This is a genomic window from Microbispora sp. H10830 (genome assembly GCF_014161375.1).
Classification (GTDB): Bacteria; Actinomycetota; Actinomycetes; order Streptosporangiales; family Streptosporangiaceae; genus Microbispora; species Microbispora catharanthi.
The window spans coordinates 1-455318 of the sequence record NZ_JABBWX010000004.1; the positions used below are offsets into that span (position 1 = coordinate 1).

General features: G+C 71.7%; 416 protein-coding genes, 8 tRNA genes, 5 pseudogenes and 2 riboswitches (1 of these 431 running past the window's edge). Of the genes and pseudogenes, 165 read left to right on the forward strand and 264 right to left on the reverse strand.

Annotation, left to right across the window (positions count from 1 at the left end; translation table 11 throughout):
* Positions 1-682: 682 nt before the first annotated feature.
* From tyrS to argC, 9 genes are all read right to left on the reverse strand, one after another.
* The gene (tyrS, locus tag HHX35_RS12355) at positions 683-1948 is read right to left on the reverse strand and encodes a tyrosine--tRNA ligase (protein WP_182899351.1); all 1266 of its coding nucleotides are present in this window, start codon (positions 1946-1948) and stop codon (positions 683-685) included.
* A gap of 131 nt (positions 1949-2079) precedes the next feature.
* Positions 2080-2763, reverse strand: coding sequence for a DNA-3-methyladenine glycosylase (locus HHX35_RS12360; protein ID WP_182898995.1), 684 nt, complete (start codon positions 2761-2763; stop codon positions 2080-2082).
* Complete coding sequence (gene argH / locus HHX35_RS12365) at positions 2745-4157, reverse strand: argininosuccinate lyase (RefSeq protein WP_139575318.1); 1413 nt, start codon at positions 4155-4157, stop codon at positions 2745-2747. Before argH ends, HHX35_RS12360 begins: the two co-directional genes overlap by 19 nt.
* A gap of 412 nt (positions 4158-4569) precedes the next feature.
* The gene (locus HHX35_RS12370; RefSeq protein WP_182898996.1) at positions 4570-5154 is read right to left on the reverse strand and encodes an arginine repressor; all 585 of its coding nucleotides are present in this window, start codon (positions 5152-5154) and stop codon (positions 4570-4572) included.
* Entirely contained in the window at positions 5151-6158 is a 1008-nt protein-coding gene (argF, locus tag HHX35_RS12375) for an ornithine carbamoyltransferase (protein ID WP_182898997.1), read from the reverse strand. The genes HHX35_RS12370 and argF overlap by 4 nt, the downstream gene beginning before the upstream one ends.
* Positions 6151-7296: an acetylornithine transaminase gene (locus tag HHX35_RS12380; RefSeq protein WP_220505383.1), complete on the reverse strand. Its 1146-nt coding sequence runs from the start codon at positions 7294-7296 to the stop codon at positions 6151-6153. Before HHX35_RS12380 ends, argF begins: the two co-directional genes overlap by 8 nt.
* 41 nt (positions 7297-7337) lie before the next feature.
* Positions 7338-8291 carry an acetylglutamate kinase gene (argB, locus tag HHX35_RS12385; protein WP_182898999.1) on the reverse strand — a complete coding sequence of 318 codons (954 nt, stop codon included), beginning with the start codon at positions 8289-8291 and terminating at the stop codon, positions 7338-7340.
* A complete protein-coding gene (gene argJ, locus HHX35_RS12390) occupies positions 8288-9442 on the reverse strand; it encodes a bifunctional glutamate N-acetyltransferase/amino-acid acetyltransferase ArgJ (protein WP_182899000.1) in 1155 nt (384 codons plus the stop codon). Before argJ ends, argB begins: the two co-directional genes overlap by 4 nt.
* 28 nt (positions 9443-9470) lie before the next feature.
* Positions 9471-10493, reverse strand: a complete 1023-nt coding sequence (gene argC / locus HHX35_RS12395) for an N-acetyl-gamma-glutamyl-phosphate reductase (protein WP_182899001.1) — start codon at positions 10491-10493, stop codon at positions 9471-9473.
* Positions 10494-10685: 192 nt separating this feature from the next.
* Here argC and HHX35_RS12400 point away from each other — a divergent pair, with 192 nt between their 5' ends.
* Together HHX35_RS12400 and HHX35_RS12405 are read left to right on the forward strand one after the other, a co-directional pair.
* Positions 10686-12341: a class I adenylate-forming enzyme family protein gene (locus tag HHX35_RS12400; RefSeq protein ID WP_182899002.1), complete on the forward strand. Its 1656-nt coding sequence runs from the start codon at positions 10686-10688 to the stop codon at positions 12339-12341.
* A 105-nt stretch (positions 12342-12446) separates the two neighbouring features.
* Positions 12447-12812, forward strand: coding sequence for a nuclear transport factor 2 family protein (locus tag HHX35_RS12405; protein ID WP_182899003.1), 366 nt, complete (start codon positions 12447-12449; stop codon positions 12810-12812).
* 4 nt (positions 12813-12816) lie between these two features.
* Here the strand turns inward: HHX35_RS12405 and HHX35_RS12410 are convergent, their stop codons facing one another.
* Entirely contained in the window at positions 12817-14046 is a 1230-nt protein-coding gene (locus HHX35_RS12410) for a serine hydrolase (protein ID WP_182899004.1), read from the reverse strand.
* Between the two features lie 145 nt (positions 14047-14191).
* Here HHX35_RS12410 and HHX35_RS12415 point away from each other — a divergent pair, with 145 nt between their 5' ends.
* From HHX35_RS12415 to HHX35_RS12435, 5 genes are all read left to right on the forward strand, one after another.
* Positions 14192-15505 carry an MFS transporter gene (locus tag HHX35_RS12415; RefSeq protein ID WP_182899005.1) on the forward strand — a complete coding sequence of 438 codons (1314 nt, stop codon included), beginning with the start codon at positions 14192-14194 and terminating at the stop codon, positions 15503-15505.
* A gap of 197 nt (positions 15506-15702) precedes the next feature.
* On the forward strand, positions 15703-16800 hold the full coding sequence (locus tag HHX35_RS12420) for a polysaccharide deacetylase family protein (RefSeq protein WP_182899006.1): 1098 nt from the start codon (positions 15703-15705) through the stop codon (positions 16798-16800).
* 335 nt (positions 16801-17135) lie between these two features.
* Positions 17136-18170, forward strand: a complete 1035-nt coding sequence (locus HHX35_RS12425; protein ID WP_182899007.1) for a polysaccharide deacetylase family protein — start codon at positions 17136-17138, stop codon at positions 18168-18170.
* A gap of 249 nt (positions 18171-18419) precedes the next feature.
* Positions 18420-18926, forward strand: a complete 507-nt coding sequence (locus tag HHX35_RS12430) for a Uma2 family endonuclease (protein WP_310739095.1) — start codon at positions 18420-18422, stop codon at positions 18924-18926.
* 185 nt (positions 18927-19111) lie between these two features.
* Positions 19112-22291, forward strand: a complete 3180-nt coding sequence (locus HHX35_RS12435) for a penicillin acylase family protein (RefSeq protein ID WP_182899009.1) — start codon at positions 19112-19114, stop codon at positions 22289-22291.
* A gap of 8 nt (positions 22292-22299) precedes the next feature.
* Here the strand turns inward: HHX35_RS12435 and HHX35_RS12440 are convergent, their stop codons facing one another.
* A complete protein-coding gene (locus HHX35_RS12440) occupies positions 22300-22545 on the reverse strand; it encodes a hypothetical protein (protein ID WP_182899010.1) in 246 nt (81 codons plus the stop codon).
* Positions 22546-22831: 286 nt separating this feature from the next.
* Between HHX35_RS12440 and HHX35_RS12445 the strand changes: the two genes are divergently transcribed.
* Genes HHX35_RS12445 through HHX35_RS12455 form a run of 3 tightly spaced genes read left to right on the forward strand, consistent with a single transcriptional unit; the run spans position 22832 to position 26179 of the window.
* Positions 22832-23584 carry an ABC transporter ATP-binding protein gene (locus HHX35_RS12445; RefSeq protein ID WP_182899011.1) on the forward strand — a complete coding sequence of 251 codons (753 nt, stop codon included), beginning with the start codon at positions 22832-22834 and terminating at the stop codon, positions 23582-23584.
* Positions 23585-23589: 5 nt separating this feature from the next.
* Positions 23590-24960 carry an FtsX-like permease family protein gene (locus tag HHX35_RS12450; RefSeq protein WP_182899012.1) on the forward strand — a complete coding sequence of 457 codons (1371 nt, stop codon included), beginning with the start codon at positions 23590-23592 and terminating at the stop codon, positions 24958-24960.
* Complete coding sequence (locus HHX35_RS12455) at positions 24953-26179, forward strand: sensor histidine kinase (protein WP_182899013.1); 1227 nt, start codon at positions 24953-24955, stop codon at positions 26177-26179. Before HHX35_RS12450 ends, HHX35_RS12455 begins: the two co-directional genes overlap by 8 nt.
* A 4-nt stretch (positions 26180-26183) precedes the next feature.
* On the opposite strand, the gene HHX35_RS12460 is transcribed toward HHX35_RS12455, so the two are convergent.
* From HHX35_RS12460 to HHX35_RS12540, 17 genes are all read right to left on the reverse strand, one after another.
* Positions 26184-26834 (reverse strand): response regulator transcription factor, encoded by a 651-nt coding sequence (locus HHX35_RS12460; RefSeq protein WP_220505386.1) that lies wholly within the window; start codon positions 26832-26834, stop codon positions 26184-26186.
* Positions 26835-26968: 134 nt separating this feature from the next.
* Positions 26969-29539, reverse strand: coding sequence for a phenylalanine--tRNA ligase subunit beta (locus tag HHX35_RS12465; RefSeq protein ID WP_182899014.1), 2571 nt, complete (start codon positions 29537-29539; stop codon positions 26969-26971).
* Positions 29539-30639: a phenylalanine--tRNA ligase subunit alpha gene (gene pheS / locus HHX35_RS12470; protein ID WP_182899015.1), complete on the reverse strand. Its 1101-nt coding sequence runs from the start codon at positions 30637-30639 to the stop codon at positions 29539-29541. The genes HHX35_RS12465 and pheS overlap by 1 nt, the downstream gene beginning before the upstream one ends.
* A gap of 108 nt (positions 30640-30747) precedes the next feature.
* On the reverse strand, positions 30748-31842 hold the full coding sequence (locus tag HHX35_RS12475) for an ATP-binding protein (protein ID WP_182899016.1): 1095 nt from the start codon (positions 31840-31842) through the stop codon (positions 30748-30750).
* Positions 31843-31938: 96 nt separating this feature from the next.
* On the reverse strand, positions 31939-32772 hold the full coding sequence (locus tag HHX35_RS12480; RefSeq protein WP_182899017.1) for an RNA methyltransferase: 834 nt from the start codon (positions 32770-32772) through the stop codon (positions 31939-31941).
* 71 nt (positions 32773-32843) lie between these two features.
* Complete coding sequence (gene rplT / locus HHX35_RS12485; RefSeq protein ID WP_139575007.1) at positions 32844-33224, reverse strand: 50S ribosomal protein L20; 381 nt, start codon at positions 33222-33224, stop codon at positions 32844-32846.
* Positions 33225-33246: 22 nt separating this feature from the next.
* Positions 33247-33441 carry a 50S ribosomal protein L35 gene (gene rpmI / locus HHX35_RS12490; protein ID WP_030504936.1) on the reverse strand — a complete coding sequence of 65 codons (195 nt, stop codon included), beginning with the start codon at positions 33439-33441 and terminating at the stop codon, positions 33247-33249.
* 141 nt (positions 33442-33582) lie between these two features.
* Positions 33583-34191, reverse strand: coding sequence for a translation initiation factor IF-3 (gene infC / locus HHX35_RS12495; RefSeq protein WP_205825815.1), 609 nt, complete (start codon positions 34189-34191; stop codon positions 33583-33585).
* Between the two features lie 276 nt (positions 34192-34467).
* Positions 34468-35307, reverse strand: coding sequence for a shikimate dehydrogenase (locus HHX35_RS12500; protein ID WP_182899019.1), 840 nt, complete (start codon positions 35305-35307; stop codon positions 34468-34470).
* Positions 35304-36458: an endolytic transglycosylase MltG gene (gene mltG, locus HHX35_RS12505; protein WP_182899020.1), complete on the reverse strand. Its 1155-nt coding sequence runs from the start codon at positions 36456-36458 to the stop codon at positions 35304-35306. The genes HHX35_RS12500 and mltG (HHX35_RS12505) overlap by 4 nt, the downstream gene beginning before the upstream one ends.
* Before the next feature lie 198 nt (positions 36459-36656).
* On the reverse strand, positions 36657-37691 hold the full coding sequence (gene mltG, locus HHX35_RS12510) for an endolytic transglycosylase MltG (RefSeq protein WP_182899021.1): 1035 nt from the start codon (positions 37689-37691) through the stop codon (positions 36657-36659).
* On the reverse strand, positions 37688-38191 hold the full coding sequence (ruvX, locus tag HHX35_RS12515; protein WP_182899022.1) for a Holliday junction resolvase RuvX: 504 nt from the start codon (positions 38189-38191) through the stop codon (positions 37688-37690). The genes mltG (HHX35_RS12510) and ruvX overlap by 4 nt, the downstream gene beginning before the upstream one ends.
* A 7-nt stretch (positions 38192-38198) precedes the next feature.
* Positions 38199-40871, reverse strand: a complete 2673-nt coding sequence (alaS, locus tag HHX35_RS12520) for an alanine--tRNA ligase (protein WP_182899023.1) — start codon at positions 40869-40871, stop codon at positions 38199-38201.
* 1 nt (position 40872) lies between these two features.
* Positions 40873-41142 carry a hypothetical protein gene (locus tag HHX35_RS12525; RefSeq protein WP_182899024.1) on the reverse strand — a complete coding sequence of 90 codons (270 nt, stop codon included), beginning with the start codon at positions 41140-41142 and terminating at the stop codon, positions 40873-40875.
* Positions 41139-41621: a DUF948 domain-containing protein gene (locus HHX35_RS12530; protein ID WP_139575014.1), complete on the reverse strand. Its 483-nt coding sequence runs from the start codon at positions 41619-41621 to the stop codon at positions 41139-41141. The genes HHX35_RS12525 and HHX35_RS12530 overlap by 4 nt, the downstream gene beginning before the upstream one ends.
* Positions 41622-41748: 127 nt before the next feature.
* A complete protein-coding gene (locus tag HHX35_RS12535; RefSeq protein WP_182899025.1) occupies positions 41749-43068 on the reverse strand; it encodes a replication-associated recombination protein A in 1320 nt (439 codons plus the stop codon).
* Positions 43069-43084: 16 nt separating this feature from the next.
* Complete coding sequence (locus tag HHX35_RS12540; protein WP_182899026.1) at positions 43085-43552, reverse strand: DUF2231 domain-containing protein; 468 nt, start codon at positions 43550-43552, stop codon at positions 43085-43087.
* A gap of 215 nt (positions 43553-43767) precedes the next feature.
* Between HHX35_RS12540 and HHX35_RS44580 the strand changes: the two genes are divergently transcribed.
* Entirely contained in the window at positions 43768-44688 is a 921-nt protein-coding gene (locus HHX35_RS44580; RefSeq protein ID WP_182899027.1) for a peptidylprolyl isomerase, read from the forward strand.
* A 58-nt stretch (positions 44689-44746) separates the two neighbouring features.
* Here HHX35_RS44580 and aspS read toward each other — a convergent pair whose 3' ends face one another.
* The 3 genes from aspS to HHX35_RS12560 are packed head-to-tail and all read right to left on the reverse strand — an operon-like array spanning position 44747 to position 48434.
* Entirely contained in the window at positions 44747-46498 is a 1752-nt protein-coding gene (gene aspS / locus HHX35_RS12550) for an aspartate--tRNA ligase (protein ID WP_182899028.1), read from the reverse strand.
* Positions 46495-47751: a histidine--tRNA ligase gene (gene hisS, locus HHX35_RS12555; protein ID WP_182899029.1), complete on the reverse strand. Its 1257-nt coding sequence runs from the start codon at positions 47749-47751 to the stop codon at positions 46495-46497. The genes aspS and hisS overlap by 4 nt, the downstream gene beginning before the upstream one ends.
* On the reverse strand, positions 47751-48434 hold the full coding sequence (locus tag HHX35_RS12560; protein ID WP_139575321.1) for an MBL fold metallo-hydrolase: 684 nt from the start codon (positions 48432-48434) through the stop codon (positions 47751-47753). Before HHX35_RS12560 ends, hisS begins: the two co-directional genes overlap by 1 nt.
* 239 nt (positions 48435-48673) lie before the next feature.
* Between HHX35_RS12560 and HHX35_RS12565 the strand changes: the two genes are divergently transcribed.
* Both HHX35_RS12565 and HHX35_RS12570 read left to right on the forward strand, forming a co-directional pair.
* Positions 48674-49552, forward strand: coding sequence for a peptidylprolyl isomerase (locus tag HHX35_RS12565; RefSeq protein WP_182899030.1), 879 nt, complete (start codon positions 48674-48676; stop codon positions 49550-49552).
* A gap of 59 nt (positions 49553-49611) precedes the next feature.
* On the forward strand, positions 49612-50841 hold the full coding sequence (locus HHX35_RS12570; protein WP_182899031.1) for a DUF349 domain-containing protein: 1230 nt from the start codon (positions 49612-49614) through the stop codon (positions 50839-50841).
* A gap of 151 nt (positions 50842-50992) precedes the next feature.
* Here the strand turns inward: HHX35_RS12570 and HHX35_RS12575 are convergent, their stop codons facing one another.
* The 19 genes from HHX35_RS12575 to pgsA form a co-directional block, all read right to left on the reverse strand.
* Positions 50993-53173 carry a bifunctional (p)ppGpp synthetase/guanosine-3',5'-bis(diphosphate) 3'-pyrophosphohydrolase gene (locus tag HHX35_RS12575; RefSeq protein WP_182899353.1) on the reverse strand — a complete coding sequence of 727 codons (2181 nt, stop codon included), beginning with the start codon at positions 53171-53173 and terminating at the stop codon, positions 50993-50995.
* Between the two features lie 279 nt (positions 53174-53452).
* Positions 53453-53959, reverse strand: a complete 507-nt coding sequence (locus HHX35_RS12580; protein WP_182899032.1) for an adenine phosphoribosyltransferase — start codon at positions 53957-53959, stop codon at positions 53453-53455.
* A gap of 84 nt (positions 53960-54043) precedes the next feature.
* Positions 54044-55084 (reverse strand): protein translocase subunit SecF, encoded by a 1041-nt coding sequence (secF, locus tag HHX35_RS12585; RefSeq protein WP_182899033.1) that lies wholly within the window; start codon positions 55082-55084, stop codon positions 54044-54046.
* Positions 55084-56826, reverse strand: coding sequence for a protein translocase subunit SecD (gene secD, locus HHX35_RS12590; protein ID WP_310739044.1), 1743 nt, complete (start codon positions 56824-56826; stop codon positions 55084-55086). The genes secF and secD overlap by 1 nt, the downstream gene beginning before the upstream one ends.
* An 89-nt stretch (positions 56827-56915) precedes the next feature.
* Entirely contained in the window at positions 56916-57272 is a 357-nt protein-coding gene (gene yajC / locus HHX35_RS12595) for a preprotein translocase subunit YajC (protein ID WP_139575024.1), read from the reverse strand.
* Between the two features lie 263 nt (positions 57273-57535).
* Positions 57536-58585, reverse strand: coding sequence for a Holliday junction branch migration DNA helicase RuvB (gene ruvB / locus HHX35_RS12600; RefSeq protein WP_182899034.1), 1050 nt, complete (start codon positions 58583-58585; stop codon positions 57536-57538).
* A 114-nt stretch (positions 58586-58699) separates the two neighbouring features.
* Positions 58700-59320: a Holliday junction branch migration protein RuvA gene (gene ruvA, locus HHX35_RS12605; protein ID WP_182899035.1), complete on the reverse strand. Its 621-nt coding sequence runs from the start codon at positions 59318-59320 to the stop codon at positions 58700-58702.
* Entirely contained in the window at positions 59317-59919 is a 603-nt protein-coding gene (ruvC, locus tag HHX35_RS12610; protein ID WP_182899355.1) for a crossover junction endodeoxyribonuclease RuvC, read from the reverse strand. The genes ruvA and ruvC overlap by 4 nt, the downstream gene beginning before the upstream one ends.
* Before the next feature lie 110 nt (positions 59920-60029).
* Complete coding sequence (gene eis / locus HHX35_RS44585) at positions 60030-61217, reverse strand: enhanced intracellular survival protein Eis (protein ID WP_182899036.1); 1188 nt, start codon at positions 61215-61217, stop codon at positions 60030-60032.
* 112 nt (positions 61218-61329) lie between these two features.
* Positions 61330-62082 carry a YebC/PmpR family DNA-binding transcriptional regulator gene (locus tag HHX35_RS12620; RefSeq protein ID WP_139575028.1) on the reverse strand — a complete coding sequence of 251 codons (753 nt, stop codon included), beginning with the start codon at positions 62080-62082 and terminating at the stop codon, positions 61330-61332.
* A gap of 3 nt (positions 62083-62085) precedes the next feature.
* On the reverse strand, positions 62086-62676 hold the full coding sequence (gene pdxT, locus HHX35_RS12625) for a pyridoxal 5'-phosphate synthase glutaminase subunit PdxT (protein ID WP_182899037.1): 591 nt from the start codon (positions 62674-62676) through the stop codon (positions 62086-62088).
* Positions 62677-62742: 66 nt separating this feature from the next.
* Positions 62743-63168 carry a MarR family winged helix-turn-helix transcriptional regulator gene (locus tag HHX35_RS12630; protein WP_182899038.1) on the reverse strand — a complete coding sequence of 142 codons (426 nt, stop codon included), beginning with the start codon at positions 63166-63168 and terminating at the stop codon, positions 62743-62745.
* Between the two features lie 96 nt (positions 63169-63264).
* A complete protein-coding gene (locus tag HHX35_RS12635) occupies positions 63265-64953 on the reverse strand; it encodes an alkaline phosphatase (RefSeq protein ID WP_182899039.1) in 1689 nt (562 codons plus the stop codon).
* Between the two features lie 208 nt (positions 64954-65161).
* A complete protein-coding gene (gene pdxS, locus HHX35_RS12640) occupies positions 65162-66076 on the reverse strand; it encodes a pyridoxal 5'-phosphate synthase lyase subunit PdxS (protein WP_182899040.1) in 915 nt (304 codons plus the stop codon).
* Between the two features lie 120 nt (positions 66077-66196).
* Positions 66197-67198: a DUF3048 domain-containing protein gene (locus HHX35_RS12645; protein WP_310739046.1), complete on the reverse strand. Its 1002-nt coding sequence runs from the start codon at positions 67196-67198 to the stop codon at positions 66197-66199.
* A gap of 135 nt (positions 67199-67333) precedes the next feature.
* The gene (locus HHX35_RS12650; protein ID WP_182899041.1) at positions 67334-67873 is read right to left on the reverse strand and encodes a hypothetical protein; all 540 of its coding nucleotides are present in this window, start codon (positions 67871-67873) and stop codon (positions 67334-67336) included.
* Positions 67874-67913: 40 nt separating this feature from the next.
* Positions 67914-69047 carry a glycosyltransferase family 4 protein gene (locus HHX35_RS12655; RefSeq protein ID WP_182899042.1) on the reverse strand — a complete coding sequence of 378 codons (1134 nt, stop codon included), beginning with the start codon at positions 69045-69047 and terminating at the stop codon, positions 67914-67916.
* Positions 69044-70018: a phosphatidylinositol mannoside acyltransferase gene (locus HHX35_RS12660; protein ID WP_182899043.1), complete on the reverse strand. Its 975-nt coding sequence runs from the start codon at positions 70016-70018 to the stop codon at positions 69044-69046. Before HHX35_RS12660 ends, HHX35_RS12655 begins: the two co-directional genes overlap by 4 nt.
* Positions 70015-70620: a phosphatidylinositol phosphate synthase gene (gene pgsA, locus HHX35_RS12665; RefSeq protein WP_139575037.1), complete on the reverse strand. Its 606-nt coding sequence runs from the start codon at positions 70618-70620 to the stop codon at positions 70015-70017. Before pgsA ends, HHX35_RS12660 begins: the two co-directional genes overlap by 4 nt.
* Before the next feature lie 268 nt (positions 70621-70888).
* On the opposite strand from pgsA, the gene HHX35_RS12670 reads away from it, so the two are divergent.
* The 3 genes from HHX35_RS12670 to HHX35_RS12680 all read left to right on the forward strand — a co-directional run bounded on the left by HHX35_RS12670 (position 70889) and on the right by HHX35_RS12680 (position 77186).
* On the forward strand, positions 70889-73018 hold the full coding sequence (locus HHX35_RS12670) for an elongation factor G-like protein EF-G2 (protein ID WP_182899044.1): 2130 nt from the start codon (positions 70889-70891) through the stop codon (positions 73016-73018).
* Between the two features lie 248 nt (positions 73019-73266).
* Complete coding sequence (locus HHX35_RS12675; protein WP_182899045.1) at positions 73267-74868, forward strand: family 10 glycosylhydrolase; 1602 nt, start codon at positions 73267-73269, stop codon at positions 74866-74868.
* Between the two features lie 167 nt (positions 74869-75035).
* Positions 75036-77186 (forward strand): hypothetical protein, encoded by a 2151-nt coding sequence (locus HHX35_RS12680; RefSeq protein ID WP_182899046.1) that lies wholly within the window; start codon positions 75036-75038, stop codon positions 77184-77186.
* Between the two features lie 36 nt (positions 77187-77222).
* On the opposite strand, the gene HHX35_RS12685 is transcribed toward HHX35_RS12680, so the two are convergent.
* A complete protein-coding gene (locus HHX35_RS12685) occupies positions 77223-77819 on the reverse strand; it encodes an HIT domain-containing protein (protein ID WP_182899047.1) in 597 nt (198 codons plus the stop codon).
* Positions 77820-78034: 215 nt separating this feature from the next.
* On the opposite strand from HHX35_RS12685, the gene HHX35_RS12690 reads away from it, so the two are divergent.
* Complete coding sequence (locus HHX35_RS12690; protein WP_182899048.1) at positions 78035-78574, forward strand: Asp23/Gls24 family envelope stress response protein; 540 nt, start codon at positions 78035-78037, stop codon at positions 78572-78574.
* Positions 78575-78713: 139 nt separating this feature from the next.
* Here the strand turns inward: HHX35_RS12690 and thrS are convergent, their stop codons facing one another.
* Positions 78714-80690: a threonine--tRNA ligase gene (thrS, locus tag HHX35_RS12695; protein WP_182899049.1), complete on the reverse strand. Its 1977-nt coding sequence runs from the start codon at positions 80688-80690 to the stop codon at positions 78714-78716.
* A gap of 148 nt (positions 80691-80838) precedes the next feature.
* A complete protein-coding gene (locus HHX35_RS12700; protein WP_182899050.1) occupies positions 80839-83139 on the reverse strand; it encodes a phosphoketolase in 2301 nt (766 codons plus the stop codon).
* A gap of 86 nt (positions 83140-83225) precedes the next feature.
* Between HHX35_RS12700 and HHX35_RS12705 the strand changes: the two genes are divergently transcribed.
* Positions 83226-83732 (forward strand): MarR family winged helix-turn-helix transcriptional regulator, encoded by a 507-nt coding sequence (locus HHX35_RS12705; protein ID WP_182899051.1) that lies wholly within the window; start codon positions 83226-83228, stop codon positions 83730-83732.
* A gap of 80 nt (positions 83733-83812) precedes the next feature.
* On the opposite strand, the gene HHX35_RS12710 is transcribed toward HHX35_RS12705, so the two are convergent.
* The gene (locus tag HHX35_RS12710; RefSeq protein WP_259405047.1) at positions 83813-84361 is read right to left on the reverse strand and encodes a helix-turn-helix domain-containing protein; all 549 of its coding nucleotides are present in this window, start codon (positions 84359-84361) and stop codon (positions 83813-83815) included.
* 56 nt (positions 84362-84417) lie between these two features.
* On the opposite strand from HHX35_RS12710, the gene HHX35_RS12715 reads away from it, so the two are divergent.
* Positions 84418-85578, forward strand: a complete 1161-nt coding sequence (locus HHX35_RS12715; RefSeq protein WP_182899053.1) for a pyridoxal phosphate-dependent aminotransferase — start codon at positions 84418-84420, stop codon at positions 85576-85578.
* Positions 85579-85582: 4 nt separating this feature from the next.
* On the opposite strand, the gene HHX35_RS12720 is transcribed toward HHX35_RS12715, so the two are convergent.
* The 4 genes from HHX35_RS12720 to HHX35_RS12735 form a co-directional block, all read right to left on the reverse strand.
* Entirely contained in the window at positions 85583-86062 is a 480-nt protein-coding gene (locus tag HHX35_RS12720) for a TspO/MBR family protein (RefSeq protein WP_182899054.1), read from the reverse strand.
* Between the two features lie 29 nt (positions 86063-86091).
* Entirely contained in the window at positions 86092-87087 is a 996-nt protein-coding gene (locus tag HHX35_RS12725) for a DUF523 and DUF1722 domain-containing protein (protein WP_182899055.1), read from the reverse strand.
* A 2-nt stretch (positions 87088-87089) separates the two neighbouring features.
* Positions 87090-87611, reverse strand: a complete 522-nt coding sequence (locus HHX35_RS12730; protein WP_182899056.1) for an RNA polymerase sigma factor — start codon at positions 87609-87611, stop codon at positions 87090-87092.
* 125 nt (positions 87612-87736) lie between these two features.
* Complete coding sequence (locus tag HHX35_RS12735; RefSeq protein WP_310739049.1) at positions 87737-88810, reverse strand: MerR family transcriptional regulator; 1074 nt, start codon at positions 88808-88810, stop codon at positions 87737-87739.
* Positions 88811-88985: 175 nt separating this feature from the next.
* Between HHX35_RS12735 and HHX35_RS12740 the strand changes: the two genes are divergently transcribed.
* From HHX35_RS12740 to plsX, 4 genes are all read left to right on the forward strand, one after another.
* Positions 88986-90236: a polyprenyl synthetase family protein gene (locus HHX35_RS12740; RefSeq protein ID WP_182899058.1), complete on the forward strand. Its 1251-nt coding sequence runs from the start codon at positions 88986-88988 to the stop codon at positions 90234-90236.
* Positions 90236-91702 carry an NAD(P)/FAD-dependent oxidoreductase gene (locus HHX35_RS12745; protein ID WP_182899059.1) on the forward strand — a complete coding sequence of 489 codons (1467 nt, stop codon included), beginning with the start codon at positions 90236-90238 and terminating at the stop codon, positions 91700-91702. Before HHX35_RS12740 ends, HHX35_RS12745 begins: the two co-directional genes overlap by 1 nt.
* Positions 91699-92628: a phytoene/squalene synthase family protein gene (locus HHX35_RS12750; protein ID WP_182899060.1), complete on the forward strand. Its 930-nt coding sequence runs from the start codon at positions 91699-91701 to the stop codon at positions 92626-92628. The genes HHX35_RS12745 and HHX35_RS12750 overlap by 4 nt, the downstream gene beginning before the upstream one ends.
* 79 nt (positions 92629-92707) lie before the next feature.
* Positions 92708-93679, forward strand: coding sequence for a phosphate acyltransferase PlsX (plsX, locus tag HHX35_RS12755; RefSeq protein WP_182899357.1), 972 nt, complete (start codon positions 92708-92710; stop codon positions 93677-93679).
* Positions 93680-93753: 74 nt separating this feature from the next.
* Here plsX and HHX35_RS12760 read toward each other — a convergent pair whose 3' ends face one another.
* Entirely contained in the window at positions 93754-94494 is a 741-nt protein-coding gene (locus HHX35_RS12760; protein ID WP_259405022.1) for a spheroidene monooxygenase, read from the reverse strand.
* Here HHX35_RS12760 and HHX35_RS12765 point away from each other — a divergent pair.
* Positions 94451-95065 (forward strand): glycerol-3-phosphate acyltransferase, encoded by a 615-nt coding sequence (locus HHX35_RS12765; RefSeq protein ID WP_310739051.1) that lies wholly within the window; start codon positions 94451-94453, stop codon positions 95063-95065. The genes HHX35_RS12760 and HHX35_RS12765 overlap by 44 nt on opposite strands.
* Here HHX35_RS12765 and HHX35_RS12770 read toward each other — a convergent pair.
* The 7 genes from HHX35_RS12770 to HHX35_RS12800 all read right to left on the reverse strand — a co-directional run bounded on the left by HHX35_RS12770 (position 95016) and on the right by HHX35_RS12800 (position 103466).
* Positions 95016-96332 (reverse strand): glycosyltransferase family 2 protein, encoded by a 1317-nt coding sequence (locus tag HHX35_RS12770; protein WP_310739052.1) that lies wholly within the window; start codon positions 96330-96332, stop codon positions 95016-95018. The two genes, HHX35_RS12765 and HHX35_RS12770, sit on opposite strands and share 50 nt — an antisense overlap.
* Positions 96329-97873 (reverse strand): FAD-dependent oxidoreductase, encoded by a 1545-nt coding sequence (locus HHX35_RS12775; protein ID WP_310739053.1) that lies wholly within the window; start codon positions 97871-97873, stop codon positions 96329-96331. Before HHX35_RS12775 ends, HHX35_RS12770 begins: the two co-directional genes overlap by 4 nt.
* The gene (locus HHX35_RS12780; RefSeq protein ID WP_310739054.1) at positions 97861-98601 is read right to left on the reverse strand and encodes a carotenoid biosynthesis protein; all 741 of its coding nucleotides are present in this window, start codon (positions 98599-98601) and stop codon (positions 97861-97863) included. Before HHX35_RS12780 ends, HHX35_RS12775 begins: the two co-directional genes overlap by 13 nt.
* 363 nt (positions 98602-98964) lie before the next feature.
* Positions 98965-99942, reverse strand: coding sequence for an aldo/keto reductase (locus HHX35_RS12785; RefSeq protein ID WP_182899063.1), 978 nt, complete (start codon positions 99940-99942; stop codon positions 98965-98967).
* 24 nt (positions 99943-99966) lie between these two features.
* Positions 99967-100635 carry a dienelactone hydrolase family protein gene (locus HHX35_RS12790; protein WP_182899064.1) on the reverse strand — a complete coding sequence of 223 codons (669 nt, stop codon included), beginning with the start codon at positions 100633-100635 and terminating at the stop codon, positions 99967-99969.
* Positions 100636-100802: 167 nt separating this feature from the next.
* Positions 100803-101258, reverse strand: coding sequence for a DUF6157 family protein (locus HHX35_RS12795; protein WP_182899065.1), 456 nt, complete (start codon positions 101256-101258; stop codon positions 100803-100805).
* A gap of 30 nt (positions 101259-101288) precedes the next feature.
* Positions 101289-103466 (reverse strand): amylo-alpha-1,6-glucosidase, encoded by a 2178-nt coding sequence (locus HHX35_RS12800; protein WP_182899066.1) that lies wholly within the window; start codon positions 103464-103466, stop codon positions 101289-101291.
* Between the two features lie 153 nt (positions 103467-103619).
* On the opposite strand from HHX35_RS12800, the gene HHX35_RS12805 reads away from it, so the two are divergent.
* Positions 103620-103820, forward strand: a complete 201-nt coding sequence (locus HHX35_RS12805; protein ID WP_182899067.1) for a transposase — start codon at positions 103620-103622, stop codon at positions 103818-103820.
* A 65-nt stretch (positions 103821-103885) separates the two neighbouring features.
* Here HHX35_RS12805 and HHX35_RS12810 read toward each other — a convergent pair whose 3' ends face one another.
* From HHX35_RS12810 to HHX35_RS12830, 5 genes are all read right to left on the reverse strand, one after another.
* Positions 103886-104638: a hypothetical protein gene (locus HHX35_RS12810; RefSeq protein ID WP_182899068.1), complete on the reverse strand. Its 753-nt coding sequence runs from the start codon at positions 104636-104638 to the stop codon at positions 103886-103888.
* 196 nt (positions 104639-104834) lie between these two features.
* The gene (locus tag HHX35_RS12815; protein ID WP_182899069.1) at positions 104835-105389 is read right to left on the reverse strand and encodes a hypothetical protein; all 555 of its coding nucleotides are present in this window, start codon (positions 105387-105389) and stop codon (positions 104835-104837) included.
* Positions 105390-105621: 232 nt separating this feature from the next.
* Positions 105622-106281: a fasciclin domain-containing protein gene (locus HHX35_RS12820; protein ID WP_182899070.1), complete on the reverse strand. Its 660-nt coding sequence runs from the start codon at positions 106279-106281 to the stop codon at positions 105622-105624.
* 159 nt (positions 106282-106440) lie between these two features.
* Complete coding sequence (locus HHX35_RS12825; protein WP_182899071.1) at positions 106441-107064, reverse strand: hypothetical protein; 624 nt, start codon at positions 107062-107064, stop codon at positions 106441-106443.
* A 243-nt stretch (positions 107065-107307) separates the two neighbouring features.
* Entirely contained in the window at positions 107308-107532 is a 225-nt protein-coding gene (locus tag HHX35_RS12830; RefSeq protein ID WP_182899072.1) for a type II toxin-antitoxin system HicB family antitoxin, read from the reverse strand.
* A gap of 178 nt (positions 107533-107710) precedes the next feature.
* Here HHX35_RS12830 and HHX35_RS12835 point away from each other — a divergent pair, with 178 nt between their 5' ends.
* On the forward strand, positions 107711-107938 hold the full coding sequence (locus HHX35_RS12835) for a DUF2945 domain-containing protein (protein ID WP_182899073.1): 228 nt from the start codon (positions 107711-107713) through the stop codon (positions 107936-107938).
* 1 nt (position 107939) lies between these two features.
* Positions 107940-108269 carry a DUF3140 domain-containing protein gene (locus tag HHX35_RS12840; protein ID WP_182899074.1) on the forward strand — a complete coding sequence of 110 codons (330 nt, stop codon included), beginning with the start codon at positions 107940-107942 and terminating at the stop codon, positions 108267-108269.
* A 69-nt stretch (positions 108270-108338) separates the two neighbouring features.
* Here the strand turns inward: HHX35_RS12840 and HHX35_RS12845 are convergent, their stop codons facing one another.
* A complete protein-coding gene (locus HHX35_RS12845; protein ID WP_142562482.1) occupies positions 108339-108518 on the reverse strand; it encodes a DUF4236 domain-containing protein in 180 nt (59 codons plus the stop codon).
* Positions 108519-108757: 239 nt separating this feature from the next.
* On the opposite strand from HHX35_RS12845, the gene HHX35_RS12850 reads away from it, so the two are divergent.
* Both HHX35_RS12850 and HHX35_RS12855 read left to right on the forward strand, forming a co-directional pair.
* Entirely contained in the window at positions 108758-109165 is a 408-nt protein-coding gene (locus tag HHX35_RS12850; protein ID WP_139575069.1) for a four-helix bundle copper-binding protein, read from the forward strand.
* A gap of 130 nt (positions 109166-109295) precedes the next feature.
* Positions 109296-109799, forward strand: a complete 504-nt coding sequence (locus tag HHX35_RS12855; RefSeq protein ID WP_182899075.1) for a MarR family winged helix-turn-helix transcriptional regulator — start codon at positions 109296-109298, stop codon at positions 109797-109799.
* A gap of 173 nt (positions 109800-109972) precedes the next feature.
* On the opposite strand, the gene HHX35_RS12860 is transcribed toward HHX35_RS12855, so the two are convergent.
* Both HHX35_RS12860 and HHX35_RS12865 read right to left on the reverse strand, forming a co-directional pair.
* Complete coding sequence (locus HHX35_RS12860) at positions 109973-110560, reverse strand: hypothetical protein (protein ID WP_182899076.1); 588 nt, start codon at positions 110558-110560, stop codon at positions 109973-109975.
* Between the two features lie 154 nt (positions 110561-110714).
* Entirely contained in the window at positions 110715-112163 is a 1449-nt protein-coding gene (locus HHX35_RS12865; protein ID WP_182899077.1) for an amidohydrolase family protein, read from the reverse strand.
* Between the two features lie 253 nt (positions 112164-112416).
* Here HHX35_RS12865 and HHX35_RS12870 point away from each other — a divergent pair, with 253 nt between their 5' ends.
* The 5 genes from HHX35_RS12870 to HHX35_RS12890 all read left to right on the forward strand — a co-directional run bounded on the left by HHX35_RS12870 (position 112417) and on the right by HHX35_RS12890 (position 116757).
* A complete protein-coding gene (locus HHX35_RS12870; RefSeq protein ID WP_182899078.1) occupies positions 112417-113598 on the forward strand; it encodes a CaiB/BaiF CoA-transferase family protein in 1182 nt (393 codons plus the stop codon).
* Positions 113591-114436: a citryl-CoA lyase gene (locus tag HHX35_RS12875; RefSeq protein ID WP_259405023.1), complete on the forward strand. Its 846-nt coding sequence runs from the start codon at positions 113591-113593 to the stop codon at positions 114434-114436. The genes HHX35_RS12870 and HHX35_RS12875 overlap by 8 nt, the downstream gene beginning before the upstream one ends.
* Positions 114429-115292, forward strand: coding sequence for an extradiol ring-cleavage dioxygenase (locus HHX35_RS12880; protein WP_182899079.1), 864 nt, complete (start codon positions 114429-114431; stop codon positions 115290-115292). The genes HHX35_RS12875 and HHX35_RS12880 overlap by 8 nt, the downstream gene beginning before the upstream one ends.
* Entirely contained in the window at positions 115289-115648 is a 360-nt protein-coding gene (locus HHX35_RS12885) for a hypothetical protein (RefSeq protein ID WP_182899080.1), read from the forward strand. Before HHX35_RS12880 ends, HHX35_RS12885 begins: the two co-directional genes overlap by 4 nt.
* A gap of 143 nt (positions 115649-115791) precedes the next feature.
* A complete protein-coding gene (locus HHX35_RS12890) occupies positions 115792-116757 on the forward strand; it encodes a zinc-binding dehydrogenase (protein WP_182899081.1) in 966 nt (321 codons plus the stop codon).
* 21 nt (positions 116758-116778) lie between these two features.
* On the opposite strand, the gene HHX35_RS12895 is transcribed toward HHX35_RS12890, so the two are convergent.
* Positions 116779-117579 carry an IclR family transcriptional regulator C-terminal domain-containing protein gene (locus HHX35_RS12895; RefSeq protein WP_182899082.1) on the reverse strand — a complete coding sequence of 267 codons (801 nt, stop codon included), beginning with the start codon at positions 117577-117579 and terminating at the stop codon, positions 116779-116781.
* Between the two features lie 209 nt (positions 117580-117788).
* Positions 117789-118583 (reverse strand): SRPBCC domain-containing protein, encoded by a 795-nt coding sequence (locus HHX35_RS12900; protein ID WP_182899083.1) that lies wholly within the window; start codon positions 118581-118583, stop codon positions 117789-117791.
* Between the two features lie 348 nt (positions 118584-118931).
* Between HHX35_RS12900 and HHX35_RS44590 the strand changes: the two genes are divergently transcribed.
* The 3 genes from HHX35_RS44590 (at position 118932) to HHX35_RS12915 (ending at position 122101) form a co-directional block, all read left to right on the forward strand.
* The gene (locus HHX35_RS44590; protein ID WP_182899084.1) at positions 118932-120707 is read left to right on the forward strand and encodes a M48 family metalloprotease; all 1776 of its coding nucleotides are present in this window, start codon (positions 118932-118934) and stop codon (positions 120705-120707) included.
* A 43-nt stretch (positions 120708-120750) separates the two neighbouring features.
* Positions 120751-121410, forward strand: coding sequence for a hypothetical protein (locus HHX35_RS12910; protein ID WP_139575080.1), 660 nt, complete (start codon positions 120751-120753; stop codon positions 121408-121410).
* A gap of 73 nt (positions 121411-121483) precedes the next feature.
* Entirely contained in the window at positions 121484-122101 is a 618-nt protein-coding gene (locus HHX35_RS12915; protein ID WP_182899085.1) for a DUF305 domain-containing protein, read from the forward strand.
* 97 nt (positions 122102-122198) lie between these two features.
* Here HHX35_RS12915 and HHX35_RS12920 read toward each other — a convergent pair whose 3' ends face one another.
* From HHX35_RS12920 to HHX35_RS12930, 3 genes are all read right to left on the reverse strand, one after another.
* Positions 122199-122978: a CHAP domain-containing protein gene (locus HHX35_RS12920; protein ID WP_182899086.1), complete on the reverse strand. Its 780-nt coding sequence runs from the start codon at positions 122976-122978 to the stop codon at positions 122199-122201.
* Positions 122979-123145: 167 nt separating this feature from the next.
* A riboswitch (cyclic di-AMP (ydaO/yuaA leader) is annotated at positions 123146-123288 on the reverse strand.
* Positions 123289-123586: 298 nt separating this feature from the next.
* Positions 123587-124309, reverse strand: coding sequence for a GNAT family N-acetyltransferase (locus HHX35_RS12925; protein ID WP_220505356.1), 723 nt, complete (start codon positions 124307-124309; stop codon positions 123587-123589).
* Between the two features lie 330 nt (positions 124310-124639).
* A complete protein-coding gene (locus HHX35_RS12930; RefSeq protein WP_182899088.1) occupies positions 124640-127246 on the reverse strand; it encodes an MXAN_6230/SCO0854 family RING domain-containing protein in 2607 nt (868 codons plus the stop codon).
* A 357-nt stretch (positions 127247-127603) separates the two neighbouring features.
* Here HHX35_RS12930 and HHX35_RS12935 point away from each other — a divergent pair, with 357 nt between their 5' ends.
* Positions 127604-128161: a DUF421 domain-containing protein gene (locus HHX35_RS12935; RefSeq protein ID WP_182899089.1), complete on the forward strand. Its 558-nt coding sequence runs from the start codon at positions 127604-127606 to the stop codon at positions 128159-128161.
* Positions 128162-128237: 76 nt separating this feature from the next.
* On the opposite strand, the gene HHX35_RS12940 is transcribed toward HHX35_RS12935, so the two are convergent.
* The 4 genes from HHX35_RS12940 to HHX35_RS12955 form a co-directional block, all read right to left on the reverse strand.
* A complete protein-coding gene (locus HHX35_RS12940; protein ID WP_182899090.1) occupies positions 128238-128708 on the reverse strand; it encodes an SPW repeat protein in 471 nt (156 codons plus the stop codon).
* 124 nt (positions 128709-128832) lie between these two features.
* Positions 128833-130608, reverse strand: a complete 1776-nt coding sequence (locus HHX35_RS12945) for a glycoside hydrolase family 15 protein (RefSeq protein ID WP_182899091.1) — start codon at positions 130606-130608, stop codon at positions 128833-128835.
* A gap of 61 nt (positions 130609-130669) precedes the next feature.
* A complete protein-coding gene (locus HHX35_RS12950) occupies positions 130670-131923 on the reverse strand; it encodes a D-arabinono-1,4-lactone oxidase (protein ID WP_220505403.1) in 1254 nt (417 codons plus the stop codon).
* 75 nt (positions 131924-131998) lie between these two features.
* The gene (locus tag HHX35_RS12955) at positions 131999-132694 is read right to left on the reverse strand and encodes a peroxiredoxin (protein WP_182899093.1); all 696 of its coding nucleotides are present in this window, start codon (positions 132692-132694) and stop codon (positions 131999-132001) included.
* 241 nt (positions 132695-132935) lie between these two features.
* Here HHX35_RS12955 and HHX35_RS12960 point away from each other — a divergent pair, with 241 nt between their 5' ends.
* Entirely contained in the window at positions 132936-133571 is a 636-nt protein-coding gene (locus HHX35_RS12960; RefSeq protein WP_182899094.1) for a class I SAM-dependent methyltransferase, read from the forward strand.
* 9 nt (positions 133572-133580) lie between these two features.
* On the opposite strand, the gene HHX35_RS12965 is transcribed toward HHX35_RS12960, so the two are convergent.
* Together HHX35_RS12965 and HHX35_RS12970 are read right to left on the reverse strand one after the other, a co-directional pair.
* Entirely contained in the window at positions 133581-134840 is a 1260-nt protein-coding gene (locus HHX35_RS12965) for an MFS transporter (protein ID WP_182899095.1), read from the reverse strand.
* A 43-nt stretch (positions 134841-134883) separates the two neighbouring features.
* A complete protein-coding gene (locus HHX35_RS12970) occupies positions 134884-135345 on the reverse strand; it encodes a TetR/AcrR family transcriptional regulator C-terminal domain-containing protein (RefSeq protein ID WP_182899096.1) in 462 nt (153 codons plus the stop codon).
* Positions 135346-135365: 20 nt separating this feature from the next.
* Here HHX35_RS12970 and HHX35_RS12975 point away from each other — a divergent pair, with 20 nt between their 5' ends.
* Positions 135366-136031 (forward strand): SDR family NAD(P)-dependent oxidoreductase, encoded by a 666-nt coding sequence (locus HHX35_RS12975; RefSeq protein WP_182899097.1) that lies wholly within the window; start codon positions 135366-135368, stop codon positions 136029-136031.
* Positions 136032-136383: 352 nt separating this feature from the next.
* Here HHX35_RS12975 and HHX35_RS12980 read toward each other — a convergent pair whose 3' ends face one another.
* Positions 136384-137427, reverse strand: a complete 1044-nt coding sequence (locus HHX35_RS12980) for a LacI family DNA-binding transcriptional regulator (RefSeq protein ID WP_182899098.1) — start codon at positions 137425-137427, stop codon at positions 136384-136386.
* Between the two features lie 323 nt (positions 137428-137750).
* On the opposite strand from HHX35_RS12980, the gene HHX35_RS12985 reads away from it, so the two are divergent.
* Both HHX35_RS12985 and HHX35_RS12990 read left to right on the forward strand, forming a co-directional pair.
* Positions 137751-140108 (forward strand): glycoside hydrolase family 3 N-terminal domain-containing protein, encoded by a 2358-nt coding sequence (locus tag HHX35_RS12985; RefSeq protein WP_182899099.1) that lies wholly within the window; start codon positions 137751-137753, stop codon positions 140106-140108.
* 177 nt (positions 140109-140285) lie between these two features.
* Positions 140286-142532, forward strand: coding sequence for a glycoside hydrolase family 3 C-terminal domain-containing protein (locus HHX35_RS12990; RefSeq protein WP_182899100.1), 2247 nt, complete (start codon positions 140286-140288; stop codon positions 142530-142532).
* Between the two features lie 111 nt (positions 142533-142643).
* On the opposite strand, the gene HHX35_RS12995 is transcribed toward HHX35_RS12990, so the two are convergent.
* Positions 142644-143237, reverse strand: coding sequence for a dihydrofolate reductase family protein (locus HHX35_RS12995; protein WP_182899101.1), 594 nt, complete (start codon positions 143235-143237; stop codon positions 142644-142646).
* A 91-nt stretch (positions 143238-143328) separates the two neighbouring features.
* Between HHX35_RS12995 and HHX35_RS13000 the strand changes: the two genes are divergently transcribed.
* On the forward strand, positions 143329-143781 hold the full coding sequence (locus HHX35_RS13000; RefSeq protein WP_139575102.1) for a helix-turn-helix domain-containing protein: 453 nt from the start codon (positions 143329-143331) through the stop codon (positions 143779-143781).
* Positions 143782-143825: 44 nt separating this feature from the next.
* On the opposite strand, the gene HHX35_RS13005 is transcribed toward HHX35_RS13000, so the two are convergent.
* The 5 genes from HHX35_RS13005 to HHX35_RS13025 form a co-directional block, all read right to left on the reverse strand.
* Entirely contained in the window at positions 143826-144791 is a 966-nt protein-coding gene (locus HHX35_RS13005) for an ABC transporter permease (RefSeq protein ID WP_182899102.1), read from the reverse strand.
* Positions 144788-145738 carry an ABC transporter permease gene (locus HHX35_RS13010; protein ID WP_139575104.1) on the reverse strand — a complete coding sequence of 317 codons (951 nt, stop codon included), beginning with the start codon at positions 145736-145738 and terminating at the stop codon, positions 144788-144790. The genes HHX35_RS13005 and HHX35_RS13010 overlap by 4 nt, the downstream gene beginning before the upstream one ends.
* Positions 145731-147281, reverse strand: a complete 1551-nt coding sequence (locus HHX35_RS13015; RefSeq protein WP_182899103.1) for a sugar ABC transporter ATP-binding protein — start codon at positions 147279-147281, stop codon at positions 145731-145733. The genes HHX35_RS13010 and HHX35_RS13015 overlap by 8 nt, the downstream gene beginning before the upstream one ends.
* A 96-nt stretch (positions 147282-147377) precedes the next feature.
* Complete coding sequence (locus tag HHX35_RS13020) at positions 147378-148448, reverse strand: ABC transporter substrate-binding protein (protein WP_182899104.1); 1071 nt, start codon at positions 148446-148448, stop codon at positions 147378-147380.
* 123 nt (positions 148449-148571) lie between these two features.
* Entirely contained in the window at positions 148572-151121 is a 2550-nt protein-coding gene (locus HHX35_RS13025) for a PA14 domain-containing protein (RefSeq protein WP_220505357.1), read from the reverse strand.
* A 341-nt stretch (positions 151122-151462) separates the two neighbouring features.
* On the opposite strand from HHX35_RS13025, the gene HHX35_RS13030 reads away from it, so the two are divergent.
* Together HHX35_RS13030 and HHX35_RS13035 are read left to right on the forward strand one after the other, a co-directional pair.
* The gene (locus tag HHX35_RS13030; protein WP_310739057.1) at positions 151463-152263 is read left to right on the forward strand and encodes a DeoR/GlpR family DNA-binding transcription regulator; all 801 of its coding nucleotides are present in this window, start codon (positions 151463-151465) and stop codon (positions 152261-152263) included.
* 66 nt (positions 152264-152329) lie between these two features.
* A complete protein-coding gene (locus tag HHX35_RS13035) occupies positions 152330-153826 on the forward strand; it encodes a sugar ABC transporter ATP-binding protein (RefSeq protein ID WP_310739058.1) in 1497 nt (498 codons plus the stop codon).
* Positions 153827-153894: 68 nt separating this feature from the next.
* Here the strand turns inward: HHX35_RS13035 and HHX35_RS13040 are convergent, their stop codons facing one another.
* The 3 genes from HHX35_RS13040 to HHX35_RS13050 are packed head-to-tail and all read right to left on the reverse strand — an operon-like array spanning position 153895 to position 157043.
* The gene (locus tag HHX35_RS13040; protein WP_182899106.1) at positions 153895-155046 is read right to left on the reverse strand and encodes a sulfotransferase; all 1152 of its coding nucleotides are present in this window, start codon (positions 155044-155046) and stop codon (positions 153895-153897) included.
* Positions 155047-155097: 51 nt separating this feature from the next.
* Positions 155098-155874, reverse strand: coding sequence for an SDR family oxidoreductase (locus tag HHX35_RS13045; RefSeq protein ID WP_182899364.1), 777 nt, complete (start codon positions 155872-155874; stop codon positions 155098-155100).
* Positions 155874-157043 carry a hypothetical protein gene (locus HHX35_RS13050; RefSeq protein ID WP_182899107.1) on the reverse strand — a complete coding sequence of 390 codons (1170 nt, stop codon included), beginning with the start codon at positions 157041-157043 and terminating at the stop codon, positions 155874-155876. Before HHX35_RS13050 ends, HHX35_RS13045 begins: the two co-directional genes overlap by 1 nt.
* An 88-nt stretch (positions 157044-157131) precedes the next feature.
* Here HHX35_RS13050 and HHX35_RS13055 point away from each other — a divergent pair, with 88 nt between their 5' ends.
* Positions 157132-158079, forward strand: coding sequence for an IclR family transcriptional regulator (locus HHX35_RS13055; RefSeq protein ID WP_182899108.1), 948 nt, complete (start codon positions 157132-157134; stop codon positions 158077-158079).
* Here HHX35_RS13055 and HHX35_RS13060 read toward each other — a convergent pair.
* Entirely contained in the window at positions 158051-158524 is a 474-nt protein-coding gene (locus HHX35_RS13060) for a nuclear transport factor 2 family protein (RefSeq protein ID WP_182899109.1), read from the reverse strand. The two genes, HHX35_RS13055 and HHX35_RS13060, sit on opposite strands and share 29 nt — an antisense overlap.
* Positions 158525-158763: 239 nt before the next feature.
* Between HHX35_RS13060 and HHX35_RS13065 the strand changes: the two genes are divergently transcribed.
* Entirely contained in the window at positions 158764-160413 is a 1650-nt protein-coding gene (locus tag HHX35_RS13065) for a WD40 repeat domain-containing protein (RefSeq protein WP_182899110.1), read from the forward strand.
* 271 nt (positions 160414-160684) lie between these two features.
* Here the strand turns inward: HHX35_RS13065 and HHX35_RS13070 are convergent, their stop codons facing one another.
* Together HHX35_RS13070 and HHX35_RS13075 are read right to left on the reverse strand one after the other, a co-directional pair.
* Positions 160685-161563, reverse strand: a complete 879-nt coding sequence (locus tag HHX35_RS13070; protein ID WP_182899111.1) for a TIGR03619 family F420-dependent LLM class oxidoreductase — start codon at positions 161561-161563, stop codon at positions 160685-160687.
* A gap of 54 nt (positions 161564-161617) precedes the next feature.
* Positions 161618-161803 (reverse strand): hypothetical protein, encoded by a 186-nt coding sequence (locus HHX35_RS13075; RefSeq protein WP_182899112.1) that lies wholly within the window; start codon positions 161801-161803, stop codon positions 161618-161620.
* A 134-nt stretch (positions 161804-161937) separates the two neighbouring features.
* Between HHX35_RS13075 and HHX35_RS13080 the strand changes: the two genes are divergently transcribed.
* From HHX35_RS13080 to HHX35_RS13090, 3 genes are all read left to right on the forward strand, one after another.
* Positions 161938-162249: a PadR family transcriptional regulator gene (locus HHX35_RS13080; RefSeq protein ID WP_182899365.1), complete on the forward strand. Its 312-nt coding sequence runs from the start codon at positions 161938-161940 to the stop codon at positions 162247-162249.
* Positions 162246-163118, forward strand: a complete 873-nt coding sequence (locus tag HHX35_RS13085) for a hypothetical protein (RefSeq protein WP_182899113.1) — start codon at positions 162246-162248, stop codon at positions 163116-163118. The genes HHX35_RS13080 and HHX35_RS13085 overlap by 4 nt, the downstream gene beginning before the upstream one ends.
* Positions 163119-163215: 97 nt before the next feature.
* Positions 163216-164070, forward strand: a complete 855-nt coding sequence (locus tag HHX35_RS13090) for an SAM-dependent methyltransferase (protein ID WP_182899114.1) — start codon at positions 163216-163218, stop codon at positions 164068-164070.
* 6 nt (positions 164071-164076) lie between these two features.
* On the opposite strand, the gene HHX35_RS13095 is transcribed toward HHX35_RS13090, so the two are convergent.
* Positions 164077-165927 carry a CheR family methyltransferase gene (locus tag HHX35_RS13095; RefSeq protein WP_182899115.1) on the reverse strand — a complete coding sequence of 617 codons (1851 nt, stop codon included), beginning with the start codon at positions 165925-165927 and terminating at the stop codon, positions 164077-164079.
* 9 nt (positions 165928-165936) lie between these two features.
* On the reverse strand, positions 165937-166953 hold the full coding sequence (locus HHX35_RS13100; RefSeq protein WP_182899116.1) for a chemotaxis protein CheB: 1017 nt from the start codon (positions 166951-166953) through the stop codon (positions 165937-165939).
* A 119-nt stretch (positions 166954-167072) separates the two neighbouring features.
* On the opposite strand from HHX35_RS13100, the gene HHX35_RS13105 reads away from it, so the two are divergent.
* Complete coding sequence (locus tag HHX35_RS13105; RefSeq protein ID WP_396780098.1) at positions 167073-167759, forward strand: STAS domain-containing protein; 687 nt, start codon at positions 167073-167075, stop codon at positions 167757-167759.
* A gap of 118 nt (positions 167760-167877) precedes the next feature.
* Here the strand turns inward: HHX35_RS13105 and HHX35_RS13110 are convergent, their stop codons facing one another.
* The 4 genes from HHX35_RS13110 to HHX35_RS13125 form a co-directional block, all read right to left on the reverse strand.
* Positions 167878-169125: an ROK family transcriptional regulator gene (locus HHX35_RS13110; RefSeq protein ID WP_220505358.1), complete on the reverse strand. Its 1248-nt coding sequence runs from the start codon at positions 169123-169125 to the stop codon at positions 167878-167880.
* 124 nt (positions 169126-169249) lie between these two features.
* On the reverse strand, positions 169250-169792 hold the full coding sequence (locus HHX35_RS13115; protein WP_182899118.1) for a hypothetical protein: 543 nt from the start codon (positions 169790-169792) through the stop codon (positions 169250-169252).
* A gap of 213 nt (positions 169793-170005) precedes the next feature.
* Entirely contained in the window at positions 170006-170335 is a 330-nt protein-coding gene (locus tag HHX35_RS13120) for a hypothetical protein (protein WP_182899119.1), read from the reverse strand.
* Between the two features lie 331 nt (positions 170336-170666).
* Positions 170667-171080: a YchJ family metal-binding protein gene (locus tag HHX35_RS13125; protein WP_310739061.1), complete on the reverse strand. Its 414-nt coding sequence runs from the start codon at positions 171078-171080 to the stop codon at positions 170667-170669.
* 112 nt (positions 171081-171192) lie between these two features.
* On the opposite strand from HHX35_RS13125, the pseudogene HHX35_RS42580 reads away from it, so the two are divergent.
* Positions 171193-171336 (forward strand): annotated as a pseudogene (locus tag HHX35_RS42580) (alpha-amylase family glycosyl hydrolase); the annotation flags it as partial.
* 90 nt (positions 171337-171426) lie between these two features.
* Here the strand turns inward: HHX35_RS42580 and HHX35_RS42585 are convergent.
* The 12 genes from HHX35_RS42585 to HHX35_RS13185 form a co-directional block, all read right to left on the reverse strand.
* Positions 171427-171993 carry a dienelactone hydrolase family protein gene (locus HHX35_RS42585; protein WP_220505359.1) on the reverse strand — a complete coding sequence of 189 codons (567 nt, stop codon included), beginning with the start codon at positions 171991-171993 and terminating at the stop codon, positions 171427-171429.
* A gap of 280 nt (positions 171994-172273) precedes the next feature.
* Positions 172274-172756: a hypothetical protein gene (locus HHX35_RS13135; protein ID WP_182899121.1), complete on the reverse strand. Its 483-nt coding sequence runs from the start codon at positions 172754-172756 to the stop codon at positions 172274-172276.
* A gap of 278 nt (positions 172757-173034) precedes the next feature.
* Positions 173035-173505, reverse strand: coding sequence for a lamin tail domain-containing protein (locus HHX35_RS13140; protein WP_310739062.1), 471 nt, complete (start codon positions 173503-173505; stop codon positions 173035-173037).
* 124 nt (positions 173506-173629) lie between these two features.
* On the reverse strand, positions 173630-174802 hold the full coding sequence (locus tag HHX35_RS13145; protein ID WP_220505360.1) for a hypothetical protein: 1173 nt from the start codon (positions 174800-174802) through the stop codon (positions 173630-173632).
* 268 nt (positions 174803-175070) lie between these two features.
* On the reverse strand, positions 175071-175337 hold the full coding sequence (locus HHX35_RS13150) for a hypothetical protein (RefSeq protein WP_182899123.1): 267 nt from the start codon (positions 175335-175337) through the stop codon (positions 175071-175073).
* A gap of 28 nt (positions 175338-175365) precedes the next feature.
* The gene (locus tag HHX35_RS13155) at positions 175366-176307 is read right to left on the reverse strand and encodes a ribokinase (protein WP_182899124.1); all 942 of its coding nucleotides are present in this window, start codon (positions 176305-176307) and stop codon (positions 175366-175368) included.
* 41 nt (positions 176308-176348) lie between these two features.
* Positions 176349-177290 (reverse strand): nucleoside hydrolase, encoded by a 942-nt coding sequence (locus tag HHX35_RS13160; RefSeq protein WP_182899125.1) that lies wholly within the window; start codon positions 177288-177290, stop codon positions 176349-176351.
* 1 nt (position 177291) lies between these two features.
* A complete protein-coding gene (locus HHX35_RS13165; protein WP_182899126.1) occupies positions 177292-178041 on the reverse strand; it encodes a glutamine amidotransferase in 750 nt (249 codons plus the stop codon).
* 31 nt (positions 178042-178072) lie between these two features.
* Entirely contained in the window at positions 178073-179134 is a 1062-nt protein-coding gene (locus tag HHX35_RS13170) for a phosphotriesterase (RefSeq protein WP_182899127.1), read from the reverse strand.
* Complete coding sequence (locus tag HHX35_RS13175; protein WP_310739063.1) at positions 179131-180144, reverse strand: ABC transporter permease; 1014 nt, start codon at positions 180142-180144, stop codon at positions 179131-179133. The genes HHX35_RS13170 and HHX35_RS13175 overlap by 4 nt, the downstream gene beginning before the upstream one ends.
* On the reverse strand, positions 180141-180920 hold the full coding sequence (locus tag HHX35_RS13180; RefSeq protein WP_139575130.1) for an ATP-binding cassette domain-containing protein: 780 nt from the start codon (positions 180918-180920) through the stop codon (positions 180141-180143). Before HHX35_RS13180 ends, HHX35_RS13175 begins: the two co-directional genes overlap by 4 nt.
* Positions 180921-180937: 17 nt before the next feature.
* Complete coding sequence (locus tag HHX35_RS13185) at positions 180938-181918, reverse strand: substrate-binding domain-containing protein (RefSeq protein WP_139575131.1); 981 nt, start codon at positions 181916-181918, stop codon at positions 180938-180940.
* A gap of 201 nt (positions 181919-182119) precedes the next feature.
* Between HHX35_RS13185 and HHX35_RS13190 the strand changes: the two genes are divergently transcribed.
* The 3 genes from HHX35_RS13190 (at position 182120) to HHX35_RS13200 (ending at position 185560) form a co-directional block, all read left to right on the forward strand.
* Positions 182120-183136 (forward strand): LacI family DNA-binding transcriptional regulator, encoded by a 1017-nt coding sequence (locus HHX35_RS13190; protein ID WP_182899128.1) that lies wholly within the window; start codon positions 182120-182122, stop codon positions 183134-183136.
* 18 nt (positions 183137-183154) lie between these two features.
* Positions 183155-184243: a M20 family metallopeptidase gene (locus tag HHX35_RS13195; RefSeq protein ID WP_182899129.1), complete on the forward strand. Its 1089-nt coding sequence runs from the start codon at positions 183155-183157 to the stop codon at positions 184241-184243.
* A gap of 135 nt (positions 184244-184378) precedes the next feature.
* Positions 184379-185560, forward strand: a complete 1182-nt coding sequence (locus HHX35_RS13200; protein ID WP_182899370.1) for a cytochrome P450 — start codon at positions 184379-184381, stop codon at positions 185558-185560.
* A 107-nt stretch (positions 185561-185667) separates the two neighbouring features.
* On the opposite strand, the gene HHX35_RS13205 is transcribed toward HHX35_RS13200, so the two are convergent.
* Together HHX35_RS13205 and HHX35_RS13210 are read right to left on the reverse strand one after the other, a co-directional pair.
* The gene (locus tag HHX35_RS13205) at positions 185668-186627 is read right to left on the reverse strand and encodes a zinc-binding alcohol dehydrogenase family protein (RefSeq protein WP_182899130.1); all 960 of its coding nucleotides are present in this window, start codon (positions 186625-186627) and stop codon (positions 185668-185670) included.
* The gene (locus HHX35_RS13210; RefSeq protein ID WP_182899131.1) at positions 186624-186884 is read right to left on the reverse strand and encodes a hypothetical protein; all 261 of its coding nucleotides are present in this window, start codon (positions 186882-186884) and stop codon (positions 186624-186626) included. The genes HHX35_RS13205 and HHX35_RS13210 overlap by 4 nt, the downstream gene beginning before the upstream one ends.
* An 81-nt stretch (positions 186885-186965) precedes the next feature.
* Here HHX35_RS13210 and HHX35_RS43380 point away from each other — a divergent pair, with 81 nt between their 5' ends.
* Together HHX35_RS43380 and HHX35_RS43385 are read left to right on the forward strand one after the other, a co-directional pair.
* Positions 186966-187598 (forward strand): TetR/AcrR family transcriptional regulator C-terminal domain-containing protein, encoded by a 633-nt coding sequence (locus tag HHX35_RS43380; protein ID WP_182899132.1) that lies wholly within the window; start codon positions 186966-186968, stop codon positions 187596-187598.
* 23 nt (positions 187599-187621) lie between these two features.
* Positions 187622-187756 (forward strand): hypothetical protein, encoded by a 135-nt coding sequence (locus HHX35_RS43385; protein ID WP_259405026.1) that lies wholly within the window; start codon positions 187622-187624, stop codon positions 187754-187756.
* 67 nt (positions 187757-187823) lie between these two features.
* Here HHX35_RS43385 and HHX35_RS13220 read toward each other — a convergent pair whose 3' ends face one another.
* The 5 genes from HHX35_RS13220 to HHX35_RS13240 are packed head-to-tail and all read right to left on the reverse strand — an operon-like array spanning position 187824 to position 192822.
* A complete protein-coding gene (locus HHX35_RS13220) occupies positions 187824-188711 on the reverse strand; it encodes an N-acetylglucosamine kinase (protein WP_182899133.1) in 888 nt (295 codons plus the stop codon).
* Complete coding sequence (locus tag HHX35_RS13225) at positions 188708-189709, reverse strand: SIS domain-containing protein (protein ID WP_182899134.1); 1002 nt, start codon at positions 189707-189709, stop codon at positions 188708-188710. Before HHX35_RS13225 ends, HHX35_RS13220 begins: the two co-directional genes overlap by 4 nt.
* A 24-nt stretch (positions 189710-189733) precedes the next feature.
* Entirely contained in the window at positions 189734-190579 is an 846-nt protein-coding gene (locus tag HHX35_RS13230; RefSeq protein ID WP_220505361.1) for a carbohydrate ABC transporter permease, read from the reverse strand.
* On the reverse strand, positions 190576-191523 hold the full coding sequence (locus HHX35_RS13235) for a carbohydrate ABC transporter permease (protein WP_220505362.1): 948 nt from the start codon (positions 191521-191523) through the stop codon (positions 190576-190578). The genes HHX35_RS13230 and HHX35_RS13235 overlap by 4 nt, the downstream gene beginning before the upstream one ends.
* Before the next feature lie 3 nt (positions 191524-191526).
* Positions 191527-192822 (reverse strand): sugar ABC transporter substrate-binding protein, encoded by a 1296-nt coding sequence (locus tag HHX35_RS13240; RefSeq protein WP_182899135.1) that lies wholly within the window; start codon positions 192820-192822, stop codon positions 191527-191529.
* Positions 192823-192927: 105 nt separating this feature from the next.
* Here HHX35_RS13240 and HHX35_RS13245 point away from each other — a divergent pair, with 105 nt between their 5' ends.
* Positions 192928-194070, forward strand: a complete 1143-nt coding sequence (locus tag HHX35_RS13245) for an ROK family transcriptional regulator (protein ID WP_182899136.1) — start codon at positions 192928-192930, stop codon at positions 194068-194070.
* Positions 194071-194088: 18 nt separating this feature from the next.
* Here the strand turns inward: HHX35_RS13245 and HHX35_RS13250 are convergent, their stop codons facing one another.
* Positions 194089-195438, reverse strand: coding sequence for an ammonium transporter (locus tag HHX35_RS13250; protein WP_240808987.1), 1350 nt, complete (start codon positions 195436-195438; stop codon positions 194089-194091).
* Positions 195439-195518: 80 nt separating this feature from the next.
* Positions 195519-196304, reverse strand: a complete 786-nt coding sequence (locus HHX35_RS13255) for a dienelactone hydrolase family protein (RefSeq protein WP_220505363.1) — start codon at positions 196302-196304, stop codon at positions 195519-195521.
* 74 nt (positions 196305-196378) lie between these two features.
* On the opposite strand from HHX35_RS13255, the gene HHX35_RS13260 reads away from it, so the two are divergent.
* On the forward strand, positions 196379-197215 hold the full coding sequence (locus tag HHX35_RS13260) for a helix-turn-helix transcriptional regulator (protein WP_182899137.1): 837 nt from the start codon (positions 196379-196381) through the stop codon (positions 197213-197215).
* A gap of 78 nt (positions 197216-197293) precedes the next feature.
* Here HHX35_RS13260 and HHX35_RS13265 read toward each other — a convergent pair whose 3' ends face one another.
* Both HHX35_RS13265 and HHX35_RS13270 read right to left on the reverse strand, forming a co-directional pair.
* A complete protein-coding gene (locus tag HHX35_RS13265; RefSeq protein WP_182899138.1) occupies positions 197294-199555 on the reverse strand; it encodes a catalase in 2262 nt (753 codons plus the stop codon).
* Positions 199556-199655: 100 nt separating this feature from the next.
* Positions 199656-200279, reverse strand: coding sequence for an NAD(P)-dependent oxidoreductase (locus HHX35_RS13270; protein WP_182899139.1), 624 nt, complete (start codon positions 200277-200279; stop codon positions 199656-199658).
* A 103-nt stretch (positions 200280-200382) separates the two neighbouring features.
* Between HHX35_RS13270 and HHX35_RS13275 the strand changes: the two genes are divergently transcribed.
* Positions 200383-200769: a helix-turn-helix domain-containing protein gene (locus HHX35_RS13275; protein WP_182899140.1), complete on the forward strand. Its 387-nt coding sequence runs from the start codon at positions 200383-200385 to the stop codon at positions 200767-200769.
* A 25-nt stretch (positions 200770-200794) separates the two neighbouring features.
* Here HHX35_RS13275 and HHX35_RS13280 read toward each other — a convergent pair whose 3' ends face one another.
* Both HHX35_RS13280 and HHX35_RS13285 read right to left on the reverse strand, forming a co-directional pair.
* Entirely contained in the window at positions 200795-201937 is a 1143-nt protein-coding gene (locus tag HHX35_RS13280; RefSeq protein ID WP_182899141.1) for an erythromycin esterase family protein, read from the reverse strand.
* A complete protein-coding gene (locus HHX35_RS13285) occupies positions 201934-202521 on the reverse strand; it encodes an NADPH-dependent FMN reductase (RefSeq protein ID WP_182899142.1) in 588 nt (195 codons plus the stop codon). Before HHX35_RS13285 ends, HHX35_RS13280 begins: the two co-directional genes overlap by 4 nt.
* Positions 202522-202619: 98 nt before the next feature.
* Here HHX35_RS13285 and HHX35_RS13290 point away from each other — a divergent pair, with 98 nt between their 5' ends.
* Positions 202620-203246 carry a TetR/AcrR family transcriptional regulator gene (locus tag HHX35_RS13290; protein WP_220505364.1) on the forward strand — a complete coding sequence of 209 codons (627 nt, stop codon included), beginning with the start codon at positions 202620-202622 and terminating at the stop codon, positions 203244-203246.
* A 61-nt stretch (positions 203247-203307) separates the two neighbouring features.
* Positions 203308-203430: a hypothetical protein gene (locus HHX35_RS43390; RefSeq protein ID WP_259405027.1), complete on the forward strand. Its 123-nt coding sequence runs from the start codon at positions 203308-203310 to the stop codon at positions 203428-203430.
* Positions 203431-203564: 134 nt separating this feature from the next.
* Here HHX35_RS43390 and HHX35_RS13295 read toward each other — a convergent pair whose 3' ends face one another.
* From HHX35_RS13295 to HHX35_RS13305, 3 genes are all read right to left on the reverse strand, one after another.
* Positions 203565-203984, reverse strand: a complete 420-nt coding sequence (locus tag HHX35_RS13295) for a thioesterase family protein (RefSeq protein ID WP_182899143.1) — start codon at positions 203982-203984, stop codon at positions 203565-203567.
* The gene (locus HHX35_RS13300) at positions 203977-204552 is read right to left on the reverse strand and encodes a TetR/AcrR family transcriptional regulator (protein ID WP_182899144.1); all 576 of its coding nucleotides are present in this window, start codon (positions 204550-204552) and stop codon (positions 203977-203979) included. Before HHX35_RS13300 ends, HHX35_RS13295 begins: the two co-directional genes overlap by 8 nt.
* Positions 204553-204688: 136 nt before the next feature.
* On the reverse strand, positions 204689-205099 hold the full coding sequence (locus tag HHX35_RS13305) for an organic hydroperoxide resistance protein (RefSeq protein WP_182899145.1): 411 nt from the start codon (positions 205097-205099) through the stop codon (positions 204689-204691).
* A 237-nt stretch (positions 205100-205336) separates the two neighbouring features.
* Between HHX35_RS13305 and HHX35_RS13310 the strand changes: the two genes are divergently transcribed.
* The 5 genes from HHX35_RS13310 to HHX35_RS13330 all read left to right on the forward strand — a co-directional run bounded on the left by HHX35_RS13310 (position 205337) and on the right by HHX35_RS13330 (position 208186).
* Positions 205337-205930, forward strand: a complete 594-nt coding sequence (locus HHX35_RS13310; RefSeq protein ID WP_182899146.1) for a TetR/AcrR family transcriptional regulator — start codon at positions 205337-205339, stop codon at positions 205928-205930.
* Between the two features lie 110 nt (positions 205931-206040).
* Complete coding sequence (locus HHX35_RS13315; protein ID WP_182899147.1) at positions 206041-206553, forward strand: isochorismatase family protein; 513 nt, start codon at positions 206041-206043, stop codon at positions 206551-206553.
* A 300-nt stretch (positions 206554-206853) separates the two neighbouring features.
* Positions 206854-207276, forward strand: coding sequence for a hypothetical protein (locus tag HHX35_RS13320; RefSeq protein WP_182899148.1), 423 nt, complete (start codon positions 206854-206856; stop codon positions 207274-207276).
* Positions 207277-207530: 254 nt separating this feature from the next.
* Positions 207531-207872, forward strand: coding sequence for a hypothetical protein (locus tag HHX35_RS13325; protein ID WP_182899149.1), 342 nt, complete (start codon positions 207531-207533; stop codon positions 207870-207872).
* Positions 207788-208186, forward strand: a complete 399-nt coding sequence (locus tag HHX35_RS13330; protein ID WP_310739064.1) for a hypothetical protein — start codon at positions 207788-207790, stop codon at positions 208184-208186. Before HHX35_RS13325 ends, HHX35_RS13330 begins: the two co-directional genes overlap by 85 nt.
* A gap of 219 nt (positions 208187-208405) precedes the next feature.
* Here the strand turns inward: HHX35_RS13330 and HHX35_RS13335 are convergent.
* Positions 208406-208477: transfer RNA gene (locus HHX35_RS13335), tRNA-Val, on the reverse strand.
* A gap of 465 nt (positions 208478-208942) precedes the next feature.
* On the opposite strand from HHX35_RS13335, the gene HHX35_RS13340 reads away from it, so the two are divergent.
* The gene (locus tag HHX35_RS13340) at positions 208943-209359 is read left to right on the forward strand and encodes an SsgA family sporulation/cell division regulator (protein ID WP_139575157.1); all 417 of its coding nucleotides are present in this window, start codon (positions 208943-208945) and stop codon (positions 209357-209359) included.
* A gap of 3 nt (positions 209360-209362) precedes the next feature.
* Here HHX35_RS13340 and HHX35_RS13345 read toward each other — a convergent pair whose 3' ends face one another.
* Entirely contained in the window at positions 209363-209971 is a 609-nt protein-coding gene (locus HHX35_RS13345; protein ID WP_310739065.1) for a DUF305 domain-containing protein, read from the reverse strand.
* Between the two features lie 83 nt (positions 209972-210054).
* On the opposite strand from HHX35_RS13345, the gene HHX35_RS13350 reads away from it, so the two are divergent.
* A complete protein-coding gene (locus tag HHX35_RS13350; RefSeq protein ID WP_310739066.1) occupies positions 210055-211434 on the forward strand; it encodes a hypothetical protein in 1380 nt (459 codons plus the stop codon).
* A gap of 4 nt (positions 211435-211438) precedes the next feature.
* On the opposite strand, the gene HHX35_RS13355 is transcribed toward HHX35_RS13350, so the two are convergent.
* From HHX35_RS13355 to HHX35_RS13365, 3 genes are all read right to left on the reverse strand, one after another.
* Entirely contained in the window at positions 211439-212269 is an 831-nt protein-coding gene (locus tag HHX35_RS13355; protein ID WP_182899152.1) for an aminotransferase class IV, read from the reverse strand.
* A gap of 15 nt (positions 212270-212284) precedes the next feature.
* On the reverse strand, positions 212285-213298 hold the full coding sequence (locus HHX35_RS13360) for a chorismate-binding protein (protein WP_182899153.1): 1014 nt from the start codon (positions 213296-213298) through the stop codon (positions 212285-212287).
* A 71-nt stretch (positions 213299-213369) separates the two neighbouring features.
* A complete protein-coding gene (locus HHX35_RS13365) occupies positions 213370-214257 on the reverse strand; it encodes a LysR family transcriptional regulator (protein WP_182899154.1) in 888 nt (295 codons plus the stop codon).
* A gap of 84 nt (positions 214258-214341) precedes the next feature.
* Between HHX35_RS13365 and HHX35_RS13370 the strand changes: the two genes are divergently transcribed.
* On the forward strand, positions 214342-215562 hold the full coding sequence (locus HHX35_RS13370; protein WP_182899155.1) for an NAD(P)-binding domain-containing protein: 1221 nt from the start codon (positions 214342-214344) through the stop codon (positions 215560-215562).
* Positions 215563-215566: 4 nt separating this feature from the next.
* Here the strand turns inward: HHX35_RS13370 and hutH are convergent, their stop codons facing one another.
* Together hutH and HHX35_RS13380 are read right to left on the reverse strand one after the other, a co-directional pair.
* The gene (hutH, locus tag HHX35_RS13375) at positions 215567-217114 is read right to left on the reverse strand and encodes a histidine ammonia-lyase (protein ID WP_182899156.1); all 1548 of its coding nucleotides are present in this window, start codon (positions 217112-217114) and stop codon (positions 215567-215569) included.
* Between the two features lie 62 nt (positions 217115-217176).
* A complete protein-coding gene (locus tag HHX35_RS13380; protein ID WP_182899157.1) occupies positions 217177-217983 on the reverse strand; it encodes a helix-turn-helix transcriptional regulator in 807 nt (268 codons plus the stop codon).
* Between the two features lie 149 nt (positions 217984-218132).
* Here HHX35_RS13380 and HHX35_RS13385 point away from each other — a divergent pair.
* The 5 genes from HHX35_RS13385 (at position 218133) to HHX35_RS13405 (ending at position 220599) form a co-directional block, all read left to right on the forward strand.
* A tRNA-Gly gene (locus tag HHX35_RS13385) sits at positions 218133-218204 on the forward strand.
* A 28-nt stretch (positions 218205-218232) separates the two neighbouring features.
* Positions 218233-218303 (forward strand) — tRNA-Cys (locus HHX35_RS13390).
* 14 nt (positions 218304-218317) lie between these two features.
* Positions 218318-218392, forward strand: a tRNA-Val gene (locus HHX35_RS13395).
* A gap of 378 nt (positions 218393-218770) precedes the next feature.
* Entirely contained in the window at positions 218771-220126 is a 1356-nt protein-coding gene (locus tag HHX35_RS13400; RefSeq protein WP_182899158.1) for an MFS transporter, read from the forward strand.
* A 2-nt stretch (positions 220127-220128) separates the two neighbouring features.
* Positions 220129-220599 (forward strand): hypothetical protein, encoded by a 471-nt coding sequence (locus tag HHX35_RS13405; RefSeq protein WP_182899159.1) that lies wholly within the window; start codon positions 220129-220131, stop codon positions 220597-220599.
* On the opposite strand, the gene HHX35_RS13410 is transcribed toward HHX35_RS13405, so the two are convergent.
* Positions 220540-222513, reverse strand: coding sequence for a hypothetical protein (locus HHX35_RS13410; RefSeq protein WP_396780099.1), 1974 nt, complete (start codon positions 222511-222513; stop codon positions 220540-220542). The two genes, HHX35_RS13405 and HHX35_RS13410, sit on opposite strands and share 60 nt — an antisense overlap.
* Positions 222503-222712: a hypothetical protein gene (locus HHX35_RS13415; RefSeq protein ID WP_182899161.1), complete on the reverse strand. Its 210-nt coding sequence runs from the start codon at positions 222710-222712 to the stop codon at positions 222503-222505. The genes HHX35_RS13410 and HHX35_RS13415 overlap by 11 nt, the downstream gene beginning before the upstream one ends.
* A 236-nt stretch (positions 222713-222948) precedes the next feature.
* Here HHX35_RS13415 and fxsT point away from each other — a divergent pair, with 236 nt between their 5' ends.
* Complete coding sequence (gene fxsT / locus HHX35_RS13420; RefSeq protein ID WP_310739067.1) at positions 222949-225462, forward strand: FxSxx-COOH system tetratricopeptide repeat protein; 2514 nt, start codon at positions 222949-222951, stop codon at positions 225460-225462.
* Positions 225463-225483: 21 nt separating this feature from the next.
* Here fxsT and HHX35_RS13425 read toward each other — a convergent pair whose 3' ends face one another.
* The 5 genes from HHX35_RS13425 to HHX35_RS13445 form a co-directional block, all read right to left on the reverse strand.
* Entirely contained in the window at positions 225484-226827 is a 1344-nt protein-coding gene (locus HHX35_RS13425; RefSeq protein ID WP_182899162.1) for an HEXXH motif domain-containing protein, read from the reverse strand.
* On the reverse strand, positions 226824-227918 hold the full coding sequence (locus HHX35_RS13430) for an FxsB family cyclophane-forming radical SAM/SPASM peptide maturase (RefSeq protein ID WP_310739068.1): 1095 nt from the start codon (positions 227916-227918) through the stop codon (positions 226824-226826). The genes HHX35_RS13425 and HHX35_RS13430 overlap by 4 nt, the downstream gene beginning before the upstream one ends.
* Before the next feature lie 298 nt (positions 227919-228216).
* The gene (locus HHX35_RS13435; RefSeq protein WP_182899164.1) at positions 228217-228450 is read right to left on the reverse strand and encodes a hypothetical protein; all 234 of its coding nucleotides are present in this window, start codon (positions 228448-228450) and stop codon (positions 228217-228219) included.
* 113 nt (positions 228451-228563) lie between these two features.
* Positions 228564-229322, reverse strand: coding sequence for a DNA polymerase beta superfamily protein (locus tag HHX35_RS13440; RefSeq protein ID WP_182899165.1), 759 nt, complete (start codon positions 229320-229322; stop codon positions 228564-228566).
* Between the two features lie 22 nt (positions 229323-229344).
* Entirely contained in the window at positions 229345-230040 is a 696-nt protein-coding gene (locus tag HHX35_RS13445) for a DNA polymerase beta superfamily protein (protein ID WP_310739069.1), read from the reverse strand.
* 43 nt (positions 230041-230083) lie between these two features.
* Between HHX35_RS13445 and HHX35_RS13450 the strand changes: the two genes are divergently transcribed.
* The 4 genes from HHX35_RS13450 to HHX35_RS13465 all read left to right on the forward strand — a co-directional run bounded on the left by HHX35_RS13450 (position 230084) and on the right by HHX35_RS13465 (position 235074).
* Positions 230084-231577, forward strand: a complete 1494-nt coding sequence (locus HHX35_RS13450; protein ID WP_182899166.1) for an LLM class flavin-dependent oxidoreductase — start codon at positions 230084-230086, stop codon at positions 231575-231577.
* Between the two features lie 136 nt (positions 231578-231713).
* Positions 231714-232970, forward strand: coding sequence for a hypothetical protein (locus HHX35_RS13455; protein ID WP_182899167.1), 1257 nt, complete (start codon positions 231714-231716; stop codon positions 232968-232970).
* A 362-nt stretch (positions 232971-233332) separates the two neighbouring features.
* Positions 233333-233836 (forward strand): ATP-binding protein, encoded by a 504-nt coding sequence (locus tag HHX35_RS13460; protein ID WP_182899168.1) that lies wholly within the window; start codon positions 233333-233335, stop codon positions 233834-233836.
* A gap of 191 nt (positions 233837-234027) precedes the next feature.
* Positions 234028-235074 (forward strand): sulfotransferase, encoded by a 1047-nt coding sequence (locus tag HHX35_RS13465; protein WP_182899169.1) that lies wholly within the window; start codon positions 234028-234030, stop codon positions 235072-235074.
* Positions 235075-235184: 110 nt separating this feature from the next.
* Here HHX35_RS13465 and HHX35_RS13470 read toward each other — a convergent pair whose 3' ends face one another.
* Positions 235185-236060, reverse strand: a complete 876-nt coding sequence (locus HHX35_RS13470) for a hypothetical protein (RefSeq protein ID WP_182899170.1) — start codon at positions 236058-236060, stop codon at positions 235185-235187.
* A gap of 290 nt (positions 236061-236350) precedes the next feature.
* Between HHX35_RS13470 and HHX35_RS13475 the strand changes: the two genes are divergently transcribed.
* Positions 236351-237610, forward strand: a complete 1260-nt coding sequence (locus tag HHX35_RS13475) for a TIGR03118 family protein (RefSeq protein WP_182899171.1) — start codon at positions 236351-236353, stop codon at positions 237608-237610.
* A 93-nt stretch (positions 237611-237703) separates the two neighbouring features.
* A complete protein-coding gene (gndA, locus tag HHX35_RS13480) occupies positions 237704-239125 on the forward strand; it encodes an NADP-dependent phosphogluconate dehydrogenase (protein ID WP_182899172.1) in 1422 nt (473 codons plus the stop codon).
* Between the two features lie 68 nt (positions 239126-239193).
* Here the strand turns inward: gndA and HHX35_RS13485 are convergent, their stop codons facing one another.
* The gene (locus HHX35_RS13485; RefSeq protein ID WP_139575183.1) at positions 239194-240792 is read right to left on the reverse strand and encodes an MDR family MFS transporter; all 1599 of its coding nucleotides are present in this window, start codon (positions 240790-240792) and stop codon (positions 239194-239196) included.
* Between the two features lie 105 nt (positions 240793-240897).
* Here HHX35_RS13485 and HHX35_RS13490 point away from each other — a divergent pair, with 105 nt between their 5' ends.
* The 4 genes from HHX35_RS13490 to HHX35_RS13505 are packed head-to-tail and all read left to right on the forward strand — an operon-like array spanning position 240898 to position 242796.
* A complete protein-coding gene (locus HHX35_RS13490) occupies positions 240898-241458 on the forward strand; it encodes a TetR/AcrR family transcriptional regulator (protein WP_182899173.1) in 561 nt (186 codons plus the stop codon).
* Between the two features lie 28 nt (positions 241459-241486).
* Positions 241487-241888, forward strand: coding sequence for a nitroreductase family deazaflavin-dependent oxidoreductase (locus HHX35_RS13495; protein WP_182899174.1), 402 nt, complete (start codon positions 241487-241489; stop codon positions 241886-241888).
* A gap of 54 nt (positions 241889-241942) precedes the next feature.
* Entirely contained in the window at positions 241943-242641 is a 699-nt protein-coding gene (locus HHX35_RS13500) for a rhomboid family intramembrane serine protease (protein ID WP_182899175.1), read from the forward strand.
* 11 nt (positions 242642-242652) lie between these two features.
* Entirely contained in the window at positions 242653-242796 is a 144-nt protein-coding gene (locus HHX35_RS13505) for a hypothetical protein (protein ID WP_182899176.1), read from the forward strand.
* A gap of 38 nt (positions 242797-242834) precedes the next feature.
* Here the strand turns inward: HHX35_RS13505 and HHX35_RS13510 are convergent, their stop codons facing one another.
* Complete coding sequence (locus tag HHX35_RS13510) at positions 242835-243983, reverse strand: sensor histidine kinase (protein WP_182899177.1); 1149 nt, start codon at positions 243981-243983, stop codon at positions 242835-242837.
* A gap of 138 nt (positions 243984-244121) precedes the next feature.
* On the opposite strand from HHX35_RS13510, the gene HHX35_RS13515 reads away from it, so the two are divergent.
* Positions 244122-246626, forward strand: coding sequence for an RNA helicase (locus tag HHX35_RS13515; RefSeq protein ID WP_182899377.1), 2505 nt, complete (start codon positions 244122-244124; stop codon positions 246624-246626).
* Positions 246627-246653: 27 nt separating this feature from the next.
* Here HHX35_RS13515 and HHX35_RS13520 read toward each other — a convergent pair whose 3' ends face one another.
* From HHX35_RS13520 to dusB, 6 genes are all read right to left on the reverse strand, one after another.
* Positions 246654-247394 carry an SDR family NAD(P)-dependent oxidoreductase gene (locus HHX35_RS13520; protein WP_182899178.1) on the reverse strand — a complete coding sequence of 247 codons (741 nt, stop codon included), beginning with the start codon at positions 247392-247394 and terminating at the stop codon, positions 246654-246656.
* Between the two features lie 125 nt (positions 247395-247519).
* Positions 247520-248482 carry a TAXI family TRAP transporter solute-binding subunit gene (locus HHX35_RS13525; RefSeq protein ID WP_220505365.1) on the reverse strand — a complete coding sequence of 321 codons (963 nt, stop codon included), beginning with the start codon at positions 248480-248482 and terminating at the stop codon, positions 247520-247522.
* The gene (locus HHX35_RS13530) at positions 248479-250425 is read right to left on the reverse strand and encodes a TRAP transporter fused permease subunit (protein ID WP_182899179.1); all 1947 of its coding nucleotides are present in this window, start codon (positions 250423-250425) and stop codon (positions 248479-248481) included. Before HHX35_RS13530 ends, HHX35_RS13525 begins: the two co-directional genes overlap by 4 nt.
* 124 nt (positions 250426-250549) lie before the next feature.
* Positions 250550-252067: a DUF6297 family protein gene (locus HHX35_RS13535; RefSeq protein ID WP_182899180.1), complete on the reverse strand. Its 1518-nt coding sequence runs from the start codon at positions 252065-252067 to the stop codon at positions 250550-250552.
* On the reverse strand, positions 252064-252690 hold the full coding sequence (gene ccmA / locus HHX35_RS13540) for a heme ABC exporter ATP-binding protein CcmA (protein WP_139575191.1): 627 nt from the start codon (positions 252688-252690) through the stop codon (positions 252064-252066). Before ccmA ends, HHX35_RS13535 begins: the two co-directional genes overlap by 4 nt.
* A gap of 162 nt (positions 252691-252852) precedes the next feature.
* On the reverse strand, positions 252853-253965 hold the full coding sequence (dusB, locus tag HHX35_RS13545; RefSeq protein ID WP_310739072.1) for a tRNA dihydrouridine synthase DusB: 1113 nt from the start codon (positions 253963-253965) through the stop codon (positions 252853-252855).
* Between the two features lie 102 nt (positions 253966-254067).
* Between dusB and HHX35_RS13550 the strand changes: the two genes are divergently transcribed.
* From HHX35_RS13550 to HHX35_RS13565, 4 genes are all read left to right on the forward strand, one after another.
* The gene (locus tag HHX35_RS13550; protein ID WP_139575192.1) at positions 254068-254730 is read left to right on the forward strand and encodes an ACT domain-containing protein; all 663 of its coding nucleotides are present in this window, start codon (positions 254068-254070) and stop codon (positions 254728-254730) included.
* 54 nt (positions 254731-254784) lie between these two features.
* Positions 254785-254856, forward strand: a tRNA-Gly gene (locus HHX35_RS13555).
* A 30-nt stretch (positions 254857-254886) separates the two neighbouring features.
* Positions 254887-254957: transfer RNA gene (locus HHX35_RS13560), tRNA-Cys, on the forward strand.
* 351 nt (positions 254958-255308) lie between these two features.
* On the forward strand, positions 255309-256058 hold the full coding sequence (locus tag HHX35_RS13565; protein WP_259405028.1) for a hypothetical protein: 750 nt from the start codon (positions 255309-255311) through the stop codon (positions 256056-256058).
* Between the two features lie 101 nt (positions 256059-256159).
* Here HHX35_RS13565 and HHX35_RS13570 read toward each other — a convergent pair whose 3' ends face one another.
* The 4 genes from HHX35_RS13570 to HHX35_RS13585 all read right to left on the reverse strand — a co-directional run bounded on the left by HHX35_RS13570 (position 256160) and on the right by HHX35_RS13585 (position 259617).
* Entirely contained in the window at positions 256160-256924 is a 765-nt protein-coding gene (locus tag HHX35_RS13570; RefSeq protein WP_182899181.1) for a phosphatase PAP2 family protein, read from the reverse strand.
* Positions 256908-257681, reverse strand: coding sequence for a phosphatase PAP2 family protein (locus tag HHX35_RS13575; protein WP_182899182.1), 774 nt, complete (start codon positions 257679-257681; stop codon positions 256908-256910). Before HHX35_RS13575 ends, HHX35_RS13570 begins: the two co-directional genes overlap by 17 nt.
* On the reverse strand, positions 257678-258676 hold the full coding sequence (locus HHX35_RS13580) for a YihY/virulence factor BrkB family protein (protein ID WP_182899183.1): 999 nt from the start codon (positions 258674-258676) through the stop codon (positions 257678-257680). The genes HHX35_RS13575 and HHX35_RS13580 overlap by 4 nt, the downstream gene beginning before the upstream one ends.
* Before the next feature lie 218 nt (positions 258677-258894).
* Positions 258895-259617 (reverse strand): hypothetical protein, encoded by a 723-nt coding sequence (locus HHX35_RS13585; RefSeq protein ID WP_182899184.1) that lies wholly within the window; start codon positions 259615-259617, stop codon positions 258895-258897.
* A gap of 242 nt (positions 259618-259859) precedes the next feature.
* On the opposite strand from HHX35_RS13585, the gene HHX35_RS13590 reads away from it, so the two are divergent.
* The gene (locus HHX35_RS13590) at positions 259860-260819 is read left to right on the forward strand and encodes an SPFH domain-containing protein (protein ID WP_182899185.1); all 960 of its coding nucleotides are present in this window, start codon (positions 259860-259862) and stop codon (positions 260817-260819) included.
* Between the two features lie 8 nt (positions 260820-260827).
* Here the strand turns inward: HHX35_RS13590 and HHX35_RS13595 are convergent, their stop codons facing one another.
* The gene (locus HHX35_RS13595) at positions 260828-261220 is read right to left on the reverse strand and encodes a VOC family protein (RefSeq protein ID WP_182899186.1); all 393 of its coding nucleotides are present in this window, start codon (positions 261218-261220) and stop codon (positions 260828-260830) included.
* A gap of 50 nt (positions 261221-261270) precedes the next feature.
* Between HHX35_RS13595 and HHX35_RS13600 the strand changes: the two genes are divergently transcribed.
* Positions 261271-261729 (forward strand): MarR family winged helix-turn-helix transcriptional regulator, encoded by a 459-nt coding sequence (locus HHX35_RS13600; RefSeq protein ID WP_220505366.1) that lies wholly within the window; start codon positions 261271-261273, stop codon positions 261727-261729.
* A 48-nt stretch (positions 261730-261777) separates the two neighbouring features.
* Here HHX35_RS13600 and pgeF read toward each other — a convergent pair whose 3' ends face one another.
* Positions 261778-262467, reverse strand: a complete 690-nt coding sequence (gene pgeF, locus HHX35_RS13605; protein WP_182899382.1) for a peptidoglycan editing factor PgeF — start codon at positions 262465-262467, stop codon at positions 261778-261780.
* Between the two features lie 58 nt (positions 262468-262525).
* Here pgeF and HHX35_RS13610 point away from each other — a divergent pair, with 58 nt between their 5' ends.
* Positions 262526-263569: an alcohol dehydrogenase catalytic domain-containing protein gene (locus HHX35_RS13610; protein WP_182899187.1), complete on the forward strand. Its 1044-nt coding sequence runs from the start codon at positions 262526-262528 to the stop codon at positions 263567-263569.
* Here HHX35_RS13610 and glgA read toward each other — a convergent pair.
* Positions 263553-264737, reverse strand: coding sequence for a glycogen synthase (gene glgA / locus HHX35_RS13615; RefSeq protein ID WP_182899188.1), 1185 nt, complete (start codon positions 264735-264737; stop codon positions 263553-263555). The genes HHX35_RS13610 and glgA overlap by 17 nt on opposite strands.
* 4 nt (positions 264738-264741) lie before the next feature.
* Here glgA and glgC point away from each other — a divergent pair, with 4 nt between their 5' ends.
* The gene (gene glgC / locus HHX35_RS13620) at positions 264742-266049 is read left to right on the forward strand and encodes a glucose-1-phosphate adenylyltransferase (protein ID WP_310739073.1); all 1308 of its coding nucleotides are present in this window, start codon (positions 264742-264744) and stop codon (positions 266047-266049) included.
* A gap of 21 nt (positions 266050-266070) precedes the next feature.
* On the opposite strand, the gene HHX35_RS13625 is transcribed toward glgC, so the two are convergent.
* Entirely contained in the window at positions 266071-266661 is a 591-nt protein-coding gene (locus tag HHX35_RS13625; protein WP_182899190.1) for a hypothetical protein, read from the reverse strand.
* A 44-nt stretch (positions 266662-266705) separates the two neighbouring features.
* A complete protein-coding gene (locus HHX35_RS13630; protein WP_182899191.1) occupies positions 266706-267470 on the reverse strand; it encodes an enoyl-CoA hydratase/isomerase family protein in 765 nt (254 codons plus the stop codon).
* A gap of 114 nt (positions 267471-267584) precedes the next feature.
* Between HHX35_RS13630 and HHX35_RS13635 the strand changes: the two genes are divergently transcribed.
* Entirely contained in the window at positions 267585-268838 is a 1254-nt protein-coding gene (locus HHX35_RS13635) for a DUF5685 family protein (protein WP_182899192.1), read from the forward strand.
* 47 nt (positions 268839-268885) lie between these two features.
* On the opposite strand, the gene HHX35_RS13640 is transcribed toward HHX35_RS13635, so the two are convergent.
* Together HHX35_RS13640 and HHX35_RS13645 are read right to left on the reverse strand one after the other, a co-directional pair.
* A complete protein-coding gene (locus HHX35_RS13640) occupies positions 268886-269926 on the reverse strand; it encodes a P1 family peptidase (RefSeq protein WP_182899193.1) in 1041 nt (346 codons plus the stop codon).
* A gap of 299 nt (positions 269927-270225) precedes the next feature.
* Positions 270226-271410, reverse strand: coding sequence for a transposase (locus tag HHX35_RS13645; RefSeq protein ID WP_310739074.1), 1185 nt, complete (start codon positions 271408-271410; stop codon positions 270226-270228).
* Between the two features lie 378 nt (positions 271411-271788).
* On the opposite strand from HHX35_RS13645, the gene HHX35_RS13650 reads away from it, so the two are divergent.
* A complete protein-coding gene (locus HHX35_RS13650; RefSeq protein WP_182899195.1) occupies positions 271789-273375 on the forward strand; it encodes a hypothetical protein in 1587 nt (528 codons plus the stop codon).
* A 48-nt stretch (positions 273376-273423) separates the two neighbouring features.
* Here HHX35_RS13650 and HHX35_RS13655 read toward each other — a convergent pair whose 3' ends face one another.
* The 4 genes from HHX35_RS13655 to HHX35_RS13670 form a co-directional block, all read right to left on the reverse strand.
* On the reverse strand, positions 273424-274479 hold the full coding sequence (locus HHX35_RS13655) for a mechanosensitive ion channel family protein (protein WP_182899196.1): 1056 nt from the start codon (positions 274477-274479) through the stop codon (positions 273424-273426).
* A 44-nt stretch (positions 274480-274523) separates the two neighbouring features.
* A complete protein-coding gene (locus tag HHX35_RS13660; RefSeq protein ID WP_259405030.1) occupies positions 274524-275528 on the reverse strand; it encodes a ribonucleotide-diphosphate reductase subunit beta in 1005 nt (334 codons plus the stop codon).
* Positions 275525-277861, reverse strand: a complete 2337-nt coding sequence (locus HHX35_RS13665) for a ribonucleoside-diphosphate reductase subunit alpha (RefSeq protein ID WP_182899197.1) — start codon at positions 277859-277861, stop codon at positions 275525-275527. The genes HHX35_RS13660 and HHX35_RS13665 overlap by 4 nt, the downstream gene beginning before the upstream one ends.
* Positions 277862-277996: 135 nt before the next feature.
* Positions 277997-278227: riboswitch (cobalamin riboswitch) on the reverse strand.
* A 45-nt stretch (positions 278228-278272) separates the two neighbouring features.
* Positions 278273-279211, reverse strand: coding sequence for a tripartite tricarboxylate transporter substrate binding protein (locus tag HHX35_RS13670; RefSeq protein ID WP_182899198.1), 939 nt, complete (start codon positions 279209-279211; stop codon positions 278273-278275).
* Between the two features lie 324 nt (positions 279212-279535).
* Here HHX35_RS13670 and HHX35_RS13675 point away from each other — a divergent pair, with 324 nt between their 5' ends.
* Positions 279536-280159, forward strand: a complete 624-nt coding sequence (locus HHX35_RS13675; RefSeq protein ID WP_139575210.1) for a hypothetical protein — start codon at positions 279536-279538, stop codon at positions 280157-280159.
* A 65-nt stretch (positions 280160-280224) separates the two neighbouring features.
* Here HHX35_RS13675 and HHX35_RS13680 read toward each other — a convergent pair whose 3' ends face one another.
* The 4 genes from HHX35_RS13680 to HHX35_RS13695 all read right to left on the reverse strand — a co-directional run bounded on the left by HHX35_RS13680 (position 280225) and on the right by HHX35_RS13695 (position 283790).
* On the reverse strand, positions 280225-280494 hold the full coding sequence (locus HHX35_RS13680; protein ID WP_182899199.1) for a hypothetical protein: 270 nt from the start codon (positions 280492-280494) through the stop codon (positions 280225-280227).
* A gap of 100 nt (positions 280495-280594) precedes the next feature.
* Complete coding sequence (glmS, locus tag HHX35_RS13685; protein WP_182899200.1) at positions 280595-282412, reverse strand: glutamine--fructose-6-phosphate transaminase (isomerizing); 1818 nt, start codon at positions 282410-282412, stop codon at positions 280595-280597.
* Between the two features lie 8 nt (positions 282413-282420).
* Positions 282421-282696, reverse strand: a complete 276-nt coding sequence (locus tag HHX35_RS13690; RefSeq protein WP_079319166.1) for a hypothetical protein — start codon at positions 282694-282696, stop codon at positions 282421-282423.
* Between the two features lie 263 nt (positions 282697-282959).
* Complete coding sequence (locus tag HHX35_RS13695) at positions 282960-283790, reverse strand: hypothetical protein (RefSeq protein ID WP_182899201.1); 831 nt, start codon at positions 283788-283790, stop codon at positions 282960-282962.
* Between the two features lie 1192 nt (positions 283791-284982).
* On the opposite strand from HHX35_RS13695, the pseudogene HHX35_RS42595 reads away from it, so the two are divergent.
* A pseudogene (locus HHX35_RS42595) lies at positions 284983-285198 on the forward strand (LysR substrate-binding domain-containing protein); the annotation flags it as partial.
* 19 nt (positions 285199-285217) lie between these two features.
* Here HHX35_RS42595 and HHX35_RS13705 read toward each other — a convergent pair.
* Both HHX35_RS13705 and HHX35_RS13710 read right to left on the reverse strand, forming a co-directional pair.
* A complete protein-coding gene (locus HHX35_RS13705; RefSeq protein WP_310739075.1) occupies positions 285218-285769 on the reverse strand; it encodes a class I SAM-dependent methyltransferase in 552 nt (183 codons plus the stop codon).
* A 223-nt stretch (positions 285770-285992) separates the two neighbouring features.
* Positions 285993-286556, reverse strand: coding sequence for a DJ-1/PfpI family protein (locus tag HHX35_RS13710; RefSeq protein ID WP_182899202.1), 564 nt, complete (start codon positions 286554-286556; stop codon positions 285993-285995).
* 189 nt (positions 286557-286745) lie between these two features.
* Between HHX35_RS13710 and HHX35_RS13715 the strand changes: the two genes are divergently transcribed.
* Positions 286746-286817, forward strand: a tRNA-Gly gene (locus HHX35_RS13715).
* Between the two features lie 25 nt (positions 286818-286842).
* Positions 286843-286917 (forward strand) — tRNA-Val (locus tag HHX35_RS13720).
* A gap of 883 nt (positions 286918-287800) precedes the next feature.
* On the opposite strand, the gene HHX35_RS13725 is transcribed toward HHX35_RS13720, so the two are convergent.
* Positions 287801-288532 (reverse strand): hypothetical protein, encoded by a 732-nt coding sequence (locus HHX35_RS13725; RefSeq protein ID WP_182899203.1) that lies wholly within the window; start codon positions 288530-288532, stop codon positions 287801-287803.
* A 114-nt stretch (positions 288533-288646) separates the two neighbouring features.
* Complete coding sequence (locus tag HHX35_RS13730; protein WP_310739076.1) at positions 288647-291148, reverse strand: molybdopterin-dependent oxidoreductase; 2502 nt, start codon at positions 291146-291148, stop codon at positions 288647-288649.
* 228 nt (positions 291149-291376) lie between these two features.
* On the opposite strand from HHX35_RS13730, the gene HHX35_RS13735 reads away from it, so the two are divergent.
* The 3 genes from HHX35_RS13735 to HHX35_RS13745 all read left to right on the forward strand — a co-directional run bounded on the left by HHX35_RS13735 (position 291377) and on the right by HHX35_RS13745 (position 298143).
* Positions 291377-294316: a LuxR family transcriptional regulator gene (locus HHX35_RS13735; protein WP_182899205.1), complete on the forward strand. Its 2940-nt coding sequence runs from the start codon at positions 291377-291379 to the stop codon at positions 294314-294316.
* An 80-nt stretch (positions 294317-294396) separates the two neighbouring features.
* Positions 294397-295518, forward strand: coding sequence for an alpha/beta fold hydrolase (locus HHX35_RS13740; protein ID WP_182899206.1), 1122 nt, complete (start codon positions 294397-294399; stop codon positions 295516-295518).
* A 21-nt stretch (positions 295519-295539) separates the two neighbouring features.
* Positions 295540-298143, forward strand: a complete 2604-nt coding sequence (locus HHX35_RS13745; RefSeq protein WP_182899207.1) for a GMC oxidoreductase — start codon at positions 295540-295542, stop codon at positions 298141-298143.
* Here HHX35_RS13745 and ligD read toward each other — a convergent pair.
* The gene (gene ligD, locus HHX35_RS13750) at positions 298119-299306 is read right to left on the reverse strand and encodes a non-homologous end-joining DNA ligase (protein ID WP_182899208.1); all 1188 of its coding nucleotides are present in this window, start codon (positions 299304-299306) and stop codon (positions 298119-298121) included. The two genes, HHX35_RS13745 and ligD, sit on opposite strands and share 25 nt — an antisense overlap.
* A 132-nt stretch (positions 299307-299438) precedes the next feature.
* Here ligD and HHX35_RS13755 point away from each other — a divergent pair, with 132 nt between their 5' ends.
* Complete coding sequence (locus tag HHX35_RS13755; RefSeq protein ID WP_182899209.1) at positions 299439-300827, forward strand: cytochrome P450; 1389 nt, start codon at positions 299439-299441, stop codon at positions 300825-300827.
* 1 nt (position 300828) lies between these two features.
* Here HHX35_RS13755 and HHX35_RS13760 read toward each other — a convergent pair whose 3' ends face one another.
* The 16 genes from HHX35_RS13760 to HHX35_RS13835 form a co-directional block, all read right to left on the reverse strand.
* Entirely contained in the window at positions 300829-303234 is a 2406-nt protein-coding gene (locus HHX35_RS13760) for a DUF4132 domain-containing protein (protein ID WP_182899210.1), read from the reverse strand.
* Between the two features lie 2 nt (positions 303235-303236).
* Positions 303237-303617, reverse strand: a complete 381-nt coding sequence (locus HHX35_RS13765) for a hypothetical protein (protein WP_259405032.1) — start codon at positions 303615-303617, stop codon at positions 303237-303239.
* A gap of 106 nt (positions 303618-303723) precedes the next feature.
* The gene (locus tag HHX35_RS13770) at positions 303724-304674 is read right to left on the reverse strand and encodes a DUF2332 domain-containing protein (protein ID WP_182899212.1); all 951 of its coding nucleotides are present in this window, start codon (positions 304672-304674) and stop codon (positions 303724-303726) included.
* Positions 304675-304738: 64 nt separating this feature from the next.
* Positions 304739-305701, reverse strand: a complete 963-nt coding sequence (locus HHX35_RS44595) for a sugar phosphate isomerase/epimerase (protein WP_310739077.1) — start codon at positions 305699-305701, stop codon at positions 304739-304741.
* Positions 305698-306492, reverse strand: coding sequence for a GntR family transcriptional regulator (locus HHX35_RS13780; protein ID WP_139575261.1), 795 nt, complete (start codon positions 306490-306492; stop codon positions 305698-305700). The genes HHX35_RS44595 and HHX35_RS13780 overlap by 4 nt, the downstream gene beginning before the upstream one ends.
* A gap of 112 nt (positions 306493-306604) precedes the next feature.
* Entirely contained in the window at positions 306605-307798 is a 1194-nt protein-coding gene (locus tag HHX35_RS13785) for an RNA-guided endonuclease TnpB family protein (protein WP_182899213.1), read from the reverse strand.
* Positions 307799-308197, reverse strand: a complete 399-nt coding sequence (tnpA, locus tag HHX35_RS13790; RefSeq protein WP_182899214.1) for an IS200/IS605 family transposase — start codon at positions 308195-308197, stop codon at positions 307799-307801.
* Between the two features lie 96 nt (positions 308198-308293).
* Positions 308294-309058, reverse strand: a complete 765-nt coding sequence (gene fabG / locus HHX35_RS13795; protein ID WP_182899215.1) for a 3-oxoacyl-ACP reductase FabG — start codon at positions 309056-309058, stop codon at positions 308294-308296.
* Between the two features lie 9 nt (positions 309059-309067).
* Entirely contained in the window at positions 309068-310069 is a 1002-nt protein-coding gene (locus HHX35_RS13800) for a phosphotransferase enzyme family protein (RefSeq protein ID WP_182899216.1), read from the reverse strand.
* 233 nt (positions 310070-310302) lie between these two features.
* Positions 310303-311004, reverse strand: coding sequence for a hypothetical protein (locus HHX35_RS13805; RefSeq protein WP_259405033.1), 702 nt, complete (start codon positions 311002-311004; stop codon positions 310303-310305).
* Positions 310997-311281, reverse strand: coding sequence for a BMC domain-containing protein (locus HHX35_RS13810; RefSeq protein WP_139575266.1), 285 nt, complete (start codon positions 311279-311281; stop codon positions 310997-310999). Before HHX35_RS13810 ends, HHX35_RS13805 begins: the two co-directional genes overlap by 8 nt.
* Before the next feature lie 15 nt (positions 311282-311296).
* Positions 311297-311542: a EutN/CcmL family microcompartment protein gene (locus HHX35_RS13815; protein ID WP_142564684.1), complete on the reverse strand. Its 246-nt coding sequence runs from the start codon at positions 311540-311542 to the stop codon at positions 311297-311299.
* Complete coding sequence (locus tag HHX35_RS13820; RefSeq protein ID WP_182899217.1) at positions 311542-312123, reverse strand: hypothetical protein; 582 nt, start codon at positions 312121-312123, stop codon at positions 311542-311544. Before HHX35_RS13820 ends, HHX35_RS13815 begins: the two co-directional genes overlap by 1 nt.
* Entirely contained in the window at positions 312120-312734 is a 615-nt protein-coding gene (locus HHX35_RS13825) for a BMC domain-containing protein (RefSeq protein ID WP_182899218.1), read from the reverse strand. The genes HHX35_RS13820 and HHX35_RS13825 overlap by 4 nt, the downstream gene beginning before the upstream one ends.
* 1 nt (position 312735) lies before the next feature.
* A complete protein-coding gene (locus HHX35_RS13830; RefSeq protein ID WP_220505367.1) occupies positions 312736-314229 on the reverse strand; it encodes an aldehyde dehydrogenase family protein in 1494 nt (497 codons plus the stop codon).
* Positions 314226-315494: an aspartate aminotransferase family protein gene (locus HHX35_RS13835; protein WP_139575270.1), complete on the reverse strand. Its 1269-nt coding sequence runs from the start codon at positions 315492-315494 to the stop codon at positions 314226-314228. The genes HHX35_RS13830 and HHX35_RS13835 overlap by 4 nt, the downstream gene beginning before the upstream one ends.
* A 223-nt stretch (positions 315495-315717) precedes the next feature.
* Here HHX35_RS13835 and HHX35_RS13840 point away from each other — a divergent pair, with 223 nt between their 5' ends.
* The 7 genes from HHX35_RS13840 (at position 315718) to HHX35_RS13870 (ending at position 325404) form a co-directional block, all read left to right on the forward strand.
* Entirely contained in the window at positions 315718-317220 is a 1503-nt protein-coding gene (locus tag HHX35_RS13840; RefSeq protein ID WP_220505368.1) for an APC family permease, read from the forward strand.
* A gap of 8 nt (positions 317221-317228) precedes the next feature.
* Positions 317229-318239: an acetamidase/formamidase family protein gene (locus HHX35_RS13845; RefSeq protein WP_259405034.1), complete on the forward strand. Its 1011-nt coding sequence runs from the start codon at positions 317229-317231 to the stop codon at positions 318237-318239.
* Positions 318240-319043: 804 nt separating this feature from the next.
* Positions 319044-321152 (forward strand): elongation factor G, encoded by a 2109-nt coding sequence (gene fusA, locus HHX35_RS13850; RefSeq protein WP_182899219.1) that lies wholly within the window; start codon positions 319044-319046, stop codon positions 321150-321152.
* Positions 321153-321296: 144 nt separating this feature from the next.
* Entirely contained in the window at positions 321297-321839 is a 543-nt protein-coding gene (locus HHX35_RS13855; RefSeq protein ID WP_182899220.1) for a PadR family transcriptional regulator, read from the forward strand.
* Positions 321836-322735 carry an ABC transporter ATP-binding protein gene (locus tag HHX35_RS13860; RefSeq protein ID WP_182899221.1) on the forward strand — a complete coding sequence of 300 codons (900 nt, stop codon included), beginning with the start codon at positions 321836-321838 and terminating at the stop codon, positions 322733-322735. Before HHX35_RS13855 ends, HHX35_RS13860 begins: the two co-directional genes overlap by 4 nt.
* Before the next feature lie 2 nt (positions 322736-322737).
* The gene (locus tag HHX35_RS13865; RefSeq protein WP_182899222.1) at positions 322738-324513 is read left to right on the forward strand and encodes an FtsX-like permease family protein; all 1776 of its coding nucleotides are present in this window, start codon (positions 322738-322740) and stop codon (positions 324511-324513) included.
* Positions 324514-324594: 81 nt separating this feature from the next.
* Positions 324595-325404, forward strand: coding sequence for a S9 family peptidase (locus HHX35_RS13870; protein ID WP_182899223.1), 810 nt, complete (start codon positions 324595-324597; stop codon positions 325402-325404).
* 48 nt (positions 325405-325452) lie between these two features.
* On the opposite strand, the gene HHX35_RS13875 is transcribed toward HHX35_RS13870, so the two are convergent.
* Entirely contained in the window at positions 325453-326676 is a 1224-nt protein-coding gene (locus HHX35_RS13875) for a saccharopine dehydrogenase family protein (RefSeq protein WP_182899224.1), read from the reverse strand.
* Between the two features lie 113 nt (positions 326677-326789).
* On the opposite strand from HHX35_RS13875, the gene HHX35_RS13880 reads away from it, so the two are divergent.
* Together HHX35_RS13880 and HHX35_RS13885 are read left to right on the forward strand one after the other, a co-directional pair.
* Positions 326790-327512 (forward strand): TetR/AcrR family transcriptional regulator, encoded by a 723-nt coding sequence (locus HHX35_RS13880; protein ID WP_182899225.1) that lies wholly within the window; start codon positions 326790-326792, stop codon positions 327510-327512.
* Positions 327513-327700: 188 nt separating this feature from the next.
* Positions 327701-328681, forward strand: a complete 981-nt coding sequence (locus tag HHX35_RS13885) for a threonine/serine dehydratase (protein ID WP_182899226.1) — start codon at positions 327701-327703, stop codon at positions 328679-328681.
* On the opposite strand, the gene HHX35_RS13890 is transcribed toward HHX35_RS13885, so the two are convergent.
* Positions 328602-329156 carry a TauD/TfdA family dioxygenase gene (locus tag HHX35_RS13890; protein ID WP_310739078.1) on the reverse strand — a complete coding sequence of 185 codons (555 nt, stop codon included), beginning with the start codon at positions 329154-329156 and terminating at the stop codon, positions 328602-328604. The genes HHX35_RS13885 and HHX35_RS13890 overlap by 80 nt on opposite strands.
* Positions 329153-329626, reverse strand: a complete 474-nt coding sequence (locus HHX35_RS45125) for an ATP-binding cassette domain-containing protein (RefSeq protein WP_220505370.1) — start codon at positions 329624-329626, stop codon at positions 329153-329155. Before HHX35_RS45125 ends, HHX35_RS13890 begins: the two co-directional genes overlap by 4 nt.
* On the opposite strand from HHX35_RS45125, the gene HHX35_RS13900 reads away from it, so the two are divergent.
* A complete protein-coding gene (locus tag HHX35_RS13900) occupies positions 329625-329921 on the forward strand; it encodes a hypothetical protein (protein WP_182899227.1) in 297 nt (98 codons plus the stop codon). The two genes, HHX35_RS45125 and HHX35_RS13900, sit on opposite strands and share 2 nt — an antisense overlap.
* A 34-nt stretch (positions 329922-329955) precedes the next feature.
* Here the strand turns inward: HHX35_RS13900 and HHX35_RS13905 are convergent, their stop codons facing one another.
* A complete protein-coding gene (locus HHX35_RS13905) occupies positions 329956-330501 on the reverse strand; it encodes a PadR family transcriptional regulator (RefSeq protein WP_182899228.1) in 546 nt (181 codons plus the stop codon).
* 110 nt (positions 330502-330611) lie between these two features.
* Between HHX35_RS13905 and HHX35_RS13910 the strand changes: the two genes are divergently transcribed.
* Positions 330612-331475, forward strand: a complete 864-nt coding sequence (locus HHX35_RS13910) for an SDR family NAD(P)-dependent oxidoreductase (RefSeq protein WP_182899229.1) — start codon at positions 330612-330614, stop codon at positions 331473-331475.
* Between the two features lie 63 nt (positions 331476-331538).
* The gene (locus tag HHX35_RS13915) at positions 331539-332138 is read left to right on the forward strand and encodes a TetR/AcrR family transcriptional regulator (protein ID WP_182899230.1); all 600 of its coding nucleotides are present in this window, start codon (positions 331539-331541) and stop codon (positions 332136-332138) included.
* Between the two features lie 18 nt (positions 332139-332156).
* Here HHX35_RS13915 and HHX35_RS13920 read toward each other — a convergent pair whose 3' ends face one another.
* The 3 genes from HHX35_RS13920 to HHX35_RS13930 form a co-directional block, all read right to left on the reverse strand.
* Positions 332157-333260 carry a right-handed parallel beta-helix repeat-containing protein gene (locus HHX35_RS13920; RefSeq protein ID WP_182899231.1) on the reverse strand — a complete coding sequence of 368 codons (1104 nt, stop codon included), beginning with the start codon at positions 333258-333260 and terminating at the stop codon, positions 332157-332159.
* A complete protein-coding gene (locus tag HHX35_RS13925; RefSeq protein WP_182899232.1) occupies positions 333257-333595 on the reverse strand; it encodes a hypothetical protein in 339 nt (112 codons plus the stop codon). Before HHX35_RS13925 ends, HHX35_RS13920 begins: the two co-directional genes overlap by 4 nt.
* Before the next feature lie 226 nt (positions 333596-333821).
* Positions 333822-334307 (reverse strand): RICIN domain-containing protein, encoded by a 486-nt coding sequence (locus tag HHX35_RS13930; RefSeq protein ID WP_182899233.1) that lies wholly within the window; start codon positions 334305-334307, stop codon positions 333822-333824.
* A 142-nt stretch (positions 334308-334449) separates the two neighbouring features.
* On the opposite strand from HHX35_RS13930, the gene HHX35_RS13935 reads away from it, so the two are divergent.
* Complete coding sequence (locus tag HHX35_RS13935; protein WP_182899234.1) at positions 334450-335178, forward strand: class I SAM-dependent methyltransferase; 729 nt, start codon at positions 334450-334452, stop codon at positions 335176-335178.
* Positions 335179-335184: 6 nt separating this feature from the next.
* Here HHX35_RS13935 and HHX35_RS13940 read toward each other — a convergent pair whose 3' ends face one another.
* The 11 genes from HHX35_RS13940 to HHX35_RS13990 form a co-directional block, all read right to left on the reverse strand.
* Positions 335185-335964, reverse strand: a complete 780-nt coding sequence (locus tag HHX35_RS13940) for a CoA ester lyase (RefSeq protein ID WP_310739080.1) — start codon at positions 335962-335964, stop codon at positions 335185-335187.
* Positions 335965-336096: 132 nt separating this feature from the next.
* Positions 336097-337272 (reverse strand): CaiB/BaiF CoA-transferase family protein, encoded by a 1176-nt coding sequence (locus tag HHX35_RS13945; RefSeq protein WP_182899388.1) that lies wholly within the window; start codon positions 337270-337272, stop codon positions 336097-336099.
* A 20-nt stretch (positions 337273-337292) separates the two neighbouring features.
* Positions 337293-338174, reverse strand: coding sequence for a ribokinase (locus HHX35_RS13950; RefSeq protein ID WP_182899236.1), 882 nt, complete (start codon positions 338172-338174; stop codon positions 337293-337295).
* Positions 338171-339523: an ADP-ribosylglycohydrolase family protein gene (locus HHX35_RS13955; RefSeq protein WP_182899237.1), complete on the reverse strand. Its 1353-nt coding sequence runs from the start codon at positions 339521-339523 to the stop codon at positions 338171-338173. The genes HHX35_RS13950 and HHX35_RS13955 overlap by 4 nt, the downstream gene beginning before the upstream one ends.
* The gene (locus HHX35_RS13960) at positions 339520-340731 is read right to left on the reverse strand and encodes an ADP-ribosylglycohydrolase family protein (RefSeq protein WP_259405035.1); all 1212 of its coding nucleotides are present in this window, start codon (positions 340729-340731) and stop codon (positions 339520-339522) included. The genes HHX35_RS13955 and HHX35_RS13960 overlap by 4 nt, the downstream gene beginning before the upstream one ends.
* 13 nt (positions 340732-340744) lie before the next feature.
* Positions 340745-341740, reverse strand: coding sequence for an ADP-ribosylglycohydrolase family protein (locus HHX35_RS13965; RefSeq protein ID WP_310739081.1), 996 nt, complete (start codon positions 341738-341740; stop codon positions 340745-340747).
* A 51-nt stretch (positions 341741-341791) separates the two neighbouring features.
* The gene (locus tag HHX35_RS13970; protein ID WP_182899239.1) at positions 341792-342802 is read right to left on the reverse strand and encodes an ADP-ribosylglycohydrolase family protein; all 1011 of its coding nucleotides are present in this window, start codon (positions 342800-342802) and stop codon (positions 341792-341794) included.
* Positions 342799-344115, reverse strand: coding sequence for a sugar ABC transporter substrate-binding protein (locus tag HHX35_RS13975; RefSeq protein WP_182899240.1), 1317 nt, complete (start codon positions 344113-344115; stop codon positions 342799-342801). The genes HHX35_RS13970 and HHX35_RS13975 overlap by 4 nt, the downstream gene beginning before the upstream one ends.
* A gap of 32 nt (positions 344116-344147) precedes the next feature.
* On the reverse strand, positions 344148-344966 hold the full coding sequence (locus HHX35_RS13980; protein WP_182899241.1) for a carbohydrate ABC transporter permease: 819 nt from the start codon (positions 344964-344966) through the stop codon (positions 344148-344150).
* 1 nt (position 344967) lies between these two features.
* A complete protein-coding gene (locus HHX35_RS13985; protein WP_182899242.1) occupies positions 344968-345873 on the reverse strand; it encodes a carbohydrate ABC transporter permease in 906 nt (301 codons plus the stop codon).
* Positions 345870-346913: a LacI family DNA-binding transcriptional regulator gene (locus tag HHX35_RS13990; RefSeq protein ID WP_182899243.1), complete on the reverse strand. Its 1044-nt coding sequence runs from the start codon at positions 346911-346913 to the stop codon at positions 345870-345872. Before HHX35_RS13990 ends, HHX35_RS13985 begins: the two co-directional genes overlap by 4 nt.
* A 213-nt stretch (positions 346914-347126) precedes the next feature.
* Here HHX35_RS13990 and HHX35_RS13995 point away from each other — a divergent pair, with 213 nt between their 5' ends.
* Positions 347127-348002, forward strand: coding sequence for a sirohydrochlorin chelatase (locus tag HHX35_RS13995; RefSeq protein WP_182899244.1), 876 nt, complete (start codon positions 347127-347129; stop codon positions 348000-348002).
* A gap of 6 nt (positions 348003-348008) precedes the next feature.
* Here the strand turns inward: HHX35_RS13995 and HHX35_RS14000 are convergent, their stop codons facing one another.
* From HHX35_RS14000 to HHX35_RS14025, 6 genes are all read right to left on the reverse strand, one after another.
* Complete coding sequence (locus HHX35_RS14000) at positions 348009-348611, reverse strand: TetR/AcrR family transcriptional regulator (protein ID WP_182899245.1); 603 nt, start codon at positions 348609-348611, stop codon at positions 348009-348011.
* 1 nt (position 348612) lies between these two features.
* Complete coding sequence (locus HHX35_RS14005; protein WP_182899246.1) at positions 348613-349002, reverse strand: hypothetical protein; 390 nt, start codon at positions 349000-349002, stop codon at positions 348613-348615.
* Between the two features lie 81 nt (positions 349003-349083).
* On the reverse strand, positions 349084-349230 hold the full coding sequence (locus HHX35_RS14010; RefSeq protein ID WP_220505371.1) for a hypothetical protein: 147 nt from the start codon (positions 349228-349230) through the stop codon (positions 349084-349086).
* 98 nt (positions 349231-349328) lie between these two features.
* Complete coding sequence (locus HHX35_RS14015; RefSeq protein WP_139575305.1) at positions 349329-349691, reverse strand: DUF2203 domain-containing protein; 363 nt, start codon at positions 349689-349691, stop codon at positions 349329-349331.
* A gap of 34 nt (positions 349692-349725) precedes the next feature.
* Complete coding sequence (locus tag HHX35_RS14020) at positions 349726-350097, reverse strand: VOC family protein (RefSeq protein WP_182899247.1); 372 nt, start codon at positions 350095-350097, stop codon at positions 349726-349728.
* 10 nt (positions 350098-350107) lie between these two features.
* On the reverse strand, positions 350108-350995 hold the full coding sequence (locus HHX35_RS14025) for a helix-turn-helix domain-containing protein (RefSeq protein ID WP_182899248.1): 888 nt from the start codon (positions 350993-350995) through the stop codon (positions 350108-350110).
* A 102-nt stretch (positions 350996-351097) separates the two neighbouring features.
* Here HHX35_RS14025 and HHX35_RS14030 point away from each other — a divergent pair, with 102 nt between their 5' ends.
* On the forward strand, positions 351098-352495 hold the full coding sequence (locus tag HHX35_RS14030; RefSeq protein WP_182899249.1) for an MFS transporter: 1398 nt from the start codon (positions 351098-351100) through the stop codon (positions 352493-352495).
* A gap of 16 nt (positions 352496-352511) precedes the next feature.
* On the opposite strand, the gene gdhA is transcribed toward HHX35_RS14030, so the two are convergent.
* Both gdhA and HHX35_RS14040 read right to left on the reverse strand, forming a co-directional pair.
* Positions 352512-353855, reverse strand: a complete 1344-nt coding sequence (gene gdhA / locus HHX35_RS14035; RefSeq protein WP_182899250.1) for an NADP-specific glutamate dehydrogenase — start codon at positions 353853-353855, stop codon at positions 352512-352514.
* A 71-nt stretch (positions 353856-353926) separates the two neighbouring features.
* On the reverse strand, positions 353927-354859 hold the full coding sequence (locus HHX35_RS14040; RefSeq protein ID WP_310739082.1) for a GNAT family N-acetyltransferase: 933 nt from the start codon (positions 354857-354859) through the stop codon (positions 353927-353929).
* 179 nt (positions 354860-355038) lie between these two features.
* On the opposite strand from HHX35_RS14040, the gene HHX35_RS14045 reads away from it, so the two are divergent.
* From HHX35_RS14045 to HHX35_RS14060, 4 genes are all read left to right on the forward strand, one after another.
* On the forward strand, positions 355039-355560 hold the full coding sequence (locus HHX35_RS14045) for a SigE family RNA polymerase sigma factor (protein ID WP_182899252.1): 522 nt from the start codon (positions 355039-355041) through the stop codon (positions 355558-355560).
* A complete protein-coding gene (locus HHX35_RS14050) occupies positions 355557-356534 on the forward strand; it encodes a hypothetical protein (RefSeq protein WP_182899253.1) in 978 nt (325 codons plus the stop codon). The genes HHX35_RS14045 and HHX35_RS14050 overlap by 4 nt, the downstream gene beginning before the upstream one ends.
* A 213-nt stretch (positions 356535-356747) precedes the next feature.
* Complete coding sequence (locus HHX35_RS14055) at positions 356748-357824, forward strand: sorbosone dehydrogenase family protein (protein ID WP_182899254.1); 1077 nt, start codon at positions 356748-356750, stop codon at positions 357822-357824.
* Between the two features lie 162 nt (positions 357825-357986).
* Positions 357987-359717, forward strand: coding sequence for a PQQ-dependent sugar dehydrogenase (locus tag HHX35_RS14060; protein ID WP_182899255.1), 1731 nt, complete (start codon positions 357987-357989; stop codon positions 359715-359717).
* A 16-nt stretch (positions 359718-359733) separates the two neighbouring features.
* Here HHX35_RS14060 and HHX35_RS14065 read toward each other — a convergent pair whose 3' ends face one another.
* Entirely contained in the window at positions 359734-360513 is a 780-nt protein-coding gene (locus HHX35_RS14065) for a thioesterase family protein (RefSeq protein WP_182899256.1), read from the reverse strand.
* An 87-nt stretch (positions 360514-360600) separates the two neighbouring features.
* Positions 360601-360978 carry a signal peptidase I gene (locus HHX35_RS14070; RefSeq protein WP_182899257.1) on the reverse strand — a complete coding sequence of 126 codons (378 nt, stop codon included), beginning with the start codon at positions 360976-360978 and terminating at the stop codon, positions 360601-360603.
* 401 nt (positions 360979-361379) lie between these two features.
* Here HHX35_RS14070 and HHX35_RS14075 point away from each other — a divergent pair, with 401 nt between their 5' ends.
* Entirely contained in the window at positions 361380-362267 is an 888-nt protein-coding gene (locus HHX35_RS14075) for an MBL fold metallo-hydrolase (RefSeq protein ID WP_182899258.1), read from the forward strand.
* A gap of 214 nt (positions 362268-362481) precedes the next feature.
* Positions 362482-363733 (forward strand): annotated as a pseudogene (locus tag HHX35_RS14080) (IS701 family transposase).
* Between the two features lie 24 nt (positions 363734-363757).
* Here the strand turns inward: HHX35_RS14080 and HHX35_RS14085 are convergent.
* The 3 genes from HHX35_RS14085 to HHX35_RS14095 form a co-directional block, all read right to left on the reverse strand.
* Positions 363758-363955 (reverse strand): hypothetical protein, encoded by a 198-nt coding sequence (locus HHX35_RS14085; protein WP_182899259.1) that lies wholly within the window; start codon positions 363953-363955, stop codon positions 363758-363760.
* A gap of 713 nt (positions 363956-364668) precedes the next feature.
* Positions 364669-365136, reverse strand: a complete 468-nt coding sequence (locus HHX35_RS14090; protein ID WP_139580849.1) for a carboxymuconolactone decarboxylase family protein — start codon at positions 365134-365136, stop codon at positions 364669-364671.
* Between the two features lie 57 nt (positions 365137-365193).
* Positions 365194-365838 carry an NAD(P)H-binding protein gene (locus tag HHX35_RS14095; protein WP_220505373.1) on the reverse strand — a complete coding sequence of 215 codons (645 nt, stop codon included), beginning with the start codon at positions 365836-365838 and terminating at the stop codon, positions 365194-365196.
* Between the two features lie 184 nt (positions 365839-366022).
* On the opposite strand from HHX35_RS14095, the gene HHX35_RS14100 reads away from it, so the two are divergent.
* Positions 366023-366496 (forward strand): Rrf2 family transcriptional regulator, encoded by a 474-nt coding sequence (locus HHX35_RS14100; RefSeq protein ID WP_182899261.1) that lies wholly within the window; start codon positions 366023-366025, stop codon positions 366494-366496.
* 498 nt (positions 366497-366994) lie between these two features.
* On the opposite strand, the gene HHX35_RS14105 is transcribed toward HHX35_RS14100, so the two are convergent.
* Complete coding sequence (locus tag HHX35_RS14105) at positions 366995-367327, reverse strand: type II toxin-antitoxin system PemK/MazF family toxin (protein ID WP_139580846.1); 333 nt, start codon at positions 367325-367327, stop codon at positions 366995-366997.
* A gap of 288 nt (positions 367328-367615) precedes the next feature.
* Here HHX35_RS14105 and HHX35_RS14110 point away from each other — a divergent pair.
* A pseudogene (locus HHX35_RS14110) lies at positions 367616-367975 on the forward strand (IS701 family transposase); the annotation flags it as partial.
* 113 nt (positions 367976-368088) lie between these two features.
* On the opposite strand, the gene HHX35_RS14115 reads toward HHX35_RS14110, so the two are convergent.
* The gene (locus HHX35_RS14115) at positions 368089-368682 is read right to left on the reverse strand and encodes a hypothetical protein (protein ID WP_182899262.1); all 594 of its coding nucleotides are present in this window, start codon (positions 368680-368682) and stop codon (positions 368089-368091) included.
* A 59-nt stretch (positions 368683-368741) separates the two neighbouring features.
* On the opposite strand from HHX35_RS14115, the pseudogene HHX35_RS14120 reads away from it, so the two are divergent.
* From HHX35_RS14120 to HHX35_RS14150, 7 genes and pseudogenes are all read left to right on the forward strand, one after another.
* Positions 368742-369109 (forward strand): annotated as a pseudogene (locus HHX35_RS14120) (aldo/keto reductase); the annotation flags it as partial.
* A gap of 561 nt (positions 369110-369670) precedes the next feature.
* Entirely contained in the window at positions 369671-371242 is a 1572-nt protein-coding gene (locus HHX35_RS14125; RefSeq protein WP_310739083.1) for an ATP-binding protein, read from the forward strand.
* A 92-nt stretch (positions 371243-371334) separates the two neighbouring features.
* The gene (locus tag HHX35_RS14130) at positions 371335-371769 is read left to right on the forward strand and encodes a roadblock/LC7 domain-containing protein (RefSeq protein ID WP_182899263.1); all 435 of its coding nucleotides are present in this window, start codon (positions 371335-371337) and stop codon (positions 371767-371769) included.
* Positions 371766-372122, forward strand: coding sequence for a DUF742 domain-containing protein (locus HHX35_RS14135; RefSeq protein WP_182899264.1), 357 nt, complete (start codon positions 371766-371768; stop codon positions 372120-372122). Before HHX35_RS14130 ends, HHX35_RS14135 begins: the two co-directional genes overlap by 4 nt.
* Before the next feature lie 4 nt (positions 372123-372126).
* Positions 372127-372726, forward strand: coding sequence for an ATP/GTP-binding protein (locus tag HHX35_RS14140; RefSeq protein WP_220505375.1), 600 nt, complete (start codon positions 372127-372129; stop codon positions 372724-372726).
* A complete protein-coding gene (locus tag HHX35_RS14145; RefSeq protein WP_182899266.1) occupies positions 372723-374051 on the forward strand; it encodes a cytochrome P450 in 1329 nt (442 codons plus the stop codon). Before HHX35_RS14140 ends, HHX35_RS14145 begins: the two co-directional genes overlap by 4 nt.
* Before the next feature lie 121 nt (positions 374052-374172).
* The gene (locus HHX35_RS14150) at positions 374173-375147 is read left to right on the forward strand and encodes an aldo/keto reductase (protein ID WP_182899267.1); all 975 of its coding nucleotides are present in this window, start codon (positions 374173-374175) and stop codon (positions 375145-375147) included.
* Between the two features lie 78 nt (positions 375148-375225).
* On the opposite strand, the gene HHX35_RS14155 is transcribed toward HHX35_RS14150, so the two are convergent.
* A complete protein-coding gene (locus tag HHX35_RS14155; protein ID WP_182899268.1) occupies positions 375226-376524 on the reverse strand; it encodes a TIGR04013 family B12-binding domain/radical SAM domain-containing protein in 1299 nt (432 codons plus the stop codon).
* Between the two features lie 646 nt (positions 376525-377170).
* On the opposite strand from HHX35_RS14155, the gene HHX35_RS14160 reads away from it, so the two are divergent.
* Positions 377171-378673, forward strand: a complete 1503-nt coding sequence (locus HHX35_RS14160; protein ID WP_182899269.1) for an endo-1,4-beta-xylanase — start codon at positions 377171-377173, stop codon at positions 378671-378673.
* A gap of 133 nt (positions 378674-378806) precedes the next feature.
* Here HHX35_RS14160 and HHX35_RS14165 read toward each other — a convergent pair whose 3' ends face one another.
* The gene (locus tag HHX35_RS14165; RefSeq protein ID WP_182899270.1) at positions 378807-379646 is read right to left on the reverse strand and encodes an SAM-dependent methyltransferase; all 840 of its coding nucleotides are present in this window, start codon (positions 379644-379646) and stop codon (positions 378807-378809) included.
* 437 nt (positions 379647-380083) lie between these two features.
* On the opposite strand from HHX35_RS14165, the gene HHX35_RS14170 reads away from it, so the two are divergent.
* Genes HHX35_RS14170 through polX form a run of 3 tightly spaced genes read left to right on the forward strand, consistent with a single transcriptional unit; the run spans position 380084 to position 383117 of the window.
* Entirely contained in the window at positions 380084-380509 is a 426-nt protein-coding gene (locus HHX35_RS14170) for a GNAT family N-acetyltransferase (RefSeq protein WP_182899271.1), read from the forward strand.
* The gene (locus tag HHX35_RS14175; RefSeq protein ID WP_182899272.1) at positions 380506-381426 is read left to right on the forward strand and encodes an alpha/beta hydrolase family protein; all 921 of its coding nucleotides are present in this window, start codon (positions 380506-380508) and stop codon (positions 381424-381426) included. Before HHX35_RS14170 ends, HHX35_RS14175 begins: the two co-directional genes overlap by 4 nt.
* A 5-nt stretch (positions 381427-381431) precedes the next feature.
* The gene (polX, locus tag HHX35_RS14180; protein ID WP_182899273.1) at positions 381432-383117 is read left to right on the forward strand and encodes a DNA polymerase/3'-5' exonuclease PolX; all 1686 of its coding nucleotides are present in this window, start codon (positions 381432-381434) and stop codon (positions 383115-383117) included.
* 10 nt (positions 383118-383127) lie between these two features.
* Here polX and HHX35_RS14185 read toward each other — a convergent pair whose 3' ends face one another.
* Complete coding sequence (locus HHX35_RS14185) at positions 383128-384033, reverse strand: helix-turn-helix transcriptional regulator (RefSeq protein ID WP_182899274.1); 906 nt, start codon at positions 384031-384033, stop codon at positions 383128-383130.
* 236 nt (positions 384034-384269) lie between these two features.
* Between HHX35_RS14185 and HHX35_RS14190 the strand changes: the two genes are divergently transcribed.
* From HHX35_RS14190 to HHX35_RS14205, 4 genes are all read left to right on the forward strand, one after another.
* Positions 384270-385097 (forward strand): SAM-dependent methyltransferase, encoded by an 828-nt coding sequence (locus HHX35_RS14190; protein WP_182899275.1) that lies wholly within the window; start codon positions 384270-384272, stop codon positions 385095-385097.
* A gap of 454 nt (positions 385098-385551) precedes the next feature.
* Entirely contained in the window at positions 385552-389328 is a 3777-nt protein-coding gene (locus tag HHX35_RS14195; protein ID WP_182899276.1) for a DNRLRE domain-containing protein, read from the forward strand.
* A gap of 90 nt (positions 389329-389418) precedes the next feature.
* Positions 389419-389880, forward strand: a complete 462-nt coding sequence (locus HHX35_RS14200) for a hypothetical protein (RefSeq protein WP_182899277.1) — start codon at positions 389419-389421, stop codon at positions 389878-389880.
* Between the two features lie 303 nt (positions 389881-390183).
* Complete coding sequence (locus HHX35_RS14205; protein ID WP_182899278.1) at positions 390184-391770, forward strand: wax ester/triacylglycerol synthase family O-acyltransferase; 1587 nt, start codon at positions 390184-390186, stop codon at positions 391768-391770.
* An 83-nt stretch (positions 391771-391853) separates the two neighbouring features.
* Here the strand turns inward: HHX35_RS14205 and HHX35_RS14210 are convergent, their stop codons facing one another.
* The 15 genes from HHX35_RS14210 to HHX35_RS14280 form a co-directional block, all read right to left on the reverse strand.
* The gene (locus tag HHX35_RS14210; RefSeq protein WP_310739084.1) at positions 391854-392453 is read right to left on the reverse strand and encodes a helix-turn-helix domain-containing protein; all 600 of its coding nucleotides are present in this window, start codon (positions 392451-392453) and stop codon (positions 391854-391856) included.
* A 172-nt stretch (positions 392454-392625) separates the two neighbouring features.
* On the reverse strand, positions 392626-394236 hold the full coding sequence (locus HHX35_RS14215) for a cation acetate symporter (protein WP_182899280.1): 1611 nt from the start codon (positions 394234-394236) through the stop codon (positions 392626-392628).
* Positions 394233-394577 (reverse strand): DUF485 domain-containing protein, encoded by a 345-nt coding sequence (locus HHX35_RS14220; protein ID WP_182899281.1) that lies wholly within the window; start codon positions 394575-394577, stop codon positions 394233-394235. Before HHX35_RS14220 ends, HHX35_RS14215 begins: the two co-directional genes overlap by 4 nt.
* A 203-nt stretch (positions 394578-394780) precedes the next feature.
* Positions 394781-396256, reverse strand: coding sequence for a cation acetate symporter (locus HHX35_RS14225; RefSeq protein WP_310739085.1), 1476 nt, complete (start codon positions 396254-396256; stop codon positions 394781-394783).
* A 30-nt stretch (positions 396257-396286) separates the two neighbouring features.
* Positions 396287-396721 carry a hypothetical protein gene (locus tag HHX35_RS14230; RefSeq protein ID WP_205825762.1) on the reverse strand — a complete coding sequence of 145 codons (435 nt, stop codon included), beginning with the start codon at positions 396719-396721 and terminating at the stop codon, positions 396287-396289.
* Between the two features lie 18 nt (positions 396722-396739).
* The gene (locus HHX35_RS14235; RefSeq protein WP_139574924.1) at positions 396740-397489 is read right to left on the reverse strand and encodes a LytTR family DNA-binding domain-containing protein; all 750 of its coding nucleotides are present in this window, start codon (positions 397487-397489) and stop codon (positions 396740-396742) included.
* A 110-nt stretch (positions 397490-397599) separates the two neighbouring features.
* A complete protein-coding gene (locus tag HHX35_RS14240) occupies positions 397600-397764 on the reverse strand; it encodes a hypothetical protein (protein ID WP_396780100.1) in 165 nt (54 codons plus the stop codon).
* Positions 397765-398050: 286 nt separating this feature from the next.
* Positions 398051-399229 carry a sensor histidine kinase gene (locus HHX35_RS14245; RefSeq protein WP_182899282.1) on the reverse strand — a complete coding sequence of 393 codons (1179 nt, stop codon included), beginning with the start codon at positions 399227-399229 and terminating at the stop codon, positions 398051-398053.
* Between the two features lie 104 nt (positions 399230-399333).
* Positions 399334-399720 (reverse strand): hypothetical protein, encoded by a 387-nt coding sequence (locus HHX35_RS14250; protein ID WP_182899283.1) that lies wholly within the window; start codon positions 399718-399720, stop codon positions 399334-399336.
* Between the two features lie 250 nt (positions 399721-399970).
* Positions 399971-400876: a haloalkane dehalogenase gene (locus HHX35_RS14255; RefSeq protein ID WP_182899284.1), complete on the reverse strand. Its 906-nt coding sequence runs from the start codon at positions 400874-400876 to the stop codon at positions 399971-399973.
* A gap of 23 nt (positions 400877-400899) precedes the next feature.
* Positions 400900-401334, reverse strand: coding sequence for an HIT family protein (locus tag HHX35_RS14260; protein ID WP_310739086.1), 435 nt, complete (start codon positions 401332-401334; stop codon positions 400900-400902).
* Entirely contained in the window at positions 401331-402491 is a 1161-nt protein-coding gene (locus HHX35_RS14265; RefSeq protein WP_182899285.1) for an acyl-CoA dehydrogenase family protein, read from the reverse strand. Before HHX35_RS14265 ends, HHX35_RS14260 begins: the two co-directional genes overlap by 4 nt.
* Complete coding sequence (locus HHX35_RS14270; protein WP_182899286.1) at positions 402491-403009, reverse strand: MaoC family dehydratase; 519 nt, start codon at positions 403007-403009, stop codon at positions 402491-402493. Before HHX35_RS14270 ends, HHX35_RS14265 begins: the two co-directional genes overlap by 1 nt.
* Positions 403010-403101: 92 nt before the next feature.
* The gene (locus tag HHX35_RS14275; RefSeq protein WP_182899287.1) at positions 403102-404007 is read right to left on the reverse strand and encodes a phosphotriesterase; all 906 of its coding nucleotides are present in this window, start codon (positions 404005-404007) and stop codon (positions 403102-403104) included.
* Positions 404004-404150, reverse strand: a complete 147-nt coding sequence (locus tag HHX35_RS14280; RefSeq protein WP_182899288.1) for a hypothetical protein — start codon at positions 404148-404150, stop codon at positions 404004-404006. Before HHX35_RS14280 ends, HHX35_RS14275 begins: the two co-directional genes overlap by 4 nt.
* An 87-nt stretch (positions 404151-404237) precedes the next feature.
* On the opposite strand from HHX35_RS14280, the gene HHX35_RS14285 reads away from it, so the two are divergent.
* Positions 404238-404867, forward strand: a complete 630-nt coding sequence (locus HHX35_RS14285) for an ABATE domain-containing protein (RefSeq protein WP_182899289.1) — start codon at positions 404238-404240, stop codon at positions 404865-404867.
* A gap of 94 nt (positions 404868-404961) precedes the next feature.
* On the opposite strand, the gene HHX35_RS14290 is transcribed toward HHX35_RS14285, so the two are convergent.
* The 3 genes from HHX35_RS14290 to HHX35_RS14300 are packed head-to-tail and all read right to left on the reverse strand — an operon-like array spanning position 404962 to position 407284.
* Entirely contained in the window at positions 404962-405966 is a 1005-nt protein-coding gene (locus HHX35_RS14290; RefSeq protein WP_182899290.1) for a YihY/virulence factor BrkB family protein, read from the reverse strand.
* Entirely contained in the window at positions 405963-406889 is a 927-nt protein-coding gene (locus HHX35_RS14295; protein WP_182899291.1) for a DUF3618 domain-containing protein, read from the reverse strand. Before HHX35_RS14295 ends, HHX35_RS14290 begins: the two co-directional genes overlap by 4 nt.
* The gene (locus tag HHX35_RS14300; protein WP_139574913.1) at positions 406886-407284 is read right to left on the reverse strand and encodes a phage holin family protein; all 399 of its coding nucleotides are present in this window, start codon (positions 407282-407284) and stop codon (positions 406886-406888) included. The genes HHX35_RS14295 and HHX35_RS14300 overlap by 4 nt, the downstream gene beginning before the upstream one ends.
* A gap of 366 nt (positions 407285-407650) precedes the next feature.
* Here HHX35_RS14300 and HHX35_RS14305 point away from each other — a divergent pair, with 366 nt between their 5' ends.
* The 3 genes from HHX35_RS14305 (at position 407651) to HHX35_RS14315 (ending at position 413165) form a co-directional block, all read left to right on the forward strand.
* The gene (locus HHX35_RS14305; RefSeq protein ID WP_182899292.1) at positions 407651-410125 is read left to right on the forward strand and encodes a glycoside hydrolase family 48 protein; all 2475 of its coding nucleotides are present in this window, start codon (positions 407651-407653) and stop codon (positions 410123-410125) included.
* 152 nt (positions 410126-410277) lie between these two features.
* Positions 410278-412662, forward strand: coding sequence for a glycoside hydrolase family 9 protein (locus HHX35_RS14310; protein WP_182899293.1), 2385 nt, complete (start codon positions 410278-410280; stop codon positions 412660-412662).
* 101 nt (positions 412663-412763) lie between these two features.
* Entirely contained in the window at positions 412764-413165 is a 402-nt protein-coding gene (locus tag HHX35_RS14315) for a cellulose binding domain-containing protein (protein WP_182899294.1), read from the forward strand.
* A 126-nt stretch (positions 413166-413291) separates the two neighbouring features.
* Here the strand turns inward: HHX35_RS14315 and HHX35_RS14320 are convergent, their stop codons facing one another.
* The 4 genes from HHX35_RS14320 to HHX35_RS14335 form a co-directional block, all read right to left on the reverse strand.
* Positions 413292-413555, reverse strand: coding sequence for a hypothetical protein (locus HHX35_RS14320; RefSeq protein ID WP_139574909.1), 264 nt, complete (start codon positions 413553-413555; stop codon positions 413292-413294).
* 123 nt (positions 413556-413678) lie between these two features.
* Positions 413679-416081: a DHA2 family efflux MFS transporter permease subunit gene (locus tag HHX35_RS14325; protein WP_182899295.1), complete on the reverse strand. Its 2403-nt coding sequence runs from the start codon at positions 416079-416081 to the stop codon at positions 413679-413681.
* Positions 416082-416140: 59 nt separating this feature from the next.
* Entirely contained in the window at positions 416141-417706 is a 1566-nt protein-coding gene (locus HHX35_RS14330) for a HAMP domain-containing sensor histidine kinase (protein WP_310739087.1), read from the reverse strand.
* A gap of 10 nt (positions 417707-417716) precedes the next feature.
* A complete protein-coding gene (locus HHX35_RS14335) occupies positions 417717-418445 on the reverse strand; it encodes a response regulator transcription factor (protein WP_139574907.1) in 729 nt (242 codons plus the stop codon).
* A gap of 149 nt (positions 418446-418594) precedes the next feature.
* Between HHX35_RS14335 and HHX35_RS14340 the strand changes: the two genes are divergently transcribed.
* The 3 genes from HHX35_RS14340 to HHX35_RS14350 are packed head-to-tail and all read left to right on the forward strand — an operon-like array spanning position 418595 to position 421361.
* On the forward strand, positions 418595-419968 hold the full coding sequence (locus HHX35_RS14340; protein WP_182899296.1) for a ferric reductase-like transmembrane domain-containing protein: 1374 nt from the start codon (positions 418595-418597) through the stop codon (positions 419966-419968).
* Positions 419969-419988: 20 nt separating this feature from the next.
* A complete protein-coding gene (locus tag HHX35_RS14345; RefSeq protein ID WP_182899297.1) occupies positions 419989-420627 on the forward strand; it encodes an FMN-binding protein in 639 nt (212 codons plus the stop codon).
* A complete protein-coding gene (locus tag HHX35_RS14350) occupies positions 420624-421361 on the forward strand; it encodes an FAD:protein FMN transferase (protein WP_310739088.1) in 738 nt (245 codons plus the stop codon). Before HHX35_RS14345 ends, HHX35_RS14350 begins: the two co-directional genes overlap by 4 nt.
* A 78-nt stretch (positions 421362-421439) precedes the next feature.
* Here HHX35_RS14350 and HHX35_RS14355 read toward each other — a convergent pair whose 3' ends face one another.
* On the reverse strand, positions 421440-422591 hold the full coding sequence (locus tag HHX35_RS14355; RefSeq protein ID WP_182899298.1) for an FAD-dependent monooxygenase: 1152 nt from the start codon (positions 422589-422591) through the stop codon (positions 421440-421442).
* 88 nt (positions 422592-422679) lie between these two features.
* Between HHX35_RS14355 and HHX35_RS14360 the strand changes: the two genes are divergently transcribed.
* The 3 genes from HHX35_RS14360 to HHX35_RS14370 all read left to right on the forward strand — a co-directional run bounded on the left by HHX35_RS14360 (position 422680) and on the right by HHX35_RS14370 (position 427350).
* A complete protein-coding gene (locus tag HHX35_RS14360) occupies positions 422680-423324 on the forward strand; it encodes a TetR/AcrR family transcriptional regulator (RefSeq protein ID WP_182899299.1) in 645 nt (214 codons plus the stop codon).
* 117 nt (positions 423325-423441) lie between these two features.
* Complete coding sequence (locus HHX35_RS14365) at positions 423442-426471, forward strand: DEAD/DEAH box helicase (RefSeq protein ID WP_182899300.1); 3030 nt, start codon at positions 423442-423444, stop codon at positions 426469-426471.
* Positions 426472-427350, forward strand: a complete 879-nt coding sequence (locus HHX35_RS14370) for an SWIM zinc finger family protein (RefSeq protein WP_182899301.1) — start codon at positions 426472-426474, stop codon at positions 427348-427350.
* 3 nt (positions 427351-427353) lie between these two features.
* Here the strand turns inward: HHX35_RS14370 and HHX35_RS14375 are convergent, their stop codons facing one another.
* Together HHX35_RS14375 and HHX35_RS14380 are read right to left on the reverse strand one after the other, a co-directional pair.
* Entirely contained in the window at positions 427354-428283 is a 930-nt protein-coding gene (locus HHX35_RS14375; protein WP_182899302.1) for a diacylglycerol kinase family protein, read from the reverse strand.
* A 121-nt stretch (positions 428284-428404) separates the two neighbouring features.
* Complete coding sequence (locus HHX35_RS14380) at positions 428405-431161, reverse strand: immune inhibitor A domain-containing protein (protein ID WP_182899303.1); 2757 nt, start codon at positions 431159-431161, stop codon at positions 428405-428407.
* Positions 431162-431358: 197 nt separating this feature from the next.
* On the opposite strand from HHX35_RS14380, the gene HHX35_RS14385 reads away from it, so the two are divergent.
* The 8 genes from HHX35_RS14385 to HHX35_RS14420 all read left to right on the forward strand — a co-directional run bounded on the left by HHX35_RS14385 (position 431359) and on the right by HHX35_RS14420 (position 442403).
* Complete coding sequence (locus tag HHX35_RS14385; protein WP_396780101.1) at positions 431359-432699, forward strand: FAD-binding oxidoreductase; 1341 nt, start codon at positions 431359-431361, stop codon at positions 432697-432699.
* Between the two features lie 50 nt (positions 432700-432749).
* Positions 432750-434585 carry a serine/threonine-protein kinase gene (locus HHX35_RS43395; RefSeq protein WP_182899304.1) on the forward strand — a complete coding sequence of 612 codons (1836 nt, stop codon included), beginning with the start codon at positions 432750-432752 and terminating at the stop codon, positions 434583-434585.
* A 142-nt stretch (positions 434586-434727) separates the two neighbouring features.
* Positions 434728-436326 carry an acyl-CoA carboxylase subunit beta gene (locus HHX35_RS14395; RefSeq protein WP_182899305.1) on the forward strand — a complete coding sequence of 533 codons (1599 nt, stop codon included), beginning with the start codon at positions 434728-434730 and terminating at the stop codon, positions 436324-436326.
* Between the two features lie 67 nt (positions 436327-436393).
* Complete coding sequence (locus HHX35_RS14400) at positions 436394-438697, forward strand: biotin carboxylase N-terminal domain-containing protein (protein ID WP_182899306.1); 2304 nt, start codon at positions 436394-436396, stop codon at positions 438695-438697.
* On the forward strand, positions 438694-439494 hold the full coding sequence (locus HHX35_RS14405; protein WP_182899307.1) for an enoyl-CoA hydratase-related protein: 801 nt from the start codon (positions 438694-438696) through the stop codon (positions 439492-439494). Before HHX35_RS14400 ends, HHX35_RS14405 begins: the two co-directional genes overlap by 4 nt.
* Positions 439491-441233, forward strand: coding sequence for an acyclic terpene utilization AtuA family protein (locus HHX35_RS14410; protein ID WP_182899308.1), 1743 nt, complete (start codon positions 439491-439493; stop codon positions 441231-441233). The genes HHX35_RS14405 and HHX35_RS14410 overlap by 4 nt, the downstream gene beginning before the upstream one ends.
* A 41-nt stretch (positions 441234-441274) precedes the next feature.
* A complete protein-coding gene (locus HHX35_RS14415; RefSeq protein WP_139574895.1) occupies positions 441275-441490 on the forward strand; it encodes a hypothetical protein in 216 nt (71 codons plus the stop codon).
* 67 nt (positions 441491-441557) lie between these two features.
* Entirely contained in the window at positions 441558-442403 is an 846-nt protein-coding gene (locus HHX35_RS14420) for a helix-turn-helix transcriptional regulator (RefSeq protein WP_182899309.1), read from the forward strand.
* A 59-nt stretch (positions 442404-442462) separates the two neighbouring features.
* Here HHX35_RS14420 and HHX35_RS14425 read toward each other — a convergent pair whose 3' ends face one another.
* Positions 442463-442981 carry a TetR family transcriptional regulator gene (locus tag HHX35_RS14425; protein WP_310739089.1) on the reverse strand — a complete coding sequence of 173 codons (519 nt, stop codon included), beginning with the start codon at positions 442979-442981 and terminating at the stop codon, positions 442463-442465.
* 9 nt (positions 442982-442990) lie between these two features.
* On the opposite strand from HHX35_RS14425, the gene HHX35_RS14430 reads away from it, so the two are divergent.
* Positions 442991-443860, forward strand: coding sequence for an FAD-dependent monooxygenase (locus tag HHX35_RS14430; protein ID WP_220505376.1), 870 nt, complete (start codon positions 442991-442993; stop codon positions 443858-443860).
* A gap of 123 nt (positions 443861-443983) precedes the next feature.
* Here the strand turns inward: HHX35_RS14430 and HHX35_RS14435 are convergent, their stop codons facing one another.
* The 7 genes from HHX35_RS14435 to HHX35_RS14465 all read right to left on the reverse strand — a co-directional run bounded on the left by HHX35_RS14435 (position 443984) and on the right by HHX35_RS14465 (position 452829).
* The gene (locus HHX35_RS14435) at positions 443984-444400 is read right to left on the reverse strand and encodes a bacterioferritin (RefSeq protein WP_139574893.1); all 417 of its coding nucleotides are present in this window, start codon (positions 444398-444400) and stop codon (positions 443984-443986) included.
* A 66-nt stretch (positions 444401-444466) separates the two neighbouring features.
* Positions 444467-446539: a glycosyltransferase family 39 protein gene (locus HHX35_RS14440; protein ID WP_182899312.1), complete on the reverse strand. Its 2073-nt coding sequence runs from the start codon at positions 446537-446539 to the stop codon at positions 444467-444469.
* Positions 446536-447708 carry a bifunctional glycosyltransferase family 2/GtrA family protein gene (locus HHX35_RS14445; RefSeq protein ID WP_182899313.1) on the reverse strand — a complete coding sequence of 391 codons (1173 nt, stop codon included), beginning with the start codon at positions 447706-447708 and terminating at the stop codon, positions 446536-446538. Before HHX35_RS14445 ends, HHX35_RS14440 begins: the two co-directional genes overlap by 4 nt.
* A 339-nt stretch (positions 447709-448047) precedes the next feature.
* Positions 448048-448989: a glycosyltransferase family 2 protein gene (locus HHX35_RS14450; RefSeq protein WP_220505377.1), complete on the reverse strand. Its 942-nt coding sequence runs from the start codon at positions 448987-448989 to the stop codon at positions 448048-448050.
* A 131-nt stretch (positions 448990-449120) separates the two neighbouring features.
* Positions 449121-450554 (reverse strand): cell wall metabolism sensor histidine kinase WalK, encoded by a 1434-nt coding sequence (locus HHX35_RS14455; RefSeq protein WP_182899314.1) that lies wholly within the window; start codon positions 450552-450554, stop codon positions 449121-449123.
* Positions 450551-451270 carry a response regulator transcription factor gene (locus tag HHX35_RS14460; RefSeq protein ID WP_182899315.1) on the reverse strand — a complete coding sequence of 240 codons (720 nt, stop codon included), beginning with the start codon at positions 451268-451270 and terminating at the stop codon, positions 450551-450553. Before HHX35_RS14460 ends, HHX35_RS14455 begins: the two co-directional genes overlap by 4 nt.
* Positions 451271-451290: 20 nt before the next feature.
* Complete coding sequence (locus HHX35_RS14465; RefSeq protein WP_182899316.1) at positions 451291-452829, reverse strand: NAD(P)/FAD-dependent oxidoreductase; 1539 nt, start codon at positions 452827-452829, stop codon at positions 451291-451293.
* A gap of 362 nt (positions 452830-453191) precedes the next feature.
* Between HHX35_RS14465 and HHX35_RS14470 the strand changes: the two genes are divergently transcribed.
* The 3 genes in view from HHX35_RS14470 to HHX35_RS14480 are tightly spaced (at most 37 nt apart) and all read left to right on the forward strand, a layout consistent with a single transcriptional unit that may run on beyond the window.
* Positions 453192-454094: a pseudouridine-5'-phosphate glycosidase gene (locus tag HHX35_RS14470; protein WP_182899317.1), complete on the forward strand. Its 903-nt coding sequence runs from the start codon at positions 453192-453194 to the stop codon at positions 454092-454094.
* On the forward strand, positions 454091-455029 hold the full coding sequence (locus tag HHX35_RS14475; protein WP_182899318.1) for a carbohydrate kinase family protein: 939 nt from the start codon (positions 454091-454093) through the stop codon (positions 455027-455029). The genes HHX35_RS14470 and HHX35_RS14475 overlap by 4 nt, the downstream gene beginning before the upstream one ends.
* A gap of 37 nt (positions 455030-455066) precedes the next feature.
* Positions 455067-455318: the beginning of a hypothetical protein gene (locus HHX35_RS14480; protein ID WP_182899319.1), read on the forward strand. The gene runs 1875 nt beyond the window's last position; only the first 252 of its 2127 coding nucleotides appear in the window; the start codon lies at positions 455067-455069; its stop codon lies off the right edge, out of view.

The window sequence follows — 455318 nt, forward strand, 5'->3', positions numbered from 1 at the left end:
AAGGAAGGATGCCGTCAAAGGAATCCGTCACCGATGAAACCACCGGTTGACGGGGTCATGCATGATTCATGCACTGGCTTTTAGCACACTGTTGAGTTCTCAAGAAACGGACGCGACCACCATCACCCGAAACCCGCAGGGAGTCCCGAGATCCAGGGCGATGACTTCCGTTCGGCCGACTCTATGACGATCGCCGCACCGCAGACCTGGAGGGCCATACGATCTCGGCCGATGCTCTTGTTAGAGTGACCACCCCTTTCGGGGCAACCACTCCATACTAAACCCTCGGCCGCCTCGCGTCAAACCTTTCGGTCTGGCCGCGCCACGAACGACCCGGACTCGACGCGGACGCCTCGTCTGGATGGTTGTCAGAGTGGCTTGCCCGTCGGGTCCGGCCGCCTGTCGGCGTCCCGCGTTCCCCGGGGGCGAAGAAAACATTAGGCAACGCCGACCCAGCCGTCAAATCACGCCGAGATGGCCGAAACCCTAGGTCAGACGGGAACTTCCGGCGTCGGCCACCCTCCACGCCATGTGATTGTTACCTACGTCACAACAACTCTTGGCCATAAAACAGCCGCCCCGGTCCGGGACCGAGGCGGCTGCCCAGTGCCTGGTCAGCACAGCGCCAAAGTCAGCACAGTGCCATGGTCAGCACAGTGCCATGGTCAGCACGGTGCCATGGTCAGGCGACCTCGACGCCGCCGACCGTCTTCTTGCCCCTGCGCAGCACGAGGAATCGGCCGTGCAGCAGGTCGTCCGCCGAGGGCACGTACTCCTCGTCGGTGATCTTCGTGTTGTTCAGGTACGCGCCGCCCTCCTTGACGGCCCGGCGCGCCGCGGACTTCGACTCCACCAGGCCGCTCTGCGCGAGCAGCTCGACGTACGGCGCTCCCAGGGCGGGCACGACCGCCTTGGGCACCTCGGCGAGCGCGGACTCCAGCGTGCGGGCGTCGAGTTCGGCCAGCGAGCCCTGCCCGAACAGCGCGCGCGAAGCGGCGATCACTCGGGCCAGCTCGTCGGAACCGTGGACCAGAGTGGTCAGGTCCTCGGCCAGGGCGCGCTGCGCCTCGCGAGCCGCCGGCCGCTCGGCCACGGCCTTCTCCAACTCGTCGATCTCCTCCCGCGTCCGGAAGGTGAAGACCTTGAGGAACCGCACCACGTCCCGGTCGTCGGCGTTCAGCCAGTACTGGTAGAACGCGTACGGCGAGGTCAGCGCGGGATCGAGCCAGACCGCACCGCCGGCCGTCTTGCCGAACTTCGTGCCGTCGGCCTTGGTGATCAGCTTGCCGGTCAGCGCGTGGACATGGGCTCCCTCGACCCGGCGGATCAGGTCGACGCCCGCGGTGATGTTGCCCCACTGGTCGCTGCCGCCGAGCTGCAACGTGCATCCGTGCCGCCGGTGCAGCTCGAGGTAGTCGTTGGCCTGCAGGATCTGGTAGCTGAACTCGGTGTAGCTGAGCCCCTCCCCGGCGAGCCGGGCGGAGACCGACTCCCTCGCCAGCATGCGGTTGACGGGGAAGTGCTTACCGACGTCCCGGAGGAAGTCGATCGCCGACAGGTTCGCGGTCCAGTCGAGGTTGCTGACCAGCGTGGCCGCTGTCGGTCCCTCCTCGAAGGACAGGAACTTCTCGACCTGCACCCGAATTCGTGCAACCCATTCGGCGACGATGTCGCTGGAGTTCAGCGCCCGCTCGGTGCTGCGGCCGCTCGGGTCGCCGATCAGACCGGTGGCCCCTCCGACCAGGCCGATGGGCCGGTGACCCGCCCGCTGAAAACGGGTCAAGATCAGCAGCGTGGCCAGGTTGCCCACGTGCAGCGAGGGTGCGGTCGGGTCGAAGCCCGCATATACGGTGATAGGACCGTCCGCCAGCGCCTTGCGCAGCGCGTCGATGTCGGTCGTCTGCGCGATCACGTCGCGCCACTCGAGCTCGTCGAGGATGTCAGCCATCTCCGACGTCGGCACGAGGTTGCCTGAAGTTGCGGTCACGGTCGTGGCTTTCGCTTATCGATGGTGGATGTACGGGCTTCCGTACAAGCCTGCCTGATCACGGAACCTTATCGCCACTTCTTACCTGCGCGTCAGCTCGTGGCACGGCCTCGGCGCCGGGGAACGTGGGCGCGGTATGGCGAGACGGTGGGATCGCCGTCGATCCAGAACCTCCAGGGCGTCTCGGCGCCCGCCGACACACCGGTGCGAGGACCTGTCCTGACCTGGCCGGACGGCACGGGCCGGCCCTCGTGCACCTGGATCGGCCCACCGGCGCAGCAGTCCGTTCCGTTGTGCTCCCGGACCAGGCCGAGCGCCACCGTGAGCCGGGCCGGTCCACGCGCAAGGTCGCGGTCCGGGACACGCCGCACCAGCCCCTCCAGATCCGGCCCGTCGGCGTGCGGCAGGCGCCGGATGCGCGCGGTGTGCACACCCGCGATCACTTCCCCGGCGCGTAACAGGACGGCCGCGCCGGTGCCCGCGGGCATGCACACGAGATTGGCGCAATAGTGCATGCCGTACGTGAAGTAGACGTAGAGGTGCCCCGGCGGCCCGAACATGACCGAGTTACGCGGAGTGCGCCCCCGGTAGGTGTGGGCGGCCGGGTCCTGCCCCGGCCCGCCGTACGCCTCGACCTCGCTCAGCCGCACCGCCACCGACCCGTGCACGACCACGCGCCCGAGCAGGTCGGGCGCGACCACGTCGGAAGGGCGGTCGAAGAAGCCGCGGCCGAGCGGGGCGCCCGCGACGTCCTCGATCAGCTCTCGTTCGCCCATGCCGCCTGACCGTCGACGACGTCCCTGAGGTTCGCGATCTGGTCGCGGACCCGGTCGGGCGCGGTGCCGCCGAAGGCGCTGCGGGCGGCCAGCGCGCCGTGCACGTTCAGCACGTCACGGACGCTCGCACCGGTCGCGTCGACGGCGAAGTGCGGCGAGACCTTGGCCAGCTCGTCGTCGGTGAGCTCACCGAGGTCCTTGTCGTTCACCTGGCACCACACCACCAAGTGGCCGACGGCCTCGTGCGCCTCGCGGAACGGCACCCCGCGGCGGACCAGCAGTTCGGCGAGGTCGGTGGCCAGGGCGAAGCCGTCGGGCGCGCTGGCCTCCAACTTGGCCTTGTTCACGCGCATCGTGGAGACCATGCCCGAAACGGCGGGGAGCACCAGGAGCAGGGTGTCGACCGCGTCGAACACCGGCTCCTTGTCCTCCTGCAGGTCGCGGTTGTAGGTGAGCGGCAGGCCCTTGAGGGTCGTCAGCAGCGACATCAGCGAACCGATCAGCCGGCCGCTCTTGCCCCTGGCCAGCTCGGCCACGTCAGGGTTCTTCTTCTGCGGCATGATCGACGAACCGGTGGAATAGGCGTCGTCCACCTCGATCCACCGGAACTCCTGCGAAGCCCACAGCACGATCTCCTCGCCGAGCCGGGAGATGTGCACACCGATCAGCGCCGCGCAGAACAGGAACTCGGCCGCGAAATCGCGGTCGGCGACCGCGTCCATCGAGTTCGGCGCGGGGGCGTCGAACCCGAGTTCGGCGGCGACGGCGGCGGGGTCGAGCGGCAGGGAGGACCCGGCCAGCGCGCCCGAGCCGAGCGGCGAGACCGCCGCGCGCCTGTCCCAGTCCCGGAGGCGGTCCACGTCCCTGGTGAGCGCGTGGACGTGGGCCAGAAGCTGGTGGCCGAACGACACGGGCTGGGCGTGCTGCAGGTGCGTCATGCCAGGAGCGGCGACGTCGGCGTTCTCCTCGGCCTGGCTGATCAGCGCCGTCTCCAGCTCGACAAGCCGGGAGACGATCATGCGGACGTGGTCACGCAGGTAGAGGCGCAGATCGGTGGCGATCTGGTCGTTGCGGCTGCGACCGGCGCGGAGTTTGCCGCCCAGCGAGCCGAGCCGTTCGAGCAGGCCGCGCTCCAGCGCCGTGTGCACGTCCTCGTCGGCCACGGTGGGGCGGAACTCCCCCTTGCGGCACGCCTGGTCGAGGTCGTCGAGCGCGCCCAGCATGCGGTCGAGCTCCTCCTGCGTCAGCAGCCCGGCGCGGTGCAGCACGCGCGCGTGCGCGCGCGAGGCCAGCAGATCGTACGGCGCGAGCCGCCAGTCGAACTGCACGCTCACCGACAGGCGCGTGAGGGCGTCCGCGGGTCCCCCCTCGAACCTGCCACCCCAGAGCCGCATCGGCTTGTTGTCCGCCACCGTCTTCTCCCTCCGATATTCAAGTCCCTGCAGAAAAGATGACCGCGCGCCGTTCCCGCCCGGGGCCGTCATATGTGGATCCTTGCGCCTTCTCCGGTTTTCTCGGATGAACCTTCGGCGCGAATCCTTCACGCGGATCCTTCTGCGGGACTAATCCGCGACCTTAGCCGACGTACGCCCCGGTCCCTGCACCGGAACCGGGGCGTATGCCGGGTGGATCAGGCCTGGCGGGCGTCCCGCGCGGCCGCGATTTCCTTGTGATCCATCGGGTACGGCGATCTCCCGCTGACGTCGATCGACAGGCCCTTCTCCGACGGCCTCCGCACGGGTCCTCCCGGTGCGGCAGGAGATCGCCACCGACGTGCCAAGTCCGCTTGCGAGTGGGCCCGGCACGTCATGGTTCCTGCTTCTCACTGCCGTGGTCGCGGAGCTCCGCGGCGAGCTTGTGCCTGCTCACGTCGGGCGGGCGGCGGGTGGCCAGGTTGAGCAGGGTCTCCGCCAGCGCCTGCCCCCCGGTCGGGTCACGGCTGATGACGAGGATCGTGTCGTCGCCGGCCACCGTGCCGAGGATCGACTCCCAGCCCGCGTGGTCGATGGCCGAGGCGAGGAACTGTGCCGCTCCCGGCGGCGTGCGCAGGATCACGAGGTTGGCCGACGCCTCGGCCGACACCAGGAGCTCCTCCGCGATTCTCCGCAGTCGCGCGTCGGGGTTCTCCGGCAAGCCGTTGGCGGCACCGGTCCGGTAGAGCGGTATCCGTCCCCCGCCCTCACCGGGTAGCGCGTAGACCAGCGTGCCGTCGTCGGCCCGCAGCTTCAGCGCGCCCAGCTCGTCGAGATCGCGGGAGAGCGTGGCCTGGGTGACCTCCACTCCCTGCTCCGCCAGGAGCTTGGCCAGCTCGGGCTGTGAGCGGACCTTGTGCCTGGTCAGCAGCTCCACGATGCGCGCGTGCCGGGCCGCCTTGGTCAGCGGGATGGTCACGACCCCTCCGCACCCCGCGTCGCCAGCCAGTGCAGCAGTGCCTTCTGGGCGTGCAACCGGTTCTCCGCCTGGTCCCACACCACGCTCTGCGGCCCGTCGATGACGTCCGCGGCGATCTCCAACCCCCGGTACGCCGGGAGGCAGTGAAGCACGATCGCGTCCGGGTCCGCCAGGCCGAGCAGGGCCGTGGACACCTGGTAGGAGGCGAAGGCCGCGACCCGCTCGTCCTTGCCGTCCTGGCCCATGGACACCCAGGTGTCGGTCGCGACGACGTGCGCTCCGGCCACCGCGGCCTCCGGATCGCTCACCGCCGTGACGGACCCGCCCGTGGAAGCCGCGATCTCGGCAGCCCGCTCCATGACCAGGGCGTCGGGCAGGTAGCCCACCGGCGCCCCGATCCGGACGTGCATGCCGGCCGTGGCCCCGCCCAGCAGGTAGGAGTGGGCCATGTTGTTGGCGCCGTCGCCGAGGTAAGCGAGCGTGAGGCCCCGCGGCGAGCCCTTGTGCTCCCGGATCGTCTGCAGGTCGGCGAGAATCTGGCAGGGGTGGAACTCGTCGGTCAGCGCGTTCACCACCGGCACCGAGGAGTGGGCCGCCATCGCCTCGATGCGCTCCTGACCCGCCGTCCGCCACACGATCGCCGCGACCTGCCGGTCCAGCACCCGCGCGGTGTCCTCGATCGGCTCTCCACGTCCCATCTGCGACGTGCCGAGGTCCATGACCAGAGGCTGGCCGCCCAGCTCGGCGACGCCGACGGTGAAGGAGACCCTGGTGCGGGTGGACGGCTTGTCGAACAGCACGGCGACCGTGCGGGGGCCCTCGAAGGGCCGGTAGCCGAACCGGTCCTTCTTCATCGCCTCGGCGAGGTCGAGCACCTGCGCCTGCTCTTCCGGCGACAGGTCGTCGTCCCGCAGGAAGTGCCTAACTCGCGCCGGGTCTGGGCCCTGCCTGACTCGCGCCGGGTCTGGGCCGGTGACGGGGTTCACGAGGTCGTTCTCAGGCATCTGCGGCCTCCAGGATGCCGGGCAGCGCGTCGAGGAAGGTCTGCACGTCGGACTCGGTGATGACGAGCGGCGGCGCGAGCCGTACCGCGTCGGGCTGAAGGGCGTTGACCAGGAAACCGGCCTCCTGCGCCGCCGCCTGCACCTGCGCCGACTTCGGCGCGGTGAGCACGGCGGCCAGCCAGAGCCCGCGTCCCCTGATCCCCTTGAGCAACGGATGCCGCACGGCGGCGATGCCCTCGGACAGCAGCGCCCCCACCTTCACGGCATTGCCGAGCAGTCCGTCGCGCTCGATCGTGTTCAGCACCGCGAGCGCCGCCGCGCACGAGACCGGGTTGCCGCCGAAGGTCGAGCCGTGGTCGCCCTTGGCGAAGACCTCACCGGCCTCGCCGAAGCCGATGCAGGCTCCGATCGGCAGGCCTCCGCCGAGGCCCTTGGCCAGCGTCAGAACGTCGGGGACGACCCCCTCCGCCTGGTGGGCGAACCAGTGCCCGGCGCGGCCGATGGCGGACTGGATCTCATCGGCCACGAGCAGTGCCCCCGCCGAGGAGCAGATCTCCCTGGCGGTGCGGAAGTAGCCGTCGGGCGGCGGTATGACACCCGCCTCACCCTGCGTGGGCTCCAGGAAGACCGCGGCGCAGTCCTCGGTCACCGCGTTCTTGAGCGCGTCCGCGTCCCCGTACGGGACGAACCGGACGTCGAGCGGGAACGGCCCGAACTGGTCGCGGATCGAGGGCTTGCCCGTCAGTGACAGGGCGCCGAGCGTGCGGCCGTGGAAGCCGTTCTCCGTCGCCACCATGTAGCCGCGGCCGTGTGTCTTGCCGTACTTGATGGCGATCTTGACTGCCGCCTCGTTGGCCTCGGTGCCGGAGTTGGAGAGGAAGACCCGCGCCGGCTCCCCGAGCAGGGCGAGCAGCTTCTCGGCGAGCAGCACCTCGGGCTCGTGCAGGAACAGGTTCGAGGTGTGCGCGAGAGTGGCCACCTGCCGGGACACGGCCTCGACCAGGTCCGGGTGGTTGTGGCCGAGCGAGGTCACCGCGATGCCGCCGATGAGGTCGAGGTAGCGGCGCCCGTCCACGTCCCAGACGACGCAGCCCTCGCCGCGGGCGATGGCGACCGGCGGCACCCCGTAGTTGCGCATGAACGCCGCTTCGAAGCGTCCGCGCAGTTCGTCGTTGGTGGTCACCTGGCAACCTCCCCGTTCACGGCGCCGTCCGCCGTCGTTCCGATCCCGCCTCGCACCGCCGGGACGGCGTCGTCGGGCTCGACCATCGTCCCGATGCCCTCGTCGGTGAAGACCTCCAGCAGCAGCGCGTGCGGCACCCGCCCGTCGAGCACGTGGGCCTGTGGGACGCCTCCGCGTACGGCTGCCAGACATGCCTCCATCTTCGGCACCATGCCACTGGACAGCGAGGGCAGCAACGCGGCGAGCTCGGACGCGCCGATACGGCTGACGACCTCCTCGCTGTTGGGCCAGTCGGCGTACAGCCCCTCGACGTCGGTGAGGACGATGAGCTTCGACGCCTGGAGCGCCACGGCGAGAGCGGCTGCGGCGGTGTCGGCGTTGACGTTGTAGATCCCGCCGTCCTCGCCACGGGCAACGGACGACACCACCGGGATGCGGCCGTCGTCCAGCAGGGCCCGCACGGCGCCGGCCTCGACCCGGACGATCTCTCCGACCTGGCCGATGTCGACCTTGACGCCGTCCACGACGACGTGCTTGCGCTCGGCGGTGAACAGGTGGGCGTCCTCGCCGGACATGCCGACCGCGAACGGCCCGTGCCCGTTGATCAGTCCGACCACGTCGCGGTTGACCTGGCCGACCAGGACCATCCGGACGACCTGCATCGCCTCGGGTGTGGTCACCCGCAGCCCGGACACGAAGTGGCTGTCGATCCCGAGCAGATCGAGATGCGCCTGGATCTGCGGGCCGCCGCCGTGCACGATCACCGGCTGCAGGCCGGCGTAGCGCAGGAACACCACGTCGGCCGCGAACTTGGCCCGCAGGTGCTCCTCCGTCATCGCGTTGCCGCCGTACTTGATGACGACGGTCGCGCCGTGGAAACGCGCGAGCCAGGGCAGCGCCTCGATCAGGGTGTGCGCCTTGTCCAGGGCGCCGTTCCGCCTGACGTTCATGACGAGTACGCCGAGTTCTCGTGCACGTAGGCCGCCGTGAGGTCCGTGGTGTGCACGGTCGCGGTGTGCGGGCCGGCGGACAGGTCGATGGTGATGGTCACGTCGCGGGGCCGCAGGTCGACCTTGGCGCGGTCGTCTCCCGCCGCGCCGCCGCGGCAGATCCAGATGCCGTTGACCGCCACGTTGACCCGCTCGGCGTCGAACACGGCGTCGGTGGTGCCGACCGCGCTGACCACCCGGCCCCAGTTGGGGTCCTCGCCGTGGATCGCGCACTTGAGCAGGTTCGAGCGGGCGACCGAACGGCCCACCGCCACCGCGTCCTCCTCCGACGCCGCGCCGACGACCTCGATGGCGATCGCCTTCGAGGCGCCCTCGGCGTCGACCAGAAGCTGCCGGGCAAGGTCCGCGCAGACGGCGGTGACGACCTTCTCGAACTCGGCGAGGTCGGGGCGCACGCCCGACGCTCCGCTCGCGAGCAGCAGCACGGTGTCGTTGGTCGACATGCAGCCGTCGGTGTCGAGCCGGTCGAACGTCACGGAGGTCGCCCTGCGCAGCACCGTGTCGAGTTCCTCGGACGTGAGGTCGGCGTCGGTGGTCAGCACGCACAACATCGTGGCGAGCGCGGGCGCGAGCATCCCTGCGCCCTTTGCCATGCCGCCCACCATGTAGCCGTTCTCGCCGCGGCGGAAGGAGATCTTGCTGACGGTGTCGGTGGTCCGGATCGCGTCGGCCGCCGCCAGGCCGCCGTCGCGGCTGAGCTGGGCGGCCGCGGTCCCCACGCCGCCGAGCAGCGCGTCCATCGGCAGCCGCTCGCCGATCAGTCCGGTGGAGCAGACCGCGACCTCCGCCGCGGAGTCGTCCAGGACCTCCGCCACCTTCTCAGCGGTGGCGTGGGTGTCCTGGAAGCCCAGCGGGCCGGTGCAGGCGTTGGCGCCGCCGGAGTTGAGGACGACGGCCCTCACCCGGCCGCCGCTGAGGACCTGAGCCGACCACAGGACGGGCGCGGCCTTGAAGCGGTTGCGGGTGAAGACGCCGGCCGCGGCACGTGAGGGGCCGTCGTTGACGACCAGGGCCAGGTCGCGGGCGCCGCCGCTCTTGATTCCTGCGGCGACTCCTGCGGCGCGGAAGCCCAGCGGTGCGGTCACGCTCATGCGCGCTCCTCACAGGGGACGATCTTGGTCACGGGGCGACTCCATTGGTGGGAAGGCCGACTTCTTCCGGAAGGCCGAGAGCGAGGTTGGCACTCTGGATCGCGCCGCCCGCGGTCCCCTTAGTGAGGTTGTCGATGGCGACGACGGCGACGATCCGCCCGGCCCGCTCGTCGAGGGTGACCTGCAGGACCGCGGTGTTGGCCCCGACCGTCATCGCGGTCGCCGGCCAGAACCCCTCGGGCAGCAGGTGGAGGAACGGCTCGTCCTTCACCGCCGTCTCGTACGCCTTCCGGACCGCGGCGGGGGTGACACCTGAGGCGGCGGGAGCCGTGCAGGTGGCGAGGATGCCGCGGCTCATCGGCGCGAGGGTCGGCGTGAACGACACCCGGACCGGCCGTCCGGCGACCGCCGACAGGTTCTGCTCCATCTCCGGAGTGTGCCGGTGCACCCCGCCCACGCCGTACGCGCCGACCGAGCCCATGACCTCGCTGCCGAGCAGGTGGGTCTTGGGCGCCCGGCCGGCTCCGGAGGTGCCGCTCGCGGCGACGACCACGACGTCGGGCTCGGCCAGCCCGGCCGCGAAGGCGGGGAACAACGCCAGCGTCGCGGCGGTCGGGTAGCAGCCCGGGACGGCGATGCGCCGGGCGCCGCGCAGGACCTCGCGCTGACCGGGCAGCTCGGGCAGGCCGTAGGGCCACGTGCCGGCGTGGACGCCGCCGTAGAATGCTGTCCACTCTTGCGCGCTGGTCAGCCGGAAGTCGGCGCCGCAGTCGACGACGAGCGTGCCGTCGCCGAGCTCGGCGGCGACCGCGGCCGACTGACCGTGCGGGAGGGCGAGGAAGACGACGTCGTGACCGGCGAGCACGTCGGGGGTGGTCTGCTCGATCACCCGGTCGGCCAGCGACGGCAGGTGGGGCTGGTGGGCGCCGAGCCTGGTGCCCGCGCTGGACGCGGCGGTCAGCGCGCCGATCTCGACGGCGGGGTGTCCGAGCAGCAGACGGAGCAGCTCTCCTCCCGCGTAGCCGCTGGCTCCGGCGATCGCCGCCCTCATCCACGCCCCCCGATTCTTCGCGATCCCTGCATGATCATGCATCGGACCTCATGTTCTTGCTGGTGTAGAGAGTATGCATCGCAAAGCATGAGCATGCAAGCAGCGTTCCGAAGGATGGACATCTAGCCGACGTACCTACCGGTCGGTATCGTGAAACCTCCGGTTAACGAACGAATCCGGGAGTGCGCCAGCATGACGATCACGAACGAACAGGTCCAGGCCCAGCTCACGGCGCCCGGGCAGCTCTTCGAGATGGAAGAGGTCGAGGTCGGCGGTCACAAGATCCGGGCGTGGAGGCACGCTCCGGCGTCCTTCCGGGCCCTCCTGGAGATCACCCGGTTTCACGGGGACAAGGTGTTCATCGTCTACGAGGACGAGCGCATCACCTACGAGGAGCACTTCCGGCTGGCCGCCACGCTCGCCAACCGCCTGGTGGACGACTACGGAGTGCGCAAGGGCGACCGCGTCGCCGTGGCCATGCGCAACTACCCCGAGTGGATCGTCTCCTTCTCCGCCGTGCTCGCCGCCGGGGCGGTGGCCGTGCCGCTCAACGCCTGGTGGACCGAGCAGGAGCTGGAGTACGGCCTGAGCGACTCCGGCGCCAAGGTCGTGATCGCCGACGGCGAGCGCGCCGCCCGGATGGCCGGCAGCGGCCTGCCGATGATCGTCACCCGCGGCGAGGGGGCCGGCTGGGCCGAGGTCCTCGGCGAGGTCCGCGCCGACGTGACGCTACCGCAGGTCGAGGTCGGCCCCGACGACCCCGCCACGATCTTCTACACCTCCGGCACCACGGGCAGGTCCAAGGGCGCCCTCGGCAGCCACCGCAACCTCGGCCAGGCGCCGATGACCGTCGCGTACGCGATGATGCGCACGGTGGCGATGGCCGGCAGGGACGTGGCCGCGGCGGCGGAAAAGCGCAGGATCACCCTGCTGACCGTGCCCCTCTTCCACGTCACCGGGTGCTTCGCCGTACTGATGACCACGATGTTCAGCGGCGGCGGGCTCGTGCTGATGTACAAGTGGGACCCCAAGCGGGCCCTGGAGCTCATCGAGCGCGAGAAGGTCACCGTGATGAGCGGCGTGCCGACCAACGCCTGGCAGCTGCTGTCGCACCCGGACCTGGACAAGCACGACATCTCCTCGCTCGGCTCCGTCTCGTACGGCGGCGCCCCGGCCCCGCCGAAGCTGCTGGAGCGGATCACCGAGTCGCTCCCCAACCGCACGCCCGCCAACGGATACGGCATGACCGAGACGACGGCGCTCGCGATCTACAACAGCGGCGGGGACTACCTGGCCAAGCCCGACAGCATCGGACTGCCGCTCGCCGTCGTGGACGTCAAGGTCTGCGACCCGCTCGGCGCCGAGCTGCCGCCCGGCGAGGTCGGTGAGCTGTGCATGCGGGGGCCCATTGTGATCATGGGCTACTGGAACCGCCCGGAGGCCACGGCGGAGACGTTCGTGGACGGCTGGCTGCACACGGGCGACCTGGCCCGCATCGACGAGGACGGCTACGTCTACATCGTCGACCGCGCCAAGGACATGGTCATCAGGGGCGGCGAGAACGTCTACTGCGCCGAAGTCGAGGCCGCCCTGTTCGAGCATCCCGCGGTGGACGACGCGGCCGTGATCGGCATCCCGGACGACGAGATGGGCGAGCAGGTCGGCGCGGTCGTACGGCTCAAGCAGGGCGCCGGCGCCACCGGCGAGGAGCTCCAGGAGTTCCTGCGCGGCCGCATCGCGGCGTTCAAGGTGCCGGTGCGGTTCTGGTTCAGGGAGGCCGAACTGCCGCGCAACCCCGGCGGCAAGGTGCTCAAGACCCACCTGCGCAAGGAGACCCTGGGCCTCTAGAGATCGCGGGATGGGCACCGGTTACCTCCCGCGTAATCGCCTCTCCTCGGGGCTCCGTGACACCGTTCACGTGTCACACGGAAGACATCCCCGAAGGAGTGGACAATGACCGACTACACCGCCCTGGCCGAGCGTTACATCGCCGCCTGGAACGAGCGGGACGCCGACGCCAGGGCGAAGGCGGTGGCGGACCTGTGGACCGAGGACGGCGGCTACACCGACCCGCTGGCCGCCGTCACCGGGCACGAAGGGATCGCCGCGGTGATCGCCGGAGCGCAGGAGATGTTCCCCGGGTTCGTGTTCACCTTGGGCAGGCCCGTGGACGGCCACCGCGACATCGCGCGCTTCACCTGGCACCTCGGCCCGGAAGGCGCCGCCGAGCCCGTAGTGATCGGCTTCGACGTCGTGGCGCTCGCCGAGGACGGCCGGATCCGTAACGTGTACGGCTTCCTCGACAAGGTCCCCGCCTGATCGGTCACCCCGGAGCGCGGTGCCCCTCGGAGCCCGGTACTCGCGGGAGCCCGGTGCCCCTCGGAGCCGACGGCTGCGAGGGGACCGGGGTCGCCGGGCAGAACTCCGCGATGTTCGCCGCCGTGGTGAGCTCCCCCTGGTTCACCTTGTCGCCGTTCAGGTCGAAGGACAGCGTGTGGCGGCCGTCACGGGTGCCGGCCATCCAGGTGAGCGAGCCGAAGATCGTGCCGCCGTGCCCGTACACGGTGACGCCGCAGGGCAACGTGACCATCATGACGCCGAGCCCGTAGCGGTAGGGGCCGGGCCCATGGAAGACGTCGGACTTCGGCACCGGGGTGAGCATCTCCCGCATCAGGGGCGCGGGCAGCAGGCGCCCGGACAGCAACGCCGAGTCGAAGCGGTTCAGGTCGCCGACCGTGGAGACCATCTCACCTGCGGCCCAGGCCCAGGACGGGTTGAAGCGCGAGAGCCCGTCCTTGCTGTACGCGTGGATGAAGGGGGCGCGGACGTCCGGCGAGGTGCCGGGGAAGTAGGTCGCGCGCAGGCCCAGGGGGCGCAGGACGCGGCCGGTGATCTCGGTGGAGTACTCGTGCCCGGTCACCCGCTTGATGATCATCGCGAGCAGGACGTAGTTGGTGTTGGAGTACTCCCAGGACGTCCCGGGCCGGAACACCGGAGGGTGGCTGAGCGCGTACCCCACCAGCCGGCGCGGCGTGAAGGTCGTGAGCGGATCGCGTTCGAGCCCCTCCGGCACGCGGTCGTCCTTCGTGTAGTTGAACAGCCCGCTGGTGTGGTTGAGCAGCATTCGGACGGTGATGGCCCGTCCGTCGTTGCCGTTGCCGGTGACCAGCCCCGGCAGCCACCGTTCGACCGTGTCGTCCAGGCGGAGGCGGCCCTCGGCGACCAGCTGCAGGACGACGGTGGCGACGAACGTCTTGGTCGTGCTGCCGATCCTGAATCGCATGTCCGCCCGGGGCCTGCGCCGGGTTCCGGTGTCCGCGAATCCGCGCGTGACCGTCGTCGTACGGCCCGCCCGGGACACCTGGGCCAGCGCGCCCGGAGACCCCTCGCTCACCGCCCGGTCGAGCACGGCGCCCAGCGCCGCCTCCGCGTCACGCGGTCGCCGTCCGAGGTCGGCCGCTCCCGGCGCGGAAGCGACGGGAGCCGCGCCCAGGAGGAGAGCCGACACGGTCAGGAGGCGAAGCGTGATCGTCCGGCACCGGATGACGCCCATGCCGACTCCCTCCGCCGGGGCCGGGCGTCCCTTCGGGCGCGCCGGCCGAGCCGCAGGTCCAGCATTCCCTCCACGCCCGCACCGTCACGCGGCGTGGAGGGCGGAACGGCCCGGAAAACGGGTTGCCTCTTCCGGGACCGACCGGATGAGATGGCTCGTCGTGCCGGACGCTCCTGCCCGTTCCCTCGTGTCCCTCGCCCGCCGGCTGAGGCTGGATCTCAGCCCGCTGCGCGAGTTCCGCGACTTCCGCCTCCTGCTCGGTTCCGGGCTGATCACGATGCTCGGCACGGTCGTCACGACCGTGGCCGTGCCGTACCAGATGAAGCAGCTCACCGAGTCCTATGTGGCGGTGGGCCTGGTGGGTATGGCCGAGTTCGTACCGATGGTGGTGTGCGGCCTGTGGGGCGGCGCGATCGCCGACGCGCGCGACCGGCGCACGATCGTGATCCTGAGCGAGCTGGGGTTGTGCCTGTCCTCCGGGCTCCTGCTCGTCAACGCGCTGCTGCCCCGGCCGCAGGTGTGGGTGCTGTACGCCGCAGGGGCGCTGGCCGCCGGGCTCGGCAGCATACGCGGGCCAAGCGAACAGGCGCTGATCAACCGCGTGCTGCCGCTGGACCGGATGCCCGCGGCGTTCGCCCTGCAGGGCCTGTCCCGCAACGCGGCCATGATCGCCGGACCCGCGGCGGGCGGTCTCATCGTGGCCTCGCTCGGCCCGGCCGCCTCCTACGGCGTCGACGTCGCCACGTTCCTGCTGTCCCTCACGCTGCTGGTCAGGGTCGGCACCGTCCCCCGTGCCGAGGAGCCCACCCCCGCGTCGCTGCGCTCCCTGCTGGAAGGCGTGCGGTACGCGCTGCGACGCCCCGACCTGGTGGGTACCTATCTCGTGGACATCGCCGCGATGGCCTTCGCCAGCTCCACGGCGCTGTTCCCCTTCCTGGCCGAGGACCTCGGCGCGTCCAAGGCCGTCGGAGTGCTGTACGCGGCGGGCGGCGTGGGCGCGGTGATCGCCTCACTCGCCTCGGGCTGGACGGCCCACGTCCATCGGCACGGGCTCGCCGTCATCGTCTCGGCCACCCTGTGGGGCGTCGCGGTGGCGCTCGCGGCCCTGATGCCGGACATCTGGCTGGTCTTCCTGTTCCTCGCCGTCGCCGGCGGCGCCGACATGGTGAGCGGCCTGTTCCGCGGCACCATCTGGAACCAGACGATTCCGGACTCCTATCGCGGACGGCTGGCGGGGATCGAGCTGCTGTCCTACTCGACCGGGCCGATGCTGGGCGACGCGCGGGCCGGGTTCATGGCCCAGTTGGGCGGCACCCGGTTCTCCCTGGGGGCGGGCGGACTGCTCTGCCTGGCCGCGGTCGGACTGATGGCCGCCGTGTTGCCCAAATTCCGGCGGTACGACGCCAGGACCGACGAGCACGCGCTCGCTCTCCGCCCGCCGGAGTCTGCGACAGCGTGAAAGGTTCATCGGCGTTCCGGCAGCGCGACCCGCGCTTGGCCGATCCTCGCTGAAACATTTCTTATAAATCTTTGACATATTTCAACGGCGCTTCCCAGAATGATCCCCCCGGCGAACCCCCGGGCCGGGCGGCGCCATGAGGTGCCACCAGGCCTGTTCCCGGTGTCCGATCAGAGTCCCTGACAGGAGGAACAGACATGGCCGACAACGCCGTGCCCATCGGAAGACGTACAGGCTTACGCAAGGCGGTCGCCACGGCGCTCGCGGGCGTCGTCACCGCGGCGGTCGCGACCGTGGCCCTGTCCGCCGCGCCCGCCAGCGCGGCCGACTGCAGCGGCGGCTACGTCGGCCTGACCTACGACGACGGCCCCAACCCCAACAACACCACCAACCTGCTGAACACGTTGAAGGCCAACGGCCTGCGCGCCACGTTCTTCAACATCGGACAGAACGCCCAGAACTACCCGTCCCTGGTCAGGGCCCAGGTGGACGCGGGCATGTGGGTCGGCAACCACAGCTACACCCATCCACACCTGACCCAGATGAGCAGCTCGCAGATCCAGTCCGAACTCCAGCGGACCCAGCAGGCCATCCAGCAGGCCACCGGCGCCGCACCGAAGCTGTTCCGCCCGCCGTACGGCGAGACCAACTCCACCCTCAAGTCGGTCGAACAGCAGCTCGGCCTCAGAGAGATCATCTGGGACGTCGACTCCCAGGACTGGAACGGCGCCAGCACCGCCCAGATCGTCCAAGCCGCCGGCCGGCTCCAGAACGGCCAGATCATCCTCATGCACGACCAGTACTCAACGACGGTCCAGGCCATCCCGCAGATCGCGGCCAACCTCCGCAGCCGCAACATGTGCCCCGGCATGATCTCCCCGAGCACCGGCCGCGCGGTCGCCCCCGACGGCGGCGGCCCGGTCTCCCCGTCCCCGTCCCCGTCGAGCCCTCAGTCCCCCAGTCCCAGCCCCACTCCCACGGTCACTCCCACGGCGGGAACCGGCGCATGCACGGCGACCATGCAAACCGTCAACTCCTGGGGCGGCGGATTCCAGTCCAACGTGACGGTACGCGCGGGCAGTTCGGCGATCAGCGGCTGGACGGTCACCTGGAGCTGGCCCGGCTCCCAGTCCATCAGCCAGCTGTGGGGAGGCCTGCAGTCCGGTTCCGGCTCCTCCGTGAGCGTGCGCAACGAATCGTGGAACGGCAGCCTGGGCGCGAGCGCCTCCACCACCTTCGGCTTCGTCGCCAACGGCACCGCCGCCACGCCGACATTGACCTGCAGCGCGTCCTGACACGCACAACCGCGACGGCAACCGCCCGACACCGCGGTCGTACGGCGGGGAGAGCTCGCTTCACCGCTGTACGACCGTCGCGTCTCGAGGTGCGGCCCTGCCCGGAAGCATGCGGATCGTCCCTACCGAACGCTCCCGCCATGAAACCTTCATCCGATATTTCGGCAGTTCAACGAGCACATCGGCGGACCAATCTCTGAAACATTTCTGCGATTCTTTGACATGTTTCAGCGTCGTTCCTCAGAATGATGCCCGGCGAACCCCTGGGCCGGGCGGCGCTCACCTACCGGTGAACGGCGCCGTCCGGCCCTCCCCCCCGATCGAAGGAGCGAGAGATGGCCGACAGCGCCGTGCCCCTCGGACGACGTCCCCGCTTACGCAAGACCCTCGCCGCCGCGCTCGCGGGCGTCGTCACCGCGGCGGTCGCGACCGTGGCCCTGTCCGCCGCGCCCGCCAGCGCGGCCGACTGCAGCGGCGGCTACGTCGGCCTGACCTACGACGACGGCCCCAACCCCAACAACACCACCAACCTGCTGAACACGTTGAAGGCCAACGGCCTGCGCGCCACGTTCTTCAACATCGGACAGAACGCCCAGAACTACCCGTCCCTGGTCAGGGCCCAGGTGGACGCGGGCATGTGGGTCGGCAACCACAGCTACACCCATCCACACCTGACCCAGATGAGCAGCTCGCAGATCCAGTCCGAACTCCAGCGGACCCAGCAGGCCATCCAGCAGGCCACCGGCGCCGCACCGAAGCTGTTCCGCCCGCCGTACGGCGAGACCAACTCCACCCTCAAGTCGGTCGAACAGCAGCTCGGCCTCAGAGAGATCATCTGGGACGTCGACTCCCAGGACTGGAACGGCGCCAGCACCGCCCAGATCGTCCAAGCCGCCGGCCGGCTCCAGAACGGCCAGATCATCCTCATGCACGACCAGTACTCAACGACGGTCCAGGCCATCCCGCAGATCGCGGCCAACCTCCGCAGCCGCAACATGTGCGCCGGCATGATCTCCCCGAGCACCGGACGGGCCGTCGCCCCCGACGGCGGCAGCGGCGGCCCGACCGGCCAGCCGACCGTCACGCCCACGAACCCCGGCGGCGGCAGCTGCACCGCGACGCTGTCCGCGGGTCAGCAGTGGAGCGACCGGTACAACCTCAACGTCTCGGTCAGCGGCTCCAGCAACTGGACCGTGACCATGAACGTCCCCTCCCCCGCGAAGATCATCGCGACCTGGAACACCAGTGCCAGCTGGCCCAGCTCACAGGTGATGGTCGCCAAGCCGAACGGCAGCGGCAACAACTTCGGGGTGACCATCCAGCACAACGGCAACTGGACCTGGCCGTCCGTCTCCTGCCAGGCCGGCTGACCTCCACCTAGGGGTGCGGCGCTCTTCCGGGGGAGCGCCGCACCTCCTTGGGCTGCTCGCCGCTCTGCGAGCGCAGGAGTGTTCCGGCACCGCGCCAGCGGGGAAACACATCGCAAGACGCTTATGCGTTGCTACGGTGAGCGCATGACGGCAGAGGCATGGAGCGAAGCGCCATTGAGTGACACGCACGGTCTCCCCAGTTGGATCTTCCCTCCGGCGGAAGGCTTCACGGCGGCCGACCTCGATCACATGCCGCAACTTCCTGCGCACACAGAGTTGATTGATGGAAGCTTGGTCTTCGTGAGCCCCCAAGCCTCCTTTCACAGCCTGATGCTGTTCCTGCTGGAGCGGGAACTGCGCCGGTTCTGCCCGGCCCACCTGCGCGTGCGCCGTGAGATGAGTGTCGTCCTCGGGCTTCGCCAAAGGCCCGAACCCGATCTGGTGATCCTTCGCGCCGAGGCGGTGCAGGGGACGAGTGAGACCGCGTACGAGGCGAGTGACGTGCTCTTGGTCGTCGAGGTCGTCTCGCCGGACTCGGAGGAGCGGGACCGCAAGCGCAAGCCGCAACTCTACGCGGAGGCGGGGATCGCCCACTTCTGGCGGATCGAGAACCAGTCCGACCGGCCCACGGTCTACGTCTACGAACTCGACCCGGCAACCACGTCGTACGCGCTGACCGGGATCTACCACGACCGGCTCAAGCTGTCGGTGCCCATCGAGATCGACATCGACCTCACCGAGATCGACGCTCTCTGAGCTTCGCCTTCACGAAACCGGCGGCAGAGCGGGCGCGGGGCTGCCGCCACCGGCGAGGAATCACCCATTGCTCCTCTGGTTACCCGCGCGTATCGTCCAGAGTTGAGCATCGCTCACATTCACGCGCGTGAACAGCACCACCCTCGGTCCCTTCACCCCCTGACACCGCGAAGGGAAGTTCCCCCATGCACGCGCGCCTTCGACGGGCGATCATCGCTGCCGCCACGCTGGCCCTCGTCGCCGTCGGCCTGCCGGCGGCGCCGGCCGCCGCGGCCCCCTACTACCCGCCCGACGACTACTGCCTCGGCCAGTGCGCGGACGTCCTGCCGCCCGGCCAGAACGGCAACGCCACGCTCGTGGACATCCTGGGCAACCAGACCCTCGGCACGTATCCGGCCCACAGCAAGGACCAGCTCGGCAAGTACGCCGACCTCGTCTCGGGCTACACCGGCCTGACCGACGAGCAGATCTCCGCGTTCTTCAACGACAGCGCGTTCGGCGTGCCGGCGAACCAGGTCGACAGCACGGTCAGCCCGCGTTCGGACGTCACCATCGTCCGCGACAAGGCGACCGGCGTCCCGCACGTCACCGGCACCACCCGCGAGGGCACCATGTTCGGGGCGGGATACGCCGGCGCGCAGGACCGCCTGTGGCTGATGGACCTCATGCGCCACGTCGGCCGGGGCGAGCTGACGCCGTTCGCCGGTGGCGCCGCCGGCAACAGGGAGCTGGAGCAGAGCGTCTGGCGCAACTCCCCTTACACCGAGGCCGACCTCCAGGTCCAGATCGACCGGTTGAAGACGACCGGAACCCGGGGCGCCCAGCTCTACGCGGACGTGCAGAACTACGTCGACGGGATCAACGCGTACATCGACCACTGCATGGCCAACCGCGACTGCCCGGGTGAGTACGTGCTCACCGGCCACCTCGACGCGATCACGAACAAGGGCGGCCCGGAGGACTTCCGGATGACCGACCTGATCGCGATCTCCGGCGTGATCGGCGGTCTGTTCGGCGGTGGCGGCGGCGCCGAAATGCAGTCCGCCCTCGTACGCGTGGCCGCGCGGGCGAAGTACGGCGCCGCCGAGGGCGACCGGGTGTGGGCGGCCCTCCGCTCGCAGAACGACCCGGAGACCGTGCTGACCCTGCACAGCGGGCAGAGCTTCCCCTTCGGGGCGGCCCTGGCCGGCGCGACCGGAGTGGTGCTGCCCGACGCGGGGACGACCGCGCCGGTCGACATCACGGCCAACGAGACCGGCACCGCGACATCCGCGACCACGCAGGTCAAGAGCGCGTTGACCGGGCTCACTGTGGACAACTCCAAGCCGGAGATGTCCAACGCCATCGTGATCTCGGCCGCCAAGGCGACCGGCGGCCACCCGATCGCCGTCTTCGGCCCGCAGACCGGCTATTTCGCGCCGCAGCTGCTCATGCTGGAGGAGCTGTCCGGGCCCGGCATCCGGGCGCGCGGCGCGGCGTTCGCCGGGCTCAACCTCTACGTGCTGCTCGGACGCGGCACCGACTACGCCTGGAGCGCCACCTCCGCCGCCGAGGACATCACCGACACGTACGCCGTGACGCTGTGCGACCCGAACGGCGGCACGCCCACGATCTCCAGCGACAACTACCTCTACCACGGCGTCTGCACGCCGATGGAGACGCTGAAGAAGACCAACTCCTGGAAACCCAACACGGCCGACTCCACCGCCGCCGGGTCGTACGACCTGGTCGTCAAGCGGACCAAGTATGGCCTGGTCACCTGGCGGGGCACGGTCGGCGGCGTGCCGACGGCGTTCACCGCGCTGCGCTCGACCTATCAGCACGAGGCGGACTCCGCGATCGGCTTCCAGATGTTCAACGACCCGGCAGAGATGGGCTCGGCGGCGGCCTTCCGCAACTCGGCCTCCACCATCGGCTTCGCGTTCAACTGGTTCTACGTGAACTCCGCCGACGCGGCGTACTTCATGTCCGGCAACGTCCCCGTGCGGTCGGCGGTGTCCGACCCGAACCTGCCCATGACGGGCGACGCCGCCCACGAGTGGAGCGGCTTCGACCCGGCGGCCAACACGGCGTCCTACGTCCCGCCCTCGGCGCACCCCCAGGCGGTCAACCAGGACTACTTCGTGAGCTGGAACAACAAGCAGGCCAAGGACTTCGGCGCGGCCGACGGCAACTTCAGCTTCGGCGCGGTCCACCGGGCCGACCTGCTCGACGCGCCCGTCAAGGCGGCCCTGTCCTCGGGCACCCTCGACCGCGCCGGGGTCGTGAAGATCATGGCGTCGGCCGCCACGACCGACCTGCGCGGGTGGAAGGTGCTGCCCAAGCTGCTGCGCGTGATCGACAGCGCGTCCGTCTCCGATCCCGCGCTGGCCTCGGCCGTCTCCAAGCTGTCCGCCTGGGCCGCCGTGGGCGCCAAGCGGGAGGAGACCGCCAAGGGCAGCAAGACCTACGCGCACGCCGACGCCATCCGGATCTTCGACGCGTGGTGGCCGAAGCTGGTGCGGGCGCAGTTCCGGCCCGGGCTGGGCGACGGGCTCTACCAGGCGCTGGTCAACGCGCTGCAGATCAACGAGTCGCCGTCCGGGCACCAGCAGGGCGACGTCTCCTCACTGCCCGGATCGGCCAACGAGGCCCAGGCCCACAAGGGTTCGTCGTTCCAGTACGGGTGGTGGGGCTACGTGGACAAGGACATCCGGGCCGTGCTGGGCGACCCGGTGGCCGCTCCCCTGGCGGCGAAGTACTGCGGGACGACCGTGGCGGCCTGCCGTACGGTCCTGCTGGACAGCCTGTCGGCGGCGCTGGCCGAGCCGGCGGCGACGACCTACCCGGGTGACGACTCCTGCTCGGCGGGCGACCAGTGGTGCGCCGACGCCGTCCGGCAGTCGCCGCTCGGAGGCGTCAAGCACTCGCTGATCTCCTGGCAGAACCGGCCGACCTACCAGCAGGTCGTCTCGTTCCCGGCGCACCGCGGAGACGACGTGACCGATCTCGCCCTGGGCCGTACGGCGAGCGCGTCCAGCACCCAGGGCTCCAACAGCGCGGCGAAGGCCGTTGACGGGGACCCGGCCAGCCGGTGGGCCAGCGGGTGGAGCGACAACCAGTACGTCCAGGTCGATCTCGGCTCGGCGAAGACGGTGGGACGGGTGATCCTGCGCTGGGAGACGGCCTACGGCTCGTCGTACCGGATCCAGACCTCGCAGGACGGCGCCGCGTGGACCACCGTCGCGCAGACGACCACGGGCGACGGCGGCGTGGACAACGTCACGTTCGCGCCGGCCGGCGCACGGTACGTGCGGATGCAGGGCGTCAAGCGGGCCACCGGCTACGGCTACTCGCTGTACTCCTTCGAGGTGTACGGCACGTAGGACGACGGTCAGCCCGGCTCGCGCCAGCCCTCGCCCTCCTCGGCGAGGGCGTCGAGCCGGGCGAGGTCGGCCGGGCCGAGGGCGCCGTCGGGGTCGTCCACGACGACCACCCACTGGGCGTCCTCGGCGTCGTCCTCGCCCGCGAGCAACTCACGGACGACGCCGGGAACGCCGAGTGCCGGGAACAGCTCGGCCACGCTTTCCGCGGACTCCTCCGCGCTGTCCCGCTCGGGGAACACCAGCAGGTGACGCACCGCTCCTCCGCAAACAGACAGGTCGCCCGGTCACCCACCGGTCGACACCGCCCAGCGGATCCCGAGCCGGCCGGGCGTGAACACCGCAGTCTGCCCGCGCCGTCTCTCCACGGCGCCGGGCGCACAAGTCCAGAATCCCCGAGATCACGGCGAGCCGCAAAGTAGCGAGGTGTCGGCGGCGGGACAGGACAGGCGTGCTGGTGGTGACCGGGGTTCGGTTTCCCGAACCGCGAATTCGGGGGCGGGCACGATCGATCGCCGTGTGCCGCTCGCCGAGGATGAGGGCATGGCGGAGATCACAAGAGATATCGAGGTGGGAACAGCCGCCCGCGCGGAGAACCTGCATCGTGAATACGGGCGCGGGGCTGCCGGGGTGCGGGCGCTGCGCGGGGTGTCGGTGGCCTTCGCACCCGGCACGTTCACGGCGGTGATGGGGCCGTCGGGCTCCGGCAAGACCACCTTGCTGCACTGCCTCGCGGGGATGGACCGGCCTACTCAGGGCTCGGTCTGGTGGGGCGATACAGAGGTGTCCCGGCTGCCGGAACGGCGGCTGGCGGAACTGCGGCGCAGCCGGGTCGGGTTCGTGTTCCAGGCGTTCAACCTGATGCCGGCGATGACGGTCGCGCAGAACGTTGAGCTTCCCGGCCGGCTCGCCGGCGAGCGGCCTGACCGGGGCCGGGTGCTGGACGCGCTCGCCCGGGTGGGGCTGGCCGGGCGAGAGCGGCATCGGCCCGGCCAGCTGTCCGGTGGGCAGCAGCAGCGGGTGGCGATCGCCCGGGCGCTCCTCACCCGCCCTCGGGTGCTTTTCGCCGACGAGCCGACGGGGGCGCTCGACCGGGCCACCGGCCACGAGATCCTCGCCCTGCTGCGGGCCGGTGTGGACCGGGACGGCCGGACCTGCGTGATGGTGACTCACGATCCGGTGGCCGCCGGTTACGCGGACCGGGTGCTGCTGCTCGCCGACGGCGTGGTGGTAGACGAGCTTGACCGGCCCACCGCCGCCCAGGTCGGCGAACGCCTGAGCCGGTTGGGTGGGTGAGCGTGATGGCCGCGATCGCCCTCGGGCAGATGCGTCGGCGTCCGGCGGCCTTCATCGGCCTGGCGGTCGCGCTCTTCCTCGCCGTCGCCACCGTGACGCTGTTCGGCTCGCTGTTCGCCACCGATGTCATGGCCTCGGCGGCCACCCCCGGGGCGACCGCCGGGCCCGGACTGGTGGTGATCGCCGGAGTCTTCGGTGAGATCGCCGTGCTCATCGCGTTCTTCGTGGTGGTCAACGCGCTGGGCTTCGCGGTGCGTCAGCAGCATCGTGAGCTGGCCCTGCTGCGCACGATCGCGGCGACACCCCGTCAGACACGGCGGCTGGTCCGCGGCCAGGTCATCGCGACGACGTTGCTGGTGACGGCGCCGGGATGGGGCGCCGGCGCGGCGGCGGCCCGTCGCCTCCTCACCGAGTTGCAGCGGCGGGGAATGGCGGCGCCGGGCGTGCGGGTGCCGGGGACACCGGTGCCGATGCTGGTCGCGCTGGCCGCCGCGCTCGCCGTCGGCCTGGCGGCGTCGGCTGTCGCCGCCCGGCGGATCACCGCGATCGCGCCCGCGGCCGCCCTCACCGCGAGCTCGGCCGAACAGGGGCGGACGGGTGCGCCACGCCTGCTCGCCGGAATCGGTGCCCTGGTCGGCGGCGTCCTGCTGCTGCGACTGGCCGCGACGCGGCCGCCGGAGCAGTCGGACAAAGCGGGGCAGGCGGCGTTGCTCGGTGCTCTGGTGCTGCTGATCGCGGTCGCCCTGGCGGGGCCGCTCGCGGCGCGCGTCCTGGCGGCCGCGCTGGGGGCGCCGGTACGACCTCTGGCGCCGGGTGCGGGGTGGCTGGCCGACGCCAACCTGCGGGGATACGCGCGGCGATTGTCGTCCGCCGTGGTGCCGGTCGCACTGCTCGTGGGACTCTCGGGCACCATGGTGATCATGACGCGTACCGCCGAGCACAGCGCGAGTGGGACGGCGGCCAGTGTCGCCTCCGCCACGGACGTCTGGCTGCGCCAGGCCGAGTTGGCGCTGCTGGCCTGCTTCGCCGCCGTCTCCGTCGTCAACACCTTGGTCGCCGTGACCGCCGACCGGCGCCGCGAGTTCGCGCTGCTGCGACTGGTCGGCGCCACCCGGTCGCAGCTGCTGCGCATGCTGACCACGGAGGCGGTGCTGACCGCGGCGGTGGGTGTGCTGCTCGGCACGGCGGTCGCGGGCGCGGCGTCGGCGGCGTTCAGCACCGCGGTGACCGGCTCGGTGGTGCCGTCCGTCCCGGTGGCCGCCTGCGGGTGGATCGCCGCGGGCGCGGCGGCGCTGACCGTTCCGTGCATCCTGGCCACGGGCCTGGCGGCGATTCACGGCCCGGCGGCGGAGCTGGTGAGCGGTGGCCGTGGCTGAGCGGCGCCGGTACTTCTCCGTGCGGGGTGGCGAATGGGCCTTCGCCGTCGTCGGACTGCCGCTCGCGGTGGTCGGCGCCGTCTACGCACTCGCCGTTGTGTACGCGGGAGCGCTGCTCTCGCTCACGGTGCTCGGCCTGCCGTTCGTGGCCGCCGCGCTGCTGGGCGCGCGTGGGCTCGGCGCACTGCACCGGTGGCTGCTCCAGCGGTTGCTCGGCGAGCGCGTCGAAGCCCCGGACGGGCTGCCCCGCCCGGTGGGCCTGGTCGCCCGCGGCCGTGTCGTGCTCACCGATCCGGTCGCCTGGCGGGCGCTGCTGTACCTGGTGCTACGGTTGCCGCTCGGCGTGCTCGGGTTCGCCGCCGCCGCGGCGCTTCCCCCGGGTTGCGGTTGGCTGGTCGGCTTTCCCCTCTGGGGCCGCCTGCTGGAACCGGGCCCGCGACCGATCACCTGGATGGATGCCGCCTCCGTCGTGCTGGGCCTGCTTCTGCTGTCCGCAGTGCCCGGCGTGGTCCGGGCGCTGACCGGGGTCGACCGGCGGCTCGCCCGGTCGCTGCTCGGCCCGGCCCGTGCCCAGCGGCGCGTCCGGGAGTTGGAGACCGCCCGCGCCACCCTCCTGGCGGAGAACACCGACCGGCTTCGCCGTCTTGAGCGCGACCTGCACGACGGCACCCAGGCGCGGCTGGTCGCCCTGGCCATCACCCTCTCGCTGGCCGAGGACGCCCTCGTTCCCGCCGAGGGCCCGGACCTCGGGCGGCTGCGCACCCTGGTGGACCTTGCCCGAGGCCAGACCGACGACACCATCGCCGAGCTGCGACGGCTCGTGCGGGGCATTCATCCGGCGGCGCTGGACAACGGCCTCGGCGAGGCGTTGCCGGAGCTCACCGCCACTACGCCCTTGCCGGTTACCGTCCGCCTCGACCTGCGGGAACGCCCGGACGAGGCAGTCGAACGCGCGGTCTATTTCTGCGCCGCCGAGCTGCTCACCAACGTCGCCAAGCACAGCGACGCCCGCTCGGCCGAACTCGCGGTCAGCGCGGCCGACGGCCGGGTCAGCCTGACCGTGCGCGACGACGGCTGCGGCGGCGCGGCACTCGGCGCCGGCACAGGCCTGACCGGTCTGGCCGGGCGGCTCGCGGCGGTGGACGGCGTCCTGCGGATCGACAGCCCGCCCGGCGGGCCCACGGTGGTCACCGCCGAGCTGCCGGCTCGCCTGTGCTGAGAGATCAGCTCCCGCTCTCCGCCAGGTAGGTGAGGACGGCCTTCACCCGCCGGTTGTCGGCGTCTGTCGCCCGCAGGCCGAACTTGGCGAAGACCGCGGCGACGTGCTTCTCCACCGCCCGCTCCGACACGACCAGCAGCGCGGCGATGGAACGGTTGGAGTGGCCCTGCGCCATCAGCTCCAGCACCTCGCGCTCGCGTGGCGTCAAAGCGTCCACCCGGCCGCGCCCTCCACCGCGCACCAACCGGGTGACCACCTCCGGGTCGAGCGCCGTGCCCCCGTCGGCGACCCGGTGCAGCGCGTCCACGAACTCGGAGGTGCGGGCGACGCGTTCCTTCAGCAGATACCCGATGCCCGCCGCGCCGTCCGCCAGCAGCCGGGAGGCCGCGGCGATCTCGACGTGCTGGGAGAACACCAGGATGCCGACCTCGGGCATCCGCGCACGGATCTCCACGGCCGCACGGATGCCCTCGTCGGTTTGCGTCGGCGGCATCCGGATGTCCACCACGGCCACGCTGGGCCGGTGCTCGACCACCGCGGCGAGCAACTCGGGCGCCGTCCCGGCGGTGGCCACCACCTCGCATCCCCGGACGCCGAGCAGCTCGGCCATCCCGTCACGGAGCACGACGGAATCCTCGGCCAGTACCACGCGCAGCCGCCTGTCCATCACGACGCCATTATGGGACCCGGCCGCCGGCCGGCGCTGCTCGGTGCTGTGGCCGCGAAACAGCGGCGGGTGCCGGCACGTGTCGATTCACACCGTGCCGGCACCCGCTCAGGCGATCATGCTCAGGCGCCGCGGAGCTGGGCTCCGGTGCGCTCGGCGGCGAGGGCGACGGCGGCGTCGCGCGCCGCCGTGGTCTCCTCGACCGTGAGCGTGCGGTCGGGCGCCCGGAACCGCAGCGTGTACGCCAGGGACTTGTTGCCCTCGCCCACCTGCGGGCCGGTGTAGACGTCGAACAGCCGGATCGACTCCAGCAGCTCGCCCGCCCCGGCCCGGAGGGCGGCCTCGACCTCGGCGACCGGGGTGGAGGCGGCGACGGTCAGCGCGACGTCCTGCGTGGCCACCGGGTAGGCGGACACGGCGGGCGTCTGCACCGGCCCGTCGGGGCTGAGCAGCGACAGCTCCAGCTCCATCGCGCAGGTGCGCGGCGGCAGCCCGTAGGCCTCGACGACCCGGGGGTGCAGCTCGCCGGCGTGACCGACCAGCACCGGCTTGCCGGTCTCCGCGTCGGTGACGGTCAGCGCGGCGCACCGCCCGGGATGCCACGGCTCGTGCTGGTCGGCCCGGACGCCGAGCTCCACGCCCGCCGCCCGCGCGACCGTGCGGGCCGCCTCGACGGCGTCCGCCCAGGACGCCTGCCGGCCCTCGCCCCACCAGCCGGAGCGCTCGAACTCACCCGCCAGCACCACGGCCACCCGGAGCGGCTGCCTCGGCAGCGCCGTCTCGATCGCCGCCAGCTCCTCCTCCGTGGGCCTGCGGTCGACCGGGAGGACCGGAGCCGTCGCCGGGGCCTGCGGCTCGGGCCGGTAGACCAGCCCGGACTCGAACAGCGCCACGTCGGCGAAGCCGCGGCCCACGTTGCGCACCAGGATCTTCAGCAGGCCCGGCAGCAGCGTGGTCCGCATGTACGGCTCGTCCTCGCTGAGCGGGTTGACCAGCCGGGTCGCCCGCCTGCGGGGGTCCTGCTCGGGCAGCAGCAGATTGTCGAGGTCGCGCGGCCCCATGAACGGGTAGGCGAGCACCTCCACGTATCCCGCGTGGGCCAGGGCGCCGCCCACCCGGCGGCGCAGCCGCTGCGCCTCGGTCAGCCCGCCCCCGGCAGGAGCGGGCGGCAGCACCGACGGGATGAGGTCGTACCCCTCAAGCCGGATGACCTCCTCCGCGAGGTCGTTCGGGTCGGTCAGGTCGGGGCGCCACGTCGGCGGTGTGACCGTGATCAGGTCGTCGCCGTGGACGGCCAGCCGGTCGGCGAGGTCGCCTGAGGCGAGCACGCCGGTGGCCGCGACGCCGTGCCCGGCCGTCGCGGCGGGGGCGGCGCCCTCCGTCACCACGCAGCCGATCTGCTCCAGCCTGCGGATCACGCTCTCCCGCTCGTACGTCACGCCCGCCACCCGGCTGGGGTGGTCGGCCGGGATGGTGATCCGCACCGGCGAGACCTCCACCTGGGCGTGGGTCACTCCGGGACCGGCGACGGCCCCGCCCAGCTCGACCAGGAGCTGGACGGCACGCCACGACGCGGCCAGGGGCAGCTCGCGGTCGACGCCGCGCTCGAACCGCTTGGACGCCTCGCTCACGAGGTTGTGCCGCCGCGACTCGCGGGCGATGCCGGTGGCGGAGAAGTGCGCCGCCTCGATGACGATGTCGGTCGAGGTCTCGGAGATCTCCGTGTGCAGGCCGCCCATCGTGCCGGCCATCGAGATCGGGCCCGAGTCGTCGGTGATGAGGATGTCCTCGTCGTGGAGCGTGCGCACCACGTGGTCGAGCGTCTCCAGCGTCTCCCCCGGCCGGGCCCGCCGTACGACGATCGGGCCGGACAGGCGCGACCGGTCGAAGGCGTGCAGGGGCTGGCCGAGCTCCAGCATCACGTAGTTGGTGATGTCGACAGCCAGCGAGACCGAGCGCATGCCGGCGCGGGCCAGCCGCACCCGCATCCACAGCGGAGACTCGGCGGCCGGGTCGAAGCCGGTGACCGAGCGCAGCACGAACCGGTCGCAGGCGGTGGGGTCGGCGATCGCCGCGGGCCAGGACTCCCCGCCCCCGGACTCCGCCTCGCTCGCGGCCGGGTCGCGGAACGGCACTCCGAACGCGATGGCCGCCTCACGCGCGACGCCGCGGATCGACAGGGCGTATCCGCGGTCGGTCGCGACCTCCAGTTCGAGCACGTCGTCACGCAGGCCGAGCAGCTCGACCACGTCGGCGCCGATCGGGGTGTCCTGCGGCAGCAGCAGGATGCCCGGGGAGGACTCGGCGATGCCGAGCTCGGCCTCCGAGCAGATCATGCCGTCGGAGAGGCGCCCGTAGGTCTTGCGGGAGCCGATCTCGAAACCGCCGGGAAGCACCGCGCCGGGCAGCGCGACCGGAACCACGGCGCCCTCGGAGAAGTTCGTCGCGCCGCACACGATCTCGCGCGGCGTCGCCTCCCCCACCTCGACCTTGCAGTGCCGGATGGGCTTCTTGAACCCGGTCAGCTCCTCGATCTCGAGGACCCGGCCGACCACGACGTTCTTGATCTCGTGGCCGTGCGAGTGGATGGCCTCCAGCTTGAGGCCGGCGGCGGTGAGCCGGTCGGCCACCTCCTGGGCGGTGACCGCGGGGAGATCGACGTACTCCCGCAGCCATGAAAGCGGGACCTTCATCAGACCTCCATTCCGAACGGCAGGGTGAACCGGATGTCGCCCTCGACCATGTCACGCATGTCCTCGGCGTTGTGGCGGAACATCAGCGTCCGCTCCACCCCCATGCCGAAGGCGAATCCCGAGTAGACGGCGGGGTCGACGCCGCAGGCGAGCAGCACGCGCGGGTTGACCATGCCGCAGCCGCCCCACTCGATCCAGCCCTCCGACTTGCAGGTGCGGCAGGGCGGGTTGCCCGGCACCGCCGAGGAGCCGCGGCAGACGAAGCAGCGCAGGTCGAGCTCGGCCGACGGCTCGGTGAACGGGAAGTAGTGCGGCCGGAAGCGGGTGGTGATACCCGCGCCGAACATCACCTCGGCGAACCGGTCGAGCGTGCCCTTCAGGTGGGCCATCGTCAGCCCCTTGTCGACCGCCAGGCCCTCGACCTGGTGGAAGACCGGCGTGTGCGTGGCGTCCAGCTCGTCGGTGCGGAAGGTCTTGCCCGGCGACACCACGTACACCGGCAGCGGGCGCGACAGCAGGGCCCTGATCTGCACCGGCGAGGTCTGGGTGCGCAGCACCTTCCCGGAGTCGACGCTCTCCACGAAGAACGTGTCGTGGTCGGACCTGGCCGGGTGGTCGGGGGCGATGTTCAGCGCGTCGAAGTTGAACCACTCGCCTTCGAGCTCGGGCCCCTCCGCCACCTCGTAACCCATCGCCACGAACGCGTCGGCGATGCGCTCCTGCAGGGTGGTCAGCGGGTGCCGGGCGCCGCGCGGCGCGCGGTCCCAGGGCAGCGTGACGTCGACCGTCTCCTCGATGAGGACCCGCGCGTCCCGCTCGGCCTCCAGCTCGGTCTGGCGCGTGGCGAGCGCCTCGCCGATCGCCTTGCGCGCGGCGCCGATCCGCTTGCCCGCCTCGGCGCGCGCGGCGGGCGGCAGTGCGCCGATCTCACGGTTCGCCAACGCGATGGGCGAGCGGTCGCCCACGTGCGTCAGCCTGGCCTGCTTCAGATCGTCGAGGTCGCGCGCCGCGGCGATGGCGGCGAGAGCGTCGGCCTGCGCCCGCGCGACCTCGTCGGCGTGCAGCGGCGTCACCTCGACCGGGTCATAGGTGTTCGACAAGAGAGAGCTCCGTATCCAGGGGCCTGCGAGCGCCCTGCGCTCAGCGTGGTCAGTTTAGTCCGATCAGCCCACCGGGCCGTCCTTCGCGCGATCGGCCTGTGGAAAGGCTCAGGCGAAGTCAGGGGTGCCGGTGGGCAAGGTAAATCGGAACTCCGCGCCGCCGCCGGGCGCGCGCTGCACGCTGATGGTGCCGCCGTGGGCCTCGACGAGGCCCTTGACGATGAACAGCCCGAGGCCGGTCCCCCCGCGGCGGCGGCCGTTTCCCCGCCAGAACTGGCGGAAGACGCGGCCGACCAGCTCGGGCGCCACGCCCTCACCCTGGTCCCGCACCGACACCGCCACACCCCATTCGACCGGCTCCACCACTATGGTCACCGTACCGCGTCCGTGGCGCACCGCGTTTTCCACCAGGTTCGCGAGAATCTGGTCAATCTTGTCCTGGTCGAGCCACATCTCCGGCAGCTCGCCGAGGATCTCCAGCCGGAAGCGGTCCTCCGGCTCCCCCGCCGCCACCCGGCCCGCGATGATCTTGCGGGCCCGGGCCGGCACGTCCACGATCTGGCGGTGGACCTCCACCCTGCCCGACTCGATGCGCGAGACGTCGAGCAGCTCGGTGATCAGCCGCGTCACCCGGTCGGCGTCGGCGTTGACCGTCTCCAGCATGACGCGCTTCTGAGCGTCGGTGAAGCGCTCCCATTTGGCCAGCAGCGTCGCGGTGAACCCCTTGACGCTGGTCAGCGGCGAGCGCAGCTCATGGGCCACGGTCGAGACCAGGTCGGCGCGGCTGCGCTCGATCCGGGCGCGCGCCGAGGCGTCGCGCAGCGTGATCACGACGCGCTCCACGCGTCCGCCACGAGGCGGCGTGCGGACGAAGCGCGCGGCGACGAGCATCTCCTGGCGGCCGGGCAGGTGCAGCGGCCGTTCCGGCTGGCGGCTGCGGATGGACAGCCCGCCCTGCGGGTCGAGCCACTTCCACCAGTCGCGGCCGTCCTGGTCGCGCATCGGCAGCACGTCGCCGATGAGCCTGCCCACCGCCGCCTCGCGGGTCACCCCGGTCAGCCGCTCGGCGGCCCGGTTGACCATCAGGATCACGCCGTCGGCGTCGGTGGCGACGAGGCCGTCGGGAAGGTCGTCGACGTCGATGCGCGCCCGCCCTCCGGCGTCCCCCTCAAGGGCACCGCCGGGGGTGTCGTCACCTCGCACGAGACCGCCTCCTCGAGCTCCGGAACTGCGCGCGCCGCCGCGTCCTGCGCGACTCCTTCGCCGACAATAGCGGGTTTCCCGGGCTCGGCAGCAGCCTCAGAGCGCGGGGGTAGTGGGATCTTCCACGGAATGTAAGGTCTGCCGCTGAGCGCGCGCGGAGGCGTACAGGCAGACCGCGGCAGCGGTGGCGAGATTGAGGCTTTCCGCCCGCCCGTAGATCGGGACGCGCACCACCTCGTCGGCCAGCGCGAGGAGCTCGGGCGGCAGGCCCCACGCCTCGTTGCCGAACAGCCAGGCGGTGGGCACGTCCATGGCGACCTCGTCGAGCGTCCGGGTGCCCGCGCCGTCGGCCGCGAGCACGCGCAGCCCCGCCTCCCGCGCGTGCCGTACGGCGTCCGCCACGGGAGTGCCGGTCACGACCGGCAGGTGGAACAGGCTGCCGGCGCTGGCCCGAACGCACTTGCCGTTGTACGGGTCCACTGACGCGTCGGTGAACACCACCGAGTCGGCGCCCGCGGCGTCGGCCGTACGCAGGACCGTGCCCGCGTTGCCGGGATCGCGCACGTGGGCGAGGATCGCCACCAGCCGGGCCCCCCGCGGCACCGCCTCGGCCAGCGGGACGTGCACGAACCGGCACACGGCCAGCAGGCCCTGCGGGGTGACCGTCTGGGTCAGCTCCGACATGACCTCGCCGCTCGCGCGGTGGACCGGGACGCCCGCCGCCACGGCGGCGGCCACGATGTCGGCGTGGCGCGTCTCCGCCTCGACCGTGGCGAACAGTTCGACCGTGACGTCCTTGAGCGCGAGGGCCTCGCGGACCGCCTGCGGCCCCTCCGCCAGGAACGCCCGGTCGCGGTCCCGGAAAGCCCGCTTGGTCAGCCTGCGGGCCGCCTTGACGCGCGGCGACTTGATGTTGGTGAGCTCCGCCATGCCCCGCTTGTTCCCCCTTGACGTGAATGAGGGCCCGCCGCAGGCGGCGAGCCCTCGTCTTTGCGCAGGTGTCAGGCGACCGGCGCGTTCACGTCGGACGGGAGCGCCTTCCTGGCGGACTCGACCAGCGTGGCGAAGGTCTGCGTGTCGTTCACCGCGAGGTCCGCGAGGATCTTGCGGTCCACCTCGATGCCGGCCAGGCGCAGGCCCTGGATGAACCGGTTGTAGGTGATGCCGTTCGCGCGGGCGGCGGCGTTGATCCGCTGGATCCACAGCCGGCGGAACGTGCCCTTCTTGTCCTTGCGGTCCCGGTACGCATAGGTCATCGAGTGGAGCATCTGCTCCTTGGCCTTGCGGTAGAGCCGCGACCGCTGCCCGCGGTAACCGCTCGCCCGCTCGAGGACGACCCGGCGCTTCTTCTTGGCGTTGAGCGCCCGCTTCACGCGTGCCATGTTGTTCTATCTCCCCGGGTCGTTACTTCGCGAGCAGCTTCTTGATCTTCTTGGTGTCGGCGTCGGACATGACGACGACACCCTCGAGACGGCGCGTGCGAGTGGACGGCTTGTGCTCGAACAGGTGCTGCCGGTTGGCGCGGCGGCGGACAACCTTGCCGGATCCGGTGAGCCGGAACCGCTTCTTCGCACCGCTGTGCGTCTTCATCTTCGGCATCTCAGCCGTCTCTCCTCTTTCGTCCGTGCCGACGGCCCAGGCCGGTAACCCGGGCCGGCGGCCTGCCTTACTCCGCGAGACCGCCCCGGTCTCGGTTTCCGTGTACGTCTTCGGCGCCCCGCCTGGTGGTTCAGGCGGGCGTCACTGCGGCTGCGCGGCCTGCTCCTCGGCGGGCTCTGCCTCCTGCTGGTCGGTGCCGCGGGCCTTTGCGGCGGCCTTCTCGGCCTTCGCCTCGGCCTTCTTCTTGTGCGGCCCGATCACCATGATCATGTTGCGACCGTCCTGCTTCGGCTGCGACTCGACGAACCCCAGGTCGGTGACGTCCTCGGCGAGGCGCTGCAGGAGCCGGAAGCCCAGTTCCGGCCGGGACTGCTCGCGACCCCGGAACATGATCGTGACCTTGACCTTGTCTCCCGCCTTCAGGAAGCGCACGACGTGACCCTTCTTGGTCTCGTAGTCGTGCGGGTCGATCTTCGGCCGGAGCTTGATCTCCTTGATGATCGTGTGCGCCTGGTTGCGGCGGGCCTCGCGCGCCTTCATGGCCGACTCGTACTTGAACTTGCCGTAGTCCATGAGCTTGCAGACGGGCGGGCGGGCCGTGGCCGCAACCTCCACCAGGTCGAGATCGCTCTCCTGCGCCAGCTTCAGTGCGTCGCCAATGGAGACGATGCCGACCTGTTCGCCGTTCGGGCCGACGAGGCGCACCTCGGGCACGCGAATACGGTCGTTGATGCGGGGCTCGGTGCTGATGGGACCTCCAAAAGACTTCCGCTTGTCTCGACCGCGCGGAGCAAAAACAAAACCCCGCACGTCACGCATGCGGGGTCACTGAGCTCTCCTGCTGAAAACTCCGGTGTGATCCTGGACCCGTCCGCCTTTCGGCGGAGCAGGTGGGAGGAGGACCTCCGCTTGCGCGTCCAGCTCATGCCGGACCGATCGAGTTCCTACGTTACCACAAACCCGAAGGCCCCCCGGCGTATTCCAAGGCCGCCACGGGTGCCGCCACGGGGGGCGTCACGGGGCCGCTCAGGCGGCCGCGCGCCGGGCGATCTCGGCCTCGCCGGCGGCGCGCATCGCCTCCACCGGCACGTCCGCGCGGCCGGTCATCAGCTCGGCCTGCCGCACCGCCTGGTGCAGCAGCATCGGGAAGCCGCCGATCACGGTGCGCCCCCGCGCGCGTACGGCCGCGGCCAGCGCCGTCGGCCAGGGCGCGTAGACGACGTCGAACAGGGCCGCCTTCTCGGGCAGGCGGGCCGCGACCCGCTCGGCCAGCGCGTCGGCCGCGCCGGACGGCAGCGTGGAGACCACCAGGTCGGCCGCGGGGTCGAAGTCGCCGAAGGAGCGCACGGTCACCGTGGCGCCGAGGCGCTCGGCGACCCGCAGGGTCTCTCCCGCGCGGGCCGGGTCGCGCACGACCAGCGTGACCTCCGTGAGGCCCGTCTCCCGCAGGGCGGCGACGGCCGAGGCCGCGGTGGCGCCGCCGCCGAGGATGACCGCCGAGGCGGGCGCGGGGACGCCCGCCTCCGCGAGCGCCTGGACGATGCCGTACACGTCGGTGTTCTCGCCGTGTCGTGCGCCGTCGCGGAACACCACCGTGTTGGCGCCGCCGACCGCCACGGCGAGCTCGGAGACGGTGTCGAGCAGCGGCAGCACGGCGCGCTTGAGCGGCATCGTGAGCGACAGCCCCGCCCATTCCGGGCCGAGCCCGCCGACCAGGTCGGCCAGCCCGTCCTCGGCGCACTCGATCGCGTCGTAGCGCCAGTCCGCCAGGCCCATCGCCGCGTACGCCGCCCGGTGCAGCACCGGGGACAGCGAGTGCGCGATCGGGGAGCCCAGCACGGCGGCCCGGCGGCCGGTCACGGTCATTTGTTGTTCCTGTTGAACTCGTCGCGGAGCTTCCAGAACTCCGTCTCCTTGTCGGTGAACTTGGTGATGCCCCGCTTCGGGTCGACCGTCACGAAGTACAGCCAGTTGCCGTCCGCAGGGTGCAGCGCGGCCTCGATCGCGTGGTCGCCGGGGTTGGCGATCGGCCCGGGCGGCAGGCCGAAGTACTTGTAGGTGTTGTACCGCGAGGTGCTCTCCAGGTCGGCGTGCGAGGCCGCGATGCCGTACTTGTTCAGGCCGTACATGACCGTGCTGTCCATGCCCAGCTTCATCTGGGGGTTGGAGGTCAGCCGGTTGTAGACGACCCTGGCGACCTTCGGCATGTCCTCGGCGCTGCCGGACTCCGCCTGCACGATGCTGGCGATGATGATGATCTGCCTGGCGCTGAAGCCGAGTTGCTTCGCCTGTGCCTCCAGGTCGACCCGATCCGCGGTCTGGTTGAACCGGTCGACCATCTTGGTGAGGATCTGCTGCGGGGTGAGCTTGCTGCTGATCTCGTACGTGGCCGGGAACGCGAAGCCCTCCAGACGGCCCTTGGCGTACGAGGGAAGCCCGATGTCGGTGCGGGCGGCCTTCTTGAAGTCCTCGACCGGCTTGCCGGTGGCGGTCGACAGCTCCTCGTAGATCTTGCTGAGCCGCAGTCCCTCGCGGATCGTCAGCCGGTTGAGCACCCGGTTCTTGGGGTCGAGCAGGGCCAGGGCGGACTGCGCGGACATGCCCTTGCGCATCTCGTACTGACCCGGTTGGAGCGAGGAACTCTTGCCCGCCGCGCCGATGGCGTTGATGAACGCCCGGGCGCTGGCCACGACGCCCTCGTCCTCCAGCATCTGGGCGACGTCGGTGGCGCTCGCGCCCTCCTCGATCTCGACGACGACCTCCCCGCGTCCCTCCCCGGTGTAGTCCTTGGGGATCATCACGCCGCGCGCCCAGGTGAACCCGAAGTAGCCGAGGCCGCCGAGGATCCCGACGATGATCACGACGGCGAACAGCGTGGCGACCCTGCCCTTGCGCCGCTGTTTCTTGCGGCGTCTGCGGCTGCGCCGCTGCTGGGTCCGGCTGCCAGGGGGCCGGCGCCGGGGAGAACCGTCGTCGTCCTCGGCGCCGAGCAGGAAGTCCATGTCCAGATCATTCATAGTGCGCTGGCCAATCTCTCGGTACGAGAGGCCTCCCGTCAAGCGAGTGTGCCAAACCGAGGGGGTTCGGGACAGGGGGTTCCGCGGGGGGCGTTCCCGATATATGGAGCCCCGCCCGGGGGCGGCGGGGCCGTGCGGACGCACCGGGCGCGCTCCGGAACCCCGCGGGCGGCGCCGCGCGGATGCCCCGGGGAACGATCAGTTCGTCCCGAGATACCTGTTCAGCTCCTCCCGATATTTCCTGAACTCCGCCTCTTTGTCAGTGAATTTGGTGATTTTACGCCGGGGATCTGTGGTCACGAACCAGTACCACGTGCCCTCGGCGGGGTGGAGGGCGGCCGCGAGCGCGCTCTCCCCCGGGTTGCCGATGGGCCCGGGCGGCAGTCCGGGGCGCGCGTAGGTGTTGTACGGCGAGTCGACCCGCGTGTCCTGGGTGCTGACCTTGAGGGTGTGGCGGTTCAGCGCGTAGTTGACCGTGCTGTCCATCTCCAGCTTCGCGCCGCGCGCGAGACGGTTGTACACCACTCTGGCGATCTTGGGGTAGTCGGCCGGGACGCCGCCCTCGGCCTGCACGATGCTGGCGACCGTCACCGCCTGTTTGGGCGTGAGCCGCACGCGCGGCGCCAGCTCCTCCAGCTTCACCTTCGCGGCGGCGACGCGGAACCGGGCCGTCATCTTCCTGAGCAGATCGACCGCGGTCATCCCCGGCTCGATCTCGTACGTCGCGGGGAACAGGAAGCCCTCGGCCGTCCCCTCGGCGTACACGGGCAGGCGCAGGCGCCGGGGCTCGGCGACGGCTTCGGCGAAGTCCTTCAGGGGGATGCCGGTCCGGTCCGCGAGCGTGCGCAGCACCTCGCTCGTGCGCAGCCCCTCGGGCACGGTGACCGTGCGCACGACCCTGCTCGCGGGCGAGAGCAGCAGATCGAGGGCGCTTTCGGCGGCCATGCGACGCCGCAGGGTGTAACGGCCCGGGTGCAGGCCGCTCTCCTTGGAGCGCGTGATCACCTGCTCGACGAACGACTGGGCGCTGGCCACCACGCCGGCATGCTCCAGCGTCTCGCCGATCTCGGCGGCGCTCGCCCCCGGCGTGATCTCGACCGTGACCGTGCCCGAGCCGCCGCCGGAGTAGTCGGGGGCCCTGTCGGACTGCCCGACCACCTGGTGCACGCCGTACGCCACCGCCACCGCGACCAGGGCGAGACCCCCGGCCACGGCGGCCGCGGTCCGCTTCACCGTGCGGTCCCGCCGCTCGCTTCCTCACCTGGCCCGGTGCCGGGCCGCGGTGGTTCGAGAGGTCTGCCGGGGGGATTGCCGGTGGCCCGCTCGCCGTCGAGCGCGGCCTGCAGCAGCACGACGGCCGCCGCCTGGTCGATCACGTCACGCTGGTTGCGGGCCTTGACACCGCTGGAACGCAGGCCCTGCTGGGCGCTGACCGTGGTGAGCCGTTCGTCCACCAGCCGGATCGGGACCGGAGCCACCCGCGCGGCCAGGCGCGCGGCGAACTCGCGCGCGGCCCCGGCGGCGTGGCTCTCCCTGCCCGACAGCGACGTGGGCAGCCCGACCACGATCTCGATCGCCTCGTGCTCGGCCGCGATCTCCGTGATCCTCGCCAGGTCGCCGCGGCCGCGCCGTACGGTCTCCACCGGCGTGGCCAGCAGACCCGACGGGTCGCTGCGGGCCACGCCGATGCGGACGGAGCCGACGTCGACCCCGATCCTGACGCCGTGCCTCATCGGCCGCTCACGCCACCGCGGAGGAGATGGCCTCCTCGACCGCGCGAAGCGCGTCGCCGATCGCCTCGGGCCGCGTGCCACCGCCCTGCGCCACGTCGTCCTTGCCGCCACCGCCACCCCCGAGTGCCTTGGCGGCGACGCCGACGAGCCGGCCCGCCTTCAGGCCCCGCTCGCGTCCCGCCTCGTTGACCGCGGCGACGACGACCGGCCGGTCGGAGGGGACGCCGGAGACGACGACGACCGCGGCGCGGTCGCCAGGGAACCTGCCGCGCACATCGAGGGCGAGTTTACGCAGGTCGTCGGCGGAGGTGCCATCAGGCGCGCGGTGCGTCACCACGGAGACGCCCTGCACGTCGCGGGCTTGCGCGGCGAGTTCGCCGGCCACCGCGAGCACCTGGGCCGAGCGGACCTTCTCCAGCTCCTTCTCCGCTGCGCGCAGCCGGGTGACGATGCCCTCGATGCGCTCGGGCAGCTCCTCGCGGCGGGTCTTGAGCTGCTCGCTGAGCTGGGCGACCAGCACGCTCTCGCGGGCCAGGAACCGGAACGCGTCGAGGCCGACGAGCGCCTCCACACGGCGCACGCCCGCGCCGATGGACGACTCGCCCAGCACCTTCACCAGGCCGAGCTGGCCGGAGCTGGCCACGTGCGTGCCGCCGCACAGCTCGCGGGAGTAGTCGCCGACCTCGACCACCCGGACCTCGTCGCCGTACTTCTCGCCGAACAGCGCGAGCGCGCCCATCGCACGGGCCTGCGCCTGGCTGGTGTAGAACGCGTTGACCTTGAGGTCGTTGATCAGGACGGCGTTCACCTCGTCCTCGACGTCGCGCAGCATCGACGGGGAGACGGCCCCGGCCGCGGTGAAGTCGAAGCGGAAGCGGCCCGGGGAGTTCTCCGAGCCCGCCTGGGCCGCCGACTCGCCGAGGGCGTTGCGGAACCCGCGGTGGACCAGGTGGGTCGCGGTGTGGCTGCGGGAGATCGCGCGGCGCCGCTCCAGGTCGATGTCGGCCTGCGCCTGGTCGCCGACCCGCACCTCGCCGGTGCGCACCTTGCCGCGGTGCACGATCAGGCCGGTCACCGGCGACTGGACGTCCACGATCTCGATCTCCGCGCCGCCGGTGCGGATCAGGCCCTGGTCGGAGAGCTGACCGCCGCCCTCCGCGTAGAACGGGGTGCGGTCGAGCACGACCTCCAGCGTGGTCCCCGCGCCCGCCGCCGGGACGGACGCGCCGTCGACGAGCAGGCCGATGACGTTGGCCTCGGCGGTGGTGTGGTCGTAGCCGAGGAAGTCGACCTTCCCGGACTTCTCCAGGATGCCGGTGAACACCGAGATGTCGGCGTTGCCGGTCTTCTTCGCCGCGGCGTCGGCCTTGGCCCGGTCCCGCTGCTCCTTCATGAGCCGGCGGAAGCCCTCCTCGTCCACCTGGAGGCCCTGCTCGGCCGCCATCTCCAGGGTGAGGTCGATCGGGAAGCCGTAGGTGTCGTGGAGCTGGAACGCCTGGTCGCCGCTGAGCGTCGCGGCGCCCTTGCGCTTGGTCTCCTCCACCGCGACGTCGAAGATCGCCGTACCGGTGCGGAGCGTGCCGAGGAACGACGCCTCCTCGGCGTCGATGACCGTGTGGATGTTGGCGGCGTCGGCCTTGAGCTCGGGGTACTGCTCGCCCATCACGTCGATGGTGACGGCGGTGAGCGCGTGCATGTGCCGCTCCTCGCCCGCGCCGAGCAGGCGGAGGTTGCGGATCGCGCGGCGCAGCATGCGGCGCAGCACGTAGCCGCGGCCCTCGTTGGACGGCAGCACGCCGTCGCCGACGAGCATGACGCCCGCCCGCATGTGGTCGGCGACCACCCGCAGCGACACGTCGGCGCGCTTGTCGCGCCCGTAGCGCGACCGGGTGAGCTCGGCCGCCGTGTCGAGGATCTTGTACGTGGTGTCGATCTCGTAGATGTTGTCGACGCCCTGCAGGATCGCCGCCATGCGCTCCAGGCCCATGCCGGTGTCGATGTTCTTGGCCGGCAGCTCGCCCGCCACGTCGAAGTCGATCTTGCTGCGGACCTTGCTGAGCTGGAACTGCATGAAGACGAGGTTCCACACCTCGAGGAAGCGGTTCTCATCGGCGACCGGCCCGCCCTCGCGGCCGTACTCGGGGCCGCGGTCGTAGTAGATCTCCGAGCACGGCCCGCCGGGCCCGGGGACGCCCATGTGCCAGTAGTTGTCGGCGAGGTCGCGGCGCTGGATGCGGTCGAGCGGCAGGCCCACCTGGCGGTGCCAGATGTCCTGGGCCTCGTCGTCGTCCAGGTAGACGGTCGCCCACAGGCGGTCCTCGGGGAAGCCGAAGCCGCCCTCGGACTCGGACCGGGTGAGCAGCTCCCAGGCGAACGGGATCGCCTGCTCCTTGAAGTAGTCGCCGAAGGAGAAGTTGCCGAGCATCTGGAAGAAGCTGGCGTGCCGGGTGGTCTTGCCGACCTCGTCGATGTCGAGGGTGCGCATGACCTTCTGCGCGCTCGTCGCCCGCCGGTACGGCGGCGTCTGCTGCGCCAGGAAGAAGGGCTTGAACGGGACCATTCCCGCGTTCACGAGGAGCAGTGTCGGGTCCTCGGCGACCAGGCTGGCCGAGGGCACGACTGTGTGCCCGCGCTCCTCGAAGAAGCGCAGGAAGCGGCGCGCGATCTCTGCCGACTCCATTTCAGCGGCCGTCCTTTACGTCGTAGATTCTGTTCTTGCCGGTGGTGGTTCCATCAACCGTGTCGAGCCCGAGCTCGGCACGCAACTCGGTTTCCCTGCTCGCCGACAGCCGGCGCACCTCGCCGGCGAAGTCCCTGAGCTGGTCGGCGAGGGTCACCGCGCGGTCGGCGGTGCGCCTGGCCACGTGGTCGGGCCGCAACGACTGAAGCTTACGCATGGTCCAGACCGTGAGGAACGCGCCCAGGGACATGTAGAAGAGCCGCCGGATCATCCGCGTCCCCTCCCGATCGCCCGGCGCTCCACGGCGCGCTCGGCCGCGTGCCGCTCGCTGATCCTGTCTCCGGTTCGAGGGCCGGTGCGGGGGCCGCCGCGGGCGACCCTCCGGGCCGGGACCCTGCGGGCGGCGCGCCGGGCCAGCGCCAGGCGGAAGCCGTCCCTGAAGGCGGAGATCTTGAGCACCGGACCGGCGAACAGCGTGGACGCCACCCCGGTGATCTTGACCATGTTGCCGCTGACGTCACGCATGTTGTCCGTGATCTCCTCGGCCGCCACCAGCCGCCGGTTGGCCTCGGAGACGGTCTGGCTCATGTCGTCGAGGAGCGGGGCGATGCGGTCGCTCAGCTCGGCCACCGACTTGCGGGTCTCGGTCAGCAGTCTGGCCAGCCTGACCAGCACGACGACCATGAAGCAGACCAGGATCACCCAGAAAATGGCGACCACGAGGCCCGCCAGCTCTCCCGCGGTAAGCATGTGCCGATCTCCCTAGATCAACGGAGCTGGAATGGCAAGACCTTACCGCGAACGACCTGCCCGCCGTTCCGCACCACACACCTGGGCTGCTCCGCACCACACACACCGAACCGGAGACCGGCGGTGCTCAGCCGCCGCGCAGGAAGCTCCGGATCTTCGCCCAGCGCTCGGCGAACCGCGCCTCCGCGCCGTGCGTGGTCGGCTCGTAGTAGCGGCGCTCCCGCAGCTCCTCGGGCGCGTAGTCCTGGCGGACGAGGCCGTGCTCGAAGTCGTGCGGGTACTGGTAGCCCCTGCCGTGGCCGAGCTTCTTCGCGCCCGGGTAGTGGGCGTCGCGCAGGTGGTCGGGGATGCGGCCCACCATGCCGCGCCGCACGTCGTCGGAGGCCGCGCCGATCGCCTTCACGACCGCGTTCGACTTGGGCGCCAGCGCGCAGTGGATGACCGCTTGAGCGAGGTTGATCCTGCCCTCGGGCAGGCCGATGAACTCCACGGCCTGGGCGGCGGCCACCGCCACCTGCAGGCACGTGGGATCGGCCATCCCCACGTCCTCGCTCGCGAAGATCACGATCCGGCGGGCGACGAACCGCGGGTCCTCCCCCGCCTCCACCATCCGGGCGAGGTAGTGCAGCGCCGCGTCGGCATCCGAGCCGCGCATGCTCTTGATGAACGCGCTGACCACGTCGTAGTGCTGGTCGCCCTGCCGGTCGTAGCGCACGGCCGCCTTGTCGACGGCCTTCTCCACGACCTCCACCGTGACCTCCGCCGTGACCTCGTCGGCCAGCATCGCGGCGGCTTCCAGGTAGGTCAGCGAGCGCCGCGCGTCGCCGCCGGCCAGCCGTACGAGCTGGTCGAGGGCGTCGGGGTGCAGCGTGACGCGCCCGCCGAGGCCGCGCGGGTCGGCAACCGCGCGCTCCAGGACGGCGCGGACGTCGTCTTCTGCCAGCGGCTCCAGCGTGAGCAGCAGCGATCGGGACAGCAGCGGGGAGATGACGGAGAAGAACGGGTTCTCCGTCGTCGCGCCGATGAACGTGACCCAGCGGTTCTCCACCGCGGGCAGCAGCGCGTCCTGCTGCGCCTTGTTGAACCGGTGGACCTCGTCCACGAACAGCACGGTCTGCCTGCCGGTCATGCCGAGCTCGCGGCGCGCCTGGTCGATGGCGGCGCGCACGTCCTTGACCCCGGCGGAGACGGCCGAGATCTCCACGAACCTCCGCTTGGTCGCGCCCGCCACGACGTACGCCAGCGTGGTCTTGCCGGTGCCCGGGGGTCCCCACAGGAACAGCGACATCGGGGCGTCGCTCTCCACCAGCCGGCGCAGCGGCGTGCCGGGCCCCAGCAGGTGCCGCTGGCCGATCACCTCCTCCAGCGAGCGCGGCCGCATCCGCACGGCCAGCGGCTCCTGGCCCCGGTGCGCCTCCTCGGCGGCCGAGTCGAACAGGCTCTCCACATCGCCGACACTACCGTCACTCGCTCCACACGGCCGTCGCGCCCGTGTGCCCGGTCCGTACGGCGTAGTAGCCCACGGCCAGGGCGAGGATCACGGCGACGGCCGACACGACCAAAGCGAGGGCCCGCGAGCCGGCGCCCTCGGGGGCGCGGCGGGCACGGGTGAGCCACACCATCACCAGGGACACGACGGTGAGCACCGCGGTCACCGGCACCAGGATCTCGGCGAGCCCGCTGTGGACCTCGATCGTGTCAGAGGGGTGGCCCTGGAACATCCGGTGCTCCAGCGCCTCCCCGCTCTCCTTGGCCACGAACACCGAGCCGAGCGCCACCACGGCGGTCGCCACCAGGGCCCAGTCGAGCTTGTGCCGCAGGCGCGGCAGCGCGGCGTACGCGATCGACAGCACCGCGAGCAGCGGCGCGAAGATCACCGCCGCGTGGACGAGGAGGGCATGGGCCGGGAGTCCGAAGACCTGGTCGAACATCGTGCATCGCTCCTGAGACGGCGGCCGGGGCGCGGTTTGCGGGCCGTCCCCCGGTATACGGATTCGCTGAGCAGGAGGTTCCCAGGCGGATCTGAGAGCAAGATGAGCGCAAACTGTCGTGATACCCCTGGGACGCCTGCTTTACACGAAGCCGACGGGATCACGGATAGAGTGGCGCCTCAGTCGTAATAAAAGGGGAAAGGGAAGGCATAGCGGTGACCGACACTGATCGGCAGAAGCAACCGGCTTCGCGCGTGAGCACGGCCGGGCGCGCGACCACCCCCCGTCGCCGCCTGCGTGGCACCCTCGGCGCCGGGCTGGGGCTCCTCGTGCTGGCGGGCGGCCTGGCGGCCTGCAGTGACGGCTCGGCCGGCAACACAGCCAAGGCCACTCCCTCGGCCTCCGCCTCGGCCTCCGCGTCGGACGGTCCCACCGTGAAGCACACCGAGCTGGCCGGCCCCACGCCGACGGCCAGGCCCACCGACCTGCGTCAGGTCACCTGCCAGTACCGCAAGGACGACACAGGCGCCCCGTCGAAGAACGTGGGCTTCCCGCCCAGCAAGCTGACCAGGAGGGTCATCCTGGCCAAGCAGATGATCATCACGACCAACCAGGGTGAGATCGTCATCGACCTGGCCACCAAGGACGTGCCCTGCGCGGTGAACTCGCTCGCGTTCCTGGCGAGTAAGAACTTCTACGACAACACCGTCTGCCACCGCCTCGCGACGGTGGAGACCGTCGGCCTCGGCATGCTGCAGTGCGGCGACCCCCTGGCCACGGGCAACGGCAAGCGCAAGGAGGACGGCGCGGGCGGCCCCGGCTACCTGTTCGACGACGAGAACCTCGGCGGCATGCCGCTCGTCCGGGGAACCGTCGGGCTGGCGCAGGCCACGGAGGACGCCAACTCCAACGGCAGCCAGTTCTTCATCTCCTTCACCGACGAGAACTCCCAGCTGACCGCGGCGGGCGCCGCCTTCACGATGATCGGCGTGGTGAGCAAGGGGATGAACGTCATCGACAAGATCGCCAAGGGCGGGATCATCCCGTTCAACGGCGACCCCACGGCCGACGTGCGGGGCGAGGGCTCCAACGCCCCCAAGAAGAAGGTCGTGATCAAGGACGTGGCCATCGTCTGACCGGGCCCCGGACACAGGACGGCCCCCGCGACCGGTGTCGCGGGGGCCGTCTCGCGTTCTACTGCGCGGACTCGGGCTTGTCGGCCTTCGGCGTGGCGTCCACGCCGGCCTCCTTGCGCTGCTCCACGCTGATCGGGGTGGGCGCCCCGCTCAGCGGGTCGAAGCCGGACGCCGTCTTCGGGAACGCGATCACGTCCCGGATCGACTCACCGCCCGCCAGCAGCATGCAGACGCGGTCCCAGCCGTAGGCGATGCCGCCGTGCGGCGGCGGGCCGTACTTGAACGCCTCGAGCAGCCAGCCGAACTTGCTCTCGGCCTCCTCCTTGGAGATGCCGAGCACGTCGAACACGCGCTGCTGCATCTCGGCCCGGTGGATACGGATCGAGCCGCCGCCGATCTCCATGCCGTTGCAGACCATGTCGTAGGCGTAGGCCAGGGCCTCGCCGGGGTTGTCCTGGAAGGTGTCGGCCCACTCCGGCTTCGGAGAGGTGAACGGGTGGTGGACCGGGGTCCAGCCGCCCTCTCCGTCCTCCTCGAACATCGGGGCGTCGACGATCCACAGGAACGACCACTGCGACTCGTCGATCAGGTCGCAGCGGCGGCCGATCTCCAGGCGGGCCGCGCCGAGCAGGTCGCGGGAGGCCGCGGGCGCGCCGGCCGCGAAGAAGACCGCGTCGCCGGGCTTGGCGCCGGTCGCCCCGGCGAGGCCGCCCAGCTCGGTCTCCGAGAGGTTCTTGGCCACCGGGCCGCCCAGCGTGCCGTCCTCCTGCACCAGCACGTACGCCAGGCCACGCGCGCCGCGCGACTTGGCCCACTCCTGCCAGGCGTCGAGCTCCCTGCGGGTCTGCGAGGCGCCGCCCGGCATCACGACCGCTCCCACGTACGGCGCCTGGAAGACGCGGAACGAGGTGCCGGAGAAGTAGTCCGTGAGGTCGGTCAGCTCGACGCCGAAGCGCAGGTCCGGCTTGTCCGAGCCATACCGCGCCATCGCCTCGGCGTACGTCATCCGGGGCAGCGGCGTGGGCAGCTCGTAGCCGAGCGTCTCCTTCCAGATCCGCCCGATGAGCGCCTCGCCCAGCTCGATCACGTCGTCCTGGTCCACGAACGACATCTCGATGTCGATCTGGGTGAACTCGGGCTGCCGGTCGGCCCGCAGGTCCTCGTCGCGGAAGCAGCGGGCGAGCTGGTAGTAGCGCTCCAGGCCGGAGACCATGAGGAGCTGCTTGAACAGCTGTGGCGACTGAGGCAGGGCGTACCAGTTGCCCGGCTGGAGCCGTACGGGCACCAGGAAGTCGCGGGCGCCCTCGGGCGTCGAGCGGGTCAGGTTCGGGGTCTCGACGTAGACGAACCCGCGCTCGCGCATGACCTCGTTGGCGAGATAGGTCGCCTGCGAGCGCATGCGCAGCGCGTCGGCGATCCGCTGGCGGCGGATGTCGAGGTAGCGGTACTTCAGCCGCGCCTCCTCCGACACGCCCGCGCTGCCCTCGATCGGGAACGGCAGCGGCGCCGACTCGCTCAGCACCTCCACCTCGGAGGCGACGACCTCGATCTCGCCCGTGGGCAGATCGGGGTTCTCGTTGCCGGCCGGGCGCTGGCGTACCTCGCCTGTGACCTTCACGCAGTACTCCGCGCGCAGGTCGTGGGCGTGGTCTTCCTCCCGGAAGACCACCTGGGCCGAGCCGGAGGCGTCGCGCAGGTCGATGAAGACCACGCCGCCGTGGTCGCGCCTGCGCGCCACCCATCCGGCGAGCGTCACCTTCTGGCCCGCGTGCTCCTTGCGGAGCGTGCCTGCCTCGTGGGTGCGGATCACGAGAGTTTCCCCTTCAAGAACTCGACGACCTCCGCGAGCGGAACCGCGGTCTGGTCGGCTGTGGTCAGGTCCTTCACTTGCACGGCGCCCGCCTCGATATCTCGGTCGCCGAGGATGAGCGCGTACCGCGCGCCGCTGCGGTCGGCGGCCTTCATCGCGCCCTTGACGCCACGGCCGCCGAAGGCCATGTCGACCGCGAGACCGGCCCGGCGCAGCTCGCTCACGAGCGGGAACACGCGCCGCCTGGCCTCCTCGCCGAGCGGCACGGCGAACACCTCGACGCCGCGGGGGCGCTCGGCAAGCAGGCCCTCGGCCTCCATCGCCAGCACCGTGCGGTCCACCCCGAGGGCCCAGCCCACGCTCGGCAGCGCCGGGCCGCCGATCTGCTCGCTCAGCCCGTCGTAGCGTCCTCCCCCGCCGACCGCCGACTGGGCGCCCAGGCCGTCGTGCAGGAACTCGAAGGTCGTACGCGTGTAGTAGTCCAGCCCGCGCACGAGCCGGGGGTCGTCCTCGTACGCCACGCCGGCGGCCGTCAGCAGGCCTCTGACCTCCTCGTGGTAGGCCTTGCAGGCCCCGCACAGGTGATCGGTGACCAGCGGCGCGTTCTCCAGCTGCGCGCGCACCTCGGGGCGCTTGTCGTCGAGCACCCGCAGCGGGTTGATCTCGATCCGGTTGCGGGTGGGCTCGTCGAGGTCCAGGCCGCGCAGGAAGTCCTGCAGCGCGGCGCGGTAGGCCGGGCGGCACTCCTTGCAGCCCAGCGAGTTCAGCAGCAGCCGGACGCCGCGCAGGCCCAGCGAGACGTAGCCGTCCATCGCCAGCACGATCAGCTCGGCGTCGAGCGCCGGGTCCTCGGCCCCCAGGGCCTCCGCCCCCACCTGGGAGAAGTGGCGGTAGCGCCCCGCCTGGGCCCGCTCGTAGCGGAAGTAGCTGCCCGAGTACCAGAGCTTGATCGGCAGCGGCCCGCCGTACAGGCCGTGTTCGAGCACGGCCCGCATCACGCTCGCGGTGCCCTCGGGGCGCAGCGTCAGCGACTGGCCGCCCCGGCTCGTGAACGTGTACATCTCCTTGGTCACGATGTCGGTCGACTCTCCGACGCCCCGCGAGAACAGCGCCGTGTCCTCGAAGGCAGGCGTCTCGATGTAGCCGTAGCCGGCGCGGCGGGCCGGCGCGGCCAGGGCGTCCCGTACGGCGAGAGCCCACTCCGAACGCGGGGGCATCCAGTCGAAGGTGCCCTTGGGCGCCTGAAAGGTCATCACAATCCCCTGGTCGGGCCGGCGTGCGGCGCGACGTCCCTGAGGAAGGGGTTGGTCGCGCGCTCGCGGCCGATGGTCGTCTGAGGTCCGTGGCCGGGCAGGACCGTGGTCTCGTCCGGCAGCGTCAGCGTCTTGGCGAGGCTGCGCAGGATGGCGGCGTAGTCGCCGCCGGGCAGGTCGGTACGGCCGATGGAGCCGGCGAACAGCAGGTCGCCCGCGAACAGGACCTGGGAGTCCTCGACGGGCGCCCGGAACGTCACCGACCCCCAGGTATGGCCCGGCCTGTGCTCGACCGTGAACTCGAGCCCGGCCAGCGACAGCACGGCGCCGTCGGCCAGCTCCCGCACGTCGTCGGGCTCGGAAAGTTTCAGTCCGCCGAACGCCTGGCCCGCCTGCGGCGGGAACCCCTTCGCCGGGTCCGACAGCAGATCGCGGTCCTCCGGGTGGATCCACGCGGGCACGTCGCGGGCGCCGCACACCGGGGCCACCGACCACACGTGATCGATGTGGCCGTGGGTGAGCAGCACCGCGACCGGCTTCAGCCGGTGCTCGCGCAGCAGCGCGTCGAGATCCTCCACGGCATCCTGACCTGGGTCGATGACCACGCACTCCTCGCCTGCTGCGGGAGCGACGACGTAACAGTTGGTCTGGAACGACCCTGCGGGAAACCCGGCGACGAGCACGGAAGCGGCCTCTGCGTCTCTACGGATCAATCAAGGATTGCGCGAGCGAATGTAACCGAAGGGTACCGGTGCGGGTCGGCAGGCTGCGAACCAATACCCGTCAGCCGATACGATTCGCCCACCTCAATAGTCATTCTTGGAGCAGTCGAGCCGGATGCTATAGAACAGGCCGCCGTTCCCGGAGCACCTCCCGGGTGTGGCGGGTACGCGCCGGCGAGATCGCGTCCGGGCGTACGACCATGGGAAACAGGACGAGTCGGGAGGTCGAAGTGGTCACCGGCAAGGACCGGCAGAAGCAGCTGGCCCGGGAGCACTACGAACGGCAGCTGCAGGCACGCGTGGAGCGCGAGCAGAAGTCGCGGCGCAACGCGATCATAGGCACCACCGCGGCCGTGGTGGTGGTGATCGGCGGCGTGGTGGCGGCGACGACCCTCCTCGGCCGCGACGACAGCGACGCCACCGCGGCCGCGTCGCCGTCGGCGAGCATCAAGCCCGCGGTGGCCGACCCCAAGCCGTACGACCCGGTCAAGGGCACCTGCGGCTACGTCGCCGACGAGGGCAGCGGCCAGGTCAAGAACGTCGGCACGCCGCCGGAGAAGGTGAGCACCGCCCCGGCGACCATGACCATCAGGACCAACCTCGGTGACATCGTCGCGAGGCTGGACAGCGAGAAGGCGCCCTGCACGGTCAACTCGTTCAAGTTCCTGGCTTCCAAGGACTACTTCGACGACACGAAGTGCCACCGGATGGGCACGGACTTCCCGATCCTGCAGTGCGGCGACCCGCTGGCCAAGGCCGACGGCAAGAACCCGACCGACGGCCAGGGCGGCCCGGGCTACCGCTTCGCCAACGAGAACCTCGCGGGCGCGAAGTACACACGGGGCGTGCTCGCGATGGCGAACAGCGGCCCGAACACCAACGGAAGCCAGTTCTTCATCGTGTTCGGGGACACCGGACTGACGCCCGACTACACGCCTTTCGGTACGGTGACCAAAGGACTCGAAATCGTGGACAAGGTCGCCAAGAAGGGCGTCATCGCCAGCGCCGGCGGGGACGGCACTGGTGCCCCGAAGCAGCCCGTGGTCATCAAAGACGTGACAATCACCAGCAAGAGCTGACGTAATACAACCAAGGGCACATCGAGCCCTGGAGGCTGATTCAAGTGCGGGAGGACACGGTGAGCACCGACCCGTGGGGCCGGGTAGACGAGGACGGCACCGTCTACGTGCGTACGGCTGAGGGAGAACGGGCCGTCGGGTCCTGGCAGGCCGGTGAGCCGGAGGAGGCACTGGCCTACTACCGCCGGAAGTTCGACGAGCTGGCGGGCCAGGTGCAGCTCCTTGAGCAGCGGGTGCGCGGCACCGACCTCGCGCCGGCCCAGGCCGAGTCGAGCATCGCCAAGCTGCGTGAGTCGGTGGCCGAGGCGCACGCGGTCGGCGACCTCGGCTCGCTGCAGGACCGGCTGACGGCGCTGACCGAGCTGGTCGGCAAGCGGCGCGAGGAGCTGCGGGCCGCGCGCGACCAGGCCCGGGCGCACGCGCGTGAGGTGAAGGAGCGCATCGTCGCCGAGGCCGAGCGCATCGCCGAGGAGACGACGCACTGGAAGTCCGGCGGCGAGCGGCTGCGGCAGCTCGTCGAGGAGTGGAAGGCCGCCGAGCGGGTCGACCGGGCCACCGAGGCGACGCTGTGGAAGAAGCTGTCCACGGCACGTACGGCCTTCGCCAAGCGGCGCAAGGCGTACTTCTCCTCGCTCGACCAGCAGCGCGACGCGGTGCGCGGCACCAAGGAGCGCATCGTGAGCGAGGCGGAGGCGCTGGCGGACTCGACGGACTGGAACGCCACCGCGGCGGCCTACCGGGAGCTGATGCGCGAGTGGAAGGCCGCCGGGCGCGCCTCCCGTGAGGTCGAGGACGAGCTGTGGGCGCGCTTCAAGGGCGCCCAGGACCAGTTCTTCCAGGCCCGCTCGGCCGTGTTCGCGGAGCGGGACGCCTCCTTCGCGGCCAACGCGGAGGTGAAGGAGGCCCTGCTGGCCGAGGCCGAGAAGCTGCTGCCGGTCACCGACGCGCGTACCGCGCGCTCGGCGCTGCGGGGCATCCTGGAGCGCTGGGAGGCCGCGGGCCCGGTGCCGCGCGACCAGCGCGACCGCCTGGAGGGCGGGCTGCGCAAGGTCGACGACGCGGTCCGCAGGGCCGAGGACACCGAGTGGAAGCGCTCCAACCCCGAGGCCAGGGCTCGCGCCCAGGACACGGTCAACCAGCTCCGCAGGTCCATCGACCAGCTGGAGACGCGGCTGGCCAAGGCCCAGACGGCCGGCCGGGACAAGGACGTCAAGGAGGCGGAGGAGGCCCTGTCCGCCCGCCGCTCCTGGCTCCAGGAGGCGGAGCGGACGCTCGCCGAGTTCTCCTGACCCGCTTCGAGCGCGTCCCGGCGTGACCTCGTGTCACGCCGGGATTCGCATGTCCGCCGCCGCTTCGTGAGGACGCGCCCCGCCGCCGGGCAGGGGCCGTCCGGTCATCGGCCCGCCGGGCCGTGGTTCCGGCCGCGGGGGCCGCGGGCCGTCAGCTGGTGACGCGGTAGACGTCGTAGACGCCCGCGACGGTGCGCACCGCCTTGAGCACGTGGCCGAGGTGCTTGGGGTCGCCCATCTCGAAGGTGAACTTGCTGATCGCCACCCGATCGCGGCTGGTCGTCACCGAGGCCGACAGGATGTTCACGTGCTGGTCGGAGAGGGTCCGCGTGACGTCCGACAGCAGGCGGGGGCGGTCGAGCGCCTCCACCTGGATGGCGACGAGGAAGACCGAGTCGTCCCCGGGAGACCAGGAGACCTCCACCAGCCGGTCGGGGTGGGCGTTGAGCTGCTCCACGTTGGGGCAGTTGGTGCGGTGCACGGAGACGCCGTGCCCTCGCGTGACGAACCCGACGATCTCGTCCCCCGGCACCGGGGTGCAGCAGCGCGACAGGCGGACCCACACGTCCGGGTCGCCCGCGACCATCACGCCTGCGTTCGAGTTGGCCCTCAGACGGCCCTTGAGCCGCGTGGGGACCTGGGCCTCGGCGATGTCCTCCTCGGCCCCCTCGACGCCGCCCAGGGCCTGTACGAGCTTGTCCACGACCGACTGTGCGGTGAGGTGTCCCTCGCCGACGGCCGCGTACAGGGCCGAGACGTCGGCGTAGCGCAGGTCCCTGGCCAGGGCCAGCAGCGCCTCGCCGGACATCAGCCGCTGCAGCGGCAGGCCCTGCTTGCGCATGGCCCGCCCGATCGCCTCCTTGCCCGCCTCGATGGCGGTCTCGCGGCGCTCCTTGGTGAACCACTGACGGATCTTGTTGCGGGCCCGGCCGCTCTTGACGAACTTGAGCCAGTCCCTCGACGGCCCGGCGTCCGGCGACTTCGACGTGAAGATCTCGACCGTGTCGCCGTTGCCGAGGCGGGACTCCAGCGGGACCAGCCTGCCGTTCACCCGCGCGCCGATACATCGGTGGCCGACCTCGGTGTGCACGGCGTACGCGAAGTCGACGGGGGTGGCGCCCTCGGGCAGGGCGATCACCTGGCCGCGCGGGGTGAAGACGAACACCTCCGAGACCGACAGGTCGAAGCGCAGCGACTCCAGGAACTCCCCGGGGTCGGAGGTCTCCTTCTGCCAGTCCAGCAACTGGCGGAGCCAGGCCATGTCGTTGACCTGCTTGACCTTGCCGGCGCCGGCCCCCGTCATCTCCTCCTTGTACTTCCAGTGCGCGGCCACGCCGTACTCGGCGCGGTTGTGCATGGCCCGCGTGCGGATCTGGAGCTCGATGGCCTTGCCCTCGGGTCCCATGACCGTCGTGTGGAGCGACTGGTACATGTTGAACTTGGGCATGGCGATGTAGTCCTTGAACCGCCCCGGCACCGGCTTCCACTGGGCGTGGATCGTTCCGAGCGCGGCGTAGCAGTCGCGGACCGTGTCGACCAGCACGCGGATGCCCACCAGGTCGTAGATGTCGTCGAAGGCCACGCCCTTGGCGATCATCTTCTGGTAGATCGAGTAGTAGTGCTTGGGCCGGCCGCGCACGGTCGCCTTGATCTTCGCCTCGCGCAGGTCGGCGGAGACCTTCTCGATGACCTCGTGCAGGAACAGGTCACGGCGCGGCGCGCGCTCCGACACCATCCGGGCGATCTCGTCGTACCGCTTCGGGTAGAGCATGGCGAACGCGAGGTCCTCCAGCTCCCACTTGATGGTGTTCATGCCGAGCCGGTGGGCCAGCGGCGCGAAGATCTCCAGCGTCTCGCGGGACTTCTGCTGGCGCTTGTGCTCGGGCATGTAGCGCATGGTCCGCATGTTGTGCAGCCGGTCGGCCAGCTTGATCACCAGCACGCGGATGTCGCGCGACATCGCGACGACCATCTTGCGCACGGTCTCGGCCTGCGCCGCGTCGCCGAACTTCACCTTGTCGAGCTTGGTCACGCCGTCGACGAGCAACGCGATGTTGTCGCCGAAGTCGGCTCGTAACTCGTCGAGGCTGTAGGCGGTGTCCTCGACGGTGTCGTGCAGCAGTGCGGCGCACAGCGTCTCGTCGTCCGTGCCCAGCTCCGCCAGGATCGTCGCCACCGCGAGCGGGTGGGTGATGTACGGGTCGCCGCTCTTGCGCTTCTGATCGCGGTGGTGATAGGCGGCGACGTCGTACGCGCGCTCGATCAGCCGCAGGTCTGCTTTGGGATGAGTGGCACGGACCGTCTTGAAGAGCGGTTCCAACACCGGATTCATGGCACCCCACTGCCCCCCGAAACGGGCGAGCCTCCGTCGCGTGGCCGGCGACGCCGGCTTGTCCTCCGGGACCGCCGCGGGGTCGCGCGCCGCGTCGGGGGGCACGTCTGCGACGGGCTCGGGGGCGTCGCGGGAGATCACTCCGCGATCGACCCGCGCGCTGTCGGGCACGACCACATCACGGGGCACACAGACTCCTCACGTCGAGTCCAGATTCCACAGTGTATCCGTGCTGCCACAGCACTCTCGGCCGCGTGCCCCCTGACCGGCCCGCGCGGCTCAGACGGTGAGCAGGGTGCGGACGTCCAGGCCCGGCAGCCGGTCGCGGCCGGAGAGGAAGGACAGCTCCATCAGGAAGGACACGGCCACGACCTCCGCACCCGTCCTTCTGACCAGCTCCACGGCCGCCCGGGCCGTGCCGCCCGTGGCGAGGACGTCGTCCACGATCAGAACCCGGTCGCCGGGGTCGAAGGCGTCGGCGTGCACCTCGATCGTCGCGGAGCCGTACTCGAGATCATAGGACGCCTCGTACGTGTCGGCGGGCAATTTGCCCTTTTTGCGCACCGGTACGAACCCGGCGCCGCTGCGGTAGGCCACCGGCGCTGCGAGGATGAAGCCCCGCGCCTCGATGCCGACCACCTTGTCGAACGCCAGGCCGTCCCCGAGCTCGCCCACGACCTGCGTGAAGGCCGCGTGGTCCGCCAGCAGCGGGGTGATGTCCTTGAAGAGGATGCCCGGCTTGGGGTAGTCCGGGACATCCCTGATGAGAGCCGTCCAGTCAGTCACGACGCCCAAGCCTAACGGGATCGCGCAACACGAAGGCGCCCCCGGAACCGGGCGGGTTCCGGGGGCGCCTGCGACGAGACGGGATCAGCGCTTCTTGCGCTTCTCCGTGGTCGTGGTGGTGACGTTCTGCGAGCCGGCCGAGACGGGCTCCTTGGCGGCGGCCTTGGCGGCGGAGACCTGCTTGGCGTGCACCCGCTGGGCCAGGGCCTGCCACTTGGGCTCCCGCTCCTTGAGCGTGACCAGGATCGGCGTCGCCACGCACAGGGACGAGTAGGTGCCGACGATCATGCCGACGAACAGCGCCAGCGACAGGTCCTTCAGCGTGCCGGCGCCGAGCAGCGTGGTGCCGATGAACAGGATCGCCGCCACCGGCAGGATCGCCACCAGTGAGGTGTTGAGCGACCGGATCAGCGTGTGGCTGAGCGCGTTGTTGGCGGCCTGCGTGTAGGTCATCTTCGCGCTCGTGCCGAGCTTGCCCGTGACCTCCTTGATCATGTCGAAGACGACGACCGCGTCGTACAACGAGTAACCGAGGATCGTGAGGAAGCCCAGCATGGTCGCCGGGGTGACCTCGAAGCCCGACCAGGCGTAGACGCCCGCGGTGATCACGAGGTCGTGGACGAGGGCGACGATCGCCGCGAGGGCCATCCGCCACTCGAAGGCCACCGACAGGTACAGCATGATCGCGATCATGAAGACCGCGAGGCCGATCCATGCCTTCTGCGAGACCTCGCCACCCCAGGTCGCGCCGATGACCTGCGAGCTGACCTGGTCCTCCGTGATGCCGTACTTCTGGGCGACCGTCTGCTGGACCTTGGTCACCTCGTCGGCCTTGAGGCTCTCGGTGGTGACCCGCCAGTTGGGGCCGGCCTGCTGCACGATGGCCTGATCAGGCCCGGCGTTGTGGATCGTCTCGCGGACCTGTTCGAGGCTGGAGCCCGGTGTGCGCTTGAAGTCGAAGACAGAGCCGCCGCGGAACTCCACGCCCAGGTTCAGCCCGTTCAGCGCCAGGCCCAGGATGGAGACGGCCAGCAGGAACACCGACAGGCCGTACCAGATCTTGCGCTTGCCGACGAAGTCGATGTTGATGTCGCCGCGGTAGAGGCGGCTGATCACTCCCGGCATCACGCCTCCTGCAGGGTCTGCTCGGCGGGGCTGGTACGGCCCATGCGCTCCGCGTCGAGTCCGGACAGCTTGTGGCCCTTCGAGAAGAACCGCAACCGCCCCACGAGGGACATCAGCGGCTTGGTGAACAGGAACACCACCACGATGTCGATGAGCGTGGTCAGGCCCATCGCGAACGCGAAGCCGGCCACGTCGCCGACCGCGAGGAAGAACAGCACCACCGCGGCGATGAACATGACGGCGTCGGCGACCAGGATGGTCCGCCGGGCGCGCCGCCAGGCCACCTCCACCGCCGAGCGCAGCGTGCGGTGGCCCTCCTTGATCTCGTCGCGGATCCGTTCGAAGTAGACGATGAACGAGTCCGCGGTGATGCCGATCGAGACCACCAGACCGATGATGTGCGGCAGCGAGAGCCGGAAGCCGGCGTTCTGGCTCAGGATGTCGACGGTCAGGTACGTGAACACGGTGGCCACGCAGAGGCTGGCTATGCCGATGAGCCCCAGGCCGCGGTAGTAGAGCAGCAGGTAGATCATGACGACGATCAGGCCGAGCGCGCCGGCGATCAGACCGCCGTGAAGCTGGTCCTGGCCGAGGGTCGAGGAGACCGACACGACCGAACTCTGCTGGAACTTCAGCGGCAGCGCGCCGTACTTGAGCTGGTCGGCCAGCTCGGTGGCGGTCTTCTGGGTGAAACTGCCGGAGATGCGGGCGCTGCCGCCGGGGATGGCCTCCTCGATCGTCGGAGCGACGATGACGACGCCGTCCAGCACGTTGGCGAGCTGGTTGCGCGGGGCCGGCAGGCTCGTGATGCGCCGGGTGATGTCGGCGAACTGCGTGGCGCCCTTGGACTTGAAGTCGACCTGGACGATCCACTCACCGGTGGTGGGGTCGGTGCCCGACTGCGCGCCGCTGATCTCGGTGCCCTGCACCGCGGCCTTGTCCAGGATGTACCGCGCCGAGCCGTCGTCGCTGCAGGCGACGATCTGCTTGTTCGGGTCGTCGACGGCGCCCTGGCCGCGGTTCTTCGCGGTGCAGTCGATCGTGCGGAACTCGGCGAGCAGCGCCGGGTCGATGCCGCTGGTGTCCTGACCGGCCAGTGGGTCGCCCGTGTCCTGGGGAGCGGCCGTCGGCGTGGGGCTGGGAGCGGCCGAGGGCGACGCCTTCGCCCGGTTGGCGCGGGCGGTCCCTGCGCCCGCCCTGCGGTGGTTCGTGGCCCTCGTCGAGGTGCTCGGCTCCGGCGACGGCGCGGTCAGCGCCTTCGACAGGGCACGGCCCGCCGGAGACGCGTTGCCGTTCGGGGCCCCGCTCTCCCTGGCCGGCGTGGACGCCTTCGAAGTGGCCGCGGGCGTCGCCGCCGCCGACCCGCTGGGCGTGGGAGCCGCGGTGGGCACCTGCGCCGGCTGGTTCGTGGCGGCGGCCACCGCGAGCACCTGCCGCATGCGCAGTTCGGCGGTGGTCGACACCAGCCGCAGCGCCTCGTCACGGCCCGCGCCCGGGATCTGGATCACGATGTTGTCGTTCGACTTCGCGACCTGGGCGTCGGAGATGCCGGTGCCGTTGACGCGCTGCCGGATGATCGTCACGGCTCGGTCGAGGCTCTCCTGCGACGGCGTCTTCCCGTTCGCCATGACCGGCGTGAGCGTCACGGTGGTGCCGCCCGCGAGGTCGAGGCCGAACTTGGGGACGAACGCCTTCTGGAGGGCGACCGTCGCGCCCATGACGAGGATGAGCGCAAGGAGCAACAGGAGTGTGCGTCCAGGCTTGCTCTGGCTACTGGTCGGTGGGGCCACTGGAGGTCAGTTCTTTCGTCGAAAGGTTGTGATCAGCCTACTCAGGACTGCTTGGTGCTCGTATCGTCACCGTTCCCCGTGTCGGAACCGTCCGTCACGGTCTCCTCGGCCTCCTCGTCCGTCACCTCGTCCACGGGAGTGAGCACCCTGCCGATCGCCGCCTTGGCCCAGCGGGTCTCGACGCCGGGGGCCACCTCCAGCACGACGTCGTCGTCCTGGAGTGCGACGACCGTCGCGAACAGGCCTGTCGTGGTCATGACCCGGACGCCCGGGGTGAGGGAGTTCTGCATCTGGACCTGCTCCTGCTGCCGCTTGCGCTGGGGGCGGATCAGGAGGAAGTAGAACACCACTACCAGCAAGATCAGTGGCAGGAACGTCCCAAGCGGGTTGTTACCCACGGGGGCCACCCTTCCGTAACGTGATGAACCGGCCTGACGCCGGAGGTCTTGTGCGCTTCACACGCGGGCCACCGCGACTTCTCGCGGGTGCGGCCAGTCAAGCCACGCAGTGTATTCGAGCCCGCAGAAGCCCGGCAACGAACCCACGGCTCGACGGGCAGGAAAGTTCCCGTTTCATGGGCTTCGCAATCGGTCTGTTACCTCTTTGCCCTGGTTTCCGCTTCCATCCGCCGCGCCGGCGCAAAGTGTGGCGGGAGGGGCGCTCAGGCGTCGTCGAAGAGCGTGGGCACCGCCACGGAGCCGACGGCGTCAGGAGGCGGAGTCAGGCCGAGGTGCGCCCAGGCGGTGGCGGTGGCGACGCGGCCCCTCGGGGTGCGGGCCAGCAGCCCCTGCCGCACCAGGAAGGGCTCGGCCACGACCTCGACGGTCTCCGGCTCCTCCCCCACGGCCACCGCGAGCGTCGACAGGCCCACCGGGCCGCCGCCGAACTTGCGCAGCAGCGCGTCGAGCACGGCCCGGTCGAGCCGGTCCAGTCCCTCGGCGTCCACCTCGTAGAGGTTGAGCGCCGCCGCCGCGACCTCCCGGGTGATCACGCCCTCCGCGCGGACCTCGGCGAAGTCGCGCACCCGCCGGAGCAGGCGGTTGGCGATGCGGGGCGTGCCGCGCGAGCGGCGGGCGATCTCGTGGGCGCCCTCGTCCGGCAGCTCCACCGACAGCAGCCGCGCGGAGCGCCGCAGCACCTGCTCCAGCTCGGCCACCTCGTAGAAGTCCATGTGGGCGGTGAAGCCGAACCTGTCACGCAGCGGCGCGGGCAGCAGCCCCGCCCGGGTGGTGGCCCCGACCAGCGTGAACGGGGCGATGTCGAGGGGGATCGAGGTGGCGCCGGGGCCCTTGCCGACGACGATGTCCACCCGGAAGTCCTCCATCGCGAGGTAGAGCATCTCCTCCGCCGGGCGGGCCATGCGGTGGATCTCGTCGATGAACAGGACCTCGCCCTCGGTCAGCGTGGACAGGATCGCGGCGAGGTCGCCCGCGCGCTCCAGCGCCGGGCCTGAGGTCATCCGCAGCGGCGCGCCGAGCTCGGAGGCGATGATCATGGCGAGCGTCGTCTTGCCGAGCCCGGGGCCGCCGCTCATCAGGACGTGGTCGGGCGGGCGGTTGCGGCGCAGGGCGCTCTCCAGCACCAGCGACAGCTGCTCGCGCACCCGGCCCTGTCCGATGAACTCGTCCAGGCGCCGGGGGCGCAGCGCGGCCTCGATCGCCTGCTCGTCGCCCTCCGGTTCCGGCGACACGAGATCCCGCTCGAAGCTCACTCGACACCATCCGCTCGACCTGCCGGGATCCGTCCGCTTCCCGGTGAAACTTTCATCGAACCATCAGCCCGCCACGCGCCCCGCACGGCGGGCGAGGCGCGGCCCTTCACGAGGTCACCGCACGCTCAGCGCGCGCAGGGCGGACTTGAGCAGCGCGGCCACCCGCGGGGTGCGACCGGCGGCGACCTCCGCCTCGGCCTCCGCGGTGACCGCAGCGACCGCCTCGTCGGCGTCCCTGGACGAGTAGCCGAGCCCGACCAGTCCCGCATGGACCTGGTCGCGCCAGACGGGCGCCGCCGCCGCGCCGTTGATCGCGGCGTCGACGGCCGCCGCCGGGGTGCCGAGCTTGTCCTTGAGTTCGAGCACGATGCGCTGCGCGCCCTTCTGGCCGATGCCGGGCACCATCGTCAGGGCCTTGATGTCGGCGCTCGCCACCGCGACCCGCAGCGCGTTGGGCGCGTGGACCGCGAGCATGGCCAGGGCCAGGCGCGGCCCGACCCCACTGGCCGTCTGGAGCAGTTCGAAGACCGTGCGCTCGTCGTCGGAGGCGAAGCCGTACAACGTGAGCGATTCCTCGCGGACAACAAGCGAGGTCGACAGCCGGGCGGGTTCGCCGACGCGCAGTCCGGCCAGGGTGCCCGGGGTGCAGTGGACGAGCATCCCGACGCCGCCCACCTCGACCACGGCGCTGTCGGCTCCGATCGCCGCCACCTGCCCCGCAACGGATGCGATCACCGCGTGCTCCCTCCCCGGTCCGGACGCCCGGCCGCGACCTCGCCGGGCCTCCCAGTCCTACCAGAGCCCGCGGGCCCCGCACCCCCGGAACGGGCCCGGGCCAGGGCGTCGGCCAGGCGGTGCTGCACGCCGCCGCGCCAGACGTGGCAGATGGCCAGGGCGAGCGCGTCGGCCGCGTCCGCGGGCTTGGGCATGGCGTCGAGCCGCAGCAGCCGGGTGACCATCGTGCCGACCTGCTTCTTGTCGGCGTTGCCGTTGCCCGTGATGGCGGCCTTGACCTCGCTGGGCGTGTGCAGCGCGACCGGCAGCCCCCGCCGGGCCGCGCAGACGATCGCGACGGCCGACGCCTGGGCCGTCCCCATGACCGTACGGACGTTGTGCTGGGCGAAGACCCGCTCGACGGCGACCGCGTCGGGCCTGATCTCGTCGAGCCAGCGCTCGATCTCCGCCTCGATGACGACCAGCCGGGACCCGATGTCGTCGTCGGCCGGGGTGCGGACCACCCCGACCGACAGCAGGCTCAGCGGCGCGCCGGGACGGCCCTCCACGGCGCCGAGACCGCATCGCGTCAGCCCCGGGTCCACGCCCATCACCCGCAGTTGGGGCAACCGCACCGGCACGCCTCCCTGATCCCGGCGGCGCGGCCGCCGCTGCGCCGAACATCTGTTCGGTCGGTCACTCTATCGCGATCAGCGGCCGCGCGGGCGCGTCAGAAGTAGTCGATCATGTACGCGGCGCAGCCGAACGCGGCGTCCAGTGCGTCGTCGGCGTCGGGAGAGCCGCCGCTCAGCAGGCCGGCGCGGCGGAGCGTGGCCGTGGGCACGCCGGCGAACAGCGCGGACATCCCGCCGATCGTGAGCCGCGTCGCGTCCTCGTGTGCCCCCTCACCACGCGCCGCGTCGCGCCGCGTCACGGAGCCGGCGCCGCCGTCCACCCGCAGCACCCACGTGCCCGCGTTGCCCGGGCGCCGGGAGTCGGTCACCTCGACGGGGGTCTCGACGCGGACCCCCGCGGGGAAGCCGCGCCCCTCGACCGCGGCGGGCAGGTCGATCAGCCGGAACATCCACCGGGTCTGGGTGACCTCGTCCTTCGACCGCTCCCGCAGCATCCAGAGCACCGGGTCGGCGGGGTCGACGCAGGCGGTCACCGACTTCGCGACGGTCGAGGCGCTGCCGACCATCGACCACAGGGCCCTGGCCGTCGCCTCCGACCCCGCCAGCAGGTTGTCGACCTCGATGTCCCCGTCGCTCCACCGGTAGACGACGAACCCGTCCTCGGCCAGGTAACAGAAGTCGTCGTCGTCCTCCAGCCACAGCCGCCAGGTCCGCTCGTCGAAGCACAGCGGCCCGCTCGCGCGGGTGGCGGCGTGCACCCTGCCGATCAGGGCCACGAGCTCGGCCGCGTCGGCGGGGCCCATGCGGCGCAGCTTGACCGCGCCGGCCGCGCCGCCGGGGCCGCCCAGCGTACGCAGCGCCTCGGCGGGCACGGTGATCCGCTGGAGCACGCCGGCGTGCTCGTAGCCCGCGCTCCGGTACACCGGCGTGGTGGCCGGGTAGAGCGCGGAGACCGCGTGGCCGAGCTCCGCGCAGCGCTCGATGGCCGCGTGCGTGAGCGCCCGGCCCACACCCCTGCCGCGGTCCTCCGGCGACACCGTCACGCCCGCCACGCCGCCCATGGACAGCGGGCGGCCGTGCCACCACTGGACGTACGGGTTGATCCTGGCCGTGCCGACGAGACGGGGGCCGTCGAAGGCGCCCAGGTAACGGCCCTCGGGCAGCATCGGGGAGACGAGCTTGCGCCAGGTCTCGGCGCCGCCGCCGGACAGCGGGCCGAAGGCGCGCCTGCGGTTGTCGAGGACGGCGTCCAGGTCGTCGCTCGTGAGATGACGGATTTCCACAACCGGCCAAGCTATGCGGGCCCCGGCGGCCTCTGCCACCGGTTTTCCGCCCCCTCGCCGAGCTGGGGCCCGAAGCTCTCCGCCGATCCGGGGCCCGTGCCCGCCTCCGGCGTCAGGCCTCGACCTTCTCCATGACCTCGTCGCTCACGTCGAAGTTCGCCCAGACGTTCTGGACGTCGTCGCTGTCCTCGAGCGCGTCGATGAGCTTGAAGATCTTGCGTGCGCCGTCCTCGTCCAGCGGGACGTTGAGCGTCGGGACGAAGCTCATCTCGGCCGACTCGTAGTCGATGCCCGCGTCCTGCAGCGCCTTGCGCACGGGGATGAGGTCGGAGGCCTCGGAGATCACCTCGAAGTTCTCGCCGAGGTCGTTGACCTCCTCGGCCCCCGCGTCGAGCACGGCCATGAGCACGTCGTCCTCGGTCAGCGACCCCTTGGGGACGATCACGACGCCCTTGCGGTTGAACATGTACGACACCGAGCCGGGGTCGGCGAGCGAGCCGCCGTTGCGGGTCAGCGCCACGCGCACCTCGGACGCCGCGCGGTTGCGGTTGTCGGTGAGACATTCGATGAGGACCGCGACGCCGCCGGGGGCGTAGCCCTCGTACATGATCGTCTGCCAGTCGGCGCCGCCGGCCTCGAGGCCGCCGCCGCGCTTGCGGGCCCGCTCGATGTTGTCGATCGGGACCGAGTTCTTCCTGGCCTTGGTGATGGCGTCGAACAGCGTGGGGTTGCCGTCCGGGTCGGGCCCGCCGGTCCTGGCCGCGACCTCGATGTTCTTGATGAGCTTGGCGAAAAGCTTGCCGCGCTTGGAGTCCAGCGCCGCCTTCTTGTGCTTCGTCGTCGCCCATTTGGAGTGGCCGGACATCGCCTAGAGCTCCCTCACCATTTCGACAAAATACGAGTGCACTCGCGCGTCGCCGGTCAGCTCCGGGTGGAAGGACGTCGCGAGCAACGGTCCCTGTCGGACCGCGACGATCCTATCCCCAGCTTCGGTGCGGCCCAGCACCTCCACGTCGGGCCCCACGGACTCGACCCAGGGCGCCCGGATGAAGACGGCCCTGATCGTCCCGCGCCCGGCGAAGTCGAGATCGGCCTCGAACGAGTCGACCTGGCGGCCGAAGGCGTTGCGCCGGACCACCATGTCGATGCCGCCGAGCGTCTCCTGGCCCTCGATGCCGCCCTCGATCCGGTCGGCCAGCATGATCATCCCGGCGCACGAGCCGTAGGCGGGCATGCCCTCCTTGATCCGCAGCCGCAGCGGTTCGAGCAGCTCGAAGATGGTGGCGAGCTTCCACATCGTGGTCGACTCCCCGCCCGGGACGACCAGCGCGTCCACCGCGGCGAGCTCCTCCTGCCTGCGCACCGGCGTGGCGGCCGCGCCCGACTCCTCCAGAGCGCGGATGTGCTCGCGCACGTCGCCCTGCAGGGCGAGCACGCCGATCTTGGGTGCGGACGTCACGGTTTCCCTTCCTGTGGTGACCCTGTTCAGGGTATGGCCACGGTCTTGCGCGCCCAAAACGATAAATCAGGAGCGGCCCAGCTTGGCCAGGGCGGGGAGGGCGCGGGCGATGGCCGTGCGCTCCTCGGGGGTCAGCGCGCCCAGCCGGCCGGACAGGTAGGCGATCCTGGCCTGCCGTACGGCCCGGAGGCGGTCGCGGCCCTCGCCCGTCAGTTCGACGGTGCGCACCCGCGCGTCGGAGGCGTCGGTGCCCCGCGCGACGAGACCGGCCTCCTCCAGGCGGTTGACCTGCACGCTCATCGTCGGCAGCTGCACGCCGTGCTCCTCGGCCAGGTCGGTCATCCGGCACGCGCCGTCCTCAAGGGAGCCGAGCACGGAGTACTGCTGGGCGGTGACCGGCTGCCCCGCCGTCGTACGGCGCAGCAGCATCACGATGTGGCGCAGCTCGCGAGACAGGTTCTCGGCGAGCCGTCCGGTGTCGTCGGTCGTCATAGCAGGTCACCATAACGGTGGCCGGCCCGGAGCAGACGAAGCGGGCGGCGCCCCCGGAAAGGGGACGCCGCCCGCTTGGCGCACCTGAGCGCGCCGTCAGGGGCGCTCGGTCTCCTGCCGCACGGTCTCCTCCACCATGTCCTCGGCCGTGATCTCCCGCCGCGCCGCGATCGAGGGGTCGAGCGGGCGCAGGTAGGTCTGCTGTACGCCGGGCACCCTGTCCTCGATCACGAACGTCGCCCTGGTACGCACCTCGGAACCGGGAGCCGAGACGACGGGCACCACTTTGAAGTCGGCGGTCAGCGCGTCCTTGTCGATCTTCGTCAGGACGTAGCCGCGCTGGTTGTTGTAGAACTTCAGGTGGGGGTTGATCTTCAGGAACGGGTGCGCCGCCGGGTCGGAGTCGGCCCCGTCGCCGGTGGTGCTGATGGAGGTCGTCACCAGCTCGGACCCGACCGTGGGACCGGTCGGGTCGTCGTAGTCCAGCTTCAGGTCGCTCGCCCAGTGCGCGTGCACGTCTCCCGTGAGCACGACCGGGTTGCGCACGCCTGCGTCGATCCAGCCCTGGGTGACACGCCGCCGCGACGCGACGTAGCCGTCCCAGGCGTCCTGGCTGGTGATCTTCGCCGGCCCGGCGTTGTTGTCGCGCTGGGCGAAGAAGACCTGCTGGCCGATGACGTCCCAGCGCGCCCGCGACCGGCGGAACCCGTCGAGCAGCCACACCTCCTGCTCGAAGCCCATGATCGAGCGGGCCGGGTCGACCGCCTCGGGGCAGTCCTTGTAGCCGTCGCCGCAGCCCTGGTCGTCGCGGAACTGCCGGGTGTCGAGCATGTGGAAGTTCGCCATCGCCCCCCACCTGACCCGCCGGTAGAGCTGCATGTCGACGCCGCGCGGCACCGAGGTGCGGCGCAGCGGCATGTTCTCGTAGTAGGCGCGGAAGGCGGCGGCCCGGCGTTCGAGGAAGGTGGGCTGCTCCTCCGGGTGCTCCGGCATCTCGTCGGCCCAGTTGTTGTCCACCTCGTGGTCGTCGAAGACGACCAGCCACGGCGCGCCGGCGTGCGCGGCCTGCAGGTCGGGGTCGGTCTTGTACTGCGCGTGCCGCTGGCGGTAGTTCGCCAGCGTCGTCGTCTCCGGCCCCTCGTGGTCGCGCACGTTGCCGCCGGCGGCGACGTAGGTGTTCTTGGTGTACTCGTACTGGTAGTCCCCCAGGTGGAGGACCAGGTCCGGGTGGTCCTCGGCCAGGCGGCGGTAGGACGTGAAGTAGCCGTGCTCGTACTGCGCGCAGGACACGAAGGCCATCGTCAGCGGGCCGCCGAACGACAGCGGGTGCGGCGCGGTCAGGGCCCTGCCGGCCGGTGAGACGTACGGCCCGACCCGGAAGCGGTACCAGTACTCCCTGCCGGGTTCCAGGTGGTCCACCTCGACGTGGACGCTGTGCCCCCATTCCGGGCTCGCCTCGGCCACGCCCGCCCGCACGACGCGGCGGCAGCGCTCGTCGGCGTAGACCTGCCACTGCACGGAGAACGCCCGCTGCGGCATGCCGCCGAGCCCGTCCTCGGCCAGCGGCTGCGGGGCGAGGCGGGTCCAGATCACGAAGCCGGCGTGGTCGGGGTCGCCCGAGGCCACGCCGAGCGTGAACGGGTCGGAACGCAGGCCGCGGGAGGCGGGTTCGCCCGCCGCCTCGGGCGTGGGCGTGGGGGCCGCCGAGGCGGCGGCGGGGATCGCCGTGACGGCGCCCGCGGCGAGTCCGGTGACGAGGAAGGAACGACGATCGAGGCCGGGCAATTGGGCTCCCTGTGACGATCAGAGGCGGGACGCCCGCAGCCTGACGATCGATCGTGACAGGAGAGTAAAGATCGGCGGAACGATATCGGTCCCCCGAAAGGCGACATCACCGCACCGTCGCCCCAAATCCGGCATAAGGCCGCAAACAGCAAGAACGCCCGGCTGGGAGGTCCCAGCCGGGCGTCCGTCCCCTGGTTTCGGGGAATGTCTACCAGCCGCGCTCGGCGAGGCGGTGCGGCGCGGGGATGTCGTCGACGTTGATGCCGACCATCGCCTCGCCCAGACCGCGCGAGACCTTGGCGATCACGTCGGGGTCGTCGTAGAACGTGGTGGCCTTGACGATGGCGGCGGCGCGCTTGGCGGGGTCGCCGGACTTGAAGATGCCCGAGCCGACGAACACGCCCTCGGCGCCGAGCTGCATCATCATCGCGGCGTCGGCCGGGGTGGCGATGCCGCCCGCCGTGAACAGCACCACCGGCAGCTTGCCGGTCTTGGCGACCTCGGCCACCAGCTCGTACGGCGCCTGCAGTTCCTTGGCGGCGACGAACAGCTCGTCCTCGGGCAGCGAGGTGAGGCGCTTGAGCTCGCCCCGGATCTTGCGCATGTGGGTGGTGGCGTTGGAGACGTCGCCGGTGCCGGCCTCACCCTTGGAGCGGATCATCGCGGCGCCCTCGGTGATGCGGCGCAGCGCCTCGCCGAGGTTGGTGGCCCCGCACACGAAGGGGACGGTGAACTGCCACTTGTCGATGTGGTTGGCGTAGTCGGCCGGGGTGAGGACCTCGGACTCGTCGATGTAGTCGACCCCGAGCGCCTGGAGCACCTGGGCCTCGACGAAGTGGCCGATCCTGGCCTTGGCCATCACCGGGATGGAGACGGCGTTGATGATGCCCTCGATCATGTCGGGGTCGCTCATCCGGGACACGCCGCCCTGGGCGCGGATGTCGGCGGGGACGCGCTCCAGCGCCATGACGGCGACGGCTCCGGCGTCCTCGGCGATCTTGGCCTGCTCCGGGGTGACGACGTCCATGATGACACCGCCCTTGAGCATCTCGGCCATGCCGCGCTTCACGCGGGCGGTGCCGACGGCGGTGGTCTCGTTGACTTCGGAGGTGCTGCTGGACACGGTGATACCTCACGACGGCGGGCCTACGGAATCCCCTCCATGGTAGGCGCTGGCCGATCCCGCACCCGACGCACCCTTCTGTCAGAGTCGATCAGGCGTTTTGTCCATCATGGCGCGACATCATGGTGCGACGGGCTTGCGCGAGGCGAGCACGACCCAGACCTGGCCGCGGGCGAACGGCATGGGCGTGCCGTCGGCCATGGTGTAGGTGGTGCCCTCCTTCTCCGATGCGCGCGACCACTTCACCCGGTAGGCCTGGCCGTCCCTGAGCACGACGCCGGTGCCCTTGCCCACGGTGTGCACGAGCGGGGTGTAGCTGCCGGTGAAGTCGTGGAACTCCGAGCGGTCGGTCTTCACCCACTGGATGACGATCGTCGGGGCGCCCTGCTGGCCGCCCTCCGCCGCCATGTCCTTCTCGCCGTCCTGCGTCACCAGCCAGCGCTTCTGGGCGGCGGACCAGGCGAACGTGAAGCGGGCCGCCGGATAGCGGACGCTGACGCTCTTCTGCGGCGTACCCCCGGCCGGCGGTTCGTCGGAGAAGACGAAGCCGATGTCGTCCGCCTTGCTCGCCTGCGGCGCCTTGGCCAGCAGCTTCCTGGGACTGCCGATCAGGTTGTACGGCGCGACCCGCCCGGCCGCGCGGGTGTAGGCGCCGGGGACCCGGCTGTCGGACACGTCGAACAGCGAGGCCTTCTGGACGAAGGGGATCATCTTCGTCTGCACGCCGGAGTAGGCCAGGGCGGGCTTGCCGAACATCGGGAGGATGTGCAGGTCGGAGATGCGGGCGCTGCGGACCGGCCCCACCTGGGCGGGCAGCTTCGAGGAGAAGATCGCCATGAGCCGGGTGAGCCCGCCCTCGACCTGCTCGACGAAGACGACGTCGGCGCTGCGCAGGCCCATCTGCGGCTTGCCCGCGTGGGTATTTTCGATCTTCACCGCGAGGACCGGCTTGCGGGCGGCGACGGGACGGCCGGTGAACGGATGCTCGGGAGGCGGCGTCGGCGACGGAGACGCCAGCGGGCTCGCGTCCTGAGACTGGGCGGCGGGCTTGTCGTCGCCCGAGCACGCGGTTCCGGTCAGGATGACCGCCATGGCCAGCGTGAAGCCGATCCCTGCCCGCACCGTACCCGCTCCTCCCGGTGGAGAGCCCCCGCCGCCAGGCACGACGGACCTGGCCCACGCAGACCCGTTGACCAGCATGGCAATGAAACGGCATGAGCTTACCGGGATCAGACCGAAATGCCCGACAAAAAGTGACTATCCAGTAGCGAGTGATTCGGGCGGTTCGTCGTCGATGTCGAAGAAACGGGGCGGATCGGTGTGCCCGGCCAGGCGCAGCGTGCGGGCCAGCCAGCGCCGCTGCGCCGTACGGGTGACGCCGGCGGCGTTGTTGTAGAACCGGCGCGAGTAGACGACCTTCGCGACGGCCGTGTCCAGCTCGTCCAGCAGCGCCGCCCCCGCGGGATGCTCGGCCAGCTTCTCCCGGAACCGCTCCTGGTCGACCACCGCCCGCAACGTCCTCGACAGGTCGCTCTCGGCGTGCTCGCGCTCGTCCGGCCCCGCCGTACGGGCCTCGTGGGCGGCCGCGGCGAGCACCAGCGAGGTGGCGGGGTCGAGGATGCGCGAGCCGGCGAGCTCCAGGCAGACCGCGGCTCGGCGCAGCAGCGCGGCGTCGAGCGCGGCCTGCGCGGTCTCCAGGCGGATGTGGAGACGGTCGAGCCGCCCGGCCCGCCAGGAGACGTAGACGGCGAACAGCACGACGACCACGGCCGCCACGAGGATCAGGGTCGTGGTCACGCCGGCACCTCCCCGTACGCGGCCTGATCGCTGCGGATCGTCATGGCAGCACGTCCTCCACCACGCCCGCGCTGGCGTGGGCGACCGTCTCGTAGACGCGCACGACCTCCCGCGCGACCGTCGACCAGTCGTACTTCCACACCGCCTGGCGGGCCTCGTCGGAGAGCTTCGCGCGCCGCTCGGCGTCGTCGAGCAGCCGGGCGGCCTCCCCGGCCAGGGCGACGGGGTCCCCGGTGGTGAACAGCGCCCCCGCCTGCCCCTCGCCCAGCACGCGCCGGAAGGCGGGGATGTCGCTGGCGAGGATCGGCGCCCCGGCCGACATGGCCTCGGTGAGCACGATGCCGAAGCTCTCCCCGCCCAGGTTGGGCGCGCAGAAGACGTCCACGGAGTGGTAGGCGCGCACCTTGTCGGCCTCGCTGACCATGCCGAGCAGCCCGACCCTGTCCCGGTACTGCTTGGGCACCCGCCCGAGCACGTCGTCGGGGTCGCCGGGGCCGGCGATCAGCAGGCGCAGCGCGGGCCGCTCGGGGGCCAGCAGGGCGAACGCCTCCAGCAGCACGGCCATGCCCTTGCGCGGCTCGTCCATCCGCCCGAGGAAGCCGATCACGTTGCCGTTCGGGCCCCAGCCCGGCAGCGGCTCACCCTCGGCGTACCTGCGCACCGTGACGCCGTTCGGGATCAGCACCGCGTCGCCGCCGAGGTGCTCCACCAGCGTCTTGCGGGCGGCGTCGGAGACCGCGATCCTGCCTGTGATCTTCTCCAGCGCGCTCTGCAGCATCGGCGCGGCCACCGACATCGCCCGCGACCGCTCGTAGGAGGCGTGGAACGTCGCCACGATGGGCCCGCGGGCGACCCAGCAGGCGAGCACCCCGAGGGACGGTACGGCGGGCTCGTGCACGTGCAGCACGTCGAACCCGCCCTCCCTGATCCACTTGCGCACCCGGTTGGCCGACAGGAACCCGAACGCCAGGCGCGCGACCGACCCGTTGTACGGCACGGGCACGGCGCGGCCCGCCGGGGTCACGTACGCCGGCAGTTCGGCGTCGTCGGCCGCGGGGGCGATGACGGACACCTTGTGCCCGTCGTCGATGAGCGCCTCGGCGAGGTCCCTGATGTGCGCCTGCACGCCCCCGGGGACCTCCCAGGTGTACGGGCAGACGATGCCGACGTTCACGACCCGGCCCCGGCGCGGGGCTCCAGGTCGTCGAGCCACAGGCGCTGGAGCATGTGCCAGTCCTCCGGGTGCTCGGCGATGCCCTTCTCGAACACCGCCGCCAAGGCCTGGGTCGTCACACTGACCTTCTCCTCCCGCGTCCCCTCGGTCGGGACCGGGATCTCCTCGTGGATTCGGATGCCCCAGCCGTCCCCGTCGAACCACAGCACGGCGGGCAGCAGCGCGGCGCCCGTCTGGATCGCCAGCACGGCGGGTCCGGCGACCATGCGCGTCCTGGCGCCGAAGAACTCGACCTCGACGCCGGAGGCGGTCAGGTCGCGCTCGGCGGGCAGGCAGACCGGCTTGCCCTCGCGCAGCCGCTTGGCGAGCGTGCCGAACGCCATGGCGCTGCCGCCGTCCCTCGCGGTCAGCGGCAGCACCTCCATGCCGAGTTGCTCGCGGTAGGCCACGAAGCGCTCGAACAGCGACTCCGGCTTCAGCCGTTCGGCGACGGTGGTGAAGCGGTGGCCCATGTGGACCAGCCAGGCCCCGGCGAGGTCGTAGTTGCCCATGTGGGGCAGCGCGATCACCACTCCCCTGCCCCGGGCGAGGTTGTCGAAGATGTGCTCGCCCCCGGTGGCCCGGGTGCCGTCGAGGATGCGCTCGCGGGTGTAGGCCGTGAAGCGGAACGACTCCATCCAGTATCGGAAGTAGGAGCGCATGCCGGCCCGGCTGAGGTCGCGCACGCCGGGGTCGCCGGGGTCGCCGCCGACGACGCGGGCCAGGTTGGTCTCCAGGCGGAGCACGGACTTGCCCCGCCTGCGCCACAGCCGGTCGGCGAGCACCCGGAAGAACCAGGCGGCCAGCCGTTCCGGCACGTATCGGACCACGGCCCAGCCGACGGTGTACGCCGCCGCGACCAGCCGGTCGGCGAGCGGCGCCGCGCCGGGTCGCGGGGGCCGCCCGGGGGGTGGGCCGGCCGTGCCCTTCATCTGACCACCGCCTGTCTGTAGACGTGCACCATCCGCTGGACCACCGTGACGGCGCTGGCGGCGGCGAGCAGCCAGAGCCCGGCCGCCAGGACGTACGGCACGCCCAGGCCGGACAGGCCGGCCGCGACGAGCACGACCACGAGACGCTCCCCACGCTCGGCGATGCCGACGTTCGCGGTCATGCCGAGGCCCTCGGCCCTGGCCTTGGCGTAGGAGACCAATGCTCCCGCGACGAGACAGAAGAGCGCGACTGTCGCGAGGACGATCTCGGGTTCGTCCTTGAGGACGAAGTAGAGGATCAGCCCCGAGAAGATCGAGGCGTCGCCGAGACGGTCGAGCGTGGAGTCCAGGAAGGCGCCCCACGTGCTCCCCTTGCCCGTCATCCGGGCCAGCACGCCGTCCAGGAGGTCGGCGAGCACGAAGAACGTGATGACGAGCGTTCCCGCGAACAGATGCCCGAGCGGGTAGAAGACGAGAGCCGAGACCACCACTCCGAGCGTGCCGATCGTGGTGATCACGTCGGGCGAGATCCCCCAGCGGGCGAGGGCTCGCCCCAGCGGGGTCATGACTCGGGTGACGGCGGGACGCAGGATGTTCAACATCGCCGTCCGATCGTAGGCCATCCAGCGCCGCCGCACCTCGCAAGCACATTCCGCCGAAAAGTCTTGTGATATGCGCCACATGGGTAAAGGGTGAAGAGCACGCGCCCGCAGGACCGCGTGGAGATGTCACGGAGGTGAACCGCCGTGTCAGCCGCCGCACGGTCCTGGAAGGGCGAGGCCCCCGGGCGCGGACAGCGACGGCACGAGCGGCCGGCGCGGGGTGCGTGCCACGTGCCCATCCCGACCGCTCAGAGATTCGGGAGGCGATGTGGCCGAAAGATCAACCGGCGCGACAACAGGGGCCGCGGGCAGGGCACCCGCGGCCGATCGGCCGGACATGGTGCGCAATGTCGTGCTGGTCGGCCATTCCGGGGCCGGGAAGACCACGCTGGTCGAGGCGCTCCTCACGGAGACGGGCACCATCCAGCGTCCCGGCCGGGTCGAGGACGGCACGACGGTCAGCGACTTCGACGAGGTGGAGGTGCGCCAGCAGCGTTCCGTGAACCTGTCGGTCGCCCCCGTCGTCCACAACGGCATCAAGATCAATTTTCTGGACACCCCGGGGTACGCGGACTTCGTCGGCGACCTGCGGGCCGGGCTGCGCGCGGCCGACGCGGCGCTGTTCGTCGTCTCGGCGGCCGAGGGCGTGGACGGGCTCACCCGCATGCTCTGGGAGGAGTGCGCGCTCGTCGGGATGCCCCGAGCCGTGGTCATCACCAAGATCGACCACCAGCGCGCCAACTTCGACGAGGTCCTCGCCACCTGCCAGGACGCGTTCGGCGACGGCGTGGCGCCGCTCTACCTGCCGGTGGACGGCACCGGGCTGCTCGGCCTGCTGTCGCAGCGGCTGTTCGACTACGGCGGCGGGCGGCGGACCGAGCGGGAGCCGGACGCCGACCAGCTCGCGCTCATCGAGCAGTACCGCGGCGACCTCATCGAGGGGATCATCCAGGAGAGCGAGGACGAGTCCCTGATGGACCGTTACCTCTCCGGTGAGACGATCGACACCAAGGTGCTCATCGACGACCTGGAGAAGGCGGTCGCCCGGGCCGGCTTCTACCCGGTCCTCGCCACGGCGCCCGGCGTCGGCATGCTGGAGCTGCTGGAGATCGTCACGCAGGGCTTCCCCTCGCCCCTGGAGCACCCGCTGCCGAAGATCACCTCGATCGACGGCAAGCCGTGCAGGGAGATCACCGCCGATCCGGACGGCCCGCTCGTGGCCGAGGTCGTGAAGACCACGAGCGACCCGTACGTGGGACGGATCAGCCTGGTCCGGGTCTTCTCCGGCACGCTGCGACCGGACATGACGGTGCACGTCTCCGGCCACGGCCTGGCGGAACGGGGGCACGAGGACCACGACGTCGACGAGCGGGTGGGCACGCTGTCGTCGCCGCTCGGCAAGTCGCAACGGACCGTGGGCAAGTGCGTCGCCGGGGACATCTGCGCGGTCGCCAAGCTGTCGCGGACCGAGACGGGCGACACGCTCTCGGACAAGGACGACCCGCTGCTGGTCGAGGCGTGGACCATGCCGGAACCGCTGTTGCCGGTCGCCATCAGGGCCAGGTCGAAGGCCGACGAGGACAAGCTCAGCCAGGCCCTGAGCCGCCTGGTGGCGGAGGACCCGACCCTGCGGCTGGAGAACAACGCCGAGACCCGCCAGCTCGTGCTGTGGTGCATGGGCGAGGCGCACGCCGACGTCCTGCTCGACCGCCTGGCCAAGCGGCACGGGGTCGAGGTCGAGAAGATCGACCTGCGCGTGCCGCTGCGGGAGACGTTCGCCGGAAAGGCGCAGGGCCTGGGGCGCAACGTCAAGCAGACCGGCGGCCACGGGCAGTACGCGATCTGCCACATCGAGGTCGAGCCGCTGCCGTCGGGCGGCGGGTTCGAGTTCGTCGACAAGATCGTGGGCGGCGTGGTGCCGAGGCAGTTCATCCCGTCCGTGGAGAAGGGCGTGCGGGCGCAGATGGAGCGCGGGGTCGTCGCCGGCTATCCGATGGTCGACGTGCGCGTCACGCTCTACGACGGCAAGGCGCACTCGGTCGACTCCTCCGACATGGCCTTCCAGATCGCCGGTCAGCTCGCGCTCAAGGAGGCCGCGTCCAAGGTGGCGACGCACCTGCTCGAACCGGTGGACGAGGTCTCGGTGCTCGTGTCGGACGAGTACGTCGGAGCCGTGATGTCCGACCTGTCCTCCCGCCGCGGCAGGGTGCTCGGCACCGAGCCGGTCGGCACCGGCCGCACGCTGGTGCGCGCCGAGGTGCCGCAGCTGGAGATCACGCGGTACGCGATCGACCTGCGGTCGCTGTCCCACGGGGCGGGCACGTTCAGCCGCTCCTTCCTGCGGTACGAGCCCCTGCCCGCCCACCTTGCCGAGAAGGTGGCCGCGGCGGGCGAGTAGCGGCCCGATCGCAGCGATTCCGAGCGATCTGGAGACCCCGGCGGCCCGCCTCCCGTCCGCCGGGGTCTTCGCAGCTCACGCGCACCGTCGCCGACGCCGGGTTTCGCACGTCCGGGGTAAGGGGAGCCCCAGAGGGTGCCCCGCGTCACATCCGCATCACAAGTTCATTTCGTTTTTCTGGCTAAACCGCTCTTTTGCCGATGTAAGACTTATGGCCGGACTTACTGGCAAATCGGAGGGGTAGCCACGTGACCGAGCGGAGACAGGTCGTCCGCCCGTTGATCGCGACCACCGTCATCGCCGCCGTCGCCGTCGGAGCCGCCTACACGTTCGGCCCCGGCGCCCAGGCCGAGAAGGTCGGCGCCGAAAAGGCCGGCCGCACGGCGGTGCCGAAGGCGACGCGGCAGCACGTCGACGCGGAGACTCTCACGGCGGCGGACACCTGCGCCACCAGCGTGAAATACCCCAAGCGCCAGCTTCGGGGCGTCTGGATCGCCACCGTGCACAATCTCGACTGGCCGTCGAAATCGGGGCTGTCGCCCGACCGGCAGAAGGCCGAATATGTGAAGATCCTCGACAACGCGGTCAAGCGGCGTCTGAACGCGGTGTTCTTCCAGGTGCGGCCGGCCTCGGACGCGATCTACCGCTCGTCGATGGAGCCGTGGTCCCAGTGGCTCACCGGCACGGCGGGCAAGGACCCGGGCTGGGACTCGCTGCCGTTCCTGGTGGAGGAGGCCCACAAGCGCGGCCTGCAGTTCCACGCGTGGTTCAACCCCTACCGGGCGGCCGACTCGGCCTCCTCGAAGCTGCCCGCCGGGCACCCGGCGCTGCTGCATCCCGACTGGACCGTCAAGCACGAGGGGAAGCTGTACTACAACCCCGGCCTGCCGCAGGTGCGCGACTGGGTGACCAAGGTCGTGACGGACGTCGTCAAGCGCTACGACGTCGACGGCGTCCACTTCGACGACTACTTCTACCCCTACCCCGGCCAGGGCACGCGGTTCGCCGACCAGGCCGCGTACAAGAAGTACGGCAAGGGCCTGACGCTGGCCGACTGGCGGCGGCGCAACGTGAACCAGCTGGTCGCCCAGGTCTCGCAGGCGGTCCACACGGCCAAGCCGTACGCCGTCTTCGGGATCAGCCCGTTCGGCATCTGGCGCAACAAGGCCGAGGACCCGGCGGGCTCGGCCACCAAGGGCATGTCGGCCTACGACTCGATCTACGCGGACGCCAGGGCGTGGATCAAGGCGGGCTCGGTCGACTACGTGATGCCTCAGCTCTACTGGCCCCGGGGATTCGCCGCCGCCGACTACTCGGTGCTCGCCAAGTGGTGGGCCGACGCGGTGAAGGGCACCGACGTCGACCTCTACATCGGGCAGGCGCTCTACCGGGTGGGCACCGCCGACACCCCGGCCTGGACCAAGGCGGGCGAGCTGCCCGCCCACCTCACGCTGAACCGCAAGTATCCGGAGATCTCGGGCGACGTCTACTTCAGCGCCGCGCAACTGGTGAAGAACCCGCTGGGCGTGCTCGACCGGATCGTGAAGAGCCACTACGCCCACCCGGCGCTGCCGCCGATGCTCAGGCAGGGGTCCGCGCCCGCGGCCCCGCGCGGGGTGAAGGCGGCCGGCGGGACGCTGACGTGGCAGGCTCAGCCGGGCGCCCAGTCATACGGGATCTACCGGGTGACGGGCCAGGACGCCTCCTGCGCCACGGCGGACGCGCGCAACCTGGTGGCCGTCGTGCCGGCCTCCCAGGCTCCGTCGTACGCCGCCGGCGACCCGGGCGCCTACTACGTCACCGCCGTCGACCGCCTCGGCAACGAGAGCCCCGCGACCCGGGCGGCCTGACCCGGGCTGGGGCCCTCCGCTCCGCCGGGACGGGTCGTCGCGGATTGCTGCGCGGACGTCGGCGCGTCCGATAGCGTGGTCGCGAGTTTTTTCAAGATCACGACGGGGACCGCGCGTACCGGGACCGCGCGTACTGGGACGGGGGGTCGCCGGTGAAAGGCACGTGGGTGAAGCGCGCGGTCGTCGCCGTCGTGTTCGGCGTCGCGGTCGTGGCCTCCGCTCCCGCGGCGGCCGCGTCCGCCGGACTCGCGGCCGGGCCGGCGACGGCGGCCGGTGAACGGGTCGTGCTCGTCGGAATCCCCGGCCTGATGTGGAGCGACGTCACCCCGGCCGACACCCCGAACCTCTGGCGGCTCGCCGGCGACTCCGCCCTCGGCTCCCTGTCGGTGCGGGCCGTGCGCAAGGACACCTGCCCGTACGACGCCTGGCTCACGGTCTCGGCCGGGGTGCGGTCGGCGGTGGGGGGAGCGTGCGGCATGGCCCCCACGCCCAAGGCCGACGGCGAGGGTGCGGTGGTCCCCGAGTTCTCCTGGCTGTGGGAGGTGCGGGAGCAGCGCGAGGCGGGCACGCTCGGGCAGGCCCTGCACGCGGCCGGGCGGACGACGATGGCCGTCGGCCCGGGAGCGGCGCTCGCGCTGGCCGACCGCGAGGGCCGGGTGGACGCCTACGCCCCCTCGCCCGCCGAGGTCACGCAGTGGTCGCGCGGCGACGTGGTCGCCGTGGAGATTCCCGACCTCGTCGCGCCCTACGTCTCCGGCGACCGGCTGAGCGACGTACCCGAGCGCCTGTCCGCGGACACGCGGCGGGCCGCGGCGCGGGCGGCCGACGCGAAGCTGGGCTCGTTCCTGCCGCGGCTCGGATCGGCGACGGTGCTGGTCGCCGGGCTCTCCGACCACGGTTCCGTCCCCCACCTCAGGACCGCCATGCTGCGCGGTCCCGGCAGTGGATCCGGCGGTGGACTCGCCGGTGGACCGGCGCGGACGCTCGGCGCCCGGTCCACCCACAGGGACGACATGATCATCCTTCCGGATCTCACCGCCACGATCCTGGCCAGGACCGGGGTGGCCGCTCCCCCGGCCGTCGTCGGCGTGCCTGTCGAGACCCATGCGACGGGTGGAAACCTGGACGAGCGTGTGGCGGCCCTGCGCACCGCCGACGTCGCCGGGCAGACGATCCGCGACACGACAGGCGTCTTCTTCACCACGCTCGCCGTGCTCCAGGTGGTCTTCTACGTCACCGCGTTCCTGCTGCTGCGCCGCCGCGACGGGCTGCCCGCAGTGCGGGCCGCCGCCGTGGCGCTCGCCTCGATCCCCGTGTCGACCTACCTCGTCAACCTCACCCCGTGGGCACGTGCGGCACAGCCCGCGGTCACGCTCTTCGCCTCGATCGCGGCGATCGCCGCGGCGCTGACCGTGGCGGCCCTCGCGGGACCGTGGCGGCGGGGCGTGCTCGGGCCGCTGACCGTGATCGCGGCGGTGACCGCCGCGGTGCTGCTCGGCGACCTGCTGACCGGCACGCCCCTGCAGCTCAACAGCCTGATGGGCTACACGGGCGTGGTCGGCGCCCGCTACTACGGACTGGGGAACATCCCCTTCGCGTTGCTCGCCACGGCCGTGCTGCTCGTCACCACGGCCGCCGCCGATCGGCTGGTGAGAGCGGGCCGCAAGGCCGTCGCGGTGGCCCTGGTCGCCGCGCTCGGGGCCTTCGCCATGCTGCTCGACGGCTGGCCGGGCGTGGGCAGCGACTTCGGCGGCGTCATCGCCTTCGTCCCCGGCATCGCGGTCACCGCCCTGATCGTGGCGGGCAGGCGGGTGTCGATCGTCAAGCTGGGTGCGTTCTGCGCCGCGGGCGGCGTTCTGGTGATGGCGATCGCCTACCTCGACTACCTGCGCCCCCCGGCCAGCCAGACGCACCTGGGCCGCTTCGTGGGGCAGGTGGCCGACGGCACGTTCCTGCCGGTGATCTCCCGCAAGCTCGGGGCCATGCTCTCCACGCTGCTCAGCCCCAACCTGATGCCCGTGGTGATCGCCGCGTTCGCGTTCCTCGTCTTCGCGTTGCTTCGGCCGGGGGCGGCGAGCGCCGGCGTCCTGCCGATCGCGTTCGAACGGGCGCCCATGCTCAGGGCGGGCCTGCTCGGCGCGCTCGTGAGCGGCCTGGTCGGCATGCTCGTCAACGACTCGGGGGCCGCGGTGCTGTCCATGGCCCTGGCTCTGGCCGTGCCGCTCGTCCTCAGCGCGGGCATCCGCGCCCTGCAGCACGGCGAGCCGGTCCCGGCCGCCGGATCGCCGGGCCTGCCGCCGAGCCCCGCGGCGGCCTGACACCGCTCGGGCGACCGGCTCCTGTCCGAGGAGCGGTCAGGAGGTCGCGGGCCAGGCGTCGGCGAGCAGGTCACGCGTGTCGCGCAGCAGCTGCGGCAGCACCTTGGTGCGCCCGACCACCGGCATGAAGTTGGTGTCGCCGCCCCACCGGGGCACGACGTGCTGGTGAAGGTGGGCGGCGATGCCCGCGCCCGCCACACCGCCCAGGTTCATGCCGACGTTGAAGCCCTGCGCCCCGCTCGCCTTGCGCAGCGCCTGCGTCGCGCGCTTGGTGAAGTCGGCCAGCTCCGCCGTCTCGGGCCCATCGAGGTCGGCGTAGTCGGACACGTGCCGGTAGGGGCAGACCATCAGGTGCCCGGAGTTGTACGGATAGAGGTTGAGCACCGCGAACACGGCCGATCCCCGGGCCACGATCAGCCCGTCCTCGTCGGTGAGCTTGGGAATCTCGCAGAACGGGCAGCCGTCATCCGCGCCGGACCCGCTGGGCTTGTTCTCACCCTTGATGTAGGCCATCCGGTGCGGGGTCCACAGGCGCTGGAAGCTGTCGGGAATCCCGGCGCCCGACTGCTCGATCGGCTCTGAATCCACGTCCGCGATCTCCTCCGCTCCCGTTGTCCCCGTGCACTGTCGCATTTGGTACTGGGCACTGGCAGCAGCATATGACCTCGCGGATCTCCTCTCACCGGCCGGGTTGCACCAGGCCGACGACCACCGGGCCCACGACCACCGGGCCCACGACCACCGGGCCCACGACCGACGGCCCACCGATATCCGCGGACACCGGGCGGCCCGCTCGGTCATCGGGCAGAATGCACCTGCCGGACGCCCCACCCCCGAGGAGCCGTCACATGAGTGAGACCGCCGCCGTCGAGGAGCGAGTGGAAGAGCAGACCGACGCGTACGCCGAGGGGAGCCTCGACGACCCGGCGGGCCTGGAGGCGGCCGACCCGGCGGCGCCGGAACACCCCCTGCGGACGCCGAGGCCCGAGGCGCCGACCGCCGACGTCCTCAAGGGCCGGATCAAGGTCGCCGACGAGGTGGTGGAGAAGGTGGCCGCGCTGGCCGCCCTGGAGATCCCCGGCGTCGCCGACCTGGGCGGCGACCTCGAGCGCGCCTTCGAATCCGTACGTGACCGCATCGGCGTGGGGACCAAGCGGGCGACGCAGGGCGTGCAGGCCAGGATCCAGGACCAGCGGGTCTCGGTCGACGTGACCATCGTCATCGTGTACGGCCACGTGGTGATGGACGTCGCCACCGAGGTCAAGGTCAACGTCGCCCGGTCGGTGAGCCGGATGCTCGGCATGCGTGTGGTTGAGGTCAACGTGACGGTCGACGACGTCCGCCTCCCCGGCCAGGACTCCCCCACCGGGGACGCCCCGGCCGCCTGAGCCGGCCCAGCGCCGCCGGAGAACCCAGCGCAGCCAGAGGACTGCCCCCGCGACCGGGGAGATTCACCTCGCACTGCCGGGAGAAGCGAGAACGCGGGGGCCCCAGGTGGGGGCCGCCCGCGTTCGGGACGACGACGGGTCAGACCTGGATGCGGCGGCGGACCGCGTCGACGATCTCGGCGACCGCCTGCTCGACCGGCACGCCGTTCTTCTGCTCGCCGCTCCGGTAACGGAAGGAGACCGCGCCGGCGGCGATGTCGTCATCGCCGGCCAGCAGCATGTACGGCACCTTGGCCTTCTGCGCGTTGCGGATCTTCTTCTGCATGCGGTCGTCGCTCTCGTCGACCTCGACCCGGATGCCCTCCTCGCGCAGCCGCTTGGCGACGTCCTGCAGGTAGGGCACGTGGGCGTCGGCGATCGGGATGCCGACCACCTGCACGGGGGCCAGCCACGGAGGGAAGGCACCCGCGTAGTGCTCGACCAGCACGCCGAAGAACCGCTCGATCGACCCGAACAACGCCCGGTGGATCTTGACGGGCCGCTTCCTGGTGCCGTCCGCGGCCTGATATTCCAGCTCGAACAGCTCGGGCAGGTTGAAGTCGAGCTGGATGGTCGACATCTGCCAGGTGCGGCCGATGGCGTCCCGCGCCTGCACGGAGATCTTGGGGCCGTAGAAGGCCGCGCCGCCCGGGTCGAGCACCAGCTCCAGGTTCTCGGACTCGGCGACCTCGCGCAGCGTCTCGGTCGCCTCCTCCCACACCTCGTCGCTGCCGACGTACTTCTCCGGGTCCTTGGTGGACAGCTCCAGGTAGAAGTCGTCGAGGCCGTAGTCGCGCAGCAGATCGAGCACGAACCGCAGCAGCGACTTGAGCTCGTCACGCATCTGCTCGGGTGTGCAGTAGATGTGCGCGTCGTCCTGGGTCAGCCCGCGTACTCGGGTCAGGCCGTGCACCACGCCCGACTTCTCGTACCGGTAGACCGTGCCGAACTCGAACAGCCGCAGCGGCAGCTCGCGGTAGGACCGCCCGCGCGCCCTGAAGATCAGGTTGTGCATCGGGCAGTTCATCGGCTTGAGGTAGTAACGCGCGCCCTCCAGCTCCATGGGAGGGAACATGCCGTCGGCGTACCAGTCGAGGTGGCCGGAGATCTTGTAAAGATTCTCCTTCGTGATGTGCGGGGTGTTCACGAAGGAGTAGCCCGCCTCCTCGTGCCTGCGGCGCGAGTAGTCCTCCATGACCCGGCGGATGACGCCGCCCTTCGGGTGGAAGACCGGCAGGCCCGAGCCCAGCTCGTCCGGGAAGGAGAACAGGTCGAGCTCGGCGCCCAGCTTGCGGTGGTCGCGCTTTTCGGCCTCCTCCAGGAAGTGGAGGTACTCGTCCTGCTTCTCCCGCGACTCCCAGGCGGTGCCGTAGATGCGCTGGAGCTGCGGGTTCTTCTCGCTGCCGCGCCAGTAGGCGCCGCCCGACCGCATGAGCTTGAACGCCGGGATGACCCGGGTGCTCGGCAGGTGGGGCCCCCGGCACAGGTCCTTCCAGCACAGCTCGCCCGTCTTCGGGTCGAGGTTGTCGTAGATGGTCAGCTGGCCGCCGCCGACCTCGACGCTCGCGCCCTCGGTGGACTCGGCCGCGCCGCCCTTGAGCCCGATCAGCTCCAGCTTGTACGGCTCGGCGGCGAGCTCGGCGCGGGCCTCGTCGTCGCCGATCGGACGGCGCCGGAAGGTCTGCCCCTGCTTGACGATCTCGCGCATGCGCTTCTCGATGCGCTTGAGGTCGTCGGGAGTGAACGGCTCGCGGACGTCGAAGTCGTAGTAGAAGCCGTTCTCGACCGGCGGGCCGATACCCAGCTTGGCCTCGGGGAAGATCTCCTGGACGGCCTGGGCCATGACGTGCGCGGTGGAGTGGCGCAGGATGGCCCGGCCGTCGGAGCTGTTGATCGCGACCGGCTCGACCACGTCGCCCTCGGCGACCTCGGCGGCCAGGTCGCGCAGCTCGCCGTTGATCCGGGCGGCGATCACCGACCTGCCGTCGGCGCCGAGTGCCTCCCCGGCCGTCGTACCCGCCGCCACCACGCGCTCGGCTCCGGCGAGGGTGATGCGTATCTCAAGGGCGGCGGACACGGTGGCTCCTTAGGACAGGGTCGACGCATGGATCTCGGTGGCCGCGCGCACGCGAGGCGGCGGCTCCGGTCCCATCCGATGCTACCGGTGCCGTCGCCCCCGAATGGCGGTGATGCGCCGCGCCCGCCGCCGAACCCGCTCCCCGGAATCAGTACGGCCACGTCCAGTCGCGGATCTCGGCGGGGTCCTCGCCGAACTCGCGGGTGTGGGCGCGGGCGCGCAGCCGGGCGTCGGCCATCCGCTGGCGCAGGTGGGCCGCCCTGCTGCCCAGGCCTGGCACCCGGTCGATCACGTCTATCACCAGGTGGAAGCGGTCGATGTCGTTGAGCATCGCCATGTCGAACGGCGTGGTCGTGGTGCCCTCCTCCTTGTAGCCGCGCACGTGCAGGTTCTCGTGCCCGTTGCGCCGGTAGGTCAGGCGGTGGATCAGCCACGGGTAGCCGTGGAAGTTGAAGATGATCGGCCGGTCGGTGGTGAACAGCGCGTCGAACTCGGCGTCGCGCAGGCCGTGCGGATGCTCGGAGGCCGGCTGCAGCCGCATGAGGTCGACCACGTTGATCACCCGGATCCGCAGCTCGGGCAGGTGCTCGCGGAGCAGCGCGACGGCGGCCAGGGTCTCCAGGGTGGGCACGTCACCGGCGCAGGCCAGCACGACGTCGGGATCCGTGCCCTCGTCGGTGGAGGCCCAGTCGAGGATGCCCAGCCCGCGGGTGCAGTGGACGATCGCCTCGTCCATGCTCATCAGGTCGAGCACGGGCTGCTTACCCGCCACGACGACGTTGACGTAGTCGCGCGAGCGTAGGCAGTGGTCGGCGACCGACAGCAGGGTGTTGGCGTCCGGCGGCAGGTAGACGCGGACGACCTCGGCCTTCTTGTTGACGACGACGTCGAGGAAGCCGGGGTCCTGGTGGCTGAAGCCGTTGTGGTCCTGGCGCCAGACGTGGGACGACAGCAGATAGTTCAGCGAGGCGACCGGCCGCCGCCAGGGGATCTTGCGGGAGGACTCCAGCCACTTGGCGTGCTGGTTGAACATCGCGTCCACGATGTGGATGAACGCCTCGTAGCAGTTGAACAGCCCGTGGCGGCCGGTCAGCAGGTAGCCCTCCAGCCAGCCCTGGCACTGGTGCTCGCTGAGCACCTCCATGACCCTGCCCCGGGGACCGATGTTCTCGTCGGTGGGCAGCAGGGCGGCCTCCCACTCCTTGTCGGTCGCCTCGAAGACGGCGGACAGGCGGTTGGAGGCGGTCTCGTCCGGGCCGAGCAGCCGGAAGTTCGTGGGGTTGGCCGCGATGACGTCGCGCAGGAACGCCCCGAGGACGCGGGTCGGCTCGCTGGAGGCGCTCGCCGGGGCCTTGACCTCGACCGCGTAGTCGCGGAAGTCGGGCAGCGTGAGCGGGCGCAGCAGTTCCCCGCCGTTGGCGTGCGGGCTGGCGCTCATCCGCAGCGGCCCGTCCGGGACCGTCCGCGTGATCGTCTCGACCGGCCGGCCGTCGGCGTCGAACAGCTCCTCCGGGCGGTAGGAGCGCATCCACTCCTCCAGCATCGCCAGGTGTGCCGGGTTGTCGCGCACGCCGGCGAGCGGCACCTGGTGGGCGCGCCACGTGCCCTCGACCGGGAGCCCGTCGACCTCGCGCGGCCCGGTCCAGCCCTTCGGCGTACGCATAATGATCATCGGCAGCGGGCCGCCGTCGGCCATCTCGTCGAAGACGGTGTCGAGGGTCGCGGCCATGAGCTCGTGCATCTCCGCCGGTTCCTGGCCGGAGACGATGTGCGGCCGGTAGCCGTACCCCTCGAAGAGCTTGACCAGCTCGCCCTCCGGGATCCTGGCCAGCACGGTCGGGTTGGCGATCTTGTAACCGTTCAGGTGCAGGATCGGCAGGACCACCCCGTCGGCGTCCCGGTTGAGGAACTTGTTGGAATGCCAGCCGGTGGCGAGCGGGCCGGTCTCGGCCTCGCCGTCGCCGACGACGCAGGCCACCACCAGGCCGGGGTTGTCGAAGGCCGCGCCGTACGCGTGGGAGAGGGCGTAGCCGAGCTCGCCACCCTCGTGGATGGAGCCCGGAGTCTCGGGGGCGACGTGGCTGGGGATGCCACCGGGGAAGGAGAACTGGCGGAAGAGCCTGCGCATGCCCTCGGCGTCCTGGGTGACGTGGGGGTAGCGCTCGGTGTAGGTGCCTTCGAGCCACGCGTGGGCGACCGCCGCCGGGCCGCCGTGACCGGGGCCGGCGATGTAGATCATGTCCTGGCCGCGCTCCCGGATGATCCGGTTGAGGTGGGCGAAGCAGAAGTTGAGCCCGGGCGTCGTGCCCCAATGGCCGAGCAGCCGCGGCTTGACGTGCTCGGGGCTGAGCGGCTCGGTCAGCAGCGGATTGTCCATCAGGTAGATCTGGCCGACGGACAGGTAGTTCGCGGCCCGCCAGTAGGCGTCGATGTTCCCGTATGCGTCCATGCCCCTGACACTTTCCCAGCAGCGGCGGCCGAACCAGGGTCTTTCGCCCACAAAACAGCGTGCCCACCGACTGTAGTCTTGGCGCCATGTCCGGCACCCGATGGCTCGACGAGGAGGAGCAGCACACCTGGCGTTCCTACCTGCGGACGAGCCAGCTCCTGCAGGAGGCCCTCGAACGGCAGTTGCAGCGCGACTCGGGCATGCCGCACGCCTACTACATGATCCTTGTGGTCCTCTCCGAGTCGCCCGGGCGGACCATGACGATGACGGAGCTGTCCGCCATCCTCCAGTATTCGGTCAGCCGCCTGTCCCACGCCGTCTCCCGGCTGGAGGAGAAGGGCTGGGTGCGGCGGCTCAAGCGGCCGGAGGACCGGCGCACGACCGTCGCCGAGCTCACCGACGAGGGCTTCGCCGCTCTCGTGGAGGCGGCGCCGGGCCACGTCGAGGAGGTCCGCCGGGTGCTGTTCGACCCCCTCACCCCCGGCCAGGTGCGGCAGTTCGGCGAGATCCTCGACACGATCCTGTCGGCCATCGAGTACCAGAGGGCCGCGGAGGCCGGGCGTCCCCCCGCACTCGACGCCGCCCCCCAGTGAATCCGGCGCCTTCGGCGGTCTCGGACGGACCGTCCGCGTCGTGACCGGCGGCGCCGTGGGCGCCCGCCTGCGGGGACGGATCAGGTTCCGGGTGGGTCGGGGTGGAGCATGAGCAGCACGGCCCGGTTGCGCTCGTCGTGGCCCTGGTAGACGTGGGGCCGGGAGGCCTCGAACCGCAGCGAGTCGCCCTCCGCCAGGTCCACCGGCGCGTCGGCGGGCCCCGCCGTGATCCGGCCGCCCGTGAGGACCAGGCACTCCTCGACGCCGGGCAGGTGGGGCTGCGACTCCTGCCCGTCGGTGGCCACCTCGATCGCGTAGACCTCCACGGTGCCGCGCAGCCGGATGCGGTGCAGCAGGCGGGCGCCCACGGCGTCGCCGGTCACAGCGGGCCGTTCGTCGCCCGCGCGCACGACCTCCACGACGGGAGCCGGCGGTTCGATCAGCTCCCCCAGTGAGACCTTGAGCGCGGCGGCGAGGGCCCACAGCGTGCCGAGGGTGGGGTTGCCCGCGCCCTGCTCGATGCCGTGCAGCGTCGTCTTGCTGACCCCGCCCGCCGCCGCGAGGTCCGCCAGGGAGATGCCGGCCGCGTTCCGCAGCCGGTGGACGTTGTCGCCGACCACTTGCGCCATGTTCACACGTATCAGCATAGTGGTACGCCGATATCAACATAACGAACGGAGTTCCCATGACCGTGTCCCGGCTCCGCGACATCCCCGGCATCGGGGTCGACGTCGTCGGCGACGCCGCCGACGCGGCGGACGATCCGGAGTTGCTGCGGCTGGAGAACCTGGACACCGACCTCCGGCCGCCCGCCGTCGCGATCGAGGCGACCAGGGCCGCCCTCGACGACGACGCGGCCAACAGCTACCTGCCGTTCCAGGGCCGCCGCTCCCTGCGTGCGGCCGCCGCCGCGCATGTGGGCCGCATGGCCGGGCGTACGTACGACCCGGACACCGAGTGCGTCAGCGTCGCGGGCGGGCTCAACGGCGTGCTGAACACGCTGCTCGCCACCGTCGAGCCGGGGCGTGAGGTCGTGCTGTGCGACCCCGTCTACGCGGGGCTGGTCAACCGGGTGCGGCTGGCGGGCGGCGTCCCCCGCTTCGTGCCCGCCAGGGCCACGGCCGGGGGCTGGACGCTCGACCCGGAGGAGCTGGCCGCGGCGGTCACCGGGCGGACCGCCGCGGTGCTGATGATGAGCCCGCTCATGCCGACCGGGCTCGTGCTCGACGACCGCCACTGGGCGGCGCTCGCCGCCGCCTGCGAGCGGCACGACGCCTGGTTGATCTACGACGCCGCGATGGAGCGCATCCGCTTCGACGGCCGGCCGCCGAGCCATCCCGCCGCCCGGGACGACCTGGCCGGCCGCACGATCACCGTCGGCTCGGCGTCCAAGGAGCTGCGGCTCATCGGCTGGCGGGTCGGCTGGGTGGTGGGGCCGGCCGCCGTCCTCGCCGACATCCGCCTGGTCGGCCTCACCAACGTCGTCTGCCAGGTGGGGATCGCCCAGGAGGCGGTGGCGGCCGCCCTGGACGCACCGGACGCCGAGGCGGACGTGGCGGCGGCCACCGCGGTGTGGGCGCGCCGCGGGGACGCCGTCCTCCGTGAACTGGCCGGCTATCCGGTCGTCCCGCCGCACGGCGGCTGGTCCGCCCTGGTCGACACCCGCCCGCTCGGGCTGACGCCCGCCGAGCTGGCCCGGCTGTTGTTCGAGCGCGGCAGGGTCGCCGCCACGCCCATGGACGGCTGGGGCCCGTCGGGGGCGCACTACCTGCGGCTCGTGTTCGCCAACGAGCCGGTCGAACGGCTGGCCGGGCTCGGCGAGCGCTTCCGCCGCGCGATCGGCTGACCCGTCAGGCGTCCGGGTTTCGGCGCGCGATTGCGGCGTTGAGCGCGGTGGCGAAGACCGTCCACCCGGCGTACGGCAGCAGCAGAAGCCCGGCCGTGCGGTCCTGGCGGAGGAGGCGGCGGGTCAGCAGCGCGTTCGACACGTTGAGCGCGAGGATCTCCGCGAGCGCGAGGCGGGGGTTGCGGGCCTTGAAGAACAGCGGCGGCCAGGCCGCGTTGAGCGCCAGGTTCGCGGCGAGCGCCCGCCGCAGGGCCGGCCGGGAGCCGTCGTCGCCGTGCGACAGCGCCCGGGCGGAGGCGTAGGCGATCGTCGCGTAGAGCGGCGTCCAGACCAGGCCGAACGCCTGCGGCGGCGGCTGCCAGGAGGGCTTGCGCAGCCGGGCGTACCAGCCGGAGCGAGCGTCCGTTGACAGGCCGCCGACCGCGGCGGTGGCCGTCACGGCGAGGGCCGTGCGCAGCAGCGTCTTCTTCGATGTGCGTCTCATGCGTCCTCTTTCTTCCCGGTGGTCCGCGCTCATGCGGGGATGTGGTTGCGCAGGCGCAGCGCGTCGGGATACGGGGACAGGTAGGTCTGGTCGCGGACGTACCGCGCATGAACGGACCGGGCGTGGACGTACTGGGCCCCCGCGCCCCTCGCGTGGTGCCTGAGCAGGGCGAGCGGCACCGCGAGGGCGACCCTGCGGGCCTGATACGACGCGATCACCTCGGCCAGGTCGGCCCGGCGGACCGGGTCGAGTTCCCGGCCGATCATGCCGAGACAGTGGTGCAGGACGTTGACGTTACGCCCGACCGTGGCCGTGGCGACGAGGGCCGCCCGGAACGCCCGGCCGTACTCGCGGGCCAGCGCCTCCCGTGGGCGCTCGCCCGCCGCGGCCACGAGCCGCCCGATCTCCCGGTACGCCGCGGGCGCGTGGGCGAGGATCTGCATCTTGTGCCGGGTGTGGAAGGCGACCAGGTCGCGCGGGCGCCAGTCGCCGGCCAGCAGGGCGCGCAGGCGGGCCGAGGCGAAGATCCGCTCGATGAACGCCTCCCGCAGCACGGCGTCGTGCAGCCGGCCCTCGTCCTCGACGGCCAGCTCCGGGCGGGCCGCGGTGAGCGCGGCGGCGAAGACGCCCTTCCCTCGCCGGTCGGCCGCGGCGCCGGACTCCGCGTACACGGGGATTTTGTGCAGCCCGCAACTCGGGCTCCTCGCCTTGAACACGTACCCGTCGACGTCGGCCAGACCGGCCGCGCGATCGGCGGCGAGGGCGGTCATCGGCGCGGTCAGGTCCTCGCGCGTCCGGCGGGTGACGAGCCGGGGCCCCTCCGGGGAGCGCTCCAGGCGGAGCGTCTCGCGCGGGGCGCCGAGGCCGAGCTCGATCTCGGGGCAGACCGGCACCCAGTCCACGTGCTCCGCGAGCTCCGCGGTCAGGAACCGGTCACGGCTGTGGCCGCCGTTGAACCGCACGGGAGCGCCGAGCAGGCAGCTCGACACGGCCACCCTGGGCCTGATCGCTTCCACAGGCTCCATGATCAGGCCGCCGGCCGCAGCAGGGTGGACAGACGGTGGAGGCCGCGGGCCGTGCGCGCCTTGACCGTCCCGAGCGGGACCCGCAGGTGCTCGGCGATCTCCCGCTGCGTCAGGTCCCCGTAGTAGGCCAGCTCGATCGCCTGGCGCTGCACCTGCGGCAGCGAGGCCAGCGCGCGGCGGATCCGGTCGCGGTCGGCCAACTCGTCGCCGTCCAGCCGGCCGTCGCGCCCCGCCGGGTCGGGGACCGCCTCCAGCGGCACCGTCGCCGGCGCACGCGCCCGCAGGTGGTCCACCGCCCGGTTGCGGGCGATGCCGAACAGCCAGGCCGACAGGCTGCGGCCCGGGTCGAAGCGGTGCCGGAAGCGCCACACCTCGGTGAAGACGACCTGCAGGACGTCCTCAACGTCCTGGGGCGGCACGAGTTTGCGCAGGTAGGAGCGCACGGCCGGCGAATGGACCCGGTAGCACTCCCCCAGCGCTCCCGTGTCCCCCGCGGCGAGGCGGAACTCCAGGGTCTCCTCCATCGGCCCCCCTTGGGCAGAAGACTGGACGAGAAACTTATTCAAAACCTATTCATACCTGCCCGCGTCAGCAACGGACAACCATGGGGGCCGAACACTGGATCAAAAATGCGCCAAAGAGGGCCGAATCACCGCAGAGTGGTCATTACCGCCGAGAGGGCGTCACGAAACGTGTTCGCCCGGACGACCTGGGTGGGCAGGCCGTCCCACCATCCGGGACCGCCGACCACGACGCGGCAGGCGGGGCGGAGCCCCGGCAGACCGGCGAGCGGGGCCGGATCGCCCGTCTCCCGGATCTGCGACCACACGAACACCGCCGCGGGACCGAGGCGGCGCATCGCGTCCGCCAGGGCGGTGTACGGCGTGCGCGCCCCGAGCACGCGGGTCTCCACCCCGAGCACGCCGAGCGCGGCGGCCAGCGCGTGGATCGGCAGCACGTGCTGCTCCTCCTCCGCACCGGCCAGCAGGACAGGACGGGGATGCACGGGCGAGGGCGCACGCGCGGAGAACCGCGCCAACGCGGCCTGGAGCCGGTCGGAGAACAGATGCTCCACGTCGATCCCGGCTCCGGTGTCCTGCTGCCTGCGGGTGACGGCCGCGAACACCGGCAGCACGAGCCGCTCCCACGTCCACACCACGCCGTGCGCGGCCAGCGCCGCGTCCAGCCCCGCGTTCACGGTCGCGGCGTCCAGCGCCGTCGCCGCGCGGGCCAGCATCGCCGCCGACAGCAATCCGGGTTCCGGGGCCGGCCGTACGGCGGAGGCGGACGGCACCGAGGTTTCCGACGGCCTGGGGGTCTCCGACGGCCTGGGGAACTCGAACGGCCTCGGGGACTCGAACGGCCCGGGGGACTCGGGTCGTCCGGGCGGCTCCGGTGGCGCGGCGGCTCCCTCCCCTGCCGGGGACGCCGCCCGCTCCCCGGGCGCGGGCCTCGGCCGCAGCGCCTGCCTGGCGGCGTCGGCCGGCGGCATCCCGGCGCGGATCAGCCGGTTCATCTCCTCCAGGCGGCGCAGGTCCGCGTCGTCGTAGCGGCGGTGCCCGCCGGGGCTGCGCCTGCTCGGGCCGATGCCGTACCTGAGGTTCCATGTGCGCAGCGTGGACGCGGGCACGCCGAGCCGCCGGGAGACGGCCCCGATGCCGTAGCCCGGCTCCTCCTCGGCGGCCGCGTTCTCACCGGCCCCCGACCCGCCCTCGCGCGTCACGTGCTCACCCCGTGTCCATCCGGTCGTCGCCGCGGCCCGCGCACGGCGCCCGTGCCCGCCCCTGACCTTGTTTCGGCTCGGGCCACCGGCACGGATGCAACCGCCGGAGCGGGCGGGCGCGAAAACTCTACTGACGGCGCCGCCGATCACCGTAACGATCGAAGGAGCAGTGCGCATGCTGACGTTGACCCGCGAGACCGGCAGCGTTCGGGACGAGACGCGGGAGCCGTTCGATCGCCACCTTTCCGACCTGTTCGACCGCGCCCTGGACGAACTGCTCCAGCGGGAGATGAGCCGGTTGTCCTTTCTGGGCGCCGACGACCGGGAGGTGCTGCGGCGTCACCTCGCCGACTTCGTCGCGCGCGGCGGCAGGCGGCTGCGGCCGGCGTTCGTGTACTGGGGCCACCGGGCCTCCGGCGGCTCACCCGACGACCTCGGGGCCGTGCTGGCGGCGGGCTGCTCGATCGAACTCCTCCACGCGTGCGCGCTGATCCTCGACGACGTGATGGACGAGTCGCCCCTCCGGCGCGGCCGGGCGACCGCCCACGTGGCGCTCGCCGAGCGCCACCGGGAGCTCGGCTGGGCCGGGTCGCCGCGGCGGTTCGGGGAGTCGGCCGCCATCCTGCTCGGCGTGCTCGCCTTCACCTGGGCCGACTCCGCGCTGCTGGCCGACCGCCGCAGGCTGGCCGACGCCCTGGAGGTCTTCACCCAGCTGCGCGTGGAGCTGGTCGCCGGGCAGTACCTCGACCTGACCTGCGCCGCCCGGGGTGGCGGCGACCGCCGGGAGGCACTGCTGATCTCCACGTACAAATCGGGCAAATACACGGTGGAACGGCCGCTGCACCTCGGTCACGCCATCGCGGGAGGCGAGCCCGGGCTGCGCCGGGTCCTCAGCGCGTACGCGCTGCCGCTGGGCGAGGCGTTCCAGCTCCGCGACGACGTCCTCGGCGTCTTCGGCGACCCGGCGCTGACCGGGAAGCCCGCCGGAACCGACCTGCTGCAGGGCAAGCGGACCTACCTGCTGACGCTGGCGCGCGAACGCGCGGACGGCCCGGGAGCGGCGCTGCTGGACGCCCTGCCGGGGACGGGCGAGGCGCGGCCGGACCACCTGGCCGCGGCCCGGGAGGTGATCGTCGCGACCGGCGCACTGGAGGCGGTCGAGCGGCGCATCCGCGGCCTGACCGACTCCGCGGGCGAGGCGCTGTCCGGGGCGGACATGCCCGCCGACGCCCGGGCGGCCCTGCTCGGCCTCACCCGCCGCCTGGCCCAGCCCGGCCCCGCGGCTTCGCCCGATCAAGCCGGCCGCGCGGCCTCGTCCTGCCCCGCTTCCCAGCCCGGCTCCGCTCCTCTGGCCGGCTCCGCTCCTCTGGCCGGCCCCGCTCCTCTGGCCGGCCCCGCGGAGCCGGCTGCCGGCGGGGCGGGCTGATGACCGCGGGCGGGCCGGTCGTGGTGATCGGCGCCGGGCTGGGCGGCCTGTCCGCCGCGATGCGCCTGGCCGGGGCGGGCCGTGAGGTGACGGTCGTGGAGGCCGCCGACGTGCCGGGCGGCTGCTGCGGCACGGCCACCCTGGGCTCCCACCGCTTCGACACCGGCCCCTCGGTGCTGACCATGCCGGGGGTGCTGGCCGACGCCTTCGCCGCCGCCGGGCAGGACCTGGAGCGCTGGCTGCCACTGCGGCGGCTCGATCCGTACTACCGGCTGACCTTCCACGACGGATCGCGGCTCGACGTGGTGGCGGGGGCCGACGCGATGACCGAGCAGGTGCGGGCGCTGTGCGGGCCCGCGGAGGCCGGGCGCTACCGGCGGTTCCGGCACCTGCTGGGAGAGATGTTCGAGGCCGAGTGGGGCGCGTTCATCGACCGGGACATGACCCGGCTGCGGGCGCTGGCCCGGCCGTACGCGCTGGCACGGCTGGCCGCGCTCGGCGGCTTCCGCCGGCTGGACGGGCTCGTGCGGCGTCACCTCACCGACGAACGGCTGATCAGGGCGCATACCTTCCAGGCGCTGTACGTCGGCCTGTCGCCGCGCCGCGCCCTCGGCGTGTACGCCGTGATCGCCCACATGGACACGGTCGGCGGGGTCTACTTCCCCCGGGAGGGCGGCATGCACGCCGTCCCCCGGGCCATGGCCGCCGCCGCGGAGAAGGCCGGGGCGGTCTTCCGGTACGGCGTGCGGGCCACCCGGATCGAGACCGACGGGGCGGGGGTGGTCGCCGTCCGCCTCGGCACCGGCGAACGGCTCGCCGCCCGGCACGCCGTGGTGGCCTGCGACCTGGTCCGGGCGCACGGCCGGCGGGGCGGCGACGGCCTGCTGCCTGAGGAGGCGGCCGACTGGCGGCTGCGGCGGCCCCGCTTCTCCCCCTCCTGCCTGGTGGCGCACTTCGCGCTCGACCGGCGCCCGGAGGGGCAGGCTCACCACACCCTGCACTTCGGGCGGGAGTGGGAGACGACGTTCGCGGCCCTGGAGGCGGGCGGGCCGCAGCCTGACCCGAGCCTGCTGGTGACTTGCCCGGCCGACGGCGGCCCCGCCGTGCTCAGCGTGCTGGAACCCACCGCGAACACCCGGGGCGGCGCCGACTGGACCACCCTCACCCCCCGTCTCGTGGACCGCATGGTGGGCCGGCTCGCCGGCCTCGGGTACGGCGACCTGTCCGGCGCGCCCCGGCTGGTGTTCGATCCCCCCGCCTGGCGGCGGCGCGGCCACGCGGCCGGCACGCCCTTCGCGCTCGACGCCCGGTTCACCCAGACCGCGTGGTTCCGCCCGTCCGGCGCGGCCCGGCGGGTCCCCGGCCTCCACTTCGCCGGCATGTACACGGCTCCCGGGGTCGGGGTGCCGCCCGTACTGATCTCCGGCCGTCTGGCCGCCGAACGCATCCTGGAGAGCGCCCCATGAGCACGCTGAGCACGCCATCCCCGGCGCCGGCCGCGACGCTGACGGCCGGCTACGAGCGGTGCCGCAGGCTGCACGCGAGCTACGGCCGCTCGTACTACCTGGCCACCCGCCTGCTGCCCGCCTGGAAACGGCCACACGTCCACGCGTTGTACGGCTTCGCCCGCTACGCCGACGAGATCGTCGACTCGCTCGCGCTGACCGGCGACCGGGCCGCGGCGCTGGAGCGCCTGTCCTCGCGGCTCGCCGCCGCGCTCGACGGCGAGCGCGTCCACGATCCGGTGCTCCCCGCGTTCACGCACACGGTGCGGGCGTTCGGGATCGAACAGGCCGACGTGCGGGCGTTCCTCGCGTCCATGCGCGCCGACCTCACCGTGGACCGCTACGCGACCTACGACGACCTGCTGGGCTACATGGAGGGATCGGCGGCGGTCATCGGGACGATGATGCTGCCGGTGCTGGAGGCCCTGCCGGGCGAGGAGGCGCGGGCCCGCGAGCCCGCCCGCCAGCTCGGGCTGGCCTTCCAGCTCACGAACTTCATCCGCGACGTCCGCGAGGACCTGGCACGGGGCCGCGTCTACCTGCCGCTGTCGGACCTCGACAAGTTCGGCGTGACCGAGGCCGACCTGGCCGCGCCGTACGCCACGCCGGCGGTGCGGGAGCTGGTGGCCTACGAGTGCGACCGTGCCCGCGACCACTACCGGCGGGCCCGCGACGGGATCGCGCTGCTCGCGCCGTCGTCCCGGCCGTGCATCAGGGCCGCGTACGAGCTGTACGGCGGCATCCTGGACGAGGTCGAGGCGGCCGGGCACGACGTGCTGGTGAGGCGGGCCAGGGTCTCCCGGCGGCGCAGGCTCGCGATCTTCGCCCGGCACCTGCTCGCCGCGCGTGCCGCCGTGCAGGCCGAGCGCCGTGTGGAGGTGGCCTGACGTGGAGCCCGGACAGGACGCCGCGCCGGGCGCCGGTCCGGTCCCCGGGCCGAGGATTCCCGCCCGCGAGCGGGACGTGATGTCCCGGCCGGTCGTGGTGGACGCCATGGGCGGGGACCACGGGCCCGCGGAGATCGTGCGGGGGGCGGTCGAGGCGTGGCGGGAGCACGGCGTGCCGGTGGTTCTCGTCGGCCAGGCGGGAGTCGTACGCGGGGAACTGGCCCGGGCCGGGGCGGCTGGCGAGATCGACGTCGCGCACGCCGCCGACGTCGTGCCGATGACCGAGCGGGGCGCGGGTGCGGTCCGCATGGGCTGCTCCAGCCTGGCCGTCGGTTTCGACCTCGTGCGGGACGGAGCGGGCCCGGCCTTCGTGTCGGCGGGGTCCACCGGGGCCGTGGTCGCCTGCGCGGTCGACCGGCTGGGCACCGCGCCCGCCGTGCTGCGCCCCGCGCTGGCCGTGGCGCTGCCGACGACGGCGGGCGGGGCCACCGTGCTGATCGACGCCGGCGCGACCGTGGACCCGACGCCCGAGATGATGGCCCAGTTCGCGCTGCTCGGGGCGTCGTACGCGCAGCTCGTGCTGGGCGTGGCCGACCCCCGCGTCGGGCTGCTGTCGATCGGCTCGGAGCCCGGCAAGGGCAACCGGCTGACCCGCCGGGCCGAGATCCTGCTGCGCGGCATGCCGCTGCGTTTCCACGGCAACGTCGAGGGCGGCGACGTGCTCACCGGGGCCGTCGACGTGGTCGTCACCGACGGCTTCACCGGCAACGTCCTGCTGAAGAACGTGGAGGGGACCGTGCGCGCCACGCTCGCCCTCGCTGCGGCGGAGGGCGTGGCCGGGTCCGCCGGCCTCGGCCGGGTGGCGCGACGCTACGACCCCGAGACGCACGGCGGCGCGGCCCTGCTCGGGCTCACCCGCACCGTCGTCGTGGCGCACGGCTCCTCCCGGGCCGCGACCATCGCCAGGGCCTGCGTGGTGGCGCGCGACCTGGCCGAGGGCGAGGTCGTGGCCCGCCTCGGCGACCGTCTCGCCATACGCCCCGGGCGGTGACCTCCCGCGCGGCCGGACCCGGCTCCGGCTCACGTTCCGGCTCACGAGGACGCCCAAGTGGCCCGTGGGGCTGCTCACGGACCGGCGAAGGGACCGGCGAGGGGGTCGGCGCCGTCCCAGGTGCCCGCGCTCGCGTACGGGATGAACCGGGCGAACAGCTCTTCCGAGTACCAGTCGTGAGCACGGACCCGTTCGACGACCTCGCGGTGCGCCCGCCCGGCGTAGGCGAACGCGCGTACGGCGGCGGCGTCACGCCACAGGGAGAAGGTGGCCTGCCTGGCCAGCGGCCACTCCCCCAGCCCGACGGAGGCGAGGCAGCCCTCCTGGGCCCGCAGCCACCGGTCGACGGCGAGTGCGGACCGGTAGAACGCCGGCAGCCGCGACGGCCGGATCGACGCCCGGGTCAGCACCGCCACCGGACCGCTGTGCGGCTCGCCGTCAGGGCCGCCGGTCACGGGGGCGAACGGCTCGACGCCGTTCCAGCGCCCGCGCGATGCGGTCGGCGCGAGCCGTACGTGCCAGGTCTCGATCGCCTCGCGCCGCCACCTCGCGGGGATCGGCGAGCGTGCCAGGAACTCCTCGATCGCCCGCTCGTCCCGCCAGACGGCGAGCAGCGCCCAGCGGCGCAGGTCGGCGCCGAGGGTCGTCGACGCCCCCCGGCCCGTGCCGAGCAGCCGCCAGAACAGCAGGCCCCCGGTGCGGCGCAGCACCGGGCGGTCGAAGGCCATGTGCCGCATCGCCCCCCGGTCGGCGTATCTCTGGAGGTGGAACGTGACGACGCTCCCGCCGCTCGTCCCCATGCTGGTGGCGCTCATCGGCGGCTACCTTCTCGGCTCGATCCCGGTGGCGGTGCTGGCCGCGGGGCGGCGGGGCGTGGATCCCCGGGAGGTGGGCGACCGCAACCCCGGCTTCTGGAACGTGCGCGAACGGCTCGGCCGCAGGGCCGCCGCGCCGGTCTTCGCCGGGGACATGGCCAAGGGCGTGCTCGCCGGGCTGCTCGGGCTGCTGGCCGGAGGCGCGCACACGACCGGGCTGGGAGTGGTCACCGGCCCGAGCGCCACGGCCGCATACCTGGCGGTGGGGGCCGCGATGATCGGGCACGCCTGGCCGGTCTTCGCCGGGTTCCGCGGCGGGCGGTCGGTGCTGACCTTCGCCGGCGGCATCGCGGTGATCTGCCCGCCCGCGTTCGTGCTCGCGCTCGCACTGCTGGCGGTGACGTTCCTGCTCACGCGGTCGTTCGCGATCGGGGCCAGGGCCGGGGTCTTCGCGATCCCGCTGCTGCAGCTGCCGTTCGCGCCGATCGGCCACGTCGCCGCGACCGGTGCGCTGATGTGCCTCATCGGGCTGCGTTTCGGTCAGGCGGCGCTGGCCGCGCGCCGCGCGTGACGGCATCGGCGCAGGCCGGGCGGCCGAGGCTGTAGGCGCGGCTCCGCCAGGTCCTGACGGGCCGCAGCGTCGCCTGCGTCAGCCGTACGGCCGTGGCCGGGTCGAGCAGGAACGACAGCAGCACGCCCGCGCCCGGCCGCGCGTAGCTGCGCCGCAGCGCGGTGGTGAGCAGCACCCGTACGGCGAGCAGCGTCAGGTCGAGCCGGGTCGGCCGCCCGGCGGCCAGGCGGAGCGCCGGCAACGCGGCGGCGAGCCAGACGACGGCGAGATCGGCCGCCTGCCAGGCGGGGCGGGTGACGTCGCGCAGCGGCAGCGAACGCCCCCACTCCCGCCACACCTCGGCCGCCGACTCGTGCATGTCGACCTCCAGCAGGCCCCCCGCGTCGAGGAAGCCGACCCTCCAGCCGTCTGCGGCCAGGGTCCTGGCGAGGGCGACGTCGTCGGTCATGTGGCCGCGTACCCGGGCGAAGCCGTCGGCCCGCCGCATCGCCTCCCGGCGGAAGGCCAGGCACTGGCCGTTGGCCACCACCCGGTGGGGCGGCGGCGGGGCCGGGGGCCCGATGGGGCCGAACCGGTAGACCAGCGTGGCGAGGAACGACGCGTGCAGCGCCTGCTCGGCGAGGCCGTCGCAGACGAAACGCGGGCCCGCGCTGACCAGGTCGTGATCCCCGAGGGCGGCGTCGAGCGCGCCGAACAGGCCGGGCCGGGGCCGGGTGTCGGCGTCCAGGGTGACCACGATCTCGCCGCGTGCCTCCCGCAGGCCCTGGTGCAGCGCCCACTGCTTGCCCACCCAGCCGTCCGGCAGCGGACGTCCGCGCACCACCGTCGCCCCGCAGGCGGCGGCGATCCGCGCGGTGCCGTCCGAGGACTCGTCGTCCACCACGATCACCTCGGTGACGGCGGGATCGGCCAGCACCGCCCGCAGGCAGGGGCCGAGCCGCCGTTCCTCGTCCCTCGCCGGGATGACCACCGAGATCCCCGGACTTGCACCCCCCGGGGTTCCGCCGCGGCCGATCCACGCCGCCGAGCCGCCGCCGCCGGTGCCGGTGCCGGTGTCCGGAGACGTGTCCGGCACAGGCGCGGCGAGCGGAGGGAGGCGCCGGCGGCCGCGGGCGAGCCGCACCAGCACGACGACTGCGGCGACGGCCTGGGCGGCGGCGAGCAGCCGTGCGGCGGCCCCGGCCCGCGGGCGCCCGGCCGTCCTGGCCGTCCTGGCGGTCTTGGTCGTCCTGGCCGTCCTGGCGGTCTTGGTCGTCCTGGCCCTCACCGTCTCGTCTCCTCCGGCCGCCGCGTGGAACGCGGGAAGTCCCTGCGCGCCAGCGCGGCCACGATGCGCCCGCCCATCGCCACCAGCGGCAGCCCGCCCCCCGGATGCGCGGACCCGCCGACGAGGTACAGCCCGCGCCGCGGCCCCCGGTTGCCGGGACGGCGGAAGGGCGCGAGCGGGCCGCCGTACGCGCCGCCGTAGATCGCCCCGCCCCACGCGCCGTACCGGTCGCGCAGGTCGGCCGGGGTCAGCAGGTCGAGGAAGCGCAGCCGTCCGGACAGGTCGTGCCCCCGGCTCGCCAGCCGGTCGAGGACGAGCTCCGCGTACGCCTCGGGCGGCGTGGGCCAGCGCCCGGGGTCGCCGGCGGGGACGTTCACCAGCATGCTCCAGCTCTCCGCGCCGGCGGGCGCCTGGGTGGCGTCGGCCACCGCCGGGCAGCCGATGTAGACCGTGGGGTCCTCCGGCGGCCGCCGCCGGTCGAAGATGTCGCCGAACTCGCGCCGGTAGTCGGCGGAGAACACGACCGAGTGGTGCGGCAGGCCCTCGGTCCGCCCCTCCACGGCGGCGAGCATCAGGAAGGCGGACGACGACAGGCCCAGCCGGGCGATCCGGCGCAGGCGGGCGCGGTCGGGCAGGAGCCGCCCGTAGAGGGAGGCCGCGTCGGCGTTGACGATCACGATGTCGGCCCTGACCGCCTCCCCGAGGGCCGTGCGGACGCCGCCGACCCGCTCCGTGTCGGCGATGACCTCGGTGATCTCGGTCTCCAGACGGATCTCGACGCCCGCCTTGTCCAGCGACGCGGCCAGCGCGTCCGCGAGGCGGGGCAGCCCGCCCCGCACGTACCATCCGCCGTCGCCGTGCTCGATGGCGGGGACGCAGCCCAGGGCGGCGGGCGCCCGGTAGGGGTTCGACCCGGCGTAGGTGGCGTAGCGGTCGACGTACTGGCGCAGGCGGGCGTCCCGGAAGAATCGGGCCGCCAGAGCGTGCAGGGTGCGGCCCGGCGCGACCGCGAGCAGGTCGCCCGGCCGGGGGCGCGGGAGAGGGCCGCTCGGCTGCCCGCCCGCCGGTCCGCCGGGGCGATCGCCGGGCCGCTGACCCGCCGACCGGAACGGCGGCTCGACGACGGGCCCGGACGGCGGTCCCGCGAAGAAGGTGCGTGTGGAGGCGTCCAGGCAGCGCCCGGCCCAGCGATGGAAGGCCCGCCAGTTGGGGCCCTCGCCCGGCGCGAGCCGGTCCACCGCCTCCGCCGTACGCTCCGGGTCGCGGCAGGTGGACAGCGTCGAGCCGTCCGCGAAGCGATACCGGCACAGCTCGTCGAGTTCGAGCAGGTCGAGCGGCACGCCGAGGTCCAGGAAGAGGCCGGGCAGCGTGAGCAGCGAGGGGCCGATCGAGAACGTGAAGCCGTCCCGCCTGTGCTCGGCCAGCTTGCCGCCGAGCCGGGGCAGCCGCTCGTAGATCCGCACGTCGTGCCCGTCCCGCGCGAGCAGCAGGGCGGCCACCATGCCGCCGACACCGCCCCCGACCACGATCACCGCCGCCACGCGCGCCCCCAGGCGAGCAGGGCGAAGGCGCCCATCGTGAGCCCTCCGGCGGCGGCCACGAACGGATCGGGCGGCCGGAAGACCACGGCGAAGCCGACGGTCTCCATCATCGCCATGACCGTGTAGAGCGCGACGAGCCCGGTCGTCCCCGCCGCCTCGGCGCCGCTCACGGGCCGGTTCGTGGCGGCACGGCCCGTGACGCGGTCGAGAAGCACCATGACCAGGAGAGAGACCACCAGCCAGCCGGCGAAGTTGGCGAGCGGCACACCGCGGTACGGTCCCGGCTCCGCCCAGACCCACAGTCCGAGCCTGAGCATCTGCGGGTCGAGGAACAGGTCCCACGCGGTGAGCGCCAGGGCTCCGGTGAGGATCGGCGTCAGCCGGCCGCGCGGCGCCACGCGGCGGGCGACGGCGTGGGCGGCCAGGCCCATGCCGCCCCAGGCGAGGGCGACTATCAGCGGGACGCCCCCAGGCCGCGGCCACAGGGCGTCGGTGTAGCGGTAGTCGCCGAAGGGCAGGCCCGTCCTCGTGCCGATCCACTCGGCGGCGTAGCCGGCCGCCACCGCCGCCGCGAACGCGCCCGCCGCCCTGCGCGGGGTGTGCGCCGCCGCCGCGAAGGCGAGTGCGCCCACCGCGAGCAGGACCACGACCGCGGTGGTGAGGCGCAGGTCCTGGGGCCGCAGTCCCGTCGCGATCTGGGCGGCCACCATCGCGGCCAGCGCGGCCACGCCGGCCGCGTTCGGCCACGCACCCCCCAGGCGCGGCGCGCCCGCCGGCGTCCCCCTCCCCGGCCGCCGGGGCGACCGCGACGTGTCCGGTGGCTTCGGCGGTTCCGGCCCAGGTGACGGACCGGAGAGCTCCGGCCCGCTCGCCCGCCGCCGGGGCGGCCGCGAGCCGCGCCGCTCCGACGGCGCGCCGTCAGCCTCGGCCGCGCTCTTCGCCGCGCTCTTCCGTGTGGTCTCCGACGTCTCCACGTAGGGTGATTCGAGCGCGTCCCCCTGATCGGATGCGCTCGGCCCCACACGGGTGCGGCCGGTGGAGATCGGCTACGGCCGGCCGCCGGGAACGCCCCCGCGATACCGGCCGGGTCGTCACCAGCGGTGGTGGACCTGCGGGCGGACCAGGTCGTCGTAGACCTGGCGGACCGCGTCGTGGGTCTCGGCCGGCAGCGGCGGGAACTGCGCCGCCGCCGCGTTGGCCTCGGCCTGCCGGGGGTTGCGGGCGCCGGGGATCACGACGCTGACCCCGGGCTGGTCGATGATCCAGCGCAGCGCGAACTGCGCCATCGTCATGCCCTCGGGCACGAGGCCGCGCAGCCGCTCGACCGCCTGGAGGCCCACGCCGTACTCCACGCCGGAGAAGGTCTCGCCGACGTCGAACGCCTCACCCTGGCGGTTGAAGTTGCGGTGGTCGTCCTCGGCGAAGACCGTCTGCGGGCCGTACTTGCCCGACAGCAGGCCGCTCGCCAGCGGGACCCGGGCGATGATGCCGACTCCGGCCTTCTCCGCGGCGGGGAGGACCTCGTCCAGCGGCTTCAGCCGGAAGGCGTTGAGGATGATCTGGACGGTGGCCACGCCGGGGCGCGCGATCGCGGTCAGCGCCTCGGCCACCGTCTCCACGCTCACGCCGTACGCGGCGATGCGGCCCTCGGCGACCAGCGTGTCGAGCGCGTCGAAGACCTCGTCGGTCTCGAAGACGGCGCTCGGCGGGCAGTGGAGCTGCACCAGGTCGAGCGTGTCGACACCCAGGTTGGCGCGGGAGCGGTCGGTCCAGGCGCGGAAGTTGTCCAGCGTGTAGGCGTCGGGCGTCTGCTGCACCCTGCGGCCCATCTTCGTGGCCACGGTCAGGCCGGACCGCTCCTTGATCAGCTTCCCGATGACCCTCTCGCTGCGGCCGTCGCCGTACACGTCGGCCGTGTCGATGAGGGTGGTCCCGGCGTCGACCGCGGCGTTGAGCGTGGCCAACGCGTCGGCCTCGCTCACCTCGCCCCAGTCGGCCCCGAGCTGCCACGCTCCCAGCCCGACGACGCCGACCTGCCTGCCCGTCCTGCCCAACACGCGCTGTTCCATGAGGTCAGATCGTAGCGGGGCAGCTCAGGCGGAGGCCGCTCCACCCGCCAGGTGGTGCAGGAACCAGTCGCGGGCGAGCCGCGCTACCGTCTCCAGTGCGCCCGGCTCCTCGAACAGATGCGTGGCGTGGGGCACGATCTCCAGCCGGACCGGCGCGGTCATCGCCCGCATCGCCTCCCTGTTGAGGTCGAGGACGACGGAGTCGCGCTCCCCCACGATCAGCAGCGTCGGCTGGCGCACCGAGCGGAGCGCGCCCGCGGCGAGGTCGGGCCTGCCGCCCCTGGACACCACCGCGGCGACACCGCCGGGCCGCGTCGCCGCGGCGACGAGCGCGGCGGCGGCGCCCGTGCTCGCGCCGAACAGGCCGATGGGCAGGCCGCCGACGACCTCGTCCTCGGGCAGCCGGTCGGCCAGCGCGCCCACCCTGTCGGCGAGCAGGCCGATGTCGAAGCGCAGGTGGCCGGTGACCGCGTCGACGCGCTCCTCCTCCACCGTGAGCAGATCGGCCAGGACGGTGGCCAGCCCGGCCCGCTGCAGCTCCCTGGCGACATACCGGTTACGCGGGCTGTGCCGGCCACTGCCGCTGCCGTGGGCGAACAGCACCGCTCCCCGGGCCTCCCGGGGGACCGCCACGTCGGCGTCGAGCACGACATCGCCGACCGGGATCCGCACGCTGAGTTCGACTTCGCTCATGACGCCCGCCCCCTCGGCCGCGCCCTGCTGAGCGGCACTGGACAACCAGGATGGCGCTGCACAACCGGGACGGCACTGGACAACCGTGGGGCCTACCCCCGGCCGGTCGAGGCAAACCGGGGACGACGTGGCCTCCGCGTACGGAACGGGCGGCGTCAGCAGTGGTGTCAGGAGCGGCGCGAGCGCATCGCCTTGAGCACCCGCACGCCGCCGTCCTCCCCGGCCTGCGCGCCGCGGGACGCGCCGTCCACCAGGCGCCGGTACTCCTCCGACTCCACGGGACACAGCGCGATGCGGCCGTCCCGGTCGAACAGCAGCCCCCAGCCGTACCTCTTCGGCAGCGGGGACGCCCTCAGGCACGCCTGGGAGCGGGAGAAGAACTCCTTCCTGAGCTCCGCGCGCCGCTCGGCGGGCAGGTCCGCCGGCAGGTCCTGGCGGCGCAGCCAGGTCTCGAACAGCACGTCCTCCTGCGTCAGGCCGTACGGCGCGCCCGAGATCAGCTCGTATTGGAGGACGGCGACAGTGGGCTTGCCGCCCCGGGCCCCGGGCACCTCCGCGGCGGTCACCGGGCAGTCGTCGGCGACCGCGATGAGCGTCGAGTAGTAGTTCAGGTCCTCGGCCATGTCTCCACTATGCGGCAGGAGATCGACGGCTCATCCCGCTCCGGGCGCGTCTCCGGAAGGCCTGCCGAAGGCGGCAGGCGGGCGGGCCTCGGAGATGAGGCGCACCTCCTCGGGCAGGCCGCTCACGTACACTTCGCCGCTGTCCTCCCGGGCCTCCAGATCGACCCGCGCGCCCGCGATCGGAAAGCCGGAGATGCGTAGCTGCCCGAACCCCCTGGGCAGCACCGGCGCGATCCACACCTTGCAGTGCGGCACCCACGGGTCCACGCGGAGCAGGAGCCGTATGAGCTGGATCGGGGTGGCCGAGGCCCATGCCTGCGGTGAGCACGAGGTCGGGTACGGCACCGGCATGTGGAACTCCCCGCGGTCGAACCCGCAGAAGAGCTCGGGGAGCCGGTCGCCGAAGGCGCGGGCGGCGTCGAACAGGCCGGTGGCGACGCGCTGGGCCCCCTCCACGAATCCGTAGCGCATGAGCCCGGACGCCACGAGCGCGCTGTCGTGCGGCCAGACGGACCCGTTGTGATAGCTCATCGGGTTGTAGGCGCCCATATCTGAGGCGAGGGTGCGGATGCCGAAGCCGGTGAACATCCGGGGCGACAGCAGGTGCTCGGCCACGGCCGCCGCCTTGTCGCGGTCGACGATCCCCGACCACAGGCAGTGGCCCATGTTGGAGGCGAGGGCGTCGATCGGGCGGCCCTCGTGGTCGAGCCCGACGGCGAAGTAGCCGCGGTCGGGCAGCCAGAACCGTTCGTTGAACCGGGCGCGCAGTTCGGCGGCCCGTTCCCGGTAGCGCCGCTCGGTCTCGGTGTCGCCCGCCTCCTTGGCGAAGTAGTGGCGGGCGATGCAGGCGGCGTAGACGTATCCCTGCACCTCGGCCAGGGCGATGGGCGGCCGGGCGATCGTGCCGTCGGCGAAGTTGATGCCGTCGAAGGAGTCCTTCCAGCCCTGGTTGAGCAGGCCCTGGTCGGTCTTCCGCTGATACCACAGGAACCCGTCACGCATGCCGTACCGCTCGATCCACTGCAGCGCCGCGTCCGCGTGCGGGAGCAGCCGCTCCACCGCCGCCCGGTGCAGGCCCCAGCGGCGCAGCTCGCCGAGGAGGATGACGAACAGCGGGCTGGCGTCGACCGAGCCGTAGTAGGCGTGCCCGCCGGACGACGTGTCGTCCTGCCTGGCGCCGTAGCGCAGCTCGTGCATGATCTTCCCGGGCTCCTCCTCGGTCAACGGGTCGATCTTGGTGCCCTGGAGGGCGGCCAGCCGGATCAGCGTGCCGTGCGCCAGTTCGGGGTCGAGCGCCAGGGCCATCCACGCGGTGAGCAGCGAGTCGCGGCCGAACAGCGTCATGAACCAGGGCGCCCCGGCGGCGACGGTGGACGGCAGCTCGGGATGCTCGGGGTCGAACAGCCGCAGCGCACCGAGGTCGTTGTGGGACTGGCGCAGGATTCCCGCCAGAGCGGTGTTGGTCGTCGTCACCTTGGGCAGGCGCCTGTCCCACTCGAACAACTGTCCCGCCCGCCGGGCCAGCGCGGGCGACAGCCGCTTCTCCGAGTACCACGGCTCGGTCTCGGCCCCGTCGATGATCGGGTTGGCCTGCACGCAGGCCGTCCACTCGCCGCGCGGCGGCACCACCACACGGAAGATGATCAGGCGCGGGTTGAGCACCGGCAGCACCGGGGTGCCGTCGGCTTTGGCGACCACCCGCACCCCCCTGCCCTTGCTGACCGAGAACATCCGCAGCGACCGCTCCTCCGCCGCGGTCGTCACGTCGGCCACCCAGTGCACCCGGTGGGTCTTCACCTCGAACAGGTCGCACACGTCGGAGCCGACGTGCAGGGTCACCATGCAGCCGGCCGGCTCATGGGACATGTTGCGGATGGTGAGGTCCTCCGACAGCCCGCCGCCGACGTACCGGTCGCGCACGACCAGCAGTGTGCTCTCCGCCTGCCCCGGCCGCGGCTTGGCCCGGCCGACGAACGTCGCGTGGTACGGCTCGCCCGGCAGGACCTGCAGCTCCTCGATGGGCCCGTCATCGATGCGCAGCTCCCAGTGGGACAGCAGCCGGGTGTCGGCGTAGTAGATCCCGTGCGCCGATCCGGGGAAGATGTCGCCGCTGCGGGCCGACACGCAGAACGATCCCCCGGCCACGAGCGTCATGGCCCCACCGCCGATGGCGCTGGGCTGCCCCTCGAACGTCCACCCGCCCGTCATCCGATCACCCCGGCCCGGTCCCTCGGTCCCGACGGTTGCCCTCATACCCGCAGGTCGAGCCGGTTTTCCCCGAGTTTGCAGTCTTATATCCGCATTGAGTGGCCCAGAGTGCCCTTTACTCCCCTATGACCTGCCGTTTCCTACTCTTCCGGCATGCGCAGGTGGGTGAGCTCGGAGGGGCACGAGGTGGACCCGGTCGTCATCGAGGGCCGCCCGCTGCTGCGCGTACGGCACCTGGGCTACCACATCGGCTACTGCGCCTCCGTCGCGGAGGTGGCGGCCCACGTCGATCTCGCCGACCTGGTGGAGGTCGTCGACCTGCGTCACGCCGCCAGGGCTCGCGGACAAGGATGAGGGGTGAGCCGGACCGGCTCACCCCTCCGTCGCGCCACCGCGTCGCCTCACCTCGGCGCGGGCGCTCAGTCCCAGCCCGGCATGTTCCAGAAGTCGTCGGCGGCCGCCTTGGGCTGCGCCTTGACCTGGGCCCTGGGCTTGGCCTTGGCGACGGCGGGCTTCGCCTTGCCGGCCTTCGGCATGCCCCAGCCCTGGAGCGGCCGCGCCCAGGCGCCGGCGTCCTCGTCGTCGGTCTTCGCGCTCGACGGCTTACGGCCGAAGTCGTTGCCGGACATCTTGGTGTACGTCGGCTGGTTGGACGTGGGGTGAAGGAAGACGTCCTGCGGCGAGCCCTGGCTGTTGTTCTTTCCGGTGGCGGGCATCGTGAACATGGAGCCCGGCTGCGATCCGTTCGCCTGGTTCCCGTTCATCGGGCCGCCGGCGGGCCTGCCCCCCACCACCGGGACGCCGGCCAGCGAGTTGCCTCCGGCGGGACCTCCGGCCGGCTGCGTGCCGGCCTGCCGGCTGTCGGCCGTGCCACCGCCGGGCGCCTGCCTGCCGGTCATCGAGCCCTTGGGGCTCTGGCCGTTCGCCGTCGGTCCGTTCGCCCGGTTCTCGGCCTCGTCGTCCGCCGAAAGGAACGGGTCGACCTTCGCGCCCTTGTCCAGAATGTCCAGGGCCTTGGACGCGACGAAGTCGGGCTCCTCCGGGTGGTTCATCGCCATGGCGGCGATCTGCTTGCCGGGCGACATCGGCTCCTTGGCGGACAGCGGAGCCGGGTCCGCGGGAGCGGGACCCGACAGGAGAGCCGCGGCGAGTACGGCTGTACATATAGGCATGAGAATTTCCCCCGAAATCTTGCGGACGGTACAAGAACGAAGGTAAGCGCACGATGCCGGGCCATCACGGACCCGATGCTCAGTGTCCGGTCAAATAAGAGGATCAGCCGCTTCAGGACATAGATCCCCAGGCCACCCCTGCTCCGCCGATTACAGGCACAGGTGACACGGAGCGGCGCCGAGTAGTGATCTGTCCTCAGCCAAGGATGAAGACGCCCCCGGCGGCCGTGGCGAGGTCGGGACCGAAGGCGGCCGCCGGCGTGTAGGCACCGGGCTCGCCCGCGCCGCGGGCGAGCCGCACGGCGGTTTCGGCGGCGATGTCGGCGGTGTAGTCCATGCCGTCGCCGGCGCGCACCCATCCTTCCCGGCCGGCGCCGTCCGGCCAGGTGACGACCGCGTGTCCCCAGGAGTGTCGCCGGGGGCGGGGGACGGCCTTGAGCGGCATGCGGGCCATCCCGCGGACGGCGAGGCGTCGCACTGCCGGGACGGACAGCAGCATCCCGAGGAGGGGGAGCACCGCCCGGACGGCCGGGGCGGTCGGGGCCAGGGCGGAGGTGACGGTCACGCTCGGCGCTCCGCTCGCCCGCCGCGCGGCGAGGAGCTCGCCGGAGGGCAGGCCCGAGGTCTTCACCGTCTGCCCGCCGGGCAGGGCGAGCTCCCGCGGGTCCGCGCCGAGCCGGGTCCTGACCAGGCGGCCGTCGCTGAAGCGACGTCCGCCGGTGGTCAGCACGTCGAATCCGGCGCCGGTCACGACGCGAAGGGGCGGACGGACTTCGCGTCCTGCTTCAGAACCGCCGCAGCGTACCTCCGGGAGGCGGTGGCCACGGACACGCGGCCGTCCCGGCCGTGACCGCCTTCCCGGGGTCAGGCGAACCCGCGACCCGTCCAGCGCAGGGAAGAGGTGGGAAAAAGAGGTGGGAACGGCACGGGGGTGAGCCGCGAGCGGCTCACCCCCGTCACAGCTGTCGCGGGACGACGGCCGGTTACCTCGGCATGAGGACCTTGTCGATCTGGTAGATAGTGGCGTTGCTCGTCGCGATGTTCCCGCAGGTCACAGCGGCGTCGTTGACCTTGAGGCTGGAGTCGGACCCCGAGACGGTGAGCTTGCGCCCCTCGAGGGAGCTCAGCTGGCCGTGCATGTCCGCCGGTGCCTTGCGTCCCTTGACCACGTGGTAGGCCAGCAGTCCCCTGAGCGACTTGCGGTTCGACATCAGCTGGTCGAGCTGGCTCTTCGGAATCTTGCTGAACGCGTCGTTCGTGGGCGCGAACACCGTGATGTCCTGGGCGGAGTTGAGCGTCTCGGCCAGCCCGGCCTTCTTCACGATGCGCGCCAGCGTGGACAGCGACGGGATGTCGGAGAGCGCGGTGCCGACCGGCACCTTGGCCAGCTCGGCGGGGCTGCCCTTGCCCGAGGCGGGCAGCGAGGAGCAGCCCGCCCCGACGGGCGACCCGGAGACCGACGGCGACGCCGACGCGGTGGCGCTCTCGCTCGCCTCGGCGCTTGGGGTCTCGCTGGTCATGTCCGTGGCGGTCTCGTTGGCCGCGACAGGAGCCGCGGAACTGCCGCCGCCCTGGCTGCCGCACGCCGCGGACATCGAAAGCGCCGCGGTCAGGGCGGCAAGGGCGAGCAGACGGGTATTCATGATCGTGTTTCCTTAGTCGTGGAAAGGTCGTTGCTGGGTGGCGACCCCTGCGGACGGCGACACCGGAAGAGCCCGCCACACCGGCTCAGGACCGGTGTGGCGGGCCGTTCAGACGGGCCGGTCACACGGGCCTCTTCCATCAGGCCGTCTGGGGCGGGCTCACCAGTCGCTCGGCCGCTGATGCCGGCGGGGCCGTGTGATCGTCTTCTGGCGCGCCGTCTTCGGCTGCGCCGTCGTCTGCTCCGCCCTCGGCAGCGGATAGGTCCTGGTCGACTGGACCCCCTGCACCGGACCGAAGGTGAACGGCTGCGGCGCCTGTCCTGGCTTGCCGGAAGTGAAGACGGGCTGGATGAAGACGTCGCGCGTCTTGGGATCGATCACCGGAACATACCTGGTCGCGGTATCTCCTCCGGCTGCCCCGTCGTCCGCCCTGTCACCCGCCGTAGCGGAGGGCCGCCCGCTGCCCGCGCCCGGCCTGGCGGACGCGCCGGAGGCTCCGGGCTCGCTCGCCCCGGCCGGCGATCGGGGAGCGGCGGCGTTGTCGTCGCGCCTGCCGTCCATCCCGCTGGGAGCCATCCAGGGCGGCGCCTGGGGGAGGGTGAACGGAAACTCCCCGGCCTGGGGCGCCATGCCGGGCGGCGCGAGTTGCGGCCGGCCCGCGGACGGCGGCGCGGCGTTGTTGTCGTCCGTGGCTGCCCTCGTCCCGGGCGGGGCCGGGTCCGGCGGCACGGCGGCCGGCCCGGAGAGCAGGGCGGCGGCCAGTACGGCTGTACAGAGAGGCATGAGACTCCCCCGAGGTCATCGATGGTACGAGCACGACGGTAAGCGCCGCACCGGGGAGTGATCACGCATCCGACGACCAATGTCCGGTCAAGCATGGCGATCGGGCACTTCACCCGCAAAGATCCCATCGCGCCCGCAAGCAGCCTGGGCACGCCGCCGGAGGAGGCCGACGTGGGACACCACCGAAGACGCCCGCGTCCGCGCATGACGCCGCGGGGCCCCACGGTGAGGAGCGCGCCGGGCTCAGTCCGGCAGCCTCACCTCGATCGGCACCACGATCGGCGGACGCGAGGGCGCGTGCGGCACGGGCCGGCGCTCGAAGTAGTGCTCCAGGGCGTGCCGCAGGCGGTCGAGCGCCTCGTCGACCGTGTGCCCTTCGCAGGCCACCTCGACCTGTACGCACCGCGCGCAGTACAGCCCACCGTCCTCGGCAGTGACGGTCGCGGTCAGCCGCACGGTCCGTCCCATGCTCCCACCGTGCGCGGCGGCGGACCGGGGTAATCCCGGCGCGCGGGCAACAGTACGGAGATTCCCCACCCCGGCGGCTCCGGCCCGCACGCGCTTCGCGCCCGAATTTTGCCTGATAGGGAGGCACGGCGACGTGCTGCCGAGAGGAAGGCGCGTTTCCCCGGGTAGGGGCGGGCGCATGGGCAAGAAGGACAAGAAGGAAGAGCCGTCGGTGGGCGACGAGGTCACCTGGAAGAGCCACGGCGGCGAGGCGGTCGGCAAGGTCGAGAAGAAGATCACCGAGCGCACGGAGGAGGCGGGCCGCACCGTGGCCGCCTCACCCGAGGACCCGCAGTTCCTCGTGCGCAGTGAGAAGAGCGGCGGGACGGCGGTGCACAAGCCGTCGGCCCTGCATCCGAAGGACTGACGTGACGGCCGACAGGAGACAGACCGCGGCCGAATTCGGCGAGGCGGTCAACATGTCCGCGGCCGAACTGGAGCGATGGCTGCGCGAGGAGCGGTCGAAGGAGGTCGGTGACAAGCCGGACGGTGGCGAGTCGACGGGTCACGAGTCCGGCCGGCACATCGTGGCCATTCTCCGCAAGCACAAGAGCGAACTGGACGACGAGGACTACGCCCACATGCGCAAGGTCGTCGGGTACGTCCACCGGCACCTGGCCCAGCGTCCCTCCGGTGACGTGCGGGAGACACGCTGGCGGTACTCGCTGATGAACTGGGGCCACGACCCGCTGAAGTAGGGCCCTCGGAAGGGCGGGGCCGCGGGCGCGCGCCTGGGGGTCGCGCCCGCCGGGCCGTCTCCTGCCGCGCTAGTTGAGCGTCTTCTTCCAGTGGAAGCCACCGGGCAGGTTCACGGTGAGGGTGCGGCGCCCGTCCGCCGTCTTGGTGACGCGGAAGGCCCGTCCGCCGAAGCTGTGACCGACGCCGCCGCGCGAGAGGTTGAGCCTGAACGGTCCCATCTTGATCGATTTTCGGTAGCTCCAGCCCATGGTTCCTCCATGAATTTTCCGTGCCCTCGCGACTACCCCGGAAGACGATCAGCACACCGGCCGACCGGATCTTCTCCGTTTACGACCGTGCTGCCGGGTATGGCCAGCAATGAGCCTTTCGACCGTCAGGAACGCGATCGGATCGCCGGCCGGGCGACGGGGCTCACGGACCCGACCTCATCGGCGGGATCTCCGGCTCCTCACGGGGACGCCCGCCCGAGACCGGAAGGAGCGACGCCATGGGACACGCCGGAGTGATGCTGGAGACCTACCCCGCCGACCTCGGCGGCGTGGACAGGCAGGTGCTCGCGAACTGCATCGAGGCCTGCTTCGACTGCGCGCAGACCTGCACGGCCTGCGCCGACGCCTGCCTGAGCGAGCACGCGGTGGCGGAACTGGTCCGCTGCATCCGCACCAACCTCGACTGCGCCGACATCTGCGCGACGACGGGCCGGGTGCTGTCACGGCACACGGGCTACGACGCGAACCTGACGCGCGCCCAGCTCGAGGCGTGCGCGCAGGCGTGTCGCAGTTGCGGCGACGAATGCGGCCTGCACGCCCACATGCACGAGCACTGCCGGGTCTGCGCCGAGGCGTGCCGCCGCTGCGCCCAGGCCTGCAACGAGTTGCTGGCCTCGCTCGGCTGAGCACGTCCGCCCCGGCGGCGTCGTCACGACGTCGTCACGACGTCCTCACGACGCGGTCCCGCCCGCGCCCGCCGCACGTTCGCCGGTGCGATGTCATGGCCGCGAGAGGGACCGTGTAAAAACGGTTCCTATGGCAAAGGAAGCGGACGAGGAGCCGACCGGCGACGACCTGGATGCCGTCACCGCCGCCGTGCTCACCGCCTCGCGTGTGCTCGTCGCGATCTCAGCACGGTCCCTCGCCGCCGCGGAGGACAAGGTCACCCTGCCGCAGTTCCGCATGCTGCTGGTGGTCGGACAGGGCGAGACCAAGCTGGTGACGCTGGCGGACAAGCTCGGCGTCAATCCGTCGACCGCCATGCGCATGGCGGGCCGCCTCGCCGTCGCCGGCCTGCTGAAGCGTGAGGTGAATCCGCAGAACCGGCGGGAGACGCTGCTGCGGCTGACCGACAACGGACGGCGGATCGTGGAGGAGGTCACCGCCCGTCGCAAGGAGGAAATCGCCGCGATCCTCACGCGGATGCCGGCGTGCCGGCGGCAGGCCCTCATCACCGCGATGCGGGAGTTCAACGACGCGGCGGGCGAACCGCCCGCCCGCATCGCCTTCCCGCTCGGCTGGCCCGGCCCGTCCTCCTGACCACGCCGCACACGGTTGCTCACCGCGCACACGTCGGCCGGGGCGGCCGCGCCGCCGGCCGCCACGTCGACGGCCCTGCCGCGGCGGACAGGCGGGCCTCCGATGTCGCGTCCGTGTGCGGGTCCCGGCGGCCCGCGGGCCCATCGCGGGGCCCCCAGCGGGTCAGCCCGCGGTCAGCAGCCGGAGGCGGCGCAGGCCCCGGGAATGAGCCCGGGGGCTCCGTCGGCACCCGACGGCACCTCGCCCCGGTCCTGACCGCCACCGCCCTTCGAGGCGCCGCCCGTCTTGCCCGACGAGCCGGTCCCGGCCCCGCCCGCGCTCTTCCCACCGGAGGAGGAGCCGCCGCCAGAGGAGCCGGAGGCGGTGTCCGCGCCGCCCCCGCCGGGCGCCTGCGCTCCGCCGGAGCCGTCCCCGCCGGACCCGATCGCGCCCTGGTCTCCTGAGCCCTGGTCCTCCGCGCTCTGGTCCTCCGGGCCCTCCGCGGCGGCACCGGCGTCGTCACCGGCGGAATCGGCGGAACCGCCGTCCTGGGCGGGGGCCGACTGCCGTACGCCGCCCGCGGCGGGCGGGTCCGCTGGGCCCGAGCCGCCGCGGAGCGCGAAGCCCGCTCCCCCCGCGGCCAGCACGGCCACCAGGGCCGCGGCGGCGATGACGACGGGCTTCCTGCTCTTGGTGGTGGAGGGCGGCTCCTCCTCGCTGGAGAGGATCTCCTGCCGGAACCGATCACCCTGGCTCGTCTGTGACGGGACGCGCCCTTGCATGTGAGACAACTCCCAGCGGTCGTTTCGGGGGAAACCTCCACGGCTTCCGCGGGTGGCTGCCCACATTAACCCCACTGGTGTCCTAATCTCACAAATACCTGCAAACAATCATGAATCTCCCAGGGTTTCCCTCGATCGCGCCCTGCGTACCACGTCAACGGCTGTGCGTCGCGGCGCTGTGGTAGTCGGTGTACGTGTAGGGGTTGTCGAGGATCTTCGTCTCGGGGATGTCGGGGTTCATCCCCTTCTGCCACGCCTCCTCGCCCAGCGTCGAGCGCAGGTACTCGACGGTCCGCTCCACCTCGCGGCGCGCCGCGGCGAGGTCCACGCCGACCAGGCGGTGCTCGTGCTTCACCACGCGGCCGTTCACGAGGACCGTGTGCACGTCGCCGCGCTGCGCCTGGAACGCGACATGCCCGTACGGGTTGAGCAGCGGGAACGACACGGGCGAGGCGTCGTTCTTGATGAGCACGATGTCGGCCTTCTTGCCCGCTTCGATGCTGCCGAGGTCGTCGCTCCGGCCGATGGCGCGGGCGCCGCCGCGCGTCGCCCAGTCCACCACCTGGTCGGCACGGAGGCTGCAGTGGGTGATCGTCTCCCCCCTGGCGTGCGCCTCCATGTGCTCGCGGGAACGGTCGGCGCCGAGCGTGGTGCGCATCGCCGAGAACAGGTCGCCGCTCCACCAGACGCTGGTGTCCATCGACAGGGAGACCGGGATGTCGTGCGCGCGGATGGCCCAGGTGGGCGGGTAGCCCTGGCCCGCGCTCTGCTCGCTCTCGGTGGAGACCGAGATCGAACCGCCGGTGGCGGCGATGCGGTGGTAGGAGTCCGCCGACAGCGAGGCGGCGTGGACGTAGACCGTCTCGGGCGTCATGAAGCCGTGCTCGTACATGAGGCGGATGCCGTCGTCGCTGGTCGCGCCCCACACACCCGCATGGGTCGTGACCGGGACGCCGAGCTCGCGGGCCACTTCGAAGGCCGGCTTCTCGGGAAAGGCGGGGTCGCCGGTGACGTCGAAGGCGATCTGGAAGCCCAGCATGTCGTCGCCCGTGATGCGGCGCCGGACGAAGTCGCGGAACTCCGGCGCGCCGGTCCACTCGGCCGGTGGTGCCTGGATGTTGCCGTAGGCCAGCACGAACCGGCCGGGCACCGCGTGCAGCGCGTCCACGGCCGCGTCGGCGTGGTCCACGGTCCGCAGCCCGTGCGACCAGTCCACGACCGTGGTGACGCCGGCGTCGATCGCCTCGATCGCGGCCAGCAGGTTGCCCGCGTGCACGTCCTCGGGCCGCCACAGCTTGCCGTACTCGAGGTAGTACCAGACGAAGTACTGCGTCAGCGTCCAGTCGGCGCCGTAGCCGCGCATCGCGGTCTGCCACATGTGCCGGTGAGTGTCGATCATGCCGGGCATGACGATGCCGCCGGTGGCGTCGACGACGACGGCGCCGTCCGGCGCGGGAAGGCCGGACCCCACCTCGGCGATCCGGTCGCCGACGACGAGGACGTCGGTGCGAGGGAGCACGCTGTGCCCGTCGTCCATCGGCAGCACCGTGCCGCCGCGCAGCAGCACGGGCCGGTCCGGTCCGAAATCGGTCGGCTCGTTCATCGTCGAACTCCTCACCTTCCCACTGGCCGAGCGCGCTCAGCGATGGCGAACAGTTGTCCGCTATACGGTCAGCGCTGCTTCCGCTGTTACTTTCCCGAGCACCGTCCCTGCTGTCAACCATGGGTTTCCCGCCTCGTCCTCCCATGAAAAGCCGGTCGAGCATTTGACGCGTGGACCGCCTGTGCCAGAATCGGCTTCACGGACTTATGTCCGTTCAGCGGACACTGCGGCAACACCAAGGAGGGGGAGCCGGATGACAGACGACACCGCGCCCGAGCGGGGAGGCGGGCCGCTGTCCGGCGTGCTGGTGGCCGACTTCTCGCGGGTCCTGGCCGGGCCGTACGCCACGATGCTGCTGGCCGACATGGGCGCCGAGGTCGTCAAGGTCGAAGGACCCAAGGGAGACGACACCCGCACCTGGATGCCGCCGGTGCGCGGCGACGTGTCGACGTACTACCTGGGGGTCAACCGGGGCAAACGGTCGATCGCGCTCGACCTGCGGGACTCCGGCGACGCGAAGGCGGCCCGGGAGCTGGCCCGCCGCGCCGACGTGCTGGTGGAGAACTTCAAGCCGGGCGGGCTCGCCAAGTACGGCCTCGACTACTCGTCGGTGAGCGCGGCCAACCCCGGCGTGGTGTACGCCTCGATCAGCGGATTCGGCTCCGGCGCGGGCCGCGACGTGCCCGGCTACGACCTCATGGTGCAGGCCATGTCGGGGCTGATGAGCCTCACCGGCGACCCCGGCGGCCCGCCCTACCGCGCCGGAATCTCGGTCTTCGACGTCATGGCGGGCAACCACGCCGCCATCGGCATTCTCGCCGCCCTGCGCCACCGCGACGCGACCGGGCAGGGCCAGCACGTCGAGGTCAACCTGCTGTCCTCGGCGCTCACCGGCCTGGTCAACCACAGCTCCGCGTACGTCGCCGGCGGTGTCGTCCCCTACCGCATGGGCAACGCGCACCCGAGCGTCTTCCCCTACGAGCCGCTGCCCACCGCCGACAACGACATCATCGTCGCGGCCGGCAACGACGGCCAGTTCCGCAAGCTGTGCGAGGTGCTCGGCATCCCGGAGATCGCCGACGACCCGCGCTTCGCGCGCAACGCCGACCGGACCGCGCGCCGCGAGGAACTGCGGCCCATCCTGGTCGGACGGCTCGCCACACGGGGCGCGCTCGAGTGGTTCGAGCTGCTGGTCGCGGCGGGGGTGCCGTGCGGGCCGATCAACACCATCGACGGCGGGTTCGCCATGGCCGAGCGCTTCGGGCTCGACCCGATCGTGGAGGTGGGCGAGGGCGACCGCGCGGTCCCGACCACCCGCCACCCGATCCGGTTCTCCGCGACCCCCGTCGCCTACCGGCTGCCGCCGCCGGAGCTGGACGAGCACGGGGACGAGCTGCGCGAATGGCTGACCAAGGAGGAGGACGACGATGTCTGACGGGCCGGAGATGATCGAGCGGCCGTCGTATCCCACCGCGTTGGGGGCGTCCTCGCTCAGGTCGATCACCCTGCTGGGCCGCGACCTCGCCGAGGACGTGATGGGAAAGGTCGGCTTCGGCGAGCTCGCGTTCTGGCTCGCCGCTCAGCGGCGGCCCACGCCGGGCGAGACCCGGGTGTTCGAGGCCGTGCTCGCCGCGCTGGCCGACCACGGGTTCACCCCGACCGCGATCGTCACCCGGCTGACGTACCTGTCGGCGCCCGACTCGATCCAGGGCGCGCTCGCGGCCGGGCTGCTCGGCGGCGGATCGCGCTTCCTCGGCGTGACCGAGGACTGCGGCCGGTTCCTGCACGATGTCCTGGCGGCCAACGACGGGCCGCCGCCGTCTGACGACGCCGGCTGGGACGCGCTGGCCCTGGAGACCGTGCGGGCCCGGCGGCAGGCGCGGCGGTTCATCCCCGGCCTCGGCCACCACGTGCACAAGGAGGGCGACCCCCGCACCCCCCGGCTGATGAAGATCGCCGCCGAGGAGAACGTGTTCGGGCCGCACCTGTCGCTGTTCGCCGCGATCGGCCGCGTGCATCCCGAGGTGCTGGGCAAGAAGCTGCCGCTCAACGGCGCGGGCGTCTGCGGCGCGGCGCTCGCCGACCTCGGCCTGCCGCTGGAGTTGCTGCGCGGCTTCGCCCTGCTCGCCCGTACGGCGGGCCTCATCGGCCAGCTCGCCGAGGAGCTGCGCCGCCCGGTGGCGAACGAGATCTTCCTGTCGGTGGACCTCAACAACCGGTCCGTCGATCCCGAGCCCTACGCCCCTGACGCCACTGGAGGTTCGCATGGCTGAACTGGTCGCGGTGATCGCGTCCACCCATCATCCGTTCTACTACCGCGCCAGCACGGCCACCGGCGAGGACCGCCCGCCGTTCGCCGACGAGTGGGTGCGCAAGGTCGAGGCGTTCCGGGAGACGTTGACGAAGGCGCGGCCCGACGTGCTGGTCATGGTCGGCTCCGACCACTTCCACCAGCTCTGGCTCGACAACATGCCGCAGTTCCTCGTCGGCAAGGCGCCCTTCTACGACGCGAACTGGTACAACGAGGAGCGCGAGTTCGGCCTGCCCCGGATGTTCTTCACCGGCCAGGAGGACCTGTCGGCGTACATCCTGCGGGAGGGCCTGGACGCGGGCTTCGACCTGGCCTTCTCCAACGAGCTGCGGATCGACCACTCGATCACGTGCCCGATCGTCACGCTGCGACCGCAGAACGACCTGCCGATCGTGCCGATCTACACCAACATCTTCGCCCCGCCGCTGCCGCGGCCGAAGCGGTTCGTGCAGCTCGGCCGTACGATCCGCGAGCTGGTGGAGTCGTGGCCGGCGGACAGGCGGGTGGCGGTGATCGGCACAGGGCATCTGTCGCTGGAGCTCGGCGGGCCGCGCCAGTTCGGCCCGCACGGGCCCGATCCCGAGTTCGACCGCAAGGCGGTCGAGTGGATCTCCTCCGGCGACATCGAGGGCTGCCTGTCGGAGGTCACCCTCGACAGCCTCCACCTGCCCGGCAACGCCACCCACGGCTTCATGGACTTCATGCTGATGATGGGCGTGGCCGGCGAGGGCGCCAAGGCCGACTACGTCGACACCTACGACCTGTTCCACACCATGGAGGCCTACTTCACCTGGTATCCAAACGGAGGCGTGGCGTGAGCAAGTACCTGCTGAACAAGTTCCTGTTCACCGTCGACCGCGATCCGGAACTGGTCGAGCGCTACCGCGAGGACCCCCGGGGCACGGTGGGGTGGTGGGAGGCCGAGCACGCCAACCGGCTGCTGAGCTGTCACGGCGGGGAGGCCTCGACCTGGCTGCGCTTCGAGGACGCCGAGCGCGAGGCCCTGGCCTGCCACGACTACCCCCGGCTGTTCGAGCTGGGCGCGCACCCGTTCCTCACGCTCACGCTGTTCATCGCGATGTTCGAGCGCGACCACGAGCCGCTGGGCTTCCAGACCGAGTACGCCCGGCGGCTGGCCCACATGACGATGCCGTACCCCGACATCGCGACGTGATCGGACCTGCCCGCCTCCCGAAGGCGGGCCGGGCGGCGAGGCGCCGGGCACGCCGTGCGGGGCGTGCCCGGCGGCTGCCGCCGATGACGATGTGCCTCAGCGAGATGTGCTTCGGCGAGATGTGCTTCGGCGAAAGGTGGAACATGCGGGCAGCGCAGATCGTGGAACCCGGCAGGCCGCCGCGGGTGGCCGACCTGCCCGTGCCCGTCGCCGGGCCCGGCGAGACGCTGGTCGAGGTCGGCGCCGCGCCCGTCACGCCGCTCGACCTGCTGTGCGCGACCGGCACGTCCTACTTCGGCAGGCCGCGCACGCCGTACGTGCCGGGCGTGCAGGGGGCCGGCGTCGCGGACGGGCGGCCGGTGTGGTTCGCGACCTCGGCCGGCATGGCCCCGGGCGACGGCAGCATGGCGCAGGTGGCGGCCGTGCCCGCGCACGACCTCGTCGAACTGCCGGCGGAGGCCGACCCGGTCGCGGTGGCCGCGCTCGGGCTGTCGGCCGTCGCCGCGCACATGGCGCTGACCTGGCGCGGCGAGCTCGCCACCGGCGAGCAGGTGGTGGTGCTCGGGGCGGGCGGAGTCGTCGGGCAGGCCGCCGTGCGGATCGCGCGCATCGCCGGTGCCCGCAGGGTCGTCGCGGGCGCCCGCTCCCCCGCCGCCCGCGAACGCGCCCGGCAGGCGGGCGCGGACGCCGTGGTGGCGCTCGACACCGGCGACGTCGCCACGCTGGCCGCCCGCTTCGCCGAGGCCTGCGACGGGCCCGCCGACCTGGTGCTCGACCCGCTCTTCGGCCCTGCGGCCGCCGCCGCGGCCCGTGCCCTGCGCCGGGGAGGCCGGTGGGTCAACCTCGGTTCCTCGGCGGACGAGACCTGCCCGATCGAGTCTTCCACGCTGCGCGGCAGGTCGCTGCGGCTGCTGGGATACACCAACAACGAGCTGACCCCCGAGCAGCGGGCCGCCTCGATCGTCTTCGTCGCCGAGCAGGCGGCGCTCGGGCGGCTGACCGTCGCCCACGAGACGGTCCCGCTGGAGGAGGCCGGCGCCGCGTGGCGGCGTCAGGCGGCCGGAACCGCCTCCGGCAGGATCGTCCTGATCCCCGGGGCGGCCTCCTAGGAAGCCGTGACCCGCGGCTTCCTAGGAAGCCGTGACCTGCGGGACCGACTCGTAGAGCGCCCAGTCGGCGCTGATCGCGCCGGCGGTCTTCAGCAACAGCGGCAGGTGCTCCTCGGTCAGTTTCTCCAGCGAGGTCTCGGCGGCGTGGCTGTTGACGTTCACGGCCGCGATGACGGCGCCGGAGCCGTCGCGCAGCGGCGCGGCCACCGACCGGATCCCGAGGGCGAGCTGCTCGTCGGTCAGCGCCCAGCCCTTCGCCCGCACCTCGCGCAACACGGCGTCGCGCTCCCGCGGATCGGGCCGCCAGCGCGGCTCGATGCCCGACCGGCTCGGCTCGGCCAGCACCCGCTCCAGCTCGTCCGGCGGGAGCGCGGCCAGCAGCACCTTGCCCAGGGACGTCTGCATCGCGGGGAACCGCGTCCCGATCTGCACCGAAAGGGCGACGATCTTCGGCACGGCCACGCGGGCGACGTACACGATGTCGGACCCGTCGAGCTGGGCGACCGACGACGACTCGTGCGTCTGGGCGACCAGCCGTTCCAGGTGCGGCCGGGCCACCTCCCACAGGCCCGTCGAGCGGACGTAGGAGACGCCGAGTTCGAGCACCCGCGGGGTCAGGGCGAAGCCGCCCTGCGCCGAGCGGGCGTACCCCAGCTCCTGCAAGGTGAGCAGGATGCGCCGCGCCGTGGGCCGGGCCAGGCCGGTCGCCGCCGCCACCTCGGTCAGGGACATGACCGGGCGCCCCGGCTGGAACGCCCTGATGACATCGAGGCCGCGCGCGAGCGCCTCGATGAAGTCAGGTCCGGTGTCGCCTCGTGCCATGGACGCCTCTTCCACTCGAACTCGCCGAGTCAACTTTAGACCCTGCTCGCGGTTCGCTGTCCGCCTGACGGCGGTCCGCGTAGTCCGAGATGCCCAGCTTCGCATTACCGTAACAGGGCGGTCGGCGAGGACACGTCCTCAACATGACCGCCCAGCGGACCACTGTCCGCTCAAGTGGCGCCCTGACGGCGCCATGACAGAGCCGCGCGTCAGGCGCTCCCGGCCGGCAGGGGCTGGCCCGTCTCCAGCAGGGTCTTGAGCGCGGACAGCACCTGGGGCCAGCCCTCGCCGACCATCTCCCGCACGGTGCTGCCGGGATCGAAGCCGTCGTGGACGACCGTCAGCTTGACCGTCTCCCCCATCGGCTCGATCTCGAACGTCACCCGTGACCTGCGCTCCGTCTTCAGCCTGGCGAGCACGTCCTCCCCCAAACCGACCGCCTCGGCCCACTCGGGCGTGAAGGAGTGCCAGGTGTACGAGAGACGGCGGCCGGGTTCGGATTCGACGACGACCTGCTCGGGATCGGCGATCGCCACACCGCCCTGATGCCACGTCATCGGCGCCCCCGCTTTCCAGTCGGCGTCGAAGGACAGGCCCCAGTAGCGCCGGGTGAAGCCGGGGTCGGTCAGGGCCTGCCACAACCGCTCGGGCGTGGTCCTGATGTAGGTGGTGTAGACGAACTCGGGGTTGCCCATCGGTTCCTGCTCCAATGCGTTCTTGAGATCGGCGAGAGCACGGGCCCGCTCGCGGTCGAACCTGCTCATCCAGCGGTCCGCGATGGCGTTGATGGGCACGGCGTTGAGGTAGTGCAGTTTCTCCCGGCCACGCCACACCGTGGTCACGAGGTCCGCCGCCTCCAACACCGCCAGGTGCTTGCTGACCGACTGCCGCGCCATGTCCAGCCCCGCGCACAGTTCACGCAGCGTCTGGCCGTTGCGGGCGTTCAGGCTGTCCAGCAACCGGCGGCGGCTGACGTCGGCCAGCGCCTTGAACACCTCGTCCATCTTCCCCATCCCGAACATGCAGCCTTGTGGCTGCATGGACCATATGCAGCCACACGGCTGCATGTCAACGCCGCCCACCGGCCACCCGCGGGGCGCTCAGCGGACAGGGACGCGTACCGCTCCGCCGCCTCGACTTTCACCACAAAGGGGGTGAATACGGCATCAAGTGATGTTCCATCTTTATGCCACGCTTTGGAATTAGTCGGTCATTCGCCGCCCCGGCCGCCATTATTGGCGCCACCATATCCGAATCGACACAGGGCGTGACCAACCGTGTATGCACACGTCATTGGCCGGACGGCAATGGTCTTTTACGGTGAGGTTCCCGCCGTCCCGTGGAGGCATTCCGTGGAACTCGTCGGAGCGTGGTCCCGGCGCCTCGCAGAGCGTCTGACACCTCATGAGATCGATTTCGCGGCAGAGGTCGGCGCCGCCTATGCCGAAGGCGGGGAACGCCGCCGCCGTCTTTTCACCACCGGAGACGGCGGCGAAACCGGGGGATTCGCGTCCGGCGCGGGAATAGGCGAGCTCCCGGCCATTCTCGACGCGCTGCGCGCCGCCGCCGATCACCTGCACACGTTTCTCGCGGACGGAATGATCGGAAACACGCTCGCCGTGTACGCCCTCATCGAGTCGCGACGTAGCGGCAGAACCCCTTCGCTTGAGCGAACCGCCGCCACCGGCGGCCCCTCGTCGCCGCCTGCCCAGATGAACCCCGACCAGGGGCGCCTGCTCGACCAGGCGATCGCCGTCCTGACGGAGCGCCTGATCGCTCACGGTCTCAGCAGGGAGAGGGCCGAGCAACAGACCTACCGGCTCCTGGAGACGGTCTTCGAACCGGGCAACACCCCGGAGGAGATCCAGGCGCTGCTCGCCGCTCTTCTGGCCACGTCCCCCGCGCTGCCTCTGCCGGAACACCGGCTCGGCGGGCCATCGCGTTCCTGGATGCTGCCGCCGTGGCTCTGGTTCTACCTGATCGCCTACCTTCTGGTCGGAGTGCCCGGGCTGATCGGCGACTGGATCCGCCAGGCCACCGACTACCGGACCCTGATCACGAACAGCCCTATGGGCGTCGCCCGCACGGCGGGCATCGTGCTCGGTGTCGCGAGCATCGCCCAGCTCTTCCCCGCGCTGATCCTGCTCGGGGCGATGGCGAGCCTGCTGCTGCCGGGGTTCCGCGGAAGAAGAGTGGAGCGGCGGCACGATCTGAGAGTCAGCGACAACCCGGTCATCGAGGAGATGGCCGCGTTCGTACGGCGGCAGGACCCTTCCGTCGAGATCAGGTTCAGCGAGAGTAACCGCATGACGGCGCGCGTCTATCCGGTGGGCTGGAAGCAGGCGCGGATCGCCGTCTTCCTCCCGCTGACCGTCCTGTGGCGGGCCGACCCCGAAGCGGCCGAGGCCGTACTGCTGCACGAGATCGCCCACCGTCGTCAACGCGATCACCACGTCGTCGGTCTCGCGAGCCCTTTCACCTGGCTGGTGCGCGTCTGGGGCCCGATCTTCGTAGTGGTCGGGCTGCTGCCGATCACCCTGTACGTCACGCTCGGAGGCGCGGCCGGGCGCCTGCTGACCGGGCAGCTCCTCGTCCACGCCGCCGTCGTCCCGAGGATGCTGCTCCTGCCGGTCGTGGCGCTGTGGCTGGCGGAACTCGGCGCGGATCGGCTGGCGGTCCGGCAGCGTGGCGCCGACGCGCTCATCCGGGCACTGGCCCTCGAACGGACCCTTCCCGGCGGCCGGCTGAGACGTGTCAGCAGAGTGCTCACCCACCCGCCGGCCGCGTTGCGCCGGAAGGTCGCCGGGGGGCGCTTCTGCGGCCTCACGGGGCTGGCCGTGGCGTGGCCGGCGACCTTCGTCGTCCGGCTCGTGCTGGTGTCGGCCCTCGCTCTGCCCGCGTTCATGCTCACCGGCGAGGACATCGGCGCCGCGATCGCCCACGTGTTCCAGAGCATCGTCAAAGGGCTCGCCTTCGACCGGCTCCTCCTGGGCGGGAGCACGGTGCTGCTGGTCGTCTGGCCGTGGATCGTACGGACACGACACGCCGGCGATCGCAATTCTCAGTTCGCTCCCTATGCACTGGCCGCCGTCCTTCCTCTGGCGCTCTATATGACGAGTTTCATCTGAAACACGGCCCTTGATCGACGGTACGACAAGGAGGGAATTCTCCATGAGCAGAAAAGCACGGAAACGCGGATCAGCGGCTGCCGTGTCGGTGACCGCGGTGCTCGGGGCGGTGATCCCGGCCGGCCCGGCGACCGGCGCGCAGTCCGCGCTACAGATCTATCGCGGCACCGCCACCGTGGTGGTCGACTCATACGACTACTGCGGAGGTCCCCTCTCGGGCGAGCACCGGTTCATCGGCACCAGCCGATACAGGATGGCCGCGAAATTCATCACCGGCCCACCCAAGTCCGCCGCGGGCCGGGTCGAGCGCAATCCCTTCTACTGGGAGTTCTACGTGGGGAACATCGGAGCCGTCGGATCTTTCCAATTCGGCTCCGCCCACGTCGTCACCGCGTCGGCCCGCGATCTCGGCGGCAACGTACGCGACCCGAACCTCTTGCTCGGCTACTGGGTCACCGGCCGATCGGGCACCTCCTGGTCCGGCAAGCTGGTCGACAGCCATCGCGCCGAGGGGGCCACGTTCAACCACTTCTACGGAGAGAAGACCATCGTCCCTTGCCGTAATCTCGGCACGTCCCCCTTCCTCTACGCCGTCAACGCCGGGGCGACGGTATCGGGCCGAGTGAGCTCGGGGAGCGCGGCGTTCACCATCCGCGGCTCGACCTACGGCGACAACTACCGGTTCCGGATCACGTTCGGCTGACGGGAACGTTCCGCGGGACGGGGTACGACAATCCAGGACCCCACCACGCCCGGGCGTACGGAGGTGTCGGCCTATGAAGGGACGTGTTCTGCCGGCGGCCCTGCTGACGGCCGATCTGCTGGTCGGCCTGGGCGGCGCGTACGGCTCCGCCGCCTGGCCCGGGGCATCGTCTTCACCCGCCGCGCTCACCGCGCTCACCGTGCTCACCGGGCCTGCCGGCACGACACCGGCGGCCGTCCACAACGACCAGGACGTCATGTTCGCCCGGATGATGATCCCGCATCATCGTCAGGCGGTGGAGATGGGAAGGTTGGCCGAGGGCCGCGCGGCGGACGCCCGGGTCGCGCGGCTCGCCCGGCGGATCGAGGCCGCGCAGGCTCCCGAGATCCGGACGATGAGCGGCTGGCTCACGGCCTGGGGCGAGCGGGTGCCCGGTGAGAGCCCCGCGCCGGAGCACCACGCCATGCCCGGAATGATGTCCCCCGAGGACATGCGGCGTCTCGCGGGGCTGTCCGGACGGGCCTTCGACCGGGCCTTCCTCACGATGATGATCCGGCACCACGAGGGCGCCGTCGCCATGGCGCGCGACGAGCTGCGCACCGGGGTCTACGAGCCGGCCCGGCGGATGGCGGCGTCCATCGTCTCCAGCCAGTCGGCCGAGATCAGGGAGATGAAGGGCCTGCTGGGTTAGCGCGGCCCGAGTCGACGACGTGCCACGGTGATCCGCCGCTCAGGAAGGCGGCGGGACGTGACCGTGGGGGGTCGTCGTGGAAGGTCATCGTGGGAGGTCATCGCTTGCGGTGCCGTCCGCCGGACGTCGCCGCCGCGGCCTTGAACCGGAGCCCGGTCACGGCGGTGGAGACCACCGCGAACAGCAGACCGGCCGGCAGGACGGCGTCCCCGGGCGACCACACGACGTCGAGGGACTTCCCCTGCGTGGCCGCCATGTTCCTGGTGGTGGGCGCCGCGGCGCGCTGGACGCTCGCGTTGACGGCCGCCACGGGCTGGATCGTCACCGGCGCCTTCGGCGCCACCTTGACCTTGCGCGGCAGGCCGTACCCCACGATCTTGCTCTTGTCGCGCACCTTGCGCTTCAGCCACACGCCGTCGACGTTGCCCTCGATCGTGTGGACCTTCCCGCCGGCGACCTTCTCGACGATGCCGACATGGTCGATGTCCCCGATCTTCTTGGACCCCGACCAGTCGAAGAAGACCACGGCGCCCGGCTCGGGCTTGTCGCTCCAGGCGTGGTGCTCCTTGAACCACTTGGCGTGCCGCGTGGTGAGCGCGAACTCGCCGACGTGGCCCTGCACCCCGGCCCGGTCGGCCGCCCAGGAGACGAACATGTCGCACCAGGGGGCGGTCTTGAAGTCGGAGTCCTTGGCGATGTTGTCGGCGTACCACTCGCCGAACTTCGTGTGTTTCCCTGCTCGTTCGCGGTAGCCCAGTTCGGGGCGGACGGCGTCGAGCAGCTGTCGAGCTATCGGATCGGTGGAAATCGGAGGCTCCTCATGGCGCGCTTCGAGACATGACGAACCGGCCCGCGGGGCGTGGCGGCATGACGGCATGACCGTCCGAGGACACGGCCGCGGCGGGGCGGAATCAGAAACGGGAAATGTGGCAGCCCGTCACGGGCGCGCCATCACCCCGGAAGCCTGGAGACGTTCCAGGGCGGGCATGTGGTCCGGCGACACGACGCGGACCGGGTGGGCAGGTGGAGCCGACACTCCACGCGCTCTCCTCTCCTTGGCCGCCTACCGGGTTAGCTGACGGGTTCGGGCCAGGAGTAGCCCTACCGGATGGTCCGGATTCACCCCAAGAGACGTGGGTCCCCGGTTCCCGGGATCGATGACTTCCGGGATTCGGCGGTCGCCGGTCGTCCTCGGGTTGAGGACCGCGCACCGGCGAGACACACGGGAAGCTTAATAGATAACAAGTAAGACACGACCAAAAACCCGGCAAAGAGCATCATTCTGGCCGCCGCCGTTCCGTGCTTCCGCAGGTCCTCACGGTCGCGGGCCGCCCGCGGTGAGATGCGCCACACAGCGCCGTACGGGCATGAGCGCCCGTACGGCGGGCGGGGCGAAGACGACACGGCCAGGCGGCCGTACCCCCGGACACGCCGTCGCGCCCGGCGGGCGGCGGTCCCCCGCCGGGCGCGATCAGACGGCGCGGGTCAGACTTCGAGCGACATGTACAGGCGGGTGCCGGCCGGCCGGAAGCCCACGCGTTCGTAGACCCGGCGGGATCCCTCGCCGCCGTACTCCAGCCACACCGACCGTGCTCCCCTGGCGAGCATCGCCTCGGCGAGCGTGGCGGTGACCGCGGCGGCGATGCCCCGCCCCCGGAAGCCGGGGCGGGTGCCGACGCCGGCGAGTTCCGACGTCTCCACGGCCGGAGCGGAGCACATGGCCGCTCCCGCGCAGCCGCCGCCTGGCGCCCGGACGAACCGGACCGCGCCGCCGCTCTCCTCCGTACGGCGCAGCCGGGCCGCGCCCTCCGGCGACGAGGCGAACTCCCCGCCGAACGCCTCCGACAGGGCGGCGTCGATCGCCGTGTAGTCCTCGTCCGTCGACGGCGTCTCCACCGGGAGAGCGGTTCGCGGCCTCGTCAGCGTGGCCGGGATGCAGACGAGGTAGTCGTGCACCGCCTCGACGGTGAACCCCGCCTCGCGAAGTGCGGGCTCCACGGCGGGCGCGGCGTCCGGGGCGAACTCGAGACGGGGCTTGAGCCCGCGCTCGCGGAACGACCCGATCAGCGCCGCGACGTCCCGCCCGCCCGGCCGGGCGCCGGGCAGGGGTGTCGCGTAGTTGACGTACGGGCTGGTGGTGCCGGGCTCCACGCCGAGGACGAAGCCCCCGATCTCGACGACTTCGGGACGGCGGCGAAGGTTGGCCACGGCGAAACTCTGGACATCGATGCCCACGGTGATATCGACCTCACGAATGACAAGGTGGAGCGGTTCGCCCGCCGCGCGGAGCGGAGGGTGAACGCGCATTTGAAGCCATCCCGGACGGGATGGAGAAGGTGCGCAGGGCACCGTCACGTGGGGCCGCCGTGAGACGTGAAGGCAGTGAGCCGATGACGCGGGAGGCGTACCGGTCAGTGCCGACGGCGGCCGCTGTGGGACGCCGAGAACATAGGCTTCATTCCTTCGCTGTTACCTGTGTGAAGCGCGCTCACTTTCCCACGCGGGTCGCTGAGCGCGCAAACCGTTATTTCCGGCCGGTCAGCGCGTCGCGGGGGCGAGCATGCCGACGAGGTCGGAGGCGTCGAGAGGGCGGATCACGGCGGGGTCGAGACGGGCAGGGTGCAGGGCGTAGACCTGTGCCCCCTCGCTCACCCGCACGTCGTCCTCCAGCACCACGGCGAGACCCGCTTCCGCCGCGCCGGCCTCCGTCGGCTGATCGGCCGCCTGCCGTACGCCGAGGCGGGAGGCGAAGGCGGCGGCGTCCTCGCCGGGACGACGCGCGTGCCGGCTCACGGCGCCGTCGCGGTGCCGTACGACGACCTCGCGGGCGCGGGCGGCGGCGTGCCAGCAGGCGACCTCCCACAGGGTGACGCGCTCGCCGAGACCGTAGGCGTCCTCGGCGGCCGCGCCCAGACGGGCGAGCTGCTCCTCGTGTTCGTACACGTTGTGGAACCCGCCGAACGCGGACACGTTGAGGTCCACCCAGCGCATCGTGCGCGACCAGAGGTCGGCGACGAGCGGGACGAGGATCTTGGCCGGGCCGGTCAGGTCGAAGCGCTGCCGTACGGCGAGCGGGTCGAACAGGCCGTCCGGATCGTCCATGAACCCGGCGAAACCGCGGGCCAGTTCGTCGAACGGCACGTCGTTGTAACTGAACACGACGGGCACCACGTAGCGGCCGCCTGTCGCGCGCAGCGCGGCCACGTCGAGGTCCACGAACTCCGACGCGCCCAGCGGCTCGGGCGCGGAGGTCAGATCCCCGGAGTGGACGGCGGCGCTCGCGCCGAGCCGCAGGTTCGTGTAGTCGCACAGCCCGACGAACTCCCACCGCGCGTCGAACACCGCCACCGACAGGTCCAGGTCGATCATGCGATCCGCGGGCTCCGCCCAGTGCAGGAACAGCCGGATCCGCGCACCGTCCGGGAGCGGCCTGACGCTGCCGCGCGGCAGCCGTACCAGCGAGGCCGAGGCGGACCGCTCGGCCTCCGGCGCGAGCAGGTCGGCCAGCTCCTCGTCCAGCAGCGCGGTCTCGACGGGCGGCAGCGCGGCGGCCCGGCGCAGCATCTCGCCGGTCAGCACGGCGGACAGGGCGGCCACGGTCTCGGGGGCGAGCTCCTCGCGGGCGTCGGGCTCGGCCCAGATCCGCGCCGCTCCCCCGCGCGGCAGGAACATGCGGGTCCCGCCGGGTGGCGTACGCAACTGGCCCAGGGTGGCGATCAGCACGGCCGGGGAGACGTGCGGCGCGGCGGCGCGCAGGGCCTCGGCGAGGTCGGCGGCGGGCAGGCGGCGGGCGAGATCGGCGGTGCGCCGCAGCAGCTCTCCCGGCCGGCGCGCCAGCAGGGCGAGGGCCTCGCGGGGATCGGTCCGCAGCGCGGCCTCGAACCGCCCCGCGAACGTGCGGGCGCGCAGCCGTACACCGTCGAACGACAGCAGGTCCCCGTGGGCCGCCGCGCGCTCCAGCAGGACGTCCGCCATCGGCGTGCCCTTCCGCAGCGGGGTGCCGCGCAGCACGGCGAACGCCAGGGCCGCGTCCGGGTGACGCCGGTGGAACTCGTGCGGGTGCAGCACCTCCGCCATGTGCCGCCACTGCGCGGGGTAGCGGTGCAGGTCCTCGATCAGGTACGGCAGCGCCTGCCGGTCCAGCGCGGCGAGGAGCGCGCGGCGCACCGGCCGGGACAGGCTCGTGCGGCGCGGGAGGCGGGCGCGCAACCCGGGGTCGCCGCCCATGAGGGCGTGGAGCAGCCGCAGCACGTCGGTCGCCGTGTCGGCGTGCCGAGTGAGCAGGGCCAGGTCGCCGTGCCGTACGGCCGCGGCCAGGACGACGGCACGGGTCTCGCGGGCCGGGATCCGCTCGGGAAGCCAGCCGGCCGACTCGGGCCAGAAGCGATCGACGATCTCGGCGACGACCGCCCTGTCCTCCGCGCGCGGCGCCGCCTGCCGGGACAGCAGCGGACCCAGCAGGTCGCGGGCCCGGGTGGCGGGGTCGTCGCACAGCCCGAGCAGGGTCAGCGTCTCCGGCACCCGGCCGCTCCACCTGACGGCCGGGGCGTAGACGTCGTCGGCCGGGCGCAGGAAGGGATCACCGGGGTCGATCCGGCGATGGCAGATCGGGCAGGCGCTGTAGTCCGCGCCGTCCCAGCACGCGCGGCAGACGAGGTGCGCGCACGGCGACACCGGATGGACGGCGGCGACCTCCCCGCACAGCACGCACGGCTGCTCCGGCCGCTGGAGCAGCACGGAGAACACCCTGCGGACGAACATCTCCACCGTGTCGGCGGGGACCGACTCCGGGAAGCGGCGGAACAGCGGCGTGTGCACGACGCGCCCGCCCAGCTGAGCCGACAGGGCGGAGACGAGCGCGCGGCCCGCCTGCCCGAGATCCCCGGCGTCCAACTCGGCCATCCGGGCACGCAGCGGCGCGCTCAGCACGTGCCCCAGCTGGAGCAGGTCGGCCTCCAGCGCGACCACCCCGTCGGCGACGGTGGCGAGGGGCCGTTCCCGGCGGGACGAGCGCGACGAACGGCCGGCGCCCTCGGGGCCCGGGACGGCGGCTTCCCGCTCGACGGCGGGAACGAGGGCGGCGGGGACGAGAAGGTCGGGGGCGACCAGCCGCTGCCGCAGCAGCAGCTCCGCCAGCCGGTCCAACGGGCATCCTCCCTGGGTACGAGCGATCGGACGGGCACCGGGAAAGTGAGACGGGGCGGAGAACGGACGCACTAAAGCGATTAAAAGATCGAGAAGGAAGCACGTCCAGGAGCCGCCCCTTGGCCCGCCACCCTAGCCCGCCGCCCGATCTTGTGTCGTCCCCTTTTTGTTCGCGACCTCCCTCGCTTGGGATTCGGCGGCCCGCGTGGCGCTCACGTACGTCGCGGGACGGCAGGTGTACGCGGCATGACCCGGTTCTGTCCCGCACTCGGGGATGTCGGCCGGAAGGCGGGGAAGGGCCGGCGAGAGGACGGCGCGACGGGATTCGCCGTCGCGCCTCCACATTGGAGGGAAGCCATGTCCCCGCTGTCCGTAGTCTCGCCGCCGCCCGGGGTGTTCCTGCTGTTCGGGCAGGTCGCCGACCTGGGCTGGGTCGCCGTCAAGACACTGCTCCTGTACGCGACCGCCGTCGCCGGGCTGCGCCTCACCAAGCGCCGCATGATCGCCGAACTGTCGCCGTTCGACTTCGTCGCGGCGGTCGCGGTGGGCGCGATCGTGGGCCGCACCGCGACGGCGTCCGACACCTCGTATCTCACCGGGGCCGCCGCCCTGCTCACGGTGATCGCCGTCCACGCCGTCGTGACCCAGGTGAGGTTGCGGTCCCCGTCACCGCACTGGTTCGACCACAAGCCCCGGATCCTGGTGGACGCGGGCGAGATCCAGCGGGGGCAGCTGCGGCGGTGCGGTCTCACCGAGCCCGACCTGTACGTGATCCTGCGCCAGCACGGCGTCGCCTCGCTCTCCTCGGTCCGATACGTGATCTTCGAGCCGAAGGGGGCGGTGAGCGTCGTCACGAAGGATCGTCCGGTGGGCGACGTCACCCGGCAGGGGCTGCGGCACCCGCCGCGCATGTGACGAGGTGGACACGGCGGGGCGAAGGAGCCCTCCCCCGCCGGTCACCTGCCGTACGCCGCCTGCCGAGGCACGGCGGCTACCATTCGCCGCCCGGTGCGCCGACCCCCCGCCGCCGGCCGCCGTGCTCGTGCTGCCGGTAGTTCGCGGCGAACGCCAGCGCGCCGAGGCCGAACAGGAAGATGATCGCCCCGGTGACCACGTTGTCCCAGATGGTCGCCGTGGTCGCCGGCTGGCCGCGGATCACCCACGGCGCGATGATCGTCCAGACGCCGAGCACCGGCACCACCCAGCTCATGCCGTACGTGCGGCCGAAGGCGGACGCGCAGCCCATCGCGAGCGCCGCGACCGTCAGCCCGACGATCAGGTTGTTGATCGCCAGAGCGCCGAGACCGCTGAAGCCCACGATCCACGGCGAGATGGCGAGATAGACCCCGGCGAGGAACGTCACTCCGTCCATTACCTGCGCGGGAGCGGTCGATCCCGCGCGGTCGTACGTCTGGCGCAGCTCCGTCACGTCCGGGCGGCGTGCCAGACCTGGTCGCACCATGTCGCGTCACCTCTTCTCCCAGACGGGCCGGGCGAAGACCCGGACCCCTCGGTTGCATCATCCAACGCCGCAGGTGGCGGAGGGGAGGTCGCGAGATGCGCAGGAAACAGATGGAGGATATCTGTCAGTCAGATGTCCCCGGCGGGGCCAGCGCCTGGGCCGCGTTCACGATGGAGACGTGGCTGTACGCCTGGGGGAAGTTGCCGGCCTGACGCCCCTTGCGGACGTCGTACTCCTCCGACAGCAGGCCGACGTCGTTGCGCAGGGACAGCAGGCGCTCGAACAGGCGCCGCGACCGTTCGCGCCGGCCGAGCAGGGCGAGCGCGTGGGCGAGCCAGAAGGAGCAGGCGATGAAGACGCCCTCCCCGCCCGGCAGTTCGTCCACGTCGTCGGCCTCGGGCCGGTAGCGCAGGACGAGGCCGTCCTCCGTCAGTTCGCGGCACACGGCGTCGACGGTGCCCGCCACGCGAGGGTCGTCCAGGGGCAGGAAGCCGAGCCGGGGAATGAGCAGCAGCGCGGCGTCGAGGCCCTTCGACCCGTAGAACTGGGTGAAGGTGTTGCGGTCGGGGTCGTAGCCGTGCGCGCACACGTCCCGGTGGATCTCCTCGCGCAGGGCGCGCCAGCGGCGGGCGGGACCGTCCTGGCCCTGCGTCTCGACCGAGCGGACCATGCGGTCCGCCGCCACCCAGGCGAAGATCTTGGAGTGGACGAAGTCGCGGCGCGGGCCGCGCACCTCCCACAGCCCGTTGTCGGGCTCCCGCCACGCCCCCTCCAGATACTCCATGAGCGCGCACTGCAGGTCCCACGCCTCCTCGTCCGGCCGCAGGCCCGCCTCCCTGGCCTGGTAGAGGCAGTCGATCACCTCGCCGTACACGTCGAGCTGGAACTGCCGCGAGGCGGCGTTGCCGATCCGCACCGGCCGCGAGCCCTCGTATCCCGGCAGCCAGTCGACGGTCCACTCGGGAATGTGCCTGCTGCCGTCGACCGTGTACATGATCTGCAGGTCGGCCGGGTCTCCGGCGACGGCCCGCAGCAGCCAGTCGCGCCAGGCCGTCGCCTCGTCCGCGTATCCCGCGCCCATCAGCGCCTGAAGGGTGAACGACGCGTCCCGCAGCCAGCTGTAGCGGTAGTCCCAGTTGCGCGGGCCGCCGATCTGCTCGGGCAGCGAGGTCGTGGGCGCCGCGACGATGCCGCCGGTGGGGGCGTACGTGAGCGCCTTGAGCGCGAGGAGGCTGCTGCCCACGGCCTCGCCGTACCTCCCCTGGTAGCCGCACCGGCCGAGCCACTGCTTCCACAGCCGATCGGTGGCGGCCAGCTCCTCGTCCGCCTCCAGCCGCCGCGGCCGGCCCTGCCACGACTGCTGCCAGGTGAGCACGAACGGCACCCGGTCTCCCGCCGCGACGGTGAAGGAGGCGGTCGTCCCGCGGAGGCGGGAGTCGTGGGTGAGCTCGACGGGCGACTGGAGCCAGGCCGCGTTCGGACCGGCGACGACGGCCAGCTCTCCCTCACGGTGCCGCACCCAGGGGATCACGGCGCCGTATTCGAAGCGCAGCAGCAGTTCCGTGCGCATCTCCACCCGGCCCCGCACGCCTTCCACGATCCGTACGAGGTCGGGCGCCTCCCCGCGCGGCGGCATGAAGTCGAGGACCCGCACGCACCCGCCGGGGAGGTCCCAGGTCGTCTCCAGGACCAGCGTGCCGTCGCGGTAGCGGCGCCCGGTGCACGTCCCCTCGCCCGCCGGGGCCAGCAGCCAGCGCCCCGCCGGGCGGCCGCCCAGGAGCGCCGCGAAGCAGGCTCCGGAGTCGAACCGCGGCAGGCACAGCCAGTCGACCGAGCCGTCGCGGCCGACCAGGGCGGCCGTGTGCATGTCGCCGATGAGCGCGTAGTCCTCGATGCGCATCGTCCTCCCCCGTCGCGACGCGAGCGGGACTTACCCGGTCATCAGGGGACGAACCCGGCGATCAGCCGAGGACGTACCGCTCGACGAACTCGTTGGCGAAGACGCCGCGCGGGTCGTAGTGCCGCGCCAGCGCCGCGAAGTCGTCCAGGCGCTCGTAGCGGGAGTGCAGGACGTCCGCGGGAAGGGTGAACAGCTTCCCCCAGTGGGGCCGCGCGCCGAACGGCGCCAGGCACTCCTCGATCGCGGTGAGCACGGGCGTCACGGCGGCGGTGTCCTTGATCCAGGTGAAGTGGAAGGCCACGGTGTCGCGGCCCTGGCTCGGGCTCAGCCACAGGTCGTCCGCGGCGATCGTGCGGATCTCGGAGATCTGCAGGACCGGGGCGATGCGGTCGCGGATCCCGTCGAGGGCGCGGAACGCCGCGGCCGCGTGCCGCCGGGGCACCATGTACTCCGCCTGGAGCTCCTCGCCGCTGCTGGGGGTGAAGTCGGGCCGGAAGTGCGGCAGGCGCTCGAACCAGGGGCCGGGGACGCCCATCTGGGCCGTGCAGTGCACCGCGGACATGCCGGGCACGGGGTGCCTCGGGCCGTCGGCCGGCGTCGCCCCGAAGAAGCCGCCGCCCGCCTCGGCGAGGTCCGCGCCGGCCCGCTCCTTCACCCAGACCTGGTTGATCCGGGAGGTCCGCCAGTCGGTGAACAGGCTGACGCTGTACGCGGCGGACATGACGGCGTCGAACTGGTCGTCCAGCACCTCGGCCGGCAGGCCCTCGTACACGCGCTGGCGGACGTCGAACGACGGCACGACGTCGAGCGTCATGGCGACGACGACGCCGAGGGCGCCCAGCGCGACGACGGCCCCGGCGAACCGGTCGCCGTCCGCGTCGCGGCTCAGCGTGACGAGGTCGCCGTCCGCGGTCACCATCTCGATCGCGCGTACGGAGGTGGCGAGACCGCCGTTGGCGTCGCCCGAGCCGTGGGTGCCGGTCGCGCAGGAGCCCGCGACCGAGATGTGCGGCAGGGACGCGAGGTTGGGCAGGGCGTAGCCCTTGTCGTGCAGACGGCGGCCCAGCTCGCCGTACCGGACGCTCGCGGCGACCCGCACGGTGGACGACCCGCCGTCGATCTCGATCTCCGGCGGCAGCGCGTCGAGCGAGATCAGCGCGCCCGGGGAGTCGGCGATGTGATTGAAGGAGTGGCCGCTGCCCAGCACGCGGGCCTTCTCGCTCCGCGCCACCAGGGCGCGCACCTCCTCGACCGAGGAGGGCCGCTCGACCGCCGCGGCCGCGAAGCTGATGTTGCCTGCCCAGTTTGTCACCAAATGAGTCACAGAGGAGTTCTACCGGAACATCGCGCCCGTGTGCTCCCGCTGACCGGAACTCTGCGGGGCGTACGGTCAGGCGCCGCGGCCGGGGAGGCTGGCGAGATACCAGTCGACGAGCTTGAGCCGCTCGTCGGCCAGCCTCGCCTCCACCTCGGCCTGGGTCTTCGGCGCGCCCAGCAGCACGTCGTCGCCCGGCCGCCAGTTGGCCGGGCAGGAGACACCGTCACGGTCGGCCGTCTGCAGCGCGTCCACGAGCCTGAGGATCTCGGGGACCATCCGCCCCGCGTTCATCGGGTAGTAGAGGATCGCGCGGACGACCGACTCCGGGTCGATCACGAACACCGCGCGGACCGCCGCCGTCGCCGACGCCTTCGGGTGGAGCATGCCGTACGCGCGGGACACCCGCGTGTCGAGGTCGGCGATGATCGGGAAGGGGATCCTCACGCCGAGCCTGTCCTCGATCGCCCGCGTCCAGGCGAGATGGCTGTGCACGGAGTCGACCGAGTTGCCGAGCAGGGCGACGTCGCGGGCGGCGAACTCCTCCGCCAGCTCGGTGAACGCGACGAACTCGGTGGTGCACACCGGGGTGAAGTCGGCCGGGTGGCTGAACAGCACCAGCCACCGCCCGGCGTAGTCGGCGAGCCGGACCGGCCCGTGGGTGCTCTCGGCCTCGAAGTCCGGCGCCCTGTCGCCGATGAGCGGAAGCCGGGTGGGTTCCGCCTCCGGCGTCGTCGTGGGGTTCACCGCAGAGGTCGCGGCAGAGGTCATGGTCGCTTCCTTTCCGCGTCACGCCGCCCGGAGTGGGGCCGGCCCGCGAGTGCCGGCGCGGATGCGAGGCGGTCGCCGCTCTCGTCGCGGCGTCCACGCGTTCGTCCACCGCGTCGTCCACCGGGCCCGTACCCGCGAAGACCGGTGGCGACCACGACTGTTTCGCCCCGATTCGGTAATGCCGCAGGTCATGAGGGTCCGTGCCGGGCGGGAATGAACGAGGGACGGGAAGGGGGACGCCATGCCGACGACCGGGGTCAGCCATCCGCTGTTCGCCCGCTTCTACACGTGGTTCAGCCAGGTGCTCGACCGGCAGGGCATGTACGGGCAGCGCGAGGCGCTGGTGGCGGGGCTGTCTGGCCGGGTGATCGAGGTCGGCGCGGGCAACGGGCTGAACTTCGCCCACTATCCGCCGTCCGTCACCGGCGTGCTGGCCGTCGAGCCCGAACCGCGGCTGCGGGCGGTCGCCCGCCAGGCGGCCCGTGAAGCGCGGGCGCGGATCGAGGTCGTCAGCGGCCTGGCCGACCGGCTCCCGGCCGCCGGCGGCGGGTTCGACGCGGCGGTGGTGTCGTTCGTGCTGTGCTCGCTGCCCGACCCCGTCACCGGGCTGCGGGAGATCCGCCGCGTGCTGGTCCCCGGCGGGCGGCTGCGCTTCCTCGAACACGTCCGCGCCGGGCCCACGGGCTGGGCCAGGGCGCAGGACCTGCTGGACGCGACCGTGTGGCCGTGCCTGACCGGCGGCTGCCACACGGGCCGCGACAGCGTGGCGGCCGTCGAGGCGGCCGGCTTCACCGTCGAGTCGCTGGAGCACTTCGTCTTCCCCGCCCGCGTCCGCAGCCCCATCTCCTTCTGCGTACGCGGCGAGGCCCGGTCCTGAGACGGGGGTTCAGCGGGTGTCCGGGCGGCTCGCCAGGGCGTCGTACCGCCGGAAGGCGGACACGCCGAAACCGGTCACCAGGACCAGCAGGGCGCACACCAGGCCGCCGCCCGCCCAGGAGGGCACGAGCCCGAAGGCGTCCGCGGTGGCGCCCGCCCGCAGGTCGCCCAGGCGGGGCCCGCCCGCGACGACGACCATGAACACCCCCTGCAGGCGTCCGCGCATCTCGTCCGGGGCGTAGGTCTGCAGGATCGTCTGCCGCCAGACGGCGGAGGCGAGGTCGGTCGCGCCGCCGATCGCCAGCAGCGCCACGACCAGCCACAACGGCTGCGCCAGCGCCGCGGCGGCCACCGTCACGCCCCACAGGGCGATCACGAGCGTGAGCGCCACCCCCTGGCGGCGTACGCGGCCGACCCAGCCGGAGAAGACGCCGGCGACGACCGCCCCGATGGCGATGCTCGCCGACAGCCAGCCGAACGCCACCGCCGACCCGCCGAAGCGCTCGGCCGCCATCTCCGGGAACAGCGCCCTCGGCATCGCGAACGCCATCGCGATGATGTCGACCACGAACGACATGAGCACGACGGGCCTGCTCACCACGTATCTGAGCCCGTCGACCACCGAGCGCAGGCCCGGCCGGGAGATCTCGCCGACGGGCGCCAGCGTCGGCAGCCGTACGGCCGCGTAGAAGCCGGCGCCGAACAGGACGGCGTCGATGAGGTACGCGGTGGCGTACCCGCCCTTTGCGAGCACCACCCCGGCCAGCAGCGGCCCGACCACCGTGCCGATGCTGCTGACGAGGAAGTTGAGAGTGTTGGCCGCGGGGACCCGCTCGGTGGGCACGATGCGGGGAATGATCGCCCCGCGCGTGGCCGAGGTGACGGCGAAGCCGATCGACTGCAGGGCGATGACGGCGAGGATGAGATAGACGCTGCCGAGCCCCGACCAGGCGTGCAGCAGCAGGGCGACGGTGGACAGCCAGGCCACCACCGAGCCGGCCAGCAGGAGCCGGCGGCGGTCCATCGCGTCGGCGACCGCGCCGCCCCACAGGCCGAAGACGACCAACGGGACGAGACTCACCGGCCCGAGCAGGCCCACCCACAGGGACGACCCCGTGAGGTTGTAGACCTGCCCGCTCACGGCCACCGAGGTGAGCTGGAAGCCGATGAAGGAGACGCCCTGCCCCACCAGCAGCCGCCGGTACGCCGGAATGTTCAGGGGCCGGGTGTCGAGGGCGACACGCTTCAGAACTGCCTGTACCCCCGCCACCCTCTACCTCGCCGATCTGGGCATATAGAACATTCGGGGTACTTTACTCTGGCTGCCCGCGAGGCCCGCAGCGGGCCGCCGCTCCTTCCTGGAGCGCCGCCGCCTTCCCGATCAACCAGCGGGGAGCGATCTGATGAGCGCGGCGATGGCGTCGAGAACGCGGTCGAGCCCGCGCCGGAAGCGCTCCTCGGGGGCGAGGCACGTAGTCGTCGAGCATGCCGACCAAGCCGGCGATCCCGTCGATGCCGAGCCCGGTTTCGTCGAAGGCGCCGAGCGCGAACTCGTGCACGCGCAGCAGGTGGGGGCCCAGCGTCGGCCGGCTGGTGAGCAGCGGGATCAGCCAGGTATGACGTAGGCCGGCGGCGCGGATCTGCCGGGCCAGCAGTGTCAGATCGCCTCGCCAGTCGCCGGACGGGCCGTCGGGGAGCTCGATCTCACCCGTCGCCAAGTCGATCATGAGGTCGAACAGGTCGTCACGGCGGGGCACGTAGCGGTAGAGCGACATGGCGCCGGTGCCCAGCTCGCATGCGATACGGCCGCGCGATCGCCACCCGGCTCGCCCGCGAAGGCGCCCGCGTGGCCGTGCACTACGGCAGCGACCACGCCGCCGCTGAGGAGACCGTCACCACCGTCCAAGCAGCCGGCGGACACGCCTTCGCCATCCAAGCCGAGCTGGGCGGGCCAGGTGACGCCGAAGCCCTGTGGGCCGGCTTCGACGCCCACGCCGACGGGCTGGACATCCTGGTCAACAACGCGGGAATCCTCGGCGGCCAGACCGAGATCGACGGCGTCACCCGGGAGGGCTTCGAGCGCCTGTTCGCGGTCAACACCACCGCCCCGCTCTTCATCACCCCGCTCGCTCTGCCACGGCTGCGCGACGGGGGGCGCGTCATCACCGTGGGCACGATGCTGACCCGGGGAGCGGCCATGCCCAGGGCGATCGACTACGCCATGTCCAAGGCCGCGCTCGACGTGCTCACCACCGCTCTCGCCGAGCAGCTCGGGCCACGCGGCATCACGGTCGACATCGTGGCCCCCGGCGTCGTCGACACCGACATGCACCAAGGACGCCTTGCCCTCGTCTGCTCGCACGACTCGGCGAGCGGACGAGCGCCCGGCTTCGCTACGCGCAGGGCAGGGGTCACCCCTCGGGATCCCTCGACGAGCACCGACGGCGGCAGAAAGATTTAGGCTTTGCGCCGAATGTTTCTGTCGAGAAATGCGCGCCGGGAGGGGGACCGGTCAACGGGCCCATGCCGGGTGGGGCCCTCACGCGCGTCCGCCCGGCGACGCGACCGCCCACACGTCCCGCATGTCGGGACCAGGATGCCCGGTCGTCTCGCCCGCCCTGACAGCAGGGGGGTTCCGCGGGGCACGGCACCTGGAACTTCCGGCGCGAACAGCCCGCACCCGCGGCGCACCTTCCGCGCCTCAGCCGGGCGGCGGACGTGGCCGGCTCCGCCGGCCTGGGCGCCAGGAGCCGGAGGAAGGGCCCGGCGCCAGAATTTCTGTCTGTGTTCCGAAACTTCAGGTCACGAGAAGGTCACGCCACGAGCGGGGCGGTGCTGCCGCGCACGACGAGGCCGGTGGTGAGCTCCAGGCGGTTCTGCGGCGGGGATTCCCCGCGGGCGATGGCGACCACCATGGTCGTGGCGGCGGCGGCCATCTCGGTCAGCGGCTGGCGGACCGTGGTCAGCGCGGGGATGAGCCACTGCGCCATCGGCAGGTCGTCGAAGCCGACCACGCTCAGCTCGTCGGGGATGCGCAGCCCCATCTCGTGGGCCGCCTGGTACACGCCCATGGCCTGCGCGTCGTTGAAGGCGAACACGGCGGTCGGGGGCCGGGGCAGCGCGAGCAGGGAGCGGGCGTTCGCCAGGCCGTCCTCCGCGCTGAAGTCGCCCTGCCGGACGAGCTCCGGATCCGTCGGCACGCCCGCGGCGTCCATGGCCGCGCGGAACCCGTCGAGCCGCGCGCGGCTGGAGAGGGCGTGGGCGGGACCGGTGATGAGGGCGATGCGCCGATGTCCCAGCTCCAGCAGGTGGCGCGCGGCCGACAGACCGCCGCTCCAGTTGCCCGCGCCCACCGAGGGCAGCTCGTGCCCGGGATCGCCGGTGGGATCGACAAGCACCACGGGGATGTCCCGGGTCCTGAGCTGCTCGTGCTGGGCCCGGGTGAGGCCGGAGAAGACCACGATCACGCCGTAGGGACGGCGGCCGATCACCCCCTCGATCCAGCCACTGGCGGGAGGGTGTTGGTCCTGCAACTCGGAGACGACCACCGCGAGGCCGTGCTCGCGCGCCACCTGATCGACCCCCTTGATGACCTCCATCGCGTACGCGCCCTCCAGCTCGTTGAAGACCAGTTCGATGAGAGGAGCCGCTGTGGGGCGCTTCTTCTGCCGGCGGTACCCGTGCTCGCGGATCAGGTCCTCGACCAGGGCGCGGGTCTCGGGGGCGACCTCGGACCTGCCGTTGACGACCTTGGAGACGGTCGCGGGGGACACCCCCGCCAGCTCGGCGATCTGGGCGATGGTCAGCGGCCGGGAGGGCGTGCGGTCCGGCGGTGTCGGCTCCCTGGTCGTCGTCATGGCCGCAGTTTAGCCCGAACTTTCGGACACCAACCCGAATGTTTCGGATGTCTCACCGCCCGATCCTTGACGGCCTCCGACGCACCGGCCTAGAGTCCACATAAACTATCGGTCCTGATTCGGAAACTTTCGGACCACAGTTTCAGACGACAGTTCGGATGAGCAGGGGTTCGGATGAGCAGGGGGCGCTCGATGCGGTTGCTCGCGTACCGCCGTCTGCCGCCGCCGCGGCGCGGGTACGGCCGGGCCGATCGTCACCTGGGTCCCGTACGGCGTCTTCCGGGGCCGAGGCCCACGCGACGGATCGACAAGCAAGGGATGTCATGACATTCGTAGACGCGCCGGGGCTCGCGCCCTGGCGGGACGGCGACCGGCCTCTCGACGAGCGCGTGGACGCGCTGCTGGCCGAGATGACGCTGGAGGAGAAGGTCGCCCAGCTCGGATCGGTGTGGGTCGACATCTCGCCCGCCGGCTCGGAGGGGACAGGCGGCAACGTCGCGCCGCTGCAGGACCTGTTCATGAAGGACGGCGCGGACCTCGCCGACCGGATGCGCGACGGGGTCGGCCATCTGACCCGGGTGTACGGCACGGCGCCGGTGAGCCCGGCGGAGGGGGCGGCCGGGCTGCGGAAGCTGCAGGAGCAGGTGATCGCGGCCAACCGGTTCGGCATCCCCGCCATCGCGCACGAGGAGTGCCTGACCGGGTTCGCCACCTACGGCGCGACCGCCTACCCCACCCCGCTGGCCTGGGCCGCGACCTTCGACCCCGCGCTGGTGGAGCGGATGGCCCTGGCCATCGGCGACGACCTGCGCGCCGTCGGCGTCCACCAGGGCCTGTCGCCCGTCCTCGACGTCGTGCGCGACTACCGGTGGGGCCGGGTCGAGGAGACCCTCGGCGAGGACCCCTACCTGGTGGGTCAGATCGGCGCGGCCTACGTGCGCGGCCTGGAGAACGCCGGGATCATCGCGACGCTCAAGCACTTCGCCGGATACGCCGCCTCCCGGGCGGGCCGCAACCACGCCCCGGTCAGCATCGGCCCCCGCGAGATGGCCGACGTCATCCTCCCGCCGTTCGAGACGGCCATCCGCGACGGCGGCGCCCGCTCGGTCATGAACTCCTACACCGACATCGACGGCGTGCCCGTCGGCGCCAACGCCGGCCTGCTGCGCGGGGTGCTACGCGACCAGTGGGGATTCGACGGCACGGTCGTGGCCGACTACTGGGCGGTGCCGTTCCTGGCCATGAACCACCACGTCGCCGCCGACGAGGCGCACGCCGGCGCGATCGCGCTGCGCGCGGGCATCGACGTCGAGCTGCCCGAGACGGTCGGCTACGGCACCCGCCTGGTCGAGCAGGTGCGGGCCGGCCACGTGGAGGAGGCCCTGATCGACGAGGCCGTGCGCCGGGTGCTGCGGCAGAAGATCGAGCTCGGCCTGCTCGGCGACGGCCCCCTCGTCCCCGAGGACGCCGGCGACGTCGACCTGGACAGCCCCCGCAACCGCGACCTGGCCCGCACCGTCGCCGAACGCTCCGTCGTGCTGCTGAGCAACCCCACCGGCGCGCTGCCGCTGGCCTCCGGGACGACCGCCCGCATCGCCGTCATCGGCCCGTGCGCCGACGACCCGCAGACCCTGCTCGGCTGCTACGCCTTCCCCAACCACGTCCTCGACCGCTTCCCCGACCACGGCATGGGCCTGCCCATCGCGCCCGTCCTGGATCTTCTGCGGGCCGAGTTCCCCGATGCCGACCTGCGCTACGCGCGGGGCACCGACGTGTCGGGCGACGACACCTCGGGCATCGCCGAGGCCGCCGCCCTGGCCGGGCAGTCCGATCTCGTGCTGCTGTTCGTCGGCGACCGGGCCGGGCTGTTCGGCAACGGCACCTCCGGCGAGGGCTGCGACGCCGCCCACCTCGCCCTGCCCGGAGTCCAGCCGGAGCTGGTCGAGGCGGTCCTGGCCACCGGCACGCCGGCCGTCCTGGTCGTGGTGTCCGGCCGCCCGTACGCGATCGGCGCCTACGCCGACCGTGCCGCCGCCGCGCTCCAGGCGTTCCTGCCGGGCGTGGAGGGAGGCACGGCGATCGCGGGGGTGCTCAGCGGCCGGGTCGAGCCCTCGGGCCGCCTGCCCGTCCAGATCCCCGGCTCCCCCTTCGTCAACCCCTCCACCTATCTGCAGCCGCCCCTGGGGCTGCGCACCGACGGCATCTCCGTGTCCGACCCGACCCCGGCCTTCCCCTTCGGCCACGGGCTGTCGTACACGACGGTCACCTACGACGCGATGGCGACCTCGGCGGATCGGTGCCCCACGGACGGCACGGTCGAGGCGCGGGTGACCGTCACCAACACCGGCGCCAGGGCGGCGGAGGAGGTCGTGCAGCTGTACGCCTCCGACCCCGTGGCGCAGGTGGCCCGTCCCGTCGCGCAGCTCGTCGGCTTCGCCCGGGTGCCGCTCGCGCCCGGGCAGACCCGCGAAGTGGTCTTCGAGATCCCCACCGACGCCTTCTCCTACACCGATCCCGGCCTGCGCAGGATCGTCGAACCGGGCGTCATCGCGCTCACCGCCGGCCCGTCCGCCGCCGATCGCCCCCTGCGATCCGAGATCCTGCTGACCGGCGACACCGTCGTGCTCGGCCGGGCCCGGCGGCTAACCACCCACGCGCGGGTGCCGGAACCGGCCTCCTGACCGTGACACGCGTGCGGCGGGCGGCCGGGCCGCCCGCCGCGCCGCCGTCCCGCCGCCGCGCTCGGCGACCCCCGCGTTCCCCGGCCGGGGGAAGACACGCCCCACCGCTCCTGTCCGCCGCTGCACCCCTCCGGGGCAGGAAACAATGTGAACCGCCCCGTGAAAGGAGCCTCCCCGATGGCTCGGACCGACCTCGACGCGCTCGCGCTCAACGCGCTCACCCTGGAGCAGAAGGCTTCACTGCTGTCGGGCCGGGATTTCTGGACGACCAAGGCGCTCGAGGAGGCCGGGATTCCGTCCATCACGCTGTGCGACGGGCCGCACGGCGTACGCCGCGAGGCCGGCGGCTCCGACCACCTCGGCATCAACGAGAGCATCCCCGCCACCTGCTTCCCGCCCGCGGCGGCGGTCGGGTCGAGCTGGGACCCCGAAGTGGCCGCCCGGATCGGCGCCGCCGTCGGCAGGGAGGGCCGGGCCCTCGGCGTGGCGGTCGTGCTCGGCCCCGGCGTGAACATCAAGCGCTCGCCGCTGTGCGGGCGCAACTTCGAGTACTACTCGGAAGACCCCCTGCTCTCGGGCGTCCTGGCGGCGGCGCACGTCGCCGCGCTGCAGGCCGAGGGACCCGGCGCGTCGGTCAAGCACTTCGCCGCCAACAACCAGGAGACCGAGCGCATGCGGGTCAGCGCCGACGTGGACGAGCGCACGCTGCGCGAGATCTACTTCCCCGCGTTCGAGCGTGTGGTCACCCAGGCCAGGCCCGCCACCGTGATGTGCTCCTACAACCGGGTCAACGGCGTCCACGCCTCGCAGAACCGGTGGCTGCTCACCGACGTCCTGCGCCGCGAGTGGGGCTTCACCGGCGTGGTCGTCTCCGACTGGGGCGCGGTCCAGGACCGCGTCGCCGCGCTGGCCGCGGGACTGGACCTCGAGATGCCGGGGACCGGCGGCGTGAGCGACCGGCGCATCGTGGACGCGGTCCGCGCGGGGGACCTCGACGAGGCCGTCGTGAACGCGAGCGTGCGCCGCGTCGTCGCCCTCACCGAACGCCGCAGCGGGGTCTCCGGCGCGTTCGAGACCGACGCCCACCACGCGCTCGCCCGCGAGCTCGCCGCCGAATGCGCCGTGCTGCTCAAGAACGAGGACGGCACGCTCCCCCTCTCGGTGGAAGCCCGCATCGCCGTGATCGGCGAGTTCGCCGTCAGGCCCCGGTTCCAGGGCGGCGGCAGTTCCCACATCAACGCCACCCGGGTCGACGCGGCGCTCGACGCGATCCGCGCCCTCGCCCCGGACGTCGCCTACGCCCAGGGCTTCTCGCTGGACGGATCGGGCGACGCGCGGGAGCTTCGCGAGGCGGCGGCCGAGACCGCCGCCTCCGCCGACGTCGCGGTCGTCTTCGCCGGCCTGGGCGAGCGGGAGGAGTCGGAGGGCTTCGACCGGGAGACGATCGACCTGCCCGCCGTCCAGGTCGAGCTGATCCGCGCCGTCGCCGCCGCGGCCCGCCGTACGGTGGTCGTCCTGTCCAACGGCGGCGTCGTCTCTCTGGAGGGCTGGCACGACGACGTGGACGCCGTGCTGGAGGGCTGGCTGCTCGGCCAGGCGGGCGGCTCCGCCGTCGCCGACCTCCTCTTCGGCGTCGTGAACCCCTCCGGGCGCCTCGCCGAGAGCATCCCGATGCGGCTGAAGGACACGCCGAGCTACCTCAACTTCCCCGGCGAGGCCGGGCACGTGCGCTACGGCGAGGGGGTCATGGTCGGCTACCGCTACTACGAGACGGTCGAGCTGCCCGTGCGTTACCCGTTCGGCCACGGCCTGAGCTACACGACGTTCGCGATCGGCGACCTCACGGTCGTTCGCACGGGCGACGACAGGGCCACCGTCACCGTGAGGGTGACCAACACCGGCGATCGGCCGGGCAAGCACGTGGTGCAGGTCTACGTGTCCACCGCCGCGGGTCCAGTACGGCGGCCCGTTCGGGAGCTGCGGGCCTTCAGGAAGGTCTCCCTCGCCCCCGGCGAGTCGCGCACGGTCACCCTTCCTCTCGACCGGCGGGCGTTCGCGTACTACGACGTCCCGCTCGGCCGGTGGGTCGTCGCGCAGGGCGACTACACGATCCAGATCGGCGAGAACGCCTCGTCCGTCGTGGCCGAGACGACGATCAGTCTCGGCGGCGACTCCCTCGTCCCCGTGGTGTCGCTCGACTCGACGCTCGGCGAGTGGCTCTCGCACCCGATCGCCGGGCCGGCTCTCCTGCGGGTCCTCAGCGGCGGGAAGGGCGCGCGGTCCGAGGAGGACGACGAGAACGGGTTGCGGATGGCCTCGTCGATGCCGATGGGACGGTTCCTGACCTTCGCCGGCATCGACATCCCGCACGCGACCCTGCGGGAACTGGTGGAACTGGGCGGGTCGGACGGCGCCGCGGCCTGAGCCGGCGGGCGTCGGTGTGGGCTGAAGCGACCGGTCAGCCGATACCGACGGTCTGCCGCTCGGGCTCGATCACGATCACGATGCGCTCCTGCCCGACGGTGATCACGAGGGTCATCGGGCCACTTCGTAGCGGAGGTGGGTCACGCCGGGGGCCGGCACGGCCTCCAGCAGACGGAGGCGCACGTGCTTCGGGAGCTCCTGGAAGAAGCGGTGACCGGCGCCGAGCAGAACGGGCACCTGGTGGAGGATCACCTCGTCGACGAGGTCCGCTTCCAGCGCGGACGTCAGCACGCCGCCGCCCATGAGGGCGACGTCCTTGCCCCCGGCGGCCTCGCGTGCCGCCGCGATCGCGTCCTCGACGCCGGTGGTGATCAGGGTCTGCGTCCCGCCGATCTCGGGCGCCGCCCGATGGCTGAGGACGAACAGCCGGGCCATCGGGTGCGGGCTGCCGCCTCCGAAACGGTCGGAGTCCTCGTAGGTGTTGCGCCCTGCCACGACCGCACCCACACGTCCGGCGAGGGTGTCGAAGATCCGGGCACTGGGCCCGCTCAACGTGAACCCGTCGAACACCCCGCTGGGCGTGTCGCCGTCGAAGTACCAGTCGAACAGCGTCGTTCCGTCGCCCAGCCCGCGCCCGGCGCCCGGGTCGCGCCCGGTGATGTAACCGTCGACCGACACCGCGTGGGCACTGAAGACCTTGCTCATCTCGCCGACCCCCTCTTGAGTTCCTTGAAGAGACTCCATGAGAGTAACAGCCCAAGTTCCTTGAAGGAACCCCGATTGCTAGACTGTTCTCATGCAACGCACGAAGTTCGGGGAGATGGCCTGTTCCATCGCGCGCACCCTCGACGTGATCGGAGAGCCGTGGTCGCCGCTGATCCTGCGTGATGTGTGGGTGGGCATGACTCGGTTCGACCAGCTCCAGGCCGACCTCGGGATCTCGCGCAAGGTGCTGACCGAGCGGCTCACCTACCTCGTCGACCAGGGCGTGCTCGAGCGCCGCCCCTACGACCGGCGGCCGCGCTACGAGTACCACCTGACGACCAAGGGCGCCGAGCTGGTCGACCTGCTCATGGTCATGACCAGCTGGGGGGACCGATGGCTCGCGGGCGAGGCCGGGCCGCCGGTGCTCTACCGCCATCACGCGTGCGGTGAGATCAGCCATGCCGAGCTGCGCTGTGCCCACTGCGGCGAGCCGATGCACGGCGGCGACGTCGATCCGCTGCCGGGTCCGGGCGCGGCCGTCTGACCGAGGCGGGTCCGGAACTCCCCCGGAGGTCGTCGCCCGGCCGGTCAGCCGAGCCGTTGGGCTCTGCCGAGCAGCCGCTGGGCCACCACGACCAGGGCGAGGAACAGGCCGCTGACCACCTGCTGGAAGGCCGACGTCAGGTTGCCCACCTGATTGATCAGGCTCTGGATCACCCCGAGCAGCAGCACGCCGGCGATCGTGCCGGTGATGCCGCCCGCTCCCCCGGTCAGCAGCGTGCCGCCGATCACCACCGCGGCGATCACGTCGAGTTCCAGGCCGATGCCGAGGATCGTGACACCGGAGGAGAGCCGGGCCGCGTTCAGCACCCCGGCCAGGCCCGCGAGCAGGCCCGACATGAGGTAGACGTAGACCTTCGTCCGGGCCACCGGCACGCCCATCAGCGCGGCCCCCGGCTCGTTGCCGCCGACCGCGTAGACGTTCTGGCCGAAGGCCGTCCGCTGGAGCAGGACCATCGCGGCCACCGCCAGGAGCGCCGTGATGTAGACCGGCCAGGTCAGGCCGAACACACCGCCCTGCCCGAGCCGCGCGAACGCGGAGTCCTTCACGAGGTAGGTCGTGGCGCCCTCGTTGGAGATCGCCAGCATCAGCCCGCGCACGCCCAGCAGCCCGGCCAGGGTGACGATGAACGGCGCCATCCCCGTCCTGGCGATGAGCAGCCCCTGAAGGAGCCCCACCAGCCCGCACGCGGCGAGCGGCAGCACCAGCGCGACGAACACCCCGTACTGCGAGCCGTACGCCGCGAGGACCCCGCCGAACACGAACAGCGACCCCACCGACAGGTCGATGCCGCCGCTGATGATCACGAAGGTCATGCCGATGGCGATGATCGCGGTGAAGGAGGAGGAGACGAGGACGCTCGCGGCGTTGCCCGCGGTGGCGAAGGAATCGAAGGCGACGCTGCCGACGACCACCAGCGCCGCCAGCACCATCAGCGCGCCGTGCTGCTGGAGGACGCGGCTCACCTGCTCGCGTCCGGGCGATCCGGTCATCGGGTTCCTCGCTCCCTGGTGGCGTAAACGGCGGCCAGGATGATGACCGCCTGCACGATCTGCGTCCACGACTGCGGCAGGTTGTGCTTGATGAGGGTGGCCGACAGCAGCTGCATGAGCAGCGCGCCCATGACCGTGCTGAGCACCCGGATCCGTCCGCCGCTCAGCGGCGTGCCGCCCACCACCACCGCCGTGATGGCCGACAGCTCGATGAACAGGCCGAGCGAGGTCGGATCGCTCGCCTGCAGCCGCGCGGTCGCGAGCACCCCGGCCAGCGCGGCCAGCACCCCGGAGATCACGTAGACCAGCAGCAGCACCCGGCGGACGGGCAGCCCGGACAGCTCGCTGGCCGCGCGGTTGCCGCCGATCGCGACCACCTGCCTGCCGAACGTCGTCCTGCGGACCAGGAACGCCATCAGCAGGGTCAGCACGGCCGCGATGACCACGATGACCGGCACGCCGGACAGCGAGCTGCTGCCGAGCGCGATCAGGTCGGGGTTGCGGAACTCGACGAGCTGCGGCACGAGCACGTTGGCCAGGCCCCGGACGCCGACCAGCAGCGCGAGCGTGGCCACGATCGGCTGCACGCCGACGTAGGCGACCAGCGCGCCGCCCGCCGTCCCGGCCACCGCGCCGCCGACGAGGGCGACCAGCAGCGCGGGCCACGCGCCGTACCCGAGGTAGAGGGCGACGAGGGCGGCGGCCAGCGACATGACCGAGCCGACCGACAGGTCGATGCCCTGGGTGCCGATGACCAGCGCCATGCCGAGCGACACGATCACGATCGGGGCGACCTGCACGAGCTGGGTGCGGAAGTTCGCCACATCGAGGAAGTGGGGGGTGAACAGCACGTTGAACAGCAGGAGGACGCCGACCGCGGCATAGACGCCGTACTCCTGGGCCCAGGCGAGCACCCGCCGCCCGGGCGGTGCGACCGCTTCAGCCATCGGACTCCGCTCCTCGTTCGGCGATGGACGCCATGATCTTGTCCTCCGTGACGTCGTCGCCGGACAGCTCGCCGACGACGGCGCCATCGCGCAGCACCAGGATCCGGTCGGCGCCCTCCACCAGCTCCTCCAGGTCAGACGAGATCAGTAACACGCCCAGGCCCTCCTCGGCCAGCTCGTCCACGAGTGCCTGCACCTCGGCCTTGGCGCCCACGTCGATACCGCGGGTGGGCTCGTCCAGCAGGAGGATCTTCGGCCGGATGGCGAGCCACCGCGCGAGCAGGACCTTCTGCTGGTTGCCACCGGACAGCTCCTGCACCGGCTGGTGCGGCGAGGCCGCCTTGATCCTGAGCCGGCGCATGAAGACCTCGACGACCTTGTCGATCTTCGCGTCGGAGACGACGCCGGCCCGCGACAGCGACGGCAGGGCGGCGAGCGCGATGTTCTCCCTGACCGACAGCGCCGGGATGATGCCCTCGGCCTTGCGGTCCTCGGGCAGCAGGCTCACCCCGGCCTTGATCGCCGCCGTGGTCGAGCCGGTGCGCAGGGGCAGGCCGGCCACGAGCACCCGGCCCGCGTCCAGCGGAAGCGCGCCGACGATGCCCTTGGCCGTCTCGCTTCGGCCCGCTCCCAGCAGCCCGCCGAGGCCGACGACCTCCCCCGGCCACACCGCGACGTCCACCCCGCGCAGCACCTGCCGCCGGGTCAGCCCCTCGGCCCGTACGGCGGGCGCGGCGCCGTCCCGCTCCCGGGCGTGGCGGCGGTCGCGGGAGAACCTGGTCAGGCCGCCGGTCCTGACCTCCTCGAGGTCGCGGCCCAGCATCAGGGCGATGAGCTTCAGCCGTTCGAGCTCGGCGAGCGGGCCCGTGTGCGCGACCCGGCCGTCACGCAGCACGGTCACCCGGTCGCACACCTCGTACAGCTCGTCGAGGCGATGGCTGACGTAGACGACGGCGATGCCGTCGTCCCTGAGCTTCCTGATCACCGAGAACAGCGTCTCGACCTCGCGCGGCTCCAGGGACGAGGTGGGCTCGTCCATGATGACCACGCGGGCGTCGATCGCCACGGCCCTGGCCAGGGCGACCATCTGCTGGACGCCCATTCCGAGGGTGCGCAGCGGGCGGCGTACGTCGGTGACGACGCCGTATCCGGCGAGGATCCGCTCCGCCTCGCCGTACATCCTGGCGGTGTCGATGACGCCCAGGCGGCCGCGCGGCTCGCGCCCCAGCATCAGGTTGCGGGCCACGCTCATCATCGGGACGAGGTTGACCTCCTGGTAGATGGTCGAGATCCCGGCGCGCTGCGCGTCGAGCGGCGTCCCGAAGGCCACCGGCGAAGCGTTGTAGATCAGCTCACCGCCGTCCGGGCGGTGGACACCGGTGAAGACCTTGATCAGCGTGGACTTGCCCGCGCCGTTCTCGCCCACGAGGGCGTGCACCTCGCCGGGGAGGAGGGCGATGGACACCCCGTCGAGGGCCACCACGCCGGGAAAGCGCTTGCTGATCTGCCTGGCCTCGAGCACCGGTGCAGCGGACTGGCTCAATGAGTTCCCTTCCTCGCGCGGGCCTCCGCGCGAGTGCGCACGGAGGCCCGGGACGCACGCGGGCTTCCGCGGGCGTCCGTGACGGGCTGTGGCAGGTCAGTAGGCCTCACCGAGGGACGACTTAGCGTTGGAGCCGTCGTATTCGCGGTCGGAGATGATGACCTTGTCGGGGATCGGCTGCCCGTCCAGGAACTTCTGCGCGGTCTCGAAGGCGAGCGGCCCGAACCTGGGGTTGGACTCGACGACCGCGTGCAGCCAGCCGTCGGCGATGGCCTGGACGGCGCTGCGGGTGCCGTCGACCGAGACGATCTTTATGGCGCCCGGCTCCTTGCCCGCGCCCTTCAGCGCGGTCACCGCACCCAGCGCCATCTCGTCGTTCTCGGCGTAGATGCCGTTGATGTCGGGGTTGGACTGGATGAGCTGCTCGGTGACCTGCTGGCCCTTCTCCCGGGCGAACTCACCGGTCTGCTCGAAGGAGATCTGGATGTCGGGCGCCTTCTCCTTGATCCGGTCCTTGAAGCCGTTGGTGCGCTCGGTGGTGACGTTGTTGCCCGGCGCGCCGAGCAGGATCGCCACCTTGCCCTTGCCGCTCAGCGCGTTGATCATCTGATCGGCGGCCCGCTTGCCCTGCTCGTAGAAGTCCGAGCCGATGAACGTCAGGTAGTCGCTGCAGGGGTTGGCGTTGATCTTGCGGTCGACCGTGATGATGGGGATCTTCTTGGCGGCGGCCTGCTGGAGCACCGGCTCCCAGCCGTCGGAGTTCAGCGGCGCGATGACGAGCAGCTTCACGCCCTGGGCGATGAGCTGCTGCACGTCGGTGATCTGCTTGGAGAACTGCGACTGGGCGTTGGTGACCTTGAGGTCGGCGATGCCAAGTTTGGCCGCCTCGTCCTTGATGGACTTGGTCTCCGCGATCCGGAACGGGTTGGCCTCCTTCTCCGACTGGGAGAAGCCGACCGTGGCGGTCTTCAGGTCGAACTTCGTGCCGCCGAACTGGTCGAGCGTGCAGGTCGGGCCGGCCGAGCCCGCCGGGGTCTGCACCACCTGCTGCTGCGCGGACGCCGCCTCGCTGGGGCCCGCCGTGGCCTGGGTCTCCGACTTGGCGCAGCCGGCCGCGCCGAGCAGCACGGCGAGGGCGACGACGGCCGTGCGGGGATATGACTTCATGGTGATCCTTCTTCTGATCGGGGGGTGCCACGGCGCGTCCGGCGGTCAGGAGGACGACACGCCGTGGGGGGTGGGGGGTGGCGGCCCGGACGTGCCGTCCGGGCCGCCGCTGTGCCGAGCGGGTCAGGCGCAGGCCGGGAGGATCTCTCCGGTGAGCGCCGTGTTGGCGTCATGGAGGCGCTTGACGTCCGGCTTGGTCACGGCCCTGTCATAGGTCATCAGGCCGTTGATCTCGGTTTCCACGTCGGTCGTCTGGGTGTAGACGGCCGCGCTCAGGCCGTTGCAGGCGTGCAGCGTGCGCAGGGCGTCGTCCATCTCCAGGAAGCGCTTGGTCAGCGCCTCGCCGTCGGTCTCGACCGCGTAGCCCCAGCCGCCGCCGGTCCAGGTGTGCCCGATCACCGGCAGGGCGAGCCCGCCGTACTCGCCGAGCACCGACGCCCGGAAGAAGCCGGGCTTACCGGGGCTGCCGGGTCCGGGATAGATGTGGTAGTCCATCACGTCGCCGTTGCCGCCGTCCTGGGCGCCGCAGCAGTTGATGCCGCTCATGTTGTCCACGAGCCGGGAGGGGTCCAGGCTCTCCACGTAGTCGGCGATCCTGGAGATGTCGTACTGGCCCCAGCTCTCGTTGAACGGCACCCACATCACGATGGACGGGCTGCTGCGGTGCTCGTCGACGATCTCCTTCAGCTCGCTCTCGAACTGCGTCTTGTCGGCCGCGCTCGCCGCGCCGAACATCGACGGCATGTCCTGCCAGACGAGCAGGCCGAGCTTGTCGGCGTAGGCATACCAGCGGTCCGGCTCCACCTTCATGTGCTTGCGCACCATGTTGAAGCCGAGCGCCTTGGTCTGCTCCAGGTCGTACCGCAACGCCTCGTCGGTCGGCGCGGTGTAGATGCCGTCCGGCCAGTAGCCCTGGTCGAGCGGGCCGAACTGGAAGACCGGCGTGCCGTTGAGCAGGACCCGGGTCGTGCCGTTCACCCGGCCGACCGAGATGGAGCGCATGCCGAAGTAGCTCTCCACCTTGTCGCCGCCCTTGAGCTCGACCGTGAGGTCGTACAGGTAGGGGTCGTCGGGCGACCAGAGGTGGGGGTTGGGGATCGGCACGGCCAGCTCGGTGCCGGTCGGGCCGGAGACCTTCCCGATGACGCGCTTGCCGGCGCGGGCGGTGACGACGGCGGTGGCGTCGCCGCTCGCCCTGACCTTCACCCGCAGGGACTGCCCGAGCACCTCGGGGATCGTGTCCACGGCCTCGATGTGGGTCGTGCCGACGGGCTCCATCCAGACGGTCTGCCAGATGCCGGAAGCCGGGGTGTACCAGATGCTGCCCGGGTTGAGCCGCTGCTTGCCGATGGGCTGGCGGCCGTTGTCGGTCGGGTCGGTCACGCCGACGACCAGCTCCTGCGGACCCTTTCGGGTGAGCGCGTCGGTCACGTCCACGGTGATCCTGTCGTAGCCGCCCTTGTGGGTGCCGACCTGCTTGCCGTTGACGTAGACGACCGACTCGTAGTCCACGGCGTCGAGGTGGAGCAGGACGCGGTCCTTCTTCCAGGAGGCCGGCACCTCGAAGGTGCGGCGATACCACATGCGGTCCTCGTGGCGGCCGATGCGGGACAGGCTCGACTCCACCGGGTAGGGCACGACGATCCGCTCGCCGAGGTCGCGGCCGAAGGGCGGCGCCTCACCCTCCTTGGCGGCGGCGAACTGCCAGGTGCCGTTGAGGTTCTGCCAGCGGTCGCGGACGAGCTGCGGGCGGGGGTACTCGGGCAGCGGGTTGTTCGCGTCCACCTTGTCGGACCAGCGGGTCTTCAGCACATAGGTGGACCCGTTGGACACCGGCACCCAGGTGAACGCCTCGATCGCGGTGCCGTCCGCCTTGGCCAGGCCGCCCTTGCCGTCATAGGAGGCCCGGATGTCGGCGGCCAGGCGCGGGATGGGGAAGGCGAGCTTCAGCGTGACCTTCGTGGTCCCGTCGAGGGCGGCCGACGCGACCTGCCACTTCGTGCCGGCCACCGTCAGGCCGAAGTGCTCGGCGGCGCCGGCGGGCAGCGCCGCGAGCGCGGTGTCGCCGAAGTCGAGGGTGGCGGTGTCGCCCGCCGCGTCGACGGCGGCGCCGGCCGGCCCCGGCGGGTCGAAGCCCTCGGGCAGGTAGAACGCGTCGGCCGGCACGGCCTGCTTGGGCTGGCTGGCGCTCTGCCAGCGCAGGTGGAGGTTGGCGCCGCCGAAGTGCTCGAAATACTCGACCTTGATGTCGTACTTCTGGCCGGCCTGCAGGGTGATCGGGGTGCCGGTCTGCTCCTTGTCCCAGTCGTCCACCCAGTGGTCGACGACGAGCGTGTTGTTCACCCAGAGCCGGAAGCCGTTGTCGCCGATGACCGAGAAGGTGTACGCCTCGGAGTACGCGGGCTGGATGCGGCCCGTCCACCGCACGGTGACGTCGTCCTCCCGCCCGGTCAGCGAGGTGAAGACCGGGTTGAGGTCGGGCAGCTCGAGATCCGGGTCGATCACCGTGGCCTTGAGCTGGGCGAAGTCGAACTTCCCTGCTGCCGAGGACAGGTAGTAGTCGCCGCGCAGGCCGTGCCGCTCGGCGCCGGCGGCGGTCGCGGGGCCCTGCCCCGCGACCTGCCAGACGGCGCCGAGAACGACGGCCAGCAGTAAGAGGATGGGCTTTCTCACAGGGATCCTTTCCTGCGGGCAGGGGGCGGGCGGACGCGCCGTACGGCGTGGCCGCGTGCGGCCGGCGCGGCGGTGCGCTCCGCACGGCGCCGGCGACCACCTGCCATGACGTGGGGGGAGGGTCGAGATCGGACCCGCGGACGTGGGGCACGCGGGGAACGCACCTTCCGAACGGGACCGATCAGATTCGGACAGGATCGAGTCGGTTATCGCCCTCAAATAAGCATCGCGGGCGCTATCCGGTCAAGAGATCGGATCAGATTCGTTCATTTCCGGTCAGCGATGCGGCGCTTTGGCTGGTCGACTATGATCGGATCCGGTCACAGCGGAGGGTGGGGGGCGTGGTCGACACGGACAGCGACGGGCGCCGGCCCGTGTTCGCGGCCGAGCGCCGCCAGCGCATTCTGGAGTTGGTGCGGGCCAACGGCGCCGTCTCGCTGCGCGAGCTCGCCCAGGCGGTGCAGTCGTCGGAGGTCACCGTACGCCGCGACCTGCGCGCGCTCGAGTCGGAGGGCCTGCTCAACCGGCACCACGGCGGCGCCACCCTCCCGGGCGACCTGAACAGGGAGGCCAGCTACGTCCAGAAGGTGACGCTCTCCTCGGCGGAGAAGTCCGCCATCGCGGACCTGGCCGCGTCGCTGGTCGAGGACGGGGACGCGATCGTCATCGGCCCGGGGACCACCACCCAGGAGTTCGCCCGCAGGCTGAGCAGGCACGCCGAGCTCGCCGTGGTCACCAACTCGCTGCTGGTCGCCCAGGCCCTCGCCAACTCCCCGCGCATCGAGGTGATGCTGACGGGCGGCACGCTGCGCGGGCCGATCCTCGCCCTCGTCGGCAGCGCGGCCGAGCGGTCCCTCGCCGGGCTGCGCGTGCGCCGGGCCTTCATCTCCGGCAACGGGCTCACCGCCGACCGCGGCCTGTCGACCCCGAACATGCAGGTCGCCTGCGTCGACCAGGCCCTGGCCGCCGCCGCGGAGGAGGTCGTGGTGCTGGCCGACCACAGCAAGATCGGCATCGACGCGATGGTGCAGACCGTGTCCGCCGAGCAGATCGACCACCTCGTCACCGACGACGCCGCCCCGCGAGACGTGCTCGACGAGCTGGGCGGCAAGGGCGTACGCCTGCACGTTGCCCACATTTGATCGAATGTGACGGCCTCGTTACGGGTTTGTTTCCTGCCGGGCTCACCATTCGAGGCGGAGGCAACCGTGCTGCAGGCCGCAGGTATTTGCAAGAGCTTTCAAGGCGCGCCCGCGCTCGACCACGTCACCCTGGCCCTGCGGGCCGGGGAGGTCCACGCGCTCGTCGGCGGCAACGGCGCGGGCAAGTCGACCCTGGTCAAGGTGATCTCGGGGGTGTGCAGGCCGGACGCCGGCCGATTGCGCTACCTCGGGGAGGAGATCGCCCTCTCCTCCCCCACCGAGGCGGCCCGGCTCGGGATCGCCACGATCCACCAGGACGCCGGGCTCGTCCCCACGATGAGCATCGCCGCCAACCTGTTCCTCGGCCGGGAGCCGCGCGGCCGCCTCGGTCTGATCGATTTCGCGGCCATGCACGCACGGGCCGCCGAACTGCTGTCCTCCTACGGCCTGCGCGCCGACCCGCGCCGGCCGCTCGGCTCGCTCGGCGACGGCGCGCGTCAGCTCGTCGCCCTGGCGCGGGCCGCGTCCGCGGACGCGCGGCTGGTCGTCATGGACGAGCCCGCCTCCGCGCTTGAGCGCGACGAGCTGGACGTCCTGTTCGGCGCGATCTCCCGGCTCCGCGACGAGGGCCGGGCGGTGTTGTACGTCACCCACCGGCTCGACGAGCTCTACGAGATCTGCGACAGGGTGACCGTGCTGCGTGATGGTCGGGTGGTGCACACAGGGCCGCTCGCCGGCCTCGACCGTCGCAGGCTGGTCTCGCTCCTGCTCGGCAGGCCCTTCCACGCCGAGGGGGCGGACGCCGCCGTCACCGGCGAGTCCGCAGGCCCGCCCGCCGACGAGCCCCTGCTCGAAGCCCGGGGGCTGACCCGCCGCCACGTGCTCCGCGACGTCTCCCTCGCCCTGCGTACGGGGGAGGTGGTCGGCCTCGGCGGGCTGCGGGGCGCGGGGCGCAGCGAGACCGCGAAGGCGATCGCGGGCGCGCTGCGCGTGGACGCCGGCGAGGTGACGATCGCGGGCGCGCCCGCGGGCAAGTGGTCGATCAGGAACGCGATCCGCGCCGGTGTCGGGCTCGTGCCGGAGAACCGCCGGGTGGAGGGCATCGTGCCGACCCTGTCGGTCCGCGACAACATCGCGCTGGCCGCGCTCCCCCGCCTGTCCCGCGCGGGGATCGTCTCCGACGCGCACCTGGACCGGATCGTCGCCACGTTCATGCGGCGGCTGGGCATCCAGGCCGTGTCGCCCCGGCAGGCGGCCGGGGAGCTGTCCGGCGGCAACCAGCAGAAGGTGCTGCTGGCCCGCTGGCTGGCGATGCACCCGAAGGTGCTGCTGCTCGACGAGCCCAGCCGGGGTGTCGACATCGCGACCAAGCTGGCCATGCGGTCACTCCTCGACGACCTGGCGGTGGACGGGCTGGCGATCCTGCTGATCTCCTCCGACGTGTCGGAACTGGTGGAGAACTGCGACAGCGTCGTGGTCCTGCGTGACGGCGCGGTCGTCGGCGAGCTGGCCGGGCCCGAGATCAGCGAGGACCGCATCATGGGAGCGCTCGCCGCCGGCTGAGCCCTCGCCACCGGACCCCGCGCCCTCGCCGTTCTCTCCACCCCTGTCTCGCCCAGCCAGAGCTGACGTCAGCGGGCGGGGCAGCCGGCGAAGCGCGCCTCGACCTCCTCTGGGATCAGCCCGAAGCCGGACAGCTCGTACCGGTGGGACGGCCGGGCCTCCCCCGAGCGGCTCTCCTCGTGCAGACGGGCCATGGCCGTACGGGCGGCGTCGCCGAGCGGCAGCCCGAAGTGGGCGTAGACGGCCTCGACCGTGCCGAGCGGGTCGCGGACGAACTCCTCGTAGCGCACGTCGAAGAACCGCGCCGGGTCGTGCCGCGCGCGGGCGGCACGGAAGCGGCCGAGGCCCCGGCTCCACAGGTCGAGCTGGTCCCGCCCGATCACCCCGCCGGTGAACGCCTCCGACCACCCGGCGGTCGCCTGCGCGGCGAGGCTGCACATCGACGCCATGGCGGTGACCGGGTCGCGGTGGGTCTGGACGACCAGCGCGCCGGGGTAGACCTCCATGATCGCGTCCAGGGCGAACAGGTGGCTGGGGTTCTTCAGCACCCACCGCCGGCCGGGGTCGCCCAGCCCGACGAGCTGGAGGATCCGCCGGTGCCGCTCACAGGCGGGCGTCCAGTCCTGCTCCGCCAGCCAGGCCGAGTACGCGGGCAGGTGGGCCAGGCACTCGAAGGAGACCGACCGCATCGACTGCTGGAGCAGCCGCCAGCACTCCTCGACCATGTCCGCCGACATGTAGTGCACGCCCATGAACTCCGGATGGCGCACGTGGTGCCGCTCGTACGCGGCCTGGGCGGCCCGATACTCCGGGTCGCCCGCCCAGGTCTCGCGCGGCGGCCTCGGCCGGGGCGAGTCGGTCAGCCACAGCTCCAGCCCCTGGTTGGCGGGGTCGGCGGTCAGCAGCCGGTGCAGGGCGGTGGTGCCGGTGCGCGGCAGGCCGGTGACGAAGATCGGCCGCTCGACGGGCAGGTCCGCGTGCTCCGGGTGCCGCCGCCACGCCTCCTCGCACCGCAGCCGGGCGGTCAGCGCGCCGCGCAGCATCGCGCGGGCCGCCCGGGCGCCCTGCGGGGTGAGCGCCGCGTCGCCGGCGTACGACTCGAGCAGCACGCCGAGGCCGTCGAGGTAGGGGTCGTCCCCGAAGTCGGTCAGGCCGGTGGCGCCGCTCGCCCAGGCGTGCAGGTCCTCGATCGTGCCGACGCCGTCGCGTGCCGTGCTCATCCGATCGCCTCCGCAGGCTGATAGGAACTGCTCAGTGCTGATCGAAACCGCTCAGTGGTGCCATTCGCCGCAGTTGACGTCGAGGCACTGGCCGGTGATCGCCCGCGCGAGCGGAGACAGCAGGAACACAGCGGCGTCGGCGATCTCGTCGGGCTCGGGCAGCCTGCGCAGGTCGAGCGTGGCGGCGGTCTCGTCGTACACCTGCCGCACTTGGACGCCGCGCCGCCGGGCCAGTGCCTCGAAGTAGCGCTTCAGGTTGTCCGCCCAGATGTAGCCGGGTGCGACGCTGTTGACCCGCACGCCGCGCGGCCCGAGCTCGGTCGCCAGGCTCTGGGCGAGGGCGAGCAGGCTCGCCTTGGCCATCTTGTACACCCCGAAGGTGCGCCGCGAGTGCCGCAGCACCGCCGAGTTGATCATCACGACCGAGCCCGCGTGCTCGGCGAGCGCCGGCGCGAAGAGCTGGGTGAGCCGCAACGCGGCGAGCACGTTGGTCTCGAAGGCGGCACGCACCGCGTCGAGGTCCACGTCGACGAGGTCCGTCATCGGCGGCATCGCGAAGGCGTTGTTGACCAGTCCGTCGACGCGGCCGCAGGTCTCCAGCGCCGTCGCGACCAGCCGCCGCCGCGACGCCTCGTCGGTGACGTCGGCCGGCACCTGCACGGCTCGGCGGCCGAGCCGCGCGACCTCCTCCGCCACCGCGGCCAGCCGCTCCTCGCCCCGGGCGGCCAGCACCACGTCGGCCCCGGCGGCCGCGCACCGCAGCGCCAGGCCGCGCCCCAGCCCCGGCCCGACCCCCGAGATCACGACGACCCGGTCCTTCAGCGGCATCACCCCAGCATCCTTCTGGCGACGGCGGTCTGCCGGGCCGCGATCCGGGCCGCCCACTCCCCCGGGCTCACCCGCTGCCGATCGTGGTAGGGCAGCCGGGACGGCAGGTCCTCGAACCGCATCACCTCCACCTCGGGGCCGTCCGCGGGTCCGAGTGGGCGAGTGAGCCGCTGCCAGCGGATCTGCAGGTAGCCGCGGCGGTGCCCGGTGCGTTCGAGCCAGTTGGCCAGCCCGGGGTCGCGCTCGCCGACCACGTAGCGGATCTTCCCGTCGGGGTCGTGGCGGGCCTGGTCCGCGGTGAGGCTGGTCTGGTGGTTGATGTAGTCCAGCGAGACGTACCACATGCCGCCGAGCTGGAACCCTTGGTAGGGCGCGACGTCGCGGCCCGCCGCGGGCACGGTGACGACCATGACCTGGTCGTCGTCGAGGTCGTAGTGGCCGACGGACGAATACTGCGTCGCGAGGCCGCCGGGTGTGGGCCGTGGCTCGGTCATCGTGTTGACCGGCAGCGTGAGGTAGTGCCGCTCCGGGAACGCGAGGAACGTCCGCAGCCGCCCCAGCAGCATCTTCGCGGCCACCTCGTAGCGCCTGGCCATCCTGTCCACGGCCGGGGGCGGGGGCGCCGACCCGAGCGTGTCGGCGCGGTGGACGCGGATCTCGCCGGGCCGCTCGGCGTCCCAGTCGGAGAAGACCTCGCGCACGATCAGCATCGCCGCGCCGGGCCCCAGCGTGAAGCGGGCCCCTGTGCCGGGCGGGCCGAAGCGCAGCTCGTACGACCCGTCCGGGGCGATCTCGATGTCGCGGTCGTCGAAGGCGGTGAGGCTGTCGGGCGACCGCGCGGGCGAGTAGTCGCCGTCGAGCACCTGGAAGCTCAGGTCGGCCGTGGTGCCGCGGCGGCCGGTGACCACGTATTCGGCGTCGTCCCGGATGTAGGCGTGGAAGTAGAGCGTGTCGGGGTTGTCCAGGCCGAGCTTGGCGTACGGGCCGGTGGAGGCGGCGAAGAAGGGGAAGTCGCGGTCGTAGGCCCACGTCATGTGCAACGCCGCCTTGATGCCGCCCGCCAGGTAGTCGAGGCCCTCGGCCAGGTCCTGCTCGGTGCGCACGTGCGGCGCGGAGCGGATGATCTCCTCGGCCTCGGCGATCGCCCGGGCGAACGGTTCCGTGGCCATCGGACTCCCTCGGATACGCGGTACAAATATGGACCGAAGCGGTAGTCTTTTCCCACCGCGAGAGTAGAACTCGTTCTAGGAGTGGTCAATGGCCGTGGCCCGGCGCTCTCCCCCCGCCCGGCGGGTGGTCGCCGTGCTCGACCATCTGGTCGCGGCGGGCGGCCGCGGGCTCGGCCTGTCCGCGCTCGCCCGCGAGCTGGGCATCAGCAAGCCCACGTGCCTGGGCATCCTCACCGAACTGGTCGCCGCCGGCTATCTCGTGCGCGACCCGGCCACCCTGACGTACGGCCTCGGTCCGGCGCTGGTCGCGGCGGGGAGGGCGGCGCGGCGCGGTTTCCTGGCCGGTGACGTGGCCCGGCGGCACCTGGAGCCGCTGGCCGAGCGGTATCACGCCACCTGCACCGCCTCGGCCGTCGTCGGCGACGAGATCATGGTGCTCGACGCGGTCGTCCCTCCCGGCGATCCGCCGGTCAGGGTGGGTGAGCGCTACCCGTTCGCGCCGCCCGTCGGGCTGATGTACGTGCTGTGGGGACCCGACCGGGAGCTGGAGCGCTGGCTGGCCAGGGAGCCGACGCTGCCGGTGCGCATGGACCGCGAGCACCTGCGCGAGGTCGTCGAGCAGTGCCGGGCGGCGGGCTATCTCGTGGAGAGCCTCACCCCCGCCGGCATGCGCCTGCACTCCCTGATGGCGGGGGTGGCGGCGTACGAGCTGCCACGGGAGGTGCGCGCCCTGGTCGGCGAGATGGTGTCGAGCCTGGGCGAGCGCGTCTACCTCGGCGCGGGCCTCAACCCGCGCAAGAAGCATCCCGTCAACCTCGTCGCCGCACCCGCCTACGGCCCCGGCGGCGAGCAGGAACTCGTTCTCACCCTGCACGTCGGCACCGCCGTCACCGGTGCCGAGATCGCCCGGCGCGGCGCCGCGCTGGTGGCCGCGGCCGACGCCGTCACCGCGGAACTCGGCGGCGCGGTCCCCGGCGGAACGGCGCCGCGCCCCGCCTCCGGGAAGCTCAGGACGCCGCCCAGCGGTTCGCGGTGAACCGCAGACTGGGCAGGTCGTCGAGGGACACCGTGTACTCGTACGTCCGGCGGTAGCCGGTGCCGCTGATCCGCCAGCGCCCGTCGGAGCAGCGCCGGTAGGTGTCCTCGTAGTAGGCGGATCCGCGGATCATCAGGCGGTGGCGTGGAATGAGCACGGTGTCGTCGAGGCACCAGGTGCCCCTCGCGTCGTCGCCGTCGATCTCGATCTCGGGGTGACCCGCGAGATGCGTCGTGATCACCTCCGGCCCCAGGCTGGCGCGCATGTAGCCGACGATGGCCTCGCGCCCGTCGAACCGCAGCGGGTCGCCGGCGACCGGATTGTCGTAGGCCGCCACGGCGTCGCCGGTGAGCGTATCGGCGAAGTCGTCCCAGCGCTTGAGGTCCAGGCAGCGCAGGTAGCGGTACTTGGTCTGGCGGATCTCCTCCAGCGCGATCAAATCCATGCGCCCCAGCATGCGCGAGCGCGGAACGGCTTGCAAGAACGCGTTCTAATCCGATTGCACATGAAGTTTCACGGAACGTACGCGCCATATTCACTTGACCGGCTTTGGGCAGGCATGAATACATCTCAGTCATGATCGACAGGCTAATTCGGAGACATTCACATGGTCGGCGCGCGGCCATTCTGCACGCACATCGGAAAGGGCCGTCGACCGCCCGACTGAAACGCCGGGTACTCGCCTTGGGCGGCGCCGCGGCAGTCGCCGCCGCCCTCGTCGTGGTTCCCGCACCTGCTGCCTCGGCCGACGACTCTCTCACGGACATCGGCATCACGCAGACAGGCGACCTGGTCGCGGGCGGCGGCAAGATCTTCGTCTCCGGTGGCGACCAGATCGCCGTCACCGATGCCGAGGGAACTCTCATCGGCACCGTCACCGGCCTGTCCGGCGCGGCGGGCCTCGCCATCACGCCGGACGCCACGCGGCTGTACGCGGCATTGCGCGGGTCGAACGAGGTGGCCGAGATCGACACCGGCAGCCTCACCGTCACCCGGCGCTTCGACCTGGCCGAGGACAGGTGCCCGACGCATCTGTCCCTGACCGGCGACCGCCTGTGGGTCGGCTACGGCTGCGCGTACACGACCTACCATGTCGGCGTCGCCAGCCTCGACCTGTCGGCGGCGGCACCGGAGCCGGTCCGGTTCCCGGTCTCACCGATGAGCGATGCCCCGCTGGTCGCCGCCGCCGGGAACACGCTGGTGGTCGGCGAGACGAGCACCTCATCGGGCAACCTCGAGGTCTACGACCTGAGCGGAGCCGCCGCCGTCAAGCGCGGCGAGATTCCCGACCGCTTCTCCTCGTACATGACCGGCGCCCTTTACGACCTGGCGCTCACGCCCGACGGCTCGACGGTCATCCCGGCCTTCGACTTCCCGACCCAGTACGACGCCTGGGACACCACCACCCTGACGAAGGTCCGCAGCTACGGCGCCGACGAGCCGAGCGGTGACAGGGACAGCCCCACGGTTGTCGCCATCAGTCCGGACGGCACGCAGGTCGCCACCAGCGGCCGCTTCTACAAGAAGGTCAAGCTGTACGACACCGCGACGACGGCGAAGCTCTACACCGACCAAAGCCCGGCACAAAGCGTGATGCCGGGCACTCTCGCCTTCCTGGGCGACACCGTCTACGGCGTGGTGGGGGATTCGTCCGGCTGCCCGGCGCCGCAGTACACCTGCGGGTTCAAACTGTGGCGACTCGACCGCGCCACTCTTCCGGGATCCACGCTGACCATGACGGCCCCGGCCGACGCGGTCGCGCTCGAACCGCTCACCGTGACCGGCCGGCTCACGCTGACGGACGGGTCGGCGCTGGCCGCCAAGCCGCTCACCGTGACCCGTCGGCTGCCCGACGGCACCAGCGCGACACTCCCGGCGGCGACGACCTCCGCGGACGGCGCCTTCACCTTCACCGACATACCGCCGGTCGCTGGAACGATCAGCTATCGCGTGCTCTGGGACGGCACCGAGGACACCCGGTGGAGCGCGGATTCGGCGACCGTCACAGTGGCCAAGCACCCCACGTCCATCACCTTGACCGGACCTGCGGACGGAACCGTCGGCGTTCCCCTCCAAATGCACGGCACGCTGGACTTCGGCCGGCCTCCCGCCGACGATGATGCCGTGGTCCGGATCTATCGCAGGATCGCCAGCGGCAAGGGCGCCAGGACCATCGTGCTCACCACGGTGTCCCCCGGCGCCGACGGGTCGTTCGCCTTCACGGACACACCCCCGGAGGCCGGCACGTACACCTATGGGGCCGAGTGGAAGGGGGACCAGGCGACTGTCTATGCGGCGGCCAAACACCAGCTCAAGGTGACGGCAGCCGGGTGACCGGACCTTCTTTCGGAGAGGTCACGAACGCCGACTGACAGCGATGATGCAGGTGAGCCCCTCCCGCCAGGGCTTGACCCAGCCACTGACTGACCTCGGTTTCTCAACAGGACCTGTCGGTCCTGGTCGGGAGGTGCTCATGTGCACCCACTGGACGTGGCGTTATGACTTCATAGGAGCCCGAGTTGTTCCTTTGCGAACGCCCGTTCCGGGCTGAAAATCGGGGGTGGTTGCCCGCCGACGCCGGTTAGATGGTGATCTTCGAGGTCGTTCAGGAGCATCCCTTGGCGATCACCGTCTCGGCGAAGCGCTCCAGGTGCTCGATCTTCCGGCTCAGCGGCTCGGTGTCGGGCCCCTTCACGTACGGCCTGCGGAAGCCGACGATCACGTCGGTGACGCCCTTGTCGGCCAGCCGCCTCACGCCGTCCACGCTGTAGGCGTCGGGGGAGATCACGTGGATCTCGAAGGGCCGGTCGGCGGTGCCCTCCTCGGCGCGCAGCGCGGCGAGCCTGGCGAGCAGCGCGTCCAGTTCTGCCGGGTCTCCCCCGCCGTGCATCCAGCCGTCCCCGAGCCTGGCGGCGCGGCGCAGCGCCCCCTCGCTGTGCCCGCCGACCAGGATCGGGATCGGCTCGGCCGGCACCGGGGACATCTTCACCGGCGGCAGGTCGTAGAACTCGCCGTGGTACTCGAAGTAGCCGCCGCGCGTCAGGCCGCGGACGATCTCGACGGCCTCGTCCATGCGCCTGCCCCGCCGCGCCCACGGCACGCCCGTCACGGCGTAGTCCTCCGGCCAGGGGCTCAGCCCGACGCCGAGGCCGAGCCGGCCGCCGGTGAGCCAGGCGACCGAAGCGGCCTGCTTGGCCACCAGCACCGGGGGACGCACCGTGAGCTTGAGGACGAACGGCGTGAACCGGATCGTCGACGTCACCGCCCCCATCGCCGCGATGAGGACGAACGTCTCGATGAAGCTCTTGTCCTCCAGGAACTCCCGGTCTCCGTCCGCCGTGTACGGATACCTCGCGTCCGACTCCCGGGGGTAGACCAGGGAATCGGCCACGCTCATGCTCGCGTACCCCGCCGCCTCCGCGGCCCGGGCGAGCGGCAGATAGTACGACGGGTCGGTCATGGCCTCGGCATAGGTGAAACGCATACCCCGGAGCGTACGAGAACGCGTTCTATTTTTGAATGCCCCGGATATCCTTCCTCACCGCCCGGCCCGCCGACGGACCACCACGACGAAGTCGGCCGCGGCGACGATCGCGAGCACGGTCGCGACGACCGCCGGCACGACCAGCCCCGCCGCGTACGCCGTGATCGCGATGAAGCCGCAGACGGCCAGCCCGAAGGTGGCCAGCACCATACGCAGCCCGAGGGCGCCGCGCGGCTCCATGCCGTCACCTCCCTCCCCCATCGAGCCCCTACCCACTCGGGCTCGCCCCCCGGCATCGCCAGGTGCTCGACCGGTCCCACCGCGAGCGCTGGACCATATATCGGCACCCGATATATGGTCCCTCCGTGACCAAGATGACGGAAGCGACGTACTTCATCCTCGCCGCGCTCCTACAGGCCCCCCTTCACGGCTACGGAATCATCAAACGCGCAGGTGAGCAGTCGGCCGGACGGGTGAAGATCGCCGTCGGCACCCTGTATGGGGCGCTCGACCGGCTCGTGGAGGCGGGCCTGGTGGCGGTCGACGGAGAAGAGGTCGTCGACGGGCGGCCGAGACGGTACTACCGGATCACCGACGACGGCGTCGCCGCCGTCCGCGAGGAGGCCGCGCGACTCCAGCAGGCCGCCAGGGTCGTCACCGCGCAGATCGGGATGGTGAGCGCATGACCGCCGAGCACGCCCTCGAACGGCGCTACCGCCGCCTGCTCCGGGTCTATCCGAAGGTCTATCGAAAGTGGCACGGCGATGAACTCATCGGCACCCTGATGGCGGCGTCCGGCCCTCACACCCGCCGTCCGCCGCTCCGTGAGGTGCTCGCTCTCATCGCCGGCGGGTTCGCCGCCCGCGCCCGGAACGCCCGGGCCAGGGACATGCCCTGGTGGGCGGACGGGCTGCAGCTGGGCGTGCTCGCCGTCGCGACGACCACGTTCGCCATGAAGATCGAGGTGCTGCCGCACCTCGTCCGGCCGGTCTGGACCCTCGGCGCGGTCGCGCTGATGGTGGCGATCATCCGCGGATGGGCGCGCGTGGCTCTCGCCCTGTCGCTGATCGCGGCGCTCGCGTCCAGCCGCTTCCTGGTCCTCCACGGCGGCGCGTTCACCATGGCCGGCTTCGGCCCCGCGTACGTCGAGGTGTCGAGCATGGCGCCCTTCTGGGTGATCGTCGCCGGCCTGGCCGTACTCGCGGTGCGACCGGGGAAGGGCCTTCCCGCCCGGTCGTGGTCGTGGCTTCTCGTTCCCGCGTTCTGCTGGGGGCTGCAGTTCCTGCTCGGCCTGTCCTACCCGGAGACGCTGCCCTGGATGCTCGCGCGGGCGGGCGTGGAGGTGCTGGCACTCGCGGCCGTGCTCTGGGCCACCGTCTCGGTCAGGGACGCCAGATGGGCGCTCGCGGCGGCGGTCTACCTGATCCCCGGCCTGACCTATCTGGGCGAGAACCTCTCCATGCACGGCAGGAAGGGCCTCGCGTACTGGGGCCTGCTCACCCTGCTCGTGATCTCGTCGTTCGTCGTGGCCAGGCGGACCAGGCAGAAGGTCTGACGCCGGAAGCGGACCGCCGAGGAGACATCTGACATTGCCGATTGTCGGATCAGACGGTCAGAACCGGCACTTGTGTCCCTAGGATGGACGTCGTCCCATGGAGCGGACCGACACGAACTGTGGAGGGCAGAGCGTGCACGAGGAGCAGGCTCCTGCGTGGGTGGTGGACCCCGGCACGCCGAGCGTGGCCCGGATGTACGACTACTACCTGGGCGGCAAGGACAACTTCGCGGCCGACCGCGAGGCCGCCGAGAAGATCATCTCGATCCTGCCCAACGCCCGCGAGGTCGCCCGGACCAACCGCGCCTTCCTCGTGCGGGCCGTACGGCACCTGGCGCGCTCGGGCATCCGGCAGTTCCTCGACATCGGCACCGGGCTGCCGACGCAGGAGAACGTCCACCAGGTGGCGCAGGCCGAGGCGCCGGAGTCCCGGGTCGTCTACGTCGACAACGACCCGATCGTGCTCGCCCACGCACGCGCCCTGCTCACCGACAACCCCCGGTCGATCGTGATCGACGGCGACATGCGGAAACCGGAGTCGATCCTCGATCACCCCGGCGTCCTCACCCACCTCGACTTCACCCGGCCGGTCGCCTTGATCATGCTGGCCGTCCTCCACTTCGTGACCGACGACGCCGAGGCGGCGCGCGTCGTCGGCGCGTTCCGCGAGCCGCTCGCCCCGGGCAGCCACCTGGTGGTCTCCCACATCACCCAGGGCGACCTGGACGAGGACGCGGTCAGGCGGGGCAGGGACGTCTACACCGCGACCACCGCGGGCGGCATCGTGCCTCGCACCGCGGCCCAGGTCCGCGGCTTCCTCGACGGCCTCCACGTGCTGGAGCCCGGAGTCGTGCCGCTGGACCGGTGGCGGCCCGAGACCGTGGAGTTCGAATGGAACGGCCTGCCGGGAGGCGACATCCTGGGCGGAGTCGGCCTCGTTCCCGGCCCCTGACGTGCGTCAATCCCCGCTCATGACCAGGATCAGGCCCTCGACGGACGCGTCGTCCTCGTGGAGCGGCGCCAGTGTGACCGCGAGCCGGACGGGGCGGCCCCGGCGGTTGACGGCCTCGACGCTGGCCGGGTCTGCCTGAGCGCCGCCCGCGACCGGGTCGCCGTCCAGCACGCGCCGCATCGCGGGCAGCAGCGGGCCGAGGGGCAGGCCGATGTCGAGTGCGGACAGGTCGCGGCCGTGGGCCTCGTCGGCGCGCAGCCCCCACAGCTCCTCCGCCCCCGGGCTCCACAGCAGCACCCGCAGGTCCCGGTCGACGACGACCACCACGTCGCCGAGCGAGCGCACCACTGAGGCGACGAACTGGTTGGCCCGGTCGAGCTCCAGCGTCCGGGCGTTGAGGGTCTCGTTGATCTGCTGGAGCTCGTCGTTGCTGGACTGGAGCTCCTCGTTCATCGTCTCCAGTTCCTCGTTGGTCGACTGGAGCTCCTCGTTGGTGGTCTCCAGCTCCTCGTTGGTCGACTGGAGCTCCTCGTTGGTGGTCTCCAGCTCCTCGTTCAGCGACTGCAGTGCCTCGTACGCGTGCTCGAGCTCCTTGTTCGCCTGTTCGAGCTCGTCGCGGAGCCGCCGATAACGGGTGACGTCGTGGAAGTTGATCGTGACGCCGACGAGTTCGCCCGTCCTGTCCATGAGCGGGACGACGGCGACGTCGAAGACGCTCGGCTCCTGCATGCCGGGGCGCCGCCAGGCGACGTCGTGGAGCTCGACCGTACGCAGGTCCAGCTCGGCCTGCTCGATCAGCGACCGCAGCTCGACGGGCCGGTAGGACACCTCGAGATCCTGGAACGGGCTGCCCACGTCACGAGGCCGCAGGCCGAACAGGACCTCGGCGCGGGTGTTGAGCAGGGCGAGCCTGCCCGACGCGTCGAGCGTGATCTGGGCGACCGGGCCGGAGGCGAGCGCCGCGCCCTGCAGCCGCGGAAGCCGCGTGTTCTCCTCCGCGTGGGGCGGCGGCGAGTTCCAGCCGATCCGCGCCCCGCCCGTGGGCTGGGGGATCTTCCTGAACAGGCGCACGCGCAGGTCCACCGGCTCGAACTTGTCGCCGTGGTTGAGCAGCATCTCCGCCTTGCCCAGGAACAGGTAGCCGGGGTCGGCGAGGGCGAAGTGGAACTTGCGGACGATGTTGAGCTGCGTCTCGGCGTTGAAGTACATCATCGTGTTGCGCGCGAGCAGCAGGTCCACCTGGGAGATCGGGGCGTCCCGGGTGAGGTCGTTGCGGCCGAAGACGAGCTGGCGGCGCAGGTCACGGCGGAACGCGAACCTGGCATCCACCGGCTCGAAGTACTTGTCCCGCAGCTTGGGCGGCATGTCGGCGAGCTTGCGCTCGTCGTAGACCGCCGTACGGGCCACGTGCAGGGCCTTCTCGTCCAGGTCGGTGCCGTAGATCTTGACCCGCTCCCGGAACTCGTCCAGCCCCAGCTCCTCCGCCAGGGCGATGGCGAGGCTGTAGGCCTCCTCGCCGGTGGCGCACCCCGCGCTCCAGGCCCGGATCGCGCGGCCACCGCCCTTGGCCGCGCAGATCGTGGGAATCGCCCTCGCGCGCAGGACCTGCCAGGCCTGCGGGTCCCTGAAGAACCCGGTGACGTTGATGAGCAGGCTGTCGAAGAGGATCGCGAACTCACCGGGCTCCAACTCCAGGTAGTCGCGGTACTCCCCCATCGTCTCGAGCTTGAGCGTCTCCAGCCGCCGCGCGACCCTGCGCTGCAGCGTGCTGCGCTTGTACCCGGAGAAGTCGAACCCCCGGGTCTCCTTGAGCATCAACAGGAGGTCGTCGAACTCGCGCTCCTCGCTGGTGACCATGGGTCCACGCTATCGCCGCTCGTCGCCGTGGGTGACCGGGGCCGGCGCCTCGCGGCCGATCCGGCTCTGCAGGTGACGCAGGGTCTCGAGGGCGTCCCGGTCCCGCTCCGTCTGCTGCCGCAGGCGGCGTGCCACCAGGGCCTGCCCGCGGTCCTCGGCGTTGCCCAGCATCCGCGTCAGGAGCCGCAGCCGCTCCTCGATCCGCAGGATCGCCACCCAGAAGGCCCGCTCGACGGCCTCCGACTGCCCGTCGACCATGCTCTCCATCGACCAGGCGTGACCCACCATGCACTGGTAGTGCCCGTTCGGGGGCGATGCCACCTCGTACAGCGGTCCGTTGCAGTCGGGGCAGCTCAGGGCGCTGAACCGGCCGGGGGGCGGGTCGGGCACACCTGCCGAGAAGAACGCGTCCAACTCGTGCCGGAGCTTTCGATCGACCTCGATCTCCCGTGGAGGAGACGCGGTTCCTTCACATTCCCGCGCGATCCACTGCGCGATCTCCCGTACGGAGGACACCATCGGCCGCCTCGTCGCGGCGACGGCCGCGCGCGGCATGCCGTCGAAAGGGGCCTCCTCGGGGTCCTGCACGGCCACCAGCCCGCCGCGGCGCTCCACCTCCGCGCATCCCCGTGCCCCGTCGTCGAGGGTCCCGCTCAGGACGACGGCGAGGGTCCGCGACCCCGCGAAGGCGGCCGCGCTCATGAACAGCGGATCGGCGGCCGGGCGGTGCCCGTTGTGCCGGGGGCCCCGGGACAGCCGGACGTTCTCGCCGTCGAGCAGCAGATGGAGATCGGGAGGGGCCACGTAGACGCGCCCGTGCAGCAGCGGCTCGCCGTCCTGCGCCGCCGCCGACTTCAGCGGCCCCGCGCGGTCGAGGATGCCCGGCAGGGCGCTGCCCGCCCGCGGCGAGATGTGGAGGACGACGAGCACGGAGGCCCGCAGGCCGGCCGGGAGGTTGCCGAGCAGCGTCCGCAGGGCCTCGATGCCTCCCGCGGAGGCCGCGGCGACCACGACATCCCGCTGCATGAGCACACCCACAAACGCCCCATATCCTTGAAGTGCGGGAGTCATGCGGAGCGCTCGGAAAAGAAATTCGATCGCCCGTTGCCCGTCTCCCCGTCTCAGGCGGGGTAAGGAGGTCACCCATGGAACTGTGGGTGAGAGTGACACAGTGTGAATCGGACTCCGCCGTGGTGAGCGTCAGCGGAGAGATGGACCTTTTCAGTTGCGTGCAGCTCGAAGGGGCCGTCGCGCCGCTGCTCGCGGACGGCTGCGTGCACCTGGTGCTCGACGCGGTCCGCCTGAGGTTCTGCGACCTCGCCGGGGTGCGCGCGCTCGAGCGCGTGCACACCGCCGCCGCCTCGGCCTCGGGAGGTCTCATCGTCTGGGCGAGCCGGCCCCTGGGCCGCCTGCTCGCTCTTATGTGGCCGGAGGGGCGGCGGGGACGCCCGACCGTCGTACGCGCCGCGCCCATGGCGCCCCTGGAGCGGCGCCTCGTGCTCCTGCCCGGCCGGCGTGAAGAGCCGGGACGGCGCCCGGTGGCGTCGGCACGCTCCGGCGATACGGCACGCCGCATGTCGGACCCGGGCGGCCGGGAGGCGCTGCTGGAGCACTCGCGGCTCCTGCGCGAGCAGGCCCGTACGCACATGGCGACCATGCGCGAGAGGGCGCGGTCGCTCTGCACCCGCCTGGCGGACGCCCAGGAGCGCCTCGCGATCCTTCACAACGCGCTCGCGGAGCGGCCGTGTCCCGGCCTGTCCTGCGACGGTGACTCCCACCGGGTCAGGGCGGACGGCTTCCGCCGCCAGGCCGAGACGTTCGCCGCCCGCTGAACCGTGTACGTGAAAGCGCGCACCTGAAAGCGTGCCGCTGAGCAGTACCGCTCAACCCCCTGCCGCAACCCCGTGCCGCTCAACCCCGTGCCGCTCAACCCCGTGCGGCGCGGCGCCGTCAGAGCGCCAGCGCGCGCTTCCGGGGGGCGGTCCGGTGTGCCGTACGGCGCCGCATCTCCGCGAGCACCTCCAGGGGACTGGCCAGGAGCCTGGAGAAGGCCAGCTCCGCGGCACCGACCAGCGTGACGTCGTCGCCGAGCGCCGACACCCGCAACCGCACCTGCTCCCGGGAGATCACCATGGCGTTCGCCTCCACCCTGTGGCCGACCTGCGCCACCGAGCCCGGGTACACGTCCCGCAGCATCCCTCCGAAGATCACCATGCCGGGGTTGAAGAGGTTGATCAGGTTCGCCACCCCGATGCCCAGCCAGTCGCCGATCCGGTGCAGCGCCTCCTCGGCCGCCGCGTCCCCGCGTCCGGCGGCCTCCACCACCGCGCGTACGCCCTCGCGGCCGCTCAGCTCGCCCGAGCGGCCCGCGGCGTCGATCAGGGCGTGCTCGCCGACCTCGGCCTCCAGACAGCCGCGCGAGCCGCACATGCAGGGCCGCCCGTCGTACGGGTTCACCATCATGTGCCCCAGCTCGCACCCGTAGCCGCCGTCGCCGCCGAGCAGCTTGCCGCCGACGATGATCCCGCCGCCCACACCGACGTCGCCGTGCAGGTAGATCAGGTTGTCGAAGCCACGGCCCACGCCGCGGTCGCGCTCGGCCAGCGCGCCCAGGTGGGCCTCGTTGCCCACGAGCACCGGCAGCCCCAGGCGGGAGCCGAGCTCGACGCCGAACGCCTGGTCCACCCACCCGACATAGGGCCCGTACCGCACCGTGCCGTCGTCCGGCCGGATCATGCCGCAGTAGGCCGCGCCGACTCCGACGCACACCGAGCCCGTCCGGGCGCCGCGCCGCAGCTCGCGGCCGAAGCCCGCGAGCACGCCGACGACGTCCTCCAGGTCCGCGCCCGCGCGGGACCTGACCGCCTCCCGGCGGTCGAGGATCTCACCACCCAGTCCCACCCGGGCCGCCACCAGGCGGTCGACGCGGACGTCGAAGGCCAGCACGTGCGCACGGTCGCGCTCCGGGCGGACCACCAGCGACGGCCGGCCCGCCCTGCCGGTGTCTCCGGGCAACTCCTCGCTGACCAGGCCCGCCGCGGACAGCTCGGCGGTCAGCGCCATGATGGTGCTCCGGTTCAGGCCCATCCGGTCGGCCAGCTCGGAACGGGAGAGCGCGCCGACCAGGTGCACGTGCCGCAGCAGATCGCCGAGGTTGCGCCGGCGCATCTCCTCTTGGGACCGACCGGCTTTCGACATGGTGCGCAAATCCTGACGACTCGGAGGAGTTCCTCGTTGGCGGGCCGTGGACAGGAGGGCAGGGCCGCGGCCCCTTCCTCATCTTGAGATTATCAACGGAGGCGTACGCGGCGGAGCCCCGCGTTCACCGGCGCGCCCGCGCGCCCTGATCCCCCGATACCGCGCGCCCGAGGATCCGTGCCGCCTGAAGGCCGGTCCCCCGCCGGCCCGCGGAGACCGCCGCATGCCGGGCCGCCGCCCCCGCACGGGGTGCCGCTCCCGCACGGGTCCCCATCCGTCCACGATTCACCGCTCCCGCGCGGGTCGCCGCTTTCGCTTTGGGCGACGCCTGCGGAGCCGGGGCGGGCGAGGCGCCCGCGTAGGGCGTGCCGAGCGCCTGCGCGATGTCGCACGCCCGGTTACCCCTGCACATCGCGTTCTGGATGCCGGTCCCGCCGTTCGCGACGTTGATGGTGATCTGCTGCGTACCGCGGTTGGTCGTGGGACTCGTGGCGGTGAGCCCGGGCTGGGCGGCGTCCCTCTCGGGCCGCGCGGGCCGGAGCCCGGACTCCTGGTGCCGTGGTGTCTCCCGCCCATGGGTGCGCGTGGCCCCGGCGGCGGGGCCCGCGGCGGCCAGCGCCGCCACGACAGACGCGCAGGCGAGCAGACCGAGACCGATCTTCCTCATGGCCGTCCCGCCGTACCGCTGACACTTCATCGCGCGCTCCCGCCAGTCGCCGCCGCAATGCTCCGGGCGGCACCCTTCCGCCCGGGCCTTTTCAGGCTAGTGACACGGTGGTATTCCGCGCCCGGCGCGCGCGGCGTCTTACGGCATCATTGCCATATCAGTCAGCGCGACCCGCATTCGCGGAATCCGCGGCCCGTGCGTATTCGAAGGCGATCACCAGCCGCCGGCGTTGATGGGCATGTTCTGCCAGATCTTGCACTTCCTCGGGCCGGGACCGCAGAAGGCGCCCTGGGTGCTGATGCGCCCGCCGTTCGTGATGCCGGTCTGCTGCTGACCGATCATGAAGGTCGGGGCGAACACGCCGTTGAGATTCTGGTTGAACTTGCCGTTGCCCGACTTGAGCTGCCGGGCCGTGGCCGTCCCGCCCGCCGCCACCTGGCCCCCGCCTCCGCCGTGGCCGGTGGCCCTCATGGGAGCACGACCGAGGAACCGCGCGCCGGCGCTCGCCTCCTGGGCCGCGGCGCTCCACGCGATCGCGGCCACGAGAGTGGCAAGCGTCAGGCGACGGGCCGTCAGAGCCCGAAACGGTCGGGAGCGGGACGTACAGCGGCGAGACATCGTGAAACGCACCTACCTACCAAGGCCATGCGGCAATGGGCTTTCGTCGCGGACATAAGCAACGATGCCCTCATACCCCGCACCGTGGCCTCAGCCCCGCCCATGCCAAGCGCGGCATGGATGATGACGCATTTTTTGTCGCTATGCCTTCTGAACGGACATCACACGTCAATGCCCTCAAATGCCACTATCGGCTTAAATCCGGAATGACAAACATTTGTGTCGAGTCCGGGTCTCGGTCCGGTCTTCGCGGGGCTCATTCGCCGACGGCGTCGAGGTAGACCCAGGCGCCTTCGTGGCGCACGAAGCGGCTCTGCTCACGCATCTCGCCGGGCTGTCCCCGATAGTCGTACCGGGCACGGAAGGTGACGGTGCCGTCGGCGTGAACCGGGCTCCCCCCGGTGGCCGCCTCGATCTCCAGCCCGGTCCACCGCATGCCCCGGTCGAAATCGACCCGCGCCGGACGGGTGGAGGGGTGCCAGGTCCGCAGCAGGTACGCCTCGTCCTCGGCCGCGAACGCGGAGAAGCGCGAGCGCATCAGCGCCTCCGCTGTCGGCGCGGACTGCCCCGCGTGGAACCGGCCGCAGCAGTCGCCGTAGACGGCCGGCAGGCCACAGGGACAGGGCTCGCCGGCGCGCGGCGCACGGCGGGAACGAGAGGTACGGCTCACCCCGCGAGGCTATCGCCCCCGCCCGAGGGCACGCTCCGCGACCGCGGCGACCGGCACCGCGGTGGCGCTGCCCGCGCTCACCGAGACCGCCGCCGGCGACGACGCCTGGCGGGTGCAGAGCTGCGAGCTCGTCGGCCTGGCCGACCTCAACACCGGCTCCGACTACGTACGCGGCCAGATCGCCGCGTACATGAACAAGCTGACCGACCTGGGCGTGGACGGCTTCCGCATCGACGCGGCCAAGGACATCAGCCCCGACGACCTCGCGGCGATCAGGTCGAGACTCAAGGGCACGCCGTACATCCACCAGGAGGTCATCTACGCCGGCGGGGCCCGGCTCAGCGGCTCACAGGTGACGCAGGAAGTCCGAACTCCGCCGCCAGGTGAGCTCGGCCGCTTCCGCGTCGTGATCACGCAGACTCGCGTCCGTGTAGAAGTGCCCGACACCCGGATAGGTGAAGACCCGCACGGCAGCGCCCGCGTCCATCGCGCCCTTCTCCCAGGCGGCGACGGCTGCGGGAGGTGCGAATGCGTCCGGGTCGGCGACGTGCACCTGCACGGGCAGACCGGCCCGCGCCGACGCGGGAATCCCCGCTATTCCGTGCAGGAGCAGCACACCGGCCGCATCCAGCCGGTCGGCCAGCAAGGAGCCGACCACTCCGGCACCCATCGAGACACCGGCGAGAACGGTGCCCGCAGGCAGGTCGCGGACCGCGTCGCGGGCTCGTTCCACGATGCCCTCCCAGCCGATCCGACCCATCAGGACGAACCCATCGTCGATCGTCGTGGCGACCTCACCGGCGTACAGGTCAGGCGTGACGACCTCATGCCCGGCGGCACGGAAGCGGTCGGCGGCAGCACGTTCGACAGCGCGCAGCCCGTAGACGGAATGGAACAAGGCGATGTGAGCCATCCCGTCATGTTCTCCCACCAGCGTCGGCGCCCACCAGCGAGAGCGATCCCGCAGCCCGGTGAACGTCCGTGGTCACCGCACCGGCGAAGCACTTACGGCCGAGACCGGCGGAAGCTCGCGGCCTGTCGCGTCGCCGAACGGCGACGAGGTCTCCGGCATCGGCGGCCCTTCGTGAACCGCCTGCCGGAGACCTCGCCGTTCAGCCGTCCGCGCCGTCGCCGGCGCGAGCCTCAGCCCGCCTCACCGGGCCCCGGGTCGTCGCGCGCCGCGCAGAAGCGGCTCAGTTGTAGGGGTTGTCGTAGGTGCCGGTGCTCTTGGTGCGCATCTGGTACTGACCGTTGCTGCCGAACCAGCCTCCGGTCACGTCGAAGCGGACGTTGCTGACGGTGCTGCCGAAGTTCACTTCGCCGCTGTACAGGAAAGCCTGCTGGCACCCGGCATAGGACGTGGTGCCGGTCTGGGTCGGCCAGGACGAGCTCGTACCGTTGACGTTGATCAGGAAGTAGGGCGCGGGGTAGGCGTGCTGCCAGCACAGCCGCAGCGAGTAGCGGTACTTCGTGTTGCCGTCGTCGAACGCCACCGTGCCGTCCAGGAGGGCCAACTGCGTCGCGTTGCCGTCGTTGCTCACCAACTGGAGGTAAACCGGCTGGTCCGCGCCGTACGCCGCGTGCGCGGGGCTGAGCGGCAGGAGCGCGGCGGCCATCGCCGCGATGGCCATGGCGATCGACGTCGTCAGGCGACGTCCTCGCGAGCGTGCGGTCAATTCACACCTCATCCGTTGCAGGAGTGCCGAGTGCCCGGAGGGTATTGCGACATTCACGGACCGATCCAGCGCGGCGATCGCGGGGCTGGATCCGGTCAGGCGTTAAACGACGCATCCCAAGGGACCTTGGGAACACCGTTCCGCCACAACCAGGACAGAGAGGGCGGCGAACCCGGTCAAAATCCCGCTGTGGCCGCTGAATGTTTCACGCCGCGTCGGGGAGGACGAACCGGCCCCCGGCGATACTCCGCCGGGGGCCGGTCACGGTCCGGCCGCGGTCAGCAGATCTTGTAGTCCTGCCTCGAGGAGTTGTACGCGCAGGAGTCGACCAGCGCGCCGGAGACGTTCCGCAGGTACGCCTTGTCCTTGGCCTGGTTCCAGATGTAGGCGAGCGTTCCCCCGCTCCTGCCCCAGTAGAGGGTGGTGGAGGTGTCCTTCCCCCGGCCGGTCCGCAGTGTGACCGTCTTCCCGGCGCCGAGAGTGAACGGGCCGAACGTGTAGACGTGGTCCGAACGCCTCGTGTCGTCGCGGACGGTCCAGCCCTTGAGGCTGACGGCCTTCTTCGTCGTGTTCTTGATCTGCACGTACTCGCCGTTCAGGCTGCTGTTCGCGCCGAAGTCCGGCGAGCCGGGCGAGTTGTAGTAGATCTTGGTGATCCGTACGGCCGGGCCCGCCGCGTAGGCGGGCTGGGAGACGGCGACCACGCCGGCGGCCACCGCTGCGGCCACCGGCAGAGATCGGATACGCACAGGGATGCTCCTGGGTTGGGGGGACATGATCCATATCGATCATATTGACCACCCTTGAGGCCGATTGACCGTTCCCGTCTCGGTTCGGCATCCGATAGAGCGTCCTGCGACGGAGGTCAGCGGGTCAGCGGAAGATGCCCGTGTGGCCGAGGGAGTAGCGGCCCGGCTGCGGATACACGCACAGCCCGTGCGGTCCGGCCCCGACGGGGATGGTGCGCACGACCCTGCCGTCCCGGGTGTCGAAGACGTAGACGACGCCGTGGTAGCGGCCACTGAGCCACAGCTTCGTGCCGTCGGCCGACACGCCGCCCATGTCGGGCGAGCCGCCGCCGGGGATCCGCCAGACGTCCACCACCTTCCGCTTCCGGAACGACACGACCGACACCGATCCCTCGCCCCGGTTGGACACGTACAGACGGCGCGAGTCGCGACTCACGTACAGGCCGTGCGCGCCCCGGCCGGTCGGCAGGAACCGCATGACCTTGTACGTCGCCGCGTCCACCAGCCACACCCCGTGCCGTTCCATGTCGGCGACGTAGAAGACGGTGCCGTCGGGCGACAGCTTCACGTCCTGGGGCATGCTCATGTGGCCCAGGTGGATGTGCCGGATCACGCTCGGCGTGCGCCAGTCGAGCACGACCAGGTCGCCGCTGAACTCGCAGCTCGCGAGGAACACCGAGCCGTCGGCGGTGAAGTCGCCGTGGTTGATGCCCCGGCAGGGCAGCGACAGCGAGCGCAGCAGCTTCATGCTGTGCGGGTCGCGCAGATCGAGCTGGTTGTTGCGCTCCGCCATGACCAGCGCGTACTTGCCGTCCGGCGAGAAGTACAGGTTGTAGGGATCCTCCACGGGCACCGGGCGGCCGGGCCTGCCCGTGCGGGGGTCGATGGGGGTCAGCGAGTTGCCCCGGTTGTTGTTCACCCACAGCGTCTTGAGGTCCCAGGACGGCACCACGTGCTGCGGCAACGCCCCGACCGTGAAGTGCCGCACGATCCGGTAGGTCTCCGGGTCGATGACGTCGACCGTGCCGCTCTCGCTGTTGGGCACGTACACGAGGGAGCGGAAGCCCTTGACGACGGGGCTGAGCATGCCCGGCCGGTCTGCCGCGTAGACGTCGACCTGACCCCGGCTCCGCGCCTCGAACGACGCGGCCGCGTCCGGCGACGGCGAAGCGGACGCCGCCGGAGTGCTCGTGCCCCGCGACGGCACGGCCCCCGATGGCTCGGCACGCGGTGCGGGCTGCTGCGCCGCACAACCGGCCAGGGCGAACCCTCCGAGCATCATCAGCACCACGGTCACGGCACCGGTTCCACGCGCTCGTCCCACGCCTGCCCCCTCGTCGCGGCGGGCTGCGCCCGGCCGGCCCCCGTACGGTCACGACGACCGGCCGCGGACGCACGCGGGAGCGGCGCGGCGCGACGGGTCGGCGAGACGCTAACGCCCGCCGGGTGCGGCCCGAGGGCGGCTTTGCCTGCTCTTGCACGCGGGCTTTGCGCGCTCTTGCACGCCTGCTTCTGCGCACTCTCGCACGGCCCCTTCTCCACCGCCGACGCCGGCCGTCCCGCGCTCACGCTCGCGAAACGCCGGCCCGCGCCCGGCCCCGGGCACGTACGACAGGGCGGGAGCGGTGTTCGACCAACGGCCGGGCTCGGCCGGGATAGACCATCACGAGGATGTGCTGAGGTGTCCAGGCTTCGAGATCGGGCCTGCGGTAGTGCACCCGGATCCGGTAGCGGCCCTTGCCCCGGAACGCGAAGTTGGGCAGGTCGCTCTGCCCAGCCATGGGGTCCGTGAGCCGGACCTGCCCGGTCGTGCTCTCGTAGCCGACCTCCACGACGTGGTCCCACCCCTTCAGTGGCGCCTCAGCGAGCGGCTCCCTCAGCCACGGCGTCGAGCAGTTCGTCCACCGCCTTGCGGTCGGGCAGCGAGGGGCTGGCGCCGGGCAGGGTGGTCGCCAAGGCTCCGGCGGCCATCCCCCGGCGGATGGCCGTGGCGGTGTCGAGGCCCGCCGCGAGGGCCGCGCCCAGGGAGCCGGTGAAGGCGTCGCCCGCGGCGGTGGTGTCCACGGGGGTGACGGGGTAGGCCGGGAAGTGCCGGGTGCCCTCGGGGGTGACCGACAGGGCACCGGCCGATCCGAGCGTGATGAGCGCGTGCCGCACGCCCCGGTCGAGGAACCAGGCCGCGGCCCGCTCGGCGGACGCGACGTCGACGACCTCCACCCCGGTCAGCGCGGCGGCCTCGCTCTCGTTGGGGGTGACGACGGCGACGTGCGGCCAGACGCGGTCGGGCAGCGGCTGCGCGGGCGCCGGGTCGAGCACCACGGTCAGCCCGGCCCGCGCACCCGCCTCGGCCGCGTGACAGGCGACCTCCACGGGGATCTCGAGCTGGAGGAGCAGCACGCTCGCCCTGCCGCGCACGGCCCGGATGCTCTCGTCCACCATCTCGGCGCTGAGGTCCGCGTTGGCGAGAGGAGTCATCACGATGTCGTTCTCGCCCGACGCGTCCACCCTGATGTGCGCGACGCCCGTGCGGTCGCCGACGGAGCGGACCTCCGTCAGCGCCACGCCGTGGGAGCGCAGCGCCGACGTGACGATCTCGCCGAACGGATCGGTGCCGACGCAGCCGACCAGCCAGGTGGGCGCTCCCGCACGGGCGGCGGCGACCGCCTGGTTCGCGCCCTTGCCGCCGAGGACCAAGGTGACGTCGTCGCCGAGAACGGTCTCTCCCCGGCGCGGGAGGCGGCGGGTGAAGGCGGTGACATCCGCGGAGATGCTCCCGACGACGACGACACCTTTCGGTTCCATGGCGTTCCTCCTGTTTCAGGCTGTCAGTGCTACGGCGATGCTCAGGAGGCCCGGCCGAGCGTCTCGATCGCGCCGATCATCAGATCCCAGAACCGGTCGCGGTCCAGTCCGATCCCGACGTTCGCGTTGGGCTCCCAGTCCATGCGCCGGTGGAGGTCGGCCACGGTCGCTCCCCTGGTGTGCCGGCCGTCCAGCTCGATGCGCAGGCCCACCCGCTCGTACGTCAGGACCGTGGGATCGATGAGGTACGCCACCGTGATCGGGTCGTGCAGCGGCGGAGCGGGGAACCCCCAGGTCTCGTGATAGGTCGAGCCGAAGAACGTGAGCAGTTCCACGCAGACGCGGGCGAGCGGGGTGCCGAGCGCCTCGATCCTCGCGAGCACGTCGGCGGTCACCAGCGCCTGGTGGCTGACGTTGAGCCCGACCCACGTCGTCGGCACGCCGCTGCCCAGCACCTCCGCCGCCGCCTCCGGATCGGCGTACACGTTGAACTCCGCGTACGGCGTGTGGTTGCCGCGATCGGTGGAGCCGCCCATGATCACGACTTCCCTGATCCGCTCGCGGTCCTCCGGATGACGGCGGAGCAGCGTGGCGATGTTCGTCAGCGGGCCGATGGCCACCACGGTCACCGGCTCGGCTGCGGCCGCCAGCGTGTCGTGGATGAGGTCCACGCCGTGGCGGGGGTCGAGCGGGACGCTCGGCTCCCCGAACGCCGGGCCGTCCAGGCCGCTCTCCCCGTGCACGTAGTCGCCGATCTCCAGCGGTGCCGCGAGCGGGCGGTCGCAGCCGGCGGCGACCGGCACGCCGGTGACGCCGGCCAGGCTCAGCATCCGCCGCGCGTTGAGCGCGGTCTTCTCCACCGTCTGGTTCCCCGCGACCGTCGCGACCGCACGCAGGTCGATCGCCGGGTGGGCCACCGCGAGCAGGATGGCCATGGCGTCGTCGTGCCCGGGGTCGCAGTCGAGGATCACCGGGATCGGCATGTCAGAGCTCCTTCGCGAGCCAGCGGACCGCCCGGGTGAACAGGGTGCGGTAGCCGTCCCAGGAGACGAACTCGTCCGGGCACCAGTGCGGCGCGATGTCGGAGGCCCAGGCGAGCGTGCGCCCGGCCCCGGCCTGCCGTACGGCGAGCAGGGGGTCGCCGGCGACGGTCGCGAGCAGCGTGGCGTCCTCGGGCAGTGTGAAGCGGTTGTAGCCGAGCAGGTCGGGCCACTGGGCGGGAAGTCCGGCCACGATGGGGTGCGCGTCCTCGGCGAGCAGGCCGGGCACGCCCTGCGGGGTCTCGACGCGGTCGTCGTAGCGGGAGATGCGGGCGGGAAGCACCCGCTCCACGGCCGTACCGGCGAAGGCGGCCTTCGCCTCGAAGCCCTGGAAGCTCAGGTAGCCGCCGGCCATGGCGAGGCCGCCGCCCTGCTCCACCCAGTCGGCCAGCAGGTCGATCCGGTTGACGGTCTTCTCACTGGCCAGCCAGGTGGCCGGGTGCAGCAGGATGCTGTTGGCCCCGATGTCGGAGAGCACGATCACGTCGTAGGCCGCCAGCGCCTCGGGCGTGCCGGGGAACAACGCGGGCACGTCGTGCGCGGGCAGGTGGTCGACCTCGATGCCGTCGGCGACCAGGACGTCCCGCAGCGGATCGATTCCGGTGTGGTAGGTGGTCGTGGTGAACGAGTCGAAGCCCTTGAAGTGGGTCGACTGGCTCACCCACGATTCGCCGGCGACCAGCACGCGGGTCATGGAAATCGTCTCCTTCTGTTCGTGTGTGTGATCAGTGGCCGCGCGCGGCGGCGAGGAAGAGCTCGCGCGGGTTGTCCGCGAGCAGCCGGGTGGTGTCGCCGGCGGTCAGCCCGTGCCGGTGCAGGCGCGGGACGAAGTGCGTGAGGATGTGGGCGTAGCCGGTGCCGCCGTAGCGGACGAGCATCGTCTTCAGGAACACGTCCTGGGAGAGCAGGACGTGGTCCCCGAGCCCGGCGCGGACCAGCCAGGCCACCGCGGCGGCGTTCTCCTCGTCGCACGGGGACTGGCCCTCGCCCGGATAGAGGTAGTCCATGCCGCACATGTCGTAGCCGAGGTAGGCGCCGCGCAGGGCGAGGGACACCTGGTAGTCGCGGTCCGCTCCGCTGGGGTTCAGGTGCGAGAGCACGGTGCCGGCGAGCAGACCGCCCTCCTCGGCGACGACGTCGAGCACGCGGTGGCCGTGCCGCACCCAGCCGGGGAGATGGACCGAGAGCGGCACGCCGGTGCGGGCCTGCGCCCGGGCCGCGCCGCGCAGCACCTTCTCCTCCTCGGCGGTGAAGTCCGGCGAGACGCCGATCTCGCCGATCACGCCGGAGCGGACGCCGCCGTCGACGCCTTCGGTCAGGTCGCGCTCGATCTCGTCGGCGACGTCCGCCGCGGTCATCGAGCGGACCCTGGCGGGGTGGGTCTTCTGCAGGTAGAAACCGCAGCCCATGACGATGTTGAGCCCGGTGGCGCGGGCGATCGCGACCAGCTCGGCGGGCGCCCGCCCGATCCCCTCGGGGGTCACTTCGAGCAGCGTGCGCCCGCCGCGCTCGGCGAACCTGCGCACCTCCTCGATGGCGGTCCCCGTGTCGTCCAGCGACACGTTGTCGCGGGAGAGGTAGGGGTCGTTGCGGAGCCTGCCGAGGAACTCCATCCGCACGGGGTCGCGGGCGATCAGCTCGCCCTCGGCGTCGCCCTCGGGCGCGGGGTGCCAGGCGCGGGCGCCGTCGTTGCGCAGGTGCTCGTGACAGAGCGTGATCCCGAGGTCGTCGGCGGACACCGGGCCGAGCACGGTCGTCACGTCCGGAGGCCGGGCTGCGGACGTCATTTCCTTATCGCTCCGAACTTCGCCCACACCTTGCTGTTGGCGAAGATGGCCAGCAGCAGGATGCCGCCCTGGACGATCTGCACGTAGAACGGAGAGACGTGCAGCAGCACCAGGCCGTTGGCGATCACGCCGAGCGTGAGCGCGCCGAGGATCGTGCCGAGCATGCTCGCCCGGCCGCCGAAGAGGCTGGTGCCGCCGAGCACGACGGCCGTGATGACCTCCAGCTCGAAGCCGGTGCCGGCGTTGGACGAGCCGGAGCTGAGGCGGGTGGCGATCAGCACGCCCGCGACCGCCGCCGCCAGGCCGGTGAGCACGTAGACGGTCAGCCCGACCTTCCGCGTGTTCACACCGGTGCGGCGCAGCGACTCGCCGTTGGAGCCGAGGCCGATGACGTAGCGGCCGAACGGCGTCCGGGTGAGGACGAGCCATCCGAAGAGCGCGATGATCACGGCGAGGATGGCCGGGACGGGCACCCCGGCGATGCGGCCCTGGCCGATCTGGACGATCCAGAGGTCTCCGTCGATGGGGGTCGAGTAGCCCTCGGTGGCGCGCAGCGCCGTACCCCGCATGATCGACAACATCGCGAGCGTGACGATGAACGGAGGGATGTTCTGGTAGGAGGAGAACCACCCGTTCACGAACCCGATCAGCGCGCCGAGCGCGAGGATCGCGACCAGGGCGAGGGTGGGGTTCCACCCGTGCTGCAGCACGATCGCGAGCAGCGACCCGGACAGCGCGACCGTCGAGCCGACCGACAGGTCGATGCCGGAGGTGCTGATCACGAAGGTCATCGCGGTCGCGACGACCAGCGTGGGGGCGATCTGCCGCAACAGGTTGAGCAAGTTGCCCGTCGTGGCGAACCGGTCGGCGGAGAACGCGAAGAAGATCAGTAGGACCACCAGCACGACCGCGATCGCGATCGTCTGCGCGTGCCGGCCGATGTGGGCGTTGGCCCGGGCCGACCTGGTGGTGACGACCCGCTGGCTGGTCCCGGTCCTGGTGGCGGTCACCGTCGCCTCCCCTCCTTCTCTCCCTCGTCGTGGGCGACGATCTCGGACACGAGCCGTTCGAGGCTCGTGTTCTGGGCGTCCAGGTCGGCCCTGAGCGTGCCCTCGTACATGACGCACAGCCGGTCGCAGACCCGGAAGAGGTCCTGGAGGCGGTGCGTGATGAGGATCACCGAGACGTCCTGCGCCGAGACCGTCTTGATCAGTTCGAGGACGGTCTCGACCTCGGCGACGGCGAGCGCCGCCGTCGGCTCGTCGAGGATGAGCAGCTTGGGCCCGAAGGTGACCGCCCGGGCGATGGCGACCGCCTGCCGCTGGCCGCCGGACAGCCCCCCGACGGGGATGTCCGTCAGCGGGATCCGGATGTTCAGCGCGTCGAGGTGGCGACGGGCGTCCGCGTGCATCTTGCGCACGTCGAGCATCATCCCGCCGGCCTTGCGCGGCTCCCTGCCGAGGAACAGATTCCCGGCGACGTCGATGTCGTCGCAGAGCGCGAGGTCCTGGTAGACCATCTCGATGCCCAGCTCGCGGGCGTCCTTGGGGCTGGCGAAGGAGACCGGCCGGCCGTCGAAGACGATCTCGCCGGAGTCCGGCACGACGGCGCCGGCCAGCACCTTCATGAGGGTGGACTTGCCGGCCGCGTTGTCGCCGACGAGCCCCACCACCTCTCCCGGGCCGACGCGCAGCGTCACGCCGCGCAGCGCGTCGACCATTCCGTAGCGCTTGCGGATGTCGCGCATGACCACTCGATCAACGCGACCCGCCTCTTGGTCCGTCATGCGAATCCCTTCGCCGCTCACTTGAACGTGGCGCGGTACGGGTCGACGTTGTCCTTGGTCACGATCGTCACGGGCACGTCGATCTTCTTCTTCGCCTGGGCGCCGCCGATCAGGGCCTTGGCCTCCTTGACGGCCTCGTAGCCCTCGGTCTTCGGGTCCTGCTGAACCACTCCGGCGACGAACCCCTCGTCGATGCCGCTGATGGCCTCCTTGGTCAGGTCCCAGCCGAAGACCTTGACCCGGTCGCCCGCGTTCTGCGACTTCACCGCGGCGACCGTGCCGAGCAGGGCCGGCTCGCCGGTGGCGTACACGATGTTCATGTCGGACCGGGAGGTGAGCAGGTTCTCCGCGGCCGTCATCGCGGCCTCCTGCTTGTTCTGCCCGTCGACGGTCTGCACGATCTTCGCGCCGGCGCCCTCGACGGTCTTGTTGAAGTCGTCCTTGCGGATGTTCTGGATGAAGGAGTTCAGCGCGCCCACCACGCCGATCTTCGGCGCGCTCAGGCCCTGCGCCTGGGCCCACTTGTTGACGAAGTCGCCCGCCTGCTGGGCCGCCGCCGCGTTGTCCACGCCCACCTGGGTGTCCACGGCGGGCGAGTCGACGATGGCGTCCACGGCGACGACCTTCAGCCCGGCGTCCTTGGCGATCTTCACGGCGGGCTTGATGCCCTCGACGTCGATGGCGACCACGATGACCGCGTCGAACTGCTGCTGGACGAAGTTGTCGATGGCCTCGTTCTGCTTGGCCGGGTCGTCGTTGGCGTTGAAGATCGTGAGGTCGACGTTCGCCTCCTTCGCCGCCTGCTGGGCGCCGGCGTTCATCTCGTTGAAGAAGATCGCCTGCTGGTTGATCTGAACGATTCCGACCCGCGGCCGGTCTCCGCCGGAGCCTCCGGAGGCGCCGGAGTCGTCCGAGCCGCCACACGCCGCCGCCAGCAGGCCGGTGGCAAGGATCGTCGTCGCCGCTGTCAGGCGGATGAGTCTCGTGGATCGAGCCATGAGATGAGCCTTTCGGGGGGCCGGGAGGGATGAGATCGGTTGGGTAATCGATTACCCGAGTTTCGGGCATGCTAGTGCGACCAAAAAAGCACCGTCAAGGTGCGGTTTCCTCACAGAACCTCTATCGTTCCTTGTGATCCTGGCATCACAACGGTCGTCAAGGTCGATCGTTGGCAAAGATCAAGGGAAATCGATTACACGATGGGCGTGACGATTCACGACGTGGCACGAGCGGCCGGCGTCTCCGTGGCCTCGGCCTCCCGTGCCCTCTCTGGGCGGCGCAAGGTCACGCCCGAGATCGCCGAGCGGGTGGCGCGCGCCGCCGCCGAGCTCGGTTACCAGCCGAACGCGGTCGCGAAGGCGCTGCGCGACCAGACCACCGGCACCATCGGCATGGTCGTCCCGGGCATCGGCAACCCGTTCTTCACCACGATCGTCGAGGCCGTGGAGCGCGAGCTGCAGAACTCCGGCACCGACCTGCTGCTGTGCGCGTCCCAGTACAGTCCGCAGGTCGAGGCGCGCAGGCTGGAGACCCTGCTGGCCCGGCGCGTGGACGGGTTGATCATCAGCCCGTGCGACATCGAGGCCAGCGTCCCGGCGGTGCTCGACGCGGCCCGCCGGGTGCCGCTGGTGCAGCTCGACCGCTACATCGAGGGCGGCGGGGCCGACTGGGTGGGCGTGGACGACGAGGCCGGGCTGGCCCTGGCGGTCGATCACGTGATCGCGGGCGGGGCCCGCTCGGTGGTCTTCGCGGGCAGCCGGCTGGTGAGCTCCTCCGCCCGGTTGCGGCTCAGCGGGTTCGAACGCACCGCGGCGCGGGCGGGCGTGGAGGTCCTGCCGCCGCTGCTGGGCGAGTTCACCCTCGAATGGGGCGTCGAGGCCGGGCGCAGGCTGCTCGACGCCGGCCGGCTGCCGGACGCGGTCGTCTGCGCGAACGACGAGATCGCCGTGGGCCTGGTGCGGTCGCTGCGGTTCGGCGGAGCGCGCGTCCCCGAGGACGTGGCGGTGGTCGGGTTCGACGACGTGGGACACGCGACGATGTGCGACCCGCCGCTCAGCACCGTGCGCCAGCCGGTGGAGGAGATGGCGGCGGAGGCCGTGCGCCTGCTCGGCCAGGTCAAGGCCGGCGACCCCCGGCCCGCGCAGCGCATCGCCATCGCTCCCAGGCTCGTCGTACGGCAGACCAGCCGACCGGTGGCGGCCGGCGTCGCAGAGTAAGTGAGGGAAGGAGGCCGCGTGAACGAGGCGGTCGAGCTGGCACGCGAGCTGATCAGGATCGACTCCGTGGGCGGGGGCGAGGCCGCGGTGGCCGAACCCCTCGCGAGACGGCTGTCGGACGCCGGTTTCGCGGTGCGCACGCACGAGCACGCGCCCGGCCGCACCGGGCTGGTCGCCCGCTGGGGAACGGGCGAACCGGTGACGCTGACCGGGCACCTCGACACCGTGCCGCTGGGCGGGCAGGCGTGGCGGCACGCGCCGCACGGCGCGGAGATCGACGGCGACCGCCTGTACGGACGCGGTTCGAGCGACATGAAGGCCGGCGTCGCCGCGCTGGTGGTCGCCGCCGAGCGGCACGTGCGCCGCACCGGGCCGAAGGCCGCCCTGGAGATGGTCTTCACCGTGGGCGAGGAGACCGGCTGCGAGGGCGCGGCCGGCATGGTGGCCGCGGGCCTGGTGGGCAGGTCGCGCGCCCTGCTGGTGGCCGAGCCGACCGCCAACCGGGTGCTGCTCGGTCACAAGGGCGCGCTCTGGCTGGAGGCCACGACGCGAGGCACGACCGCCCACGGCTCGATGCCGCACCTGGGCGACAACGCGATCTACAAGCTCGCCCGCGTGATCGGCGCCGTCGAGACGTTCGACCCCGGGGTGCCGGACCACCCCTGGCTCGGCCCGTCCACGGTGAACGTGGGAACGGCGCGCGGCGGGATCAACGTGAACTCCGTGCCCGACCTGGCCGTCGCGACCATCGACCTGCGCACCGTCGCCGGCCAGGACCACGGACGGCTCCGCGAGCGGTTGCAGGCCACGCTCGGCGACGAGGCGGCCCTCGGCGTGCTCGTGGACCTGCCCGCGATCTGGACGGAGCCGGACGACCCCTTCGTCCGGGCCCTGGTCGAGGCGGGGGCGGGCGCGCCCGGCGACCGCCCGGCGGCCAGCTACTTCACCGACGCCTCGGTCCTCGCCGCCGCCTGCGGCGGGGCGCCCACGGTCGTCTGCGGACCGGGCGAGCCCGAGCAGGCGCACGTCACCGACGAGTACTGCCTGGTCCACCGGATCGAGGAGGCCGTCGAGATCTACACCGCCGCCCTCGGCCGGTTCGCCTGATCACGTGACCGGCCCGGCGACGTGGCCGCCACAGTCGTGTCACGATTGTCCACGGCGGACACCGGACGGTTATGGTCGGATTGTGGCAAGTCGATCATCACACTGCCGGTGACCCGAGGAGGTCGCGTGCGCGACATGTCCCCGCCCCTGCACATGCGACGGGACGGGTTCCATCCCGTCCCGGAGCTCTCCGCGCTGCGGGACGACGAGGGGGTAGCCCGGATCCGCACCGTGTTCGGCACCGACGCCTGGCTGGTGACCAGATTCGAGGATGTCCGTACGGTGCTGAGCCATCCCGAGCTGTTCAGCAACGCGCTCGTGCCTCCGCTCCGGCCGCCCGGCGCACCGCCGCCCAGTGCGGAGGAGGCCGCGGCGATGCGCGCCGGCAACCTGCTCGGCTCCGACCCTCCCGAGCACACCCGGCTGCGCCGGATGCTCACGGCCGAGTTCACCGTCCGCCGTATGCGCCGGCTGGAGCCCAGAGTCCAGCAGATCGTCGACGACCATCTGGATGCCATGGAGCGCGGCGGACCGCCCGCCGATCTGGTGACGGACTTCGCCCTCCCGGTTCCCTCCCTGGTGATCTGCGAACTGCTGGGCGTGCCGTACGCCGACCGGGCCGGCTTCCAGGGGACGTCCAAGCGGATCCTGGACGTGTCCCTGCCTCCGGACGAACGCGCGGCCGCGGCGGCGGAGGCTCGGGCGTACATCGCAGGCCTGATCAAGACGATTCGGCACGATCCCGGTGAGGATCTGCTCGGGATGCTCGTACGCGAGCACGGCGACGAGTTGAGCGACGCCGAACTCACCGGCATCGGCACCCTGCTGCTGCTCGCCGGGCACGAGACCACGGCCAACATGCTGTCTTTGGGCACACTCGCGCTGCTGCGGCACCCCGGCCAGCTCACGCTGCTGCGCGACGAGCCGGACCGCGTGGACGCCGCCGTCGAGGAACTGCTGCGGTGGCTGAGCATCGTGCATTCCGGAACCGTCAAGATCACTACGACCGAGGTCCGGCTGGGCGATCAAACCCTCGGCCCCGGCGAGACCGTCATCTGCTCCCTTCCCGCCGCCAACCGCGACCCGGGGCTCGTCCCGAACCCGGACGACCTGGACATCCGCCGGGATTCCATCGGCCACGTCGCTTTCGGACACGGCGTCCATCACTGTCTCGGTGCTCCCCTGGCCCGCATGGAGATGCGCATCGCGTTCCCCGCCCTGCTGCGCAGGTTCCCCGGCCTGCGACTGGCGGGCGAGCCCCTGTTCCGCTCCTTCACCGTCGTACACGGCCTGACCACGATGCCGATCGCCTGGTAGGCGTCCCGCTCACCGCCAAGCACCCGGCCCTCCGGCGCGCGATGTGCGCGCCCAGGCGACGGAACGCTGACCGGTGATCACCGCTGGTGTGTCGTGGGCGCGGGCCGTCACGGCATCACGACGAGTCGCCTGCCTTTGAGGTCGGTTCGCTGCCAGGCGGTCTCGATGTCGCTCAGCGGGACCTTCTCCACGTCGAAGGTGAGCTCGCCGGACCGCGTCCACGCCACGATCTGCTGGTACACCTCGTCCATGGTCTGCGGGCCGAGGCCCTTGGCCGCGCCGTAGATCTCCACGCCGGAGGTGCGCAGGCTCGACCCGGCGAGGGTGAGCTCAGTGCCGGCCGACTCGCCGATCTGGACCACGCGGGTCGGCTTGCCGAACGCGAACGACCGCGGCACCAGCGCCCGCAGCAGGATCTCGCTGGGCCTGCCCCACAGGTAGTCCAGGACGACGTCGTAGCCGTCCCCCCTGGCGTCGAGGTACGCCTGCGCCAGCGCCTCGTCGGAGATCGCGGTGTTGATCAGCGTGTCGGCCCCGATGGCCTGTACCTCGCGCAACTGGTTGTCGTCGCGGCCGGTGGCGACGATCCGGCCGGCGCCCAGCAGCCGGGCCACCTTGACCGCGAGCCGCCCGGCGACCCCGGTGGCACCCTGCACCAGCACCGTCTCCCCGGGAACGAACCCCGCGGCCGCTTTCATCGACATCGCGGTGATCGCCGAGGCCATCACGGTCGCCACGGCCGGGTCGATGCCGTCGGGGATCGGCACGTAGGAGCCCTCGGGCACCACGGCCTTCTCGGCGAGCGCGCCGTAGGGCGGGCGGATGTCGCCGAACCCGACGAGCGTGCCGTCTGGGAGGGCGCCGATGCCGTCGAAGGCGGGGATCGCCGGAAACCGGCCGATGTACTTCTCGCCGGCGTAGTGCGTGCCGGCCGCGATCGCCTTGTCGACGTTCTCGACGGCGACCGCCTTGACGTCGATGATCACCTCGCCGTCGCCGGCCACCGGATCGGGAAAGTCCTCGTAGCGCGGGATGCCGCCGGCCTCGTGGAGCACCGCTGCCTTCATCCCAGCTCCTGACCGAACAAGCGGGCGATCCGCGTCTGCCACGCCGCCAGGACGCGGGGCGGACGGGCCGGGGAGTGGTTGAACCCGTGGTGGTGCGAACGGTTGTGCGAACGGTGGTGCGTGGGCGAGTGCCGCCGCCCATGGCCGTGGCGGGCCTGGCCCTGGTGCCCGGCAGGCTGCTCGGTGTGCGCGGGAACCCCCGGAATGCGGTGGGTCGCCCAGTGCAGCAGGTCGCGGAGCGAGTGTCGGTGTCTCATCGGTGCCTCCTCTGACGCATGGCTCTCTATCACCGATAGAGAACTCTATCACTGATAGGGTGTGGAAGGGAGGTGCCGGAATTGGCTTTGGACAAGCAGCGGATCGTCACCGAGGCCGTGGCGCTACTCGACGCCGAGGGTCTCGACGGCGTGACCACGCGCAAACTGGCCGCCCGGCTCGGCGTACAGTCGCCGACTCTCTACTGGCACATCCCGAACAAGGCGGCGCTGGTCACCGCGATCGCAGAGGCGATTCTTGAGCAGCAGTTCCCCGAGCTCGCGTCGCCCGCGCCGGAGGAGTGCTGGCAGGACTGGCTGATCGGCCTGGCCGAGCGGCTGCGGCGCGCGTTGCTGGCCCACCCGGACGGAGCCCGGATCATCTCGGCCTCCCAGCTGTCCCTCAAGATGGCCGCCATCTCCGAACTGGCGATGAGCACACTGGTCGAGCGCAGCATTCCCTTGCGGCACGCTCGCCTGATCGTGTTGACGGTGTTGCGCTTCACCGTCGGCTACGTCCTGGAGGAACAGGCCGGCCCCCCCGACGCGGACGCCCTGGACGGCTTCGACATGGCCGCGTACGCCGCGGCGTACCCCACCGTGATGGCCGGGGTGACCGAGTACTTCCAGCCTGGCCGCACCGTCGATGATCTGTTCCGCGATTGTCTGGAACAGATCGTCCATGGTCCTGCGGCGCAGTCCGGCCCCACGTCCTGACCGGTCGGCCGCTCCGCAGGCGAGTGAGCGTACGACTGGACGCCGACCGCGTGTGCTGCTCCATCATGAACGCCGGCTCCGCGACGCAGATCACCGAGTTCGACACGTGGATGCCGCGCGACTGGTGGCGCCACCTCGAGAGCCGATACGGCTACTGATGCCGTCCGTGCCGAGGGGCGGGAGCGGCGGACATGCCGCTCCCGCCCGCGGCCCGGGGCCGCCCGGTCAGGCTCGCGGAGCGGCGAGGAGCTCCCGGGCCAGCCGCACCGCGCCGTCCACCGGGTCGGCGTCGAGCAACGTGACGGGAAGGTCCGGGTGGCTCTTGCCCAGCGCGTCGGCCAGGGCGGTGAACAGCCGGGGTTGCGTCGTGAGCACCCCGCCCGCCGCGACCACCGCCGTGGCCGAGGCCCCACGGGAGATCAGCGTCTCGACCAGCTTCGCCAGCGCCCGTCCCCCCTCCTCGACGACCCGCAGCGCGACGCCCGATCCGTGCTGCGCCGCCCGGAAGACGACGGGAGCGTGACGGCCCCACTCCTCCGCGCTGGGCGAGCGGGTCAGCGCGTGCGACAGCCCCGGCACCTCGTCCGCGTGGAAGGCCGCGAGCAGGCCCAGCGCCAGCTCGTCGGGCGGGAGGCCGGCGTCGTGCCGCAGGCAGGTCGCGCGCACGGCCTCGCGTACGAGCCCGGCGGCCGATCCCTCGTCACCGAGCGCCCATCCCCAGCCGCCGGCGAGGAGGGGCTCGCCGCCGGGACCCGTGCCCGCGGCGACCGACCCCGTGCCGGCGATCACGCCGATCGCCCCGGGGACGCCGGCCGCGTGTGGCAGGAGGTGGGCGTCGTTGACCACCCGCACCGGGACCGCGAGCCGCGCGCTCAGCAGGTCGCGCAACCTCCGGCACAAGGACGCGCTGTCGCATCCGTGCGCGCCCACGCCCAGGGCGTCGTACGGCACCCCCCACTCACGCAGGTCCGACACCAGCCATTCGGCCAGGTCGTCCATGTCCGAGCCCAGGTCGCTGGGCACGACGCGGTCCGCGACGTGGCCCTCCTCCCCGGCCGCACGCCAGTGGGTCTTCGTCCCGCCCACGTCGACGCCGACGGCCATGCGGCTCATGCGGTCCCCGCGGCGAGGGTGTCCACCTTCGTGTCGCTCATCGAGAACAGGAACTCGCCGACCGGAACGTTCCGCGCGGCGGCCACCTTGGCGACGAGCCGCTGGAGCACGCCGTTCTCGACGATCGCGCGGGCCACCGGGGCGAGTCGCGGGATCTCCACGTGCGGGACCGGCGCCGCGCAGGGGCCCACGTAGAGCACCCGGTGCCCGGCTTCGGCCAGTTGCAGGGCCAGCGCGGCCTCGCGCTCGTCCCCGATGACGATGTGCGCGGTGCGGCCGGCCGACTCCATCGGCCCGTGGAGATACTGCCGGGTCTCGTACGCGGCGGCGGGAAGCCGGCAGGCCTCCCGCAGCATCAGCGCGCCCTCCTCGGCGGCGGTCAGCGACGCCCCGGCTCCGACGACGTCGGCGGCGACGCTCTCCGCGACGCCCTGCACGAGGCCGTCCACCTGGTCCTCGGCCCGCCTGGCGGTCTCGTCCAGGTGATCCGTCAGGGACTCCCAGGAGTCTGCCGGCGCGCCGAGCGCCCACGTGTCGGCCAGCATCCCGAGGGCGGCGAGCGTGACGGTGAAACCGGAGGTGGACACCTTGGAATCGGGCACTCCCCCGCAGCTCAGGACCGTGCTCGCCAGTTCGGCCAGCGGCGATTCCGCGATGTTCACCACGGCCAGCCGCCGCTCCGCCTCCACCTCCCGCAGGGCGTCGATCGTCTCCGCGCTGCGTCCCGACTGGGACACCCCCGCCACCAGGTCGACGTCGGCCGCCGGGACGGACGCCGGGATCTCCCCGTATCCGGCCCTGCTCGCCCAGATGCCGTACGCGCGCAGTTGGTGCACGCAGGCCGCGAGCGCGGCGTGGCTGGCGCCCATGGCCACGAACAGCGGGCGGCGCGGCGCGGGCCAGGTGCCCGTGAGCTGCTCGCGCAGGGTGCGCACCGCGGAGGCCAGCGCCTCGGGCTGCCGGTCGAGCGCGTCGGACATGGAGATGTCGTGTGACATCGAACCTTCTCTCACAACGGAGGGTTACTTGACAGCACCCGCGGCCAGCCCGCGGGTGATGTGCTTCTGGAAGATCAGCGCGATGAGCACCGGCGGCACGGCGGCGAGCAGGCCGCCCGCGGCCATCAGGCCGAAGTCGAGGCTGTAGCGGCCGGTGAACTCGGCCAGCGCCACGGGAACCGTCTTCGACGCCGGGGACGAGGTGAAGATGAGCGCGTAGAAGAACTCGTCCCACGCCATGAGGAACGCCAGGAGCCCGGCGGAGATGAGGCCCGGACGCGCCACCGGCAGCACCACCCGGATCAGCGCGCCGACCCGCCCGCACCCGTCGATGCGGGCGGCCTCCTCGAGTTCGGCCGGCAGGGCGCGGAAGTAGCCGGACAGCAGCCACAGGACGAAGGGCGTGGTGAAGGAGCAGTAGACCACGACGAGCGAGGTCCGCGTGTCGAGCAGGCCGAGCGCGGCGCCGGTCATGTACATGGGCACCACGAGGGCCAGCGGCGGCATCATGTACGTCAGCATGAAGACGAACAGCACCAGCCTGCGCCCGGGGAACCGCAGCCGCGCGAACGCGTAGGCGCCGAGCACGCCGGTCACCAGGCTCACCGCGACGCTGCACCCGGCGACGACCAGCGAGTTGACCAGGGCCACGCGGAAGTCGCCCGCCACGCCGCCCGCCGCCTGCGTGAAGATCGCCGCGTAGCGGTCCAGCGTGGGCGAGTCCGGCCACAGGTCGGGCGGCTTGCCGAGCAGGCCGGCCTGCGGGGACACGCTGGCGAGCAGCAGCAGGGCGAACGGCCCGAGGACGACGGCGGCCAGCAGCGCCCCGCACAGGTACATCGAGGGGCGGTAGAAGCGAGAGGGTCTCACGCCGTTCCCCCCGAGTCGGTGCGGAGCATGCGCAGGTACACCAGCGAGAGCACGAAGATGAACAGCACGGTGAGGTAGGCGGCCGCGGAGCCGAGGCTGAACTCCTGGTTGGAGAAGGCCTTCAGGTAGGTGTAGAAGGCGATCGTGGTGGTCCCGGAGTCGGGGCCGCCCCTGGTCATGATGTAGATGATGTCGAAGACCTTGAACGCCTCGATGGTGCGCAGCACCAGGACGACCGCGATCGCCGGCTTGAGCATCGGGATCGTGATGGACAGGAACCGGCGCACCGCCCCCGCGCCGTCCATGGCCGCCGCCTCGTAGACGTCGTCGCCGATGGTCTGCATCGAGGCGAGCAGCAGGATCGCCACGAGGGGCGTGGTCTTCCACGCGTCGACCAGCGCGACCACGAACAGCGCCTGTGTCGGGCCGCCGACCCAGTCCTTGTACGAGTCGAGCAGGCCCAGGTTCATCAGAAGGCCGTTGAGCGCGCCGTACTCGGGGTGGAGGATCCACCGCCACATGTTGGCGCTGACGATGGTGGGCAGCGCCCACGCCAGGACCACGAGACTGCGGAAGAACCACTGGCCGCGGATGCGCTGGTTGAGGAACTGCGCGAGCAGCAGGCCGACCACGAGTTCCGCCGCCGTGGAGAAGACGGTGAACACGGCGGTGCGCCACACCGTGGCCCAGAACTCGGAGTCCGACAGCAGCGCCGTGTAGTTCGACAGCCCGGAGAACGAGAACGCGGTCTGCAGCGCCGAGGTGGCGTCGACGAGGCTGAGCACCAGCGTGCGGCCCATGGGATACAGGACGACGCCGAACACGACGATCATCGCCGGGGCCAGCAACGCCAGGGCGAGCGGCCACTGGCGTTCGACCTTCCCCCGTCCGGCCCCGGCCGCCGGCGGCGCCGTGCTCGCGGGGCGTCGCAGTGTCAGGGACACCGGTCAGCCCCCGATGACGCGGTCGACCTTGGCCGCGGCGTCGGAGAGCGCCTGGGCCGCGGGTGTGCCGCCGACCAGGCAGGACTGCAGCCCGGCCTGGATCTCCTGGCTCACCGCGTTGTACTGCACGACCTGGGGGCGCTCGATCAGCGAGCCGTACTGGGCCTTGTCAGCCGCCACCAGCGGCGCCTGCGCCCCGCTGGTGAGCTTCGGGTCCTCGTAGGCGCTGTTCCACACCGGCAGCGACCTCTCGACGTACTGGAGCTGGTTGTCCTTCCCGCACAGGAAGGCGACGAGCCGCCACGCGGCGTCGGGGTGCTTGGAGGTCGCGGTGACCGACAGGCCCATCGACCCGTCGACCGCCGGCCCCTGACCGCCCGGCCCCTTGGGACTGACCGCGGGCTTCAGCTCTCCGACGATCTTCGACTGCTTCGGGTCGTTGGACTCGCTGTACATGTAGTCCCAGTTGAGCGCGATCGCCGCGTCGCCCTGGACGACGACCTTCTTGACGTCGTCCTCCAGGAGCTTCGTCGACGAGGGCGCGCTGAGCCCTTCGTCGAGCGTGCGCCTCATCCACTCCAGCGCCTGCAGCCCGCCCCCCTGGTGGAAGGCCGCCTTGCCCGCGTCGTCCAGGAAACGGCCGCCGAACGCGCCGAGGAGCTGCGCGTAGTCGCAGATCATCGCCTCGGCGTGCGCCCAGCTCCACACCAGCGGATGTTCGACGACCTTCTTGGCCTTCAGCGTCCTTGCGGCCTCGAGCACGCCGTCCCAGGTCGACATCGCCGTCTCGTCGACCCCGGCGTCCTTCAGCATCCGGGTGTTGTAGAAGAAGATCTTCCCGCCGGGGATCCACGGCATCCCGTACCTGCGGTCCTTGTACGTGACGGAGCCGAGCGTGCCGGGCAGGATGTCGTCCAGCCAGGCCTGCTGGTAGCGGTCGGTGACGTCGAGCAGCATGTTCTTGCCGGCCAGCTCCGCCGGCCAGATGCAGTCGATCAGCACGACGTCGTACGTGCCGGCCGGCGCCGAGATGACGATCTTGTCGTGCAGGGCCTCGTACGCGACGAAGGTCGGCTGCACCGTGATGTCCGGGTGGGCCTTCCGGAACGCCGCGAGCATGCCGCGGATGTCGTCTTCGCTGTAGCTGGCCTGCTTCATGAACAGGGCGTTCAGCGTGACGGGGCCCGAGGAGCCGCCGCTGCCGCGGGAAGGCCCGGACACGGCGCAACCGGGCAGGACCGCGGCCGCGCCGAGGACCAGCGGCAGGCTCAGGAGCCTCCGGCGTGAGATCGAGTGCATAACCAGCCTCCAGTTAGTTAGGTCATTTACCTAACGAAGTGAGGTAGGATATGTCAAGGGCAGGTCCGAAAGGATCAAGCGGAAGCGGGAGCTGCGGGGATCCGGATGACATCACTGAGCACGAGTGCACGGGCGGTGCTGGCGGAGCTCACCCGGCGCGGCCGGGCCACCCGGCCCCAGATCAGCCAGGCGCTGGGCCTGTCCAAGCCCACGGTTTCCACGGCGATGTCCGAGCTCGAGGAGCTCGGCCTCGTGCGGGAGGACGGCTCCGTCCAGGGGCACACCGGCCGGTCGGCGCTGCTGTGGCGCATCGGCGAGGGGGCCGGTCACGTATTGGGCGTCGACGTCGGCGTCACCCGCACGCGCATCCACGCGCACGCGCTGAGCGGCGAGCGACTGCTGGGGGTCGGCCGCGACGTCACGTCCCCGGCGTCCCGGTCCGGCGCGGCGGACCTGACCGCCAGCGCCGACGCCGCGGGCGCGCTCCTGCGCGAGACGCTGCCGCGGCTCGGCGACAGCGGGCCGCTGCGGCAGATAGTGATCGCGCTCCCGACCGTCGTGACCGACAGGGACCCGGCCGCCGCCTCGCAGTCGCCCGAGGTGCACGACATGCTCAAGGCGCTGTCCCTCCCCCCGGCCCCGCTGCTCCTGGAGAACAACGTCAACTGCGCGGCCGTCGCCGAGGGGAACCTCGGCGTGGCGCAGGACGCCGCGCAGTTCGCGTACGTGCAGGCGGGTGTGCGGATAGGAGCGGCGCTGGTCATCGGCGGACGTCTGCTGCGCGGGGCGTCCGGATGGGCCGGTGAGGTCGCCCACCTGCCCTTCCCGTGGGACGCCGGCCGGGAGCCCGTCCCCGAGGGCCTGGAGCGCTTCCTCGGAGCCGAGCACCTGTTGCTGCGTACGGCGGCCGCGTGGCCGGCGTCGGAGGGCGCCCCGCCCACGAGCGCCGAGGAGCTGTTCCAGCGGGCCGGCGAGGGCTGCCCCCCGGCGCAGCGCGCCGTGACCGAGCACGCCACGCAGGTCGGGCGGCTGGTCGTCGCGGTCGTCGCGCTACTCGATCCCGGTCTGGTGGTCCTCGGCGGCGGGGTGGGCTCCAACCCGCTCCTCGTGCAGGGCGTCCAGGAGAACCTGGGAACCCTGTCCATCCCCGTCGAGATCCGCCGGAGCGGCCTTGGGGCGACGGCCACCGTCGAGGGCGCCGCCGTGCTCGCCCGCGAGCAGGCTCTGCACCGCCTGATCCACGCCTGACCGGCCGGTGAAGTCCGATCAGGTCGTGGGACGCGGATCGGGCTGCGCCGGCGCGGGGCGGTGGGTGCGCAGCCGGACGGCGTGGTCGAGCACGCCGTGGTCGTAGGCGGTCTCGGCGTGCAGCGCCAGATCGACGCCGGACACCTCGTCCTCCTCGCTCACCCGGAAACCCATCAGCCGGTGGATTAGCTTGCCGATCCCGTAGGTGACCGCGAAGGCGTACAGCGCGACCACCGGGACCGCCATCGCCTGCTTGCCCAGCTGGGCCAGCCCGCCGCCGTACAGCAGGCCCCGCGGACCGTCGGCGCCGGTGAGCGTGCGGGTGGCCAGCAGCCCGATGAGCAGGGTGCCGACGATGCCCCCGACCAGATGCACGCCGACCACGTCGAGGGAGTCGTCGTAGCCGTGCCGGAACTTCCAGCCGACCGCCTGTGAGCAGACCATGCCCGCGACCAGGCCGATCGCCAGGGCGCCCAGCACGTCGACCGAGCCGCACGACGGTGTGATCGCGACCAGCCCGGCCACGACGCCCGAGGCGACGCCGAACGTGGTGGGATGCCCGTCGCGGCGCTGCTCCACCAGCAGCCAGCCCAGCAGGCCGGTGCACCCCGCGGCCAGGGTGTTGAGGAAGACGGCGGCGGCGGTGCCGTCCGCGGCCAGCGCGGAACCGGCGTTGAATCCGAACCAGCCGAACCACAGCAGCCCGGCGCCGAGCAGCACCAGGGGCAGGTTGTGCGGTCGCATGGCCTCGGCCTTGAACCCGATCCGCGGCCCGAGCACCAGCGCCATGGCGAGCCCGGAGGCCCCCGAGGTGATCTCCACGACCAGGCCGCCCGCGTAGTCGAGCGTGCCCATGGCGTGGATCCAGCCGCCGGGGCCCCACACCCAGTGCGCGATGGGGGCGTAGACCGCGAGCGCCCACACCGGGACGAAGACCAGCCAGGCCGAGAAGCGGGCCCGGTCGGCGATGGCGCCGCTGATCAGCGCCGCGGTGATGATGGCGAAGGTGAGCTGGAACGTCGCGAACAGCAGCGTCGGCACCTGCCCGGTGACCGACCCTGTGGTGATGTCGTGCAGCCCCACGTGGGCCAGGCCGCCGATCAGTCCCCCGATGTCGGGGCCGAACGCCAGGCTGTATCCGGCGGCCAGCCAGACGAGGGTGACCAGGGCGATCGAGACGAAGCTCATCATGATCATGTTGAGCACGCTCTTGGCCCTGACCATCCCGCCATAGAAGAAGGCCAGGCCCGGCGTCATCAGCAGGACGAGCGCGGTACAGGCCAGGAGCCAGGCGGTGGCACCGCCATCTACCTTCACCGGCATGATCGCCTCACACTCCTCACGGTGGTCGTCCGCAGGTTCCGCCACGGGCGCACCATGAGACTCACCGTTGGCCGTTTCATGGCGTATTCGGGAGTGTTACTGCGATGTTTCTTATTGCGAGGGCGTTACCGGCTCCTCACCGATCCATGCTCGACCAGTTCTTCGGCCAGGAGCTCCCGTACGCGCCGCCAGGCGTCATCGGCCGCCGTGGCGTCGAACGTGTCGCGGCGGTCGCAGAGGAACCCGTGACCGACGCCGGGATATTCGACGATCTCGTGGCGTACGGCGGCGGCCCGCAGCGCGTCCGCGATCATCCGGCGGTGGTCCGGCGGAACGACGTGGTCCTCGGCGCCCACGAGGACCAGCACGCGCCCGGTGATGCCGGGGGTCAGCGCGAGCGTCGGTTCCGGACGGCTGAGGGGGATGTCGGTGACCGGGATCCAGCCGCCGTAGGCGACGGCCACCGCCGCGAGGTCCAGGCGGGTGGCCGCGAGGTAGGCCACGTGGCCGCCGAGGCTCAGGCCGACCATGCCGATGCGCACGCAGCCACGCGCACGCAGGTGCTCCATGGCGGCGCGCACGTCGTGCACCACCTGATCCCGCGTCAGCCGGTGCAGCAGATCGAAGCCGCGCTCGCGGCCCGCCGCGTCGTGCGGGAGCTCGATCCCGGGGGCGTCGCGGTGATAGAGGTCGGGCGCCAGCGCGACGTATCCCTCCACGGCGAGCCGCTCGCAGACGTCGCGGACGTGGGCGCTGACGCCGAAGAGCTCCATCGCCACCAGCACGCCGGGAAAGGGCCCGGGGGCGGCCGGGCGGGCGAGGAAGGCGCCCATCCGTGACCCGTCGGCGACGGACATCTCCACCGACTCGGTGAGGATCCGGTGCGGAGCGCGCGAAGATCGTGTAGTCACGGGACGACGCTAACGTCACCCCATAGCCGTAACCACAGGACGTTCATGCTAGTAACCGCATTATCAGGATCACCATGACCGATGCCGTCGATCCCGCGCGGCTGAGGGAGCTCGGCGATTTCCTGCGCTCCCGGAGGAACCGCCTGCGCCCCGCCGACGTCGGGCTTCCCTCGGGCGCCCGGCGCCGCACCCCCGGCCTGCGGCGAGAGGAGGTCGCCACGCTCGCGGCGATCTCCCCGACCTACCTCGCCTTCCTGGAGCAGGGCCGGGACGTGCGCCCCTCGCGTCAGGTCCTCGACGCGCTGGCCGGCGCTCTGCGCCTCGGCGCCGCCGAGCGCGCGCACCTGCACGAGCTCGTCCACCGCGCCGCGCCGGCGGTCGTCGCGCCCGGCGGGGAGACCCTTCCCCCCGCCGTCGCGGCGCTCGTCGACCGGCTCGATCCGTGTCCCGCCTACGTCACGGGACGGCGCTGGGACGTGCTCGCGGCCAACCGCGCCGCCCGCGCCCTGTGGACCGACTGGCTCCTGCTGGCGCCCGACGCCCGCAACATGCTGTGGTGGATGTTCACCGACCCGGCCGCGCGGACCGTCTTCGTCGAGTGGGAGCAGGAGGCGTCCGCGCAGCTCGCGCGCTACCGTTCCGCCGCCGCCCGCCACCCCGGCGACCGCGGCTTCGCGGAGTTGACCGCACGGCTCAAGGCCGCCAGCCCGGAGGTGCGCGCGTGGTGGCCGCGGCACGACATCGCGCCGCTGAGTTCGGGCACCAAGAGACTGCGCCATCCGCTCCTCGGCGAGCTCGAACTGCGGCACGTCGTCCTTCTCACCGCCGACGACGTCGAGCAGAAGCTCGTCGCCTTCCTCGCCGCGGACGCCGACCAGGCGCGGATCGCGGAGCTGATCGCCGCCGGGTAGCGGCCCTGCGTCCTCCTCCCCCGGTCCCGAATCGAGGGAATCGAGGGAGGAGACACTGCGGACGCCCGATGTGAAGCGTCAGGCCACCGAGGCGGGGAACCGCTCCCAGACGCGGTGGGCGGCCATCAGCCGCTGCACAGCGGTGAAGACCTCCGTGGCGGAGTCACCGGAGACCACGCCCGGTGTGCCGGAGACTCCGGCCTGCGCGAGCAGCTTCGCGCCCGCGCCCCAGGCGCCGATCGCCTTGGCGTGCCGCCAGCACTCCTCGATCATGAGCGTCACCCGCGGATCGACCGCTACGGAGCCGCCCGCGCCCGCCTTGGCGTCGCGCGCGGGCAGGGCGTCGGGGGCCGGCGCCGGCGCGGCCGCCACCAGCAGGGCGTCGAACTCGATCGACCGGGCGGTGGCGAAGGTCCGCTGCACGGGCGAGTCGCCCAGCATCCCGCCGTGCGGGGCGATCAGCAGCGGCACCATGCCGGCGGAGAACACGGCCCTGCGCAGGTCGCGTACGCCGTCGAGGTCGGCGCCGTCGTCCACGACGATGCCGACCATGCGGCCGTCGGCCGGCCACTCCTTGCCCACCTGCGAGAGCGCGGGGCTCGGCGCCGGGTCGGCGAGCGGCAGGGCCGGCTCCGGCGCGGGCAGGCCCAGCCCGGCGGCGACCTCCCGGCAGAGGACCGGGTCGATGTTCGCCAGGCACTGGAGCTGACGTTCCTTGATCGCCTGCTCGTAGCACTTGCCCAGCTCGAAGGTGTAGGCGCGGATGATGTGCTCCTTCTCCACGGGCGACATGCTCAGCCAGAACAGGCGGGCCTGGCTGAAGTGGTCGTCGAAGGAGACGGGGTTGGCGCGGACCTTCCTCGCCCGGGCGACCTCGACCGGTGTGTCGACGAACACGTTCTCCGCGTCACCGGCGACGAACGGGTTGCCGCCGTCCAGGGAGTTCGGCCGGTACGGCGCGACCCCGGCGTGCACGGCGTGCTGGTGGAAGCCGTCCCGGAGCATGTCGTTGACCGGGCAGTGCGGCCGGTTGATCGGGATCTGCGCGAAGTTCGGGCCGCCCAGCCGGGTGATCTGCGTGTCGAGGTAGGAGAACAGCCGCGTCTGCAGCAGCGGGTCGTTGGTGACGTCGATGCCCGGCGGCAGGTGGCCGACGTGGAAGGCGACCTGCTCGACCTCGGCGAAGAAGTTCGTGGGCGTCCGGTTGAGCGTCATCCGCCCGACGGGTTGCACCGGCGCGAGCTCCTCGGGCACGATCTTGGTCGGGTCGAGCAGGTCGATGCCCTCGAACGTCTGGTCGGGGGTGTCGGGGAACACCTGGATGCCGAGCTCCCACTCGGGGTAGGCGCCGGCCTCGATCGCGTCGTACAGGTCGCGGCGGTGGAAGTCGGGGTCCATGCCGCCGAGCATCTGCGCCTCTTCCCAGGTCAGGGAGTGCACGCCGAGCTTGGGCTTCCAGTGGAACTTGACCAGCACCGTCTCCCCTGCCTCGTCGACCAGCCGGAAGGTGTGGACGCCGAAGCCCTCCATCATCCGGAAGGAGCGCGGGATTCCCCGGTCGGACATGTTCCACATGGTGTGGTGCTGCGCCTCGGTGTGCAGGGAGACGAAGTCCCAGAACGTGTCGTGAGCGCTCTGCGCCTGGGGGATCTCCCTGTCCGGGTGCGGCTTGCCCGCGTGGATCACGTCGGGGAACTTGATGCCGTCCTGGATGAAGAACACCGGGATGTTGTTCGCGACGAGGTCGAAGGTGCCCTCGTCGGTGTAGAACTTCGTCGCGAAGCCGCGGGTGTCGCGGACCGTGTCGGCCGAGCCGCGCGAACCGAGGACGGTGGAGAACCGCACGAAGACGTCGGTCTTCCTCCCCTTCTTGAGGAAGCCCGCCCTGGTCACCGCCGAGGCGGTGCCGTACGCCTCGAACACGCCGTGGGCGCCGGCGCCCCGGGCGTGGACGACGCGCTCGGGGATGCGCTCGTGGTCGAAGTGCGTGATCTTCTCGCGCAGGTGGTGGTCCTGCAGCAGGGTCGGGCCGCGCTCGCCCGCCTTCAGCGAGTGGTCGGTGTCGCGCAGCCGCGCCCCCTGCGCGGTGGTGAGGTAGGCGCCCTGCTGGCCCTTCGACGTGGCGGGCGCGCCGGTCTCCGCTCCCGTCGGCGTGACGGTCGCGGGAGCGCCCTGTTCCTTCTTCGGCGGCAGCGGGTCGCGCGGCGTCGCCGGCTCCTCGACGGTCGCCGGGGCACTGCCCGGCGAGCCGGGAACGTCCGGCGTCAGGAGATCGGCCACCTTCTCTGCGGCGTTCTCCACGACGTCCTTGACGGCCTTGGCAGGCTTGCTGGCATCCATTCGGCGAGTTCCTCCATGGAGCGGCACGGACAGGTCCGCGGCGCAGTACCCGCAGGTGGGAGGCCGAAACATCGGCCCGCGCCGCCGGATGCCCGGGCTGTCACGCCTCCCGGATGCTGATGGCGGCGCGGTGGTGGCGTGGCGCCTCGACCTCGTCGAGCAGCGCGATCGCGAAGTCCGCGTACGTGATCCGGCTGGTCATGTCGCCGTGATCGGCGAGCAGGTACCGGCCGACGCGCGTGCCGCCATGGTCGAAGTCGCCCGCGGGTGCCACGTACGCCCAGTCCAGGTCGCAGGTCCGAAGCTCGTCGAGGCCTGCGGCGTGCCCCAGGTAGAAGGCGCGGTACTCGTTGGGGTAGCCGGGCTCGTCCATCAGGGGAGCACCGGACGCCCCGGGCAGGACCGACGCGAGACCGACCACCACCAGGCGGGGTACGCCCGCCTTCGCCAGGCCGGTGGACAGGGCGCGGGCCGACGCGGTGAAGAAGTCGTGCGGTGCCACGGACAGGTCCGCGGCGGCGCTGATGGCGGCGTCATGCCCGGCGGCCGCACGCTCGATGCTCGCCGGGTCCGTGACGTCGCCCGCCACCACCCGCACGTCGCCCAAGTCGCCGTGGCCCGCGGGGTCGCGCACCACGGCGGTGACCTGATGACCGCGCCGGCGCGCCTCCGCGACCGCCTGCCGCCCGGCCCGGCCACCCGCGCCGAAGACCACGATGTTCATGGCGAACCACCTCTCACCAGGGCCGGAGCCCGTGTGCCCGGCCGATGCCCCGGACGCTATCCGGAGCCGCGGTTACCACCGGGATACCGGCTATCGTGAGGCCATGAGGGAACCCCTGCCCGCCGACATGTTCGACGAGCTGTGTCCGTCCTCGCTCAATCCGATCCGATTCGGTGACAAGTGGGCGGCGCTCATCATCCGCTGCCTCGAGCACGGGCCGCGCAGGTTCTCCGAGCTGCGCATACCGCTGAACCGTGTCACTCCCAAGGTCCTCACCCAGTCGCTGCGGTCCCTCGAACGGGACGGTCTCGTCAAGCGCACCGTCTACGCCGAGGCCACCCCGCATGTCGAGTACGAACTGACCCCCCTCGGCCGCAGCCTGCTCGAACCGCTGGCGGCCGCCTGCGCCTGGGCGGCGGAGCACTGGGACGAACTACTCGACGCCCGCGAGTCGTACGACGACACCGCCCGCCTCGACCGCGCCGGCTGACGCGGGCAGCGGAAGCCGACCCGGGCTACGCGGGCAGCCATCGCACCGGGGACACGCGGCGCAGGTGCACGAGAACATCGAACGCGTCGGGCAGCGAGGCGACAGCGAGGTGTTCGGCGGCGTCACGAGAGGAGTCGTAAACGCCGCTGATGACGCGTGTCTTCGCGGGGCCGTCCCATCGGCGGCGCAGGTCGCCGGAGCGCAGGTCCAGCCACTGGGCGGGGCGGCCGGCCGCATCCAGCCGGGCGTCGAGCCAGTCCGGGTCCGGCTCCGGCACGGTGGCGACGCCGAGATCGCCGTGGTGGAAGCCGATGGCGACGGAGACGTACCCCACGCCGTGGCGCCGGCGCAGCACGCTGCCGACTGTGGGCTGGGGACCGCGCTGGGGAGCCAGGCCCAGGGTCGTCGGGGCCGCCGAGGTGTGCGCGATGCCGTCCCAGTAGGCAACACGGTGGCCGGTCCGGCGCCGATGATCGCTGATCGTCTCCGCCCACGTCTGGGCGTCGCCCGCGTAGTCGTCCCGTCCGGCGACGCTGCGTTCGTGGAAGTCCACGATGAGGCGCATCCTGGCCAGGACGGCGCCGCCGGGCAGTCGCTCGACGATCGCGAGCGCGTCGCGGGCGTGCTCCGCGAAGGGCCGGCCCGGGTGCAGGCCTCGCGCGCGTTGCACGTGTTCGTCGATCTCGTGGGCGCTACGGATCAGCTCCAGGTGGAAAGCCAGCTCGGCCAGCAGGTGTGGGGCCGTGCGGCGGACGTGTTCGAGCACGGCGTCGTAGTCGCCGGGCCATGCCTGCGCGGGCTTGACCCCCAGGATCCGGACCGGGTCGTCCGGGTGGTCCTGGTTGAATGTGCGGATCCAGTCGAGCGCCGCGGCCATCTCGGCGGTGCGCCAGGGGCGCCAGGCGCTCTCGAGAGCGGATGCGGCCGTGCCCGCGCCGCCGGTGACGTACGCGTCGAGCGTCGCACCGGCTGCGGCGTCGTCCTGCAGAGCCAGTGCCCGGAAACCATGCCTGCGGACCAGCCGGTGGAAGAGCTCGTCGCGTACGCCGAAGGTCTCGTGGGCGAACCTCGTGGACTCCCCGAGCCCGGCGATCGTCGCGCCGACGGCGATCGCATCCGCCAACTCGTCGAGGGCGGATTCGGGCAGAGGCCCGGGTGCGGCGGTCATGCCGGGGCTCCTTCGCGGACCGGCTGAAGCGCCCGCGACCAGACCACGACGTCGTCCAGCAGGGCGGTGAGGATCTTGTGCTGGTGCGGGCCGGGAGTGAGGACGCCCGGCTCGGTGGGGGCGGAGAAGGTGAAGTCGTCGTGCAGGGACAGCGCCACCTGGGTGCGTACGGTGGCGACCTTCAGCTCGGCCAGGATCAGCCGGAGGTGTTCGGCGGCCCTCGTCGCACCGTGCAAGCCGTAGCCGACGATGCCGGCCGCCTTGTTGTTCCACTCCGCATAGATGAAGTCCAGGGCGTTCTTCAGCGCACCCGGGATCGAGCGGTTGTACTCGGGTGTGACGAACACAAACCCGTCGTAGCGGGCGATCACCTCGGCCCAGCGGGTGGTGTGCGCGTTGCCGTACAGACCTGATGCCGCCGGGTGTGTCTCATCCAGCAGGGGCAGCGCGAAGTCGGCCAGGTCGACGATCTCGAAGTCGGCCGTCGGCCGCTCCTGAGCGGCCACCGAGGCGACCCACTCGGCCACGGCGCGGCCGCGACGGCCGGGGCGTGTGCTGCCGACGATGATCCCGATCTTGGTCATGATGCCTCCGCAACGTCATTTACACCGATCGATGCAAACATTACGTCGATCGGTGCAATCAATGCAAGCGTCGGTGTAACCGAGTAGTCTCAGCGAACGTGACGGAGAGAAGGAAATCGGCCGGCCTGCCCGACAAGCGCCGGGCGATCGTGGCCGGGGCGCTGACGCTGTTCGCCCGCGACGGCTACACCCGCGCCGGCCTGGACGCGATCGCCGCCGAGGCAGGCGTATCCAATCGCACCATCTACAACCACTTCTCCGACAAGGCCGAGTTGTTCCAGACGGTGATCCAGGAGAGCACGCAGCGCGTCGCCGACACCATGGTCGACATCATCGACCGCCATCTGAGCAAGGTCGTCGACCTGGAGACGGACCTGGTCGACTTCGGGCTGGCCTGGCTCTCCTTGCTGACCTCCGACCTGGCCCCGCACTTCGCGCTCATCCGCCAGATCAACGCCGAGGTGGAGCACATCCCGCCGGCCGCGCTCACGTTCTGGCAGGACAGCGGCCCCGGCCGCACCCGGCGGGAACTGGCCGAACGGCTACGCCGCGTCGCCGAACGCGGCGAACTCACGATCGGTGATCCCGCGCGCGCCGCCGGGCACCTGATGCTGCTCATCTCCGCCGACAATCTGACCGATCGAGCCGCCCTGCACGACGAGGACGCGGTCAGAGCGATGGTCACCGCGGGGGTGCACACCTTCCTCTACGGCTACAAGCGCTGAGCACGGCCGGCCGGTCCGGACCGACACCCCAAGCCGCCCGCACCGCCGGAAGAGGCCCCGCATGCTGCTCAACACCGACGCCGCCCTCGCGAGCGCGGAGATCGACGCCGATCGGGCACGTCGGGCGACCACCCGCATCCAGGACGGACTGTTCACGCACCTGACCACCGAGGCGGACCGATGACCACCGGCACTTCGACGGCCACCACAGCCGGGCGCATACTGGTGCCGGCGCTGATCTTCCCGGGTCGTCCTCGGCGTGATGCACCGGATCGGCCGTCATGCCTCAGCCACGGAGGCGGGTCAGGGAGATCCGGCTCATCGAGAACCACCTTTGTCCAGAACACGCCGGGTGAAGCGGGCCGCGTCGATCAGGGTGCGTTCGTGGCTTCCGGTGCTGATCAGGTCCTGGCCGTCGTGGGCGGTCACCTCGAAGCTCAGGCGCCGGCCGTCGACGCCGCTCAGCCGGGCGTGGCAGGTGACGCTCAGGCCGGGCGGGGTGGCCGCCTGATGGCTGACGGCGATGTGGGTGCCGACCGTCTGCTCGCGCGGCCAGTCCAGGTAGGGCATCAGCGCCCGTACGCATGTCCACTCCAGCAGCCCGACGAGAAATCCGGTGGCCAGCACCGGCGGCATCGTCGCGAACTCCGGCGACTCGGGGTACAGCGCCGCGACGATCTTGGTGTGCGGGATCTCGAAGGTGAACTCGTGCTCCAGCCCGATCGGCACCTCACGCATCGTCCACTCCTATCAGCCGGGCCGCGGCCTCCTTGGCCCGGAGCATCGCCTGGCGGTCGTCGTCGACCACCACCCGGGCGTTGGCGCCGTCGATGAGCAGCAACAACGCGTAACCCACCTCCTCGGGCCGGTGCAGGCCGGCCCGCTCGGCCAGTTCGGTCAGGGTCCGGCGCAGCCAGTCCTTGTAGGCGGAGATCACCGCGCGAGCCGGATGGCCGGGATCGGGCAGTTCGACGGCGGCGTTGGTGAACGGGCAGCCCCGGAATCCCTCGCGCCCGTGTCCCTGCGCCAGCCAGTCGAAGACCGCCAGCACCGTCTTGGGGTCATCGGCACGGCATTCGGCGAGGAAGGCGGCCAGGGCGGCCTGCCGCGATCGCCTGCGCCGGTCGAGCACAGCGGCCACCAGGTTCTCTTTCGACCCGAACTGGGCATACAACGTCGGCTTGGACACCTGGGCTCGTTCCACCAGGGTGTCGACGCCGGTCGCCCGGATGCCCTCGGCGTAGTAGACCTCGGCGGCCACTTCCAGCAGTCGCTCCCCGCTGGGACTCAGGAGGCGATCTTCCATATTCGGATACTGACAGGTCAGTAAACCGAACACAAGAGGTCGGAGCCGGCCCCATCGTGTCCAACCCCGCGCCGACCGAACGCGGGATACGTATTGCCCGGCGGACTTTCGCCGGCCGGGCCGTACGTCGGGCTCGTTACTCGACGAGCAGTTCGACGGGCATATTGCCGCGGGTGGCGTTGGAGTACGGGCACACCTGGTGGGTGGCGTCCACGAGGTTCCGCGTCTGCTCCTCGGTGAGATTGCCGGGCAGTTCCACGCGCAGGACGGCGTCCAGCTCGTAGCCGCCCTTGCCGTTGGGCGACAGGCCGACCTCTGCGGTGACCGAGGCGCCGGACACGTCGAGGCCCTGCGTACCCGCCACCAGTTTCATGGAGGTGGCGAAGCAGGCGGCGTAGCCGGCGGCGAAGAGCTGCTCGGGGTTGGTGCCGTCGCCGTTGCCGCCCAGCTCCTTCTGCAGGGCGAGCTGGACGTCCAGCCGGCCGTCCGAGGAGACCGCCCGGCCGTCGCGGCCTTGTGCGGTGGCGGTGGCAGTGTAAATCCGCATGGGTTTCCCTTCGCGATTGTCGGGTTCTCGCGCCCAGGACCGGCAGCGCTGTGACGGCCAGGGTCACGACGGTGACCGTCCAGAGGCCGGCCCGGTAGCCGCAGCGGCGATGGTTGGCGTCGACAGGGGGCGGCGAGCACTCTTTACGGACCGATCGGTCCGGACCGATCGGTCCCAATACTGAGGGCAGGGCGGTAGGCTGTCAACCAAGATTGCTCGACACGGGAAGGACAGACGGTGACGCGCAGACCGGCCCCCGGCACCCGGCGACGCATCCTCCAGACGGCAGCGCGCCTGTTCGGCGAGCAGGGCGCGCGAGCCGTGGGCATGCAGCAGATCGTCGAGGAGACGGGGCTCGGCAAGAGCGTGCTCTACCGCGAGTTCACCGGCAAGGACGACCTGGTGAAGGCATGGGTGGGCGAGTTGCACGACCATGCCTGGTCACAACTCGACAGTGCGATCGCTCGCCATGAGGGCGATCCTGCCCGCCAGCTCCTGGCCATCGTGGAACACGCTCAGGAGACCGCCCGGACCTCAGACGCCCATGGCTGCACCTTCTACAACACCTCGGCGGAGTATCGCGATCCCGACCATCCCGGCCGCCGGGAGGCCGTCGCCCACCTCGACCAGCTACGCGAACGGCTGCGCGCCCTCGCCGCCACCGCACGCGCCACCGACCCCGGCGCCCTGGCCGACATGCTGATGCTCATCATCTCCGGCCTGTACGCCAACGCGGCAACGCTCGGCCCCTCCGGCCCTGTCGCACGCTCCGTCGCCGCCGCCCGCATCCTCATCGATCAGCACATTCCGGCACACGCCAGCGCATCGTGAGGTCAGGACGGTCGCGTGGTCAAGAATCGCCGGTCGAGGCCACCATTGGCCGCCCGGAGCGACGGCGACCGCCATCCGGTGAACGAATCCGGATCGCTACCATGCCGATCATGGAGAAACTGGATCCTCGCCGCACCGCATTGCTCCTTATCGATCTTATGACGCGCATCGTCGAGCAACCCACGGCACCACATGCCGGATCCGCCGTGGTCGCCCGCTCCCTCGCGCTGGCCGACGCAGTGCGAAAGGCGGGAGGTCTCGTTGTCGCCGTACGAGTCGAGCGGCCAGGCGTTGCGGAGCAGCCGCCGGGCAGCGAACTGGTGGAAGGGGTGCTCGGCGACCTGGAGATCGTGAAGCACACCTGGGGCGCGTTTCACAACACCGGGCTGGAGGAGGCATTGCGTAAGCACGCCGTCGACACCCTGATCATCACGGGGATCGCCACGAACTTCGGCGTCGAGCAGACCGCGCGCTTCGCCGACGAGTTCGGCTTCACGGTGATTCTGCCCGAGGACGCGGTCACCGCACTCGACGCGCACGCCCATGAGTTCGCCTTCGACTACATCTTCCCGCGCATCGCCACCGTCAGCACCACCGCCGAGGTAGTGGCAGCACTGGAGTGAGAGCAGTACGGACTCGAAACTGCTGGAGCGCCGGCAGCGGCGTGAATGGCAGGAAAGGCGAGGGCGGACGGCCTGAGTGGCCTGAATGATTCCCTGGTAATCGAGCGGCAGCGCACGCCTGCGGGGATGGTCACGTAATCCAGGCGATGATTTGCCCACTGGAGGAGCAGCCGTCACACCGCAAAGAGCGGCGTAGCCCACCGCTACTGACCAGCGCCATCCGGCTGAAACGCTCAGCGATCCGCCGCGGGATCGCTCGTCCGGAGCATTCCCTTCCATCGATCTGGCACGAGGAGACGTATGAGCCGCGACGTCGCCATCGGCCTGGAGTTCAAACACGACATCGATTTCATGGAAGTCCTCGATCGGCTCACCCGGGCGGGTTGGGAATTGCTCCGCGAACAAGACGCCATCTGGTACATGACCGACTACGACTGGAAGCACCTGCCACTGGACGGCCTGGCCAAGGTGAAACGGGACATGCGCACCTCCTATGAGACCGGGGAGGCGGTAGGCATAACCACCAGGCTGCCCGATGGGGAGACCTTCGCGAACGTGCTGTTCCACGAGGAAAGAACGTCAGTCTCCTTGATCCCCCTGCTGGATTACCGCACCATCGCGCATATGCCGGAATTCGTCGATCTGGGCTGGTATCTCGAGAAGTTCCTGGCGCCATGCAGAGATCTGCCCATCGTACGAACGGAAGCCGGCGACCAGCGGTGACGACGCCGGCCAGGCCGGCCCAGGGAGAAGACCGACCCACGGTCCTTCATCGACGGGATCAGGGGCGAGCTCGGCCAGACCGGGCCACGGTGTGATGAGGCACCGGAATGGCAGCGGGGTGAGGCTCCGTCGCCATTTTCCGCCATCCGGTTGAACACAGCACTGCTTGTCTGTGTAGTGCCGCGCCACTGCCGACCGCCCACCGCCCACTCGAACGCATCGATCACGGCGCCGTGCGGACGAGGGTCAGCGACTTGAGCAAGCGCCTCGCCCCCGCGACCGTGGCCGAGTGCCACCGGCTGCTGTCGACCGTGCTCAAGTCGGCCGTACGTGACCGGATTGTCGGTGCCAACCCGTGCGAGGGCGTACGGCTGCCCAAGCGGCGGCGCAAGGCAGGCGACGACCGGATCATCAGCCGTGAGGACCTGGCCGTGCTGCTCCCCACGTCCCTGGCCGCCATCGGGCACCCGTCGGCCTCGCCGCCGGCACCGGCCTGCGCTGGGGTGAGTGCGTGGGCCTGCGCTGGGACGCCGTCGGCCTCCACTCCGGGACCGTACGGGTGGAACGGGTCGCCGTCGAGGCGGCGGGCACGGTGACGCACAAGCCCTATCCACAAGTCCAAGGCCGGACGGCGGGAAGTCCCCCTTCCGCCCTTCGTGTCGAGCTGTTGGCCGCGCACCGTGAGCGCTATCCGGCCGGATCGGTCGGAGAGGTGTTCACCAACGCGGCGGGCGGTCCGCTCCGCCGCACGCTCTTCCGGGCTCGGGGCTGGCGCCCGTCCCTCGTCCGGGCCGGGCTGCTGGACAACGTGGTGGAGGGGTTGCGATTCCACGACCTGCGGCACTGCTCCGCCACGTGGCTCGTCTCCGGCGGTGGTCCCGTGAAACGTGGCGCGCCTCCTCGGACATGAGCAGATGTCAACCACGCTCAACCGTTCCACGCACTCCTCACGCGACCGCTACGGCAGGGCTCGGGCGGTCTGCGCTGACTCCTGCTCCGGACCGGCCCCAGGAGCTGGACGCACTCAGCACCGCTGATCTCGACGGCGAGGAGGACCAGAGCCAGTGCCAAAGCTTTGAACAGCGAAAAGGCCCGTTGGAGTGGTGGTCTCCGACGGGCCTTGATCGTGTGGGCGATACTGGGATCGAACCAGTGACCTCTTCGGTGTGAACGAAGCGCTCTCCCGCTGAGCTAATCGCCCGGGATCGTCTGCGCCTTGCGGCGCCGACGGGGAAAACCATACCGCACTCGAGGGGGTGATGGCGAAAGCACGGGCCGGTCGGCTGGATCGTCCCGCCTTCGTCAACACCTTCGAAAGGTTCGCCAGACCCTCCCCGGCGTGGGGGTGTGGTGTCATAGCATCGTGATGCTCCATGCTCGACCTATACGCACGACCTGAGATCATTCGCCCGCAATGGCATCGCCGGCGCGGCCCCGCCGACACGCAAAGCAGAGGTAAGGACAAGCCTGTTGGTGATGTTTGAGCTGGTAGATGACCGAATGTCAAGCTGTGATGTGCGTTACAGAAGGGCCTGGAGGCGGAATCTTTCCTACGGGTCTCTTCGTTCGTCTCGTAGCACGAGCGCCCGGCGAGGCCCGACCGCACAGTGAAGACGCAGTGAAAGCCCCTGACAGGGGACCCGACGACGAAAAGGTTTGGCTGACGATGAACAGCACCACCGTCTCTGCCGAGCTAGGCCTTCGGCTTGTGGTCCCCGACCGTACGACCGTCCCCCTGCTCGCCGGCCTGAGTTACACGGCCGAGGATCCGTACGCCATCCGGATGGCCTTCCACGTGGGGAATGACGAGCCGGTCGAGTGGATCTTCGCCCGCGAGCTGCTGACCGTGGGCATCGTGCGGCGCGTGGGAGACGGAGACGTCCAAGTGTGGCCGGCCCGCTCGGACGGCGAGCGGACGCTCAACATCAGTCTCACCTCGCCCTTCGGCCAGGCCCTGTTCGAGGTGCCCCTGGCCCCCCTCACCGAGTTCCTGCATCGGACCTACGAGCTCGTCTCCGCCGGCCGTGAGACCGACTTCATGGACCTGGACGAGGAGCTCACCAACATGCTCTGGAGCTCTTAGGGACTAACCCAGCCTCCGCTGGATTCCCCGCATCCGCGCGATCTCGATCTGCTGGCCGGAGACGACGTCCTGGGCCATCGCCCGCATGGCCCGGTCCCGTCCCCGGCGCAGTTCCTGCGCCGCCATGCCCACCGCGCCCTCGTGGTGCCGGATCATCAGCGTGAGGAACAGCGTGTCGAAGGCGCGCCCCCTGGCCGTACGCAGCCGGGTGAGCTCCTCCTCGCTCGCCATGCCGTAGCCGCTCATCCCGTGATCACCCATGCCGTGGTCGTGCGCGGGCGGCGCGGTGCGGCCCAGGCTCCGCAGCCACGACTCCATCACGGCGATCTCCGGGCGCTGCCCGTCCGCCACACGGTCCGCCACCGCCGTCACCAGCGGATCGCCGGTCCGCGCCGCGGCCAGCCCCGCCATCTCCAGCGCCTGCCGGTGATGCGGGATCATCGCCTCGGCGAACCGTACGTCCGCGGCCACCGGCCCCGCCTCCGCCGGTGAGCGGGCCGGCGCGGAACCGGACTGCCCGGGAGCGCCGGGGACGATCACCGGGGCGTCGGCGCGCGCCGGTGGAGCGGCTTCGGGCGAGCAGGCGGCCAGCGCCGGCGCAACTGCCAGCACAACTGTTACCAATCCGGTCCGCACCGGCCGCGGGCTCGACATAACTTCCATAGTGGGCGATGATCCGCGGACATGGGGGCGACGTGAGCAGACCGAGGCTGAAGGCCGCGCTGGTGGCGTCCGCCCTCCTCCTGGCCCCGGCCTGCGCCTCCGGCGAGCCCGCGCCGTCCCCGGCGGCCGTCCCGACCGGCATCCCCGCCCAGGACGAGATCAGGCACAGCCCCAACATGACGCTGGTCGCCAACGTCCCCCTGGCGGCGCCGTTCGACGGTCCGGACGACTGGGGCACCGACATGGCCTTCCAGGGCCGCTACGCGTTCGTGGGCAACTACGGGGGCTTCACGGTGCACGACATCGGCGACCCCGAGCACCCCAAGGCCGTCGCCCGAGTCGAGTGCCCAGGCGGGCAGAACGACGTCTCGGTCTCCGGCGACCTGCTGTTCCTGTCGGTGGACGAGCCCCGCACCGACGACACCTGCGCGAGCGACGCCGGAGACCCGGCGGCCGCGGGAGCGTGGGAGGGCATCCGCGTCTTCGACATCTCCGACAAGGCCCACCCGCGCTACCTGAAGTCCGTACGCACGGAGTGCGGCTCGCACACGCACGCCATCGTGCCGGGCAGGGACGCCGGGACGGTCTACCTGTACGTCTCCTCCCCCGGCCCGGAGCCGGACACGACGAACTGCCGGCCGCCCCACCAGAACATCTCGATCGTGGAGGTTCCCGTCGCCGATCCCGGGAAGGCGCGGGTCGTGGCCAAGCCCGAGCTGTTCGCGGGCAGGCCGGCGGGCGAGGAGGAGACGGGCGGCTGCCACGACATCACCGTCTACCCGGAGAAACACCTGGCCGCGGGCGCCTGCTTCGGCGACGGCGTCCTGCTGGACATCTCCGACCCGGTGCATCCCACGCTGCTGCAGACCGTGCGCGACGAGAAGAACTTCTCCATCTGGCACTCGGCCACGTTCGACAACGAGGGCACCAAGGTCGTCTTCAGCGACGAGCTGGGCGGCGGGATGGCCGCCACCTGCCTGCCATCGGTCAGCGCGACCAAGGGCGCGGACGCGATCTACGCGCTGACGCCGGAGCGCAGGCTCGTCCGGCAGGGCTACTTCAAGATCCCCCGGGTCCAGAGCGCCGAGGAGAACTGCGTGGCCCACAACGGCGCGCTGGTGCCCGTCCCGGGCCGCGACGTGATGGTGCAGGGGTGGTACATGGGCGGAGTCTCGGTCTGGGACTTCACCGACTCCGCCCATCCCCAGGAGATCGCCTACTTCGAGCGCGGGCCGCTGCCGCCGGATCTTCATCTCGGCGGCTCCTGGTCGGCCTACTACTACAACGGCTACATCTACTCCAGCGACATCACCAAGGGCCTCGACGTGCTGCGCCTGGACGACCGCCGCACCGATCCCGCCAAGGCCGTGCGTCTGAAGGAGCTCAACGCCCAGAGCCAGCACGCCTACTGACGGATCACGGGTCGAGGTCGGCCGCCGAACGCCCGGCGAAGACCTTCATGGCCGCCAGCGTGACCGGCCCGGGCGCCTGCGGCAGCACCTTCCCGTCCACGGCCCTGATCGACTGGATGTCGCGGGTCGTGGAGGTGAGGAACGCCTCCTCGGCCTCGTACAGCGCCGAGATCGGCACGTCGGCCTCCTCGCCGCCGCACCATTCGAGGGTGAGCGCGCGGGTGACGCCGGCCAGGCAGCCTGAGGAGAGCGTCGGGGTGATCAGGCGCCCGCCGGTGACGATGAAGATGTTGCTCCCGGTGCCCTCGCACAGGTTTCCCGCGAGGTTCTCGAAGATCGCCTCGGCGCCGCCGCGCTCCTTGGCGTACGCCAGGGCCTTGGCGTTGTCGCCGTAGGAGGTGCTCTTGACGCCGGACAGCGCGCCGCGCTCGTTGCGGGGCCAGGGCACCACGACGACGTCGGCGGTGGCGGGGAACGGCGCCTGCTCGCCCACGATGGCGATCGCGTTCGTGCCGGCCGACCCCCGGTCGGAGCCGAGCGGCCCGGGGCCGCTGGTGTAGGTGATCCTGATGCGCGCCAGCGGCCACTTCGGCGCGGCCGCCAGGCAGCGGCGCACGCCGTCGGCGATCGCGGCGAGGTCGGGCTCGGGCAGGTCCATCCGCTTGGCCGACAGCGCCAGCCGGTCGAGGTGGCGGGTCAGCGCGAAGGACTCCCCGTTCACCGCCTTGACCGTCTCGAACACGCCGTCGCCGACCATCAGCCCGTGGTCGTACACCGAGACCACGGCCTTGTCGGGCTCGTACAGCTCTCCGTTCACCCAGATGGGTACAGACATCTCCTGCTCCGTTCGTTACCGATGTCGCGGCCCGCCCGTGGACGCGAGGCCGATGAGCCGGGCGGCCTTGAGCTCGGTCTCGTGCCATTCCCTCAGGGGGTCGGACCCCCAGGTGATGCCCGCTCCCGTACCGAACCGGATCGTGTCGTGCTCGATCCAGAAGGTGCGGATGCCGACCGCCAGCGCCCCCTCGCGCCGGTCGGCGTCGACCCAGCCCACCGCCCCACAGTACGGCCCGCGGGGCTCCGGTTCGAGCTCGTTGATGATCCGCAGCGCCGAGGACTTCGGCGCTCCGGTCACCGAACCCGGAGGGAAGGTGGCGGCGAAGAGCTCCGGCCAGCCGGCGCCGCCGGCAAGCCGCGCCCGCACCGTGGACACCAGGTGCACGAGCCCGGGGTGCTCCTCGACCGCGAACAGCGAGGGCACGGTCACAGAGCCTACCTCCGCCACACGGCCGAGGTCGTTGCGAACGAGGTCGACGATCATGAGGTTCTCGGCGTAGTCCTTGTCGAGGAGATCGTCCGCCGTCACGCCCGTGCCCTTGATCGGCCGCGACTCGACCACCGCGCCGCTCCTGGACAGGTACAGCTCCGGCGAGGCCGACACGACCGTCAGTCCCGGCACGCCCACGACGGCCGCGTACGGCGCGGGGTTGCCCTCGGCCAGCCGTACGGCGAGGGCGAGGGGGTCCACGTCCGGCGAGGGCAGCGGCGCGGACAGGACGCGGCAGAGGTTGGCCTGGTAGACCTCTCCCCGCTCGATGTAGTCCCTGATCCGCTGGACGCCCCGCTCGTACCCCTCCCGGTCGAGGGACGTGGCCCAGGCGTCGCGGGCGGGTCCCCGCCACGGGCCGCGCGGCGGGGGCAGCGGAGCGGGCCGCACCGTGTCGAACCGCGCGCAGACGACCTTCCCCTCGTACGACACGATCACCGCCCACCAGCCGGAGCCGTCGAGGGCGGCCAGGTCGGTGGTCACCTCCCGCAGGCCGGTGGCCAGATGCCCCCCGATGTGGGCGAAGGCGTCGTACACGTGTCCATTCTCGCGCCCTACGCCGGAAAGAAACACGTGCCGTCCCGTGGCTCCCCGGCCGAAGCCGCGACTCAGACGGCCCTGCGCGCCAGCAGGCCGAGCAGCGCGCGGGCGGCGGGGAGCGGAGCCGTACGCGGCATGGCGGCGTACACGCTGCGGCGCGGCGCGAAGTCGCCGAGCGACCGCAGCGCCACGTCCCCGCGTACGGCGGGCGCGGCCATGGCGGGCACCAGCGTCACCCCGAGCCCCGCGGCCACGTAGCCGAGCTTGCCGGTCCACTCCCCGATCCGCAGGTCGACCCTGGGGGCGAAGCCGGCCCGGGCGCAGGCGGCGCCGAGCATGGTCACGGTGCCGGGAGGGGCGCCCTCGATCCAGCTCTCGTCGCGCAGGTCGCGCAGGTCCACCTTCTCGCATCCGGCCAGCGGGTGGTCGGCGGGGAGGGCGACGAGCAGCTCGTCCTCCATCAGGCGGGTGACCTCGACCTCGGGACCCGCCCCCAGCCCGGAGGGGTAGTCGCTCACCACCGCGATGTCGATCTCCGCGCGGCCGAGCCCGTCCATCAGCACGGTGCTCAGGCCCTCCACCATGCTGACCGCCACCTCCGGGCGGGAGGCCCGCAGCTCGCGCAGGGCGGCGGGCACCAGCACGGCGTTGGCCGTGGCGAACGCGCCGACCCGCAGCCGCCCGCCGCTGCCCTGGTGGATGGCGGCCAGCTCCTCCCCCGCCCGGCCGAGCCGCTCCAGCACCTCGCGGGCGTAGCGGTGCAGCGTACGGCCCGCCGGTGTCAGCCGCACCCCCCGGGGCAGCCGCGCGAACAGCGGGCCGCCCGCCTGGGCCTCCAGGGACGCGATGCGCCGGGACACGGCTGACTGGGTGTAGTTGAGCTGCATCGCGGCGGCCGTGAACGACCCCGTACGGGCCACGACGTCGAGCAGCACAAGCGCGTCGGTGTCGAACATGCTCCGATCCATGAGCGAGGGGAATGGACGCCATGCAATCTAGTCGCTGGTGGAATGGTTTCTCTCTCCAATAACGTCCAGGACATGATTGCTTTTCTTGGTTTGGGGCGTATGGGCCTCCCGATGGCCGGCCGCCTCGTCGCCGCCGGTCACAAGGTGGCCGTGTGGAACCGTACGCCACGGGACGTGCCGGGCGCGGAGGCGGCCCCCTCCCCCGCCGCGGCCGTCGCCGGAGCGGACGTCGTGATCACCATGTTGAGCGATCCGGACGCCGTGTCCGAGGTGGTGCGGACGGCGCTGCCGGGGCTGCGGCCGGGGTCGGTGCTGGTGGAGATGTCCACGATCGGCCCCGACGCGGTGCGGCGGCTGCGTGGCCTGCTCCCCGAGAGCGCGGGCCTGGTCGACGCCCCCGTGCTGGGCAGCGTGGGCCCGGCCGCCGAGGGCGGTCTGGTCGTGCTCGCCGGCGGCCGCCGAGAGGACCTCGACCGCGTGTCGGACGTGCTGCGGGTCTTCGGGACGGTCCACGAGGCGGGCGGGCCGGGAGCGGGCGCCGCGACCAAGCTCGCCGTGATGAGCGCGCTGGTGACCGCCCAGGTGGGGCTGGCGGAGACGCTGGCCTACGCGGACGACCTCGGGGTCGGCCGCACCGCCCTCCTGGACGTCCTCGGGGCGACGCCGCTGGCCGGGCTCGCGGAGCGGCTGCGGCCGGTGGCCGAGTCGGGCCCGTTCGAGACGAGGTACGCCCTCGGCCTGGCCGCCAAGGACCTGCGGCTGGCCACGGAAGGGCCGGGGAGCCGCCAGACGGTGACCGCCGCCGCCCGTGACCTGCTCGCGGAGGCGGTCACGGCCGGGCTGGCGGGGCACGACCTCACCGCCGTCGTCCCGTTCGCGGCGTCCCGGACGGCACGAACCCCCACGCCGAAGGAGGTGCGGGCGGTCAACCCGCCCTCCGTTCCGGCGACCAACGGGTACTACTCCCACGCCGTACGCTTCGGGGACCTGCTGTTCGTGTCCGGGCAGGTAGCGCTGGACGAGGACGGGAAGGTCCTCGGCGAGGACGACATGACCCGGCAGTCCGAGGTCGTGATGGAGAACCTGGGGCGGATCCTGGCCGACCAGGGCTCGTCGCTCGACCGGATCCTGCACATCAGGACGTTTGTGACCGACATGGACCGGCTGCAGGAGTACGGCGCGGTCCGCGGCCGGTTCATCACCGGCGAGCCGCCCGCCAGCACCACCGTGGAGGTCGAGCGGCTGTTCCGCCCCGGGCTGATGATCGAGGTCGAGGTGGTCGCCGCCCTCTGAGGCCTCAGCCCAGGGGGCCGACGGCGGACTCGGCGGCGGCGACCACGGCGCCGGTCTCGACGAGCCGGACGACCGCCTCGATCTCCGGTGCGAGGAAGCGATCCGGCCCCGGCCCCGCCACCGGCTCGCGCAGCGCCTCGACCACCGCGCCCGTCCCCGGCGCGGGCGCGTGCGGCCTGCGCAGGTCGAGCGCCCTGGCGGCGGTCAGCAGCTCGATCGCGAGCACGCGGGTGAGCCCGTCGACGGCGCGGCGCAGCTTGCGGCCCGCCGACCAGCCCATCGAGACGTGGTCCTCCTGCATGGCGGAGCTCGGGATCGAGTCCACGCTCGCCGGCACCGCCAGCCGCTTGAGCTCGGACACGATCGCCGCCTGCGTGTACTGCGCGATCATGTGGCCGGAGTCGACGCCCGGGTCGTCGGCGAGGAACGCCGGGAGGCCGTGGCTGCGCGCCACGTCCAGCATGCGGTCGGTGCGCCGTTCCGCGATCGACGCGAGGTCGGCCGCCGCGATGGCCAGGAAGTCCAGGACGTACGCCACCGGGGCGCCGTGGAAGTTGCCGTTGGACTCCACCCGCCCGTCGGCGAGCACGACGGGGTTGTCGATGGCGCTGACGATCTCGCGGGCGGCGACGGCGGACGCGTGGGCGAGGGTGTCCCTGGCGGCGCCGGCGACCTGGGGGGCGCAGCGCAGGGAGTAGGCGTCCTGGACGCGGGTGCAGGAGCCGTCGCGGTGGGAGGCCATCACGCCCGAGCCGGCGAGCAGCGTCCGCATGTTGGCCGCCGCCAGGGCCTGGCCGGGATGGGGCCGCAGCGCCTGCAGGTCGGCCGCGAACACGTAGTCGGTGCCGAGCAGCGCCTCCACGCTCATCGCGGCGCTGATGTCGGCGGTGGTGAGGAGCCGGGACAGGTCGTGCAGCGCGAGCACCAGCATGCCGAGCATGCCGTCGGTGCCGTTGATCAGCGCGAGCCCCTCCTTGGCGGCCAGTTCGACGGGCTCGACGCCGTGTTCCTTGAGCGCCTCCGCGGCGGGCCGCAGACGCCCCTCGGCGTCCCTCACGACGCCCTCACCCATGATCGTGAGGGCGACGTGGGAGAGCGGGGCGAGGTCTCCCGAGCAGCCGAGGCTGCCGTACTCGTGGACGACCGGGGTGAGCCGGGCGTTCAGCAGGGACTCCAGCACCCGGGCCGTGGCCGGGCGCACACCGGTGTGCCCGGTGGCGAGCGTGCGCAGGCGCAGCAGCATCATGGCCCGCACGACCTCGGTCTCCACCTCTGGCCCGGAGCCGGCCGCGTGCGAGCGGATGAGGCTGCGCTGGAGCTGGGCGCGCAGCGAGGGGTCGATGTGCCGGGTGGCGAGGGCGCCGAACCCGGTGGAGACGCCGTAGGCCGGGGTGTCGGCCTCCGCGAGCTCCTCGACCCGCCCCCGCGAGGCGGCCATCTCGGCGATCGCGTCGTCCGTCAGGCGGACCTGTGCGCCGTACCTCGCGACCCGGACCACGTCGTCGAATGCGAGCGGTCCGGGGCCGACGGCCACGACCTCGTTGTCGTGCATCGTCCCACTCTTTCACGTCGTGCTGCTCGCGCCGTGCGCGCGTGGCGAGTAACCAGCGTATATCAGCTTAGGTCCTTACATCCAAAGATCCTTTCCAGCCCCTCCCGCCCCGCGCCGGTCAGCCGCAGGGCGCGCGGCACGGTGCCGCGCACCAGCCACTCCCGCGCCAGGAGCCGGTCCAGGACCGCGGCGCCGAGCGCTCCGCCCAGGTGCGGGCGGCGCTCCAGCCAGTCGAGGCAGTCGGGGGCGAACCTGCGGCGGGCGCGGCGCACCCGCTCCACGTCCACGCCGAGCTCCGTCAGCGCCTCCGCGCCGCTCTCGGTCAGCAGGCAGCCGCCGTCGGCCTCGATCAACCCCCCCTCGCGCACCAGCGCGTCGTACAGTTCGACCCCCACCCGGCCGGCCAGGTGGTCGTAGCAGCTGCGGGCCTCCCGCAGCAGCCGCGCCTGCCGCGACTGCCGCAGGGACCGTACGGCGACGCGCCCGCTGATCCGGGCCAGCACCTCCAGGGTGCGGGCGACGTCGGGGCCGGCGAGGCGGTAATAGCGATGCCGTCCCTGTTTGACCACGGTCACCAGGCCCCCGTCGAGGAGCCGGGCCAGGTGGGAGCTCGCGGTGGGGGCGCTCACGCCCGCGATCCTGGCCAGCTCCCCCGCCGCCAGCGCCCTGCCGTCGAGCAGCGCGGTGAGCATGGCGGCGCGGGCGCCGTCCGCGATCAGGGCGGCGACGGGGGCGATGTCGGCGTCCCCCGCGATCTCGGCGTCCCCTCCGGTCCCGGCGCTCCCCGCGATCCCGGCCGTCCCGGGCTCAGGAGCGCCCCCGGCGGCGCCGGGGACAGCGGCGTGTGTGCGGTCATGTGTCACGGACATGCTTCGACGCTAACGCGGGGACGGTTCGACGGAGCTGGAAGCATCGGCCGGAACTCGCGACGTGAGCAGGGAGAACACCGCTGATTTGGGGAGTCGGCGGGAGATTGGATAAAGTCTTCCCGTGAGCCCGGCCCGACAGAGCCGGGGACGCGGAAGTGGCTCAGTGGTAGAGCATCACCTTGCCAAGGTGAGGGTCGCGGGTTCGAATCCCGTCTTCCGCTCGGAGCTTGACACTGTGCAGCTTGACACGGTGGAGTGGCCGAGAGGCGAGGCAGCGGCCTGCAAAGCCGCGTACACGGGTTCAAATCCCGTCTCCACCTCTTGGTTCGTCCAAGGGCGATTAGCTCAGCGGGAGAGCGCTTCCCTGACACGGAAGAGGTCACTGGTTCAATCCCAGTATCGCCCACCAGACAGTACGACGAAGGCCGGATTCCCCAGGAATCCGGCCTTCTGGTCGTTCGACCGGCATCCGCGCGCCCGCCCCCGCCGGACTCCGACCTCCGCGCCCGCGGGAGCGCGCCGTCCCTGCGGCCGCACCGGTTCTGAACCACGATCCACCGCTACATGCCCGATCCGGCCCATGTAAATCGATTGCACCATTTGCGGGACGCTGTCGCAAAAACATCCCTATTCGACCCAAGTAGGACATTGAGGTTGATTAAATAGCAACCCCGCGAGGCACGAACACGTCTTTGGGGATGACCACTATCGCTACACTTCCCTAACTGGGTGGCGATCCGTGAGGCAGGCAGCCCACCTACTATGAGCGAAGCGGTGGGATCCAGCGATGCACGGTGTGGCCCGGCGGCCTGGACGCCCCAAGTTGGGGCGCAACTTCGGGCTACTGTGGTCGGGATCCGTCATATCCCTGGTCGGAACGGTCAACACCACCGTCGCGGTTCCCCTTGTGGCGCTCATGCTCACCGGGTCCGCGTTCGACGCGGGTCTCGCCGGGTTCGCCGGAACGCTGCCACGCCTCGTCATGCACATTCCCGCCGGCTTCATCGCCGACCGGGTGGACCGGCGCAAGGTGCTGGCCTTTGCCCAACTCGGGCGATTTGTGGTGGCCGTATCGGTCGGATTCGCGCTGTTGTCCGGGAATTGCACGATCCAGTGGCTGATCGTGGGGGTCGTCCTCGAAGGTTCCTTCGCCGCTTTCTTCGAAATCGCGGAGATGTCGATAGTGTCGCAGGTCGTCCGGAGGGACGATCTCGACGAGGCCTCGGCACGCAACGAGGGCCGCAATTTCGTGGCGACCCTCTCCGGGCGCCCCCTCGGCGGCGCGCTCAGCGCGCTGGGCGCGGGTTTCCCCTTCTTCGCCGCGGCGGGGGCGCTGCTGGTTTCGACGGGGCTCTTCTACCGGCTCGGCCGGCGGGATCCCCTCGTCCCGCTCCCGCCGCGCGACCGCACCACGGGGTTCCGGCGTCGGGCACTGGTCGGCTTCGGAATCCTCCGTGACGACCCGTTGCTCCGCCGTACGGTGGCGATCTGCGCGCTCACCAACTTCCTGTTCCAGGTCGTCACCCTCGACATGATCGTGATGGCCAGGCAGGACCAGGTCTCGCCGGCCCTGGTGGGCGTCCTGCTCGCGGCCTCGGGGGTCGGCGGTCTGCTGGGCGCCTCGTTCGCGCCCAGGATTCTCGGCTGGTTGAAACAGCCCGGCAGGGTCGTGAGCGCATGTGTCATCAGCTGGTGGTTCGCCTTGTGCCTCTTCGCGGCTGTGCATCATCCGCTGGGATGGCTTCTCGCCTGGGCGGCGGTGGGATTCACCGGATCGCAGATGAGCGTGTTGCGCGGGACCTATCAGGCGACGGTCGTACGGCCGGAATGGCAGGGCCTGGTGAGCGGCTTCAACCAGTTCCTGACCCATGGCGCCGTCTTTCCGCTGGCGCACATCTTCGGCGGCGGTGCGATCGAGGCCCTCGGCCCGACGACGATCGCCATGGCCACCGCCGGGACGGCGACCGCTCTCCTGGTGCTGAACATCGTCCGGGGCTGGCACAACTTGCAGTGGAGCGACCGGAGTCTGCACAAACCCGGGCAGGCACCGTTGTGCCGGGAGGGCTCGGATAGGAGCATTGGCCCGTGGTTGTCTGGATCGGCCTTATCACGTCGCTCATCACCGGCACGAGTGCCGTCTTAGCGGTGATCGCGACTCAGTCGGCCACGACGCGACGCGAAGCGGCGGCCAGGGAGCGAGAACAGCAGGACGCCGCGGATCGCGAGCGCAGGGGGCGCCACGAGCGGCTGATCGAGGCGGCCATGAAGCTGCGTGCCCACCTGGAGTTCATCGGAAGATCACGCTGGCCGGACATGGACGCGCGGCTCGCGCGGCTGGAGGAACTCGCCACCGAGGTCTCCGTCGCGTCGGGGATCACCGCCCGGCACGAGGACCCGGACACCATCCGAGCGGCACGCGCTCTGTCGAAGATCGCCGTCGAGCTGGCCGCCGAGGTGGCCGCCGCGGTCGGTCCCGAGGGGGAACTGCGCAGCCTCATCACCTTCGGGCCGTTCGATGAGCGGCTGGACGAGTTCCTCGCACTGGCAGGCCGCGACTCAGCGGTCGTGCCCGTGGTCGAGCAGGCGCCTCGCCGACTCCTTCTGCCGCGGCGATAGGGGCGGCCCGGTGGCGGCGATCGCCTGCCGGGCCAGCTCGGCCGCCTTGTCGAAGTCACCGCTGAGAGTCTCGACGCGGGCGGCGTAGAGGAGGGCGGGCCCGTTCGTCGGCCCCTCGGCCACGACGGCGTCGACCTCACGCTCGGCCTCCGCGGGACCGAGCTGTTCGAGGGTGGCCAAGGCGAGCGCGCGGGCGGCGCGGGTCGCGGGCCAGGTGCGGCTGCTCACCCGCCGCAGGTCGCGCATGGCGTCCTCGGCCCTGCCCTGCTCGGCGTTGAACTCCCCGCGCGCCCGCAGGGCCGTCAACTGGTCGCCCTCGTCCCGCAGCACGCTGTCCAGCTCGGTCATGGCCCGGCTGCGATGATCGGTCAGCCAGAGCGCCCGCGCCAGCTCGGTGCGCAGGGCGAGGTCCCGCGGCAGGAGGCTCTTGGCCTCCTCGAATTTGCGCACGGCCGAGGAGAGCTCGCCCATCTGGGCCATCACCTGCCCGATCGCGCTCAGCATCCGGCCCGCCGCTCCCGGCTCACCCAGATCGGCGTGGCACTGCAGCGCCAGCCGATACCAGGACAGCGCCTTGTCGAGATGCTGCCGGGCCACCTCTTCCTGGTGCGCACGCTCCGAAGGGCTGTCCGTCTCGGGAAGGATCGCCCGGACGGCACGAGCGCGTTCGATCTGGATGTCGCCGAGCAGGGTGTGGATCCGCGCCCAGGATGTCGTCGCGGCGTTCTCCAGGGTATGGAAGGCCTGTTCTTCCGCGCTGTCCAGATCTCCCGCGGTGAGAGCGGTCACGGCGGATTCCAGGCCGGCGGTGGTGCCGGGAGGAGCGAGCGGGTGAAGGCGGGTGAGGGCGGGCCGGAAGTCGTCGTGCAGGAGCCGTATCCCGTCGCCGAGAACCGACCGCAGGAGATGCCCGTCCTCTAGGGCGCAGACGATCGGGTTGCTCATCCCCGCGGTCTCCGCCTCCCCTTGTTTGACGGCATGCCCGTCCGAGAAGGCCGCGACCGCCCACGCGTGCAGCGACGCGGGATCGCGCCCGAAGGTGCCGCCCACCCTGGCGAGCACGTCGCTCAGGAAGTGCGCGAGGGCGTTCCCTGAGTCGGCGAGCCTGAAGACGTGCTCGGGGAGGATGAGCTGGACCGTCGGAGGAAGCCTCGCCCAGAGCCACTGACAGACGATCTGCAGGACGACCGGCTCGACCGCGTCACCGCCCAGTACGTCGAGGAGCTGGGCGGCGGCCTCCGGGGTGAACCTCCTCGCGGTCCCCTCGGCCGGACGGCGGATCGCATCGAGCGCGGCCTCCGCGCCCAGGGGTCCGATCGTCAGCCATTCGGCGCGGCCGACCAGCGCACCGTGGTGCCCGAGATCGTCGCGCCGGCTCTCCCGGACGACCAGGAGCAGCCGTAGCTCAGGGTGATTGTCGAGCGCGTCGACGAGCTCCTCGACGAAAGGCTCCCGGAACTGCGCCCGATAGGGGCCGCCCAGGAAGAACTCCTCAAACTGGTCGACGGCGAGGAGCAGCGGGCCGGGCTGCCGGCGGAGTAGACGGGTCACGTAGTCGGTCAGACTCATGCCCGCCAGCGCGCCCGCGGGTTCCAGTGGCGCCAGTGTGCTGAGCAATGACAGCGTCCACGGATTGTGTCCGGACGGAAGGCTCGCGACCGGGCCGCCGACGAAGCGGCCGACCCGTCCGACGCGACCGTGCGGCAGCCGCGGAAGCACACCGGCGTGCAGGAGCGAGGTCTTACCCGATCCGGTGTCCCCGCTCAGAATGGTCAGCGGACGTCCGGACCAGAGTTGGGTCAGAAGGCTCGACTCCTCCGTTCGCCCGAAGAAGCCCGCGGCATCGTCCGTACGAAAAGGGTCGGCCCCGGGATAGGGGTGCCGCTGCTCCCCGGAGACGCCATCAGCGATCATCGACCGGCTCGGCCCCGTCACGCCGCACCGAACCCGCGACGGCGTTGAATCCGGCGACGGGCGACGCCGACTTCGTGTCGGTGAGGAGCCGGTGCAACGCCTGGAACAGGGCGGACCCGTCGCAGTTTTCCAGCGTTTTGGGGTCGAGCTTCGGCAGGCCGATCAATGCGGGGTGCTGGAGAGCGGTCTGTTCGAGCATGGACGCCCACTCCCGACGAATTGATCCAACTGTCGGGCCCCAGATATCCTGGACCCTGTTCAAAAACTATAGGCATCTTTCCCGCGGGTGTCGAGACGGGCACTCCAATGGAATACGCCTATACGGCCAGCCCTTTCAAAGCATCCTCAAGGGCCGAAAATCCAGACCAGAGAACTCGCGTACCAAGCGTTGCATAATGGGTGACGATAGCCTTCTTCGCAGGTAGGAGGACGCTGGTGCCGGCGCTGCAAAACCCTGGACCGGAGCCCCGTATCTGGGGAAGCCGCATTCCTCTCCGTAATGCGAACTTCACGGGACGCGAGACGGCGCTGAGCGAATTGCGCACGCAGATGTTCGAGGGGCCGACGGCGATCCTTCCGCATACCCTGCGCGGCATGGGAGGCGTCGGAAAGACGCAGCTCGTCATCGAGTACGCCCATCGTTTCAAGGGTGACTACGACGTCGTCTGGTGGATCGCCTCCGACATCCCCCTGCTCATCCCCGGTTCGCTGGGGGCGCTGGCGGAGAAGCTGGGCCTGCCTGCCGCCAAGGTCGTCGGCATCGACGAAGCGTGCCGGTCCGTCCTGGACGCCCTGCGCAGGGGGGAGCCGTACAAGCGCTGGCTGCTGATCTTCGACAACGTCAACAAGGCCCAGGACATCATGGAGATGATCCCGGCCGGACGGCCCGAGCAGGGGCACGTCCTGATCACCTCGCGCAACCCCCGGTGGGAGGGAGTCGCCAACACCCTCGTGATCGACGTCTTCGCCCGTGAGGAGAGCGTCGAGTTCCTCGGCAAGCGCGCCGGGAGGATGCGGCCGGAGGACGCGAGGCGGCTCGCCCACGAGCTCGGTGATCTCCCGTTGGCCCTGGAGCAGGCCGGAGCGCTGCAGGTGGAGACGGGCATGTCCACCGAGGAGTACCTGGATCTGCTGCGCAGGCAGCCGATCGAGGTGATGGACGAGAACCAGCCTATGGAGTACCCGCGGTCGATGACCGCGGCGTGGCGGCTGTCGATCAACGCCCTCGAGGACCAGCTTCCCGAGGCCCTGCAACTACTCAGGTGCGCCGCCTTCTTCGGCCCCGAGCCGATTCCCATCGACCTCTTCCGGTGGGGAAGCTCCGGGGCGGGCCCGCTGCTCAGTCCCATCCTCGGGAACCCGATCCTCCGCACCCGGGCCCTCCGGTCGATCAACAACTTTGCGCTCGGCCGGATCGACGACCGCGCCATCCAGATCCACCGGCTGGTGCAGCGGCTGCTCAGGGCGGACATCGGACCCGACCGGCAGGAGGAGTACGAACGCGAGGCGCAGACGCTGCTCGCCGCGGCGAGGCGGCTTCCGCCCGAGGACGAGACCAACTGGGGCGCTTTCAGCCGGTTAGTGCCTCATCTCGACCCCGTCGGCACCGCCAAGACCACGGACGGCCGCCTACGCGATCTCGCGCTCAACGTCGTCCGCTACCTCTATCTGATCGGTGACACGGAGTCGGCCCGGACCTTCGCGTCCAGCTTCCGGGACAATTGGAGCCGCATTTCCGGCATGGACGACTACCACGTGCTGGTCGCCGAGTACCACCTGGGCAACAGCCTCCGGCAGGACGGGCGCTACGACGAGGCGTTCACCCTCGTCGAGGAGACGCTGGCCCGAGCACGGCGTGTTCTGGACGGGGACGACGACGTGGTGTTGCAACTGATCAACGCGTTCGGAGCCGACCTGCGCGCCAAGGGCATGTTCCGGGAGGCCGTCGCCCACGACGAGGACTCACGCCGACGGCACGCGAAAAAGTACGGCGACACCGATCTCCGGACCCTCCGCACGATGAACAACCTGGCCCTCAGCTACGCCTTGATAAGCGACTACACCAGGGCTGTCGAGCTCCAGACCACCGTGAACGAGGTGTACAACCGACCGGGCGCCGTCACCAAGCTGTCCCTGCTCATCTCCTGGGGCGGGCTGTGCCAGGCCGTGCGGCTGAGCGGGGAGTACCAGGCGGCGCACGATCTCGGCGTCGACGCCCTGGACTACGGCAGGAGCGAGGTGGGGGCCAACCATCTGCGCACGCTGGCCGTCGCGGTCGACCTCGCGATCGCCATGCGCCGGCTGGGCCGGATCGAGGACGCGCTGGAGCTGGCGCACGACACCTACCACCGTTACGAATCGATCGTGACGGCCGGTCACCCGCAGTCGATATCGGCGGCCATCTCCCTGGCCAACGCGCTCCGTACGAACGGCCAGGTCGACGAAGCACTGGAGCTCGCGGAGGACATCGCGGAGAGGCTGCCGCGCATTTACGGGAACGACCACCCGTTCACGCTGGGCGCCCTCGGCAATCTCGCCCTCCTGCGGCGGGTCACGGGCGACCCGGCGGGGGCCAGAACGCTCGACGAGGAGGTCCTCGGCGGGCTCGACAAGGTCCTGGGCCGCAAGCACCACTACTCGCTGACGGTCGCCATCGACCTGGCCAACGACCTGCACGAGCTCGGCGAGCACGAGGCGGCGCTCGACCTCGACCGCCAGACGTACGCCCAGTTGCAGGAACTCCTGGGGGCCGAGCACCCGATGACGCTGGGGTCAGCCGCGAACCTGGCCAACAGCCTGGAGACGATCGGCAAGACCGAGGAGGCGGACGCCCTGCGCGCCGCCACCCTGGCCCACTACGACAGGACGCTGGGAGCCCGGCACCCCGACGCCGTCCTGACTCGGGCGGGCGGGCGGCTGGACTTCGACTTCGATCCCCCGCAGTTCTGAAGGGCCTCCCGGCCTCGCCCGTCAGGCGAAGCCGGGATTACGCGCCAGCCAACTCCGCCGGTGCTCCTCGGACGTCCGGCGTACGGCGGCGGCCACTGGCGCGGGAACGTGGTCGGCCGACCACGACTCCAGGGTCTTGAGCATCACCGAAACGAAGATCCTGCCCTCCTGGTTCAGGTCCCCGCTGTCCAGCAGCGTCGTCGCGACCAGCTCCGCGGCCTCCCGCCAGCGGGCGAACTCGAAGTGGGCCAGCTCGGCCACCTCCCCGCTTTGCAGGAACCGCTGGCGGCGCCAGAACCGGGTGATTCCGAGAAACGCGTAACTGCCCTGGAGAAGTCCCTCAACCGGCCGCGGGTCCTCCCGCCAGGGCGCGTAGTAGCGGGTGCCCCGATCGGGACCGATGAGCCGGATGATGTCGAGGACCGCGCACAGCTTGACGTGCTGCACCTCGTGAACGAGCGTCAGCGCGGTCATGAGCCGGTCCTGGGTCAACGACAGCGCGATACAGCCGAACGCCTCCCGGGAGCTGGCGCTGCGCAGCCCGACGGGCACGGGCGTCAACGGGGTGATCGTGTTCACCAGTGCCCGGACCTCTTCGGCCCGCGCCGGATGGTGCTCGGCCAGCAGCGTCCACGCGTCCTCCAGTGAGGGGCGCCAGTCGCTCACGGCGTCGCCGGGCAGTCGTTCCTCCAGATCCTCGCCGGGCATCCGCATCGGATGCAGATCGTCGAGGAGCAGGGTGATCCCCGTCTCGGTGTCCCCCAGCCCGAGCGTCCGCATCCCAAGCCAGCCGGGCGCGTCAAGGGAGGCGTCGGCGGGGACGCGGATCCGGTCCCCTCCCACTTCGACGACGGCCCGGCCGTGCTCGACCGTCACCAGGCCCACCGAGTCGGGTGCCGACGCCCCGGACGGCGACGGCGGGGACCCGGCCGGCACCGTGCTGCCCACCGTCGGAAGGAGCACCCGGCCCGCCACGGCCGGGACCCGCACCTTGCACGGCCACCCGGTCCGTACGGCTATCGCGGCGGCCACTGCGGCCAGTTGCCCGGGACGGGTGCCCGACGCGCCATCGCGCAGGTCCCGTACGGTGGCCAGCGCCCAGGCGGAGACGGCCGGGTTGGAGATCACTTCGGCGGCGACGGCGGGGTGGCCGCGCAGGAAGTGCGTCAGCAGGTCGTAGGCCTGCGCCGTGATCACGGCGTCCGGATGGTCAGCGCCGCGGGTGAGGCGCGCCACGCCCCACAGGAGGAGCATCTGCTTGCTACGCTGCGCCGCGACGAGCTCGCGCAGGATCTCCGGCGTGGAACCCCCGGTGGCGAGGTGCATCAGGGCGTCCTCGGGCAATTCGTGGCAGGGAAGGCTCATCTCCACGTCTCCAGGTCGCGTTCCATCGTCCGCCGGATGTGCTCGATCAGGGCACGGAGGTCGGCGCAGTAGACGGACGGGTTCTTGAAGCCGGCGCCCGCGCGGTAGCGGTGCGCGTACAGGCCCGCGCCGCACACGTCAACGACGGGGCAGGCGAGGCACTCGGGTGACAGGGCCGACCGTCCGATCTGGCGGGCGGCGAACCCGGGGAGGGTGAGCGCCCGGTCGAGGGGGTCGGTGCGCACGTGCAGACCGGTGATCGTGGCGCCCTCGTACGCGGCCTTGAGGAAGTCGGACTGTTCGATCGAGCCGTCCGTCTCGATGACGAGGACCCCGACGGGCGACAGCCCGATGCTTTCGATGGTGGACGCGCCCCCCAGGAGCAGGTGCATGATTTCGGCGAACAACCGGACCGAGGTCCGCGGGCGCCGGTACCAGTGGTCGAAGATCTCGATCAGCCAGTCGGCGTAGGGCGTGGACGCGTCGGGGGGCCGTCCCGGCGGAGGGTCGGACCAGGTGCCGTGGGGCAGCAGGAAGTCGATGCTCGGCGGCTCGAACTCCAGCAACGCCTCGTATGTGGAGAGCGGGTCGTTCCTGAGATCGATCGTGCAGAGCAGGCCGGCGAACAGACGGCTGTGATCGGCCGTGAGCCGCCGCAACGACTCGACGACCCGGCCATGGCTCGACTCCCCGTTGCGGAAAATCCGGTGGCGGCCGGTGGCCGTGGCGTCTCCGTCCAGGCTCACGCCGATTCGGACATTCAATTCGTCGAATAAGGCGAGGTACTCATCGGAGAGGCGCAGCCCGTTCGTCTGAATGGTAATGCGTACGGGGCAGTCGACGCCGGTTCGCAGGATTTCGACCAGCGCTCTTATTCGTTCGGGCCCGGCCAGCAGCGGTTCCCCGCCGTGGAACACGACCTCGACGGAGGACAGATGGTGTGCGCGGACGTGCTCGCCGATCCGGCCGGCCGTCCACCTCGCCACCGCCGTGGACATGGAGCGGGGCTGGTCCACCCAGCGCGAGTCCTTGAGTTCGTACATGTAGCAGTAGCGGCACGCGAGGTCGCACCTGCTGTGGATCTTCAGCACGAAGGTCTGGAACGGCGTGGGACGCCAGCCCTCATCATGAAGTCCGGCAACGTCGAGAGTTGCTGGCCATTCCGCGCCCGGGGGGGATGCCGCGAGGTCCACTGCCACCTGTTCGCACGCGTCGGGTCGTCACGCCATGAAGTGCTCGATTTCGCTTCTAATAGTTTACGCCCGACCGCCGAATAAAACATCTTTTTGTTGTTGTGGCCGCATTACCGGGACGAGGCGGCGGTCCCCGGGCGCGGCCGTACGGCCGCCCGCCATGGCCTGGTCGGGCGACCTCTGGTGGGCCTGGGGGTCAGTCGGCGCGGGCGGAGAGCTCGTCGAAGAGCTCCAGCGCCGCCTGCCGAACGTCTGCGGGTGTGATGCCGTCTAGGGTGCTGCGGGCCTGAGCGGCGTCACGGGTCGTGGCGAAGGTGATCGCGACAGACTTGGCGGCGGCGTGACGCAGCGATCCGGTTGGCGCGCTGTCGGCCAGTGCCTCCGCGCTCGCGGCCAGGTCGAGGTTGTCTTTGCCGAACTTAGTGGTCAAAGCGTTCTCCTGGGATGATGGCGGCTTGGCCCATTATCCGCGATGGTCCCCGCGCTCGGTGCGGCACCCCGCGTTGTTCGCGTGTCCCCGTCCTTTTTCGCCGTTCGCTCCCTCTATGGGCGTCCGGCGAGGCGGGTCCGTACGACGAGGTCGTGCAGGGCGTCGTGGGCCGACGGGGCGTCCGGCAGCGCGGAGGCGTCCCGGGCGTCCTCCAGGCGGGCGGTGAGCGCGTCGAGGTCGGCCGCGAGCCGTTCCCCACCGGGCGCGCCGTCCGGCAGCCCGCCGTGCTCGGCCGCCCGCTTGGCCTCCACCAGGCCGGGCAGGTACGGCGGCCCGCCGTCGAGGAGCAGGGTGAGATCGGCGACGAGCTCGCCCGTACGCATGAGGTGGATGCCCGTCAGCAGCACCCGGAACGCGTAGAGCAGCGGTTTCAGCTCCCCCGTGCGGTCGGACAGCCGCCGCTGGGTGCGGGCGAAGCCGAGGTAGTGGTGGGCGTGGTGCCGGGTCAGGCAGCCCCGCGCGAGGGCGCGCATCTCCTCGTGCAGCGGGGAGGTGGTCACGACCAGCGGCGACAGGAGCTGCTCCAGCACGTAGCCGTTGCGGCCGAGCAGGAGCCTGCAGAACTTGGCGAGGTCGTGGGTCACGAGGTCGACCTCCACGCCCTCGCGAATCCACGAGCGGGTCACGGTCTCCTCACCCGTGCGCAGCCCGACGACCTCCTCGGCCGGCAGCACGTGCACGCCCCGCAGGTCCACGTCCGAGTCCACCGAGGGGAACCCGTACAGATGCGCGCCGCTCACCGTGGCGAACGCGAGCGGGTGCCGCTCCCGCGCGGCCACCTCGGGCAGCCAGGACGGCAGGACGGCGGTCACGGCGCCCCTCCTTCGATCATGCTCATAGAGCCGACCTCCGCACGTCGATCAGGAACTCCTCGACGGCCGCCCGGTCCGGTCGTCCCGGCAGCGCGCTCCCGTGCCGCTCGTCCAGCTCGGCGAGCAGCCGCCCACGCCACTCCAGCACCTCGGGCCAGGGCGTCTCCCCCCGCCGTACGGCGAGCAGCCGGTCGCGGTGGGCGCCCACCTCGATCAGCGGCTCCCCATGCCCGGCCAGGTGGGCGGCGCACAGCAGCAGCCGGATCATGTGCATGGCCATCTTCCAGCGCCTGACGTCGCCGCCCGGCCGGGGCGGGTCCTCCGGCCCGAGACGGCGGAACTGCCGGGCGGCCGATCCCGCGAACGCCCGCTCCGCCTTCCCCGACAGGAACGCGCGGCGCAGCGCCAGCAGCCGCTCGCCCACCGGGGTGACCAGCTCCACCAGCGGCGACCACAGGCACTCCAGCACGGCCGGATTGCCCTCGAGCGCGAGCACGCAGAACCGCTCGACCTCCCACGAGAGCTGCTCGGGCAGCGGCCCCTCCAGGTGGTCCGGCGGCTTGTCGAGCCGCCAGAACAACGGAGTGGGCGTCACGAACACGCCCCGCCTGTCGACGTCCGACTGCTCGGTCTCCAGCCCGTAGGCGCGCGAGCCGATGACGACCGACAGGACGGTGCCGCCGGGGGCCACCAGGGTCATGTCGCCAGATCTTGTCACGAAGGTAGGCTCCCGGTCCGGGACGCGGAAAGGTAGCGATTTAATGGCGGACTTCGGACATGAGCTGTGGTTCGGGGCGTTTCTCACGCCCGACGCGGCGGGGCACCACCGGATCGTCCGGCAGGCCGTGCTGGCCGACGAGATCGGGCTCGACATCATCGGCATCCAGGACCACCCCTACCTGCCAGCGTTCCTCGACACCTGGACGCTGCTGTCCACGCTCGCGGGGCGCACCGAGCGGGTGCGGCTGTTCCCCGACGTGGTGAACCTGCCGCTGCGGCCGCCGGCGGTGCTCGCCAGGGCCGCCGCGTCCCTCGACATCCTGAGCGGGGGCCGGGTCGAGCTGGGGCTCGGCTCCGGGGCGTTCTGGGACGGCATCGCGGCCATGGGCGGCCCGCGCCACAGCCCCGGCGAGGCCGTGGACGCGCTGGAGGAGGCCATCGCGGTCCTCCGCGCGCTGTGGACCCCGGGCGAGGAGGGCGTACGGCTCGACGGCAGGCACTACCGGCTGGAGGGCGCGCGGCCGGGGCCGTTCCCCCCGCATCCGATCGGGCTGTGGCTCGGCGCGTACAGGCGGCGCATGCTGGAGCTGACCGGGCGGCTCGGCGACGGGTGGGTGCCCTCCTCCGGGTATGCCGCGCCCGGCGAGCTGGGCGCGATGAGCGCGATCCTGGACGCCGCCGCCGAGCGGGCCGGGCGCGACCCCGCCGGGATCCGCCGCGTCTACAACATCGAGGGCCGGTTCTCCGGCGTCGCCGGGAAGGGGTTCCTGGACGGGCCGCCGGCCCTGTGGGCCGAGCAGCTCACGGGACTCGCGCTCCGCCACGGCATGAGCGTGTTCGTGCTGGCCGTGGACGACGACAGGGACCTCAAGGTCTTCGCCGAGGAGGTCGCCCCCGCCGTACGCGAGGCGGTGTCGCGGGAGCGCGCCCGGGGGCCGCGGGAGGACGCCGACGCCCCGATCGAGCTCGCGAAGGCGGCACCGGCGAGGGCCGTGCTCGACGAGGCCACCCGGCCGCGGCTGCCCAAGCGGGACATCGCCGCGCTCCCGCCTCGGCAGCAGGCGAACGGCCGGCGGCTCGTGCTCATCCACGACCACCTGCGCCGGGAGCTGACCCAGATCAGGGACGCCCTGGAGCAGGTCATCGCGGGACGCTCCGACGCCGCCGCGCTCCGCTCGATGATCAACGAGCTCACCCTGCGGCAGAACTACTGGACGCTCGGCACGTTCTGCGCGTCGTACTGCCGCCTGCTGACCACCCACCACACGATCGAGGACGAGCACATGTTCCCGATGCTGGCGGCGGCGCAGGAGTCGCTTGCGCCGGTCGTGGCCCGCCTGGAGCAGGAGCACGAGGTCATCGCCGGCGTGCTGACGGAGCTGGACGCCGCCCTCGTCGCGATGATCGAGGACCCGGACCGGCTCGACGGCGTGCGCGACCAGGTGGACCTGCTGTCGGACGTGCTGCTGTCGCACCTGCGCTACGAGGAGGAGGAGCTCGTGGAGCCCATCGCCCGCCTCAACCTCGACATCTGAGAACCCTGGACAACTGAGAACGGCTCCGAACCCCCGGCGACGGAGTGTTCACGGAGAGACGTGTTTCGCACCAAAGGATGACGCGGTTCTGGGATGATCTCGAGGAAAACCATCGGACGTCGAGAGACCGTGACTGATGCCCCCCATTGACCAAATAACCGCCTTCGCGTCGGCCCATACGATCGAAACGATCATCATCAGCGTCATCGCCCTGGTCTTGCTGGTCCTGGCCTTCTTCGCCCTGCGCGCCCTGATCCGCCTGTTCCGCCGCTGGGCGGCCGGCCGGCCCACCGAGGACATTCTGACCATCGTCGCCGCCAGCATCGCCACCGGCGTCTCCGCCCAGGGCATGTGGCGCTTCTCCGGCGACGTCCTCGGGTTCGACGGGCCGCTGCGGCTCCTGCTGTTCGCCTTCATCGAGGTCGCCGTCATCACCAGCGCCGTACGCGCGCGCCGCAACATGCGGGAGAACTACTCGGCCGGCATCGACGGCCTGGCCGTGTGGGTGCTGACGTCCCTGTCGGCCGTCCTGTCGAGCATGGACGCCCGCAGCGTCGCCGAGGCCGTCTTCCGTCTCGCCGCGCCGCTCGTGGCCGCCTGGCTGTGGGAGCGCGGCATGGCCATCGAGCGGGTCCGCATCACCGGCCGGGGGCGCATCAACTGGCGGCTCACCCCCGAGCGCGTGCTGGTCCGGGTCGGCCTGGCCGAGGCGAGCGACCGTACGGCGAGCGAGGTGGACGCCCACCGCAGGCTGACCAGGGTGGCGCTGGCCGCCAAGCGGTTCCGCGCGCTGCGCGAGGCCGGGGCGTCCGACCGCAAGCTGCGCGCCGCGATGGCGAGGCTCGACAAGGCGATGGACCAGGCGGTGGAATACACCGGCCTGGCCGTGGACGAGAAGCGGCAGGAGGCCCTGCTGTCCCAGATCGGCGCGCTCTACAACACCTCCGCGCTGATCGACCTCGCTCCGCCGGTCCCCTGGGCGCCCGAGCCCGTGCAGCCCGCTCCCCCGGCGCTGCCCGCCGCGACCATCGCCGAGCTGATCGACGACGAGGAGGAGGACGTCCCGGCCGAGCCGGCGCCGCCCGTCGTCGACACCGCCCAGCGCGCGGCCCAGCTCCGGGCCGCCCGGCAGTACTGGGACCAGCAGATCGCGCGCAAGTACGTCCCCCGCGCCGCCGACATCGCCCAGGAGGTGGGCATCCCGCTCCTCGCGGCGAAGGAGTGGCGGGCGCTGTGGAAGCTCGAACCCCAGGCCTACGCGCTGATCGAGGCGGCGTATCGGGAGCACGGGATCGTCGACACCGGCACGTTTCCGGCCATCGAGGTGCCCGAGCGCGAGCGCGTGCTCGTCGTGAACGGCTCCGCATCGGGAGCGGCCGCGCACGACTCCTGACGAGGAGCCTGCCCGGCTTCACCGACGAGAAGGGGGCGGCGGGACCGGACGGACCGGTCCCGCCGTCCTGTTGAGCCGGGATTTCACGCCACCCACGGACCACCATGACCCCGGAAGGCCGTCATCGCCGTGCGCACGCTGTGGGGCGGCACCGTTCCCGACCGGGTCGTCTGCCCCTGTGCCGGGCCTTCCCGCGGTTCCAGCGCGGCCGGCTTCTGGTCGCCGCCCGGAGGACGAGGGTGGCGAGGTCACTTTCCCGGCATAGCGGGGCAAGGACACTCCTACTTTCCCGTGACATCGCGGGCGCGGGGGCGGACGTCCTCTCCTGCGGCGGCCACACCGTCACGCGTTGGGAGGAGCTCATGGAGATCTCGGGGGACGGCGCGGGAAACCGCGTGGCCCGGCTCGCGGGTGGGCGGGACCAGGTGGGGCGGGCGCGCAGGCTCGTGTCGGCCGCGCTCGGGCGCGGCCATCCCCGGCATGACGACTGCGTACTGCTGACCAGCGAGATCGCGACGAACGCGGTCGTCCACTCCCGTTCCGGGGACGGCGGCACCTTCACCGTCACCGTCTCGTGCCTGCCCGACCGCGTGCGGGTCTGCGTGGAGGACGACGGCTCGGCCGGGCCGCCGTGCGCCGGTCATCCGCTCCCCAACGGGTCGAGCCAGGGCGGTCGCGGCCTGCCGCTGCTGGACCTGCTGGCCGACCGGTGGGGGCTGGTCCGCGAGGCCGGCCGCAACGAGGTGTGGTTCGAGTTCTGGTCCGACGGCGACCGGCGGGCCGCCGCGCTCGCCCGTCGCCGGCCGGCGGCATGGGTGGGGCCGGTGGTCGCGGCGCGCGGCTCGGCCGGCGCGACCTCCGGCTGACCCGATCCTCCCGGGCTTCCCGGCCGGGGGCGGGCCCTCCGGACGCCGGGCGGGGAGCCGTGGCACCCAGATATGGGCCGCGATACGGCATCGGTGTCTGTTTCGGTGGTACTACACCGACGTCGGGTGATTCTGAAGGCAAGGAAGGGGCAAAACCAACTTAATAAATCGGGAAAGTAGGAGGACTCCCAATGGCCCTGCCCGACTTCCTGGTCATCGGGGCGCCGAAGGCCGGCACCACTGCCCTGCACGCTGCGCTGGCCCGCCATCCGCGGCTGTTCATGTCTCCCGTCAAGGAGCCGAAGTTCTTCCTCACCGACGGCCCGCCTCCGGCGAAGGGCGGGCCGGGGGACGCGGAGACCTACCGCGAGCACGTGTGGCGGCGCGCCGACTACGAGGCGCTGTTCGCGGACGCGGCGCCCGGGGCGCTGCGCGGCGAGTCCACCCCCTTCTACCTGTACGACCGCGCGGCCCAGCGGCGGATCCGGGAGGCGATCCCGGACGCCAAGCTCATCGTCTCGCTGCGCGACCCCGTGGAGCGCGCGCACTCCAACTGGACCCACCTGTGGTCGGCCGGCCTGGAGCCGATCGGCGACGTCATCGAGGCGTGCGCGGCCGAGAAGCGGCGGATCGCCGAGGGCTGGTCGCCGTTCTGGCACTACGTCGGCCTCGGCCGGTACGGCGAGCAGCTCGCGCACCTGTTCGCCTTGTTCCCCCGCGAGCAGGTGCTGGTCTTCCGCTACCGGGACCTCGTGGACCGCCCCGCCGCCACGCTCGATCGCATCTGCGCGTTCCTCGGGGTGGAGCAGGGGCTGGTCGGTGAGGTGCCCAGGGAGAACGTCACGGCCCATCCACGGCACAGCCGCGGGCACCGGCTCCTGGCCCGGCTCGCCCGGCTCGGCGATCCGGTGCTGGGCCGGCGGCTCACCGGTCCGCTGGAACGGGTGCTGCAGCGCGACGGGCAGCCCCGGCGGCCGCTCACCTGGGCACAGCGCCAGGAGCTGCTCGCCTACTTCGCCGCCGACATCGCGCTGCTGCGCGACCTGCTCGGCGGCGACTCCTTCGGCGAGGGCTTCGGCGACTGGCTGCGCCCTCGGGAGCGGTCGGGAGGCCTGGTCGGAGCCCGGCCGTCCGGCCAGCGGCAGGCCCGCAACGGCCGCGCCAGAAGCGCCTCCGACCCGGCCGCCCGGCCGCCGGGCATGGACGGCCCTCCGGGAGGCGATCCCATCGGGGCGTGACCCCCCACTCGGGCCCCGCCCGCCGCCGCCCGTGCCACCCCGCTCCCGCTCTGCCACCGCGGATGTTCAGGGCGATGTCCAATCCTGGCGCCGGAATCGCTCCCGGGCGGTCAGCGCAGCTCGGTGCGCAGCTCGTGTCCCCCGTCGGCGCGGGTCAGCTCGTAGTACAGGCGGCGGCCCCCCGCCACGGGCACGATCGACAGGTAGCGCAGTCCTCCCCCGGCGTGCTCCGACTGGGCGACGGGAGCGGTTCCGGTGGCGGTGAGCGTGGACGGGTCGGGGCCGATGGCCACGCCCGTGCGCTCCTCGTAGTTCTCCTCCGCCGACGCGCGGCCGTCGTAGTACGCGATGACGGTCTCGCCGCTGAACGTGACCGCGCTCACCCGCACGCCACGCGAGTCCCACTCGCCCGGCCGCCGGTCGAGCGCGGTGCCCTGCCAGGTCCACTCGACGCCGTCGGTGCTGGTGGCGTAGTCGGTCACCATCTGGTCGGCCTCGTCGGGGTCCTCCAGGGGGTGGCAGGACGCCCACAGGTGCCACACTCCGCCGTGATGGAGGATCACGGGGTCCTTGACGCCGGTCTTGAGGTCGCCGGGCAGCACCACCCGCGCGTCGGCGGGGTCGAACTCCGCCGGTCCGGCGGCCTCGATCATCTCGACCCGCCAGTGCTTGGTGCCGTACGTGGCGCAGCTCAGGTACAGGCGCCACCTGCCCTCCGGCGTCACCACGAGCGTCGGGCGCTCCAGCGACTCGGTCTTCATCTCCTCCTTGGTGATCGTGAGGATCTTCTCGAACCGCTCGCCGTCGGCGGATCGGGCGATCTCCACGGCGTACCCGCGCCCATCACCGAGCGGCCGGCGCAGCCGGTAGGCCAGGTAGATCCATCCGTCCCTGCTCACGGCGCTGGGCGCGCCCGCCCAGAATCCGGGCCCGTCTCCGGGTGGAGGAACCGCGACGACTGACCGTTCCGGCTTCGGTGCGAACACGTCTCTTCTCCGTAGTGAGCGACGACGGTGGGCGGGGCCGGCTCAGCACCGGCCCCTCTTGGCTGTAGTGAATTACCAGCGGCCCGGCGGGAGGCCAAGTGTCCTCGCCATCGGACGACCATGTCTATACAAAACCCGCTTGCTTTGCGGGTTTTGTCAGGATAGGGCAGACCTGCTCCTGCCCGCGCCCCTTACCTGCGGAAAAGTCGGGTGAACCCGGAACGGGGCGGCGGCGTATCTCCGGGCGTAAGGGCATGCCGACACAGTTCTGACCACTCTCAGGAGGCCCCATGCGGGCACGTATCGTCACGCTCTGCGCCGCGCCGCTCGCGCTGGCGCTGGTCGGAGCGGCACCGGCCCATCCCGCTTCGTCCCCCTACGCCTCCCGCTCCGGGCAGGGCTCCGGCCCCCAGGCGCACCCGGCCGCGAACCGGTCCGCGAGCACGGCGCACACGCCCGCCCGGTTCGCCGAGGTCGACCTGGTCTCCGACGTGGCGGGCAGGGCGGCCCTCACCGACCCGAAACTGGTCAACCCCTGGGGCCTCGCGATGGGCGCCGCCCTCTGGGTGTCCAACGCGGGGACCGGCACGGCGACCGTCTACACCGGAGGTGCGGGGACGGCCAGGAAGGCCCCCACCACGGTGACGATCCCCGGCGGCACCCCGACCGGCCAGGTGGCGTACACGGGCGACGCCTTCACGGTCAAGGGAAAGGCCGGCGCCGCGCCCGCCTCGTTCATCTTCTCCAGCCCGAGCGGCGCCATCACCGCCTGGAGCGCCAAGGCCGATCCACACAACGCGGTCATCGCCGCGTTCACCCGCGGCGCCGACTACAAGGGCCTGGCGCTGATGAACACCGACCGGGGCACGTTCCTGCTCGCGCCGTCCTTCTCCCACGGCGCCGTCCACGTCTTCGACGACGACTTCCGGCGGGTGCGGCCGGCGCGCAGCGCGTTCCGCGACCCGTTCCTGCCCGCGCACTACTCCCCCTTCAACGTCGAGATCGCCGGAGCCTCGGTTCTCGTCGCCTACGCCAAGCGGGACCCCGAGACCGGCAGGCCGGTGGCGGGCCGGGGCAACGGGTTCGTCAGCCGGTTCACCCCGAGCGGCCGCTTCGTGCGGCGCCTCGCCTCCCGCGGCCCGCTGAACGCGCCGTGGGCGATGACGCTCGCCCCCGCCGGGTTCGGCGCGTACGCCGGTGCGCTGCTGGTGGGCAACTTCGGCGACGGATGGATCAACGCGTACAACCCGAGGACGGGTCGCTACCTCGGCCCGCTGCGCGGGGCGGACGGCAGGGCGATCGCCGTCGAGGGGCTGTGGGACCTCGAACCCGGCACGGCGGGCAACGGCGGCACCGACGCGGTGTGGTTCTCGGCCGGCGTCTCAGGCGCGCGGCACGGCCTGCTCGGCCTGATCCGCCCGGCCACGGCCGCGGGCGCCGCCTCGCCCACTCCGAGGCCCACGCCGTCGTCCACGCCGTCGTCCACGGCCACGACTTCGGCCAGACCGGCGCCGTCACACTCCCACCCGTCCGGCGGCTACGGCTACTGACGGCTACTGATACGTGCAGCTCACCGCGATCGGCCGCGGGACACGCCCACCCGAGGCCGGTCGCCCCTACCTGGGAACGGTATGACTGTAGTCATGGACAAGGCAGACATCGGAGTGACGGGCCTGGCGACCATGGGTCGCAACCTCGCCCGGAACTTCGCCCACCACGGTCACGTGGTCGCGGTGCACAACCGCACGGAGAGCCGTACGACCCGGTTCATGGAGGAGCACCGCGACGAGGGCGCGTTCCTTCCGGCCGGCACGATCGAGGAGTTCGTGGCCTCCCTCGAACGGCCCCGCAAGGCGATCATCATGGTCAAGGCCGGGGCGCCCACCGACGCCGTGATCGAGGAGCTCGCCGCCGTCATGGAGCCGGGCGACATGATCATCGACGGCGGCAATGCCCACTACATGGACACCCGCCGCCGGGAGGCCGCGCTGCGCGAGCGGGGCATCCACTTCGTCGGCACCGGCATCTCGGGCGGCGAGGAGGGCGCGCTCAACGGCCCGAGCATCATGCCCGGCGGCGACGCCGAGGCGTACAAGACTCTCGGCCCCCTGCTCGAGGACATCGCGGCGAAGGTCGACGGGGTGCCGTGCTGCGTGCACGTGGGCCCCGACGGCGCCGGCCACTTCGTCAAGATGGTGCACAACGGCATCGAGTACGCCGACATGCAGCTCATCGCGGAGTCGTACGACCTGCTCCGGCAGGCCCTCGGGCTGACCCCGCAGGAGCTGTCCGACGTCTTCCGCGAGTGGAACCGGGGCGACCTGGAGTCGTACCTCATCGAGATCACCGCCGAGGTGCTCGGCCACACCGACCCCGCCACGGGCAAGCCGTTCGTGGACGTCGTGCAGGACCAGGCCGAGCAGAAGGGCACCGGCCGCTGGACCGTGCAGAGCGCCCTCGACCTCGGCGTCCCGGTCACCGGCATCGCCGAGGCGGTGTTCGCCCGGGCGCTGTCGGGTCACCCCGAGCAGCGGGCCGCCGCCCGCTCGCTCACCGGCCCCTCGGGCATGGCCGGCGACTCCGGCCTCGTCGAGGACGTGCGGCGGGCGCTGTACGCCTCAAAGATCGTGGCGTACGCCCAGGGGTTCGACCAGATGGCCGCCGCGAGCGCGGAGTACGGCTGGAACCTGAACCTGGGTGCGGCGGCCACGATCTGGCGCGGCGGCTGCATCATCAGGGCGCGCTTCCTCGACCGGATCCGGGCGGCGTACGACGCGGACCCGAACCTGCCGACGCTGCTGGTGGACCCGACGTTCGCCCAGGCGCTGGAGGAGGCCCAGGAGTCGTGGCGGCGGGTCGTGGCGACGGCGGCGACGATCGGGGTGCCGACGCCCGGCTTCTCCTCGGCGCTCGCCTACTACGACGGGCTGCGCCGCGACCGGCTGCCTGCGGCGCTGTTGCAGGGGTTGCGCGACTTCTTCGGCGCGCACACCTACCGGCGGGTCGACCGGGAGGGCTCCTTCCACACCGACTGGTCGGCTGACCGGGCCGAGCGGCCCGCCTGACCGGCCCGGAAAACGCGGTACGGCGCACGCCCGCGCGGGGGCGTGCGCCGTACCGGCTCCGAATCAGGTCACTCGAAGGCGGCGGCCGCCATCGGCTCCGCCTTCTCGCCGTCGGCGGCGCCGGGAGCGCCGCTGCGCAGCGGGACGTGCTTGATGAAGGCGGCGATCACCGGGACCAACGCGGCGAACAGGACCGACCACAGGAAGACCGTGCCGATCGTGCTGGCGAGCGCCTCCAGGAACCCCGTCTTGACCGGCGGTGGAAGCTGCTCGAGGACCTTCCGGTCGATTTGACCGCCACCGGAGCCGAGCAGGGTGGCCGCCTTGGCGCCGAACCTGGTGGTGATCTCGTCGGCCAGACGGTTGTTGAAGATGGCGCCGAACAGCGAGATGCCGAACGAACCGCCGATGGAGCGGAAGAACGTGGAGGCGCTGCTGGCCACGCCGATGTCCTTCTGCTCGACGCTGTTCTGCGCGATCAGCATGGTCGTCTGCATCAGGAAGCCCATGCCCAGGCCGAGGACGGCGATGTAGACGCCGGTCCGCCAGGCGGGGGTGTGGACGTCCTGCGTCGACAGCAGCCACACGCCGATGGCCATGACCACGCCGCCGATCACCGGGAAGCTCTTGTACTTCCCGGTCTTCGTGATCGCCCTGCCGACGAACAGCGACACGACCATGGACGAGGCCATCATCGGGAGCAGGAGCAGCCCGGAGTTGGTGGCCGTGGAGCCCTGCACGATCTGCTGGAACATCGGCAGGAAGGTGATCGCGCCGAACATCGCGAAGCCGAGGAGGAAGCCGAGCACGTTGATCAGCGTGAAGTTGCGGTTGGCGAACACGTGCAGCGGCAGGATCGGCTCGGCCGCCCGCCGTTCGACGGGGATGAACACGGCCAGCGCGACGACCGCCAGGGCGGCCAGCCCCAGGATCTGCCACGAGCCCCACGGGTATCCGTGCTTCTGGCCGCCCCACGAGGTGATCAGCACGATCGCGGTGATCGCCACGGTGAGGATGGCCGCGCCGAGCCAGTCGATGCGGTGCTCGGTGCGGTGCCTGGGCAGGTGCAGCTTGAGGATCAGCCAGATCAGCGCCACGCCGCCGAGCGGGAGGTTCACGTAGAAGGCCCAGCGCCAGTTCAGGTTGTCGGTGATGAAACCGCCGACGAGAGGCCCCGCGATCATGGCGAGCGACATGATGGCCGCCATGATGCCCTGGTACTGACCACGCTCACGGGGCGGGACCAGGTCCCCGATGATCGACATCACCCCGACGATGAGCCCGCCGGCGCCGAGGCCCTGCAGCGCGCGGAACGCGATCAGCTCGATCATGCCGTCGCCGGTCCCGCCGAACAGCGACGAGCCGGCCATGCCGCACAGCGCGGAGCCGATCAGGAAGATGGCGATCGAGCTCAGGAAGATGTTCTTGCGGCCGTACAGGTCGCCGAGCTTGCCCCAGATCGGCGTCGAGACCGTGGTGCCCAGCACGTACGCGGTGGTGACCCAGGTGAAGTAGTCCAGCCCCTGAAGCTCCCCGACGATCCTCGGCATCGCCGTGCCGACGATCATGTTGTCCAGCATCGCCAGCATCATCGCCAGCATGAGACCGGGTAAGACGATCATCACTTCCCGGGACCGGCCGGGCGCGGCCGCGGTCTCCGTGGTCATGGGTGCCCCCTTGAAACGAATTTACTTACTTGCCGACAGGCTAGTGCCCGAGGCACGGTATTGTCCTTACTTGCCGGCCGTCAAGTTATTTGGGGACAGCAGGGAATGGGTGCTCATACCGACACACGCAGCCGCATTCAGGAGGTCGCGATCAGGCTCTTCACCGAGCAGGGGTACGAGGCGACGTCGCTCCGGGAGATAGCCGAGGCCCTCGGCGTGACCAAGGCGGCACTTTACTACCACTTCCGCACCAAGGAGGACATCGTCGCCAGCCTGATCGAAGACCGCGTCAAGGCACTGGACGAGCTGATCGCGTGGGCGAACGGGCACCCCCGCACCGCGGAGACCCGCGGGGAGGTCATCCGCCGCTACTCCGCGCAGATGACCAGCGGACGCCACCACGAGGTCATGCAGTTCATGGACCGCAACAAGACGGCGCTGCAGGGCCATGCCAAGGTCGACCTGATGCGCGAGCGCATGGGCGAGCTGATGCAGACGCTGTGCGAGCCGGAGGACCCGCTGCCGGTCAGGCTGAGGCGCTCGATGGCGCTGTTCGCGATGCACGCGGCCTGGTTCTTCATCCGCGACGAGTCGGCGACTGAGGAGGAGCGGGCCGCAGCGGGACTGCAGGTCGCCCTGGAATTGGCCGAGGGCGCGGGCGGTTGATCCCCCTCTGATGGGAAGGTGAACGACCATGCTTTTCGGACAGGAACACGTCAAGCGCTACATCGAGACCGACGGCGAGGAAGGCCACGACTGGCAGGGCACCACGGTGGCCATCCTCACCACCAAGGGCCGTAAGTCGGGCCGGCCCCGCAGCACCCCGCTGATCTACCAGCCGTACGGCGACGCCTACCTGGTGGTCGCCTCCAAGGGCGGGGCCGACGAGCACCCGCTGTGGTACCTCAACCTCCAGGCCGAGCCCGAGGTGGAGTTCCAGATCAAGGGGGACAGGTTCGAGGCGCGCGCCCGTACGGCGACCCCAGAGGAACGACCGGACATGTGGCGGACGATGGCCGCGACCTGGCCCGCGTACGACGAGTACGCCACCAAGACCGACCGGGAGATCCCGGTCGTCGTCATCGAGCGGATCTAGACCTCTCGCGCGGCAGCCGATGACGCGTGCGGCCGTCGGCGGTATCTTTCCCGCATGATCCTCAGTGACGGGGGAGGCTCTGTGAGCGACGGCCGCACCGCCGAAATCATGATCGCCGAGGCCCGGAAGGCCTTGTGGGTCATGGTCGGCTTCCTGGCGCTGATCTGGGTCGTGCAGGTGGCCAACTGGGCCTCGGGCTACTCGCTCAGCTACAGCTACGGCATCAGGCCCTGGGATGTCGAGCGGCTGCCCGGGATCGTCTCCGCGCCGCTCCTTCACTGGAGCTGGGAGCACATCGAGGGCAACTCCGGGCCGCTGTTCATCTTCGGGTTCCTCGCGGCCTACCGGGGCGTACGGCGCTTCCTCGGGGTGACCGGGCTGATCGCCGTCGCCAGCGGGCTCGGCTCGTGGTTCACCGCCGACTCCTCCACGGTCGGCGCGGGCGCGAGCGGGCTGGTGTTCGGCTACTTCGGATACGTGCTTGTCCGCGGGGCGTTCGACCGCCACCTGATCGACATCGTCATCGGTCTGGTCATGGGCCTGTGCTTCGCCTACCAGTTCGCCGGGCTGCTGCCCGCCGAGGGCATCGGCTGGCAGGCCCACGTCTTCGGCTTCGCGGGCGGCATCCTCGGCGGCTACCTGTTCCGCGACCGGCGGGCCAAGGGCACGACCGGGAGTGCGCCTCCCAGCAGTGCCGCTCCGCCCGACTCCCGGTCCGCCCTGCTCAAGGAGATCGAGGACCTGGGCCTGTAGGCCCCATGCCCGTGCGCGGTTTGCGGGTCACCCGCGGGGAGATTCCTGCTTCGATCGCGGGCCGGGATCTGCTCGCCGTGGAGAAGGGCATCGCGGAGAGCGGTGTCGTCTCCCCGGAGGACTCGGTCGCCTACACCAGGAGCAACGTCTGCTGATCGGGCCGCTGTGCGTGTCTGTCCGCAACGGCACGGAATCAGGGCTCGGGATGCTCGGGCGGGTGGCAGGGGATGCTGGCGGTGAGCGCGAACCCGCCCTCGGCGGTCGGGCCGAACGTGAGCCGCCCGCCCACCAGGGCGACGCGCTCGCGCAGGCCGGGCAGCCCGTAGCCGCCCCCCGCGTCAGCGGGCACCCGGACCGGCACGGCCCGGCTCTTGCCGCTGTTGACCACCGACACGTTCAGCACGCCGCCGTGGGCCTCGCAGACCACCTGCACGTCGGCCCCCGGCGCGTGTTTGCGCACGTTGTTGAGGCCCTCCTGGACGACGCGGTAGCAGGCGTGGCCGGCCTGCCGCGACAGCGTCTCCTCCGGCACGTCGTAGTGCAGGGCGACGCGCAGGCCGGTGGCCCTGCTCTCCTCGACCAGGCGCGGTATCCCCTCGACGCTCTCCGCCGAGGGCGGCAGGTCCCTTCGCCGCAGCGCCGTGAGCAGCTCGCGCAGCTCGGTCAGCGCCCGCACGCCCTTGTCCTCGATGTTCCTGGCCAGTTTGCGGATCTCGTCGAGCTCGTCGGCGTCCTGGATGAGGCCGGCGTTCAGGACCATCACGGTGACCGCGTGCGTCACCGTGTCGTGCAGCTCACCGGCGATGCGGCGGCGTTCCTGGGCGGCGGCGCGCTCCTCGCGCGCCCGCACGCCCGCACGCAGCTCCCTGATCATCGTGCGGTAGCGCCACACCCAGGTGCCCACCAGCGCGGGCAGGAAGATCAGCGTGGCCGCCCGCACCGTCACGGCGACGGGCAGCCGGTCGGTGTAGGGGCTCGCGTAGTCGGCCAGCGCGTAGACCCCCGCGAGCGCGGCGGTCACCCACGGCCAGCGGCGCACCGTGTTCTGCGCCGTCATCGAGTACGCCGCCAGCATCAGCGGCATCGTCTGGCCCGCGAGCAGGGCGCAGGCGACGGTGGCCGCGATCACCGGCCAGGCCGCACTGCGCCGGGCCAGCATGGACGCGGCCGCCGCGCCGGTTGCCGCGATCTGCGCCCACCACGGCACGGCGAGGAACGGCAGGGCCGGGAAGGAGCGGCCGAACATCACCGCCGGCACCGCGAAGGCGAGGACGGCGACGGCGAGCAGCACGTCGGCCGCCGCCTCCCGGCGCGCCGTGAGCCCGGCCCACTTCTCCCCCATACCGCTAGTTTGTGGGTTTGACCTGCGGCTTCGTGCAGCGCCACGCCCCTTTGACGTAGCTGTGCCACACCTTGCCGTACGTCGGGCCGGTCGAAACAGTCGTGCGTCTTGGGCAGGATAAGAGGCGTGAGCGAAAGCATGAGCCTCCTCCGCCGTCTTCCGTCCGGCTCAGCGTCCGGCGCCGACCCGGACGCGCTGTTCGACGCGTTCGTGTCGTGGAACGCCGATCGCGGGCTCACGCTCTACCCTGCGCAGGAGGAGGCGCTGATCGAGGTCGTCTCCGGCAACAACGTGATCGTGTCCACGCCCACGGGCTCGGGCAAGAGCCTGATCGCCGCCGGGGCGCACTTCGCGGCGCTGGCCCGAGACGAGATCAGCTTCTACACCGCGCCGATCAAGGCGCTGGTGTCGGAGAAGTTCTTCGACCTGTGCGCGCTGTTCGGCACCGAGAACGTCGGCATGATGACCGGCGACGCCACCGTGAACGCCGACGCGCCCGTCATCTGCTGCACCGCCGAGATCCTCGCCCAGATCGCGCTGCGCGACGGCGCGAACGCCGACGTCGGCACCGTGATCATGGACGAGTTCCACTTCTACGCCGAGCCCGACCGCGGCTGGGCCTGGCAGGTGCCGCTGCTTGAGCTGCCGCAGGCGCAGTTCGTGCTGATGTCGGCCACGCTCGGCGACGTCGAGCGTTTCCAGACCGACCTCACCCGCCGCACCGGCCGCCCCACCAGCGTGGTCAAGCACGCCGAGCGCCCGGTGCCGCTGATCTACTCCTACCGGACCACTCCCCTGCACGAGACGCTGGAGGAGCTGCTGTCCACCCAGCAGGCCCCGGTTTACGTCGTGCACTTCACGCAGGCCGCGGCGATGGAGCGCGCCCAGGCGCTCATGAGCATCAACATGTGCACCAAGGCCGAGAAGGAACAGATCGCCGCCCTGATCGGGAACTTCCGGTTCACCACCCGGTTCGGCCGGGCCCTGTCCCGGCTCGTACGGCACGGCATCGGCGTGCACCATGCGGGCATGCTGCCGAAATACCGCCGCCTGGTGGAGCGCCTCGCGCAGGCGGGGCTGCTGAAGGTCATCTGCGGCACCGACACCCTCGGCGTGGGGGTCAACGTCCCGATCCGCACCGTGTTGTTCACCGCGCTGTCGAAGTTCGACGGCACGAAGGTGCGGCGGCTGCGGGCGCGGGAGTTCCACCAGATCGCCGGGCGGGCCGGCCGGGCGGGCTTCGACACGGTCGGCTACGTCGTCTGCCAGGCCCCCGACCACGTCATCGAGAACGAGCGGGCACTGGCGAAGATCGGCGACGATCCCAAGCGGCGCCGCGGCTACGCGCGCAAGAAGCCGCCGGAGGGGTTCGTCGGCTGGAGCGAGGACACGTTCGAGAAGCTCCAGACCGCCGAGCCCGAACCGCTGACCTCCCGCTTCAAGGTCAGCAACGCCATGCTGCTGTCGATCATCAACCGCCCCGGCGACTGCTTCCAGGCGATGAAGCGGCTGCTGACCGACAACCACGAGGACCGCAAGGCGCAGCGCCGCCACATCAGCCACGCCATCGCGATCTACCGCTCGCTGCTGGCCGGCGGCATCGTGGAGAAGCTCACCGAGCCCGACGAGCACGGCCGGATGGCCCGGCTCACCGTGGACCTGCAGGAGGACTTCGCGCTCAACCAGGCGCTGGCCACGTTCGCGCTGGCGAGCTTCGAGCTGCTCGACCGCGAGTCCCCGACGTACGCGCTGGACCTGGTCTCCATCGTCGAGTCGACGCTGGACGACCCCCGGCAGATCCTGCACGCCCAGCTCAACAAGGCCAGGGCCGAGGCGGTCGCGCAGATGAAGGCCGACGGCATCGAGTACGAGGAGCGGATGGAGCGCCTCGCGGAGATCACCCACCCGATGCCGCTGGCCGACCTGCTCTTCGGCGCGTACGAGACCTACCGGCGCGGGCACCCCTGGGTCGGCGACCACGTCGTGAGTCCCAAGACGATCGTGCGCGACATGTACGAAAGGGCGATGACCTTCACCGAGTACATCCAGTTCTACGAGCTGGCCCGCTCGGAGGGCACGGTGCTGCGCTACCTGGCCGACGCGTACCGCACGCTGTCGAAGACGGTGCCCGAGCACCTGAAGACCGACGACCTCGTGGACCTCATCGAATGGCTGGGCGAACTGGTGCGCCAGGTCGACTCCAGCCTCATCGACGAGTGGGAGAAGCTGGCCAACCCGGCCGAGGCGCTGGCCGCCGGGCAGGAGCAGCTGGAGACCCGGACCCGCCCGGTCACCGCCAACGCGCGCGCCTTCCGGGTGCTGGTCCGCAACGCGATGTTCCGGATGGTGGAGCTCGCCGCGCTGGACCGCGAGGAGGAGCTGGTCGAGCTCTACCCGGACGTCGACTGGGGCGCGGGCCTGGACTCCTACTACGAGGAGCACGACGAGATCCTCACCGGCCCGGCCGCCCGCGGCCCGGCCCTCCTGCTCATCGAGGAGGAGAAGGAGCTGTGGCGGGTGCGTCAGATCATCGACGACCCGGCCGGCAACCACGACTGGGGCATCGGCGCCGAGGTGGACCTGGCCGCCTCCGACGAGGAGGGCCACGCCGTCCTCCACGTCACCGGCCTCACCCGCCTCTAGCCGTGGAGGCCGGGGACGGCTCCGGCGTCAGACGGTGTACCCGCCGTCCACGGCGAGGGCGGTGCCGGTGATGTAGCGGCCGCCGGGGCCCGCCAGGTAGGCCACCGCGGCGGCGATGTCCTCGGCCTCGCCGTAACGTCCCAGGGCCGTGAGGGAGCGCTGGAAGCCGGCGGTCTCGCCGTCGGCCGGGTTCATGTCGGTGTCGATCGGGCCCGGGTCCACGATGGTGGCGGTGATCCCGCGTGGTCCCAGCTCCCGGGCAAGTCCCTTCGTCAGCCCGACGAGCGCGGATTTGGCCGTCGCCTGCAGGACGAAGTTCGAGCCGGGAACGCGCCCGTTGAAGCACGACCCGATGCTGATGATCCGTCCGCCGTCGCCCATGTGCCGGGCGGCGGCCTGGGCGGCCAGGAACACCGACCGGACGTCCACGGCGAGCACCCGGTCCAGGTCCGCGGGGGACACCTCCGCCAGTGGGCCGTAGGCGAGGAAGCCCGCGTTGTTCACCAGGATGTCGATGCGGCCCAGCTCCCGAACCGTCTGCTCCACCGCCTCCGCCGCCGCCTGCGGCTGGGCCAGGTCCGCCTGGATCACCGCGGCCCTGCCCCCATGGGCCTCGATCTGCTCGGCGACCTCACGCGCTCGGTCCGCTGCCTCGGCGTAGGTCAGCGCGACCGCCGCCCCCGCCTGAGCCAGCCGTTTCGATATCGCCGCGCCGATCCCGCGGCTGCCGCCGGTCACCAGCGCCACCTTGCCCGTCAGGTCGCTCATCGATGCCTCCTTCGTTGACGGCCTGTCCGTCACTCCGAGAGGGTAGAAGTTGACATCAATGTCAGGTTCAAGACGTCGTCGTGCGAGATGAGAAGCGCGGAGCGGCGAGCGCCGCGCCCGCCCGGTCAGCCGTAGAACTTCCTGGCGCCCTCGTGGAGCGGCACGGGGTCGGTCTTCGGCGCGTCGGCGAGAGTGATCTCCTTGGCCGACACGTGCACCTTCTCCAGGTCGGCCTTGTGGTCGAAGACGAGCCGGGTGAGGTCCTCCGCGAGCTTCGCGTCCATCGCCGCGTTCACCACGAGAAGGTTCGGCACGACGATGGTCGGCACGTCGGACGGCGTGCCGTACGCCCCCTTGGGGATCACGCCCTCCGCGTAGACGGGGCCGTGGGCGGCGCGCATGGCGGGCAGCACGTCGTTCAGCGGCACGAAGGTCGCCTCGTCGCCCATGCTCGTCACCAGGTCGGTGATGCCCGAGGTGGGCAGCCCGCCCGACCACACCAGCGCGTCGAGGGTGCCGTCCTTGAGCCCCTGCACGGTCTCGGGCAGCGACAGCGCCTGCCGTTTGACGTCCTTGCCGGGATCGAGCCCGGCGGCGGCGAGCAGCCGCAGCGCGATCACCTCCGTTCCCGAGTTCGGCGAGCCCGTGGACACGCGCTTGCCGCGCAGGTCGGCGACGGAGGTGATCCCGGCGTCGGTCCGCGCGATCACGTGCGTGTAGTTGCCGTACAGCCGGGCGAGCGCGCGGATCGGCTGCGGGGCGGTGAAGGCGCCGGTGCCCTTGACCGCGTCGGCGGCCGTGTCCGCGAGCGTGAAGGCGATGTCCGACTGTCCCCTGACCACCCGCTGGATGTTCTCCACCGAGGCGCCGGTGGCCTCCGCGGTCGCCCGGTGGCCCGGCAGGTGCTTGTCGATCAGCTCGGCGAGCCCGCCGCCCAGCACGTAGTAGACGCCGGTGGTGTTGCCGGTGGCGATCGACAGGCGGGTCCCGCCGCCCGTGCCGCCCCCCGCGCCCGACCGGTCGCCCCCGCAACCGGCGGCCAGCAGTGCCGCGGTGACGGCCAGCGCCGTCACGAGCCTGAACCTCACGGATGCGCCTCCTTGTGTCTGCGGACGAAGTGGACGGCGAGTGCCAGGGCCGTGACGCCCAGCCCGGCCAGCACGGGCCAGGGCGACAGGACGAGCAGCAGGACCGCCGCCAGCGCGCACAGGCCCCGCTCGACCGGACCGGCGGGGCCGGCGATCCAGCCGCCGGTGGCCACCGCGAGGACGGCCACGGCCAGCGCGGACACGGCCGCGGCGAGCAGGATCCCGCCGATCGGCCCCTGGGCCAGCAGGGCCGCGCCGGACGGCGTGAGCACGAACGCGAAGGGCACGAGGAACGCCGGGAGCGTGTACTTCCAGGTGGCCCACATCGTGCGGTGCGCGTTGCCACCCGTGATCGCCGAGGCGGCGAAGGCCGACAGCGCCGTCGGCGGGCTCACCTCGGACAGCACGGCGTAATAGAAGATGAACATGTACGCCTCGGCCGGGGTGACGCCGAGGTTCAGCAACGCGGGACCGATGATCACGGCGGCGATGACGAAGGACGCCGTGACCGGCACGGCCAGCCCGAGCAGCAGCACGGCCAGCGCGCAGGCCACGGCGGTGGCCGCGAGGTTCCCCCCGGACAGGCCGACGATCAGCGAGCCGGCCTTGAGCCCGAGCCCGGTGAGCGTGACCACGCCGACGATCATGCCCGCCGCCGCGCAGGTGACCGCGACCGGCAGCACCCCGGTGGCGCCCGCCGCCAGGGCCCGTACGGCACGACGCGGGGTCAGCCGGTTCTCGCCGCCGGGGGTGCGGTCCAGGAACGACAGCGCGAAGGCCAGCAGCGTCGCGTACACGACCGCGCGGAACGGCGACTGTCCGAGGGCCATCAGGATGATGATCACGAACAGCGAGCTGAAGTGGTAGCCGAAGCGCCTGATCAGCGGCCAGGGACCGCCCGCGTCCACTGGAACGGCCCGCGTGCCGTACCTGCGGGCGTCCATCTCGATCGCGAGGAAGACACCCAGGTAGTACAGGACGGTCGGGATCGTGGCGTAGACCAGCACGGTCAGGTAGCTCACCCGCAGGTATTCGGCGATGATGAACGCCGCCGCGCCCAGCGTGGGGGGCGACAGGATCGCGCCGATGCCGGCCGCGGCCAGCACTCCCCCGGCCTGCTCGCGCGGATAGCCGGCCCGGCGCAGGATCGGCCAGGCCACGCTGCCCACGCTCACCGTGGTCGCCACGCCGGAACCGCTCACCGTGCCGAGCAGGAACCCCGCGAGCGTGACGGTCCGCCCCGGCGCGGAGCGCGAGCGGCGGAACGCGGCGAAGGAGACGTCGACGAAGAACCGCCCCGCCCCCGAGTGGTCGAGCACCGCGCCGTAGATCGTGAACAGGATGATGTACGTCGCCGCGACGTCGAGGGGCACGCCGTAGACACCCTCGGTGCCCATCGTGAAGGCCGCCACGATCCGGTCCAGGTCGTAGCCCCGGTGGCCGAGCGCCCAGTCGGCGGGCAGGTAGCCGCCGTAGTAGGCGTACGCGAAGAAGACCGCGCACACGACGGGCAGGATCCAGCCCACGGTCCGCCGGCACGCCTCAAGGAGCAGCAGCGTGAGCAGTGCGCCCGCCGCCACGTCGAGCGGCGTCGGCGCGTACGCCCGGCGGATGAGGTCGTCGAAGACGACGAGCGGATAGACGCAGACGGCCAGGGACAGCGCCGCGAGCCCCCAGTCGAGCGGGCTGATCCGATCACCACCGCCCCGGCGCCGCGCCTTGTAGCAGACGAAGGCCAGCGGCAGCACCACGGCCAGGAACGCCATCCGGTAGGGCAGGACGGCCCCCGGCCGGAAGGTCTGGTAGAGCGCGTAGAGCGACAGGGCCAGCGCGACGATCGTGACGAGCGCCGCCGGGCGGCCGGACAGGCGCCGGGCGGGACGCTCCGCGTCGAACTCGGCGACGAGGTTCTCCGCCGACGTCTCGTGCCGGGTCTCGGTCACGCGTCTCCCCTGCGGTGTGGCAAGCCCTTGACCGCAAGGTACGCCGAAGTTGACTTCGCGGAGTCATCATCCGGATCACAGTCCGGTCACAGGCCGTAGTCCCGCTCCTACCGGCCGGTCGCGTCTACGGACGGTTCCCGCGGCTCGGCCGCAGGATGTAGGCGGCGAGCACCGCGGCCCCGGCGACGGCCTGCGCCGCGACGTACGGCGCCACCGAGGCGGGCCGCGACGCCAGCGCGGCGAGTGCGGGCAGGGATCCGAACAGCGCGAGGTCCACGCCGGTCAACGCCCAGATCAGCGGCCCGGTCGGCACCGCACCACCCGGGGTGTCGATGACCGGCATGGAGTGGTCGACGGGCCGCCGCCGGGCCATCCGCAGCGCGCCCGCCGCGAGCGCGGGGGCGGCGGCCGGCCCGAGCGCCCACCAGGCCCCCGTCGGCAGCGTGCCCGCGACCTGGAGGCCCACCAGGGCGAGCGCCGACCAGGAGGCGGCCAGCAGCGCGGGGAGCACGGCCCGGGCGGCCGTCGCCGCCCTGCCGTCCACGGCCAGCATCCTGGCCAGGGCCGGGTCGCCGCCGTCGCGCCGGACCCCTCCGGTGCACATCGCGGCAGCGGTCAGCGCCCCGCACAACAGCATCCCGGCGGCTCCGGACCCGCCTCCGATGGCGTTCGCGCAGACGGCGGGCAGGGCCGCCGCACCGAGCAGCGCCGCAAGGCGGCCCGGCCGCCTGCCCACCCGCAGCCACTCCTGCCAGGCCAGCGCGGGCGCCGGGCCGAGCCGCGACAGGAGACGGGGCCAGGGGCGGGAACGCAGCGCACGGCCGCGCCAGTGGGCGTCCTCCGCGACCCAGGTGAGCATCCCGGGATCCAGCGTGGTCGCCGCCGAGGTCACCCGCGCCGTCCTGGTCGAGGAGGCCAGGATCCGGCGGGCGGGGATGCGGGCGAGCGCCGCCCATGCCTGCCGTACGAGGAAGGCCGCCACGACGGAGGCGACGCCCGCGACCGCCGCGCCCAGGGACGCGGGCGCCTCCGCGACGGCGGCGAGGATCCGGCGGCCGGGGCCCGCGCCGAGGACGGCCGCGACCACGGCCACGGAAAGAGCCCCGGTGATCAGAAATTGCAGTCGGGCGTCCGACGCCGGTGACTGCTGGCCGAGCACCGCCGTAGCCATGCCGCCCACGCCCGCCGCGACACCGAGCACCAGCGCCGCCGTGAGACGCACACCGAGCTGATCGGGGGCTCCGAACACCGACAGCGCGGTCAGCCCGAGCGCCGCCCCGGCGAGCACCGCCGCCGACAGCAGGAGCAGCGCCGTACGGCTGAGCACGGCCCGGCGGGGCAGCGGCGACGTCACCAGCCACGAGGCGTCGGCGGCGGGCAGCACGACGGGTCCGAGCGCCCGCGCCAGGGCGAGGAAGCCCGCGTAGGCCGCCGCGACCAGGGCGAGCCCGGGGCCGAGCCGAGCGGGGTCGGCGTGGTGGGCCAGCCCGGCGAGCGCCTCCGCGATCGGGCGGCCGAGCACCGCGGCGGCGATGAGCAGGCCGAAAACGCCGGTGTAGCGGTCCGAGAAGGTCGCCGGACGCCCACGGCGGGCGCGGAGGTAGGCGAGGGCGGGGTGCGTCCGCGCGGCCGCCGGGCTCACGACGCCGCCCGCAGCGTGATCACACGGGCTCCCGCGTCCTGCGCCAGCCGTGCGTCGTGGGTGGCCATCACGACCGTGCCTCCCTCGGCGGCGTAGCCGCGCAGGATCCCCGCGAGGCGCTGTCTGAACCCGGCGTCCAGGCCGCGCTCCGGCTCGTCGAGCAGGAGCAGGCGGCTCGGCCTGAGCAGCGCCATCGCCAGCGACAGCCGCTGCCGCTGGCCGGTGGACAGCGACAACGGGGCGAGATCGGCCCGGGCGCTCAGCTCGAAGGTCTCCAGCGCCTCGTCGGCCGTCAGGCGGGCGTCCTGCTGGACGGCTCTCATCAGCTCCAGGTGTTCGCGGACGCTCAGGCCCGGATACCAGGCGGGCTCGTCGCCGGCCTGCACGACCCGCCGCCAGAAGTCCGGCAGGTCCGCCGGCGGCCCGCCGAGAACGTCGATCTCGCCGCGCGGCGAGGGGTGCAGGCCGGCCAGGCATCGCAGCAGCGTCGACTTCCCTACGCCGTTCTCCCCCATGACGGCGACGACCTCGCCCGGAGCAGCGGTGAGATCGACGTCGCGCAGCACGGGTACGCCGCCCAGATCCAGCCCGACCCCGCGGGCCGTGATGATCGCGTTCGTCATGCCCCGAGCCTACGCGCGGGCGCCGCACCCCTGTCCGCCCCTTTCCGGGCCGCCCGCGAACGGGAGCGCGCCGCAGGCCCGCCTCACGCGGGGCGGACGCAGACGCCTGAGCGGAGCGGACGCCGTGAACCGCGCGAGCGGAGCGAGCACCGTGAACACCGGTCAGCCGCCGGAGGTGGGGTCCTCGGCTCCGGCGCCGGGGATCGTCATGTCGTCGGGGTCGTCGAGCCAGCCGTGCGGCAGCGACACCTTCGACCTCTCGCCGCTCTTGCCGCGCGGGCCGTCGGCCTCCTCCGGCCACGGCTGGTCCGCGTCGAGCTCGGCCACCCGCTCGGCCATCTCCTGCAGGCGGGTGACCGAAGTGAGGGCGCGCCGGGTCTCGGCTCCGACGACGAAGCCCTTGAGATACCAGCCGACGTGCTTGCGGAAGTCGGCGAGCCCGTGCGGCTCACTGCCGATGACCTCGCACAACAGCTCGGCATGGCGCAGCATCATCGCGCCGACCTCCCCCAGACGGGGACGGACGCGCTCGGCCGAGCCCCGGAAGGCCAGGTCGAGGTCGCGGAACAGCCACGGCCGCCCCAGGCAGCCCCGCCCGATCACCACTCCGTCGCAGCCGGTCTCCGCGACCATGCGCAGCGCGTCGTCGGCGCTCCAGATGTCACCGTTGCCGAGCACCGGGATCTCCGGCACCGCGTCCTTCAGCCGCTTGATCGCGTCCCAGTGCGCGGTGCCGCCGTAGTGCTGGCGGGCCGTACGGGCATGCAGGGCGACGGCGGCGAGGCCCTCCTCCACGGCGATCCGGCCCGCCTCGACGTAGGTCAGGTGGTCCTCGTCGATGCCCATGCGCATCTTCATCGTGACCGGCAGCGGCCCGGCGCCGGCCACCGCCTCGCGCAGGATCGCGCGCAGCAGGTTCCGCTTGTACGGCAGGGCCGACCCGCCGCCCCTGCGGGTGACCTTGGGCACCGGACAGCCGAAGTTCAGGTCGATGTGGTCGGCCAGGTCCTCCTCGGCGATCATCCGCGCGGCCTTGCCGATGACGGCCGGATCGACCCCGTACAACTGGATGCTGCGAGGGGACTCGTCCGCGCCGAACCGGATCATCTGGAACGTCAGCGGCACCCGCTCGACCAGCGCCCGCGAAGTGATCATCTCGGACACGAACAGGCCGCCGCCCTGCTCCCGGCACAGCGTGCGGAAACCGATGTTCGTGATGCCCGCCATGGGAGCGAGCACCACCGGGGGCCAGACCTCGAGCGCGCCGACTTTCACCCGTTCATTGTCCCCGCTGCCGGCGGTGAGCCGTACAAGATCATGGACGTGAGGCTTTTGCCCCGGTTAATCTGACCTGGACCAACGGTGGGGGAGGTCGTCATGCTGCTGCGGCTGAGAATCGCCTTGCCGGATCGTCCGGGCTCGCTGAGCCAGGTGACCGGGGTCCTCGGGTCCGCGGGCGCCGACATCACGCAGGTGACGGTGCTCGACCGGGGCGGCGGCCGCGCCCTCGACGACTTCACCGTCTACTGGCCCGACGCCGCCCCCCGCGAGGACCTCGTACGGGCCCTGCACGGCGTGGACGAGGTCCGGATCGAGGGCATCTGGGGCACCAGGGAGGCCCCCGGCACCTACCCGGAGCTCGAGATCCTGAAGTTCCTCACCACGGCGGGCGACCGCGCGCTCGGCACGCTGATCGACTCCATGCCGGTGCTGTTCAGCGCCGACTGGGCGGCGGCGGCGACCGAGAAGGACCCGCGCGTCACCGTGTACGCGAGCTGGCGGGCACCCGAGGACATTCCGTTCCCCGAGGAGACCCCGCCCCGGCCGACGGCCGCCACGCTGCCGTCCGGCCTGCACGTGATCGTCGCGCCGCTGCCGCCGCTGGCGCTGTCGCTGATGCTGGCCAGGGCGGAGGGGCCGGACTTCCACCGCAACGAGGTGCACCGGCTCACGCGGATCCTGGAGATCTTCCTGACCCTGCCCGCGATCGAGCGGGGAGCCGACCGCGCGTTCCGCAGACCGAGCGCCCGGCCGTTCTGAGTACACACCGCAGCCGAAAACCCGGTACAGTAGCCACGTCGCCGCAAGGCGGACGCGGAAGTGGCTCAGTGGTAGAGCATCACCTTGCCAAGGTGAGGGTCGCGGGTTCGAATCCCGTCTTCCGCTCCGAGAGGTCACGATTGAGGGCCTCGCTCTGGTGGAGTGGCCGAGAGGCGAGGCAGCGGCCTGCAAAGCCGCGTACACGGGTTCAAATCCCGTCTCCACCTCTGTTTTTACCATCCGGTTCCGGATGTCTGCACGCATGTCTTGCGTCGCACGACACCTCCGCTTCCACGAGCGTCGGCCCTCCTAGCGGGCTGGTGACGCACCATCGTGAACACCTTGGCGAGCAGGCCGCCCGGCAGGGGCGGGTACAGCGTCGGCCTGCTCCTGATCCGCGCCGTGTTCACGCCGGGCACCGGTGGAGGCCCCAATGGCCGCCACTGGCGCGTTCCGGCATGCGAGGGACAAGTCGAGGTAAGGCTTCTTCTCAACGTCCGATAACGGGCGCACACTGAAAGGGACACAACAGGCGATTCAGCGTGGAGTATCTCGTGCACGGTCAGATGCCTCCAGCGATGCCCATGCTCTCTCGTGGCAAGCATCGCAATCCCAGCAAGGGCGCCTGCTTCATGGAGTTCGCGTCCTACCTCGCAGGTGAGCGGTGGAGCGACCACCCGTCGTGCACACACCCGCTGCTCGCCGGGCTCGCCCGCCTCGTCAACGACCACACCTCCGACGCCGCCCGGCCCCGCCTGGCCGAGCTGATCCCGTCGGTGATCGGCCTGACGGGCGACGATCCGCGCCTCGACGCGCGGATCGCCCTGTGCTCGGCCAGGGCCGCGCTGCCGGTCGTCGCGCACGAGCGCCAGCTCGCCATGGCGGTCTCGATCCTGTCGGCCGAGCACGTGCTCGCCGAGCTGGAGGGCCGCCCCGCCGGGGATCTGGACGAGCGCAGCAGGCAGGCGCTGGCCCAGGTGCCGGACGCCGCCCGCTGGGCCTACACCTTCGGGCGCGGGGTGCGGGTCTCGCCCAAGGGCTTCCGCAGGTACGCCGCGCCCAACACCGTGCAGCTCGCGGTGCGGGGCATCGCTCAGGCGTGCGTGCCCGACCCCGATCGCCTGCTGCGCGACCTGCTGGCCGACGCGATCGACGACTGCTGGGCCCTGCTGCGTCCCGCTGCCGGATTCGACGCCGGGACCGCCGTCGACTCCGCTGTCGACTCCGCCGTCGAAACCGCCACGGGGGCCGCCGCCGAACCCGCCCCCGCCGCGGTCGATCCCGCACGCTGGGCGGACGCCTGCCGCCTCACCGGCATGTCGGCCTGACCACCCCGGCCACCGGCTCGCCGCTGAGCCGGTGGCCGAGAGCAGTGGCCGTAAGCGGGTGGCCGTGAGGAGTCGGCCGAGCCGTTGACCGTGTGGACCGGTCAGGTCAGCGCGGCCCCGCGTACGGCCCGCTTCGGCGCGGCGCGCCGCGACGCCGTGATCGGCCGCAGCAGCAGGGCCTGGGCGAGCACGACCACGCAGAAGATCCCGAGCACGTAGCCCCAGCTCACGTCCGTCAGATGGTGCATGCCTCGATAGAGCCTGGACAGGCCGACCGCCAGGGCAGCTCCCGCGCCGAGCAGCCACCACAGCGCGTTCAGGATCGTGTGGCGGTGTGTGTGCAGGGTCAGCACGAGCGCGGTGCCGCAGTAGAACGCCACGGCGGCGCTGGTGTGCCCCGACGGATAGCTGGACGTGGGCGGCGCGGGATCGAGATGCGGCACGTGCGGACGGGCCCGCTGCGCGAACACGGTCGCCAGCAGGAAGATCGCCGACTGGGCGCAGACGACGGCCACCAGGAAGACCGACTCCCGCCAGCGCCGGTAGACGACCCGGAAGAGGATCGCCATGATCGTCGTCACCACGATGATCACGGGCGTGTCGGACAACATCGAGCCGTAGTGGGTCACCTCGTTCCAGAACGGCGTGCGCTCCTGGGCGATCTCGCGGCTGACCGCCTCGTCCTGCGCGACGAGTGTCGAGTGCTCCAGGACCTTCGTGAGCAGCAGGCCGAGCCCGAGGGTCACCAGGGCCATGAGCGCGAGCGGGAGCAGGACCCGCCGCGCCGCCTCCGCGGCCACTCCTCGAGCGGGCGCCGAGGACGACCGGGCGCTCCCGGCTGTGCCACGATTACGAACGGCGTCCAATTCGTCCTCCTTCGGGGGCGATTTCCCTCTTCGTCTCGGGCCCGACGCCCTCGCGTAACGGATGGGCGGGCCGGCGGCCCACGTCACGGCGGCGCCAGGTCTCGAAGGCGGCGGCCGTGGCGGTCACCACCGCCACGCCGAACACCAGCCCGCCCACCACGTCGCTGAACCAGTGCACGCCGAGCGCGATCCGGCTGAAGCCGACCGCCAGCGGGATCAGCACGGCGAGCGTCCAGGCGAGCACCCGCCCGCGCTCCCGTACGAGGGGCAGGACGAGCAGCAGCAGGATCCCGGCGCCGAGCACGGCGTTGACCGTGTGTCCCGAGGGGAACGACGCGCCGGGGGCGATGGCGACGGGGTCCGGCAGGCTGGGCCGGGCCCGCGCGACGATGACCTTCAGGGCGAGGCCGAGCAGGCCGCCGACCGTGATCGTGGTGGCCGCCCACAGGGCCAGGTTGTAGGCGCGGCGCCAGACCAGCCAGGCGACCGCGGCGCCGACCGCGATCCGCCAGGTCAGCGGCGCGAAGACGTCGCTGACCAGTTCCATCAGCCGGGCGAACCCGGGGTTGCCGATCGCGTAGGCGTGCAGGTCCCACGCCGCGCCCTCGTCGATCTCGGTGAGCGGGCCGAAGGAGGTCTTGACGAAGACCAGCAGCACCGTGAACGGCACCCCGATCAGCGCCAGCGCCGCCGTCGCCACCGTCAGCCGCAGGCCGAGTCCGTGCTCGGGGTCGAGCCGCCTGCGCCACCAGCTCATCGGCCGCTCCCGACCGGCTGCCGCTCCCGCGGCGAGACCGGGGCGGGGCCGGGGTCGGGTTCGGCCGGCTCGCCGCGGCCCGCGCGGCAGGCCTCCAGCTGCGCCGAGAAGGAAAGGCCGAGGAAGAGCGCCATCGAGCTGAGGAACGACCACAGCAGCAGCGCCATGACCGCCGTGAGCGGGCCGTACGTCGCGCCGAAGGTGTGGCTGCTGGCGGTGTAGAGCGCGAGCAGCCAGGTGAACAGCGTCCACAGCAGCACGGCGACCGTGGCCCCGACCGCGAGCCAGGTGTGCCCCGGCTGCTTGCGCCGGGGCGAGGAGCGGAACAGCACCGAGATCGACAGGACGGCGAGCAGGAAGCCGATCGGCCAGCGCAGCCAGCCCCACAGCCGCTGGACCGTGTCGCTCCAGCCGTAGACGTGCGCCGCGGCCTCCCCGACCGCGGCGCCGCCGACCAGGATGACGAAGCCGACGCTCATGAAGAGGCCCGCCGTGACGGCCATCAGCAGCGCCCTGCCGTACTTGGCCAGGAAGGGGCGGTCGCGCTCGATCCCGTAGATGCGGTTGGCCCCGCGTTCGAACTGGCCCATGGCGGTCGTCAGCGACACCAGCGCGGTCAGCAGGCCGAGCCACAGGGCCAGCTTCTCCCCCGCGCCCGAGGCGTGGTGGCTCTGGTTGAGCGTCTCCTGGATGACCTGCGAGCCCGCGCCGGGGGTCAGCTGCCGCAGGGTGAGCTCGAGGAGCCGGCCGAAGCTTTCCTGGTGCAGCACCGAGCTCAGACCCACGATGGCGATCGCTCCCGGGATGATCGCGAGGCAGGTCTGGAAGGCGAAGGAGCGGGCGTTGCTCGTGCCGTCGCCATACCTGAACCGGACGTACGCGTCACGGATGAGGTGCCAGCCGCCGTACCGCCGTATGGCGGCGTAGGCGTCGTCGGCCGACAGTTCGTCGCCGCTCATGCTCCTGGTCTCCGGCACCGGGGTCGCGGTTCCCATGTCAGTCCTCACATCGTCAGGGGGTGGGGACCCGCCGGGGCCGGGTCGCGGGCCGGCCTCGGCGGGTCCCCGCAGAACCACCGACTACCCCGATCACGATGCTTGGAACGCCAGGCCTTTCAGAAGATCCCTTGACCTGGGCGACGGCTCTCCCGCGACGCGCCGGAGGACCGGCCCGACCGGGCCGGTCCTCCGGGTCGCGGTTTTCGCGCCGCCGGTTACAGGACGGCGCAGCCGACGCGTACGGGAAGGCGGGGCGACCAGCGGCCGGACACGACGTCCTGGGCCTGCGCGTAGGCGTTGGCCGCCTTGCCGCCTCCGGAGCAGTCGAACACGCCGGTCTTCTTGCCGAAGCTGCCGGCGACGTAGCCGCTGTGCGCGCTCGCACTCACCGTGCCGCTCCAGTAGAGCCTGCCGGTGTTGTACCGGATGTAGAGCCTGACCTGGCCGAAGTTGTAGTGGTCGCCGTTGATCTTGAGGCGCGGGATGTCGTCGACCGAGGTGCTGGTGGCGGTGCCGTCGCCGTTGTCCACGGGCGGGACGGTGTAGCGAGTGATCCACAGCTTGGCCGAGACCCTGCGGTCGGCCGCCTTGGCGTTGTCGGCCTTGGCCTGCGCGCGGGCGGCGGGGGTGACGCACACGTCATCGCCGGTGAACGCCTCGCGCCAGACGTACCCGGTGACGCAGGTGTGCGGGCCGAACGGACCGGAGGTCCAGCGGGACGCCTTGGCGGCGTTGTCGGCGAGGGTCTGCGTGCGGGTCGCGGGCGTCACGCAGACGACGTCGCCCGTGCGGGCCTCGCGCCAGACGTAGCCCTCCAGGCACGTGTTCGGGCCGAAGTCGCCGCCGGCCGAGGCCGGGCCGGCCATGAGCGTGACGGGGGCGGTGACGGCCAGACCGGCGATCGTGGCGGTGGCCAGACCGAGCAGGGTGCGCTTCATGTCAGTCTCCTGTGCTGCTGCGGGACGAAGGTGCTGATCGGCGGTCCCGGTCCGGCCGTCGCCGCCGGGTCCGTGCACCTCAGTGATAGGCCCGCTCGCCTGCACGCCTCTTGCCGCAGGCTTTCCGCAACCGCTGCAAGCCCCTCGCAAGGCGCTCGCAAAAATCACCCTCCAAGTCTCTTGTCGACTTGTTGAACGATTTTTACTTTGGAGGAAACCTCCACTCCAAAGGAGCGATCTCCATGGGACTGATCCGGGCACTCGGGGTCACCGGCCTCGCCGCCGCCGTCGCGTCGGCGCTCGTCACGCTCTTCGGCGCGGTCACGGGCTTCGAGCGCACCGACGGCGGCGAGGTCGCGGTGATCCGCGACGGCGGGCCGCTCGACGACAGCGGCATCCGGCAGATCGTCGATCCCGCGTCGGGTCTGACGTGGACCGGTCTGTGGTCGTCGGCGCACCGCTACCCCGCCCAGCAGCGCTTCTACACCATCACGGCCGACGCCAAGCGGGCCACGACCCTCGGCGTGGACGTCGTGACGGTGCCGAGCAGCGACGGGGTGGACCTCGGCATCGAGGGCACGCTGTACTTCACGCTGAACCTCGACCACGAGACGCTCAAGCGGTTCGACGACAAGTTCGGCACCCGCACCTTCCGGGGGCAGGACGGGGAGCAGCGCCACGCCTGGGACGGCGACGAGGGCTGGGCCGCCTTCTTCGGCCAGGCCGTGCGCCCGGTGGTCGACAACGCGCTGCGCGCCCAGATCGGCGCGATGCGGTGCGCTGAGCTCGTCCCCACCTGTGCCCTGGTCGATAAGGCGCGGCAGGGGGTCAGGCTGGAGCCGCACGACGCGAACGGCGGCATCGCCCGGGTGCAGAACGCGGTCAACACCACGCTGGAGCACGACCTCGCCCAGACGCTCGGCGACCGGTTCCTCACCGGCATGCGCTTCAACCTCGTCCGGGTCGCGCTGCCCCAGGACGTGCAGCAGGCGGTCACCAGGGCGCTGGCCGCGAGCGCCCGGGTCGCCGAGGCCCTCGCGGAGGTCGACTCGGCCGAGGCGAGGGCCAAGGCCGACCGGGCCCGCCAGTCAGGGTACGAGCGGTGCCCGGCCTGCGCCGACATCGACAAGCTCAAGTCACTTCCCCAGGGCATCACCGTCTACGCCCCGGGCAACTCCGAGATCATCGTGCCCAGCAAGTGAAACGGGGTTTAGTAGGACTGGAGCTCCAGCAGGTTGCCGTCGGGGTCGCGCAGGTGCGCGGTGCGGCAGGTCGGCCCCCATTCGGGCCGGGCGCTCGGCGGCGCCACGATCCGGCCGCCGTTGGCGGCCCCCACGGCGGCGGCCCGGTCGACGTCGTCCACGGTCAGGACCAGCATCGTCCCGTCGCGTCCGCCGTCGAGGTCCACACCGGTGACCTTCGCGAGCATCTCTCGGTCGAGCAGGGCCAGCACCGCCTCCTTGTCGCGGTCCCAGTTGGCGTATGGCCCCGTCTCCGCGCCCTTGACGAGGTGCGCGCCCGCCACCGCGGTGAGCAGGCCGTCGTAGAAGCGGAAGCACTCGGCGAACCGGGAGGCGAGCACGCGAGGATAGAGAGCGTCCATGGAAGTCCCTTGGTGATTACCAACTATTGGTTCTGCCCTATCCTGCTCTCGTGAGCGACGTGCCGCAACTTCCCCCGTCCCTGCTCGGGATCACCGCGTTCCTGCTGTCGAAGGTGGGCATCGCCGGGCGACGCCGCATGGGCGACCGGCTGCGCGGGCACGGCATCGGCCTGTGGGACATGGCCGTGCTGGCCGCGCTGCGCGACTTCGGCCCGGCGTCCCAGCGCGAGCTCGGCGCGCGGCTGGGCATCGACCCCAGCGACCTCGTGGCGGTGATGGACACGCTCGTGCCACTCGGCCTTGTAGAGCGCGAGCGCGACCCCGATGACCGGCGGCGATACCGGGTCGCCGTCAGCCCCGCGGGGCGGTCCACGCTCGAGGCGGCCCTGCGCGAGGCCGGCGAGGTGCGCGACGACCTGCTGGCCACGCTGGACGAGGACGAGCGGGCGACCCTGCACGCGCTGCTCAGGAAGGCGTACGCCGGGCTGGAGCCGCGGGCACAGGCCTGAGAGGCTCCGGCGGCCGTCGCCGGAGCGGTCCCGGGCGGCGGAGCGGTCTCAGGCGCCGGTGAGCCAGACGTAACCGGCGAAGCGCCCGGTGCGCTGCTCACGGCGGTAGGAGTAGAGGTCCGCCGTCTCGATCGTGCAGCGGTCGTCGTGGCGGACGTCGCCCACGCCGGCCCGGGCGAGCTGGGCCGCGATCCCGGCCCGGATGTCGAGCGCGGGCGTGCCGTGCCGGGTCCGCGACCAGGTCTCGGGCACGCGGGCGGCGACACGCTCGCGCAGGTCTTCCGGCACCTCGTAGCACAGCCCGCAGGCCGACGGCCCGATCACGGCCACCATCCGCTCCGGCCGTGCGCCCCGCGCGGCCATCGCCTCGACCAGGGCGGGGACCACGCCCGCCTCCGTGCCCGGCCGTCCCGAGTGCGCGCCGCCGACCAGGCCGGCCACCGGATCGGCCACCAGCACGGGCGCGCAGTCGGCGACCAGGACCGCCAGGCCGAGCCCGGGACGGTCGGTGAACACCCCGTCCAGCGCGGGCGGTTCGTCCCCGAACGGTTGCTCCGCGTAGGCGACGCCGGTCCCGTGGACCTGACGCATGAAGACCACCCGGTCGAGCCCGAACTCCGCGGCCGTCTTCGCCCGGTTCTCGGCGACCGCCCCCGGATCGTCCCCCACCGCCCCGCCGAGGTTGCGCGTGCCGTACGGCCCGGCGCTCACGCCGCCGTGCCGGTCGGTGAAGGCCATCCGTACCCGGTCGATCGCAATCACCCGATTAGCGTACGGCCTGGGAAAGGAGCGTGGCATGCGCGCGGTTGTGTACGAGGAGTTCGGCGGGCGGGCCGAGGTGCGCGAGGTGGCGGACCCGGTGGCGCCGCCGGACGGCGTGGTGATCAGGGTCGAGGCGACCGGGGTGTGCCGCAGCGACTGGCACGGGTGGATGGGCCACGACGCGGACATCACGGTCCTGCCGCACGTCCCCGGGCACGAGCTGGCGGGTGTGGTGGACTCGGCCGGCCCGGGGGTGAGCCGCTGGCGGCCGGGCGACCGGGTGATGGTGCCGTTCATCTGCGCCTGCGGAAGCTGCCGCGAGTGCACGACCGGCAACCAGCAGGTGTGCGAGCGGCAGACCCAGCCCGGCTTCACCCACTGGGGATCGTTCGCCGAGCTGGTGGCGATCGACCACGCCGACGTGAACCTGGTGCGGCTGCCGGACGGCATGGCGTTCACCACCGCGGCGAGCCTGGGCTGCCGCTTCGCCACCGCGTTCCGCGCCGTCGTCGAGCAGGGGCGGGTCCGGGCGGGCCGGTGGCTCGCCGTCCACGGCTGCGGCGGGGTCGGGCTGTCGGCCGTGATGATCGGCGCCGCCGTGGGGGCGCGGGTCGTCGCGGTGGACGTGTCCCCCGCCGCGCTCGACCTGGCCCGGCGGTTCGGCGCGGCCGAGTGCGTCCGGATCGGCGAGGAAGACTCTCCCGAGGAGTCGGCCGCGCGGGTCAGGGCGGCGGCCGGGGGCGGCGGCGCCGACGTCTCCCTCGACGCGCTGGGCGGCGCCGCCACCTGCGCCGCGTCGATCGGCAGCCTGTGCAGGCGGGGCCGCCACGTGCAGGTGGGCCTGCTTCCCGGCCAGACCGCCCTGCCGATGGGCCGGGTGATCGCGCACGAGCTGGAGATCGCGGGCAGCCACGGCATGGCCGCCCACGCCTATCCCCCGATGCTGGAGCTGATCGCGGCGGGCGTGCTCCGCCCCGACCTGCTGGTCACCCGCGCCATCGGCCTGGACGACGCGCCGGAGGCGCTGACCCGGCCGGGCGCGCATCCGGGCGTCACCATGATCATCCCTGGCTCGTGAGCGACGCGTAGAGCTCGTGGGTCCGCTCGGCGATCCGCCGCCAGGAGAAGTGGTCGATCGCGCGCACGCGCCCGGCCTCGCCCATCGCGGCCGCGAGGCGCGGGTCGCCGAGCACCGTGTTCACCCGCTCGGCCAGCGCCGCGGCGAACGCCTCCGGGTCGTGCGGCTCGCCGTCCCCGCCCTGGTCGATCGGGACGAGCAGGCCCGTCTCGCCGTCGGCGACGACCTCGGGGATGCCTCCGGTCGCGGTCGCCACGACGGCGGTCTCGCACGCCATCGCCTCAAGGTTCACGATGCCCATCGGCTCGTACACCGAAGGGCACACGAACACGGTGGCGTGCGTGAGGATCTGGATCACCTCGGGCCTGGGCAGCATCTCGGAGATCCACACCACGCCCTTGCGGGAGGCCGACAGCTCGCGCACGAGCGCCGTGACCTCCTCGGCGATCTCCGGCGTGTCGGGCGCGCCCGCGCACAGCACGAGCTGCGCCGCCGGGTCGAACGACCGGGCCGCGTGGAGCAGGTGCACCAGGCCCTTCTGCCGGGTGATGCGCCCCACGAAGACGACGTACGGCACGGCCGGGTCGATGCCGTGCTTGGCCAGGGCCTCGGTGCCCCGGGACGGCGCGTACTCCTCGGTGTCGATGCCGTTGTGGATCACGCGTACGCGCTCGGCGGGGACCTCCGGGTAGGCCGTGAGGACGTCGCGCCGCATGCCCTCGGACACCGCGATGATCGCGTCGGCCGCGTGGAGCGCGGTCCGCTCCGCCCAGGACGAGAGCGTGTAGCCGCCGCCGAGCTGCTCGGCCTTCCACGGGCGCAGCGGCTCCAGGCTGTGCGTGGTCATCACGTGCGGCACGCCGTACAGCATCTTGGCGACGTGGCCGGCGAAGTTCGCGTACCAGGTGTGGCTGTGCACGACGTCGGCGCCCTCGCAACCGGCCGCCATCTCGACGTCGACGCCGAGCACCTGCAGGGCGGCGTTCGCGCCGGACAGTCCCCCGGGGACCGGGTAGGCCCGCACGCCGGGCTCCTCGCGAGGGGCACCGAAGCAGCGAACCCGCACGTCGGCCAGCCCGCGAAGCTCCCGCGCGAGGTACTCGACATGGACTCCGGCGCCGCCGTACACCTCGGGCGGATACTCACGGCTCAGCAGATCGACACGCATACGAGTGAGCTTAGAGTCCCTGATCCGCACTGTTTGCCGGTGTCCCTGGTGTTTGTTAGCCATTTCGCGGGTTAAGGTCCTGCCTATGAAGGTCCTGGCGATCGTGCTTGCGGGTGGAGAGGGCAAGCGGCTGATGCCGCTGACCGCGGACCGGGCCAAGCCCGCCGTGCCCTTCGGCGGCATCTACCGGCTCATCGACTTCGTTCTGTCGAACCTGGCGAACGCGCACTACTGGCAGATCGTGGTGCTGACGCAGTACAAGAACCACAGCCTGGACCGGCACATCTCCCGGACGTGGCGACTGTCGTCGATGCTCGGCAACTACGTGACCCCGGTGCCCGCGCAGCAGCGGCTCGGGCCTCGCTGGTTCGCCGGATCGGCCGACGCGCTGTTCCAGAACCTCAACCTGATCTACGACGAGTTGCCCGATCATGTGATCGTCTTCGGCGCGGACCACATCTACCGGATGGATCCCCGCCAGATGGTCGACCAGCACATCGACTCGGGCGCGGACGTGACCGTCGCCGCGATCCGCCAGCCCCTCGAACTGGCCGACCAGTTCGGGGTCATCGAGGCGGACCCCTCGGGCCGCCGGATCGTCGCGTTCCGCGAGAAGCCGAAGGACGCGGTGGGCCTGCCCGACGCGCCCGACCAGATCTTCGCCTCGATGGGCAACTACGTCTTCAAGACCCAGTCCCTCATCGAGGCCCTGCGCGAGGACGCCCTCGACCCCAGCAGCAAGCACGACCTCGGCGGCAACATCATCCCGATGTTCGTCAAGAGCGGCGGGGCCGAGGTGTACGACTTCGCGAACAACGTGGTGCCCGGTTCCACCGAGCGCGACCGCGGCTACTGGCGCGACGTGGGGACGCTCGACGCCTACTACGAGGCCAACATGGACCTCATCTCGGTGCAGCCGGTCTTCAACCTCTACAACGACCGGTGGCCGATCTACACCGGCAACGATCCGTTGCCGCCGGCCAAGTTCGTGCACAACGAGGGCGACCGGGTGGGGCATGCGTTGGAGTCGCTCGTGTCGCCCGGCGTGATCGTGTCGGGCGGCACCGCGCTGCGCTCGATCCTGTCCCCCGGCGTGGTGCTGCACTCCCACTCGCACGTCGAGGACTCGGTGCTGATGGGCTCGGTCAAGATCGGCAGGGGCGCGATCGTCCGCAAGGCCATCATCGACAAGAACGTGATCATCCCCGACGGCGCCAGGATCGGCTTCGACCTGGAGTACGACCGCCAGCGTTTCGCGGTGACCCGCAGCGGTGTGGTCGTGATCGGGAAGAACGAGATCGTCGACCGCTGAGCCGGCCCGCGTGTGAGCGGCTCAGCGGCCGTTGATCCGCCACATGGGCTCGACCACGGTCCACTGGGCCTCCCACACCCGGCGGGCCCTGCGCTGGTTGACCAGGCGGGTGCAGGTCACCAGCAGCGCGAGGATCGCGGCGGCGGCCAGCGGGACGCCCGTGCCGACGGTCAGCGCGGCGACCGCCGTGGTCTCCCGGTCCTGCGGCCGGGGCGTGATCACGCCTGTGCCGTCGGTCCAGATGCGCACGGTCTCGCCCGCATGCCTGCTGGGCGACACCTCGATGACACCGGCTCTCACCGTGCCGTCGGGGGCCACCCACGTGGCCTGGGCATGCCCGACCGCCGCTCCGGCCACCGACAACCGGGGCGTCGTCACGTCGCCCGTCAGGGTGGCGGCCACCTGATGCCGGGTGCGCATCTGCTGGGCCTCGGTCCGCAGGCCGTTGCCGTACTCGCGTATGCCGAGCATCACGCCGAACACGATCGCGGCCACGACTCCCAGCACGGCGGCAAGCCGGACCACCGCTTCGGCCCGGTCGCACCGGCGTCGAAGCGGATTCCTATCAAGCCCCAGCCATCGGGCGAACCTGGCGAATGGATTCTGCGACATCTCACACCTCACAGGGTCATTACCACTGCGAGTCCCGTTTATGCCTATTTTGCATCCCAAGAGAATCCAGGGGAACGCCCCTCCCGATATGCCCGGACACCTTCGGCCATTTCGCCGCTCTCCCTGGCCTCCCGCTGCCAGGCGCGCACCTCGGCCTCCCCGGCCCGGCCGTCGATGATCTGCTTGGCCGCCGCCAGTGTCAGCCGGGATCTGCCGGCCATCGTGGCCGCCAGGCCGTGGACGCGCCGGCGCAGGTCCTCCGGCGGGCACACCTCGTCGACGAGACCGGTGCGCAAGGCGTGATCTGCACTGATGAGCTCGGCCGAGAAGAGCAGAAGCTTCGCGGTGGCGGGCCCGGCGATCTCCGCGAGCCGCCGCGTGGAGCTGAGCGGGTAGACGATCCCGAGCTTGGCCGGGGTGACGCCGAAGCGGGCCCCGGCCGCCGCGACGCGCAGGTCGCAGGCGAGCGCGAGCTGGCATCCGCCGCCGACGCAGTATCCCTCGATCATCGCGATCACAGGTTTGGGAAAGGTCACCAGTGCGTGCTCCGCGGCAACGGTAAGACCGGTGTCATCGTCGTTATCGCCAAGCTCATGAATTTCTGAAATATCAGCACCGGAGCAGAAAGTTCCGCCGGCTCCGGTAAAGATGAGGGCGCGCACCTTCGGCTCGGCGGCGAGGTCCGCCAGGATGCCCGGCAGCGCCCGCCACATGGCGGCGGTCACGGCGTTGCGCTTGGCGGGCCGGTTGAGGGTGAGGGTGGCGACGTGCTCGTCGAGGGTCAGTTCGAACCCGTCGGTAACTTCCATCCATCGATTGTCCAGCTCGCCTGCCCGGCTGCTCCGGCAGGGTCCCGCCCCGAAGTGGCATAATCGCCGCGCAACGGGATGATCCCGTACGCATGACCCCCTAGGAGTCTCTGGGTGTTCGGGATCCTCCGGCCGTGTGCCCGCCACTCCTGCCCGTCCGTCCACGAGGCCTGGCGCGCGCACCTGTGCGGGCTCTGCCTGACGTTGCGGGACCGGCACGGACATCTGGCCCGCATGGCGACCAACTACGACGGCCTCATCCTGTCCGTCCTGACCGAGGCCCAGTCACAGGCCCAGTCACAGGCCCAGTCACGGGCCCAGTCACAGGCCCAGTCACGGGCCGGGGCGAACCGGCGGACCGCCGGGCCCTGCGCGCTGCGCGGCTTCCGGCCGGCGGAGGTGGTGCGGTCGGACGACCGGGGCGCCCGCCTGGCCGCCGTGGTCTCGCTGGCCCTCGCCTCGGGCAAGATCCGCGACCACGCGTCAGACGGCGACGGGATCGCGGCCCGGCGCGTGACCGGCGCCCCGATGCGCGCCACGGCCGCCGCCTGGGCCTCGGCCGCCCGGCGCGGCGCGGAGTCGATCGGCTTCGACACGGCCGTCCTGACCGAGGTCTCCGCCCGCCAGGCGCTGCTGGAGGCGTCCCCCGGGTGCGGGCTGCTCGACGTCACCGAGCCCACCGAGACCGCCGTGGCCGCGGCCTTCGCGCACACCGCCACGCTCGCGGGCCGGCCGGGCAACGCCGAGAGCCTGCGCGAGGCCGGCCGCTTCTTCGGCCGGATCGCGCACCTGATCGACGCGGTCGAGGACCTCGCCGAGGACCGGGCCCGCGGGGCGTACAACCCGCTCGACGCGACCGGCACCTCGCCCGCAGAGGCCCGGCGCGTGTGCGAGGAGGCGCTGCACGGGCTGCGCCTGGCCGTACGCGACCTCGACCTGGAGGAGCGGCACCTGGTCGAGGCGCTGCTGTGCGGCGAGACCCGCCGCGCCGTCGACCGGGCGTTCGGGCCGCGTGCCCACGGCGCCGCCTGCGCGGCGCACCGCATGCCGGCCGGGGACACCTCCCCCGCGCCCTTCGACGCCCCGCCCGGGGGGCCGCCTGAGGAGCCGCCGAGCGGGCGCCCGGGGATCGCGCTGACGGTGGTGGCCGGGGTGACGACCTTCCTGACCTGTGGTCTCTACCGCCCGCCGTGGAGCGAGTATCGGCAGGAGCGGTGCATGGACCGCTGCTTCTGCGACGCCTGCGACGGCTGCCCCGACTGCTCGGGATGCTGCGACTGCTGCTCGTCGTGCTCCGACTGCTCCGACTGCTGCTCGGGAGACGGCTGCTGCTGCGGGGACGGCTGCTGCTGCGACTGCGGCTCCTGACGCCGGGCTCCCGACGCCGGGCTCCTGACGCCGGGGCTCGGCGGCGCTCACGCGGGCGCGGTCCGGCCGTCCGTGCCCAGGAGCCGGTCGTAGGGGACCGCATGGCTCGTGCGGCCGCGGAATCCGGTGGTGGTCGTCGCGGTGAACAGGGAGTTGAGCAGCGCCTCCTCGACCGCGTCCATGACCGCCGCGAAGACGGGGTTCAGCGCCTCGTCGGGCAGCGGCGGGAGCCGCGGCGGCGCCGTGGTGAAGGCGATCGCGTAGTCGCCGCTGCCGTTGGAGTACGACGCGCCCACACGGCCCATCGCGAAGACCGCCCGGCGGGCGAGGCGGCCTAGCCGACGTGCGTCGAGCGGCGCGTCGGTGGCCACCACGATCATGCAGGAGCCACCGGTCTGCTCGTGATGACGAGCCCCCGGGATGAGTTCGCCGACCGGCATCGGGACACCGCGGACGGTCAGCACGCCGCCGAAGTTGGCCTGGACGAGCGCTCCGACCGTGACCGGAGCCCCGTCCACCACCTGCCGCCGGGAGGAGGTGCCGATGCCGGCCTTGAACCCCAGGGCCGTAGTCCCGGTGCCCGCCCCCACGCATCCCTCCCCGGGCAGCCCGCCGGACGCTCCCTCCAGCGCGTCGAGAACGTGCCGTTCGGCGACGGGGCGGCGCCGGATGTCGGACAGGAAGCCGTCGTTGGTCTCGCCCACGAGGGGATTGAAGGAGATGCCGTCCGGGCGGCGGCCCATCAGATAGGTGAGCAGCGCGTCGGCGGCCCGGAACACCGACAACGTGGCGGTCAGGACGACGGGTGACTCCAGCACGCCGAGTTCGTCGACCTGGGTCGAGCCGACCAGCTTGCCGTACCCGTTGCCGGTGTAGACGGCCGCGGGCAGGTTCCGCCGCCCGGCGATCAGCTGCCGGGGGACGACGGCGGTGACCCCGGTGTGGAGATCGGCGCCGTCGTCGATCGTGGTGTGACCCACCAGGACCCCTTCGACATCGGTGATCGCGTTCAGCGGCCCGGTCGGCGACCCGCCGACGACGACGCCCAGCGAGCGCGCCCGTACGCGCCCGTTCAGGTGGTTGTCCATGACGTTCCTCTTGTCGGTGCCACACTCCGCACGTGCGCAGGGCGGCCCGCCTCCGGCCGGCCGCTCCGGGGCGTCCCCGCGACGAAGACCACGTCATTGTCCAGGGAGGACGGCGGTCTCCTCCAGCAATGCGGCACCTGCTCACCACCGTCGTCCTATGGGGAACAGCTCTCCGTCGCGGTGGTCGCTCTCGTGCCGTACGCGGCGAGTCACCTCGCCGGTGCGGCGGCGGCCCATTCGAAGATCGGCGATATCGTCGGCCCGTGACTCCTCCGCTTCCCGAAGGGAGCGGCTTCTCGCTAGGCCGCTTCCGCAGCGTCGCGAAGGGCAAGCCCTGCCCTGAGAATGTTGATGGCCGCGTTCACGTCGGCGTGCGCGGTGTGCCCGCACGCCGTACAGGCGAACTCGGCCTGGGTGACGCGGTTCTCCTTCGCGCAGTGCCCGCAACGCGAGCAGGTGCGGGAGGTGTTGGCGGGGTTCACCGCGATCAGCTCACGACCGGCACTTTCAGCCTTGCGCGCGAGCACACGCAGGAACACCCCCCAACCCGCGTCCAGAATGCTCCGGTTCAGCCCGGACTTGGCCGCGACATTCCGCCCTGGCTGTTCGATCGTGCCCGAAGCCGACCGGGTCATGTTCACGATCCGCAGGTCCTCATGCACGATCACGTCATAGCTGCGGACCAGGGTGAGGGCGGCCTTATGCGCGCCGTCCACGCGCTGACGGCGGACCTTCGCGTGCAGCGCCGCCACCCGCGCCACCGCCTCACGGCGCCGCTTGGACCCCCGCTTCTTGCGGGCGAGCGCCTGCTGGGCCGCCGCAAGACGTCCGGCGGACGCCTCCAGGTGGCGCGGGTTGTCCAGAAGTTCCCCATCGCTGGTGCTGACGAGCGAGACGACGCCCATGTCGACACCGACCGCCGCACCGGTCGAGGCAAGCGGCTGCGCGGGCACGTCATCACACGACAGCACCACATACCAGCGGGAACCCTCCCGCTTGACACTGATCGTCTTCACTCGGCCCTGCACCGGGCGGTGCTGATGCACTCGAACGTGCCCGATGCCCTGCAAACGGACGAACGTCGCGGTCGGGTGTTCGGGTTGGGAGTCCCACCGGCAGCCGTCCCCGTCCTTCGGCCACTCCAATGTGTCGAACCAGCCTCGCCCCTTGAAACGCGGGAAACCAGGCGTACGGCCCTCGCGGACCCGCGTGAAAAACGCCACGAACGCCTTGTCCAACCGGCGCAAGGTGGCCTGCTGAGAGGAAAACGACCACCGGCCCTGCCCCTCGGCGTCATCGGCGCGGATGTGCTTGAGGTCGGCCGACTGGTCACCGTACCGAACCGTGACGCCCGCCTTACGGTAGGCGGTGCGCCGGTGCTCCAAGGCGGCGTTGTAGAGCTGCCTGTGATCCTCAAGGCACGCGGCGAGCGCGGCAGCCTGCCTGGCCGTGGGGCGCAGCAGGAACTTGTACGACCTACGCACGGCCACCCCCTGTGGGGCTGCGCTTGTACTGCGCGTCGATGTAACGCTGCACCGTATCGGCCGAGACCACGCCGGCGGTGGCCACGAAATAGCACCGTGACACAGTGTGGGCAGCTGCGAGGGCACTCGGCTCCTCCAGGCGGGCCTTGACGCGCCCGCCCAGAACGGGACGGCGGCACTTCGGGCACCCCACCACGTGGTACCCGAGGTCATGTGCCGCACCGGGCGAGGTGCGCACCTGAGGAGTCACACGATCATTACAGCACCGTCCGTCTAATCGCACCGGAGAGAGGCATCCGCGATGAGCCCAGACAGAAAACCAGTCAGGGACGGCATTCCCTCGTCGCCTGAAGGCGACGGTCCACTGCCGAGGTTCTGATGGGAAGATCGCGGCTCCCTTTCCGCCGGCTCACCCCCGCCGAACGACGGCTCTGGGACGCCTACCCCACCGGCGGCTGGGTCGACCTGCGCCATGGCGGGGAGACTGACGCCTCCTCCGGCGGCGCGCGGGGTTCACAAGGCTTGTGGGGCCGCTCCCGGGTGGTCAGGGCGGAGGTGATCTCCGCCCTGGTGCTCGACCGGAGCACCGGCGGATCGGGCCGGGTGCCGGGCGTCCGGCTCGCCGGAGCGCGGATCGTCGGCGATCTCAACCTGTCCGACGCCACGATCGAGGCGAAGGTCCACCTGCTCGACTGCCACATCGCCGGAACGGTCTCGCTCAACGACGCCAGGACCAGAGGCGTACGGCTGCGGCGCTGCGACATCTCCCGCTTCCGGGCCAGCCGGGCCACGGTCGACGGGCTCCTCGACCTCGACGGATCGGTCGTCCGCGCGGGGGTTCGCCTGGACAACGCCCACGTGACCGGGCAGCTCCGGCTCTCCGGCACGCGGGTGGGCACCCCCGGTGAGGCGCCGTACCGGGAACCGGGGGCGGACCCGTCGGAGGCGGGCTCCTGGAACGGCCCCGAGGGATCGGAGGAGCCGCGGACCTGGGAGTCGGTCGCGCTGTGGGCCGGCGGGCTCGTCGTGGACGGCAGCGCCTTCTTACGCGACATGCGGGCCACGGGCGGCCTGCGGCTGATCGGCGCCCGCTTCTCCAGCGGGCTCTACCTCCAGGGCGCCGTCGTCACCGCGGACGGCACCCCCGCCGTGCACGCCGACCACCTGCAGGCCGCCGCGGCCGAACTCGGCGCGGGTTTCACCGCCCACGGAACCGTACGGCTGCGCGGCGCGCGCATCGACGGGGTCCTGTCGTTCCACGGGGCGGTGCTGCGGGCGCGGGGCCGGGTGCTGCACCTGAGCCACATGCAGGCGGACGAGCTCATCCTGCTGCCCGAGTCGATCGAGGGCGAGGTCAACCTCGGCTACTCCCGCTTCGGTGTGCTGTTCGACCGTCCGGAGAGCTACCCGGGCGACGTGCGGCTCAACGGGCTGACGTACGAGTCGCTGCGCGGGCCCGCGACCCTGGCGGACCGGCTCTCCTGGCTGCGGCGCGACCCCGGAGGCTACCGCCCCCAGCCGTACGAGCAGCTGGCCGCCTACTGCCGGCGCATCGGGCACGAGCCTGACGCGCGCCGGGTGCTGCTGGCCAGGCAGCGGGCGCGGCGGCGGACGCTGCGGGTGCCCGGGCGGCTGTGGGGCAGGCTGCTCGACGGGCTCGTCGGCTACGGCTACCGGCCCTGGCTCGCCGGCCTGTGGGCCGTGCTGCTCCTCGCGACGGGTACGGCGATCTTCACGCAGTGGCCGCCGCACCAGATCGGGCTGGACGAGTCGCGCCACTTCAACGCCTTCGTCTACACGCTCGACCTGCTCGTGCCGGTGAGCGTGTTCGAGCAGCGGGGCGCCTGGGAGCCGGCCGGATGGACCCAGTGGCCGGCGAACGGCCTGATCGCCGCGGGCTGGATCCTCGCCACCGCGCTCATCGCCGGCGCGAGCAGGCTCCTGCGGCCGTCCAACGCCCCCTGACACCCGTGACCGGTCTGGCGGCCTGGCGGGGAAGGGCGGATGCGACGCTCAGCGTGCGGGGATCTCGACGCGCAGGCGCGGGAGGCTCTCGGGATACTTCTCGCGGATGAACGTCACCAGGTGCTCGCGGATGTCGCAGCGCAGGTCGAAGGCGCTCGCCGAGTCGGCCGCGCTCATCAGGGCGCGCAGTTCGACCAGCCCCTCCGGGGTGATGTCGGTGACCTGGAGCGTCCAGTCCTTCTGGTCCCACAGCGGGTTCTCCCGCAGCGCCCGGTAGAGCTCGGTGCGCACCTCCTCGACCGGGATCGACCAGTCCACCCGGAGGTACACGCTGCCGAGGATGCGGCTCTCGTGGCGCGTCCAGTTCTCGAACGGATTGGTGGTGAAGTAGGACACGGGCAGGATGAGCCGCCGCTCGTCCCACAGGCGCAGCGCCACGTAGGTGAGGGTCAGCTCCTCGATGCGGCCCCACTCGTCCTCCACCACGACCACGTCGTCGAGCCGCAGCGCGTCGCTGAAGGCGAGCTGCAGCCCGGCCAGCATGTTGCCGAGCGTGGACTGGGCCGCGATGCCGCCCACCACGCCGGCGATCCCCGCGGAGGCGAGCAGTCCCGCGCCGAGCGCCCGCACCTGCGGGAAGGTGAACAGCATCGCCCCCAGCGCGAGCACCACGACGACCGCCGCCGACACCCGGCGCACCAGTGTGATCTGGGTGCGGATGCGCCGGGCGCGGCGGTTGCGCTCGCCCTCGACCCGCGTCAGCCGGTCGAGGACGACGTCGGTCACCGCGTACGCCGCCTGGATCAACAACCAGGTCACGCAGGCGATCAGCAGCAGCGCGAGCACGCGCTGGAAGCCGTTGGAGTCCGACCCGGGCATGTCGGGGTCGTAGGCCGCCTTGACGGTGCCCGTCACGGCCGAGGCGAAGCCCGGCCAGGTGCACCTGCGCACGAACGGCCCGGCGAGCGCCCACCGCTCCCCTATCAGGCGCGATTTCAGCACCCGCCGGACCAGTTCCACCGCGACGATCGCGGCGGCCACGGCGATCGCCAAGGTCGCCCAGTTCCACGCTGCCGCTGTGACGGCGCCCCCTGTCGTCGTCATGGCGTTCCCTTTGCCCTTTACGGGAGCGCCGAAAACCGGATGAGTCAGAAGGCCTCGTCGAAACTGACGTCGCCCTCGACGGCCACCTGGTAGGCCGAGACCCGGCGCTCGAAGAAGTTCGCCAGCTCCTGCACGTCCTGGAACTCCATGAACGGGAAGGGGTTGTCCGTGCCGTATCGCACGGGCAGGCCGAGCCGGGTGAGCCTGCGGTCGGCGACGTACTCCAGGTAGCGCCGCATGTTGCCGGCGCTCATGACGCCGTGCCCGTCGCCGCACAGATCGCGGGCGAAGGCGAGCTCGGCGGCGACCGCCTCCTCCATCATCCGCGTCACCTGGGCCCCCAGCTCGTCGTCGAAGAGGTCCGGCTCCTCGCGGCGTACGGTGTCCACCACCTCGAAGGCGAACTCCATGTGCATCGACTCGTCGCGGAACACCCAGTTGGTGCCGGTCGCGAGGCCGCCGAGCAGCCCGCGCGAGCGGAACCAGTAGACGTACGCGAAGGCGCCGTAGAAGAACAATCCCTCGATGCAGGCGGCGAAGCAGACGAGGTTGAGCAGGAAGGCCCGCCGGTCCTCCCGGGTCTCCAGCCGGTTCAGCTCGCTGATGGAGTCGATCCAGCGGAAGCAGAAGTCGGCCTTGTCGCGGATCGACGGGATGTGCTCGACGGCGGCGAACGCCTTCACCCGCTCGTCATGGTCGGGCAGGTAGGTGTCCAGCAGGGTCAGGTAGAACTGGACGTGCACCGCCTCCTCGAACAGCTGCCTGCTGAGGTACAGCCGCGCCTCGGGGGCGTTCACGTGCTGGTAGAGGTTCAGCACCAGGTTGTTGGCCACGATCGAGTCGCCGGTGGCGAAGAACGCCACGAGCCGGTTGATCAGGTGCCGCTCCCCCTCGTCGAGGGTCGCGAGGTCGGCGAGGTCGGAGGCGAGATCGACCTCCTCGACCGTCCAGGTGTTCCTGATCGCCGCGCGGTACCTCTCGTAGAACCCGGGGTAGCGCATCGGGCGCAGGGTCAGGTCCATACCGGGGTCGAGCAGCATCGTTCTCATTGGCATGCCTCGCAGATCTCGGGATTCTCAAGGGAGCAGGCGACGGCCCCTTCATCGGGCACGACCGGAGCGACCGCGGGGACGGTCGCCTGGGCGATCCGCGTCGCCGGGCGGGAGCGCAGGTAGTAGGTGGTCTTCAGGCCCGACCGCCAGGCGTAGGCGTACATCGAGGAGAGCTTGCCGATGGTGGGGGCGGCCATGAAGAGGTTGAGCGACTGCGACTGGTCGACGTACGGCTGCCGCGCGGCGGCCAGGTCGACGAGCGCCTTCTGCGGCAGCTCCCAGGCGGTGCGGTAGAGCGTCTTGAGCTCGTCCGGGACGGCGGAGATGTCCTGGATCGAGCCGTCGTTGAGCTTGATCGCGTCGCGCATCGGCTTGGTCCACAGGCCGAGAGCCTGAAGGTCCCGCACGAGATACCGGTTGACCTGGAGGAACTCCCCCGACAGCGTCTCACGCTTGAACACGTTGGACACCTGCGGCTCGACGCACTCGTAGCAGCCCGCGATCGAGGCGATCGTGGCCGTCGGCGCGATCGCCACGAGCAGGGAGTTGCGCAGCCCGGTCTGCGCGATCCTGTCCCGCAGCGCGGCCCACTCCTCGGGATGCGCCGGGGCGCACGGGTAGTGGTCGAGGTGCAGGACGCCGTCCGCGGCCCGCGTCTCCTCGTAGGCGGGGTGGCGCCCGCGTTCGGCGGCCAGGTCGGCCGAGGTGCCGTACGCCGCGAGCGCGATCTCCTCGGCGATGCGGGTCGACAGCGCCAGCGCCTCCGGCGAGTCGAACGGCAGGCGCAGCGCGAAGAACACGTCGGCGAGGCCCATGACGCCGAGCCCCACGGGCCGCCACTTCCGGTTCGCCGCCTCCGCCTCGGGCGTCGGGTAGAAGCCGAGGTCGATCGTCCGGTCCAGGAACCGTACGGCGGTGCGGACGGTGGCGCGCAGCCCGCCGAAGTCGACGGCGTCGCCCTCGGGGGTCAGGTGCGCGGCGAGGTTGACCGAGCCGAGGTTGCACACGGCGGTCTCGCCGTCGCTGGTGACCTCCAGGATCTCGGTGCACAGGTTGGACAGGTGGATGACGTTGCCGGGCCGCGCGGTCTGGTTGGAGGCCCGGTTGGCGGCGTCCTTGAACGTCATCCAGCCGTTGCCGGTCTGGGCGAGGGTGCGCATCATCCGGGCGTACAGGGCGCGGGCCGGCACCTGCCGGACGTATCGCCCGGCGGCCTCCAGTTCGCGATAGCGGGCGTCGAACGCCTCGCCCCACAGGTCGGTCAGCTCGGGGGCCTCCTTGGGGTCGAACAGCGACCACGTGCCGTCCGCCTCGACGCGGCGCATGAACTCGTCGGGCACCCAGTTGGCCAGGTTGAGGTTGTGCGTGCGGCGCGACTCCTCGCCCGTGTTGTCGCGAAGCTCCAGGAACTCCTCGATGTCGGCGTGCCAGGTCTCCAGGTAGACGCAGGCCGCGCCCTTGCGCCTGCCACCCTGGTTGACGGCCGCCACCGACGCGTCGAGCGTGCGCAGCCAGGGGACGATGCCGTTGGACAGGCCGTTGGTGCCCCGGATCAGCGAGCCGCGCGAGCGCACCCGCGTCCAGGCGATGCCGATGCCGCCGGAGTACTTCGACAGCCGCGCCACCTGGCCGTACCGCTCGTAGATGCTCTCCAGCTCGTCGCGGGGCGAGTCGAGCAGGAAGCACGACGACAGCTGCGGCCGGCGCGCGCCCGAGTTGAACAGCGTCGGGGAGCTGGGCAGATAGGCCAGTGTGGACATCAGGCCGTACAGCTCGGCCGCCTCGGCCACCGTGGCCGACAGGCCGCAGGCGACGCGCAGCAGGAAGTGCTGCGGGCGTTCGAGCACGCGCCGGGTGACCGGGTGGCGCAGCAGGTAGCGGTCGTAGACCGTGCGCAGCCCGAAGTACTCGAACCGGTCGTCGGCCGCCGGGTCGATCAGCGCGTCGAGCGCCTCGGCCTCGCCGGCCACGAACGCGGCGACGGCGTCGCCCAGCAGCCCGGCGGCGTGGGCGGCGGCGACCGACTCCGAGAAGGTGCGCACCCCCTCGGCCGCCGTCTCCTCCGCGATCAGCCCGCTCAGCAGCCGGGCCGCCCGGCGTGAGTTCTCCGGGTCGGCGATGACCCCGGCCGCCGCCTCCTCGATCGCCTGCCGGACGGCCGCCGCGTCCCGCGCGCCGTCCGCGCGGGCCTCGGCCTGCCGTACGGCGCCGGCGGCGGGGACGGAGCCGCGCGGGGCGTCGGGTCCACGGTCTCCCGCCGGAGCCCGCGGCCCGCCGCGCTCACGTGAAGCGGGGTCCGCGGACGCGGAGGCCGGGTCGGTGATGGTCATCAGATGCCCTCTCCTCGTCGTTCCGTGTCCCGGCCGGACCTGAGGGGAGGCATGCCGCGGCGCACGCGCACGAGAGGGAACCGTGCCGTGACGTTGCGGCGAGCCCGCCCTCGGGGCCCGGCGCGGGGCGCGCGCCGATGCGCGCGCGTCACTGGCAGGTCTTCGGACTCGCGGGCGTCCGGACGGGCTCGCGCCCGCCGGTCCTACTGGCCGTCGCTTCCCGGGCGCGCTCACGCCCAGTGCTTGGAACACAGCACGGTGCTGTGTGACGGCGGTCGTTCCCGCTCACCGCTGCGGGGCAGTCCCGGATTCGCACCGGGTTCCCTCTTGCCTCACCTGGGGTGAACCAGCAACGCGATGGATCCTACATCTTGTGGCCCTTCTCGCAAGCACCCCTACAAGTTGTGTTTTTCAGCGGAGTCCGAGATCATTGAGGAGCAGGGCCGTACGGCGCGCCTCGCCGACGAGCCATTGGCTGAAGTCGTCGCCGTCGAGCCACATCGGCGTCCAGTCGTTGCGGTCGCACAGGCTTCGCCAGCCGGGAGTGCCGGTGACGGCCCGGCACAGGTCGAGCAGGGCGTCCCGCCCGGGCGTGCCGCGCGGGGCGATCAGCCCCGTCCAGTCGGCGTACACGACCCGTACGCCTGACTCCGACAGCGTCGGCGCGTCCACCCCGGGCAGCCGCTCGGCGGAGGAGACCGCGAGCGGCCGCAGCCGTCCTGCGCGCAGGTAAGGGGCGACCTCGCGCCTGCTGCCGAACCCGAGCGCGAGCCGCCCGTCGAGGACCGCGGCGACGGCCTGCGCCCTGCTGCCGAACGCGACGTAGTCGAGCAGGCGTGGGTCGGCTCCCAGGCCCTGCGCGGTCATGCCGAGCAGCAGGTGCTCCGGGCCGCGGTCGGCGCCGCCCGCGACCCTGAGCCCTCCAGGGTCGCGCAGCAGCGCGGCGGCGAACTGCTCGAACGTGCGGTAACCCGAGTCGGGCGAGGCGACCAGCACCTCCCACTCCCCCGTCAGCCGCGCGAGCGGGACGGCCCTGGCGACCAGGAGGGGGTCACGGGCCAGCGCGCAGGCGGCCAGCAGTGCGGAATCGGCGATCACCAGGTCGGTCCGCGGCCCGCCCGTCCGGGCGAGAGCCGTCCCGCCGTCGCCGGCCTCCCGCCTGATCCGTACGGCCCGGACCCAGCCACGCCCCTCGACGAGCGACTTGAACCCGGCGGCGACGCCGTCCCCGCATCCTCCGGGCGGACCCGGGACGGCCAGTGAGAGCTCCCTGCGATGTGGCGGCGCCTGGACGCCGCACGCGCCCGCGAGGGCCAGGGCCCCCAGCGCGAGGACCGTACGGCGTCGCATGTCGGCACCCTCCTACCCGAAGAGCCCCTTACACGCACAGAATATGAGTAACTACACCATGTCACCATATAACGGACGTTACGGCTGCGGTGATCGGTAGGCGGGCCGCGGCGCTGGCCTGCGGGAGCACGAGGGCCGTGCCGCTTGCTGCCAGAGGACGTGGACATGCGGGAGGGCGGTGGCAGGAAGCTGCAATCCCCGGGCAACATGCTGCCGCCGAATTGCCTGGTTCCGGGGATATGAAAAGCGCACAGTTGATTGCGCGAGGAAAAAACAGCCCACAGAAAAGCCCGCGCCTCGCGCCCACACCCCTAGCCTGTCCGGATGGGCACCGACATCTACGGATTCATAGAGATGCGTCACCCGCACGCCGACGAGGACTGGTACGAGGGAGACGCGTGGAGCGTTTCCCTGCCTCTTTACCCGCTCTATGGCGTCAATGACTACGCGTCGCTCGGTTGCCTCTTCGGCATTCGCAACCGGCTTGACTGGGCCCCTGTCGCGGCCGGCCGTGGCCTGCCGGCCGACGTTTCGGGACCCGTCCGTACCCACTATGAGAACTGCGCGCGGTTGGATGCCGCCATTCATGGCAGCACGTGGGTCTCATGGGCGGAGCTTCGTGATCTGGACATGACCGTCCGCCCCGCCGCCCGAGGAGTGCTCGATGTGCACTCGGAAGGCGGCTACTCGATCACGCGGTATCGGATCGACGACCGGTGGCCCGATGAGGTCGTCGAGCGGTACGGCATGCCACCCTTGGGCACCTCGCCCGTCGGGGCCCCCGCGGGCCGCTGGGAGATCTCCGGACAGACCCTCGAGTACGGCCCGGTGACGCGACTGGACGTGCTGGGACCGGGCACCGGGTGGGAGCACGTCTTCGCGGTGATGCGGGCACTGGCGCAGCGGTTCGGGCCCGAAGGCGTGCGTCTGGTCGTCTGGTTCGACTGAGGGCGTCGTCCCGCTTTCGGGCGGGTTCCGCGGGCCGCGCCGGACTCCGCCGGCCCTCCTTCCCCTCACTTGCCGAGCAGGGCGTCGCCCACGAGTTGGACGGCGTATCCGATCACCGCGCCAAGGAGCAACTGGGCCCACTGCGTCCGATTGAGACGCGCCTGGAGAAGGTTCACCAGCTCCTCCAGCTCGGTCCGCTGCGGCGCCGACTCGGGCAACTGCTGCCGGGCGATCTGCCGTACGCGCCCGAACTGCTCACGGCTCCGGCGTGCGGCCCGCACCAGGGTGAACACGAGTGCGGCGACGACGGGCAGCGCCATCACGAAGTAGGTCACATGCATACCCGTACATCGGCGCCGGGCCGCGCGGCATTGCGCCGAACCCCGGACCGTCCGGCTCGCGTCCCCGGCGCGAGCCGGACGGGGAGCGGAGGGGCTACTCGACCGTCACGCTCTTGGCGAGGTTGCGCGGGCGGTCGACGTCGCGGTCCAGGGCGACGGCCGCGTGGTAGGCGAACAGCTGCAGCGGGATCGTGAGCAGGATGGGGTCGAGCTCGACCTCGTTCTTGGGCACCACGATGCAGTCGTCGGCCGCCTCGGAGGTGCGGTGGCCGACCATGAGGATCCGCCCGTGCCGGGCCCGGATCTCGCCCAGCGTGGTGAGGTTCTTGTCCAGCAGCTCGTCGTCGGGGACGATCGCGACCGTCGGCAGCTCGGGGCTGATCAGCGCGAGCGGGCCGTGCTTGAGCTCGCTCGCCGGATACGCCTCGGCGTGGACGTAGGAAATCTCCTTGAGCTTCTGCGCGCCCTCGCGGGCCACCGGGTAGCCGCGCACCCGGCCGACGAACATCATGCCCGGCGAGTCTGCGTACTTCTTCGCCAGCTCCCTGATCCGGTCCTCCAGCGTGAGGATCTCCTTGATCTGCTCGGGGAGCCGGCGCAGGCCCTCGCAGATCCTGCGGCCGTCGGCCGGCGACAGGTCGCGTACGCGGCCGAGGTGCAGGGCGAGCAGCGCGAACGCCACGGCCGTGGAGATGAACGCCTTGGTGGAGGCCACCGAGACCTCGGGACCGGCGTGCAGGTAGATGCCGCCGTCGGTCTCCCGGGCGATGGCGCTGCCGACGGTGTTGACGATGCCGAGCACCCGGCCGCCCTTGCGCTTGAGCTCCTGCACGGCGGCGAGCGTGTCGTAGGTCTCCCCCGACTGGCTGATCGCGACATACAGGGTGTCGGGCTCGACGACGGGGCTGCGGTAGCGGAACTCAGACGCCGGCTCGGCATCGGCGGGGATGCGGGCCAGCTCCTCGATGAGCTGCGCGCCCATCTGGCCGGAGTAGTACGCGGACCCGCAGCCGATGATCTTCACCCGGCGGAACGAGCGGGTCTCGCGGGCGTCCATGTTCAGGCCGCCGAGGTGGGCGATGTGGAACCGGTCGTCGAGCCGGCCGCGCAGCGTGCGGGCGACCGTGTCGGGCTGCTCGGAGATCTCCTTGAGCAGGTAGTGCTCGTAGCCGCCGTTGTCGTAGTGGCCGGCGTCCCAGTCGACCGTGAACGGCTCCTTGGCCGTCTCCCTGGCGTCGCCGGTGAACGTGTTGAACCCGTCGGCCTTGATGACCGCGAGCTCACCGTCCTCCAGGTGGACGACCTGGCGCGTGTAGCGGATGAGCGCGGCGACGTCGGAGGCGGCGAACATCTCCTTCTCGCCGAGGCCGAGCACGATCGGGCTGCCGTTGCGGGCCACCACGATCTCGCCGGGCCGCTGCGCGTCGATGACGGCGATGCCGTACGTGCCGACCACGCTCTTCAGCGCCCGCAGGACGGCCTCCCGCAGCGAGTCGGTGTCCTTGACCATGCGCCCGATGAGATGCGAGAGCACCTCGCTGTCGGTCTCGCTCTCGAACTTCACGCCCTCGCCCTCCAGGCGGCGGCGCAGCTCGTCGGCGTTCTCGATGATGCCGTTGTGCACGACGGCGATCCGCTGCTCCTGGTCGAGGTGCGGGTGCGCGTTCACGTCGCTGGGCGCGCCGTGCGTGGCCCACCGGGTGTGGCCGATGCCGCTCGTGCCCTTGAACTTCGCGGGTACCGCCGCCGCCAGGTCGGCGACCCGGCCCTTGACCTTGCGCGTCTTGAGGCTCTTGGCGTTCACGACGGCGAGGCCGGCCGAGTCGTAGCCCCGGTACTCCAGCCGCTGGAGACCTTCGAGCAGGATGGGCGCCGCATCCTTAGGCCCGACGTAAGCGACGATTCCGCACATAACCGCTCCTATCCGTAAACGATCCGCCGGAGCTGGCGCAGGGTCAGCTCCGGTGCCGCGACACGTCTTCCCGCTAGCTCGGCGGAGATTCTGGGAAAGATCTGGTCGTTCGTCAGCCCCCTCGACTTGAGTTCGCCGTGGCGGCGCCGCACGTACTCTTCCGCGGGCTCGCCGAAGTACGTCAGGACGTCGGCCACCACGCGAGCCGCCTCCCCCGGCCCCAATGAAGTGGTCCGGGTGAGGTGGCCGATCAGATCCTCGAAGGGATGCCGTGCCGTGGACACAGAGCAGGACCCTAACGCAGCAAGGACGCCGACTAACAAGTTTCCTGCCCGTTTTCGGGCAGGATCAGTCCGGAGATCGCCCTGCGGCACATCTCCGCAGTCGCCTCAGTCGTCCACCGCGACGTCGGCCACGCGAAGCGACATGACCCTGGGATCGTCGGCGAGAGGCAGCAGGTCCGTTGGCCACCAGCATCCCGATCAGGACGACGGGAAGAACCAGTGGCCGCTTCCTGCGTGTTCGCCCTGTCATCGGCGCCTCCTACTCAGTGCGGCACGCGATCGGACTGGGGCACCGCCTCAACGACGTAGATGTTGCGCACATCCGGCTTCCTGAGCAGGCCCAAGAGGTCTTCCCTCGTCATCCAGTTGGCGACGAAACCGTACACATGACCGTCAGCGGCGGCGTCGCGTAGAACCTTCAGATCAAGACCGAGCCTGCGCAGGTTGTGCCGGTCGTCATCGGCCAGCGAGCCGACCCACTGCTGGAACTGCTTCGTCGCGGAGTGCTCGTCGCAATCGCCCAATCCGCGTTCGGCGCAACCGCCGAGAGCCGACCAGAAGACCGGCTTCGCCACCGCCGGGACCGCCGGCGACATGAAGAAGTACTTGTCCATGTCCTGTGGACCGAAGCCATACGGCTTCATCTCCTCGACGAGCTCCGGCTCGGCGAGGGGCCTCGTCAATTCCACGAGAGCCGTCGCCCGCACCGCTTTCCCGAGTCCTCTGACCTCTCGCTCCGCCGCTTCCCGCACGACAGGATCCACCCCCTTGCCGCCGGCGAATTCCCGCAGATAACCGGTCATATCCGTGCTGGGGAACGAGGGGACGACGGTGAGGTCGCCCAGCGCGTTTTCCACCACGTCCTGCCGGCCGTTTGAGTCACCGGACGACTGCCGCTCGAAGGACAGCGGGAGGGTGAGCGAGAACACTCCATCCGGAGGTTGTAAGCGCATCCGGTATTCCGGGTGGGCGACCTGCGTCGCATTCCCGAGAACCGCCAGCATTCGGTGCGCCCGCCGCGCGGACGTCGAAAGGAACCACACGGCGACCCCGGCCAGCGTCATGCATATCGCCAGGCCGATCAGGCCGGTCATCCGCATGCCCCGCGTACGCCCATCGGTTGGACCAGCCATACATCCAGCCTTTCCGATTGCCGTGACGCTGCCCTAGCCACAATAGGCAATGACCTTCACCCGCTGCGCGCCCGTTCAGCGTGTATACCAAGGCCCAAGCGGCACGATCTGCACTCGTTCAAGCGCCACCGGCACCGATGCCGACTGGATACTGAAGGCGTTGCCAGGAAACGTTTCGCGAGACACCGCCGGGGCGCGGTTCGCGACGTGCTGAATCACTCGCTCGCGATCGAAGGACAGGGTGCGTACCGGCCGCGACACTCATCAGGAGCCGGGATCCACCCGCACGACTGCCCCATTTCCCGCAAACTTCCCTCGCCGTAACGAGGCGAGCACAGAGAAGGGCGCCTCGTACAGGAAACGGCAGGTCCAGCACGAACAGAGGCGACGGGAGGGGTGTGTCCCTCCCGCCGCTCAGAACCGGCCCGTGTTCCGGGACGTGATCACATTACTTGGACACTGGCATGACGGCGTGATCGTCAGATTGTCCCGCGCCAGGCAGTGTCGTGAGCACCGGCGGCAGGCAGTGCCACGACAGGACCGGGGCCGGGGTCAGTTCAACGTCTTCAGCAGTGCGGCGGCCGGCGGGGCGGACGAAGCCGGGTTCTGCCCGGTGTGCAGGGTGCGGTCGACGACGACGTGCGGTGCCCACGGCGCGCCGGCGGAGAAGCGCAGGCCCAGCGCCACCAGCCGGTCCTCCAGCACCCACTCCATCCGGTCGGCGAGGGCCGGCCTGCTCCTCCTCCGCCCTGGTGAAGCCGGTGACGCGGTAGCCGGCGAAGGGCGAGGTCCCGTCACCGTCCGCGGTGCCGGCCAAGGCGGCCACACCATGGCAGACGAGGCCGAGCGGCGTGCCGGACTCGATCGCCACGGTGAGCAACTGGGCCGAGTCGGCGTCGGACGCGAGGTCCTCCATCGGCCCGTGCCCGCCCGGGTAGAACACGGCCGCGTACTCGCCCGGATCGGCCTTCTCCAATGCGCTCGGACGACGTAGTTCCACGGCGGTCTCCAGCGCCGCGGCGACGGCGTCCGCGCCCTCCTGCCCCCCGTTGAACTCCGGCGCCAAGCTGGCCCGGTCGACCGGTGGCACGACACCGCCCGGGGTCGCGACGACGACCTCGTACCCCCTCTCCGTGAACGCGCGGTACGGCGGGTGACCACCGGCCTCGCCGACGACCTGCTCGACGGACTGCGCGGCGGGCGCTTCGACCTGGTCCTGTCCGCCGTACGTCCGCGAGGGCGATCGGTCGTCGCAGAACCGCTTATGGACGAGGAGTTCGTACTGGTGGCAGCGCCGTCCTGGGCCGCGCGGATCGGTCCCGTCGGCTGCGACGATCCCGGCCCCCTGCGCGATGTCCCGCTGGTCGCCTACGCCGAGGACCTGCCCATCATCCGCAGGTACTGGAGGCACGTGTTCCGCACGCGCCCGCCGATGTCACCGGCCGTGGTCGTGCCGGACCTTCGAGAGGCTCGCGCAGCATCCGTCCCACTTCAACGAAGTCCGCCTTGCGCGCCAGCTCGGCGAGGTCGTCGATCGGCCATCGGTACGCCGTCGTCACCTTGTGGTCGAACGCCGACACGGCGTCCCCCTCGGATTCGTAGAAACCGAGCAGGAGGTGGCCGCCCGGAGCCAGGACGCGGCGGAAATCGGCGAAGTACGGCGGCAGTTCCGCCGGTGGCGTGTGGATGACGGAGCACCACGACACGGCGCCGCTCAGCTCGCCGTCGGCGAGGTTCAGCGCGTGCATGGAACCGATCTCGAAGCACAGCCCGGGGTATGCCTCACGGGCGAGCTCGATCATCCTGGGCGACAGGTCGATGCCGAAGGCGTCCAGCCCCAGGCCCCGCAGGTGCGCCGTCACATAGCCGGGACCGCAGCCGAGTTCGGCGACGGGCCTTGCGCCGGCGGCCCGCACGGAGTCGGCGAACGCGGCGAGCACGCGCGGCCCAGCGGCAGGCGGTCGAGCGAGTTCCGGGCGAGCTCGGCGTAGAGGACGCCGGACGCCTCGGCCGTCGCGGGGGGCAGGGAAGGGATCCGGTCACAGTGGGCGGCTCTGGTGCCCCGGCTCGCTTCGCGCGGACCGCCGCACGGCTCGCGCGCGGGGTCGCAGGCCATCGGGGGGCGGATCCGGGGAGAGCCGCCCCCGCGGGTCAGCGCGAAGATCAGGCCGCCGGGGCGGCGGCGCGCAGCACCTTCATGAACTCGCGCATCCACGCCGGATGGTCCGGCCAGGCCCGCCCGGTCACGAGGTTCTGGTCGACGTGCGCCTCGCTGTCGACCCATGTGCCGCCGCCGCTCTCGACGTCGGTCGCGCAGGCGGGGTACGCGCTGCTCTCGCGGCCCTTCAGCACCCCGGCCGCCGCGAGTATCAGCGGTCCGTGGCAGAGCGCGGCGATCGGCTTGCCGGCGTCCGCGAAGTGGCGGACGATCTCCTGGACATCCCGGTCCCCGCGGATGTACTCGGGGGCGCGACCGCCGGGAATCACCAGCGCGGCGTACTCGTCCGGGTTCACCTCGGAGAAGGCCACGTCGGCCGCCCAGGAGTGGCCCGGCTTCTCGGTGTAGGTGTCGAAGCCCTCGACGAAGTCGTGCACCACGAACTGCAGCTTCTTGGCGGACGGCGCCGCGATGTGCGCCTCGTAGCCCTCCTCGAGAAGCCGCTGGTACGGGTACATCACCTCCAGGTCCTCGGCGGCGTCACCGGTGATGATGAGCACCTTCGCCATCGCGTAACCCCCTCCTGCCTACGGTTGCCGCCTCATCCTGCGCGCGGCCTCCCCCGCAGGTCAACGTCTCGCCCCGCTTCGGTCACGTGCCGCGTGCGCGCCAGGGGATTGGAGGCAGTTGGCACCGGCACCCTCCGGGATCCGCTAGAGTTGTTCACGCGTCGCCGGGAAAAACCCCGAGCGATGGCTGCGGAAGTGGCTCAGTGGTAGAGCATCACCTTGCCAAGGTGAGGGTCGCGGGTTCGAATCCCGTCTTCCGCTCGGAGTCCGGACGAGATCCGGGCACGGACGATTAGCTCAGCGGGAGAGCGCTTCCCTGACACGGAAGAGGTCACTGGTTCAATCCCAGTATCGTCCACCACCCATAGAAACCCCGGCCGAGGCCGGGGTTTCGTCGTTTCCCCACCTGGTCGCATCCGGCGGCGTACGCGGGTCCGGCATGGAGCGGCCGTCCCCGGATCGTCATGGAGCCGGTCGCCTCGCGATCGCTCGACCAGCGTCGTCAACGGGTCGCCGGGCTCCATCGCGCCCGAGCGGCGGTCGCTTGACGAGTCGCGGGGCCGGGACGGCCCCAAGGGACGGGCCAGTGCGCAGGCGGAAAGGCGGACCTGTACGACTCGGGCAGCGCGGCCGGCAGCGCCCGGTTCCTCTATTCGGAAGCCGATATGAAGGAGAACGCGGGCCACTGATACAGCCGGATCCGGTTCACGGACCTGCCGGTCGCCCCCGGCAGCGCGCCGGAATGGGAGTTCCTCGGCTACAACGCCATCGCCAAGAAGGGGGGATGTGGCCGGCGAATACCGCGAGCCGGAGCGCGCCGTCGAAGCCGGTTCGACTTCACCTGGAAGGCGCGCACGGCGTATTGGTCCGCCTTCCCCCGATCAGCTCGAATCCCCCACCCACCCGCCTGACGTCCACGGACGGACGCGCTCGGGGCTGTGCCGGCCTTTGTCCTCAGGGCGTCGCATGATCCACGAGGGCGCCGGCCGCCGAATGCGGCCGGCGCCGCCGTGAAATCGTGGCACGGCGCTCGCCTTTTCCTGCGAAGCATTCCCGCCACCACCGGTACGCCCCCGCCACGAGCACCGGTATCACGATGGGCACGGCCGATCCCTGCTGGTCGCCGGCACCGAGATAATCTTCTATCAATTACCCCCGCGCGGACACAATCCATTTAGCCGGAAATCATACGACGCTTGTCTGGATTTCCTCTTAATGGCGGGCTTTGTCGCCCTTTCCTCGAACTATCCGGATGGGACGACGAGAACCTGCGGCGCGGCCTGGCGCATCCGGGTGCGCAGCCAGAGCAACTGAATGGCCGTCTCGGGGGCGCAGTGGCGCGCGAGGCCGAGCAGGTCGTCGTCCCTGAGCCCGCAGGCGGCCTGCGCGACCACGCTCCACGACAGGTCGCACTCGGTGCCGAGGAGGTACAGCCCGTGCAGGTCCCGCAGCAGCGCGAGGCCGCCGCCGTCCCCGCCGCCCCGTCCCGGTGTCGCGCGGGGGCGGCGCGCCGCCCCCGCGTCCGCGCCCTCCGCGCCCGCCCGCTCCCGTTCCACGGCTCCGCGAACCACCCGCTGGAGATCCGCCGGCTCCAGGCCCGCCGCGTCGAAACCCCCGCCGTCGATACTCGCGGCATCGAAACCCCCGGCATCGAAACCCCCCGCATCGAAACCGCCAGTATCGAAACCGCCGGCGTCGAAACCGGAGGTCTCCAGGCGCGGCACCTCCAGCCCCGGCGGCTTCACGGGCGCCCGCGACTGCGCGGGACGCGGATCGCGAAGGCTCCCGGAGCGGTACCTCCGGAGGAAGGGCTCCAGCCGCTCGGCGTGATCACGGCACTGCGCGGCCAGGCGCTCGCAGACGCCGCACAGGTCGGACTCCCGGGGATGGCCGCGCCGCAGCGCGCGGAACCCGGACGACAGCGCGTGCTGCGTGCGGGACAGCGTCTCCAGGTAGCGCGCCAGATGCTCGCTCACGGATCGTCCCACCCGCGGGCGGCGTCCCCCCAAGCGGTGCGTGTGCCTGCAAGGATCATGTCTCGTCGCTTCCTTCCGGTAGGCCGACCCACCTCGTCCCGGCGATCGCGGACGTCAGACCTCCTCGTATCGTTCCGGCGCCTCCCCTCCTCCGGCTGCGGCCGTCACCTCGGGCCGCGCGGTCACACCGCAGCCGAGGCGCGTGGCGGCGGCCGAGTAGAGCCCCTCCCCCACGGCGGCCTCCCCGCACCGCCCGGCCTTCACCAGCCGGACCGCCGCGGGCGTGCGCAGCGGCCGGCGGGACACCGGGTCCCACGCGGTGAGCGTCAGCTCCGCCACCGCCCGCGTCACGGCCTCGCCCTGCCCGTCGAGCGGCAGGACCACGGCCCCCGGGCGTACGCCCGACAGGCGCGCGACGGCCTCCAGCACGCCGAGAGGCGACTCGACCCGGACGAGGTCGCCGTCCTCGACGCCGAGCGCCGCGGCGTCGCCGGGGTGGACCTCCAGGCGCGGCTCGGCCGGGAACGGCTCCGGCACGGCGTCGCCGAGACGGGCCGGCCGGGCCGGAAAGCGGGGCGGCCCCGGGCGGGTGACGAGGACCAAGGGGTGCTCGTCGTCGGCGACCTCGGGAGACGGCTCGAAGTCGGCGGCGTGGAGGAAGGCCCGTCCCCCGGGGTTCTCCGCGCGGTACCGCTCCTCGCCGTACTCGGCCCCCGTGGCGAGGTCGGCCCCGAACGTCTGGCAGTCCTTCGGCCCGGTGGCGAAGCGGCCCCCGGCGTACAGACGCTCGACGCCGTGGGAGCTGGACGGCGTGCAAGGCCACTGGACGCCGCCGGTCCGCAGCCGGTCGTAGGTGATCCCGGTGTGGTCGCAGGGACGGCCTCTGGAGCACGCCTTCCACGCCTCGAACGCCGACTCCGCGTCTGTCCAGCGCACGAGCGGCCGGCCGTCCCGGTCGCGCAGGTCCATCCGCCGGGCGTAGTCGAGCAGGATGTCGAGGTCCGCCCTGGCCTCCCCCGGCGGCTCGACCGCCTTCTCGCACAGGTGCACCGTGCGGTCGGCGCCGGTGACGGTGCCGGTCTTCTCGCCCCAGACCGCCGCCGGGAGCACCACGTCGGCCAGCCGCGCGGTCTCGGTCAGGTACGGATCCTGGACGACGACGAACAGGTCCTCCCTCGCGAGGATCCGGTCGAGGCCGGGCATCGTGGCCGCCGGATCGGACGCCGTGATCCACAGCAGCCCGACCGACCCCTCCTCGGCGTACCTGAGGATCTGGGTCGCGTGCGTGGCCGGTCCCCACTGCGGGATGACGGCGGGGTCGACGTTCCACAGGTCCGCCAGCTCGCGCACGTGCCCCGCGTCGGCCCAGTTGCGCAGCCCGGGCAGGTCCGCGGCCGAGCCCGCCTCCAGCGCGTCGCACCCGGGCCCGCCGAGCTGGAACAGCCCGGCCCCCGGACGGCCGAGCATGCCGCGCAGCAGGTGGACGTTGTTGACCTGGCAGGCGGCGGCGGTCGCCTGGTTGGAGCCCAGGAAGGCCGGGCCCACGGCCGACACCAGCCGTTCGGCCGCGCCCAGGATCTCGGCGGCCTGCTCGATCTGCCCGACCGGCACCGCGCAGATCTCCGCCGCCCGCTTGGCGGGGTAGGCCTCGACGACGCGCCACAGCCGTTCGAACCCCACGGTGTGCGCGGCGACGTAGGCCGCGTCGTGCCAGCCGCCGGCGATCAGCTCGTGCAGCAGGCCGTTGAGGAGGGCCACGTTGGTGCCGGGACGCACGGCGAGGTGGACGTCGGCCTCCCTGGCCGCCGCCGTCCCCTCCGGGCCCACCGCGATCATGGCGGGCGGACTGGATCCGAGCCGCCGGTCGAGCATGCGCTCCCACAGCACGGGATGGGTGGCGGCACAGTCGTGTCCCCACAGCGCGAGCGCGTCACAGTGGTCCACGTCGGTGCACGAGCCCGGCTGGCCGTCGGTGCCGAAGCTCGCCGCGAGCGCGGCCGCGGCCGCCGCCGCGCCCCAGCGGGTGTCCCCGTCCATGTGCGGGGTGCCGATCCCCGCCTTGCCGATGACGGCGAGGGTGTAGTGCTCCTCGAGGAACAGCCGCGTGCCGGTGTGGAAGGCGAGGCGGCCCCAGCCGCCGGGGCGGGCGAGCAGTTCCCGCGACCTCGCGGCGACGCGGTCCATCGCGACGTCCCACGTCGTCTCCACCAGCCGCCCGTCCTCACGAGCCCCGCCTTCACGAACCAGGGGGCGGGTCAGCCGGGCCGCGCGCGGCTGCCAGGCGTGCCACTCCCGGGGGTCGAGCCTGCCGTGGTTGACGCGGTCACCGGCCCGGCCGCGCACGCCCACGACCCGTCCGCCGCGAACGGCCAGGTCGAGGGCGTCGCCGTTGGAACCCGCCGCGGAGACGGCGGGAACCCAGCGCTCGACGTCCGGCTCGGCGACGCCGTCCTCCGGGAACACGTCCACACGCACCGGCCAGGGGCTGCCGAGGCGGATGACCGGGGGGAGCGCGTCGCGCATGTGGCTCGGCAGGGCCGCCGCCAGCCGTTCCACCGCGTCGGGAGGTCCGTACGGCGTGCGCCGCCCCCTGGGATCGGCGATCCGGTCCAGCACCTGGCACCTCCGCGGTGACGATGTGTGAACGACGCGTCCCGTACCCGGTGCCATGCGCCCCTGATCCCGGAATCGCCCGAACTGACCGGTTCCTTTTCGAATACTTTCCATAGGGTGTCAATGCCGGACCGGCCCCCTGTCCGGGTCTCGTGATCTGTAAAGTGCATTTACTGGGTGTTGTCGGCGCGGCCGGCGGGGGCGGCCCGCGCGTTCGCGTGTGGGGTGCGAATGGACGGACGCACGGCCGGTCCGGTCGTCACGGGTACGTCCGTGCCACTCGTCGGACGGCGGGACGCGCTGACCGCGCTGCGGGGCGCGATGGCCGCGAGCCGCCGCGACGGGTTCCAGTTCCTCGCGCTGGCCGGCGAGCCGGGCGCGGGCAAGACGCGGCTGCTCGGCGAGCTCGCGGCGATGGCCGGCGGGGACGGCTTCACCCCGCTGTGGGGACGCGCCGCCGAGTACGAGCAGATGCTCCCCTACAGCGCGCTGGTGGACGCGCTCGACGACCATCTCGACGCGCGCCGGGAGGAGGTCGCCCGGACCGTGGGGTCCGGGCAGGCCGCCCTGCTGTCCGGCGTCTTCCCCGGCCTCGCCGCCGACGGAGCCCCGGCCGGCGACGAGCCCGCGCTGGCCGACGACCGCAGCGGCCTGGCCCGATATCGGCTCTACCGGGCCGTACGGCACCTGGTCGGCGCGCTGGCCGGGCCCACCGGCCTGCTGCTGGTCCTCGACGACGTCCACTGGGCCGACGACGGCACGCTCGAGTTCCTCGACCACGTCGTGCGGCACCCGCCCGCCGGCCCGGTGCTGATAGCCGTGGCCTACCGTCCGGCCCAGGCCGCCCCGCGCGTGGCCAGGCTGGCCGCGGCGGCCGGCCCGCGCGGGCACGAGGTCGTGGTCGGCCCCCTCAGCGCGGCCGAGGTCCGGCAGTTCCTCGGCCCCGACGTCAGCAGGGGACGCGGCATGGCGCTGTACGAGGCCAGCGGCGGAAACCCGTTCTACCTGGAGGCGCTGGCCCGGATGGACGGCACCGACGTGACCGAGTTGCCGCCGACCGTGCTCGCCGCGCTCCAGGTCGAGCTGGGCGACCTGTCCCCCGGCGCGCTGCTGGTGGCCCAGGCCGCCGCGGTCGCCGCCGACGAGTTCGAGCCGGCCGTCGCCGCCGTGGCCGCCGAGGTGCCGCCTGCCGCCACGCTGGCCGCGCTGGACGAACTGGTCGAGCGCGACATCGTCCGCAGCGTGGGCGCGCGGTTCCGCTTCCGCCACCCCCTCGTGCGGCGCGCCGTCTACGAGTCGGCGGCGGCGGGCTGGCGCCTGGGCGCGCATGCCAGGATCGCGGCCCACCTGGCGGAGCTGGGCGCCCCGGCGACCGTACAGGCCCACCACGTGGAGCATTCCGGGTCGTTCGGCGACCAGCCGGCGGTTGAGGTGCTGGTGGCCGCGGCCCGCGCGGTGACCGCGCACGCGCCTGCCACCTCGGCGCACTGGCTGCAGGCGGCGCTGCGGCTCATGCCGGACGACGCCGCGGCCCGGGAGGACCGGCTCGCCCTGATGCTGGAGCTGAGCTGGGCCCAGGGGATCAGCGGCAGGCTGGCCGAGGGCCGCGACACCGCCCGCGCGTTGCTGCGCATGCTGCCCGAGGACGACTACCCCCGCAGGGGTCGCGCGGCCCGTGTCTGCGCGCTGATGGAGCGCCAGCTCGACCGCCCGCAGGAGGCCAGGGCGCTGCTGCTCGACGAGCTGAGCCGCTTGCCCAACCCGCGGGCGGCCGCCGCGGTGCCGATGCGGATGCGCCTGGTCGCCGAGAGCATGATGCGGGTGGACTTCCGGGCCGCCCAGGCCGTGCTCGACCTGATGCCCGACAACGCCGACGACTGGGAGCCCGGGCTCGCGGTCGCGGTGGCGGCGCTGCGCCCGATGCCCGCCCTGGCCGCCCGCCGTACCGACGACGCGCTGCGCTACGCCGAGATCGCCGGCAAGCTGCTCGCCGACGCCCCTGACGAGCACCTGTCCGAGTGGCTGGACGCCATCGCCTGGCTGTGCTGGGCCGAGTCCTACCTGGGCCGGTACGGCGAGGCGCTGCGTCACTTCGACCGGGCGGCGGCCGTCGCGCGATCGACCGGGCAGACCTACATCCTGACCAACCTGCTGGCGGGCCGGGCCAAGACTCTGGTGGCGACGGGCCGCCTGGCGGAGGCCAGGGCCACCGCGGAGGAGTCCGTCGAGGGCGCCCGGTTGCTCGACTCCGGCCAGCAGCTCGTCTTCGCGCTCACCCAGCTCTGCCTGGCCGAGTCGTGGAGCGGCGACGACGAGGCGGCCCTGCGCGCCGGCGAGGAGGCCGTGCGGTGCGGCGTCGGGGCGGGCGAGACCTGGGAGGCCACGGCCCGCTACGCGCGGGGCCAGGCCCTGGTCAACGCGGGCCGGTTCGAGGACGGCGTCGAGGCGGTGCTGGACGCGTGCAACCGGTTCGAGTCGCCGCGGGTGGACCCCGGGACGCTGCTCCAGGCGTGCGAGACGCTCGCCTACGCGGACGCCTCCCAGGAGACGAGCACGGAGGCCGGCACGCAGGCCGGCATGGAAGCCGGCACGGAGGCGTCCGCGCGGGCGGCGCAGTGGGCGGCGCTCGCCGTGCGGCTGGAGGAACCACGCCTGCCGGCCTACTGCGGCTTCGCCGCGCTCGCCCGCGCGCACGCGCTGTCCCGTCAGGACCCGTCCGCGGCGGCCGCGGCCGCGGAGGAGGCGGCCCGGCTGCTGGCCGCGGGCGAGCGGCGGCTCGACGCCGGCCGGGCCCTGCTCACCGCCGGGCTCGCGCACCTCGGGACGCCTGGCGGCCGGAGCCGCGCCAGAGAGAACCTGCGTGCCGCTGCCGAGGTCTTCGACTCCTGCGGCGCCCGCGCGCTCAAGGCGCGCACCGAGCGCGAGCTGCGCCGCCTCGGCGTACGGGTGGGCGGCGGCGCGACCACGGCCGCGGGCGGGGAGGCGGCCAGATTCGGGCTGTCCCCCCGGGAGCTGGAGGTGGCGCTGCTGGTCGCCGAGGGACTGACCAACCAGCAGGTCGCCGAGCGGCTCTTCCTCAGCGTCCGTACGGTGGAGACGCACCTGTCGCGGATCTTCACCAAGCTGGAGGTCACCTCCCGGGTCGGCGTGGCGACCGCCCTCACGCGGTGAGTGCCGACAAGTACGGGTTTTCCACGATGTCGCCGCTATGGCTGGTCCTGGGATCGTAGCCCCGGCAGAAAGGCGATCGAATGGAACACCGCATACCCCGGTTCACGCTCGACGGCGTGCGGGACGCCGAGGTCACGGTTCATCCGTTCGCCACCGAGGACGAGCTGGGGTTACAGCTCACCCGGTTCCGCAGCCACGACACGCCGGCGCAGGGGGCGCAGGACGACGTCGTGCTGCTCGTGCACGGACTGACCTCGTCGAGCGACATGTTCATCATGCCGGAACACACGAACCTGGTCAGGTTCCTGCACGACAGCGGGTTCGGCGACGTGTGGGCGCTGGACTTCCGGATGAGCAATAGGTTTCCGTACACCATGGAGACCCGCAGGCACACGCTGGACGACATCGCCCAGTACGACCACCCGGCAGCACTACGCGAGATCCGCCGCCACGTGGGGGCGCGGCGGATCCACGTGGTGGCCCACTGCCTGGGGTCGGTGACCTTCCACATGAGCCTGTTCTCCGGGGCCGTGAGCGGGATCGCCAGCGTGGTGGCCAACAGCGTCGCGCTGACGCCCCGGGTGCACCCCTGGGCCCGCCTCAAGCTCGCCCTCGGTCCCGCGCTGCTGGAGTACGGCACGGGCCTGTCCTACCTGGACCCGCGGTTCAGGGACGCGCCCCCGCTGACGCGGCGGTGGCTGCTGGCCCGCGCCGTCTCCTACTTCCATCCCGAGTGCCGGGAGGCGGCCTGCCACATGCAGAGCTTCATGTGGGGCAGCGGCAGGCCCGCGATGTACCGCCACGGGAACCTGACGCCGAGCACGCACCTCCATGAGCGGCTCGCCGACCTCAACGGCGCCAGCGACCTGCACTACTACCGGCACGTGCGGAAGATGGTGGCGGCCGGTCGCGCGGTGAAGTACGACACCGGCGACCCGAGGTTCGCCGCGCTGCCGGACGACTACCTGGTCAACGCGGCCGACGTCGACACGCCGATCCTGTTCGTGACGGGCGACCACAACGACGTCTTCACCGACTCCAACATCGTCTGCCACCACGTCCTGTCGAAGGCGGCGCCGGGGCGGCACGAGCTGCGGATCCTGCCCGGCTACGGGCACATCGACCCCCTGATCGGAAAGAACGCGCACCGGGACGTCTTCCCGCACATCCTCGACTTCCTGAAGCGACACAGCGGTCGCTGACCGCGTCACTGAGAGACATCTATGGAACACGTCGACGCGGTCGTGGTCGGTTCGGGTTTCGGCGGCGCGGTCGCCGCCTGCCGCCTCGCCGAGGCCGGGCTGTCTGTGGTGGTGCTGGAGCGGGGCAGGGCGTACGCGCCGGGCGACTTCCCGCGCGGCCCGGCCCAGCTCGGCCGCGCCTTCTGGGACCCCGCCGAGGGCCTGTACGGGATGTTCGACATCTGGAGCTTCTCCGACTGCGACTCGGTGGTCGCCAGCGGCCTCGGCGGCGGCTCGCTCATCTACGCCAACGTGATGCTGCGCAAGGACGAGGACTGGTTCGTCCACGAGCAGGCGCTGCCCGGCGGCGGCTACGAGTCGTGGCCGGTGACGAGGGCCGACCTCGAACCACACTACGACGCGGTCGAGCGCATGATCGGCGTCTCGCCCTACCCGCTGAGCCATCCCGGCTTCGACGACACGCTGAAGACGCTCGCCATGCGGGACGCGGCGGCCGAGCTGGGGCTCGACTGGCGGCTTCCGCCGCTGGCCGTCAGCTTCGCGCCGTCGCCGGGGGCGCAGCCCTGCCAGGGCGCGCCGCTCGCCGGCCCGGCGTACGGCAACCTGCACGGGGTGCCGCGCCGTACGTGCCGGTTGTGCGGCGAGTGCGACCTCGGCTGCAACGACGGCGCGAAGAACAGCCTCGACCACACCTACCTGTCGGCCGCCCGGCACCACGGCGCCGACCTGCGGACGCTGCACGAGGTGCGGCGCATCAGGCCGCGCGTGGGCGGCGGCTACGACGTGCAGTACGTCGAGCACATGCCGCGCGGGGACGAGGCGCGCGAGGACGGCGACGGACCGCCCCGGTGGACCGGGCCGCACACGATCAGCTGCGACCGGCTCGTCCTGGCCGCCGGCACGTACGGCACGTCATACCTGCTGCTGAAGAACCGGGCGGCCTTCCCCGGCCTGAGCGGGACGATCGGCAGCCGCTTCTGCGGCAACGGGGACATGCTGGCGTTCCTGCTGCGGGCCACCGACCGGAGCAGGACCCGGCCCATCCGGGCGAGCCGCGGACCGGTCATCACCAGCGCGATCCGGCTCGACGACGGCGCGGACGGGCGCGGCGCCTACATCGAGGACGGCGGCTACCCCGAGTTCGTCGACTACCTGGTCGAGGGCGTGGACATGGGGCCGGGCAGGGTCGCCCGGTTCCTGCTGCGGCGGCTGCGCAACATCCTCACCCACGACACCAACCTGTCGGCGGAGTTCGCCGACCTGATCGGCCGGGGCGAGCTGTCGGGCACCTCGCTGCCGCTGCTCGGCATGGGCCGCGACGTCCCCGACGGGAGGCTGCGCCTGCGCGACGGCCGCCTCGACGTGGACTGGACGACCGAGACCAGCGAGGACTACTACGAGCGGCTGCGTGCGATCATGCGCAGGATCGGCGACGTGCTCGGCGCGGAGTACGCCGACAGCCCGCCGTGGTGGCGCAGGCGGGTCATGACCGTGCATCCGCTGGGCGGCGCGCCGATGGGCCGTCATCCGGGCGAGGGGGTCTGCGACGCGTACGGAGAGGTCTTCGGCTTCCCCGGGCTGTATGTCGCGGACGGCGCGGCGCTGCCGGGGCCGGTCGGCGCCAACCCGTCGCTGACGATCGCCGCGCTCGCCGACCGCATGAGCACCCGGATCCTGGAGTCCCGCGCGTCCCTCGCCGCGCCTTCGGCGGGAGTCGAGGCCGTGGGGGTCGAGGCCGTGGGAGTCGAGGCCGTGGGGGTCGAGGCCGTGGGAGTCGAGACCGTGGGGGTCGGGACCGCGGCGTTGTCCGCCGTGCCGCCGATCGAGGTGGGGGCGGAGGCCGTGCCGGTGGGCACGGCGGCGGCACGGCCGGCGGCGCCGGCCGGTGGAGTGCCGGTCGGCGCGGTGGAGGTTCAGGAGACGATGGGAACACCGGAAACGCAGGCCGCCCCCGAGCCGGCGGCCGTCTCCGGCGGCCGTCCCTTCGCCGCCGGACGCGCGGACGAGCCGAGCGTGTTCGAGGGCCGGACCTCGCTGTGGTTCGTGGAGGAGATGCGGGGGCTCCTGACGCCCGGCCCGCCCGGCGGTACGGCCCGCGGGAGTGGAGCCAGGGGACGCCCGTTCGCCTTCCGTCTCACGATCACGATCGACGACATCGACCGCTTCCTCACCGAGCCCGAGCACGAGGCCAGGGCGGAGGGCTGGATCGAGGCCGACCTGTGCGGGGGCAGGCGGCCGATCGCCCGGGGCTCGTTCAACCTGTTCGTTCCCGGGGAGACGGCCGGGCAGCGGCGCATGTGCTACCGCCTGCGCTTCTGGGACGCCGACGGGCGCCCCCGCACGCTGGCCGGGCACAAGGAGATCCTGCCGGGCGCGCCGACCCGCCTGTGGCTGGACACCTCCACCCTGCACGCCCGCCTGCTTGAGGGGCACGTCGAGGAGGACGGGGACGAGGACGCCGCCGTGGTCGCCGCGGGGGCGCTGCGCATCATGCCGTCCGACCTCGTGCGGATGCTCACGACCTTCCGTACGGCCGGGCCGGACGGCACGGCGGCCGTGACCCGCTTCTGCCGGTTCTTCCTCGGCGAGCTGTGGGAGGTCTACGGGCCTGCCCAGGGGTCGTAGTCGACCTCCAGCGGTTCCTGGCCGGGGCGGTCGGGTTCGGGAACGTGCCGGAGGTTGACCCTGATCCTCGTCCAGGTCGAGCTGCGCCCGCGCATCGAGTCGACCAGGACGTCGGCCGGCTGCAGGAGGCGGGCCACCCCGGGATGACGGGCCTTCCATCGTTCGAGCCCGGCCATCGCCTCGTCCCGCGTGGCGGCCCTGGCGATCTCGACGAGCGGCATGACGGACTGGCGCCGCCCCCCTCCGGGCGGGGCAGCGGGCCTGTCCGGCCGCGGCCCCTGGGCCTCGGCCAGCTCCAGCAGGGCGTCCAGGGACCCCGCCCGCTCGTCCATCCCGGCCCACGGGTCGCCCGCCTCGGCGTACCGGTCGGGCATCGACGCGAGCGTGAAGTCCTCCGGCCGGCACCCGGGCACCTCGTCCCAGGCCAGCGGGGCCGAGACGAGGCCGGTCGGCCGTACGGAGTAGGCGGAGGCGACGGTGTGGTCGCGGGCGTTCTGGTTGTAGTCCACGAAGACGCCCTGCCGTTCCTCCTTCCACCACCGGCTGGTGGCGACGTCCGGCTCCCGGCGCTCGATCTCCCTGGCCACGGCCTCGGCGGCCCGCCGTACCTCCCGGAAGGTCCAGCGCGGCTCGATGCGGGCGTAGACGTGGAATCCGCGCGAGCCCGACGTCTTGGGCCAGGCGGTCAGGCCGTGCTCCTCCAGCACGTCCCTGGCGACCAGGGCGACCCGGACGATCTGCTCCCAGCCCACGCCGGGCACGGGGTCGAGGTCGATCCGCAGTTCGTCGGGGTGGTCGAGGTCATGGGCCCGTACGGGATGGGGGTTGAGGTCGACGCAGCCCAGGTTCACCGTCCACAGCAGGTGGGCGAGGTCGCGGATCACCACCTCGTCCGCCGTGCGGCCGGAGGGGTAGCTCAGCTCGACGACCTCCACCCACTCGGGTCGCTTGGCGGGCGCGCGCTTCTGGAAGAACGCCTCGCGGTCGACGCCGTGCACGAAGCGCTTGAGTATCACCGGCCGGTCGGCCACGCCGCGCACCGCCCCCTCCGCGACCACCCGGTAGTAGGAGATCAGGTCGAGCTTCGTGTGCCCGGTCCGCGGGAAGACCACGCGGTCCGGATTCGTGATCTTCACGATCCTGCCGTCGAGCTCCAGCGTCATGCCGCCACACTACGTCGCCCCTCCGCCCCCATCCGGCAGCACGTGTGGGGCCGGGGGCGCTGACATTCGCGGGCGGACGCTCTAAGATCGCCGCCCGTACCCCACATATGGCAGGAAAGGCAGGCGCAGGCCTTGGTCTCCGAAAGATGGTCGGCGTCGGCCGTGGAAGGGCTCATCTCGTTGCCGCTGGAGTCCCTGCTCACGAGGGACTACGAAGCCGATCCCGCCCCCGTCCACGAGCGCCTGCGCGCCAGGTATGGCCCGGTGGCCCCGGTCGACGTCCTCGGCGTGCCGGTCTGGTTCGTGCTCGGCTACGACGAGGTGCTGCACATCATGCAGAACGCGCGCGACGTGTGGGGCAAGCGCGTGGACCACTGGCGGGCGTACGCGGAGGGGCGCGTTCCCGCCGACTGGCCGCTGCTCGCCCTCCTGCAGGCCGACAACTCGGGTTTCCACGACGGGGAAAGACACCGGGGTCTGCGCGGCGCCTGGATCGCGGGGCTGCGGCCGTTCCAGGATCCCGGGAGCGAGCAGGCGCAGCGGCTGGAACGCGCCATGGTGAGGTACTGCGACGACCTCGTGGACGTGATGGCGGAGGCCGGGCCCACCGGGCGGGCCGATCTCGCCGCCCAGTATGGGCGGCCGTTCCCGTTGCTCGTCGCCAACCACCTGCTCGGCGTCACCATCGAGCGGGGCGAGGACATGGTGGAGGACCAGTGGCGCCTGCTGGACGGCCCCGACTCCGCCGGGGCGTACCAGCGGTTGTGTGCCGCCCTCCTCGAACTGGCGACGGTCAAACGGCAGCGGCGCGGCGACGACCTGCCGTCGTACATGATCGAGGCGAAGCCGGATCTCACCGACGAGGAGCTCGCCCGCGAGTTGCTGATGCTGTCCGGCTTCCTGGACTTCACCGGCAGCCTGATCTGCAACGTCATCCTCGAGGTGATCACCAATCCCCGGCTCAGGGAGAGCGTGTCGGTCGGCGCGATCGAGGAGGTGGTCAACCGGGTCGCCCTGGCCAACCCGGCGCTGGCCAACCTGACCTTCCGCTACGCCAGGACGGACGTGAAGCTCGGCCGCTTCACGATCGCGGCCGGCGACCCGGTGATGCTGTCCATCGCGGGCGCGCACGCCGACCCGCGGTTCGCCGGAGCGCTCACCCGCGACAGCGTCCGCAGCACCCGCGCCCACCTCGCCTGGGGGGCGGGCCCGCACAGGTGCCCGAGCCAGCGGCTGGCCATGCAGATGTCCACGATCGCGGTGCGCCGCCTGCTCGACCGGTTCTCGGCGCTGAAGCCGGCGATTCCGGCCGACCAGCTTCCCTGGCGTCCCTCCCCCTTCGTCCGCGCGCTGCGCTCCCTGCCCGTGAACTACGAGCTCAGCGCGAGCTTCGCCGGCACGCCCCGGCCCGCACCGGAGACCGGCGGCGAGCCGTCACCGCCGGTCGCGCAGGACAGCGGCGACGGGCGCCCGAGGTCCGGTCTCCTGGCGGTCCTGCGCAGGCTGCGCCGCGTGCAGTGAGTCACGGACGGATCTGCCGGACGATCGTGGGGTCGGTGATCTCGGTGTCGGCGGCGAGCAGGAAGGCCTTGGACACGATGACCGACAGCATGCCGCCGTCCTCCTCGAAGGGCAGGAAGACCCGGTCACCCGACCCCCGCGGAACCACGCACAGATAGGCGTCGTTGGGCTCCATCAGAATGTTGCCCGACCCCAGGTGGATCTTGTACGTACGTAGCTCACCCCGGACCACCAGAAAACGATCGGTCAGCGCGCACCGATCGGCGATCGCCAGCCGCGGCAGCAACCGGGCGAGCGCGTCACGCCGCACCCGGGCGTTCTCGGACAGGTCCCCGAAGCCGTAGGACCGCCAGTAGTCCCGCAGCCGGTCGACTCCCCGGTCGAGCCACTCCGGATCGGCGCCGATCGACGCGACCGCGACGAACAGGTCCACGTCCCGCATCGCCTCGCTGAACACCAGCGGCGGCACCTCGGCGAGCCGCGCCTCACGCCAGCCGTCCCCGGCCATCCGGTGGAAGCGGACCTCGCCGATGGTGGCGTATCCGTCCTCGTGCCAGAGGTAGTCGTGGAGGAACGTCGCCCGCCAGCCCCCTCCGCCCAGCACCCGCCTGGCCTCCCCGTCGCCGCCGCCGTCCCACGGCCCCAGATAGGGGGACTGCCACCCACGCTGCTTGAGCAGGGCGTACAGCTTGTGGTAGCCGACCACGTGCCCGGCGAACCGGTTGGAGTAGGTCGCCGTCGCCTCCTCGGCGGGCGTCAGCGGGTACACCTCGCGGAAGGCCTGCTTGAACGGCTGGCGCAGCTCCTTGTCCTGCACGACCTCGCGCCAGGCCCGCACCTCGTCCGGCGTGGCGCGGGCCGGATGCCACAGCCGCACGGGGACGTCCGGCACGGTCAGCCCGAGCTCGCTGCGCCACACCCCGGGCGACACCTCGAACTCCCAGATCATCCGGTCCGCGACCGGATGTCCCTCGATCTGCCGGTAGGGCGGCGCGACCTGGTGGGCGAACCCGGCCTCCAGCGCCCTGACCAGGGTCTTCTGCTGCCGGCGGACCTGCTTGGCCAGCTCGCGCAGTCGCTTGACCTCGTCGGGGTGCTCCCGTTTGACCGCAGCAGGAACCGTCTTGAGCTTCCTGTCCCCGTGCCACCACGACAACTCGACCTCGCCCTCGACCGAGATGACCGCCGTGTGCTCGCCCAGCGGCTGCCGTACGCGCCCGTCCGGCAGCCGGAAGGCGACCTCCACCCGGTCGGCCAGCGCGGGTTCGATGCGCTTGAGCACGCGGTCGAGCTGCTTGGGCACGCCCGCGTGCCGGGTCGTGTCCCTGGCGGCACGCAGGGCCGTGACGGCCTCCGGGGTCGGGTGGTCCTCGGCCGCGCGGGCGATCTCGAACAGCACCCCCTGTGAGGGCAGGGTCCTGGCCTTGGTGGGCGCGACCGCGACACCGCGCGCCAGCCGCTCCAGCGGCTCGGGCAACCAGGGCTCGTCCCGGAGGAGCGCGATCCGTACGGCGCGGCCGATCGTCTGCTTCTCCCCCACGCCGAACGCCTTCTCCGCGCGGTAGGGCACCTCCCCGGCATGGATGGCGCCGACGCGGGCCGCGGCCGCCTCCACTGTGGTGCGGGTGAAGGCAACGTAGCCGGGCAGGACGCTCAGCCGCTCCCGGGCGTCGGGCAGCGGTGGCGGGGCGTTGCGGGAGCTTTCCCGCGCGGACTCGGCGAACAGCGCCCGCTGCGTGGGGTCCCAGCCGAGCAGCAGTTCCACCTCGGCCATGGCCAGTGGACCGCGCCCGGTGGTGAGCCGCTCGGCCGCCTCGGCGTCCAGCCCGGCGAGCCCGGCGGCCGCCAGCAGCGAGAAGGGCTCGTCGAGCCGATCCTCCCGGAGCAGGCGCTCCACCGCGACGCGGGCCGGACCGGCGAGCCGGTCGAGCGGCGCGCCCGCGGGGCACCGGACCAGCGCGCCCACCGCGACCCGGATGTCCGCCCGTCGCCCGGCCAGTGCGTCGAACAGGTCGGCGCACGCCTCCGGTGTGAACAACGGCTGACGCTCACTCGCCTCCCTTTCGACCTCCCACCGCACCAGAACGGCGTCGCGGGACTCCATGTCGACGCGGCATGCCGCGGGGAGCAGCGCTCCCAGCTCGTACGCGCTGAGCCGTGAGGCGTCGAGCCCCTGGGCGGCACGCGTGGTGACGCCCGCCATCAGGTCCTGCAGGAGCCGCTCCCGCTGGACAAGCCTCGCGGCCCCCGTCATCAGGTCGTGCAGGAACCGCGCCCGCGGGGACAGGGGCGTGCCATGGAGGTTCATGACAGGACCTGCCTGGAGATCGCCGGGGCCGGTGATCTCGGTATCCGGCCTCTCGAACTCGTCCTTGCCGGCCTGGCTCAGGTAGCCCCACGCGTCCACCGTCAGCCTCCGGCCAGGGGGACGAGCTTGACGAACGACACCACAGGATCGGCGATCAGGTCGATCTCCGTGTCGAGGCCCTCGACCTGGCGGTCGCCGACCAGCAGCAGGAAGCCGTTGCGGGCGAAGGCGGCCTCGGCGGCGTCGGCCTGCTTCTCCCAGTCGAGCGTGCCAGTGGTGCGCATGCGGTAGCCGTTCAGCTCCGCCTCGGCGTCCGTCGGCGTGACCAGACCGCGAAAGCACGGCGCGGGAGAGGCGTTGTGACGGGCCACCTCCTCGCGGACGCGCAGACGCACCAGCTCACGGGCCGTGGTCCGGTCGGGCAGGTCCGGAAGGGAGAACTCGGCCAGAGCGCGGCCCGTCGCGGTCTCATCGCGAAACATCACTGACGCCATCGAACGACTCGTTTCCGTGAAGATCAGAAGATGGCGCAATTCATAGCAGTGACGGGCGACAAACAAGCCGCCCCGCGGCGGGCGACGGGCGAGGTCACGCGAACCAGACCATCGCCTGCCCGTGCGACAGGGTCCAGGCGAGCGGCGTCCCGTCCAGCGCGAGCACGTTGTACAGCGCCGCTCCGGGCGGCTCCGGCAGACCAGGGCGCGGCAGACCAGGGCGCGGCAGCACATCGGGGGTCTCGTTCGCGATCCAGTGCCCCGGCAGCCCGCGGACCACCTCGGCGAACGCCTCCCGCCGCGGCGCCGGCACCTGATACAGCACCGAGGTGTGGAACACGACCAGCGTGGCGCCTGCCGGGGCCTTCGCGGCCAGTTCCGGCAGGTCGTCCGCCAGGTCGCCGCGCACGAGCAGCGGCGGCTCGGCCGCGGCGACGGCCGCCGCCGCCCGCAGCCGGGCCCGCCGCCGCTCGTGCTCCGGCCAGATGAGGGCGGCGAGCCACGCGACGTCGGCGGGATCGGTCACGTCGAGCGGGTTCAGATCCAGACCTGCCCGCCACACCACCTCGGGTACACGGGCTGGTAGCGTCACCCCGGTCGCGGCGCAGTCCAGGACCGGTTCGCCGGAGCCGAGCAGGTGGTCGCCGTAGCGGTAGGCGTACCGGTCGGGATAGAGGCACAGCCCGGCCGAGGCCCCGACCTCCAGCAGCGCGAGCGGCTGCGGCAGCGCGGCGAGCACCGGCAGCAGCACCGCGCACCGCCCGGCCTCGTTCGTCTGCGTGGCCCGGGTGCGCATCTCCGCTTGGACCGCCGGCCAGTTGCCCACGGTGTAGTCAAGGAACGCGGCGGGGTCCTCGACCGGGCCGCCGAGGAACCGGACGACGGCGAACAGCAGGTTCGGCTGCCGCTTCGCCGGTGGGAGCGCGCCGAGCAGCTCGAGCGTCTCGCGGTCACGGGAGACCGCGAGCGCCAGGCGTTCGTACGCCGGGGACACGCCGTGGGCCTCTCGTGCGGCGAACTCGGCGTAATTCGCGGCGGTCGTCATACCGCCATCGTCGTCGAGTCCTGCCTCTGGCGCGCGCGGCGGGGCGCGATCAGGGAGGGCGGGATCAGGCGAGGCCGGCGGCGCGGAGGGCCTCGCCGAAGGCGGTGCGGTTGGCCCTCTGGTCGGCGACGGCCCGCGCCAGGGCCTCGGTGTCCGAGGCGCGGAAGGCCGGGACGTCCTGCTCGATCACGATCCAGCCCTCGTAACCCGACCGCCGCAGCTCGGCCAGCACGGCGGGCAGGTCCAGGTCGCCCTGACCGAGCGGCGGGAAGCCGCCCGCCGCGACCAGGTCCCACAGGTCGCCGCCGCCCCCGCGGATCCGGGCGAGGACGTCTCGGGAGGCGTCCTTGACGTGCACCTGGCGGATGCGCGAGGACCAGTCGCGGATGGCCGCCACCGGGTTGCCCCCGGCCAGCCACAGGTGCCCGGTGTCCAGGCACAGCGAGACGTCCGTCGAGCCGAGCAGCCGCTCGACCTCCTCGGGCGTCTCCACGTCGGTGCCCAGATGGTGGTGGAAGACGGGTTCCAGGCCGCGGTCGCGGCAGCGGGCCGCCGCCTCGCCGATCCGCCCGGCGTACGCGGGCCAGTCGTCGTCGGGCAGGGAGAGCCTCAGGTCGGCCGGCATGCCGGGACGGGCGAACCGCTCGGGCCGGTCCGGGCAGGCGAGCGTCGGCCGCGGCGCGAACCGCGGATCGGCCGTCCCGGCCCCGGCGTCGCCGACGGCGGTGAACACGTCGAGGGCGGCGTCGAGGGCGGCCAGGTCCTCGCGGAAGCCGTCCGGGTCGTCGTAGCGCAGGTCCACCCAGCCGCCGGCCAGTCCGAGACCGTGCGCCGCGAGCCGTTCGGGAAGGATCGGTGCCGTGCCCAGGTATCCGATCGGCCCGGAGTCGGTGCCGTCGTACCCGGCCTCGCGCATCGTCGCGAGCAACTCCTGCGACCCCAGCGGCGCGCTGTCGGCGCGGTAGACGCCGAAGCTGACGGGCGCGCTCGCCACCCGCACCGCCCAGGGATCCGTGCGTGCCGTCACCCCGTCACCTCCGGGAAGCGCACGAGCCGGCCCTGCTCGCGGGCGGAGTGCGTGGCGCCGGTGGCGCCGCTGACGTGGACGAGGACGCGGGTGCGGTCGCCCCTGAAGACGTCCTGGGAGAACTCGAAGGCCCGGCCCTGCTCGTCGGAGGTCGTGCGGGTGATGGCCAGGACCGGCACGCCGGGCTCCACACCGAGCACCGCCGCCTCCTCCTCTCCCGCCGCCACCGCCTCGATGCGTTCGAGCGCGTCGGCGGGGCGCACGCCGTACCGCTCGGCGAGCAGCTCGTAGACCGACCCGCCGAGGGGCTGCTCCAGCAGTCCCGGGAAGCGCAGCGCGGGGAACCGGGCCTGCTCCAGCGAGAGCGGCACCCCGTCGGCGAACCTGATGCGGACGATCTCGGTCACCAGGTCGCCCGGCTGCATGCCCAGGGCCGCGGCGGTCGCCTCGTCGGCGCCCGCGATCGTGGCCCTGACCACCCGGGACCCCGCGGTGAAGCCCTGTTCGCGCAGCAGCGCCGGCACGCCGACCACGCTCGACAGGTCGCGCTCCACCTTGCCGCCGCTGACGAACGTCCCGCCGCCCCTGCCGGGCACCCGGCGCACCGCGCCCGCCTGCTCCAGCAGCCCGAGCGCCTGGCGCAGCGTCGTACGGCTGACTCCCATGCGCGTGGACAGCTCGCGCTCCGAGCCGAGCCGCTGGCCGGGCCGGAGCTCGCCGCTCGTGATGAGCCGAAGGACCTCCCGCCGCACCGCCTCGACCGCGCTCTCGCCATCCAGGTCGCGGGACACCTGCTCACCCTTTCCGCCTCACAGGGCCAAACCATGACAGAGCATGGATCGGCCCGATTAGTTGACTTCCTTCCCGCGCCCGAAGGCGGGGATTCCCGTGGCTGAGGCGCGTTCACGCTGCCCTCGTCTCGGGTGGTTGGCGCTTCGCAGACCGCCCAATGGCGAGGTCTCCACGCCCTGTCACCGCCAGCCCGGCGGCGAGGATGTTCTTCGCGGCGTTGACGTCAGCGTTGCCCGCGTAGGTGCAGGATGTGCAGGCGAAGACCGCTTGGCTCTCGCGGGACTTCGCATCCACCTGCCCGCACGCCGAACAGCGCTGCGAGGTGTACGCGGCGGGCACCCGCACGACGCGGGAGCCGTTGTACCGCGCCTTGTGCTCCAACGCGGTCAGCAGCCCGCCCCAGCCCTTGGCGAGGATGGCCCGGTTCAGACCCGCTTTCTGACGAACGCGGGACCCGGGCCGCTCCATGGTGCCCTTGGCACTGGCCGTCATATTCTTGACCTTCAGGTCCTCGACCACGACCAGCCCGTGGTCACGGGTCAGCCGATTCGCCGTCCAGGCGAGGAAGTCGGCGCGCCGGTTGCGGATGCGGGCGTTCAGTCTCGCCAGCTTGGCCCGTGTGGCCGCGCGCCGCATGGACTCTTTCCGCTGCCGGGCGAGCTGCTGCTGAAGCCGCTTCAGCCGAATCGTCTCCCCGGGCGTGAAGAACTCGCGGTCACACATCCATCCGCCCGAGGTGACCACAGCGACCTTGACGCCTCGGTCCACGCCGACAGGCGGCTTGCCGTTCGGCGCGAGCTCCACCAGCCCGTCTTCCACGCAGAACGCGATGTACCAGCGTCTGCCGTCCTTCAGCACTGTGGCGTTGCGGAGCCGACCGCCGAGCGGACGCGTCCACCGGAAACGGACCCAGCCGAGTTTGGGTAATCTCACCCGGCCCCACCGGTGTGACACGCGCTCGACAGCCAGGTGTCTAGGGTCGGGGAAACGGAACGACGGCGGGCTCTTGCGTTTGGAACGCCAGCGGACCTTGAACGTGCCGTGCGTCTTGCATGCCTTCTCCAGGTCGCGCAGCGTCTGCTGAAGCGTGTGCGACGGGGCTTCGGCCAGCCATGGGAAGTCTTTCTTTGCTTCGGCCAGTTGCCTGGCCTGCTCCACATAGCCGGTGAACGCCCCACGCTGCCGGTAGGCCCGGCGCTGCTCCAACGCGGTGTTCCACACCGCACGGCAGGCGTCGCCGATGAGTTCGGCGAGGGTCTCCTGCTCTGGGGTGAACGCCAGCAGGTAGCGGCGGCCGGTCAGCATTCAACGGCCCTTCTGCTGCTCGACGTACCGCTTCACCATGGCCGGGGGTGCGCCGCCAACCGTGGCCGCGAAGTAGGAGTTCGTCCACAACGTCGGGAGCTGGGACTTCAGGTGGGGAAATGCCTCACGCAGCACGCGGGACGAGCGACCCTTGATGGCCTTGACCAGTCGGTGAACGCCGTATTGCGGATCGACCTCGACCAGCAGATGAACGTGGTCGGGCATGACCTCCATTCGCACCAGCCATGCCCCTTTCTCGTCCACCACCTCGCGGATGAGTTCCTTCAAGCGTTCTTCGATCCGGCCGCCCAGTATGCGCCGCGGGTACTTAGGGCACCACACGACACGGAATGCGCACCGGAAAATGACGTTGGTGTTCGACCGCAGGGTTGCAGCCACGACAGACAGTATGCAGCTTAGAGCTACTAATCTCTGAGGATCGTGGGGGATGGGCTTATCCATGGCTGATGCCGGGTCCCTGCGGTTCAGCACGAATTACAACCCGCTCATCGCATCCTGCGATTCGGGCAGGACCTGGCCCCCGTCCACGACCAGCGAGTGCCCGGTGACGAACGCCGCCTCGTCGGTGGCGAGGAACAGGCAGGCGTTGCCGATGTCCTCGACCGAGCCGAGACGCCGCATCGGGATCGCGGCCTCCATCCCGCGCAGGTAGTCGTCCCCCAGGCCGGCCAGTCCCTCCGTCAGGATGTTGCCGGGCAGGACGGCGTTGACCGTGATGCCCTTCGGCGCCAGCTCGATCGCGGCGGTGCGCATGAACCCGAGCTGCCCCGCCTTGCTGGCGCCGTAGTGCGACCAGCCCGGCAGGCCGGTGAAAGGACCGGTGATGGAGGAGGTGAGGATGACCCGCCCGTGGCCGGACGCCTCAAGCGCGGGCAGGCACGCGCGGACGCAGAGCATGGTGCCCTTGAGGTTGACGCCGACGACCTCGTCGATGTCGGCCTCGGTCATCTCGGCGAGCTTCTTGTCGGGGAAGATCCCGGCGTTGGCGCACAGCACGTCGACGCCGCCGTGCCGCTCGGCCGCCGTCTCGGCGATGCGCTCGCAGTCCGCGGCCCTGGACACGTCCGCGACCACGTACGACGCGCCGATCTCGGCGGCGGCGGACTTCAGCGCCTCCTCGTCGCGGCCCGCGACGAGGACGTTCGCGCCGGCGCGGGCGAAGACCCGCGCGATGCCCTTGCCGATGCCCTTGCTGCCGCCGGTCACGACGACCGACCGCCCGGCCACTGGGGTGAACACATGGACTCCTTAGAGTGATCCGCTGAGGTAGCGCTCGGCCAGCTCGCAGCTGCCCTGGGTGTAGCCGGCGCCGAGTTCCCTGGCGACGTCGGCGGCCGAATGGGAGCCGATCCACGCGACGAGGAGGAGGCGGCGGAACATGATGAACGTCCAGATCTCGGCCTCGTCCTCCTTCTGGAGGCCGAGCACGGACCGGTAGCCGCGCACCCACGACTCCGCCATGTGCGGCACCTCGGGCCGGTGCTCGATGAAGCTGACGGCGGCGCCGAGGTCGTAGAGGTACCAGCCGAGGCCGCAGTCGTCGAAGTCGATGACGCTCGTCCCCGTCTGACCGTCCACGAGGAGGTTGGCCAGGCGCAGGTCGGCGTGGATGAGCCCGTACCGGTCGGGGCCCTTGCCGAACCGCTCCAGCCTGCGGCGCAGCTCGGCCTCAAGCCGGGCGAGCACGGCGTGCGCCTCCCTGTCCACGCCGACGCCGTCCTGCCACCTGCCCCACCGCGCCCGCGGGCCGAAGGCGGCGTCCAGGTCCCAGTGGAAGCGGGTGAAGGACGCCGGCCTCGCCCAGGCGCGGGCGTGGCGGTGCATGCGGGCGGTGAGCGCGCCCAGCCGCTCGAACTCCTCCACCAGCCGGTCCTCGGCCGGCTCCGCGCCGGGAAGGAACTCGAACATCACACAGTGACGGGGCTCGGAGCCCGGTTCCCGCATGGTGACGACGCGCGACCCGTCACGGGCGGGCAGCACGCGCGGCGTGACGATCCCGGCCTCGTCGCGCAGCGCGTCCAGCCAGGCGAGCTCGCTGGCGATGGCCTCCAGCGAGTGGTAGCCGAGCCGGTGGACCCGCAGGATCGCCCGGCGCCCGCCGTCCGCAACAGTGAAGGTCGCGTTCTCCGAGACGTTGAGCAGCGTCACGGTGGCGTCGGGGGAAACGTCGTAGTGCCGAAGGGCTCGGCGGGCGACCCCCTCGATGCGGGCGAGGACGTCGTCGCCGCCGGACAGGTCGTGGACCTGCATGCGTTCTCCTAAAGGATCCTGTGGAAGTGTCCGTCAGATCTTCCCCCGCCTGTGTTTCCCGCGTCGCTCGGCGGGGCGCTGATATCCGCCGGGTCGTGCCGCAGGCGCGCCAGGAGCACAGCCCTCGTCACCGCTTGGTCGCTTCGCTCCCGCGCGGCTCCTCAGTCCAGATCGGCGGCGCGCCCCTCCGGCTCGCTCGGTGCTTCCCGCGTCGCTCGGTGTGCCCGGTGCGGTCAGTGGTCGCGGCCCTCGACGGACTCGAGGACGCGGACGATGGCGTCCCTGGCCGTACGAACCGAGGAGGAGCGGCCGCTGATGTAGAGCCGCCCGGCGGACCCGATCATCTGCACGTCCACGAGCGTGATGTCCGGCGCCGCCGCCTCGGCCTCGTTGGCCGCCACGGTCGCGAACAGCGCCGGGGTCATCTCGCAGACCAGCAGTGTCTCCCCCGGCAGGACCATCGAGGCCTGCCGGTTGCGGTTGATGAGCACCGCGTGCTGATCCGTGATGTCCTCGATGACGTCGGTGTAGAGGATCCGGGGCCGCAACTGGTCGCCCGCCGAGGCGCCGATGCCGTCGAGGATCGCCTGCCCGGCCCGCCGTACGTGCTCCAGTGAGGAGCCGTGAACCTCGAGCACGCCGAACTGGCGCTCGACGAACAGGATGCCGGGCTCGACGGACGGCACGGCGCGCAGGGCGAGGTCGATGACCCGCTCGATCGCGAGGCCGGGGGCGACCTCCACGATCAGCGCGTGCTGCCCCTCGTACGGCGGGTAGCCCCGGGCCCGGGTGGGCGCGGCCATGGCCGCGGTGAACTGCCGCCGCAGGTTCTCCACCAGCAGGTAGACCCGCAGCTCGGCCGTACGCCGCTCCGCCGGAGCCGCCTTGCCGGCGGCACGCGCGCGGGAACGGGGCGCAGGGGCGGCGCTACTCACCGGTCGAGAGGTCGAACGCGCGGGCGAGGTCGGCGTGCGGGCGCGGGATCACATGCACGGAGACCAGCTCGCCCACGTTCGAGGCGGTCTCCGCCCCGGCCTCGGTGGCGGCCTTGACCGCGCCGACGTCGCCGATGACCGTGACGGCCACCAGTCCCGACCCGACCTGCTCGCGTCCGACGATCGTGACGTTGGCCGCCTTGACCATGGCGTCGGCGGCGGCGAGCGCAGCCACGTAGCCCTTGGTCTCGATCAGGCCGATCGCGTTGTTGGCCATGTGCCTCTCCTTCGGTTAGACGGTTTCGTCGATGGAGCCGATGATCAGTGCGTCGATCGGCGGGGACTTCTCGGCGGGGAACCAGGAGGCGGCCACCGAGCCCTGCACGATCAGGACCCGCTCGCCGATGCCGCTCCCGAGCACGTCGAAGGCGATCAGCCGGGCTCCCCCGTCGAGTTCGACTTCGAGGAAAGCGCCGGCCGGGACGCCCTCGACCCGCTTGGTGGACCACACGCTCGACGTGACGGTGCCGCGCAGCATCAGTCCTCCCTCTCCACGGCGAGTCCGCAGGCGCGGGCCCGCTCCCTGGCGAGCGGCGTGAGCACCGCGCGGCGGCCGAGGACCATCCGGGCGCCCGCGGCGGCGGCCGCGGCCACGTGCCGCTCGGTGACGGCCCCCTTCTCGTGCCGCACGACCTCCTGCCGTACGGCCTCCTGGGCGGGCTGTGCGGCAGGGGCGGGTTCGGGGGCGGGTGCGGGTGCGAGTGCGGGTGCGAGTGCGGGTGCGAGTGCGGCCAGGCGGAACCGCAGCCGTCCCGACCGCAGGGCGGCGGCGCGGGCCGGGTCCGCCGCGAGGTCGAGGACCCGCAGCGCGAACGCGTTGAGATCGTCGTCGCCGCCGATCACGACAGGTTCGGCCGCGAGCGTCCGGCCGGGGGTCTCGGCGGATGCACCGGGCACGTGTCCGGCCGGCGCGGTCCCGGCCGGCGCGGTCGTCGCGGTCCCGGGCGGCGCGGTCGCGGTCGTCGCGGTCACGGTCGTCGCGGCGGAGATCGCGGGAAGGAGGTCGCGCAGCACCTCGCGGACCAGCAGCCGCAGCTCGTCGGCCGGGAGCGCGGTCATCGCACGGCTCCCGCCCTGTCGCCCAGCACCCGGCGGGCGGCGTCGGCGGCCTGGCGGACGTCGGACTCGCGGCCGGACAGGTACACCCGGCCGGTCGCGCCCATCATGCGGTAGTCGACGACCTTGATCTCCGCGGCCTTCTCGGCCTCGTTCACCGCGAGGATCGCGTACGACGCGGGCTGGCATTCCAGGACGAACAGCGACTCGCCCGGCAGAGCCAGCGACCCGACGCGGTTGCGGTTGATGAGGAAGGCGTGCTGCCCGTCCAGGCTGGAGACGATCTCGGAGGCCAGGATGCGGGGCGCCACGGCATGGGCGGCGCTCGCGCCGAGCGCGTCGAGCACGGCGTCGGCCGCCGCCCGCACCTCCCCGATCTGCCCATGGAACTCCAGGTAGCCGAACTGCCGCTCGACCACCAGCACGCCGGCCTTCACGTCGGCGTGCTTGAGCGCCACGTCGGTCAGCGGCTCGATGTCGAGCCCGGGGGCGATCTCGATGATCTGCGCGGCCTGGTTCAGCCGCGGCAGCGCGCCGCGCATCCAGGTGCCGAGGTAGCACATGGTCTGCGGCTGCAGCTGGTCGATGAAGATGAAGGAGCGCAGCTCGGCCATGTCACGACCTCACCAGCGACGCGAGCTCTTCGAGGATGAGCCGCCTGATCTCCTCGCGCAGCACGTCGCCCTGTGGCGCCGGGGCCGCCGGGGAGGCGGGAGCCGTACGCGCGTTGGACGGCTCGGGGTAGCGCGGCACCGGGCCGTCTGGCGGCGACCACGGATCGAGCCCGGCGAAGTCGCCGAACGGCGCGTCCACGTGGTAGGCGAGCTTCGTCCAGTTCACCAGGTTGCCCGGCTGGAGGTTCTCCCCCGCCGACGAGCCGCCGACGTAGCCGGTGCCGATCGTCATGGAGATCGGCAGGTTCGTGTGGACGCCGGAGCCGCCCAGGCTGTTGCCGGAGTTGACCGAGACGCGCAGCACCGGCACGGCCGCGCCGTACTCGATGATCGTGCGGGAGTCGGTGCTGTGGATCGCGGCCGAGTGGCCGGCGCCGCTGATGCGCAGCACGGCCCTGGCCGCGTCGATCCCGGCGCGCGTGGACGGCACGCGCAGCAAGGCGAGCACCGGGCAGAGCTTCTCGTGCGCCAGCGGCTCCTCCGGCATGGGCCGGTCGATCGGCGCGAGCAGCACGCGGGTGCCGGACGGCACCCGTACGCCGGCCTGCTGGGCGATCCAGGTCGCGTCCTTGCCGACGAACCGGGTGTCGAACCGGCCGCCGGGGAAGACCGCCTCGCGCACCCGGTCACGATCGGCGGGCGACAGCAGGTGGGCGCCGCGCATCAGCGAGACGAGGCGGTCGGCGACCGCGTCCTCCACGATGAGCACCGATTCGTTGGTGCACAGGATCGAGTTGTCGAACGCCTTGCTGTCCACGATCAGCCGCGCGGCCGGCTCCAGGTCGGCGGTGCGGTCCACGAACACGGGGACGTTGCCGGGGCCGACGCCGAGCGCCGGGTTGCCCGAGCGGTAGGCGGCCCGGACGACCGGAGTGCCGCCGGTGGCGACGATCACGTCGACCCTGGGGTCGGCCATCATCGACTCGATCAGCGGCAGCGCCGGCTCCTCGACGACCTGGATCACGCCGTCCGGCGCACCCGCCTCGGCCGCCGCGGCGGCGAGCGTCCGCGCGGCGTCGGCGCAGCACTCCTTCGCCATCGGGTGGGGGCTGATGATGATCGCGTTCCTGGTCATCAGCGCCAGCAGGATCTTGAAGTAGACGGTGGCGACCGGGTTCGTCGAGGGGGTCAGCGCGAACACCACCCCGGCCGGCCGCGGGATCGAGACGATCTTCTGGGCCGCGTCAGTGCGCGGGGACACGTAGTCGTGGCCGGCGTACTCCTCGACCAGGCCGGTGGAGCAGGCCACGTTCTTGAGCGCCTTGTGCTCGGCCACGCCGAAGCCCGTCTCGCGCACGGCCCACTCGGCGTACCGGGTCGCGTTGGCGGCGCCGGCCCCGGCCACCGCGGCGACGATGCGGTCCACGCTCGCCTTGTCGTACCGGGCGAAGGCCCGGGCGGCCCAGCGTGCCCGCTCCAGCATCCCGGACGTCACTTTCCAGCCTCCTTCGCGGCCCGTGCGATCGCGACGGCCGTACGGTCGAGCAACTCCTCGGTGAGCACGGGATCGATGAGGATGCCCGGCTTGTACTGCAGGACCCGGGGGTCGAGGGTGGAGAAGATGGCCCACACGCCGTTGTCGTAGAGCTGCCGCATGACGAACTTGGCGCCCTCGGGGTGGTCGAACTCCAGGCCGAAGATCAGGCCGTTCTGCCTGATGCCGGTGAACCAGCCCGGGTTGTCGTCCCTGATCCGCTCCAGTCCGCGGCCGATGACGTCGGACGCGTGGTGGACGATCGAGCGGGTCTCGGGCCGGTTGCAGATCTCCAGCGTCTTCATGGCGGCGAAGCAGCCGAGCTCGCCGCCGCCGAACGTCGCCATGTGGGCGAAGCCGTCCTCGGTCAGCCAGCCGGCGCAGCGCTCGCTGACCAGGACCGCCGCGATCGGGTAGAGGCCGCCGGAGATGCCCTTGCCGGTGACGAGGATGTCGGGCCTGATGCCGTGCTTGGTGATGCCCCACAGCTCGCCGGTCCGCATCAGGCCGGTCTGCACCTCGTCGGCGATGTAGAGCGCGTCGTACGTCTCGCAGAGCCGCTTGACGCTCTCCAGGTAACCGGGATCGGGCAGCGGGAAACCGTACGTCGCGGGGATCGTCTCCATGATGACGGCGGCCACGTCCCTGCCCCGCAGGGCCTCCTCCATGCCGGCCAGGTCGTTGAACGGCACGTGGACGAACTCCTCCGGCCGCTCCGACAGGAACAGCCGGGAGAAGCGCTCGTCGCCGGTGCCGACCGCGAGGCCGGTGTGGCCGTGGTACGCCTTGACGATGGAGACGATCTTGCGTTTGCCGGTGGCGTGCCTGGCCGTCTTGAGCGCGATGTCGATGGCCTCGCCGCCGCCACTGGCGTAGATGACCTTGCTCAGCCCCTCGGGGCCGGTCGTGATCAGCGCCTCGGCCAGCGCGGTGCGGGCGAGCGAGGGGAAGTGGTGGTTGCCGATGTCGAAGTGGTCCATCGCCTGCTTCAGCGCGGCCACGACCTCCGGGTTGCGGTGCCCCAGGTTGTAGGTGCCGCCGTTGAGGTGGACGTCGATCAGGCGCTTACCGGAGACGTCGTAGAGGAAGTAGCCCTCTCTGCGGTCGATGACCAGCGGAACACCGGAGTCGATCCAGAACTGGGTCTTCCCCGGGTTCCAGTACGCCGAGGACTTCTCGAGAACCTCGTCCTTGTCCGCATAGGTGAACAGCCCGTAGTCCAGCATCCCGGTCCCATCGGTCCGTGAATCGGTAGGACCAAATAAGACACCGGTCACACCTTAAACGTCAACGGTTCTCGTGGTGAGGACTACGAAACACCAAGGGTCTTGCCCGGGCAAACCATGGAGTGGCACGATTTGCGCACCTTGTGTGACATGCCACACATCTCCCCCACCCCCACCATGGTCTCCCGGAGGCACTGCTTTGAGCACCTTTGAGACACAGGCGGTGACGACATCCGCCGAGACCCCGGGCGTCAGCCGGTTGCGCAAGGACGCCGTCGGACTGGTCGGCGTCATCTTCATGGCGGTCGCCACCGCCGCCCCCATCACCGCGATGACGGGCAACGTGCCCATCGCGCTCGGCTTCGGCAACGGCCTGGGAGCGCCGGCGGGCTACCTGTTCGCGACGATCGTGCTGACCGTCTTCTCGGTCGGCTACACCGCGATGGCCAAGCACATCACCGCGGCCGGGGCCTTCTACGGCTACATCTCCCACGGCCTCGGCCAGGTCGCCGGGATGGTCGCGGGGATGCTCGCGACGATGGCGTACGTCGTGTTCGAGGCCTCGATCATCGGGTTCTTCGCCTACCAGGCGAGCGACACCTTCAAGACCATGAGCGGGGTCGAGATCCACTGGCTGTGGTTCGCCTTCCTCGGCCTGGCGCTCAACGCGATCCTCACCTACTTCGACATCAACCTGACCGCCAAGGTCCTCGGCCTCTTCCTGATCACCGAGATCTTCATGCTCGGCCTGACCGCGGTCGTGACCTTGTTCCACGGAGGCGGCCCCGACGGGCTGATGGCCTCCTCGATCAACCCGATCAACGCGTTCACGACCAACGGCCTGGCCGCCGGCGCGGTCGGCCTCGGCCTGTTCATGTGCTTCTGGTCGTGGGTGGGCTTCGAGTCCACCGCCATGTACGGCGAGGAGTCGCGCGACCCCAAGCGCATCGTCCCCCGGGCCACGCTCGTCTCCGTCGTCGGCATCGGCCTGTTCTACACGTTCGTGTCGTGGATGGTGGTCGCGGCCAACGGCGTGAAGGCGCCGGAGATCGCCGCCAAGGAGTTCGCCGGCATCTTCTTCAACCCCACGCAGGAGATGATCGGCACCTGGGCCGTCGACCTGTTCAAGATCCTGATCCTGACCGGGTCGTTCGCCTGCTCGATGGCGTTCCACAACTGCGCCTCGCGTTACCTCTACGCCCTCGGCCGCGAGAACCTGTTCCCCGGCACCGCGAAGACCATCGGCGCCACCCACCCCAGGCACGGATCGCCGCACATCGCCGGCTTCGTGCAGACCGGCATCTCGGTCGTGATCGTGCTGGCGTTCTTCTTCGCCGGGATGGACCCCTACATCCACATCTACACGCTGCTCGCGGTGCTCGGCACGCTGGCGATCCTCATCGTGCAGTCGATGTGCTCGTTCTCCGTCATCGGCTACTTCCACTTCAGGAAGAAGCACCCGGAGACGAAGAGTCTCTGGCGCACGCTGCTCGCCCCGCTGGTCGGCGGCCTGGCCATGCTGTACGTCGTCTTCCTGCTCTTCCAGAACCAGGAGGCGGCGGCGGGCGACGCGTCCAAGACCCTGTTCTTCAAACTGATCCCCTACATCGTGCTCGCCGTCGCGGTGATCGGCGGCGGTTTCGCCCTCTACCTGAAGGCCCGCAACCCGGTGAAGTACGAGATCATCGGCCGGATCGTCCTCGAGGACACGGTCGAGCGCGACTGAAGGAGCACATGATGACGGTGTCGTACGACCTCGATCCCGACGCGGACCCGGCGGGCCTGACCTACACCTTCGGCGGCGCCGCGCCCGTGATGTCGATCAAACCGGGCACGGCCCTGTCCACCTGGACCCGCGACTGCTTCGCCGGCCGGGTCAGGTCGGCGAGCGACCGGGTCTCGGAGGTCTGCGACCCGCGGTTCATCAACCCCCAGACCGGCCCCTTCTACGTCGAAGGGGCCGAGCCCGGGGACACCCTCGCCGTCCACTTCGTGTCCATCGAGCCGAGGGAGGCGCGCGGCGTCAGCACGACCGTGCCCTTCTTCGGCGCGCTCACCGGCACCGGCACCACCGCGCTGCTGCACGAGGCGCTGCCGGAGCGCACCTGGATCTACGAGATCGACCGGGATGCCCGCCTCGTCCGCTACAGCGCCCTGGAGTCGCCGTACGAGGTGGACCTGCCGCTCGACCCCATGCACGGAACGGTCGGCGTGGCGCCGGCCCTGGGCGAGGTGCGCAGTTCGCTCGCGCCGGGCGACTGGGGCGGGAACATGGACACCCCGGAGATGCGCGCCGGGACCACTTGCTACCTCGGTGTCAACGTCGAGGGCGCGCTGTTCTCCTTCGGCGACGGCCACGCGCGCCAGGGCGAGGGCGAGACCTGCGGGGTCGCGGTCGAGACGGCCATGGACACGGTCGTGATCGTCGACCTGATCAAGGGGACGCCCTGTCCCTGGCCCCGGCTGGAGAGCGACGACTTCATCATCACCACCGGCTCCGCGAAGCCGCTGGAGGACGCGTTCCGCATCGCCCACGCCGAGCTCACGAAGTGGCTGGCCGCCGAGACCGGGCTGTCGACGCTCGACGCCTACCAGCTCGTCTCGCAGGCGGCGCTCACCCCGGTCGCCAATGTCGTGGACACGGTCTACACGATGACGGCCAAGCTGCCCAAGGCCGTCCTGAAGGGCGCCGCCCCCATGGGCGGGACGCACGCCCGGCTGCGCGCCATGGCGGCCGCACTATGACGGCCTCGCGGCCGCCCGTCGGATCATTCGGTCCGACCAAAAGCGGCGACACCGCCGTCATCTGACGCACCACGCACCACGCTCCCGCCCTGCTCGCCCGACCGCGTCAGGCGAGCAGGGCGACGGTGTCGGTGCCCATGCGGCGAGCGGTGCGCGGCGAGCGAGGCGGCGGCCGGGCAAGCGCCCTCACCACCCCGTCGCGGGCGTCCCCGGTCACCGCTACGCCGTCGCCTACGGCCCGGCCACCGGCGGCTACGCACAGGAGTAGAGCCGCTTGCGCGGACCCCCGCCCCGGCAGAGCGGAAAACCGCTTTCCGGCTCGGGGCGGTTTCCGTACACTCGCCACTGATCATGCGCGCCGCCACGGCGCGGCGCGCGCCTTGACCACGAGAGGGGAGTTGACCGTGCGCCAGCACATCGCGGTCGTCGTCCTCCGGTCACGGTACGAGGTGATCCTGGTGTCTACGTCGCTTCCCGGTGCCCGCCGCGCGGCCGGCACCGGACGTTCCTGACGAACCCCGCACCCCTGGCCGTGTGGCCGCTCCGTGCTGCTCTCTGCTGCCCTGTGCCGCCCTGAGCCGCTCTGTGCCGCTCTGTGCCGCCCTGTGCTGCTCTGTGCTGCTGTGTGCCGCGTAGGCCCGCGCGCCGATTCCCCGTGCCCCGCTCCGCAGGTCGTCCGCCGGTCTCCCCAGCGGTCCTGCCACCGCGTCGCCCCGGGGGTCGCCGCCCGGCCTGATCCGGCCGGTGCTTCTCGTCAGGCCAATCGCGCCCGCCACCGCAGGAATCTTCCCGAAGGGCATGGCCATGCGCGCCGACCTGAACCGCACTCACCTCGTCCCGCTGACCGGCATCCGCAACCTGGGCATCCTCGCCCACGTCGACGCGGGCAAGACCACCGTCACCGAACGGATCCTCTACCTCGCCGGCGCCGTCCACCGGCGCGGCGAGGTGCACGAGGGGACCACCGTCACCGATTTCGACCCCCTGGAGCGCGACCGCGGGATCACCATCTTCGCCGCGGCCGTGAGCTGCCTGTGGGACGGCCACCGGATCAACCTGATCGACACCCCGGGGCACGTTGACTTCTCCGACGAGGTGGAGCGGTCGCTGCGGGTGCTCGACGGCGCGGTCGCGGTGTTCGACGCCGTCGCCGGCGTGGAGCCGCAGAGCGAGTCGGTGTGGCGGCAGGCCGACCGGTATGGCGTGCCGCGCATCGCGTTCGTCAACAAGATGGACCGCGCCGGGGCCGACCTCGACACGGCGGTCGAGTCGATCCGCGAGCGGCTGCTGGTCACCCCGCTGGTCGTCCAGTCGCCCATCGGGCGGGAGGACGGCTTCACCGGCGTGGTGGACCTGCTGCGGATGCGCTCGCTGGTGTGGGACGCCGGCCGTGACACGGTCACGGAGGGCCCGGTGCCGGAAGCCCTCGTGGACGAGGCCCGCAGACGCCGCCGCCTGCTGGAGGAGACGGTGGCCGAGCTCCATCCGGCGGCGCTGGAGGAGTTCTGCTCCCGGCCGGAGATCTCGACGCCGACCCTGACCGCCGCCCTGCGCGACCTGACCCTGCGTGGCGAGGCGGTGGTGGTGCTGTGCGGGTCGGCGTACCGCAACCGGGGTGTCGAGCCGCTGCTGGACGCCGTCGTCGCCTACCTGCCCGCACCGTCCGACGTGCCGCCCGTACGCGCCGCGTGGGACGGGCCCGAGCAGGAGCGGCCCGAGCTGGAGCGGCCCGCCGATCCGGCGGCGCCGTTCGCCGCGCTGGTCTTCAAAGTGCAGGCCGCTCCCACCGGGCGGCTGACCTACCTGCGTGTGTACTCGGGGACGATCAGGAGAGGAGACGTCGTGCTGGACGCCGGCGCCCGGCGCACGGAGCGGATCGGGCGCATCCTTAGGGTGCAGGCCGACCGGCACACCGAGACGGACCGGGCCACGGCCGGGGACATCGTCGCGGTGGCCGGGGTCAAGGCGGCCCGCGCCGGAGCGACCCTCTGCGCTCCCGAAGCGCCGTTGATCCTCGAGCCGCCGGTCACGGCCTCGCCGGTGGTCTCCGTGGCCGTCGAGCCGCGCGGGAGCGGCGACGCCGACCGGATCGCGACCGCGCTGGCCCGGATGGCCGACGAGGACCCCTCGCTGTCGGTCCGCACCGACCCCGAGACGGGCCAGACGGTGCTGTCGGGGATGGGCGAGTTGCACCTGGAGGTCGCGGTGGAGAAGCTGCGCCGCACCCACGGGCTCGACGTCGCCGTCGGACGGCCCCGGGTCGCCTATCGGGAGACGGTCGTCCGCGGGGTGTCCGGGCTGCTGTACCGGCACGTCAAGCAGGACGGCGGCGCCGGGCAGTTCGCCCACGTCGTGCTCGACGTGGAGCCGCTTCAGCACGACGCCGGCTTCGTGTTCCGGTCCACGGTCACCGGCGGCCGGGTGCCGCGCGAATACGTCGGGGCGGTGGAGGCCGGCTGCCGGGACGCCCTCGCCGAGGGCCCGCTCGGAGGTCATCCCGTGACCGGGCTGCGGGTCACGCTGACCGACGGTGCGACCCACCCGAAGGACTCCTCGGAGATGGCGTTCCGCACGGCCGGGCGGCTCGCGCTGCGGGAGGCGCTGCGTGCCGGTGTGATGGCCCTGCTGGAACCGCTGGCCGAGGTCACGGTCACCGTGCCCGACGACGCCGTCGGCGGAGTGCTGGGCGACCTCGCGGCCAGACGCGGCCGGGTCACCGGTTCGGCGGCGCGGGCGGGCATGCGGGCGGGCACGCGGGCGGGCACGGTCGTGGTCACCGCGACCGTGCCGCTGGCCGAGCTGTTCGGGTACGCGACCCGGCTCCGCGGCCGGACCCAGGGCAGGGGCTCCTTCACGAGCCGCCCCGCGGGCTACGCCCAGGTGACCGGTACGGCCACGGGCCTGACGCGGTAGGCGCCTCGTCGCGGTCCCGCCCGCGCCTCGGCGCGGGCGGGGCCGTTCCCATTCCTCTCGCGAACCGGGTCCGGGTGCACGGGGCCGGTTGACGCCCATTTGGCTAACCGCTATCTATTGAGGGGTCGCAGAGGAGGGTGGCCCGTGCAGGACGTGGTGCTGGCGCTGCTGTCCAAGGAGCCGTCGCACGGGTACGACCTGCGTCAGCGGTTGGTGACCGCGCTCGGACCGCTGGGCGAGACGCTGAACGCGGGGCAGATCTATGTGACGCTCACGCGGCTGGAGAAGGCGGGCCTGGTCGTCCAGGAGCGTGAGGACGCCCCGATGCGCGGCCCGCGGCGCAAGGTGTACGCGCTGACCGCGGCCGGGCAGGAGCGGGTGGCCGCGTGGATGGCCGAGAGCGCCGGGCCCAGAGCGGATGTGACGGAGTTCCATCTGAAGCTGGTGGCCGCCGCGGAGTCGGGCCTTGCCGACCCGCTCGCGCTCGTGGACGCGCGGCGGCGGGAGCTGATGCGCAGCCTCGCCGAGGCCCAGCGCGCCGCCCTCGCTCACGACACGGTCTCGGAGGCCGGACTGCTTCTGGAGGGCATCGCGCTCCGGCTGCAGGCCGATCTGCGCTGGTTGGAGGCGTGCGAGCGGGCCTGGTCCGCCCGCGTCCCACGCGGGGAAGGCGAAGGAAACGGATGAAGACAGTCGTGCCGAGAGGCAGGGGCAGGGGCAGGTCGTCGCGGAGTGACACGGGCGACAGCCCGCGCTCGGGACCAGCCGGCCTCCGGCCCGCCGAGGCGGCCGGGCCGGCGTTGCGGACGGTCGGCCTGACGCGCGTGTACGGGGAGGACGAGAGCCTGGTGTGGGCCGTCGACGGCGTCGACCTCGATGTCCCCGCCGGGCAGACGCTCGCCGTGACCGGGCCCAGCGGCTGCGGCAAGTCCACGCTGCTCCAGCTCCTCGGCGGGCTCGACCGGCCCAGTGAGGGCGAGGTGTGGCTCGGCGGCCTGCGCATCGACCACCTCGGCGAACGGGCGCTGGCCCGGCTGCGGCGCCGCTCCGTGGGGTTCGTCTTCCAGGCCTACCACCTGATGCACGAGCTGAGCGCGGCGCAGAACGTCGAGCTGCCCGCGCTGCTCGCCGGCGCCTCACCGCGGGCCGCCCGCCGCCGTGCCGCGGAGCTGCTCCAGCAGGTCGGGCTCGCCGGCCGCGCCCGGCATCTGCCCTCCGAGCTCTCCGGCGGGCAGCGGCAGCGGGTCGCCGTCGCCCGCGCCCTGGCCAACGATCCGCTGGTCGTCCTCGCCGACGAGCCCACCGGCAACCTCGACAGCGCCGCGACCCACGACATCCTCCGGCTCTTCGACGAGCTGCGCGCCGCCGGCCAGACCCTGGTCATGGTCACCCATGACGAGCGCGTCGCCGCCACGGCGGACCGCGTCGTCTCCATGCGCGACGGGACGCTGGCAGACGACACCCGCCTCGACGGCGACGGCCGCGGCACGAGGCACACCCACGGCCACGGCGGCGGTCGCGGCGGCGACACAGGGCTCGGCGGCGGCACAGGGCTCGGCGCGCTGCTGCGCTGGGAGGACTGAGCATGGGACACCTGCTGCTGACCTGGCGTCTGATCCGGCACGACGTGCGCCGCCGCCCCGCCGAGGCCCTCGTGTTCCTGATCGCCGTCACCCTTGCCATCGTCTCCCTGACGCTCGGACTGACGGCCCGCAACGCCCTGGCCACGGCGTACCTGAAGACCCGCGCGGCCACCGCCGGTCCCGACATCACCGCCATCACGACGGACACGGACCCGTCCGGCCTGGCCGGACGTCTCGCGGACACGCCCGGCGTGGCCGCGCAGGCCGACCCGATCTTCGCGTTCGACACCACCATCCGGGCACACGGCCGGGCCGCGCACTCCTCGGTCGAGGGACGTGACAGCGCACCGTCCGCCGTGGACCGGCCGCTGGTGACCTCCGGGACCTGGGTGCGTCCCGGCGGCGCCGTGGTCGAGCGCGGGTTCGCGCAGGCACTCGGCGTGCGCGTCGGCGACCGCGTCACCATCGTCAAGCGCGGCTATCCGATCGTCGGGATCGCGATCAGCGCGGCCACCCCGGTGTATCCGTGGAGCGACTGGGCCCAGGGGCCCGGGCCGTCCGACTACGGCGGCAGGATCTGGCTCACCACGGCCGACGCCCACGCGGCGGCGGGGCACACCCCCGGTGTCCACCTGATCCACCTGAAGCTGACCGCCCCTGCGGATCCCCACCGGTGGAGCGCCACCGTGTTCACCGACGACCGCAGGGGCGACTCCTGGGTGAACACCCACAACTGGCAGACCGTCCTCGAAACGGACGCCGTCATGATCAGGAACATGCAACCCGCCCTGGTCGTCGGCGGCTGGCTGCTCGCCGCGGCCGCGCTCGTCACCCTCGCCGCGCTCGCCACCGCGCGCGCCGCCCGCGACAACCGGCGTGCCGCACTGCTCAAGGCCGTCGGCGCCGGCCCGGGCACCGTCACCGCCGTACTGCTGGCGCCGCACCTGCTGCTGACCTTCCTGTCCACCGCGCTCGGACTGACCGCGGGGACGCTGGCCGCGCCCCACCTGATCGATCCCAGCGCCGGGCTGCTCGACACCGCCGGCCCTCCGGACTCCGTCACCGTCTTCGCCGCGGTCTTCCTCGCCGTCGTGGTCGCCGTGACCGGTGCGCTCGGTCCCGCCGTACGCGCCGCCCGGGGCAGCACCGTCCAGACCCTGGCCGACCCGGCGCACACGCTCACGCGCCGCCCGCGCCTGAACGCCGTGACGGCCTACCTGCCCACCGCGCTGCTGCTCGGCGTCCGGCTGCTCGCCCGCCGGCCCGGCCGCGCCGTCCTGGCCTCCGCCGGCACGGCCGCCACCACCGTCATGGTCACCGCGCTGCTCACCTTCCACGCCGAACTCGACGCGACCCCCGCCGTCAGGCGGTTCGGCCCCCTCGAAGTGCGGACCGACCAGACCGGCCAGGTGCTGCTCGCCGTCACCTTCGCGCTGGTGGCGCTGTCCACGCTCAACACCGTGCTGCTCAGCTGGGGCACCGCCGTGCAGGCCCGGCGCGCCCTGACCATCACCCGTACCCTCGGCGCCACTCCCGGCCAGATCGTCGCCGCGCACTGCGTCACGCAGCTCCTGCCCGCGGTGCCCGGAGTGGCGGCGGGCATTCCGGTCGGGCTCGGCCTGTACTGGTTCTTCGCCACACCGATCACGCCCCCGGGACCGTGGTTGCTCACCGCCGCGCTCGCCATCCTGCTGGCAGTCGCGGCGCTGACCGCGCTCCCCGCGTGGGCCCACACCCGCGAGCCCGCGGGGCGCGTCCTCAACGCGGAAGCCGTGTGACGCCCCTCCGGTGACGGGAGCACTGCGGACGAATCCGGTAGCCTTTGATCGTACCGATCGGTTCGATCTCTGTGAGGACGGATGACCCCCGAGATTCCCGCGGCCAACGCCGCCGTGACGTTCGACAGCGACGGCGAGACCCTGCTGGGCGTCCTTCACCTGCCGGCCGGGCCGGGACCGCATCCGGTCGTCGTGCTGCTGCACGGCTTCCCGGGGCACGAGCGCAACTTCGACCTGGCCCAGCATCTGCGCCGCGCGGGATACGCCGCCCTCGTCTTCCACTACCGCGGGTCCTGGGGCGTCGGCGGCTCCTGGTCGTGGGCCGGCGCGCTGGAGGACGCCGCCCGCGTCGCGGCCGCCGTACGTGAGCCGGGTTTCGCCACCGCGCACCGCCTCGACCCGGACCGGCTGGCGCTGACGGGGCACAGCTTCGGCGGCTTCGCCGCGCTGACGACCGCGGCGGCCGACCCGGGCGTCAGCGCGGTCGCGTCGGTGTCGGCGTTCGACTTCGGCTCTGTCGCGGTCGCCTGCCGGGAGGACGCGGCGCTGCGAGCGGCGTACGTCGAGGGGTTCGGCGACGACCTGCTTCCCCTGAGGGGGACCAGCGGCGCGGCGCTCGTGGACGAGATGATCGAGGCGGGCGAGGCGTGGAGCCTGTCCGCGCTCGCCCCGAAACTCGCCGATCGGCCGGTCCTGCTCGTCGGCACGGCCGGGCGCGACACCGTCACCCCCGCCGCCGAGCACCACGATCCCGTGGTGGCCGCCTACACCGCTCATCCGGTGCCGCTCCTGGAGCACCGCGTGCTCGTCACCGACCACGCCCTTTCCGATCAGCGTCTCGAACTCGCCGAGACCGTCCGCGGCTTCCTCGACCGGCACCTCGGCCGCTGAACGCCGGCAGACAACGATCGCCGCGCCCGTCGCGGCGGAGTGCCGGGCCTACTGCTCCCGCAGGCCCCACGGGGTGCCGTACGCGGTGAGCAGGTCGAGGAACGGCCGGGGCGGCAGGGCTTCCGGGCCCAGGACGCCCCTGCCGGACCAGACGCCGTCGGCCATCAGTTCGAGCGCCACGACCGGGTTGACGGCGGTCTGCCACACCACCGCCTGGGAGCCGTACTCGCGCATGGACCACTGGTTGTCGACCACGTGGTAGAGGTAGACCTCACGCGGGCCGCCGTCCTTGGTGCCCTTCACCCAGGTGCCCGCGCACGTCTTGCCGCGCATGCGATCCCCGAGGGTCGCCGGGTCGGGCAGGCACGCCGCGACCACGTCGCGCGGGGAGACCTTGACGGCGGCACCGCCCCCGGCGACGACCCCGACGGGCTCGGTGCGGTCCAGCCCCAGCAGATGCAGGGTCCGCAGCGTGTCGATGAACTCCGCGCCCAGCCCGTACTTGAAGGTCACCCGCTCGGCGTCGATCCAGCGGGGCACGAGCAGGACCTCCTCGTGCTCGACGTTGACGCACTCGACCGGGCCGATGCCCTCGGGGAAGTCGAACACCTCCGGCTCGCTGAAGGGCGGGGTGGTGAACCAGCCCCGGCCGGCCTCGTAGACGACCGGCGGGTTGAGGCACTCCTCGATGGTGGTCCAGATGCTGAACGAGGGCGCGAAGTCGTACCCCTCGACGGTGAGGTCGGCGCCGTCGCGGATGCCGATCTCCTCGATGTGGTCGAACAGTTCGTCGGCGGCGTATCGGGCGAAGACGTCCGACAGCCCCGGCTCCACCCCGATGCCGACCAGCGCGAGCCTGCCCGCCTTCTCCCACTCTGCGGCCATCTCGAACTGGGCGTCCCCCAGCTTGACCCCGCACGCCTCGTGCGGACGCTCGGGATGCGGCCGGGACAGAGACATCGCCATGTCCAGGTAGTGGACGCCGGCCGACAGCGCCGCCCGGAACAGCGGCATCACGAACCGCGGGTCGGTGGCGTTGAGCAGGACGTCGCAGCGGTGCTCGGCCAGCAGTGCCGCCACCGCGGCCTCGTCGCTCGCGTCCACCCGCCGGGCACTGAAGCGCGCGCCCGCCTCCCCCAGCGCGCCGACGGCCGCCTCGGCGCGGGACAGGTCGTAATCGGCGACGACCATGTGCTCGAAGAAGGATCGGCGGGCCGCGATCCGGGTGATCGCGCCGCCCACCCCACCTGCGCCGACGAGCAGAATACGCATGACAAAACTCCCTTTTCGGGACAAAGACACCTTTGATGCACACGATCCAACGTCACCACCGCGTGAAACGTCAATGGTGTTGGCATAAGGTGGCCGCGGGAGAGGAGAGCGCAATGCCCAAGCCGGTGATTTCCGAGTCGGCGCGCCGGCGGCGGCGCCCGACGAAGAACGGAGTCGTTCTCTCTGAGGACCTGATCGTGCGGACCGCGCTGCGCATGCTGCGTGAGCACGGTTCCGCCGGACTGTCCGTACGTCGGCTCGGCATCGCACTCGGCGCCGACCCCAGCACGCTCTACCGCTACTTCGCCGGCATCGACGATCTGACCCTGGCGATCGGCGACATGCTCATCGGCCGGGCCATGGACGGCTGGCACGGCACCGGCGACTGGCGCGCCGACCTTCGCGAGCTGGGCCTGCGCATCCACGCCGCCTACCTCGAACACCCTCAGGCGGCGGTGCTGACGGCCAGCCGCATCAGCGGCAAGTCCCACGAGATCGCGGCCGACGAGGCGATACTCGGGCTGCTGCGCGGCGCCGGTTTCCCCGACCGTGCGGCGGTCCGCGTCTACCACGCCTTCATCGACATGACGCTGGCCTTCGCCGCGCTGGACGCGGCGTCCCTCGCGCTGCCGGAGCAGGCGCGCAGGGCGGACGAGGAGATGTGGCAGGCGACCTACGCCCGCCTGTCCCCCGCCACCCACCCCAACATCGCGGCGGTCGCGCCTCTGCTGGTGGCCGACATGAACGACAGCGCCTACCCCGCCGCCCTGGACATGCTGCTCGCCAGCGCCGCGCCGTGGGACTGCGAGACAAACGGCTCTGCCGGCGACGAATGAAGACGTGCGGCTGAGGGGCACGGGCGGCAAGGCGGGATGTACGCCGCGAGGCCCAGCCGTGTCAGGTGGCCGGGCTCCCGGGCGCGCGAAGAGTCCGGCGGACGGCGTCGCGGAGCCAGTGGTGGGCTCCGACCTGACACGCCGCCGCCCGAGTGGAACAGCGTCCGGCCGCGCTAGGCTGCTGTGCCGTGCAGGAGACGCGCCTCGACACTGCCCGGATCCGGGCGGCTCGCCGGGTGATCGACCCGATTTTTCTCGACACTCCCCTGTACCGCTGCGAGGCGCTGGAGCCCGGCCTCGGCTGCACGGTGAGCATCAAGCTCGAAACGGCGAACCCGGTCCGCAGCTTCAAGGCCCGCGGCACCGAGGTGATCGCGAGCATGCTCGCCGACAACGGCTCGCGAGCCGTGGTGTGCGCCAGCGCCGGCAACCTTGGCCAAGCCCTCGCCTGGTCCGGTCGCGGCCGGGGACTCGACGTCACCGTCGTGGCGTCCCGCTTCGCGCCTGCGGCCAAGCTTGATCGCATCCGGGCGCTGGACGCCAGGTTGGAGCTGGTGGACGGCGACTTCGACATGGCCCGCGAGCGGGCGGCGGCCGTCGCGCGGTACGACGGCATCCGGCTGGTCGAAGACAGCCTGGACATCGAGACCTGCGAGGGCGCGGCGACCATCGGCCTGGAGCTGGTGGACAGCGTGCCGTCGTTCGACGCCGTCCTGATCGCCCTCGGCGGCGGGGCGCTGGCCACCGGCGTGGGTCATGTGGTGAAGGCCTGCGCGCCCGACGTCGAGGTGATCTGCGTCCAGCCGGTGGGCGCACCGGCGATGACGCACTCCTGGCGCCAACGGCGCGTCGTCACCACCGACTCGACCGACACCATCGCTGACGGCGTCGCGGGCCGGCGCCCCATCCCGGCCGTCCTGGACGACCTCCTCCTGGTCGCCGACGACGCCGTCCTGGTCCAGGAGGCATCGATCACGGCCGGTATGCGGCTGCTCCTCCACCACGCCGGCCTCGTCGTCGAACCGTCGGCCGCGCTCGGCATCGCGGCGATCCTCGAAGACCGCGACCGCTTCGCCGGCCGGCACGTGGTCACCATCGTGTGCGGCAGCAACGTCGATGTGGACGCCTACCACCACTGGGTCGGCGCGGCTCCCATTCACAGGTCGTGACGATTGCTCTCGCAGGTCGTCCTTGGTCAGGTGACGGAATGGGTCGCCGTCCCGCCGCCCGGTCACCCGTTCGTACGGCGGGGCCGAAGGGGTGGTCGCCGCGGAGGGTGATGCGGTGCATCACGCGGTGCGCGTCGCCGTAGTCGCGGTTGGCGTAGTGGGCGGTGCTCCGGTTGTCCCACATGGCGACGTCGCCGGTCCTCCAGCGATGGCGCACGATGTGCTCGGGCTTGGTGAGGTGGGCGTAGAAGGCGGCGGCGCGTACGGCGTGGCCGACCTCGGCGCGGAGCGCGGCGTACTCGGGAAGGGCGCACAGTTCGTCCGGTTCCACTCCGGTGCGGGGGAGGTCGACGTCCAGGTCGAGCGCGATCCGGCCCGGCCGGCGGGTGAGCACGACGACGCGGCTGCCGAGGAACACGACCTCCTCGACGCTGTGGGTGACGAACACCGACGTGCGGCCGGTCTGCGCGCTCACCTGGCGCAGGTCCTCCTGCAGGCGCTCGCGGGTGAGCGCGTCCAGGGTGCGAACGGCTCGTCGAGCAGCAGCAGCGGGTCGCCGCCGGCGAGCGCCCTGGCGATCGCCACGCGCTGCTGCCGCCCTCCCGAGATCTGCCAGATCCTGCGGTCCGCCACGTCGTGGAGGCCCACCCGTTCCAGCAGCTCGGGCACCCGGCGGGCACGTTCCGCACGGGGCACACCGGCGTAGCGCAGGGCCAGCTCGACGTTGCCGCCCACGGTCTTCCACGGGAACAGGCGCGGCTGCTGGAAGACGATCCCGGCGCCCCTGCCCGGGCTCGGCGCCGCCGGTCCGCACGGTGCCGGAGGTGGGCCTCTCGAAGCCCGCGACGAGGCGCAGCGGCCACCTCCCCAGCCAAGCCGGATGTCATAGTGACATTTATCGTCTAAATTGTCAGAAAACTCATCCGCGGAACTGGGAGCAGACATGTGGCTGACGGTCCTTCTGAGCTTCTTCGCCGGCGTCTTCGCGGCGAACGCGACGCCGCACTTCGTGAAGGGGATCACCAAAGAGGGATTCCCTACGCCGTTCGGCTACGGGCCGCTGGTCAACGTGGTCGCGGGCTGGGGGATGTACCTGATCGCGGCCGCGCTGACCGCGACCGCCGGCGTGGGCGCGCACCCTCTGCCCGCCGCCGTCGCGGGAGCGGCCGGCGTCCTGATCATGGCCGTATTCCACGCGCGCGTCGGCGCCTTCGGCAAGAAGCCCCCGACTGCCGAGTGACCGTCCGACCAGGGACGGCGCCTGGGCCTTCTCTTCAGGAATCGGTCGTGGTGGGCGAGCTCAGCGGGACGGTCTTGGCCCACTCGGCCCACTCGGCGAGGGTTCGATAGAGGCGTACGCCGGCTTCGATAGCGATGCGCATGGATCGCGTCTGGGGACTGTCGCCGAACTCGCCGCGGTCCTTCGCCTTCGCGTACTCCTCGTAACGCGCCGCCGCCTCGGCGAAGAAGCGGGCTTCCTCGTCGAGGTGGCGGCGCAGGTCGTCGGGCTCCATGAGCCAGAAGAAGAACGAGCGCAGCAACGACTGCATGCGCAGCGTGTGGTCCACTTCGGTGTCACGCAGCCAGGCGCGGACGGCCGCGAGCCCTGCCTCTGTCATGCGGTACGCCTTGCGCCCTCGTGGGCCCTCGCTCTCGACCTCGATCAGGCCCTCCTGGGCCAGCCGGTTCAGCTCGGCGTAGATCTTCGGGTGTTGTGCGGGCCAGACGGAGCCGAGCACCTCCTGGAACCGCCGCGCCAGGTCGTATCCGCTGGCAGGACCTTCCGCGAGCAGGCCGAGCAGCCCGTAGCGCAACGACATTCGCCCTCCTCCGGATCGACGACCCCCATCTTGACATGTCCTTCAGACCATGTGCATCATCACACATGTCCTAAAGTACATGTACCTAGGAACATGTGAGGAGCGGGAGCATGGCTATGGAGAACAGGGCGGTTCTGGTCACGGGCGCCGCGGGCGGAATCGGCAGGGCGGCCGTGGAGGCACTCGTCGCGCGCGGCTACACCGTCTACGCCGCCGTGCGCGGCGAGGACGCGAGCCTGGGGCGGACGGCCGGGGTACGCGTGGTGACCATGGACGTCACCGACCCCGGCTCCGTCGCGTCCGCGGCCGAGCGGGTGCACGACGAGGTGCGGGGCCACGGGCTTCACGCCGTGGTCAACAACGCCGGGATCATCGTCCAGGGCCCGCTGGAACTCGTTCCGCCCGACGACCTGCGCAGGCAGTTCGCGGTGAACACCCTCGGCCCGGCGTTCGTCACCCAGGCGTTCCTGCCCCTGCTGCGGGCAGGCCGGGGCCGTGTCGTCAACGTGAGCGCCCCGACCGCGCACGTGGCCCTGCCGTTCATGGCGCCGATCTCGGCCAGCAAGGCCGCGCTCAGAGCACTGTCGGACGCCCTGCGCGTCGAGCTGGCCGCCTGGCGCATCCCGGTGATCGCCGTGGAGCCGGGGGCCACCGCCACCGCCATCTTCGACAAGGCCGACGCCGCCGCGCGCAAAGCCCTGGCGGCGGCCGACCCGCACAGGGTCGCGCTGTACGACGACCATCTCGAACGTTTCGGCAAGGCGATCGCCAACCAGAAGACCGGCCCGGTCGAGGCCGTCGCCGCCACGATCGTGACGGCCGTCGAGGCGCGTGATCCCAAGCGCCGCTACCCGGTCAGCGCGGACGTCCGCGTCTACGGCATGCTGGCGCACGCCCCGGCGGGGCTGCGCGAGCAGCTGGTCACCCGGGCGTTCGGTCTGCGGGGCGTCCGCGCGGGCGGCGGCGCGCCGTGATCGGCCCGGAGCGGAACGCGGCAGCACGATGGCGAGCTGACGGAACGCGTATATCGTGTCAGCATGACGGATGCCGCCGAGGCCAAGCGCGACCACATCGTGGCCGCCGCGCTCGACGTGTTCGGCAGGTACGGCTACCGCCGCACCTCCATGGACCTGATCGCGCGTGCGGCACGTATGTCACGTCCGGCCGTCTATTTGCACTTCAAAGGTAAGGAAGACGTCTTCAGGGCGGTCGCGCGCCGGTTCGCCGACGACATCGTCGCCGCGGCCGAGGCCGCACGGCGCTCCGGCCGGCCCGTCGCCGACCGCCTCTACGACGTCCTGGTCATCAAGGTCGAGTTTTTCGCCGGCGCGGTCGAGGCGGAGTATCGGGCGGAGCTGTTCGCCGAGGCCGAAGTGGTCGTCGAGGATGTGATGGCCTCGTTCGAGTCGGACTATCTGTCGGTCGTCGAGGCCACACTCGGCGACGCGGCCGAGGAACTCGACCTGCTCGACACGGCCCTGTCCGCCGCGGACGCCGCCGCCGTCCTGGTGGACGCGCTCTCGGGGATAGTGCGGGAGAAGGCGGAGCCGGCCGTCCTGCGTAAGCGCCTGCGCCAGCTCGTGGAGCTCGCGGTCAGGGGCCTGACCAGCAGGCCGGCCGCCGTTCTCCACGCCTGACGGCCGGCGCAGCCCAAGCTAGGCGGGCGGGCAGTCCAGGGTCGTGCCCGTTCTGGGGGTGACCGAGCCGTAGTAGCGCACCCTCGAACACGGGACCACGTTGCCGGTCACCGCGACGTCGGTGATCGGGCCGGTGGCGTCGGCCCGTACGGCCAGCCAGTCCCGGACACCGCAGCTCGTCACCTGGTTTCCGGTGATCTCCACAGCGTGCAAGGGCCCGCCGGCGACCGATTTGACGTAGATGCCGCCCTCGCAGCCGTCGACCCTGTTGCCCGCGATGCGCACGCCGGTGGCGTTCACCGTGGCGATGCCGTCCCAGCGGGTGTTGCGGACGGTGTTGTTCTCGATGCGTACGCCGGAGTGCGGCCGGTCCGGGTCCGTGGTGTGCGACCCGGTGAACTGGCCCCATCCGGCCTGGGAACCGGAGGCGTCGCAGACGTTGCCGGTCAGCAGGATGTCGCGGCACGGGGTCAGGTCGCCGGCGCCGCCCCAGGTGTTGCCCTCAGCGGGAAGGTCCAGCTGGACGGCCTCGCCGTGCCACAGCCCCTGGCCCGGATCGGCGATCCAGCCCTTGAGCGCGCAGTCGCGGACGGTGCCGCGGCGCACCGCGTTCAGCTCGATGCCGTGCCACCACTTGACGTTCCACATGGTCACGCCCTGGATGAGCACGTCGCTGGAATGGATGATCGTGATGCCGTTCATGGCCGGCGCCTGATCCAGGCTGTCGCGCTGGACGAAGTCCCACACCGGATCCCAGCTGCCGCCGGTGATGGCGATGTTGCCCGCTCCGGTGTAGCCGCCGGTCGCGGCGCCGACGGCGTTGAGGACCATGGTGTGTTTGACGCCCTCGGCGGGGAACCGGGCCACGATCCTGGCGTCGGTCGCGTCGAGGTGCGTGTTCCCGTACACGATCAGCGGCTTGGTCAGCAGGTAGGTGGCCTTGGGGACCTTGGCGACGTACCGTCCGGCGGCGTCCCTGGTGCCCCTGCCGTCCCTGGCCTGGTCGAGCAGCGCCTGGATGGCCGAGCCGCTCACGTAGTCGGGCAGGGCGGCGGACGACGTCCGGGCACGCGAGGCCAGCAGGCCCGCCGCTCCGGCGAGGAAGGCCCGTCGTCCGATCATCGCCGAGTCCTTCCCAGCAGCACCGCCGCGGCGGCCAGGACGAGGGCGAAGCACGCGGGGCCGATCGCCTGGGCCGGCTCGTGCCGGACGACCCCGATCACGGCGTCGACCGCCTGGACGGCCGCGTTCAGCGCGAGAACCAGGGCCAGCGGGCGCCAGGCGCGCAGGGCCGTGCACAGCAGCAGGGCGCCGAGGAGCACGACGCCGCGTGCGGACATGTAGGCCGCGAACACGCGGGCCGCAGCGGCGTCCCCGCCCGCCACCAGGGCGCCGGGGGTCAGGATGCCGCCCACGGCGAAGTAGCCGGAGGCGGCGGCCGTCGCGACCGCCGCCACTGCCGCGAACCCACGGACAGATGCGCTGGGTGCCGAATAATTCGGTTGCCTAATCAATTGGTCTTACCTTCCTGCTCACGAAGCTCGGCCAGGCCGCGGCGAGCGGTTCGCCGCGGCCTGGCCCCTTGGGACTACGCCCGAGGAACTGCGCCGTCCTGGAACCGCTGACCGATCCGCGCACCGCCCTGACCGAGGTCGCCCTCACGCACGGCCTGCGGTACGACCACTAGAGATCCCACATCTGGCCGTAGCTGTCGTTGCAGGTCCACTGGATGAGCTGTGCCCCGTTGGCCGAGGTGCTGTTCGGGAGCGCGGCGCACTTACCGCTGCCGCTGTTGAAGAAGGTCTCGTCGCGCCGTTCCCACTGCTGGCTCTCGTGTCCGTTGCAGGTCCACTGGATCAGTTTGGCCCCGTTGTCCGTGCTGCCGTTCGCCACGGCCAGGCACAGGCCGCTGTGGTCGTTCACGACCTCCACGGTGTAGGAGTGGATCCTGCCCACCCGCAGATGCCAGAACTGGCCGGGGCTGCTGGTCAGGCAGTCCCACTGGATCACGGCCGCCCCGTTCGCCGTGCTGGAGTTCCCGATGGCCATGCACTTGCCGGTGGCCCAGCTCGCGACCTGGCCCGGAGCCAGGGCGGCCTGCGCGGGGGCCGCCGTCACAGTCAAGGTCACTCCGGTCGCCACGGCCGCGAACCACTTGGCGGTTCTCATGCGAATGCATCCTCTCCACGCTCTGACGTTTTGACAATCTAAGCAGAGATTGTCATATAGTCCAATCCGAATCGTGGGGCTCGCTGTCAGACGGCCCGGGCTCCGCACGCCGTCCCACGTGAGGCCGGGTTATGGTCGTCCAATGCCTGACGCGATCTTCGCCCACCCTCGCCTGGCCGCCGTCTACGACGCCTTCGACGGTGACCGCGACGACCTGGACGCCTATCTCGGCATCGCCGACGAGCTGGGCGCGGACCGCGTGCTCGACGTCGGCTGCGGAACGGGGTCCCTGGCGGTCCTGCTCGCCGGCGGCGGACGCACCGTCATGGGCGTCGATCCCGCCGAGGCGTCGCTGCGGGTCGCTCGGTCCAAGGACCGGACCGGAAGCATCACCTGGGTCCACGGCGATGCCACCGGACTCCCGGCGTTCGGCGCCGACCTCGCCGTGATGACGGGGAACGTGGCGCAGGTCTTCCTCACCGACGGCGACTGGACACGGACTCTCCGGGGCATCCATGGCGCGCTTCGCCCGCGGGGCCATCTCGTGTTCGAGACCAGGCGCCCCGAACGCCGGGCGTGGGAGGAGTGGGCCTCCGACACCGATCCGATCGTCCTCGACCTTCCGGAGGCCGGGCTCGTGGAGCGGCGTCTCGAGGTCACCGATGTGAGCCCGCCGTTGGTGTCCTTCCGCTACACCTACACGTTCCTGGCGGACGGCGCGGTCGTCACGTCGGACTCGACCCTCCGGTTCCGCGACCGGGACGAGGTGGAGACGAGCCTGGTCGCGAACGGCTATCGCGTGCTGGAGGTGCGGGACGCCCCCGATCGCCCGGGTCGCGAGTTCGTGTTCGTCGCGCGGCGTACGACGTGAAGCACCTCAGTGGTCGCCGGCGTCGGTGAGGATGCGGCGGGCCTGGCGGACGACGGCCTCGTCGACGAAGCGGCCGTCGGCGAGGGCGACCGCGCCCTGGTCGGCGGCGGAGACGACCTCCAGGGCGGCCACGATCTCCTCCCTGGTCGGGCGGTAGGCCGCCGCGATCACCGGAAGCTGGATGGGGTGGATGGCCGCCCGGCCGCGAAAGCCCATGGCGCGGCCCGCGGCGCAGGAGGCGGCCAGGCCGTCGAGGTCGCGGACGTTCGTGTACACGGACTGAGCCGGGGCCGGCAGCCCCGCCGCCCGGGCCGCGACCACGATGCGGGAACGCGCCCAGGTCAGGCCCGCCTCGTCGGTCACGCCGAGGTCGGCGCGCAGGTCGGCCTCGCCCAGGCCGATCCCGGCGACGGCCGGTGAGGCGGTGGCGATCTCGAAGGCGCGCTCCAGCCCGAGGGCCGACTCGATGATCGGGCGCAGCGGCACGCCCGGCACCGCGTCGGCGATCCAGCGGACCTCGTCGGCCGACTCCACCTTGGGGATGCGCAGGCCGCCGCCGCCGTGCAGCAGCGTTCCGAGCGCGTGCAGGTCGGCCTGGCCGTACGGCGTGCGCACGTCGTTGACGCGGACCTCCACGCGCGGCTGCGGCGTGGCCAGCAGGGCGACGACCCCGGCCCGGGCGACGCCCTTGTTCTCCGCGGCGACCGCGTCCTCCAGGTCCACGATCACCATGTCCGCCTCGCCGCCGAGGGCCTTGGCGATCCGGTCCGGGCGGTCGGCGGGCACGTACAACCACGTCAGGGGGGCGGCAGCAGGCCCAGAAGAAGGCCCGGAAGAAGGCACGGCGTCAACTCCTCGCGAATCCTCCGTGCCCCTTTCCGGAAGATCGCCACTCATGCCCGATCACCTTGTGACATGTCACACGACTCCCTTGGCCCGCAGCGCCTCGATCTCCGCGCCGGTCAGGCCGAGACCGTGCAGGATCTCGTCGGTGTCGGCGCCGTGCGGACGGCCGGTCCACCGGATCCGTCCCGGGGTCTCCGACAGCCGGAACATCACGTTCTGCATCCGCAGCGGGCCCATCTCGGGGTCCTCCACGGTGGTCACGGCGTCGAGCGCGCCCAGCTGCGGGTCGGCCAGCACGTCGCGCACGTCGTAGATCGGCGCCACCGCGGCCTCCGCCTCCTCGAACGCCCGCAGCACCTCGTCCCGGGTCCGCTCGCCGACCCACGCCGCCACGGCCGCGTCGAGCTCGTCCGCGTGCGCGACCCGGCCCGAGCCGGTGGCGAACCACGGCTCGTCCACCAGGTCGGGCCGCCCGACCAGGCGCATCACCCGTTCCGCGATGCTCTGCGCCGAGGTGGAGACCGCGACCCAGGAGCCGTCGCGGCACCTGTAGGTGTTGCGCGGCGCGTTGTTGACCGAGCGGTTGCCCGTACGCGGGGGCACGACGCCGAGCCGGTCGTAGATGGTCGGCTGGGCGCCGAGCACGGTCAGGATCGGCTCGATGATCGACAGGTCGACGATTTGCCCGCGTCCCGACCGCAGGGCCGTCATCACGGCGAACGCGGTGGCCAGCGCGCAGATGCCGTCCGCGAGCCCGAACGGCGGCAGCGTGGGCGGCCCGCCGGGCTCCCCCGTCATCGCGGCGAACCCGCTCATCGCCTCGGCGAGGGTGCCGAAGCCGGGCCGCCTGGCGTACGGGCCGAACTGGCCGAACCCGGTCACCCGGGCCAGCACCAGGTCGGGGTTGACCTCGCTGAGCCGGTCCCAGGACAGATTCCAGCGCTCCAGGGTGCCGGGGCGGAAGTTCTCGATGAGCACGTCGGCGTCCTCGACGAGCCGGACCATCAGGTCCTGGCCCTCCTCGGTGGACAGGTCGAGCGTCATCGCCCGCTTGTTGCGGCCGAGCATCTTCCACCAGAGCCCTTCGGGCCCGTGCCCGCGTGAGGGGTCCGGCCTGCGCGGGTGCTCCACCTTGACGACGTCCGCGCCGTAGTCGCCGAGCAGCATCGCCGCGGTGGGCCCGGCGAACAGCGTCGCGGCGTCGATCACCCGTACGCCGTCGAGCGGCCCCTTCCGTCCGCCCTCCATGGTCCCCTCGCCCTCCGCAGTCACAGTCCCTCCAGAAGACGGTCGATCTCGTGGCGGTGCGGCATGGAGGTGCTGGCGCCCTCCCGCTGCACCGACAGCGCCGCCGCGGCCGAGGCGAAGCGCAGCGCCCGCGCCGGGTCGGCCCCCTCGGTCCTGGCCACGGCCAGCGCCCCCGCGAAGGTGTCCCCCGCCGCCGTGGTGTCGACCGCCCGCACCGGTACGGCGGCCTCCCGCAGGCGGGTGCCGTCGCGCGAGCCGTAGAGGGCGCCCCGGGCGCCCAGGGTGACGACGGCCTCGGGGACGAGGTCGAGCAGCGCCTCCAGCGCGTCCCGGGGATCGTCGCGGCCGGTGAGGGCCGCCGCCTCGTGCTCGTTGGGCACGATGAGGTCGACGGCCTCCAGCAGTTCGGCGGGCAGCGGCACCGCCGGGGCCGGGGTCAGGATCACCTCGGTGCCGGGAACCCGTGCCGCGGCGACCACGGCGTCCATCGGCAGCTCCAGTTGCAGCAGCAGCGCGTCGGACCGGCCGATGATCTCCGCGTCCCGCCCGACGGGCCCGGTGACCGCGCCGTTCGCGCCGGGCACGACGATGATCGAGTTGTCGCCGCCGTCCTGCACCACGATGTGGGCGACGCCCGAAGGGCCGGGCACGACCCGCAGCGCGGCCACCTCCACGCCCGCCTCGGCGAGCGCGGCGCGCAGCACCGGCCCGAACGCGTCGTCCCCCACCGCCCCGAGGAAGGCCACGTCGGCCCCCGCGCGGGCCGCGGCGATCGCCTGGTTGGCCCCCTTGCCTCCGGGAATCGTGCGGAACTCCCGGCCCGTGAGGGTCTCCCCCGGCTTGGGAGCCTGGGCGACGTACGCCACCAGGTCCATGTTGGCGCTGCCGAACACCGAGATCACCGTCGGTCCCCCTCACCGAGCGCGAGCGTGCGGGCCGCGAGCGATTCGATCGAGACGCCGTCGAAGCCGGGCAGGCTGCTGGCCAGCCGGTCCCGGGTCGTCCACCGCTCGGGGACGCCGCCCGCCAGCGCCCCGGCGATCGACCCGGCCGTGGCGGCGGCCGAGTCGGTGTCCCAGCCTCCGGCCACGGCGGCGCCGACGGTCGCGGCGAAGTCCCCGGCGCCGTGGACGAGGGCCGCCGCCAGCAGCGCCGCGTTGTTGACCGTGTGCACCCAGTGGAGGTGCCCGTGCCGCGCGTACAGCCGGTCGGCGACCCGCTCGAAGTCCGGCTCCGCCGCGGCGTCCGCGACGGCCTGCCGTACGGCTTCGGCCAGGCGCGAGCCGGGCGGCACGACCGACAGCCCGGCCTCGATCACCTCGCCCACGTCCCCGGCCACGAGCGCCTGCGCGCACATGGCGGCGGCGAACATCGCGCCGTAGATTCCGTTGGCCGTGTGGCTGAGCCGGGCGTCCCGCCACGCCCAGGACGCGGCCGTCGCCGGGTCGCCCGGATTGGCCCAGCCGTACACGTCGGCCCTGATCAGCGCGCCGATCCACTCGCGGAACGGGTTGCGATGGACGGCGGTCGCGGGGGGTTCGAGACCCATGAGCAGGTTGCGGTACGCCGCCCGCTCGGCGGTGAAGACCCGCCCGGCGGGCAGCGCGTCGAGCCAGGTCCGCGCGACGTCCTCGGTCGTGAAGTCCCGGCCGTGCCGTTCGAGCACGGCGAGCGCGAGCAGCGCGTAGTTGAGGTCGTCGTCCTCGGGCACGCCGTCGATGTTCTCGGCGAGGCTGGTGGCCGCGCTGCGGCGGTTCCACGGCCACCGCTCCGCGATCTCCGGCGGCAGCCCCTTCGCGGTGAACCAGCCGCGGATCGGCCAGTTGCCGGTCGCCTCGGCGATGGCCCTGATCCCCTCGCGGGGGATCTTCTCCACCGGCTTGCCCAGGAGGCAGCCGGCCGCCCGGCCCCACCACGCTCCGCGTACGCGGCCGGGCTCCGGACGGATCCGGGGGCGGGAGGCGGGCCAGTCCGGGCAGCCGGCGACGATCTCCCCGAGCTCCGAGGGCTCGGGCAGCGGCGAGGGGATCGCCGCGAGTTCGTCGAGCAGTTCCCCGGCCAGGGCGCGCAGCTGTTCGGGGGCGGGCCCCGGGGAGGCGCCCGCCCGGGGCGGCGCGTCGTGTCCCCCGGCGGCGTGCCAGCGGTCGCCGACGGCCGCCACCTCCGGGAGCGCCCCGCGTCCGTCCTCGGCCGCCTGCCGCAGCTCGTGGCCGACGAGGTCCTCCGGCTGCACCCACGTCAGCCGGATCATCGCGCGTCCCCCTCCCCGCGCGGCGCGAGCAGGGCGTCGAAGGCGGCCTCGTGCGCGCGGCGGCGTTCCCGGTCGGCCCGGTGGACCCGCCGTGCCACGGCCGCGAGCGTCAGCCCCGGCCCGACCAGGTCCGTACGGCTGGCCGTCGCCACCTGCTCCAGCCAGTCGGCGGGGACGGCGGCCCGCCCGCCGAGCGCCCCGGCGACGGCGCCGCCCATCGAGGCGATCGAGTCGGCGTCGCGCCCGTAGTTGACGCCGCCGAGCACGGTCTCGCGGTAGTCGCCCTTGGCCATGACCAGGAACGCGAGCGCGAGCGGCAGTTCCTCGATGCTGTGCACCCGGCTCGGCCGCCGCGCCCCGAGACCCTGGTCGCGGTAGGTGTCGGCCACCGTGTCGTACGGCCGGATCGCCGCCCGCAGGGCCTCGAACGAGCCGTCCCAGTGGCCGAGGCCCCGGGCGGCCGAGCAGACCGCGTCGATGGCGGCCCGGGTGCCGTCGCGGGCGAGCCGCAGGCAGGTGGCGACGACCGAGTCGGGCGTCGCCCCCGGCCGCATCGCCTCGGCGACCGCCGCCGCGAGCACCCCCGCCGCCTCGCGGCCGTAGCTCGACTGGTGCGCCCCGGCCAGGTCGATCGCCTCTGCGTACGCGCCGTCGGGGTCGCCGGCGTTGACGACGCCGACCGGGGCCATGTACATCGCGGCGCCGCAGTTGACGATGTTGCCCACGCCCGCCTCGCGGGGGTCGGCGTGGCCGTAGTGCAGCCGCAGCACGAGCCACTTCTCGGCGAGGAACACCCGGTGGAGCGGCAGCGCCTCGGCCTCCAGCTCGGGGATCCACCTCTTCTCCCCCATCATCTCGGCTACCAGGTGCTCGGCGGCGGCGTAGGCGTCGAGGTGACCGCCGACCCGCTCGTACACCCGGATGAGGGCGTGCGTCATCAACGTGTCGTCGGTGACGTGGCCGTCCCCCTTGTGGTAGGGCGCGATCGGGCGGGCGTTGCGCCAGTCCTCGTTGAAAGGAGGGACGACGCCGCGGACACGACCCCCGTAGCGCTCCTGGATCTGCTCGGGCGTCCATCCCTCGGTGGCTCCGCCGAGCGCGTCGCCCACCGCGGCGCCCGCCACACATCCGACCGCCTTGTCGGCCAGCACATCGACCGGCGGGTCCTCCTGCGGCGTCATCCAGCCCTCCCCCTTGTCCGTACGCATGATGTGACGGGCGTCATGCGAGTCGCCCGGCGATGTCCAGCAGGTCGGTTCCCGCGAGCTCCGGCAGGCAGCAACCGGCCAGGGTGCGGACCCGCTCGCGCCAGGCGGCGGGCAGCGCGTCGTGCCCCGCGGCGCAGCCGAGCAGCGCGCCCGTGAGCGCCGGCGCGGAGTCCGCCACCGGCGCGAGGCAGGCCGCGGCCGAGACGCCCGCGCCGAACGCCTCCGCGCCGATCTCCTCCGCACCGGGCGTCCGTCCGGCGGAGGAGACGGCGGCGTCCGCGAGGGCCAGCGCGATCGGCACCGTCTGCGCGGCGGCCACGCCGTAGCTGTAGACGTGGTCGAGCACGGCGGCGTCCAGCGCCGGGACGGCGGCGAAGGGCGAGCCCGCCGCCCGCGCCGCCGTGAGCGCCTCGCGCGCCGCGTGGCCGATGGCCGTGTCCCGCGGCAGCGCGCCGAGCGCCGCCTCCACCGCGTCGGCCATCGCGGCGCCCTCCGTCAGCGCCGCCACCGCACGGGCCATCGCGACCGCGCCGAGCACGCCGTCCTCCGCGTTGGTGACGCACGCGTCCTCCAGCGGGTCCAGCCCGGCCGCGCCGAAGGCGACAGCCCGCACGGCCGCGGCGTCGTCGAAGTGGTGGGGGTTGTCATGCCCGCTGGCGGGCGGGCGCTTGCCCGCCGCCAGGTTGTCGAGCGCCGCCCACACCGAGATGCGCGCCCGGACGTCGTCGCGGCCCGCGAGGCGGCCGAACGCCTCCGCCCGGTCCTCCCGGATGGTCAGGGCCGTCCAGGCCAGCCACTCGGCGTCGTCGGACGGGCCGGCCGCCAGCGGCGCCACCGGCTGGTTCAGCGCGAACGGCACCGGCAGCGTGGTGACCTGGTGCTCCTCGGCGAACGCGTCGAGTTCCCGGTGCAGCCGCCTGCTCCAGCCGGCCAGCAGCGAGGACCGGTGCCGGGCGGCCGGCCACCCGGCCGCGTCGCCGGCCGCGAGACCGGCGAAGGCCCCCCGCACACGATCGAGCCTGTCCCGCCCGTCCCGCCTGTCCCCCGATGGCATGTGGTCCTACAGTCCCTTCACGATCTCGTCGGCGACGTCGCGGATGTCCCGTCCGGCGACCACGGGAAGGCACCGGCCCGCCACCGGGCCGATGCGCTCGGCCCAGCGCGCGGGCACCGCCGCCTCGCCCCGGCCCGCCCCCGCGAGAGCCCCGGCGACGGCGGCGGTGGTGTCGGCGTCCCTGCCGAGGTTGGCCGCCGTGACGACCGACGCCTCGACCTCCCCGCCGCCCGCCACGTAGGCGGCGAACGCGAGGGCGACCGCCTCGGGCGCCAGGTCCGTCCACGGGTAGTGCTTGACCACGACCGTGTCGTGCAGCGCACGCGCAAAGGAACCGTGCAGCGCACGCCCCAGCAGGTCGTGCAGGGCACGTCCCAGGAGGGGGCGGGGCGTGCGGGCGGCGACGTCGAGCGCGGCGCGGAGGTTGCGGGCCGTCCAGGAGTCCTCCGGGACCGCCCGCAGCGCCGCCCCGGCCACCTCGCCGGGCGGGGCGCCGGTCATCGCGACCGCGACCGCCGCGGCCACCGCCCGGCCGCCCAGTATCCCCTCGCCGGTGTGGCTCACCCGCCCGTCGGTCTCCGCCAGCCGCGCCGCCTCGTCCGGGTCGCCCGCCGCGAAGATCCCGTACGGCGCGGCCCGCATGGCCAGGCCGTCGGACCAGCCGTGGGCGTGCCACCGGCCGGTCAGCGGCGGCTCCAGGCCGCGGCGCAGGGCCTCGACGGTGCCGAGCTCGGAGAACCCGGCGCCGCGCATCGGCCCGTCGAGCCGCGCCACGATCTCCTCGCGCCAGGCCCGCGCCACGTCCTCGGAGGTGAGCGCGTGGCCGTGGCGCAGCAGCACGGTGGCGGCGAAGATCGTGTACTCGGTGTCGTCGGTGCCGCCGCGCTCGATCTCGGTGAGCACGCCCCACCGGGCGGCGATCTCCTCCGGAGCGAGGTTCTCCGCGGGGGCGCCCAGGGCGTCGCCGGCGGCCAGGCCGAGCAGGCAGCCCCGGGCGCGGTCGCGTACGGAGATCAACGGCTGTACCGCTCCAGCACCTTGTTCCCCTCCTCGACGAGCCGCTTGGCCAGCTCGTCCAGGCTGATCTTGTCGGCGAAGTACTCCTGCATCGCCGGCGTGGCCACCTTGCTCTTCCACTCGTCGAACCCGTTCACCTTGAGGAACGGCGCGACGACGAGGTCCTTCGCCGAGGCGGTGGCGACGTCCCACCCGTTCTCCTTCGTGGTGAGCGCGGGGTCCTTCGCGGCGGTCGTGCTGGTGGGCAGCAGCCAGTCACCCTTGGCCAGTTTCGCCTGGTTCGGGCCGTTCAGGAAGTAGGCGATGAACTTCAGCGCCTCGTCGGGGTGCTTGCTGTCGGCCGCGACCGACAGCGTCTGGGAGACCGCGCCCTGCTGGGAGGTCTGTCCCTTCAGCGGGGGCAGCGTGACCCACTCGAACCCGCTCGGCGCCTGCTCGGCGACCTGCTGGCGCAGGTAGACCCCGGCCGGGACGATCGCGTACTTGCCGGCGAAGAAGCCCGGCAGGGGGTCGGCGGTGCCCATGCCGAGCGCGGACGGGTCGGCCGACTTGTCGGTGTAGAGCTGGTCGTGGATGCGCTGGAGCACCTCGCGCTCCTGCGGCCCGACCTTCACCGTGGTCTTGCCGTTCTGCGTGTCGAAGAAGGTGCCGCCGAAGTTGAGCGCCAGGTTCAGCACCTTGTTGACCGGCGACTTCATCGGCCAGGCCACGCCGTACGCGCCCTTCTTGGTGAGCTTCTCGGCCACGTCGGCGAACTCGTCCCACGTCCATGGGGACTCCGGGGTGGGCACGCGCACGCCGGCGCCGTCGAGCAGCTTCTTGTTGGCGATGAGCACCTGCGACTCCTGCAGGAACGGCACGCCGTACACGCCCTGGCCGCTCCTGCCGTCCGAGAAGGTGACCGTGTCCCACGCGGCCTGCGGGATGTCGCTCTTCAGCTCGGCGGGGACCTTGCCGGTGAGGTCGAGCAGGAAGCCCCGCGAGGCGAAGCTCGACAGCGCCGGGGAGTCGTCGTGGATGACGTCCGGCGGGTCGCCCGCCTCGAACGACGTCACGAGCTGGTCGTTGACGTTGTCCCAGCTCCCCTGGACGTACTCGACCTGGGTCTTCGGGTTGGCCGTGTTCCAATCGGCGACGATCTGCTTGTTGGCCTCGATCGACTCCTTCTGCCAGGCCAGGCTGAGGAAGCGCAGCTTCACCGGCTCCCCGTTCTGCCCGGGCGCGGCGTCGCCGCCGCCGCCACCTCCGCCGCTCCCGCATCCGGCGGCGAGCGCGACCGCCGCCACAGCCAGCGCGGCACTCAATCTCTTCATCGAGACCCTCCTATCAGGTGTCGCCATGCGGGTCAGCCCTTGACGGCCCCGGCCATCAGGCCGGACCGCAGGCGCCGCTGGATGATGGCGAAGAAGACGAGGCTCGGCACGGTCGCGAGCAGCGACGCCGCCGCCAGCGGGCCGAGCCGGGCGACCCCCTCCGGGCCGACGAAGCGCACCAGCGTCAGCGGAAGGGTCTCCACCTCGGGATCCTTGAGGATCACGAGGGCGAACATGAACTCGTTCCAGGACGAGATGAAGCTGAACAGCAGTGTCGCGACCACGCCGGGCGCGAGCAGCGGCGCGACGACGGCGGCCAGCGCGCGCAGCCGCCCCGCGCCGTCCACGGCCGCCGCCTCCTCCAGCTCGCGCGGCACCGCCCGCACGTATCCGCGCAGCATCCACAGCGCGAACGGCATGACGAACGTGACGTGCACGATCGTGATCCCGGCGAGGGTGTTCACCAGTTCCAGCCGCCGCAGCACCATGAACAGCGGAATGATGATCAGAACGACCGGGAAGACCTGGCTGACCAGCACCCAGCCGATCGCGATCTTGCCGGCCACGCCGCGGAACCGGGCCAGCGCGTACGCCGCCGGCAGCGCGAGCGCCACCGTGATCAGGGCGGTGGCGACCGCGACGACGAGGCTGCGCAGCCCGGCGCCGACCAGGTCCTGCTCCGCGAAGGCGTCGGCGAAGTTGGCCAGCGTGGGCCGGCGCGGGATCCACGTGGGGTCGAGGGCGGCCATCTCCTGCGGCGTCTTCAGCGCCGTGGACAGCAGCCACAGCAGCGGGAACGCCAGGAACACGACGTATCCCAGCAGGGCGAGATACTTCAGCGCGCGGGTCATGTCAGTCTCCCTCCCGCGCCTGCCGCCACAGGTACAGGCCCAGCACGACCAGCACGACGATCGTGATCGCCACGCCGAGCGTCGCGGCGTACCCGAAGAAGCCGTACCGGAACGCCTCCTCGTACGCGAACAGCATGGGCAGCCTCGTCCGCCCGCCCGGCCCGCCCTGGGTGAGCACGTAGACCAGGCTGAACTGGTTGATGTTCCACACGAAGTCGAGCGAGGTGATGGCCACGATGACGGGCCGCAGCTGCGGCAGCGTGACGTTCCAGAACCGCCGCCAGGGGCCCGCGCCGTCCACGCTGACCGCCTCATACAGCTCCCTCGGCACGTTCTGCAGGCCGGCGAGCAGCACGACCGTGGTCTGCGGCATGCCGGTCCAGATGCCGACGACGATGACCGCGGGCAGCGCGAGGGAGAAGTCGTGCAGCCAGTCGACGTCCGAGCCGAAGAGGCCGTTGAGCAGGCCCGCGTCCGGGTGATAGACCAGCCGCCACATCAGGCCGACCACCACGGGCGGCATGGCCCACGGCACGACCGCCAGCACCCGGGCGACGCCGCGCAGGCGCAGGTCCTGGTTCAGCAGCAGCGCGAGCCCCAGCGAGGCGAGGAACTGCAGCACGGTCACCGACAGGCCCCAGATCATGCCGATCCGGAACGACTCCCAGAAGTCGCCGTCCGACATCAGCTCGGCGAAGTTCTCCAGGCCCACGAACGAGGTCTCGGTGTTGCGGCCGGACCGCGCGTCGGTGAAGGCCAGCAGGATGCCGTAGACCAGCGGGCCCACGCTGAAGACCAGCACCGGCACGAGCGCGGGGAGCAGCAGCGCGAAGCCGCCCCCGGACCGCGGCCCGCGCCGCGACCCGCCTCCGGCGCGGCCGTACGGCCGCTCGGCGAGCGCGGTCACCGGGCACCTCCCGGCGATGTCCCGGGAAGAGTGGTCGAGCCGCGGATCGTGAGGCTCGGCCGCACGACCGCCACCCGCGGCTCGCGCGGGCCGTTCTGCAGCCGGTCGAGCAGCAGCCCGGCCGCCGCCCGGCCGCGCTCGGCCGACCCCAGCGAGACGCTGGTCAGCGTCGGCCAGGTCACCGAGGCGAGGTCGGTGTCGTCCATGCCGACCACCGCCACGTCGCCGGGGACGTCCCTGCCCTGCTCGCGCAGCACGTCGAGCGCGCCGAGCGCGATGAGGTCGTTGGCGCACATCAGCGCGTCCACGCCGGGCACGCGTGACAGCAGCGCCCGCGCGGCGCGCGCGCCGCTGTCGCGGTAGAAGTCGCCCACCTCGACGAGGTCCTCGTCGTACGGCAGGCCCAGCGCCTCCAGCGCCTCCCGGTACGCGGCGGCGCGGGCGGCGCCGGGAACGGTGTCGAGCGGGCCGTTGAGGAAGCCGATGCGCCGCCTGCCGATGGCGTGCAGGTGTTCCAGCGCGAGCCGTACGCCGGTCCTGGAGTCGGTCCGGACGTTGTCCACCAGCGCGCCCTCCGGCATGTCCTCGGGCAGCGAGCCGATGACGACGACGGGGGCGCGCGCGGCGACGATGGCCTCGACGTGCTCCTCGGTGACGCCGCGCAACGGGCTGATGATGAGGCCGTCCACGTAGCGCTCGCGCAGACCGCGCAGCACGCCGAGCTCGTCCTCGGCGTCGCCGTCGGTGGAGTGGATCAGGAGCCGGTAGCCGGCCTCCTTCAGCAGCGGCTGGATCTCGCGCACCATCGCCACGTACACCGGGTTGCCGATGTCGGCCATGGCGAAGGCGATCTGGTCGGTGCGGCGGTTGCGGAGCGAGCGGGCGACCGAATTGGGGACGTAGCCGAGTTCGTCGGCCGCGCGCATGACGCGCCGCACGGTGTCCTCGCGCGTCGGCAGCCCGTTGAGCACCCGTGACACCGAGGCGATCGACACACCGGCGCGTTGCGCGATCGTGGTGATCGTGGGACCCTCGGTCAACGGCACCTCACTTGGAAGAGAGTGTCCTGTAATCGTTTACTAGCCGGTAACGCACAGCAGTCTGTAAACGTTTACGGCCGGATGAGTCCATATCAAACCCGGTCCATTGGGGAGCGTCAAGTAACGAACACGTAAACCGCCTAGATCACCAAGCCGCAACAAGCCGCGCGTTGGTTCTGCTCTTCGACCAGATTCGCCCTAGAATCCGCCGGTGTGAACGAAGGTCACGAGGACCCGCCGAAGCTCCCCACCAGAGAGCGCTCTCCTCGGCCCGGAACCGGCCGCCACCGACGGCCGCTCCCCGCCGACCTGCCGCCCGACGCGCCCGCCCTGGTCCTGGCGGTGCCGGGCAAGGCCGGGGACCCGGTGGGCCCGAGCGGTGACGTGGCCGTGGAGGTCGCCTCCATCGTCAGGCTCGACAACCCGCAGATCGACCTTCGCATCGTCTCGCTGGCCGACGGCGGCGCCGACCTCACCAAGGAGTTCGCGTCCATCGCCGCCCAGCGGCCCGCGGACGGACCTGCCGCGGTGGTGGTCCCGCTCGTCACCGGGCCCCATCCGCGCGTGCTGCGCGCCGTACGGGACGCCGTGACGCAGAGCGAGGCCGCGGTGCGGATCACCGAGCCGCTCGGCCCGCATCCGCTGCTGGCCGAGGCCCTGCACGTCCGCCTGGCCGAGGCGGGCCTGGCCCGCGCCGACCGGATGCGCCTGTTCAACGTCTCGTCGCCGGTCGACGGGATCATCGTCGCGACCGCCGGGGGCGACGAGGCCGCCCGCGGCGCCGACGCGACGGCCGTCCTGCTGGCCGCCCGCCTGACGCTCCCCGTCGTCCCCGCCGCGCTGGACGGCCAGCCGAGCGTGCGCGACGCCGCCGAGCGCCTGCGCAACATCGGCGCCAACCGGCTGGCCATGGTGCCGTACGTCATCGGCCCCGAGGCCGACCTCGCGCGGATCACGACGGCCGCCGAGTCGATCGGCGCCGGGTGCGCCGATCCCCTCGGCGCGCACGAGTCCGTGGCCCGCATGGTGTGCGTTCGGTACGGCGCCGCCTTCGGCGGTTTCGACGGCTTCGACGACCTGTCCGACTGACGCCGGTCACCCCGCGCCGGCGGACGGCTCGACGCGGGTCGCGCGGTCGAACAGTTCGACGAGTTCGTCCGCGCAGACGTCGGGATCGAGACCGTCGACGACCCGCTCGGCCATCGTGTCGATGGACGCGCGCAGAGCGGCTCCCATCACCGTGCAGTCGAAGGTCCGGAAGGCCCCCGTACGCTGCCCGTCCGCGAACAGGGCCACGAGCCTGGCGATCGCGGCGTCCCGTTCCCGGCCTCCGACGGGGGCCTGGTTGAAGGCGATCTGCTGCACCGCGCGCACGTGCCCGGGATGGCGGGCGACGAAGGCGATGTTCGACCTGATGAACGCCTCCAGTTGAGCGCGGGCTCCGTGCGCGGCCTGCAGCGCCGGGCGCATGAAGGCCGCGGCGTCGGCGACGACCTGCTGGACGACGGCCTCGAACAGCCGGTCCTTGCTGGAGAAGTGGTAGGTGATCAGTCTCTTGCTGCTGAGCCCGGCATGCTCGCAGATGGCCTCGAACGTGGTCTCCGCGTAGCCGCGCTCGGCGAGCACGGCGATCGCGGCCGAGGCGATCTGAGCTCTGCGCGCCTCGGTGGCCACCTGACGGGTCCCAGGGCTTCTCATGTCACCTCAGCTTGCCACCCTTCGGGTACGCCTCACGCACCGCACGCCGGTTGACGATCAGCGCGACGGCGGCGACCAGGACGCCGACCACTCCCTGCTCCGCCTTCATCCACACCGGATAACCGCTGTCGGGCGCGAGCAGGATGAGCACGATGCCGATGGGCGCGGCGATGCTGACGAAGCGGATGCGTACGTACGCGGCTCTCTTGCCACGCGCGGCCTGCCCGGTCAGGGCGACGAGCCAGACGGACGCCGCGGCCACGGCCGCCCCGCGCAGCCACACCACCCAGGTGCCGCCGATGACGGCGGCCACACCCAGCGCCGCGATCGAGATGACGAGGACCGCGACGAAGAGCATCCGCACGGGAGCCCACACCGAGTTGTTATCCATGCGGATAAATTTATTCGCATGGATAACGTTGTGCAAGCCCGAGCATGCTCCAGTCCCCGCGAACACGTGCGGAATCAGTGGTCAGCGCCGCACGAGAAGACTGATCTGGGCGCCGGTGTCCCGGAACCCGAGGGCGCGGGCGACGCGTCGCGACGGCTCCGGGCGCGCTCTCCACTGCGGCAGCAGCCCGTCGGCGAGCGCGTCGGCCGCCGCCGCCGATGCCACCACGCGGGCCAGGGGCGAAACCGCGATGGGCGCGGCCGAGATCGGGGCAGCGCGTGGCGGCGGCCGCGAGGTCAGGGCAGGGCGCGGCGGTAGCCGCGAGGTCAGGGCAGGGCGCGGCGGCCGGGGAAGCCGAGGTCGCTGCGGTGATACCAGCCGAGGGCGGTCTCCCCCTCCAGCCAGCACAGCCGTACGGACACCTCGCCGAGCACGGCGGGGAAGTCGACGAGCAGCGGGGCGACGCCCTTGATCTCGATGTCCTCGGCGTCGAACCAGCTGAGGATCTCGTCCATCCGCGCCTCCAGGCCCTTCGCCTCCGGCAGCCCGCCGAGGGGTGAGGCGCCCGCGTGCCGCAGGTCGTGGGTGAGCTCGGCCAGGTCGGCGCGTACGGCGACGAACGCGCGGGCGTGCTCCAGCACCGCCGGCATCAGCGATCTGGCCTCGTCGACCGTGAAGATCCTCGCCACCCTCCGGACGCTACCGCATCGGCCCGCGAGAGGCTCACAGGCGGCGGCGCAGCAGGCAGAACTCGTTGCCCTCCGGGTCGGCGAGCACGTGCCAGTCCTCCTCACCGGTCTGGCCCACGTCGGCCGGTACGGCGCCGAGCTTGATCAGGCGCTCCAGCTCGGCCTCCTGGTCGCGGTCGGTGGGGTTGACGTCGATGTGCAGGCGCAGCTTGCCTCGCTTGGGCTCGGGCACCGGCTCGAAGATGAGCGTCGGCTGAAGGCCGCCGAAGCCGGTGCCCGGCGGACCGATCTCCACCCAGCCGTCCTTGCGTTCGAGGACCTCGAAGCCCAGCACCTCGCACCAGAACGCGGCGAGCCGCTCGGGGTCGTGGCAGTCGACGACGAGTTCGCTGATTCTGCAGGCCATGACCGCGCCTTTACCCCGGCACGGTCTCCGCATGCAGCGGGCAGCGGGCGGTCTCCGGATGCGCCCTCAGCCATTCGAGCCGCTGCCGGCTCTCGTCGTCCATCGGCGTGTAGACGACGACGCGGGTCTCCGGTGGCGCGGGCAGCGCCATGCTGGTGGACGTCACGCGGATCAGCCCCACGGACGAGTGCTTGAACAGCTTCATCCGCGTGCCCGGCCTGGCCACGTCGTGCGTCGCCCACATCCGGGCGAACTCCGGGCTGACCGCCGACAGCCGGGTGACGAAGCCCGTCCACGCCGGCTCGCCCACGTGCCTGCCGAAGGCCGCCCGCAGCGTGGCGACCATCTGGGGAAGCTCCTCGTCCTTGTTGACGAACGGGCAGCAGCAGTCCGGCAGCGTGAACACCCGCCACAGCACGTTGCGATCGCGCGGCGGCTGCCCTATCAGGCCCCCGAAGAGGGCCCCGTACGAGGTGTTCCAGGCGAGCAGGTCGTAACGCCCGTTGTAGACGGAGGCGGGCAGCGGATCGAGGTGGCGCAGGATCACGTGGACCTCGGCGTCCAGCGCGTCCCGGCCGCCGCCGGGATCGGCGATCTCGGGCAGGTCCGCCAGCCGGTAGAGGTGCTCCCGCTCGGCCGCGTCGAGCCGCAGCGTACGGGCGATCGCGTCGAGCACCTGCACCGACGCGTTGATCGGGCGGCCCTGCTCCAGCCACGTGTACCAGGTCACGCCCACGCCTGCGAGCTGGGCGACCTCCTCCCGGCGCAGGCCCGGCGTACGGCGCCGCAGGCCGGGCGGCAACCCGACCTCCTCGGGCCGGATCCGCTCGCGTCTGCTGCGCAGGAAGGCGGCGAGCTCGTCACGCCTGGTGTGCCTGGTGCCGGTCCCCGTCGTCACCTCCCCATCTTGCCGAGTGGGCGGACCTGTTGCCAGGTGGTGTCGGTACCAGTATCCGCAGGCTCTCGGCACCGGTATCGCGGCGGCCGCATCGTTGCCGCCATGACCACTGTCACCACCCGCGCGCCGGCCGCGCGGCGGACCTCGTCGGCTGTGCTGCTCACCGTCATCCTGGCGGGGCAGTTCATGGCCATCCTCGACGCCACCATCGTCAACGTCGCCGCGCCCACGATGCGCACCGACCTCGGGGCCACCGGCTCGGGGCTGCAACTCGTCATCTCCGGCTACACCGTGGCGTACGCGATGCTGCTGATCACCGGGGCACGCCTCGGGGGGCTGCTCGGCTACCGGCGGCTGTTCCTCACCGGGCTCGCGGTGTTCACGGCCGCGTCGCTGATGTGCGGGCTCGCCCCGTCGACCGGCGTGCTGATCGCCTTCCGGCTGGTGCAGGGCGCGGGAGCCGCCCTGATGGTGCCGCAGGTGCTCAGCCTGATCCAGATCACCTTCGACGGCGCCACACGGGGGCGGGCGCTCGGTGTCTACGCCACGGTCATCTCGGTCGGCGCGGTCGTCGGCCAGGTGCTCGGCGGGCTGCTGGTGACCGCCGACCTGTTCGGCACGGCCTGGCGGCCGGTCTTCCTGGTCAACGTGCCGATCGGGCTCGCGCTGCTGGCCGTCGGCGCCCGGACGCTGCCCGCCGCACACGTGCGGCGTGAACAGGGGCTCGACGTGCCCGGCCTGGTCACCCTGTCGCTCGCGGTCTGCCTGCTGGTCGTGCCGCTCGTGCTCGGGCACGAGGAGGACTGGCCGCTGTGGGGGTGGGTCGCGATGGGCCTGTCGGTTCTCGCGTTCTGCGCGTTCCTGCTCGTGGAGCGGCGTGCGGCGCATCCGCTCGTCCCCGGCCGCCTGCTGCGCGCCCCCGGGGTGGCCGTAGCCGCGGCCGGCATCTTCCTCGTCATGGCGGCGTACGGCGGCTGGCTGTTCGCCATGGCCCTCCATCTGCAGGGCGACCTCGGCGACAGCGCCCTGCGGGCGGGCTGCCTGTTCATCCCCGCAGCCGCCGCCTTCGGACTGACCAGCCTCAACTGGAAGCGGCTGCCGGCCCGCCTGCACCGGCCGATGATCGTCGTGTCCGCCGTCGTCACCGCCGCGGGCGAGCTGGCCCTGGCGGCGGCGCTGGCCGGCGGCGGCCACGGCGAGCCGCTGCTGGAGATCAGCTTTGTGGCCATCGGGGCCGGCATGGCGGGCACGTTCAGCCCGCTCATGGCCGTGGCGCTGGCCCGGGTCGCGCCCGCCGACGCGGCCGACGCCAGCGGCCTGCTGGCGATGATGCTCCAACTCGGTCAGGTCGTCGGCGTGGCCGTCTTCGGCACGCTGTTCCTCAGCCTCGCCCCGTCGGCGCACGCCGCCACGGTGACGTCGCTGTGGCTGGCCGCGGTCTCGCTGGCCGCGGGCGGGTGCGCGCTGCCTCTCCTGCGCACCCGCCGGAACTCCGGATGAGCACTCGGATGAGCGCTCAGATGAGGCCGAGGGCGAGCATCGCGTCCGCCACCCTCCTGAAGCCGTCGATGTTCGCGCCGGCCACGTAGTCGCCCGGCATGCCGTACGCGTCGGCGGTCTCCAGGCAGCGGGCGTGGATGTCGCTCATGATCTCCTGGAGCCGCCGTTCGGAGAACTCGAACGTCCACGAGTCGCGGCTGGCGTTCTGCTGCATCTCCAGGGCGCTGGTGGCCACGCCGCCCGCGTTGGCGGCCTTGCCGGGGCCGAAGGCCACCCCCGCCTCGCGAAGCACCCGGATGCCCTCGGGCGTGGTGGGCATGTTGGCGCCCTCGCCGACCGCGACGCACCCGCCCCGCACGAGGGCCTCGGCGTCCTTGCCGGTGATCTCGTTCTGCGTGGCCGACGGCAACGCCACCTCACAGGGCACCTCCCACACGCTGCGCCCGGCGACGTACGCCGCCTCCGCGCCACGGCGCTTGGCGTAGTCGCTGAGGCGGCGCCGCTCGACCTCCTTGACCTGCTTGAGGAGGTCGAGGTCGATGCCCTTCTCGTCCACCACGTAGCCGGAGGAGTCGGAGCAGGCCACGACGACGCCGCCCAGCTCGCGCACCTTCTCGATCGCGTAGACGGCGACGTTGCCCGAGCCCGAGACGACAACGCGCTTGCCGTCGAACGACGTGCCCCGCGCCTTGAGCATCTCCTCGACGAAGAACGCGCAGCCGTAGCCGGTGGCCTCGGTGCGGACCTGGGCGCCGCCGTAGGTCAGCCCCTTGCCGGTGATGACGCCGGACTCGTACCGGTTGGTGATGCGCTTGTACTGGCCGAACAGGTAGCCGATCTCCCGTCCCCCGACGCCGATGTCCCCCGCCGGCACGTCGGTGTGCTCGCCCAGGTGCCGGTAGAGCTCGGTCATGAAGCTCTGGCAGAAGCGCATGATCTCCCGGTCGGAGCGGCCCTTCGGATCGAAGTCCGCGCCGCCCTTGCCCGCGCCGATCGGCAGGCCGGTCAGGCTGTTCTTGAAGATCTGCTCGACCGCCAGGAACTTGATGATGCCGAGGTAGACGGAGGGGTGGAAGCGCAGCCCGCCCTTGTACGGCCCGAGCGCGCTGTTGAACTCGACCCGGAAGCCGCGGTTGATGTGCACCTCGCCCCGGTCGTCGTCCCAGGGCACCCGGAAGATGATCTGCCGTTCCGGCTCGAAGATCCGCTCGATGATCTTCTGCTCCGCGTACTCGGGGTGCTTGCCGAGCACCGGGCCGATGCTTTCCAGCACCTCCCGTACGGCCTGGTGAAACTCGATCTCACCTGGATTGCGGCGCAGGACGTTGTCGTAGACGGCCTCGAGCCTCTCGTGCAGCATCAACCACTCCCTTGATGTCTGATTCCTCCCTATTTCACAGTAGAGGCATCCGGGTTGTGAGCAACCACTTCTCAGCGCGTGGGACGTACGAGGGCCCGCCAGACGTCGATGACGAGCACCGGGCGCATGCCGACCGACCGGTAGAGGCCGAGAGCGGGAGTGGTGTTGTTGCTGTCCACGTGCAGGATCGTGCCCACCCGTCCGCGCCGCTCGTCGGCCTCGAAGGCCCGCGTGAGCAGCAGCCGGCCGAGACCGCGCCCGCGGAAGGCGGGCCGCACCGCCAGCGTGCGGACGTAGCCGCAGTTCTCGTCGGGCACGAAGTGGTTGGTGCCGAGCAGCATGGCCGCGGGCTCGCCGTGGACGCGGGCCAGCAGCAGCTGCGTCCAGTCGTTCGCGCTGGACGCCTCCATTTCGTCGGCCCACTCCTCGAACCTCTTCGGCACGAACCCGAAGTGCTCGGCGAACGCCTCCTGCTGGACGGCGTGCGCCACGCGCAGCAGCTCCTCGCCGCCGGGTGCGCCGGTCTCGACCGTGACCCCGTGCAGGAAGAGGGGCCGTACGCCGGCGTGGTCGGTTCGCATGCGGTGGAAGCTGGTCGCGGGTGCGAAGCCGCGCTCCTTGGCTGCCTCGCGCATGACCGTGTCCTGCTCGTAGACGCTGACGTCGGCGACCGCGTGGTCGTGCCCGGCCTCGCGGGCGAGGTCGCCGGCCCGGCCGAGCACCAGGTCCCATATCAGGGCGGCAGCGCCGGGCTCCCGCGCCTGCACGTCGACGTCCACGTTGTCGCTCGTTCCCTTGCGCCTGGCGTAGCCCCAGCCGAGGAGCCGCCCGCCCGAGCGGACCACCCAGCTGTCGTGCTCCAGGTCCAGCTCGCCGAGGGTGTCGGCGATGTCGTCGAGCGTCCAGTCGGGCTTGCCGGTCACTTCGACGTCGTGCTCGGCGACCAGTTCGTGGATGGCCGCCGCGTCGGCGGGCGTCGGCCGCCGGATGTCGTAGTCGTTCACGCCACTGTTTGTACGCATCGCGACTTGTGGGCCGCTTGCCGCCGAATTGGCGGCGCGGAACCGCCGCCTCAAGAAGCTGTCCAGTAGGCGCGTCTTCGGCGAGCCGTGCAACCTTCTCGGCATCGCGCGCATCAGAGAGGCGAGCACGCCCGCGGGTACGGAAAGGGGGGCGGACGCACGTGGGGGGAAGTCCGGGGCGCGACGCCGAGTTCACCGAGTACGTGACGGCGAAGGCGCTGTGGCTGCGCAAAGTCGCCTACCTGTTGTGCGGCGACTGGCATGCCGCCGACGACCTCGTGCAGGCCACCGTGACGAAGCTCTACATGAACTGGCATCGCGCCGGTCGGGCGGACAACGTCGACGGCTACGCCCGTACGACACTCGTCAACACGTTCCTGGCCGAGCGGCGGGCGCCATGGGCGCGTCTGATCGTGCTGCGCGGCGCCCAGGACGACGTCGCGGACCACGAGGGCGACGTCGACGCGGCGCTCGACCTGCGGGCGGCCCTGGCCTGCCTGCCCCAGCGCCAGCGGGCCACCGTCGTCCTGCGGTATTTCTGCGACCTCAGCGTCGAGGAGGCGGCCCGGACGCTGGGCTGCTCGACCGGCAACGTGAAGAGCCAGACGGCACGGGGCATCGACACGCTGCGCCGTCTCCTCCGGACCCGTCCCGTCGCTTCGCCGAAGGAGCATCGAGCATGACCGGCGACATCGCGGACCTGGCCGCCGAGCTCAAGGCGCTGGCGCAGGCGCCCGCGCCCCCGATGGCCCTGGACCTCTCCCGTGCACGCGAGACAGGACGCAGGCGGCTGCTCCGTCGCCGAACCCGGACGATCGGCGCCGTCGGCCTCGCCGTCCTGACGGCGGTCCTGGCGGCCATGCCGCTCGTCAGGCCGGCGCCGGAGCCGGCTGCGGCGGTGACGTTGTCCACCGGGCCCTCCCCGCTGATCGCGCACGCCTCGTTCGGCTGGTTGCCCGAGCAGATCGCCGGAGTCGGCTACCAGGCGGGGCCGCACGGGGACCAGATGCTGGCGAGGGGGAGGGGCGACTACGGCGCGCGGATCATCCTCAGCCTCTACCCGGGCGACCGGGAGCCGGAGCCGGGAAGGTTCGCCGACGGCGCCGAGGGGGTCGCCGTGTCCGCCCGGGTCCACGGCCGCCCCGCCTACTGGCTCACCCATGACGCCTCCGATCCCCTCAACGGAGGTGACACCTACCTGCGCTGGCAGACCGCCGGCGGCCGGTGGGCCGAGCTGCATGCCTACTACCTGAACGTCGCCGATCCGCAGGAGGTCCTGCTGCGGGTCGCGGCCGGCGTGACCGTCGGGGACCGCGCCGTACCGCTGCCGCTGCGCGTCGGCGGCCTGCCCGCCGGTGTCCGCGTACAGGAGGTGCACCTGTGGCGGCCGCCGTTGCGGGGCATCGGCGCGTGGGAACTGCAGGTGTTCCTCTCGGCGAACGGTCTCCCCGTCACCGTCGGCGTCAGCCCGGCAGGAGGCTCCCCGAAGCCTCGGAAGAGCACCTGCACGAGCGCAGCCGGCCTCGACGTGTGCGTGCAGGTCGACGGCCCGGTGCCCGCGTCGCTGCGCGCGATCGGCGGTCCGCGGGGGCTGCTCGACCGGATCACCGTGCTCGGCACCGACGAACGCGACTGGACGACAGACGTGATCGGCTGACGCGGGCCGCGCGAGTGCGTCAGGGGCTTGCGCGCTCCGGCCGTCACGCAGGCCGGGGGAACGGACGAACGCGCAGGTCACCGAGGATCGGCCAAGGGCGTCTCCCATGACGGCCACACGGCGCGGCGGGCGGATTCCCTGGTTCGGCAGGTGTACGGTTCGCGAGTTGTACGGCCACGAGCCGTAAGCCCATGTCCCGCACCGGAGCCTCTCATGCCCAAGCGTCTCGTCGTGGCGCTCGCGACCGCACTCAGCGCGGTGACCGCCGCCGCCACTCTCGTCGCGATCCGGCCGGCCACCGCGGACGCCGCCACCTCCGGGTACGACTTCGCCCACCCGCAGGTCGTCACGACGGGACTGCGGGCGCCCTGGGGGATGGCCTTCCTTCCCGACGGCAGCGCCCTCGTCTCCCAGCGCGACACGGCGGACATCATGCAGGTGCGCCCCGGATCCGCGCCCGTGAAAGTGGCCACGGTCCCGAACGTGTCGCCAGGGGGTGAAGGGGGCCTGCTCGGTATCGCGGTCTCCCCGATCTACGCCCTCGACCAGTGGGTCTACGCGTACTACACGAGCGCCTCCGACAACCGGGTGGTCCGGTTCCGGCTGAGCTCGCCCCAGACGCAGCAGCCGATCCTCACGGGCATCCCCCGCGCCCAGACCCACAACGGCGGGCGGATCGCGTTCGGCCCGGACGGCAGGCTGTACGTGGGCACGGGCGACGCCGGGAACTCGGCCAACGCGCAGAACCCGAGCAGCCTGGGCGGCAAGATCCTGCGCGTCAGGCCCGACGGCACGGTGCCCGTGGACAACCCGTTCGCCGGCTCGCCGGTCTACAGCTACGGCCACCGCAACGTGCAGGGGCTCGCCTGGGACGAGGGCGGCCGGCTGTACGCCACGGAGTTCGGCCAGAACACCTGGGACGAGCTCAACCGCATCCTCCCCGGCCGCAATTACGGCTGGCCGATCTGCGAGGGCGTGTGCTCCGACCCGCGCTTCACCGATCCCCTGGTGACCTGGAGCCCCGCCCAGGCGTCTCCCAGCGGTCTCGCGTACGCCAAGGGCACGCTCTTCGCCGCGGCCCTGCGCGGGACGCGGCTGTGGACGGTGCCGATCAGCGGCGGCACGGCGGGCACCCCGGTGGCCGAGTTCCAGGGGACGTACGGGCGGCTGCGCACCGTGGCCGTCGGACCCGACTGCTCGCTGTGGGTGGCGACGAGCAACCGCGACGGCCGAGGGACCCCGGCCGCCGACGACGACCGGATCATCCGCGTCCCGCCCGCGGCCCGCTGACCCTCGCCATCGCCGCCGAGGGGTCTGAAAGTTTCCTCACCCGAGGCCCCGGCGGCGGACGAACGCGCAGGCCGGTGAACGGGCCTCAACCGGTCCGTTGCCTCGGGCGCGGGCGACGCTTTCGATTGAGCCGGTAGCCCCGTCCGCTCCCGGGAGCGTGTGATGCCCAACCGCCTGTCCGCGGCACTCGCGGCCGTCCTCTGCGCCGTGACCGCCGCCGCGGCAGTCGTCATGATCCGGCCGATCGCCGCCGGAGCGGCCACCACCGGATTCGACTTCACCAAACCACAGGTCGCCGTCACGGGACTGCTGACGCCTTGGGGGATGGACTTCCTGCCGGACCGCAGCGCTCTCGTGACCGAACGCGCCACCGCGAACATCTGGCGGGTGTATCCGGGGTACACGCCCACACTGGTGACCACCGTCAAGAACGTGTACGCGGTAGGCGACGGCGGCCTGCTCGGCATCGCCGTGTCCCCCACATTCACGCAGGACCAGATCGTCTACGTCTACTTCACCACCACCTATGACAACCGCGTGGTCCGGTTCCGGCTGAACTCACCTCAGACACAGCAGGTCGTCCTCGCCGGCATTCCTCGGGGCCCGTCGGACAACGGCGGGCGGATCGCGTTCGGTCCCGACGGCATGCTGTACGTCTCCACCGGCGACGCCGGCAACCCCGCCAACGCGCAGAACGGCACCCTGGGCGGCAAGATCCTGCGCATCAGGCCCGACGGTTCGATCCCTCCGGACAACCCGTTCTCCGGCTCGCCGGTCTACAGCTACGGCCACCGCAACGTCCAAGGCCTCGCCTGGGACACGGGCGGCCGGCTGTACGCCACGGAGTTCGGTGCGGACGCCTGGGACGAGCTCAACGTCATCGTCCCGGGAGGCAACTACGGCTGGCCGGCCTGCGAAGGCGTGTGCGGCGACACACGCTGGCGCGACCCGATCGTGACCTGGCACCCGGCCGAGGCGTCGCCAAGCGGCCTCGCGTACGCCAACGGGACGCTCTTCGCCGCGGCCCTGCGCGGGACACGGCTGTGGACCGTGCCCATCAGCGGCGGCACGGCGGGCACCCCGGCGGCCGAGCTCCAGGGAAGGTTCGGACGGCTGCGCACCGTGGCCGTCGGTCCGGACGGCTGGCTCTGGCTGGCGACGAGCAATCGCGACGGCAACGGGACTCCCGTCTCGGGCGACGACCGGATCATCCGGATCCCGCCCGTCATCGGCTCGCCGCCGTCCGGCCCGTCGCCCTCAGCGTCGGGCGGCCCGTCGGCCTCACCGTCGCCCTCGCCGTCCGGTGGCGTCTCGCCATGCCTCTCCCCTTCGCCCGGCCCTTCACCGTCGCCGTCACCCAGCCCCTCGCCGTCACCCAGCCCCTCGCCGTCACCCAGCCCCTCGCCGTCGCCCAGTGCCTCCTCTTCGCCCAGCCCTTCACCGTCGCCGTCAGCCAGCCCCTCGCCGACGCCGTCGCCCAGCGTCTCGCCGTGCCCCTCCCCCACGCCCAGTCCTTCACCGTCGCCCAGCCCGTCGCCGTCCGTCAGTCCTTCACCGTCGCCCAGCCCGTCGCCGCCTGCGGGCACACGCTCGTGTGAGGCGACGATCCGTTTCATCCTCACGTGGACGGCGGCCTCCCGGGGCGAACTGACGGTGCGGAACACGGGGACCCTGCCCATCTCCTCGTGGATGGTCACCTTCAAGGTCCCCAACGGTCTGAGCTACGTGGTGTGGAACGGCGGCTACAGCACGCCGGGAGCCACGGTGACCATCACCAACCAGCCCTGGAACGGCGTGCTGCCGCCGGGCGCGGCGGTGACGACGGAGTTCGCGGTCGGCTGGTCTGGTGGCACCGTCGATGTGCCGTCGCCCGTCACCTGTACGGCCGCCTGACGCCCCGGCTGGGAGATCAGGCGGTCCGGGGCTCGACGAAGAGGGTCTGCGTCGCCGTGCCGACCTCGCCGGACTGGTCGAACAGCGTGGTGCGGGTGAGCCCGCGTCCCCGGGGGCCGATCGTCGTGGCCGCGTCCAGGCAGACCCACTCCCCCTCCGGGGCCCGGAACAGAGAGATGGTGAGGTCCACGTTGGCGAACAGGTAGGCGTCGAAGTCCAGGACGCCGCTGATGCCGTTGCCGCTGTCGGCGAACATCGCGAGCCGTTCGAGCGGCGTGATCTGCTCACCTTCGACGAGCGGCACCCGCGCCCTGCCCCACGCGACTGCGGGCCCGGCCTCGTCCGGGGAGCCCTTGACGAACCGCCAGTCCGTGGCCCTGCCATACCCGAAGCCCTGCGCGATCCACGACTCCGCGTCGCCCGGGGCCGGCGGCGGGACCGGCGCGGGCGGCGGCGCGGCCTCGCTCGCCGGGCTGCCGGCCTCCCTGATGCGCCACGCGGTCGCCCTGACCAGCTCACGCCCGCCGGAGGTGACGGACGCACCAAGGCACTGCACGCGCCTGCCGTCCCTGATCATCTCGGTGCGCACCTCCACCTCCGCCACCGGGACGGGGGCGAACACGTCCACCGCCAGCCGGGCCAGAGGAAGGCCGGGGGAACGACCGGCGACGCGGGCGAGCTCGTGCACCAGCAGCGCGGTGACGGGCCCCATGTGCTGATGCCGCGAATCCCACGGTCCCTGGGTGTGCTCGGTCGCCTGGTATCGGCCGTGGCCGAGGGGGACGTACATCGCCATGGAACAAGATTCTAGAGGCGGCTCGCGGCTCCCTCCGGCGCCGGTGCGCCCGGGGATCCACCCGCTGACCCGACCCGGCTGGGGCCGCTACGGAGAAGCCGTGCCGGAGACGGCATACCCCGGAATCGACGGCCACCGGACGGTGAGCACCACCGACTCCTCTTCGGCATGCCAGGAGTGATCGACCCCGTGGCCCCACACCACGTAATCGCCCTGATTCGCCAACAGCACGCTCCGCCCGGGAAATTCAAGGCGAAAACGGCCACTGATCAGCACGAGGAGCGCGGTGCGCTTCTCGCCGGTGACCCATTCCGCACGGCGGTCGCCCCGAGGATGCACGAACCACTTGATCTCGACGTCCTCACTGTGCCTTACATCGTCAGCGGGTTTGAAATGCCCCAGCAGCCACCCACGGTCGGCGACCGAGTCCAGATGCGCGTTACCCACGTACACGTTCTCCGCCATAGCCCCGCACGCTAGCGAAGCCGTCAAGGCCTGCGGGCTCCCGTCGCCACCCAGGCGCAAGCAGCCGGCGGCTCCGAAGTGGCCCACGTCGTCCAGTCGATCCAGCTCACCGACCGCCCAGCGCTCCGCGCGATGCCCGAGGACTGTTACGCGAGCCTGAGCGGAAAAACCAAGATCGACTAGTGGCGCGCGCCGGCCCCTTGAGCACTTCATGACAATCGCCTTACCCGCGAACGGCAAACAGAGCACTATTTTCGAAATTGTCAACCGCGCACAGAGAAGGCATCCGAGAGCGGCCATCCCCGGAAAAGTCAACAGCATTCTTTGATTTGTTCTCCTACGAAGCGCGTGATATCCAATTGGTCGCCGGTTTTCACCAGCCCGCGCGGAGGGACCACGTCATGAACGAGCACTCGGCCGACTCCGTTTGGCGCGTCGATGACCGCTGCACCAACTGCGACGTGGCCCGGCAGCTCGCACCGGAGCTGGTCGCCGAGGTCGACGGCCGCTCCTCGGTCGTCCGCCAGCCGCGCACCGACGCGGAGGAACAGGCGTTGTACACCGCGGCTTTCGCCTGTCACACCCGGTCTATCCGGCGCGGCACGCGCGGACCGGACCCGGCGTTCGATCCCTTCCCCCTGCGCCTCTCCGAGCACGTGCACCTGTGCGGGCACAATTCGCGGCACACGGCCGGCGCGAATTCCTACCTGCTGCGCCGGCCCGCCGGAAACCTGATGATGATCGACACGCCGCGCTGGAGTTCCGCCCTGGCCGGCAAATACGCCGCCCTCGGCCCGATCACCGACGTCCTGCTCACCCATCGCGACCACGCCGCGCACGGCCGCGAATACGCCGACCGGTTCGGTGCCCGCCTGTGGATCCACGAAGGAGACCTGGCCGCCGCGCCGGACGCCGACCACGTCATCAGGGGCACCGAGCCGATCGAGATCGCCAACGGCGTGACGGCGCATCCGCTGCCCGGACACACCGAGGGCAGCGTGCTGTACCTCGCCGACCAGACCTACTGCTTCAGCGGTGACAGTTTCTACTGGTCCCGCACCGACGATGACATCGCCGTCGCCGAATCGGTCACCTGGTACTCCATTACGGAACTGGCCGCGTCGCTGGCCCGTACGGCACCGCGGGTGCGCTTCGAATGGCTGCTGCCCGGCCACGGCGACCGCAAGCGACTGCCTGCCGACGAGTTCGCCCGCCGGATGCACGCCCTGGCCGGCCGTACCGGGCGGCTCTCACCCCGGCCGATCGACTTCACCGCACTGCGCTGGTGACTCGCCCCTCTCCCCACCGAGCGGTGCGCCGCCGGCAGCCGCGCCGACAAGCACCGGCGTGCCATACCTAATACTCCAGCCGTAGATGGCGATCTTGCGCGTGGGCTGGTGGCGGAGATGGGGACGGCCACCGCGATCATCGAGTGTTGTGCTGACAATCAAAGATCGGGCGGTGGCCGCAAGCGGTAGCGTAGCGGCCTCGCGGTGGCAGGCGATGTTCGATGAGCTCACCGGCCGGATCGGCAGCAGGTTCTCCCGGGTGGAGCCGCGGCGGCGGGTCCGGGCTCTGCTGGGCGGGCTGCTGTCGGAGTTACCGCGTAAGAACTGCTGGACGCTGGCCGAATATGCCGGAGACCGTACGCCGGACGGGATGCAGCACCTGCTGTCGCGGGCGGTATGGGACGCCGACGCCGTGCGCGACGACCTGCGCGGCTACGTGGTGGAGCACCTCGGGCAGGACAGGGCGGTGCTGGTGGTGGACGAGACCGGCGACCTGAAGAAGGGCATGAGCACGGTCGGGGTGCAGCGCCAGTACACCGGCACCGCCGGACGGATCGAGAACAGCCGGGTCGCGGTCTTCCTGGCCTACTCCACCCCGGCCGGTCACGTGTTCATCGACCGGGAGCTGTATCTGCCCCGGGCGTGGACCGACGATGCCGGGCGGTGCCGGAGGGCGGGAGTACCCGCCGATCGCCAGTTCGCTACCAAGGGTGAGCCGGCGACGCGGATGGTCGCACGCGCTCTGGACGCAGGCGTCCAGGCGAGGTGGTGACCAGTGATGAGGTGTACGGCCAAAGCCCGCACCTGCGAGCGGAGCTGGAAGCCCGCCAGGTCGGGTACGTGCTCGCGGTCGCCTCCAGCCACAGGGTGACCATCGGCGCCGGGGTCTGCCGAGCCGATCAGGTGATCTTCTCGGTGGCGCAGGCGTCCTGGCAGCGGCTGTCGGCCGGCACGGGCGCGAAGGGGCACCGCTACTACGACTGGGCCGTCGTCGAGATCGACCGCGAAGGGCCAGGACGGCACTGGTTACTGATCCGCCGCAACCGGCGCACCAGTGAGCTGGCCTTCTACCGCTGCTACGCCCCGGCCCGGTTCCGCTGGCGGTCCTGGTCATGGTGGCCGGCCGTCGATGGACCATCGAGGAGTCCTTCCAGACCGGCAAGGGCCTGACTGGTCTGGACGAGCATCAAGTCCGCCGGTGGACATCCTGGTACCGGTGGACCACCCTGGCCATGCTCGCCCACGCCCTCCTCGCCGCGGTTACCGCCCAAGAACGCGCTGCCCAGCCGGCCGAACCCGAACTGGCGCCGCTGACGCTCGCCGAGATCCGGCGTCTGCTCGTCCCGGTGCTCATCCAGACCGCCCACAGCATGACCCACCTGCTTCGCTGGTCCCGCTGGCGGCGACGCCACCAAGTCCGCGCCCAGGCCAGCCACTACCGGCGGCAAGCTCTTTACGAGCCATGACTGGGATCGTTGACACTCCGAGCACTAGGCCCCCGCGGCCTTGCCCAAGGTGACAGTGCCGACATTCAGGCGGACCAGCGACGCCCGATCGAGTACCTCGAGCACCCGCTGGGCCTCCTCCTCGTCAGGCCGCCCCTCGACGAGCTCGTCGAGGGGTGCGCTGCGCGCCACCTCCTCACCGTCCCGCACGTCTATCAGGCGCAACAGCAGGTCGCGTGCCACCTCGCGCTCGGCAGCGCCGCGTACACCTGCTCGGCGACCACGCCGAGCAGGTGTACGCTGCCAGGGAGTCCGGAGGCCGTACGCCCGCGGCGGCCTGCGCGCCGTCGGTCAGCAGGGCGCTTCCGGCGCCGGTTCCGCCGAGAAGGCCCAGCAGGAGCCGCTGGGCAAAGGGGCGTGGCGGCCGGGTCCTTGAACAGGGCGGTGACGACCAGTTCGCGCAGCCTGGTAGGTAGCGCGCCGAGATCGGGGTGATGGGTCAGCAGGCGGTTGATCACTGTGACCAGAGTGGGCGCAGCGAAGGCGCCGCGGCCGGTGGCGGCAAATAGGCTACCGCTGCCCAGGCGGACACGTCGGATGCCAGGCTCGGCCCGGCCACCGGAGAACAGCTCGGGTGCCATGTAAGTGGGGGTGCCCATGAGTCCTTCGGTGATGCCGGCCGTGACCTCGGCCGTGCGGGCGATGCCGAAATCGATGACCCGTGTTGTGCCCGAGCATCCGGGCGGTGCAGAACGGCGGCACCCGCCCGGCCGCCAGGACGTCCTTGGCGAAGCGCCGCCGCAGGGAATGATCCCCGGCGAGGTAGGCGTGCGGTGCTGACCGATAAACGCTGCCGCTTCTCGCAGGCAAAATCAGGCCGCTCAGCTGCACAGATTGCCGCGGTTCACTCTCTGTAGCCGGCCCGCCATGCGCAGCACCTCAACGGCCCAACTAAGTCAATTGCGAGGTTGCGCCGGCATCTGCAGCGGGACACCGACTCGGTTGAAGGCGTTCATCAGAGCCACCTGGACGACCAGCGCGCCGAGTTCCTCGTCGGTCATGAGGTCGCGGACGCCGGCCCAGACCTCGTCGCTGACGCCGTGCGGGGTCAGCGTCGTTGCGGCCTCGGTGTACTCGAGCGCCGCCCGTTCCGCCGGGGTGAACAGCGCCGATTCGCGCCACGCGGACAGCTGGATGATGCGGTTCAGCGATTCGCCCTGCTCCAGCGCATCGTGACTGTGCAGGTCGATGCAGTGCACGCAGTGGTTGATCTGCGAAGTACGCAGCTTGACCAGCTCGCGGATGGTCGGATCGAGTGGCGAGGTGAGAATGGCCTGGTCCGCGGCGTACAGCGCCTTGGCGGCCTTTGGGGCGGCCGTCCGCAGGTCGAGGCGGGGCTCACCGCTGTGCACGTGGGTGGTCATGATTTCTCCTTCAGGCGTGGATATCGCGTTGTCGAGCCAGGCGTGTGCTGGCGGGGGTCACGAGGACTGAGTGGCTGACCAGTCGTCGAAGGTCGTGCGCCCGATCCGGGCGACACCGAGCGGAACCAGCGAGTCCCGCACGATCGGTACGCCGAAGTAGCCGGCGCCGGCGTCCGGCTTGAGGGGGCGCTCATCACCTCGCGCGGCAAGCGCCGAACCGATGAAACGGGCGAACGCCGCGCGCTCCGGCCCCGCGACCTCGACCACGCCGTCGAGCGGGGCGGAGGTGGCTACGTCCACGAGCGCGGCGGCGACGTCGGCCGCAGCGACCGGCTGAAGGTCCGCGGTGGGTGGCACGATCACGTCGTCCTGGGCCATGCCGGCGCCCATGGCCGTCAGGTTCTCGAAGAACTGTGTCGCCCGCACGATGGTGAAAGGGGTGCCCGACTCGGCGACGAGCCTTTCCTGCGCGGCCTTGGCCTCAAGGTAGCCCGGGTGCGAGAGCCGGTCTACACCGACGATCGACAGCACCACATGGTGCCGCACCCCGGCTTCCCGCCCGGCCTTCAGCAGGGTGCGGGTGGAGGTGGTGAAGAAGTCGAGGATCGGCTCGGGTTCGAAGATCACTTTATTGGTCACGTCGACGACCACGTCCGCGCCCTTCAGCGCGTCGGCGACGCCGCGGCCACTGATCGTGTCCACGCCGGTTCCCGGCGCGGCCGGAACGACGTCGTGACCCAGCATCTGCAGCGACTCGACGACTTTCGACCCGATGAGTCCGGTTCCCCCGGCAACGACGATGCGCATGTCCCACTTCCGAATTCGGATAACTGTTGTCCGAGATTCTATTCGGACAACAGTTGTCCGAGTCAAGTAGGCTGGGCGAATGAAGATGTCAGGCGGGGTCGAGTGGGGCTTGCACTGTTGCGTCGTGCTCAGTGGGGCGGGCGCGCCAGTGACGGCGGCCAAGCTCGCCGAGCTGCACGACGTCTCGCAGAGCTATCTGGCCAAACAGCTGCAGCTGTTGTCCCGCGCAGGCCTTGTGCGCTCGACGCTGGGCCAGTCCGGCGGCTATGTGCTGACTCGGGCTGCGAACGAGATCACGGTGCTGGACGTGGTCGAGGCGATCGACGGCGTCGAGCCGGCGTTCCGGTGTACAGAAGTGCGTCAGCGGGGCCCGATGGCCGTGCCGGCGGAGCGGTGTGACACTCCCTGCCCGATCGCCCGCACGATGGATTCCGCCGACCGCGTCTGGCGGGAGTCGCTACGCAGGGTCACCATTGCCGACCTGATCGCCGACGTCAACCGCATGACGCCACCTGAGATACTCGCGGGGGCCAGGGAGTGGCTGCGCGCCTGAGCAGCGGCGACGAGCCGTACATGGCCGCGAACCCATCCGGCTCCGGCACTGCCAGCAGCGAGAGTGTGTCCCGTCAGTGGTGTATCTCGATCTTGTTTGCTTAACTCAACGTTACTCGCCGGAGCAAGCCAGGAGCCAGCGCTCGAGCAAGACCAGCCCGCGGTGAATCCCTACGACCTGGCCGAACACGAGACCACTCAGGACTCCCATGCTCGTGGCGGCCACCTATGCGGCCGGTACCCACAGACCGACGATGCGCGAGCGGAAAAGGCTGAACGCATGTAGGCCAGCGGTACGACGACGCCGACGACGTCCATCCTGCCTTCAACGCGTTGTTCGAACCGCCCTCCGGAGTGGCAGGGGCCTGAGCCCGACTACCTTAGTACTCCAGCCGTAGATCGTGATCTTGTGAGTGGGGGCGCCGCTGATATGGCGCGGCCACCATTGACCATCTCGACGAGACCGGCCGCGCCATCGGCGGCGTCCATCCCTCTCTGCCTACTTGAGTCCACCGAGACGAAGGGCATCCTCGATCTCGCTGAGCTTCGCGGACGGCAGGACGCCCGCCTGCCCGATCAGGTCTTCCCTGGCCAGGGTGACCAGCCAAGTGCAAGGGATGAGGTCGGGACGTGGAAGTGCGACTCTCAGGACGCCTTCGAGAGGCAGTCCTTCGGGGGCACCTACCGCCACCTCAACGGCCACGCCGCTGAGATCGGTGCCCGCGGGAGCGACGATCTGCATCGCCAAGAAACCGGACGCCTCTTCTCCCGACAGCAGTACGACTGCCCGCTGCTCGTTGAAATCTGCCCACCAGACTTCGCCACGTCGCATATGTCCTCCTGATACGGGACGGCGCGCCTGCGTCGCCCCTTCGACCGCCGCCTACTCCAGGCACGGATCGTGATGTTGGCTGGTCAGGGCCTGTGAGAAGACGGCTGCGGCCACCGATGATCATCGTGAGCTGTGTGGACAAACGAAGATCATGCGGTGGCCGAAGCCCACAGCGTAGACCCTGCCCGGTGGCAGGAGGCGTTCGAGGGTCTGATGGGCCGGATAGCGGCGAGGTTCGCGCGGGTCGAACCACGCCTGCGGGCGCGGGACTTCGTGCGCGGGCTGCTGGCCCCGGCGCCCCTGACCAAGCTGGTCCGCGTCGCCGGGTCAAGATGGCGGGTGGAGGAAACCTTCCAGACCGGAAAGGGCCTGGCTGGACTGGACGAGCACCAGGTTCGCCGCTTCACCTCCGGGTCCCGCTGGGTCACCCTGACCATGCTCGCTCACGCCTTCCTCGCCGTCGTCCGCGCCGACAAACACGCCCACCATCCCGCCCCGGACGAGCTGATCCCGCTCACCTGTAACGAGATCCAGCGATTGTTCACGACGCTGATCGTCCGGCCCGTGCACGATGCAGCCCACCGGCTCCGCTGGTCCGCCTGGCGCCGCCGCCACCAGGCCCGAGCCCAGGCCAGCCATTACCGCTGACAAGCCGCGAATCAGACATGAAGATCACGATCTACGGCTGGAGTACTAAGCGGCATGGCACGGCTCAGTCTCTTGATCAGTTCTCGGGCATCACATCACGTGAGACCCCGAGGCTAAGGACAGCTGGAAGCGGACTGGGCCTGCACTTCGGCATAGCTGGCATCTTCCACCTTGACGTAGGTGGGCGAAGACAGGCCTATCCGGTTATAGGTCACGGTCCACACCTTTCCCCACCATTTGATGAATTTGATTTTGTAGCACCAACCGGCGTCCACCCGGACGACGTCCCAGTCCTGATTCGCGGGCGTGTGCGCACCCGGGCTGAGGTAATACAAGTCGCCTCCCGCGCACCCCGTGTTGGCGGTGCCGGTCGTACCGGAGTCGCACGTCCAGTTGTGCACTGCCGTGACGCCGTCATTGCTGACGTTGCCGACCTCGGAACACGCGCTACCGCTGCAGTTGGGTCCGGCATAGGCCGCGCCGGTAGTCAACGTATTGGTGAGCGTTGTCGCAACGAGTGCGACAGAGGCGCCTGCGGCCAGCCTCGATGTCCACTTTTTTATGACGGGTCCGATTCCGGAGAACCAGCCTGGCGCCGATCCCGGGAGAAACGCCATCGGATGCTGCCAGAACAATGTCAGGCCATGACGAAAGGCGCAAGACTCCCGATTATGGAAGCAATCAGGCGCTTCCCAATTCGATTCCACCGTCCCGGCCGTCCCTGCCCCCTTGGTCGGCCCAGTGATGGGGCAAATGGGGTACTGCCATGGAGTATCGACGACTTGGCACCACCGGCATGAAGGTCAGCAGGATCTGCCTGGGAATGATGAGCTACGGCGAACCGGCCAAGTGGGGCGGCTGGGTCTGGACGACTATGTGCTGGCCACCAAGGTCTACTTCCCGATGGGCGAGGGCAGGAACGACTACGGCCTGTCCCGCAAGCACGTCATGTCGGTTATCGACGCCTCCCTCGCCCGCCTCGGCACCGACTACGTCGACCTCCACCAGATCCACCGGTGGGACGACGAGACGCCGATCGAGGAGACCATGGAGGCCCTCCACGACATCGTCCGGGCCGGCAAGGCCCGCTACATCGGCGCCTCCAGCATGTGGGCGTGGCAGTTCGCCAAGGCCTGTTGAGTCGCCCATCCGATCAACGTGACTCGCGCGAACACGGTGCTCCCAGGCCTCGGCCCGGCCGACGATCAATCCCGGGCGGCGGCTCCACCGAGGTCAAGGTGGCCGACGTGAAGCTCATCGGCTTCCTCGTCGACGCGGGTCCCCATCCGATGTGCTCATCACAGTCGGCCCTCATGGGGCGAGCGCGGCCGGACGATCTTCTTGCAGCCCATCGGGACGACAAGGCCGCACGCCTCGACCCCCACGGGAGATCATCACCATAAATCCATAAATGTCCCAAAAGGTGAGTATTAGTCAATGGATGAGTTGACTCGTGGTTGATTAGAGCTGAAACAGATGGTCCCAGAGTGACTGTCTGTTCTCAGCCGTAGGCATGGTGCTACGGTATGTGCCGGTTCACGCTCTGCTGTGAGACGGCACCGCATGGCCGTCCCGCCTTACAGGGAGAACAGCAGGTTCGACGCGGCCTTGTCATGCTCTGCCGCCACCCCGAGGACGCTGATGTCAGTAGATGTACCCCACCGGGCACGGAGAAGGTTTTCACCGAGGGAACTGGTGGTCCTCGCCTTTCTCGGCACCATGATCATTACGGCCTGCGTGTGGTTGTGGGCGATGTCCGCGGCCCCTTATGAGGCCAGAGAGCTGATGGCGCTCGCCGGCGGGGTCTCGGCCGTACTCCTGGCCGGCGCCGTCGCGGCCGCTGTCCACTACTCCGGCACCGGTCGCCGGCTACGTGAGCGGGCCGAGTGGGCCGGCGCGCGGTTCACCTGGCTGGAGCGGGAAACGCTGCGAGTGGCCGAGGAGTCGCTGCCCTCGCTGGGACGTCAGGTGCGGGACGGCGCTTCGATCGCCGACGCGCTCTCCCAGATACCGCAGCCTCCGGACGGCCCGCTGCGGCACCTGCTCGAAGCGGCCGGGCACGAGCTCGAACTGCTCGAACGGGAGCGCGCCGCCGCCCGGACGTCCCGCGATGCGACCGAGGGCGAGATCTCCCGGCTGATCGACGACGCGCTGCCGGAGCTGTTCCGGCGGATCCAGACGGACCGGATGTCGGTGAGCGCCGCACTGGCCGAGATACGCCAGCCGGGGCAGGAGCCGCTACGCGACCTGCTGCGCGAGACGGCGCGGCAGCTCTCCGAGAGCGAGCGCAGGGGCACCGCCGTGATGGCGGCGTGCGCCGGGGCCGCGGCCCGGGTGCAGGCACAGGCCACCAGCCTGCTCGCCCGGCTGCGCGAACTGGAGGAGCAGTACGGCGAGCATGAGGAGGTGTTCGCCGACCTGCTGGACCTGGACCACCGCGTCTCCCAGATGAGCCGGCTGGCGGACAACATCGCGTTGCTGAGCGGCGGCCGTTCCGGGCGGCGATGGACCCGGCCGATCGTCATGGAGAGCGTCCTGCGCGGCGCGATGGGCCGCATCAGCGCCTACCGGCGCATCCGGCTGCACTCCACCAGCACCGTCGCCGTCGCGGGGTACGCGGCCGAGGGCGTGATGCACGCGCTGGCCGAGGTGATGGACAACGCCGCCACGTTCTCGGCGCACGGCACCGAGGTCCACGTGTACGTGGACGAGGAGGACGCCGGCGTCGTGATCACGATCGAGGACAGCGGCCTGGGGATGCGCCCGCGCGAGCGGCAGCACGCCACCAGGCTCGTGTCCGAGCCGCTCGACCTGCGGACGCTGTCCGGTACCCGGCTGGGCCTGGCGGTCGTGGGACGCCTGGTCGACAAGTACGGCCTGACGGTCAGCTTCCGGTCGTCCGCCCGCGGTGGCACGGGGGTCGTGATGCTGATCCCGCGTCTGCTGATCACGCAGCCCCTGTCGGCCACCGTGCCGCCCGACGCCGAGGCGTCGGTCCGCCATCCCATGCAGCCCGCCATGCAGGCCGCCGTACAGGCACCGGCCGTACCCGCGCAGGAGGGGCCGGCCGACGAGTCCGAAGATCTGCTGCCCAGGCGGCGCCGGGGGCAGACGCTGGCCGAGGCGACCAGGGCGCGGCAGGCATCGCCGGCCAAGCCCGCGCGCGAGGGGCCTGACTCGGCTGCGAGGTTCGCCGCGTTCCGCCAAGCCGGCGGCCGTGGGCGTACTTCCTCCTCAGCCCCTCCCCCGGCCCCGGGCGACTCTTGACACGCGTCCGCCGGCCACCGGACATTTTTGGATTCACAGATGAGGAGGCAGGGGGCGTCCCTCCCGCGCCGAAGGGGCACCCCGTCGTTTCTATGAGCACAACCGACGCTTCGCACACCACCGATCGTGACTTCGACTGGCTACTGGAGAACCTCAAAGAGAAGACCCCGGGGATCAGGCATGTGCTGGTGCTGACCAGGGACGGCCTGAAGATGTGCTTCACCGCCAGCCTCGACCTGGACGGGGCCGACCAGCTCTCCGCTCTGGCCGCCGGGATCCAGAGCCTTTCGCTGAGCGCCTCCGCCGAGTTCGGGGACGGCATCGGAGCAGGGCAGGCGATGGTGGAGTTCGCCGGCGGACTGCTGCTCATCGTGCCGGCCGGGGACGGCGCCCACCTGGCCGTGGTGGCCGAGGAGGACGGCGAGGTGGGGCTTATCGCGCACAACATGAACGAACTGGTGGAGCAGATCGGGGTGTACCTCACTGCGGCGCCGCGGCAAACGGAGAACAGCGACGACCGCGGATGACACGGCGAGCCATCGACCAAGAAGACCCTGACCGGCTCTACACCGTCACCGGTGGGCGTACCAGCGCCGATGAGAAAGCCTTCGACTCCGTCTCCCTCATCGTCAGCGAGTGCGCCCCCACCCCCGGTATGCAGTCCGAGCACATCAAGATCCTGCGGATGGCCCAGCGGCCGACGGCGGTGGTGGAGATCTCAGCGGAACTGCGACTGCCGGTCAGCGTGGTGAAGATCCTGCTGTGCGACCTGCTGGACACCGGTCGCATCACCGTCCGTCATCCGTCGATCGCCGCACAGGCCGGACGACCGGATCCCGAAATCCTGAGGCAGGTGCTCGTTGCGCTCCACAACCTCTGACCAGATGGCGGCCATCACGCGAACGCCCCTACGCACGACCGCCGCGGACGCCCTGAAAATCGTGATCGTCGGAGGGTTCGGGGCGGGAAAGACGACCATGGTCGGCTCGGTGAGCGAGATCCGCCCGCTGAGCACAGAGGAGGTCATGACCCAGGCGAGCGTGGGCATCGACGACGCCAGCCGGGTACGGACCAAGTCGACCACCACGGTGGCCTTCGACTTCGGCCGGATCACGCTGAACGCGAGCAAGGTGCTCTACCTGTTCGGCGCGCCCGGTCAGCAGCGGTTCTGGTTCGTGTGGGACCAGTTGTTCGCCGGCAGCCTGGGCGCGGTCGTCCTGGTGGACGCCCGCCGCCTGGAGGATTCCTGGTACTCCATCGACCGGCTGGAGCACCATCGGACCCCGTTCGTCGTCGCGGTCAACCGCTTCACCGACGGGCCCACCCTGGATTCGGTGCGCGAGGCGCTGGCACTCTCACCCGAGGTCCCGCTCATCGACTGCGACGCGAGAGAGCGGTCCTCGTCCAAACACGTGCTGATCACGCTCATCGAGCACCTCACCCGCACCTACGACCAGTTGCCCGCCCGAGAGAGCATGCCGTGACGAACTCCCCTCCCCTGCCCGGCTCCGCAGACCCGTCCGCATCGCAGCAGGCCGAGCGGAGACGGGAGCCGCTGAAGGGATACGCCGACCACGCCGATGCCGTACGACTGCACGCGTCACTGATCGGCGACGACCCGACCGCGCTGTTCCAGGAGATGCGCCGCGAGCACGGCCCCGTCGTCCCCGTTCTCCTCGACGGCATGCCCGTCTGGTACGTGATCGGTTATCGCGAGCTGCACCATGTCACCAGCCAGCCGCGGTTGTTCAGCCGCGACCCCAGGCGCTGGAACCTGCAGGACCACCTCCCCCCTGACTGGCCGGCGCGCCCGTACGTGACATGGCAACCGTCCGTGATGTACACCGAGGGGGCCGAGCACCAGCGGCGGATCGGCGCCATCAGCGACGCGCTGGACAGCGTCGACCGCACCGAGCTCGCCCTGATCTGCGAGCAGATCGCCGACCTCGCGATCGACGAGTTCTCCGGAGACGGTCAGACCGAGCTGATCTCCCAGTACGCCGACCGAATTCCGGCTCAGGTCATCACCCGGCTGTTCGGGCTGGCGGAGACCGACCTGCCGGAACTGGTCGAGGACGTCAACCACGTGCTGAGCGGGGGTGAGGAGGCCCTCTCCGCGGTTTCCCGAATTCTGGACAAACTAAGCCGGCTCATCGCCGACAAGCGCGCCCTGCCGGGCCACGACCTCACCTCGCACATGCTGGCACACCACGCGCGGATCACCGACGAGGAGATCGTCCAAGACCTGATCATGACGATGATCTCCTCCCATGACAACTGCCGCAACTGGATCGGCAGCACCCTGCGGCTGATGCTGATGGACGACCACTTCTCTATGAGCCTGCAAGGCGGCCGCAGCAGCGTCGGCGAGGCGCTGAACGATGTGCTGTGGAAGGACCCGCCCACGCCGAACATGCCCAATCGCTGGGCCGTGCAGGACTGCGAGCTGGCCGGGCGGCGCATCCGCCGGGGCGACATGCTGGTGCTCGGTATCGCCGCGGCCAATGCGGATCCGCAGGTGCAACCGGCCGCCCATGCCGGCTCCGGCGCCAACCGGGCGCACCTGGCCTTCGGCCACGGCGAGTATGGTTGCCCCTTCCCCGCGCCCGAGCTCGGCGGGATCATCGCCAAGACGGCCGTGGAGGTCCTCCTCGACCGGCTGCCCGACGTCTACCTCGCCGTGGAACCTGACGCGCTGCGCTGGCGCCCTTCGCTGTGGGTTCGCAGCCTGGAGGCCCTGCCCGTACGGTTCAGCCCGACCGTGCCGACCGGCCAGGGCCCGTCGAACACCTGGAACGCCTCCAGGTGAGGTCAGGCCGGAGCGGAGTCCGGCGACCGATGCGCGGCGAAGCCCGTGGCGGACAGGGAGAGCAGACGCTCGAGCCACCGCTGCCGCGCTGACGGTGAGTTGGGGTGAATAGGGTGCTGCCATGGAGTATCGACGACTTGGCACCACCGGTATGAAGGTCAGCAGGATCTGCCTGGGCATGATGAGCTACGGCGAACCGGCCAAGTGGGGCGGCTGGGTCCTGGACGAGGAGCAGGCCGAGCCCATCGTGCGCAAGGCGGCCGAGGGCGGCGTGACCTTCTTCGACACCGCCGACGTCTACTCGGGAGGCGTCAGCGAGGAGGTCACCGGGCGGCTGCTGCGCAAGATCTTCCCCCGGCGCGACGACTACGTGCTGGCCACCAAGGTCTACTTCCCGATGGGCGAGGGCAGGAACGACTACGGCCTGTCCCGCAAGCACGTCATGTCGGCCATCGACGCCTCCCTGGCCCGCCTCGGCACCGACTACGTCGACCTCTACCAGATCCACCGGTGGGACGACGAGACGCCGATCGAGGAGACCATGGAGGCGCTCAACGACATCGTCCGGGCCGGCAAGGCCCGCTACATCGGCGCCTCCAGCATGTGGGCGTGGCAGTTCGCCAAGGCCCAGCACACCGCCGACAGGCACGGCTGGACCCGGTTCGTCTCGATGCAGAACCACTACAACCTGCTGCACCGCGAGGAGGAGCGGGAGATGATCCCGCAGTGCCTCGACCAGGGGGTGGGGCTCATCCCGTGGAGCCCGCTCGCACGCGGCCTGCTCGCCCGCGCGGGCAAGCCGGCCGACACCGTACGGCAGGTCGGCGACGGCGCCAGGCAGGAGCAGCTGTACGGCGGGCACGCCGACGAGGCGATCCTGGAGCGCGTGGCGCGCACCGCCGAGGAGCGGGGCGTCTCCCCCGCGACCCTCTCCCTGGCGTGGTTGCTCAGCCGCCCGGCCGTGACCGCGCCGATCGTCGGCGCGACCAAGGAGCACCACGTGGACGACGCGCTCGCCGCGGTCGAGCTGAAGCTCAGCGAGAAGGAGATCGCCTTCCTCGAGGAGCCGTACCAGGCGCGGCCGCAGCAGTTCTGATCGAGAGGCCCCACGCTCGCCGGGCCCGGAAGGGGCTCGGCGGGCGAGGCCCCAGGGCCGGGAGTCAGGGCGAGGACGTCAGCCGTCGGTGGTGCGGCGGCGCCGGGCGCGGCGCGGGTAGGCCTTCGCCGTCTCCGCCAGCCGCGCCGCGTGCTCGGCCTGCTTGCGCCAGTGCCCGTAGGCGTCGCCGCGCTGCGCCAGCCGGTCCAGCTCACGCATCGTGGCCAGCGGGATGAACGCGGGCTCGGCGTCCCGCCACGGCGTGCCGGGCAGCGGCATGAACGTGTGGGTGTGGATGCGTGCCCCGAGATCCGCAAGGTCCGCGGCGAGCCGCAGGGACGCGTCCTGGTCCTCGGATGACTCGCCGGGCAGTCCGAAGATGAAGTCGACGTTCGGGCGGAAGCCGTGCTCCACGGCGATCCGCACGGCGTCGCGCACCGGCGCACTGCCGTGGCCGCGACCGGCCGCGGCCAGCACGCGGTCGGAGCCCGACTGCGCGCCGATGATGATGTTGTCGTTCGCCACGTAACGCTTGAGGAGCCGCATCGCCTCCGGCGTCACGTGCTCGGGACGGATCTCCGAGGGGAAACTGCCGAAGAACACCCGCCCGTTCGCCGGCAGTTCCTCTTTCACGCCCGCCAGCAGCTCCTCCACGGCGTCCAGCGCCGGCTCCGTCCCCTGCGTGCCGTACGAGAGGGAGGTGGGGGTGATGAAACGGACGTCGCGCAGGCCGTGGGCGGCCATCCGGCGGACGTGCTCGCGCACGCTGTCCACGCTGCGGTGCCGGAACCTGCCGCCGAACATGAAGGGCGTCTGGCAGAAGCGGCACGTGTAGGCGCAGCCCCTCGTGATCTCGATGGGCCCGAAGTGGCGGCGCCGGTCGGGGAAGGACGGGAAGACGTCCAGCGGCAACTGCGGGGCCGGTGGCGTGCGCAGCGCCATGCCGTCGCCGTCGCGCACCGCCAGCCCGGGGACGGTGGTGAGCGGCCGGTCCGCGCGCAGCGCCTCGACCAGGGCGACGATCGTCGGCTCCCCCTCGCCGATCGCGGCGAGATCCCAGCCTGCGTCGATGACCTGCTGCGGCTCGGCCGTGGCGTGCACGCCGCCGGCGATGTGCAGGACGCGCGGGTCGTCGGCCAGGGCCCGCACGGTGGCCAGCTCGGCGGCCATCGCCTCGGCGTCCGGCGAGTAGAACGACCAGAGGACCAGGACACGGTCCGCGGGGGTGGCCGCGATGTGCTCCGCGGTTTCCTCGGGGGTGGTCCCGAGCCGCAGATCGCACTCGGCCTTCGCGGTCTCGAGCGCGCCGAGCAGCGCGTTCACGCCGTACGTCACGGCCTTGCGATAGCGGACAACCACGGACACTTCCACGCTCACCCTGGCAGGGTAGTGCCACCGCCCTCCTCTCCCGCACCGCCGATCGGCGATCGAGGTGCCCGCACGTCGGCCGGGCGTCTTCCGAGCCGGCGGACGACCGGGGCGGCGGCAGGCCGCAGATGTCGATGGCTGTGAGCGTTCACAGTGCGTCTTCCGATCGGCTCTCCTCTCCACCGGGGCGCTTGGAGGTGGTGTGGGGCGGAGCCAATACGAGGCGGAGAACCGTTGTCAAGGGCCTTGATACGCGTTCGCGTCCCTGTCAGGGGTCTGGGTGTGGCCTGACTGGGCGTTATCGCGACGACCCACGAGACCGGCGAGAGGCTTATGTTGAAACTTTCATCACCTCTCTCCTGTCCAGCCTACGGTCGCCGAAACTTTCGGACTGCAGATGCCACTGACTTAACCGATTTTGCATACATACGTTGGCCAGGTAGCCCGAAAGTTTCCGTAGAAGCCTTGACAAGTTTCGGGGAGGTTTCCACACTGATCCTCCGAGGCGGTCCCCCGCTCCGGGTGGTGGTGCACGTGCAGGGGGCCGCCGATCACGACGCCCTGGTGGTGTGCGTCCTCAAGCGACGCGGCGCGGCGTCGTTCTCACGGGAACTTGCACGTTCCCCCTTGGTGATTCAGTTATGGAGGCTCAGACATGGGCGAAAACGTCATGTCCCCGCCCGGAACCCGGCTGCGCCGGGCTCTGGTCGCCGGCGCTCTCGGCGTGCTCACCGCGGCCACCGCGGTGGTGGCGGTGACGGTCCCCGCCGACGCCGCGGCGAGCACGCTCGGCGCAGCTGCCGCACAAACCGGCCGCTACTTCGGCACCGCCATCGCCAGCGGCAAACTCGGCGACGGGAACTACACCGGCATCGCGAGCCGTGAGTTCAACATGGTGACGGCCGAGAACGAGATGAAGATCGACGCCACCGAGCCGAACCAGAACCAGTTCAACTTCACCAACGCCGACCGGATCTACAACTGGGCGGTGCAGAACGGCAAGCAGGTGCGCGGGCACACGCTGGCCTGGTACTCCCAGCAGCCGGGCTGGATGCAGTCGCTGTCGGGCAGCGCGCTGCGCCAGGCGATGATCAACCACATCAACGGCGTGATGGCCCACTACAAGGGCAAGATCCCCTACTGGGACGTCGTCAACGAGGCCTACGCCGACAGCGGCGGCGGCCGCCGCGACTCCAACCTGCAGCGCACCGGCAACGACTGGATCGAGGTCGCCTTCCGCACCGCGCGCGCCGCCGACCCCGCGGCCAAGCTGTGCTACAACGACTACAACATCGACAACTGGACCTGGGCCAAGACGCAGGGCGTCTACAACATGGTCAAGGACTTCAAGTCCCGCGGCGTGCCGATCGACTGCGTCGGCTTCCAGTCCCACTTCAACGGCCAGAGCCCCTATCCCAGCAACTACCGCCAGACCCTGCAGAACTTCGCCGCCCTCGGCGTGGACGTGGCCATCACCGAGCTGGACATCCAGGGCGGCTCGGCCTCGACCTACGCCAGCGTGACCAACGACTGCCTGGCCGTGCCGCGCTGCGTCGGCATCACCGTGTGGGGCGTGCGCGACAGCGACTCCTGGCTCGGCGCGAACACCAGCCCGCTGCTGTTCGACAGCAACGGCAACAAGAAGGCCGCCTACACCTCGGTCCTGAACGCCCTCAACGCCGCCACGCCGAGCACCTCGCCCAGCCCCGGCACCTCCCCCAGCCCCGGCACCTCGCCCAGCCCTGGCACCTCGCCCAGCCCCGGTGGCGGGAACGGTAGCGGGCCGATCAGGAGTGTCGGCTCCGGCCGCTGCCTCGACGTGCCCAACGCCAGCACCAACGACGGCACCCAGCTGCAGATCTGGGACTGCAACGGCCAGACCAACCAGACCTGGACCTCCACCTCCGCCGGCGAGCTCCGGGTGTACGGCAACAAGTGCCTGGACGCGGCCGGCACCGGCAACGGCGCCAAGGTCCAGATCTACTCCTGCTGGGGCGGCGACAACCAGAAGTGGCGCCTCAACTCCGACGGCACCATCGTCGGTGTTCAGTCCGGGCTGTGCCTGGACGCCGTCGGACAGGGCACCGGCAACGGCACGCAGATCCAGCTGTACTCCTGCTGGGGCGGAAACAACCAGAAGTGGTCCTTCACGCAGTGAGCCCGGCGGGGCCGCCGACTCAGGCCGGCTCCACCTGCTGACCCTTTCCCTCTAGCCACAAGCGATGGCCTCCGGTGCGCACGCCGCGCCGGAGGCCATACGTGGGACCGTACGTGTGCTTCTCCGCCCTCCATCAGGGCTTCGCCGCGAGGGCGCCGTAGGCCCAGGCGTGACCTCCGGGAATTCGCTCCCGGTCTTTGTACTCGTCAGGCCGCCAGCGCACCACCTCGACCACGCCCGGGTCGATCACCTGCCAGCCCTCGAAGAACCGCAGCACCTGGTCGTGGGTGCGGGGCACCATGGGCGCGGTGCTGTTGTCGTAGGGCTTGGTGAAGTCCTCCTGGCTCACCTGGGGGGCGAAGTCGAGCGTGATGTGCGACAGCAGTAGGTGGCTGCCCGAGGGCACGGCGGCCTTGAAGGTCTCGACCAGGCCGTACGGGTCCTCCTCGTCGGTGACGAAGTGCAGGACGCCCGCCATGATGACGGCCACCGGACGGTCGAAGTCGATCACGGCCCGGACCTCCGGGTGGGACAGGATCGCCTCCGGCTTCCGCAGGTCGGCCTCGATCACCGAGGTCATCCCCGCGGCGCTGCCGGTCAGCAGGGCACGGCCGTGCACCAGGACGATGGGGTCGTTGTCCACGTACGCCACCCGGGCCTCGGGGTTGGCCTGCTGAGCGACCTCGTGGGTGTTGCCCTGAGTGGGAATGCCCGTGCCGATGTCGAGGAACTGCGTCATTCCCGCCTCGGCGGCGAGATGCCGCACCGCCCGGCGGAGAAAGGCGCGGTGGGCGCGGACGCCCTCGCGGGTCCCCGGCGAAATCCTGAGGAGGTGTTCGGCCGCCTCCCGGTCGGCCGCGAAGTTGTCCTTGCCGCCCAGCAGGTAGTCGTAGATCCGGGCAGGGTGCGGAACCGCGGTGTTGATTCGCGGGACGGGTTTGGCGACCGGCTCGGGGTCCGTCAACTCCGGCATCAGTGCTCCTTACTGCTGTCTCTCGATCGACAGGGGGACACAACGGCACCCGATCGCCGTGTCTGACCGCCACAGAAACTTTCGCAGCATTTTAAGTAATTTTCGGGAGACGCTATTCGCCCCACCGGGATCCGGTCAAGTCATGCGGCCAATCACCGGCCGGCCGCGGCCCGACTTGCGGCAGGTCAAGCCCTGCGGACTCGAATCTCGCACCGATTCGCCCATATAGCCTCAAATTCGCTCTTGAGAGCAGTGATATTGGTACTGATGACCAGGTTTGCAGCCGAATCAACCACGTCGCGCGACAAAGCCCCGGCGTCTCACCGGCGTTGCCGCCGGGAGCGCATGACCGCTCCGCGCGTTCGGATCCGCCTTCCGTGGCCGGCTCGGCCCGTTGATCCCTTGCCGGGCGCGAGGGCGGGCGGGAGGCTGGGCGGATGCTGATCCGACGGGAGAACCCCGGCGACGTCGAGGCCGTCCGCGCGGTCGTCGCCGCCGCCTTCGCCCCCTACGAAGCGGCCCGCGACCCCGACCGGCCGGACGGGCCGCCGGTCGAGGTGACGTTGCTCGACGAGTTGCGCGCCGACCCCGGCTGGCTGCCGGAGCTGTCACTCGTCGCACCGGCACCGGCACCGGCACCGGCAAAGGCACCGGGCGGCGGGATCGCGGGTCACGTCGTCTGCACGAGGGCCCACGTAGGGTCCGTGCCCGTGCTGGGGCTCGGCCCGCTGGCCGTGCACCCCGCTCACCACCGGCGGGGCGTCGGCTCGGCGCTCGTGCACGCCGTGCTCGGGGCCGCCGAGACGCTCGGCGAGCCGCTGGTCGCGCTGCGGCTGATCGATATGACATCCAGCCCCTCGTGAAGAAGATTCTGACGTGGCTCGTCCTCGTCGTCATGGCGACCGGCTGCCAGAGCACCGCCGAGTCCGCGGCGCCGCCGCCCGTCCGTCCCCCGGGTTCGGCCGCGGTCGTCTCGCAGGAGGCCGTGGACGGGCGGACGGACAAACTCGTGATCGACTCCCCTGCCACTGGCGGGAGGCGCTCGGTGTGGGTGGTGAAGCCCGCGGCCTGGAAGCCGGGTTCCACCGGCTGGCGCGCGCTGTACCTGCTGCACGGCTGCTGCGCCGGCGGCGGCTGGGACTGGCTCAGGACGGGCGAGGTGGCTCGGCTGACCGCCCGCCTCGACGCCGTCGTCATCGTCCCCGAGGGCGGTTCGATGGGCTGGTACGCCGACTGGCGTGACGGCCCCGCCTGGGAGACGTTCCACCTGACCGAGGTGCCGCGCCTGGTCGAGCCGCGGTACGGCGTCGGCACGCGCCGCGCGATCGCCGGTTTCTCCATGGGCGGGCACGGCGCGTTCGTCTACGCGGCCCGGCATCCGGGTGTGTTCGAGGCCGCGGCGTCGTTCTCCGGGGTGCTCGACACCCGCGACGACGTCCCCGGATATCGGGCGTTCATGGCGGACAACGGCGTGGACACCGAGGACCTGTGGGGCGACCCGAGCGCCTGGCCGGAGCACAATCCCGCCGACCTGGCCGGGCGGCTGAAGGGCGTGCGCCTCTACGCGTCCGCGGGCGACGGCGAGCCCGGCCCGCTGGACCACGGGGACGGACCGGTCGATCGCACCGAGGCCGCGATCATGCGGCAGAACCTGAACTTCGCCAGGGCCGCGGAGAAGGCCGGGGTGAAGGTGACGACAGATTTCTACGGAAACGGCACCCACACCTGGCCGTACTGGATCCGTTCGTTCGAACGCGCGCTGCCGCTTCTCCTACCCTGAGACGCATGGGACGGGCCAATGACGAGGCAGCCGCGGCGCTGCAGGAGTACGCCGAGCTTTTCGCGCTGAACGGCGGGGACGCCTTCCGGGTGCGCAGCTACCAGAAGGCGGCCAAGTCGATCGCGGGATTCCCCGGTGACCTCGGGGAGACCGATGTGCGGTCGATCCCGGGCGTGGGCGAGGCGATCGCCAAGAAGGTCGAGGAGTTCCTCGAGCGCGGCAGCTTCCGCCAGCTCGACGACCTGCGGGGCAAGGTGCCCGAGGGGGTGCGCAGGCTGACCCGGATCCCCTCGCTCGGCCCGAAGAAGGCGCTGTTCCTGTTCCAGGAGCTCGGCATCGACTCCCCCGCCGCGCTGGCCGACGCGATCCGGGACGGCCGTCTGAAGGGTCTGGGCGGCTTCGGCGCCAAGACCGAGGAGAACCTGCTCAAGGGCATCGAGCACATGGAGCGGTCGGGCGACCGGGTCCACCTCGGCATCGCGACGGATCTCGCCGAGCGGGTCATCGCCTCGCTGCCCGCCGACCGGATCGCCTTCGCCGGATCGCTGCGCCGGATGAGCGAGACGATCGGCGACATCGACATCCTCGCCGTCGGCGACCCCGGCCTGATGGAGCTGTTCGCGCGGCAGCCGTACGTCACCGAGATCATCGCGAAGGGCGAGCGGAAGACCTCGGTCAGGACCGACCGCGGCCTGCAGGTCGACCTGCGGCTCGTTCCCGCCGAGTCGTGGGGCGCGGCCATGGTCTACTTCACCGGCAGCAAGGAGCACAACGTCCGCATCCGGGAGATGGCGGTCAAGAAGGGCTGGAAGCTGTCAGAGTACGGACTGTTCGACGGCGACCGCCTCATCGCGTCGGAGACCGAGGAGGAGATCTACCAGGCTCTCGGCATGGCGTGGGTGCACCCGGCACTGCGCGAGGACGGCGGCGAGGTGGAGGCCGCGCTGCGGGGCGAGCTGCCGCACCTGGTCGAGCTGCACGACCTGCGGGGCGACCTGCACACCCACACCGACCTCACCGACGGCATCGCGTCACTGGAGGACATGGTGGCCGCCGCCGCGATGCGCGGCTACTCCTACTACGCGGTGACCGACCACGCGCCCGACCTGGTCATGCAGCGGATGACCCTCGACAAGGCCCTCGCCCAGCGCGCCCGCATCGCCGAGCTTCAGGCGAAATATCCGGACATGCGGTTGCTGCACGGCAGCGAGCTGAACATCGCCCCGGACGGCTCGGTGGACTGGCCTGCCGAGGTGCTGGCCGGGTTCGACGTCTGCGTCGCGTCGGTGCACTCGCACTTCACCCAGTCACGGGAGGAGATGACCCGCCGTTTCATCGCCGCATGCGAGAACCCGCACGTCCACGTCATCGGCCACCCCACGACGCGGAAGATCGGCAAGCGGCCGCCGGTGGACGCGGACTGGGACGCGGTGTTCCGCGCCGCCGCCAGGACCGGCACGATCATGGAGATCGACTCCTACCCCGATCGGGCCGACCTGCCCTCCGACCTCGTACGGCTCGCGCGCCACCACGGCGTCAGGTTCTCGATCGACAGCGACTCCCACGCCGTCCCGCATCTGGCCCACCAGAGGTTCGGCGTGGGCATCGCGCAGCGGGCCTGGCTCACCCCGGACGACGTGGTGAACACCTGGCCCCTCGACCGCCTGCTGGCCCACCTGGGCAGGGGCTGACCTCCCCGTCTCACAGATCCCGGAGAATCGCGCGCAACATGGTCACGGTGTCGCGGGCCGACTCGGCCTGCACGCTGAGGTCGTTCATCACGGCGGTGTAGTCGTCCACATCCTCCTGCTTGTCGAGGTACAACGCGCTGCTGAGCTGTTCGAGATAGACGACGTCGGGCAGGTCGGGCTCGGCGAACCGCAGGATGGTGAAGGGGCCGCCCACGGCGGGGTGACCCCCGGCCCGGAAGGGCAGGATCTGCAGGGTGACGTTCGGGCGCGCGGCGGCCTCGATCAGGTGCTCGATCTGGCGGCGCTGCACGGCCCGGCCGCCCAGGGGACGGCGCAGCGCCGACTCGTCCATCACCGACCACAGCCGGGGCCCGTCGGCCTGGTCCAGGAGCCGCTGACGCCGCATGCGCAGCCCGACGCGCCGTTCGACGTCGGACCCCGGCGCCCCGCGATGCCGCAGCCGGATCGCCGCGCGTGCGTAGTCCTCGGCCTGCAACAGGCTGTGCACGAACTGGACCTCGTAGGTGCGGATGGTGGCCGCCGCCTCCTCCAGCCCGACGTAGACCTCGAACCAGCCGGGCAGCAGGTCGTTGTACTGGTGCCACCAGCCGGGGGTGCCGGCCTGCTCGGCGAGCGCCAGCATCGTCTCCCGTTCCCCGCTGCCGACGACGCCGTACAGCGTGAGCAGGTCGGCCACGTCGCGCCGTTTGAAGGGGGTGCGGCCCAGCTCCAGCCGGCAGATCTTCGACATGGAGGCGCGGATGGCGTGCCCGGCCTGCTCACGGCTGATGTTCCTGGCCTCGCGGAGCCGGCGCAGCTGGGCGCCGAGCATCATGCGCACCACCGTCGGCCCGCCCCGCGGCTGAACCGGCCGTCCGTCCGGAGAAGTCGCAGCCTCCGGTCGAGCCGAGATCATCCCTGTCCTCCCCGATATGGGTCTCACCGGTGACCGGCCGTACGCCGACGCCTCCAGGTGACGGGATGGTATCGGGGCGAACGCGGCCTCAATAGCACTTTTCAGCCCGACCCATGTGGTTGCGTGCCGGAGCTTGATCGGAAAGGATGGGCGCGACGCGCGATCCGCCAGCAACGAGCGGAGATCACTGACGCGGGTGCGGTCGTCTCTCCGTTCCGACCACTCCGAGGCCCCCCTTGAACGACACTCCTCGCGACACTCCTCCCGCCGACGACCTTGGCGTCCGCAGGATCGACAGCAGCGTGCCGCACTCGGCTCGCGTCTGGAACTACTTCCTGGGGGGCAAGGACCACTACCCCGTCGACAGAGAGGCGGGGGAACGGATCCGCGCCGTCTTCCCCGGGATGGTGGACATCGCCCGCCAGTCCCGGCAGATGCTCGTGCGCACCGTCGGATACCTCGCCCGCGAGGCGGGAATCCGCCAGTTCCTCGACATCGGCACGGGCCTGCCCACCGTCGGCAACACCCACGAGGTCGCCCAGCGGCTGGCCCCGGCGTCCCGGATCGTCTACGTCGACAACGACCCCCTGGTGCTGGTGCACGCCCAGGCGCTGCTGACCAGCACTCCCGAGGGGGCCACCGACTACATCGAGGCCGACGTACGCGACCCCGGCCGCATCCTGCGGGAGGCGGCCGGAACGCTGGACTTCGCGCGGCCCACCGCACTCATGCTGATGGGCATCCTGGGCCTGGTGGCGGACTACGACGAGGCGCGGGAGATCGTGCGCCGACTGCTGGCGGCCCTGCCCTCCGGCAGCTATCTCGCGCTCTACGACGGCTCCGACACCGACCCGGCCTACGTCAAGGCGCTGGGCGGCTACAACGCGGGCAGCGGCGCGACCCCCTACACGCCGCGAAGCCCCGAGCAGATCGAGGGCTACTTCACCGGCCTGGAACTGCTCGAACCCGGCGTCGTCTCGGTGTCGCGGTGGCGGCCGGAGGACAACCCGTGGGGCGAGCCCCGCGAGGTGGCCTGCTTCGGCGGCCTCGCGCGCAAGCCCTGACCCGGATTCGCGCGTCCCATCTCGCCAGCCACCCTCACGCCGCCGCTCCGGCGCTTCCGGCTGTCCGCTTCCTCGTCGAGGAAGGACATCGACGGGGAACCGATTTCACCTGCCGCTGGCCGCATTCGTCGGGATCAGCCGAGCATGCGGTGGTCATGAAGCCCAGACACCTGACCAGTTTGAACCTTTACGCCCTTGACTTCACAGTTTACGCTCCGCGTGGATCATTTGTTGATCTCCGATGTCAGGCACGCTGGAGCAAAGGAGTGCAGTGCGAAGGAGTCAAAGGCCGGGCACACGCGCCAGCCGATTCACCGTGGGCCTCATCGCCGTCCTCGCAACTTTCCAGACCCTCGTCCCCGCATCAGCCGCCCCCTCTCCGGACACGACCCCCGCTTCTCCCGCCCGAACGCTACTTCCACGTCCGGATGACAAGGTCGCAAGCCACACCGCCATGGCGACCGCGCTGGCCGACGCGAAGAAACGGGGCCAATCGGTTCACGTCTCCGCGGCCACGTCGGAAACCTCGGATACCATCGCCTATCCCGACGGGCACCTCATGACGACCGTGAACAGCGGGCCCGTCCGAGTGAAACAGGCAGACGGCACCTGGTCTGCGATCGACACCACGTTGGTGGAGTCCCACGGTGCGCTCCGGCCCAAGGTCTCCAAGGCCGACGTGCAGCTGTCAACTGGGGGAAACGCACCCTTTGCCCAGTTGGCTTACGGCGACGGGAAGACGTTCGCGCTGCGCTGGCCGTCATCCCTGTCCAAACCGACGGTGCGTGGCAACACCGCCGTCTACCGGGGAGCAGCCGGGCCTACAGGAGATCTCGTCGTCACGGCCCTACCCACTGGTCTTCGCTTCGATATCGTGCTTCGCGAACGTCCCGGCGCCCCCGTCGAGATCAAGGTCCCGTTCACGCTCAACGGCCTGAACATGGAGGCGGCGGCCGACGGGCGATTGAGTTTGTCCGGCGGCGAGAAGAAGCCGGTCGCGTTATCGACCAAGCCGGAGATGTGGGAGTCAGGTCCTTCCGGCGAGACCGCTGGAATCCACAGTCGCCACGGGGACAAGGGCCGCCGCGGCAAGATCACGGCCAGGATCGCAACCGGCGATGGCGGAAAAGCACTGATACTGAAGCCAGACGCCTCGTTCCTCAATGACCCGGCCACCCGGTATCCCGTCACGGTCGACCCGAGTGTGCTGCTGCCGCTCAACGACGACACCGACGTCAACAGCGTCTTCGACTGGAACAACGTGGACGGCCCGTATCTGAGCGTGGGGTCACGCGAGCGCGACGAGCTGTCGCGCGCCTACCTTCGCTTCAACACCGCGGGCCTGCCATCGTCGATCACGTCGGCGGAGCTCGCTCTGCAGAATGTGGATGCCCCCAGCTGCGGAACCTCCGTCGGAACCGGCGTCCAGGTGCGCCGGGTCACCAGTGCGTGGGACGCCGCCACCCTGACCTGGTCTCCGCAACCGACGAACACAACCGAGGACGCGGTCATCAGCAAGGAGGGCTCCCAGGAGGGTTTCTGCGGGAGCGGATTCATGCGCTGGAACGTCACCGGGATCGTGCAGGACTGGCAGGCGGGCTCGCCCAACCACGGCGTTGTACTCCAGGACCCGGCGGAGCCGAAGACGGGCAATTACCGCGTTTTCACCTCGTCGGAGGGGGCCGGGGAGTCCGGCACCCCGCCCACGCTGACCGTGACGTACAAGCTTCCTCCGGCCATTCCCGAGGTGACGCTGAGCAGTGCGGACTCTGTCACCGGGAACGACGTCGTCTCACGCAGCGGCCAGGTGAAGGTGGCCTACAGCTCGACCACGTCCGGAGGGGAGAATGTCGACTACTTCGTGACGGTCTCGGATGCCTCGGGCCCGATCGGCAATCCACCACCGTTGACAAACGTGCCGTCGGGACAGGTCACGGAATACACCTTCGCCATGGGCAACCCCGATACCTTCAAGGTGTCCTTCAAGGCCTGCGTCAGCGGTTCCACCGTACTGTGCAGCCAGACTCCCGCTTATCGGATCACCTCTGACGCACCTCACGCGCCCACCGATCTGGCCACCGGATTGACGGAACCGACCAACCCGATCCTCTCGGGAATCGTCTCGCGTCCCTCCGGAGAACTGGTCACCGGACGGTTCTACCTTTACGACGCCCAGGGCGCCCCTGTCGGCGCAACCCCCTTCGGCGAGGGATCGGTCAAGGGCGGCACCCGCGTTTCACTGCGAGTTCCCGACGGGGTCCTTTCCGCGAACGCCTCCTACAGCTGGCAGATGGAGGCATGCGTGGAGGAGGTCTGCTCGGCCAAGACGCCTGCCATACGTTTCAGCACCAGTGGCTCGGCACCGCAGGAACCGGTCGGGACGGATACCGTCGTCCTCGACAAGAGCAAGCTGAGCATCCGAACGGCCAAGACAGCGGCAGACGCATGCGACGGCGGGCCCTGTGCCCTTGTGGACGCAGCCGCCGTGCAGGTCGGCGGAGCCGGAGCGGACCGTCGTATCTCTCTGGTGAAGGCCGATCTCGCCCGTGTCCCGGCGGGCGCCCAGATCACGTCGGCGATCCTCAAGCTGGGAAGCGCCGACTGCGGCGGACCATGCCCCGCGGGCGCGAAGATCTCCGTCTACGCCAAGAAGACCGAATTATCTGACTCCCCTGACGGCGCCGAACTCGCCGGCGACCTCGTGGCGGCTCCGGAGCAGCAAGCCGATCTGAGCGCGGCACAGGTGGACGTGACAGGCACCGTGCGGCAGTGGCTGCAGGAGACCACCGGCGACTACTTCGTCGACCCTGGACTCGTGCTGCTTGCCGACGAGACCCTGCCGCCGACGACCCTGGGCGCCGCCTCCGGACAGGTACCGATCTCACTCACCATCGAGTACCTTCCACCGACCGCCCCCGGAAAGATCACTGATATCAGGTCTCGCGCGGGAGACGCAGGTGTCCTGCTCGCTTGGGGAAAGCCGGAGACTCCCGGGGCAGACGCTCCTGTCGACAGCTACGACATCCAAGTTCTCAACGCCGGGGGCAACGTGCTGCGCACGCTGAGCAGCGAAGTGGACCGCGCCATCGTCGACGGCCTGACCAACGGAATGAGCTACCGATTCCAGGTCAGGGCCCGGACGGCATACGGAAGCGGCCCATGGCAGACCTCCGCTCCCGTAACACCTCAGGCCGTCGCGAACGCCACGAGTTTCGTCGAGGCGGTCGAGCAGTTCGTCGACGCCACTCAAGGTATGCGCGACAAGCGCTACGAGAACACGGGCGATGCCACCGACGGCGACTCGCAGGCAGTGGCGATCGCTCCCATCCTCTACACCAACGAGAACATTCTCCTGACCGACGGAGCCCCCAATAGGGACACCTCACAGATCGGGCTCTCCCACACCCTGGTCTCGGCTGCCGCAGACGGCAGCATAATCGTGCGAACCGGGATCACCGGAAAGACGACTTACGGCACCGACGGCGCTCCTTTGGTGAATGGCTGGGAAGAGCAGAGCGACTTCGTGTTCACCACGGGCAGCTCGGGCCTCCGACTGACCCGCCAGAACAGTAGTGGAGCCGTCGACGCACCGGTCGACATCGATGAAGTGGAAATAAACGCCTGGGCCGGAGGCGTGCCCGATGATCCAGCCCCTGCTCTGACGGCGCTGCAGGCGGACAACGGCCTCCGCGCGAACGTCACCGCGGCGGTCAGCCCAAGCGCTGCCGCGGCGTGGGCGGTCGCCAACGTGGGAGCCCCCACAAGGGCAGGCTGGGAGTACCCCAACGACTGCGCGAACTTCGTCTCCAAGGCGCTCGCACGAGGAGGACGCTACCGGCAGATACACGCCGCCTCGTGGTTCGGCTGGCTCGACCAGCGGCACAACGGTTCCTGGTGGGAGAGCCACGAATGGGGCAAGGACTCCTGGACGTTCTCCGCCGCCCAGAAGAACTACAATCACTTCGCAGGGCAGCACCGGGTGACGGTGCGCAAGACTATTGCCGAGGCTCAGGTAGGAGACATCATCTGGTTCATCAACCGGAAGACGGACCAGATCTCCCACATGGGAATCGTGACCTACCGCTACTCCACGGTCCGCGGTAAATGGGATATTTTCTTCGCCCAACACGGCGGCCATGGCGGCACAGGAAGCGGTCCGTACATGAACCTGGGCGACCGATATGACGCCACGGAGTTCAAGGGGCTGATCTTCGCCAAGGTGAACTGGTAGACAGAGGAAGCTCCGTACCTAAGCCGATCGACTCCATTTCCGCCGGCGGGCATCCATCGTGGACGCCCGCCGGCGGGCCGGGATCTCCAGATGAAGAAACTAAGGATCTTTCTCGCGCTTGTCCTGCCGGCCATTCCCATCGGATCGATCAGCGGCTGCGGGACGTGTGGGCAGGACGTCGAGGTGCGGCACGTGGCACCGCCACCGAAAGACGCCTCCGCGCGCGAAATCGTCCAGAGCTATCTCCAAGCCCTCGCTGGTCACGACAAGCAGACCGGGCGGTCGATGTGGGATCACAGCAGTCCGCAGTACGAAGCCGAATTCGCGGATCCGGTAAGCAACTTCACGAACTGGACCAGCCTCACCGATGTCGAGATCGGCGAGCCCGAAGCGGAGAGCTGCGGCGACATCCAGCGATGCGTACGAGTGCCGGTCAGCTACGCCTTCGAGCAATGCGAGTTCTACACCGGTGACGACGGCCCCTACAGCGAGAGGTTCTTCCTGGACAAGATCGATGGCCGGTGGCTTATCAGCGGGCACGGCCAGGGCTGAACCGGAGCCGGCGCGACAGGCGCCGCCTGCGTCCGGCTCCCGGGCCGCGCTCAGCCCCGGGCCGCCGACCGTCTCGGGACAGTCACGGGCGCGCCTGAACATCCCCCGGCGGCACGTGGGAGAAATGCGGCGGTAACGCGGCGCGGCGATGATGGTCACGGTGCGCAGGCGGGCGATTATCCTGCGCCAGGGGATCGCCGCGGGTGGGCGGTCCCCGGCGTACGGCGCCCGGCGCCGGGGCCGTGGGCCCCGGGCGGCGGGGCCGGCCGCATGACCGGGCGGCGTGAGCGGGAGGATGACGAGATGCGCCAGTTGACGGCACTCGACGCGCAGTTCCTGAGCGTGGAGTCGGCGACGACCGCGGCCCATGTGGCGGGCGTCGCCATACTCGACCCGTCGACCTCGCCCTCCGGCGCCCTGACCAGGGAGGCGCTGCTCGCCCTGCTGCGCGAGCGGCTGCACCTCGCCCCGCCGCTGCGGATGCGGCTGGCCGACGTGCCCTTCGGGCTCGACCGGCCGTACTGGCTGGACGACCCTGACGTGGACCTCGACGCGCACGTGCACGAGACCACTCTCCCGGCGCCCGGCGGGGAGCGGGAACTGGCGGCGTACGTGGCGGGCGCCCACGCGCGGCGGCTCGACCGCGGGCGGCCGCTGTGGGAGGCGCACCTCATCCACGGCCTGGAGGGCGGCCGCTGCGCCCTCTACACGAAGGTGCACCACTGTGCCATCGACGGCGTGTCGGGCTCGGAGATCCTGACCGCGTTGCTCGACCCGTCGCCGCAGCCGCGCCGGGTGGAGGCGCCCCCGGCCCCGGCGTCGCCGCAGCCGCCCGGGCTGCTCGCGATGCTCGCCGGGGCGATCACCCGGTCGATCGTCCAGCCGGTGGAGACGCTGTGCTCGCTCGCCCGCGCCGCCGCCGACCTGGACGCGATCCCGGTGTTGGCGGCGCTGCCCGACGCCCGGCTCGTGGCCCAGGCAGCCCGCGCGCTCGCGGGAGACGCGCGCCCGCTGCCCGAGACGCCGCCGCTGGTCGCGCCGCGCACACCGTTCAACGGCCCGATCTCCGGGGAGCGGGAGATCGCCCTCGGCTCCGTGCCGCTGACGGAGGTCAGGAGGGTGGCCAGGGCCTTCGGCATGGGCCCGAACGACGTGGTGATGACGCTGTGCGCCTCGGCGCTGCGGCGCTGGCTGCTCGCCCACGACGCGCTGCCCGACCGGCCCCTGGTGGCGGCCGTGCCGGTGGCGTTGCGCTCCCAGCGGTCGCCGGGCACGGGCGGGTCGTCCCGCGACGCCGCGGACGGGCGGGTCGGCAACCGGATCTCGGCCATGATCACGCCGCTGGCCACGGACGTCGCCTCCCCGAGGGAGCGCCTGGCCGCCGTCCGCTCGGCGCTGGCCGCCGCCAAGCGGCGCTTCGCCGTCTCCCACCGCACCTGGCTGGACGACGTGTGCGCGATGGTGCCGAACGCCTTCGCGGCGCTGGCCACGCCGGTGGTGTTCCGCCTCGCGGGGGTCGCCGGGGCGGGCGTCAACCTCATCGTGTCGAACGTGCCGGGCCCCCGCCTGCCGTTGTACCTGTGCGGCGCCCGGATGCTCGCCTACCACCCGCTGTCGGTGGTCACCGACGCCACCGGGGGGATCAGCATCACCTGCGCGTCGTACGACGGGCGGCTGGACTTCGGCGTCGTCGCCTGCCCGACCCGGTTGCCCGATGTCGGGAGCGTGATCGGCCACCTGCGCGAGTCGATGGACGAGCTCCTGGCCCTGCTCGACGACTCCCCGGACGACCCGGCCCCCCATGACCAGGCTCCCCACGACCAGGCCCCGCACGGCGACGCGGCTCCCGTACGGCCGCGGGAGGAGCGGGAGGAGATGGTGCCCGCCTGACCGCCCTGGGTCGCGCCTGGGTCGCGCCGGAGGCGTGCCGGGAAACGACGCGCCGGAGGCGTGCGGGAAGAGCACGGCCCTCGTCAGTGCAGGGCGTTGGCGATCAGTTCCGCGACCGCGTCGGGGTCGATGTGATGGCCGGTGAGCAGGCAGATGCTCTCCTGGTAGAGCAGGACCGCGGCGAAGGTCGCGGCGGCGGCCTCCAGCCTGGCGGCGTCACCGCGCCCGCCCGGCAGGGCGAGCTCCAGGGCGAACCTGGCCCGGTGGATGATCTCGGCGTTGAGGCGGCTCAGGCGCTCCCGAACGGAAAGGTGGGTGTCGGCCTCCCGGAACAGGATGCGCCGCATCGCGGGGGACGCGCGCAGCGGCAGCCTGCGGGCGAGCCGCGACAGCGCGCCGGCCGCGTCGCCGGGGACCGCCTCGGCCTCCTCCTCGACCACCACGGTGCGCTCGTCCACCAGCGAGATCAGTACGTCGATCTTGCGGGGGAAGTAGTGGAAGACCAGGCCCTTGGGCACGCCGGCGAGTTCGGCGATGCGCGCGGTCGGCGTGGCCTCGTAGCCGCCGCCCGCGAACAGTTCCTCGGCGGCGTCGAGGATGCGGGTGCGGGCGTCGCCGTCGGGCGGCTGTTTCCTTCTCCGCGAGCGTGACCACGCCTTGGCGGTCTGGAGAGGGCTGTCCACGCACCGAACCATAACCAGAGTGGGTGTCCCAACACCATGACGCGAGGGACAGGGCAGGCATACGCCCGCCCGCCGGCGGTGAGCCGGCGACCGGGCGTACGGAGGCGCCGGCGTCCCGGCGGTGGTGGGTGGCACCGCCGGGAGGCCGGCGACGTGTGGCCGGGAGCCGACGTCAGTGGCCGGTGGTCTGCTCGGCGCCGAGGCCGGTGAGCGAGCGGACCTCGATCTCGGCGTACTTCGACGCGTTGTACTCCTTGCTCAGGATCGTGCCGAGGTAGCCGCACAGGAAGCCGATCGGGATCGAGAAGATGCCCGGGTTCGACAGCGGGATCAGGTGGAAGTCCATCTCGGGGCGCATCGCCGTGGGCGAGCCGGAGACGACCGGGGAGAAGATCACCAGCACCACTGCGGAGATCAGGCCGCCGTAGATGGCCGAGACCGCGCCCGCCGTGTTGAACCTCTTCCAGAACAGGCTGTAGAGGATCGCCGGGAGGTTGCCCGACGCGGCCACCGCGAAGGCCAGCGACACGAGGAACGCCACGTTGAGCGACTGGGCGAAGATGCTCAGCGCGATCGCGACCGCGCCGATCACGAACGCGGCGACGCGGGCGACCACGACCTCCTGGCGCTCGGTGGCGGCACCCCGCTTGAACACGTGGGCGTACAGGTCGTGGGCGAAGCTGGAGGAGGACGCGAGGGTCAGGCCCGCGACCACCGCGAGGATCGTGGCGAACGCGACCGCCGCGATGACCGCGAGCAGGACCGTGCCGCCGACGTCGCCGAAGATGTCCTGGCCCACCTTCTGGGCGAGCAGCGGAGCCGCCGTGTTGCCGGCCTTGTCGGCCGCGGCGATCGTCTTGGAGCCCACCAGGGCCGCGGCACCGAAGCCGAGCACCAGCGTCAGCAGGTAGAACACGCCGATGATGCCGATGCCCCACAGGACCGACTTACGGGCGTCCCTGGCGGTGGGCACCGTGTAGAAGCGGATGAGGACGTGCGGCAGGCCCGCGGTGCCGAGCACCAGGGCCAGGCCGAGGCTGATCAGGTCGATCTTGCCCCAGGTCCCCTGGGCGGCGGTGCCGTACTTGAGGCCCGCGTTGAGGAAGGCGTCGCCCTTGCCGCTCTGGGTGGCGGCGTCGCCGAGCAGCCCGGACAGGTTGAAGCCGAACTTCCCGAGCACCAGCAGGGTGATCAGCGCGGCGCCGACCATCAGCATGACGGCCTTGACGATCTGCACCCAGGTGGTGCCCTTCATGCCGCCGAACACGACATAGATGATCATCAGCAGGCCGACCGCGATGATCGTCCAGATCTTGCCCGCCTGGGAGTGGACGCCGAGCAGCAGGCCGACGAGCGCGCCCGCGCCGACCATCTGCGCGAGCAGGTAGAAGATGCTGACGACGATCGTGGACACTCCGGCCGCCGTACGGACAGGGCGCGGCGACATCCGGAACGCCAGCACGTCGGCCATCGTGTACTTGCCGGAGTTGCGCATGAGCTCGGCGACGAGCAGCAGCGCCACCAGCCACGCGACGAGGAAGCCGATCGAGTAGAGGAAGCCGTCGTAGCCCGACAGCGCGATGATGCCGGCGATGCCGAGGAACGACGCGGCCGACATGTAGTCGCCGCCGATCGCCAGGCCGTTCTGCAGGCCGCTGAACGACCGGCCGCCGGCATAGAAGTCCGCCGCGCTCTTGGTGTTGCGGCTGGCCCAGAACGTGATCGCCAGCGTGAGGGCGACGAAGACCAGGAAGAGGATGGTGGACAGCGTCTCGTGACTCACTTGGCGCCCTCCCCGACCTCGTCACGGCTCTCGGTCCCGTCGCGCAGCTCGTCGGCGATCGGGTCGAGCTTGGCCGCCGCGTGCCGCGAGTACGCCCATGCGATCAGGAACGTCGACACGAACTGCAGCACGCCGAAGACGAGGGCGACGTTGATGTTGCCGAACAACTTGGTGCCCATGAAGTCCCGGGCGAAGCCGGAAAGCACCACGTAGAGCAGGTACCACACCAGGAAGGCGATGGTCATGGGGAAGGCCCAGGACCGGTAGCGGCGGCGCAGCTCCTGGAACTGCTCACCCGCTTGTATACGTTCGTAGACCGATGGATCGTGCTGGACGGTCACAAGATCTCCTTCGGCAAGTGATCTGGATCACTTCAACGTAGGAGCGCGCCGTGTCCGCCGACGAGTCCCGGGGGCCGCCGAGTCGCCCAGCCGTACCGCCCGCTCGTTCACATGGCGCATCCGTGCGACGAATGGTCGGTTGCACGCGCCGAGCGGTCACGCGCCGCGTTACATGAAACGCCAGACCGCAACGGAACGCCCGGCTACATGAAACGCGGGCGCCAGTCGCCCCGGTCGACGTTCAGCGTCTCCGGTGTGTGCAGGCGGACCATCGTGCGCGCCACGCCGCGCGGCACCCGCGACGGCGTCAGCAGCGACACCACCACCATTACGGTGAACGACACGGGCACCGTCCAGGCCGCCGGCTCGGCCAGCAGCGACCCCGCCCAGCCGGTGTGCGGGCCGCCGATGATCGTGATCACGACCGCCGCGCACGCCAGCCCTCCCCCGGCCAGCAGCCCGGCCATCGCCCCCGCCGTCGTCAGCCTGCGCCACCAGATGCCGAGCACGAGCAGCGGGCAGAACGACGAGGCGGCCACGGCGAACGCCAGTCCCACCACGGTCGCCACCGGCAGCGACCGCGCCGCGCCCGCCAGCGCGAACGGCACGAGCACCGCGAGCACGGTCGCGACGCGGAACGCGCGCACCCCGCCGCGCAGGATGTCCTGCGCGATCACCCCGGCGACCGACACCGTCAGCCCGGACGAGGTGGACAGGAACGCCGCGAACGCCCCCGCGGTCACCAGCGCGGTCAGGAACTCGCCCACCGGCCCGCCGACCAGCCGCCCCGGCAGCGCGATGACCACGGTGTCGCTCTCCGGCATGCCGTAGACGTGGCCGAGGTAGCCGTACACCGCGGGCATCAGGTAGAAGGCGCCGAGCAGCGTCAGCACGACGAGCGTGGTGCGGCGGGCTGCCCGGCCGTCCGGGTTGGTGTAGAAGCGGACGAGCACGTGCGGCAGCCCCATCGTCCCGAGGAACGTCGCCAGGATCAGCGAGTACGTCTCGTAGACGGGGTGATCGCGACCGTGGAGCGGCAGCACCCACTCGTCCCCCGGGGCGAGCCCCGGCCTTCCGTTCGACCACCAGGCCACCAGCATGAACGCCAACGGCACCGCCAGAGCGGTCAGCTTGAGCCAGTACTGGAACGCCTGGACGAACGTGATCGACCGCATGCCGCCTGACAGCACGTTGGTCGCGACCACCACCGCCACCAGCACGCTGCCCGTCCACGGCGGCGCCCCGGTGATCGTACGGAAGACCAGCCCGGCGCTCTGGAACTGCGGCATGAGGTACAGCCAGCCGATCAGCACGACGAGCACGCTGGACAGCCGCCGCACCGCCATCGACTCCAGTCGCGCCTCGGCGAAGTCGGGCAGCGTGTAGGCCCCCGAGCGCCGCAGCGGCGCCGACACCAGCACCAGCAGCACGAGGTAGCCGCCGGTCCAGCCGACCGGCAGCCACAGCATGTCCGCGCCGAAGGTGAGGATCAGCCCCGCGATGCCGAGGAAGGACGCCGCCGACAGGTACTCCCCGCCGATGGCCGAGGCGTTCCACAAGGGCGAGACCGTGCGGGAGGCGACGTAGAAGTCCGACGTGGTGCGGGACACCCGGATGCCGAACGCGCCGATGAGGACGGTCGCCAGCATCACCAGGACGACCGCGGCGATCTGGCTCACCGGCGCACCGTCCTCATCCCCGTGCCGTCCTCATCGGCGCTCCACGAGGTCGGCGAAGTCGCGCTCGTTGCGCTCGGCCTGCCGCACGTACAGCCAGGCGCCCCCGACGAGCGCCGGGTAGATCAGCCCCGCGAGCACGACCCACGGCAGCGGCAGGCCGAACAGCTCGGCCGCGCGCAGCTCCGGGGCCAGCAGGAACAGCAGCGGCAGCCCGCCCACGACGCAGGCGAGCAGGCTGCACACGAACAACGCCAGGCGGAACTGGGTCCGCACCAGGGAGCCCATGTAGACCTCGCCCAGGCGGGTCTGCTCGTCGATCTCCCGGGTGAGCGGGTGCCGCGGCCTGCGCGCCGCCGCCGTGCGCGGGCTGGTCACCACCACCCTGCGCGGCTTCCCGGTCGTCGCCGCACCCTCGCCCTGTCCGCGCGCGCCGGTCGACGCCGCCCTGCGGGGCTTTCCGGTCATCGCGCCCTCACCGTCCGCTCACCGGGTCTGGCCCCTGCGGGCCCGGCGGACGAGCAGGTCGCGCAGCTCCCGGGTGTGGCGGCGGCTCACCGGGATCTCGGTCTCCCCCACCCGCACCACGCACTTGCCCGAGTCGATGTGCAACTCGTCGATGTGCTTGACCGCGACGAGGTGGCTGCGGTGGACGCGCAGGAACCCGGCCGACGCCCAGCGTTCCTCCAGCGTGGCCAGCGGGATGCGGACCAGGTGGCTGCCGGTCGCCGTGTGCAGCCGCGCGTAGTCGCCCTGCGCCTCTACGTAGCGCACCTCCGTGCTCGCCACGAACCTGGTGACGCCGCCCAGCTCGACCGGGATCGTGTCCGCCTGCGGCCCCTCCCCCGGCTCGCCCCGGCTGCCGCACACCCGGCGGATCGCCTCGGCGAGCCGCTCCGGCCGTACGGGCTTGAGCAGGTAGTCCTCGGCCTTCAGCTCGAAGGCGTCCACGGCGTGGTCCTCGTACGCCGTCACGAACACGATCTTCGGTGGACGGGTGAACTGGGTCAGCAGCCGGCCCAGCACCACTCCGTCGAGCCCGCGCATGCGGATGTCGAGGAAGACCGCGTCCACCGGCCTGCCGTCCGCGATGGCACGGTCGAGCAGCCGGAGCGCGGCGGCCCCGTCGCGGGCGGTGAGCACGTCGCCGATGCGGGGATCCGCGCGCAGCAGGTAGGCGACGTCCTCCAGCGCGGGCTGCTCGTCGTCCACCGCCAGAACCCGCAGACCGCTCACGATCACCCCTCTCACCGACCGATCCCCTAGAGAGTGATGACCGGAACGGGCGGAAGTCAACGCCTCCCCATCACGACCGCATCACGGCTGGGGATCGCGGCGGTCCGAGGTCAGCCCGGACGGCGGCGGAGCAGCGCCCCCGGGTCGAGCGTCACCCGGAACGGCTCGTCGATCGTCACCGGCGCACCCGTCCGCGCGTCGTGACGCTCGCGATATTCTCCCGCGTTGAGCTCGAAGACGATGAGGCGCGGCTCCGGCTGATCGAGGCGGACCACCCAGTAGAAGGGGATGCCGATGCTCGCGTAGACCTGACGCTTGGTGCTTCCGGCAGGTCGCGCGTGTCATCCCGGGTCCACGGGTACATCGTCCCGTGCTGGTCGAACTCGATCGTCACGCTCATCGGCTTAGATCCTCCGGGCAAGGGGCGGCCTGACCGGTACGAACACTATCGGTAATCGCTTAGATACGTACAGATTTTCGAAAGGTCAGGCGCGGCCGCGGGGGGTATTCCGGGTGGCACTCGCCAGTCACTGCGGCGGCCGATTCACTCGCTACACTCGCTCATGCCTGGACTCCGGGGTGATATTTGGGAATCCGCACGGTGACCTTGGTGCCGGCGCCCTCGCCGGTCTCCACCACGAGGCCGTACTCGTCGCCGTAGACCTGGCGCAGCCGCTCGTCCACGTTGGCCACGCCGATGCCGCCCGCGCCCGAGCGGTCCTCCCCGGCGAGCACCCGCCGCAGCCGTTCGGGGTCCATGCCGACGCCGTCGTCCTCGACGGTGATGCCGCACTCCGCGCCCGCGTCCTCGGCGACGATCGTGATGCGGCCCACGCCGGGCTTGGCCTCCAGACCGTGCCGCACGGCGTTCTCCACCAGCGGCTGCAGGCACAGGAACGGCACGGCCACGGGCAGCACCTCCGGCGCGATGCGCAGCGTGACCTGCAGCTGGTCGCCGAATCTGGCCCGCTCGAGCGTGAGGTAGCGGTCGATCGAACGCAGTTCTTCGGCGAGCGTGGTGAAGTCGCCGTGCCGCCGGAAGGAGTAGCGGGTGAAGTCGGCGAACTCGAGCAGCAGCTCCCTGGCCCGCTCGGGGTCGGTGCGGACGAACGACGCGATGGTGGTCAGCGAGTTGTAGATGAAGTGGGGCGAGATCTGCGCCCGCAGCGCCCGGACCTCCGCCTCCATCAGCATCGTCCGGGAGCGGTCGAGCTCGGCCAGCTCCAGCTGGGAGTCGACCCACCGCGCGACCTCCTGCGCCGCCCGCACGAGCCCTGCCGAGGCGTGGTCGCCGTACGCCGCGAGCGAGCCGACGACGCGGTCGTCGGTGGTGAGCGGGACGACGACGGCGTGCCTGACGGGGCACTCGGGCCGCGCGCAGTCGAGCGCGAGCACCTGGGTGCGGCCGTCCTTCAGCGTCTCCGCCGCGTGCTCGAACGCCTCGGCCGCATGGTGGTCGCCCGCGCCGTCGTAGACGAGCAGCTCCTCGCCGTTGGTGACGGCGATGGCCGGGGAGCCGAGCAGCTCACGCAGGTGCCGCGACGCCTTCAGCGCCCCGGCCTGGGTCAGCCCGGCGCGCAGCGGCGGCGCGGCCAGCGACGCGGTGTGCAGTGTCTCGAACGTCGCCCGCTCGGCGGGGCTGCTGCCGAGGTCGCGCCGGCCGCGGAGCACCCGCCACAGCACGATCGCCGGCACGGCGACGAGGACGGCGACGACGAGCGCGGTGACGACCGGTTCCACGCCGCCGCAGCCTACTCCCGAGCCGGGCGGGGACGACGCGCCCGGCCCGCCGGGGCGAACCCGGACGGGCCGAAGTGCGGTGTTCCGCCGCGGCGTGCGCGAATTCAGCAGTGGACGCAGATCTGGGTGATGTCGTGGTTGGCCGGGTAGTAGTACCACTTGCCGTCGCCGCGAAGATCCTCGAACCAGCCGTCGGTCGAGCCGCGGAGGTACATCTTCATCCAGCCCCAGTCGAGGGAGCTGACCGCGCTCACCCCGTTGATCCGGTACCCGAGGTAACCGGTGCCGGTGAAGCATGTGTGGAATCCGCGCGAGTCCATGATTTCGACCTTGCGGTTCGGATTGCTGCAACTCGTGACGGCCGTGGCCGCCGTCGCAGTGGCCATCGCCGGTGAGGTCGTGGCGACGACCGCGCCGGGGCCGAGGAGCAGCGCTCCGATGAGTGCGGCCACTCGTGCCGTTCTGGGCGAAGGGCCTGCGCCGTTCTTCATGTGCTTCCTCCTGCTGCCAATGGGACATGGGGTGGCTCGGGCCGGCAGCCGGACGAGCGGCGGCTGCGGCGGCCGATCCGGTCACCATCCAGCCAGCACGGCGCTTTGATGTCCCGTTGCGCAATCGGCACGAATCAAAACCCGCCATTCGCGCACCAACCGGCGAGCGAGATGAACGGTGGGGCGGCAGGAGACCGGCCTCGGGACGGCCGGCGCGTGAGGCCGCGCGGCCGTCCTCAGCTCACCGGACCTACCGGGCAGTCGTCTCGTGGACGAAGGCGGCGACGGCCTCGCCCAACTCGCGGCCCGCGTCCTCCTGCAGGAAGTGGCCCGCGCCGGCGATGACGGGGTGAGCGAGCCCGGCCGCGCCGCGCATGGACTTCTTCAGGATCGGCGCCATCCCGCCGGTGATGGGGTCGCGGTCGGAGAACGCGACGAGGAACGGCAGGTCGAGGGTGACGAGGGTCTGCCAGGCGGCGCGGTTGGCGGGAGCGGCCGGGTCGTCGGGGGTGATCGGCACCAGGCCCGGCATCGCCCGCGGCCCCGCCTTGAACTCCTCCGAGGGGTACGGCGCGTCGTAGGCCCGCCGTACGGGCTCGGGCAGGTCGGTGACGCAGCCCGACTGGACGAACCGGGCGATGTCGAGCACGGGCGCCTTCTCGACGGCCTCCCGGAAGCGGTGCCACACCTCGGGCATCGGGATGTCGCCGGTCGGCAGGCCGGTGTTGGCGGCGACGACCCGGGCGAAGCGGCCGGTGTGTTCGGCGACGAGCCGCAGCCCGATCAGCCCGCCCCAGTCCTGGCCGACCAGCGTCACACCGCGCAGGTCGAGCGCGTCGAAGGCGAGCGATCGCACCCACTCCACGTGCCGGGCGTACGTGTGGTCCTCGGGGCGGGACGGCTTGTCCGACCGGCCGAAGCCGACCAGATCGGGAGCGACGGCACGGCAGCCCGCGTCGGCCAGCACGGCCATCACGTGCCGGTAGAGGAACGACCAGCTCGGCTCCCCGTGCAGCAGCAGCACCGGCGGGCCGTCCGCCGGGCCAGCCTCGACGTACGCCATCCGGGCGCCGCCGGTCACCTCGGCGTAGCGGGGTTCGCAGGGAAAGTCGGGCAGGTCGGCGAAGCGTTCGTCGGGGGTGCGAAGGAAGTCCATCCGGTTGCCTTTACGTTGTAGATTCACAGATGGGGAGGTTCGTTCAGCGCGGCGCGGATGCGGGCGGCGTAGTCCTCGATCTCGGCGTCGCCGTCGTACTTCACCCGGGGCCAGAAGAAGCCGCGCAGGCCGTCCTTGCGGTTGCGCGGCACGACGTGGACGTGCAGGTGGGGCACGCTCTGGCTGATGCGGTTGTTCATCGCGACGAACGTGCCGGCCGCGCCGGTGCCCGCCTCGACCGCCCGCGCGACGGCCTGGACCCGAGCGAAGAACGGTCCGACCTCCTCCGCCGGAAGGTCGGGCAGGGTCTCGACGTGGCCGCGCGGCACGACGAGCACGTGCCCCTTGAACACCGGCCGGGTGTCGAGGAAGGCCGCCGCCACCTCGTCGTCCAGCACCACACAGGCGGGCCGCTCCCCCGCCGCGATCTCACAGAACAGGCAGCCGTCCACGGTCACCAGCCGAGCGTGGCGTCGCCCTCGACGAGGGCCTTGGCGATGATCAGCCGCTGCACGTCGTTGGTGCCCTCCCCGATCGCCATGAGCGGCGCGTCCCGGTAGAGACGCTCGACCACGAACTCCTGCGAGTAGCCGTACCCGCCGTGGATCCGCATCGCCTCCATCGTCGCCCTCAGCGCCGTCTCCGAGGCGAGGTACTTCGCCATCGCGGCCTCGCTGCGCACCGGCCCCGCCTCCGACCGCACGGCGGCCCAGTACGTCATGAGTCTGGCCGCCTGGATGTCGGTCGCCATGTCGGCCAGCTTGAGCTGGATCGCCTGGAAGCCGGCGATCGGCTGCCCGAACGCGTGCCGTTCCCGGGCGTAGCCCAGGGCCGCGTCGTAGGCGCACTGGGCGACGCCGACGGCCCGGGCGGCGATGTTGAGACGGCCGAGTTCGAGCGCCGACAGCACCTGCTGCATGCCGCGCCCCTCCGTGCCGCCGAGCAGCCGCGACGTCGGCACGCGCACGCCGTCGAGGACGACCTCGCACGTCTCGGTGCCCTTGTAGCCCAGCTTGGGCAGGTCGCGGCTCACGGTCAGGCCCTCGCTGGCGGCGTCCACCAGCAGCACCGACATCCCGCGGTGGGCGGGCGTCTCGATCGAGGTCTTCACCAGGACGGGCAGCGGGTCGGCGTGCCGCGCGTTGGTGATCCACGTCTTGGTACCGGTGACGACGTAGTGGTCGCCGTCGCGGACCGCCCGGGTGGCGATGCCCTGCAGGTCCGTGCCCGCGCCGGGCTCGGTCAGCGCGATCCCGGTGCGGCGGGCGCCGGTGGCCAGGTCGGGCAGGTAGTGGCGGCGCTGCTCGTCCGTGCCGTATTCGGCGATCATCCAGGTGGACAGGGAATGGGAGCCGAGGATCCCCGCCACGCCCATCCAGCCCCGGGCGATCTCCTCGAAGACGAGGGCGAACGACACCCGGTCGAGGTCGAGCCCGCCGTAATCTTCCGGGACGGTGATGCCGAACAGTCCCAGTTGGGCGAACCGCCGGACGATCTCCTCCGGATAGCGGCCGGTGCGCTCCCACTCGGAGGCGACGGGAACGATCTCCTTGTCCACGAACTCCCGCAGCGTCTGCCGGAACAGCCGCTGCTCCTCGTTCAGCTCGAAGTCCACTACGCCTCCATCGGGCCGGTCTTGGCACGCGGGAAGTACCCCTTGTCGTGCGGCGCGTCGCGCTTGTAGACCATCACCGCGCGCCGCCAGGACATCACCTCGTCCCCGTCCTGGTTCAGGCCCCGGGTGCGGCAGGTGACGATCCCGGCGTACGGCCGGGACCTCGACTCGCGCTTGTCCACCACGATCGACTCGGCGTACAGCGTGTCGCCCACGAAGACCGGATGGGTCAGCCGGATCTCGTCCCAGCCGAGGTTCATCATGGCCGTCTGGCTGACGTCGATGACCGACAACCCGAGCACGATCGCCACCGAGAGCCCCGAGTTCACGATGATCTTTCCGACCGGAGCCCGAGCGGCGAAGTGCGCGTTGAAGTGGTTCTGGTTGGTGTTCATCGTCAGCAGCGTGAACCAGGTGTTGTCGGCCTCGCTGACCGTCCGGCCGAGCGGGTGCTGGTAGACGTCGCCGACCACGAAGTCCTCGTAATAGCGCCCGATGCGGGCTTCATGGACCGTCACACCAGAATACTATTCTGGATCAGCTCCCGGCGGGGTGAGCCCGATTCTTACCGAGAAGGCGGGGCCCGCGCCGGCCGAGCCCATTCCCGGGTTCACGGCCGCCGCCAGCCGGCCGCGAACGCCCGGGCCGGATTCTCGACGAAGATCGCCGACGCGACGCGGGGGCCGAGCTCCCGCTCGATCCGCGGGCGCAGGCCGCCGAGCAGGAACGGCATGCCCGGACCGTCGGCGCCGGACCGGGCCGCCGCCGTGACCGTGTCGCCGCCGAGCAGGATCTGGTGGGTGTGTCCCGCGCCGGCGAGCGCTTCCAGGCAGTCCAGAAGGCGCCAGTCACCGGCGTGGTGCGCCCGCGACGGACCGTCGAACGCCAGGAACGCACCGGCCTCGGCGGCCTCCCTGTGGACGCGCGTGTCCGGGAACCGGTGCAGGTGCCCGAGGATCACGCGGCGCGGAGGGACACCGTGCGTACGGCACAGCAGGTCGAGCACGTCCATGGCCGCGGTTCCGGCCTCCAGGTGGACGCCGATGGGCGCGTCGGTGGCGTGGTGCGCCTCGGCGGCGGCCGCCATGACGTGCCGCGCGTGGTCGTCGAGCCGGTGATAGGCGCCGGCGACCTTGATGAGGCCGGCTCTCACGGGACCGGCGGTCAGCTCGCGGACGAACAGGCCGGCCAGCCCGCCGTGGACGCGCCGCAGCTCGTCCGGATCGTAGTGCCTGGCCTGGTGGAGGCCGGTGGCGGAGACGACGTGCACACCGGACCGCCGGGACAGGCCCGGCAGTTCTCCGGCCCGCGGCCCCAGCCCCCAGGGGGTCCACTGCACCACCGCACGACCACCGAGAGCGGCGAAGGCGTCGAGTTCGGCGAGCGCGGCCCCGGCGTCGTCCAGTTCCTGACCCGGCAGGGCCGGCGAGGCGAGGAACAGATGGTCGTGGGCGTCGCAGATCCCCAGCTCGTCGGGCGGTATGTCCCCGAGCACGGTCCGGACGGCCCCCGTCATCGTCCGTCCTCCCGCTCCGCGTCGCCCGGCGCCGGGGCGACGGCGCACAGCCCCGGCGCCGGGACGCCGATGCAGGGGGATCCCTCCTCGCGATCCAGCCGGGTCCGCGTCAGCCGCTCCCGCGGCGCCTGCCTCGTCGTCATGTCCCACTCCTCCTCACCGAGGTAACGCCTTGGGCGTTACGAGGAGGACTGTAGGGGATGTAACGGCTGAAGCGTTACCCTGATGTCGTGACCAAGGACGACAAGCTCGCCTTCCGCTTCGACTGCGGCGCCGTCTGGTTGAACCTGCTCGCCACCAGAGGCCGGACGTTCAGCGCGGCGCCCGTGGAACGGCTGGCCACTCCCGCCCGCCTGGCGGAGTGGCTGGAGCGGTGCGAGCTGTCTCCGGCCAGGCCACCGGGACAGGACGACCTGCACCGAACGTGGGCGCTGCGGGAGGCGCTGCGTTCGCTCGCGCTGGCCACCGTCGAGGAGCGGCCGCCACCGGCGGACGCCGTGGCCCACCTGTCCACCTTCCTCGGCGAGCACGACGATCCGGTGCGGCTGAGCGCGGACGACCGGCTGCGGCGCGAGCCCCCGGCGACCACAGCGCACGCCCTGACCCGGATCGCCCGTCAGGCGGTGGACCAGATGACCGGCTCCGACCGGCTGGCGCTGAAGAGCTGCCCCGAGCCCGACTGCAGGGGCGTCTTCGTCGACCCGCCGGGGCGCCGGCGCTGGTGCCCGTCCCCCGCGTGCGCGAGCCGGGGCAGAGTTCGCGCGCTCCGCGCCCGCCGCATCGCCGCCGCGTCCGCCGCGTCCGCCCCGTCCGGCGCGTCCGGCGCGGACGACGCCCGGTCTCCGTCGCCTCAGCCATGAGAAGCGCCGCAGGCGCGAGAGTGGCCCGGCACCGGGCCGGGCCTGTCTCACAATGTCTCTCCGGCAGCGAGGCGTCGGTGCCGGGCGCGCCGCCTTACGGCGCGTCGGCTTCCTGGCGCGCTTCACGCCGAGTCCCTGGAACCTCGCTCAGGCCTTCCTCGGGCTCGGGGTTCTTCGGGGGATCACGGGGGTCGACGTACGGCTCCGCGGGGGACTCGCCTTCGGCGATCTTGCGACCGCGCTGGAGCTCGGCGTCGAGTTCCGCGCCGCTCAGGATGACGATGTTCGACAGCCACAGCCAGACGAGGAAGACGACCACGGCCGCGAGCGTGCCGTACGTCTTGTTGTAGGAGCCGAACCGCGCGACGTACAGCCCGAAGCCGGCCGACACCACGACCCAGGCCACGACGGCGAACAGGCTGCCGGGGCTGAGCCACCGCACACCGGGCTGGCGGACGTTGGGCGCGGCGTAGTAGAGCAACGTGATCATGCCCGCCGCGAGCAGCACGAGGACCGGCCACTTCACGATGCCCCAGACGGTGACCGCGGCGGGCCCGAGGCCGAGCAGGTTCCCCGCGATCTCCGCGAGACGACCGGTGAAGGTGACGGCGAGCACGGAGACCGCCATCAGGATCACCAGCAGCAGCGTCAGCCCCACCCGGAGCGGGGTCACCTTCCAGAACGGACGGCCCTCGCGGATGTCGAAGATCGCGTTGGTCGCCCGGATGAACGCCCCCATGTAGCCGGAGGCCGCCCACAGCGCGAGCAGCAGACCTGTGACAGCGAACACCCCGGCGGTGCCCTGGTGCTGCTGGACGTTGGCGAGGCCGGTCTGCAGCATCTGCTGGACCGGCCCCGGCGTCAGCGACTTGATGTTCCCGAGCAGCGGGCCGGTGGCGCTCTGCCCCAGCAGGCCGAGTATCGACACCAGCACGATGAGCCCGGGGAAGATCGAGAGGACGGCGTAGTACGTCAGCGAGGCCGCCCAGTCGGGGACGTTGTCCTCCTTGAACTCCTTGGCCGTGCGCTTGACCACTCCGATCCAGTCGCGGCGCGACAGCCTCTCCAGCGGCCCCTGCTCGTCCTCGGGGTCGGTCATCGGTGGGCGAACCTCCGCATGAGCGTGCGACGTGGCTGCGGGAACATCCGGCGACCGCCGAACACGCGGGACCGGCCGAACATGCCGCGCATGCCCGTCCCGCCGAACCTGCTCTTGCGGCCGAACATGCTCATGCCGCCGGGCGTCCTCTTCCCGCCGAACATGCTCATGCCACCGGACGTCCTCTTCCCGCCGAACGCGCCCTTGCCGCCGAGCGGGCCCATGCCGCCGAACCTGCTCTTGGCGCCGAACATCCGGGAGCCGAGCATCCGGGATCCGCCGCGCGGCATGCCGATCTTGCCGGACGTGCCGAGCATCCCCCTGCCCGCGCGGGCTCCGCCGAAGCCGCGCATCCTCGACACGCCCCCCTTGCCAGAGACGCCCGGCTTCTGGAACATGCCGGACACACCGGGCCTCGTCATACGGCCCTGGCTCCGGGTGATCCGGCGCAGCAGCAGCAGCGCGGTGCCCGCGGCTCCGGCGGCGGCGATCAGGCCGGCACGACGCTTCGCCTGCTCGCCGACCCTGCCTGCGGCTCCGCGCAGCGGCTGCGGCGTTGCCTCGCGCACGCGGCCGGTGACACCGGCCACCCTGGCCCGCGCGGCCGCGGTGGTCGCGTGCACGCGTTCCTGCGCCCGTGCCTTCACGTCGGCCTTGGCGGCCAGTGCCTCGATCGTGTCGCCGAGGTGGTCGCGGGTCCGCTCGATCTCCTGGCGGACCTCGGCGATCTCGTCGTGCCCCTTCTCCTCGTGTTCGCCCCTGGTCTCGGTGTCCCGGGCCGCGGCGACGGGCTCGGGGCCGGGCCGCGACTGCCGTACGGCGTTCAGCGACTCCGGCTCGGTGACCGGCTCGGACACGTCCTGTCTGTGCACACCCACGGTCCCGGCGTTCGGCCGGGCCGCTCCGGGTTCGGTCTCGGTCATCTGCGCGCACTCTCCTTCATGACGTCGATGTCTGCTTTGAGGCTGCGCATCGCCTCGTCGGGAGTGGGCGGCGCCGCACGGGACACCTGCTCCTTGCCCACCAGGGCGAGCAGCCCGGCGAGCGCCAGCAGCGCGACGCCGATGATCAGGGCGCTGGCCCAGGCCGGCAGCACGAGCGCGAGCGCCAGGATCGCCGTGGCCACGAGGGCTCCTCCGCCGTAGAACGCGATGAGACCCGCGGCGCCGAGCAGGCCCGCGCCCATGCCCGCGCGTTTGCCCTTCCGAGTCATTTCCAGCCGCGCCAGCCGCAGTTCGTCGCGGATCAGCCGGGAGACGTCCTCGGACAGCCGGCGGACGAGTTCGCCCGTGGACAGCGACTCCTTCTGGATGGTCATGGCCTGCCTCCCTTCCAGGGTTGGGAAGCGCCTACCCGCAGCCGAGAGCCCTAACCACGGGGCTCGGCGGGGTGAACGGCCAGGCTGTTACACATGAAAGTTTCAGTTATGAATTAGCGCCACATCCGCCAGAGGCGGGCAAAAGGCCAGCAAGGGGCCCCGGCTCACCGCCCGAGGGGGTCACCGAGTGAGGCGTCGGCAACCCGTCATTGACATACCGGGGGCCCAATCCACAATCCTGAGGTGGGAGCGCTCCCATCGTATCGGTTCAGATCCACCCTTGCCCGCATCGGTCACGAAATCCGCTACCTGGCATTTCTTCACCCGATGCTCCCACCCCCAACCCACTTTGGAGACCCTCCTCAAATGCGAACGAGAGCTCTGAGTACGGGAGCGCTCCCACGATCGCGGAAACGGCTCGCCCTGCTGGCGGCCGCCTCCGTGTCGGGCGGCCTCCTCGTCGGGCTGGCGCAGACCCCCGCGTCCGCCGCCGTGTCCTGCGACGTCCAGTACGCGCTTAACTCCTGGGGTTCCGGATCGGGCGGTTTCACGGCCAGCCTGGACATCAAGAACCTGGGCGACTCGATCAGCAGCTGGACGCTCAAGTTCAACTTCCCCAACGGGCAGAAGCTGTCGAACGGCTGGTCGGCCAACTGGAGCCAGAGCGGCGCCACCGTCACGGCCACGAACATGTCGTGGAACGGGAACCTCGGCACCGGCGCGACGACCAACATCGGGTTCCAGGGAACGTGGTCCGGCAGCAACAACAAGCCCACCTCGTTCTCCATCAACGGCGTGACCTGTGGGGCGACCGTCAGCCCGTCCCCGAGCCCCTCCCCGAGCCCCTCGGCCAGCCCGTCCGCGTCGCCGTCCGCGTCGCCGTCGGCGTCCCCCTCCGCCTCGCCTTCGGCGTCGCCCTCCGCGTCGCCGTCGACGAGCCCCTCGCCGGGGGACAACCAGTACATCAACAACTTCATGACGATGTACAACAAGATCCACGACCCGGCCAACGGGTACTTCTCGCCCCAGGGCGTGCCGTACCACTCGGTCGAGACGCTGCTCGTGGAGGCTCCCGACCAGGGCCACGAGACGACGTCCGAGGCGTTCAGCTACTACCTGTGGCTGGAGGCGATGTACGGCAAGATCACCGGTGACTGGTCGAAGTTCAACACCGCGTGGACGACGATGGAGAAGTACATCATCCCGTCGCACACCGACCAGCCCACCAACGACAAGTACGACGCCAGCAAGCCGGCGACGTACGCGGGTGAGTGGAACGACATCAGCCAGTACCCGTCGAAGCTGGACAACAGCGTCAGCGTCGGCACCGACCCGATCGCGGGCGAGCTGAAGTCCGCCTACGGCACCTCCGACATCTACGGCATGCACTGGCTGCTGGACGTCGACAACACCTACGGCTACGGCCGCTGCGGCGACGGCACCACCAAGCCTGCGTACATCAACACCTACCAGCGCGGGCCCGAGGAGTCGGTCTTCGAGACCATTCCTCAGCCGTCGTGTGACACCTTCAAGTTCGGCGGCCCGAACGGGTACCTCGACCTGTTCACCGGCGACAGCAGCTACGCCAAGCAGTGGAAGTACACCAACGCGCCGGACGCCGACGCCCGCGCCGTCCAGGCCGCCTACTGGGCGCTGACCTGGGCGACCGAGCAGGGCAAGCAGTCGCAGATCTCCACCTCCGTGGCCAACGCCGCGAAGATGGGCGACTACCTGCGCTACGCGATGTACGACAAGTACTTCAAGCAGCCGAACTGCACCAGCACCTCCTGCCCGGCGGGCACCGGCAAGAACGCGTCGAACTACCTGCTGTCCTGGTACTACGCCTGGGGCGGCGCGTACGACACGTCGGCCGGATGGGCCTGGCGCATCGGCTCCAGCCACAACCACGGCGGCTACCAGAACCCGATGGCGGCCTGGGCGCTGTCGAACGTCAGCGCGCTGAAGCCCAAGGGCGCCACGGCCGTCACCGACTGGTCGACCAGCCTCACCCGGCAGATCCAGTTCTACAAGTGGCTGCAGTCGGCCGAGGGCGCCATCGCCGGTGGCGCGACCAACAGCTGGGAGGGCCACTACGCCGCCCCGCCGTCGGGGCTGCCGAAGTTCTTCGGCATGGCCTACGACTGGCAGCCGGTCTACCACGACCCGCCGTCGAACCAGTGGTTCGGTTTCCAGGCGTGGTCGATGGAGCGCGTGGCGGAGTACTACTACGCCACGGGCAACGCCGACGCCAAGTCGGTGCTCGACAAGTGGGTCACCTGGGCGCTGTCCGGCACCACGGTGAACTCCGACGGCACCTTCCAGATCCCGTCGACGCTGCACTGGACCGGCCAGCCGGACGCCAGCTTCAGCGGCACCGGGATGCCGCCGGCCAACACCGGCCTGCACGTGACCATCGCCGACTACACCGACGACATCGGCGTGGCCGGTTCGTACGCCAAGACGCTGATGTTCTACGCGGCCAAGTCGGGCAACGCCCAGGCCAAGAGCACGGCCAAGGCCCTGCTCGACGGCATCTGGAAGAACAACCAGGACGCCAAGGGCGTGTCGGTGGCCGAGACCAAGACGGACTACAACCGCCTCGACGACCCGATCTACGTCCCGTCCGGCTGGACCGGCAAGATGCCGAACGGCGACCCGATCAACAGCAACTCGACCTTCATCTCCATCCGGTCCTGGTACAAGAACGACCCGGACTGGCCGAAGGTCCAGTCGTACCTGAACGGTGGATCGGCTCCGGTCTTCCACTACCACCGCTTCTGGGCGCAGACCGACGTGGCCACCGCGCTCGGACAGTACGGCCTGCTCTTCCCCAACGGCTGAGCACGCCCCGTAAGCCGGGGTGCGGTGTCGCCTGACCCTTCACCGCACCCCAAGGAAGTGTCCCGGCGGGACACGACCGAGTAAGCCGGGGCGCGGCGGCGCCTGACCCGCTGCCGCGCCCCCGACCCCCCACCCATGTGAGGCACATCTTCATGCGGCGTACGTTCCCGGCACTGGCTGCGCTGATCATCTCCACCGCGGTCGTCCCGGCCGCGGTCCCCATGTCGGCTTCCGCGGCCCCGGCGTTCAACTACGGCGAGGCGTTGCAGAAGTCGCTCTTCTTCTACGAGGCCCAGCAGTCCGGCAAGCTGCCGTCCACCAACCGCGTCACCTGGCGCGGCGACTCGGCGCTCAACGACGGCAAGGACGCCGGCCTGGACCTGACCGGCGGCTGGTACGACGCCGGCGACCACGTCAAGTTCGGCCTGCCGATGGCGTTCAGCACGACGATGCTCGCGTGGGGCGCGGTGGACTACCGCGACGCCTACGCCTCGTCCGGGCAGCTCACCTACCTGCTCAACAGCCTGCGCTTCGTCAACGACTACTTCGTGAAGGCGCACCCCTCCCCCAACGTCCTGTACGGCCAGGTCGGCAGCGGCAACGCCGACCACGCCTGGTGGGGGGCGGCCGAGGTGCTGCCGATGAGCAGGCCCTCGTACAAGATCGACTCCTCGTGCGGCGGAGCCGACCTGGCCGGTGAGACGGCGGCCGCGATGGCGGCCTCCTCGATCGTCTTCCGGCCCACCGACCCGTCGTACGCCGACAAGCTCCTCACCCACGCCAAGCAGCTGTACACGTTCGCCGACACCGTGCGGGGCAAGTACAGCGACTGCATCACCGACGCGGCCAACTTCTACAAGTCCTGGAGCGGCTACAACGACGAGCTGGTGTGGGGCGCCATCTGGCTCTACCGCGCCACCCAGGACTCCTCCTACCTCGCCAAGGCCGAGTCGTACTACGCGAACCTCGGCACCGAGCCGCAGTCGACCACCAAGTCGTACAAGTGGACGATCGCCTGGGACGACAAGTCGTACGGCTGCTACGCGCTGCTGGCCAAGCTGACCGGCAAGCAGCAGTACGCCGACGACGCGAACCGGTGGCTCGACTGGTGGACGGTCGGCGTCAACGGGCAGAAGGTGAACTACTCCCCCGGCGGCCAGGCCGTGCTCGACTCGTGGGGCTCGCTCCGCTACGCCGCCAACACCGCGTTCGTCGCGCTCGACTACAGCGACTGGCTGACCGACGCCACCCGCAAGGCCCGCTACCACGACTTCGCCGTGCGGCAGATCAACTACGCGCTCGGCGACAACCCGCGCAAGTCGTCGTACGAGATCGGCTTCGGGACCAACCCGCCGCGCAACCCGCACCACCGCACCGCGCACGGCACCTGGACCAACAACCTGAACGGCGAGCCGGAGCAGAGCCGGCACATCCTGTACGGCGCGCTGGTCGGCGGCCCCAAGTCGGCCGACGACGCCTACACCGACAGCCGTGCCGACTACACGATGAACGAGGTCGCCACCGACTACAACGCCGGCTTCACCAGCGCGCTGGTGCGGCTGTACAAGGAGTACGGCGGCACGCCGCTGGCGAACTTCCCGGTCGCGGAGACCCCCGACGGCCCGGAGATCTACCTCCAGGCGGCGCTCAACGCCACCGGCCAGAACTTCACCGAGATCAAGACGCTGGTCTACAACCACTCGGCCTGGCCCGCCCGCGCGCTGACCGACGGTTCGTTCCGCTACTACTTCACCCTCGACGGCGACACCACGCCGAGCCAGATCACGCTGACTGCCAACTACAACCAGTGCAAGCCGCCGACCGGCCCGACGCAGTTCTCCGGCAGGGTCTACTACGTCACGATCGACTGCTCGGGCCAGGTCATCGCGCCGCAGGGGCAGTCGGAGTCGCGGCGTGAGGTGCAGTTCCGCATCGCCAGCTCGGGTTCGTGGGACCCGTCGAACGACTGGTCGTACACCGGGGTGTCCACTACGCCGTCCACGCCGGCGACGGTGCAGAACATGACGCTCTACTCGGGGTCCACCAAGATCTGGGGCAACGCCCCGGGCAGCGAGCCGTCCCCGTCGCCCAGCCCGTCGGTCTCCCCGTCCGCGTCGCCGTCCGCGTCCCCGTCTCCGTCCCCCAGCCCGTCGGTCTCCCCGTCCGCGTCCCCGTCTCCGTCCCCCAGCCCGTCCGTCTCGCCGTCCCCGTCGCCGTCCCCGTCGCCGGTGACCGGCAAGGCGTGCACCGCGACGTACAAGGTCACCAACTCGTGGCAGGGCGGCTTCCAGGCGGACGTCACCGTACGCAACTCCGGCACCTCGGCCGTCTCCGGCTGGACGGTGGCCTGGTCGTTCCCGGACGGCCAGACCGTCTCCCAGCTGTGGAGCGGCACCGTCAGCCAGAGCGGGTCGAACGTCACAGTGAAGAACCTGTCCTGGAACGGCAGCCTGAGCGCCGGCGCCACCACGAGCTTCGGCTTCACCGGCACCGGCTCGGGCACCGTCCCGTCGTCCGTCACCTGCACCCCCGCGTAGCCCGCGTTCCCGGGCTCGCCCAAGTCCGCCCGCCTTCCCCAGACGGACCCCTCTCTGGGGAAGGCGGGCATCCACGTCAGCGCCGAGAAAGGGAGAGATCGATGATCAGACAGACGATCGCCACGGCAGCCCTGGTCCTGGCGACCGCGGGGATCACGGCCGTCCCGGCGGCCGCGGACTCGATCGGCTGCACGGCGACCTACACGATCACCACCGTGTGGGGCGGTTCGCAGAGCCACGGCGCGATCGCACAGGTGACCGTGAGCAACAGCGGGTCGTCGGCGATCAAGGGCTGGCGCGTGTCGTTGCGTTACACCGACGGCACCGTCGTCACCCAGGTAGGGGGAGCCGTGTCGCTTCCGGTGATCGGCCTGCCGGGCATCTACGCGTTCGGCAACGAGAGCTACAACGGCGACATCCCGATGGGCGGCTCGACCGCCTTCGGCCTCATGACCAGCGGGGGCGGCGGCGGAGCTCCCAGCATCAGCTGCACGCCCGTCTGACGCCCCGCGCGGCGGCAACCGGCCATGCCTGCACAGACGATCCCCCGGGACACACTCCCGGGGGATCGTCGTCTTCCGTTAGACGAACCAGACGCAACCAGACATGTCACACTGTGCCATGCCGGATCACCACGACTCCGGAGGCAGGTTCACGTCGCCGACACGGTCGTAGATGACGGTCTCGTCCGCCAGCCTGACGACCACAACGCGGCGGGCGAGCCCCGCTCTCTCCAGCGCCTTCGCCGACTCCACGGCGTTCTTGGCGTAGTGGTAGCGGTCACGGCTACCGGTGAACGGGCTCTCCCTGTCGCACCTGACCTCGTAGCGGTCATCCGGCCAAGGGTGGGTAAGCCCGTCAGCAGTGCGGCGCTCGGTAGCGGTCGCGGTCATTGCACACCTCTCTTGTCGCGGAGGGACCTCCGCTCAGAAAGACCCCCCTGCCCCCCCAACGTCTAAGTATTCCTCATATGCAACATTTGTTTCACAGCACCCCCTCAAACAGGGGGGTATAGGTCACGTGCTCGTCCGGCGGGCCTCGCCCGCGGGCAGCAACAGGGCGGGGACCACGGTGAGCGCGACGACCACCAGAATCGCCCAGAACGCCGAGGGGAATCCCGAGCTCAGGTTCGCGACGCCTGGAACCGTGGACCATCCCAGCACCATCGCGATCAGCGCCGTCCCCGCCGCGCCGCCGGCCTGCACGCCCATGGCGTTGGCCGTCGTCGCCGCCGGGATCCGCGCCTCCGGCAGCGAGTGATAGAGGCTGGCCATCAGGGGCGTGCCGACGAACGCCAGCCCGACGCCGCGGACGAACAACGCCGCGACCAGCACCGGCGGATTCGTGTGCGCCGAGGCGAGCGCGAAGGGAAGCGTGCCGGCCGCGACCAGGGCGAGGCCGACGAGGACCGGCAGGCGCGCGTTGCGCGAGACGTCGACCAGCCACCCGGCCAGGAGCACCGCGACGAGCGTGCCCGCCCCCTGTGCGGCGAACAACCAGCCGGCCTGCCGGGCCGACAGTCCGTCGACGGTCTGGAAGTACAGCGGCACCAGGAACACCGCGGCGAAGAGCGCGAAGTGGTGGAGCAGCGACGCGGAGGCCGAGGCGGCGAACGCGCGGTCGCGGAACAGGCGCGGGTCCACCACCCGCCCGGTGGATCGGGCCGCCCACCCCACGTACGCCGCGAGCAGCCCCACCCCGGCCGTCAAGGGGAGTGCGACCTCGGGCGTGAGGACAGAGGCGACGTTCCCGCCCATCTGGCTAAGCCCGAAGACGACCGCGGTCAGTCCGCCGCTCAGGCAGATCAGCCCGCCCACGTCGAGCCGGCCGGCGACCGCCGGGTCGGGCGCGAAGGGAAGGAGCACGGCGGACAGGATGCTCGTCAGCAGCAGCAGAGGGACGGTGAGGAAGAAGATCCACCGCCACGACAGCACGTCGATGACCACTCCCGCGACGACGGGCCCGGCGATGGGCGCCGCCTGTACGGCCACCGCGATCAGGGCCATCGCCCGGCCGCGCCGCTCGCGGCCGGCGACCTCGGCGACGAGGATGCGGCTCAGCGGGAAGACCATCCCGGCGCCGAGTCCCTGTATCACCCGGAAGGCGATGAGGGCGCCGAACGACCAGGCCAGCCCGCACAGGACCGAGCCGGCCAGCGACAGGACGAGTGCGGTGATCCACACCGCCGCCGCCCCGAACCGCTGAGCCAGCCATCCGGTGACGGGAATGACCATCGTCGCGGCCAGCAGGTAGGCGGTGATCACCCATTGCGCGTCCGCGTACGACGCCCCGAAGTCCATGGAGAGCGTGCGCACGGCCGTCCCCATCACGGTGCCGTCCAGGAGCACCATGAACCCGCCCAGCGCCAGCACCGCCGCCGCGATCATCGGTGGCGCGTCGAGCACCCGCGCGCCGGGCCGCGGGCCGTCGGCGGCCGGAGGCGCGGACGACAGCGGCAGCGTGCGCGGAGGCGGGGCGTCGGAGGGTCGCGGCCCGTCGTACGGCGGGGGGCCGGCGCCGGGACCGGGGTGGGCGGCGGGGTGGGCGGCGGGGCGGGCGGCGGCGCGGGCGCCGTCCTCGAGCAGGGTGTCGGCGGGGTGGCCGGCGCCGAGGATGTTCAGCAGGATCTGCCGGGCGGCGGGGCGGCGGGCGGGGTCCTTGGCCAGGCAGGCGGTGAGGATCTCGCGCAACGGGCCGGTCAGTGCGCCGGTGAGGGGACCCAGGTCGGGGTCGGCGTGCAGGATGCGGTGCATGACCGCGGGGATGGAGTCCTGCCCGAAGGGCGTGGCCCCGGTGGCGGCGTGCGCGATCGTGCAGGCCCAGGCGAAGACGTCGGCGGCAGGACCGACCGCCTGTCCCGCGATCTGCTCGGGCGCCATGTAGGCGGGGGTGCCCACGACCGCGCTGGACATGGTGCCGGTGGCGTCCAGCGCCCGCGCGATGCCGAAATCGATCACCCGCGGTCCGTCCGCCCCCATGATGACGTTGCCCGGCTTGAAGTCGCGGTGCACCACCCCGGCCTCGTGGATCGCCGCCAGCGCGGTCACCGTCGCGATCGCCAGCCGCTCCAGCGCACCGCCCGTCACCGGCCCGCCCGAGACGATCACCTCACCCAGCGACGGCCCCGCCACGAACTCCGACACGATGTAGGGACGATCCCCCGCCACGTCGGCGTCCAGCACCCGCGCCGTGCAGAACGCAGCCACCCTGCGCGCGTGGTCCAGCTCAGCCGCGAACCGCGCCCGCGCCCGGTCGTCCCCGGCGAACCGCGCGTGCAGCAGTTTCACCGCCACCGGCTCACCGCCCGGGGCCAGGCCCTGGTAAACGGTTCCCTGGCCGCCCTCGCCGAGCAGGCCGAGCAGCCGGTAGAGGCCCACCTGCCGCGGATCGTCGGCACGAAGCGCCCGTAACCCCGCCATCTCCCCCTCCCGGTATCGGACGGGGCGACATTACCGGAACCGATCACCACGGGTCAGGATCAACCGAGAAGCGCCTTGTCCGACGGCACAGGCCCGGCGGGCAGGATGACCCGGAACGCCGTACGGCCGGGACGGCTCTCGACGTCGACGGTGCCGCCGTGCGCGGCCACCACCGCCTTGACGATCGCGAGCCCCAGGCCGCTGCCGCCCGAGGCCCGGGTGCGGGCCTTGTCGGCGCGGACGAACCGCTCGAAGATCTCGCCCTGCAGGTCCTCGGGGATGCCGGGGCCGTCGTCGGTCACGGTCAGCTCCACCTTGTCCGGGCCGGGCACACGCAGGGCCACGGTCACCGTCGTGCCGGGCGGGGTGTGCGCGCGGGCGTTGCCCAGCAGGTTGGCCACCACCTGGTGAAGCCGGTCGGGGTCCCCGGGCACGGTGACCGGCTCCTCGGGCAGATCGAGCCTCCAGCGGTGGTCGGGCCCGTAGGCGCGGGCGTCGCCGGTGGCGTCGATGGCCAGGCGGGTCAGGTCGACCACCTCGCGCGCCAGCGGGCGGCCGGCGTCGAGCCGGGTGAGCAGCAGCAGGTCGTCCACGAGCGTGCCCATGCGGGCCGACTCGGCGTCGATGCGTTCCAGGGCGTGCCGCACGGCGCCGGGGACGGCCCGCTCGTCGCGCCGGGCGAGCTGGACGTGGGCGCGGACGGTGGCGAGCGGGGTGCGCAGTTCGTGGCTGGCGTCGGCGGCGAAGGTGCGCATCCGCTGCTCGCTGGCGTGGCGGTGGGCGAGGGCCCGCCCCACGTGGCCGAGCATGCGGTTGAACGCCTCCCCCACCTGGCCGATCTCGGTGCGGGGGTCCTCGTCGGGCACCCCCTCGGGCAGCTCCACCTCGCCGTCGGCCAGCGGCAGGCGGGCCACGCGCCGGGCCGTGGCCGCGACCCGGTCCAGCGGGCGCAGCGACAGCCGCACCCAGACAGCCCCGGCGATACCGGTGACGAGCACGACGACGGCGAACACCCCGATCTCGGCCATCTGCAGGCGCTGCACGGTGTCACGCACGTCGTCCAGGGGCAGGCCGGTGACGAGGAGCTCCCCGTCGTCGTTCTCCACGGCCATCACCCGGTAGTCGTCGAGTCCGCCCGAGGACATGTCCACCGTGTGCCCGAGCCCGTCGGCTGGGACGGCGGCCAGCAACCTCTGGTCCGCCGCGGACAGGACCGGGTCGGCCCGGCCCACCACCGCCGGCTCGCCCACCTGGCCGTCCCGGACGAGGACGCCCAGCGTGCCGGGGGCCTGGCCGCGCGAGTCGCCGCGCTCGCCGTACGGATTGCGCGGATACCCGTGCTCGCGCTCCTCGTGGGCCAGGCTCGCCGCGAACCGCCCGGCCGTCACGGACAGCTGCTGGTCCACTCGCTCGACCATGAAGCGTTCGAGCAGGAGGGACGAGGCCGCCCCGGCCGCCGCGCAGGCGAGCACGAGCAGCACCAGCGTGCCCACCACCAGGCGGGCCCGCAGCGTCGTCGGCACCAGGCGAAGCAGGCGGCGGCGCGTACGCGGCACCGGCCTGCGCGGCGCTGTCTCGCGCGGCGCTGTCTCGGGCGGCACCGCCTGGCGCGGCGAGCCGGTCACGGCGGCGCGGTCACGGCCGCAGGACGTATCCCACGCCCCGCACCGTGTGGATCAGCGGCCTGCGGCCGGCGTCGATCTTCTTGCGCAGGTAGCTGATGTACAGCTCGACCACGTGCGCCTGCCCGCCGAAGTCGTACGACCAGACGCGGTCGAGGATCTGCGCCTTGCTCAGCACGCGCCGGGGGTTGCGCATGAGGAAGCGCAGCAGCTCGAACTCGGTCGGCGTGAGATCGACCAGCTCCCCGTCCCGGGTCACCTCGCGGGCGTCCTCGTCCATCACCAGATCGCCCACCACCAGCCGGTCGCCCTCGGCGCTGCGCGCCATGCCGGCGCGGCGCAGCAGCCCGCGCAGCCGGGCGAGCACCTCCTCCAGGCTGAACGGTTTGGTCACGTAGTCGTCCCCGCCCGCCGTGATGCCCGCGATGCGGTCCTCCACCGCGTCGCGCGCGGTCAGGAACAGCACGCACACGTCCGGGGCCTCGGCGCGCAGGCGGCGCAGCACCTCCAGCCCGTCGAAGTCGGGCAGCATCACGTCCAGCAGCACCGCGTCGGGCTGGAACTCCCGCGCCTCCTGCACGGCCGACGTCCCGTCGCCCGCCGTGCGCACCTCCCATCCCTCGTACTTCAGCACCGCCGCGAGGACCTCGACGAGGTCCGGTTCGTCGTCGACCACGAGGACGCGTACGGGGGTTCCGTCGGGGCGGACCAGTCCGGGCTGGTCGTTCGAAGTCTTACGCATGATGCCTACAGGGTCCTCCCCGCTCACCGGGCCTACCCTGTGAGCCGCCTCAGAGAATCCTATGAATGGTCCGCAGGTGCCCCGGTTCATAGGAAAACAAGAGGTTCGGTTGGCACGGTGGGTCGCGTGATGACGACGAGGAGGCAGCCGTGACCACCACTTTCCCGGGGACATCGGCGACGACCGGGCACGCGCGTCCGCCGCGACGGGGCGTGCGGGCCCGCCCCGAGGCCGTCCTGGCGCTCATCGCCGCGGGCGTGGTCGCGGTCGTCGGCATGTGGTGGGCGAACACGCCCAGCGTCGCGGGCTTCGACGACTGGCTGACGAACGCGGGGCGCATCACCGGGCTGCTCGCCGGATACGCGATCGCCGTGCTGCTGGCGCTGATGGCCCGGGTCCCCGCGCTGGAGCGCGGTGTCGGCTCCGACCGGCTCGCCCGGTGGCACTCCATGGGCGGCCGCTACGTCGTCGGTCTGACGGTGGCGCACATGCTGCTGATCATCTGGGGTTACGCGCTGACCGACCGCACCGACGTGGTGAGCGAGACGGTGACGCTGAACCTCACCTATCCCGACGTGCTGAAGGCCACCGTCGCGCTGCTGCTCCTGGTGGGCGTCGGTGTCGTCTCCGCCCGTAGGATCCGCCCGAAGCTGCGCTACGAGACGTGGTTCCACCTGCACTTCTACACCTATCTGGCCGCGTGGCTGGCCTTCGGGCACCAGCTCGCCACGGGCGCGGAGTTCGCCGTGGCCCCGGTCGCCCGCACCTCCTGGTACGTCCTCTACTTGGGCGTCGCGGCGCTGATCGCGTGGTATCGCTTTCTCACGCCCGTGCGGCTGGCCGTGCGGCACCGCCTGAGGGTCTCCCGGGTGGTGCCCGAGGCTCCGGGGATCGTCTCCGTGTACGTGACCGGACGGCGCCTGGACCGGCTGCGGGCCGAGCCCGGCCAGTTCTTCCGCTGGCGGTTCCTGACCAGGCACCTGTGGTGGTCCCCCAACCCGTACTCGCTGTCCGCCCCGCCCGGTGCGAGCGAGATGCGGATCACGGTGAAGGACCTGGGCGACCAGAGCCGCTCTCTCGCCGGTCTCCGGCCCGGCACCCGGGTGCTCGCCGAGGGGCCGTACGGCGCGTTCACCGCGAGCGGGCGCCGGGCGCGCAGGGTGCTGCTCGTCGCGGGCGGCGTCGGCATCACGCCGCTGCGCGCGCTGTTCGAGTCGGTGCCGGCCGCCTCCGGCGACCTGACCCTCCTCTACCGTGCGCGCGACGAACGGGACCTGGTGTTCCGCGCCGAGCTCGAGGAGATCGCCAGGGCGCGCGGCGCGACCCTGCACTACTGCGTCGGCCCCCGGGCCGCGATCGGCGACCCGTTCACCCCCGCGACGCTCGCCGGGCTGGTGCCGCACCTGCCCCGCCACGAGGCGTACGTCTGCGGTCCGGCCGAGATGACGAGCGCCGTCACCGCCGCCCTGCGGGCCGCCGGGGTGCCGAAGCGCCGCATCCACCACGAGTCGTTCGAGTTCTGACCATCCGGATTGGAAGTGCCATGCGCAGAGCAATACTGGCCGTGCTCGCGACCGCCGTCGGTCTCGTGCTGCTGCTGTCCTTCAAACCGCACGAGGTGACCTCGCTCGCCGAGCGTCCGGCCGCCGTCACCCAGGGCGACGCCGGGGCGACGGACGGGAACGGGGAGGGCTCCGGCGACGGCTTCTTCGGCCGTGACCGCGACCACGACGACGACCACGACGAGTTCGGCGACGGGGACGGGGACCGCTTCGGCGGGAGCTCCTCCGGTGCCGCCGGTTCCCCCGGCGCCTCGGGTGCCTCCGGTGCCGCCGGTGCCGCCGGTTCCTCGAACCCCACGGGATCCTGGACCGGGCAGGGCGCCACCGCGGGTGTCACCAACGGCGGGCAGACCCTCACCGGCGACTCCGCCGACACCCGCTGGGGACCGGTGCAGGTGGCGATCGTGATCTCCGGTGGGAAGATGGCCGGCATCAAGGTGCTCGACGCCCCGGCGAACAACCACCGCGACATCAGGATCAACAACGAGGCCCTGCCGATCCTCAACGAGGAGGCGCTGACGGCGCAGTCCGCCCAGATCGACACGGTCTCCGGCGCCACCTACACCAGCGAGGGCTACATCCGCTCCCTGCAGAGCGCGCTCGACAAGGCCGGCTTGTGACACGCCACGTCGAGCACGTCATGGGCACCGTTTTCTCCTTCGACGTACGCCACTTCGACGGGCGTCACTCCGACGTCGAGCCGTACGTCGCGGAGGCGGTGGCGTGGCTGCACCACGTCGACGAGGTCTTCTCGACCTACAAGCCGGACAGCCCGGTCAGCAGGCTGGGCCGGGGCGAGATCACCCTGGCCGACTGCCCGCCGGAGGTGGCCGGCATCCTCCGCATGTGCGAATCGGTGAGCGACCGGTCCCGCGGATACTTCACGGCCTACCCCGGGGGCCGGCTCGACCCCTCGGCCATCGTCAAGGGCTGGGCGGTCGAACGGGCCTCCGCCCTGCTGCGGGAGGCGGGCGCGCCGGACCACTGCGTGAACGGCGGCGGGGACGTGCGGCTGTCCGGCTCGGCGGGCCCCGGCCGCTCCTGGCGAGTCGGCGTCGCCCACCCGCTCCGTCCGGGAGACCTCGCCGCCGTGGTGTCGGGCAACGACCTCGCCGTGGCGACCTCGGGCACCGCGGAGCGCGGGGCGCACGTCATCGACCCCCACACCGGCCGGCCCGCCACCGAACTGGCCTCGGTGACGGTGATCGGGCCGGACCTCGCCCTGGCCGACGCGTACGCCACCGGCGCCTTCGCCATGGGCGGCGCCGCCCGGGAGTGGGTGGAGGAGCTGGACGGCTACGAGGCCTTCGCCGTCACCGCGACCGGCGCCACCTGGCGGACGTCCGGCCTCTGAGGGGACGACGCGCGGGCCGGCGCCGGTGACCGCGACCTGGGTGGCCGGCCGAGTCCGCTACCGGCACCACGCCCTCGCTCACCACGCGAGAGCGTGCTTGAGCCGTGTGGCGGCGGCCACGGCGGGCCACAGGCGGGTGGCCAGGTTCCTGGCGAGTATGCCGCCTCGCGTGGCGGGAGCGAGAAGTGCCGACGCCTGCGCGACGTTGCGCTGCTTGGGGTCCACCAGGCGCCGGTGCGCCGCCTCGTATCGCAGGAAGGCCGCCGCGGGGTCGCCGGAGTGGGCGGCCAGTGCCTCGGCGAGGGTGAACGCCCCCGCCATGGCCAGGGTGGAACCGTCCCCGAACAGCGACACGCAGGACGCGGCGTCGCCGAGGAGCGCGACGCGGCCCTTCCACCACCGGGGCAGGCGCACCTGGCTGACGGAGTCGAAGTAGAGGTCGCCGGCGGTGCGTACGTGGTCGAGCAGTTCCGGCGCCCGCCAGGACACGTCCGCGAAGGCGTCGATCAGCATCCGCCTGTGCTGCTCGGTGTCGCGGTGGTCGAACCCCGGCGCCGCCGGGCTGCGGTAGAGGAAGAACGCGCCCGCGGGCCGGGGGTTGACGGCGATCGCCTTGCCGGGTGTGTTGTGCATGAGAATGTCCCGGCCCGCTCCGGCCGCCCCGTCGGGGAGCGGCGTGGTCGCGACGTACAGGCCCATGTGGCGCACGAGCCCGCTCTGCGGCGTCCCCGTCTCCTGGCCGAACGTCAGGCGCCGCGTCACCGAGTGCAGGCCGTCGGCTCCGATCACCAGGTCGAAGCGGCGGGGGGCGGCGCGCTCGAAGGCGACGTCCACCCCGTGCCCGTCCTGGCCGAGCGCCGTGATGGAGTCGTCGAAGAGGAACTCGGCGTGGTCGCGGCTCGCCTCGTACAGGATCGACGCGAGGTCGCCGCGCGGCACCTCGACCTCGTCCGGCCGCTGCACGGCGCGCATGTCCATCCGGCCGACCCGCCTGCCCGCCGCGTCGACGAAGCTGACCCCCGTCGTGCCGGTGGCGGCCCGGCGCAGCCGGGGCATGACGCCCATTCGTTCCGCGACCGTGACGGCCGGCCCTCTGACGTCCACCGGGTTGCCGCTGGACCGGGGCTTTCCCCCGCGTTCCACGACCGTGACCCGGAATCCGTGCCTCGCCAGCCAGTAGGCCAGCGTCGGGCCCGCGATCCCGGCCCCCGAGATCAGCGCTGTGCTCATCACGCACCCCTAACCGGAAGAATTTCCTCCGCATAAGCGACGGTATCCTAACCGGAGGAAAATCGTCCAGATCCCTCGTGAGGTTGCAGTGGAGAAGGGGCTGCGCGCCGACGCGCGCCGCAACCGGGACCTGATCGTCGCCGCGGCCCAGGAGCTGTTCCTGGAGCAGGGCGTCGACGTGCCGCTGGAGGAGGTCGCCCGCCGGGCCGGCGTGGGCGTCGGCACGCTCTACCGCCGCTTCCCCGACCGCGACGCGTTGCTGCGCGCCGTCGGCGAGGAGACCCTGCGCCGCCTCGCCGGCCTGGCGGAGACCGCCCGGCGGGAGGAACCGGACGCCTGGCACGCGCTGTGCCGCTTCCTGCGCGGCGCCGTCGCCCTGCGGGTCGGAGTGCTCGCCGCGAAGCTCGACCCCCACCTGCACCAGCGGATCCGCGCCGGCGCCGACCTGCACGAGATCCGGCAGCGGGTGATCGCCGCGGTGCTCGCGATGATCGAGCAGGCGCGGGCGGACGGCGTGCTGCGCGCCGACGTGGGCCCCGGCGACTTCGCCCTGCTGATGACCCTGAATGTGTACACGCCGCCGGGCATGCACGACGAGCAGGCCATGGGGCGCGTGGTGGAGATCGTGCTGGCCGGCCTGCGCGCCGATGCGGAGTCGCCCCTCCCCGGAGCTCCACTCGGCGAGGACGACCTGCGCCGCTACACGGCCGTACGGCTCCCGCCCACCGAGTGATGCTCGGGAGCCTTGTTTCCGCTGCTAGCGTTCCGAATTGGCGGGAGGAGACGGCGTGTTCGTGATCCACGCGGCCTGCGACGGCGGGCGGCTCGCACTCCAGGTGAGGGAAACGGCGTGATCGTGATCCACGCCGCCTGGAACGGCGGGAGACTCGTGCTCTGGGCGGAGGAGACGGCCGGCGCGGAGCCGGTGGCCTCCCGCGCCGAGGTGCGCCCTCACCCGTTCGCCGCTCCGGCGAGCACCCTCGCCGCGGAGCTGCCGCGCTGGGGGGACGCCGCGGCCGAGGCGGCGGGCAAGGCCGTGTCCGGCGAGGCGGTGCTGCTGCTGCCGAGTTCGGCGACGAGTCCCCTTCCCTCGCCGGAGACCGGTCTGCGGATCACCGCGCGCCGGGCGAGGATCAGCCCGTGGCGGGTGCCCGCGCTGCTGGTCGAGCCGGGGCCCGCGCTGCGGCTGCTGACAGGGGCGTTCGAGCCGCCGCCCGCCGCCGGGCCGTCCCTGCGCTATCTCACGGTCGTCGCCGCCCACGCCCGTGACCTGGTGCGGCGCGGCCGGGTGCTGCCCCAGCTCGTCGCCGAGGACGGCGGCTACGCGGCGCGCTGGCGGCCGGTGTTGACCGGCGCGCACGCCGACCGCGTCCGCGAGCTCGCCGCCGCCATGCCGCCGGCCTGCCGAGCCGTGGGAGAAGAGCGGCCGTCCGCCCATGTGCTGATCGAGGCGCTGGCGGGTCTCGCCGATGCCGCCGTACGGCAGGCGCTGCCGGAGCGCCTGCTCGGCGGGCACCGGCCCGGGCCGCGCAGTCCCCTGGCCGACCGGTGGACGGTGGCGCTCACAGGAGACACCGCGGCCCTCCCCGGCGCGCGCCGGGAGGAGGCGGAGGCGCTGGCCCGGCCGCTGGAGGACTGGTTCAGGGCGGCCCACCAGCTCGACGGCCCGGTCAAGGTGTGCTTCCGCCTCGTCGAGCCCCTCCTGGCCGAGGAGCAGCCCGGACACGAGGCGGGCGCAGGGGCGTGGCGGGTGGAGTTCGCCCTCCAGTCGGCCGAGGACCCGAGCCTCTACGTGCCCGCTCCCCTCGTCTGGGCGGGCGAGAGCATGCCCGGCCTTCCCGGGCGACCGGACGAGACGCTGCTCGCCGGCCTTGGCCGGGCGGCGCGTCTCTATCCGACGATCGACCACGCGCTCCGGGAGGTTCGGCCGACGCACGTCGGCCTCGACGTGGAGGGGGCCTTCCATTTCCTCCGGCACGCCGCGCCCCTCCTCCAGTCGGCCGGGTTCGGCGTGCAGCTGCCCGCGTGGGCGGGGCGCACCCGGCTCGGCCTGAAGCTCACCGCACGGTCCCGCTCCGGACCCGGCGCCGCCGCCGACCAGGGGTTCGGGCTGGCGCAGCTCGTGGACTTCCGGGCCGAGCTGGCCGTCGGCGACGAGACGATCAGCGAGGCGGAGCTGGCCGAGCTGGCCCGGCTCAAGGTGCCACTGGTCCGGCTGCGGGGGCAGTGGGTCGAGCTGGACGCCCGGCAGCTCGGGGCCGCGCTCAAGGCGGTGGAGCGCCGCGGTTCGGGCCGGATGACGATCGGCGAGGTCATCCAGGAGGTCGTCCACGGCGGGGACGACGAGTTGCCGCTCGTCGAGGTGGACGCCGACGGCCTGCTCGGCGACCTGCTGTCCGGCGAGGCCGACCGCCGTCTCGAACCCGTGGCGACCCCGGCCGCCTTCCACGGCACGCTGCGGCCCTACCAGGAACGCGGCCTTGCCTGGCTCAGCTTCATGTCGCAGATCGGACTCGGCGGCATCCTCGCGGACGACATGGGCTTGGGCAAAACTGCCCAAACCCTTTCATTGCTCGTGGACGAGCGCGAGTCGGGCGAGCGGGCCGGGGTGACGCTACTGGTGTGCCCGATGTCGCTGCTCAGCAACTGGCAGAAGGAGGCCGCCCGCTTCGCGCCCTCCCTGGACGTCTACCTCCATCACGGCACGGGCCGCCTGCGCGGCGAGGAGCTGGCCGAGCGGGTCGGCGTGGCCGACCTCGTCCTCACGACGTACGGCACTGCGTTGCGCGACCGGGACGCTCTGGCCCGGTTCAGCTGGGCCCGGATCGTCTGTGACGAGGCCCAGGCCATCAAGAACGCCGCCGCCCGGCAGGCCCAGGCGGTGCGCTCGCTCCCGGCGCGGACGAGGCTGGCGCTGACCGGCACCCCGGTCGAGAACCATCTGGCCGAGCTGTGGTCGATCATGGAGTTCTGCAATCCCGGCCTGCTCGGATCGGCGAGGGCCTTCCGCGACCGCTACCAGGAGCCGATCGAACGGCGGGGCGACGAGGTGGCCACGACCGCGCTCAAGCGGGCCACCGGCCCGTTCGTGCTCCGGCGCCTGAAGACCGATAAAACGATCATCTCCGACCTGCCGGACAAGATGGAGATGAAGGTCTGGTGCACGCTCACCCCTGAGCAGGCGAGCCTCTACCAGGCGGTGGTCGAGGACATGATGGACAGGATCGCCGGCAGCGAGGGCATCGAGCGGCGCGGAAACGTCCTGGCCGCGATGACCAGGCTCAAGCAGGTCTGCAATCACCCCGCCCACCTGCTCAAGGACGGCTCCCGGCTGACCGGCCGGTCGGGGAAGCTGGCCCGGCTGGAGGAGCTGGCCGAGGAGATCCTCAGCGAGGGCGACAAGGCGCTGGTCTTCACGCAGTACGCCGAGTTCGGCTCGATGCTGCAGCCCTATCTGGCGGCCCGCCTCGACCGCCCGGTGCTGTGGCTGCACGGCGGGCTGCCGAAGAAGACGCGCGACGCGCTGGTGGAGCGGTTCCAGACCGAGGACGAGCCGATGATCTTCCTGCTGTCGCTCAAGGCCGCCGGCACCGGGCTCAACCTCACCGCCGCCAACCACGTCGTGCACGTGGACCGGTGGTGGAACCCGGCCGTGGAGAACCAGGCCACCGACCGGGCGTTCCGCATCGGCCAGACCCGCAACGTGCAGGTCAGGAAGTTCATCTGCGCGGGGACCCTGGAGGAGCGGATCGACGAGATGATCGAGCGCAAGAAGGCCCTGGCCGAAAGCGTCGTCGGGACGGGCGAGGACTGGATCGCCGGGCTGTCCACGGCGGAGCTGCGCGAGCTGTTCCGCCTGTCCCCCGAGGCGGTGAGCTGAATGCCGGTCGGGCGGGACGGCTGGTTCGAGGCCGCGCGGCCCATCAGGGTCGAGGGCGGCATCAAGGCGCGCTCGAAGCGGGGCTCCATCGGCGAGCAGTGGTGGTCGCGGCGGTTCATCGACATCCTGGAGCGCGTCTGCGACGCGGGCAGGCTGAGCCGGGGGCGGGCCTACGCGCGACGGGGCCAGGTGCTCGACCTCGACCTCGGTCCCGGCCTGGTGAAGGCCCGGGTGCAGGGCTCGCGCCCGGAGCCCTACGACGTGAGCGTGCGGATCACGGCGTACGGCGCGCGGGAGTGGGCGGGGCTGGTCGAGGCGCTCGCCGCGCAGGCCCTCCACCGGGCCAAGCTGCTCGCCGGGGAGATGCCGCCGGAGATCGAGGACGTCTTCTCCGGGTGCGGGCTTCCGCTGTTCCCCGGCGAGCGCGGCCTGGACATGGCCTGCTCCTGTCCCGACTGGGGCTTCCCGTGCAAGCATCTGTCGGCCGTGCTCTACCTGCTGGCCGAGGCGTTCGACGGCGACCCGTTCCTGGTGCTGGCCTGGCGGGGCATGGGCAGGGAGGCGCTGCTCGACGCCCTCCGCGCCACCGGCGGAGGCGGCCACGGCGGCGGCGTTCAGGGTGGCCTCGTTCAGGGCGGGCCTGGCGGCGGCATACCCGGGCTGCTCGAGGTGGCCGACGTTCCGTTCGCCGAGCGGATCGGCGACTTCTACGAGTCCGGCGCCTCACCGGCCCGCCTCGGCCCGCCGGCCGATCCCGGGTCGCCTCCCGACCTGCTGCTGCGCGCGCTGGACCCGCCGCAGGTCAAGGCCAGGCACATCCCGCTCCTCGACCTGCTGCGGCCCGCGTACCGGACTCTCGCGGCCGAGGAGAACGAGTAGGGATCAGGTGTCCTCGAAGCTCTGCGGAACCATCACCCGGACGCCGTTCGGGATGGTCCTGAGCACGAGCGGGGTGCGCAGCCGCACCTCGCCGTCGATGTCGGCCGCCATCGGCGGGTCGGTCTCCAGCAGCATCTCCTGGCCGGTCACGAACGGCCCGCCCGCGAGGCTGGTCCACCTGCCGGTGGTCGCCCGCACAAGGGTCTCCCCGAGCAGGCGCAGCCGCTTGCCGGAGCCGAGCTGGTAGGCCACCAGCTTGCGGTTGTCGATGCTGACGTCCCTGGCGATCTGCCAGCCGCCGTGGAAGCGGCCGTTGGCGATGTTGAGCTGGTGGGTCAGCAGCTCATGGCGCTTGCCGTCCACCGTGATGTAGGCGCGGAACGGCCGGTGCCTCGGCAGGATCGTGATCGCGGTCAGCGGGTAGGCCGCCCGGCCGAGCATCCGCTTGAGCCACGGCTTCACGGTGCCCGCCACCTCGACCGAGACGCCGAAGCTCGCGAGGTTGGCGAAGGGCCGGTCGCCGCAGATCCCGAGGTCGATGTCGGCCACCTTGCCCTCGGTGAACACGCCGACCGCCCCGGCCAGGTCGAGCGGCAGCCCCAGGCTGCGGGCGAAGTTGTTGGTGGTGCCCAGCGGCAGCACGCCGAGGGCGACGTCGCGGCCCGCCACGTGCCTGACCGAGCTGCTCAGCGTGCCGTCGCCGCCGCCGACGACGAGCAGGTCGGGGCCGGAGTCGAGCGCGCGGGTCAGGATGTCGCGCAGCCGCGAGGGGTCGGTCACGGGGTGGACGCCGGTGAGCCGGAAGTCCCGCTCCTTCAGCAGCCGCAGCACCTCGGCGTAGTGGCGGCGGCCCCGCCGGGACTTGGTGTTCACGACGACGGCGGCCTTCCGCTCCCGGTGAATGGCCGCCGTATGCTCCGCCTTGCTCCGCACGGTCACATGCTAGGGGCCGCCGCGGCCGGGCGCGCGCCCCGGGCACGAGTGTGCCCGGCTGCCGTCCGGAGCGGACGGCGGCCGGGCACGGGGACCACGGGGTTTCACAACCCGGTGGCGGTTACTTCTTGGCCGGAGTGACCTGGACGATCGCGCCCATGTTGGCCGGCAGCGGGCTGATCAGCTTGATCTGCACGCCGAGCTGCTTGCTCTCGTCGCCGGGGTTGCCGGTGCCGAGGATGACGCCGTCGCCGAGGTCGGTGCCGTACAGCTCCGTCGCCGGGGTGCCGTCCGCGTGGACGATCCTGGTCGAGTACGGCTGGTTGTCCTTGGACGGGACGACCGCAGAGGAGTCACGCTGGCGGTAGTAGAGGCTGCCGTCGCGGACCTCCAGACCGGGGTACCAGCCCTTGGCGTCCGTGAACGTCGTCACCGCGGCCTGCTTGCCGAACGAGGTGCAGTACTCCGTGAACGGCTCGCCCTCGACGCACTCCTTGAACGGGTAGGTGCCGGCGAAGTTGAACGCCGCGTTGGACGACTGCGGACGGGACGGGAGGTTCTTCAGGACCGACGGGTCCTTCTCCGCCGCCGCACCCGTACGGCGCAGCGGGTCGAAGTGCGAGTCCACGATGAGCAGCTCGCCCTTCGGGCCCACCGACGGCAGGTCGAACGTGCGGCCCGAGACGTCGTTGTTGGCCACCGAGGTGTCGCGGTACCACACGAGCAGGCCGGGGGCGTTGTACTTGACCTTCTCGACCTTCCACGCGCCGTCGCGCAGCCAGGTCGTGTCGTAGGCGTACTGCAGGCCCTTGTCGAACCCGTCGAAGTTGCGCCACTCGGCCAGGTAGTACTGCGCCGCCTGCTCCTGACCGGAGTGGATGACCCAGCCGGCGCCGCTGGTGTCGGTGAACGTGCCCTTGGTGGCCGTCCAGCCGTTGGCGCCGCCCTCGACGTCGTCGGTCCAGACCGCGGTGGCGCCGTTGGTCAGCGAGAAGTCGTCGTTGAACCAGCCGCGGTGCACGGACGCCGCGTCCGTGGCGTAACGCAGGCGGATCTGGACGGACTTGCCCGCGAACGGCGCGAGGTCGACGTACAGGTGCTGCCAGCCGTCGCTCACCCCGGTCATGCCGTACTTCTTGCCGCCGTAGTCCTTGAGGCGGCCGTTGGGGTCGGTGTAGTCGTCGCCGGTGCTGGCGAGGCTGCCGTCCTCGTTGAAGACCTTCTGCTCGGTCCAGGTGGCGCCGCCGTCGGCGGAGACCTCGAAGAAGCCGTAGTCCCAGTCGGCCTCGATGTCCCAGTCGCTCCACCACCGGAACTTCACGTCCGACCCGGCCGGGACGTCGACCGTCCTGGTCAGCTTGTTGTCGGCCCAGTCCTGGTCGCTGTTGGACCACCACAGGTTCGCCCCGCTGTGCGGGGTGGACATGATGTTCAGCTTGTCCGGCAGGTTGATCCGGACGCCGTCCTCGGTGCCCTTCGGCGTACGCGAGGTCTGGCCGACCGCCACGAGCTGGTTCTTGCCGCCCGGCTCGATGACCTTGGGGTTGGCCCAGCCGAGCACCCACTTGTCCCACAGGCCCATGTGGGTGGGCAGGGACTGGAAGATCGGCCCGGAGTGCGAGCCGCTCGACATCAGGTCCCAGAAGTCGACGTCGGAGTCGCCTTCGCCGGTGGTGTCGTACAGGTCCGGCAGGCCGAGGTCGTGGCCGTACTCGTGGGCGAACACACCCACGCCGGAGTCCTCCGGCTGCAGGATGTAGTTGGAGATCTTCACGCTCGTGCCCGGGACCGTGTAGCCGCCGGCCACGTCGCTGGAGTGGGCCCACAGGGCGAGCGTGCCCTCGGCGCCGCCGCCGCCCGACTTGTCCTCACCGGCGTGGATCAGCACGAGGTGGTCGACGACGCCGTCGGGCTCGTCGTAGTTGCCGTCGCCGTCGGCGTCGGAGGTGTCCTCCACGTCGTAGTCCGCCCACGGGAAGTTCGGGTTCGACTTCACGAGCGCGTCGACCGCGTCGACCGCGAGCTGGGCGGCGCCGCGCGGGTTGTCCGGGTGACCGGTCATGTCCTGCGGGTAGGTGTGGCACTTGCCCGCGCCGTACCACGCCTCGGAGTGCGGGACCTTGATCCAGCCGACGGCCTCGCCGGTGACGGTGTAGGCGCCCTTCGACATCTCCTCGTACATGTTCTTCATGGTGGAGCCGGAGATGTCGATGCCCTTCTTGCCGTCCCGGGGGTCGGTCAGGTCCGGGCGGACCCGGGTCGTGATCCCCTTCGAGCTGTAGAGCATGTTGTTGTAGTGGGCCGTGTTGAAGTCGGCCACCCACATGGAGTTGTTGTCCTTGCCCCCACCGCCGGCGGTCGCGGGGTCGGGGATCTTGTTGTGCAGCGGGCCGTTCAGCTTGGTGCCCGGCGGCTCGGTGACGCAGTCGTCGACGTCGTCGATCGTCTTCGGGTGGGACCAGCCGGAGAAGTCGTCGTTGGCCTGGTCGTTGAACTCGACCAGCAGCGTGAGGAGCTTGGCGGTGCGGGTCGTCTTCGCCTTCTTGTAGATGAAGTCGAAGGGGTTCTTCCCGGTTCTGATCGCCTGCTTCTCGTGCTTGGCCAGCACCCGTGCCGCGACCGGGTTGCCGCTCGCGAACTTGTGGTCGACGGCCTGCGCCAGGGCCGCGGTGCGCTTGGCGCCCTTGGCCGGGACCTTCTCCTCGGTGGTGGTGAAGTCGCCCTGCACACGCGGCGGCGCGTAGTTGATGTAGTGGTCCTTGGCGGAGGGCTGGTAGCCCGCCGTGGGCGCCGCAGCCGCACCGGCCGCGGCCAGACCTCCTGCCGCCAGCCCGAGCGCGGGCACGATCGCGGCGAGACGCCGGATTCTTCTGGACAACGAGATCCCTTCCCGTCCGGGTTCCCCGGACACCCATGCACGGCGCGCCGGGATGAGCGCGCATGCGGGACCTTAAACGAGGGGGTAAAGGGGGGGTAAAGAGGCAACCGGTATGGTTGTCAAAATGTGATCTGTACCTAAAACCGTTAATAATTCCGGATGAGACCCGATACCGAACCGTGCCGTAAAGTCCAGACGTGAACGAGCTGACCTCCGCGCTCGCCGCGGCGCTGCCGGACGGGCGAGTCCTCACCGATCCCGACGTCATGGACTCGTACGCCAGGGACCGCACGTTCGTGCCGCCGGGCAGGCCGCTCGGCGTGGTGCTCGCGCAGTCGCGCGACGACGTCGTGACCACGATGCGCTGGGCGAGCGAGCACCGCGTGCCGGTGGTCCCGCGCGGCGCGGGCACCGGGCTCGCCGGCGGGGCGACGGCCGTCGACGGCTGCGTCGTCCTGTCCCTCGCGCGGATGACGGCGATCCGCGAACTGTCGCCGCAGGACGAGATCGCGGTCGTGGAGCCCGGCGTCATCACCGCCGACCTCGACCGGGCGGCCCGCGAGCACGGCCTGATGTACGCCCCCGACCCCTCGTCGTACGAGATCTCGACCATCGGCGGCAACCTGGCGACCAACGCGGGCGGCCTGCGGTGCGTGAAGTACGGCGTGACCCGCGACTCCACGCTCGGGCTCGAGGTCGTGCTGGCGGACGGGCGGGTGCTGAACACCGGCCGCCGGACGATGAAGGGCGTGACCGGCTACGACCTGACCGGCCTGTTCGTCGGCTCGGAGGGCACGCTCGGCGTGATCACCGCGGCGACCGTGCGGCTGCGGCGGGCGCCGCGCGAGATGGCCACGGTCGCCGCCGAGTTCACCTCGCTGCGCGACGCCGCGGCGGCCGTGTCGGCGATCGTCGCCGCGGGCTGCCAGCCGTCGATGCTCGAACTGATGGACCGCACGACCCTGCAGGCCATCGACGACTGGAAGAACATCGGGCTGGAGCCGTCCACCAGGGCGATGCTCATCGCCCAGGCGGAGGGCTCGGCCGACGAGATGGCGGCGCTGTGCGGGGCCGCGTCGTTCGTCGCGGTGTCGTCCACGCCGGAGGAGGCCGCCGAGCTCATCGGCATCAGGCGCCTGGCCTACCAGGCCAAGGAGCGGCTGGGCCAGTGCCTGGTGGAGGACGTGTGCGTGCCCCGCTCCGTGCTTCCCGAGATGATCACCACGATCGAGGAGGTCGCGGCCCGGCACGGCGTGATGATCGCGACGGTCGCCCACGCGGGGGACGGCAACGTGCACCCGGTGTTCGTGTTCGACCGCGGCCTCGCCGAGCCGCCGGAGGAGGTCTGGACCGCGGCCGACGAGGTCTTCCGCGCCGCCCTCGACCTCGGCGGGACGCTCACCGGCGAGCACGGCGTGGGCCTGCTGAAGAAGCGCTGGCTCGGCCTGGAGACCGGCCCGGTGGCGGCCGAACTGCACCAGGGCATCAAGCAGGTGTTCGACCCGCTGAACATCCTCAACCCCGGTAAGGCGATCTGACCACTGGTAGCGTTTGGTCCCATTGTCATGTTGCGTGTTAATCGGGGGCGATGGTGGCGTTAGAGGCTGGGGATCCCGACCGCCTGGGCCCGTTCACGCTCGTCGACCGGCTCGGGGAGGGCGGCCAGGGGATCGTCTTCCTCGGGCGCGGCCCGGCGGGCGAGCAGGTCGCGGTCAAGTTGCTGCACACCCGGCTGACGGCCGATCCCGAGGCACGGGAGCGGTTCCTGCGCGAGGTCGCGCTGGCGCAGCGGGTCGCGCCCTTCTGCACGGCCCCCGTCCTGTACGCCGACCTCGCGGGCAACCAGCCGTTCATCGTCAGCGAGTTCGTGTCCGGGCCGTCGCTGCGGCAGCTCGTCGACCGGGAGGGCCCGCGCAGGGGCGCCGCGCTCGAACGGCTCGCCATCAGCACGGCGACGGCGCTGGCCGCCATCCACCGGGCGGGCATCACCCATCGCGACTTCAAGCCGGCCAACGTGCTGATGGGCCCCGAGGGCCCGGTCGTCATCGACTTCGGGGTGGCCAGGGCGCCCGACTCGCCCCAGTCCACCGCGACCGGCGCGTCCATCGGCACACCCGCCTACCTGGCCCCCGAGGTGCTCTCCGGCGGCACGGCGGGCGCGTCCGCCGACATGTTCGCCTGGGGCGTCACGATGGTGTTCGCCGCCACCGGCAGGCCCGCCTTCGGAGCGGACTCGATCCCCTCGGTGATCACCCGGATCCTGCACGCGCAGCCCGACCTGGGCGACCTCGCGGCGCCCCTGCGGGACATCGTCGCCGCGTGCCTGTCGAAGGACCCCGCGCTGCGCCCCTCGGCCGAGGACGTGGTCGCGCGGCTCACCGGGCAGCCCACCGTGCCCGTACGGCCCGCCGCAGCGGCCGGGCCGCAGGCACCCGGGCCGGGACCGCACGGCGCCGCACCGCATGCCCCCATGCCGGGACCGCAGGGCGCCGCGCCGGCGCCCGGGCCGCATGCGCCGGGCCCGCACGCGCCCGCACCGGGGCCGCAGGGCGCCGGAGCGCCCACGCCGCCCGCACCGCCCGTACGGCCCGCACGGCGCGGGCCCGGCCCCGACGGGTCGCGACCGCGGCGGCCGGTGCTGACGTGGACAGCGGCCGGTCTCGGGGTGTCGGTCCTCGCGGCGGCGGCCTTCCTCGTGCCGACGTGGGTGTCCGCCCAGCAGATCTCCTCGGAGGACCCCCTCGGTCCCACCGCGTCGCCCACGGTGACGCCCATGGTGACGCAGTCCCAGGACGACGACGTGCCCATCCCGCAGCCGTCCGATCTGGTCACCAACCCCGTGCGGCCGAAAGACAGGAAGCCCTCGCCGAATCCCTCGGCACGCCGGCCGAGCGTGGGGCCGAAGCCGGCCGCCTCCCCCACGCGCACCCGCCAGGCACAGCCGTCGCCCTCCCACCCGGTCCCGACCCAGGTCAAGCCCACTCCCAAGGTCACCACGCCGGCGCCCGCGAAGACCACCCCGGCTCCGGCGAAGACCACGACGGCACCCAAGCCCAGCACGACGGCGAAGGCCACCCCGACGCAGACCGCGGCGCCCAAGCCCAACCCGTACACCGCCAAGGGCGTGTGCGGCGGCGGCTACGCCGTCGTCGACTCGCACTCCTACGGGCAGGCGACGACGTACCTGCTCTACAACGCGTCCAACGGCTACAACTGCGTGATCACCATGTCGAAGTACGTCGTGCCCGGAAAGATCAAGATGAGCGCGGTGCTCAAGGTCCAGAACGGCTCGTCGAAGACCGACTCCGGCAGCTACACGACCTACGCCGGGCCGATCCGGCTGCCGGCCAAGGGCAAGTGCGTCATCTGGGGCGGCGGCTACGGCACCGCCGCCTGGAGCAGCGCGTGGTCACACTGCGGCTGACGCGAAAGGCGTCGGTGCTGGTTCGGGTCGGGGCTGATTCGGACGGGGCCGGGGCCGACCCGGAGGCCGGACCCGGCTCGTTGACGTGACGGCGGCTCACCACGGAGGATCATCAGGTGACAGAACTCGGTTCGGTGGTGCCATGACGGTGCTCGTCAGCCGGCTGGACACCTCCAGCGGCGAGTACGGAACGCGGCGCGAGGCCATGCTGGCGAAGCTCGCCGAGCTCGAGGCCGAGCACGCCAAGGCCGTCGCCGGAGGCGGGCCCAAGTACGTCCGACGGCACCGGGAGCGCGGCAAGCTGCTCCCCCGCGAGCGGATCGAACTGCTCGTCGACCCCGACTCGCCGTTCCTGGAGCTGTCCCCGCTGGCGGCCTGGGGCACCGAGTATCCCGTCGGCGCGAGCGTCGTGACCGGCATCGGGGTGATCGAGGGCGTCGAGTGCGTCGTCACGGCCAGCGACCCGACCGTGCGCGGCGGCGCGTCCAACCCCTGGACGCTGCGCAAGACGCTGCGCGCCGCCGAGATCGCGCTGCGCAACCGGATGCCGTACGTGAACCTGGTGGAGTCGGGCGGCGCGGACCTGCCGTCGCAGAAGGACATCTTCATCCCCGGTGGCCAGGTCTTCCGCGACCTGACCCGGCTGTCGGCCGAAGGCGTCCCGACGATCGCGCTGGTCTTCGGCAACGCCACCGCGGGCGGCGCGTACGTGCCGGGCCTGAGCGACCACGTCGTCATGGTGCGGGAGCGGGCCAAGGTGTTCCTCGGCGGCCCGCCCCTGGTGAAGATGGCGACCGGCGAGGAGTCCGACGACGAGTCGCTGGGCGGCGCGGAGATGCACGCGCGGGCCTCCGGACTGGCCGACCACCTCGCCACCGACGAGTACGACGCGCTGCGGATCGGCCGGCGCATCGTGCGGCGGCTCAACTGGCGCAAGAGCGGGAACGTTCCCGACCCCGGCTACGCGGCTCCGCTGTACGACGAGGACGAACTGCTGGGGATCGTGCCGGAGGACCTGAAGGTCCCCTTCGACCCCCGCGAGGTCCTCGCCCGGGTGGTGGACGGCAGCGACTTCGACGAGTTCAAGCCGCTCTACGGGCCGAGCCTGGTCACCGGGTGGGCGAGCGTCCACGGCCACCCGGTCGGGGTCCTCGCCAACGCGAGCGGCGTGCTGTTCGGCGCGGAGTCCCAGAAGGCCGCCCAGTTCATCCAGCTCGCGAACCAGTCGCGTACGCCGCTGGTCTTCCTGCAGAACACCACGGGGTACATGGTCGGCAGGGAGTACGAGCAGAGCGGCATCATCAAACACGGCGCCCTGATGATCAACGCGGTGGCCAACTCGACCGTGCCGCACATCACGATCGTCATGGGCGCCTCCTATGGCGCGGGCAACTACGGCATGTGCGGGCGGGCCTACGACCCCCGCTTCCTGTTCAGCTGGCCGAGCGCCAAGTCGGCCGTCATGGGGCCGGCCCAGCTCGCGGGCGTCATGTCGATCGTGGGCCGGGCCGCCGCCCAGGCGCGGGGGCAGGTCTACGACGAGGAGGCCGACGCGGCGATGCGCGCGGCGGTCGAGGCGCAGATCGAGTCGGAGTCGGCGGCGTTCTTCCTGTCCGGCCGGCTGTACGACGACGGGGTCATCGACCCCCGCGACACCCGTACGGTGCTCGGGCTGTGCCTGTCGGCGGTGGCGGGAGCGCCGGACGCCCGCCGGGCCGGCTACGGCGTCTTCCGGATGTGACCGGCATGCTCATCGGCACCGTGTTCATCGGCACCGGGTTCACGCAGATCGACGGGGGTGAGGGGTCATGATCGGGCGGCTGCTGGTCGCGAACCGCGGGGAGATCGCCCGCCGGGTCTTCCGCACCTGCCGGGAGCTGGGAATCGAGACCGTCGCCGTCTTCACCGACGCCGACGCGTCCGCCCCGCACACCGCCGAGGCCGACCAGGCCGTACGGCTGGGCGCCCCCCTGGCGTACCTCGATCCGGAGCGGATCGTCGAGGCGGCCCGGAGGTCGGGTGCCGACGCGGTCCATCCCGGATACGGCTTCCTGTCGGAGAACGCCGGCTTCGCCCGCGCCGTGCTGGACGCCGGGCTGACCTGGATCGGCCCCTCCCCCGAGGCCGTCGCCGCCATGGGCAGGAAGATCGAGGCCAAGGCGCTGATGGCGGAGGCCGGCGTGCCGGTCCTGCCGACCATCCCGCTGTCCCCGGACGGCCCGGTGGAGATAGCGGCTCCCGTGCTGGTCAAGGCGTCGGCGGGCGGCGGCGGGCGCGGCATGCGGGTGGTGCGCGATCCCGCCGATCTGGCCGGGGCCGTCGAGTCGGCCCGGCGGGAGGCGCTGTCGGCCTTCGGCGACGGGACGCTGTTCGCCGAGCCGCTGCTGGAGGGCGCCCGCCACATCGAGGTGCAGATCCTCGCCGACGCCCACGGCACGGTCTGGGCGCTCGGCGAGCGCGAGTGCTCGATCCAGCGCCGCCACCAGAAGGTGATCGAGGAGGCCCCCTCTCCCGCGGTCACCCCCGAACTGCGCCGCGAGCTGAGCGAGGCGGCGATCCGGGCCGCCCGCGCGATCGGCTACCAGGGCGCGGGCACCGTCGAGTTCCTGCTGTCGGACGAGGGCTTCTTCTTCCTGGAGATGAACACCCGCCTCCAGGTGGAGCACCCGGTCACCGAATGCGTCTACGGGGTCGACCTGGTCCGGCTGCAGATCGAGGTGGCCGAGGGCGCCCATCTCGCCGCGCTGCCGCCGAGCCCGGTCGGTCACGCGATCGAGGCCCGCCTGTACGCGGAGGACTCCGGGGGCCGCCCGCAGAGCGGTGTGCTGCACCGTTTCGAGATCCCCGGCGTGGACGGCGAGTTCGGACTCGGGGCACGGCTGCGGCTCGACTCGGGAGTGCTCTCCGGCTCGGAGGTGGGCGTCCACTACGACCCGATGCTGGCCAAGGTCGTCTCGTACGGCCGGGACCGGGCGGAGGCGGCCCGGCGGCTGGCGGACGCGCTCGCGCGGGCGCGCATCCACGGGCTGACGACCAACCGCGACCTGCTCGTGGGAGTGCTGCGGCACCCGGACTTCCTGTCCGGGGCGCTCGACACCGGCTTCCTCGACCGGCATCCCGCACCGGCCCCGCTCGCCGGTCCCGAGGCCGTGCGGCTGTCCGCGCTCGCGGCGGCGCTGGCCGGGGCGGCGGCCGGCCGCGCGGCCGCCCGGCGCGGCGGCGTGCTGGGCGGGCTGCCGAGCGGCTGGCGCAACGTCCCCTCCCAGCCGCAACAAGCGGTGTTCTCCGCCGAGGACGGCGGACGCCTGGAGGTCGCCTACCGGCTGACCAGGGACGGGCTGCGGGCCGATGGCTTCGAGGACGTCACGCTCGTGGCGGCGGAACCCGGCCGGGTGGTGCTGGAGACGGCGGGCCTGCGGCACGCCTTCGAGGTGGCCGCCTACCCCGGCGTGCACCCGGGCACGGTGCATGTCGACTCTCCGCTCGGCCCGGTGCGGCTCACCCCGGTCGAGCGGCTGCCCGAACCGGCCGCGCGCGTGACGCCGGGAGCACTGCCCGCCCCGATGCCGGGTACGGTCCTGCGTGTCGAGGTCAAGCCCGGTGACGTGGTCGAGGCGGGGCAGCCGGTGGTCGTGCTGGAGGCGATGAAGATGGAGCACCTGATCGTGTCCCCCGCCTCCGGCACGGTGGCCGCGCTGCACGTGACGCCGGGCGCGCAGGTCGAGGCGGGCGTGCCGCTCGCCGTCATCGAGCCGTCGCCGCCGCGGGAACCGGACGGCGGCCCGCACGCGGAAGACACCGGAACGGAGCCCGCGACGGAGCCCGCGACGGAGCCCGGGACGCAGCCCGGGACCGCAGCCGGCACGGCGGCCGGTGCGGCGGCCGGTGCGGATTCGGCCCCGGATCGCGGCGACGCCCCCGACGCGGAGGGCCGCCCGGAGACAAGGCCGGAGACGAGGCCGGAGACGAGCCCGGCGACGGGCGCGCCGCCGGGAACGGACACGGGCGGGCATCCGGGGACGGGAACCGGCCCGCGGCCGGGCATGGCCGCGGGCGTTCCTTCCGGCACCGGGACGGGCGCGGATCCGGGCGGGGAGGCGACCCAGCCGTGAGCGAACCCCAGGAGGTGCTGGTACGCCGGGAGCAGGCGGGCGGCGTGGCCACGATCACGCTCGACTCGCCGCACAACCGCAACGCCCTGTCGTCCCGGCTGCTGCGGCAGCTCGACGACGCCCTGTCGTGGGCGCTGGACGAGCCCGCCGTACGGGTCGTCGTGCTCACCGGCGCGGGGCCGGTGTTCTGCGCGGGCGCCGACCTGAAGGAGCAGCGCGGCGGAGGGGCGCCGGTCACCGCGTCGTTCCCCGACATCATGCTGCGGATCTGGGAGAGCCCGAAGCCGGTCGTGTGCCGTCTGAACGGCACGGCGCGAGCGGGCGGCCTCGGCCTGGTGGCGGCCTGCGACTTCGCCGTCGCCCCGGCGACCGCGTCGTTCGCCTTCACCGAGGTGCGGCTCGGGGTGGTCCCCGCCATGATCGCGGTCACCTGCCTGCGGCGCCTGGAGCCCCGGGCCGCGGCCGAGTATTTCCTCACCGGAGAGGTCTTCAGCGCCGGACGCGCGGTGGAGATCGGCCTGCTGACCCGGGCCGTCCCGGAGGAGGACCTCGACGCGACCGTGGCTCACTACACCGGCATGCTGCTGCGCGGCGGCCCCGAGGCGCTGTCGATCACCAAGCGGCTCGTGCGGGAGGTGCCGCTGCTGCCGGTCGAGGAGGGGTTCCGCGCGATGGCCGCGCTGTCGGCCGAGCGCTTCACCTCGGAGGAGGGGCAGGAGGGCATCCGGGCCTTCGCGGAGAAACGGCCCGCCGCCTGGGTGCCCGCCGAGGCCCCGGCCGGAGACGCGGGACGATGACGGCGGAGGCCGGACGGCCGGGACCGATGCGGGTCGCGAACTGCGGCGGCTTCTACGGCGACCGGCTGTCGGCCGCCGAGGAGATGGTCGAGGGCGGGCCGATCGACGTGCTGACGGGCGACTGGCTGGCCGAGCTCACCATGTCGATCCTCGCCGGCAACCGGCTCAAGGGCCGCCCCGGCTACGCGCGTACGTTCCTCACGCAGATGGAGCAGGTCCTCGGCACCTGCCTCGACCGGGGCATCAGAGTCGTCGCCAACGCGGGCGGCCTCGATCCGGCCGGCTGCGCCGAGGCGGTCTCGGCCCTGGCCGACCGGCTCGGGCTGCGCGCGGCCGTCGCCCACGTCACCGGCGACGATCTCATGCCACTGGCCGAACCGCCGGTCAACGCGGACACCGGCGAGACCCTGCGGGCGGCCCCGCTCACCGCCAACGCCTACCTCGGCGGCCGGCCGATCGCCGTGGCGCTGGAGCACGGCGCGGACGTCGTCGTGACCGGGCGGGTCACCGACGCGGCGCTGGTCACCGGGCCCGGCATGTGGTGGTTCGGCTGGGATCCGGGCGATCTCGACCCGCTGGCCGGTTCCGTCGTCGCCGGGCATGTGATCGAGTGCGGCTGCCAGGCGACCGGCGGCAACTACGCCTTCTTCGGAGAGGTCCCGGACCTCGCCCACTGCGGCTTCCCCATCGCCGAGTTGTACGCCGACGGGTCGAGCGTGATCACCAAGCACCCCGGCACCGGCGGGCTGGTCTCGACCGGGACCGTGACCGCGCAACTGCTGTACGAGATCGCCTCGCCCCGCTACCTCGGACCGGACGTGACCGCCCGGTTCGACACGGTCCGGCTGGAGCAGGAGGGCCCCGACCGGGTCAGGATCACGGGCGTGCGCGGCGAACCACCTCCGGACACGCTGAAGGTCGCCGTCACCTACCTCGGCGGCCACCGCAACACGATGACGCTCGTGCTGACCGGCCTCGACATCGCGGCCAAGGCCCGGATCGCGCAGGAGGCGATCTGGGCCCGTGTCCCCCGCGAGTCGTTCGAGCAGGTCCACGTGGAACTCACCCCCCTCGGCGCGGGCGACGCCGGGACCGCGTTGCTGCGGATCACGGTCATGGATCCCGATCCGCGCAGGGCGGGGCGGGCGTTCTCCTCCGCCGTCGTGGAGACCGGTCTGGCGAGCTATCCCGGCTTCTACGGTCTGACGCCGCCCGGCGACGCCTCCCCCTACGGGGTCTACTGGCCCTCGTCGGTCGACGCGCGGGCCGTGCTCCCGGTGGTGACCGTGGACGGAGTCCGCGTCGAGGTGCCGCACGTGCCGCCGTCCGGCCCTGTGCTGGGCGAGCAGGCGGGCGGGCCGCCGCCCGGCGACGCGGCCGGCACCGCGATTCCGCCGTACGCCGGGGATCTGGCGGCCGGGCCGGTCGCGCCGCTCGGCACGGTCGCCGGCGCCCGCTCGGGCGACAAGGGCGGCGACGCCAACCTCGGCGTCTGGGTGCGCGACCCCGCACGGTATCCGTGGCTGGCGGCGTTCCTGACCGTGGATCGGCTCAGGAACCTGCTGCCGGAGGTCGGCGACCTCCCGATCGAGCGGTTCTCGCTGCCGAACCTGCACGCGCTGAACTTCGTCGTGCACGGGCTCCTGGGCAGAGGCGTGGCGGCCAGCCCGCTCCTGGACGCCCAGGCGAAGGCGCTCGGCGAGCGTCTTCGCGCCGTGTGCGTGCCCGTTCCCCCATGACTAGGATTGCGCCCTATCGCCGCCAATCGGGAGAGAAGGACATGCGATTGCGCTTTCTCGGCTCCACGTCGGAGGCGGGGGCCTGCCCCTCCCTCTACGAGACCGACCGCGGCACGATAGTCGTGCAGGGCCTGGAGGTCGTGGACCGCGAGGCCCGCGCCGACCTGCGCCATGTGCTCGACGGGGAGACCGCGGTCGAGGTGCCGAGGGAACTCCTCGTCGAGATCGCCCGGCGGGTCTTGCCTGATCACGACTGATGGCCGCCCTCTGGCGTGATCAGGCGTGCCGGGTCTACCTTGGTCCGCACCACGGCCGGAGGTGGGCATGAGCGGTTTCCATCAGGCCCGCATGGACCTGGGAGCCCAGCTACGCCGGTTGCGGGAGAACGCCCGCCTGTCCGGGAAGGACCTCGCCGAGCGGCTGCGCTGGCAGCCGTCGAAGGTCTCGCGGATCGAGAACGCCCGCCAGACGGCCACCGAGGACGACGTGGCGGCCTGGGGGAAGGCGGTGGACGCCGATCCGCAGGCGATCGACGGCCTGGTCCGGCAGGCGGCCGGGCTGCTGGAGCGGCAGGACTCCTGGCGGCAGCGGCACAGGAACGGCCTGGCCGCGCTGCAGGAGGACGTCCGCGACCTGGAGGCGCGCACCCGGCTGTTCCGGGCCTTCGAGCCCGGCGTGGTGATCGGCCTGCTGCAGACCACCGAGTACGCCAGGCACATCTTCGGCAAGGTCAGGCGGGTGCGTGAGTCCACCGACGACGTGGACGACGCCATCCGCGTCCGCATGCGGCGCCAGGAGATCCTGTACGACCCGGCCCGGCGGTTCCGGTTCGTCATGCCGGAGGCGGTGCTGCGTTACCGGCTCGCGCCGCCGGACGTGATGCGCGGCCAGCTCGACCGGCTGATCGCGGTGACCACGCTGCCGAACGTGGAGTTCGGGCTGCTGCCGTTCGAGGCGCAGTTGCCGTCCGCCCTGATGAACTCGTTCTGGATCTACGACGACTGCCTGGTCGGGGTGGCGACCAGGACCAGGGACCTGCTGCTTCGCGACGCCGAGGACGTCGCCTTCTACGCCCAGGCGTTCGAGGAGTTCTGCGAGGTGGCGGCCTTCCGCGACGACGCGAGGGCGCTGATCGTGCGCGCCCTCGACGACTACGCCCGGCCGCGCTGATCCGCCCGCCGTACGCTCACGGCGAGGTGCCGCCGACGGGCCTGTGGGCCTTGAGCAGGTCAGAGCTCGGCGGCGAGCGAGCGAAGCCCGGCGATCACCTCCGCGCCGCTGGGAGCGCGGTCAGGATCCACCAGCCACTGCAGCATCAGGCCGGTCAGCAGGGCGAGCGGCACCGAGCCGCCGAGTCCCTCCCGTCCCTCGCGCTGCCCCTTGGCGAGGTGTTCGCGCACCTCCGGTGACCGCTCGGCCTGCACCACGGCCTCGAGCTGGGCCACCCACAACGCCCGGTGGGTGGTGAAGCTGTCGATCAGCGCCTGCCAGCCCTCCTCGGGTTTGCCGGACGGGGCGCGAGAGGCGAGTTCCTGGGAGAGTTCGTCGACCGCTTCGACCAGGGCCTGAGTGAGCAGGGCGTCCTTGGAGCCGAAGTGGTAGCCGATGGCGGCATGGCTGACCCCGGCGGCAGCGGCGATGTCGCGGACGGTCGTGTGCGCCCAGCCGCGCTCGATCAGGCACCGCTTGGCACCGGCCAGCAGATCCTCTCGGTTTCCCATGCCGCGCAGTCCGAGGTCCGCGAACACGACACGAAGATGGGCGGCACCGTCCTGGTCGACGAGGAGGGCGACGAGATCGGGCGCCTGCCCGCCGAGGCGTTCGCCGGCGAGCTGGAAGTGCCCAAGCGGGAGCTGACCCGCATCCTGCACCGCATCACCGCCGGCGACGTGGAGTACGTGTTCGACGACTCGATCAGCGCACTGACGCAGCACGGGTCTGGAGTGACGGTCGAGTTCGAGCGCGGCGGCACCCGCGAGTTCGACCTGGTGTTCGGCGCCGACGGCGTGTATTCGAAGGTCAGGCAGCTGGCCTTCGGCCCCCATGCCGAGGCGCTGCGGCACCTGGGCCTCTCCGGCGCCGGCTTCAGCATCGCCAACCACCTCGGCCTGCGCCGCGGCGGGATCCTGCAGCACGGCAAGGACACAGCGATCTTCCTGCTCAGCACCGGCGACGCCGACCGGCTCACGGTCAGTCTGTCCTTCTCCACCGCCTCTCCCGCACTCGACAGGCGGCCCAGGCACGAGCAGGAGCAGGCGGTGCGCGCCGCCTTCGCCGGGCGCGGCTGGCAGGTGCCCCGCCTGCTGGAGGCGATGAGCGAGGCCGACGACTTCTACTTCTCCTCGACCTGCCAGGTCCACCTGGACCGCTGGTCGTCGGGCCGGATCGCGCTGGTCGGCGACGCGGGGTACTGCGCCGCGCCGACCAGCGGCATGGGCACCTCACAGGCGCTGATCGGCGCCCGGACGCTGGCACGCGCCCTGGCCTCGGCCGGCGGCGACCACGCGGCCGCCTTCACCGCGTACGAGGCGGAGCTGCGGCCCTACGTCGCGGAGAACCAGGCGATCGGCCAGGAGACCGCGGCGACGATGTTCGGCGGCGGTGGAACCGGCCCCGCGGGCGCGTAGAGCGCGTAGCGCCGCTCGTCCTGAACGCGCACAGCCTGCCGTGTCCTCCTCGGCACCCGCATGCGGACGTCGCGGCGCGGCACCGGCCGCGACGTCCCGCCTCACTCCGCCTGCGGCCGTCCGTCACTTCCCCAGGGCGGTCTGCAGGTCCATGACGTGGTCCTGGGTCTGCTGCAGCAGCGGGCGCAGCGCCTCGGCCACGTCGCTCAGGCCGAGTTCCTGGGCCTGCTCCACGCGCTCGCGGTAGCGGCGCAACTGCTCCTGCTCCAGCTCCAGGTCGAGCCGGAGGGCGTCGGCGCCGTCGGTCGCCACCGGCACCTCGGGAACGCGGACGCTCGGGACGCCGCCGAGGAAGTCGATCTGCTCGGCCAGCGTGCTCGCGTGGTCGAGTTCCTGGCCGAGGTGCTGCTTGAGCTCCTCGATGATCGACAGGTACTGCGCGCCCTTGATCGTGGCCGTGTGCTGCACGTACTGCACGATCGAGCGGTACTCGCTCTCCAGGTCCTCGTTGAGCAGGGCGATGAAGCCCTCGGTGTCCATGTGGGGTCGTCCTTTCGTCGGTCGGAAGTCCCATCACGTACCCGCTGAGGAGGCGGCCGAACGCCGTCAGCCCAGCTTGTACAGCGAGGACCCGCCACCGTCCGTGCCGCTGTCCGTGCCCCCGTACTCCGCGGGCTCGACCTGCGTGCCGTGCGCCTTCACCCATTCGGTGACGTCCGAGCTCGCGCCGCGGGAGGGTCCGAAACCGCCGTCGCCGATCAGGATGTACGTGAGCTTCCCCTCGGCGACGTACCGCTGCAGCTTGTCGACCGTCATCGCCGGGTCGGACCCGGTGAACCCGCCCATCGCGATGACCGGCTCGCCGGTGGACAGGATGAGCGACGACGCGCTCTGCGCGCTGTCCACCGCCACCAGCCAGGTGGCGCCGCCCTTGTTCCGCTTCAGGTAGGCCGCCATCGCGGCGTCCACCTGGCCGCCGGGCCCGCGCATGCCGCGTCCGCCCTGCCGCCCGCCGGGACCGCCGGGGCCGCCGCGGCCGAACGGTCCTCCCATGCCCTGCGACGGCCCCGCCGTGGGGTTGGTGCCGTTCACCGCCGCGCCCAGCGGCGTCATCGCGTACGCCGCCGGACCGGCCAGCCCGGCCGCGACCGCCGCGGCCAGCGCTACCGCCGTGATCCGCGCGGCCGCCCGGCCCCCACGCCCGGCCGGGCCGCCACGCCCCGTGCCGCGGCCCGCGAGCGCCGTGACCGCCAGGGCGAGCGCCGCGACCACCGTGCCGCCCGCGACGGCCCAGGCGAGCCACGGCACGAACTCCGGCGTACGGCGCAGCACGACGAACGACCAGGCCCCGGTCACGGCGACCGCGGCGGCCAGGATCAGCCGCCAGGCGGCCGAGGCGCGTGCCGTCCGCCACATCAGCACGCCGCCGATGCCGGTCAGCGCGGCGACCGCGGGGGCCATCGCGGTCGTGTAGTACGGGTGGAAGGTGCCGCTGGAGAAGCTGAAGACGGCGTAGTGCACGACGAGCCAGCCGCCCCACACCAGCAGCGACGCGCGCACCGCGTTCCTCGCGGTCGCCTTCGACGGCTCGGGGCCCGGCCTGGCGACCAGGACGAGGCCGCAGACGAGGGCCGCGGCGGCGAACGGGAGCAGCCAGGAGATCTGCCCGGCCATGACGTCGTTGAACAGCCTGCCCGCGCCGGACGCGCCGCCGAAGCCGCCACCGGCGCCACCGCCTGGGCCGCCGCCCATGCCGCCGCCGAAGGCGCGTGTCACGCCTTCCGGGGCGTCGGCGGGAAGTCTGCCCGGGCCGCCGCCGTTGCCCGCGCCGCCGAAGATCCGGCCCAGGCCGTTGTAACCGATCACCAGGTCCCAGACGGTGTTGTCGGTGCTGCCGCCGATGTACGGCCGCGAGGACGCGGGCCACCGGTCGACCACGACCATCCACCACGCGCTGGTGACCACGAGGACCGCCCCGGCGGCCAGGAGGTGCCCGATCCGGCGTACGAACGCGCCCGGCGCGGCGTAGAGAAAGGTCGGCGCGAACGCCGGCAGCACGAGGTACGCCTGGAGCATCTTGGTGTTGAAGGCGAGGCCCACCAGCACGGCGGTGACCAGCAGCGTGCGCAGGCGCCCGGCGCGGATCGCCTCCAGGCAGAACCATCCGGCCGCGACCAGCAGCAGCACCAGGACGGTGTCCGGGTTGTTGTCCCTGTTGATGGCCACGGTGATGGGGGTCAGCGTCATGACGAGCGCCGCCAGCAGGGCCGCGGCCCCGGCCGCACGGGCGTCGAGCCCGCGCAGCGCCCGCCGTACGGCGGAGTGGACCAGGGCGACCGACGCCACGCCGGCCGCCGCCTGCGGCAGCAGCATGCTCCACGTGCCGAACCCGAAGATCCGGGCCGGCAGGCCCATCACCCACAGCGCGAAGGGCGGCTTGTCGACCGTGATGTACGACCCGGCGTCGAGCGCGCCGAAGAAGAACGCCTTCCAGCTCTTCGTGCCGGAGTAGATCGCGGCGGCGTAGTAGTCGTTGGCGTACCCGTTGCGGCCGAGCGCCCACGTGTAGAGCACGGCGGCGAGGACGAGGACGGCCCACTTCCCCCAGCGCAGGAGCGGGGTCACCCTGTCCGCCGGGGTCCGGTGGCTTGTCTGAGTCGCGGCGGCGAGGAGGGTCATCGGGAGTCCTTCCGGGGCGCGAAGACCCAGGATCGCAGGAGCAGGAAGCGCAGCAGGGTGGCCAGGCCGTTCGCCACGACGACGGCGGCGAGCTCGGCCGCCCGTGACGCGCCGCCGGGCAGCGCGGCCAGGCCCCCGCTGGTCAGCGCGAGCCCGGCGACGAAGGCGACGAGCCCGCCGAGGTGATGCCGCAGAGCGCCCGCCCGGCCCCGCACGCCGAAGGTGAAGCGGCGGTTGGCCGCGGTGTTGGCGACGGCGGTGACCAACAGCGCGATCGCGTTGGCCGCCACGGGCGGCAGCACCGAGCGCAGCATCCAGAACAGCGCCAGGTGCGCCGCCGTGCTGATCGCCCCGATCACCGCGAAGACGGGGATCTGCGTGCGCACCGACGTCCGGGACGGCGGTGCCGCGGGGGCCGCGAGGCTCCCCCGGGCGACCCGCCACATGCCCCTGAGGTCGTCCACGGCCGTCCTGACGATGTCCACCCGGCTGTCGGGGTCGTCCACCCAGTCGACCGGCACCTCGTGGATGCGCAGCCCGTGCTGCTCGGCCAGCAGCAGCAGCTCGGTGTCGAAGAACCACGCCTCGTCCTTGACGGCGGGCAGCAGGGCCTGCACGACCTCGGTGCGGGCCGCCTTGAACCCGCACTGCGCGTCGGAGAAGCGCGCGCCCATGAGCGAGCGCAGCAGCAGGTTGTACGACCTGGAGATGACCTCCCGCTTCGGGCCGCGCACCACGTTGGACCACGGGGACAGGCGGGTCCCGATCGCCAGGTCGCTGTGGCCGGTCATCAGCGGCGCGATCAGGGGGAGGAACGCGTCCAGGTCGGTCGACAGGTCCACGTCCATGTAACCGACCACGTCGGCGTCGCTGGACTCCCACACCCGCCGCAGCGCCCGGCCCCGGCCCTTCTGGTCGAGGTGGACGGCCCGCACCCCCGGCAGCTCCCGGGCCAGCCGCCGGGCGATCGTCCACGTGCCGTCCGTGCTCGCGTTGTCGGCGATCGTCACGCGGAAGCCGTACGGGAAGTCGCCGCTCAGGTAGGCGTGCAGCCGCTCCACGCTCGCGGCCAGGACACGCTCCTCGTTGTACACGGGGACGACGACCTCGACCAGGCGGGTCCTGCGGGACGCCCCCGCCGCCGGCCCGGAAACCATCGTCATGCTCATGCCGCCTCCTCGCCTGACGGCTCGGAGTTGCATTCGCAAATTGCACTGTGCTTACTGATTCGCTCGCTTCGCTCGCTCATGCCGCCTCCTCGCCTGACGGCTCGGAGTTGCATTCGCAAATTGCCCTGTGCTTACTGATTCGCTCGCTTCGCTCGCTCATGCGGTCTTCTCGCCTGACGGCTCGGAGTGGCGCCGCGCCGGAGGCGCGCCGATGACGCCGGCGCGAATTGCACTGTGCTTACCGATTCGCTCGCTCATGGGCCCACGCTCGCGGGCCGGAATGGGACGGCTCTGAGGCGTTCATTAACCCCGGATGAGAACGCTCCCGAGAGGCTCCGGTCAGACGATCGGGGGGCGGCCCGCGCGGGTGAGCCGTGCCACGGTGGCCCAGGACATGGGACGGCGCTGCCCGTGCCCGCCCTTCAGGCCCTCGCGCAGCCCCCGGAACCAGACGGCGAGGTTCGCACGGGAGCGAATCCGGGCGACGCTGACCACGGTCCAGAGGGCCAGATAGACGGGAATGAGCGGGGCGGGCAGCCGGCGGTAGGCGAGCCACACGCGGTTGCGCGCGACGAGGCGGTAGAAGGGAGCGTGCCTCGCGGGGTCGGTGGCGGGATGATGGATGACGACGTCCGGCGCGTAGTAGCCGGTGCGTCCGAGGTCCCACAGCCGCCAGCTCAGGTCGATGCCCTCGTGGAAGAGGAAGAAGTGGCCTGGCCAGCCCCCGGCCTGCTCGTAGTCGGCGCGGCGGATGAGGACGACGCCTTCGGCCATGACGGTGATGGTGCCCGGCCGGGTGACCGTGCCGGCGCGCAGGCGCGGCACCCATCGGCGCAGCGTGACCCCGGTGCCGGGGTCGGCGATGCGCGGCTGGATGTAGGCCGCCCGGGTGTGGCGGCGGGCGACGGCGACGAGCCGGGCGAGGGTGTCGGTGGCGGGCAGGACGGCGTCGTTGTCGAGGAAGAAGACGAACTCGCCGGCGTCCGGCCCGGCGAGGGCGTCGGAGCCGGCGTTCCGCCCGGCGGGGATGCCCTCGTTGACGGGCAGCACCACCGTACGGACCCCGGCGGGCACGTGATCGGGCTGTACGCCGTTGCCGACGATGACCACACGCAGATCGACGTCCCGCTGGGCCAGAAGGGATTCCATCGCCCGTTCGAACGGCTCGGGCCGGTCGTTCATGGTGAGCACCACCACGTCGACGGTGGCCTTCGGGCTGGTCATCCTGTCGCGTCTCCCGAACGGGCTGGGCACCTGGTGGAGCGAGCGGGATCTCGTCATCCGTCGTTCCCGTCGCGTTAACCCACCACCCTAGTGGTCTTCACCTGCGGATCCGGGCCGATCGCGGACGCCCGGGCGGCAGTGGCCCGGCCGGACCCCGGCGTCCACGCACCCGACCCCGCCCAGGCAGGTCAGGCGGTGGGCGGGCCACCGGGGAGTTCGACCGTGGCGAGCGTGCCGCCTCCCGGCGCGTTCTCGATCGCGACCCGTCCCCCGGCGTCCCGTACGGCCTGCGCCACGATGGACAGGCCGAGGCCCGAGCCGGGCAGGCTGCGCGCCGACGGCGAGCGCCAGAACCGCTCGAAGACGTGCGGCAGCTCGTCCCCGGGGATGCCGGGGCCCTCGTCGCGCACGGTCAGCACGCCGCCCTTGAGCCGCACGGTCACCAGCCCCCCGCGGGGGCTGAACTTCACGGCGTTGTCGAGCACGTTCACCGCGGCCCGCTGCAGGCCCCGGGCGTCCCCGTGGACCTGCCACGGCTCCAGGTCGACGTCGAAGCGCAGCCCGGGGCCGCGCCGCCTGGCCCGCTCGACCGCCGACGCCACCACCTCGTGCAGGTCGATGTCGGACGACAGCTCGCCGCTCTCCGCCTTCCTCGACAGCTCCAGCAGGTCGCCGATGAGGCTCGACATCTCCTCGAACTGCTCCTTGACGTTCGCCAGCAGCCGCCGCTTGGCCGAGGGCTCGATGGCGCGGCCGGTGTTCTCGCTGCGCAGCAGCAGGTCGATGTTGGTGCGCAAACTCGTCAGCGGGGTGCGCAACTCGTGTCCCGCGTCGGCCACGAGCCGCCGCTGGCGCTCCTGCGAGCTGGACAGGGCGGCGGTCATGGTGTTGAACGACCGGCTGAGGCGGGCGATCTCGTCCTCCCCCTCCACCGGGATCGTCACACGCAGGTCCTCCGTCCTGGCCACGTGCTCGACCGCGCGGGTCAGCCGCTCCACCGGGCGCAGCGCCGTACGGGCCAGCCAGAGACCGGCCACGGCGGCGCCGAGCACGCCGAGCACGCTGACCGAGCCGAAGACGAGGGCGAGGATGCGGAGCGTCTGGTCCATCTCGGCGGTGGAGCGGAACACGCTGACCGTCACCGGGCCCTGCGGCAGGGGCGGCTCCGGGAACTGCGCGGCGTCGCCCGGCGGGCCGCCGAGACGCGGCTCATATCTGAAGGTGTAGACGAGCACGGAGGTGCCGTCCGTGGTGACCGCGTCGCGCAGCACGGGCCGGCCGCCGGAGACGGCCATCACCCGCTCCCGCGCGGTCGGCGTCACCTGCGCCGATCCGGACGCGACGCACACCGAGCCGTCCGCCAGGACGACCTGCCAGCTGCGCCCGGAGGGGTCCCAGTCGGGCCTCGGGTGGCCCTCCTTGCGTCCCTGACCGGCGCAGTCGCGCAGCGCGAACCCGACCTGTTGCGCCGGCGGCTGCAGGTGCGTGATCGAGCCGGCGATCTGGCCGCGCATCTCGCCGCGCACGAGCAGCCAGCACACGGCCGCCGCCACCGCGACGGCCAGGGCGACCGCCGTCGCGATCAGCAGGGTGAGCCGGGACCGGAGCGAACGCCGCCTCACAGCGACGGCCGCAGCACGTAGCCCACGCCGCGCACGGTGTGGATCAGGCGCGGCAGCCCGCCCGCCTCGGTCTTGCGCCGCAGGTACATCACGTACACGTCGAGCGAGTTCGACGACGGCTCGAAGTCGAATCCCCACACCTCTCGCAGGATCTGCTCGCGGGTGAGCACCTGCCGGGGATGGGTGAGGAACAGTTCGAGCAGCAGGTGCTCGGTGCGGGTGAGGTCGAGCCTGCGGCCGGCCCGGGTGACCTCCCAGCTCACGGTGTCCATGCGCAGGTCGCCGAAGGCGAGGACGTCGCCGCCGCTCTCGTTCTGCGCGTACTGCCCGCCGCGCCGCAGCAGCGCCCGCACCCGGGCGAGCAGCTCGTCGAGCTCGAACGGCTTGACCAGGTAGTCGTCCGCCCCGGCGTCCAGGCCGGAGACGCGGTCGCCGACGGCGTCGCGCGCGGTCAGCATGAGGACCGGGAGCCGGTTGCCCGAGGCGCGCAGCCGCCGGCAGGTCGTCAGCCCGTCGAGCCGGGGCATCATGACGTCGAGGAGGACCCCGTCGTACGTTCCCCCGTTCTGTGCGGCGCGGTCGAGGAGGTCGAGCGCGGTCAGCCCGTCCGCGGCGGTCTCGACCGCGTAGCCCTCGAACTCCAGGCTGCTGCGCAACGCCTCCCTGAGAGCGGGCTCGTCGTCCACTACCAGTAGTTTTGCCGGTTCCTCACGCACCGGCACAAGCTACCCGAGCGTCATGAAGGTTCCGTTAAGAGCGCCATCGCGGCGTTGTGACCGGGGATGCCGCTGACGCCGCCGCCGCGCCGGGCGCCCGCGCCGCACAGCAGCACCCGCTCGTGCGCCGTCTCGACGCCCCACTGTGCGGGCCGAGCCCCGTGGCCGCCCTCCTCGCCGTACGGCCAGGACAGGTCGTGGTGGAAGATGTGGCCGCCGGGCAGGCCCGCGTCCCGCTCCAGGTCGAGCGGGGTCTTGACCTCCAGGCAGGGCTCGCCCGAGGGCGCGCGCAGCAGGCAGTCCTCGATGGGCTCGGCGAGCACGGAGTCGATCGAGGCGAGCGTGCGGGCCAGCGCCTCCCGCTTGGCCGCCGGGTCCGTGAACAGGCGCGCCGGCATGTGCAGGCCGAACAGCGTCATCGTGTGCGCCCCCGCCTCCCGCAGCCGCGGGCCGAGGATCGAGGGGTCGGTGAGCGAGTGGCAGTAGACCTCGGCGGGCGGCAGGTCCGGCACCTTCCCCGCGGCGGCCTGCGCGTACGCCGCGGCGAGCTGATCGCGGCTCTCGTTGATGTGGAAGGTGCCGCTGAACGCCTCGGCGGGGTCCACGGCCGGGTCCCGCAGCCGGGGCAGCCGCGACAGCACCATGTTGATCTTGAGCTGAGCACCCTCGGGCCGCTCGGGTGTCTCCCCGAGCAGCCGGGCGAGCACGGCGGGCGGCAGATTGGCCAGCACCTTCCCCGCTGTCACCGCGTGCTCCGCGCCGTCGTCGAACGTGACCTCTCCCGTGCCCGGGTCGATGGCCAGCACCTCGGCGCCGGTGCGGATCTCGGCTCCGTGCCGCCGGGCGACCTCGGCGAGCTCGGTGGTCACCGCGCCCATGCCGCCGACGGGCACGTTCCAGTCGCCCGTGCCGTCGCCGATGACGTGGTAGAGGAAGCACCGGTTGGCCAGCAGGTCGGTGGCCGGATCGGCGAAGGTGCCGATCAGGGCGTCGGTGAGGACGACCCCGCGCACGGTGTCGTCGGCGAAGCGCTCGTCCACCACCTCGCCGACGGGCCGTTCGAACAGGTCGCGCCACGCCTCGTCGTCCCCCACGACCTTCCGCAGGGCCGTACGGCCGCGCAGCGGTTCGAGCAGCGTCGGCGCGACCCGCCGGGCCACGTGGGCGGTCATCCCGTAGAACCGCTCCCAGGCCGCCAGGTCGTGCCGCCCCCCGGTCACCGCCTCGAAGGAGGCGGCGGTGCGCGCGGCGTCCTCGTTGTCCACGAGCAGGCCGGTGTCGCCGGCCGGGGTGTAGGAGGCGAAGCGGCGGCGGCGCAGGTCGAGGCGCAGCCCGAGATCCTGAACGATCTTCGTGGGCAGCAGGCTGACCAGGTAGGAGTAGCGCGACAGCCGCGCGTCCACGCCGGGAAACGCGCGGGCCGACACCGCGAGGCCGCCCACGTGGCCGAGGCGTTCCAGGACCAGCACGCTGCGCCCCGCCCGGGCGAGGTAGGCCGCGGCGACGAGGCCGTTGTGCCCGGCGCCGGCGATGACGACGTCGTAGTGCGAGCGTGGCATGGAGCGTTCTCCCGGGTCGTACGTGGCTCGGAGTCGCGGTTGTGTGCGGTCCGGATGCGGGTCGCGGCGGCGGGCGTGGGAGGGTCTCGGAGGGGGTGACGGGAGGATGGCTGGTGGGCCTGGGCGGACGCCCGCAACGTATCGCAAGATCCCCCGCATGACTCGGGCAGAATATGCCGAAGCGGACAATCTTCCGCTGGTGCGAAAAAACCGAGCGATCCGGAGGGGCGCGCCGCCGATCTGGACTGAGGAGCGCGCGGGAGCGAAGCGACCAAGCGCGACGAGGGAAGCGCCCATGGCGCGCCTTCGGCACGACCAGGCGGGTATGAGCGCCCCGATGGTGAGCGGGAAACAGGAGAGACATGCGCGTTTCCGATGAGGTCGCAGAGGCGCTGGCCACCGGCCGTCCGGTCGTCGCCCTGGAGTCCACCATCATCTCCCACGGGCTTCCCCAGCCCCGCAACCTCCAGGTCGCCCTCGAACTGGAGGACATCGTCCGGCAGGCGGGGGCCGTGCCGGCGACGGTGGCGGTGCTGGACGGCGTCCCCCGGGTGGGCCTGGACAAGGACGGGCTGGAGCGGATCGCGACCGAGCCGGGCCTGCGCAAGCTCGGCTTCCGCGACCTCGCCCCGGCCGCCGCGCTCGGGCTGAGCGGTGCCACGACCGTCTCGGGCACCTCGTTCCTGGCCGCCCGCGCGGGCGTGCGGGTGTTCGCCACCGGGGGTCTCGGCGGCGTCCACCGCGGCTGGACCACGGTGCAGGACGAGTCGGCCGACATCGACACGCTCAGCCGCACCAGGATCACGGTCGTGTGCGCCGGGGTGAAGTCGATCCTCGACGTGCCCGCGACGCTCCAGCGGCTGGAGACCAAGCAGGTCACCGTCGTCGGCTACCGGACCGACGAGTTCCCCGGCTTCTACCTGCACAGCTCCGGTGAGCCGGTGGACTGGCGCATCGAGACGCCGCAGGAGGCCGCCGGCGTCATGCGGGCCCAGGACGCGCTCGGCGGGCTGGACACGGCGCTGATCGTGGCGAACCCGGTTCCGGCCGAGCTCCAGCTCGACCCGGACCTGCACGACCGGGTGCTCGCGGAGGGCCTGCGTGCCGCCGAGGAGCGCGGGATCACCGGGCAGGCCATCACCCCGTTCCTGCTGGAATACCTGGTCGAGGGCACGGGTGGCGCGTCGCTGGAGGCCAACCTCGCGGCCGTACGCGGCAACACCCGCCTGGCCGGGGAGATCGCGGCCGCCTGGGCGGCCGGGTGAGCGGTCTGCTGGTGATCGGCGACGTGGTCACCGACGTCGTCGCGCTGCACGACGGCCCCGCGGCCACCGGCACCGACACGCCCGCCGACATCGCGTTGCGCCCGGGCGGCTCGGGGGCGAACACCGCCTCCTGGGCCGCCCGGCTCGGCGCCGACACCCGCCTGCTCGCGCGGGCGGGGTACGACACCGGCGAGTGGCACGAGGCCCAGCTGACCAAGGCCGGGGTCCGGCCGCACCTGCGGATCGACCCGGAACGGCCCTCGGCCGTCGTGATCGCGATGGTCGACTCCACCGGGGAGCGGTCCATGCTCACCAACCGCGGGGCGAGCGGCCACATCGGGGTCGGCGACTGGACGCCCGACCTGCTCGACGGGGTCGGGCATCTGCACCTGTCGGCGTACACGATGTTCGCCGAGCCGGGCCTGGAGCTCGTGCGGCTCGCCATGCGCGAGGCCGCCCGGCGCGGGATCCCGGTCAGCGTCGATCCGGCCTCCTGCGGGCCGCTGCGCGCGTTCGGCACCGGGCGGTTCCTCCGCGAGACCGCCCCGGCGAGCGTCGTGATCCCCAACCTGGAGGAGGCGCTGCTGCTCGCGGACGCCGCGGATCCGGAGACGGCGGCCCGCACGCTCAGCGCCCACTACGGCACGGCGGTGGTCAAGCTGGGGGCCGGTGGTGCCCTGCTGGCCCGCGATGGCCGTATAGTCGCCAGAGCGGCCGCGCCCCTGGCGGAGGTGGTCGACTCGACGGGCGCGGGAGACGCGTTCGCCGCGGGGTTCCTGGTCGCCTCGATGGCCGGGAGCACACCCGAGGAAGCCCTGCGCAAGGGGTGTGAGACGGGCGCGGCGGCGGTCGCGCAGGTCGGCGCCCGGCCGGATCCTGGGAACTTTACCCTATTGACACCAATTGCTGGTTTGCGGCGTAAGCTGCACCATTAGCAACATGCGTCACTCTCGGGAGGGTGCGGTCATACCGATGGACGCCGAGTCAACGATCTGCCTGAGCGACCTGGTCCCGGCCCTGCGCTGGAGCCGTCCTCAGCAGGTGGCCGAGATGCTGGCCGACCCGCGCCTGCCCGGCGGCTGGTGGGCATCCGTCGGGATCGGCCGCGCGATGCGGGCGACCGGCGTTGACTGGCTCTGCGAGCGGCTCGCCCGCCTGGCCGTCGGCCGCTGGGATCACCTGCCCCTCACCGACCTGCTCCCGGCGCTCCAGGTGCACACCGTG

What these genes read in the sequence shown, in the direction of transcription:
- tyrS (WP_182899351.1), bottom strand. Translation starts at nt 1,948, where the DNA reads ATGGCTGACATCCTCGACGAGCTCGAGTGGCGCGACGTGATCGCGCAG.
- HHX35_RS12360 (WP_182898995.1), bottom strand. Translation starts at nt 2,763, where the DNA reads ATGGGCGAACGAGAGCTGATCGAGGACGTCGCGGGCGCCCCGCTCGGC.
- argH (WP_139575318.1), bottom strand. Translation starts at nt 4,157, where the DNA reads ATGCGGCTCTGGGGTGGCAGGTTCGAGGGGGGACCCGCGGACGCCCTC.
- argF (WP_182898997.1), bottom strand. Translation starts at nt 6,158, where the DNA reads ATGCCTGAGAACGACCTCGTGAACCCCGTCACCGGCCCAGACCCGGCG.
- HHX35_RS12380 (WP_220505383.1), bottom strand. Translation starts at nt 7,296, where the DNA reads ATGCGCAACTACGGGGTGCCGCCGGTCGCCATCGCCCGCGGCGAGGGC.
- argB (WP_182898999.1), bottom strand. Translation starts at nt 8,291, where the DNA reads ATGAACGTCAGGCGGAACGGCGCCCTGGACAAGGCGCACACCCTGATC.
- argJ (WP_182899000.1), bottom strand. Translation starts at nt 9,442, where the DNA reads ATGAGCGTGACCGCACCGCTGGGCTTCCGCGCCGCAGGAGTCGCCGCA.
- argC (WP_182899001.1), bottom strand. Translation starts at nt 10,493, where the DNA reads ATGAGGGCGGCGATCGCCGGAGCCAGCGGCTACGCGGGAGGAGAGCTG.
- HHX35_RS12400 (WP_182899002.1), top strand. Translation starts at nt 10,686, where the DNA reads ATGACGATCACGAACGAACAGGTCCAGGCCCAGCTCACGGCGCCCGGG.
- HHX35_RS12405 (WP_182899003.1), top strand. Translation starts at nt 12,447, where the DNA reads ATGACCGACTACACCGCCCTGGCCGAGCGTTACATCGCCGCCTGGAAC.
- HHX35_RS12410 (WP_182899004.1), bottom strand. Translation starts at nt 14,046, where the DNA reads ATGGGCGTCATCCGGTGCCGGACGATCACGCTTCGCCTCCTGACCGTG.
- HHX35_RS12415 (WP_182899005.1), top strand. Translation starts at nt 14,192, where the DNA reads ATGAGATGGCTCGTCGTGCCGGACGCTCCTGCCCGTTCCCTCGTGTCC.
- HHX35_RS12420 (WP_182899006.1), top strand. Translation starts at nt 15,703, where the DNA reads ATGGCCGACAACGCCGTGCCCATCGGAAGACGTACAGGCTTACGCAAG.
- HHX35_RS12425 (WP_182899007.1), top strand. Translation starts at nt 17,136, where the DNA reads ATGGCCGACAGCGCCGTGCCCCTCGGACGACGTCCCCGCTTACGCAAG.
- HHX35_RS12430 (WP_310739095.1), top strand. Translation starts at nt 18,420, where the DNA reads ATGCCGCAACTTCCTGCGCACACAGAGTTGATTGATGGAAGCTTGGTC.
- HHX35_RS12435 (WP_182899009.1), top strand. Translation starts at nt 19,112, where the DNA reads ATGCACGCGCGCCTTCGACGGGCGATCATCGCTGCCGCCACGCTGGCC.
- HHX35_RS12445 (WP_182899011.1), top strand. Translation starts at nt 22,832, where the DNA reads ATGGCGGAGATCACAAGAGATATCGAGGTGGGAACAGCCGCCCGCGCG.
- HHX35_RS12450 (WP_182899012.1), top strand. Translation starts at nt 23,590, where the DNA reads ATGGCCGCGATCGCCCTCGGGCAGATGCGTCGGCGTCCGGCGGCCTTC.
- HHX35_RS12465 (WP_182899014.1), bottom strand. Translation starts at nt 29,539, where the DNA reads ATGAAGGTCCCGCTTTCATGGCTGCGGGAGTACGTCGATCTCCCCGCG.
- HHX35_RS12480 (WP_182899017.1), bottom strand. Translation starts at nt 32,772, where the DNA reads ATGGCGGAGCTCACCAACATCAAGTCGCCGCGCGTCAAGGCGGCCCGC.
- rplT (WP_139575007.1), bottom strand. Translation starts at nt 33,224, where the DNA reads ATGGCACGCGTGAAGCGGGCGCTCAACGCCAAGAAGAAGCGCCGGGTC.
- rpmI (WP_030504936.1), bottom strand. Translation starts at nt 33,441, where the DNA reads ATGCCGAAGATGAAGACGCACAGCGGTGCGAAGAAGCGGTTCCGGCTC.
- HHX35_RS12500 (WP_182899019.1), bottom strand. Translation starts at nt 35,307, where the DNA reads ATGACCGTGACCGGCCGCCGGGCCGCCGTGCTGGGCTCCCCGATCGCG.
- mltG (WP_182899020.1), bottom strand. Translation starts at nt 36,458, where the DNA reads ATGAATGATCTGGACATGGACTTCCTGCTCGGCGCCGAGGACGACGAC.
- ruvX (WP_182899022.1), bottom strand. Translation starts at nt 38,191, where the DNA reads ATGAGGCACGGCGTCAGGATCGGGGTCGACGTCGGCTCCGTCCGCATC.
- alaS (WP_182899023.1), bottom strand. Translation starts at nt 40,871, where the DNA reads ATGGAGTCGGCAGAGATCGCGCGCCGCTTCCTGCGCTTCTTCGAGGAG.
- HHX35_RS12525 (WP_182899024.1), bottom strand. Translation starts at nt 41,142, where the DNA reads ATGATCCGGCGGCTCTTCTACATGTCCCTGGGCGCGTTCCTCACGGTC.
- HHX35_RS12530 (WP_139575014.1), bottom strand. Translation starts at nt 41,621, where the DNA reads ATGCTTACCGCGGGAGAGCTGGCGGGCCTCGTGGTCGCCATTTTCTGG.
- HHX35_RS12540 (WP_182899026.1), bottom strand. Translation starts at nt 43,552, where the DNA reads ATGTTCGACCAGGTCTTCGGACTCCCGGCCCATGCCCTCCTCGTCCAC.
- hisS (WP_182899029.1), bottom strand. Translation starts at nt 47,751, where the DNA reads ATGACCTTTCAGGCGCCCAAGGGCACCTTCGACTGGATGCCCCCGCGT.
- HHX35_RS12565 (WP_182899030.1), top strand. Translation starts at nt 48,674, where the DNA reads ATGGGAAACAGGACGAGTCGGGAGGTCGAAGTGGTCACCGGCAAGGAC.
- HHX35_RS12575 (WP_182899353.1), bottom strand. Translation starts at nt 53,173, where the DNA reads ATGAATCCGGTGTTGGAACCGCTCTTCAAGACGGTCCGTGCCACTCAT.
- secF (WP_182899033.1), bottom strand. Translation starts at nt 55,084, where the DNA reads ATGCCGGGAGTGATCAGCCGCCTCTACCGCGGCGACATCAACATCGAC.
- HHX35_RS12620 (WP_139575028.1), bottom strand. Translation starts at nt 62,082, where the DNA reads ATGTCCGGCCACTCCAAATGGGCGACGACGAAGCACAAGAAGGCGGCG.
- HHX35_RS12630 (WP_182899038.1), bottom strand. Translation starts at nt 63,168, where the DNA reads ATGACGACCGACGACACCGGACGGCTCGCCGAGAACCTGTCTCGCGAG.
- HHX35_RS12660 (WP_182899043.1), bottom strand. Translation starts at nt 70,018, where the DNA reads ATGAAGGGCACGGCCGGCCCACCCCCCGGGCGGCCCCCGCGACCCGGC.
- pgsA (WP_139575037.1), bottom strand. Translation starts at nt 70,620, where the DNA reads ATGTTGAACATCCTGCGTCCCGCCGTCACCCGAGTCATGACCCCGCTG.
- HHX35_RS12685 (WP_182899047.1), bottom strand. Translation starts at nt 77,819, where the DNA reads ATGCGACAGTGCACGGGGACAACGGGAGCGGAGGAGATCGCGGACGTG.
- HHX35_RS12690 (WP_182899048.1), top strand. Translation starts at nt 78,035, where the DNA reads ATGAGTGAGACCGCCGCCGTCGAGGAGCGAGTGGAAGAGCAGACCGAC.
- HHX35_RS12700 (WP_182899050.1), bottom strand. Translation starts at nt 83,139, where the DNA reads ATGGACGCATACGGGAACATCGACGCCTACTGGCGGGCCGCGAACTAC.
- HHX35_RS12705 (WP_182899051.1), top strand. Translation starts at nt 83,226, where the DNA reads ATGTCCGGCACCCGATGGCTCGACGAGGAGGAGCAGCACACCTGGCGT.
- HHX35_RS12710 (WP_259405047.1), bottom strand. Translation starts at nt 84,361, where the DNA reads ATGGCGCAAGTGGTCGGCGACAACGTCCACCGGCTGCGGAACGCGGCC.
- HHX35_RS12715 (WP_182899053.1), top strand. Translation starts at nt 84,418, where the DNA reads ATGACCGTGTCCCGGCTCCGCGACATCCCCGGCATCGGGGTCGACGTC.
- HHX35_RS12720 (WP_182899054.1), bottom strand. Translation starts at nt 86,062, where the DNA reads ATGAGACGCACATCGAAGAAGACGCTGCTGCGCACGGCCCTCGCCGTG.
- HHX35_RS12725 (WP_182899055.1), bottom strand. Translation starts at nt 87,087, where the DNA reads ATGGAGCCTGTGGAAGCGATCAGGCCCAGGGTGGCCGTGTCGAGCTGC.
- HHX35_RS12730 (WP_182899056.1), bottom strand. Translation starts at nt 87,611, where the DNA reads ATGGAGGAGACCCTGGAGTTCCGCCTCGCCGCGGGGGACACGGGAGCG.
- HHX35_RS12740 (WP_182899058.1), top strand. Translation starts at nt 88,986, where the DNA reads ATGCTGACGTTGACCCGCGAGACCGGCAGCGTTCGGGACGAGACGCGG.
- HHX35_RS12745 (WP_182899059.1), top strand. Translation starts at nt 90,236, where the DNA reads ATGACCGCGGGCGGGCCGGTCGTGGTGATCGGCGCCGGGCTGGGCGGC.
- HHX35_RS12750 (WP_182899060.1), top strand. Translation starts at nt 91,699, where the DNA reads ATGAGCACGCTGAGCACGCCATCCCCGGCGCCGGCCGCGACGCTGACG.
- plsX (WP_182899357.1), top strand. Translation starts at nt 92,708, where the DNA reads ATGTCCCGGCCGGTCGTGGTGGACGCCATGGGCGGGGACCACGGGCCC.
- HHX35_RS12760 (WP_259405022.1), bottom strand. Translation starts at nt 94,494, where the DNA reads ATGAGCGCCACCAGCATGGGGACGAGCGGCGGGAGCGTCGTCACGTTC.
- HHX35_RS12785 (WP_182899063.1), bottom strand. Translation starts at nt 99,942, where the DNA reads ATGGAACAGCGCGTGTTGGGCAGGACGGGCAGGCAGGTCGGCGTCGTC.
- HHX35_RS12790 (WP_182899064.1), bottom strand. Translation starts at nt 100,635, where the DNA reads ATGAGCGAAGTCGAACTCAGCGTGCGGATCCCGGTCGGCGATGTCGTG.
- HHX35_RS12795 (WP_182899065.1), bottom strand. Translation starts at nt 101,258, where the DNA reads ATGGCCGAGGACCTGAACTACTACTCGACGCTCATCGCGGTCGCCGAC.
- HHX35_RS12800 (WP_182899066.1), bottom strand. Translation starts at nt 103,466, where the DNA reads ATGACGGGCGGGTGGACGTTCGAGGGGCAGCCCAGCGCCATCGGCGGT.
- HHX35_RS12805 (WP_182899067.1), top strand. Translation starts at nt 103,620, where the DNA reads ATGCGCAGGTGGGTGAGCTCGGAGGGGCACGAGGTGGACCCGGTCGTC.
- HHX35_RS12810 (WP_182899068.1), bottom strand. Translation starts at nt 104,638, where the DNA reads ATGCCTATATGTACAGCCGTACTCGCCGCGGCTCTCCTGTCGGGTCCC.
- HHX35_RS12820 (WP_182899070.1), bottom strand. Translation starts at nt 106,281, where the DNA reads ATGAATACCCGTCTGCTCGCCCTTGCCGCCCTGACCGCGGCGCTTTCG.
- HHX35_RS12825 (WP_182899071.1), bottom strand. Translation starts at nt 107,064, where the DNA reads ATGCCTCTCTGTACAGCCGTACTGGCCGCCGCCCTGCTCTCCGGGCCG.
- HHX35_RS12830 (WP_182899072.1), bottom strand. Translation starts at nt 107,532, where the DNA reads ATGGGACGGACCGTGCGGCTGACCGCGACCGTCACTGCCGAGGACGGT.
- HHX35_RS12835 (WP_182899073.1), top strand. Translation starts at nt 107,711, where the DNA reads ATGGGCAAGAAGGACAAGAAGGAAGAGCCGTCGGTGGGCGACGAGGTC.
- HHX35_RS12845 (WP_142562482.1), bottom strand. Translation starts at nt 108,518, where the DNA reads ATGGGCTGGAGCTACCGAAAATCGATCAAGATGGGACCGTTCAGGCTC.
- HHX35_RS12850 (WP_139575069.1), top strand. Translation starts at nt 108,758, where the DNA reads ATGGGACACGCCGGAGTGATGCTGGAGACCTACCCCGCCGACCTCGGC.
- HHX35_RS12855 (WP_182899075.1), top strand. Translation starts at nt 109,296, where the DNA reads ATGGCAAAGGAAGCGGACGAGGAGCCGACCGGCGACGACCTGGATGCC.
- HHX35_RS12860 (WP_182899076.1), bottom strand. Translation starts at nt 110,560, where the DNA reads ATGCAAGGGCGCGTCCCGTCACAGACGAGCCAGGGTGATCGGTTCCGG.
- HHX35_RS12865 (WP_182899077.1), bottom strand. Translation starts at nt 112,163, where the DNA reads ATGAACGAGCCGACCGATTTCGGACCGGACCGGCCCGTGCTGCTGCGC.
- HHX35_RS12870 (WP_182899078.1), top strand. Translation starts at nt 112,417, where the DNA reads ATGACAGACGACACCGCGCCCGAGCGGGGAGGCGGGCCGCTGTCCGGC.
- HHX35_RS12875 (WP_259405023.1), top strand. Translation starts at nt 113,591, where the DNA reads ATGTCTGACGGGCCGGAGATGATCGAGCGGCCGTCGTATCCCACCGCG.
- HHX35_RS12880 (WP_182899079.1), top strand. Translation starts at nt 114,429, where the DNA reads ATGGCTGAACTGGTCGCGGTGATCGCGTCCACCCATCATCCGTTCTAC.
- HHX35_RS12890 (WP_182899081.1), top strand. Translation starts at nt 115,792, where the DNA reads ATGCGGGCAGCGCAGATCGTGGAACCCGGCAGGCCGCCGCGGGTGGCC.
- HHX35_RS12895 (WP_182899082.1), bottom strand. Translation starts at nt 117,579, where the DNA reads ATGGCACGAGGCGACACCGGACCTGACTTCATCGAGGCGCTCGCGCGC.
- HHX35_RS12900 (WP_182899083.1), bottom strand. Translation starts at nt 118,583, where the DNA reads ATGGACGAGGTGTTCAAGGCGCTGGCCGACGTCAGCCGCCGCCGGTTG.
- HHX35_RS12910 (WP_139575080.1), top strand. Translation starts at nt 120,751, where the DNA reads ATGAGCAGAAAAGCACGGAAACGCGGATCAGCGGCTGCCGTGTCGGTG.
- HHX35_RS12915 (WP_182899085.1), top strand. Translation starts at nt 121,484, where the DNA reads ATGAAGGGACGTGTTCTGCCGGCGGCCCTGCTGACGGCCGATCTGCTG.
- HHX35_RS12920 (WP_182899086.1), bottom strand. Translation starts at nt 122,978, where the DNA reads ATGCCGTCATGCCGCCACGCCCCGCGGGCCGGTTCGTCATGTCTCGAA.
- HHX35_RS12935 (WP_182899089.1), top strand. Translation starts at nt 127,604, where the DNA reads ATGTCCCCGCTGTCCGTAGTCTCGCCGCCGCCCGGGGTGTTCCTGCTG.
- HHX35_RS12940 (WP_182899090.1), bottom strand. Translation starts at nt 128,708, where the DNA reads ATGGTGCGACCAGGTCTGGCACGCCGCCCGGACGTGACGGAGCTGCGC.
- HHX35_RS12945 (WP_182899091.1), bottom strand. Translation starts at nt 130,608, where the DNA reads ATGCGCATCGAGGACTACGCGCTCATCGGCGACATGCACACGGCCGCC.
- HHX35_RS12955 (WP_182899093.1), bottom strand. Translation starts at nt 132,694, where the DNA reads ATGACCTCTGCCGCGACCTCTGCGGTGAACCCCACGACGACGCCGGAG.
- HHX35_RS12960 (WP_182899094.1), top strand. Translation starts at nt 132,936, where the DNA reads ATGCCGACGACCGGGGTCAGCCATCCGCTGTTCGCCCGCTTCTACACG.
- HHX35_RS12970 (WP_182899096.1), bottom strand. Translation starts at nt 135,345, where the DNA reads ATGTCGCTCTACCGCTACGTGCCCCGCCGTGACGACCTGTTCGACCTC.
- HHX35_RS12975 (WP_182899097.1), top strand. Translation starts at nt 135,366, where the DNA reads ATGCGATACGGCCGCGCGATCGCCACCCGGCTCGCCCGCGAAGGCGCC.
- HHX35_RS12980 (WP_182899098.1), bottom strand. Translation starts at nt 137,427, where the DNA reads ATGACGACGACCAGGGAGCCGACACCGCCGGACCGCACGCCCTCCCGG.
- HHX35_RS12985 (WP_182899099.1), top strand. Translation starts at nt 137,751, where the DNA reads ATGACATTCGTAGACGCGCCGGGGCTCGCGCCCTGGCGGGACGGCGAC.
- HHX35_RS12990 (WP_182899100.1), top strand. Translation starts at nt 140,286, where the DNA reads ATGGCTCGGACCGACCTCGACGCGCTCGCGCTCAACGCGCTCACCCTG.
- HHX35_RS12995 (WP_182899101.1), bottom strand. Translation starts at nt 143,237, where the DNA reads ATGAGCAAGGTCTTCAGTGCCCACGCGGTGTCGGTCGACGGTTACATC.
- HHX35_RS13000 (WP_139575102.1), top strand. Translation starts at nt 143,329, where the DNA reads ATGCAACGCACGAAGTTCGGGGAGATGGCCTGTTCCATCGCGCGCACC.
- HHX35_RS13005 (WP_182899102.1), bottom strand. Translation starts at nt 144,791, where the DNA reads ATGACCGGATCGCCCGGACGCGAGCAGGTGAGCCGCGTCCTCCAGCAG.
- HHX35_RS13010 (WP_139575104.1), bottom strand. Translation starts at nt 145,738, where the DNA reads ATGGCTGAAGCGGTCGCACCGCCCGGGCGGCGGGTGCTCGCCTGGGCC.
- HHX35_RS13020 (WP_182899104.1), bottom strand. Translation starts at nt 148,448, where the DNA reads ATGAAGTCATATCCCCGCACGGCCGTCGTCGCCCTCGCCGTGCTGCTC.
- HHX35_RS13040 (WP_182899106.1), bottom strand. Translation starts at nt 155,046, where the DNA reads ATGAGCACGGCACGCGACGGCGTCGGCACGATCGAGGACCTGCACGCC.
- HHX35_RS13045 (WP_182899364.1), bottom strand. Translation starts at nt 155,874, where the DNA reads ATGCCGCTGAAGGACCGGGTCGTCGTGATCTCGGGGGTCGGGCCGGGG.
- HHX35_RS13050 (WP_182899107.1), bottom strand. Translation starts at nt 157,043, where the DNA reads ATGGCCACGGAACCGTTCGCCCGGGCGATCGCCGAGGCCGAGGAGATC.
- HHX35_RS13055 (WP_182899108.1), top strand. Translation starts at nt 157,132, where the DNA reads ATGGCCGTGGCCCGGCGCTCTCCCCCCGCCCGGCGGGTGGTCGCCGTG.
- HHX35_RS13060 (WP_182899109.1), bottom strand. Translation starts at nt 158,524, where the DNA reads ATGGATTTGATCGCGCTGGAGGAGATCCGCCAGACCAAGTACCGCTAC.
- HHX35_RS13070 (WP_182899111.1), bottom strand. Translation starts at nt 161,563, where the DNA reads ATGCGTTTCACCTATGCCGAGGCCATGACCGACCCGTCGTACTATCTG.
- HHX35_RS13075 (WP_182899112.1), bottom strand. Translation starts at nt 161,803, where the DNA reads ATGGAGCCGCGCGGCGCCCTCGGGCTGCGTATGGTGCTGGCCACCTTC.
- HHX35_RS13080 (WP_182899365.1), top strand. Translation starts at nt 161,938, where the DNA reads ATGACGGAAGCGACGTACTTCATCCTCGCCGCGCTCCTACAGGCCCCC.
- HHX35_RS13085 (WP_182899113.1), top strand. Translation starts at nt 162,246, where the DNA reads ATGACCGCCGAGCACGCCCTCGAACGGCGCTACCGCCGCCTGCTCCGG.
- HHX35_RS13090 (WP_182899114.1), top strand. Translation starts at nt 163,216, where the DNA reads ATGGAGCGGACCGACACGAACTGTGGAGGGCAGAGCGTGCACGAGGAG.
- HHX35_RS13095 (WP_182899115.1), bottom strand. Translation starts at nt 165,927, where the DNA reads ATGGTCACCAGCGAGGAGCGCGAGTTCGACGACCTCCTGTTGATGCTC.
- HHX35_RS13100 (WP_182899116.1), bottom strand. Translation starts at nt 166,953, where the DNA reads ATGCAGCGGGATGTCGTGGTCGCCGCGGCCTCCGCGGGAGGCATCGAG.
- HHX35_RS13105 (WP_396780098.1), top strand. Translation starts at nt 167,073, where the DNA reads ATGGAACTGTGGGTGAGAGTGACACAGTGTGAATCGGACTCCGCCGTG.
- HHX35_RS13110 (WP_220505358.1), bottom strand. Translation starts at nt 169,125, where the DNA reads ATGTCGAAAGCCGGTCGGTCCCAAGAGGAGATGCGCCGGCGCAACCTC.
- HHX35_RS13115 (WP_182899118.1), bottom strand. Translation starts at nt 169,792, where the DNA reads ATGAGGAAGATCGGTCTCGGTCTGCTCGCCTGCGCGTCTGTCGTGGCG.
- HHX35_RS42585 (WP_220505359.1), bottom strand. Translation starts at nt 171,993, where the DNA reads ATGGCTCACATCGCCTTGTTCCATTCCGTCTACGGGCTGCGCGCTGTC.
- HHX35_RS13155 (WP_182899124.1), bottom strand. Translation starts at nt 176,307, where the DNA reads ATGGAACCGAAAGGTGTCGTCGTCGTCGGGAGCATCTCCGCGGATGTC.
- HHX35_RS13160 (WP_182899125.1), bottom strand. Translation starts at nt 177,290, where the DNA reads ATGCCGATCCCGGTGATCCTCGACTGCGACCCCGGGCACGACGACGCC.
- HHX35_RS13165 (WP_182899126.1), bottom strand. Translation starts at nt 178,041, where the DNA reads ATGACCCGCGTGCTGGTCGCCGGCGAATCGTGGGTGAGCCAGTCGACC.
- HHX35_RS13170 (WP_182899127.1), bottom strand. Translation starts at nt 179,134, where the DNA reads ATGACGTCCGCAGCCCGGCCTCCGGACGTGACGACCGTGCTCGGCCCG.
- HHX35_RS13180 (WP_139575130.1), bottom strand. Translation starts at nt 180,920, where the DNA reads ATGACGGACCAAGAGGCGGGTCGCGTTGATCGAGTGGTCATGCGCGAC.
- HHX35_RS13185 (WP_139575131.1), bottom strand. Translation starts at nt 181,918, where the DNA reads ATGGCTCGATCCACGAGACTCATCCGCCTGACAGCGGCGACGACGATC.
- HHX35_RS13190 (WP_182899128.1), top strand. Translation starts at nt 182,120, where the DNA reads ATGGGCGTGACGATTCACGACGTGGCACGAGCGGCCGGCGTCTCCGTG.
- HHX35_RS13200 (WP_182899370.1), top strand. Translation starts at nt 184,379, where the DNA reads ATGTCCCCGCCCCTGCACATGCGACGGGACGGGTTCCATCCCGTCCCG.
- HHX35_RS13205 (WP_182899130.1), bottom strand. Translation starts at nt 186,627, where the DNA reads ATGAAGGCAGCGGTGCTCCACGAGGCCGGCGGCATCCCGCGCTACGAG.
- HHX35_RS13210 (WP_182899131.1), bottom strand. Translation starts at nt 186,884, where the DNA reads ATGAGACACCGACACTCGCTCCGCGACCTGCTGCACTGGGCGACCCAC.
- HHX35_RS13220 (WP_182899133.1), bottom strand. Translation starts at nt 188,711, where the DNA reads ATGAGCCGCATGGCCGTCGGCGTCGACGTGGGCGGGACGAAGACCCAC.
- HHX35_RS13225 (WP_182899134.1), bottom strand. Translation starts at nt 189,709, where the DNA reads ATGTCACACGACATCTCCATGTCCGACGCGCTCGACCGGCAGCCCGAG.
- HHX35_RS13240 (WP_182899135.1), bottom strand. Translation starts at nt 192,822, where the DNA reads ATGCACTCGATCTCACGCCGGAGGCTCCTGAGCCTGCCGCTGGTCCTC.
- HHX35_RS13245 (WP_182899136.1), top strand. Translation starts at nt 192,928, where the DNA reads ATGACATCACTGAGCACGAGTGCACGGGCGGTGCTGGCGGAGCTCACC.
- HHX35_RS13260 (WP_182899137.1), top strand. Translation starts at nt 196,379, where the DNA reads ATGACCGATGCCGTCGATCCCGCGCGGCTGAGGGAGCTCGGCGATTTC.
- HHX35_RS13265 (WP_182899138.1), bottom strand. Translation starts at nt 199,555, where the DNA reads ATGGATGCCAGCAAGCCTGCCAAGGCCGTCAAGGACGTCGTGGAGAAC.
- HHX35_RS13270 (WP_182899139.1), bottom strand. Translation starts at nt 200,279, where the DNA reads ATGAACATCGTGGTCTTCGGCGCGGGTGGCCGGGCCGGGCGGCAGGCG.
- HHX35_RS13275 (WP_182899140.1), top strand. Translation starts at nt 200,383, where the DNA reads ATGAGGGAACCCCTGCCCGCCGACATGTTCGACGAGCTGTGTCCGTCC.
- HHX35_RS13280 (WP_182899141.1), bottom strand. Translation starts at nt 201,937, where the DNA reads ATGACCGCCGCACCCGGGCCTCTGCCCGAATCCGCCCTCGACGAGTTG.
- HHX35_RS13285 (WP_182899142.1), bottom strand. Translation starts at nt 202,521, where the DNA reads ATGACCAAGATCGGGATCATCGTCGGCAGCACACGCCCCGGCCGTCGC.
- HHX35_RS43390 (WP_259405027.1), top strand. Translation starts at nt 203,308, where the DNA reads ATGCTGCTCAACACCGACGCCGCCCTCGCGAGCGCGGAGATCGACGCC.
- HHX35_RS13295 (WP_182899143.1), bottom strand. Translation starts at nt 203,984, where the DNA reads ATGCGTGAGGTGCCGATCGGGCTGGAGCACGAGTTCACCTTCGAGATC.
- HHX35_RS13300 (WP_182899144.1), bottom strand. Translation starts at nt 204,552, where the DNA reads ATGGAAGATCGCCTCCTGAGTCCCAGCGGGGAGCGACTGCTGGAAGTG.
- HHX35_RS13305 (WP_182899145.1), bottom strand. Translation starts at nt 205,099, where the DNA reads ATGCGGATTTACACTGCCACCGCCACCGCACAAGGCCGCGACGGCCGG.
- HHX35_RS13315 (WP_182899147.1), top strand. Translation starts at nt 206,041, where the DNA reads ATGGAGAAACTGGATCCTCGCCGCACCGCATTGCTCCTTATCGATCTT.
- HHX35_RS13320 (WP_182899148.1), top strand. Translation starts at nt 206,854, where the DNA reads ATGAGCCGCGACGTCGCCATCGGCCTGGAGTTCAAACACGACATCGAT.
- HHX35_RS13340 (WP_139575157.1), top strand. Translation starts at nt 208,943, where the DNA reads ATGAACAGCACCACCGTCTCTGCCGAGCTAGGCCTTCGGCTTGTGGTC.
- HHX35_RS13355 (WP_182899152.1), bottom strand. Translation starts at nt 212,269, where the DNA reads ATGTCTGTACCCATCTGGGTGAACGGAGAGCTGTACGAGCCCGACAAG.
- HHX35_RS13365 (WP_182899154.1), bottom strand. Translation starts at nt 214,257, where the DNA reads ATGTTCGACACCGACGCGCTTGTGCTGCTCGACGTCGTGGCCCGTACG.
- HHX35_RS13370 (WP_182899155.1), top strand. Translation starts at nt 214,342, where the DNA reads ATGATTGCTTTTCTTGGTTTGGGGCGTATGGGCCTCCCGATGGCCGGC.
- hutH (WP_182899156.1), bottom strand. Translation starts at nt 217,114, where the DNA reads ATGCACGACAACGAGGTCGTGGCCGTCGGCCCCGGACCGCTCGCATTC.
- HHX35_RS13380 (WP_182899157.1), bottom strand. Translation starts at nt 217,983, where the DNA reads ATGTCCGTGACACATGACCGCACACACGCCGCTGTCCCCGGCGCCGCC.
- HHX35_RS13400 (WP_182899158.1), top strand. Translation starts at nt 218,771, where the DNA reads ATGCACGGTGTGGCCCGGCGGCCTGGACGCCCCAAGTTGGGGCGCAAC.
- HHX35_RS13410 (WP_396780099.1), bottom strand. Translation starts at nt 222,513, where the DNA reads ATGATCGCTGATGGCGTCTCCGGGGAGCAGCGGCACCCCTATCCCGGG.
- HHX35_RS13415 (WP_182899161.1), bottom strand. Translation starts at nt 222,712, where the DNA reads ATGCTCGAACAGACCGCTCTCCAGCACCCCGCATTGATCGGCCTGCCG.
- HHX35_RS13425 (WP_182899162.1), bottom strand. Translation starts at nt 226,827, where the DNA reads ATGAGCCTTCCCTGCCACGAATTGCCCGAGGACGCCCTGATGCACCTC.
- HHX35_RS13450 (WP_182899166.1), top strand. Translation starts at nt 230,084, where the DNA reads ATGGCGGACTTCGGACATGAGCTGTGGTTCGGGGCGTTTCTCACGCCC.
- HHX35_RS13455 (WP_182899167.1), top strand. Translation starts at nt 231,714, where the DNA reads ATGCCCCCCATTGACCAAATAACCGCCTTCGCGTCGGCCCATACGATC.
- HHX35_RS13460 (WP_182899168.1), top strand. Translation starts at nt 233,333, where the DNA reads ATGGAGATCTCGGGGGACGGCGCGGGAAACCGCGTGGCCCGGCTCGCG.
- HHX35_RS13465 (WP_182899169.1), top strand. Translation starts at nt 234,028, where the DNA reads ATGGCCCTGCCCGACTTCCTGGTCATCGGGGCGCCGAAGGCCGGCACC.
- HHX35_RS13475 (WP_182899171.1), top strand. Translation starts at nt 236,351, where the DNA reads ATGCGGGCACGTATCGTCACGCTCTGCGCCGCGCCGCTCGCGCTGGCG.
- gndA (WP_182899172.1), top strand. Translation starts at nt 237,704, where the DNA reads ATGGACAAGGCAGACATCGGAGTGACGGGCCTGGCGACCATGGGTCGC.
- HHX35_RS13485 (WP_139575183.1), bottom strand. Translation starts at nt 240,792, where the DNA reads ATGACCACGGAGACCGCGGCCGCGCCCGGCCGGTCCCGGGAAGTGATG.
- HHX35_RS13490 (WP_182899173.1), top strand. Translation starts at nt 240,898, where the DNA reads ATGGGTGCTCATACCGACACACGCAGCCGCATTCAGGAGGTCGCGATC.
- HHX35_RS13495 (WP_182899174.1), top strand. Translation starts at nt 241,487, where the DNA reads ATGCTTTTCGGACAGGAACACGTCAAGCGCTACATCGAGACCGACGGC.
- HHX35_RS13500 (WP_182899175.1), top strand. Translation starts at nt 241,943, where the DNA reads ATGATCCTCAGTGACGGGGGAGGCTCTGTGAGCGACGGCCGCACCGCC.
- HHX35_RS13510 (WP_182899177.1), bottom strand. Translation starts at nt 243,983, where the DNA reads ATGGGGGAGAAGTGGGCCGGGCTCACGGCGCGCCGGGAGGCGGCGGCC.
- HHX35_RS13515 (WP_182899377.1), top strand. Translation starts at nt 244,122, where the DNA reads ATGAGCCTCCTCCGCCGTCTTCCGTCCGGCTCAGCGTCCGGCGCCGAC.
- HHX35_RS13520 (WP_182899178.1), bottom strand. Translation starts at nt 247,394, where the DNA reads ATGAGCGACCTGACGGGCAAGGTGGCGCTGGTGACCGGCGGCAGCCGC.
- ccmA (WP_139575191.1), bottom strand. Translation starts at nt 252,690, where the DNA reads ATGACGAACGCGATCATCACGGCCCGCGGGGTCGGGCTGGATCTGGGC.
- HHX35_RS13550 (WP_139575192.1), top strand. Translation starts at nt 254,068, where the DNA reads ATGCTGCTGCGGCTGAGAATCGCCTTGCCGGATCGTCCGGGCTCGCTG.
- HHX35_RS13565 (WP_259405028.1), top strand. Translation starts at nt 255,309, where the DNA reads ATGCCCATGCTCTCTCGTGGCAAGCATCGCAATCCCAGCAAGGGCGCC.
- HHX35_RS13575 (WP_182899182.1), bottom strand. Translation starts at nt 257,681, where the DNA reads ATGAGCTGGTGGCGCAGGCGGCTCGACCCCGAGCACGGACTCGGCCTG.
- HHX35_RS13580 (WP_182899183.1), bottom strand. Translation starts at nt 258,676, where the DNA reads ATGGGAACCGCGACCCCGGTGCCGGAGACCAGGAGCATGAGCGGCGAC.
- HHX35_RS13585 (WP_182899184.1), bottom strand. Translation starts at nt 259,617, where the DNA reads ATGAAGCGCACCCTGCTCGGTCTGGCCACCGCCACGATCGCCGGTCTG.
- HHX35_RS13590 (WP_182899185.1), top strand. Translation starts at nt 259,860, where the DNA reads ATGGGACTGATCCGGGCACTCGGGGTCACCGGCCTCGCCGCCGCCGTC.
- HHX35_RS13595 (WP_182899186.1), bottom strand. Translation starts at nt 261,220, where the DNA reads ATGGACGCTCTCTATCCTCGCGTGCTCGCCTCCCGGTTCGCCGAGTGC.
- pgeF (WP_182899382.1), bottom strand. Translation starts at nt 262,467, where the DNA reads ATGGCCTTCACCGACCGGCACGGCGGCGTGAGCGCCGGGCCGTACGGC.
- HHX35_RS13610 (WP_182899187.1), top strand. Translation starts at nt 262,526, where the DNA reads ATGCGCGCGGTTGTGTACGAGGAGTTCGGCGGGCGGGCCGAGGTGCGC.
- glgA (WP_182899188.1), bottom strand. Translation starts at nt 264,737, where the DNA reads ATGCGTGTCGATCTGCTGAGCCGTGAGTATCCGCCCGAGGTGTACGGC.
- HHX35_RS13625 (WP_182899190.1), bottom strand. Translation starts at nt 266,661, where the DNA reads ATGTCGCAGAATCCATTCGCCAGGTTCGCCCGATGGCTGGGGCTTGAT.
- HHX35_RS13630 (WP_182899191.1), bottom strand. Translation starts at nt 267,470, where the DNA reads ATGGAAGTTACCGACGGGTTCGAACTGACCCTCGACGAGCACGTCGCC.
- HHX35_RS13640 (WP_182899193.1), bottom strand. Translation starts at nt 269,926, where the DNA reads ATGGACAACCACCTGAACGGGCGCGTACGGGCGCGCTCGCTGGGCGTC.
- HHX35_RS13650 (WP_182899195.1), top strand. Translation starts at nt 271,789, where the DNA reads ATGGGAAGATCGCGGCTCCCTTTCCGCCGGCTCACCCCCGCCGAACGA.
- HHX35_RS13655 (WP_182899196.1), bottom strand. Translation starts at nt 274,479, where the DNA reads ATGACGACGACAGGGGGCGCCGTCACAGCGGCAGCGTGGAACTGGGCG.
- HHX35_RS13660 (WP_259405030.1), bottom strand. Translation starts at nt 275,528, where the DNA reads ATGAGAACGATGCTGCTCGACCCCGGTATGGACCTGACCCTGCGCCCG.
- HHX35_RS13665 (WP_182899197.1), bottom strand. Translation starts at nt 277,861, where the DNA reads ATGACCATCACCGACCCGGCCTCCGCGTCCGCGGACCCCGCTTCACGT.
- HHX35_RS13670 (WP_182899198.1), bottom strand. Translation starts at nt 279,211, where the DNA reads ATGCGACGCCGTACGGTCCTCGCGCTGGGGGCCCTGGCCCTCGCGGGC.
- HHX35_RS13675 (WP_139575210.1), top strand. Translation starts at nt 279,536, where the DNA reads ATGGGCACCGACATCTACGGATTCATAGAGATGCGTCACCCGCACGCC.
- glmS (WP_182899200.1), bottom strand. Translation starts at nt 282,412, where the DNA reads ATGTGCGGAATCGTCGCTTACGTCGGGCCTAAGGATGCGGCGCCCATC.
- HHX35_RS13695 (WP_182899201.1), bottom strand. Translation starts at nt 283,790, where the DNA reads ATGACCGGCCTGATCGGCCTGGCGATATGCATGACGCTGGCCGGGGTC.
- HHX35_RS13710 (WP_182899202.1), bottom strand. Translation starts at nt 286,556, where the DNA reads ATGGCGAAGGTGCTCATCATCACCGGTGACGCCGCCGAGGACCTGGAG.
- HHX35_RS13735 (WP_182899205.1), top strand. Translation starts at nt 291,377, where the DNA reads ATGGACGGACGCACGGCCGGTCCGGTCGTCACGGGTACGTCCGTGCCA.
- HHX35_RS13740 (WP_182899206.1), top strand. Translation starts at nt 294,397, where the DNA reads ATGGAACACCGCATACCCCGGTTCACGCTCGACGGCGTGCGGGACGCC.
- HHX35_RS13745 (WP_182899207.1), top strand. Translation starts at nt 295,540, where the DNA reads ATGGAACACGTCGACGCGGTCGTGGTCGGTTCGGGTTTCGGCGGCGCG.
- ligD (WP_182899208.1), bottom strand. Translation starts at nt 299,306, where the DNA reads ATGACGCTGGAGCTCGACGGCAGGATCGTGAAGATCACGAATCCGGAC.
- HHX35_RS13765 (WP_259405032.1), bottom strand. Translation starts at nt 303,617, where the DNA reads ATGTTTCGCGATGAGACCGCGACGGGCCGCGCTCTGGCCGAGTTCTCC.
- HHX35_RS13770 (WP_182899212.1), bottom strand. Translation starts at nt 304,674, where the DNA reads ATGACGACCGCCGCGAATTACGCCGAGTTCGCCGCACGAGAGGCCCAC.
- HHX35_RS13785 (WP_182899213.1), bottom strand. Translation starts at nt 307,798, where the DNA reads ATGCTGACCGGCCGCCGCTACCTGCTGGCGTTCACCCCAGAGCAGGAG.
- HHX35_RS13800 (WP_182899216.1), bottom strand. Translation starts at nt 310,069, where the DNA reads ATGCAGGTCCACGACCTGTCCGGCGGCGACGACGTCCTCGCCCGCATC.
- HHX35_RS13810 (WP_139575266.1), bottom strand. Translation starts at nt 311,281, where the DNA reads ATGGCCAACAACGCGATCGGCCTGATCGAGACCAAGGGCTACGTGGCT.
- HHX35_RS13815 (WP_142564684.1), bottom strand. Translation starts at nt 311,542, where the DNA reads ATGCTGCGCGGCACCGTCACGTCGAGCGTGTGGTCCACCAAGCGGGTC.
- HHX35_RS13820 (WP_182899217.1), bottom strand. Translation starts at nt 312,123, where the DNA reads ATGACCGCGCTCCCGGCCGACGAGCTGCGGCTGCTGGTCCGCGAGGTG.
- HHX35_RS13825 (WP_182899218.1), bottom strand. Translation starts at nt 312,734, where the DNA reads ATGGCCGAGCTGCGCTCCTTCATCTTCATCGACCAGCTGCAGCCGCAG.
- HHX35_RS13835 (WP_139575270.1), bottom strand. Translation starts at nt 315,494, where the DNA reads ATGCTGGACTACGGGCTGTTCACCTATGCGGACAAGGACGAGGTTCTC.
- HHX35_RS13845 (WP_259405034.1), top strand. Translation starts at nt 317,229, where the DNA reads ATGATGACGGTGTCGTACGACCTCGATCCCGACGCGGACCCGGCGGGC.
- fusA (WP_182899219.1), top strand. Translation starts at nt 319,044, where the DNA reads ATGCGCGCCGACCTGAACCGCACTCACCTCGTCCCGCTGACCGGCATC.
- HHX35_RS13860 (WP_182899221.1), top strand. Translation starts at nt 321,836, where the DNA reads ATGAAGACAGTCGTGCCGAGAGGCAGGGGCAGGGGCAGGTCGTCGCGG.
- HHX35_RS13865 (WP_182899222.1), top strand. Translation starts at nt 322,738, where the DNA reads ATGGGACACCTGCTGCTGACCTGGCGTCTGATCCGGCACGACGTGCGC.
- HHX35_RS13870 (WP_182899223.1), top strand. Translation starts at nt 324,595, where the DNA reads ATGACCCCCGAGATTCCCGCGGCCAACGCCGCCGTGACGTTCGACAGC.
- HHX35_RS13875 (WP_182899224.1), bottom strand. Translation starts at nt 326,676, where the DNA reads ATGCGTATTCTGCTCGTCGGCGCAGGTGGGGTGGGCGGCGCGATCACC.
- HHX35_RS13880 (WP_182899225.1), top strand. Translation starts at nt 326,790, where the DNA reads ATGCCCAAGCCGGTGATTTCCGAGTCGGCGCGCCGGCGGCGGCGCCCG.
- HHX35_RS13900 (WP_182899227.1), top strand. Translation starts at nt 329,625, where the DNA reads ATGTGGCTGACGGTCCTTCTGAGCTTCTTCGCCGGCGTCTTCGCGGCG.
- HHX35_RS45125 (WP_220505370.1), bottom strand. Translation starts at nt 329,626, where the DNA reads ATGTCTGCTCCCAGTTCCGCGGATGAGTTTTCTGACAATTTAGACGAT.
- HHX35_RS13905 (WP_182899228.1), bottom strand. Translation starts at nt 330,501, where the DNA reads ATGTCGTTGCGCTACGGGCTGCTCGGCCTGCTCGCGGAAGGTCCTGCC.
- HHX35_RS13910 (WP_182899229.1), top strand. Translation starts at nt 330,612, where the DNA reads ATGGCTATGGAGAACAGGGCGGTTCTGGTCACGGGCGCCGCGGGCGGA.
- HHX35_RS13915 (WP_182899230.1), top strand. Translation starts at nt 331,539, where the DNA reads ATGACGGATGCCGCCGAGGCCAAGCGCGACCACATCGTGGCCGCCGCG.
- HHX35_RS13920 (WP_182899231.1), bottom strand. Translation starts at nt 333,260, where the DNA reads ATGATCGGACGACGGGCCTTCCTCGCCGGAGCGGCGGGCCTGCTGGCC.
- HHX35_RS13930 (WP_182899233.1), bottom strand. Translation starts at nt 334,307, where the DNA reads ATGAGAACCGCCAAGTGGTTCGCGGCCGTGGCGACCGGAGTGACCTTG.
- HHX35_RS13935 (WP_182899234.1), top strand. Translation starts at nt 334,450, where the DNA reads ATGCCTGACGCGATCTTCGCCCACCCTCGCCTGGCCGCCGTCTACGAC.
- HHX35_RS13945 (WP_182899388.1), bottom strand. Translation starts at nt 337,272, where the DNA reads ATGGAGGGCGGACGGAAGGGGCCGCTCGACGGCGTACGGGTGATCGAC.
- HHX35_RS13955 (WP_182899237.1), bottom strand. Translation starts at nt 339,523, where the DNA reads ATGATCCGGCTGACGTGGGTGCAGCCGGAGGACCTCGTCGGCCACGAG.
- HHX35_RS13960 (WP_259405035.1), bottom strand. Translation starts at nt 340,731, where the DNA reads ATGCGTACGGACAAGGGGGAGGGCTGGATGACGCCGCAGGAGGACCCG.
- HHX35_RS13975 (WP_182899240.1), bottom strand. Translation starts at nt 344,115, where the DNA reads ATGAAGAGATTGAGTGCCGCGCTGGCTGTGGCGGCGGTCGCGCTCGCC.
- HHX35_RS13980 (WP_182899241.1), bottom strand. Translation starts at nt 344,966, where the DNA reads ATGACCCGCGCGCTGAAGTATCTCGCCCTGCTGGGATACGTCGTGTTC.
- HHX35_RS14000 (WP_182899245.1), bottom strand. Translation starts at nt 348,611, where the DNA reads ATGAGAAGCCCTGGGACCCGTCAGGTGGCCACCGAGGCGCGCAGAGCT.
- HHX35_RS14005 (WP_182899246.1), bottom strand. Translation starts at nt 349,002, where the DNA reads ATGGATAACAACTCGGTGTGGGCTCCCGTGCGGATGCTCTTCGTCGCG.
- HHX35_RS14020 (WP_182899247.1), bottom strand. Translation starts at nt 350,097, where the DNA reads ATGGCCTGCAGAATCAGCGAACTCGTCGTCGACTGCCACGACCCCGAG.
- HHX35_RS14030 (WP_182899249.1), top strand. Translation starts at nt 351,098, where the DNA reads ATGACCACTGTCACCACCCGCGCGCCGGCCGCGCGGCGGACCTCGTCG.
- gdhA (WP_182899250.1), bottom strand. Translation starts at nt 353,855, where the DNA reads ATGCTGCACGAGAGGCTCGAGGCCGTCTACGACAACGTCCTGCGCCGC.
- HHX35_RS14050 (WP_182899253.1), top strand. Translation starts at nt 355,557, where the DNA reads ATGACCGGCGACATCGCGGACCTGGCCGCCGAGCTCAAGGCGCTGGCG.
- HHX35_RS14055 (WP_182899254.1), top strand. Translation starts at nt 356,748, where the DNA reads ATGCCCAAGCGTCTCGTCGTGGCGCTCGCGACCGCACTCAGCGCGGTG.
- HHX35_RS14060 (WP_182899255.1), top strand. Translation starts at nt 357,987, where the DNA reads ATGCCCAACCGCCTGTCCGCGGCACTCGCGGCCGTCCTCTGCGCCGTG.
- HHX35_RS14065 (WP_182899256.1), bottom strand. Translation starts at nt 360,513, where the DNA reads ATGGCGATGTACGTCCCCCTCGGCCACGGCCGATACCAGGCGACCGAG.
- HHX35_RS14070 (WP_182899257.1), bottom strand. Translation starts at nt 360,978, where the DNA reads ATGGCGGAGAACGTGTACGTGGGTAACGCGCATCTGGACTCGGTCGCC.
- HHX35_RS14075 (WP_182899258.1), top strand. Translation starts at nt 361,380, where the DNA reads ATGAACGAGCACTCGGCCGACTCCGTTTGGCGCGTCGATGACCGCTGC.
- HHX35_RS14090 (WP_139580849.1), bottom strand. Translation starts at nt 365,136, where the DNA reads ATGACCACCCACGTGCACAGCGGTGAGCCCCGCCTCGACCTGCGGACG.
- HHX35_RS14100 (WP_182899261.1), top strand. Translation starts at nt 366,023, where the DNA reads ATGAAGATGTCAGGCGGGGTCGAGTGGGGCTTGCACTGTTGCGTCGTG.
- HHX35_RS14105 (WP_139580846.1), bottom strand. Translation starts at nt 367,327, where the DNA reads ATGCGACGTGGCGAAGTCTGGTGGGCAGATTTCAACGAGCAGCGGGCA.
- HHX35_RS14130 (WP_182899263.1), top strand. Translation starts at nt 371,335, where the DNA reads ATGAGCACAACCGACGCTTCGCACACCACCGATCGTGACTTCGACTGG.
- HHX35_RS14135 (WP_182899264.1), top strand. Translation starts at nt 371,766, where the DNA reads ATGACACGGCGAGCCATCGACCAAGAAGACCCTGACCGGCTCTACACC.
- HHX35_RS14140 (WP_220505375.1), top strand. Translation starts at nt 372,127, where the DNA reads ATGGCGGCCATCACGCGAACGCCCCTACGCACGACCGCCGCGGACGCC.
- HHX35_RS14150 (WP_182899267.1), top strand. Translation starts at nt 374,173, where the DNA reads ATGGAGTATCGACGACTTGGCACCACCGGTATGAAGGTCAGCAGGATC.
- HHX35_RS14160 (WP_182899269.1), top strand. Translation starts at nt 377,171, where the DNA reads ATGGGCGAAAACGTCATGTCCCCGCCCGGAACCCGGCTGCGCCGGGCT.
- HHX35_RS14165 (WP_182899270.1), bottom strand. Translation starts at nt 379,646, where the DNA reads ATGCCGGAGTTGACGGACCCCGAGCCGGTCGCCAAACCCGTCCCGCGA.
- HHX35_RS14170 (WP_182899271.1), top strand. Translation starts at nt 380,084, where the DNA reads ATGCTGATCCGACGGGAGAACCCCGGCGACGTCGAGGCCGTCCGCGCG.
- polX (WP_182899273.1), top strand. Translation starts at nt 381,432, where the DNA reads ATGGGACGGGCCAATGACGAGGCAGCCGCGGCGCTGCAGGAGTACGCC.
- HHX35_RS14185 (WP_182899274.1), bottom strand. Translation starts at nt 384,033, where the DNA reads ATGATCTCGGCTCGACCGGAGGCTGCGACTTCTCCGGACGGACGGCCG.
- HHX35_RS14195 (WP_182899276.1), top strand. Translation starts at nt 385,552, where the DNA reads ATGGCGACCGCGCTGGCCGACGCGAAGAAACGGGGCCAATCGGTTCAC.
- HHX35_RS14200 (WP_182899277.1), top strand. Translation starts at nt 389,419, where the DNA reads ATGAAGAAACTAAGGATCTTTCTCGCGCTTGTCCTGCCGGCCATTCCC.
- HHX35_RS14205 (WP_182899278.1), top strand. Translation starts at nt 390,184, where the DNA reads ATGCGCCAGTTGACGGCACTCGACGCGCAGTTCCTGAGCGTGGAGTCG.
- HHX35_RS14230 (WP_205825762.1), bottom strand. Translation starts at nt 396,721, where the DNA reads ATGACCGGAAAGCCCCGCAGGGCGGCGTCGACCGGCGCGCGCGGACAG.
- HHX35_RS14250 (WP_182899283.1), bottom strand. Translation starts at nt 399,720, where the DNA reads ATGAAGAACGGCGCAGGCCCTTCGCCCAGAACGGCACGAGTGGCCGCA.
- HHX35_RS14255 (WP_182899284.1), bottom strand. Translation starts at nt 400,876, where the DNA reads ATGGACTTCCTTCGCACCCCCGACGAACGCTTCGCCGACCTGCCCGAC.
- HHX35_RS14275 (WP_182899287.1), bottom strand. Translation starts at nt 404,007, where the DNA reads ATGACGGGGGCCGTCCGGACCGTGCTCGGGGACATACCGCCCGACGAG.
- HHX35_RS14280 (WP_182899288.1), bottom strand. Translation starts at nt 404,150, where the DNA reads ATGACGACGAGGCAGGCGCCGCGGGAGCGGCTGACGCGGACCCGGCTG.
- HHX35_RS14290 (WP_182899290.1), bottom strand. Translation starts at nt 405,966, where the DNA reads ATGACCGACCCCGAGGACGAGCAGGGGCCGCTGGAGAGGCTGTCGCGC.
- HHX35_RS14295 (WP_182899291.1), bottom strand. Translation starts at nt 406,889, where the DNA reads ATGACCGAGACCGAACCCGGAGCGGCCCGGCCGAACGCCGGGACCGTG.
- HHX35_RS14300 (WP_139574913.1), bottom strand. Translation starts at nt 407,284, where the DNA reads ATGACCATCCAGAAGGAGTCGCTGTCCACGGGCGAACTCGTCCGCCGG.
- HHX35_RS14305 (WP_182899292.1), top strand. Translation starts at nt 407,651, where the DNA reads ATGCGAACGAGAGCTCTGAGTACGGGAGCGCTCCCACGATCGCGGAAA.
- HHX35_RS14310 (WP_182899293.1), top strand. Translation starts at nt 410,278, where the DNA reads ATGCGGCGTACGTTCCCGGCACTGGCTGCGCTGATCATCTCCACCGCG.
- HHX35_RS14315 (WP_182899294.1), top strand. Translation starts at nt 412,764, where the DNA reads ATGATCAGACAGACGATCGCCACGGCAGCCCTGGTCCTGGCGACCGCG.
- HHX35_RS14320 (WP_139574909.1), bottom strand. Translation starts at nt 413,555, where the DNA reads ATGACCGCGACCGCTACCGAGCGCCGCACTGCTGACGGGCTTACCCAC.
- HHX35_RS14325 (WP_182899295.1), bottom strand. Translation starts at nt 416,081, where the DNA reads ATGGCGGGGTTACGGGCGCTTCGTGCCGACGATCCGCGGCAGGTGGGC.
- HHX35_RS14335 (WP_139574907.1), bottom strand. Translation starts at nt 418,445, where the DNA reads ATGCGTAAGACTTCGAACGACCAGCCCGGACTGGTCCGCCCCGACGGA.
- HHX35_RS14345 (WP_182899297.1), top strand. Translation starts at nt 419,989, where the DNA reads ATGCGCAGAGCAATACTGGCCGTGCTCGCGACCGCCGTCGGTCTCGTG.
- HHX35_RS14355 (WP_182899298.1), bottom strand. Translation starts at nt 422,591, where the DNA reads ATGAGCACAGCGCTGATCTCGGGGGCCGGGATCGCGGGCCCGACGCTG.
- HHX35_RS14370 (WP_182899301.1), top strand. Translation starts at nt 426,472, where the DNA reads ATGCCGGTCGGGCGGGACGGCTGGTTCGAGGCCGCGCGGCCCATCAGG.
- HHX35_RS43395 (WP_182899304.1), top strand. Translation starts at nt 432,750, where the DNA reads ATGGTGGCGTTAGAGGCTGGGGATCCCGACCGCCTGGGCCCGTTCACG.
- HHX35_RS14395 (WP_182899305.1), top strand. Translation starts at nt 434,728, where the DNA reads ATGACGGTGCTCGTCAGCCGGCTGGACACCTCCAGCGGCGAGTACGGA.
- HHX35_RS14400 (WP_182899306.1), top strand. Translation starts at nt 436,394, where the DNA reads ATGATCGGGCGGCTGCTGGTCGCGAACCGCGGGGAGATCGCCCGCCGG.
- HHX35_RS14410 (WP_182899308.1), top strand. Translation starts at nt 439,491, where the DNA reads ATGACGGCGGAGGCCGGACGGCCGGGACCGATGCGGGTCGCGAACTGC.
- HHX35_RS14415 (WP_139574895.1), top strand. Translation starts at nt 441,275, where the DNA reads ATGCGATTGCGCTTTCTCGGCTCCACGTCGGAGGCGGGGGCCTGCCCC.
- HHX35_RS14420 (WP_182899309.1), top strand. Translation starts at nt 441,558, where the DNA reads ATGAGCGGTTTCCATCAGGCCCGCATGGACCTGGGAGCCCAGCTACGC.
- HHX35_RS14430 (WP_220505376.1), top strand. Translation starts at nt 442,991, where the DNA reads ATGGGCGGCACCGTCCTGGTCGACGAGGAGGGCGACGAGATCGGGCGC.
- HHX35_RS14435 (WP_139574893.1), bottom strand. Translation starts at nt 444,400, where the DNA reads ATGGACACCGAGGGCTTCATCGCCCTGCTCAACGAGGACCTGGAGAGC.
- HHX35_RS14440 (WP_182899312.1), bottom strand. Translation starts at nt 446,539, where the DNA reads ATGACCCTCCTCGCCGCCGCGACTCAGACAAGCCACCGGACCCCGGCG.
- HHX35_RS14445 (WP_182899313.1), bottom strand. Translation starts at nt 447,708, where the DNA reads ATGAGCATGACGATGGTTTCCGGGCCGGCGGCGGGGGCGTCCCGCAGG.
- HHX35_RS14450 (WP_220505377.1), bottom strand. Translation starts at nt 448,989, where the DNA reads ATGACGAGATCCCGCTCGCTCCACCAGGTGCCCAGCCCGTTCGGGAGA.
- HHX35_RS14465 (WP_182899316.1), bottom strand. Translation starts at nt 452,829, where the DNA reads ATGCCACGCTCGCACTACGACGTCGTCATCGCCGGCGCCGGGCACAAC.
- HHX35_RS14470 (WP_182899317.1), top strand. Translation starts at nt 453,192, where the DNA reads ATGCGCGTTTCCGATGAGGTCGCAGAGGCGCTGGCCACCGGCCGTCCG.